The organism is Streptomyces sp. PTY087I2, from assembly GCF_001687325.1.
GTDB lineage: Bacteria > Actinomycetota > Actinomycetes > Streptomycetales > Streptomycetaceae > Streptomyces.
Genome location: NZ_LZRD01000002.1, coordinates 1 through 383,232, shown reverse-complemented (window position 1 = coordinate 383,232; position 383,232 = coordinate 1). Strand labels below are relative to the sequence as shown.

Annotated in this window: 294 protein-coding genes, 1 tRNA gene, 6 pseudogenes and 1 riboswitch; of the genes and pseudogenes, 125 read left to right on the top strand and 176 right to left on the bottom strand. The window is 72.0% G+C overall.

Annotation, left to right across the window (positions count from 1 at the left end; all coding sequences use genetic code 11):
- A partial coding sequence (locus tag A3Q37_RS03495; protein WP_255311720.1) for a sensor histidine kinase KdpD occupies positions 1–1,458 on the bottom strand: 1,458 nt, incomplete at its 3' end.
- Positions 1,459–1,800: 342 nt separating this feature from the next.
- Between A3Q37_RS03495 and A3Q37_RS03490 the strand changes: the two genes are divergently transcribed.
- On the top strand, positions 1,801–3,246 hold the full coding sequence (locus tag A3Q37_RS03490; RefSeq protein WP_065477312.1) for a glyceraldehyde-3-phosphate dehydrogenase: 1,446 nt from the start codon (positions 1,801–1,803) through the stop codon (positions 3,244–3,246).
- Positions 3,247–3,331: 85 nt separating this feature from the next.
- Here the strand turns inward: A3Q37_RS03490 and A3Q37_RS03485 are convergent, their stop codons facing one another.
- The 3 genes from A3Q37_RS03485 to A3Q37_RS03475 all read right to left on the bottom strand — a co-directional run bounded on the left by A3Q37_RS03485 (position 3,332) and on the right by A3Q37_RS03475 (position 4,904).
- Positions 3,332–3,817 (bottom strand): nuclear transport factor 2 family protein, encoded by a 486-nt coding sequence (locus tag A3Q37_RS03485; RefSeq protein WP_065477309.1) that lies wholly within the window; start codon positions 3,815–3,817, stop codon positions 3,332–3,334.
- A gap of 72 nt (positions 3,818–3,889) precedes the next feature.
- Complete coding sequence (locus tag A3Q37_RS03480; RefSeq protein ID WP_065477307.1) at positions 3,890–4,318, bottom strand: pyridoxamine 5'-phosphate oxidase family protein; 429 nt, start codon at positions 4,316–4,318, stop codon at positions 3,890–3,892.
- 91 nt (positions 4,319–4,409) lie between these two features.
- Positions 4,410–4,904, bottom strand: a complete 495-nt coding sequence (locus tag A3Q37_RS03475) for a hypothetical protein (RefSeq protein ID WP_065477305.1) — start codon at positions 4,902–4,904, stop codon at positions 4,410–4,412.
- Positions 4,905–4,968: 64 nt separating this feature from the next.
- Between A3Q37_RS03475 and A3Q37_RS03470 the strand changes: the two genes are divergently transcribed.
- Positions 4,969–5,463, top strand: a complete 495-nt coding sequence (locus tag A3Q37_RS03470) for a hypothetical protein (RefSeq protein ID WP_065477355.1) — start codon at positions 4,969–4,971, stop codon at positions 5,461–5,463.
- A gap of 141 nt (positions 5,464–5,604) precedes the next feature.
- Positions 5,605–6,366 carry a MerR family transcriptional regulator gene (locus A3Q37_RS03465; protein WP_065477303.1) on the top strand — a complete coding sequence of 254 codons (762 nt, stop codon included), beginning with the start codon at positions 5,605–5,607 and terminating at the stop codon, positions 6,364–6,366.
- Positions 6,367–6,436: 70 nt separating this feature from the next.
- Here A3Q37_RS03465 and A3Q37_RS03460 read toward each other — a convergent pair.
- Positions 6,437–6,793 (bottom strand): annotated as a pseudogene (locus A3Q37_RS03460) (MBL fold metallo-hydrolase); the annotation flags it as partial.
- A 645-nt stretch (positions 6,794–7,438) separates the two neighbouring features.
- Here A3Q37_RS03460 and A3Q37_RS03455 point away from each other — a divergent pair.
- From A3Q37_RS03455 to A3Q37_RS03435, 5 genes are all read left to right on the top strand, one after another.
- The gene (locus A3Q37_RS03455) at positions 7,439–8,677 is read left to right on the top strand and encodes a hypothetical protein (RefSeq protein ID WP_065477300.1); all 1,239 of its coding nucleotides are present in this window, start codon (positions 7,439–7,441) and stop codon (positions 8,675–8,677) included.
- Complete coding sequence (locus A3Q37_RS03450) at positions 8,667–9,857, top strand: hypothetical protein (protein ID WP_065477298.1); 1,191 nt, start codon at positions 8,667–8,669, stop codon at positions 9,855–9,857. The genes A3Q37_RS03455 and A3Q37_RS03450 overlap by 11 nt, the downstream gene beginning before the upstream one ends.
- A 373-nt stretch (positions 9,858–10,230) precedes the next feature.
- Positions 10,231–11,508, top strand: a complete 1,278-nt coding sequence (locus A3Q37_RS03445) for a hypothetical protein (RefSeq protein ID WP_065477296.1) — start codon at positions 10,231–10,233, stop codon at positions 11,506–11,508.
- Positions 11,505–11,753, top strand: a complete 249-nt coding sequence (locus tag A3Q37_RS03440) for a hypothetical protein (RefSeq protein ID WP_065477295.1) — start codon at positions 11,505–11,507, stop codon at positions 11,751–11,753. The genes A3Q37_RS03445 and A3Q37_RS03440 overlap by 4 nt, the downstream gene beginning before the upstream one ends.
- Before the next feature lie 206 nt (positions 11,754–11,959).
- Positions 11,960–12,856, top strand: a complete 897-nt coding sequence (locus A3Q37_RS03435; RefSeq protein WP_065477292.1) for a hypothetical protein — start codon at positions 11,960–11,962, stop codon at positions 12,854–12,856.
- Between the two features lie 389 nt (positions 12,857–13,245).
- Here A3Q37_RS03435 and A3Q37_RS37600 read toward each other — a convergent pair.
- From A3Q37_RS37600 to A3Q37_RS03415, 4 genes and pseudogenes are all read right to left on the bottom strand, one after another.
- Positions 13,246–13,394 (bottom strand): annotated as a pseudogene (locus tag A3Q37_RS37600) (MBL fold metallo-hydrolase); the annotation flags it as partial.
- Positions 13,395–13,450: 56 nt separating this feature from the next.
- The gene (locus A3Q37_RS03430; protein ID WP_065477290.1) at positions 13,451–14,521 is read right to left on the bottom strand and encodes a HEAT repeat domain-containing protein; all 1,071 of its coding nucleotides are present in this window, start codon (positions 14,519–14,521) and stop codon (positions 13,451–13,453) included.
- Between the two features lie 295 nt (positions 14,522–14,816).
- Positions 14,817–15,182 (bottom strand): annotated as a pseudogene (locus A3Q37_RS37595) (MBL fold metallo-hydrolase); the annotation flags it as partial.
- Positions 15,183–15,491: 309 nt separating this feature from the next.
- Positions 15,492–19,193: an NB-ARC domain-containing protein gene (locus A3Q37_RS03415; protein ID WP_107471483.1), complete on the bottom strand. Its 3,702-nt coding sequence runs from the start codon at positions 19,191–19,193 to the stop codon at positions 15,492–15,494.
- 715 nt (positions 19,194–19,908) lie between these two features.
- Between A3Q37_RS03415 and A3Q37_RS03410 the strand changes: the two genes are divergently transcribed.
- Positions 19,909–24,129, top strand: a complete 4,221-nt coding sequence (locus A3Q37_RS03410; protein ID WP_141693545.1) for a hypothetical protein — start codon at positions 19,909–19,911, stop codon at positions 24,127–24,129.
- 567 nt (positions 24,130–24,696) lie between these two features.
- On the opposite strand, the pseudogene A3Q37_RS35315 reads toward A3Q37_RS03410, so the two are convergent.
- Positions 24,697–25,187, bottom strand: a pseudogene (locus A3Q37_RS35315) (transposase); the annotation flags it as partial.
- A 189-nt stretch (positions 25,188–25,376) separates the two neighbouring features.
- On the opposite strand from A3Q37_RS35315, the gene A3Q37_RS37100 reads away from it, so the two are divergent.
- From A3Q37_RS37100 to A3Q37_RS03385, 4 genes and pseudogenes are all read left to right on the top strand, one after another.
- Entirely contained in the window at positions 25,377–25,775 is a 399-nt protein-coding gene (locus A3Q37_RS37100; RefSeq protein ID WP_065477279.1) for an N-acetyltransferase, read from the top strand.
- Between the two features lie 202 nt (positions 25,776–25,977).
- A complete protein-coding gene (locus A3Q37_RS03395) occupies positions 25,978–27,477 on the top strand; it encodes a hypothetical protein (RefSeq protein ID WP_141693543.1) in 1,500 nt (499 codons plus the stop codon).
- A gap of 172 nt (positions 27,478–27,649) precedes the next feature.
- The gene (locus tag A3Q37_RS03390) at positions 27,650–29,713 is read left to right on the top strand and encodes a hypothetical protein (RefSeq protein ID WP_141693542.1); all 2,064 of its coding nucleotides are present in this window, start codon (positions 27,650–27,652) and stop codon (positions 29,711–29,713) included.
- An 853-nt stretch (positions 29,714–30,566) separates the two neighbouring features.
- Positions 30,567–31,355 (top strand): annotated as a pseudogene (locus A3Q37_RS03385) (IS5 family transposase).
- On the opposite strand, the gene A3Q37_RS03380 reads toward A3Q37_RS03385, so the two are convergent.
- The 3 genes from A3Q37_RS03380 to A3Q37_RS03370 all read right to left on the bottom strand — a co-directional run bounded on the left by A3Q37_RS03380 (position 31,350) and on the right by A3Q37_RS03370 (position 33,873).
- A complete protein-coding gene (locus A3Q37_RS03380; protein WP_065477273.1) occupies positions 31,350–31,748 on the bottom strand; it encodes a hypothetical protein in 399 nt (132 codons plus the stop codon). The pseudogene A3Q37_RS03385 and the gene A3Q37_RS03380 overlap by 6 nt on opposite strands.
- A 340-nt stretch (positions 31,749–32,088) precedes the next feature.
- The gene (locus A3Q37_RS03375; RefSeq protein WP_065477271.1) at positions 32,089–33,330 is read right to left on the bottom strand and encodes an MBL fold metallo-hydrolase; all 1,242 of its coding nucleotides are present in this window, start codon (positions 33,328–33,330) and stop codon (positions 32,089–32,091) included.
- Between the two features lie 102 nt (positions 33,331–33,432).
- Positions 33,433–33,873: a PPOX class F420-dependent oxidoreductase gene (locus tag A3Q37_RS03370; RefSeq protein WP_065477269.1), complete on the bottom strand. Its 441-nt coding sequence runs from the start codon at positions 33,871–33,873 to the stop codon at positions 33,433–33,435.
- Positions 33,874–34,052: 179 nt separating this feature from the next.
- On the opposite strand from A3Q37_RS03370, the gene A3Q37_RS03365 reads away from it, so the two are divergent.
- Entirely contained in the window at positions 34,053–34,694 is a 642-nt protein-coding gene (locus A3Q37_RS03365) for a TetR/AcrR family transcriptional regulator (protein ID WP_065477268.1), read from the top strand.
- An 82-nt stretch (positions 34,695–34,776) separates the two neighbouring features.
- On the opposite strand, the gene A3Q37_RS03360 is transcribed toward A3Q37_RS03365, so the two are convergent.
- Positions 34,777–35,778 carry a DUF6745 domain-containing protein gene (locus tag A3Q37_RS03360; protein WP_065477267.1) on the bottom strand — a complete coding sequence of 334 codons (1,002 nt, stop codon included), beginning with the start codon at positions 35,776–35,778 and terminating at the stop codon, positions 34,777–34,779.
- Positions 35,779–35,886: 108 nt separating this feature from the next.
- Positions 35,887–36,213, bottom strand: a complete 327-nt coding sequence (locus A3Q37_RS03355) for a hypothetical protein (RefSeq protein ID WP_065477266.1) — start codon at positions 36,211–36,213, stop codon at positions 35,887–35,889.
- Positions 36,214–36,400: 187 nt separating this feature from the next.
- Between A3Q37_RS03355 and A3Q37_RS03350 the strand changes: the two genes are divergently transcribed.
- From A3Q37_RS03350 to A3Q37_RS03325, 6 genes are read left to right on the top strand one after another with little or no spacing between them, the layout of a single operon-like run.
- Complete coding sequence (locus A3Q37_RS03350; protein WP_065477264.1) at positions 36,401–37,363, top strand: STM4015 family protein; 963 nt, start codon at positions 36,401–36,403, stop codon at positions 37,361–37,363.
- Positions 37,364–37,375: 12 nt separating this feature from the next.
- The gene (locus A3Q37_RS03345; RefSeq protein WP_065477261.1) at positions 37,376–38,335 is read left to right on the top strand and encodes an STM4015 family protein; all 960 of its coding nucleotides are present in this window, start codon (positions 37,376–37,378) and stop codon (positions 38,333–38,335) included.
- Positions 38,316–39,473, top strand: coding sequence for an STM4014 family protein (locus tag A3Q37_RS03340; RefSeq protein WP_065477259.1), 1,158 nt, complete (start codon positions 38,316–38,318; stop codon positions 39,471–39,473). Before A3Q37_RS03345 ends, A3Q37_RS03340 begins: the two co-directional genes overlap by 20 nt.
- A 34-nt stretch (positions 39,474–39,507) precedes the next feature.
- The gene (locus A3Q37_RS03335) at positions 39,508–40,353 is read left to right on the top strand and encodes an STM4013/SEN3800 family hydrolase (protein WP_065477257.1); all 846 of its coding nucleotides are present in this window, start codon (positions 39,508–39,510) and stop codon (positions 40,351–40,353) included.
- Positions 40,350–41,732 (top strand): STM4012 family radical SAM protein, encoded by a 1,383-nt coding sequence (locus A3Q37_RS03330; protein ID WP_065477255.1) that lies wholly within the window; start codon positions 40,350–40,352, stop codon positions 41,730–41,732. Before A3Q37_RS03335 ends, A3Q37_RS03330 begins: the two co-directional genes overlap by 4 nt.
- 7 nt (positions 41,733–41,739) lie before the next feature.
- Positions 41,740–42,657: an STM4011 family radical SAM protein gene (locus A3Q37_RS03325; RefSeq protein ID WP_065477252.1), complete on the top strand. Its 918-nt coding sequence runs from the start codon at positions 41,740–41,742 to the stop codon at positions 42,655–42,657.
- On the opposite strand, the gene A3Q37_RS03320 is transcribed toward A3Q37_RS03325, so the two are convergent.
- A complete protein-coding gene (locus A3Q37_RS03320) occupies positions 42,654–43,493 on the bottom strand; it encodes an SGNH/GDSL hydrolase family protein (RefSeq protein ID WP_065477250.1) in 840 nt (279 codons plus the stop codon). The genes A3Q37_RS03325 and A3Q37_RS03320 overlap by 4 nt on opposite strands.
- A gap of 163 nt (positions 43,494–43,656) precedes the next feature.
- The gene (locus tag A3Q37_RS03315) at positions 43,657–44,616 is read right to left on the bottom strand and encodes a LysM peptidoglycan-binding domain-containing M23 family metallopeptidase (RefSeq protein WP_065477248.1); all 960 of its coding nucleotides are present in this window, start codon (positions 44,614–44,616) and stop codon (positions 43,657–43,659) included.
- Positions 44,617–44,619: 3 nt separating this feature from the next.
- A riboswitch (cyclic di-AMP (ydaO/yuaA leader) is annotated at positions 44,620–44,780 on the bottom strand.
- Between the two features lie 444 nt (positions 44,781–45,224).
- Between A3Q37_RS03315 and A3Q37_RS03310 the strand changes: the two genes are divergently transcribed.
- Positions 45,225–46,037, top strand: coding sequence for a tyrosine-protein phosphatase (locus tag A3Q37_RS03310; protein ID WP_065477246.1), 813 nt, complete (start codon positions 45,225–45,227; stop codon positions 46,035–46,037).
- A gap of 13 nt (positions 46,038–46,050) precedes the next feature.
- On the opposite strand, the gene A3Q37_RS37095 is transcribed toward A3Q37_RS03310, so the two are convergent.
- The 17 genes from A3Q37_RS37095 to A3Q37_RS03230 all read right to left on the bottom strand — a co-directional run bounded on the left by A3Q37_RS37095 (position 46,051) and on the right by A3Q37_RS03230 (position 64,009).
- The gene (locus tag A3Q37_RS37095) at positions 46,051–46,224 is read right to left on the bottom strand and encodes a DUF6126 family protein (RefSeq protein WP_176711332.1); all 174 of its coding nucleotides are present in this window, start codon (positions 46,222–46,224) and stop codon (positions 46,051–46,053) included.
- A gap of 64 nt (positions 46,225–46,288) precedes the next feature.
- Positions 46,289–46,897: a helix-turn-helix domain-containing protein gene (locus A3Q37_RS03305; RefSeq protein ID WP_065477245.1), complete on the bottom strand. Its 609-nt coding sequence runs from the start codon at positions 46,895–46,897 to the stop codon at positions 46,289–46,291.
- A gap of 63 nt (positions 46,898–46,960) precedes the next feature.
- Positions 46,961–48,358 (bottom strand): aspartate aminotransferase family protein, encoded by a 1,398-nt coding sequence (locus A3Q37_RS03300; RefSeq protein WP_065477243.1) that lies wholly within the window; start codon positions 48,356–48,358, stop codon positions 46,961–46,963.
- On the bottom strand, positions 48,355–49,374 hold the full coding sequence (gene hpnH, locus A3Q37_RS03295) for an adenosyl-hopene transferase HpnH (protein ID WP_065477241.1): 1,020 nt from the start codon (positions 49,372–49,374) through the stop codon (positions 48,355–48,357). The genes A3Q37_RS03300 and hpnH overlap by 4 nt, the downstream gene beginning before the upstream one ends.
- Positions 49,375–49,379: 5 nt before the next feature.
- The gene (locus A3Q37_RS03290) at positions 49,380–50,027 is read right to left on the bottom strand and encodes a 1-hydroxy-2-methyl-2-butenyl 4-diphosphate reductase (protein ID WP_065477239.1); all 648 of its coding nucleotides are present in this window, start codon (positions 50,025–50,027) and stop codon (positions 49,380–49,382) included.
- Positions 50,027–52,027: a squalene--hopene cyclase gene (gene shc / locus A3Q37_RS03285; protein ID WP_065477237.1), complete on the bottom strand. Its 2,001-nt coding sequence runs from the start codon at positions 52,025–52,027 to the stop codon at positions 50,027–50,029. The genes A3Q37_RS03290 and shc overlap by 1 nt, the downstream gene beginning before the upstream one ends.
- A 107-nt stretch (positions 52,028–52,134) precedes the next feature.
- Complete coding sequence (locus A3Q37_RS03280) at positions 52,135–53,238, bottom strand: polyprenyl synthetase family protein (RefSeq protein ID WP_065477235.1); 1,104 nt, start codon at positions 53,236–53,238, stop codon at positions 52,135–52,137.
- Positions 53,235–54,620, bottom strand: coding sequence for a hydroxysqualene dehydroxylase HpnE (gene hpnE, locus A3Q37_RS03275; protein WP_065477234.1), 1,386 nt, complete (start codon positions 54,618–54,620; stop codon positions 53,235–53,237). The genes A3Q37_RS03280 and hpnE overlap by 4 nt, the downstream gene beginning before the upstream one ends.
- 118 nt (positions 54,621–54,738) lie before the next feature.
- A complete protein-coding gene (hpnD, locus tag A3Q37_RS03270; RefSeq protein ID WP_065477353.1) occupies positions 54,739–55,680 on the bottom strand; it encodes a presqualene diphosphate synthase HpnD in 942 nt (313 codons plus the stop codon).
- A gap of 8 nt (positions 55,681–55,688) precedes the next feature.
- Entirely contained in the window at positions 55,689–56,600 is a 912-nt protein-coding gene (hpnC, locus tag A3Q37_RS03265; RefSeq protein ID WP_065477232.1) for a squalene synthase HpnC, read from the bottom strand.
- A gap of 424 nt (positions 56,601–57,024) precedes the next feature.
- Positions 57,025–57,810, bottom strand: coding sequence for an ABC transporter ATP-binding protein (locus A3Q37_RS03260; RefSeq protein WP_006128931.1), 786 nt, complete (start codon positions 57,808–57,810; stop codon positions 57,025–57,027).
- Positions 57,803–58,732, bottom strand: a complete 930-nt coding sequence (locus A3Q37_RS03255) for an ABC transporter permease (protein ID WP_065477230.1) — start codon at positions 58,730–58,732, stop codon at positions 57,803–57,805. The genes A3Q37_RS03260 and A3Q37_RS03255 overlap by 8 nt, the downstream gene beginning before the upstream one ends.
- Positions 58,733–58,833: 101 nt before the next feature.
- A complete protein-coding gene (locus tag A3Q37_RS03250) occupies positions 58,834–59,706 on the bottom strand; it encodes a glycosyltransferase family 2 protein (RefSeq protein ID WP_176711335.1) in 873 nt (290 codons plus the stop codon).
- An 8-nt stretch (positions 59,707–59,714) separates the two neighbouring features.
- Positions 59,715–60,494, bottom strand: a complete 780-nt coding sequence (locus tag A3Q37_RS03245; RefSeq protein ID WP_079137634.1) for a CDP-alcohol phosphatidyltransferase family protein — start codon at positions 60,492–60,494, stop codon at positions 59,715–59,717.
- The gene (locus A3Q37_RS03240) at positions 60,472–61,533 is read right to left on the bottom strand and encodes an iron-containing alcohol dehydrogenase family protein (RefSeq protein WP_065477225.1); all 1,062 of its coding nucleotides are present in this window, start codon (positions 61,531–61,533) and stop codon (positions 60,472–60,474) included. Before A3Q37_RS03240 ends, A3Q37_RS03245 begins: the two co-directional genes overlap by 23 nt.
- The gene (locus tag A3Q37_RS03235) at positions 61,521–62,258 is read right to left on the bottom strand and encodes a sugar phosphate nucleotidyltransferase (RefSeq protein ID WP_065477223.1); all 738 of its coding nucleotides are present in this window, start codon (positions 62,256–62,258) and stop codon (positions 61,521–61,523) included. Before A3Q37_RS03235 ends, A3Q37_RS03240 begins: the two co-directional genes overlap by 13 nt.
- On the bottom strand, positions 62,255–64,009 hold the full coding sequence (locus A3Q37_RS03230) for a DUF5941 domain-containing protein (protein ID WP_065477220.1): 1,755 nt from the start codon (positions 64,007–64,009) through the stop codon (positions 62,255–62,257). The genes A3Q37_RS03235 and A3Q37_RS03230 overlap by 4 nt, the downstream gene beginning before the upstream one ends.
- 319 nt (positions 64,010–64,328) lie before the next feature.
- Between A3Q37_RS03230 and galE the strand changes: the two genes are divergently transcribed.
- From galE to idi, 4 genes are all read left to right on the top strand, one after another.
- Positions 64,329–65,306, top strand: coding sequence for a UDP-glucose 4-epimerase GalE (gene galE, locus A3Q37_RS03225; RefSeq protein WP_065477218.1), 978 nt, complete (start codon positions 64,329–64,331; stop codon positions 65,304–65,306).
- Positions 65,307–65,487: 181 nt separating this feature from the next.
- Complete coding sequence (locus tag A3Q37_RS03220; protein WP_065477215.1) at positions 65,488–66,429, top strand: cation diffusion facilitator family transporter; 942 nt, start codon at positions 65,488–65,490, stop codon at positions 66,427–66,429.
- 113 nt (positions 66,430–66,542) lie between these two features.
- A complete protein-coding gene (locus A3Q37_RS03215) occupies positions 66,543–67,067 on the top strand; it encodes a GNAT family N-acetyltransferase (RefSeq protein ID WP_065477213.1) in 525 nt (174 codons plus the stop codon).
- Positions 67,068–67,208: 141 nt separating this feature from the next.
- Positions 67,209–67,802, top strand: coding sequence for an isopentenyl-diphosphate Delta-isomerase (gene idi, locus A3Q37_RS03210; RefSeq protein WP_065477211.1), 594 nt, complete (start codon positions 67,209–67,211; stop codon positions 67,800–67,802).
- Between the two features lie 103 nt (positions 67,803–67,905).
- Here idi and A3Q37_RS03205 read toward each other — a convergent pair whose 3' ends face one another.
- Together A3Q37_RS03205 and A3Q37_RS03200 are read right to left on the bottom strand one after the other, a co-directional pair.
- Positions 67,906–68,361: an ATP-binding protein gene (locus A3Q37_RS03205; protein WP_029182052.1), complete on the bottom strand. Its 456-nt coding sequence runs from the start codon at positions 68,359–68,361 to the stop codon at positions 67,906–67,908.
- A gap of 145 nt (positions 68,362–68,506) precedes the next feature.
- A complete protein-coding gene (locus tag A3Q37_RS03200) occupies positions 68,507–69,130 on the bottom strand; it encodes an HdeD family acid-resistance protein (protein ID WP_065477209.1) in 624 nt (207 codons plus the stop codon).
- Between the two features lie 80 nt (positions 69,131–69,210).
- Here A3Q37_RS03200 and A3Q37_RS03195 point away from each other — a divergent pair, with 80 nt between their 5' ends.
- The 3 genes from A3Q37_RS03195 (at position 69,211) to A3Q37_RS03185 (ending at position 73,624) form a co-directional block, all read left to right on the top strand.
- Complete coding sequence (locus tag A3Q37_RS03195; RefSeq protein WP_065477207.1) at positions 69,211–69,975, top strand: enoyl-CoA hydratase/isomerase family protein; 765 nt, start codon at positions 69,211–69,213, stop codon at positions 69,973–69,975.
- Positions 69,976–70,125: 150 nt separating this feature from the next.
- Complete coding sequence (locus tag A3Q37_RS03190) at positions 70,126–70,995, top strand: SCO6745 family protein (RefSeq protein ID WP_065477205.1); 870 nt, start codon at positions 70,126–70,128, stop codon at positions 70,993–70,995.
- Between the two features lie 202 nt (positions 70,996–71,197).
- On the top strand, positions 71,198–73,624 hold the full coding sequence (locus tag A3Q37_RS03185) for a Tex family protein (RefSeq protein ID WP_065477203.1): 2,427 nt from the start codon (positions 71,198–71,200) through the stop codon (positions 73,622–73,624).
- Positions 73,625–73,827: 203 nt separating this feature from the next.
- On the opposite strand, the gene A3Q37_RS03180 is transcribed toward A3Q37_RS03185, so the two are convergent.
- The 4 genes from A3Q37_RS03180 to A3Q37_RS03165 form a co-directional block, all read right to left on the bottom strand.
- Complete coding sequence (locus A3Q37_RS03180; protein WP_255311719.1) at positions 73,828–74,505, bottom strand: trans-aconitate 2-methyltransferase; 678 nt, start codon at positions 74,503–74,505, stop codon at positions 73,828–73,830.
- Positions 74,506–74,629: 124 nt separating this feature from the next.
- Positions 74,630–76,267, bottom strand: a complete 1,638-nt coding sequence (locus A3Q37_RS03175; RefSeq protein WP_065477199.1) for an ABC-F family ATP-binding cassette domain-containing protein — start codon at positions 76,265–76,267, stop codon at positions 74,630–74,632.
- A 190-nt stretch (positions 76,268–76,457) separates the two neighbouring features.
- Positions 76,458–77,192 (bottom strand): carbonic anhydrase, encoded by a 735-nt coding sequence (locus A3Q37_RS03170; RefSeq protein WP_065477196.1) that lies wholly within the window; start codon positions 77,190–77,192, stop codon positions 76,458–76,460.
- Between the two features lie 148 nt (positions 77,193–77,340).
- A complete protein-coding gene (locus A3Q37_RS03165) occupies positions 77,341–78,537 on the bottom strand; it encodes a glycoside hydrolase family 64 protein (RefSeq protein WP_065477194.1) in 1,197 nt (398 codons plus the stop codon).
- Between the two features lie 279 nt (positions 78,538–78,816).
- Between A3Q37_RS03165 and A3Q37_RS03160 the strand changes: the two genes are divergently transcribed.
- Positions 78,817–79,749, top strand: coding sequence for an FAD-dependent oxidoreductase (locus A3Q37_RS03160; protein ID WP_079137632.1), 933 nt, complete (start codon positions 78,817–78,819; stop codon positions 79,747–79,749).
- Positions 79,750–80,262: 513 nt separating this feature from the next.
- On the opposite strand, the gene A3Q37_RS03155 is transcribed toward A3Q37_RS03160, so the two are convergent.
- Positions 80,263–82,065 (bottom strand): BCCT family transporter, encoded by a 1,803-nt coding sequence (locus A3Q37_RS03155; RefSeq protein ID WP_065477192.1) that lies wholly within the window; start codon positions 82,063–82,065, stop codon positions 80,263–80,265.
- A gap of 73 nt (positions 82,066–82,138) precedes the next feature.
- Positions 82,139–83,524, bottom strand: a complete 1,386-nt coding sequence (locus tag A3Q37_RS03150; RefSeq protein WP_065477190.1) for a M14 family metallocarboxypeptidase — start codon at positions 83,522–83,524, stop codon at positions 82,139–82,141.
- A 263-nt stretch (positions 83,525–83,787) separates the two neighbouring features.
- On the opposite strand from A3Q37_RS03150, the gene A3Q37_RS03145 reads away from it, so the two are divergent.
- Positions 83,788–85,371 carry a M1 family metallopeptidase gene (locus A3Q37_RS03145; protein WP_065477188.1) on the top strand — a complete coding sequence of 528 codons (1,584 nt, stop codon included), beginning with the start codon at positions 83,788–83,790 and terminating at the stop codon, positions 85,369–85,371.
- Positions 85,372–85,476: 105 nt separating this feature from the next.
- Here A3Q37_RS03145 and A3Q37_RS03140 read toward each other — a convergent pair whose 3' ends face one another.
- Positions 85,477–86,502, bottom strand: a complete 1,026-nt coding sequence (locus A3Q37_RS03140; RefSeq protein WP_079137630.1) for an oxygenase MpaB family protein — start codon at positions 86,500–86,502, stop codon at positions 85,477–85,479.
- 114 nt (positions 86,503–86,616) lie between these two features.
- Positions 86,617–87,093, bottom strand: coding sequence for a macro domain-containing protein (locus tag A3Q37_RS03135; RefSeq protein WP_065477185.1), 477 nt, complete (start codon positions 87,091–87,093; stop codon positions 86,617–86,619).
- Positions 87,094–87,224: 131 nt separating this feature from the next.
- Between A3Q37_RS03135 and A3Q37_RS03130 the strand changes: the two genes are divergently transcribed.
- Positions 87,225–87,956 carry a MerR family transcriptional regulator gene (locus A3Q37_RS03130; protein WP_065477183.1) on the top strand — a complete coding sequence of 244 codons (732 nt, stop codon included), beginning with the start codon at positions 87,225–87,227 and terminating at the stop codon, positions 87,954–87,956.
- Between the two features lie 30 nt (positions 87,957–87,986).
- Here A3Q37_RS03130 and A3Q37_RS03125 read toward each other — a convergent pair whose 3' ends face one another.
- From A3Q37_RS03125 to A3Q37_RS03110, 4 genes are read right to left on the bottom strand one after another with little or no spacing between them, the layout of a single operon-like run.
- Positions 87,987–90,164 (bottom strand): 3-hydroxyacyl-CoA dehydrogenase NAD-binding domain-containing protein, encoded by a 2,178-nt coding sequence (locus tag A3Q37_RS03125; RefSeq protein ID WP_065477181.1) that lies wholly within the window; start codon positions 90,162–90,164, stop codon positions 87,987–87,989.
- A gap of 48 nt (positions 90,165–90,212) precedes the next feature.
- Entirely contained in the window at positions 90,213–91,427 is a 1,215-nt protein-coding gene (locus A3Q37_RS03120; protein ID WP_065477179.1) for an acetyl-CoA C-acetyltransferase, read from the bottom strand.
- 46 nt (positions 91,428–91,473) lie between these two features.
- On the bottom strand, positions 91,474–92,616 hold the full coding sequence (locus A3Q37_RS03115; protein ID WP_065477177.1) for an acyl-CoA dehydrogenase family protein: 1,143 nt from the start codon (positions 92,614–92,616) through the stop codon (positions 91,474–91,476).
- A gap of 8 nt (positions 92,617–92,624) precedes the next feature.
- Entirely contained in the window at positions 92,625–93,764 is a 1,140-nt protein-coding gene (locus A3Q37_RS03110; protein WP_065477175.1) for a CaiB/BaiF CoA-transferase family protein, read from the bottom strand.
- A 209-nt stretch (positions 93,765–93,973) separates the two neighbouring features.
- On the opposite strand from A3Q37_RS03110, the gene A3Q37_RS03105 reads away from it, so the two are divergent.
- Positions 93,974–95,164 (top strand): trans-acting enoyl reductase family protein, encoded by a 1,191-nt coding sequence (locus A3Q37_RS03105; RefSeq protein ID WP_065477173.1) that lies wholly within the window; start codon positions 93,974–93,976, stop codon positions 95,162–95,164.
- A 32-nt stretch (positions 95,165–95,196) separates the two neighbouring features.
- Here A3Q37_RS03105 and mmpA read toward each other — a convergent pair whose 3' ends face one another.
- From mmpA to A3Q37_RS03095, 3 genes are all read right to left on the bottom strand, one after another.
- Positions 95,197–95,340, bottom strand: coding sequence for a morphogenic membrane protein MmpA (gene mmpA, locus A3Q37_RS37090; protein ID WP_176711331.1), 144 nt, complete (start codon positions 95,338–95,340; stop codon positions 95,197–95,199).
- A gap of 90 nt (positions 95,341–95,430) precedes the next feature.
- Positions 95,431–95,868: a glutaredoxin domain-containing protein gene (locus A3Q37_RS03100; RefSeq protein ID WP_065477171.1), complete on the bottom strand. Its 438-nt coding sequence runs from the start codon at positions 95,866–95,868 to the stop codon at positions 95,431–95,433.
- Between the two features lie 49 nt (positions 95,869–95,917).
- Positions 95,918–96,610: an endonuclease V gene (locus tag A3Q37_RS03095; protein ID WP_065477169.1), complete on the bottom strand. Its 693-nt coding sequence runs from the start codon at positions 96,608–96,610 to the stop codon at positions 95,918–95,920.
- Between the two features lie 126 nt (positions 96,611–96,736).
- Between A3Q37_RS03095 and A3Q37_RS03090 the strand changes: the two genes are divergently transcribed.
- Positions 96,737–97,033: a YciI family protein gene (locus tag A3Q37_RS03090; RefSeq protein WP_065477167.1), complete on the top strand. Its 297-nt coding sequence runs from the start codon at positions 96,737–96,739 to the stop codon at positions 97,031–97,033.
- 83 nt (positions 97,034–97,116) lie between these two features.
- Here A3Q37_RS03090 and A3Q37_RS03085 read toward each other — a convergent pair whose 3' ends face one another.
- Positions 97,117–98,235: an oxidoreductase gene (locus A3Q37_RS03085; protein ID WP_065477164.1), complete on the bottom strand. Its 1,119-nt coding sequence runs from the start codon at positions 98,233–98,235 to the stop codon at positions 97,117–97,119.
- A gap of 208 nt (positions 98,236–98,443) precedes the next feature.
- Here A3Q37_RS03085 and A3Q37_RS03080 point away from each other — a divergent pair, with 208 nt between their 5' ends.
- The 4 genes from A3Q37_RS03080 (at position 98,444) to A3Q37_RS03065 (ending at position 104,305) form a co-directional block, all read left to right on the top strand.
- Positions 98,444–98,860 carry an SsgA family sporulation/cell division regulator gene (locus tag A3Q37_RS03080; RefSeq protein WP_079137629.1) on the top strand — a complete coding sequence of 139 codons (417 nt, stop codon included), beginning with the start codon at positions 98,444–98,446 and terminating at the stop codon, positions 98,858–98,860.
- Positions 98,861–99,077: 217 nt separating this feature from the next.
- Positions 99,078–100,709 carry an ABC-F family ATP-binding cassette domain-containing protein gene (locus A3Q37_RS03075; protein WP_065477160.1) on the top strand — a complete coding sequence of 544 codons (1,632 nt, stop codon included), beginning with the start codon at positions 99,078–99,080 and terminating at the stop codon, positions 100,707–100,709.
- A gap of 140 nt (positions 100,710–100,849) precedes the next feature.
- Complete coding sequence (locus tag A3Q37_RS03070) at positions 100,850–103,213, top strand: excinuclease ABC subunit UvrA (protein ID WP_065477158.1); 2,364 nt, start codon at positions 100,850–100,852, stop codon at positions 103,211–103,213.
- 117 nt (positions 103,214–103,330) lie between these two features.
- Positions 103,331–104,305, top strand: a complete 975-nt coding sequence (locus A3Q37_RS03065) for an acyl-ACP desaturase (protein WP_065477156.1) — start codon at positions 103,331–103,333, stop codon at positions 104,303–104,305.
- Positions 104,306–104,371: 66 nt separating this feature from the next.
- Here A3Q37_RS03065 and A3Q37_RS38195 read toward each other — a convergent pair whose 3' ends face one another.
- The 4 genes from A3Q37_RS38195 to A3Q37_RS03050 all read right to left on the bottom strand — a co-directional run bounded on the left by A3Q37_RS38195 (position 104,372) and on the right by A3Q37_RS03050 (position 109,055).
- Positions 104,372–107,176, bottom strand: coding sequence for a hypothetical protein (locus tag A3Q37_RS38195; protein ID WP_304364736.1), 2,805 nt, complete (start codon positions 107,174–107,176; stop codon positions 104,372–104,374).
- Entirely contained in the window at positions 107,173–107,754 is a 582-nt protein-coding gene (locus A3Q37_RS37585) for a hypothetical protein (RefSeq protein ID WP_255311718.1), read from the bottom strand. The genes A3Q37_RS38195 and A3Q37_RS37585 overlap by 4 nt, the downstream gene beginning before the upstream one ends.
- Positions 107,755–107,896: 142 nt before the next feature.
- Complete coding sequence (locus A3Q37_RS03055; protein ID WP_065477347.1) at positions 107,897–108,154, bottom strand: WhiB family transcriptional regulator; 258 nt, start codon at positions 108,152–108,154, stop codon at positions 107,897–107,899.
- Between the two features lie 106 nt (positions 108,155–108,260).
- Positions 108,261–109,055: a VOC family protein gene (locus A3Q37_RS03050; protein WP_065477154.1), complete on the bottom strand. Its 795-nt coding sequence runs from the start codon at positions 109,053–109,055 to the stop codon at positions 108,261–108,263.
- Positions 109,056–109,379: 324 nt separating this feature from the next.
- On the opposite strand from A3Q37_RS03050, the gene A3Q37_RS03045 reads away from it, so the two are divergent.
- Positions 109,380–111,605 (top strand): DEAD/DEAH box helicase, encoded by a 2,226-nt coding sequence (locus A3Q37_RS03045; protein ID WP_065477152.1) that lies wholly within the window; start codon positions 109,380–109,382, stop codon positions 111,603–111,605.
- 7 nt (positions 111,606–111,612) lie between these two features.
- Here the strand turns inward: A3Q37_RS03045 and A3Q37_RS03040 are convergent, their stop codons facing one another.
- Positions 111,613–112,644, bottom strand: a complete 1,032-nt coding sequence (locus tag A3Q37_RS03040) for a multicopper oxidase domain-containing protein (protein WP_065477149.1) — start codon at positions 112,642–112,644, stop codon at positions 111,613–111,615.
- Between the two features lie 262 nt (positions 112,645–112,906).
- Between A3Q37_RS03040 and A3Q37_RS03035 the strand changes: the two genes are divergently transcribed.
- The gene (locus A3Q37_RS03035) at positions 112,907–115,408 is read left to right on the top strand and encodes a ThuA domain-containing protein (RefSeq protein WP_255311717.1); all 2,502 of its coding nucleotides are present in this window, start codon (positions 112,907–112,909) and stop codon (positions 115,406–115,408) included.
- Between the two features lie 74 nt (positions 115,409–115,482).
- Positions 115,483–117,642 carry an OmpL47-type beta-barrel domain-containing protein gene (locus A3Q37_RS03030; RefSeq protein ID WP_255311722.1) on the top strand — a complete coding sequence of 720 codons (2,160 nt, stop codon included), beginning with the start codon at positions 115,483–115,485 and terminating at the stop codon, positions 117,640–117,642.
- Between the two features lie 28 nt (positions 117,643–117,670).
- Here A3Q37_RS03030 and A3Q37_RS03025 read toward each other — a convergent pair whose 3' ends face one another.
- Entirely contained in the window at positions 117,671–118,738 is a 1,068-nt protein-coding gene (locus tag A3Q37_RS03025) for a hypothetical protein (RefSeq protein ID WP_065477142.1), read from the bottom strand.
- On the bottom strand, positions 118,735–119,763 hold the full coding sequence (gene ligD / locus A3Q37_RS03020; RefSeq protein WP_255311716.1) for a non-homologous end-joining DNA ligase: 1,029 nt from the start codon (positions 119,761–119,763) through the stop codon (positions 118,735–118,737). The genes A3Q37_RS03025 and ligD overlap by 4 nt, the downstream gene beginning before the upstream one ends.
- Before the next feature lie 76 nt (positions 119,764–119,839).
- On the opposite strand from ligD, the gene A3Q37_RS03015 reads away from it, so the two are divergent.
- A complete protein-coding gene (locus A3Q37_RS03015; RefSeq protein ID WP_065477137.1) occupies positions 119,840–120,901 on the top strand; it encodes an ATP-dependent DNA ligase in 1,062 nt (353 codons plus the stop codon).
- Here A3Q37_RS03015 and A3Q37_RS03010 read toward each other — a convergent pair.
- From A3Q37_RS03010 to A3Q37_RS02930, 17 genes are all read right to left on the bottom strand, one after another.
- A complete protein-coding gene (locus tag A3Q37_RS03010) occupies positions 120,890–122,149 on the bottom strand; it encodes a lytic transglycosylase domain-containing protein (protein WP_065477135.1) in 1,260 nt (419 codons plus the stop codon). The genes A3Q37_RS03015 and A3Q37_RS03010 overlap by 12 nt on opposite strands.
- A 15-nt stretch (positions 122,150–122,164) precedes the next feature.
- Positions 122,165–122,941 (bottom strand): hypothetical protein, encoded by a 777-nt coding sequence (locus A3Q37_RS03005; RefSeq protein ID WP_065477133.1) that lies wholly within the window; start codon positions 122,939–122,941, stop codon positions 122,165–122,167.
- 50 nt (positions 122,942–122,991) lie between these two features.
- Entirely contained in the window at positions 122,992–123,558 is a 567-nt protein-coding gene (locus A3Q37_RS03000; protein ID WP_065477130.1) for a nuclear transport factor 2 family protein, read from the bottom strand.
- A gap of 59 nt (positions 123,559–123,617) precedes the next feature.
- Positions 123,618–124,214, bottom strand: a complete 597-nt coding sequence (locus A3Q37_RS02995; protein WP_065477128.1) for a hypothetical protein — start codon at positions 124,212–124,214, stop codon at positions 123,618–123,620.
- Positions 124,215–124,237: 23 nt separating this feature from the next.
- Positions 124,238–124,759 carry a hypothetical protein gene (locus A3Q37_RS02990; protein ID WP_065477126.1) on the bottom strand — a complete coding sequence of 174 codons (522 nt, stop codon included), beginning with the start codon at positions 124,757–124,759 and terminating at the stop codon, positions 124,238–124,240.
- Positions 124,756–125,991 (bottom strand): MCE family protein, encoded by a 1,236-nt coding sequence (locus A3Q37_RS02985; RefSeq protein ID WP_065477124.1) that lies wholly within the window; start codon positions 125,989–125,991, stop codon positions 124,756–124,758. The genes A3Q37_RS02990 and A3Q37_RS02985 overlap by 4 nt, the downstream gene beginning before the upstream one ends.
- Positions 125,988–127,199, bottom strand: coding sequence for an MCE family protein (locus A3Q37_RS02980; RefSeq protein WP_065477121.1), 1,212 nt, complete (start codon positions 127,197–127,199; stop codon positions 125,988–125,990). Before A3Q37_RS02980 ends, A3Q37_RS02985 begins: the two co-directional genes overlap by 4 nt.
- Entirely contained in the window at positions 127,196–128,389 is a 1,194-nt protein-coding gene (locus tag A3Q37_RS02975; protein ID WP_065477119.1) for an MCE family protein, read from the bottom strand. Before A3Q37_RS02975 ends, A3Q37_RS02980 begins: the two co-directional genes overlap by 4 nt.
- Position 128,390: 1 nt before the next feature.
- Entirely contained in the window at positions 128,391–129,410 is a 1,020-nt protein-coding gene (locus A3Q37_RS02970; protein WP_065477116.1) for an MCE family protein, read from the bottom strand.
- The gene (locus A3Q37_RS02965) at positions 129,407–130,438 is read right to left on the bottom strand and encodes an MCE family protein (protein ID WP_065477114.1); all 1,032 of its coding nucleotides are present in this window, start codon (positions 130,436–130,438) and stop codon (positions 129,407–129,409) included. The genes A3Q37_RS02970 and A3Q37_RS02965 overlap by 4 nt, the downstream gene beginning before the upstream one ends.
- Positions 130,435–131,733 carry an MCE family protein gene (locus A3Q37_RS02960; protein ID WP_065477112.1) on the bottom strand — a complete coding sequence of 433 codons (1,299 nt, stop codon included), beginning with the start codon at positions 131,731–131,733 and terminating at the stop codon, positions 130,435–130,437. The genes A3Q37_RS02965 and A3Q37_RS02960 overlap by 4 nt, the downstream gene beginning before the upstream one ends.
- Positions 131,733–132,536, bottom strand: a complete 804-nt coding sequence (locus tag A3Q37_RS02955) for an ABC transporter permease (protein ID WP_065477109.1) — start codon at positions 132,534–132,536, stop codon at positions 131,733–131,735. Before A3Q37_RS02955 ends, A3Q37_RS02960 begins: the two co-directional genes overlap by 1 nt.
- Before the next feature lie 3 nt (positions 132,537–132,539).
- Positions 132,540–133,397 (bottom strand): ABC transporter permease, encoded by an 858-nt coding sequence (locus A3Q37_RS02950; RefSeq protein ID WP_065477107.1) that lies wholly within the window; start codon positions 133,395–133,397, stop codon positions 132,540–132,542.
- Positions 133,394–134,380 carry an ABC transporter ATP-binding protein gene (locus A3Q37_RS02945; protein ID WP_065477105.1) on the bottom strand — a complete coding sequence of 329 codons (987 nt, stop codon included), beginning with the start codon at positions 134,378–134,380 and terminating at the stop codon, positions 133,394–133,396. The genes A3Q37_RS02950 and A3Q37_RS02945 overlap by 4 nt, the downstream gene beginning before the upstream one ends.
- 392 nt (positions 134,381–134,772) lie before the next feature.
- Positions 134,773–136,290 carry a DUF6801 domain-containing protein gene (locus A3Q37_RS02940; protein WP_065477103.1) on the bottom strand — a complete coding sequence of 506 codons (1,518 nt, stop codon included), beginning with the start codon at positions 136,288–136,290 and terminating at the stop codon, positions 134,773–134,775.
- A gap of 333 nt (positions 136,291–136,623) precedes the next feature.
- Complete coding sequence (locus A3Q37_RS02935; RefSeq protein ID WP_065477101.1) at positions 136,624–137,280, bottom strand: hypothetical protein; 657 nt, start codon at positions 137,278–137,280, stop codon at positions 136,624–136,626.
- 227 nt (positions 137,281–137,507) lie between these two features.
- Entirely contained in the window at positions 137,508–138,443 is a 936-nt protein-coding gene (locus A3Q37_RS02930; RefSeq protein WP_065477100.1) for a hypothetical protein, read from the bottom strand.
- Between the two features lie 808 nt (positions 138,444–139,251).
- Between A3Q37_RS02930 and A3Q37_RS02925 the strand changes: the two genes are divergently transcribed.
- The 8 genes from A3Q37_RS02925 (at position 139,252) to A3Q37_RS02895 (ending at position 146,994) form a co-directional block, all read left to right on the top strand.
- The gene (locus tag A3Q37_RS02925) at positions 139,252–140,466 is read left to right on the top strand and encodes a helix-turn-helix domain-containing protein (protein ID WP_065477098.1); all 1,215 of its coding nucleotides are present in this window, start codon (positions 139,252–139,254) and stop codon (positions 140,464–140,466) included.
- A gap of 201 nt (positions 140,467–140,667) precedes the next feature.
- Positions 140,668–140,931, top strand: coding sequence for a hypothetical protein (locus A3Q37_RS02920; RefSeq protein ID WP_030076261.1), 264 nt, complete (start codon positions 140,668–140,670; stop codon positions 140,929–140,931).
- Positions 140,932–141,003: 72 nt separating this feature from the next.
- Entirely contained in the window at positions 141,004–141,477 is a 474-nt protein-coding gene (locus A3Q37_RS02915; protein ID WP_065477096.1) for an SCP2 sterol-binding domain-containing protein, read from the top strand.
- Between the two features lie 4 nt (positions 141,478–141,481).
- Entirely contained in the window at positions 141,482–142,696 is a 1,215-nt protein-coding gene (locus A3Q37_RS02910) for an acyl-CoA dehydrogenase family protein (RefSeq protein WP_065477094.1), read from the top strand.
- Between the two features lie 122 nt (positions 142,697–142,818).
- Positions 142,819–143,349 (top strand): excalibur calcium-binding domain-containing protein, encoded by a 531-nt coding sequence (locus A3Q37_RS02905; protein WP_079137627.1) that lies wholly within the window; start codon positions 142,819–142,821, stop codon positions 143,347–143,349.
- A gap of 338 nt (positions 143,350–143,687) precedes the next feature.
- Complete coding sequence (locus A3Q37_RS37085; protein WP_024264190.1) at positions 143,688–143,864, top strand: hypothetical protein; 177 nt, start codon at positions 143,688–143,690, stop codon at positions 143,862–143,864.
- Between the two features lie 134 nt (positions 143,865–143,998).
- Positions 143,999–144,841: a hypothetical protein gene (locus A3Q37_RS02900; protein WP_065477092.1), complete on the top strand. Its 843-nt coding sequence runs from the start codon at positions 143,999–144,001 to the stop codon at positions 144,839–144,841.
- A gap of 59 nt (positions 144,842–144,900) precedes the next feature.
- The gene (locus tag A3Q37_RS02895) at positions 144,901–146,994 is read left to right on the top strand and encodes an MDR family MFS transporter (RefSeq protein ID WP_065477090.1); all 2,094 of its coding nucleotides are present in this window, start codon (positions 144,901–144,903) and stop codon (positions 146,992–146,994) included.
- A gap of 46 nt (positions 146,995–147,040) precedes the next feature.
- Here A3Q37_RS02895 and A3Q37_RS02890 read toward each other — a convergent pair whose 3' ends face one another.
- The 4 genes from A3Q37_RS02890 to A3Q37_RS02875 all read right to left on the bottom strand — a co-directional run bounded on the left by A3Q37_RS02890 (position 147,041) and on the right by A3Q37_RS02875 (position 149,510).
- A complete protein-coding gene (locus A3Q37_RS02890; RefSeq protein WP_065477085.1) occupies positions 147,041–147,475 on the bottom strand; it encodes a YchJ family protein in 435 nt (144 codons plus the stop codon).
- An 82-nt stretch (positions 147,476–147,557) separates the two neighbouring features.
- Positions 147,558–148,367, bottom strand: coding sequence for an SAM-dependent methyltransferase (locus A3Q37_RS02885; RefSeq protein WP_065477083.1), 810 nt, complete (start codon positions 148,365–148,367; stop codon positions 147,558–147,560).
- 46 nt (positions 148,368–148,413) lie between these two features.
- On the bottom strand, positions 148,414–148,650 hold the full coding sequence (locus A3Q37_RS02880; protein ID WP_010058136.1) for a DUF397 domain-containing protein: 237 nt from the start codon (positions 148,648–148,650) through the stop codon (positions 148,414–148,416).
- Complete coding sequence (locus A3Q37_RS02875) at positions 148,650–149,510, bottom strand: helix-turn-helix transcriptional regulator (RefSeq protein WP_010058137.1); 861 nt, start codon at positions 149,508–149,510, stop codon at positions 148,650–148,652. The genes A3Q37_RS02880 and A3Q37_RS02875 overlap by 1 nt, the downstream gene beginning before the upstream one ends.
- A 206-nt stretch (positions 149,511–149,716) precedes the next feature.
- On the opposite strand from A3Q37_RS02875, the gene A3Q37_RS02870 reads away from it, so the two are divergent.
- Both A3Q37_RS02870 and A3Q37_RS02865 read left to right on the top strand, forming a co-directional pair.
- On the top strand, positions 149,717–150,193 hold the full coding sequence (locus A3Q37_RS02870; protein ID WP_065477080.1) for an ATP-binding protein: 477 nt from the start codon (positions 149,717–149,719) through the stop codon (positions 150,191–150,193).
- A complete protein-coding gene (locus tag A3Q37_RS02865; protein ID WP_065477078.1) occupies positions 150,187–150,624 on the top strand; it encodes a hypothetical protein in 438 nt (145 codons plus the stop codon). The genes A3Q37_RS02870 and A3Q37_RS02865 overlap by 7 nt, the downstream gene beginning before the upstream one ends.
- 93 nt (positions 150,625–150,717) lie before the next feature.
- Here the strand turns inward: A3Q37_RS02865 and A3Q37_RS02860 are convergent, their stop codons facing one another.
- The 8 genes from A3Q37_RS02860 to A3Q37_RS02825 all read right to left on the bottom strand — a co-directional run bounded on the left by A3Q37_RS02860 (position 150,718) and on the right by A3Q37_RS02825 (position 159,682).
- Positions 150,718–152,064 carry a 6-phospho-beta-glucosidase gene (locus A3Q37_RS02860; protein WP_065477075.1) on the bottom strand — a complete coding sequence of 449 codons (1,347 nt, stop codon included), beginning with the start codon at positions 152,062–152,064 and terminating at the stop codon, positions 150,718–150,720.
- Between the two features lie 115 nt (positions 152,065–152,179).
- The gene (locus tag A3Q37_RS02855; protein WP_065477073.1) at positions 152,180–153,760 is read right to left on the bottom strand and encodes a cytochrome P450; all 1,581 of its coding nucleotides are present in this window, start codon (positions 153,758–153,760) and stop codon (positions 152,180–152,182) included.
- Positions 153,761–153,906: 146 nt separating this feature from the next.
- Entirely contained in the window at positions 153,907–154,521 is a 615-nt protein-coding gene (locus A3Q37_RS02850; protein ID WP_006128843.1) for an ATP/GTP-binding protein, read from the bottom strand.
- Positions 154,502–154,873, bottom strand: a complete 372-nt coding sequence (locus A3Q37_RS02845) for a DUF742 domain-containing protein (protein WP_065477071.1) — start codon at positions 154,871–154,873, stop codon at positions 154,502–154,504. The genes A3Q37_RS02850 and A3Q37_RS02845 overlap by 20 nt, the downstream gene beginning before the upstream one ends.
- Positions 154,870–155,277, bottom strand: a complete 408-nt coding sequence (locus A3Q37_RS02840; RefSeq protein ID WP_006128841.1) for a roadblock/LC7 domain-containing protein — start codon at positions 155,275–155,277, stop codon at positions 154,870–154,872. Before A3Q37_RS02840 ends, A3Q37_RS02845 begins: the two co-directional genes overlap by 4 nt.
- Complete coding sequence (locus A3Q37_RS02835; protein ID WP_065477069.1) at positions 155,274–156,917, bottom strand: sensor histidine kinase KdpD; 1,644 nt, start codon at positions 156,915–156,917, stop codon at positions 155,274–155,276. The genes A3Q37_RS02840 and A3Q37_RS02835 overlap by 4 nt, the downstream gene beginning before the upstream one ends.
- 465 nt (positions 156,918–157,382) lie before the next feature.
- Entirely contained in the window at positions 157,383–157,889 is a 507-nt protein-coding gene (locus tag A3Q37_RS02830; protein ID WP_065477066.1) for a MarR family winged helix-turn-helix transcriptional regulator, read from the bottom strand.
- Positions 157,886–159,682 carry an FUSC family protein gene (locus tag A3Q37_RS02825; protein WP_065477064.1) on the bottom strand — a complete coding sequence of 599 codons (1,797 nt, stop codon included), beginning with the start codon at positions 159,680–159,682 and terminating at the stop codon, positions 157,886–157,888. Before A3Q37_RS02825 ends, A3Q37_RS02830 begins: the two co-directional genes overlap by 4 nt.
- A 135-nt stretch (positions 159,683–159,817) precedes the next feature.
- Between A3Q37_RS02825 and A3Q37_RS02820 the strand changes: the two genes are divergently transcribed.
- From A3Q37_RS02820 to A3Q37_RS02805, 4 genes are all read left to right on the top strand, one after another.
- Positions 159,818–160,249 (top strand): hypothetical protein, encoded by a 432-nt coding sequence (locus tag A3Q37_RS02820; RefSeq protein ID WP_065477062.1) that lies wholly within the window; start codon positions 159,818–159,820, stop codon positions 160,247–160,249.
- A gap of 127 nt (positions 160,250–160,376) precedes the next feature.
- The gene (locus A3Q37_RS02815) at positions 160,377–161,027 is read left to right on the top strand and encodes a DUF3105 domain-containing protein (RefSeq protein ID WP_065477059.1); all 651 of its coding nucleotides are present in this window, start codon (positions 160,377–160,379) and stop codon (positions 161,025–161,027) included.
- Positions 161,024–161,680, top strand: a complete 657-nt coding sequence (locus A3Q37_RS02810; RefSeq protein WP_065477057.1) for a DUF305 domain-containing protein — start codon at positions 161,024–161,026, stop codon at positions 161,678–161,680. The genes A3Q37_RS02815 and A3Q37_RS02810 overlap by 4 nt, the downstream gene beginning before the upstream one ends.
- A gap of 122 nt (positions 161,681–161,802) precedes the next feature.
- Entirely contained in the window at positions 161,803–163,050 is a 1,248-nt protein-coding gene (locus A3Q37_RS02805) for an ROK family protein (protein WP_065477055.1), read from the top strand.
- Positions 163,051–163,168: 118 nt separating this feature from the next.
- Here the strand turns inward: A3Q37_RS02805 and xylA are convergent, their stop codons facing one another.
- Positions 163,169–164,335 carry a xylose isomerase gene (gene xylA, locus A3Q37_RS02800; RefSeq protein WP_065477053.1) on the bottom strand — a complete coding sequence of 389 codons (1,167 nt, stop codon included), beginning with the start codon at positions 164,333–164,335 and terminating at the stop codon, positions 163,169–163,171.
- A gap of 241 nt (positions 164,336–164,576) precedes the next feature.
- Here xylA and xylB point away from each other — a divergent pair, with 241 nt between their 5' ends.
- The gene (gene xylB, locus A3Q37_RS02795; RefSeq protein ID WP_065477051.1) at positions 164,577–166,058 is read left to right on the top strand and encodes a xylulokinase; all 1,482 of its coding nucleotides are present in this window, start codon (positions 164,577–164,579) and stop codon (positions 166,056–166,058) included.
- A gap of 46 nt (positions 166,059–166,104) precedes the next feature.
- Here the strand turns inward: xylB and A3Q37_RS02790 are convergent, their stop codons facing one another.
- Positions 166,105–166,716: a hypothetical protein gene (locus A3Q37_RS02790; protein WP_369691438.1), complete on the bottom strand. Its 612-nt coding sequence runs from the start codon at positions 166,714–166,716 to the stop codon at positions 166,105–166,107.
- A gap of 111 nt (positions 166,717–166,827) precedes the next feature.
- Between A3Q37_RS02790 and A3Q37_RS02785 the strand changes: the two genes are divergently transcribed.
- The 3 genes from A3Q37_RS02785 (at position 166,828) to A3Q37_RS02775 (ending at position 170,951) form a co-directional block, all read left to right on the top strand.
- Positions 166,828–168,108 carry a VWA domain-containing protein gene (locus tag A3Q37_RS02785; protein ID WP_065477048.1) on the top strand — a complete coding sequence of 427 codons (1,281 nt, stop codon included), beginning with the start codon at positions 166,828–166,830 and terminating at the stop codon, positions 168,106–168,108.
- Positions 168,108–168,965, top strand: a complete 858-nt coding sequence (locus tag A3Q37_RS02780; RefSeq protein ID WP_065477044.1) for a hypothetical protein — start codon at positions 168,108–168,110, stop codon at positions 168,963–168,965. Before A3Q37_RS02785 ends, A3Q37_RS02780 begins: the two co-directional genes overlap by 1 nt.
- A gap of 618 nt (positions 168,966–169,583) precedes the next feature.
- A complete protein-coding gene (locus tag A3Q37_RS02775; protein WP_065477042.1) occupies positions 169,584–170,951 on the top strand; it encodes a cytochrome P450 in 1,368 nt (455 codons plus the stop codon).
- 47 nt (positions 170,952–170,998) lie between these two features.
- Here the strand turns inward: A3Q37_RS02775 and A3Q37_RS02770 are convergent, their stop codons facing one another.
- The 16 genes from A3Q37_RS02770 to A3Q37_RS02695 form a co-directional block, all read right to left on the bottom strand.
- Positions 170,999–171,973, bottom strand: coding sequence for an ABC transporter substrate-binding protein (locus A3Q37_RS02770; protein WP_065477040.1), 975 nt, complete (start codon positions 171,971–171,973; stop codon positions 170,999–171,001).
- 1 nt (position 171,974) lies between these two features.
- Complete coding sequence (locus A3Q37_RS02765; protein WP_065477038.1) at positions 171,975–173,963, bottom strand: proline/glycine betaine ABC transporter permease; 1,989 nt, start codon at positions 173,961–173,963, stop codon at positions 171,975–171,977.
- Positions 173,963–175,147, bottom strand: coding sequence for a glycine betaine/L-proline ABC transporter ATP-binding protein (locus A3Q37_RS02760; protein ID WP_065477036.1), 1,185 nt, complete (start codon positions 175,145–175,147; stop codon positions 173,963–173,965). Before A3Q37_RS02760 ends, A3Q37_RS02765 begins: the two co-directional genes overlap by 1 nt.
- Positions 175,144–176,757, bottom strand: coding sequence for a GMC family oxidoreductase (locus A3Q37_RS02755; RefSeq protein ID WP_065477034.1), 1,614 nt, complete (start codon positions 176,755–176,757; stop codon positions 175,144–175,146). The genes A3Q37_RS02760 and A3Q37_RS02755 overlap by 4 nt, the downstream gene beginning before the upstream one ends.
- A gap of 101 nt (positions 176,758–176,858) precedes the next feature.
- Positions 176,859–178,361: an aldehyde dehydrogenase family protein gene (locus A3Q37_RS02750; protein ID WP_065477032.1), complete on the bottom strand. Its 1,503-nt coding sequence runs from the start codon at positions 178,359–178,361 to the stop codon at positions 176,859–176,861.
- 210 nt (positions 178,362–178,571) lie between these two features.
- Positions 178,572–180,539 (bottom strand): HEXXH motif domain-containing protein, encoded by a 1,968-nt coding sequence (locus A3Q37_RS02745; RefSeq protein ID WP_065477030.1) that lies wholly within the window; start codon positions 180,537–180,539, stop codon positions 178,572–178,574.
- Between the two features lie 68 nt (positions 180,540–180,607).
- A complete protein-coding gene (locus A3Q37_RS02740) occupies positions 180,608–180,793 on the bottom strand; it encodes a hypothetical protein (protein ID WP_255311713.1) in 186 nt (61 codons plus the stop codon).
- A gap of 104 nt (positions 180,794–180,897) precedes the next feature.
- Positions 180,898–182,058 carry an effector-associated domain 2-containing protein gene (locus tag A3Q37_RS02735; RefSeq protein WP_065477025.1) on the bottom strand — a complete coding sequence of 387 codons (1,161 nt, stop codon included), beginning with the start codon at positions 182,056–182,058 and terminating at the stop codon, positions 180,898–180,900.
- Positions 182,055–183,221 (bottom strand): alpha/beta fold hydrolase, encoded by a 1,167-nt coding sequence (locus tag A3Q37_RS02730; RefSeq protein ID WP_065477023.1) that lies wholly within the window; start codon positions 183,219–183,221, stop codon positions 182,055–182,057. The genes A3Q37_RS02735 and A3Q37_RS02730 overlap by 4 nt, the downstream gene beginning before the upstream one ends.
- 189 nt (positions 183,222–183,410) lie before the next feature.
- Complete coding sequence (fxsT, locus tag A3Q37_RS02725) at positions 183,411–187,874, bottom strand: FxSxx-COOH system tetratricopeptide repeat protein (protein WP_065477020.1); 4,464 nt, start codon at positions 187,872–187,874, stop codon at positions 183,411–183,413.
- Positions 187,874–188,974 (bottom strand): MoxR family ATPase, encoded by a 1,101-nt coding sequence (locus A3Q37_RS02720; protein WP_065477018.1) that lies wholly within the window; start codon positions 188,972–188,974, stop codon positions 187,874–187,876. Before A3Q37_RS02720 ends, fxsT begins: the two co-directional genes overlap by 1 nt.
- The gene (locus tag A3Q37_RS02715) at positions 188,971–190,485 is read right to left on the bottom strand and encodes an effector-associated domain 2-containing protein (protein ID WP_065477016.1); all 1,515 of its coding nucleotides are present in this window, start codon (positions 190,483–190,485) and stop codon (positions 188,971–188,973) included. Before A3Q37_RS02715 ends, A3Q37_RS02720 begins: the two co-directional genes overlap by 4 nt.
- A gap of 222 nt (positions 190,486–190,707) precedes the next feature.
- A complete protein-coding gene (locus tag A3Q37_RS02710) occupies positions 190,708–191,961 on the bottom strand; it encodes a cytochrome P450 (RefSeq protein WP_065477014.1) in 1,254 nt (417 codons plus the stop codon).
- A complete protein-coding gene (locus A3Q37_RS02705; RefSeq protein WP_065477012.1) occupies positions 191,958–193,259 on the bottom strand; it encodes a cytochrome P450 in 1,302 nt (433 codons plus the stop codon). The genes A3Q37_RS02710 and A3Q37_RS02705 overlap by 4 nt, the downstream gene beginning before the upstream one ends.
- Positions 193,260–193,368: 109 nt before the next feature.
- On the bottom strand, positions 193,369–195,105 hold the full coding sequence (locus tag A3Q37_RS02700) for a hypothetical protein (protein WP_065477339.1): 1,737 nt from the start codon (positions 195,103–195,105) through the stop codon (positions 193,369–193,371).
- A gap of 64 nt (positions 195,106–195,169) precedes the next feature.
- Positions 195,170–197,338, bottom strand: coding sequence for a tetratricopeptide repeat protein (locus tag A3Q37_RS02695; protein WP_065477010.1), 2,169 nt, complete (start codon positions 197,336–197,338; stop codon positions 195,170–195,172).
- A gap of 142 nt (positions 197,339–197,480) precedes the next feature.
- Between A3Q37_RS02695 and A3Q37_RS02690 the strand changes: the two genes are divergently transcribed.
- The 6 genes from A3Q37_RS02690 (at position 197,481) to A3Q37_RS02665 (ending at position 204,711) form a co-directional block, all read left to right on the top strand.
- Positions 197,481–198,191: a response regulator transcription factor gene (locus A3Q37_RS02690; protein ID WP_065477008.1), complete on the top strand. Its 711-nt coding sequence runs from the start codon at positions 197,481–197,483 to the stop codon at positions 198,189–198,191.
- A gap of 46 nt (positions 198,192–198,237) precedes the next feature.
- Entirely contained in the window at positions 198,238–200,232 is a 1,995-nt protein-coding gene (locus A3Q37_RS02685; protein ID WP_065477338.1) for a cell wall metabolism sensor histidine kinase WalK, read from the top strand.
- Between the two features lie 126 nt (positions 200,233–200,358).
- Positions 200,359–200,787 carry a hypothetical protein gene (locus tag A3Q37_RS02680; protein ID WP_065477006.1) on the top strand — a complete coding sequence of 143 codons (429 nt, stop codon included), beginning with the start codon at positions 200,359–200,361 and terminating at the stop codon, positions 200,785–200,787.
- Positions 200,788–200,885: 98 nt separating this feature from the next.
- Complete coding sequence (locus A3Q37_RS02675) at positions 200,886–201,530, top strand: class F sortase (RefSeq protein ID WP_065477004.1); 645 nt, start codon at positions 200,886–200,888, stop codon at positions 201,528–201,530.
- Positions 201,531–201,724: 194 nt separating this feature from the next.
- Entirely contained in the window at positions 201,725–202,705 is a 981-nt protein-coding gene (gene sph, locus A3Q37_RS02670) for a sphingomyelin phosphodiesterase (RefSeq protein ID WP_065477002.1), read from the top strand.
- 119 nt (positions 202,706–202,824) lie between these two features.
- Positions 202,825–204,711 carry a hypothetical protein gene (locus A3Q37_RS02665; protein WP_176711329.1) on the top strand — a complete coding sequence of 629 codons (1,887 nt, stop codon included), beginning with the start codon at positions 202,825–202,827 and terminating at the stop codon, positions 204,709–204,711.
- On the opposite strand, the gene A3Q37_RS02660 is transcribed toward A3Q37_RS02665, so the two are convergent.
- A complete protein-coding gene (locus tag A3Q37_RS02660; RefSeq protein ID WP_065477000.1) occupies positions 204,623–206,791 on the bottom strand; it encodes a tetratricopeptide repeat protein in 2,169 nt (722 codons plus the stop codon). The genes A3Q37_RS02665 and A3Q37_RS02660 overlap by 89 nt on opposite strands.
- Before the next feature lie 202 nt (positions 206,792–206,993).
- Here A3Q37_RS02660 and A3Q37_RS02655 point away from each other — a divergent pair, with 202 nt between their 5' ends.
- The gene (locus A3Q37_RS02655; RefSeq protein WP_065476998.1) at positions 206,994–207,803 is read left to right on the top strand and encodes an N-formylglutamate amidohydrolase; all 810 of its coding nucleotides are present in this window, start codon (positions 206,994–206,996) and stop codon (positions 207,801–207,803) included.
- Between the two features lie 55 nt (positions 207,804–207,858).
- On the opposite strand, the gene A3Q37_RS02650 is transcribed toward A3Q37_RS02655, so the two are convergent.
- The 9 genes from A3Q37_RS02650 to A3Q37_RS02610 form a co-directional block, all read right to left on the bottom strand.
- Positions 207,859–209,103: a DUF2201 family putative metallopeptidase gene (locus A3Q37_RS02650; RefSeq protein ID WP_065476996.1), complete on the bottom strand. Its 1,245-nt coding sequence runs from the start codon at positions 209,101–209,103 to the stop codon at positions 207,859–207,861.
- Positions 209,100–210,356 carry a MoxR family ATPase gene (locus A3Q37_RS02645; protein ID WP_065476994.1) on the bottom strand — a complete coding sequence of 419 codons (1,257 nt, stop codon included), beginning with the start codon at positions 210,354–210,356 and terminating at the stop codon, positions 209,100–209,102. Before A3Q37_RS02645 ends, A3Q37_RS02650 begins: the two co-directional genes overlap by 4 nt.
- Before the next feature lie 81 nt (positions 210,357–210,437).
- Complete coding sequence (locus tag A3Q37_RS02640; RefSeq protein ID WP_065477333.1) at positions 210,438–211,898, bottom strand: hypothetical protein; 1,461 nt, start codon at positions 211,896–211,898, stop codon at positions 210,438–210,440.
- Positions 211,898–212,821, bottom strand: coding sequence for a DUF6585 family protein (locus A3Q37_RS02635; RefSeq protein ID WP_065476990.1), 924 nt, complete (start codon positions 212,819–212,821; stop codon positions 211,898–211,900). The genes A3Q37_RS02640 and A3Q37_RS02635 overlap by 1 nt, the downstream gene beginning before the upstream one ends.
- Before the next feature lie 209 nt (positions 212,822–213,030).
- Positions 213,031–213,420, bottom strand: coding sequence for a D-ribose pyranase (rbsD, locus tag A3Q37_RS02630; protein ID WP_065476988.1), 390 nt, complete (start codon positions 213,418–213,420; stop codon positions 213,031–213,033).
- Positions 213,417–214,340 carry a ribokinase gene (locus A3Q37_RS02625; protein ID WP_065476986.1) on the bottom strand — a complete coding sequence of 308 codons (924 nt, stop codon included), beginning with the start codon at positions 214,338–214,340 and terminating at the stop codon, positions 213,417–213,419. Before A3Q37_RS02625 ends, rbsD begins: the two co-directional genes overlap by 4 nt.
- 57 nt (positions 214,341–214,397) lie before the next feature.
- The gene (locus A3Q37_RS02620; protein ID WP_065476984.1) at positions 214,398–216,353 is read right to left on the bottom strand and encodes a substrate-binding domain-containing protein; all 1,956 of its coding nucleotides are present in this window, start codon (positions 216,351–216,353) and stop codon (positions 214,398–214,400) included.
- Positions 216,343–217,911, bottom strand: coding sequence for a sugar ABC transporter ATP-binding protein (locus A3Q37_RS02615; RefSeq protein ID WP_065476982.1), 1,569 nt, complete (start codon positions 217,909–217,911; stop codon positions 216,343–216,345). The genes A3Q37_RS02620 and A3Q37_RS02615 overlap by 11 nt, the downstream gene beginning before the upstream one ends.
- Positions 217,908–218,924, bottom strand: a complete 1,017-nt coding sequence (locus A3Q37_RS02610; protein ID WP_065476979.1) for a LacI family DNA-binding transcriptional regulator — start codon at positions 218,922–218,924, stop codon at positions 217,908–217,910. Before A3Q37_RS02610 ends, A3Q37_RS02615 begins: the two co-directional genes overlap by 4 nt.
- A gap of 433 nt (positions 218,925–219,357) precedes the next feature.
- On the opposite strand from A3Q37_RS02610, the gene A3Q37_RS02605 reads away from it, so the two are divergent.
- On the top strand, positions 219,358–219,573 hold the full coding sequence (locus A3Q37_RS02605; RefSeq protein WP_255311721.1) for an MbtH family NRPS accessory protein: 216 nt from the start codon (positions 219,358–219,360) through the stop codon (positions 219,571–219,573).
- 10 nt (positions 219,574–219,583) lie between these two features.
- Positions 219,584–220,996 carry a LuxR family transcriptional regulator gene (locus A3Q37_RS02600; RefSeq protein ID WP_065476976.1) on the top strand — a complete coding sequence of 471 codons (1,413 nt, stop codon included), beginning with the start codon at positions 219,584–219,586 and terminating at the stop codon, positions 220,994–220,996.
- Positions 220,997–221,099: 103 nt separating this feature from the next.
- Here A3Q37_RS02600 and A3Q37_RS02595 read toward each other — a convergent pair whose 3' ends face one another.
- From A3Q37_RS02595 to A3Q37_RS02585, 3 genes are read right to left on the bottom strand one after another with little or no spacing between them, the layout of a single operon-like run.
- Positions 221,100–223,385: a M20/M25/M40 family metallo-hydrolase gene (locus tag A3Q37_RS02595; protein ID WP_065476974.1), complete on the bottom strand. Its 2,286-nt coding sequence runs from the start codon at positions 223,383–223,385 to the stop codon at positions 221,100–221,102.
- Positions 223,386–223,388: 3 nt separating this feature from the next.
- Positions 223,389–224,579: a cytochrome P450 gene (locus tag A3Q37_RS02590; RefSeq protein ID WP_065476972.1), complete on the bottom strand. Its 1,191-nt coding sequence runs from the start codon at positions 224,577–224,579 to the stop codon at positions 223,389–223,391.
- Positions 224,576–225,844, bottom strand: coding sequence for an MFS transporter (locus A3Q37_RS02585; protein ID WP_176711328.1), 1,269 nt, complete (start codon positions 225,842–225,844; stop codon positions 224,576–224,578). The genes A3Q37_RS02590 and A3Q37_RS02585 overlap by 4 nt, the downstream gene beginning before the upstream one ends.
- Before the next feature lie 143 nt (positions 225,845–225,987).
- Here A3Q37_RS02585 and A3Q37_RS02580 point away from each other — a divergent pair, with 143 nt between their 5' ends.
- Complete coding sequence (locus A3Q37_RS02580; RefSeq protein ID WP_065476968.1) at positions 225,988–231,099, top strand: non-ribosomal peptide synthetase; 5,112 nt, start codon at positions 225,988–225,990, stop codon at positions 231,097–231,099.
- Between the two features lie 84 nt (positions 231,100–231,183).
- Here A3Q37_RS02580 and A3Q37_RS02575 read toward each other — a convergent pair whose 3' ends face one another.
- Genes A3Q37_RS02575 through A3Q37_RS02565 form a run of 3 tightly spaced genes read right to left on the bottom strand, consistent with a single transcriptional unit; the run spans position 231,184 to position 234,134 of the window.
- Positions 231,184–231,921, bottom strand: coding sequence for an SDR family NAD(P)-dependent oxidoreductase (locus A3Q37_RS02575; protein WP_065476966.1), 738 nt, complete (start codon positions 231,919–231,921; stop codon positions 231,184–231,186).
- Positions 231,922–231,947: 26 nt separating this feature from the next.
- The gene (gene gntD, locus A3Q37_RS02570) at positions 231,948–232,949 is read right to left on the bottom strand and encodes a guanitoxin biosynthesis L-enduracididine beta-hydroxylase GntD (protein ID WP_065476963.1); all 1,002 of its coding nucleotides are present in this window, start codon (positions 232,947–232,949) and stop codon (positions 231,948–231,950) included.
- A 21-nt stretch (positions 232,950–232,970) separates the two neighbouring features.
- Complete coding sequence (locus A3Q37_RS02565; protein WP_065476961.1) at positions 232,971–234,134, bottom strand: hypothetical protein; 1,164 nt, start codon at positions 234,132–234,134, stop codon at positions 232,971–232,973.
- Between the two features lie 313 nt (positions 234,135–234,447).
- Between A3Q37_RS02565 and A3Q37_RS02560 the strand changes: the two genes are divergently transcribed.
- Entirely contained in the window at positions 234,448–236,073 is a 1,626-nt protein-coding gene (locus A3Q37_RS02560) for a condensation domain-containing protein (protein WP_065476959.1), read from the top strand.
- Positions 236,070–247,679, top strand: coding sequence for an amino acid adenylation domain-containing protein (locus A3Q37_RS02555; protein WP_065476956.1), 11,610 nt, complete (start codon positions 236,070–236,072; stop codon positions 247,677–247,679). Before A3Q37_RS02560 ends, A3Q37_RS02555 begins: the two co-directional genes overlap by 4 nt.
- A 20-nt stretch (positions 247,680–247,699) precedes the next feature.
- Here A3Q37_RS02555 and A3Q37_RS02550 read toward each other — a convergent pair whose 3' ends face one another.
- Entirely contained in the window at positions 247,700–248,434 is a 735-nt protein-coding gene (locus A3Q37_RS02550; RefSeq protein WP_065476954.1) for a hypothetical protein, read from the bottom strand.
- Between the two features lie 275 nt (positions 248,435–248,709).
- Between A3Q37_RS02550 and A3Q37_RS02545 the strand changes: the two genes are divergently transcribed.
- The 8 genes from A3Q37_RS02545 (at position 248,710) to A3Q37_RS02510 (ending at position 265,379) form a co-directional block, all read left to right on the top strand.
- Positions 248,710–251,979, top strand: coding sequence for a non-ribosomal peptide synthetase (locus tag A3Q37_RS02545; RefSeq protein ID WP_176711327.1), 3,270 nt, complete (start codon positions 248,710–248,712; stop codon positions 251,977–251,979).
- Positions 251,979–253,355, top strand: coding sequence for a serine hydroxymethyltransferase (gene glyA / locus A3Q37_RS02540; RefSeq protein WP_065476950.1), 1,377 nt, complete (start codon positions 251,979–251,981; stop codon positions 253,353–253,355). Before A3Q37_RS02545 ends, glyA begins: the two co-directional genes overlap by 1 nt.
- Positions 253,356–253,440: 85 nt before the next feature.
- Positions 253,441–258,009 (top strand): condensation domain-containing protein, encoded by a 4,569-nt coding sequence (locus tag A3Q37_RS02535; RefSeq protein ID WP_065476948.1) that lies wholly within the window; start codon positions 253,441–253,443, stop codon positions 258,007–258,009.
- On the top strand, positions 258,006–260,339 hold the full coding sequence (locus tag A3Q37_RS02530) for a non-ribosomal peptide synthetase (RefSeq protein WP_255311712.1): 2,334 nt from the start codon (positions 258,006–258,008) through the stop codon (positions 260,337–260,339). Before A3Q37_RS02535 ends, A3Q37_RS02530 begins: the two co-directional genes overlap by 4 nt.
- 15 nt (positions 260,340–260,354) lie before the next feature.
- Positions 260,355–261,626, top strand: coding sequence for a cytochrome P450 (locus tag A3Q37_RS02525; protein ID WP_065476945.1), 1,272 nt, complete (start codon positions 260,355–260,357; stop codon positions 261,624–261,626).
- Entirely contained in the window at positions 261,623–262,345 is a 723-nt protein-coding gene (locus A3Q37_RS02520) for a thioesterase II family protein (RefSeq protein ID WP_065476943.1), read from the top strand. Before A3Q37_RS02525 ends, A3Q37_RS02520 begins: the two co-directional genes overlap by 4 nt.
- Before the next feature lie 33 nt (positions 262,346–262,378).
- Positions 262,379–264,208, top strand: a complete 1,830-nt coding sequence (locus tag A3Q37_RS02515; protein WP_065476940.1) for a non-ribosomal peptide synthetase — start codon at positions 262,379–262,381, stop codon at positions 264,206–264,208.
- A gap of 103 nt (positions 264,209–264,311) precedes the next feature.
- Complete coding sequence (locus A3Q37_RS02510) at positions 264,312–265,379, top strand: ketoacyl-ACP synthase III family protein (protein WP_065476938.1); 1,068 nt, start codon at positions 264,312–264,314, stop codon at positions 265,377–265,379.
- Between the two features lie 28 nt (positions 265,380–265,407).
- On the opposite strand, the gene A3Q37_RS02505 is transcribed toward A3Q37_RS02510, so the two are convergent.
- Positions 265,408–265,492, bottom strand: a tRNA-Leu gene (locus A3Q37_RS02505).
- 173 nt (positions 265,493–265,665) lie between these two features.
- On the opposite strand from A3Q37_RS02505, the gene A3Q37_RS02500 reads away from it, so the two are divergent.
- Positions 265,666–266,970 carry a DUF2254 domain-containing protein gene (locus A3Q37_RS02500; protein ID WP_065476936.1) on the top strand — a complete coding sequence of 435 codons (1,305 nt, stop codon included), beginning with the start codon at positions 265,666–265,668 and terminating at the stop codon, positions 266,968–266,970.
- A 29-nt stretch (positions 266,971–266,999) separates the two neighbouring features.
- On the opposite strand, the gene A3Q37_RS02495 is transcribed toward A3Q37_RS02500, so the two are convergent.
- The 16 genes from A3Q37_RS02495 to A3Q37_RS02420 all read right to left on the bottom strand — a co-directional run bounded on the left by A3Q37_RS02495 (position 267,000) and on the right by A3Q37_RS02420 (position 289,361).
- Complete coding sequence (locus A3Q37_RS02495; RefSeq protein WP_065476934.1) at positions 267,000–268,100, bottom strand: sugar phosphate isomerase/epimerase; 1,101 nt, start codon at positions 268,098–268,100, stop codon at positions 267,000–267,002.
- Positions 268,101–268,177: 77 nt separating this feature from the next.
- A complete protein-coding gene (locus A3Q37_RS02490) occupies positions 268,178–269,596 on the bottom strand; it encodes a nucleotide pyrophosphatase/phosphodiesterase family protein (protein ID WP_065476932.1) in 1,419 nt (472 codons plus the stop codon).
- The gene (eboE, locus tag A3Q37_RS02485; RefSeq protein WP_065476930.1) at positions 269,593–270,768 is read right to left on the bottom strand and encodes a metabolite traffic protein EboE; all 1,176 of its coding nucleotides are present in this window, start codon (positions 270,766–270,768) and stop codon (positions 269,593–269,595) included. The genes A3Q37_RS02490 and eboE overlap by 4 nt, the downstream gene beginning before the upstream one ends.
- A gap of 7 nt (positions 270,769–270,775) precedes the next feature.
- Positions 270,776–271,624: a TatD family hydrolase gene (locus tag A3Q37_RS02480; RefSeq protein WP_065476928.1), complete on the bottom strand. Its 849-nt coding sequence runs from the start codon at positions 271,622–271,624 to the stop codon at positions 270,776–270,778.
- Positions 271,624–272,301, bottom strand: a complete 678-nt coding sequence (locus tag A3Q37_RS02475) for an EboA domain-containing protein (protein WP_079137625.1) — start codon at positions 272,299–272,301, stop codon at positions 271,624–271,626. The genes A3Q37_RS02480 and A3Q37_RS02475 overlap by 1 nt, the downstream gene beginning before the upstream one ends.
- On the bottom strand, positions 272,295–273,218 hold the full coding sequence (locus A3Q37_RS02470) for a sugar phosphate isomerase/epimerase (RefSeq protein WP_079137624.1): 924 nt from the start codon (positions 273,216–273,218) through the stop codon (positions 272,295–272,297). Before A3Q37_RS02470 ends, A3Q37_RS02475 begins: the two co-directional genes overlap by 7 nt.
- Positions 273,215–274,786 carry an SCO3242 family prenyltransferase gene (locus A3Q37_RS35300; RefSeq protein WP_079137639.1) on the bottom strand — a complete coding sequence of 524 codons (1,572 nt, stop codon included), beginning with the start codon at positions 274,784–274,786 and terminating at the stop codon, positions 273,215–273,217. Before A3Q37_RS35300 ends, A3Q37_RS02470 begins: the two co-directional genes overlap by 4 nt.
- Positions 274,787–275,334: 548 nt before the next feature.
- Positions 275,335–276,498 carry an inositol-3-phosphate synthase gene (locus A3Q37_RS02460; protein ID WP_255311711.1) on the bottom strand — a complete coding sequence of 388 codons (1,164 nt, stop codon included), beginning with the start codon at positions 276,496–276,498 and terminating at the stop codon, positions 275,335–275,337.
- Positions 276,499–276,757: 259 nt separating this feature from the next.
- Positions 276,758–280,477: a ThuA domain-containing protein gene (locus tag A3Q37_RS02455; RefSeq protein WP_065476926.1), complete on the bottom strand. Its 3,720-nt coding sequence runs from the start codon at positions 280,475–280,477 to the stop codon at positions 276,758–276,760.
- 288 nt (positions 280,478–280,765) lie between these two features.
- Entirely contained in the window at positions 280,766–281,770 is a 1,005-nt protein-coding gene (locus A3Q37_RS02450) for a sugar phosphate isomerase/epimerase (RefSeq protein ID WP_065476923.1), read from the bottom strand.
- 13 nt (positions 281,771–281,783) lie between these two features.
- Complete coding sequence (locus A3Q37_RS02445; protein ID WP_065476921.1) at positions 281,784–283,013, bottom strand: Gfo/Idh/MocA family protein; 1,230 nt, start codon at positions 283,011–283,013, stop codon at positions 281,784–281,786.
- A gap of 71 nt (positions 283,014–283,084) precedes the next feature.
- On the bottom strand, positions 283,085–284,119 hold the full coding sequence (locus A3Q37_RS02440; RefSeq protein ID WP_065477323.1) for a substrate-binding domain-containing protein: 1,035 nt from the start codon (positions 284,117–284,119) through the stop codon (positions 283,085–283,087).
- An 89-nt stretch (positions 284,120–284,208) separates the two neighbouring features.
- Entirely contained in the window at positions 284,209–285,261 is a 1,053-nt protein-coding gene (locus tag A3Q37_RS02435; RefSeq protein ID WP_065476919.1) for an ABC transporter permease, read from the bottom strand.
- Positions 285,258–286,781 carry a sugar ABC transporter ATP-binding protein gene (locus A3Q37_RS02430; protein WP_065476914.1) on the bottom strand — a complete coding sequence of 508 codons (1,524 nt, stop codon included), beginning with the start codon at positions 286,779–286,781 and terminating at the stop codon, positions 285,258–285,260. The genes A3Q37_RS02435 and A3Q37_RS02430 overlap by 4 nt, the downstream gene beginning before the upstream one ends.
- A gap of 198 nt (positions 286,782–286,979) precedes the next feature.
- Positions 286,980–288,161 (bottom strand): ROK family transcriptional regulator, encoded by a 1,182-nt coding sequence (locus tag A3Q37_RS02425; RefSeq protein WP_065476912.1) that lies wholly within the window; start codon positions 288,159–288,161, stop codon positions 286,980–286,982.
- Between the two features lie 240 nt (positions 288,162–288,401).
- Positions 288,402–289,361, bottom strand: a complete 960-nt coding sequence (locus A3Q37_RS02420; protein WP_065476909.1) for a beta-ketoacyl-ACP synthase III — start codon at positions 289,359–289,361, stop codon at positions 288,402–288,404.
- 252 nt (positions 289,362–289,613) lie between these two features.
- Here A3Q37_RS02420 and fdhD point away from each other — a divergent pair, with 252 nt between their 5' ends.
- Complete coding sequence (gene fdhD / locus A3Q37_RS02415; RefSeq protein WP_065476907.1) at positions 289,614–290,459, top strand: formate dehydrogenase accessory sulfurtransferase FdhD; 846 nt, start codon at positions 289,614–289,616, stop codon at positions 290,457–290,459.
- Between the two features lie 43 nt (positions 290,460–290,502).
- Here the strand turns inward: fdhD and A3Q37_RS02410 are convergent, their stop codons facing one another.
- Entirely contained in the window at positions 290,503–291,558 is a 1,056-nt protein-coding gene (locus A3Q37_RS02410; RefSeq protein WP_065476905.1) for a bile acid:sodium symporter family protein, read from the bottom strand.
- 136 nt (positions 291,559–291,694) lie between these two features.
- Here A3Q37_RS02410 and A3Q37_RS02405 point away from each other — a divergent pair, with 136 nt between their 5' ends.
- From A3Q37_RS02405 to A3Q37_RS02390, 4 genes are all read left to right on the top strand, one after another.
- Entirely contained in the window at positions 291,695–292,651 is a 957-nt protein-coding gene (locus tag A3Q37_RS02405) for a LysR substrate-binding domain-containing protein (RefSeq protein WP_065477322.1), read from the top strand.
- 332 nt (positions 292,652–292,983) lie between these two features.
- Entirely contained in the window at positions 292,984–294,783 is a 1,800-nt protein-coding gene (locus A3Q37_RS02400; RefSeq protein WP_065476903.1) for a long-chain fatty acid--CoA ligase, read from the top strand.
- A gap of 85 nt (positions 294,784–294,868) precedes the next feature.
- Positions 294,869–295,705, top strand: coding sequence for an aldo/keto reductase (locus A3Q37_RS02395; RefSeq protein WP_065476901.1), 837 nt, complete (start codon positions 294,869–294,871; stop codon positions 295,703–295,705).
- Positions 295,706–295,815: 110 nt separating this feature from the next.
- Positions 295,816–296,283 (top strand): RICIN domain-containing protein, encoded by a 468-nt coding sequence (locus A3Q37_RS02390; protein ID WP_065476899.1) that lies wholly within the window; start codon positions 295,816–295,818, stop codon positions 296,281–296,283.
- 34 nt (positions 296,284–296,317) lie between these two features.
- Here the strand turns inward: A3Q37_RS02390 and A3Q37_RS02385 are convergent, their stop codons facing one another.
- Complete coding sequence (locus tag A3Q37_RS02385; RefSeq protein WP_065476897.1) at positions 296,318–297,202, bottom strand: trans-aconitate 2-methyltransferase; 885 nt, start codon at positions 297,200–297,202, stop codon at positions 296,318–296,320.
- A gap of 67 nt (positions 297,203–297,269) precedes the next feature.
- On the bottom strand, positions 297,270–298,229 hold the full coding sequence (locus tag A3Q37_RS02380; RefSeq protein ID WP_065476895.1) for an AraC family transcriptional regulator: 960 nt from the start codon (positions 298,227–298,229) through the stop codon (positions 297,270–297,272).
- Positions 298,230–298,319: 90 nt separating this feature from the next.
- Between A3Q37_RS02380 and A3Q37_RS02375 the strand changes: the two are divergent.
- Both A3Q37_RS02375 and A3Q37_RS02370 read left to right on the top strand, forming a co-directional pair.
- Positions 298,320–299,230, top strand: a pseudogene (locus A3Q37_RS02375) (NmrA family transcriptional regulator).
- 117 nt (positions 299,231–299,347) lie between these two features.
- Positions 299,348–300,310 carry a LysR family transcriptional regulator gene (locus A3Q37_RS02370; protein ID WP_065476893.1) on the top strand — a complete coding sequence of 321 codons (963 nt, stop codon included), beginning with the start codon at positions 299,348–299,350 and terminating at the stop codon, positions 300,308–300,310.
- Between the two features lie 61 nt (positions 300,311–300,371).
- Here A3Q37_RS02370 and A3Q37_RS02365 read toward each other — a convergent pair whose 3' ends face one another.
- Positions 300,372–300,677, bottom strand: a complete 306-nt coding sequence (locus tag A3Q37_RS02365) for a 4a-hydroxytetrahydrobiopterin dehydratase (RefSeq protein WP_065476891.1) — start codon at positions 300,675–300,677, stop codon at positions 300,372–300,374.
- Between the two features lie 105 nt (positions 300,678–300,782).
- On the opposite strand from A3Q37_RS02365, the gene A3Q37_RS02360 reads away from it, so the two are divergent.
- A complete protein-coding gene (locus tag A3Q37_RS02360; protein ID WP_065476889.1) occupies positions 300,783–301,658 on the top strand; it encodes a helix-turn-helix domain-containing protein in 876 nt (291 codons plus the stop codon).
- A gap of 57 nt (positions 301,659–301,715) precedes the next feature.
- On the opposite strand, the gene secD is transcribed toward A3Q37_RS02360, so the two are convergent.
- The 4 genes from secD to ligA all read right to left on the bottom strand — a co-directional run bounded on the left by secD (position 301,716) and on the right by ligA (position 308,291).
- Entirely contained in the window at positions 301,716–304,070 is a 2,355-nt protein-coding gene (secD, locus tag A3Q37_RS02355) for a protein translocase subunit SecD (RefSeq protein WP_065476887.1), read from the bottom strand.
- A 35-nt stretch (positions 304,071–304,105) separates the two neighbouring features.
- The gene (locus A3Q37_RS02350) at positions 304,106–304,753 is read right to left on the bottom strand and encodes a hypothetical protein (RefSeq protein WP_079137638.1); all 648 of its coding nucleotides are present in this window, start codon (positions 304,751–304,753) and stop codon (positions 304,106–304,108) included.
- Positions 304,754–304,800: 47 nt separating this feature from the next.
- Complete coding sequence (locus A3Q37_RS02345) at positions 304,801–305,517, bottom strand: rod shape-determining protein (RefSeq protein WP_065476883.1); 717 nt, start codon at positions 305,515–305,517, stop codon at positions 304,801–304,803.
- A gap of 641 nt (positions 305,518–306,158) precedes the next feature.
- On the bottom strand, positions 306,159–308,291 hold the full coding sequence (ligA, locus tag A3Q37_RS02340; RefSeq protein WP_065476881.1) for an NAD-dependent DNA ligase LigA: 2,133 nt from the start codon (positions 308,289–308,291) through the stop codon (positions 306,159–306,161).
- Positions 308,292–308,507: 216 nt separating this feature from the next.
- On the opposite strand from ligA, the gene A3Q37_RS02335 reads away from it, so the two are divergent.
- From A3Q37_RS02335 to A3Q37_RS02325, 3 genes are all read left to right on the top strand, one after another.
- Positions 308,508–309,446 (top strand): DUF1996 domain-containing protein, encoded by a 939-nt coding sequence (locus A3Q37_RS02335; protein ID WP_065476879.1) that lies wholly within the window; start codon positions 308,508–308,510, stop codon positions 309,444–309,446.
- A gap of 147 nt (positions 309,447–309,593) precedes the next feature.
- On the top strand, positions 309,594–310,223 hold the full coding sequence (locus tag A3Q37_RS02330) for a DUF305 domain-containing protein (RefSeq protein WP_065476876.1): 630 nt from the start codon (positions 309,594–309,596) through the stop codon (positions 310,221–310,223).
- A gap of 34 nt (positions 310,224–310,257) precedes the next feature.
- Positions 310,258–311,310, top strand: coding sequence for a LacI family DNA-binding transcriptional regulator (locus tag A3Q37_RS02325; RefSeq protein WP_065476874.1), 1,053 nt, complete (start codon positions 310,258–310,260; stop codon positions 311,308–311,310).
- 40 nt (positions 311,311–311,350) lie between these two features.
- Here the strand turns inward: A3Q37_RS02325 and A3Q37_RS02320 are convergent, their stop codons facing one another.
- Entirely contained in the window at positions 311,351–313,639 is a 2,289-nt protein-coding gene (locus tag A3Q37_RS02320) for an alkaline phosphatase family protein (RefSeq protein ID WP_079137622.1), read from the bottom strand.
- Between the two features lie 290 nt (positions 313,640–313,929).
- On the opposite strand from A3Q37_RS02320, the gene A3Q37_RS02315 reads away from it, so the two are divergent.
- Together A3Q37_RS02315 and A3Q37_RS02310 are read left to right on the top strand one after the other, a co-directional pair.
- Positions 313,930–314,706: an MBL fold metallo-hydrolase gene (locus A3Q37_RS02315; RefSeq protein WP_065476871.1), complete on the top strand. Its 777-nt coding sequence runs from the start codon at positions 313,930–313,932 to the stop codon at positions 314,704–314,706.
- Complete coding sequence (locus A3Q37_RS02310) at positions 314,703–315,341, top strand: DedA family protein (RefSeq protein WP_065476868.1); 639 nt, start codon at positions 314,703–314,705, stop codon at positions 315,339–315,341. The genes A3Q37_RS02315 and A3Q37_RS02310 overlap by 4 nt, the downstream gene beginning before the upstream one ends.
- 64 nt (positions 315,342–315,405) lie before the next feature.
- Here A3Q37_RS02310 and A3Q37_RS02305 read toward each other — a convergent pair whose 3' ends face one another.
- Positions 315,406–316,557, bottom strand: coding sequence for an aminotransferase class I/II-fold pyridoxal phosphate-dependent enzyme (locus A3Q37_RS02305; RefSeq protein ID WP_065477320.1), 1,152 nt, complete (start codon positions 316,555–316,557; stop codon positions 315,406–315,408).
- An 830-nt stretch (positions 316,558–317,387) separates the two neighbouring features.
- Between A3Q37_RS02305 and A3Q37_RS02300 the strand changes: the two genes are divergently transcribed.
- From A3Q37_RS02300 to A3Q37_RS02290, 3 genes are all read left to right on the top strand, one after another.
- Complete coding sequence (locus tag A3Q37_RS02300) at positions 317,388–318,902, top strand: bifunctional phosphatase PAP2/diacylglycerol kinase family protein (protein ID WP_065476866.1); 1,515 nt, start codon at positions 317,388–317,390, stop codon at positions 318,900–318,902.
- 142 nt (positions 318,903–319,044) lie between these two features.
- Positions 319,045–319,854, top strand: coding sequence for a methyltransferase domain-containing protein (locus A3Q37_RS02295; protein ID WP_065476864.1), 810 nt, complete (start codon positions 319,045–319,047; stop codon positions 319,852–319,854).
- A 70-nt stretch (positions 319,855–319,924) separates the two neighbouring features.
- Positions 319,925–320,278: a VOC family protein gene (locus A3Q37_RS02290; RefSeq protein ID WP_003965046.1), complete on the top strand. Its 354-nt coding sequence runs from the start codon at positions 319,925–319,927 to the stop codon at positions 320,276–320,278.
- Between the two features lie 10 nt (positions 320,279–320,288).
- On the opposite strand, the gene A3Q37_RS02285 is transcribed toward A3Q37_RS02290, so the two are convergent.
- From A3Q37_RS02285 to A3Q37_RS02260, 6 genes are all read right to left on the bottom strand, one after another.
- Complete coding sequence (locus tag A3Q37_RS02285) at positions 320,289–320,528, bottom strand: LapA family protein (RefSeq protein WP_065476862.1); 240 nt, start codon at positions 320,526–320,528, stop codon at positions 320,289–320,291.
- Positions 320,529–320,670: 142 nt separating this feature from the next.
- The gene (locus A3Q37_RS02280) at positions 320,671–322,428 is read right to left on the bottom strand and encodes a CocE/NonD family hydrolase (RefSeq protein WP_065476860.1); all 1,758 of its coding nucleotides are present in this window, start codon (positions 322,426–322,428) and stop codon (positions 320,671–320,673) included.
- Between the two features lie 220 nt (positions 322,429–322,648).
- A complete protein-coding gene (locus A3Q37_RS02275; protein ID WP_065476859.1) occupies positions 322,649–323,611 on the bottom strand; it encodes an LD-carboxypeptidase in 963 nt (320 codons plus the stop codon).
- Positions 323,608–325,629 (bottom strand): S9 family peptidase, encoded by a 2,022-nt coding sequence (locus A3Q37_RS02270; RefSeq protein ID WP_065476857.1) that lies wholly within the window; start codon positions 325,627–325,629, stop codon positions 323,608–323,610. The genes A3Q37_RS02275 and A3Q37_RS02270 overlap by 4 nt, the downstream gene beginning before the upstream one ends.
- 29 nt (positions 325,630–325,658) lie before the next feature.
- On the bottom strand, positions 325,659–327,002 hold the full coding sequence (locus tag A3Q37_RS02265; protein ID WP_065476855.1) for a M20/M25/M40 family metallo-hydrolase: 1,344 nt from the start codon (positions 327,000–327,002) through the stop codon (positions 325,659–325,661).
- Positions 326,995–327,828, bottom strand: a complete 834-nt coding sequence (locus A3Q37_RS02260) for a M55 family metallopeptidase (RefSeq protein WP_065476853.1) — start codon at positions 327,826–327,828, stop codon at positions 326,995–326,997. The genes A3Q37_RS02265 and A3Q37_RS02260 overlap by 8 nt, the downstream gene beginning before the upstream one ends.
- 171 nt (positions 327,829–327,999) lie before the next feature.
- Here A3Q37_RS02260 and A3Q37_RS02255 point away from each other — a divergent pair, with 171 nt between their 5' ends.
- Together A3Q37_RS02255 and A3Q37_RS02250 are read left to right on the top strand one after the other, a co-directional pair.
- Positions 328,000–329,268 carry a pyroglutamyl peptidase gene (locus tag A3Q37_RS02255; RefSeq protein WP_065476851.1) on the top strand — a complete coding sequence of 423 codons (1,269 nt, stop codon included), beginning with the start codon at positions 328,000–328,002 and terminating at the stop codon, positions 329,266–329,268.
- A 233-nt stretch (positions 329,269–329,501) separates the two neighbouring features.
- Positions 329,502–331,001, top strand: a complete 1,500-nt coding sequence (locus A3Q37_RS02250; RefSeq protein WP_065476849.1) for a S9 family peptidase — start codon at positions 329,502–329,504, stop codon at positions 330,999–331,001.
- Between the two features lie 18 nt (positions 331,002–331,019).
- Here the strand turns inward: A3Q37_RS02250 and A3Q37_RS02245 are convergent, their stop codons facing one another.
- Positions 331,020–332,009 carry an aldo/keto reductase gene (locus A3Q37_RS02245; protein WP_065476847.1) on the bottom strand — a complete coding sequence of 330 codons (990 nt, stop codon included), beginning with the start codon at positions 332,007–332,009 and terminating at the stop codon, positions 331,020–331,022.
- 130 nt (positions 332,010–332,139) lie between these two features.
- On the opposite strand from A3Q37_RS02245, the gene A3Q37_RS02240 reads away from it, so the two are divergent.
- Complete coding sequence (locus A3Q37_RS02240; RefSeq protein WP_065476845.1) at positions 332,140–333,075, top strand: LysR family transcriptional regulator; 936 nt, start codon at positions 332,140–332,142, stop codon at positions 333,073–333,075.
- 113 nt (positions 333,076–333,188) lie between these two features.
- Here A3Q37_RS02240 and A3Q37_RS02235 read toward each other — a convergent pair whose 3' ends face one another.
- The 3 genes from A3Q37_RS02235 to A3Q37_RS02225 all read right to left on the bottom strand — a co-directional run bounded on the left by A3Q37_RS02235 (position 333,189) and on the right by A3Q37_RS02225 (position 336,777).
- Complete coding sequence (locus tag A3Q37_RS02235; protein WP_065476843.1) at positions 333,189–335,669, bottom strand: MFS transporter; 2,481 nt, start codon at positions 335,667–335,669, stop codon at positions 333,189–333,191.
- 184 nt (positions 335,670–335,853) lie between these two features.
- Complete coding sequence (locus A3Q37_RS02230) at positions 335,854–336,297, bottom strand: SRPBCC family protein (RefSeq protein WP_065476841.1); 444 nt, start codon at positions 336,295–336,297, stop codon at positions 335,854–335,856.
- An 87-nt stretch (positions 336,298–336,384) separates the two neighbouring features.
- Entirely contained in the window at positions 336,385–336,777 is a 393-nt protein-coding gene (locus tag A3Q37_RS02225) for a VOC family protein (RefSeq protein ID WP_065476838.1), read from the bottom strand.
- Between the two features lie 124 nt (positions 336,778–336,901).
- On the opposite strand from A3Q37_RS02225, the gene A3Q37_RS02220 reads away from it, so the two are divergent.
- The 3 genes from A3Q37_RS02220 to A3Q37_RS02210 all read left to right on the top strand — a co-directional run bounded on the left by A3Q37_RS02220 (position 336,902) and on the right by A3Q37_RS02210 (position 340,384).
- The gene (locus A3Q37_RS02220) at positions 336,902–337,942 is read left to right on the top strand and encodes an Rv2578c family radical SAM protein (RefSeq protein WP_065476835.1); all 1,041 of its coding nucleotides are present in this window, start codon (positions 336,902–336,904) and stop codon (positions 337,940–337,942) included.
- 231 nt (positions 337,943–338,173) lie between these two features.
- Positions 338,174–339,760, top strand: coding sequence for an alpha/beta hydrolase (locus A3Q37_RS02215; protein ID WP_065476833.1), 1,587 nt, complete (start codon positions 338,174–338,176; stop codon positions 339,758–339,760).
- Between the two features lie 60 nt (positions 339,761–339,820).
- Positions 339,821–340,384: a GNAT family N-acetyltransferase gene (locus A3Q37_RS02210; RefSeq protein ID WP_065476831.1), complete on the top strand. Its 564-nt coding sequence runs from the start codon at positions 339,821–339,823 to the stop codon at positions 340,382–340,384.
- On the opposite strand, the gene A3Q37_RS02205 is transcribed toward A3Q37_RS02210, so the two are convergent.
- Positions 340,362–340,970, bottom strand: coding sequence for an adenylosuccinate lyase (locus tag A3Q37_RS02205; RefSeq protein ID WP_065476829.1), 609 nt, complete (start codon positions 340,968–340,970; stop codon positions 340,362–340,364). The two genes, A3Q37_RS02210 and A3Q37_RS02205, sit on opposite strands and share 23 nt — an antisense overlap.
- A 336-nt stretch (positions 340,971–341,306) precedes the next feature.
- On the opposite strand from A3Q37_RS02205, the gene A3Q37_RS02200 reads away from it, so the two are divergent.
- From A3Q37_RS02200 to A3Q37_RS02145, 12 genes are all read left to right on the top strand, one after another.
- Complete coding sequence (locus A3Q37_RS02200; RefSeq protein ID WP_065476827.1) at positions 341,307–343,088, top strand: 3-hydroxyacyl-CoA dehydrogenase family protein; 1,782 nt, start codon at positions 341,307–341,309, stop codon at positions 343,086–343,088.
- 91 nt (positions 343,089–343,179) lie between these two features.
- The gene (locus A3Q37_RS02195) at positions 343,180–343,995 is read left to right on the top strand and encodes a TetR family transcriptional regulator (RefSeq protein ID WP_065476824.1); all 816 of its coding nucleotides are present in this window, start codon (positions 343,180–343,182) and stop codon (positions 343,993–343,995) included.
- 63 nt (positions 343,996–344,058) lie between these two features.
- Positions 344,059–344,853: a GNAT family N-acetyltransferase gene (locus A3Q37_RS02190; protein WP_065476822.1), complete on the top strand. Its 795-nt coding sequence runs from the start codon at positions 344,059–344,061 to the stop codon at positions 344,851–344,853.
- Between the two features lie 354 nt (positions 344,854–345,207).
- Positions 345,208–346,545 (top strand): crotonyl-CoA carboxylase/reductase, encoded by a 1,338-nt coding sequence (ccrA, locus tag A3Q37_RS02185; protein ID WP_065476820.1) that lies wholly within the window; start codon positions 345,208–345,210, stop codon positions 346,543–346,545.
- Positions 346,546–346,554: 9 nt separating this feature from the next.
- Complete coding sequence (locus A3Q37_RS02180; protein ID WP_065476819.1) at positions 346,555–348,567, top strand: protein meaA; 2,013 nt, start codon at positions 346,555–346,557, stop codon at positions 348,565–348,567.
- Positions 348,564–349,538, top strand: coding sequence for a CoA ester lyase (locus A3Q37_RS02175; protein ID WP_065476817.1), 975 nt, complete (start codon positions 348,564–348,566; stop codon positions 349,536–349,538). Before A3Q37_RS02180 ends, A3Q37_RS02175 begins: the two co-directional genes overlap by 4 nt.
- 2 nt (positions 349,539–349,540) lie before the next feature.
- Complete coding sequence (locus A3Q37_RS02170) at positions 349,541–350,044, top strand: MaoC family dehydratase (protein ID WP_010072684.1); 504 nt, start codon at positions 349,541–349,543, stop codon at positions 350,042–350,044.
- A 49-nt stretch (positions 350,045–350,093) separates the two neighbouring features.
- Complete coding sequence (locus A3Q37_RS02165) at positions 350,094–351,299, top strand: acyl-CoA dehydrogenase family protein (protein ID WP_065476815.1); 1,206 nt, start codon at positions 350,094–350,096, stop codon at positions 351,297–351,299.
- A gap of 180 nt (positions 351,300–351,479) precedes the next feature.
- On the top strand, positions 351,480–352,127 hold the full coding sequence (locus A3Q37_RS02160; RefSeq protein ID WP_010058364.1) for a phosphatidylserine decarboxylase: 648 nt from the start codon (positions 351,480–351,482) through the stop codon (positions 352,125–352,127).
- A 22-nt stretch (positions 352,128–352,149) separates the two neighbouring features.
- Positions 352,150–352,977 (top strand): CDP-diacylglycerol--serine O-phosphatidyltransferase, encoded by an 828-nt coding sequence (gene pssA / locus A3Q37_RS02155; protein ID WP_065476814.1) that lies wholly within the window; start codon positions 352,150–352,152, stop codon positions 352,975–352,977.
- A 264-nt stretch (positions 352,978–353,241) separates the two neighbouring features.
- Positions 353,242–354,090 carry a hypothetical protein gene (locus A3Q37_RS02150; RefSeq protein WP_065476812.1) on the top strand — a complete coding sequence of 283 codons (849 nt, stop codon included), beginning with the start codon at positions 353,242–353,244 and terminating at the stop codon, positions 354,088–354,090.
- Positions 354,091–354,145: 55 nt separating this feature from the next.
- Positions 354,146–356,365, top strand: coding sequence for a bifunctional serine/threonine-protein kinase/ABC transporter substrate-binding protein (locus A3Q37_RS02145; protein WP_065476810.1), 2,220 nt, complete (start codon positions 354,146–354,148; stop codon positions 356,363–356,365).
- A 57-nt stretch (positions 356,366–356,422) separates the two neighbouring features.
- Here the strand turns inward: A3Q37_RS02145 and A3Q37_RS02140 are convergent, their stop codons facing one another.
- The 5 genes from A3Q37_RS02140 to A3Q37_RS02120 are packed head-to-tail and all read right to left on the bottom strand — an operon-like array spanning position 356,423 to position 361,307.
- Positions 356,423–357,676 (bottom strand): ABC transporter substrate-binding protein, encoded by a 1,254-nt coding sequence (locus A3Q37_RS02140; protein WP_065476808.1) that lies wholly within the window; start codon positions 357,674–357,676, stop codon positions 356,423–356,425.
- Complete coding sequence (locus A3Q37_RS02135; protein ID WP_065476806.1) at positions 357,673–358,833, bottom strand: branched-chain amino acid ABC transporter permease; 1,161 nt, start codon at positions 358,831–358,833, stop codon at positions 357,673–357,675. The genes A3Q37_RS02140 and A3Q37_RS02135 overlap by 4 nt, the downstream gene beginning before the upstream one ends.
- On the bottom strand, positions 358,826–359,716 hold the full coding sequence (locus A3Q37_RS02130; protein WP_065476804.1) for a branched-chain amino acid ABC transporter permease: 891 nt from the start codon (positions 359,714–359,716) through the stop codon (positions 358,826–358,828). Before A3Q37_RS02130 ends, A3Q37_RS02135 begins: the two co-directional genes overlap by 8 nt.
- Complete coding sequence (locus A3Q37_RS02125; RefSeq protein WP_065477319.1) at positions 359,713–360,513, bottom strand: ABC transporter ATP-binding protein; 801 nt, start codon at positions 360,511–360,513, stop codon at positions 359,713–359,715. Before A3Q37_RS02125 ends, A3Q37_RS02130 begins: the two co-directional genes overlap by 4 nt.
- On the bottom strand, positions 360,510–361,307 hold the full coding sequence (locus A3Q37_RS02120) for an ABC transporter ATP-binding protein (RefSeq protein ID WP_065476802.1): 798 nt from the start codon (positions 361,305–361,307) through the stop codon (positions 360,510–360,512). Before A3Q37_RS02120 ends, A3Q37_RS02125 begins: the two co-directional genes overlap by 4 nt.
- Positions 361,308–361,545: 238 nt before the next feature.
- Between A3Q37_RS02120 and A3Q37_RS02115 the strand changes: the two genes are divergently transcribed.
- The gene (locus A3Q37_RS02115; RefSeq protein ID WP_065476800.1) at positions 361,546–362,346 is read left to right on the top strand and encodes a CdaR family transcriptional regulator; all 801 of its coding nucleotides are present in this window, start codon (positions 361,546–361,548) and stop codon (positions 362,344–362,346) included.
- Positions 362,347–362,889: 543 nt separating this feature from the next.
- Here the strand turns inward: A3Q37_RS02115 and A3Q37_RS02110 are convergent.
- Positions 362,890–364,008, bottom strand: a complete 1,119-nt coding sequence (locus tag A3Q37_RS02110; protein ID WP_065476797.1) for a glycerate kinase — start codon at positions 364,006–364,008, stop codon at positions 362,890–362,892.
- A 140-nt stretch (positions 364,009–364,148) separates the two neighbouring features.
- Between A3Q37_RS02110 and A3Q37_RS02105 the strand changes: the two genes are divergently transcribed.
- A complete protein-coding gene (locus tag A3Q37_RS02105; protein ID WP_065476795.1) occupies positions 364,149–364,646 on the top strand; it encodes an NUDIX hydrolase in 498 nt (165 codons plus the stop codon).
- A 158-nt stretch (positions 364,647–364,804) separates the two neighbouring features.
- On the opposite strand, the gene A3Q37_RS02100 is transcribed toward A3Q37_RS02105, so the two are convergent.
- Positions 364,805–365,005: a type II toxin-antitoxin system VapB family antitoxin gene (locus A3Q37_RS02100; RefSeq protein ID WP_065476793.1), complete on the bottom strand. Its 201-nt coding sequence runs from the start codon at positions 365,003–365,005 to the stop codon at positions 364,805–364,807.
- Between the two features lie 185 nt (positions 365,006–365,190).
- Here A3Q37_RS02100 and A3Q37_RS02095 point away from each other — a divergent pair, with 185 nt between their 5' ends.
- From A3Q37_RS02095 to A3Q37_RS02065, 7 genes are all read left to right on the top strand, one after another.
- Positions 365,191–366,018: a CoA transferase subunit A gene (locus A3Q37_RS02095; protein WP_065476792.1), complete on the top strand. Its 828-nt coding sequence runs from the start codon at positions 365,191–365,193 to the stop codon at positions 366,016–366,018.
- 1 nt (position 366,019) lies between these two features.
- Positions 366,020–366,676 carry a CoA transferase subunit B gene (locus tag A3Q37_RS02090; RefSeq protein ID WP_065476790.1) on the top strand — a complete coding sequence of 219 codons (657 nt, stop codon included), beginning with the start codon at positions 366,020–366,022 and terminating at the stop codon, positions 366,674–366,676.
- A gap of 196 nt (positions 366,677–366,872) precedes the next feature.
- Positions 366,873–368,162 carry a PHB depolymerase family esterase gene (locus A3Q37_RS02085; RefSeq protein WP_065476788.1) on the top strand — a complete coding sequence of 430 codons (1,290 nt, stop codon included), beginning with the start codon at positions 366,873–366,875 and terminating at the stop codon, positions 368,160–368,162.
- Positions 368,163–368,203: 41 nt separating this feature from the next.
- On the top strand, positions 368,204–369,721 hold the full coding sequence (locus A3Q37_RS02080) for a 3-hydroxybutyrate oligomer hydrolase family protein (protein WP_255311710.1): 1,518 nt from the start codon (positions 368,204–368,206) through the stop codon (positions 369,719–369,721).
- Positions 369,722–369,803: 82 nt separating this feature from the next.
- On the top strand, positions 369,804–370,601 hold the full coding sequence (locus A3Q37_RS02075) for a 3-hydroxybutyrate dehydrogenase (RefSeq protein ID WP_065476786.1): 798 nt from the start codon (positions 369,804–369,806) through the stop codon (positions 370,599–370,601).
- Between the two features lie 101 nt (positions 370,602–370,702).
- Positions 370,703–372,091, top strand: a complete 1,389-nt coding sequence (locus tag A3Q37_RS02070) for an MFS transporter (RefSeq protein WP_065476783.1) — start codon at positions 370,703–370,705, stop codon at positions 372,089–372,091.
- Between the two features lie 128 nt (positions 372,092–372,219).
- Complete coding sequence (locus A3Q37_RS02065; protein ID WP_065476781.1) at positions 372,220–374,121, top strand: GAF domain-containing protein; 1,902 nt, start codon at positions 372,220–372,222, stop codon at positions 374,119–374,121.
- Between the two features lie 24 nt (positions 374,122–374,145).
- Here the strand turns inward: A3Q37_RS02065 and A3Q37_RS02060 are convergent, their stop codons facing one another.
- On the bottom strand, positions 374,146–374,550 hold the full coding sequence (locus A3Q37_RS02060) for a (2Fe-2S) ferredoxin domain-containing protein (RefSeq protein WP_065476780.1): 405 nt from the start codon (positions 374,548–374,550) through the stop codon (positions 374,146–374,148).
- A 386-nt stretch (positions 374,551–374,936) separates the two neighbouring features.
- Here A3Q37_RS02060 and A3Q37_RS02055 point away from each other — a divergent pair, with 386 nt between their 5' ends.
- Complete coding sequence (locus A3Q37_RS02055; protein ID WP_065476777.1) at positions 374,937–375,521, top strand: TMEM165/GDT1 family protein; 585 nt, start codon at positions 374,937–374,939, stop codon at positions 375,519–375,521.
- Positions 375,522–375,670: 149 nt separating this feature from the next.
- On the opposite strand, the gene A3Q37_RS02050 is transcribed toward A3Q37_RS02055, so the two are convergent.
- The 7 genes from A3Q37_RS02050 to A3Q37_RS02020 all read right to left on the bottom strand — a co-directional run bounded on the left by A3Q37_RS02050 (position 375,671) and on the right by A3Q37_RS02020 (position 382,457).
- Positions 375,671–376,210: a methylated-DNA--[protein]-cysteine S-methyltransferase gene (locus A3Q37_RS02050; protein ID WP_065476775.1), complete on the bottom strand. Its 540-nt coding sequence runs from the start codon at positions 376,208–376,210 to the stop codon at positions 375,671–375,673.
- A gap of 13 nt (positions 376,211–376,223) precedes the next feature.
- On the bottom strand, positions 376,224–377,696 hold the full coding sequence (locus tag A3Q37_RS02045) for an AlkA N-terminal domain-containing protein (protein WP_065476771.1): 1,473 nt from the start codon (positions 377,694–377,696) through the stop codon (positions 376,224–376,226).
- Positions 377,697–377,812: 116 nt separating this feature from the next.
- Complete coding sequence (locus tag A3Q37_RS02040; protein ID WP_065476768.1) at positions 377,813–378,349, bottom strand: O-acetyl-ADP-ribose deacetylase; 537 nt, start codon at positions 378,347–378,349, stop codon at positions 377,813–377,815.
- An 88-nt stretch (positions 378,350–378,437) separates the two neighbouring features.
- Complete coding sequence (locus A3Q37_RS02035; protein ID WP_065476764.1) at positions 378,438–379,856, bottom strand: NAD(P)/FAD-dependent oxidoreductase; 1,419 nt, start codon at positions 379,854–379,856, stop codon at positions 378,438–378,440.
- Positions 379,857–379,973: 117 nt separating this feature from the next.
- Entirely contained in the window at positions 379,974–380,819 is an 846-nt protein-coding gene (locus tag A3Q37_RS02030; RefSeq protein WP_065476762.1) for an inositol monophosphatase family protein, read from the bottom strand.
- A gap of 415 nt (positions 380,820–381,234) precedes the next feature.
- On the bottom strand, positions 381,235–381,606 hold the full coding sequence (locus A3Q37_RS02025; protein WP_065476760.1) for a Zn-ribbon domain-containing OB-fold protein: 372 nt from the start codon (positions 381,604–381,606) through the stop codon (positions 381,235–381,237).
- A gap of 125 nt (positions 381,607–381,731) precedes the next feature.
- A complete protein-coding gene (locus tag A3Q37_RS02020; protein ID WP_065476759.1) occupies positions 381,732–382,457 on the bottom strand; it encodes a TetR family transcriptional regulator in 726 nt (241 codons plus the stop codon).
- A 169-nt stretch (positions 382,458–382,626) separates the two neighbouring features.
- Between A3Q37_RS02020 and A3Q37_RS02015 the strand changes: the two genes are divergently transcribed.
- Positions 382,627–383,232, top strand: a 606-nt coding sequence (locus tag A3Q37_RS02015) for an electron transfer flavoprotein subunit beta/FixA family protein (protein WP_065477314.1), incomplete at its 3' end; no start/stop codon positions are given.

The window sequence follows — 383,232 nt, the reverse complement described above, 5'->3', positions numbered from 1 at the left end:
GTCCCGGGGCGTGGGGGGCGGGGACGCCTGGTCCATGGACGCCGGGGCCCCGGAGGCCTTCGGCATGGGCGCCCGGTTCCCGGGCGTCGGGGCCGGGGCCGGCGCCGCGGTCCGCGGGGTGCCGTTCTGCGGTGGGGCGGCGGGGGTCCCGGCCTCGACGGGCGGCCGGTGCACGGCCCCGGGGGGCGGTGCGGGCACGGCGTCGGGCGACGGCGGCGCGTCGGGGTCGGTCCCGAGCAGCGACTGCGGAAGGACCAGCACCGCCTGCGTACCGCCGTAGATGTTGCTCTGGAGACGGACGGCGATGCCGTGGCGGCGGGCGAGGGCCGAGACGACGAACAGGCCGATCCGGCCGTCCTGGAGCAGATGGGCGACGTTGACCCGGTCGGGGTCGGAGAGCAGGGCGTTCATCCGCTTCTGCTCGTGGTCCGGCATCCCCAGGCCGCGGTCCTCCACCTCCAGGGCGAGCCCGGCGGTGACCTGCTGGACGCGCAGCAGCACCTGGGTGTGGGGGGCGGAGAACACCGTGGCGTTCTCGACCAGCTCGGCGAGCAGGTGGATGACGTCGGCGACGGCGTGGCCGCGCAGGGTGCCGTCCATCGGCGGGACCAGCTTGACCCGGGGGTACTGCTCGACCTCGGCGATGGCCGAGCGGAGCACCTCGGTCATGGTGACGGGGTTGCTCCACTGGCGCCGGGAGACGGCACCGCCGAGCACGGCGAGGTTCTCCGCGTGGCGGCGGATCCGGGTGGCGAGGTGGTCGACGTGGAAGAGGCCCTTGAGGAGGTCGGGGTCCTCGACCTCGTGCTCCAGCTCGTCGAGGATCTGGATCTCGCGGTGGACGAGGGATTGCAGCCGTCGCGCGAGGTTGACGAAGACCTCGACCTTCTGTTCGTTGCCGGCGCTGCTGAAGAGCTGGGAGGCCTGGACGACGGCGGCGATCGAGGCTTCCTGGGCCCGGGCCATCTCCTGTCCGAGCAGGTCGAAGGCGTCGGACCCGGGCGTGGGGGGCGGTGCGGGCCGCCGCGCGGTGACAGTCTCCCCGTTGCGGAGCTGTTCCACCACGCGTTGCAGCTCGGCCTGCCCCTGGGCGCTGGCGCGCCGGAGCGTGAGGGCCCGGTCGAGCACCTGGCCCGCCACGCGGTTGGCGCCGAGGTAGGCGGCCGCGACGGCGGCGACCGCCAGGGCGCCCGATCCGCCGAGCGCCGCCCAGAGGCTGGGCGAGGAGCCGACGCCTCCGGCGCGGACGGTGAAGATCACGGCCGCGGCGCCGCTGAGCACCGCGGCGACGGCCGGGAGCAGCGCGGTCCGCAGCAGCTGGGGGCGGATGCGGGCGTCGGGGGAAGGCCCTGCGGCGCGCGGCCTGCTCGGGGCCGAGTGGCCGCGCGTGCCGGGGCGGCCGTGCCGCCCGCCCTCACGGCGGTCCGGTCGCGCGTCGGGTGCGCGAAGTTGAGACATCAGCGTCCTCGGTACAGGGGGCACCGGGGATCGGCGGTCGTGCCGGCGTCCATGCGGTGGCCCCTACGGTGGTCGGTCAGGCGCGGGTCATCGGTCGGGCAGGCCCGAACGTCATGAGCCCACCGTTGATCACCGGGCACACACGGTAGTCGTCAATGACGTATGCGCGACGGGCAGTTGTCGAACTTGCCCGCCATCCGTCCCACTCTGGTATGAGCCCTCGCACGCGCGCCCGATTGCGTAGCTTTGGCCCAGGGTTTACCCGCAGGTAGGGCACCCCCCGAAGGGGCGGGAAGGCGGCCGGTTACCATATGAGCGCCGCCTAGCTCGAAAGATAAACTTGTGACTGTCAATGACGACTCGTTCACCAACTGGATGCACCGCGAGGAGATCGCGGAGTCGATGATCCCGATCATCGGGAAGCTGCACCGCGAGCAGGACGTCAACGTCCTGCTGCACAGCCGCTCCCTGGTGAACAAGTCGGTGGTCAGCATCCTCAAGACCCACCGCTTCGCCCGGCAGATCGCGGGCGAGGAGCTCTCGGTCACCGAGACGATGCCCTTCCTCAAGGCTCTGACGACGCTCGATCTCGGCCCGTCCCAGATCGACATAGGCATGCTGGCCGCCACCTACCGGGCCGACGGCCGCGGACTCTCCGTCGAGGAGTTCACCGCGGAGGCCGTCGCCGGGGCGACCGGCGACAACAAGATCGAGCGCCGCGCCTCGCGTGACGTGGTGCTCTACGGCTTCGGCCGCATCGGCCGGCTCATCGCCCGCCTGCTCATCGAGAAGGCCGGTTCGGGCAACGGCCTGCGCCTGCGGGCCATCGTCGTCCGCAAGGGCTCCGGCCAGGACATCGTCAAGCGCGCCTCGCTGCTGCGGCGCGACTCGATCCACGGCCAGTTTCAGGGCACGATCACCGTCGACGAGGCGAACAACAAGATCATCGCCAACGGCAACGAGATCCAGGTGATCTACTCGGACGACCCGACGACGGTCGACTACACGGCGTACGGCGTCAAGGACGCCATCCTGATCGACAACACCGGCCGGTGGCGGGACCGCGAGGGCCTCTCCAAGCACCTCCAGCCGGGCATCGCCAAGGTCGTGCTCACCGCGCCGGGCAAGGGCGACGTCCCGAACATCGTGCACGGCGTCAACCACGACACGGTCAAGCCGGACGAGCAGATCCTGTCCTGCGCGTCCTGCACGACCAACGCGATCGTCCCGCCGCTGAAGGCGATGGCGGACGAGTACGGCGTTCTGCGCGGGCACGTGGAGACCGTCCACTCGTACACCAACGACCAGAACCTGCTGGACAACTACCACGGTTCCGACCGTCGTGGCCGTTCGGCGGCGCTCAACATGGTCATCACCGAGACCGGGGCCGCGTCGGCCGTGGCCAAGGCGCTGCCCGAGCTGAAGGCACCGATCACCGGCAGCTCGATCCGCGTCCCGGTGCCGGACGTCTCGATCGCCATCCTCAGCCTGCGGCTGGAGCGCGAGACGACCCGCGAGGAGGTCCTCGACTACCTCCGCAATGTGTCGCTGGCCTCGCCGCTCAAGCGCCAGATCGACTTCATCAGCGCGCCCGACGCGGTCTCCAGCGACTTCATCGGCTCGCGCCACGCCTCGATCGTCGACGCGGGCGCGACCAAGGTCGACGGCGACAACGCGATCCTCTACCTCTGGTACGACAACGAGTTCGGCTACTCGTGCCAGGTCATCCGGGTCGTCCAGCACGTCTCCGGCGTGGAGTACCCGACCTTCCCGGCCCCGGCGGCCTGACGCCTCTGGTACACCCTCCCGTACGACGCCCGGTGCCCGGCAGGTCCGCCTGCCGGGCACCGGCGTGCGGGCAGGGGCGCGGGTGTCAGGACCCGGTGGGGGCGTCCGCCGGGCTCAGCCGTTCGGTCGGCCCGGCGAAGTCGAGGAAGAGCTCCCGCGCGGTGAGAAGCCACCGGCCGTCGACCTCCCGGAAGGTGTCCTCGTAACGCCCGACCTGCACGGGGATGCGCGGCGGCAGCATGCCGCCGGTGTGGCCGTCCACGCGGTACGTCGTGAAGTACGTGCTCGCGGTCGCGGTCGAGGCGGACGTCAGGGTCACCAGGATGTTGGTGCACAGGCGGCGCGAGAGCCGGTCGGCGGGACGGCCGGCGAAGTAGGCGCGCAGGGCGTCCCGGCCCTCGATCCGCCGGTCCCCCTCGGCCCACTCCCACACCCCGTCCGGGGTGAACAGGTCGGCCACATCGCCGGGTTCACCCAGATCGAGCCGGCGGACGAACTCGACGATCAGCCGCTCGCAGGCACGCTCGGCGATGAGACTGCCCAGGGGATCCAGTGCATCGGTGGTGTCCATCACCCCTTCCTACCAACGCGCCCCGGTGCCGCACGACTTGTTTCCCGGCAGCCCGCCGCTCCCGGCCGGGGCTCAGACCTGGCCGAGGTCCGAGCTCACCCAGCGTTCGGGGCGCAGGGTGATCACGACCTGCTCGCCGTGGTTCTCCCAGGCGAACTCCACGTACCCGGCGACCTTCTCGGCCGGGAGGTAGCGCGCCGACACATGCTCCAGGTCGGCGCGGGTGGCGGGGCGGGTGTCGACGACGGGTCCCTCGACCGAGACGTACCGGATAGTCGGCTCCAGCCGGTCGACGAGCAGCGTGAACCGGCCTGCGGTGGCGATGAGTTCGGCCTTGCGCGAGGTGCGGCCGGTGAGGATGCGGACGTCGCCGCCCGCTTCGTACTCGTACCAGATCGGGACGCTGAGCGGGGCCCGGTCACCGTTCCCCGACGCGACGGCCAGGGCGGCGACATGGGGTTCGGCGAGGAACTGTTCGCGCTCTTCACGGGTGAGTGCCACGGGGAGCTCCTTCTCGTACGGAAATGCGGAGGGCTGCCCCAGTGTGCCCCGCGCGCCGGGCCTGTCCCCCGGTCTCCGGCGTCGGCGTGTCCTATGCGGTTCCCTGGGCGCGGGAGACCTCCTGGCTCCGCCGTACGACGGCCGCCCCGCGCAGGGCGACGGCGCACCAGACGGCCACGAGCAGCAGCCCGGCGGCCGCGAGACCGGCGACTTCGAGAGGCTCCGGGCGCCAGCCGAGGGAGAGCCGCGTACCGATCAGGACGACACCGATGGCGACCTTCTCCGGTTCGTACACGGGCACCTTGGCGGCCACGGACCGCAGGACGGCGGCCAGGGCCAGACCGATCGCGGTCCAGGCGAGCAGATAGGGCAGGAGCGCTCCCGGAGCGGCGGGCGGCAGGCCGAACTCCTCCGGCCCGATGCGGAAGAGCGCGCCCGCCCATCCCAGTCCCACTCCGGCGGCGGTGACGGCCACGCCCCAGAGCGCATGGCGCCAGAAGGGTCCGGGCCGCACTTCCGCGTCCTCGGAGTCACCGGAGTCGCCGGAGCCGACGGGGCCGACGGGGCTCTCAGGAAGATCGTTCATGCCCGATGAGACGCGTACGGGGCAACGTTCGTTGCGCGTTCAGGCGACAACTAGGCTCCTGGACATGAGCAAGGGCCATGATGACGAGCCGATATTCGTCCGCTCGAACTGGGGAACAAGTCGCTATGTCTACAACCCGAGGAATCCGATCGGGGCGGGCCTCATCATCGGGTCCTTGCTGTTCGCCGCCATTTTCATGTACTCCCTGCACGCGAGCAGTTCCTGGAGCGAGGGCGAGTTGCGCGACGCCGTGAACGTGGCCGTCCGGGACCTGGAGGCATCGCCGCAAACGCTCGGCGCATGGACCGGCGATTACGGCGGCCTGATCCGCGACGCCCTGGAGAAGAGCGGCAAGGGCCCCTCTACCGGCGGCCTGCGCGTCGAGGACGCGGACGACCCCTACGACAAGGACGCGGATCCCGCCGTCGACCTGTTCGAGGTCACAGCGGAGGACGTCGACACCACGTTCTGTCTGCGCGTGTCACCGCCGGAACCCGAGCCGGGAATGACGAGTGTCGAGGTCAGCCTCTCCATCGCCGTCGAGGAGGGCAAGTGCTGAGCCCGGCCGGCGTCGGTCCGGAGCGGATCCGGGCTTGAAGTTGCCGTTGCGGCAGCTTCTACGGTCCTGACCGGGGCCGGAGAGACCGGCCCTGGTGCGGCGCTCGTGAGGGAGTGCCCGTGAGGGAGTGAGGACGTGGCGATGGACTGGCCGATCTCCGAGGTCGCCCGTATGTCGGGGGTGACCGCCCGGACACTGCGGCACTACGACGAGATCGGCCTGCTGCCGCCGGCCCGGATCGGCTCCAACGGCCACCGCTACTACGAGGAGCACCAGCTTCTGCTGCTGCAACAGATCCTCGTGCTGCGGGAACTGGGCGTCGGGCTGCCGGAGATCGGCAGAGTCCTCGCCGACCAGGTCGACACGGTGGAGGCCCTGCGAGGCCACCACCGGCGGCTGCTCGCCGAGCGGGACCGGCTGGACGCGCTGGCCGGGACCGTCTCCCGCACGATCGCCGAGCTGGAGCAGTCCAGAAAGGACGGCAGGCCCATGACCGCGATCAACCGACCGGAGAACCTGTTCGAGGGCATCCAGCCATCCCAGTACGAGGGCAATCTGCTCGACTTCCCCGCGCTCGCCGAGGAGGCCGGCCGACGGGCGGCCGCCATGACCCCGGCCGAGGTCGAGGCCGGACAGCGCGAGCGCACGGCGCTGATGATCCGCCTGGCCGAGCACATGGCCGACGGCGCCCCGGCGGACGCGAAGCCCGTGCAGGCCGAGATCGACGCGCAGTACCGGGCGCTCACGTCCCTGCACGTCGTGTCCGCCGACGAGTACCGGGCGATCGGGCGCTCCTGCGTGGAGAACGAGGCCTGGCGCGCGGCGTACGAGGCCATCGCCCCGGGGCTGGCGGAGTACCAGCGGGACGCGATCGAGGTCTACGCGGTGTCCCGGCTCGGCTGAGTCGGCCAGGGCCTGAGGGCCGCCGTCGGTCGAACCGGCGGCGGCCCTCAGCCCTACGTCCTGCGCGCGGTCAGCGCTCCCCCGCGAGGTCGAGGTCGCCCCGCGCCGCAGGGGCTGGGCCGCGGCCGGAACCGGTCTGCTCCCCGGAGAGACGCCACGGGTGGGCGAGCGCGGGAGACAGTGGCCGCCACCAGGGCTCCACGGGGAGGATCCCGGCCGGCTCGAACGGTTCGCCCGGGCGGGGGAACGCCACCGGCTGTTCCGCCTCCTCACCGGCGTCCTTCGTCCACTCGCCCGGCTCCGCCCAGGCGTGCGGCGCCAGGTTGAACGTGCCCCAGTGGATCGGGAGCAGCACCCCGTGCGGGCGGCCGCCCTGGAGGTCCAGGTGGGCGCGCATGCCTTCGGCGGGGGTCATGTGGATGTCCGGCAATATGACGCTCAATCACTTCTCAGAAAATACTATTGCGTTGGCCTTCAGGTCGTGCCGCCGAGTCGGCGCGCCACTCTTGATCACCCGCTCGGTGACCGCCGCGGATGCCCATAGAGAGCCCCCAATGCACTTCGTCGCGGTCTCCCCCCTCACGCACCACAGGGGACCTCCCGTAGCGGCGACATCCACTCCGCCGGGCCCCGGGTCCTCCCTTCGCATATGTTCAAGCATGCGGTCGTCGCGACCAACGACGCGGCTTCCTGGTCCTGCGTCAGGGGCGTTCCAAGGGCCGCGAAAGCGTTCTGGACACGGTTGGCGAGCTGGCGACAGGGCCGCACTGACACGGTGATCCCGACCGTCGGCCCCGGCAAGCAGTCGCCCCTCGACATGCGGGCCCTGGCTTCGCCAGAAACCCCAACCGATCTGGCGGCACGCGCCCCTGACCTTCACCACCGACGCCAGGGTCCTGATCATCACGCAGACAGAGATCGGATCTTCCGAAAGGAAGACTATCCGGGCAGGGTGAGGCGCACCATGGACTGCGGCTGAGGTCACCCGGCCGCCGGACCACAACGATGCTGTGGACTTGTCGCTGCCCTCCTGGAGACTCCGTTGCTACCAACCGCAGAACTTCTTGTCGGCATGTCACGACACCTGAGCACTTACGGGGCCAGCCAGCCCAAGGCTGATCTGGCCCAGCTTGAGTTCGCGGGCCGGATCTTTGAGCTCGCTCTCCGGCTACGGGGCAGCGGTGTCAGCTCACCCGAGCGTGTCGAGGCCCTTGGGGTCAGCGCCGGCATCAGCAAACGAGAGATCCGTAGGGAGTTCCTTCCCACGCTTGAGGTGCTGGGCCTTGTCGACCTTGAGCGCGACCATGAGGGCGCCATCAAGGTGGTGTCCGAGAAAATTCCGCCTGTCGACGATCTCTACCAACGTGCCGACAGCGTTCTCAGTAACGTCATGCCTGAACCGCTTGAGATGACGGCTCTCACGATTCTCCGCATAACCACCATCATGCCGATCACCATTTCGACGGCAAAGGAGGAGTGCGCGACGCTCGGACCCGAAGAGCTCACCGTCCGGGCAATCGAAAACCTTGAATCCCTGCACCTCTGCACTCGTCAGCGGAGCGCCGACGGGGACGAGGTGCTCTTCAACCCCAATGTCTGGGCAGTTGACAAAGATCATTCTCATGCCGCTTTGCAGGCCGAGAATGGGGCCGTACGAGCGGCACTGAGCGGAGTTCTGGAGGAGGTGGCTGCGACGGCTGGAATGCCTGAGGACGAGATCCAGTCCGGAGAACGGAAGTGGGTGGACTACGCCGTCTCCCAAGGACTTCTGCTGCGATCTATCGTCACCACGCTCGGAGGCCAGGAGCGAGCATTCCTCTTCTCTCCGCACATGGGGCGATCCGTGTTCGACGCCCCGACGGGAGCCGACCCGTCCGGGCACGTGCGTCAACTCATCGGCTCCATGGTGTTCGCTCGACGATTCGCCAGTAACCGGCTCTTCGCTCCAACTTCCTTCCTGCGAAAGCTGGTACGAAACGGCGAGGCAGGGGACGCATCCAACATCGGCACCGACTACTCCATGCTCGAAACTGCCGGAATTGTCCGCGTTGAGCCGGCATACAGGTTCAAGAAGTTCGTCCTCCTGCAGGCAGACGTCGCCGAGGAGGCCATCACCTACCTTGAGGACAGCGCAGACGGAAACACCACGTCGGGTGCCCTCCAAGGACAGCGCGGCTACCGCCACCCTGAAGCGGAACGTGCACGACGCCTGGTCCAGTCCCCTAAGGAAGCAGCCCCCAGCCCCAGCGCTTCGCAAGATATTCTCGCCGCACTGCGACAGGAAATGGGGCGGCGACGCTATGACCGGTAGGGCTGGAAAGGAAAAGGGCGACGAACTGGAACGCCGGTTCGCCCGAGCGGAGTTCGCGGATGGCGCACTCGTCCGCGTACGTCACCCTGTCACGCAGAGCGTCGGAGGGCGGCCGCGTACGGTAACGGACGTCGACGTGCTGTCGATCGACTTCGACTCAAGACTCCGTCCCCACATCGGCATCAGCGAGTGCAAGTCCACCCGCGGACAGAGCGGGGAGCAGGACCGCCTCTTGTGGTTGCGGGGGCTGCAGGCCCTCGTCGGTGCGGACCGCTCGGCGCTCGTTCGCCAAACCGTCACTGAGGCCGGCCGCGGGGTAGCGCGCCACATCGGGGTTGACCTGTTTGCCAGCTCGGAGCTGGAGCGTCGCGAGCAGGTCCTAGAACACGTACCGCAGCACTTCGCCACCATCGGGGAGACCGCCTTCAAGGAGGAGAGCGCTGCCGCGGACCAGCAGCTCAAGAAGATCGGAGATCTCCCATCAGGGCTCGTCTCCTTCCTCAGACACGACGCACTCCTGGCTGATCCTCACAGAGTCCTAGGAGCGCTGCTGACCCTGAACGAGGTGACACGCACCGGGACAGTTCTACCCAACCCTTTGGCCAAGCTGTTGGCCGGTCACGTTCTCCAAGCGCTGGTATCCGCAGCCCTACGCGCCGGCGGCCGGACCGACACGGTGGGGTCCGAGGGGACGCGACGAGAGATCGAGCAGGGGCTGAACACCGGAGATCCTCACGACCGCCAGATCTTGCGAGTGGCGGAGATGGCCGACGCCTTGCTCCGTGAGGAGCTCGTAACCATTCATCAGGCGTACCGGTCGGCAGGTGCACCCGCGATTGAGCGCCCTGTCCCCTCCGTCCGCGACGCGATGTCACAGACACCAGTGTGGCTGGTCAACTTCATGGACCTCGCCGAACGTCTGCGACGCCGAAGTCCAATCGCCCGCCAGCTGCCGCAGACCATCGACCTGGCGGTTTTCGACGCCCTACTCGGCGGCGACGCTTGGAAGGCGCCGGCGTTCGATCACCTCTTCGCGCGAGAGCACCGACAGGCCCTGGGAATTGCCATGGACTGCCTGGCGAAGGCGGTGCCAGAGTTGACGAAACACCTACTTCCCTTGAAGGACCTGCCCTTCGACCGAGCCGCAACAGCCTCGCTCAGCCAGTCAAAGCATCAGTGATCACGTACCTGGGGTGGGGCAGGCACCCGCCTGCCCCACCCCAGGCCGCACTCTCAATGAACTGCACGTGAGACGCTGGCCGTGTCTGCATACCGAGCCAAGGGCTTGGTGCGCGGAAGTTGCCGCTGCCCGTCGCCACATGGGGCACAATGCCTCGGTGACAGGTGGGAACCCGAATCGTCGCCCGGTAGAACATCCCGCGCCGACAGACGCAACAGTGAAACAGCTGTACGGAACCGCTTTCCGCTGCGGCAAGCCGGACTGTCAGCGCCCCTTGTTCCGGTTGGACAACGAGACCGGCGATCGGACCCTCAACAGCCGCGTCGCGCACATCCACGCTCGCAGGGAGGGTGGCCCCCGATGGAACGCCGGCATGTCAGACGAGGTGAACCGCAGCGGGGAGAACCTGCTCCTGCTATGCATCGAGCACTCGTATGAGATCGATGAAAACGCCGCCCGGTTCCCTCCGGAGATGCTGCAGGAGTGGAAGGCGGCGCAACTGGCCGAGCACGACCAGATTCAGCGGTCGTGGCACCTGAACAACGATGAAGTCGCGGAAGCCTCCGTGCTCTCCTTCGACCCGCTTCCGCTGAGCGTCGCCACGGCCAGTGCGACGACGGTCGTGGCGGCGGCCCGGGCGGTAGGGAAGATGGTGAGCGTCGGTCGCCAGCGACGTCGCCTCGCGCATCAAGCGGCTCAGGATTGGCAGGCATTGCGTCTCCACATGAACAGGACGATGCCCGTCTTCGATCTGGATGGGGACCGCCTGACCGTCGAGCCGTCCAGGGCAGAGACCAAGCCCTACGAGGATGCGCTGAATGGAGCTCTCGCCGCGAGCCAGGCCGAACTAGAACCCTTGGCCGTAGAGGTCGTTGCCGAGCTCCACGCCGTATCTGCCGCCGACCAGAGTCTCGGGCCGTGGTGCGACTGGGTGGAACGACGGGTCGAAGAACTGATTGCCGCAGCAGATCGATGGCCAGGACGGCCGCCGTCCGAGGACGACCAGGCATGGCCGGACGCGGTCGCCGAGCTGCAGCGCGCCTCAGCGGCCCTGAGCGCCGCCTGGCGAGGGGACCGGACAGTCTCCCCGCCCGAGCCGACCCTCGCCGTCTCTGGACCGGTCGAAACAGACCAACAGCGTGCGGTGCGGGAGCACTGGGAACTACTGGAATCGGCAGGCCCCTGGGGCCGGGTGAAGCACCGTGACTACGACGCGGCGCTGTACGCACGCCTGATCGAGGCGCTGCCTTTGGCGAACGCTCTTCCCCCCGTGCCATCGCTGACGGCGATGGGGCTAGACGTTACGGCCCGGCGTGCGGCGACTGTGGCCCGCAATGCCGACGAGACCACCTACCGTGCCCTCATTCGTCAGGCCAGCGAGCAGACGCCTCTGGCTGCCTCGGTTGTTCTGCTCCAGCATCTCGGCACCATCGCGAAACAGCAGGGTCGCGAGGAACTGCAGGATGCGGCAGCCGCCGAAGCCACGAAACTCCTGCTGGCTGAAGACTGGAAGGCTCCCACTGCCTGGGCGGACAACAGCAATTACGCACGACGGCTGCTTGCATGGACTGCGGGTGCCAGCCACGGCGGAGAGTTCGAGAGACCCTGGAGACAGCACTTGAGGGAAACCCAGACCTGCTGCCGGCGATGATCGAAGCGATGGGGCAGTGGGGTGAGACCTTCAGCCGTGACGGAACCGATGCAACTCGGACATTCCAGCGAATCTCGGAATTGCCGGATTGGTTCCCTGCGGGGTTGGTCGCAGATCTCATCAAGCAGATGTTCCCAGCGGTCTCTGCGGCCGACGAGTTTGGCAGCGAGCGATACAGCGACGTGGTGCAGCGACTCGCCAGCCAGATCCTGCGGATCGCCGAGGGCAACAGCAACGAGTGGTAACGCGGGTCCGTCCTGTGTTGCTCGGCCGAGGGTGAGTTCGCGGACCTGCCAGCCGAAGCGTGCCAGAGATCCGAGGGATCTTCAGAGGTAGTCGACGAACAGGCAACTCTCCAGCACCACACGTGCCAAAACGAGGGTCGACCAGACCGGCGGGGGCTTCCGGAACTCGATCGCCCCTGTAGTGCATCGGCCGTTATCGTCCTCCTATGGACGATTCCCTCACCTTCGAGAGCTTCTGGGCCGGCGCAAAGAAGTCAGCGCACAAGGCCATGGACGACCATGCGCGAGGAGAATACGACGAATTCGCCCTCCATGCCGGAGTTTCTGTAGAGCGCCTATGTAAGGCCGTCCTGGTCTCAAAGAACCCGATCTACATCGCGGAGATGAAGGGCAGCGCGGAGATGCTGTTTCATCTCGGCGGACATCGCGTCGCCAGCAAGGTCCGCACGATCGGCGCCGCAGAGGCCATCGCCCGCCTACGCACGCTGAATGTCCTCCCCGTCGACCGGACGTTGGACCTCCTGATCGACCTGCGCAACGGCGTCGCCCACGCCTCGACTGGCAACCAGGCCAAGGGATTGCTCTCGACGCTTGCGGCAGCCGTTGCAGCCCTCCATGAGGAATTGGATCAGCCCCTGAACTCCTTCTGGGAGCGGTGGACCGAGTCCGCACGCGTGGCGATCGACCAGGCCGCATCCAAGGTCCATCGCGACGTGCAGGTCCGCATCAGCCAGGCACTCCACAGGTTCAACGATCGCTTCGAGGGCCTCCCTGACGAGGCCAGGGATCTCATCGTGCGGGCTCAGATGTCCCCGTACAACGAGGAACTCCCTGTCACGCTTGATGATGGTCGAAGGGTTGTCCTACGTCTTGTGGGAACCGACTGTCCCGCGTGCACAAGCAAAGCCTCGGTCTTCTTCGACGAACAAGCTGAGTCGCCCAACGCGCTCTTGATGGTTCCCCGATCCCTCAAGTGCTTCACATGTGGACTGACTCTGGACACCTTGGATGAGGTACATGCATCCGGTGTGCGCGTCAAGCCGCTCATGTTCCCCTCGCGGGAGTACGTTGCGGCCGAGTTCGGAGAAACACACCAGGGCTGACGCACCGCGCCCCGGCACCCCGCCGGGGCTTTCCCGTTTCCCTGTACCGAATCTTCCTACACCCGCCCCGCTGGGGGGGACCATTGACTTTGGCCTGCTCACGTCCCTCGCTTCTGCCGAGGAGACCGAGAACCCTGCCGACACAGCCAAGATGATCGGCAGCTCCGCGCGCCCGCTGTCTCAGCTGCCCATGATGCGTGTTCGGACAACAACTGGGTGCGGCCCTCTAACGTCGGCAAGGGCCTGAACTGCTGGGCACCTGCCGAACACTCCCGGCGAGGCGCACCGTCCAGCGCACGCACCAAGCGGTCGCGCTCCTCGCCCGGAAGACGGGCCAGTAGGCGCACGATCCCATCGAGGTCATCCTCGCTCGCCGTCACCGACCACCCAAGGTCGAGATCACGCTTGGGGACTTCGGCAGGAGCCTCGACCGGTTGGGGCCTACGCCACGGGTGAGCGATCGGATGGGACACAGCCCGCCACCACGGCTTCTCTGGCAGCTTCCCCGAGGCTCGAACGGCTCGCCCGGACGCGGGAACCCTCCCCGGCCCCGGTAGACAACTTCGATGCGCAAGCGGGGCCGAGGCCGGTCGCTCAGAGCAAGAAGGTCCAGGTGTCGTCGAACGGTTCGGGCTTTTCGGGGTGGATCATGCAGCGGATACAGCGCGAGAGTCCCGGTTCACCGGTTCCGGCGGCGGCGTACATCCACGGCAGGGTGTCCATGGCGTGCGCGCGTTCTTCTGTGGCGAAGGTGTCGATGGTCTGGTGCAGGTCCTCGGGTGCGGGTTCGTCCGTGAGGCAGAGCCAGCCGATTGTCGCGGTCAGGCGGACTTCGGGGGCCTCTGTCCGGTCTTGCCACCGCTCGCGGAACCACGAGATGGCCGGCGGCTGTACGTGAGCTCGAGCGGTCTCGGCGACGGCGAGGAGCAGGGCGGCGCGGACCATGGCGTCATGCTCGGTGGCGAACCTGGTGGCAAGGGCGATTCGGACCATGTGGTCGGGGTCGGCGGCGGTGGCCAGAGCGTATGCGGCGTCGATACGGATGGTGGGGTCGGAGTCGTTGAGAAGCGGCAGGAGTACGGGTGTTCCGGCGGTGATCGCGGCTCGGGCGGCGGCCACCGACCAGCCTGCCGGGTAGCCGGTCACCTCGACGCCGTAGTCGTCATAGTCGCCGGGGGCGTGGCGCCGAGGATCGTTGCGGTGGAGCAGGAGTTCATCGCGGGAGGCGACGCCAAAGTGCCGAGCTCGGGCCGGACCGGAAAGCACGGCGAGGGCAGCGGCACGGTGTGCGTGATGGGCATCGGCGGCGATGGGGATCAGGAACGGTACGGCGAGCGCGGCGGCGGCCCGGCTATCGTTGGCACACAGGCCCCCCAGCACGCCCGTCGCGTGGCTAGCGGGGTCCTCGTCGGCGCACAGCAGGTGAACGGCCTCCCGGGCGTCGTCGCCATGAGGGAAGTTCCCCCACGGGACGGCGTCGAGGAGCAACGTGCTGTGGGCACCAGACTGGATGCCGGCCACCACCGCCCGCACATCGAACGCGCCACCCACGAACGACGCCAGATCTGCTCTGTCCACCAGCGCTCGGCACATCGCGAACGTCGGATCGGTCCGCCAATCCCTCACATCACACCCCCACCATCGAATCCCCAGAGACTCGATCATGCCTTGCCCGACCGCCTCCGCCGGTCGACTGCAAGAAGGGGCACATCCCGACACCCACGAACCGCCAAGCATCCAGAAGATCCGTACGAAACTGCAGCTCAGCAGTTGACGATGCGCGTTCGGACCACAACTCGGGACGGCCCCTGCGAGGTCGGCAAGGGCCTGAACTGCTGGACGACGGCCGCTCGCTCCCTGCGGGGTTCCCCGTCAAATGCCCGCAGCACACGGTCACGCCCCTCGAACGGCCGACGCTCCAGCATCCGCGCGACCTCGGCAAGGTCGTCACCGACCGACGTCACCGCTCGCCCGTGAGATCGAGATCGTCGCTGCGCGACTCGGCAACGACCTCCGTAGGTCGGGGGCGACGCCACGGATGCGTGATCGGATGGGACACAGCCCGCCACCACGGCTCCACAGGCAGCTTCCCCGCAGCCTCGAACGGCTCGCCAGGCCGAGGGAACGCCACCGCCTGACCGGCCTCGTACTTCGTCCACTCCCGCGGCTCCGCCCACGCGTGCAGAGCCAGGTTGAACGTGCCCCAGTGGATCGGGAGCAGAACACCGCCCGGCTGACCTCCTTGCAGGTCAAGGTGAGCCTGCACCCCCTCAGCTGGCGTCATGTGAATGTCTGGCCACGCCCCCGGCCGCGGCGTATAGTCCGTGGGACGGTGCTCCCATTGGCTGTCGGTGGAGACCGAACAGGATGGACGCGCGGGGCCCCACAGCCAGGCACTCACGACCGTCCCTCCACCAGCCTCAGCAGTAGCTCGGGCAGCAGCGGCGCAATGAGCAGTCGAGGTGTCGTGGCTGGCTCGGGAGTCAGGGGTTGCGCGGGTTCAGCGGATGGGCAGCCAAGGCCGACCCCGTTTCCGAAGCCGGGCTGGCCGCGGCCAGAACGTCCTGATGGTCGCACCAGACTAGCCCCGGCTGTTGCCACCTTCTATCTCCCTCGCCTGCAAGACGCAGATGATCTACCTGCGGCGCCCTTTCCGCCGAGCACGGGTAGACCGCCAAGGCTGTCTGCGGGCTGCCGTTGCGGCGTTCTTCGGAATGGTCGGGCCAGGTTGTAGGCGCACGGAGACCAGGGCTGCGGCGAGCAACCCGCTGTCGCTCGCCTCGGCGACTCGGCGGTGTACCTCTGCAGGGGCCGTCATGAGTTGCCGGTGCGCGGGCAAGTCATGGAGAGCCAGGCCGTAGCCATACAGCACGAGCGCGCTGCCACGGTCGCGGGCTGCCTGCCGCCACCAGCCTGATGCCGTCGCATTGGCGCGGGCAATGACGGTGCCATCGTCATGCTCGAGGGTCAGCCTTCGGCCCGCCACAGTGAGCGTGAGGTGCTCCAGTGAGGGAATGGTCGGCTGCGGCCCCACCAGGCGACGCAGCCCCTTGGCGCAGGCCCGGTGGATCTGCAGCTCGACTGACTCACCGCTCTCGGACGAGGTGGCGCCGAGCATCTGATGAGGCTGCAGGAGGACCAAGGCCCTCGACGCTGGCAACAGCTTCTGAATTTCCGGAAGGAGGATGTCCGCAGTGGAGCGGCCAGCGAGGAACCCGTAGACGGGGTCCGTAGACAGGGACAGCACCGAGAAACAGCCTGCCTCCTCGTACACTGCGCGCAGGTTCTCATCGGCCTGCAGCATCGGCGAGAACTCGCTAAGCACGGCTTCGCCGGCCTCCTGCTGGAGGCGGTGTGTGGTCTCGCCCGCAACAGCCGACAACCGCGGTATCAATCCCTGGAAGATCCTTTCCCACACACTCCCGGGGTCATGTGGGTCGGTAAACGTCTTGTCCCGCAGGCGGGAAAGCAACTGAAGGGGTGCCGCGTCGTTTGCGTCCTCGTGCACGGCGCGCCAGCCGTCGTAGGCCGCCTGCAGAAGGATGAATCGGGCCTCGTCGCTGTCCGTCTCGTACGCTGGATTGTCGGTGATGCGAGTCTCTTTCAACAGTCGTCCCAGCAACTGCACGGCACGCTGTTCCCCGGTCACCACCCATTTCCATGCGCACTGGCAGCCGACGTTGTGCACTAGGTGGTGCACGGCAAACCCGTGGAGGGTGTGAGGACCGGCATAAGGCAGGAAGTCGGTGAAGGCAGCATCAGCCTCGGCCCATCTGTCTTGCAGCACCAGCGCCTCGACCAAGAGGCGTCTGAAGTCGGCTGTGCTCGAAGCCCACGGATCGACGGATCGCGCCAGGCCCTCGGCGGCGGCGCGCTCGGCGCGCTCGGCTTCTCCCTGCCGGATCAGATCCTCAATCGCCAGGAGGTCCTGCGCCTTCTGCTCCCTATCGGGTCGGGGGAGGCCCTCGGCAAGGGAACGAAACTCATTCAGCAGCTCCTCCAACCGAGGGTCGGCTCCTCTGCGCAACTGCATCTCAAGGATCAGGGACGCTTGGGCCGGCAGGTCGGCGACGTTATCGTGCAGGTGGCCGTCAAGCCTACGCAGATAGACCAGTACAGGGCCCAGGTAGCTGGCCATGCAAACGGCGGCGCTCTCCTGGTTGCGTAGCTGAACGAGGTGGGCGAGTGACGTGCGCGCCTGGGCGGCCATCCCTTGGTCCGGGTTGCCGGCTTGCACCAGCCATTCGAGTTCCAGTTGCAGCAGCCCCTGCGCGGACTCGTACTGGCCATGGGCCTGATGGAACGCGGCAAGATTGCCCATGAGCAGAGCGGTGAACGTATCCGCTGTTCCTGCCGAGCGGATGTGCCCAACAAGGTTAGTAGCGTGCTGGGCCAGTTCCCAGCTCCGCTCCGCCTGACCGGTCAGCAGAGCTCCACGCAGCCAGCGGTCTGTGTGGAAGGCCAGAACCGACAATGCGGCCGTCACCTCTGCCCCGGTCATTCTCAGATACCGGGGGATGATCTGCTGCAGGACCGCGTTCATCGACACGGTGTCATCGCTTCCGGGAAACGGCTCGCGCCGGGATGGCAGCGGCTCGTCCCACCGTACGAGGGAGACATTAAGCAGCTCGCGCATGACCTCTCGTATCGGTACCCGGGCCTCATCGAGGACCAGCCATCCGGGAGACGGCGGCATGTTTTCGGGCTCGTAGAACGCGCATGCTGCAGCAAGATGCACCGGCGCCCGGCGCGGTGCGAGCCAGCACAGCGCAGCCACCGTGTCCAGAGTCGGTTGCTGCAGGCCACGTCCTTGCGCACTGCTCATGAGGCGCTCCATGGTCAGCTCGACCGCTGCGGCCAGAGTCCGCGGATAACCGGCAGGCACCGACTGTTCATCGTCGGCAGCACGGTGCACCAGAGTCTCCGTATAAGCAGCGATCCGCTCGACGCCGACCCCGCAGCTGACCAGATAGCCACACGCCACCTCGATCGCCAATGGCCAGTTCTCCAAGACGTCCGCCAGCCGGGACAGTGCCGACGCATGCTCGGTAGCCTCCTGTACACCGACCGACAGCCGCAGCTGCAGCAGCTCAAGTGCTTCCTCGCGGCTCATCGGTTCCAGATCGATGCGCCCATCCACCCTCGGCCAGTGACCACCCAGCGCCGTCACGATGACCCGGCCGTGCCCCCGCCGGGGTACCCATGCGCCGGCAACGGACGCGCTTGCGTCGTCAAGAACCATGAGCCAACGCCCGGGTAGCGACTGCAGTTCGGCGTGAACCCGCTCGCAGACCAGCCGTGGGTCCCGCACCTCCGTTTGCTCGGCACTACCCGTTAGGTGTGCCAGCACCCGGACGAACGACGCCGCCAAAGACTCTTCGCTCTCGGCGTCGACCCAGAACACAGCGTCATAGCGGAAAGCTTCAGCCGCGATGTACGCGGCCGCGAGACTGGATTTACCCAGACCCGACAGACCCGTGATGACACACGTCCGCACACCCTGCGCCAAATCGTGCCCAACCAGCAGTACCTCGCCTACCTTCTCGACGAGGTGCGTGCGGTCCACCTCCGGGACCGGAGGCGCCTGCCCGAACACGATGCCCAGATCCTGCCGCCCCAGAGCCGCGCGCAGTTCCTCATCACCGACCAGCACTGAACGGCGGAAATCACTCACATCCCACTGCGCCAGACCGGGATCAGCCGCCCGACGCATGACTTCGGCCACCAAACAGCCCAGCACGAGCCCGCCGGACTGACCGGACAACCCCCGCCCCGCCCTCTCGCGCTCCAAGCGCAGCGCATTGTGGAGCTCCTCACGCAACTGCTCATCACTGCGGACATCGAACTCAATGCCCGAACGTCCCAAGCGCTCCCAGTGCTCGGCGGACAACGCCTGGCAGAGGCCCCAAGCGGCCGGAGCCCGTGCCAAAAGCTCCTGAAGCCCCACCTTGAGACGCGGAACGTCACCACCGTGGCGCTTCAACAACTCACTCAGATGCAGGCACCCTTCGTCCGGGACAGCGGACGTGATCAAGCGGTACTGGTCGGCTTCGAAGCCGGTGACCAGATGAACCAGCACCGACACAGCCTCGCGCGCCCTCACGGTCCGTCCTGCACCAGCGCTCTTCACCTGCACCGCAAGCAGCGAGCGACCAGAGTCATCGACCAGATCGAAATCGACCGAATCCACGTGGTGGGCAGACACCGCATTCCCGGGCCCCTCAACACGACAAGCAGTCGCTTCGCCCTGCTGCATGCCAGCCAACAAAGCCTCTACCGTACGCAGGTACTGATACTGGAACCCGCGAGCAGCAACGCGCCCACCATCGATCGCCACACAACCCCCTTGCGCCGAGCCCTACACGCGTGACTCAGACTAGGCGCGAGGTATGACAACAAAGGGCAGCCCGGCCATATGTGCGATGACTTCCGGCCCGGAAAGCTCAACCCCAGATGCAAGTGGGACTTCCGTGACGGTTCCCCGAGTGCGTGAGCAGAGCCCGCGGAGCGGGCAGGCTAGCGGGTGCCATCGCGCCCGTGGCCAGATCATGAATGACGTCACCGGGCTTCCTTGGCCGGTCCGCACCAATGACGGCAACCTGCGTACCGAGGCACCCCTGGCCCGACGAGTGCGGCTTGGCAGACTGGCCGGTACCCCGGCCCTCTGTACGCCGTGACCGCCACCTCAGCGAGGTGTCCCACCACGTCGTGCTCGGTCTCACCCGGAGACACAACTCCTCCCTCACCGAGGAGATCGGCTTGTGGCGTGGCGGCCCGTCACCCCTGAGGCGACTTCAGCATCGGTCCAGGGCGGCTCCGACCTACGCATGCCATACGGCACCCATCGCTTCTGTAAGCTAACGGGCCACCCGGTCCTTCATCCGGCAGGTCCCGTTGGCCATCGTCAGCGACGTCACGCCAGGGCTCGCTACGTCGGCATCGATGCGGCCAGCAGACAGGGTGCAAGGCGGGGAGGGGAGTGGTCACTCGTGGTCGGTAGATGGTGGAGCCGTCCGAGTCGGCAGGAAGCACTGCCTGTCGGCGGGTCCCCTGTGGCGACCGGTGTTCGCTCGGTGGCGGCTGGCGGGGACATCGGCGTCGTCGTGACTGGTGATGGCAATAACGTCTATCAGGTGGCCGCACCACCGCGCGTGGCCAGTTCCGATTACCTCTACCAGGTCGAATCCCTCGCCGCTACCGAATTTCATGGGCGGCACGACGAACTGGCGGCTATGGCAGCGTTCAGCGTTGCGCCCGGGGACGTAGACACAGGGGTGCACGCGTATTGGCGGTGGCTGGCGCCCGCATGGGCAGGAAAGACTGCTTTGATGGCAGCATTCGTCCTTGCACCGCCTCCTGAAGTCGACGTCGTGTCGTTCTTCATCACCTCGCGCTTGAACCGGCAGAACGACCGCACCGCCTTTTGCGAGGTGGTGCACCGCCAGTTCTACGCGCTGCTGGGCGAGGAGGAGCCGGCAGTTACCGAGCACACGCGTGAGGAGAGCCTGCTCGCCGCGATGGCACGTACCGCTGCAGTCTGCAAGATGCGTGGTCGACGTCTGGTGCTCGTGGTCGACGGTCTGGATGAGGACCGTGGGGTGCTGGCCGGACCCGACAGCCACAGCATTGCCGCTCTACTGCCGCGCTCGCCTTCGCACGGTATGCGCGTGATTGTGGCTGGGCGGCCGCACCCTCCCGTCCCGGACGATGTGCCGGTATCCCACCCACTGCGGGAAAGCCTTATCGACCGGTGGTTGACTCCTTCGTCATTTGCCGCTGCAGTGCGCCGGGAGGCCGAGGACAGTCTGCTGCGCATGCTCAATGCAGGTGGCCTGGCACGTGCGCTTCTCGGGTTGGTGACGGCGGCCGGCGGCGGATTGACGGCTGCGGACTTGGCCACGCTGGCGGGTACACGTTCGCGTTTGGTGGAGTTGGAGTTGAGCACGGTCACCGGGCGCGCCTTCCGGTTTCGGTCACCTCATTGGACTTCCCGCGAGGCTGGTCGCCGGGCTGCGGGCGTCTACGTGTTGGCCCACGAGGAGATCCAGCGGAGCGCTCTTGATCTGCTGACTGACGAGGAGTTGGCAGGGCACCGGAAGCGACTGTATGAGTGGGCGGACGCCTTCCATGAGCAGCACTGGCCGCCCCACACACCGGAATACCTGCTGCGTGGATATAGCCAGCTACTGCGCACGCAGGCGGACACTGAGCGGCTCGTTCGGCTGGCTGGGGATGCTCACCGCCACAGCCGGTTGTGGCAGCGCTCTGGCTCCGATCTGGACGCGCTGTCAGAACTCTCTGCTGCATTCGACGGCCTGGTGGCCTCCGGCGCCTCCGATGCGGCGGATGTCAGTGACGCCTTCCTGCTCGCTGTCCGACGTGACGCTCTGCGTTCCCGCAGTGAGTGCATTCCGAACGCGCTGATCTCGGTTTGGGCGAGCTTGGGACATGTGCGGCGCGCGATCAGTCTGGCCCGTGCCCGCCAAGACGAGTTGGCGCGAGTGCAGGCATTCACGGGCGTGGTACGGGCCTTGGCTGCCGTTGGTGATCTACCGCTAGCAGCAGAGGTGGCCGACGAGGCGGCAAGACTGGCAGGCACCGTGGCCAGACCGCGCAGCGAGGAAGCGGTGGGGTGCGCCGCGACCATGCTAGCCCTTGCCAACTCCCCCGAGCGGGCGATCGACATGGCGCGGACACTGGAGCCCCGGGAGGTCCGTGGCCGGGTTTTGGCGCAAGCTGCTCTTGCCGCGCTGCAGTCTGGGCAACGACACGCGGGAGAGGCAATCGCCCATGCGGCCGCCTCATCGATACCCGACATCGTGCCTGTCTCAGCAGTGCAGACCATGATCTTGGAAGGTCGCTATCCAGATGCCCTGACGGCGGCTCGAACGGTCGGCGACACCGACCTACGAGCCCACCTGCTGGTGAACACCGCTATAGCCATGGCAAAAAACGGGCAGTCTTCGGACGCCGTCCCGGTAGCCGAGGAAGCACTCTCGGAAGCAACGGACAATGCCCTGGCAGCGAGTACTGCGGCACTGGCCCAGGCAGGCGAACATCAGCGAGCAGCCGAACTGTGTCGGTCGCTGTCGGACCCGTACGCCCAGATGACGTCCCTGGCACGGGTCGCAACTGCTCTGGCCGAGTCGGCCACGGACCGCAGCACCGTCGTCGAGCTTGCTCGCGAATCCGCAGCACTCGCCGACCAAGTAGCCGCTGACAACCTGCGCGCCCACGGCCTCACCATGGCAGCACATGCCCTGGCCCTCGCCAGTCGGCACGAGGACGCCATCGAACTGCTACAGCCCCTCAAATCCCATAACGAGCGGGAAGAGGCCGTCGCGGACGTCGTCGCCGCCCTGGCACAGGCAGCAGACGGCCTTGGCCCTGCAGCCCGACTGGCGCATACCTTGAGTCTTCCCCGTAGCCGGAGCAGGGCACTGGCACACCTCGCAGATGCCCACATGCGCGCCGGAAGCCGCCAGCAAGCAGAAGAGCTTGCCCGTGAAGCCTCCGCCGCCACCCGACAGGGCACCGCGCTGGGAGATACTCATCATGTCGGCACGCTGTCGGTGATCTTGGCTGAGTCGGGTGCACCGGATCTCGCCATTGAGGTTGCCCAAGAGATAAGCGACCCGAACAGACAGGCCACGACCCTGTTGAAAGCGGCCTGCGGCGCGGCCAGGTGCGGGAGGCCCCAAGACGGCGCGAGTATCGCCCGAACGATCCTGGACCCATACCGGCGGGCTCAAGCTCTGGGGTGGGTCGCAGCCGCCGCGGCCCGAGCCGGTTCGCTGGAGCTCGCCAGCCAGCTGCTACAGAGGCTGCGCAAACTCGAAAGCAGCAGCTCTTCCCAACCGGTTGTCTCAATCGATCACAGCAAAGCTGCCCTTGTCGCAATGGCGAAGGCTCTTACCGATTCCGGTCAGGACGATTCCGCGATCGCTCTGGCCGCCACCGCCCAGCACACCTGGATCAGGGCGGAGATCCTAGCCGCCGTGGCCAAATGCTTGGTCGCTCGCGGTGAGGATGAGAAGGCCCTCATTCTAATGAAAGACTTTGCTCTGTCCCCGCGCCCGTCCCGCGCTCTTGCTCCGGTGGCCGCGACATGGGCGCGGGCTGGCTCGGGGTCCAGAGCGCTTGAGGCGATCCAGGCCCTGCCCGACTCGGCGAAGCAAGCTGAAGCGCTTGCCCTCGCCGCGCAGTCCCTGACTAGGACGGGCCACCTTTCGCAGCACTCAGCTCTGGCCCGTCAAGCGCGCACTCTGACTGACATCTTGACCGCTGCCACCTGGCCCGACCACATGCTGTACGAACGCGTAAGGGTGCTGATCCGCCAAGGCCGCTCCAAGCTCGCCGCGGCTGTCAGCCAGCACATCGCGGACAAGCTCCTGCAGGCCCTGGCCGTCACCCCGGACGACAGGGCCGCAAAGCCGCCGGCCCCGCCCCTACGCGATCCAGACGAGGAGGACAGCGACGACGTCCTGACGGCTGAGGCTGCCTTCCTTGTCGAACTGGCCACCGAAGAACACAATCATCAGCAAGCCGTCGCCTCAGCGGCAGCAGCACTCGCCTGGACAGGGCAGCATGACCAGGCACGAGCTCTGACACTCGCACTGCCCGACACCTTCACCAAGGACGAGGCCACAGCGTCAGTCGCCGAAGCAATGGCCGCATTCGGACATGCAACGAAGGGCCTCGATCTGGCAAGAAGCCTGGCCGACCCTCTTGAGCACAGCCGGGTCCTTGGCAACATCACCTACTGGACCGCTCAGCGCGGGGACTATGGCGCGGCTATCAACGTAGCCGCCGACATCAGCCACCACGAACAGCAGAACTGGGCGCTTCTGTCCACCGTTGAGCTCGCTATAGAAAGGCAGCAGTATGCTGAAGCTGCTGCCGCCGCCCATGCCCTGCCCAACTCCTACGACCAGGTGCGAGCGTTGTGCGCGATCTCCGCGGCAGCCCGCCAGCACGGCGAGAACGCTTACGCTGGTCAACTCACCGGTGCGCTCGATTCTGTGATCTCAAACGCCTTGGCCGCAGAGGGCCGGACCAGGAGTCGGCTGGGCTGCCTGAAAGCCGCCATCGCTGAAGGATCGGGTGACAGCGCCCGAGGCCGCGCAGCCGCAATAGAAGCGCTCAGCCTCGCCCCCTGGCACGACTCCATCCATGCCGTCCTTCGAACGGCACCCCAGGCCCTACAGTCGGCCGTACGAATGGTGTTGGTCGAGTCGAAGGCTGCTGCGGCCACCTTTGCCGACATGCCTTAGACCACAGCTCACACCTGAGCTCAGCGGACACTCAAGCCCACGCGATCGACCGATGTCTGTAGGCCGAGGAACACGTAAAGAGGAACACCTAAAGGGGATGATGAGGGCATGAAGGCACTGATGTATGCAGGTATTGGACTGTGCGGGGTGGGTGCAGTGGCATTGGTCATAGGCGCAACCATCGACGTCGACGCAGCAGATCCGTGGGCCAGCGTCGGTGGCGGTGCTGCCGGGCTCATCGGTCTCGGCCTGGCCCTGTACGCCCACTTCGCGTTGACGCCCAGCAGATCGCCGTCCGTGAGCGCCACCGGAGAACGATCGATCGCCGCCGGAGGCAACATCGGCATCGCCACAACAGGGGACGGCGCTGCCCCCGCAGTCCCTCCGGCTATACCGACGGCAACGCCCGCAGCACCAGGCGGCGCGACAGCAGCCGGCGGCCGGTCCATAGCGGCTGGCGGCGACATCGGTATCGCATCGACAGGAGACGTGTAGGCACACGTTCCCACCGACACTTGACGCGGGTCTCTGAGCCAGTGGTCATGTTTCTTGTCGTGGTGTAGGCGATCAGTCGTTTGATGCGGCGGGTAGGACGATCGTGTTGTCGCGGTAGAGGGCGTCCATGTTTTCGGTGGAGAGGTAGCGGCGGGGGAAGGCAATCCACTCTCGTAAAGTTCGGTGAGGACCGCAGTCGCGAGTCGTAGGACTGCGGTCGGGTCCGGGAAGACCTGGACGACGTCGGTGCGGCGTTTGATCTTCCGGTTCAGCCGCTCGAGCGGGTTCGTGGACTGGATCTTCTTCCAGTGCTGGTGGGGGAAGTCCGCGAACGCGGTCACGCCCTCCTTGGCCTCCAACAGCATCTCTCTGACCTCGGCGAACTGTCGGTCGAGCATGTCGGCGGCGGTGTTGAGCTGGGTGCGGACCGCGTCCGCGGTGGGCTGGGCGAAGACCGTGCGGATCGTCGCGGCGACCATCTCCGCCGAGCCCTTCGGGATGACGGCGAAGACGTCGCGGACGAAATGGACACGACACCTTCGTCGGGCGGCGCCAAGCATGACCTTGCGCCCTCACCGAGACCGGCCTGACCATCAGACCCACCTGACCAGCAGCACGACATTCCGAGTTCAACCTCAGTAACCAGCGCGGTCCGCCAGGACGGTGTCCGGGCGGGTTCTCGGTCATCCGGGTCCGTTTCGTGCAACCCGGATGGCGGCCATAACGGTTTCGAAGGACGGGGCATCGCCCGCTTGGCCACCGACACCGGCGCGTCCCGTCGCTTGGACCAGCGCTTTCGGGTCGCCGAAGATGGATGGGGCATCGCCGCTGCCTACACGCATGCCCGCCCTGCCTCACATCACCCCGATCTCAGAGTTCCTCCCGGCACGGCCTGCCGCTACTTGTTGATGCTCGGGATCGCTGCTCGTTACCGGAAGCAGGGCGGAAAATTCGCGGATGAAGTCTTGCTCGACGCCCTCTACGACATGCTCGAGCGGGAACCCAACCACGAGTCGGTCGCCGTATTCGCGCGAGTGGACCGCCACAACCTCCCCAGCCAGAAGATGCTCAGGCGGATCGGCTTCCAACAAGTCATCCCTGGCACACCCGAACGCCGACTCGGCTGGTGGCTCTTGACCGTGGATCGTTAACCAGCCCAAAGGTCATGGAGGCCCGGGCACTCTCAACACCGACCAGCGGCCCGCTGGCCGAGGGCCCGGGCCCTCGGCCCCCCTCCGCCAGCTCCGAGCGCGGCCGGCGAAATCCATTGCCGGAACGCTGACCGGTCGACCGCTCGCCCTTCTCCTGCGGAAGGACTCCTCTGGGCCACTGACCTCCGGCAGAATCGGGTGAGTGTCGAATCACATTGAAGGTGGGGCGTTCCACGGCCCGGTGGTGCAGGCCCGGACGGTACACATGCACTCGGGCGGTGCGCCTGCCGTCGGGCAACCGGCTGGTGAGTCCGGGCCGCCATTCATCGAACACGAGTTCGCTCGCCGCGTCGACCTCAACCGCAAGGCGCTGGCCACTGCGCGCAGCATCCGCCGGGTTGTCGACGCCGATGGGCTGCGGACTCCATGGCTGCACACTCCGCTCACCGATGTCCTCGAAGAGCTGGACTCTCCCGGAACGGTCTCGGCTCGCATGCGGTTGGTGGCCGGAACGCTGCAGCACTGGGTCGGCTGGAATCCGCCCACTGAAGGCTTTCGACAGCCTACGGCCAAGCGGGTCGAAGCAGCTCTCGCGGTGTGGCGTGCCCATGAGGGTGACCGCGCGGAGTGCCTTCTGGCCATCGTGGAGCTGGCCACCGTGTTGGAAGGTACGCCGCCCGGGTCCGCGAGGGGCGACGGCAGCACCATCACGTCGGTTCTGAAACGGGCGGCCTCAGCTGCAGAGGCCATGGGAGTCCTCATCCGTGAGCTGTGTGCGGCGTTCAAAGACTCTGGGCCGCATGACGATTTGCCTTTCGAGCACGTTTCTGCCGAGCGGAGGATGTTCTCGGCGTTGGAGGAATTGCAGGCATGCCAGCGCCGGCTAGCTGAGATAGGCGACGACGCTTCCCTGCTCGCCCGAGCGACGGGAGCCCTGCTGATTGCCGGGGGGTGGGGCACCGGGAAGTCTTACGGCCTCGGATCGTGGGCGGAGGCTCGGGTTGCTGCCGGGGCCCCGGTTGCGTTTGTCAGTGGTCAGGAACTCGGCGGAGAGCAGTGGGAGGAGAAGATCGCCGGCGCGGCTGTACAGGGTGGTCGGAGTGGTCCCGTTCGGGACCTGCTGGCGGCGCTTCAGGCGCACGCACGAGCCAGCGGGAAGCATGCCACGCTGGTGATCGACGCCCTCAACGATGTCGCCGCTCTGCGCGGTCATGAGCTGGACGGGTTCGCTTCCCTGTCGGTATTGCTGAGGGAGTTCCCCGAGGTCCTGCTTGTGGCATCGACCCGCCTGGACCGACGCATGTCACGGGACGAAGGTACGGTCGGACGCTACGGGATCCACTGGGCGCGCGGCGTGCCGGACCCGGAAAAAGCCTGGGAGGTCCTGCGAGATGTCTACCAGGTGCCCGCGCTGGCTCTTCCACCTGATGTCGCCGAACTGCGCCGCCCCTTGATGCTTGCCGTGCTCGCATGGTGCCTGCACCAGGAGCATGACACCGTGGACAGCGATGCGCCCGTGTCAGTGCCCAGCGTTGGTGACCTCTTCGAGCGGTGGCTGAAGATCCACGACAAGCACTACTTCGAGTACCTTCACGGTCGGCCACCCGCCGCCTGCCAGCCGGGCCTGTGCACTCCTCGGCGCGCTTATGGGTCTGGAAGGCTCCCTCGACCACGGCTCGGCATGTGCGGCTCTGCGCGGTGAGCCTGAACTGGGAGAACCTGTACAGCTCCTGGAGTGGCTCTTCCAAGCGGGTGTATTGGCGTCGGATCCACAGAATCAGCGGATCGGATTCGCTGTGCAGAGGTTTGCCGAGCATGTCTGGGCCCGTAACCTGATGGACGGACCGGGGCGTCGGCCCAAGTTGGCTTCCCTGGTGAAGGATCTGTCCGGCCCTGACGAATCCTCCCATCACGCCTTCCGCATGCTGTCCGCACTGGCCGGCGTGATGCCCCGCACCGACCAGAAGACCGGGCAGAAGAAGGAGCTCCCGCACTTCCTGCCGAAGCGGTTGCCATCGGCAGCCGTCATGGCTGTTCTGGATTCTCTCGCAGGCAGGCATCGCGACCAGGTCACTGATCAATCGCTCCGATTCCTGAGCCGATATACGTCCGACTCTGAGCTGGCACCGTGGGTCTGGTACACCGTGCTGGTGAACTCGGTCTGCCCAGACCATCAAGCCGGTGTCGGCTTCCTCCACCGTGAGCTTCGTGGTCTGAACAAGCGCCAGTTGACAAGCCGCTTCATCGTTCCGATGCTGCATCTCTTGGAAGATCGGGACGGAATGACGATGGTCCAGCAGTTCATCCGATGGGTGGGGCACGGGGCCGACGAGGTTCGGAGGAATGCGGCGGATGTGACCAAAGTGCTGCTGTGGCTGGCTGCAGTGCCCAGCCCTCCACTACGTGCTCAGTGTGTGCGTGCGGTAGCGCAGATTTGGCGGGACGTTCCCGGGGCGGCGATCGAGCAGGTGGAATTCTTCGGGAAGCACAACGATGCATATATTGCCGAGGCGAGTTGGCTGGCCGCGTACGGTGCGCTCTTGCTGGGCCGTGACGAAGTTCCGGTGGAGAAGTGGAACGCCGTCATGATGCGTGACGGGTCCAGGGCACACAGAGGCATCCAACAGACGATCTCCAGCATGCGCATCCTGCTCCGGCCGTCGTCCGACATGCCGTGCGACGAGCCGAGGGTCGGACTGCCATGGGCTCCTCCGCTGCCGGTCTCCCGGCGAAGGCTGGAGCTGTGCGAGAGGTACTTCGGGTCGATGGTCGAGAAGACCGAGAGCCATCCAAGGCGCTATCGGTGGCTGGTCCAGCGGTCTCGCGTTCTCAAGCCGAGGCGGCTCGAGGTGAAGATGCGTGGTCGGACGGGCTACCGTCCTGGGGAATGGCCTGCCTACGTCCAGCAGCAGAAGGTCCTCGAGACCGCCCTGGAGGAATGGCACGGCTCGACCGAGTCCGGCCTGGGCGGGCTGCGCGCCTGGTCCGAGCTCTCCGTGCTCGACCGGCGGCACGGGATCGACCCCACCGTCCCACCTGGGTGGCCGACGTCCTCGGCCCACCTGAGCCGGCGGTCCGACTCCTGGTGGTGTGCCGCGGTGGGCGAGGGAGACATCGCCGATGTGTTGAGAGGCATGCAGCCGGCCCAGTTCGCGATGGTGCGAGACCCCGACGGGGCGGCCTGGCATGTACTGAGCGCCACTTACCGCCTTGACCGGCCTGATGGCGTGAAGAGAGAAGACCAACTTCCAGTTCTCGTCACCGACCGGTACACCGTTCTACAACTGGACGGGGGCTTGTCATCGGCGCCCGCCAGACCGCGTTCAGGCCGGAGGTATGTCCATCTAGAGGTGGAGACAGTTCTTGTGCGGAGCACCATGGGGGCGGACGCCATCGCAACTGTCCTGCGAACCGGGGAGTCACCACAGCTGAGCGAGCGGTTGCCGCCGCATATGTACCTCGCGGAGTACTTCCGGCGACCGGGAACTGCCCTGGAGCTCTCGTCCGGCGGTGAAACCACGGTACCCAGCACGGCGGAATACGAGGACGTCTACCTCGTACCCCTGACGGACAGTGCCGAGGGCAAGCCGGAGAACCGAGCGGTCCCGTCACGGGCGCTTGCCGAACTGTTGGACCTTCATTGGAGCGGCCGGCGCCTCGACTTTCATCTTCCCGGTGATGAACAGCCAGTTATCCACGACCCGGGCATCGACCCTCACGGACCGCCGGCGCTGCTGATGGCGACCGCTGTCACGGCCACACTTGCCGCTCAAGGCTGGAACCTGGCTTGGAGAGTCAGAGTGACGGAGAACCCTGGATTCGGCCGGACAACTTGGACTGGTCTCTGTGGACCCCATGGTGAAGTCCTCGCCGGCCAAGAGGACTGCGGCGAACGGGACGGCGATTGGCAGGTCGAACGTCTCAACTACTGGCGCTGATACTGACGGCCCCGGATGGAAGAAGGTTTTGATCCCCACGAACAGGTGCTGGCCGCGGGGGCGACTTTGTTGGACGGCGGCTCCGAGAGACGGAGCTGGCGTATCTATGCCGATCCCGCGGGGCATCCCGTTCTGCCTGGTCCGTCACTGAGGACAGGGGTACCGTCACGCAACCGCGAGATCACGTGCGGAGCCAGATGGTGAGGGCTGCGGCAGTTGCGGTGTGCAGGCCCTGCCACGCGGTCTCGGCCTGGTGTTCTGTCGGCTCGGCCCCTGAGAAGCGGGAGCCGGCGGCGGATCGGTGCGGGAGCCGGCCGCGTGCTGATGAGCCCGCACGATGAGAGCCCGCCGCAGCCGTCCTTGGACCCGATGCCTCAGGGCGCCTGGGTGGCCCCGGTCCGCGTGAGGGCGCAGGCTCGTTTCTGTGGTGGACCCCGCCGCCCGCACAGGTGAGTTCCACCAATGCTGTCCCACATGATGTTTGTGAGGAACCTGCGGTTCTCGCACTGCAGGACCGCGTCTTCGAGAGGGCCCAGCGACTCAACTGTGATCGTGGTTTCGGAACCAAACCGGGCCTGAAAGAGCGTTTTATCCCACTCAGGGTGCTTCATTACAGTTTAGGTGGCGGACTGCTCGGGTTGGCTGAGGCAGTAGATGTCTCTTGTGGCAGATGATGAGGAACATGACGGCCCTCGGGGGTCTGTTTCGACCCTTTCGCTCCTGTCTGATCCCCAACACGCCCCCGGTCGCGCCTGTTTGCGCCCTGTAGCGGGACGGTGGTCATCGGTATTACAGAAACATGCTTCGTCGACAGCGACCGCATCCGAGCGACCTGTCCGATGCCCGTTGAAAACTGCTGGAACCGACTCTGACGGCCTGGCGGGCCGAGCGAAGAGGGAAGGGCCTGGCCATCGGACGGCCGCCCGAGCACGATCTGCGCCGGATCATGGACGCCATCCTCTATGTCGACCGGACCGGGATTCCCTGGCGGTATCTGCCGCACGACTTCGCCCCATGGGAGACGGTTTACGGCTACTTCGCCGCCTGGCAGAAAGACGAGGTCTTCGACCAGCTCAACGGCCTCCTGCGGCGCCTGGTCCGAAAGGCCGAAGGCGGCAACGCCGAGCCGAGCGCTTGCGTCCTGGACGCCCAGAGCATCAAGACCTCAGCAAACGTGCCCGCAGTCGGCCAGGGCATCGACGCGGGCAAGAAGATCGCAGGACGCAAACGTCACATCGGCGTCGACACACTTGGCCTCCTCCTGACCGTGCTGGGCACCGCCGCCAGCGTCTCCGACAACGCCGGCGGCATCCGCCTGCTCTCGGACATCCCCGCAGGCCACCCCCGCATCACCAAAGCCTGGGCCGACACCGGCTACCGCACCAAGGTCGTCGAGCACGGCGCCCGCCTGGGCATCGACGTCGAAGTCACCCGCCGAGACCCCGCCCAAAAAGGCTTCAAGGTGATCCCGCGGCGCTAGGTCGTCGAGCGGACCTTCGGCTGGCTCATGTACCACCGCCGGCTCGCCCGCGACTACGAAACCCACCCCCACCGCTCCGAAGCGATGATCCGCCTCGCGATGATCGACCTGATGAGCCGCAGGCTCACCCGAGAGTCGACTCCGAACTGGAAGGACTCATAGCCTCCGCGCCACGCTGACGCGCGCGCCCTCTCCCCTCATCGTCTGCGGCCAGCGGTCATCGATGACATCCGCCACTTCCCGGCAGGCGCCGCAGGCGTCTTCCCGTCCCGGGAGCCACCAGTGGTCGGACGGCGACATGCAGGTTTCCTGGATGCCGCACAGCGTCTTGTCGAAGATGCCGAACGCATGGGAGACGCCAGAGGCAAGGCCAACCGCGACGGCGTTCCCCCAGCGCATCCCCGGGGGCAGATACGGCGGTCGCGAAATCTCGAACCACTCGCCGCCCACATGGGTGGCCGCATGGCACCAGGAACAGGACCAAATTTCCTCTTCCCAGGCCGTCGGTGGCACCGGCCACCGCCACATCGACCGCCCGCACACATCACACTCCACAAGCGGATCCTCACACGCTGGCACGGGCCACCCCAAGCGGCCGGCATCACCCGAGTTATCAAACGCCATGCTCGGGACAAAACGCTCTCCAGAACGAAGAAGAAGCCCACCGGCGAACCGGTGAGGCTTCTTTGGGTACATGCTCAGGTATCCACGATGCATGTACGGACGACAACCGAGGACGAACCCGCTCTAGTCGGCAGGGGCACGAACCGTGGGGTACTCACCGAAGGCTCCCGTCGAGACGGACCGTCCAGAGCATGCAGCATCCGATCACGTTGCTCGGCCGAGAGGCGAGCCAGCAGGGTCACGACCCGGCCTAGCTCGTCCTCGCTCGACGTCACCGATCACCCGCCAGGTCTAGATCACGCTCGGACGCATCGACAGGAGTCGACGCCTGCTTCGGCCGGCGCCACGGACGAGCGATCGGCTGGGACACCCCGCGCCACCAAGCATCCGCGGGCAGCTTGCCCGCGGGCTCGAACGGCTCACCGGGACAGGGAAACGCCACCGTCTGGCCGGCCTCCTCGGCCGCGTCCTTCGTCCACTCCCCCGGCTCCGCCCACGGATGCGGCGCCAGGTTGAAGGTGGCCCAGTGGATCGGCAGCATCACACCGGCCGGAGCGCCTCCCTGCAGGTCAAGATGGGCCTGGACCCCCTGCGCGGGCGTCATGTGAATGTCTGGCCACGCCCCAGGCATCGGCGTATAGTCCGTGTGGTTCTTGGGCCAGTACTCCGAGTACGCGCCGATCTGGATCATGGTGGCGTCGAAGGGACCGTGCTCGGCGCCGATGTCCCGGAAGCCGGGGAAATAGCCGGTGTCCCCGCTGTGGTAGATCCGGTGCTCCGGGCCCGCGACGGCCCAGGACGCCCAGAGGGTGTGCTGCCCGTTGCGCAGCCCGCGCCCGCAGAAGTGGCGTGCGGGGGTGGCGGTGAGCCTGATTCCGGCAACCGTCGCGGTCTCGTTCCAGTCGAGCTCGTGCATCCGGGCGACGGGCACACCCCAGCGCTCCAGATGGGCTCCGACACCGAGCGGCACGACGAAGGCCGTGTCGGTGCCGGCCAGGGCACGGATCGTCGGCAGGTCGAGGTGGTCGTAGTGGTCGTGGGAGATCACGACGACGTCGACGGGTCCGAGCGCCGCCAGGGACAGCGGGGTGGGGTGCAGCCGCTTCGGCCCGGCGAACGGGAACGGGGAACAGCGCTCGCCCCAGACCGGGTCGAACAGGATCCGTCGGCCGTCGATCTCCGCCAGCACGCTGGAATGGCCCATCCAGGTCAGCCGGAGCCCGGTGACGGGCGGTGCGGCCAGATCGGCGAGAGTGGTGGGGTGCACGGGCACGGCGCCGTTCGGCGTCCTCAGGGCCCGCTGCTCCTTCTGGAAATAGGTCTTGGCGAATTCGACGGTGGACCCGGAGGGCCTGATGCGGGCCCCCACCGGATTCTGGAACGCTCCGTCGACGAAATGGGGCGAGCGGCGGATGCGCTCCATCCGCGCTCCGGCCGGATCGGCCCCGAAGGACTCGGTACGCATCGAGCGCAGTTTCGTGCGGAGCGGAAGCAGGTAGTCAGCGCCGGTCACAACATCTCCTGAGGGAGTCGGTGTCGTCTCATTATCGTCGGCCTGTACGACAGGGCGAGCAGAAGATGCTGAACGGGGCAGCCGGCCCGGCCGACGGGGGCGTCAGCCACGCGGCTGCCCGTAGACGTGGTCGATGTGCAGGGTGAGCAGCACCCTGCGGTCCTCGACCATGGCCCGCCGGTAGTCGTCCCAGTCGGGGTGCTCGCCCCTGACGTCCCGGTAGAGCGTGATCAGGGCCTCCACGGTGGCATCGTCCGGGGTCTCGGCGGGCGGGGTCAGCTCGGCGGTTCCGTCGGCGACGGTCCAGGCCCACCGGTCGTCGCTCGTGACGTGGTAGCTCGCCCGGGGGTCGCGCCGCAGGTTGCGGGTCTTGGCCCGGCCCTCGGTGATCGAGACGCGGACCACCTGCTCCTCCGGGGAGAAGGCGTGATTGACGTTGGACAGCTGAGGGCGTCCGTCCTGCTTCAGGGTGACCAGAACGCCGCCGTCCTGTTCCCCGAGGAGACGGAGCAGCGCTTCCTGAGCCGGTTCGATTCGCGTCATGCAGAGTGCAACGTCCGGGCCGGCCGGAGGATTCCGGTTCCGGTCTCCCTCGGCCGGTCCTGTCACATTCGTGGGCCCCCGTTACGTCCTCCTGGTGAACGTCCGTTCCCCAGGTCGCCGCCGGTCACCGGCCATCGTCCGTGCCGCCGCTGACCTGGCCGATTCGTTAGGGTGTCCCGGTGGCAAGAGTCCGGTTGAACGTGGCGGAGCGCCGTGAGGAGCTGCTGCGCGCCGCGGTCGAGCAGATCGAGGTCCGCGGGGTCTCGTCCGTGCGGATCGCCGATGTGGCCTCGGTGCTGGGCGTGAGCAACGCGCTCGTCCTCTACCACTTCTCGACCAAGGAGAAGCTGGTCGCGGCGGCGTTCGCGTACGCGGCCGAGGCCGATCTCGCCCACCTCCGCAAGCTGCTGGCCCGCCGCACCACCGCCGTACGCCGACTGCGGGCGGCCGTCCGGTGGTACGCGCCGACGGGAACGGCCAAGGGCTGGCGGCTGTGGATCGAGGGCTGGGCCGCATCCCTGCGCGACCCGGCCCTCCGTGAGGTCGCGGGCGATCTCGACCAGCAGTGGAAGGCGGAGCTGGCCCAGGTCATCGAGGAGGGCGCCGCCGCCGGAGAGTTCCGGTGCGAGGATCCCCGGTCGGCGGCCTGGCGGCTCACCGCCCTGCTGGACGGGATGGCCGTGCAGACGACCTCGTACGCGGGTCCGCTCTCCCGCACCACGATGCTGCGGTGGACCGACGAAGCGCTCGCCCGCGAGCTGGGCATCGACCTCGCCGAGCTGACCGGTGCCTCGGTCACGAACGCCTCGGCCGACGGCTGACCGCCCGGAACTCTCGTCGTCCCTGATCCCCGGCCGCCAACCGATTGCCTGGAACCTCGTCGCCGGCCTACCGGTCCCCGGGTCAGGTCTGGCGCACCGGTGCGTACGCCGCCCCCTCCAGTCCGAACGTCCAGGCGACCCCGTCCTTCGCGGTGCGGGTGGCGGGCGGTACGCGCAGCCAGTAGGTGCGGTACGTGCCGTCCGGCTCGGGGGTGGAGTTGACCACCTCGACCATCACCACGTCCTCGTCGCCGTCGAGGGCGATGCGCCAGAGGATGCCCGTCTCGTCGCGGTGGACGGGCTCGGCGCCCGACTCGGTGAGGTAGCGGTCGTAGCCGTAGCACTCCAGCATCACCCGGCGCAGCTCCGCGTTCTCCTCGGCGCGGATCCGCTCGGGGGTGAGGGCGGACAGCTCGTCCAGGAACGCCGCGGGCACCGGCATGCCGCGCCAGGCGTGCAGCGCGAACCCGTCCCCGTACGCGAGGGCCGGCCCCTCCCCGTGGTCGAGCCGGCCCGCCTCGTCGCGGTGGAGGACGTCGGGCCGCTCGGTGATCACCACGGCGTGCTCGTACGGCCACCACCAGCCGGCGTTGCGGGCCACCTCCGCGAGGCCGGCGAGCCGGTCGCCGTGCCCGTCGAAGGCGGCGAGCCAGGCGGCGTCGTGCTGGCCGAGCACCGCGTCCAGGAGCACCAGCCGGACGGCCCCCTCGTCCTCGGGCCGGGGCGCCAGGTCGGCGACGACGCCGGTCCGTATCCGCTCGGCGAGCGCGGCCGTGGTCTCCCACAGCTGGGCGCCGGTGGCGGACCAGAGCGCCGACCAGCCCGCCGGGTCCAGCTCGTCGTACATCCGGCGGCGTTCGTCCGCCCAGGGGCGGGTGCGGACCTCCTCGCGCACCGACCGTCCGGCGTCGGTCAGCTTCTCCACCGCCTCGACGGCGGCCCGGGGCGATGCGGCCCAGATGATCCGCTCCGGCTCGGCCAGTCCGGCGGTGCGGTAGGCGCGCCGCACCCCGGCCTCGGCCGCCGCCCGGTCCGCCCGGCCGGTCGCCGCCGCCACGCTCCGCCAGGAATTCACGTTCTGCATCGGTTGTCCCCGTCCCCTGCTGTGCTCGGTCTGTTCTGGAAGGCTGTGTTCGCGCTGTTCGCGCTGTTCGCTCCGGATGTCCGTGCTCGCTCCGGCACGGCGGAACGGTCAGTCCGCCACGATGCGGACCGCGCCCGGTGCGTACTCCCGCTGGCGCACGACGCGGAACCAGCCCTTGGGCAGCGGGATCACCGCGTGCTCCTCGTGCACCACCCGGCCGCCCTCGGGGAGATGGAGCAGCATCGAGCCGAACCGGCCCGCTTCCCGGATCAGTCGGCCGGGGCCCTGCACGGCGTGCGCGTGTCCGGTGACCTCGCCGAGTGCGAGCACCAGCCGCCCCCGCCCGTCGCGCAGTTCGCCCGGGGCCTCCAGGAAGGGGGCGGGCACCGCCGACTCGTCCAGCTCCATGATCAGTACATCGCCCTGCCGGTACACAGACGTCTCCCCTCGTCGCGGCACCCGCTGTGCCGACCCTGCGAAAAACGCTACGGGCAGGGTCTGACAACGGGCCCCGGCGACGGCCGTGCCGGGTCCCGGCCGGGGGTCCCGGCCGCGGCGTTGTCAGTGCGGCTTGATAGACCTTGCGGACAACAGCCGTCCCCAGGATCAGGAGCTCACGGCCATGTACGGTGCACAGCATCTGCACGAGTTCGGCGGCCTTCCGGCCGTCGACTTCCAGCGCACGGCCGACGGGGGCTCCCGGCCCGCCGCGGATGCCGTGGCCTGGCGCGTCTATGTCGATCCGTACGGAGGCGACGAGGACCGGGACCGGCCCTGGGAGGAGGAGTTCGCCGACTTCCTGGACTCGGTCGACCCGGCCGGGGTGCGGGCCCTGATCATCGGTCAGTGGGGCGAGGCCTACGAGGAGAACTCCTCCGTGCCGATCGGTCTGCTGATCGCCGCCGCCGACCGGCTGACCTCGCTGGAGGCGGTGTTCATCGGGGATCTGGAGGCGGAGGAGGCCGAGATCACCTGGATCCAGCAGTCGGACGTGACGGCGCTGCTGGCGGCCTTCCCCGCGCTGACGGAGCTCGGGGTGCGCGGCGGCTCGGAGCTGCTGTTCCCGCCGACGAAGCACGAGCGGCTGCGGGCGCTGACGATCCAGGCGGGCGGGCTGCCGGTCGAGGTGGTGCGCGGGGTGCTGGACAGCGAACTGCCCGCGCTGGAGCGGCTGGACCTCTGGCTCGGGGTGTCCGCCTACGAGGGGAACACCGATGTCGCCGACCTCGCCCCGCTACTCTCCGGCACCCGTTTCCCCCGGCTGAACCACCTGGGCGTGCGCAACGGCGAGATCCAGAACGAGGTCGCCGCCGCCATCGCCTCGGCTCCGGTCGTCGCCCAGCTGAGGGTGCTCGATCTGTCGAACGGGACGCTGGGCGACGAGGGGGCGGCCGCCCTGCTCGAAGGGCAGCCGCTGACCCACCTGGAAGTCCTCGATCTCCACCACCACTTCCTCGGCGACGCCATGGCGGAGCGGGTCCGTTCCGCCCTGGAGCCGCACGGGGTACGCGTCGATCTCTCCGAGAAGTGCGAGCCCTGGGGCGACCGTGGCGTCGAGGGCCGCTACACCGCCGTCTCGGAGTAGGGGCAGGGCGTCATGACGTACATCGGCATTCGTCACTTCGACCGCTTCCACGGGCTGCCGGTCCACACCCCGGCGCCGTCGTCCGGGTCCCTGCCCGATCCCGGCACCGTGGCCTGGCGGCTGGAGTGCGACTACGGCGAGGGCGCGGACTTCACCACCCTGTGGGACCAGTTCCAGGACGTGGTGGACACGGAGCAGGTCCGGGCGCTCGTCATCGGCCCCTGGTGGCGTACGGACTACACGCCGTTCGACGAGGTGTTGGAGCTGCTCGTCGACGACGCGTCGGCCTTCCCGGCGCTGCGCGGGCTCTTCCTCGCCGATGTGGTGAGCGAGGAGTGCGAGGTGTCCTGGCTGCGCATGTGCGACATCACCCCGGTGCTCGAAGCGCTGCCGTCGCTGGAGGAGTTCGCCGTGCGCGGCTGCGGCCACGCAGGGCTCGGGATGCGTCCCCTGCGTCATGCGGCGCTGAAGTCGCTGCGCTTCGAGTCCGGCGGGCTGCCCGGTCATCTGGTGCGGGCCGTCGCCGCGAGCGAGCTGCCCGCGCTGGAGCGGCTGGACCTGTGGTTCGGCAGTTCGTGGTACGGCGGCGACGCCACGGTCGACGACATCCGGCCGCTCCTGTCGGGCGGGGTGTTCCCCCGGCTGCGCCATCTGGGGCTCCAGAACAGCGAGATCCAGGACGAGATCGCCGTCGCCGTGGGATCCGCTCCCGTGGTCGCCCAGCTGGAGACGCTGGCGCTGTCCATGGGCACCCTGAGCGACACGGGCGGCGAGGCCCTGCTCAACGGGCAGCCCCTGAGCCATCTGTCCACGCTCGACCTGCGCCACCACTACCTCACCGAGCCGGTGCTGGACCGCATCAGGACCGCGTGCGCCCCGGCCGTGGTCGAGGCAGGCGAGGCCGAGGAGGACTGGTCGGACCCGGACGACGAGGACGACGAACCGGAACGCTATGTCGCGGTCAGCGAGTAGCGGCGGGGGCGGCCCGGAGCCGCGCTTCGCGGTCGTCGGCAACCCGGACAACCGGCGGGTCGCCTTCTTCGAGGAGGCCGTGCGGGCCGCCGGTCTGCCCGCGGCCCGGGTCGTGTCCTGGCTCCAGGTGCTGCGCGGGGAGGCGGCGTTCGCCCCCGGCGAGAGCGTGCGGATCGATTCGCCCGGCGAGGACGCCGAGGTGGACCGGCTGCTCCGCGGGGTGGACGACCCGACCCGGGTGGAGGGCTCGGCCCGGTGGTACGCGCGCTTCACGGCGGCGGTGGAGACGGTGTCCGGTGCGGCGTCCGCCGCGGGTGCCGAGGTGCTGGGCTCCCCCGCCGACATCGCCGTGCTCTTCGACAAGCGGCTGTGCCACGGGCTGCTCGACCGGGCGGGCGTCCCCGTGCCCGCCTCGCCGACGTCCGGACCGGCGGGGGCCCCGGTGCGCGGCTGGTCCGACGTACGGGAGTTGCTGCGCGAGCACCGGATGCCCCGGGCGTTCGTGAAGCTCGCGCACGGCTCCTCCGCCTCCGGGGTGCTGGCGGTGGAGACGGCGGGCCCCGGCCGGGTCCGGGCGAGCACATCGGTCGAACGGGACGCGTCGGGGCGGCTGTTCAACTCGCTGCGGGTCAGGCGCTACACCTCGGAGCGGGAGGTCGGCGCGGTCGTGGACGCGCTGGCCCCGGACGGGCTGCACATCGAGCGCTGGCTCCCGAAGGCGTCCCAGCGGGGGCGGGCCGCGGACCTGCGGATCGTGGTGGTCGGCGGCCGGGCGACGCACGGCGTGGTGCGCACGAGCACGAGCCCCATGACCAATCTGCATCTCGGCGGCGCACGCGGCGACCTCGACGAGGTCCGGGGCGCCGTGGCGGCGGCGGGCGGCTCCTGGCGTGAGGCGCTGGCGATGTGCGAGCGGGCGGCGGCCTGCTTCCCCGGGACGCCCTGTGTGGGCGTCGACCTCCTGCCCACGGCCGGCTGGCGGCGCTTCGCCGTCGGCGAGGTCAACGCCTTCGGCGATCTGCTGCCCGGACTGACCGGTCTGCCGGGCAGCGGCGCCGAGGGCCTCAACACCTATGCGGCGCAGGTCGCCGCCGTACTAGACCGAACAAGGAACCACCGTGCCGTCACCGCTTCCTGAACCCGCCACGCCCTCTGAGTCCGGCCGGCCCGACATGGGCGAGGTCGTGGGCAGCCACGATCTGCTGCTGGTCGCCCTGGACACCCTCCGCCACGATGTCGCCGTCGAGCTGGCAGCCGCCGGGCGCATCCCCAACCTCGCCCGGCACCTGCCCGGCGGCGGCTGGGAGGAACGGCACGCCCCGGGCAGCTTCACCTACGCCTCGCACCAGGCGATGTTCGCCGGGTTCCTGCCGACGCCCGCCTCCCCCGGGCCGCACACCCGGCTGTTCGCGGCGCGGTTCGCGGGCAGTGAGACGACGGCGGACGGCACCTTCGTCTTCGACACGCCGGACCTGGTGTCGGGGCTGGCCGCCGAGGGCTATCGCACGGTGTGTATCGGCGGGGTCGGCTTCTTCAACCGTCAGGGGCCGCTCGGTTCGGTGCTGCCCGGAATGTTCCAGGAGAGCCACTGGGAGCCCGGCTTCGGCGTCGCCTCGCCCACCTCGTTCGAGGAGCAGGTGGCGCGGGCGGAGGAGGTCGTCGCGGCACTCCCCCGGGAGCAGCGGCTGTTCCTCTTCGTCAATGTGTCCGCCCTGCACCAGCCGAACTGGTTCCATCTGCCCGGCGCGACCCGCGAGGCGGGCGACTCCCGGGCCACGCACGCGGCGGCCCTGGAGTATGTGGACCGGCACATCGGCCGGCTCTTCGCCGCCGCGAGCAGCCGCCGCCGGTGCTTCGCCATCGTCTGCTCCGACCACGGCACCGCCTACGGCGACGACGGCTACACCGGTCACCGGCTCGGCCACCCGGCCGTCTGGACCGTCCCGTACGCCCACTTCTTCCTCGAACCACCCGCAGGCGAGCCATCCGCATCACCGGAACCGGAGGCCGCCCGATGACGATCACCGCAGGCACTCCCGCGCCGCCCGCCGTCCGGCCGTACGAGAGTTACGTCTACGCCTATCCGCACAAGACGGCCTACCGGCCGCTGGAGGACCGCCCCGTCCTGCGGTCGCTCTGGGCGGCGGAGCCGAAGGACGCCCTCTCCCTCTATCTCCACATACCGTTCTGCGAGGTCCGCTGCGGCTTCTGCAATCTCTTCACCCGGATCGGCGCGCCCGAGGAGCTGACGACGCGCTATCTGGACGCGCTGGACCGGCAGGCCCTGGCGGTGCGGGAGGCGCTGGGCGACGAGGAGCCGGTCCGGTTCGCGGCGGCCGCGTTCGGCGGCGGGACGCCGACGTTTCTGACCGCCGGGGAGCTGGAGCGGCTCTGCGATATCGCGGAGAAGCGGATGGGCGCCGACCTGAGCGCGGTCCCGCTGTCCGTGGAGACCTCGCCGTCCACCGCCACCGCCGACCGGCTGGCGGTACTGGCCGACCGGGGCACGACCAGGATCAGCATCGGCGTGCAGAGCTTCGTGGACGAGGAGGCCCGGGCGGCCGTCCGCCCGCAGCGCCGCGCCGACGTGGAAGCGGCGCTCGGCCGGATCCGCGACGCCCGGATCCCGGTGCTGAACATCGACCTGATCTACGGCATCGACGGGCAGACCGAGCGCAGCTGGCTCGCCTCGCTGGACGCGGCGCTGGCCTGGCGGCCGGAGGAGCTGTATCTCTATCCGCTGTACGTGCGTCCGCTCACCGGTCTGCACCGCCTGGGCGCGGCGGCCGACGCCGAGGCGCGGGCCCTGGAGGACGCCGCCTGGGACCAGCAGCGGCTGCGGCTGTACGCGGTGGGGCGGGACCATCTCCTGGCCCACGGCTACGAGCAGGTGTCGATGCGGATGTTCCGGCGGACCGACGCCCCGCGTGCGCAGGAGGGCCCGGAGGACTACGCCTGCCAGACCGACGGCATGATCGGCCTGGGCTGCGGGGCCCGTTCGTACACGTCCGCCCTCCACTACTCCTTCGACTACGCGGTGGACATGCGGGAGATCCGGTCGATCATCGACCGTTTCACCGCCACCGAGGACTTCTCCCGGGCCGAGGTCGGCCGGTACGTCGACGCGGACGAGGCGCGTCGGCGGCATCTGTTGCAGTCGCTGCTCCAGGCGTCCGGGCTGCCGGTGGTGGAGTACCGGGCCCGGTTCGGCACGGATCCGGGCGAGGACTTTCCGGCCGAGCTGGCGGGGTTCGCGGCCCGGGGCTGGCTGGACACGTCGGCGCCGGACGGTCTGCTGCGGCTGTCCCCGTCGGGTCTCGCCCACTCCGACGCGCTGGGTCCGGCGCTGTTCTCCCCCGGGGTGCGGGCGGCGATGGCCGCGTACGAGAGGAAGTGACCGGGCCGTGGACCTGACGATTCTCTACCGGGGCCCGCTGGCCTCCTGCGACTACGACTGCCCCTACTGCCCGTTCGCCAAGCGGCGGGACAGCCGCGCGCAGCTCACGGCGGACCGGGAGGCGCTGGAGCGGTTCACCGGCTGGGCGGCGGCGCAGACGGGCGACCGGCTGTCCGTGCTGTTCACTCCGTGGGGCGAGGGGCTGGTGCGCTCCTGGTACCGGCGGGCGCTGACCGAGCTGTCGTGCCTGCCGCACATCGGCCGGGTCGCGATCCAGACGAACCTGAGCGGCCGCACCGACTGGCTGGCGGACGCCGATCCGGAGCGGATCGCGCTCTGGTGCACGTACCATCCGGGTCAGACCCCGTACGACCGTTTTCTGGGGAAATGCCAGGAACTGTCGGCGAAGGGGATCCGCTACAGCGTGGGAGTGGTGGGGTTCGACGAGCATCTGGAGGAGGCGCGGCGGCTGCGTGCGGAGCTGCCGGAGACGGTCTATCTCTGGGTGAACGCCGCCGAGGGGCACACATACACCGACGAGGAGGCGGCGCGCTGGACGGAGCTGGATCCGCTGTTCCCCTACAGCCGTGATCCGCACCGCTCGGCGGGGCTGCCCTGCCGGACGGGCGAGTCGGTGATCTCGGTGGACGGGGACGGCACGGTGCGGCGCTGTCACTTCGTCAAGGCGGAGCTGGGCAATCTCTACGACGGCAGCTACCGCCGGGCGCTCGGCCCACGGGCGTGTCCGCTCGCCGTGTGCGACTGCCACATCGGCTATGTGCATCTGGAGTCGCTGCCGCTGTACGACGTGTTCGCCGGGGGTGTCCTGGAGCGGATACCGGCCGGGTACGGCACGGGCACGCCGCCGGGCGGGCTCGTCGTGCCGAACCCGTCCCGGCGTGCGCTTCCCCTGCTGGAGCCCTAGAGCGGCAGCAGGTCCGGGCGCTTGGCCTCGACGTGGTCGCCGGAGGACTCGCCGCGCAGCCGTCGGCCGATCCAGGGCACCAGGTATTCGCGGGCCCACTGGATGTCGTCGCGCCGCTCGTCGAAGGGGCTGCGCTGGGCCTGCGGCGGCCAGGGCTGGTCCGGGTCGGCGGGCACGTCGTGGCCGAGGACCTGGGCGGCGCGGAGCGCGACGCGGGTGTGGCCCTCGGGCGACAGGTGCAGCCGGTCGGCGTCCCACGCACGGCGGTCCTGGACGGAGCGCAGCGACCACAGGTCCAGCACGGGGCACTGGTAGCGGTCGGCGATGGCCCGCAGATGGACGTTGTACGTGGCGATCTTGCCGCGCATGTGGCGCAGGACCGGAACGCCCCGGGTGTCGAAGCCGGTCGTGACCATGACCGTGCCGACGGCGTTGCTCAGATCGGCGACGGCCCGCTCGAAGCGCTCGGCGAGGTCGTCGGGGTCGGTACCGGGCCGGATGATGTCGTTGCCGCCCGCGCAGAAGCTGACCAGGTCGGGGGCCAGTTCCTTGGCGCGCGGCACCTGCTCCTCGACGATCTGGTCGAGGAGACGTCCTCGTACGGCGAGATTGGCGTAGCGGAAGTCCCCGTGCGGGGAGTCCTCGTGCGGGGCGTCCTCGGAGCCGGCCCGGTCGGGGGCCGGCAGCCGGTCGGCGAGGAGCACCGCGAAGCGGTCCGCCCAGCCGACGAAGGTCCCGTCGGGGCCGGGGTCGCCGACGCCCTCGGTGAAACTGTCGCCGATCGCCGCGTACGACCCGATGGTGTGCTGCTGGTTGTTTCTCGAATCGTCTGCCACAAGGACTTATCCTGCATCGTCCGATGTGACCTACGCGACCGTAATACGGGGTTGACGGGTGGTGAGATAGACCACCCGGTCAGTTTTCGGTAAACCCGGAATAAAGTGAGGGGCGGTGCGCCGCCGCGCACCGCCCCTCGGACACTCTTCGTCGCCGCTCGGGTCAGAGGGAGACGCCGTGCTGACGCAGGTAGGCGATCGGGTCGACGTCCGAACCGTAGCTCGGGCCGGTGCGGACCTCGAAGTGCAGGTGCGGGCCGGTGGAGTTGCCGGTGGAGCCGGAGAGGCCGATCTGCTGGCCGCCGGTGACGGTCTGGCCGACCGAGACGTTCAGCGCGGACTGGTGGGCGTACTGGGAGTACATGCCGTCCTCGTGCTTGATGACGACCTCGTTGCCGTACGCGCCGCTGTTGCCGGCCGAGACGACGGTGCCCGGGCCGATGGCGAGGACGGGGGTGCCGGAGGCGGCCTGGAAGTCCGAGCCGGTGTGGTAACCGCTGGACCAGCTGGAGCCGGAAGCGCGGTACTGGGTGGTGACGTTGGCGTTGGCCAGCGGGGCGGACCAGCCGGAGCCGGTGGCCTCGGCGGAGCCGGTCTGCGCCGAGGCGGCGGAGCCCTCGGAGTCGTCGGCGGAGATGGTGTCGCCCTTGGGGGCCTCTTCCTTCGGCGCGGCCTTCGGGGCCGGTTCGGCCTTCTTCGGGGCGGCCTTGGGGGCGGCGGACTTCGCGGCGGGGGCGGAGCTCTTGGCGCCGAGGGTCAGCTTCATGCCCGGGTGGATCAGGCTGGGGTTGTCGCCGACGGTGGAGCGGTTGTCCTGGTAGAGCTTCTCCCACCCGCCCTTGAGGCGGTGCTCGGCGGCGATCTTCGACAGGTAGTCGCCGGCGACCACGGAGTACGTCTTCGGGGCGGTCTTCGACGCGGCGGGGGCGGCGGCCGGGGCGGTGTGCGCGGCGGCGACCGAGGCGGCGGCCGGCTTGGCGGCCGGGGCGGTCTGGCCGGCGGCGTTCGCGGCGGTGGCGCCGATGAGCGGGAGGGCGAGTGCGGCGCCGCCGGTCCCTGCGGCGAGGACGCCGCGGGAGATCGGGCCGGACTTCGGACGACGGTGCTTACCCTTTGCGGGCATGGGGAAGTTCCTCTCCGGCGCCTGCGAGGTGAGCTGTCGGGTTCGGGCTGGAGATGCCCGGTCGCGTTGCGGCGACTTCACCCCTAGCCGGTCCGGATCTCTCCGGATCGGCGGCTTACCTGGTTCCCCCGCTCCTGCCACACGTGAGTGGGTGGGTGCGAATTCCGGGCGGCGGCAGGATTAGGCGATCCGTCCGGATTGACGGTGACCGTAAACCGGTCAGGACGGGCGGAACAAGCCATCGGTTGCCCGGCGGAATCATCGATTCGATATCGCTCCGGATTTCCCGTCACACTCCGTGGATTACGGATCTTGGATTTCCGTACGGGCAACGGGAATGCCTCTCGGGGCGCTCGCCACGGACCGTCACGGATATGATCCCGCTCACCTCCGAAATCCCATCTCCCCCATTAGCGGGGCATGTTCTGCGAAATGCACCAATACGGACATGCCGCGAGCGGCGCTCCTGACGCTGCGTCAGCCCGCCCTCCCCGGGACCCGTCACCGAGGAGGCAACCGTGATGATTTTCCGTCGAATCGATGTCGTATCGTCACGGGAGCGCCCTCGCCGGAGAGCCGCGCCGACGCCCGAGATCCCAGGAGTCCCCGTGACGCAGCAGCTGCCGCAGGTCCCGCCGACAGAGACCGTGCTGACCGGAGTCCGCAACTTCCGCGACGTGGGCGGGCTCCCCACGACGGACGGGCGGCGCACCGCCTTCGGCCGGCTCTACCGCAGCGGCCACCTGGCGCACGCCACCGCCGAGGACGCGGCCTTCCTCGGCGGCCTTGGACTGCACACGATCTTCGACTTCCGCCACTCCGCCGACCATCGGCTCGACGGGTACGACATCGAGCTGGCCGGTGTCCGCAATGTCAGCATTCCGCTCTCGGACCCGGCCGACGGCGCGGAGTTCTGGCGGCTGGTGGGCAGCGGGAACATCGAGCAGCTGCGCTCGGTCCTCTCGGGCGGCAAGGGCGTCGACCGCATGATCCGGATGTACCGCGCGACGATCGAGGACCGCACCGCCGAGCACAGCCGGGTCCTGCACGCCCTGGCCGAGGACAGCGTCCCGGCGCTGATGCACTGCGCGGCGGGCAAGGACCGGGCCGGCCTCTCGATCGCGGTCGCCCTGCTCGCGGTCGGCGTCGTACCGGAGGCGATCGAGGAGGACTACCTCAAGTCCAACGACCTCCACCGCCGGTACAAGGTGAAGCGCTCCGACCCGTCCGGGGCCGGTATGTCGCCCGAGGTGCAGGAGCTGCTGGACCCGCTGTTCGGGGCGCGGCCCGCCTACCTCGCGGCGGCCTTCGCGGCCATCGAGGAGAACTGGGGGACGACGGACCGCTATCTCTCCGAGGGGCTGAGGATCTCCCCCGAGACCCGGGAGCGGCTGCGCGAGCGGCTGCTCGACGCGGGCTGACCGCTCGGCGCCGTCACTTGCTCCCGGCCACCACGAAGAGCAGGTAGAGGAAGGCCGCGATGATGTGGCCCGCCACCAGGTAGGCGAAGAGCCGGATGATGACGCCGCGCGGCATCCGCTTCTCCTGCGGGTCCTCGTCCTTGCGGCGTCCGGGGCCCAGCGGGTCGTAGTGTTCGGAATCGGACATGACGGTCCTCTCTGTCGGCCTCGCGGCCGGTGGAGTACGGAGTGGGGCCGACGGGATCGGCCGGTCAGCGCGGGTGCCGTCCGCCGCCGAGACAGAGCTCGGCGGCGGGGCTCTGCAACAGGGAGTGGACGAAGAGCAGCTCCGCGCCGCGGCGGTCGACGGCCGCGATCCGGTGCGGGGTGAGCGAGTCGAAGTGGGCGCTGTCGCCGGGTTCGAGGTCGTGGACGGTGTCGCCGAGCCCGACCCGCAGCCGGCCCTCCAGGACGTACAGCCACTCCTCACCGGGGTGGACCCGGACCAGGTCGCCCTGGGCGCCGTACGGGACGCGTACCCGCAGCGCCTGCATCGCGCGGCCGGAGCCGCCCGCCTGCCGGTACATCCAGCCGTCGGCCTCCGCCCCTTCGAAGCCGCCGCCGCGGATGATCGCGTCCCGTTCGGGCGGCTGCTCGCCGAGGAGCTCGGAGACCGTCGTACCGTAGATCCGGGCGAGCCCCAGCAGCATGGGCAGCGAGGGCTGCCTGCGGCCGGTCTCCAGCCGGGAGAGATGGGCCGGGGAGAGTCCGGCCCGCTGGGCCGCGGCCTCCAGGGTGAGGCCTCGGGCACGGCGCAGATCGCGCAGTCGGGGTGCGACGCCGGGGAGCTCGTCCGGCGCCCCTTCGTCCGGAGGGTTCATGCCTCCATTGGGCCAGGACCTTTCCTCTGAGGCAAATATCTTGCCTCAGAGGCAAACAGCAGGTCAGCGGTTGGCCACGGCCTGCTTCACCAGCGTCCGGCCGAAGTCCCACATCAGCCCGCCGCCGCTGTGCGCGTCCTCCATGACGGACGTGAACGCCGCCACGAAGCGGTCCACCTCCGCGTCCCCGATGACCAGCGGCGGAATCAGCTTGATCACTTCCAGGTGGTCGCCGGAGACCTGGGTGAGGATGCGGTGCTTCTGGAGCAGCGGCACCACGACCATCTGGGCGAAGAGCCCCTTGCGGGCCGCCTGGAGCATGGTCCAGCGGCTGCGGAGCTTCAGCGAGGAGGGCCGGCCGAACTCGATGCCGATCATCAGCCCGCGGCCGCGCACCTCGTGCAGCAGCTCGTAGCGGTCCACCAGGGCGGCCAGCCGCTCGCGCAGCAGATCGCCGGTGCGCCGGGCGTTCGCGACGGTCTCCTCGTCCTCCATCACCGTCAGGACGGCGAGCCCGGCCGCCATCGCCTGCGCGTTGGAGCCGAAGCTCGCGGAGTGGACGAGGACCCGGTCCATCGAGGAGTAGACCTTACGGAAGATCCAGTCCTTGCCGAGGGTCGCGCCGACCGGCACATAGCCGCCGGAGAGGGCCTTGGCCACGCACACGAGGTCGGGCTCCACCCCCTCCTCGTGCTGGTAGGCGTAGAAGTCGCCGGTGCGCCCGAGGCCCGTCTGGACCTCGTCGGCGATCAGGAGCGCCTTGTGCCGGTGCAGCAGCTCCTGGGCCTCGCGCAGATAGCCGGGCGGCGCGGCGTGCACGCCCTTGCCCTGGATCGGCTCGACGACCAGGGCCGCGACGTCGCCCCGCTTCAGCTCGCGGCGCAGCGCGTCGAGGTCGCCGAGCGGGACGGCCGTGTCGGGGAGCAGCGGGGCGAAGCCGTCGCGGAAGCCGCTCTCCCCGTTGACCGAGAGCGAGCCCGTGGTGAGCCCGTGGAAGGCGTGGTCGCAGTAGAGGACCCGGGGCTTCCCGGTGGCGTACCGGGCGAATTTCAGCGCCGTCTCGACCGCTTCGGTGCCGCTGTTGCCGAAGAAGACGCGGTCCAGGTGCGGGCTGTGGGTCAGCAGCTTCTCGGCGAGCAGCCCGGGAAGCGGCTGGCAGTCGAAGCGGGTGAGATCGGCGAGCTGGGCGTCGAGCACGTCGTGCAGGGCCTTGGCTACGACCGGGTGGTGCCGGCCGATCCCCATGACGCCGAATCCGGCGAGCATGTCGAGGTAGTCGTTGCCCTCCGCGTCCCAGAAGTACGCGCCCTCGGCCCGCTCGTAGACCTTGTCGAAGCCGATGGTGTGCAGCATGCGCGGCAGCTGGTGGTTGAGATGGCGCGCATGCAGCTCGTACCGTTCGGCCCCGCGCTCGGCCAGGAGCCGCCCGAGGTCGAATCCGCCCGGCCCGCCGTCCGTCACCGGTTGCCGCCCACGCTCTCCCGCGCCGCCCGCAGGGACTCCTTGAGCGATCCCATGGTGGCGAGCACGGCCGTGGGCTCGTAGCCGCAGTGCGCCATGCAGTTGGCGCAGCGCGGGTCCTTGCCGCGGCCGTACTTCTCCCAGTCGGTCTCCTCGATGAGCTGACGGTATGTCGGTACGTAGCCGTCGCTCATCAGGTAGCAGGGGCGCTGCCAGCCGAAGAGGGAGTAGTTCGGGATCGCCCAGGCGGTGCACGGGAAGTCCGCCTTGCCCTCCAGGAAGTCCAGGAAGAGCGGCGAGTGGTTGAGCCGCCAGCGGGCCCGGTTGCCGCCCGCGAACGCCTTCTTGAAGAGTTCACGGGTCTGGTCGACGCCCAGGAAGTGCTCCTGGTCGGGGGCCTTCTCGTACGCGTAGGCGGGCGAGATCATCATCTCGTCGACCTTGAGGTCGTCGTTGAGGTAGTTGAGGACCTCGATGACGGTCTGCGGGGTGTCGGTGTTGAAGAAGGTGGAGTTGGTGGTGACGCGGAAACCGCGCGCCTTGGCCTCCTTCATCGCGGCGACGGCCTCGTCGAAGACGCCTTCCTTGGCGACCGACTCGTCGTGCCGCTCGCGCAGCCCGTCGATGTGGACGGCGAAGGCGAAGTACGGGGACGGGGTGAACTTGTCGAGCTTCTTCCGCATCAGCATCGCGTTGGTGCAGAGGAAGACGTATTTCTTCCGTGCGACGAGCTGGCGCACGATCTCGTCGATCTGCGGATGCATCAGCGGCTCGCCACCGGCGATGGAGACCATGGGGGCCCCGGATTCGAGCACCGCGCCCACCGCCTGGGCGACCGGCATGCGCTGCTTCAGGACACCGGCCGGGTGCTGGATCTTGCCGCATCCCTCGCAGGCGAGGTTGCAGGCGAACAACGGCTCCAGCTCGACGATCAGCGGGAACTTCTCACGCTTGCGGAGCTTCTGTTCGAAGAGATACGTCGCAACCTTGATGGACTGACGGAGCGGCATGGCCATCTAGCTCACCTCCAGGGGAGCAGTAAAGATCGGTGCCATTCATAGAAAGCCGGAAGGACGGCACGAAGTACGCGGAACGCCGATATTCCACCGCGGACCGTGCCGATGCGGACGAGCTCATGCTCTGGAGCGTCCACGACCACCCGGACGGCCGCAACCGGGCGCGGTCCGTGACACAGGGCGGTACGCAGTGTCGCGGCGGACTCCATGTCGACCGCGATGGCCCCGCTCGCCCGCAGCGCGGCCCGCTCGGGCCCCCGTACGACGTGGTCGGAGCCGGTGAGTGGGCCGGTGTGGACCCTGCGGCCGGGGAAAGCGCGGGTCAGGGCGGCGACCAGGACGCCGGTGCCCGTGCAGGGGGTGGTGCCGTCCGCGTCGCGGGTCTCCTCGGCGACGACGAGGTCCCCGGGGTGCATCCCCGGGGCGAGTCCGGCGCAGAAGCCGGAGGCGATCACGGCGGCGTCGGGGACCCCGCCGGGGCCCAGGAGGCGCGCCACGGCCGCCTCCGCCGCCCGGGGCCCCATCCCGGTGCGCAGGACCCGGACCGGGCCCGGGGCGCCCCTGCCGCTGCGCAGGGCCACCTGCTCGATGCCGAGGGCGCAGGCGACCAGCAGCGGCGTCACGGGGCTCCCGGGCCCTCGCGCATCGCCCATCAGGCCCCCTCGGCGGCGTCCGGGCGGTCCGCGAACGGGTCGCCGTGCACATAGCGCCCGAGTGCGGTGAGGGGGAAGACCTGGCGGTAGAGGTGGTAGTTGATCGAGAAGTCCCAGGGGAATCCGGTGCCGGTGAAATACGGCTCGTCCCAGGAACCGTCGGCCTGCTGCGCCTCGGTGAGCCAGGTGACGCCCCGGGCGACGGACGCGGTGTCCCGGCGTCCCGCGGCGAGGAGGGCGAGCAGCGCCCAGGCGGTCTGGGAGGCGGTGGACTCACCGTGCCCGATCCACTTCTCCTCCTGGTAGGAGCGCAGGTCCTCGCCCCAGCCGCCGTCGTCGTTCTGGACGGACTCCAGCCAGTCGACGGCCCGGCGGACCGCGGGGTGTCCCGCAGGCAGTCCGGCGGCGATCAGGGCGGGCACCACGGACCCGGTGCCGTAGACGTAGTTGACGCCCCAGCGGCCGAACCAGGCGCCGCACGCCTCCTGTTCGGCGAGCAGCCACTCGATGCCCTCGCGGGTACGGGGGTGGTTCGCGAGCCCCTCGACGGCGAGCATCTCCACGACATGGCCGGTGACGTCGGCCGACGGGGGGTCGATGACCTCGCCGAAGTCGCAGAAGGGCAGCCGGTTGGGGAAGGGGCTGGTGTTGTCGGCGTCGAACGCGCCCCAGGCCCCGTTGCGGGACTGCATCCCGAGGTTCCAGCGGACCCCGCGGGCGATCGCGGCCTCCAGCCGGGCGGGGTCGGGGTGGCGCACCCGGCGCAGCGCCAGGACGACCTCGGCGGTGTCGTCGATGTCCGGGTAGTTGTCGTTGTGGAACTCGAACGCCCAGCCGCCCGGGGGCAGTTCGGGTTTGCGGACCGACCAGTCGCCGGGGCGGGTGATCTCCTCGGCCAGCATCCAGTCGGCGGCCTTCACCAGGGCGGGGTGGTCGGGCCTCACTCCGGCGTCGGCCAGCGCGATGGTGGCCAGGCAGGTGTCCCAGACGGGCGACTGACAGGCCTCGATCATCCGGGCGCCGTCCTCGCGGTGGACGGCGAACCGGTCGAGCGAGGCCAGGCCCGCCTTCATGACCGGGTGGTCGAGGTCGTAGCCGAGGAGGTGCAGGGCGATGATCGAGTAGACGGCGGGCGGCTGGATGCCGCCCCAGCAGCCGTCGTTCTCCTGGCGTTCGATGATCCAGCGGGCGGCCACGTTCATCGCGATCCGGCGCAGTGGGCGCGGGGCGACCTTGTGGTAGAGGTGCAGCCCTTTGTCTAGGCGCTGGAAGAGCCCGTCCCAACTGGTGGGCGGGGCAAGCTTTCTGGCCGGGCTGGGGTCGTCCGGGTCGGTGTGCAGTTCGTCCAGGGCGAAGGGCGCGGGGCGCACGGGGCGCTTCGCGGAGACGATGGTGAGCGGCACGATGGTCTGCCGGGCCCAGCAGCCGAAGTCGTAGATGTTGAGCGGGACCCACTTGGGGAAGAACATCAGCTCGGGCGGGAGTTCGGGGAGGTCGTCCCATTTCCACCAGCCGAACAGGGCCAGCCAGATGCGGGTGAAGACGCGGGCGGCGGCGATGCCGCCCTGGTCCCGGATCCAGCCGGAGGCGCGGACCATGTGCGGTTCGTCGGGGCGGTCCCCGGCCAGCCGCAGGGCGACGTACGCCTCAATGGTGGCGGAGAGGTCGCCGGGTCCGCCGTAGAAGGTGTTCCAGGTGCCGTCGCCGAGCTGTTCGCCGCGGATGAAGAGGGCGGCGGCCCGGGTGGTTTCGGCATCCTGGATGCCGAGGAACTGGCGCAGGAGCAGGTCTTCCGCGTCCATCGTGACGTTGGTGGCGAGGTCGCCCTTCCACCAGCCCTGCTCGTCCTGTCGGCCGAGGAGGTGCTCCACGGAGCGTTCCGCGGCCCGCCGCGCGGCGTCGGTCACGTCCGTCGCGGCGGTTCTCGTGTCGGTCGGATCGTCGGCGGGGACCCCGGTGATCTTCGCGGCCCCGGTCGATCCGTCGGTCGTCGCTGTCATGAGCTTCCCCTTACGTGCAGTCGGTTCTCTGCTGTGCTGGGGTCTCCGTCGGCCGGCGCCCCGGTGAGGGCGCCGGCCGGCGACTGCGAGTCATATGGAGAAAGTGATCATCTCTTTCGTACCACCACGAAGTCGGCGAGCTCGGTGAGCTGCTCGCGCACCCGGTGGGGCATGTCGACGGCGTGCAGCGCCTCGATGGCGATGGCGTGCTGACGACGGGCTTCCTGGGCGGTCCACTCGCGGCCGCCCGCCTCCTCGATGAGCGCCGCGCGGGCGGCGAACTCCTCTTCGGAGAAGCTGTCGAAGTCGTTGCTCTTGGCGTCGGCGGCGAGCAGTTCGCCCAGGCGCTCGGAGGCCTCGCCGCCCGCGGCGAGCGCGGCGACGACCGGCAGGGACTTCTTGCGCTGGCGCAGGTCGCTCCAGGTCTGCTTGCCGGTGGACTCCGGGTCGCCCCAGATGCCGAGCAGATCGTCGACGGCCTGGAAGGCGAGGCCGAGGTGGTAGCCGTACGCCTCCAGGGTGTCGGCGGTGCGGTCGTCGGCGCCGCCGAGCACCGCGCCGATGGAGACCGCGCAGGCCAGCAGGGCGCCGGTCTTATTGCCCTCCATCTCCAGGCACTCCTCGACGGTGACCCGCTCGCGGTGCTCGTAGGAGATGTCCTGGGCCTGCCCGTCGATGAGCTTGCGGGTGGCGGAGGTCAGCCGGCGGGCCGCGCGGCCCGCCTCGACCGTGCCGAGCTCCAGGAGCAGGTCGTAGGCGAGGGCGAAGAGCGCGTCGCCGACCAGGATCGCCTGGGCGGGGCCGTGCACCTTCCACACGGTGTCGCGGTGGCGGCGCTGTTCGTCGCCGTCCATCAGGTCGTCGTGCAGCAGCGAGAAGTTGTGCACGAGTTCGACGGCCACGGCGCCGGGGATGCCGGCCTCGGCCGGGGCGCCCGCCGCCTCGGCGGACAGCAGGGCGAGCGCGGGGCGTACGGCCTTGCCGCCGTCGCCGTCCGAGGGGCGTCCCTCGGCGTCGATCCAGCCGAAGTGGTATGCGGCGACGGTGTCCATGGGCGGCGCGAGCCGGTCCACGGCAGCCCGCAGGACCGGCGCTGACAGGGCTCGTCCGCGCTCCAGAAGCGCGGTGACGTCCGCGGTGTCGGCCACGGTGTCGAAAGCCGGATTCGCCGGGGTCACAGACTCTCCTCTTGTTCCGGTGGTACTGCTCATGCCGCCTCCTGAAGCGGATGTCCTGGGGGGCGGCCGAGGTCGTGGAGGGCCGCGTCGGCGGCGGCGCCACCGCTGCGCACGGCACCCTCCATCGTCGCGGGCCAGCCGGTGTCGGTCCAGGCCCCCGCCAGCTGGAGGCCGGGCAGCCGGGTGCGGGGGCCGGGGCGCAGCCGCCCGACGCCCGGGGCGGGCGCGAAGGTGGCGGTGCGCTCCCGGGTGACGAAGAAGTCGCGGATGCCCGCGCCGCGGGCGGCGGGCAGCAGCCGCTCCAGCTCGGGCAGGTAGCGGGTGCGCAGCTCGGCGACGGGGAGGTCGATCTCGGCCTGGGCGGCCGACTGCGAGACCGCCAGATACTGTCCGGGGCCCTTGAGGCCCGAGGAGTGGGTGCGGTCGAAGACCCACTGGACCGGGGAGCCGATCGCGGCGAAGAACGGCCTGCGCAGCACCTTGCGGTCGTAGATGACGTGCACGTTGAGGATGGGCGCGTTGTCGATGTCGAGCAGCAGCTCGGGCTCGTCCAGCGCGCCCGCGGGCAGCAGGTCGTGGGTCTCGGTCTGCGGCACGGCCAGCACGACGGTGTCGGCGGTGATCCGCTCCCCCGCGCTCTCGACGCTCCAGCGGCCGTCCTCGGTGCGGGTGAGGGAGCCGACCTTGGCGCGGAGTTCGGTGCGGACGCCGGCGGTGTCCAGGGCCTTGCGGGCGAGGGTGTCGTGCAGGTCGCCGAGGGGGACGGTGGCCCAGCCGATGTCGGCGGCGCCGGGGTCGGAGAGCAGGCCGGTCTTGAAGACCTTCGCCGCGAGCGCCATGGAGGCGTCCGGGGCGGTGGCGTTCAGGGTGGCGACGCCGACGAGGTCCCACAGTGCCTCGATGGCGCGGTCGGACTGGCCGTGCCGGCGCAGCCAGGTGGCGAAGTCGATCCGGTCCAGCTCGGGGTCGGCGGGGTCGAGCCGGCCGAGCGCCAGGGCGGCCCGGCCCACGGCCGCCTTCTCGGCGAGCGAGAGGTGCGGATAGGCGGCGAGACCGCCCGCCAGGTGCAGCGGTACGGGCAGGGCGGTGCGGCGGATCCGTCCCAGGCGCGGCCCGGCGGCCCGGCCCACGTCCAGCACGGGCACGTCGAGGCGGTCCTGGAGCGGGGCCAGGTGCGCGGCGTCGATCCGGTCGAGGAACCAGCGGTAGCCGGTGCAGCAGCGCAGGTAGACGTGCTGGCCGTTGTCGACGGTGAGGTCGCCGCGCTGGAAGGAGAAGGCGAGGCCGCCGAGGCGGGGCCGGCCTTCCAGGAGGGTCACGTCGAGTCCGGCGTCGGCGAGGCGGAGCGCCGCCGTCACCCCGGCGAGGCCGCCGCCGACGACGACGCCGACGGGGCGCGGGCTCTCGTCGCTCATGCCTGCCCCTCCCGCCGGGTCGTGTCCGTCTGCCGGGTCCTCATCTTGCAGATCGTCGCAGTCAGTGACGCGTCGGGCCACCGGAAGGTTGCCCGGGGGCCGGAGCCGCACGGCCGCATCAGGCTCGCCCCCTGGCGGTGAGCCGCGAGATGTGGCGGGCGTCCAGGCCGGACAGGCCGCGCACCGCGACGTAGGCCTTCTCGTGGCCGGGGAGGGAGACCCGGCCGCGCAGGACGGCCTCGGGGTCGCGCTCGATCCGGTCGAGGAGGCGGCGGTAGATTCCGGCCATCGCCGCGACGCAGGCGCCGCTGCGGCGGTCGAGCATCGGCAGCAGCCGGTAGCCCTCGGCGAACAGGGCGCGGGCGCGGCGGACCTCGAAGTGGATGAGGCCGGCGAAGTCGGAGCCGGGGGGCGGGGTGGTGCGGTGGAAGCCGGCGGAGCAGCCGAATTTGGCCAGGTCGTCGGCGGGCAGGTAGGTGCGCCCGTTACCCGCGTCCTCGCGGACGTCGCGCAGGATGTTGGTGAGCTGGAGGGCGAGGCCGAGAGTGTCGGCGTACTCCGCTGCCCGCTCGGCCCCGCGGGCGCCGGGCGCGGTGCCGAAGACGCCGAGGCTGAGGCGTCCGATGGCTCCGGCGACGCACCGGCAGTAGGTCTTCAGGTCGTCCCAGGTCTCGTAGGTCGCGCCCCGGACGTCCATCAGGACGCCGTCGATCAGCTCGTCGAGCCCGCCGAGCGGGAGCGGGAAGCGGCGGGCGGCGTCGGCGAGCGCGACGGCCACCGGGTCGGTGTCGTCCTCCTCGACCTTGCCGTGCCGGACCCGGTCGAGCAGCTCGCGGGTGCTCTCCAGCCGGGTCCGCTTGGTCCCCGCGTCCAGCTCTCCGTCGCCGATGTCGTCGACCCGACGGGAGAAGGCGTACAGCGCCGACATGGCCTGCCGCTTCTCGTACGGCAGCAGCCTGATGCCGTAGGCGAAGTTACGGGCCTGCTGTCCGGTGACCGCTTCGCAGTAACTGTATGCGGCCTGCACCGGCGGCGACATGTACGTCGTCTGTCCCTCCACGGTCCGGCTCACCTCTCTCCACGCGCTCTTCGCAAGACGGTTCCCACTTCACGCAGCAGGCTGGGCTTGGTGGGCTTGGGCGGTCCGGGCAGGACGTCGAACCCGGCGGCCGAGATCGCCGTGAGCGCGCTGCGGCCGCCCCCGACGAATCCGGCGAGGAGCAGCTTCAGCCTGCCGTCGACGCTGCCCACCAGCGGGGGGCCTTCGTCCAGCAGCTCGCTCGCGCGCTGGGCCTCGTACGCGATGAGGGCGCGCACGGAGGCTCCGGCGGAGGGCGCGGCCAGGTCGGCTTCGGTGACCCGGAAGCGCTCCATGTCCTCGGCGGGCAGATAGATCCGGTCGCGTTCCAGGTCCTCGGCGACGTCCTGGAGGTGCTCGACGATCTGGAGTGCGGTGCAGACCGCGTCGGAGCGGCGGACGCGTTCGGGGCTGGTGGTGCCGGTGAGGCCGAGGACCAGGCGGCCGACGGGGTTCGCGGAGAGCTCGCAGTAGGCGGCGAGCTCGGCGTAGGTGCCGTAGCGGCGGACCTTCTGGTCCTGGCGGTTCGCCTCGATCAGGCCGAGGAAGGGTTCGGGGGTGAGCGCGCGGCGCCGCACGGTGGGGCGCAGGTCGCGCAGCAGCGGGTGGTGCGGCTCCTCGCCGGTGGTGGCGAAGACCCTGCGGAGGTCGGTCTCCAGGGCGTCGAGCATGGCGAGGCGGTCGTCGGTCTGCTCCGGCTCCAGGCCGAGGTGGCGGGCGTCGGCGCCGCCGGGGGCCAGGTCGCCGTCGCCGATGTCGTCGACGAGCCGGGCGAATCCGTAGACCGCCATCAGGTCGCCGCGCCAGGCGCGGGGCAGGAAGAAGGGGGCCACGGGGAAGTTCTCGTCCGCGGCCTTGCCGAGGGTGGCGTCACCGGTGCGCGCCGTGGGGGTCGAGGTCACTGCCGACCGCCCGGCGCGGGGACGGCGAAACCACGTCGGAGCTGGAGATCTTCCGTCATTGCCGTCACATCTCCCGTTCTACACTGCTGACCCAAAACAACCCTTTTCGGACACGCCGCTCAGTCTTCCGAGTGCACTGCGGCAGAGCGTCGGTGCCGCGGCATATCGCCCTACTTGCCATGAATCAGCACCGCTCCAGCTTACGTTGTACAGCTCACCGGGGACCGGCGGGGTGGAGCGGTCGCCACCGCTTCCCCGCCGCACCCGTCAACCTTCCCCGCACACGGCTGACTTGACGTCATCCGCCGGGAGGAGATCGACCCTGGGCCCTACTGCGGAGGGCCCGCCCCGGCGACGGGCACCGCGCGGCCCCTGCCGGACCGGTCCGGCAGGGGCCGCGGGATGGGCCAGGGGGCGCCCTGAACTACTTGCCCGTCTCACGCTCGTACGCCTTGAGGACTTCCTCGGTGGGGCCGTCCATCAGCAGCTCGCCCTTCTCCAGCCACAGCGCGCGGTCGCAGGTGTCCCTGATCGACTTGTTGTTGTGGCTGACCAGGAAGACCGTGCCCGCCTCCTTGCGCAGCTCGCGGATCCGCTCCTCGGAGCGGATGCGGAACTTGCGGTCACCGGTGGCCAGCGCCTCGTCGATCATGAGGACGTCGTGGTTCTTGGCCGCGGCGATCGAGAAACGGAGCCGCGCCGCCATGCCGGAGGAGTACGTCCGCATCGGCAGGGTGATGAAGTCGCCCTTCTCGTTGATGCCGGAGAAGTCGACGATCTCCTGGTAGCGGGAGCGGATCTCGGCCTGGGTCATCCCCATGGCCAGACCGCCGAGCACGACGTTGCGCTCGCCGGTGAGGTCGCTCATCAGGGCCGCGTTCACGCCGAGCAGCGAGGGCTGGCCGTCGGTGTAGACATGGCCGGATTCGGTCGGCAGCAGTCCGGCGATGGCCCGCAGCAGCGTCGACTTGCCGGAGCCGTTGGTGCCGATGAGGCCGATGGCCTCGCCGCGGTAGGCGGTGAAGGAGACACCGCGTACGGCGTGCACCTTCCGGACGCCGCGCGGCTCGCCCTTGCCGCGCCGCAGCATGCGGCTCAGCGCGGCGGTGGCGCTGCCCCGGCCGCCGCCCGCGCCGTTGACCCGGTACACGATGTGCACGTCGTCGGCGATCACCGTGGGGATGCGCCCCTGCGCGTTGTCGTCAGCCACGGCCGTACCGCTCCTCCGCCTTCCAGAAGTACACGAATCCCACGACGCCCAGCAGCACCGCCCAGCCCAGGCCGGCGGCCCAGACGTGGTCCGGCAGGTTCTCGGAGCCGTACCCGTCGATCATGGCGAAGCGGACCAGGTCCATGTAGATCGCCGCCGGGTTGTACTGGAGCACGTCCGCGATCCACTGCGGCTTGTCCTTCAGCATCACCGGGATGGAGAACATGACGCCCGAGGCGTACATCCAGGTGCGCATCACGAACGGCATCAGCTGCGCGAGGTCGGGGGTCTTGGAGCCGAGCCGCGCCATGACGAGGGCCAGGCCGGTGTTGAAGACGAACTGGAGCAGCAGGGCGGGGATCACCAGGAGCCACGACAGCGAGGGGTAGCTGCCGAAGATGACGGTGACCGCGACCATCACGATCATCGAGAAGAGCAGCTGCTGGAGCTGCTGGAGCGAGAAGGAGATGGGGAGCGAGGCCCGGGGGAAGTGGAGGGCCCGGACCAGGCCGAGGTTGCCGGAGATCGACCGGACGCCCGCCATGACGGAGCTCTGGGTGAAGGTGAAGACGAAGACGCCGGTGACCAGGAACGGTACGAAGACGTCGTGGGGGATCCCCTCCCTGGTCCCCAGGATCAGGCCGAAGATCAGGTAATAGACACAGGCGTTCAGCAGGGGCGTGACCACTTGCCACAGCTGGCCCAGTTTGGCCTGGCTGTACTGGGCGGTCAGCTTCGCCCGGGAGAAGGCCAGGATGAAGTGGCGTCGGCCCCAGAGCTGTCGCATGTACGCGAACAGCCCCGGCCGGGCGCCGCTCACGGTCAGGCCGTACTTGGCGGCCAGCTGGGCCGCGTCGAGGCCCTCGTCGGCGGACGGCGGGGTCCCGAGGGCTACCCCACCGTCGTGGGTCGTGTCACTCACAAGTTGAAACTCTCGTCTTCACGCGCAGCCAGTCGCGGGCGCGGCTCAGGCGGACAGGTTCCGGAAAGAAAATACGCCTCATGCTCTCAGAGGAAAGCGTCTCAGATGACCGGAGGTCGGCCCAGCCTCGTCAGCCGCCACACCGTACGCCACTTCATCGGGCGCCGGGTTCCGCAGGGGGTCGACCAGCCTTCCCGGAATCCGCCGAACCATGCCTTCAGCGCGGGCGGCGACGGACGTCTGACCAGGGTCAGCAGCAGCCAGACCCCCGTGTAGAGGGGGACCAGCGGGGCGGGCAGGTTCCGGCGGGCGAGCCAGACCCGGTTGCGGGCGACCATGCGGTGGTAGACCGCGTGCCGGGACGGGGCGGTGGTGGGGTGGTTCAGCACCATGTCGGCGCGGTAGTCGATCATCCAGCCCGCGTCCAGCGCCCGCCAGGCGAGGTCCGTCTCCTCGTGGGCGTAGAAGAAGTCCTCGGGCAGCGGGCCGACCTCGGCGATGACCTTGGTGCGTACGGCGTTGGCGCCGCCCAGGAACGTCGTGACGCGCGAGGAGCGCATCGGGTCGGCGGCCCGCAGCCGGGGCACGTGCCGCCGCTGGGTGGCGCCGGTGTCCGGGTCGGCGATGCGGAAGGTGACGATCCCGAGCCTCGGGTCCGCCGTGAAGGCCTGCCGGCACAGCTCGGCGGTGTCCCGGTTCGGGAGCAGCCCGTCGTCGTCCAGGAAGAGCAGCACGTCCACGTCCGCCCCGCAGGGGCCGAACGCCTCGATGCCGACGTTGCGGCCGCCGGGGATGCCCAGGTTCTCGGGCAGCTCCACCGTGCGCACCCCGGCGGGCACGTCGGGGACCGGGGCGCCGTTGCCGACCACCACGACCTCGATCCGGTCACCGTGCTGGGCGGTGACCGAATCGAGGAGGGCGCGGAGTTCGTCCGGGCGGTTGCCCATGGTGATGATCACCGCGCCCAGTTTCATGGGAAAGGTCACTTCAGCCTGCTGGACGCCAGGACGGACACCAGGTGCAGCAGGGTCTGCAACAGCGCGATGCCGGCCATGACCGCCACGGTCAGGCGGGTGTAGAAGAGGTCGCCCCCGATCGCGTCCACGACGGCCACCACGAGGATCACCAGGGACGCCTCGATACCGAGGATGAGCCGGTGGAACTTGAGCGCGGCTGCGGCCTTGCGGGCCAGCGCCATCCCGGAGGAGCGCGGCTCGGAGGCCGCCTCCTTCACCGGCGGCAGCCCGCCCTGGTGACGGGCCACGCCCACCAGGTCCGTCTCGGCCTTGATCAGGATCGCGCCGAGCGCCGCGAGCGTCCCGAGGAACGCCCAGAGCCAGTCGGTCCGGCCCTCGCCCCAGATGTCGGCGGCCCGCAGGCCGAGGCCCACCAGCACCGCCGCGTCGCACAGATAGGCGGCGACCCGGTCCAGATAGACCCCGCTGAGCGAGTACTGCTTCTTCCAGCGGGCCAGCTCGCCGTCCACGCAGTCGAAGAGCAGGTAGAGCTGGACCATCACCACGCCGAGCACGGCGCCCCAGACGCCCGGCACCAGCAGCGCCGGGGCGGCCAGGGCTCCGGCCAGCGTCATGACGTACGTGACCTGGTTCGGCGTGACGCGGGTGTTGACCAGGTAGCGGTCCACGCGCAGCGAGACCTCGCGCATGTACATGCGCCCGGCCCAGTGCTCGCCGCTGCGCCGGTCCTTCACCCCCGGGGGGTGCACGACCGGACGGAGTTCAGCTACTGATGGTCGAGACATAGTCGGCGTACGCGTCCCTGATCTGATCGGTGGACAGGTTGAGGTGCTCCAGGACCGTGAAGCGTCCCGGACGCGTCTGCGGCGCGTAGTCGACGGCCTTGACGAACTCGTCGACGCTGAACCCGATCTCCTCCGGCAGGACCGGCAGACCGTGGCGGCGCAGTATCGATGCCATCAGGAGGGACTCCTGGCGGGCACCGCGCAGATGCATGGCGAAGCAGGCGCCGAGGCCGACCTGTTCGCCGTGGCTGGCCGCGCGCTGGGGGTAGAGCAGGTCGAAGGCGTGGTTGATCTCGTGGCAGGCGCCGGACGCCGGCCGCGAGTCGCCCGCGACCGACATCGAGATGCCCGTCAGCACGAGTCCCTCGGCCAGCACCTTCAGGAAGCCGTCGTCGCCGACGCCGCCCGGGTGGCGCAGCACGGCCTCGCCGGCCTGGCGGGCCATCGCGGCCGCGAGCCCGTCGATCTCCTCGCCGTTGACCTCGTGGGCCAGCTCCCAGTCGGCGACGCAGGAGATGTTCGAGACCGCGTCGCCGATGCCGGAGCGGACGTAACGGGCGGGCGCCTCACGGATCACATCGAGGTCGATGACCACGGCGATCGGGGTGGGGACCCCGTAGGAGCCGCGCCCGTTGTCGTTGTCGAGCGTGGCGACCGGCGAGCACAGGCCGTCGTGCGAGAGGTTCGTCGCGACGGCGACCATCGGCAGCCCGACCCGCGCCGCGGCGTACTTCGCCACGTCGATGATCTTGCCGCCGCCGAGGCCCACCACCGCGTCGTACCGGTTGCCCTTGATGCCGTCGGCGAGCTTCACCGCGGAGTCGATCGTGCCGTCGGAGACCGGGTACCAGTCGGCACCCGGCAGGACCGGGGCGAGCCTCTCCTTCAGGGCGCGCCCGGAGCCGTCGCTGATCGCGATGGCGAGCTTGCCCGAGGAGGAGATCCGCTGGTCGGCCAGGAGACCCGCCAGATCGTCCATGGCGCCGCGTCGGATGTCGACGACGACCGGGGACGGAATGAGCCGGGTCAGTACTGGCACGCGATCTCCCGGCCCTTCTTGAGGTCGTCGTGGTTGTCGATCTCGACCCAGGTGACGGTGCCGATGGGGGCGACGTCGACGGTGAAGCCGCGGTTCACGAGCTCCTGGTAGCCGTCCTCGTAGTAGAGGTCGGGGTCGCGCTCGAAGGTGGTCTTCAGCGCGTCCGCCAGCTCCTCGGCGGCCTCGGCCTCGATGAGGGTGACGCCGATGTACTCACCGGTGGCGGTGGCCGGGTCCATCAGCTTGGTGATGCGCTGCACGCCCTTGCCGTCCTCGGTGATGACCTTCATCTCCTCGTCGGCGAGCACCTTCTCGGTGTCCAGGGCGAGGATGATCTTCTGGCCCTTGCCGCGGGCGTCCAGGAGGGTCTTCTCGACGGAGACCGGGTGCACGGTGTCGCCGTTGGCGAGGATCACACCGCGCTTGAGGACGTCACGGGCGCACCACAGGGAGTAGGCGTTGTTCCACTCCTCGGCCTTGTCGTTGTCGATCAGCGTGAGGCTGAGGCCGTACGTGGCCTCCAGCTCGGCCTTGCGGGCGTAGACGGCCTCCTTGCGGTAGCCGACGACGATCGCGACCTCGGTGAGTCCGACCTCGGCGAAGTTGGCGAGCGTGAGGTCGAGGACCGTCTTGTCGCCGTCGACAGGGACGAGCGCCTTGGGGAGCGTGTCCGTGTAGGGGCGCAGACGTCGTCCTGCACCGGCTGCCAGTACGAGGCCGATCATGCGAGTTCTCCTTCGTCGTGTACGGCGGGCGCCGAGGAGGACACCCAGAAGCGGATGGACTCCACGAGCACCACCAGAGCCACGGCGACCGCGAGCGCGGTCAGGGCCGTGGTGAAACCTGAGGCATGGGTGAGTACGGCGGCGAGGACGGCCACCAGCGCGGTGCGGCCCTCGTGTCCACCGATCGTCCGCACCAGCCACTGGGGCGGTGCGCCGGTGCCTCCGCGGATGCGGTACACCGTGTCGTAGTGATGGTAGGCGACGGCCGAGACGAGCCCGAAGGCCGCGGGAACGGCGTGCGGGACGTCGCTGCGGGCCGCCAGCACGAGGATCGTGACGTACTCCGCGGCCCGGAAGAACGGCGGTACCAGCCAGTCGAGCGCGCCCTTGAGCGGGCGGGCGACGGCGAGGCCGGAGAGGACCACGTACACCGCCGCTGTGGCGACGGTGAGCCAGCTGCCGTACGGGAGGAAGAGGGCCCCGCCGATCATGACGAGCGTGCCGAGCAGGGCGACGGCCGGAGCCGTGAACGCGCCCCGGAGGCCGGGGGCGACGGCCGCGACACCCTGGGCGAGGGGCCCGGAGTCGGCGAGGTCCGCCAGGGCCTGGGCGGCGCGGTCGGTACGGCTGGCGCGACGGGTCAGGGAGCGCAGCAGGCGGCCCGCGGTGGTGTAGCAGGCGGCGAGCGCGCAGCCGATGAGCAGGGCGTAGAAGACGATCCGGGGCGTGGTGAGCGCGGTGAGGACCGCGATCATGGCCCAGCGCTCGCCGATCGGCAGCACGATCATCCGGCGCGCCCAGACCGTCCAGCCGACGCTGTCGAGCTTGTCGGAGAGGGCGGCGGTGGGGCTGGTGTTGGCGACCGCGTCGTGGTTGGCCTCGTTGAACGAGAAGTCCACGACATGGCGGCAGGCCTGGAGGACCATCGCGCCGAGCGCCAGGACCCAGACGTCATCACCGCCGCGTACGGCGCCGATGGCGAGCCCCGCGTAGTACGCGTACTCCTTGGCCCGGTCGAAGGTGGCGTCCAGCCAGGCGCCCATCGTGGAGTACTGCAACGAGTAGCGGGCGAGCTGCCCGTCGGTGCAGTCGAGCACGAAGGAGACCAGGAGCAGGATCCCGGCGGCGATGTAGCCGCCGCGGGTTCCGGTGGCCGCCGCGCCCGCCGCGACGAGCGCGGTGATCAGGGAGGCGGTGGTGACCTGGTTCGGGGTGAGGCCCCGGCGGGCGCACCAGCGGGCGATGTAGCGGGAGTACGGGCTGATGGCGAAGGTGGTGAAGAAGCCGTCGTGGGCCTTGACCGCGCTGCGCAGCCGTACCGCCTCGTCGTCGACCTCGTCGCGGGCGCTCTCGGCGGCCGCCCGCGCTCCGGCGTCGGTGGGGACGGTGGCGGTGAGCGAGCCCAGCTCGGGGCGCTTGACGGCGGTGCCCTCGGCCTCCAGCGCCACGGCGATCCGGCCGGGGACGGTGCGGTCCTCGGGCGCCGGGTCGGTGTCGGGGGCGACGACGGGGGCGCCCGCGCCGACGGCGGCCGTGGTGTGCTGGAGCGCGCGCAGCAGGGCGCCGCGTGCCTCGGGCAGGGCGGTGAGCGCGCCGGGCACGGCGGCGGCGGCGAAGCGCGGGTCGGTCAGGCCGAGCCGCAGCGCGTGGACGTGGCCCACGAAACGCGGATCGACGAGGGCGACCCGGCGGCCGGCCGGGACGGCGGCGAGGAGGGCTGCGGCATCACCGGCGTCGGCGGCGGTCTGCACCTCGAAGCCCAGGGAGCGCAGATCGTCCGCGAGCGACGACCCGGGTACCGGCGTACCGGTGAGGATGGCGGTCGACAGACGAACTCACTCCTTGGCACTGACGTGGACGACACACGGCGGCGCGGCCACATGGCGGGCCGGCGGCGTGTCGGCTGAGGCTATCGGATGAACGGAAGACCGAGTTCACCACCCGTTTGTGCGCCGTTCGGGTGGACCTGCGACAGTCGGGCGCCGTTCGCGATCATCATCATCGATCGGGGGCCCGGCCCACAAACCCGCGGAGGCGGGCCGTACGAGGGCTGCGCTTAGGCTGGCGGTCATGACATGGCTGATCACAGGCGGGGCGGGTTACATCGGGGCACACGTGGCGCGGGCCATGGTCGCGGCGGGCGAGCGGGTCGTGGTGCTCGACGACCGCTCCAGCGGCGTCGTCGAGCGGCTGCCGGACGCCGTCACGCTGGTGGAGGGCTCCGCTTCCGACCGGGCCCTGCTGGACCGGGTGCTGGCCGGGCACGCGGTGAGCGGTGTGGTGCATCTCGCGGCGAAGAAGCAGGTCGGCGAGTCCGTGGAGCAGCCGCTGCTGTACTACCGGGAGAACGTCGCGGGCCTTGCCGTCCTGCTGGAGGCCGTGGTCGCGGCGGGGGTGCGGCGCTTCCTCTTCTCGTCCTCGGCGGCCGTGTACGGCGTACCGGACGTGGACCTCATCACGGAGGAGACGCCCTGCCTCCCCATCAACCCGTACGGCGAGACGAAGCTCACCGGTGAGTGGCTGGTGCGGGCCACCGGCAAGGCGCACGGGCTCTCGACCGCCTGCCTGCGGTACTTCAACGTGGCGGGGGCGGCCGCGCCGGAGCTGGCGGACACCGGGGTCTTCAACATCGTGCCGATGATGTTCGAGCGGCTGACGCACGGCGAGGCCCCGCGGATCTTCGGTGACGACTACCCGACGCCGGACGGCACCTGTATCCGCGACTACATCCATGTCGCCGATCTGGCGGAGGCGCACCTCGCGGTCGCGCGGCGGCTGGACGAGACGGGCGCGGGCGATCTGACGCTGAACGTCGGCCGGGGCGAGGGCGTCTCGGTACGGGAGCTGGCGGACGTGATCGGCGAGGTGACGGGGAGCGACCTGAAGCCGGTCGTCGAGCCGCGCCGGGCCGGGGACGCGCCGAAGGCGGTGGCGTCGGCCGCGCGGATCACGGAGGAGCTGGGCTGGACGGCCGGGCGGGGCGTGCGCGAGATGGTCGAGTCGGCGTGGGAGGGCTGGTGCCTGCACCACCCCGAGGCCCGTCCCTGATCGGCTCCGGGCGGCGTCCTTGATCGTGTCAACGCTCTGACCTGCGAACCATTTCCGCAGGTCAGAGCAGATGACAACGGTGTTCAGTCCCGTGTTGCCCCATACCCCCCACCCGTAGTTCACTGGGCCTGACCGGGGCGGTTGTGCCCCGGCGTGTCCTACGGACCTGGAGGCGTTTCGCATGGGGGCTGGCCACGATCACGGGCATACGCACGGCGGGCCGCCTCCGACCGGAACGGCGGCCGCCGCGCACCGGGGACGGCTCCGGATCGCCCTGGCGATCACGCTGAGCGTGATGGTCATGGAGATCGTCGGCGGCGTGCTCTCCGACTCCCTCGCCCTGATCGCGGACGCCGCCCACATGGCCACCGACGCCCTGGGACTCGGGATGGCGCTGCTCGCCATCCACTTCGCGAACCGCCCGGCCGGTCCGAACCGGACCTTCGGCTTCGCCCGCGCGGAGATCCTGGCGGCGCTCGCGAACTGTCTGCTGCTCCTGGGGGTCGGCGGCTATCTGGTCTTCGAGGCGGTCGAGCGGTTCATCACCCCGGCCGAGACGAAGGGCGGACTCGCCATCGCGTTCGCCGCGGTCGGCCTGGTGGCCAACGTCGTCTCCCTGTCGCTGCTGATGCGCGGGCAGAAGGAGAGCCTGAATGTGCGGGGCGCCTATCTGGAGGTGATGGCCGACACCCTGGGCTCGATCGCCGTGATCGTCTCGGCGGGGATCATCATGGCGACCGGCTGGCAGGCCGCCGACCCGATCGCCTCGCTGGTGATCGGCCTGATGATCGTCCCCCGGACGGTCAAGCTGCTGCGGGAGACCCTGAACGTGCTGCTGGAGGCGGCCCCCAAGGGCGTGGACATGGCGGAGGTACGGGCCCACATCACGGCCCTGCCCGGGGTGCTGGACGTCCACGACCTGCACGCCTGGACGATCACCTCGGGGATGCCGGTGCTCTCCGCCCATGTGGTGGTGCGCCAGGACATGCTCGACTCGGTAGGGCACGAGAAGGTGCTGCACGAGCTTCAGGGCTGCCTCGGGGACCACTTCGACGTGGAACACTGCACCTTCCAGCTGGAGCCGAGCGGTCACGCGGAGCACGAGGCGCATCTCTGCCACTGAGCGATGGGGCGGGGGCGCCGCCCCCACCGGCTCCTTCCCCGTCTCCCGGGTTCCGGGCCGGGTCCCCTCCTCGCCGGACCGGGCCGGAACTCCTTTCACGCAAGGGTTCCACGTTGACCGACCACACCGACCCCCGGTGGACCACCCGCCCGGAGACCCCGGCGGACCGTGCGACCGTCCACGGCGTCAACACCGCCGCGTTCCCCACCCAGGACGAGGCGAACCTCGTGGACGCCCTGCGGGCCGACGCCGAGGCGTGGCTGCCGGAGCTGAGTTACGTCGCCGAGGCCCCGGACGGGTCCATCGCGGCGTACGCGCTGCTCACCCGCTGCCAGGTCGGCGACGCCCCGGCGCTCGCCCTCGCCCCGGTGGCCACGGTCCCCTCCTACCAGCGGCAGGGGGCGGGGCAGGCCGTGGTGCGGGCGGTGCTGGACGCCGCCCGGATGCGCGGTGAGGCGCTGGTGCTGGTGCTCGGTCATCCCGAGTACTACCCGCGCTTCGGTTTCGGTCCGGCCTCGCGCTACGGGATCCGGCCAGGTTTCGAGGTGCCGGACGAGGCGATGATGGCGCTGGTACTGGACGATTCCGTTCCTGTTCCGGCGGGCCTGATCCGCTATCCGGCGGCTTTCGGCGTCTGACGGCCCGTCCGTCCGGTCGCGGGGTGCGGCGGGCCGGACATGCCCGGCCCCGGAGTGCGGACAAGCGGCTTTTGTACGGCAGACTTGACCGGACTCCAGGGGCCCGGCGCACGAGGCCGGGGACCAAAGCGAAGGATGGGTATGCCGACCACACCAGCCACCGCGACGCACAGCTCGTCGAACGGCACCGCAGAAGCGATCATGCTCGAACTGGTCGACGAGAACGGCACCACCATCGGCACCGCGGAGAAGCTGGCGGCCCACCAGGCCCCCGGGCAGCTGCACCGCGCGTTCTCCGTGTTCCTCTTCGACGAGCAGGGGCGGCTGCTGCTCCAGCGCCGGGCACTCGGCAAGTACCACTCCCCCGGTGTCTGGTCGAACACCTGCTGCGGACACCCCTACCCGGGCGAGTCCCCGTTCGCGGCCGCCGCCCGGCGTACGTACGAGGAGCTGGGCGTCTCGCCGTCGCTGCTGGCCGAGGCGGGCACCGTGCGCTACAACCACCCGGACCCGGCGTCGGGCCTGGTGGAGCAGGAGTTCAACCACCTGTTCGTGGGAATGGCGCAGGAGGCCCTGGAACCGGACCCGGAGGAGGTCGGCGAGACCGCCTTCGTGACGGCGTCCGAGCTGGAGAGGCGGCACGCGGACGACCCGTTCTCGGCGTGGTTCATGACGGTGCTGGACGCGGCGCGGCCGGCGATCCGTGAACTGACGGGGCCCTCGGCGGGCTGGTGACCCTCGGCCCGGTCGCGTACGGGGGGCGGGGGGCCGGACCGGTGGCGTACGGAGTTCCGTGCGGAGGCGTCCGGAGGCGGGCGTACCGTCGCGTACGGGGCGGTCAGAGCTGCGTCTTCAACGGCAGCGCCGCCCAGATGATCTTCCCGCCGCTCGCGGTGTGCTCGACGTCGCAGGTGCCGCCCGCCTCCGCGGTGACCACCTTGACCAGCAGCAGTCCCCGGCCGCCGGTCTGGGCGTAGTCCGTCTCCAGGGCGGTGGGGCGGTAGGGGTGGTTGTCCTCGACCGAGACCCTGACCCAGTCGGCGCCGATGGCCACCTCGACGGCCAGCTCGGGCGAGAGCAGCGCCGCGTGCTTGACGGCGTTGGTGACCAGCTCCGAGACGATCAGCAGAAGCCCCTGGAGGATGTCGTCCTCGATCGGCACGCCCTGCCTGCCGAGCAGGTCGCGTACGGCGTGCCGGGCGCTGGGCACGGACGCCTCCACGGCGGGGGCGGTGAAGCGCCACACCCCCTCGTACGACACGGGATCGGCAGGGGCACTCCCGAGGCTCTCCATCGTCCGGCACCAGCTCTCACTCGCACTGCACTGACCGTCGAGTAAAGAGTGTGGGAATGGCTTGGTCCGGACCGTGCCACTGACCGGAAGTAGCCAGGTATCGGCGCTATTCGACCAAACCTGTAGGTCGCTGATGACCGGGTGACTACTTCTGCTCGTCTTCTGGTGCCGCGATCGACTCGTCCGCGGTCGGGACTGTCTCATCGAGCCGCTCCGAAACCATGCTGACGATACGTCGGCCGCCGATGCCGATGGCGATCAGGCCGAGTCCGTCGAACAGCAGCGCCAGCGAGAAGAAGCAGCCGAGCACGTACAGGCTGCTGTGCGGCCAGTCGAACAGCACCAGCAGGCCCAGCAGCAGGCCGAAGGCTCCCTGTAGCAGCGTCCACCCCATCTGCGGGCCGCGCACCACGACGCTGCCGACGAGCCGGAAGACCCCTCCGGTCAGGAAGAGCAGGGCGGCGAACATGGTCAGCGCCTCGGCGGTGCCCTGGGGGTGCTTGATGACGACGACGCCCGCGGCGATGTTGAGGGCCGCTACCACCACGCCCAGCCAGAAGTAGCTCGTGCCGCGCGACTCGATCGCGTGCAGCAGCCCGACCAGTCCTCCGACGAGCAGCAGCCAGCCGAAGAGCAGCATCGAGGTGAGGGTCGCCACACCGGTGTAGACGAGCCCGATGATGCCCGCGATCACCAGCAGCGTGCCCAGCAGCGCCAGCCAGCCGAAACTGCGGCTGAGCTTCCTGCCCTCGGTGGTGGGTCCGTTCATCGACAGCTCCTCACGGTGCGTGCCCGGCTCGCGACCCCTTCCTGATCATAGGTTCGAACCGTGGGGATAGCATCCGGCGCATGGACCGTACGGAACCCCGCCTGAGCACGTCCGTCGAGCGCGGCGTCGCCACCGTCGTGATCACGAACCCCGCCAAACGGAACGCGATGACCACCGCGATGTGGCGGAGCCTGCCGGAGCTGCTGGAGCGGCTGGCGGCCGATCCGGAGGTCAGGGTGCTGGTGCTGACCGGGGCCGGGGACACCTTCTGCGCCGGGGCCGACATCTCGACGCTGCGGGAGACCGCGGACACGGCCCAGGGCCTGGCGGTTGAGGCCGAGGAGGCGCTCGCCGCGTTCCCCCGGCCGACGCTGGCAGCGGTGCGCGGCTACTGCGTGGGCGGCGGCGGTCAGCTCGCGGCCGCCTGCGATCTGCGGTTCGCGGAGGAGGGGGCCTCCTTCGGGGTCACCCCGGCCAAGCTCGGCATCGTCTACCCGGCGTCCTCGACCCGGCGTCTGGTCGCCCTCGTCGGCCCGGGCACGGCGAAGCATCTGCTGTTCTCCGGCGAGCTGATCGGCACGGAACGGGCGCTGCGCACCGGCCTGGTCGACGAGGTGCTGCCGCCCGGCGGCCTCGACAAGCGGGTGGAGGAGTACGTACGGGTGCTGGCGTCCCGGTCGCAGCTGACGCAGGCCGCGGCGAAGGAGTTCACCGCGGGCCGGACGGACCGGGACGCCCACTGGGCCGCCGAGGCGCGCGGCAGCACGGACACGGCGGAGGGCGTCGCCGCGTTCCTGGAGCGGCGCGCGCCGCGGTTCACCTACACCACGGGCCCTACCGGGTGATGTGGCGGCTCCTGGCCCGCCATCGGTCCGCCCCGGGCCGGCCATCGGCCCGGTGTCGGCCCGGTGTCGGCCCGGTGTCGGCCCGGTTCAAAGGGAGCCGGCCCTCCCCCGGGGTTCCACGTCGTACCGACCAGTCGGTAACGTGCGGGCATGAGTACTCTCCCGGCCCGCGCGGAGCGCCGCTGCCACAACGCCGTCAACCCGCTGCACTCCTGCCTCTTCTTCTCCCCCGACCTGGGCACGGAGATGGCGAAGATCGGCATCGAGGACTCCATCGCCGCCTACTTCGCCACCCGCGCCGCCGCGCTCGGCGCCGTGGGCGCGGGGACCGTCGGCGCCACCTTCTACAACTTCAACCCCGCGCTGGTGGCCCGCCATGTACCGGCCGTCTGGGAGACCGCCTCCCCCGAGGTGGTCCTCGAAGCCCGGCTGCGGGCGGCGGACGCGACGCTGCGGCGACTGCTCGGCGAGGAGATCATCGCCTCCGACGAGATGGCGGAGGCGGCCCGGCTCGCCCTGCGCGCCACCGAGGCCTGCACCCCGCACGCCCGCCCGCTGTACGCCGCGCACGCGGAGCTGCCGGTGCCCGAGGAACCGCACCTGGCGTTCTGGCATGCCGCGACCCTGCTCCGCGAGCACCGGGGCGACGCCCACCTGGCCGCGCTGCTCACGGCCGGTCTCGACCCGCTGGAGTCGCTCGTCAGCCACACGGCGACCGGCAAGGGCATGGCGATCCGCTGGATCCTGTCCTCCCGGGGCTGGCGCCGCACCGACTGGGAGGCGGCGTCCGAGCGGCTGCGGGGGCGCGGACTGCTCGCGGTCGGCGAGGAGCTGGCGCTGACCGAGGCCGGCACCGCGCTGCGCGCCGGGGTCGAGGAGGCGACGGACCGCATGGACATCGCCCCGTACGAACACCTGGGCGCGGAAGGCGTGGAGCGGCTCACCGAACTCGCCCGCGGCTTCCTCTTCACGGCCGCGGCGGCGGGCGCGTTCCCGGCCTCGGCGACCGGCCGGGGCTGACCCGGGACGGACCCCGGCACCGCCCGGGCCCCCGCGCACCGCGTCGGGGCTCCCGGGCGTGTTGCCCGAGGTCACGCGACACGGCCCCCGGCCACGCGGCACAATGCAGGCCCGGGGTGATGCCCCCGGCAAGCAGATACGTGCTCATCGCGACCCGAGCACGGCCAGCACAGCCAGTACGAGAAGGCGAGTCGGGAAAACCGTGACGACGTCCATCGAAGGCAGGATCGCCGAGGAGCTCGGCGTACGTGAGCGACAGGTCAGAGCGGCGGTCGAGCTGCTCGACGGCGGATCGACCGTGCCGTTCATCGCGCGCTACCGCAAGGAGGCGACCGAATCCCTCGACGATGCGCAGCTGCGCACGCTGGAGGAACGGCTGCGCTATCTGCGGGAGCTGGAGGAGCGGCGTACGGCGATCCTCGATTCCGTACGCGAACAGGGCAAGCTCGACACGGCGTTGGAGGCGAGCATCCGGGCGGCCGAGACCAAGGCGCGCCTGGAGGACATCTATCTGCCGTTCAAGCCCAAGCGGCGCACCAAGGCGCAGATCGCCCGGGAGGCGGGGCTCGAACCGCTGGCGGACGGGCTGCTCGGCGACCCGTCGGTCGATCCGCTCGCCGCTGCCGCCGCGTTCGTGGACGGCGACAAGGGGGTGGCGGACGCGGCTGCCGCCCTGGAGGGCGCACGCGCGATCCTCACCGAGCGGTTCTCCGAGGACGCCGACCTGACCGGCGAGCTGCGTGAGCGCATGTGGACGCGCGGGCGGCTGGCGGCGAAGGTGCGTGAGGGCCAGGAGGAGGCGGGCGCGAAGTTCGCCGACTACTTCGACTTCGCCGAGCCGTTCACCGCGCTGCCCTCGCACCGGGTGCTCGCGATGCTGCGCGGCGAGAAGGAGAACGTACTCGACCTGGTCCTGGAGCCGGACGGGCCCGAGGCGGCCGAGCAGCCGGGCCCGTCCGCGTACGAGAACATGGTCGCCCGCCGCTTCGGCATCGCCGACCGGGGCCGGCCGGGCGACAAGTGGCTGGGCGACACCGTGCGTTGGGCCTGGCGGACCCGGATCCAGGTGCACCTGGGCATCGATCTGCGGCTGAGGCTGCGTACGGCGGCGGAGGACGAGGCGGTGCGCGTCTTCGCCTCGAACCTGCGGGATCTGCTGCTCGCCGCCCCGGCCGGGACGCGGGCCACGCTGGGCCTGGACCCCGGTTTCCGTACGGGCGTGAAGGTCGCGGTCGTCGACGCCACCGGCAAGGTGGTGGCCACCGATGTGGTCCACCCGCATGTGCCCGCCAACAAGTGGGACCAGGCGCTGGCGAAGCTCGCGCACCTCGCGAAGGAGCACGCGGTCGACCTGATCGCGATCGGGAACGGCACCGCGTCCCGTGAGACGGACAAGCTCGCGGGTGAACTGATCGACAAGCACCCGGAGTTGAAGCTCACGAAGGTGATGGTCTCGGAGGCGGGTGCCTCGGTGTACTCCGCCTCCGCGTTCGCCTCGCAGGAACTGCCCGACATGGACGTGTCGTTGCGCGGCGCGGTGTCCATCGCGCGGCGGCTCCAGGACCCGCTGGCCGAGCTGGTGAAGATCGACCCGAAGTCGATCGGCGTCGGCCAGTACCAGCACGACCTGTCCGAGGTGAAGCTCTCGCGGTCCCTGGACGCGGTCGTCGAGGACTGTGTGAACGGCGTCGGCGTGGACGTCAACACCGCTTCCGCGCCGCTGCTTTCACGGGTCTCGGGGATCAGCTCGGGCCTCGCGGAGAACATCGTGGCGCACCGGGACGCCAACGGCCCGTTCCGGTCCCGCAAGGCGCTCAAGGACGTGGCGCGCCTCGGTCCGAAGGCGTACGAGCAGTGCGCGGGCTTCCTGCGGATCCGGGGCGGCGACGACCCGCTGGACGGTTCCAGCGTGCACCCGGAGGCCTACCCGGTGGTGCGCCGGATGGGGAAGAGCGCGGGCGGCGAGGTGGCTTCGCTGATCGGCAACACGGACGCCCTCCGGGCGCTGCGCGCGGCGGACTTCGTGGACGACATGTTCGGGCTGCCGACCGTGACGGACATCCTCAAGGAGCTGGAGAAGCCGGGGCGCGACCCCCGACCCGCTTTCCGCACGGCGACCTTCAAGGAGGGCGTCGAGAAGATCGGCGACCTGGAGCCGGGCATGGTGCTGGAGGGCGTCGTGACGAACGTGGCCGCGTTCGGCGCGTTCGTCGACGTCGGCGTCCACCAGGACGGTCTGGTGCATGTGTCGGCGCTGTCGAAGACGTTCGTGAAGGACCCGCGCGACGTGGTGAAGCCCGGGGACATCGTGAAGGTCAAGGTCATGGACGTCGATGTGCCGCGCAAGCGGATCTCGCTGACGCTGCGGCTGGATGACGAGCCCGGCGGCTCCGGCGGCGGGCAGCAAGGTCGCGGCGAGCGCGGCGGCCGTCCGCCGAAGCAGCGCCAGGGCCAGCCGTCCGGTGGTGGCGGCCAGGGCCGTCAGGGCGGCGGCCGGGACCGGCGCGGTGGCGGGTCGCGGCAGGGCGGCCAGGGCGCTCCGGCTCCGGCCAACAGCGCGATGGCGGACGCTCTGCGGCGGGCCGGGCTGGCGGACCCGAAGCAGGGTGGCGGCGGCCGGGGGCGCTGAGCCCGTCGCTCTCCGCCCCGGGGACCATCGGCAGGGCTGCCGGCGCCGGGACAGGCCGTGGTCCGGTCATCGTCCGGTCGTGGGCGTGGTGACGAGGTGTGGGTACGCGGCGGTCCTTGCGCTCGGCAAGGGCCGCCGCGACACCGTGGCTGCTGTCCCGTGAAGACGGGCGGCGAGCGGGGAGCTCGCGGTGCGCCGACGCCCTATCGGTCCTCGCGCCGACGCGCGAGATGGAGCGTGACGTCGGCCTCCATCTCGACCACCTCGGGCACTACCCGCCCGATCCGCCTGAACAGCTCTTCCCGTTGCGCGGGAGCCAGTACGAGATAGGCCGAGATCGTGGAGAGGTGGCCGAGGTAGTCGCTCGCGCTCAGCGCATAGCGCCGTTCGATGACCGACTGCCGCACGTCGGTGAACCACGGGGACTGCTGGAGTTCGGTCCCCGGCCACTGCATGGCGTGTTCCGGGGGCGTCCCGTCGGGGGACGGGATCTCGTCGCTGTCGAGGAACGGCTCCCGCACCGTGCGTACGGCTTCCTCGACAGCCGGGTCGGCCAGTCGCAGAGGCCCGCCGAACGAGGCGAAGACACCGCCGGGCCGCACCAGTTCGGCCATGCGCGACCACCTGCCCTCCGGCCGGGTCCAGTGCAGCGAGGCCGCCGCGTAGACGAGCCCGTACGTCTCACCCAGCCGCAGCTCCTCGAAGGCGGCCCGCTCCGTGCGGACGCCCGCCGGCACGTGCTTGCGCAGCTCGGCGAGCATGGCCGCGTCGGGGTCGGTGGCGGTGACCGCGGCCACCCGCCGGGCGAACAGGCGCGTCGCCTTGCCCGTTCCCGCGCCGATCTCCAGAGCGGTGTGAACCGGGTGCCCCGCGTAGGCCATCACTCGGTCGAGGAGTATCGGAGGATAGCCGGGCCGATACCGTTCGTACGCTTCTGCTGTTGCTCCGAAACTCACTGCGCGACGGGACATACCGACAAGCCTGGCATCGGCTCGCCGATCCCGCTCAGACTTCCTTGATCTGGCCGTCCGCCACTTCGATGCGACGCGTCGTGCGGACCGCCTCCAGCATCCGGCGGTCGTGCGTGACCAGCAGCAGGGTGCCCGTGTACGTCTCCAGGGCCGCCTCCAACTGCTCGATGGCGGGCAGGTCCAGATGGTTCGTCGGCTCGTCGAGCACCAGGAGGTTCACACCCCGGCCCTGGAGCAGGGCGAGGGCGGCGCGGGTGCGCTCCCCGGGGGAGAGGCTGGTGGCCGGGCGCATCACATGGTCGGCGCGCAGGCCGAACTTGGCGAGCAGGGTGCGGACTTCGGCCGGTTCCGTGTCGGGCACGGCCGCGCAGAACGCGTCCAGCAGCGACTGTGCCCCGAGGAACAGCTTGCGGGCCTGGTCCACCTCGCCGACGACGACGCCCGAACCGAGCGTGGCGTTCCCGGAGTCCAGCGGCAGCCGCTCCAACAGGGCGGCCAGCAACGTGGACTTGCCCGCGCCGTTGGCGCCGGTGATGGCGACCCGGTCGGCCCAGTCGATCTGGAGCGAGGCGGGGCCGAAGGTGAAGTCGCCGCGCACGACACGGGCTTCGCGCAGGGTGGCGACGACGGATCCGGAGCGCGGGGCGGAGGCGATCTCCATCCGCAGCTCCCACTCCTTGCGGGGCTCCTCGACGACGTCGAGGCGTTCGATCATGCGCTGGGTCTGGCGGGCCTTCGCGGCCTGCTTCTCGCTGGCCTCGCTGCGGGCGTTGCGGCCGAGCTTGTCGCCGTCGGTCGCCTTGCGGCGGGCGTTCTTGACGCCCTTGTCCATCCAGGAGCGCTGCATATGGCCGCGCGCTTCGAGGGATGCCTTCTTGTCGGCGTACTCCTCGTAGTCCTCGCGGGCGTGCCGACGGGCGGTCTCGCGCTCCTCCAGGTAGGCCGCGTAGCCACCGCCGTACAGGTTGATCTGCTGCTGGGCGAGGTCCAGCTCCAGCACCTTGGTGACCGTGCGCATCAGGAACTCGCGGTCGTGACTGATGACGACGGTGCCCGCGCGCAGGCCGGACACGAAGCGCTCCAGGCGCTCCAGCCCGTCCAGGTCGAGGTCGTTGGTGGGCTCGTCGAGCAGGAAGACGTCGTAGCGGGAGAGCAGGAGGGAGGCGAGTCCGGCGCGGGCCGCCTGTCCGCCGGAGAGCGCGGCCATGGGCCGGTCGAGGCCCACGGTCAGCCCCAGCTCGGCGGCGACCTGCTCGGCCCGCTCCTCCAGGTCCGCGCCGCCGAGGGCGAGCCAGCGCTCCAGGGCGTCGGAGTACGCGTCGTCCGCGCCCGGGGCTCCCGCGACCAGGGCCTCCGTCGCCTCGTCCATGGTGCGCTGGGCGTCGGCGACGCCGGTGCGGCGGGCCAGGAAGGCGGCCACGGTCTCGCCGTCGCGGCGCTCGGGCTCCTGCGGGAGGTGGCCGACGGTGGCGGTGGGCGGGGAGAGCCGCAGCTCGCCCTCCTCCGGCCGGTCGAGCCCGGCGAGCAGACGGAGCAGGGAGGACTTGCCCGCCCCGTTGACTCCGACGAGACCGATCACGTCACCGGGGGCGACGACGAGGTCGAGCCCGGCGAAGAGCGTGCGGTCGCCGTGTCCGGCGGCGAGGTCCTTGGCGACGAGGGTGGCAGTCATCAGGGTGCCGATCCTAGTCGGCGGCGCTGGGTGCGCCTGCCGGTGCCCGGGCATGCCCCTGCCGGCGCCCGGCCCGGCTGTCTTTCCGTTCTCGGCCGTCCTTCCGTCCTCCGCCGGGCGGCCCAAGGGCACGGGGACACGGGGACGGGGGTCCTGGGGCCCTGCCCCCCGGGCCCCCGTCTCCGGGCTGTCAGCCGACGTGGTGGACCAGCTGGGTGCTCAGTTCGTATCTCGCCCCGACGATCGCCAGCTCCCCGGCGGCCACCTTCGCCGCGAGGTCCGCCTCGCGCGCCAGCCGGGAGCGGACCAGGCGGACCTGGGCGCTGACCGTGGCGTCGACCCGGGCGTCACCGTGCTGTCCGTGCACGATCGCGGGCCTGATCTGGTCGGCGACGTACTGGATGTGCGCGGGCAGGCTCTCCCCCGTCTCCTCCGCGTGCACCGCGGCGGCGACCGCGCCGCACGACTGGTGCCCCAGGACCACGACCAGCGGGATGCCCAGTTCGAGGACGCCGTAGGCGATGCTGCCGAGGACCGCCTCGTCCAGCACCTCGCCGGCCGAGCGGACCGTCATCAGGTCGCCGAGCCCCTGGTCGAAGACCAGCTCCGGCGGGACGCGGGAGTCGATGCAGCCGAGTATCAGCGCGAACGGCGACTGGCCGGAGACCAGGGCGCTGCGCACCCCGGCGGTCTCGTGGGGATGCCGCTGGTGGAGCGTGCGCCAGCGGCGGTTGCCGGCGGCGAGTTCCTTCAGCGCCGCGGCCGGGGTGGCGGGCCTCGCGGCGGTCGCGGGCCCGGTGCGCGGGGCGGCGCCCACGGGCGAGGAGCCCGCGGCGAGCACGCCCGCCGCCGCGGTGGCGGCGGAGGCGCGGAGCAGGGTGCGGCGCGTGGTCGGCGCCGTGCGGGGGGTTCGGGTGATTCTCACGCGCGGACGTTAACCCCCGTATCGTGTACGGGAGTTGACGCCGGACAACCCTTGGCCTGACCTTGACCAACTCTTGGGCGGGTGCGGACGGGACACCCGTGCCCCCCGGCCCGGTGGGCACGTCCCACCGGGCCGGGAAGCGGAACGGTCAGCTGAAGCGGTCGAGCGTGATCAGCGCCTCCTGCGGGTTGCCGTCGTGCACGAGCGACTCATGGGCGCCGACGTCGTCGAAGGCGAAGCCGTACGCCTTGCCGTCCACCATCTGCGCGTGGATGAAGCGGGAGTAGTGGTTGGTCACGGAGTCCTTGTAGAAGTTCGCCGCATTGTTGTCCGGCTGATTCGCGCTGGTCAGCAGCGTGGAGCGGTTGAAGCCCGCGCACAGGGTGCGGGAGATCGGGCCGCGTACCTGGTCGTTGGGCGCGTCCAGGTGCTTGTAGCAGCCGAAGACGCTGTCCGAATCCGGCTTCTGGAACGAGGTCACGACGGCGCCCGAGCCGTTGGTGAAGTTCATGACGTTGCCGGAGACCCGGCCGTAGTACTTGGTGTTCGGCTCGTGCGCGAACGGCGTCACCGTCAGCACGGAACTGCTGTAGCGGCTCCAGACCCGGTCGATGTAGTCGTTCATGATCCCGGACGGCAGGGCTCCGCTCCCCACGCCGTGCCCCGGGGACAAGGCGCGCAGCACCGTACCGTCGGACCGGGTCTGGATGAGGCCGGACCAGCCGCCGGACTGGTTCCTGAGGTTGGTGAACACCGCGTCGTAGCCGCCCGGCTTGAGCTTGCCCGTGCTCTTGACGGCCCCGCCCGGCGCCTTGACGCCGACGGAGTAGGGGGCGGAGAACATGTCGACCTGGGTGCTGTTGATCCACAGGCCCGCGTCGTTGAGCGTGTACTCGGTCCAGTTGAACAGGATGTTCCGGTTCGGGTCGCTCGGGTTCTGCACGGCGGGCTGAACGAGACCGCCGGTGGTGAGCCTGAAGTCGAGCTTCTGACCGTACGAGAAGTAGACGCGTCCGGAGAACTTCGGCATCCGGATCGTCACCGACTGCCCGTTCCCCGGGCCGGTGATCGACGCGTCCGGGGCCGGGGTCGGCGGGTTGCCTCCGGCCGGCCAGGGGTGGAAGGTGCCGTTCGCGTCCGCCCAGCCCTGACGGCCGGTGGAGAGCTCCGTTCCGAGGTTGTAGACGTAGATCTGGTCGGCGCGTCCCGAGTCGTTCTTGATGGTCAGCGGGATGGTGGCGGGAACCGCCGCCTCGGCCGGCGTCTGGCCGACGCCGGTGGTCGGACCCAGGGCGAGGGCCAGGGCGACGGTCAGCGCGCCGAGACCTCTCCATAAAGCGGACATGCTCGTCCTCCTCATCGGGTGGATGCGTGGGTGGAACGCGGGGGGGGGCACATCACCTGAGCATGAGAGCGCTCTCAGAATCCTGCGGTGGACCACCCCTGTCAACGAGCCTGTCTCGACTTCTTGAACCCGCGGGGGCGCCGTGCCCTGTCGGGCGCCTGCCTGTTGCCCTCCACCCTCCGGGTTCCGGTTCCCCTGGCCCCGGGATTCCGGTTTCGGTTAGCGTCCGGGCAGCGAGGCAGCGACGGGCGAGGGCCGAGTGCAGTCGAGGGAACGGGAGTGACCGTGGTGGCGGATGTGATCGTGGTGGGCGGCGGGGTCGTCGGTCTCACCACCGCCGTGACGCTGGCGGAACGCGGACTGCGGGTGCGGGTCTGGTCGCGCGATCCGGCCGGGGCCACCACGTCGGCGGTGGCGGGGGCCCTGTGGTGGCCGTACCGGATCGAGCCGGCGGAGCGGGTGGGTGACTGGTCGCTGGAGACGCTGGCGGTGTACGAGGAGCTGGCGGGCGACCCGGAGGAGACCGGCGTACGGCGGGTGGCAGGGCTGCACGCCGGGGAGCGGTTCGCGGCGCTGGGCGACTGGGCGGCCGGGCTGAAGGACGCCGTGGAGGTGCCCGAGGGGCTGCGGGTGACGCTGCCGCTGCTGGACATGCCGGTCCATCTGGAGTGGCTGGAGCGGCGGCTCGTGGCGGCGGGCGGTGCGGTGGAGCGACGGGCCGTGACGGGGTTCGGCGAGGCGGCGGCGGTGAGCCCGGTGGTGGTGAACTGCACGGGGCTCGGGGCGCGCGAGCTGGTGCCCGACGCCGGGGTGCGGCCGGTGCGGGGGCAGCTGGTCGCGGTGGAGAACCCGGGGATCGAGGAGTGGTACACGGAGGCGGATCCGGCGTCGGCCGCGACGACGTACTTCTTCCCGCAGCCGGGGCGGCTGGTCCTGGGCGGCACGGCGGAGGCGGACGATCCGCGCACGGAGCCCGACCCGGAGACGGCGCGGGAGATCGTGGCGCGGTGCGCACGGGTCCGCCCGGAGATCGCCGACGCCCGGGTGCTCGGTCACCGGGTGGGGCTGCGCCCGGCGCGGGAGGCGGGGGTACGGATCGAGGCGGAGCCCCTGCCGGGCGGCGGCCTGCTGGTGCACAACTACGGACACGGCGGGGCGGGCGTGACGGTGGCGTGGGGGTGCGCGCGGGCGGCGGCGATGCTGGTGGGGTGAGGGGGCGGGGTGGGCCGGCCGCCGCCGGTGCCGGGCCACGGCTGGAGGCGGGTTCCGCCTACGTGCTGCAAGCCCGCTCGCCAGGGCGCGGCCGGGAGTGGGCCCGCCCGCGCCGGTGCACGGGACACACGGCCGGAACCCAGCGCCCGGCCCTGAGGCGGGCCGGCGCGGCACCAGCCCGCCGGTGTGCGTGGGCGCCCGGCCCGACCGGGCTCGGGGACACACGGCCGGAACCCGCGACCAGCCCCGGGGCCGGCCCGCTCCACCGGCACCGGACACGCGGCCCCGAGCTGGCCGGCCCACCGGCGTACACGCATCGCCGCATGCCCGGCACAGGTCGCCCGCCGAGGCGCAGGCTGCCCGGCCCGCCCGCCGGTGCATGGGGCGCACGGCCCGACCGGCCGCAGGGCACACACGCCGGAGCCCGCGACCCCTGCTCGGTCGCGGGCTCCAGGGCGGCTGTACTGCCACACGGCCATGCCAGGCCATGCCGTACGGTCGCGCGGGCGGCGGTCAGTCGGAGGGGCGCTCCTCCGGCGGGTCCGAAGGGCGCTTCTCCGTGGAGACGGACGTGGCCGTCGAACCCGATCCGCCCGACTCGTGCTTGTGGCGTTCGTCCGTGACCGGCGTGGTCCCGGGGCCGATCCGGATCTCGAAGTCGCCGTCGTACTTGGCGTGGCCCTCGATCACCGCGGACTCGACCGCCTCCACGCCGAACTCCTGGCGGACGATCTGCGGGTCCCTGCGCAGGTCCCGCATCAGGGCCACGCACATGCCGATCATCACGATGGTGAACGGGGCGGCGACCAGAATGGTGAGGTTCTGAAGGCCTTCGAGCGCGTTCTCCTTGCCGTCGCCGATGAGCAGCATGATCGCGGCCACGGCCCCGGTCACCACACCCCAGAAGATGACGACCCACTTGCTCGGTTCGAGGACGCCCTTCTGCGAGAGCGTGCCCATGACGATCGAGGCGGCGTCCGCGCCGGAGACGAAGAAGATGCCGACGAGGATCATCACCAGGAGGCTCGTCACGGTGGCGATCGGGAACTCCTGGAGGACGCCGAACAGCTGCGCCTCCGGGGTGTCGGCACCGGTCAGCTTGCCGGCCTCGTCCAGCTTCATGGCCGAGCCGCCGAAGACGGCGAACCAGATCAGGCTGACCGTGCTGGGGACCAGGATGACGCCGCCGACGAACTGACGGATCGTCCGGCCGCGGCTGATCCTGGCGATGAACATGCCGACGAAGGGCGTCCAGGAGATCCACCAGGCCCAGTAGAAGACCGTCCAGCTGCCGAGCCAGTCGGCCACGTCACCGCCGCCGGTCGCCTCGGTGCGTCCGGCGAGCTGCCCCAGGTCGGTGATGTACGCGCCGAGGGACGTGGGCACCAGGTCGAGCACGAAGATCGTGGGACCGGCGATGAAGACGAACACGACGAGCAGCAGGGCCAGCACCATGTTGATGTTGGACAGCCACTGGATGCCCTTCTCGACACCGGAGACCGCGGAGGCGACGAAGGCGACGGTCAGCACCGCGATGATGGCGACGAGAAGTCCGGTGCCGGCCTTCTCCATCCAGTCCAGCTCCTGGATTCCGCTGCCGATCTGGAGCGCGCCGAGCCCCAGGGAGGCCGCCGAGCCGAACAGGGTGGCGAAGATGGCCAGGATGTCGATGACGCGGCCGGAGCCGCCGTACGCGTGGCGCTTGCCGATCAGCGGCTCGAAGACGGCGCTGATCGTCTGCCGCCTGCGCATCCGGTAGGCGCTGTAGGCGATGGCGAGCCCGACCACCGCGTAGATGGCCCAGGGATGGAGCGTCCAGTGGAAGAGCGTGGTCGCCATCGCGGTCTGCATGGCTTCGGCCGCGTCGGCGGGGTCCGTGCCCGGCGGCGGGTTCCGGAAGTGGGCGAGGGGTTCACTCACGCCCCAGAACATCAAGCCGATGCCCATACCGGCGCTGAACATCATCGCGATCCAGGAGATGGTCCGGAACTCCGGCTCCTCCCCCTCCTGGCCGAGGCAGATCTTGCCGTACCTGCTGATGGCCAGCCACAGGGCGAAGATGACGAAGGCGGACGCGGCCAGTATGAAGGCCCAGCCACCGTTGTGGATCAGTCCGTTGAGCAGCCGGCCGGACACGCTCTCCAGGGAGTCGGTGGCGGTCGCACCCCAGACGACGAAGGCGAGGGTGAAGACCGCCGTGACGCCGAACACCACCCGGTCGGTGGTCGGACTCCTGGTACTGACCGGATCGGGCGGCAGATCCGCCGTGACCGGCAGTCCTTCCCGCCCGTCCGCTGTCTGGTCGTCCTGGGACACAAATGGCACCTTTCACCGAGTCTGAAAAACGCTCTCCGTAGGCAGTACCACACCTGCCCAGGATCTCGAAGGATCAACAAGCAGTTCTGGCTTGACCGTTTGTGAGGTGATATGTCGCCCGTTGATCGAGAAGCAGTGGAATCAGGTTCCGGGCCGACTGCCGCAACGGCACAAATGCGCCACCCCGCTCCGGCCGGGCCCTGACGCCGTGCAGAGCCAGCTCGTCCTTCACCGCCGCGTACTGCGCGGCGTCCAGCCGGTAGCCGCACGGCGGATCGACCAGGACCTGCGGCGGCTCGGCCGGGTCGTTGTCGGCGCCGCCGAGATAGACGGGTCCCCGGTCGGCGAGACCGGCCAGGCGGGAGAGGGCGGTGGCCGTCCGGAGCCGGGCGCGCTGCTCGTCGGTGAAGGCGAAGAGGCCGCCGAGCGCGGTGTTCTGGGAGTCGACCCTGCGCCGGTGGTTGAGCGCCGGATCGGCCTTCTCCGCGTCGCTCAGCGCGTCGACCCGGGACTCGATGAGCAGGCCGACGGCGTGCTTGAGCCCGGAGGTGTTGCGCAGGATGCGTTCCTGGCCGTCCCCGGCAACCTGCTTGACCGGCTCTCCGGTGGCCGGGTCGGTCCAGATGCCGTAGTGCCCGCTGGTGTAGCCGTCGACCGTCGCGGCCGGGCGGACATAGCGCTCGGAGAGGGCGTGCGAGGCGTCGTGGACGCCATCATGGACGTTCAGGTTCCGCGGCCACAGAGTGAACAGGTCCTTGTCGTAGTACGGCGGGGTCGCGCCGTACTCGTGCAAGTCGTAGATCACCTCAGGCCGTTCGTCGCGGACCACGGCGGCGATCGTCCGCGCCTCGGCGGTCTCCAGGGCGATGTGGTCGCGGTTGATGTCGACCCCGTCGGCGTTGCCCCGGGTGTCGGCGGCGCGCCCGTCGGGGTTGGCCGTGGGCAGCACCAGCAGGGTCGTACGGGCCAGGAACGCGCGGGTCGCCCGGTCCTCGGCGAACGCCAGGTCGCGGATCGTGGTCAGACAGGCCTCGCGCCCGGCGGGTTCGTCCCCGTGCTGGCTACAGATCAGCAGGACGGTCGTGGCGCCGGGCCGCTCCTGGCCCACGCGTACGAGCCGCAGGGCGCGGCCCTGGCCGGTCGTACCGACGCGGTCCACCGAGACCCGGTCGCTCCCCCGGTCCACCGCGGCCAGGAAGTCCCGCTCCTCCGCCTCGCCGGTCCAGCGGGCCCCCTCGCTCGTCTCGAATCCGGTGCGCGGCGGGCGGTGCGCGGCCTCGGCGGGTGCGATGGCGAACGGCAGGGCGAGCGCCGCGAGCGTCGCGGCCACGGCCGTCCGGCGCATCGTCCGCACCGCGCGGCGCGGGGCCACGGACTCCGGCCGGACAGGTCCCGCGACCGGCGCGAGCCACGGGTGCGGGCTGAGCATCTGGAGTGCGCGAGCGACACGACGGGTCATCAGCGGCTGCCTCCGGAACGGGTGGGGGCGGGCGCCGTGACGCCCGTCGGCCTGTCGGCGATGTGCGGACGTTACCCCGGTCAACTCCTGTGCAACAGGGGGCGATCAACGCCATCCGCACCTTCCCGGGTACTGCCGTCCGTGACGACGGAATGGCGATCGTGTGACAGAAGCACCCGGAATGCCCCGTCCTGCCCCGGCGGCTGCATAGCCTCGTGACGACCGGTCGGAAGATCATCCGTCCCGACTATTTGGAGCTTGTTGTGCACCGCAGATTCATCGTCCCCAGCGCACTGGCGGCCACCCTTCTGCTGGCGATCCCGGCAACGGCCGCACCGGGCACCGTGGGCGCCCCGGGTATCGGCGACCCCTACTACCCGGCCAGCGGAAACGGTGGCTACGACGTCTCCCACTACGACCTGCGGCTGAAGTACCAGCCCACGACCGACCTGCTGGAGGGCACGGCGACGATCCTCGCCACCACCACGCAGGAGCTGTCCCGCTTCAACCTCGACTTCGGGCTCGACGTCTCCGAGGTGCGGGTGAACGGCAAGAAGGCCCGCTTCGCCACGAGCGGCGACCACGAACTGGAGGTCACCCCGGCGGAGCCCCTGGCGAAGGGCAGGGCGGTCTCCGTCGTCGTCCGGTACGCCGGGATCCCCTCCGAGCTGGAGATCAACGGCTGGACCGCCTGGGCGCGGACCCCGGACGGCGGTGTCGCCGCGCAGGAACCGGAGTCGGCGGTGTGGTGGTACCCGAGCAACGACCATCCGCTGGACAAGGCCACGTACGACATCTCGGTCTCGGTGCCCGACGGCACCCAGGCGATCAGCAACGGGGTGCTCCAGTCGCAGAGCTCGAAGCTCGGCTGGACGCGTTTCAACTGGCGTTCCGACAAGCCTCAGGCGACGTATCTGACGACGCTCGCCATCGGCAAGTTCGACATCACGACCGACAAGACAGCGGACGGTCTGCCGGTGCTGAACGCCTACAGCAAGGACCTGGGCGCCAACGCCGGTGCGGCCCGCGCGAGCGTCGAGCGGACCACCGAGGTCGCCGAGTGGCTGACCGAGGTGTTCGGCCCGTACCCGTACAACGCGCTCGGCGGATATGTGCCCAACGTGACGAGCGGGTTCGCCCTGGAGACCCAGACGCGGCCCTTCTACAGCCCGAAGCAGTTCGCGAACGGCGCGAACGTCTCGGTCGTCGTCCACGAGATCGCGCACCAGTGGTACGGCAACAGCGTGTCGGTCGACGGCTGGAAGGACATCTGGATCAACGAGGGCTTCGCCCGCTACAGCCAGTGGCTCTGGTCGGAGAAGGAGGGCGAGGGCACCGCGCAGGAACTGGCGGACTACACGTACGCCCAGCACCCGGCCGACGACCCGTTCTGGCAGGTGAAGCCGGGTGACCCGGGCCCGGAGAACCAGTTCGACATCGCCGTCTACGACCGGGGCGCGCTGGCGCTCCAGGCGCTGCGCAACGAGGTCGGCGACGACACCTTCTTCGAGCTGCTGAAGGGCTGGCCGGCCGAGCACGCGCACGCCAACGCGAACGTGGGCGACTTCGTCCGGTACGCGGAGCGGGTCTCGGGCAAGCCGCTCGCGGCGCTGTTCGACACCTGGCTGTACCAGCCGTCGCGGCCGGCGGCACCGGCGGCGGCCGATGCGGGTCTCGCCGACGCGGCCCTGTCGGCACGGTCGGCGGCGCGGGTGGAGCGGCCAGCGTCCTGGAAGAAGATCGCGGCGACGAACACCGTGCACGACCACGGGGACCACGGGCACGGTGACCGCGCGGACCGGGGTCACGCGGGTCAAGCGGGGCACTCGGGACACGAGCACCGCTGACGGCCGTACGCCCAGGAATCGGGGCCGTCGGAGCGGCGGGAGTTCAGTCGCTCCGACGGCCCCTCGGCCTCCGCGCACAGCCGTACGCCGGGGGCGCGGGCCCGCTCAGCCGTTGGGCGCAGCCGTGCGGTGGGCAGCTCGGGCCGCACGCGCCCGGGGCAGATAGCGCAGCCGCTCCGGCAGGACGGGAACGACGACCCGCAGGAACGCGCACATCCGGCGCAGCCGCTTCTCCTGCTCCGCGCTCCACGGCAGACCCACGGCCTCGCGGGCGTCGGGCGGCATCAGCCCGATGGTGACGAACCGCCGGAAGCGGGCCAGCGGCGGCAGCACCACCGGCCACAGCGCCCGCAGGACCGTCCGCAGCGCCCACGGGCCACGGTCCGGCGGGGGTACGGGGTGGTCGACGTCGACCAGTTCCCGTACGACGGTGGTCGCCTCGATCTCCTTGGCGAGCATCTTCTTCCAGTACGGCCAGAACTCCTCGATGGTCTGCGGCATGTCCCGGTCGTGGATGCCGAGGATCCGGCCGACCTGGAGCCACTCCGCGTACAGGGCGCGCTCCTGGGCCGGGGTCATGGGCCGGATCAGATAGCGGGCCGCGTGCTGGTAGACGGGGAAGCCGGTGGCGTGCACCCAGGTGTAGTTGGCGGGCGTCAGGGCGTGGTAGCGGCGCCCCCGGGTGTCGGTGCCCTGGATGGTCCGGTGCAGCACGCGCAGCCTGCGGCCCTCCTCGGCCGCCTCCGCGCCGCCGTACACCCAGAGCTGGAGCGAGCGCAGCGAGCGTTCGCCGCGCCCCCAGGGGTCGGTGCGGAAGACGGAGTGCTCGTCGACTCCGGCGCCGACGGCCGGGTGGGCGACCTGGAGGGTGAGGGCGGCGGGCAGCATCAGCAGGGCACGGATGTCACCGGACAGGCTCCAGAGCACACCGCCGGGCGATGGCGGCTCGGGGTCGTTCGCGCCGCGGCCGCGCGCGGGCTGCTCGGAGTCCGAGCCCCGGCCCGAGGACGGCTCCGGGTCCGAGCCCGACGACGGCTCCGAGCCCCACCCCGACGCCGACGTCGGCTCCGAGCCCGGCGCCGCCTCCGGTCCGCGGTCCCGGGGGCCCGTCACGTCCTTGGCGCTGCTCATCCGGTGCTCCCGCGATCCCGGCGGGCCAGCCGTGCGCTGCCCGTCCCCTTGCCTCCATGGTCCCTCGCGGACGGGAGACCCGTGAGGGCGGGGCCCACGTCCCCGACGGCCCGGTCAGTCGTAGTCGTACACCGTGACCGGCACGCCGGCGGATATCAGGCGCCGCTCGATCAGCGGCTCGACCCGGGACCACCTGCCGCCCGCGAGCCCGCAGCCGATCCGGGGCATATGGACGGACGCCCCCAGCTCACCCGCCTTGGCGGCCACCGCGGCGAGCGCCGTGTCGATGGCCTCGTACCGCACGGGCACCCCCTTGCTGCCGGTGCGTATGCCACGCTGGCCGACCGTGTTGGCCACCCAGAGACAGGGCCCCACCTGCACGAACTGCGCCGCGCCCAGGGCGAAGTCGTTCCCCGCGCGCTCCCGGTGCCAGCGGCGGTAGGCGGCTTCGGGCTCGGGCCAGCGGCGGGAGAGGGCGAGCACGAACCCCTTGCCCCAGCCGCCGAGGTCGTTGCAGACGTGGACGATCAGCTTGACGCCCTTGCCCTGCGGGGCGGTGGCGTCCCCCCGTACGTAAGTGATCTCCGACATGACCTCACCGTACGGGCCGCCACTGACAACGGGCCCGGGGTGGACGGCGGCGCGATGGTGCCGGAGACTTTCACAGTAGTGGTGAGACAGCGGGACTGTCCGATACCGGGATTCGACTGCGGGGAGCAGAGATGGCGACGGGGACCGACGAGCCGACGCTCACGGTGGACGAGCTGGCGGCCCGTGCCGGGGTCACCGTGCGTACCGTGCGGTTCTACAGCACCCGGGGCCTGCTGCCGCCCCCGGTCATCGGTCCGCGCCGGGTCGGGCACTACGGTCCCGACCATCTCTCACGGCTCGCGCTGATCGAGGAGCTTCAGCAGCAGGGCATGACGCTCGCCGCGATCGAACGCTATCTGGAGCAGCTGCCGCCCGACCTGAGCGCCCACGATCTGGCCATCCACCGGGCGCTGGTCGCGTCCTGGGCGCCGGACAAGACCGAGGACTTCTCCCGGGCCGAGCTGGAGCGGCGGGCCGGGCGGGCGCTGTCGGAGGCGGATGTGGAGCGGCTGGCGGCGATGGGGGTGCTGGTCCGGCCCGAGGCGGGCGGCATGACGTACCGGGTGGATCTCGGGCTGCTGCGGCTCGGGGTGGAACTGCTGGACGTGCCGATCGCGCACGAGACCATCCTCGCGGCCCGGACCGTTCTGCTGGAGCACACCCGTTCCGCCGCCCAGGAGATGACCCGGCTCTTCCGGGACGAGGTGTGGGATCCGTACCGGGAGCGCGAAGGCGATCCGGAGCATGTGGCGGCGATGAAGTCGCTCTCGGCCCATATGCAACCGATCGTCGTCCAGGCGCTGGTGACGGCGTTTCAGCGATCGCTCAAGGAAGAGCTGCGGGCCGCGTTCACCGCCGAATGACAAGGGCGGTGAACGCGGCCCGGAACAGGCTCAGTCGTGGAAGGTCTCGCCCTTCTCCGCCTTCTCCACCAGCAGCGCGGGCGGCAGGAACCGGTCGCCGTAGCGGTCGGCCAACTCCCGGGCGCGGGCGACGAATCCGGGCAGGCCGCCCTCGTACCCGTTGATGTACTGGAGGACACCGCCGGTCCACGGCGGGAAGCCGATGCCCATGATGGAGCCGATGTTGGCGTCCGCGACGGAGATGAGGACGTTCTCCTCCAGGCAGCGGACGCTGTCCAGCGCCTCGGAGAAGAGCATCCGCTCCTTCATGTCCTCGAAGGGGACGTCCGCGTCGGCCTTGGTGGTGAAGTGCTCGCGCAGGCCCGGCCAGAGACCGGCGCGCTTGCCGTCCTCGTCGTAGTCGTAGAAGCCCGCTCCCCCGCTGCGGCCCGGGCGGCCGAACTCGTCGACCATGCGGTCGATGACCTCGTCCGAGGGGTGGCCGGGCCAGGTGCCGCCGGCCTCCTCCACCGCGCGCTTCGTCTCGTTGCGGATCTTACGGGGCAGGGTCAGGGTCAGCTCGTCCATCAGGGAGAGGACCTTGGCCGGGTAGCCGGACTGGGCGGCGGCCTGCTCGATCGAGGCGGGCTCGACGCCCTCGCCGACCATCGCCACGCCCTCGTTGATGAACTGGCCGATGACGCGCGAGGTGAAGAAGCCGCGCGAGTCGTTGACGACGATCGGCGTCTTCTTGATGCGCCGTACGAGGTCGAAGGCGCGGGCCAGCGCCTCGTCACCGGTCTGCTCGCCCTTGATGATCTCGACCAGCGGCATCTTGTCGACCGGCGAGAAGAAGTGCAGCCCGATGAAGTCGACCGGGCGCGAGACACCTTCGGCGAGGACCGTGATGGGGAGGGTGGAGGTGTTGGAGCAGAGCAGGGCGTCGGGCTCGATGACGTCCTGGATCTCCTGGAACACCTTGTGCTTGAGGGCGGTGTCCTCGAAGACGGCCTCGATCACCGCGTCGCAGCCCGCGAGGTCGGCCACGTCACCGGTCGCGGTGATGCGGGCCAGCAGCTCATCGCGCTTGGCCTCCGTCGTACGGCCCCGGGAGAGCGCCTTGGCGAGCAGCTTCTCGCTGTACGCCTTGCCCTTGGCGGCCGCCTCGGTGGAGACGTCCTTGAGGACGACGTCGATACCGGCCTTGGCGCAGGAGTAGGCGATGCCCGCGCCCATCATCCCGGCGCCGAGCACGGCTACCTTGCGGACCGGGCGCTCCGGGATGTCCTTGGGGCGGTTGGCGCCGGAGTTGACGGCCTGGAGGTCGAAGAAGAACGCCTGGATCATGTTCTTGGAGACCTGGCCGGTGACCAGCTCCGTGAAGTACCGGGCCTCGATGGTCAGCGCGGTCTCGAAGTCGACCTGGGAGCCCTCGACGGCCGCCGCGAGGATGTTGCGCGGCGCGGGCATGGGCGCGCCCGCGAGCTGCTTCTTCAAGTTGGCCGGGAAGGCGGGGAGGTTGGCGGCGAACTTGGGGTGGGACGGGGTGCCGCCGGGGATCTTGTAGCCCTTGACGTCCCAGGGCTGCTGGGACTCGGGGTTGGCGTCGATGAAGGCGCGGGCTTTCTCGATCATCTCCTCGCGGGTGGCGGCGACTTCGTGGACGAGGCCGTTCTCCAGCGCCCGCTGCGGGGTGTACTGGGTGCCCTGGAGGAGCACCTTGAGCAGGGCGTCCGCGATGCCCATGAGGCGTACGGTACGGGTGACGCCGCCGCCCGCCGGGAGCAGGCCGAGGGTGACCTCGGGCAGGCCGATGCGGGAGCCGGGGGCGTCGAGGGCGACGCGGTGGTGGGAGGCGAGCGCGATCTCGTAACCGCCGCCGAGGGCCGCGCCGTTGATGGCGGCGACGACGGGCTTGCCGAGGGTCTCGATGCGGCGCAGCGAGTTCTTGATCTCGGTGCCGGTGTCGAAGGCGGCCTGGGCGTTCTCCGGGCCGACCTTGATCATGTCCTTGAGGTCGCCGCCCGCGAAGAAGGTCTTCTTGGCGGAGGTGTAGATGATGCCGCGGATGGAGTCCTTCTCGGCCTCGGCGCGGTCGGCAATGGCCGCGATGGAGTCCTTGAAGGCCTGGTTCATCGTGTTGGCCGACTGGTCGGGGTCGTCGAGGACGAGGGTGACGACGCCGGTCTCGTCCTGTTCCCAGCGGATGGTGGTGCTCTCGGTCGTCATGTCGGTGTTTTCTCCGTAAGCAGGTGGGGCCGGGCCGGGGCAGGGCGGTCAGATGCGTTCGACGATGGTCGCGACGCCCATGCCGCCGCCGACGCAGAGGGTGACCAGGCCGAACCGCTGGTCGCGGCGCTCCAGTTCGTCGATGACGGTGCCGAGGATCATCGCGCCGGTCGCGCCGAGGGGGTGGCCGAGCGCGATCGCGCCGCCGTTGACGTTGACCTTGTCCAGGCTGAGGCCCATGTCCTTGACGAAGCGCAGGACGACTCCGGCGAAGGCCTCGTTGATCTCGACGAGGTCGATGTCGTCGATGGTGAGCCCGGCCTTGGCGAGCGCCTTGCGGGTGGCGGGGGCGGGGCCGGTGAGCATGATGGTGGGCTCGGAGCCGGAGACGGCGGCGGAGACGATGCGGGCGCGCGGGGTGAGGCCGTAGCGCTCGCCGACCTCCTTGGAGCCGATGGCGACGAGGGCCGCGCCGTCGACGATGCCGGAGGAGTTGCCCGCGTGGTGGACGTGGTCGATCTTCTCGACCCAGTGGTACTTCTGGAGCGCCACCGCGTCGAAGCCGCCCATCTCGCCGATGGCGGCGAAGGAGGGCTTGAGGGCGGCGAGGGAGTCGGCGGTGGTGCCGGGGCGCATGTGCTCGTCGTGGTCCAGGACGAGGAGGCCGTTGCGGTCCTTGACGGGGACGACGGAGCGGGCGAAGCGGCCGTCCTTCCAGGCCGCGGCGGCGCGTTCCTGGGAGAGGGCGGCGTACTCGTCGACGTCACGGCGGCTGAAGCCCTCGACGGTGGCGATGAGGTCGGCGCCGATGCCCTGCGGGGCGAAGCCGGTCTCGAAGCTGGTCATCGGGTCCATCGCCCAGGCCCCGCCGTCGGAGCCCATCGGCACCCGGGACATCGACTCGACGCCCCCGGCGAGCACCAGGTCCTCCCAGCCCGAACGGACCTTGGCGGCGGCCAGGTTGACCGCTTCCAGGCCCGAGGCACAGAAGCGGTTCTCCTGGACGCCCGCGACGGAGTCGGGCAGGCCGGCCGCGATGGCGGCGATCCGGGCGATGTCGGAGCCCTGGTCGCCGAGCGGGCTGACCACGCCGAGGACGATGTCGTCGATGGCGGCCGGGTCCAGGTCCGGGAAGCGGCCCTGGATCTCGTGGATGAGGCCGACGACCAGGTCGATCGGCTTGGTGCCGTGCAGGGCGCCGTTGGCCTTGCCGCGGCCGCGCGGGGTGCGGATCGCGTCGTAGACGAATGCTTCGGTACTCAAGACAGCTGCCTTTCGAGGGTGGTGGAGAGGGCGGGCGGGGAGGTCGTCAGGCGAGCAGCGAGCGGCCGATGATCTCCTTCATGATCTCGGTCGTGCCGCCGTAGATGGTCTGGATACGGCCGTCGGTGAAGGCCTTGGCGACCTTGTACTCGCTCATGTAGCCGTAGCCGCCGTGGAGTTGGAGGCAGCGGTCGGCGACGCGCTTCTGGAGCTCGGTGGCCCACCACTTGGCCATCGAGGCGTGGACGGCGTCCAGCATCCCGTCGGAGTGGTCGACGATGCACCGGTCGAGGAAGGTCCGGGTGACGGCGCACTCGGTGGCCATCTCCGCGATCTCGAACCGGACGTGCTGGAGCTTGGCCAGCGGACGTCCGAAGGCCTCGCGCTCCTTGACGTACTGGGTGGTGATCTCCAGCAGGTGTTCGGCGGCGGCGATCCCGGCGACCGCTATGCCCATGCGCTCCTGGGCGAGGTTGGTCATCAGGTGGATGAACGCGCCGTCGAGCTCGCCGAGGAGGTTCTCCTTGGGGACGCGGACGTCGTTGAAGAACAACTCGGCGGTGTCCTGGGACTTCTGGCCGATCTTGTCGAGGTTGCGGCCGCGCTCGAAGCCCTCCGCGCCGCGCTCGACGACGATGAGGGAGAGCCCCTTGGCCCCGCCCTCGGGGGTGGTCTTGGCGACGACGATGACGAGGTCGGCGAGGATGCCGTTGGAGATGAAGGTCTTGGAGCCGTTGAGCAGCCAGTGGTCGCCCTTGTCCTCGGCGGTGGTGCGGATGCCCTGGAGGTCGGAGCCCGCGCCCGGCTCGGTCATGGCGATGGCGGTGATGGTCTCGCCGGAGCAGAAGCCGGGGAGCCAGCGGCGCTTCTGCTCGTCGGTGGCCAGGCCCGTGAGGTAGGGGCCGATGATGTCGTTGTGCAGGCCGATCGCGAGCCCGGCGGCCCCGGCCCGGGTGAACTCCTCGGCGAGGACCGCGCTGTAGCGGAAGTCGTCGCTGCCGCCGCCCCCGTACTCCTCCGGGACGGCCAGGCCCAGCAGCCCCGCCCGCCCGGCGGCGAGCCAGGCCTCGCGGGAGACGATGCCGTCCCGCTCCCACTGCTCGTAGTACGGGAGGACCTCCTTGGCCAGGAAGGCCCGGACGGTCTCGCGGAACGCGTCGTGCTCCTCGGTGAAGATCTGCCGTTGCACGGGGTCTCCTAGTCTCGGGGGATGGGCCGGAGCCCCGGTACGTCCCAGTCGGCCGCCACGGCCTCCGTGTCCGCGCCGGGCGTCGCGGGCCCGGTGCGTACGGAGACGGGGGTGGCCGAGAAGCGCGGGGCGGGGGCGGGCTGGGTCCGGCCGCCGTGCTCGACGAAGGTGGAGCGGGCGGCGAGGTGCGGGTGGTGCGGGGCCTCGGTGAGCGAGAGGACGGGGGCCACGCAGGCGTCGGTGCCGGCGAAGACCTCGGTCCACTCGGCGCGCGTACGGGTCAGGAAGCGTTCGGTGACGGCGGCGCGCAGCTCGTCCCAGCGGGCGAGGTCCCACCGGTCGGGGAAGGCGTCCGCGATGCCGAGGAGCCGGACGAACTCGGCGTAGAACTGGCCTTCCAGCGGGCCGACGGCCATGTGGCCGCCGTCGGAGGTGGCGTAGGTGCCGTAGAACGGGCAGCCGCCGTCGAGGAGGTTCGCGCCGCGCCGGTCCTGCCAGCTTCCGGCGGCGAGCATGCCGTGGATCATCGTGGCGAGATGGGCGGCGCCGTCCACGATGGCGGCGTCGACGACCTGCCCCTCGCCGTGGGCGCGGGCGTGCTGGAGGGCGGCGAGGACGCCGACGACGAGGTAGAGCGAGCCGCCCGCGTAGTCGCCGACCAGGTTGGCGGGGACGGTGGGCGGTTCGTCCGGGCTGCCGATCATGGACAGGGTGCCGGTGAGCGCGATGTAGGCGATGTCGTGGCCCGCGCGGTCGGCGAGCGGCCCGTCCTGGCCCCAGCCGGTCATCCGGCCGTAGACGAGCTTCGGGTTGCGGGCGAGGCAGGCGTCGGGGCCGACGCCGAGGCGTTCGGCGACGCCGGGGCGGTAGCCCTCGACGAGGATGTCGGCGCGTTCGACGAGGTCCAGGACGCGGGCCGGCCCCTCGGCGCTCTTGAGGTCCAGGAGGACGGAGCGTTTGTTGCGGTTGGTGAGATCGTGCGCGGGATCGATGCCGAGGCCCGCGCCGCCGGGCCGGTCGACGCGGACGACGTCGGCCCCGAGATCCGCCAGCAGCATCGCGGCGAACGGTCCGGGGCCGATGCCCGCCAGCTCGACGACCCGGACACCGGTCAGCGGACCGTGCCCGGGTGTTGGGCCTTTCGCCATCTGTGAGCCCCCAGGGGTGTGACACAACCGATGTAACACCTGTGATGCTAAGAACGTCCCGGGCTCCGCACAACCCCTCGGGCCGAGCAAGCGCTTAGCTCTTTCCTCCGATCCTCTCGCATCGGGCCCGCCCGGCCGTACGCCGCCACGGCGCTCTCCGCTACCCTCTGCCTGCCACGTCGGCACCCGTCCCCCAGCCGGAGGTACTCGTGAACAGGCAGAACGACGCGACACGCCCCTTGGACGTGGTCCTCTTCGGTGCCACCGGCTTCGTGGGGGCGCTCACGGCGGAGTATCTGGCGGCCCACGCCCCCGCCGGTCTGCGCTGGGCGTTGGCCGGGCGCAGCCGGACCAAGCTGGAGAGGCTGCGCGAGCGGCTGACGGAGATCGCCCCGGCCTGCGCGGAGCTGCCGCTGCTGGAGACCGACGCGGACGACGCGGAGGCGCTGGCCGAACTGGCCGCCTCCACCCGGGTGGTGGCCACGACCGTGGGGCCGTACCTGCGTTACGGCGAGAAGCTCGTCGCCGCCTGCGCGGAGGCCGGGACGGATTACGTGGACCTCACGGGCGAGCCGGAGTTCATCGACCGGATGTATCTGGAGCACGACGCCCGGGCCCGGGAGACGGGGGCGCGGATCGTGCACGCCTGCGGTTTCGACTCCGTACCGCACGATCTGGGGGCGTACTTCACCGTCAAGCAGCTGCCGGAGGACGTGCCCCTGGCCGTCGACGGCTTCGTCCGCACCAACGCGGTGTTCTCCGGCGGTACGTTCGCCTCGGCGCTGACCGCGATGGGCCGGGGTCCGCAGATGCTGGCCGCCGCCCGGGAGCGCCGGCTGCACGAGCCGCGCCTGGTCGGCCGACGGGTCCGCACGCCCGCGGGCACCCCGCACTTCAGCGGGGAGACCGGCACCTGGGCGCTGCCGCTGCCGACGGTCGACCCGACGATCGTGGGCCGCTCGGCGCGGGCCCTGGAGCGGTACGGCCCCGACTTCCGCTACCGCCACTTCGCCTCGGTCAAGACGCTGCCCATGGCCCTCGGTGCCCCGGTGGCGATCGGCGGGCTGGTCGCGGCCGCACAGGTGGAAGGCGTACGGGAGTGGCTGATGAGCCGTTACGAGCCGGGGCAGGGGCCGGACGAGGCGCGCCGCGGGCGGAGCTGGTTCACCGTCCGGTTCGTCGGCGAGGGCGGCGGGCGACGCGTCTTCACCGAGGTGTCCGGCGGCGACCCCGGTTACGGCGAGACGGCGAAGATCCTCGCCGAGTCGGCGGTGTGCCTGGCCCTGGACGAGCTGCCGGAGACCTCCGGGCAGGTCACCACGGCGGTGGCGATGGGCGACGCGCTGCTGGACCGGCTGACGGCGGCGGGGCTGCGGTTCCGGGTCGCGGCGGTGCGGTAGCCGACGCCTCGGGCGGGCCGGGCGGCCGGGGCCTAGAAGATCCAGCCGGCCAGCGTGTAGAGCATCGCGCCCAGCCAGACGAGACCGAGGGCGCTGCCGAGGAGCATGCCGAGGGCCATGCGGCGCTGGGCGGGGCCGAAGGGCGCGGGGCGGACGGCCGTGCGAGAGGCGTTCATGTGTTCAGACTGCCCAGCCGCACGGATCCATGCCATCCGTACGGGTACTCAGTTGCAGGACTGTTCCACGCTGTTCCACTTCCGGGACGATCAAGACCGTGGCGGCAGCTGCCGGCGTACCCACGCGGGGTCCGGGTTGATGTGCGGCCGGTCCGCGACGACGACGGTCGGCACGGTCTCGTCCCCGCCGGTGGCGGCCCGTACCGCGGCCGCGCCCTCCGGATCGCGCCAGATGTTCACCCAGTGCAGCCGGGCGGCGTCACGCCCCAGCCGGAGACGCAGCCGCAGGCAGTAGGCGCAGCCCGGCCGCCAGTAGACGACCGGGCTGCCGTCGGCGGCGCTGCGGCGCCGGGCCTCGGCGGCGGGGACCGGCCCCGGGAAGATCAGGGGCGAGTGCAGGACGGCGAACAGCGTGAACAGCGCCAGGAGTACGGCCGCCATGGCCAGGTCGCCGCCGAGGGCGAGCCCCGTCGCGGCGACCGCTCCGCCGAGCAGGAACAGGGCCGGCACCCTCCACACGCGTCTCATGACGACGCACGCTACCGCCGGTCCGTCGTGCTTCTTCCGGCGGTGTGCGTCAGGCGGTCGCTTCCCGCAGGGTCTGCCGGCACAGGGCGTCCGCCCGGCGGGTGCTCTCGGGCTGGCGGTAGCGGCCGGCGAGGCGGAGCGTGTGGGCGCAGGCGTTGTCGAGGCTGATGCGGTGGCCCACCGAGACGAACACCGGGCTGGTGTTCTCCCGGGTGCGCAGCGCGCGGCCGACCACCTCTTCGCCGTCCAGCAGCGGGGAGAAGTCGCCGCGCCGGGGGCCGGGGGCCTCGTAGGTGAACGTGAACGGGTTCTTGCCGACGCCGATCACCGGCAGTCCGGTGAGCACGCCCAGGTGGCTGGCGAGCCCGAAGCGGCGCGGGTGCGCAAGCCCGTAGCCGTCGCAGACGACGAGGCCGGGGTCGACGCTCAGCTCCTCCAGGGCTTCCAGCACCGTCGGGATCTCCCGGAAGGCCAGCAGCCCGGGGACGTACGGGAAGGCGATCGTGCCGACGGCGGTGGCCTCCTCGACGGTCTCCAGCGTCGCGGCGTCCAGCACCACGGCCGCCGCGACGACGACGTCCTTCTCGTCGTCGTAGGCCACGTCCACCCCGGTGACCAGGCCGGTCCCGGGCTCCGGTCCCGCCTCGTCCAGGATCACCCGGTCACGCAGCCGGTCCTGGATCGCCCGGCCCTCGGCTTCGTCGGCGGGGGTCTCGTGGGCGGGGGCGGGGGAGCTCGTCATACCGGGAAGCTTATGCGGTGACGAGGCCCGTACCGTTCCCGGCGGACTTCGAGACCCGCAGGTCGGGCCGTCGGCGCGGGGGCCGGTCCGGAAGCGCGGCGGCCCGGATCCCGTAGCCTGACGATCATGTTCGTACTCGAATTGACCTACACGGCCCCGGTCGAGCGCGTCGACGCGCTGATGACGGAGCACATCGCCTGGCTCGACGAGCAGTACGCAGCCGGTGTCTTCGTCGCCTCGGGCCGCAAGAACCCCCGGGACGGCGGCGTGATCCTGGCCGTCGGGGACGACCGGGCGGCGATCGAGAAGACCGCGGCGGCCGACCCGTTCGCCGCGCACGGCGTGTGCGCGTACCGGATCACCGAGTTCATCGCCACCAAGACGGCGCCCGCGCTCGCGCCGTACCAGCAGCGACTGCCGTAGCGGGCGGCAGCCGCACGGCGGCTTCCTCGACGAGTTCGCCGCGCGGCTGCGCGAGGTGCTCGACGCCTCCTGAGGCCCCGGCGTCAGAAGCCCAGCCGCGCCACCCGTCCCTTCTCGCCCGCCGCCCAGCAGCCGAGGTCGGGGGTGCAGTCGACGGTGTCGTACGAGCCGGGGTCGACCGTGCGCCAGGTGCGGCCGGCGTCCAGGGTGAGGTCGGTGCCCGTCGGGCCGACGGCCAGGGCGGCGGTGCGGCTGTACGGGAGCCAGGCGACGCCGGAGCGGTAGGCGGGCGGCGGGGTGGCGGACTGCCGCCAGGTGCGGCCGCCGTTCCCGGTGACGGCGGCCGCCTTCGGGGATGCCTGGTCGGGGCGGTAGTCGCCGCCGACGGCGATGCCGTGGGCCCGGTCGCGGAAGGCGACGGCGAAGACACCTCGGGCCGGGTCGGCCGCCGGAAGGGTCGACGCGCTCGCCGTCCAGGTCAGGCCCCGGTCCTTGGAGTGCAGGACGCGGGCGGTCTCCGCTCCACCCGTGGGCAGCCACACGTCCTTGGCGCCGGAGCTGACCAGGCACTGGCCGCTCGCCGCGAACCCCGCCTCGCCGGGCAGCGCGGCGGGCATCCCTGCGTCGGGCAGGACCCGCCAGGAACGGCCGCCGTCCGCCGTGGACAGGAGCCGGAACTTCCCGTCCACCGGGTCGCCCGCCGCGAGACCGTGCCGGCTGTCGAAGAACGTCAGGCAGTTGAAGAAGGCGCGGGGGTCGGTGTTCCGGAAGGACTCGGTCCAGGTCGCTCCGCCGTCCTCGGTGCGCAGGACCCGCGATGCCTCGCCCTCGCCGATGGCCAGGGCGACGGCCCGGCGGCCGTCGAACGCCTCGATGTCCCGCAGTTCGAGGTCGGCGGCTCCTGGCGGTGACACGTCACGCCAGGTGCGGCCGCCGTCGGCGGTGCGCAGGACCGTGCCCTTCGACCCGGCGACCCAGGCGGTGGTGCGGCTGACCGCGGCGAGCCCCCGGAAGCGGGAGTCGGTGCCGGTGTCGGTGAGCTTCCAGCCGGGCAGGAGCCCGCGGGCGGCGGTCTCCTGAGAGGCCGTCTTCTTCTCCGCACCCTCTGCCGCTTGTGCGCCCGGTGCGACCAGTGCGGCCGCCAGGGCCGCCCCTCCGGTCACCAGTGCCATCAGCCGTCTCGTCTTCCCCATGGCCTTCATGGCGCTGGAAGCTAGCCGACGCGTCGGGGCCCGTCCAGGGTGCGTCGCCGTCGAACGGGCAGGAGAGCGGGGGTGCGCGGGGGTACGGGCAGGAGCCGGACGGAACCGGTGACGCAGCTCACGCCGCGCGCCGGTGCACGAAACGAGGAGTTCCGTCGTCTACTCCAGTGCCGGGAACCGTTCACCCAGCCGCGAGAGGGAGCAGGTCTTGTCCAGCGTTATCGAGCAGTCCGTGCAGGCTCGCATGGTCGCGTCCGCACCGCGGATGGAGACCTTGCCCGCCCTGCTCAGTTACGACCGCCAGTACCCCTTCGCCGTACGCATGGCGTTCCCGGCCCCGGCGACCCTGGAAGGCACCGAGGTGTCCTGGGAGTTCTCCCGCGAACTGCTGACCACCGGGGTGGACTCCCCCGCCGGGCAGGGCGATGTACGCGTCCGGCCGTTCGGGTACGAGCGGACGGTGCTGGAGTTCCACGCCCCCGAGGGCATCGCGATGGTCCATGTGCGTACCGAGGAGCTGCGCCTCTTCCTCCAGCGGGCGCAGGAGCTGGTTCCGGTCGGCGACGAGCACCGGTATCTGGACCTGGACCGGGGGCTGACCGATCTCCTCGGCGGTCCGCGCTGACGCCCCGGCCGTAAATCCGGTTGCCGGGCCCGCGCCCCGGCCCTACCGTCGGAGACGTCCCTGTTGTCGTCGATCGGAGTAGGACGTTGCTGATCTGAGGTCCTGTGCACACCGTGCAGCGCCCGCCGCGCCCTGTCGCGGCCCGGAGCGCCCGTGTGCGATCTCAGCTTCCTTCAGCCGTCCTCGCTCATTCCCCGACGTACAACGGGAGTTCCGTATGTCATCCACCGACACCCATATCAGCTGTACCTCCCTCTCCTTCTCCTGGCCCGACGGCAGCGAGGTCTTCACCGGCTTCGATCTGGCCGTGGGCCCCGGCCGCACCGGGCTCATCGGGCTCAACGGCTGTGGCAAGTCGACCCTGTTGAGGCTGATCGCCGGTGAACTGCCCCCGTCCTCCGGGACGGTCAGGATCCGTGGCGAACTCGGCCATCTCCCGCAGTCCGTGGTCCTGAACACCGCGTTGCGGGCCGACGAGGTGCTGGGTGTCGCCGAGCGGCGCGCGGCGATCGGCGCCGTGGAGTCGGGCGATGTCCGGGCGGAGCACTTCGCGGTGATCGGCGACGACTGGGACATCGAGGAGAGGTCCCTCGCCACGCTGGACGGGCTCGGTCTCGGGCACATCGGGCTGGACCGCACCGTCGGGGAGATGTCCGGCGGCGAGTGCGTCCTGCTGCGGCTGGCCGCGCTGTTGCTGGACCGGCCCGGGGTGCTGCTGCTGGACGAGCCGACGAACAACCTGGACGCGTACGCCCGTCGGCGGCTGTACGACGCGGTGGACGCCTGGACGGGGGCGCTGCTCGTCGTCAGCCACGACCGGGAGCTGCTGGAGCGGGTGGACCGGATCGCGGATCTGCGCGAGGGCTCGGTCACCTGGTACGGCGGCAACCTGTCGGCGTACGAGGAGGCGCTCGCCGTCGAGCAGGAGGCGGCGCGGCGCATGGTGCGGGCCGCCGAGTCCGACGTACAGCGGCAGAAGCGTGAACTGTCCGCCGCGCACGTCACGTTGGCCCGTCGCAGGCGGTACGGGCAGAAGATGTGGGACACCAAGCGGGAGCCCAAGGTCGTGATGGGGCAGCGCAAGCGGGCGGCCCAGGTGTCCGCCGGGAAGCACCGCATCCTGCACATCGAGCGGCTGGCGGCGGCCGAAGAGCGCCTGGACGAGGCGGAGTCGGCGGTACGGGAGGACGAGGAGATCCGGATCGAGCTGCCGGACACCCGGGTCCACCCGGGCAGCGAGGTACTGCTGCTGCGCGATCCGGTGCCGCCGTACGGGCCGCCGCTGCACGGTGAGTTGATGGTGCGGGGCCCCGAGCGGATCGCGCTGACCGGGCGTAACGGCGCGGGCAAGACGGCGCTGCTGCGGACGATCGCGGGCGAGCTGAAGCCCCTCTCGGGGGAGGCGACCCCGTGGGTGGCGACGGGGTTCCTGCCGCAGCGGCTGGATGTGCTGGACGAGGAGTCGTCGGTGGCACGGAACGTGGCGCGGGCGGCCCCCGACCGTACGGAGAACGCGGTGCGGGCGCGGCTGGCGCGGTTCCTGTTCAAGGGCGCGGCGGCGGACCGTCCGGCCTCGACCCTGTCGGGCGGGGAGCGGTTCCGGGCGACGCTGGCGATGCTGCTGCTGGCCGATCCGGCGCCCCGGCTGCTGCTGCTCGACGAGCCGACGAACAGCCTCGACCTGGCGAGCGTACGGCGGTTGACCGAGGCGCTGGAGGCGTACGAGGGGGCGCTGATCGTGGCGAGCCACGACGTGCCGTTCCTGGAGTCGATCGGGATCACCCGCTGGCTCCGGCTCGACGGCGGGCTGCGGGACACGACGGCGGAGGCGGTACGGGAGGGGCGGTGAGGCGGCACCCGTGTGGCGGGGTCGCCTACGCCGCTCCCCGGTCTTGTACGAATGTCGCCCGCGGATCTCCCGAGAAAGCCCGCGGATCTCCCGGAAAAAGCAGACAGAAGTTGTCCGGTATCCCGCCTAGCGTCGCGCTCATGGATCGCTTCCCCGACCGCGACGCGCAGCCGTACACCCCCGGCTCCGCCCACCGCGACATCGTCATCACCGGCGCGCGCGAGAACAATCTGCGCGATGTCTCCCTCAAGATCCCCAAGGGCCGCATCACCGTCTTCACCGGTGTTTCCGGTTCGGGCAAGTCGTCGGTCGTCTTCGACACGATCGCCGTGGAGTCGCAGCGGCAGCTGAACGAGACGTTCACCTCGTTCCTGCGCAACCGGCTGCCGAAGTACGAGCGGCCGCACGTCGAGTCCGTCGAGGATCTGTCGGTGGCCGTCGTGATCGACCAGAAGCCGCTGGGCGGCAACGTCCGCTCCACTGTCGGGACGGCGACCGACATCTGGTCGGTGCTGCGCGTCCTGTTCTCCCGGTGCGGGATGCCGAGCGCGGGCGGGGCGACCGCGTACTCGTTCAACGATCCCGCCGGGATGTGCCCGGAGTGCGACGGGGTGGGGCGCGCGGTCCACCTGGATCTCGACCGGGCGATCGACTGGTCGAAGTCGCTGAACGAGGGGGCGCTGCTGCTGCCCGGTCTGTCGGTGGGCAGTTGGGAGTGGAATCTGTACGGCGGATCGGGGCGGTTCGACAACGACCTGCCGCTGGCCGATTTCGGCGAGGAGGATCGCCGACTCCTGTTGCACGGTTCGGGGTTCACCGTCCGCCTCGACCTGCGGACCGGGTCGGCGGACATGAAGTTCGAGGGGGTCGTGACCCGCTTCGAGCGTCTGTATCTCAAGCGCGACACCTCCTCCCTCTCCGAGAAGCGGCGCGAGGCGGCCGCCCGGTTCACCGTGGAGCGGGTCTGCGGATCCTGCGGCGGGGCGCGGCTCAACGCGGCGGCGCTCGCCACCCGGATCGACGGGCTCTCGCCGGCCGACTACGGGCGGATGGAGGTCGCCGATCTGGTCGGCGTACTGGCGCGGATCGACGATCCGGTGGGCGGGCCCGTCGCGGCGGCGGCCCGGGAGCGGCTGGAGCGGCTCGTGGGGATCGGGCTCGGCTATCTCAGTCTGGACCGGGAGACGTCCACCCTGTCGGGCGGCGAGGGGCAGCGGCTCAAGATGGTTCGGCACCTGGGGAGTTCGCTGACCGGGCTGACCTTCGTCTTCGACGAGCCGAGCGTGGGGCTGCACCCCCGGGACGTCGGGCGGCTCGGCGATCTGCTGGTGCGGCTGCGCGACAAGGGCAACACGGTGCTGGCCGTCGAGCACGACCCGGATGTGATGGCGGTGGCGGACCACATCGTCGACATGGGGCCGCGAGCGGGTTCGGAGGGCGGGCACATCGTCTTCGAGGGGCCGTTCGACCGACTGCGCGCTTCGGACACGCTGACCGGCCGGTCGCTGCGCCGACGCACCCCGCTCAAGAGCGAGTTCCGCTCCCCCACCGGCCAACTCCCGGTGCGGGGAGCCGATCTGCACAACCTCAAGGGGCTGGACGTGTCGTTCCCGGCCGGGGTGCTGACCGTGGTGACCGGGGTCGCGGGTTCGGGCAAGTCGACTTTGGTCTCACGGGTGTTCACGGCCGCCCACCCCGAAGCCGTGGTCATCGACCAGAGCCCGATCACCGCCTCGTCCCGCTCGACCCCGGCCTCGTACATCGGCGCACTGGACACCATCCGCAAGGTCTTCGCCCGCGAGAACGGCGTCGACGCCGGGCTGTTCAGCTTCAACTCGGCCGGGGCCTGCCCGGGTTGCTCCGGGCGCGGGGAGATCTCCACCGACCTGGCGTTCATGGACCCGGTCACCACGACCTGCCCGGAGTGCGAGGGCCGCCGGTTCCACGACGACGTGCTGAAGCACCGGGTCGGCGGCCGGTCCATCGTCGATGTGCTGGAGATGACGGCGGCGCAAGCGGTCGGGCTCTTCGAGGACCGGGCGCTGCTGCGGAAACTGCGGACGCTCGACGAGGTCGGCCTGACCTACCTCACGCTCGGGCAGCCACTCAGCACGCTCTCGGGCGGCGAGCGCCAGCGGATCAAGCTCGCCACCCAGCTGCACCGCACCGCCAGTGTGTACGTCCTGGACGAGCCGACGACCGGGCTGCACCTGGCCGACACGGGGGCGCTGGTGGATCTGCTGGACCGGCTGGTGGACGCGGGGAACACCGTGGTGTGCGTGGAACACAACCTGGAGGTGGTGAAGCGGGCGGACTGGGTGATCGACCTCGGTCCGGACGGCGGGAAGAAGGGCGGCGAGCTGGTCTTCGAGGGCACACCGAGGGGGCTGCTGGCGGACCGCACCTCGGTTACCGCCGAGTATCTGCGGCGGGATCCGGGCCTGGCAGAGCCGCCCGGCGACCTCCCAGGGCCCCGGGAGGCCCGCCACGAGCTGCACCGATAACGGTACGTGATCGACCGCCCCCGGGGCCGGGCTTGGCTTTGCCCTTACGGTCGCCTTAACCTACGGTCTCGTAACCTACGAAGCCGTAGGTAATTCTCCCGTCCCCAGGAGCTCCCCGTGACGATCACCTCTCCCCACCTCGGCAGTTCGAAGGCGTGGACCGACGCCCAACTGCTGTACGCGCTGGAAGAGGTGGTGGAGAAGGAACTGAACCGCCATCTCAAGGTCGCCAAGGACTGGATGCCCCACGAGTACGTGCCGTTCTCCGACGGCCGGAATTTCCCCGGCATCTTCGAGGACGGCGAGGCCTGGGCCGCGGACCAGTCCAAGGTCACCGACATCGGCAAGATCGCTCTCGTGGTGAACCTCCTCACCGAGGACAACCTCCCCAGCTACCACCACGAGATCGCCTCCCTCTTCGGCCGCGACGGCGCGTGGGGCACCTGGGTGCACCGCTGGACCGCCGAGGAGGGCCGCCACGGCATCGTGATGCGCGACTATCTGCTGACCTCGCGCGCCGTGGACCCGGACAAGCTGGAGCAGTTCCGCATGGCGCACATGGCGGAGGGCTTCGAGTCGGACAACCGGCACTCGATGCTGCACTCCGTGGCGTACGTCGCCTTCCAGGAGCTGGCTACCCGCGTCTCGCACCGCAACACCGGCCACCAGTCCGGCGACCCGGTCTGCGACCGGATGCTGGCCCGGATCGCGACCGACGAGAACCTCCACATGGTCTTCTACCGCAACCTTCTGGGCGCCGCCTTCGAGCTGGCCCCGGACCTGACCATGCAGGCCGTGCGGGACGTCGTCGTCAACTTCCGGATGCCCGGACACGGCATGCCCGGCTTCGAACGGGCCGCCGCGCAGATGGCGATCGGCGAGATCTACAACATGCGCATCCACCACGACGACGTGATCCAGCCCGTGCTGCGCTTCCTGAAGGTCATGAGCATCGACGGGCTCGGCCCGGAAGGCGCGAAGGCGCAGGAGGAGCTCGGTCTGTACATGGGCGGGCTGGACACGGAAGCGGCGAAGTTCGACGAGAAGCTCGCCGCCCGCAAGGCCCGGATGGCGGCGCGCGGCCGCGCCTGATCCCGCCCCCTCCCTCGTCTCTCCCCCGTCCCAGGCGCTCCGCTCAGCGCCCGGGACGGGGGAGCTTCACTCCTCGGCGGTGGCCTCGGCGTACGCCACATCGCGTACGTCGTCCGAGGGGTGCTGGCGGAGCATCCGCAGCTGGGTGCGCCACGCCCCGGTCCACCCGGTCCGCAGACCGCACGCCACGGTCAGTTCGGCGGCGAGCAGCCCCTCGGCCGGGTCCCCCGTCGCCGCCAGCCGTGCGACGACGAGCAGCAGCGTGTCCGGGTCGCCGGTCTCCGCACCCCGGTATCCGGCCACCCGCCGGCCGACGGTCTGCGCGGTCCTGGCGGCGAGCGCCGGGCGGCCGGTGTGCAGGGCGGCGAGCGCGACCAGCTCCGCGTGCAGCGGATCCGGGTCCGCCGCCAGGTCCAGGGAGCGCGCGAGCAGGGCGACGGCGTCCGGCACGAGGTCGCGGTGGGTGGCCAGGGTCCGGCCTGCCTCGGCGAGCACGCCCGCGCTCTGCCGGTTGTTCGGCCCGGACCGCAGCGACAGCGTCCTGGCCAGATGGCCGATCCGCCGGCGGGCGGGCCGGTCCCGCTCCGCCCCCGCGTCGTCCGCCGTCTCGCCCGTGGCCAGCAGGGACAGGGCGCGGATCAGGGCCCGGGTCGTGTCCGGGACGGTCAGGGCGGCGTCCACGAGCGCGTCGGCGGCCGAGCGCCACCTACCGCGCCGGTCCAGGTCGGTGACCGCCTCGACCAGGACCGCCGCCGCGTGCGGCGCCCAGGGCAGCCAGGGGACGAGCGCGGTGTGGGCGAGGGCGGCCAGGGTGTCGTCGCCGGTGCGGCACAGGTCCTGGACCAGCCGGGCGTAGCGCGGTCGCAGGTCCGGGGCCAGCTCCGTCGGACGGGCCCGCAACACCGCGACCCGCAACGCGCGTTCGCCGCCCGCCGCGTCCTCGGCCACCTCCCACATGCGTACGTCGCCGAGGAGCGGCGTCCCCGCGGCGACACAGGCGGCCCGTACGTCGACGTGCTGATCCGGCTGCCCGTACGCGTCGGCGAGGAGGGCTGCCGCCTCCGCGCGGGGCAGCAGCTCGGCGGCGAGACGGACCACCTCCTTGCGGCTGGTGACCTTGCCGGTGCCGGGGGCCGTACGGGCGGCCAGCAGCGGGGCCAGCCGGGAGGGCCGGGTGTGCGCGGCGGCCCGGCCCGCCGCGTACATCGCGACGCGCGCCCGGTCGTCGCCGGCGTGGGCGAGCAGGTCGGACAGGGCGTCGGCGGGCCGGTCGGTGCGGTTGAGGGCGGCGAGCGCGGCCTCGGCGATCACCACGTCCTCGTCGTCGGTCCAGGGCCGTACGGCGTCGGCGCCCCGCCCGGGTATGCGGGCGAGGCGGTCCAGGGCGGCGGTGCGCAGGTACAGCGGCAGCTTCTCGTCCGCCACCGTGCGCTCCACCGCGCGCTGGGCCGCACGCTGCTGGCGGGGCGTCCACCGCTCAGCCCCGGCGACCTCGACCGTCCAGGACGCACCGGGTGCCAGGAACCGGCCCCGGGGCGGCGTCCCGTCGAGGCAGCCCTCCAGCAGGTCCGTCCGCCGGTGCGTCACGACGCGCCGGACCTCCGGGAGCGCGACGGCCGACGGATGCCGGGCGAGCAGCCGCTCGACCCGCTCGTCGCGGCCGGCCGGGGCCCGGAGCCAGAGACCGGCGGCGCTGCGGGCGGCCGAGGGCTCGCCGTAGTTCACGGCCTGCCACAGCAGCTCCTGGAGTCCTGGCAGCGCGTCGGCGCGACGGCCCAGGGCGCGGGCGAGCGCCAGGACGAGTCCGTAGTCGGAGCGTTCCGCGCCCGCTTCCAGCCAGGGCCGCAGCGCCTCGAACACCGTGTGCTCCTGGCCCCTGCGCAGGGTCCGGTCCAGGCGGCCGAAGTCGGCGCTGCCGCTGCTGCCGGTGATACGGACCAGGGTGCGCAGCGCCCAGTTGAGCAGGTCGCGCTGTCCGGTCACCGCGTGCTCGCGCAGCACGCCGACGGCCAGGCGGCCGAGGGCGGACCGGGTGGCCGAGGACGAGTCGCGGGCCTCCACGGCGTCGGCGGCGACGCGGTCGAGCAGGGGTTCCACCGCGTCGGTGAAGAGGGCGGGTTTCATCCCGGCCAGGGCGGTGAGGGCGGCGGAGCGGACCGGGTCCTGCTCGTTGCGCAGGCGCAGCAGCTCCTCCAGCACGGCGGCGACGACCGCCGGGTCTCCGGAGCGTCCGGCGCTGCCGACGAGCAGCGACCAGGCCGTGGCCCGGTCGTCGGCGACGGGCCCTCGGGTGGCGGCCAGCAGCGGTGCGCGCCCCTCGTCGAAGGGGAGGTAGGACGTGGCGAGGAGGACGGCCGCGGCGGCCCCTCGCTCACGCGCCCGCTCCGCCAGCCGCCGGGCGACGGCGGCGACCCGGTTGCGGGGCAGCGCGTCCAGCAGCCCGGTGTCGACGGTGGTCCCGGACGCTCCCTCGCCCCGGCCCTCGGTGACCGCCTCCTGGAGTGCGGCGCGGCGGGCGGGCGGCAGGGCGCGCAGGAGCCGGGGCAGCGCGTCCGGCGTGCCGCGGCCCAGTTCGACGAGGAGCGCATCCGGCAGGGCGCGGGCGAGGCGGCGCAGCTGGGTGCCGCTCAGCGCCCGGTGCAGCCGCGTACAGGTGTCCGGCCTGATGGCGAGGCGGGCGACCCGGGCCGGGTCGGCGGCGACGAGACGCCCGAGGGGGCCGTGCAGAGCGGCCGGGAGGCGGGTGGGGCCGAACCGTTCGAGGAGGTCGAGCACCCGGTGCGGGAGCGCCGGGACGGCGGCGGCGATGCCCCGGACGTGCCCGTCGTCCCGCCACCAGGCGTCCCGCGCGGCAGCGGGGAGACCGGTCAACTCCTCCTCGGCGGAGTCCAGGAGCGGTCCGGGGCGGTGGTGGCCGAGCGAGGACCAGCAGTCCGTCGAGCGGCGCAGCTCCGGCAGCAGGGCGGCGACCGTGGTGGCCGAGCAGCCGAGCAGCCGGGCAGCAGGCGGGCCGCCTCGATGTCGCCGTACGTGTCGCGTGCCGCGACGACCAGCCGGTCGGCGAGCGCGGTACGGCGGTCGGCGACGATCGCCCGGACGAGGTGGCGGCGCACGGCGGCGGGCGCGTCGGCGAAGGCGCTCTCGTACGCCGTGTCCGGCACCCCGAGGGCCCGCCCCGCACGCAGGGCGTGCCCGCGCACGACGGTGTCCTCGTCGGCGAGACGTGCGCCGGTCCACTCGGCGTCGCGGGCGACCGCGGCGGCGATGACCGCGATCCGGCGCTCGTACGGGTCGCCGTCCCCCAGTTCGTCGAGGACGCCGCGCAACGCCCCCTGGGCGGCCAGTCTGCGTGCCCGCACGGCCAGTTCGCCCATGCGCTCCGTGTACGGCAGCGGTTCGAGCGCGTCGAGGAGGGCGGCGGCGAGGGCGAGCGGCGAGGCGTCGGTCATGGCCCGATTGTGCCGGGCACGGGCCGGACGCCCCAGGGGTTTACGGGGCGTGCGTGCGGCCCGGGGCATCTCGGCAACGCGGCGAGCGTACGTGCCGGGCGGCGGGCGGCAGGCGGCAGTTCGGCGACAGACCGCAGGGCGGTCAGCCCCGGTCGCGGCCTTCTCTGCGCAGCCGCTCGCGCTCCTTCTCCGAGAGCCCGCCCCAGACGCCGAACCGCTCGTCGTTGGCGAGTGCGTACTCCAGGCAGGCCAGCCGCCCTTCGCAGGCGTTGCAGAGCTGCTTGGCCTCGCGGGTCGAACTGCCCGGGGCCGGGAAGAAGAACTCGGGCCCGGCCTGCGCGCACAACGCGGTCTCCTGCCAGGCGAGTGCGTCGTCGTCGGTCACGGTGTTGATCAGCATGGAGCACACGCTGCCCGGTGGCGATAAACAACCGATCAACGATTCATCAATCGAGCGAGGACGCCCCGCCGCCCCCGCCGACCTCCTCGCCGCGACTGCCCCCGCGCTACTGCCTCGGCTCGGGCTTCATCACCGCGAAGACCGCCCCGTACGGATCGGCGACATTGGCCATCTTGCCGACGCCGGGCACCTCCATGGCGGCCAGCGTCTCCCTGCCGCCGAGCCGCTTCGCCTCGGCCACGATGGCGTCGACGTCGGCCACGTCGAAATACGGCAGCCAGTGGGGGCCGCGGGCGGCCTCGGACGGTACGTCGCCCATCCTGACCAGACCGCCGAAGGACGCGTCGGGCCCCGCACCGGCCGGGTGGACCGTGGTGTAGGTGTAGTCGGAGCCCTCCACCTTCATCTCGTCGGTCCCCCAGCCGAAGACGGTCCCGAAGAACGCGGCCGCCGCCGGGACGTCGGGGGTGTAGAGCTCGGCCCAGAGGAACGCGTTCGGCTCCTGGATCACGCCGAAGCCGGGGTGCTCCTTCGGCTGCCACACCGCGAAGTACGCGCCGGCCGGGTCCGTGAAGCCGCCCATGCGGCCGTAGTCGAGGACGTCCATCACTTCGAACGCGGCGCTGCCGCCCGCCTCGGTGACCGCCCGGGCGGTGGCGTCGACGTCGGGCGACTGGAAGGACACCGACCAGGCGCTCGGCGCTTCCTCCTCGGGCACCGTCATCACCCCGCCGACATACCGTCCGTCCAGGGTGAGCATCCCGTAGCCCCCCACCTCGGGGCCGCCGGGGATCAGGTCCCAGCCGAACAGCCCCCGGTAGAAGGCGGTGGCCCCGTCGAGATCAGGGGTGCCGAGATCGACCCAGTTGGGTGCTCCGTCGAGGAAGGTGGGGCTGATCATGGCGTGCTCCTCAGTCGATCCGGGGATCCTGCTCGTCGTGTGCTGCCGGGTGGTTCCTTCCGTTCCGAGTCTTGCACCGGGCACTGACATCCGCAGTCCGTGCGGGGCCGACCGGGGCGTGGCCGGCCGACGGTGACCGCGTCCGCCGTGCGGCCCAGGGTAGGCAGCGCGGGGCTGCCGGGGCGAAGCGTTGGACCGGCGCGTCGTGCGGCGGTCGGGGCGGACCGGGCCGGGGCTGTCGGTGGGGCGTGGCACGATGGCGGGAAGGCTGGCGGAGCGGGGCCCGGGGCGGGTGCGACACCCCTCGGGAACAGAAGGACGTACATGAACCAGAGCGGGGCGGCGGGCGGCTCGGCCGGCGGAACACTCGCGCGCGGGGCCGCCGGGGGCCCGGTGCCGACCGGTGGCGCGGCCCGTGAGCTGCTGGCGCGGGCGGAGCGGCTGCTGGAGAGCGCCCGTGCCGTGCCGGCGGACCGGGCGAACGCCGTGGCCGCCGTACGTTCCGTGCTCGATCCGCTCCTCGACTCCCTGGTGGGGCAGGAGTTGGCGCACATCCCCGTCTCCCGGCTCAAGGACGTCACGGAGGGGCGGCTGCGGCTCGGGGCGCTGGAGCAGGCCGGGCTCGCCACGGTCGGGCAGGTCCACGGCACGGACCGCTACGAGCTGCGGCAGATTCCCGGGGTCGGGGCGCACACCGCCGACCAGGCGCTGGCCGCCGCCGGGCAGATCGCCCACGCGGTGCGCGACACCGTCTCGGTGCGGATCGACGTGGACGCCCCGGACGATTCGAGCACCGCGCTGGTGATCGCCCTGCACCGGCTGGTCGTGGCCGGTGCGGACGCGCGGCGCGCGGTGGACGCGGCCCGGCGGCTGGCCGAACTGCTGGGCCCCCGGGTGGAGACGGCCGCGCCGGGCGGGAGCCGGCTGCGGATGCTGTTCGCCGGGCGGCGGTCCCGGGCGCGGGTACGGGAGGCGCTGGACGCGGTGCGGTCGGCGGTGGCGGACGCGGTGGAGCGGGAGCTGCCGGTGCTCTTCGCGCAGGCGTCGGCCGACCTGCTGCGCTCCCCGGCGTCGCCCGCCGAGGCCTGGGTGGACTTCGAGCTGCGGTCCGCCGAGTACTACAGCCTGCTCGCCGAGCTGTCGGGCAGCGGTCCGGACCGGGACGCCGCCGAGGGGTTCCTGCCCGCCGGGATCGCGGACCGGGTGCGGGCGCTGCGGCTCGACGACACGCGGCTGCGGGTGTCCCTGCGCGGCTACCAGGCGTTCGGGGCGCGGTTCGCGCTGGCGCAGAAGCGGGTGATCATCGGGGACGAGATGGGCCTCGGCAAGACCGTCCAGGCCATCGCGGCCCTCGCCCATCTCGCCGCCCGGGGCGAGACCCACTTCCTCGTGGTGTGCCCGGCGAGTGTGCTGATCAACTGGACCCGGGAGCTCCGGGCCCGCTCCACCCTGCGCGCCGTTCCGGTGCACGGGGCGGAGCGCGTCGAGGCCTTCGCGGACTGGCGTGAGACGGGCGGGGTGGCGGTGACCACCTTCGACGCGCTGCATCTGCTGCCCGAGGGAGCGGCGGCCGAGGTGCGGCCCGGGATGCTGGTGGTTGACGAGGCCCACTTCGTGAAGAATCCCGAGGCCCGCCGGTCCCGGGCGGTCGCCGGGTGGGCGGAGCAGGTGGAGCGGGTGCTGTTCCTGACCGGCACCCCGATGGAGAACCGGGTGGAGGAGTTCCGCAGTCTGGTACGCCAACTGCGCCCCGAACTCGCGCCGTCGGTCAGCTCCACGCACGGCGCGGCCGGTTCGCGGGCCTTCCGCCGGGCCGTCGCCCCCGCCTATCTGCGCCGCAACCAGGTGGACGTGCTGGCCGAACTCCCGGCGCTGGTGCAGGTGGACGAGTGGGAGGAGTTTGGAGCCGAGGACCGGGAGGCCTACCGCGAGGCGGTCGCCTCCGGGCGGTTCATGCGGATGCGCCGGGCCGCCTACGCCGTGCCCGCGACCTCCGCCAAGCTGGAGCGGCTGCGCGAACTCGTCGACGAGGCCCGGGACAACGGGCTGAAGGTGGTCGTCTTCTCCTACTTCCGCGATGTCCTCGCGGCGGTCGGCGAGGCCCTGGGGCCGGAGGTCTTCGGGCCGCTCTCCGGGAGCGTCCCGCCGGCCCGGCGGCAGGAGCTGGTGGACGCCTTCTCCGGGGTGGAGGGACACGCGGTGCTGCTGAGCCAGATCCAGGCGGGCGGGACCGGGCTGAACATGCAGGCCGCCTCCGTGGTCATCCTGTGCGAGCCGCAGATCAAGCCGACGCTGGAACACCAGGCAGTCGCCCGCGCGCACCGGATGGGGCAGGTGCGCACGGTCCAGGTGCACCGGCTGCTGGCCACGGACAGCGTCGACCAGCGCCTGGTGGAGCTGCTGGCCCGCAAGGACCGGCTCTTCGACGCGTACGCCCGGCGCAGCGATCTCGCGGAGACCACCCCGGACGCGGTGGACGTCTCCGACGCCGAGCTGGCCCGGCGCATCGTCGAGGAGGAGCAGCAGCGGCTGGCCCGCCCGTCGGAGTGACGGGTCATCAGTGTTGGTGCTCAGCAGTTGACTTGCCCTCGCCCTTGTCCTCGGCGCCCTTCTTCTCCGTTCCACCGGCCGTGTGGTGGTGCGGCTCGTACCCCGGGATCGTGCCGTCCGGCTTCTTGACCAGCAGCAGTCCCGCCATCCCCATGTCCGAGTGGCTCTGGACGTGGCAGTGGTACATCCACGCGCCCGCGCCCACGCGTTCGCCCGCGATGATCTGGAGGCCGAAGGAGTCGGCGGGTCCGCAGATCTTGTTGTCGATGACCCGGCTGGGGTCGTCGGGGCCGGTCAGCAGACCGGTGCGGTTGTCCGCCCAGCGGTGACCGTGGATGTGGAAGGTGTGGTAGTACTCGCCGTGCGTGATCATCACGAATTCGAGCCGGTCACCCACCGTGGCCTCGAAGTTGACGCTGTTGTGCTCCGCCTTGTTGTTGATCGTCATGTCGTTGAAGACGACCGTGCACGTCTGGTCCGGCAGGATGTCGCCCTTGCGGCGGACCACGACCGGTCCGTACAGCCCCTTGCGGATCCCGCCGGTTCCGTGGTCCGTGCCGACGACATGGTCGTGGTAGTGCCAGTAGCCCGCACTGCCCGGCTCCCAGGTGCCGCCCTTGCGGCGGCCCGGGGCATGTGTGCGCCAGGTGTACGTCCGGGTGCCGCCGGGCTCGACGTGGCTCTTGTTCATCCGGGTGCCGTCGTTGGCGATGTCGTAGTCCACGCCGTGCACATGGAGGCTGGCGTCGACGTCGGTGAGGTTCTCGAACTCGATGTGGACCGTGTCGCCCTCGTTCAGCTCGATGAGGGGGCCGGGGATCGAGGCCTTGCCCTTCTCGAAGCCGTAGCCCAGCTCGCCGTTGGGCAGCTTCTCGGCGTACATCTTCAGTCGGCGTGTGACGCCGCCCGCCGGGGCCGTGCGCGGCGGGTTCTCCGCCGAGCTTGCTTCCACCGCGCCCAGCGACAACGATGTCACTCCGGTCGCGGCCGCGGCTGCGCCGCCGACCAGCATCCGCCGGCTGAAGGTCCTGCGGTCCATGTCGAACTCCCCACTGCGGTAACGGGACTGGCGGAAGCGCGAGGGGCTGGATGCACCCCGGAACGGGCCACACCGTAGCCGGGGACCCAGCGTTTATCCACACTCAGGACAAAGTTCGTGCGATTGCTGCCGTAGCTATTGGCGGACCATGAAAAGAGGTCTAGCTTCGTGCGCTGTCGCAGTCAACACAGAGGCAAGGCAGAAGAGTTAGCGACCCACAGTCACCGAGAGGTGCAGTGACCACAGAGGGGTGGGTGACCACATGCAGCGCGCATCACATCACCGGTCCAGATCACGACGCGGCCTCGCGGCGGCCGTGGCGGCCGGCGCACTGACCGTGTCCATGCTGGGCGGCGGAGGCCCGGCCAACGCGGACACATCGCCGGACCGGGCCCTGGTCGAGAAGATGGCGACAACGTTGTCCCTCCCGTCTCCGCCGGGCGCGCAGAACCAGGTGAAGGTGCTGGTGTTCCACGCGTCGGCGGGTGACGAGGCCCCGTACACCGACGCCGGGATCGCGGCGATCGAGAAGATCGGGCTCACCGGTCCGGAGGCCCAGCGGTTCACCACCGTGGCCACCGCCGACCCGAAGGTCTTCACCAACGGCAAGCGGCTCGGCTCCTTCCACGCCGTCGTCTTCCTGACCGGCGGGGGCGACGTCCTCGATCCGGAGCAGGAGGCGGGCCTGGAGGCGTACATGGAGGCGGGTGGCGGCTTCCTCGGCATCCATGACGCGGCGCGCACCGAGCCGTACTCCGACTGGTTCACCGGTCTGGTCGGGGCCCGCCCGGCGGCGAACAGCCCGACGTCCGTGCAGCGGGCGACCGTCGAGATCGGGGACCGGGTCCACCCGGCCACGAAGAGCCTGCCGCTGGAGTGGAAGCGCCCCGACAAGTGGCTGAACTGGACGAAGAACCCGTCCGGTGACGTCCACACCGTGGCGCGCGTACGGGAGTTGACGTACAGCCCGGGTGCGAGCGCCAACGGCTGGGACCACCCGGTCTCCTGGTGCCGCGACTACGACGGCGGCCGGTCCTTCTACACGGCGATGGGCGGTACGGCGGACAGCTTCGCGGAGACCGACTTCCGCGACCATCTGCGCGGCGCGCTCTCCTGGACGAACCGGACCTCACAGGCCGACTGCAAGGCGACGATCACCTCGAACTACACCGCGGAGCGGGTCACCGAGCCCAACCAGCCGGGCCAGAACGACCAGATCGGCGAGCCGCACGGGCTGGTGACCGCGCCGGACGGGCGGGTCTTCTACATCGGGCGCGGCGGGGCCGACAGCTCGGTCCCGGTCGTCATCGACTGGAACGACCCGGACATCGGCAAGGGCAAGGGCGAGATCCACGTCTACGACCCGGCGACGAAGAAGGTCACCCTGGCCGGTGCGCTGGACGTCTTCGGCAACAAGGGCGGCGGCGACGAACTGGTCAAGGTCGAGGAGGGGTTGCTCGGTATCGAGCTGGACCCGGACTTCGCGTCCAACGGCTGGGTCTATCTGCATTACACGCCGCACGCGAAGATCGACCGCGACAAGCGTATGGCGACCCGTCAGGTCTCCCGCTTCACTTTCGACCCGGCGACGAACACGCTGGATCTGGCCTCGGAGAAGGTGCTGCTGGACTGGCCGGTGCAGATCAACAGCTGCTGCCACGCGGGCGGCGGCATGGCGTGGGACTCGAAGGGCAACCTGTACATCGCGACCGGTGACAACAACTCCTCCGGTTTCAGCGACGGTTACTCCGGAAACAACCCGCAGCCGAACTACAAGGGCGTCTCCTTCGCGGATGCCCGGCGCACCGCGGGCAACACCAACAACCTGAACGGGAAGATCCTGCGGATCCACCCGGAGGACGACGGCACGTACACCCTGCCCTCCGGCAACCTCTTCACCGGTGAGGAGCCGGACGAGGGCGGCGGCAAGACGCGCGGCGAGATCTATGTGATGGGCGTGCGCAACCCGGCCCGTATCTCGATCGACAAGTCGACGGACACGCTGTACGCGGGCTGGGTCGGCCCCGACGCGGGGGCGCCGTCCACCACCTGGGGTCCGGCGAAGTACGACACGTTCGCCGCGATCACCAAGGCGGGCAACCACGGCTGGCCGTTCTGCATGGGCAACAACCAGCCCTACCGGGACCGCAATCTGCCGGACCCGACGAAGCCGCTGGGCTGGTACGACTGCGACGCCCCGAAGAACGAGTCGCCGAACAACGACGGCCTGGTCAAGCTGCCGCCGGTGACCCCGAACACCATCTGGTACTCGCCGCAGGGCGGCGGGGTCGACTACCCGCGCGACGAGAACGGCGTACCGAGCTACAAGACGGAGGAGGGCAAGGAGCTGCTGCCCTGGCTCAAGGGCGGCGGGCAGGCCACGATGAACGGCCCGGTCTACCGGTACGACGCGCAGAGCGAGTCCACCGCCAAGTGGCCGGCCTACTGGGACGGCAAGTGGTTCGTCGGCGACTTCTACGACGACACCCAGCCCCGGCACGCCGTGCTCACCGACCCGAAGACGGTCGGCAAGGGCGGACTGCCCACGCACGCCGAGTCGTTGAAGAAGATCATCCCGGTCGGCAACGACGGCATCCGCAACCTCATGGACTGGAAGTTCGCGCCGGACGGTTCGCTGTACGTCCTGGACTACGGGCGCGGCTTCTTCACCTCCGACTCCAAGTCCGCGCTGTGGCGCGTCTCGTACAAGGGCGGCGGCGCGACGCCGGCCGCCGCGGATCTCGTGGATAAGGCGGCGAAGTGAGACCACGTCCGTACCTCGCACGCAGGCGGCACCGTCCGCCGAGTTTCTGGGTGGCCCTGCTGGCCTCCCTCCTGATGGTCCTCGGGCTGACCTCGACGGCCGCGTACGGCAAGGGCGGTGACGGCCCCGGGGCGAAGGCCGCCGACCAGGTGCTGACCTGGACCGCGGGCGATCCGATCGACCACTATCTGACCGCGCCGAAGACGGCGGTGGCCGGCAAGGCGACGATCGTCTTCGAGAACAGCACGGCCACCGGGAACACCACGAGCATGCCGCACACGCTGACGTTCAGCGTGTCGGACCCGGAGTTCAACAACGACGTCCAGCTGAACATCCTGGCCAACCCGGGTGACTCCGAGGGCGGCAAGCACAGCGTGGAGGTCACGCTGTCGCCCGGCCGGTACTTCTACCACTGCACGATCCCCGGCCACGGCATGATGCAGGGCATCCTGACCGTCACCGAGGGCAGCGGCGAGGACACCGAGGCCCCGGCGACCTCGGCGAAGGTCGACGGCGATCAGAACGGGGACGGCGCGTACATCGGCCAGGCCACGGTGACCGTCGAGGCCACCGACGAGGGCTCCGGCGTCGACACCGTCGAGTACGCGCTCGGCGCGGACGGCGAGTGGCAGCCCTACACCGCGCCCGTCGTGGTGAACGAGGTCGGCGACCACACGGTCCGCTACCGGGCCACCGACAAGGCGGGCAACGCGGCCGAGGAGAAGTCCGTCGACTTCGCGGTGGCGGCCCCGCCGACCGACGACGAGACGCCGCCGGAGACCTCGGCGACCGTCACCGGCGAGAAGGACGACGCGGGCGCGTACCTGGGCATGGCCACGGTCACCGTGACCGCGTCCGACACCGGGTCCGGCGTCAACACCATCGAGTACGCGCTCGGCGCGGACGGCGAGTGGCAGCCCTACACCGCACCGGTGATGGTCCACGAGCTGGGCGAGCACACCGTCCGCTACCGGGCCACCGACCGGTCGGGCAACGTCGCGGACGAGAAGTCCGTCGAGTTCACCGTGGTCGAGCCGCCGTCGCAGGACCAGACGGCTCCGGAGACCTCGGTGACGGTCGAGGGCGACAAGAACAGCGACGGCGCGTTCATCACCAGCGCCAAGGCGACCGTCACCGCGACCGACGACGACTCGGGCGTGGACAAGGTGGAGTACAGCCTCGACGGCGGACCGTACCTCGCGTACACCACCCCGGTGATCGTCGACCGGGTGGGCCACCACACGATCGCACACCGGGCGACCGACAAGGCGGGCAACACCTCCGAGGCGAAAAGGGTGTCGTTCACCGTCGCCCAGGGCGGCGGGGTTCCCGCGCCGAACTGCGCGGAGTTCGACGAGCGGCACACCGTCTTCGTCGGCACGGTCGACACGGGCGTCCCGAACCGGATCACTCGTAACCGCTGCACGATCAACGAGCTGATCGAGGACGAGAAGGACTGGTCCTCCCACGCCCTGTTCCTCAAGCACGTGACGGCGGTCCTCGACAAGCTCAAGAGCGACGGCGTCATCGACCAGCGCGAGCGCAAGGCGATCAACCAGGCCGCCAAGCAGTCGGGCATCGGCAAGCCGGGTCAGTCCGAGGGCTACACCAAGCTCTTCGACGGCACGGCGGCCTCGCTCGCCAAGTGGCAGCACGTGGGCGGCGGCGCGTTCGGACTGAACGAGGAGGAGGGCTCGATCACCAGCTCCACCACGGTGGACGGCATGGGCATGCTCTGGTTCCCGACCCGGGCCTACGGGGACTTCTCGCTGAAGCTCCAGTGGCGGGACGACGCCCCGGGCTCGGGCAACGCCAACGGCGGGGTCTTCGTCCGCTTCCCGAAGGTCCACGACCACCCGGAGGAGTCGCGTCCGGAGTGGGTCGCCATCAAGTACGGCCATGAGATCCAGGTCAACGACCGGCCGGACGGCGACATGTACAAGACCGGTTCGGTGTACGGCTTCGACCGGGTGGGTCTCGGCGGCGCCGGGGTCACGCCCAAGGGCACCTGGAACGACTACGAGATCAAGGTGGTCGACCAGCACTACGAGATCTACCGCAACGGTGTCCTGATCAACGAGTTCGACAACACCGGTGGTCAGCTCTTCGAGCCGCCGCGGGGCGACGACCCGGGCACCGACGGCCGGCGGTTCGCCTCCGGTTACATCGGGCTCCAGGTCCACGGCGTCACCGACGTCATCTCGTACCGCGACATCCGGATCAAGGAGCTGTAAGCCGTGCTGTAACGCGTAGGGAGAGGTCTCAGGAGGCCGTGGCCGCATGCTCAGGCGTGCGGGCGCGGCCTCCTGGGTGTCGGTGCCGCCACACCCAGAACACCGTGCAGGAGACCAGCGCCCAGCCGGCGAGCACCAGGTACGGGAAGACGAACTGGTGGCCCTGGTAGTAGACGGCGGTGTGCTGGGCGTTGACGGAGGCTCCGGGCGGCAGCCAGCGGCCGATGTGGCCGAGCGCGGAGGGCAGCAGCGGCCAGGACACCGCCCCGCCGGACGACGGGTTGCCGAGCAGCACCATGACTCCCCAGGTGGGGATCATCGCCCAGCGGCCCATCAGGGTGTTGAACATCGTGAAGACCATGCCGGAGGTGAACATCGTGAACGCCAGGATCAGCCAGGACTGGACGAACGGCAGGTCGACCGCCCCGAGCCACCAGTCCACGGCCGCCGCGATGGCGAAGCCGCCGAGCAGGGCGTAGGCGACGGTGAAGGCGATGCGCTCGGCCGGGTTGAGGCCATGGGCGTGCACGCTGAGCTGGATCGCGCCGAGGAAGCCCATGATGACGGCGGCCAGCGAGATGTAGAACAGGGCGAGCCCGCGCGGATCTCCCCGCTGGAGCGGCTTGACGTCCCGGACGGTGACCTCGACGCTGGTGGCGTCCCCCACCTCGGTGCCCGCCTTGCCGAGCAGTTCGGCCACGGACGCGCCGGAGGCTCCGGCCACGTCGAGCGCCACGCCGTCGTCGGCCGCGCGCACGATCGCGAAGACCTTCTGTTCGTCCAGGGCGCGGCGGGCGTCGGCGACGTCCGGGTAGTCGTGGAGTTCGAGCGAGGCGTCGAGGGCCTTCTCCATCCCCGCGACGAACGCCTCGCCGCGCTCCACCTCCGGCTGGGTGACCAGGGCCGCCGGGATCCGGTGCGGGGTGGGGTCGGCCATCGCGTACGTGTAGGAGCCGGCGAAGAGACCGGCAGCGGCGGCGACGATCAGGACGAGGACGGTCGCGGGCAGGAACGGGCTGTTCTTGTACGCCTCCCAGCGCTCGCGGAGGGTGAGCGGCCGTCCGTGCGCGCCGTGCCCCTCGCTGCTTCCGCTCACGCCGTGTCGCCGTCGTCGTCATCGTGGCGGGCGCGGCTGGGCTGGACGCGCTTCGGTTCGCCGGGCATCTTCGGGTACTCCGGCGGGTAGGGCATGTCGCCGAGCCCGCGCTCCTTCTCGTCCCGGTCCGCCAGCTCCAGCAGCCCGTCGAGCCGGAACGCCTCCTGGTCCATGTCGGCGTGCACGTCGCCGAGTTCGGCGTACCGCCCCGGCATCGTGCGGAGGTCGAAGTCGCGGGGTTCGGCGTCGTCGATCTCGTCCCAGCGCAGCGGTGCGGAAACGGGGGCGTGCGGGAAGGGGCGTACGGAGTAGGCGGAGGCGATGGTGCGGTCGCGGGCGGTCTGGTTGAAGTCGACGAAGATCCGCTCGCCGCGCTCCTCCTTCCACCAGGCGGTCGTCACCCGCTCGGGCATCCGCCGCTCCAGCTCGCGCCCGGCGGCGATCGCGGCGCGCCGCACCTCGACGAAGGTCCACGCGGGCTCGATGGGCACGAAGACGTGCATCCCACGCCCGCCGGAGGTCTTGGGCCACCCCCGTACGCCGTGGTCCTCCAGGACGGAGCGCAGCTCGTGGGCGGCGGCGACCGCGTCGGCGTAGTCGGTGCCGGGCTGCGGGTCCAGGTCGATGCGCAGTTCGTCCGGGTGGTCGGTGTCCCCGGCCCGCACCGGCCAGGGGTGGAAGGTGAGCGTGCCGAGGTTGGCGGCCCAGATCACGGCGGCCAGCTCGGTCGGGCAGATCTCGTCGGCCGGACGGCCGCTGGGGAAGGCGATCCGGGCGGTGGGGATCCACTCGGGGAGGTTCTTCGGGGCGCGCTTCTGGTAGAAGAAGTCGCCCTCGACCCCGTCCACGAAGCGCTGGAGCGTGGTCGGCCGGTGGTTCAGGGCACGCGTGATCCCGGGACCGACGGCCAGGAAGTATTCGGCCACGTCCCTCTTGGTGTAACCCTTCTCCGGGAAGTACACCTTGTCCGGGTTGGACAGCCTCACGGCCCGTCCGCCCGCGTCCAGCTCCACCGCAGCTCCCATGACGGCCACCGTAGGCCGGTCGCACATATGCCGCACATCGGGCGACATGGGTGGGTGCGCGGTCCAGAATCGGGCCATGGACCTGCCGGTGATGCCGCCCATCAAGCCGATGCTCGCCAAGTCGGTGGCCAGGATCCCGCCGGGCATGGCGTACGAGGCGAAGTGGGACGGCTTCCGGGCGATCGTCTACCGGGACGGCGACGAGGTCGAGATCGGCAGCCGTACGGGCAAGTCGCTGACCCGCTACTTCCCCGATCTGGTCGACGCCGTACGGGACAACCTCCCGGCGCGCTGTGTGATCGACGGGGAGATCGTCATCGCCCACGAGGGGCGGCTCGAATTCGAGCGGCTCAGCGAGCGCATCCATCCGGCGGACTCCCGGGTGCGGATGCTCGCCGAGCAGACCCCGGCGAGCTTCATCGCCTTCGACGTCCTCGCGGTCGACGACACTTCCCTTCTGAGCACCCCGCAGGCGGACCGGCGGGCGGTGCTGACGGCCGCCCTCTCCGGCGCCTCCGCGCCCGTGCTCCTCGCCCCCTCCACCACGGACATCGAGCTGGCCCGGCAGTGGTTCGACCGGTACGAGGGGGCGGGGCTCGACGGGATCGTGGCGAAGCCGCTGGACCTGCCCTACCGGCCCGACACCCGGGTGATGTACAAGATCAAGCACGAGCGGACCGCCGACGTCGTGGTGGCCGGCTACCGCGAGCACAAGAGCGGCCCGGTCGTCGGCTCGCTGCTGCTCGGCCTGTACGACACCGAGGGCGTGCTCCAGCACGTCGGGGTCTGCGCGGCCTTCCCGATGAAGCGGCGCGCCGAGCTGGCCGAGGAACTCGCCCCGCTGCGCTGCGCGTTCGCCGAGCACCCGTGGGGCGCCTGGGCGGACGCGGCGGCGCACGAGCAGTCCCGGCTGCCGGGCACGCAGAACCGCTGGACGGGGAAGAAGGACCAGTCCTGGGTGCCGCTGCGCCCGGAGCGGGTGTGCGAGGTGGCCTACGACCACATGGAGGGCGACCGGTTCCGGCACACGACCCAGTTCCGCCGGTGGCGGCCGGACCGGTCCCCCGCGAGCTGTACGTACGCGCAGCTGGAGGAGGTCGTCTCCTACGACCTGTCCGAGGTGCTGTCAGGCGGCTGACCCCGGCTCACCGGTCGGCGTGGCGCAGGGCTCGTCCGACCCGCCCGGGCCGGGCGTTCCGGTGTCGTCGGACGGGGACGGCGACGGGGTGTCGTCGGGGCAGCCCGGGTCGGTCCCGCCGGGGTCGGGCGGTGTGGTGGGCCCGGTCGGGTCGGGGCCGGGGTCCGTGGGGTCCGGGCCCGGGTCGGTCGGATCGGTCGGGTCGGGGCTGGGACCCGGGCCGGGGTCGGTGGGTCCGGGGCCCGGGTCCGTCGGATCGGGGCTCGGGCTCGGGGAGCCGGGGTCCGTGGGCCGGGGGGTGGGGCTCGGGCTCGGCGGTCTGGTCGGCTGCGGCCCGACGACGACGCCTCCGTCGTCCTTGCCGGGGCGTTCCGGAGCGCCGGGGCCGCCGACCGGGGAATGGGGGCGGGTCTTCCCGCCGGGTCCTGGGCTGACCGGGAGGACGCCCTCGCCGTCGGCGACCGGATGGCTGCCCTTGCGGTAGAACTCCAGCCAGGACAGCACCGTCCGCAGATAGGTGTCGGAGCGGTTGTAGCTGAGGATCGCCCGGTCCAGGTCGGCGCGGCGGGTCAGATCGCGCGAACCGGCGCACAGGTAGTGCCCGGCGGCGAGCGCCGCGTCGTAGATGTTGTTCGGGTCCTTGCGGCCGTCGCCGTTGCCGTCCGCGCCCCAGGCCGCCCAGGTGGACGGGATGAACTGCATGGGCCCGACGGCCCGGTCGTAGGTGCGGTCGCCGTCGTACGCCCCGTTGTCGGTGTCCCGGATCAGGGCGAAGCCGTTGCTGTCGAGCGCGGGGCCGAGGATCGGGGTGAGGGTCGTCCCGCGCGCGTCGACCCGCCCGCCGGACGCCTGGCCGGACTCGACCTTGCCGATCGCCGCGAGCAGCTGCCACGGCAGCCCGCACCCCGGGTCGCTGCGGCCCACCGCGTTCTGGGCCCGGTGGTAGGCGGCCAGCACGGTGGCCGGGATGCCCGCCTCGGACCAGGCACGGACCACGAGGGGGTCGGGCTTCTTCCCGGGTTTCAGGGGTGCGGGCGGCTTCGGGGACCGCAACGGCGGTAACTCGGTGTGGTAGACGTCGTCGCCCGGCACCTCGGTCCACACCACGTCGTCGGAGGCCGCCGCCTTCTCCTTCCGGGGCTCGGGCAGGGCGAGCCCCGGGGCCTGGGACGCGGTGAGCGCGGTCATCGCGGCGACGGCGGTGGCCGTGGTGCCGAGCCGGCGGCGCACCGTGCGGTGGAAGCTCATGCGGATTCCCTTCGCTCAGCGGGTGAACGTGTCGATGGCGGCGATCAGCCAGGTGTCCCCGCGGCGGACGGCGTCCACGGCGAACATGGCCGCCGCGTACGTCGTCTCCTCGTCCTTGCCCGTACGGGTGTTGCTCTGGTCGGCGAAGATCAGCAGCCGGGCGCGGTCGCTGTCCAGGAACTCCACTCCGCTCTCGGTGACGGTGGTGGTCAGGACGAGCTTCTGCTTGGGGGCCTGCTCCCGTATGTCGGCGAGCATGTCCTTGTGCTGCTGCACGGCCCGGCCGGTCAGATACGTGCGCGCCGCGCGGTCGGACCGGGCGGGCGAGGCGTAGTCGTAACTGAACACCGCGCCGACCGCCTCGCTGATCCGGCCCTTCACCTCGCTGGTGCGGCCGATGTCGGTGAGCGCGGCGTTCTGCCGGGCGGGCTCGTCGCGGAGACTGCTCGCCGAGGAGAACGCCCAGACGGCGAAGGCCCCGAGGAGCACCGTGAGCGCGCAGAGCACGGCGGGCAGGGTGATGCGGAGCCGGGGCTTCCTGGTGCGGGGGGCGCCGTCGTCCGCAGGGCTGTCGGCGGCGTCGGCCGGGGCTTCGGGAGCGGTGCCTGCTTCCGTATCGGCAGGGGTGCTCGCTTCGGCGCCGGTGTCCGATGCGGCCGGTGGGGCGGGCTCGGTCGTGGTGACCGGGCCGGCGGTCGACCCGGCCGCCGGTTCCGTCCCGGACTCCGTCGTACGCGGTGGTGCCGTGGCCAGCCGGCGACGGCGGTTGACGAGGTGACGGGTCGTCGACATGGGTGGGTCCTCTCCGGGGCGTACGGGGTGGGCGGGGTGCGGCGCGGAGGTCAGCCGCCCGTGGAGCCGACGGGCGCCTGGCCCAGCGCGCTGAGCTTCCACCCCCCGGAGGTCCGGGTGAGAGTGCCGAGCAACCGGCTCTCCTTCACCGCCGGTTCACCCTTGGGCGCGGCAACCGTCACCCGCAGCGCGACCATCACCCCTGCCCGGCCCGCCCGTTGGTCCAGCTCGGTCACCGCACCGGAGAGGACCTTGGCCGTGCTCACCGTCTTCGCATCGGCGATCTGCTTCGCGAACGCATCGCGCCCGTCGACGAGTTGGCGGTGGAGGTCGCCGGTGGTGGACTGCTCCCAGCTGTCGAGCCCCTGCTCCAGCGCCTTGTGGTCCAGGGTGTTCATGTTCTGCACCGCCTGCTCCCCCGCCGCCAGCGCGTCATCCCGCGCCTGTGCGAAGGACGCCGCGTCGTCGTGCGAGGCCTCGTAACGCTGCCAGCCACCCCAGCCCGCCGCTCCGGCCGCGCAGACCACCAGGGCCAGGGCGGCGAGCAGGAGCGGGTTTCCCTTCCCGGTGGTCCCCCGCGTGTCGGTCTTCGCTGTCGTCGTCCGCCGCCGTGCCATCTGCTGCCTCTCCCCTGCCTGCCGAACCGGACCCGTCCGCCATCGCCTGCGGGTCGCCGTCATGTGGAGCCGATCCCGACGATCCACCAGCGCCCGTCGCGCAGTTCGGCGACCACCGTGAGCTGCGCGGAGGCGGTGGTGGGGGCCCGGCCCCGGCGCTCGTAGACCTGGTCGAGGAAGACCAGGAGGTGTGCGCTGTCGTCGGTCAGCCGGGTCACGCCGGCCCGGACGACCTCGGTGGTCAGCGTCAGCTTCTGGTCGGCGGACTGCCGTTCGACCTGGCCGAACAGCGCCGCGTACTGCTGGAGCGCCTTGCCCGCCAGCACCTCCTTCGCTGCCGCCTGCGTCGTGGCGGTGGCCCCGGGACCGTACGAGAAGACCTTGCTGAGCGCGCTGCTGACGTCGCCGGTGACGCGCGTGGTCGCCTCCGCGTCGGTGAGCGCGAGGTTCGCCGTGGCCGGGGTGTCGCGCAGCTGGCGCCCTTCGGCGTACAGGACGCCGCCCGTGGCGATCAGGGCGACCGTCAGCAGGGCGCCGAGGACGCGCGGCCACCGGCGGCGGGGCGCGTCCGCACCGTCGTGCGGGTCCGGTGCCCGCGTCTCGGCCTCCTCGGCCCCGGGGTCGAGGTCGGGGTCGAGAGCGACATCGCTGTTCACCGTCGTCGTTCCTCCGCTCGCTCTCATCGGCCGCCGCCCGTCCCGATCGCCGCGAGTGCCTTGACCTTCCAGCCGTCGGCCGTACGGGCGAGGGTCGCCCCGAACCGTTTGCGCTGGGTGCCGGCCGCGCCGGTGCGCGGGGTCACCTCGACGTCCACGGTGGCGATCAGCTCCGCCGTACCGGTGCGCTCGTCCAGTGCGGTGAGCGCCGCTGAGGTGACCTTGCCCCGGGCCGTGTCGCCCGCCGTCGTGAGGGACTTCGCGTCGGCCTTACGGGTCCGCTCCAGCTCGTCGTGGAGCGGGCCGGTGGAGGAGTCCAGCCAGGCCCGTAACCCGTCGTCGACCCGCTGTGCGTTCTCGCCGTCGAGGCTGTTCAGCGTCGCGAGGTGGCGCTTTCCCTCGGCGAGGGCCGTGTCGCGGGCCTTCGCGTAGGACAGGGAGCGGTCGCCGCGCGCCTGCCCGTACGACCAGGCCCCCAGACCGCAGACCAGGGCGGCGACGAGCAGCACGGCCCAGCCGCCCAGGTGCCGGGTGCGGGGGGTCATGAGCCGCCTCCCAGGCCCAGCAGCCCGGCCATGCCCTCGGCCGGCGGCTGTGCGGTCGCGGCCTCTCCGGCCACGGTTCCGGGCAGCTTCATCGAGCCCGGGACGGCCGGTTTCGGTACCGGGCCGCCCTTGGGGGCGTTGGCGCTGCCCCGGACGTTGATGCCGGTGCCGGGCGAGGACGTGCAGCGGGCGGCGGTGTTCACGGCGGGCCCGGCCGAGGTGTCGAGGCCGTTGCGGTAGACCGTGCCGCCGTAGCCGGCGGTGCAGGGCAGCGGTTCGAAGAAGGTGACGGACATCCCGAACCGGGCGCCGTCGTCGTCGACCGCGCTCGCCCCGGCGGCGGCGACGGCGGGGAGTTTCACGAGGAGTTCCTCCAGGCCGCGCTGTCGGGTGACGGCCACCTCCGATGTGGTGAGGAGGTTGGCGACGACGACGCCGAAGGCCGGGTCGACGTCGCGCAGCAGTCCGCTGATCTGGACGGCGGCGTCCGGGGTGGTCGCGATGAGGCGGCGCAGGTCGCCGTCGGAGCCCTTGAGTTCGGCGGCCAGTTCTTTGGCGCCCTTGGCGAAGCCCTTGAGCGCCTTGCCCTGTTCGGCCTGGGTGCGCAGGACCTGCTCGCCGTCGGCCATCAGCCGGGTGGTGACCGGCAGGGCCTTGTCCGCGGCCTCGATGAAGTCGCCGCTGGTGTCCAGCAGGACCTGGAGGTCGTCGCCGCGCCCTTCGAAGGCGGCCCCGAACTCCTCGACGACGGTCCGCAGGCTCTCCAGGTTCACCGAGCTCGCCAGGTCGTCGACGCTGGTGAGTACGTCGGTGGGGGGCGCGGGAATGGTGGTGTCGGCCTCGTCGATGACCGAGCCGTTGCCGAGGTAGGGGCCGTCCGCGCGGGTGGGCCGCAGGTCGACGTACTGCTCGCCGACCGCCGAGAGGTTCGCGACGACGGCCGTGAGGCTGTCCGGGATGCGCGGGGCGTCCTTCTCGATCCGCAGTTCGGCCTCGACGCCGTTCTCGGTCAGCTCGATGGGGCCGACGCGGCCCACGGAGACGCCCCGGTAGGTGACGTTGGAGTGGGTGTACAGGCCGCCCGTCTGCGGGAGTTGGACCGTGACGGTGTAGTAGCTGCGCAGTCCGACGTAGTGGCCGAGATCGGCGTAGCGGACGCCGAGGTAGCCGAGGACGAGGACGGCGATGACGAGGAAGGCGAGGTTCTTCAGCCGGACGGCGAGGGTGATCACGGTGTCGCCTCCTTCGTGGTCTTCGGCGTGCCCGGAGCGGTGGTCCTCGGCGTGCCCGACACGGCGGGCAGCGGGAGCGGGAGGGGCAGCGCGCCCTTGGCCGACGCGGCCGGTTCCTCTCCCTCGGCCGGGGGCTGCGGAATGCCCGGCGGGTCCGGGGTGAGGGCCGGGATGATCTGCGTGCCGGGCATGGCCGTCACGTCCAGGTAGACGTTGAGGTAGTCGCCCTTGACGCCGCGCAGCACCTCGTCCGTGAACGGGTAAGTAAGCAGCACCTGAAGCGAGTTCGGGAGGTCCTGGCCGGAGTCGGCGAGCGCCTTCAGCGTCGGGGCGAGCGCCTTGAGGTCGGCGATCATGTCGGCCTTGCTCCGGTTGATGGTGTCGACGGCGACCGTGGACAGGGTGTCGAGGGAGCGGAGCATGGTCAGCAGGGAGCCACGCTGCTTCTCCAGGACCTTGAGTCCGGGGCTGAGCCCGGTGAGGACGGTGCCGACGTCCTGTTCGCGGGTGGCGAGGGTGGCGGCGAGCCGGTTGACGCCGTCGAGGGCCTGGGTGATGTCGCCCTTGTTCTCGTCCAGGTTGGTCACGAGGGTGTCGACCCGGTTGAGCACGGAGCGGATCTGCGGTTCCCGCCCGGAGAGCGCCTTGTTCAGCTCGGTGGTGATGGTCTTGAGCTGGTGGACGCCGCCCCCGTTGAGGAGCATGGACAGGGCTCCGAAGACCTCTTCGACCTCGGGGTTCCTGTTGGTGCGGGAGACGGGGATGCGGCCGCCGCTCGCCAGCGATCCCCGGGCGGTGCCCTCGGGGGGCGGGGAGAGCTGGATGAACTTCTCGCCGAGCAGGCTGGACTGTTCGAGCCGGGCGTAGGCGTTGGCGGGGAGCTTGACGTTCCCGTTGACCTTCATGGTGACCCGGGCCCGCCAGCCGTCCGGGGCGAGCGCGATCTTCGTGACGCGCCCCACGGAGACGTCGTTGACCTTGACCGAGGACTGCGGGGCGAGGCTGAGGACGTCGCCGAACTCGGCGGTGACCTCGTAGGGCCGGTCGCCGAGGTCCGCGCCGCCGGGCAGCGGGATCTGCTCGATGCCGGTGAAGGAGGGGGTGTCGGGGCGGACCACGACCAGGGCGATCAGCGCGCCGGTGGCGAGCAGCGCGACCGCGCCGGCGGCCGCCCGTGCGGCGGGTCCGCGCCGGATCTCGTCGTTCATCGCTCGGCCCCCTTCTCCTGGTCGGTCCCGCCGGACGTTCCTGCCTTTCCGGCCTCGCCCGGATTGCTGGCCCCTCCCGGCTTGCCGGGTTGTTTCTCGGGGGTGCCGTAGACCGTGCCGACCTCCGGCAGCGGCAGGACGGGCAGGGCCTTGCGGCGGGTCGCGTCGACGGGGGCGAGGCCGGTGAGCCGGCTCGCCGCGGCGGCGGCCCCGGGCTCCACGAGCGGCCCGCCCATGGACAGTTCGTTGAGGTTGGTCCGCCCGTTGAGGGTGCGGTTGGCCGGGTCGTAGGCGTTGAGGACGTTGCCCGCGGCGAGCGGCAGGGTGTCCATCGCCTCGGCGAGCGAGGCGCGCTGGTCGACGAGCGCCTGGGTGACCGGCACCAGGGCCTCGACGTTCTTCTTGAGCGAGCCGCGGTTCTTGGCGATGAACGTCTTGACCTGGCCGAGGGCGGTGCCGAGCTCCTTGAGGGCCGCGCTGAGGTTCTTCTTGTCGTCGGCGAGGAAGGAGGTGACCGTGTTCAGTTGCTGCTCGGCGCTGCGGACGTTGCCGTCGTTCTCCTTGAGCATCGTGGTGAAGCCCTGGAGGTACTTCAGGGTGTCGAACAGATCGTCGCTGCTCTTGTCGAGCGTCTTGGTGGCCTTGCCGAACTGTTCGATGGAGTCGCCGATGGCCTTGCCGTTGCCGTCGAGGTTCTTCGCCCCGGTGTCCAGGAGCCGGGCCAACGCCCCGTTCGCGTTGGCCCCGTTGGGGCCGAGCGCGGTGGACAGCTCGGTGATGGAGGCGTACAGCTCGTCGACCTCGACGGGGGTGGCGTTGCGGGCGGCGGGCAGCACCGCGCCGTCGGCGAGCCGGGGGCCGCCGTCGTAGGCCGGGGCGAGCTGGATGTAGCGGTCGGCGACGAGGCTGGGGGCGACGACGACGGCGTGGGCGTCCTTGGGCACGTCGATGCCCTTGTCGAGGCGCAGGACGACCTTCACCTCCTTGCCGCGTGGCTCGACGGAGTCGACCGTGCCGACCTTGACGCCGAGGATCCGCAGGTCGGATCCGGCGTAGACGCCGGTGACCCGGTCGAAGTAGGCGGTGACGGTCCTCTTCCCGTCCTCCTCCAGGGCGCTCACGCCGGTGGCGGCCACGACGGCGACGAGGGCGAGCCCGGCGCCGATGCCGGTGATGCGGGTGCGTCTCATGTCAGCGGCCCCCTTGCTGCCGGGGTGGCAGGCATCCGGTCGCCGGGGGTGTGCCGGCGGGCAGGTAGTTCCTGGGCACGACGCCGCAGACGTAGTTGTCGAACCAGCGCCCACTGCCGAGGGTGTTGCCGACGAGCCGGCTGTAGGAGCCGGTCGTGGCGAGGACCTTGTCGAGGCTCTTGCGGTTCTTGACCAGGACGGCGGTGACGCGGCCGAGGGAGGCCAGGGTCGGCCCGAGCTGCTTGTCGTTGTCCTTGACGAGTCCGGTGAGCTGGGTGCCGAGGTCGCGGGTGCCGGTGAGCAGCAGATGGATGGAGTCGCGGCGGGCCTGGATCTCGCCGAGCAGCAGGTTTCCGTCCTCCAGGAGCGTTTCGAAGCTGCTCTTCTTCCCGTCGAGGGTCTTCGTCAGCTTCTTGCTGCTGCTGAGCAGGGTGGCGAGCTGGGCGTCGCGTTCGGAGACCGTACGGGAGAGGGCGGAGAGGCCGTCGGCGGCGCTGCGGACGTGGGGCGGGGAGTCCTTGAAGGTGGCGGAGATCGTCTCGAAGCTCTTGGCGAGCTGGTCGGTGTCGATCTCGCCGATGGTCTCGCCGAGCCCGTTGAACGCCTGGGTGACGTCGTACGGGGAGGTGGTGCGGCTCGCGGTGATACGGGAGCGGGGGTCCTGCGGGGCGTCGCCGAGGGGGTCGACGGCGAGGTACTTCTCGCCGAGCAGGGTCTTGATGGCGATGCCGACGGTGGAGGAGTCGCCGATCCAGGCGTCCTTCACCCGGAAGTCGACCCGGACCTTCGCGCCGTCGAGGGAGACGCCGGTGACCTTGCCGACCTTCACTCCGGCGATGCGCACCTCGTCGCCGTCGGCGAGTCCGGCGGACTCGGTGAAGTCGGCGCTGTAGGTGGTCCCGTTGTCGACGAAGGGCAGGGAGTCGGCGCGCCAGGCGGCGAGGCCCAGCAGGGTCAGGACGAGGAGTCCGACGAGGGCGACGGCGACCGGGTTGCGTTCCCGGATGGGTCTGATGCTCATGCCAGGCACCTCGGTTGGGTGATCGCGATGCCGGTGGGCGGCTTGCTGCCGTCGTCGTGGGTGACGCCGCTGACCTTCGCCTCGCAGAGGTAGAGGTTGAGCCACGATCCGTAGGACGTCAGCCGGCTGATGGCCGCCATCTTGGCCGGGGTCTTCTGGAGGAAGTTCTCGATCTGCGGGGTGCCCTTCTCCAACTGGCCGCTGAGGCGTCCGAGTTGGCGGATGTCGTCCTTGAGGGGCTTCCTGCCGTCCTGGAAGAGGTCGGCGGTGACGGTGGTGAGCGCGCCCATCGCGGTGATGGCCTCGCCGAGCGGTTTGCGGTCGCCGGAGAAGCCGGTGACGAGCTTCTGGAGGGTGACGACGAGGTCGTCGAAGCCCTTCTCCCGGTCGTTGACGGTCTTGAGGACCGTGTTGAGGTTCGTGATCACCTCGCCGATGACCTTGTCCTTCGCGGCGACGGTCGTGGTGAGCGAGCCGACGTGCCGCAGGATGCTGTCGACGGTGCCGCCCTCGCCCTGGAGGACCTGGACGATGGAGCCGGCGAGCTGGTTGACGTCGGGCGGCGACAGCCCCTCGAACAGCGGCTGGAAGCCGTTGAAGAGCTGGGTGAGGTCGAGGGCCGGGATGGTGCGGGAGAGCGGGATGGTGTCCCCGGGCGCGAAGGTCCGGCCGACGGGCCCGGTGCCCCGGTCGAGGTCGACGTACCGCTGGCCGACCATGTTGAGGTATTTGATGGACGCCGTCACCGAGGCGGGGAGGTCGCGCCCCTTGCGTACGCCGAAGGTGACCTCGGCGACGCGCCGGTCGGCGACCCGTACGGATTCGACCTGGCCGACCTTCACCCCGGCGATCCGGACGCTGTCGCCGGGGATGAGGCCGGTGGCGTCGGTGAACCGCGCCTTGTACGTGGTGGTGTCGCCGACGCCCGTGTTGGCGATGGAGAGCCCGAGGACGGTGGTGGCCAGCACGGTGACGACGATGAAGACGAGGGACTTGGTGACGGGTCCCGCGAGCGAGCGGCGTTTCACTTGAGCTTCACCTCCGCGCCGCGGAAGGCCGGGCCGATGAGCACGCCGCTCCAGTCGGGCAGGTCCCCCGGCCGGACCTTCAGCGAGGGGGCGACGAGTTCGTTCACGAGCCGGGACTCCTCGGGCGAGTTGGGCAGTCCGAGCGCGGTGTCGGTGCCGTCGTCGGTATCGCCCCGAGTGGCCGGGGGCGCGGTGACGTCGGCGGCCCGGCGGGTGTCGGCGGTCGGGGCGTGCTTGCCGACGTACGGCACCGAGTAGCACGTCGGGCCGCCCGTGGCGTTGTAGACCGGGGTGTCCCTGCCGGGGACGTATTTCCCCTTCGAGGGAACGGACTTGACCGACACATGCAGTCCCGGTTCGTTCGTCCCCTTGCCCAGCGCCTTGTCCATGGCGGGGACGAAGCCGGCCAGGGTGCGCAGGGTGCAGGGGAACGACTCGGCGTATTCCGCGAGGAGTTCGAGGGAGGGCCTGCTCGTGGCGGAGAGCCGGATGAGGTTGTCCTTGTTCTCCCGCAGGAAGGAGGTCATGTCCTGTGCGGCGGCCGTGGTCGTGCCGTGGAGGGCGGCGAGCCGCGCCTCCTGGTCGGCGAGGGTGGAGCTGGTGACCGTGGCGTCTCTCAGCGCGTCGAGGACGTCCGGCGCGGCGTCCGCGTACAGCGTGCTCACCTTGACGAGTTCCTTGATGTCGGCGTTGAGGGTGGGGAGTTGGGGGTTGAACTTCTTCAGGTGCTGATCGAGCGTGGTCAGCGTGGAGCCGAGCCGTTCACCACGTCCCTCCAGCGCCTGGGAGACGGCGTTGAGGGTGGCGGAGAGCTTCTCGGGCTTCACGGCGGTCAGCAGCGGCAGGACGTTGTCGAGGACCTGTTCCAGCTCGATGGCGTTGCTGGAGCGGTCCTGCGGGATGACGGCCCCGGCCCGCAGCGTGGTGGCCGTGGGGATGCGGGGCGGGACGAGCGCGACGAACCGGGCGCCGAAGAGGGTGGTCGGCAGCATCTGGGCGGTGACGTCGGCGGGGACCTGGCCGAGTTTGTCGCGGTCGATGGCCAGGGTGAGGCGTGCGCCGTCGCCGTCGGCGGCGATGGAGCGGACCTGCCCGATGACGACACCGCGCATCTTCACATCGGCGCCCGTGTGCATCTCGTTGCCGGCCGATCCGGTGCGGACCGTGACGGTGGCGTCGTCGGTGAAGTCCTTCTCGTACACGGAGACCGAGACCCACACCAGGACGGCGGGCACCAGCAGGAAGGCGACTCCGGCGAGGCGGCGGCGGACCGTACGGGTGCTGGATGTGCGCATCAGCCGGCCACCTTCACCGTCGTCGTGGCGCCCCAGATGGCGAGCGAGAGGAAGAAGTCGGTGACGCTGATGAGCACGATGGCGTTGCGCACCGAGCGGCCGACGGCCACCCCCACGCCGGCCGGTCCGCCGGTGGCGTGGAAGCCGTAGTAGCAGTGGGCGAGGATCACCAGCACGCTGAAGATCAGCACCTTGAGCACCGACAGCAGGACGTCCTGCGGGGAGAGGAAGAGATTGAAGTAGTGGTCGTAGGTGCCCGCCGACTGGCCGTTGAAGAGGATGGTGATGTAGCGGGAGGCGACGTACGAGGAGAGCAGCCCGATCGCGTACAGCGGGATGATCGCGACGACTCCGGCGATGATCCGGGTGGTGACGAGGTAGGGCATGGAGCGCACGCCCATCGCCTCCAGAGCGTCGACCTCCTCGTTGATCCGCATCGCGCCGAGCTGGGCGGTGAAGCCCGCGCCGACGGTGGCGGAGAGGGCGAGCCCGGCGACCAGGGGGGCGATCTCGCGGGTGTTGAAGTAGGCGGAGACGAACCCGGTGAAGGCCGAGGTGCCGATCTGGTTGAGGGCCGCGTAGCCCTGGAGTCCGACGACGGTGCCGGTGAACAGGGTCATGGCGACCATCACGCCGATGGTGCCGCCGATGACGCCGAGTCCGCCGCTGCCGAAGGCGACCTCCGCGAGGAGTCGCTGGACCTCGCGCAGATAGCGGCGCAGGGTGCGGGGGATCCAGACAAGTGCCCGTACGTAGAAGGTGAGTTGGTCGCCCGACCGGTCGAGCCAGTTCAGCATCGCCATCGGTCAGCTCCCCTTCGCGGGGACGATCTGGAGGTAGATCGCCGTGAGGACCATGTTCACGAAGAACAGGAGCATGAAGGTGATGACGACGGACTGGTTGACCGCGTCACCGACCCCTTTGGGGCCGCCGCGCGGATTGAGGCCCCGGTAGGCGGCGACGATGCCCGCGATGAAGCCGAAGATGAGGGCCTTGAACTCGCTGATGTAGAGGTCGGGCAGCTGGGCGAGGGCGGAGAAGCTCGCGAGGTACGCGCCCGGGGTGCCGTCCTGCATGATCACGTTGAAGAAGTAGCCGCCGAGCGTGCCGACCACCGAGATCAGCCCGTTGAGCAGGACGGCGACGAGCATGGTGGCCAACACCCGGGGGACGACGAGGCGTTGGATGGGTGAGACGCCCATGACCTCCATCGCGTCGAGTTCCTCGCGGATCTTGCGGGAGCCGAGGTCGGCGCAGATCGCGGATCCGGCGGCGCCGGAGATCAGCAGCGCCACGATGAGCGGGCTCGCCTGCTGGATCACCGCGAGGACGCTGGCGCCGCCGGTGAAGGACTGGGCGCCGAGCTGCTGGGTGAGGGAGCCGACCTGGAGGGCGATGACCGCGCCGAACGGGATGGAGACGAGGGCGGCGGGCAGGATGGTGACGCTCGCGACGAACCAGAACTGCTCGATGAACTCCCGTACCTGGAAGGGCCTGCGGAAGATGGCCCGGGCCACGGCGACGGCGAGCGCGAACAGCTTCCCGGTCTCGCGGAGCGGCGCGAGCAGCCGGGAGGGGCGGCGCTGCTCGGGGGTCTTCCCGGGGGCGACCTGCGGAGGTTTCCCGGGCGGCTCGGGCGGCCGCACCGGCATCGGGGCGGTCACGCGCGCGCACCTCCCGCGGCCGGGGCGTAGCTGTTGAGGATCGCCGTACGGGCGGCCTCCGGCAGCTGGCCCATCATCGACATGACCCGCTCGCGGCGGCGCAGCGCGCCCTGGCGTACGGGCATCCCGGGCGAGGGCTCCAGCTGGGGGACGACGGTGCGGGGGCCGGTGGGCAGCGGGACGGTGTCGGCCAGCTGTTCGGCGGCGAGGGTGGCGGCGTCCTTCTCCTCGGACATGCCGATGGGTCCTTCGCGGCGGCCGGCGAGGAACTGGGAGACGACCGGGGTGTCGCTGGTGAGCAGCACCTCGCGCGGGCCGAAGGTGACGAGGTTGCGGCAGAACAGCATGCCCATGTTGTCGGGGACGGTCGCCGCGATGTCGAGGTTGTGGGTGACGATGAGCATCGTCGCGTCGATCTGCGCGTTGAGGTCGATGAGGAGCTGCGAGAGGTAGGCGGTGCGGACCGGGTCGAGACCGGAGTCCGGCTCGTCGCACAGGATGATCTGGGGGTCCAGGACCAGGGCGCGGGCGAGGCCGGCCCGCTTGCGCATACCGCCGGATATCTCGCCCGGCAGCTTTCCCTCGGCGCCGAGGAGGCCGACGATGTCGATGCGTTCCATCACGATGCGACGGATCTCGGATTCCTTCTTGCGGGTGTGCTCGCGCAGCGGGAAGGCGATGTTGTCGAACAGCGACATCGAGCCGAAAAGGGCGCCGTCCTGGAACATGAGGCCGAAGAGTTTCCGGGTCTCCATGATGTCGCGTTCCGGGCTGTTCACCATGTCGACGCCGTTGATGAGGACGCGCCCCTGTTCGGGCTTGAGAAGCCCGATGATGGATTTCAGGAAGACGGTCTTTCCGGTGCCGGAAGGACCGAGCATGACGCTCACTTCACCGGCGGGCAGGGTGAGGCTGACGTCCTGCCAGATGTTCTGCTTCCCGAAGGATTTCGTCAGGCCCTCGACGACTACTTCGATTCCCATCGGCCCTCCCTCGACGTGGCGGTGAACGTTTTCATCGGCTGGCGCTCCGGCTCTGAGAAAGGCGATGGCGGCTCGTCTGTCATGCGGTGACAAGACCGGTTCCCCGCCTTGTCGGAATCTGCGCCGGCGCCTGGGCGTCCGATCCGGGCGACCCGGCACCGCAGCGGAGCGAACCGGGAAACGAGCAGGCCCGACGAGCTGGTGCGCAGGCGTTTTCGATCGGCACTGCTGGGACGCTACGGTCCGGTAACCTGAGTTCGCAATACTGGGTACAGAACTTCCTCGGCGAGAATTCATTCGGCGCCGAGGATTGTCTGCGGATGAGTGATACCGTTTTCAAACCTGTCGGATGATGAGGAATCAGCAACCCGCGCCCCGGGGGCCGCAGACGCTCACCGCTCCGGTTTCGGCTTCCTCGGCGGGCAGTCGGGCCCTTCCGGGTTCGTGGCCACGCACAGGGGCGCCTGGGTCATCTTGGTGTAGTTGTCGGCCTTCTTCCCCGGGCTGGAGATGGCCGAGGTGAAGATCGGGTCGAGGTCCTCGGTCACGCCGCACCCCTTGAACGGCGGGATATGGGCGTACCCGGTCAGGGTGCCGCCGTACGCCACCAGATAGCCGGCCGGCGGATAGCTCTGGCCGTACCCCTTCAGCACCTGCTCGAAGGGGCGTTCGGTGCGGCAGTCGGGGCCCACGTCCAGGGGCACGCCGTTCACCTCGACGTCGGAGAGCCGCATCACGAGCTGGGCCGTGACCGTGGTCTCCTCCGGGTAGGTCGGCGTGTTGGTGACCGTGTGGGTGTGGATCGCGGCCGGGGGTCCCACCTGCTCCAGCGTCATGGTGGCGGTGGTCGGCATGAACCCGTAGCTGAGGAACGTGGCCTTCGTCGGCGGGAGTTGGCGCTTCCCCTCGTAGTCGAAGTCGACTTCCGAGCTGACGTCGACGGTGGAGGCACAGGAGTCGTTGATGTAGCGCTTGTTGAGCACCACCTTCATGAACGCGGGCCCCAGCGCGGCCGCTCCGTCCAGCTTGGCGGCGTTGGCGTAGCCGGCCGCGTAGGTCTCGGCGGTGGTCATCACCCACTCGGGCGGGATCTCGATCGGGCAGCTGCCCGGGTCGTCCTCCAGGGCCTGGAGCCGCTTCTCGGTGAGGGCGTCGATCTTCTCCCGCGCGCTGGGCGGCAGCCCTTCGGCCGGGCGGGTGGGGGTCGGCTCGGGTACGGGGTCGCTCTCGCCGGGCCGGGGTGCGGGGGCCGTGGGGTCCTGGTCGCCGCGGATGGCGATGGCGGCGAGTTCGGGTTCCTGGCCGGGGGCCGGGGCGCAGGCGACGTCGAGCCCCGGGGGTGTGGTCGGCTCACCGGCCTCCGTGAGCGAGGTCAGCGCGAGGGCGAGTGCGTCGGGGGTCAGGGTCGCGCGTCCTGGACTGCCGAAGGAGACCGTCGGCACGTCCCCGGTCGCGGTGAGGGTCAGTGCGCCCTGCCCATCGCCGTCGCCCTCGCCACCGCCTGGTTCGGGCAGGTCCGTCGGCGGGGGGGTCAGGTCCTGCCAGGAGGCGTCGGCGGACTTGTCGCCGACGCTGTTGCGTACGGTGAGCCGCGCGACGGCCGACAGGGTGGCGGCGTCCAGGTCGCCGAACCGGGCGAGCGCCGTCGGCGGCAGGGTCACCTCGACCGCCACCTGACCGGGGCGGATCTCCTCGCCGGTCCGCGCCGAGGTGGGGAGCACCGCCGAGACGACGACGTCCACCTCCTCGGGCCCGGAGGGGAAGGGGCAGGTGTAGCGGAGGGCGACCTCCGACTTCTGTTCCGCGGCGGCCGATTCGGCGCTGGGGACGAGTGCGGTGGCGACGACGAGCGCCCCGCCCACGGCCCAGTGGATCGGTCGTCTCGCTGCGGCGCGTGCATCGACGGTCATACGGATGTGTCCTTCCGGCGCGCGTGGGCCCAGAGGATGGGCGGCTGCGGAGCGGGTCCGGTGTGCGGCGGCGGCTCTGCGGGCGGCGGCCGGGCGGGCGGGCCGCGGGGGCTTCCGGACCTCGGACGGGCCCCTGCCGACGGGTACGGTACGCACGCCGACGACGCCCTGGGAAGGGCCGGGTTCCCGATCGGATCACCGGCGTACGGACTTTGGCAGCGGGTGACAATCCGGTGCCGCGCCCCTTGTCGGCGGGTGCGCGAAATCGTGCCCGGCCGTCGGGTGCGCACGGCCGGGCACGACGTTCAGACGCGGTACGTCATCGGCGCGGGATCAGCCGCTGATGACCGGGGACTGGCCCGATGCCGCGTTCACGATGGTGTAGAGGCCCTGGAAGCTGGCGGTGGTGCCGACGATGCCGCAGCCGCCGCCGACCTTGTTGGCGATGGACAGGGTGAGCCCGCCGCCCGCGGTGTCCAGGGTGCCGTTGCTGCCGCCGGCGGACGGGTTGTTGTACTTCCCGGCGACCTTGCCGGTGACGTCGAAGGTGCAGGGGCCGAGGATGCTGCTCCCGGACACCTTCGCCGTGATCGCCCTGATCTCACCGGTCACCTGGCCCGTGGAGTTGGTGCCGGCGCCCGCCGCGTAGTCCAGGCCCCAGATCTCCCACGTCGGCGTGGTGGTGACGGTCCAGGTGGAGCTGAACGGCCCGGTGCACGGCGAGTTGAACGAGATCGCCGAGATGGCCGCGAGGTTGGCCGGGCTGCCGGCGACCGGGGAGGACGGGGCGTTGCCCGAGGCGGCGGAGGTCGCGCACTGGATCTTGTTGCCGTTGTTGTCGGTCAGGACGGTCACTCCGGCGCTGCCGTTGAAGTTGCCGGTCGGGGTGATCGTCCAGCTGGTCGGGGCGGCGACGGCCGACGGGGCGGCCAGCACGACGGATGCGGCGGCGGCGCCGATCGCGGTCAGGACACCGGTTCGCTTGAACATGGGGGTACTCCCTTTTCTCGTCCCGTTTGGGGATGGGTGCTGAACGTGACTGGAGAGCTTCGTGCGCTGTGTTCGCCGGGCCGGGCGGTGCGGCACGGTCGGCGGGTCCACGGGTGCCGGACGGTGCGGCACGCGGCGGGGTCCGCGAGCAGGGGGCTGCGGTGCGCGGACCGGGGCATGGGGACGGTCGGCCGCATCACCTCCTCGTACGGGTCGGAGGGGGCGGCCTACCGCTTCGCGGAGTGCCAGAATTCGGACAGTTTCCGGCCCTCGTCCGGCGCGAGGCCGGCGGGGTCGTAGGGGCTGCCGAAGTACGTGGAGGTGGCGTCGAGGGTCACGCTGTTCTTCCCGGCGGCGGACGGGAGGCCGGTCTTGAGGTTCACCGCCCAGTCCAGGAGCCCGGCTCCGCAACCGCTTGCGCCCGGTACGGCGAACGTGGCGTCGCCCTGGTCGGCGCCGTCGAAGGTGTAGCGCCCCATCTCGCCCTCGTCGTCGTTCGGCGTCCCGTCGGCCCCGAACCGCTGGAGCGAGAGGGTCGGTGCCGTCACGTTCCGCGGCTTGAGGAGCACCGGGGCGGCGGTGGTCCCGATGTAGCACTTGTCACCCAGGAACGGATTCTTGAGGTGAATGCGCACCGGGATGGTGAGAATGGGCTCACCGGTGGAGAAAGCCGCGCTCATATTGAAGTCGCGTGGCGCTCCGGCCGGTTCGATGGTGGCCGTCACCCGGTTGAGACTGTTGTCCGTCAACTGACGGCAGATTGCCGATACGAGGGGAATTCCGCTGGGGCACATGAGCCCGAGCAGTCCGCCGGGTATCTCGGCCGGGTCCGCCGTCAGGGCCCCCTCGGGCGGGGCCACCAGCGAGGCGGTGCCGTCGGCGCGCTGGACGACGCCGAGCTGGAGATCGGTGTGGCCGGTGGAGACCACGCTCTTGCCCAGCGTGATGGATCCGGTGGCCGAACTCGACGCGATGCAGGCGGCGATGGTGTTCACACCGTCGGCGGCCAGCATGGCGGGCGCGTCGACCGGACAGCGGTCGAAGGGCGCCCAGTCGCCGTTGAGCTGGGTGGCGGCGGTGGCCGAGCCGGTGGAGAGCAGGGCGCTGAATGCCGTGAACGCCGCGAGCAGACCTACGCGGGTTCGATTGGAAACGGATCTCATGTCGTCCCCTCTGTCGGCCGCCGTGGCGCGGCCTCGTGCACGAAGTTGACCGGTTCTGCAACGCATGCCCGCACCCCGACGACGGTCGGAGGTGGTGGGGCCTCGGGTGGCCCGGGGGCGGAGGATCGGAGCATCAAATTTCGGGCAGATTTCATGACCGAATTGATCGAGGCGTGATGTTACTCGCGGGAAACAGGGCGACACAATCCGTCCGGCTAAGATTCTTTGCACTGCACTCTTTTTGATCCGTTGATGAGCATCGAGGCACGGTCCCCTTATCAAGGAATGCGCACCCGGGGGCAGTGAATTACGTACCGTCGGCCGGAACCCCGCGCGCGGTGCGTACGGGATGCCGACGCGCCGGGAGACACGGAAGTCCGGCTTCCGCCCTCCGGCGGACTGCATGGAATTCGGCCAGACGGCTTGAAACCCCCGTCGGGGAGCGGGCGTTCACCCGCGTTCGCCGTGGTGAGCCACCCGTACCGCCGACCAGTCCCCGGCCCGGCCGACCCCGACCGGACCAGGCCGGCGACAACTCGACGGCGGAGGAACCGCTTTGTTGTCATCGCCTGAGCGGGCGGCCGAAATTCATTGTCCGAAAGCGCGCAGTGCCGCCCGACCTGCACGGAAGTCGCACAGTGTGGCCAGGATGCGTGCCCCCTGCACCTCGATCTTGTCCAAGTGGTGTGCAGTGCCTGTTCCTTGGTCTATCTTCGTCGCGGACTTGGTACGCACCTGTCGGTTCGTGGGAGCGCTTTCCCCCACCGCCTCACCCCACCACCGGGCGCCGGGAGCAAGGGGATCTGTCATGCCACATCTCATACAGCCGTTGGATACCGAAGACCCGCTCGGGCCGCTCCCGCAGGAATTCGCGGCGATCATGCGGCCCGAACTGCCGAGCCTCATCAAGGAAATCGGCGTCGAGGTCACCCGGGCCTATCCGGAATACGCCCGGCTGCTCGACGGGCCGAACGGGCAGGCCATCAGGGTGGGCGTGGAGCAGAGCCTCGCCTCTTTCGTCGATCTGGTGGCCGAGCCCTCCTCACCGACCACGCTCCGGGACGACATGTGCCGGCGCTTCGGGCGGTTCGAGGCGTACGAGGGCCGGAGCATGGACACCCTCCAGGGGGCCTACCGGCTGGGTGCGCGGGTGGCGCTGCGGCGGGCGAAGAAGGTCGGGCAGAGCTACCACCTCTCCCCCACCCTGATGCTGAGCTTCGCCGACGCGCTCTTCGCCTACGTCGACGAACTGGAATCGCTTTCCCGGGAAGGGTTCCTGGAGGCGCAGTCCCAGTCGGGCGAGCACAACGAGGCGCTGCGGCGCCGGCTGCTGCATCTGATCCTCGCCGGACGCCCGGCCCCCGGCAGCGCCATCGCCGATCTGTGCGAGCAGACCGGGTGGACGCTGCCGGAGGAGGTGACGCTGATCGCCGTGCGCGCCCCGGCGGAGCTGGACCGGCTCGGTGCGGACCGTGACCTGCTCCTGGACCTCAGCGCCCCACAGCCGCACCTGCTGGTTCCCGGAGCACTGGACGACGTACGAAGATCCATGCTCACCCAGGCCCTCCCCTCCGGCCGCATGGCGATCGGGCTGACCGTCCCCACGGCGCTGGCCTGCGAATCGATCCGCTGGGCCCGCCGGGTGCTGGAGCTCGTCGACTCCGGCGTGATCGACGACGCTCCGCTGATCCGCTGCGAGGACCACCTGCTCACCCTGTGGCTGCTGTCCGATCCCGCGCTGCTGGACCAGCTCGCCCGGCGCGAGCTGGCCGCCGTCGCGGGGATCAGCGCGACCCGTCGCGAACGGCTGGTCGAGACGCTGCGGATCTGGCTCGACACCCGGGGCACCGCGGCGCAGATGGGCGCGCTGCTGGACGTCCACCCGCAGACCGTGCGCTACCGCATGCGCAGCCTGGAGACCATCTTCGGTGACCAACTCGTCGATCCCGAGAGCCGCTTCGCCACCGAGGCGGTGCTGCGCGCGCTGCGTCTGCGCTCCCGTGCCACCGGCACATCCCCCTGATCCGGATCACGTTCGGCGCGACGGGTCAACTTACCGGCGCGTAAGGCGAAATAGACGGTCAGTCCCAAACGGTTGCGACACGGAGACGTATCCGACGAGAAACCCGGAACCGCGTCCCGTACACAGGAGGGAGCCCGCCGCCCAACAGGCGACGGATCCCGTGCACCGCCTCCTGGCCAACCATCCGAGAGGGAAAGCCCCATGACCGCCTCGCACCTCCTCGTCCCCGTGCCGATCCCGGACCGGGTCGCCGCGCTGATCGGTTCGTGCATTCCGCCGCACATCCTCCAGGCGGAGTTCGACGCCGACTGCGCGGCCCGCGAGGTCCGCAGGTTCCGCGGGCCCCGGCTGGGCGTCGAGGACCAGGCCGACCGCGAACAGGCCCTGTCCGATCTGGCCCGGGCCAACAAGGTGCTCGCCGCGCACCACCCCCGCCTCGCCGTGCTGCCCGGCTCGCCCTTCTGACCGGCCTTGCGGGACGGCACCGCTCCCTCTACCTTACTCTCAAGTAAGTTTACTCTGGAGTAAGGAATTGACGTGGACGGAACCAGCAGCGGCAACCTCACCGACGGCCTGTCCGCGCTCGACTTCGCCGCGGTCGGCCCCGAGGAGTTCGCACGGATCGTCAAGAGCCTGTCCGCCAAGGAGCTCGCCGAGATCATGCGGGGCGAGCTGCGCACCCGGATCCTCGGTGAGGTCTTCGGCCGGATGAAGCAGCAGTTCCGGCCCGAGGCGGCCGGCGGTCTCACGGCACTGATCCGCTGGAAGATCACCGGCGAGAGCGACGTGATCTACGAGACCGCGATAGCCGACGGCACCTGCCGGGTCACCGCGGGCCGCTCCGACGCCGAACCCCGCACCACGCTGGTGATGGCCGACGCGGAGTTCCTCAAGCTCGTCTCCGGCAACGGCAATCCGATCACCATGTTCATGACGCGCAAGCTCAAGGTCGCCGGTGACGTCGGCCTGGCGTCCGGCCTCACCCGCTACTTCGACATCCCGAAGGCGTGAGGGCATGAGCTTCTCCTCCCTGGCCCTGACCGAGGAACAGCAGGACCTGCGCGACTGGGTGCACGGCTTCGCCGCCCAGGTGGTCCGCCCGGCCGCCGCCGAGTGGGACGCCCGGGAGGAAACCCCCTGGCCGGTGATCCAGGAGGCCGCCCGGATCGGCCTGTACGGCTTCGAATCGCTCGCCGATCTGTACGGGGACCCCACGGGGCTCTCCCTCCAGATCGCCAACGAGGAGCTGTTCTGGGGCGACGCGGGCATCGGCATGGCCCTGTTCGGCACCTCGCTCGCGGTCGCCGGAATCTTCGCCTCCGGCACTCCGGACCAGCTCGCCGAGTGGGTGCCGCAGTGCTTCGGCGACGAGGACGACCCGAAGGTCGCCGCGTTCTGCGTCTCCGAGCCAGGGGCGGGTTCCGACGTCTCGGCGATGACGACGAGGGCGCGTTACGACGAAGCGGCCGACGAGTGGGTGATCTCCGGCCAGAAGGCGTGGATCACCAACGGCGGCATCGCCGAGGTCCATGTCGTGGTCGCCTCGGTCGACCCGTCGCTCGGCTCCCGGGGCCAGGCCGCGTTCATCGTGCCACCCGGCACGAAGGGCCTGACGGCGGGCCGTACGGTCAAGAAGCTCGGCCTGCGCGCCTCGCACACCGCGGACCTCTTCCTCGACGACGTCCGCGTCCCCGGCCACTGCCTGCTCGGCGGAAAGGAGAAGCTGGACGCCCGCCTCGCCAGGGCCCGCGAGGGCGGCACGGCCAAGGGCCAGGCGGCCATGGCGACGTTCGAGGTCAGCCGCCCGACGGTGGCCGCGCAGGCACTCGGCATCGCACGGGCCGCCTACGAGTACGCCCTCGAATACGCCGGTGAGCGCGAGGCGTTCGGCAGGCCGATCATCGAGAACCAGTCGATCGCCTTCGCGCTGGCGGACATCCGTACCGAGATCGAAGCCGTACGCCTGCTGATCTGGCAGGCCGCCTGGATGGCCCGCAATGACCGCACCTTCGACGCGGGCCAGGGCTCCATGTCGAAGCTGCGGGCCGGCGAACTCGCGGTCGCGGCAACGGAGAAGGCGGTCCAGATCCTCGGCGGCGCGGGCTACAGCCGGGAGCATCCGGTCGAGCGGATGTACCGCGACGCCAAGATCTACACGATCTTCGAGGGGACCAGCGAGATCCAGCGCCTGGTCATCGCGCGGGCGATCTCGGGGCGGCACATTCGCTGAGCGGACTCCACACCTCTCCCCCGCTTTTTGGTCACAACTTCATCACCACCGGAACAAGTTGCTCCGTCGTGCCCCGTCGGGTCGCTACGGTCGGCCCTCCACACAGCGCCTTGGGGGGGACCATGGACTGGAACAGCTCGCAGCACCCGTCGCGTCAGCCCGGCTGGGGCCAGGGTGGCAACTTCACGCCGCAGCCGCCTTCGTCGGGTGGGCCGCGGTGGGCGCGAAAGCGTGTCGTGCTCCCGGCGGCCGGAGTGTTGTTGCTGCTCGGTGTCGGGATCGGCGCCACGGGTGAACAGCCGCAGGAAGTCCGCACGGTCGCGGCGAAGACGAAGCCCGGTCCGACGGTCACGGTCACCGTCACGGAGACGGCGAAGGTCACGGTGACCGCGACCCCGGAGCCGGCCCCGACCGTCACGAAGGTCAAGAAGGTGCGGGTCACGGTCACCGCCGCTCCCCCGGAGCCGGAGCCCGCGAAGAAGCCCGTCGCGCGGGACGACTCCACCGGCAGCAACGGAGGCTCCGGCGGGACGTCGGCGTACTACAAGAACTGCGATGCGGTTCGTGCCGCCGGGGCCGCACCCATCCGGTCCGGCCAGCCCGGGTACGGGCGGCACTTGGACCGTGACGGCGACGGAGTGGGCTGCGAATAGGGTCCGCGCGCATGTGATTCTCGTCGCCTCGGACGCGTACCACGTCGCCGAACGGGGCGCCCGCGAGTCGTGTTCACGGCCGGGCGCACCGGGCCTCCCGCCGGGTCCGTCGGGGCGGGCTCTGTCGGTCCCGGTGTCCCGCCACACGCCGTCTACGTGCGGCAACGGTGGGTTCCGACCGCTCCGTCGCGGCCGAACGTGGCGACGGTGTGGAGAGGTTCACCGGGCGGGAGGGCAGCGCGCCGGCGCCGGTTCGCGGCCGGGGTGGCTGCTGACCGTGGCGGGCCCCACACGTTCGAGCGGCCACCGGACCGGTCCCTTGCCACTAGCCTCTTCACATGACCTCCACTTCGACCCAGCCGACGCCTGCCCGCCCGATGGTTGAGCTGAACGCGGAAATCCGCGCTCTGGTCGCCGACGGCGGTGTGGTGTCGCCGGAGGGCCGCCGGGAGTACGAGCGGCTTCTCGTCGAGTGGGTGGCGGCCGTACGGGGCAGTTCCACGGAAGCGGTCTGAGCGTACGGCGACGGGTGCGGGCGCGGCGCTGGTCCGCGTACCGGGGGAGCCATCGGGCCACCCCCTCCGGGAAACCCGGGCCGGGTGTCGGCGATAGTGAGCATCCGTCCGTGTCCTCACCCCGGGAGCACCTCATGGCCGCCGCGGCACGCCGCCCGTCCCTTCTGCTCGTCACCGATCTCGCGTACGAGGCGCGCGGCCGCCGCTACTGCGACGAGGACATCCACCTCTCCTCCCGGCTGCGCGAGGCGTTCGACGTCGCGCTCTGCCATCCCCGGGACGCGGCCGCGCTGCTGGCGGGGTTCGACACCGTGCTGGTCCGTAACAGCGGGCCGGTGCTGCACTACCGGGAAGCCTACGACGCCTTCCTCGTACGGGCGCGGGAGCTGGGGACGGCCGTCTACAACCCGCTGCACGGGCGCGGCGACATGGCGGGCAAGGAGTATCTGGTCGAGATGTCCGCGGCGGGGCTTCCGGTCATCCCGACCGTGGACCGGGCGGCGGATCTGGCCGGGCTGCCGGACGTCGCCCGGTACGTGGTGAAGCCGAAGCTCGGGGCGGACTCGGTCGGGCTGCGGTTCGTCACGGCGACGGAGGCCCGCGCCGAGCTGGAGGCGGCGGCCGAGGGCTCCCTCCTCGTCCAGCCGCGGATCGACTTCCGGCACGAGGTGTCGTTCTACTTCGTCGACCACGACTTCCAGTACGCGCTGTACGCCCCCGATCCGGAGCGGCGGTGGGTGCTGGAGCCGTACGCGGCGAGCGCGGAGGACCTGGAGTTCGCCCGGCGCTTCATCGCCTGGAACACCCTCGACCACGGGATCCAGCGGGTCGACGCCTGCCGGACGGCGGATGGCGATCTGCTGCTCGTCGAGTTGGAGGACCTCAACCCGTATCTGTCGCTCGACCGGGTCGGGGAGGACGTCCGGGAGGCGTTCGTGGCCCGGCTGAAGGCGTCGATCGCCGCGCTGCCCCGCTAGCACCTCCGTTCGGCCCGTCCCCGCGTGCGGCGGCGTACGGGTGGTGTGAGGGTGCAGGGGTGACGACTGCCAGCGAGCAAGCCCCCGCCGCGCAGAGTGCCGCCGCGCCGCCGCCCGTCCTCGACCGGCGGCGGCGCAACATCGTCTTCGCGACGATCGTGCTCGGCATGCTGCTCGCGGCACTGGACCAGACGATCGTGGGCACGGCCCTGCCGACGATCGTCTCGGACCTGGGCGGCGCCTCGCACATGTCGTGGGTGGTCACCGCGTATCTGCTGGCCGAGACGGTGGCCACCGTGCTGGTCGGCAAGTTCGGCGACATGTTCGGGCGGAAGCTGGTCTTCCAGGTCTCGGCGATCATCTTCATCACGGGATCGTTCCTGTGCGGCCTCGCCTCGGACATGCTGCTGCTGATCATCTGGCGCGGTATGCAGGGCATCGGCGCGGGCGGGCTGATGGTCACGTCGATGGCGCTGATCGCGGACGTGATCCCGCTGCGCGAACGGGGCAAGTACCAGGGCGCGATCGGGGCGGTCTTCGGTATCTCCACCGTGATCGGGCCGCTGCTGGGCGGGCTGTTCACGGACCATCTGACGTGGCGGTGGGCGTTCTACGTCAATGTGCCGATCGCCATCGTGGTGGTCATCGCCGCCGCCCGGAACATCCCGTCGGTGAAGGCGGCGGGGCGGCCGGTCATCGACTACCGGGGCATCGCGCTGGTCACCGTCGGGGCGAGCGCGCTGATCCTGGCGACGAGCTGGGGCGGCAACGAGTACGCCTGGGGCTCGGCGGTGATCATCGGCCTCTTCGTCGGCGGTCTGATCGCCCTGGCCCTGTTCTGCCTGGTGGAGACCCGGGCGAAGGAACCGATGCTGCCGATGCAGCTGTTCCGGAACCCGGTGTTCACCGTCTGCTCGATCCTCAGCTTCATCGTGGGCTTCGCGATGCTCGGCTCGATGATCTTCCTGCCGACCTATCTCCAGTACGTGGACGGGGACTCGGCGACGCTTTCCGGGGTGCGGACGCTGCCGCTGGTCGCCGGTCTGCTGGCCGCCTCGATCTTCAGCGGCAACGTGGTGAGCAAGACGGGCCGCTACCGGGTGTTCCCGATTGTGGGGACGCTGGTGATGGCGGCCGGGCTGTTCCTGCTGTCGCGGATGGGGCCGGGGACCAGCGTCTGGCTGGAGTCCCTCTACATGGTGGTGCTGGGGCTCGGCATCGGCCTGGCCATGCAGGTGCTGACCATCGCCGTGCAGAACACCGTCGACTACGAGGACCTGGGCACGGCCACCTCGGGCGTGACGTTCTTCCGTACGCTGGGCAGCGCCTTCGGTACGGCGGTGTTCGGCACGATCTACGCCAACGCGCTGAAGCCGAACCTCACCGACGGCGTCGCGCGGGCGGTCGCCGCGGGCGGCGATCCCGCGGTCCTGGCCGGTGCCTCGCAGAGCCCGCAGGCCCTGCACGCGCTGCCCGCCGCCCAGTCGGAGCCGCTGGCCCAGGCCTACGCGGAGACCCTGCACACGGTGTTCCTGTGGACGGTGCCGGTCGCCCTGATCGGCTTCGTCATCGCGCTGTTCCTCAAGGAGGTGAAGCTGCGGGACTCGGCGCGGCTCGGGTCGACGGACATGGGCGAGGGCTTCGCCCAGCCGGGCAGCGGGGACTCGGCGAAGGTCCTGGAGTACTCCGTGGCCACGATCCTGCACAGCGCGGGTCCGCAGACCGCCCGGCGGATCACCGCCGAGTCCGACACCCGGCTCGACATGGCGGGGGCCTGGGCGGTGATGCAGGTGGACCTGTTCACCAGGATGGTCGGCCACGCGGGCCTCGGGCTGATCGCGGCCCGGCACCGGATCCCGCCGGAGGTGCTGGTGCCCGTCTTCGACCGGATGATCGAGGAGGGCTATCTGACGGGCGACGGCCGGATCTTCTCGCACACGGCGGCGGGCCGGCGGGAGGCCGCGGTGATCTCCGACGCCTGGGGCCGCTGGCTCAACGACCGCCTGGCCGAGGACGGCGCACGCCCCGACGACCGCCAGCTGAGGGCCACCGTGGACGTGATCGCCAAGCGCCTGCTGGCGGAGGACCTGGCCCAGGAGCTCTCCCCCGCGGCAAGCTCCGGCGGATCGTCGCGGGTGGGGTCCCCGGTCTGACGCGTACGCCCGGGGCCCAGTCGAACCTGACGTGCACGCCCCGGGGTCAGTCGACGAAGACCCCGGTCGTGTAGACCCAGGCGCCCTCGTGCCGGACGAAGCGGCTCTTCTCGTGGAGGGAGTCGGGGCGCCCGTCGTCGGTGTAGTGGGCGCGGAAGGTGACCGTCCCGGTGGAGTGGAAGGCGCTGCCCTCGGTGGTGTCCAGGATCTCCAGGCGTACCCAGCGCATCCCCGGGTCGAAGTCGACGCCGGGCGGCCGGGTCTCGGGGTGCCAGGTGCGCAACAGGTACGCCGCGTCCTGGACGACGAAGGCCGCGTACCGGGAACGCATCAGCGCCTCGCAGGTCGGCGCGGCGGCACCGCAGGAGTGGAACCGCCCGCAGCACTCCCCGTAGACGGCGGGCAGACCGCAGGGGCACGGGGAGGCGGAGGTGATCCGCGGGGCGGCGGTCCCCCGGGGCCGGGAGGTGCGTCGTGACATGCGTCCATTGTGACGCGTGGTGGCCGGGACCCGGGTACGAGGCCCCGCCGCGTGCGCGGGCCGACGGTGACGGGGGCGGACGTCAGGGCTTGCGCGCGACGCCCGCGTAGCCGGGGATCGGTTCGTCGCCGGGTACGTCGATGACCTCGCCGAGTTCCGGGTGCCAGTCGGCCGAGAGGGAGACGCCCGGTTCGACCAGTTCGAGGCCGTCGAAGAACGCCGTCAGCTCGGCGTGGCTGCGGGGGCGCAGCGTCATTCCGCGGGCCTTGTACATGGCCCGGGCCTGGGCCGCGCCCTCCGGGTTGAAGTCGCCGGTGGTGTGCGAGAGCACCAGGTAGCTGCCGGAGGGAAGCTGTTCGACCAGCTTGTCGACCAGGGCGGACGCGCCGTCCTCGTCGTCGATGAAGTGCAGCAGGGCCAGCAGGGAGAGGGCGATCGGCTGCCCGAAGTCCAGCACCTTGCCGGCCTCGGCCAGGATCATCTCCGGTTTGCGGGCGTCCGCCTGGATGTACTCGGTGGCCCCTTCGGGCGTCGAGCGGAGCAGGGCCGCCGCGTGGGCCAGCACGATGGGGTCGTTGTCGCAGTAGACGACGCGCGCGTCGGGGGCGGACCTCTGAGCGATCTGGTGGAGGTTCGGCTCGGTGGGTATGCCGGTGCCGATGTCCAGGAACTGGCGTACACCGTGCTCGGCGAGCCAGCGGGTCGCCCGGTGCATGAACGCCCGGTTGACCCGCGCCATGTCACGGCCCCGCGCGTCCAGGGTGAGCAGCTGGCGCGCCATCTGTTCGTCGACCGGGTAGTTGTCCTTGCCGCCGAGGAACCAGTCGTACATGCGGGCCGGATGCGGCTTGCTGGTGTCGATCTCGATGGAGTGGGGTTCTTGCCCGGTCATGGCGCGCTCCGTGGTCAGAGGTCCGTGGGTGAGGAGGGATGGACTTTCAGGTAAGCAGGAAGTCGGCCTGGCCGGCCTTGGCGCCCTGGATGAACGCGGCGATCTCGCCGTTGGAGTAGATGAGAGCCGGGCCGTCGGGGTCGGCGGACTGGCGGACGGCGACCCGCCCGTCGGCGAGCTTCATGGCCTCGATGCAGTTTCCGCCGTTCCCGCCGCTCCACGGCTTGTACCAGCCTTCGGAGCCCAGGTCACCGGCCGGCATGCCGTTGTATATGTGGTTCATCACAGCTCCTTGCGGAAGTCCCGGAGGATTTCCTTCGTGCGTTGTGCAGTTGCGGCCTGAGCCGCCATGCGGTCCATGACTTCGAGGTAGGAGGCCACCTCGGGGCGGGCGTCGAAGTAGACGGCGCCGGTCAGGTACTCGCTGTAGACCATGTCGGGGAGTTCGGGCACGGCGAACCGGAAGAGGACGAAGGGTCCGTAGGTTCCCGGGTGGTGGCCGGACGCGAACTCCGCGATCTGCAAGGTGACATGCGGAAGCTCGGTGGCTTCGAGCAGCTTGTCGATCTGCCCGCGCATCACCTGCGCGCTCTCGACGGGCCGCCGCAGCACGGTCTCGTCCATGATCACCCACAGGCGGGGGGCGTCTTCCTTGGCCAGCAGGGACTGCCGCTCCATCCGCAGCGCCACATGGCGCTCGATGTCCTCGGGCCGGGTCTGGCCGACCGCCCCGGTCCGCATCACGGAGCGCGCGTAGTCCTCGGTCTGGAGCAGACCGGGAACGAAGTGCGGCTCGTACATGCGCAGCAGGCTCGCGGCGCCTTCCAGGCTGACGTACATGCTGAACCAGTCGGGCAGCACATCGTGGAAGCGCTGCCACCAGCCCGGCCGGTTCGCCTCCTCCGCCAGGTCGACGAAGGCCTCGGCCTCCTGGTCGGCGACGCCGTACGCCTTCAGCAGCAGCTGGACGTAGGGGATCTTCAGCCCGACCTCGGCCGTTTCCATCCTGCGTATCGTCGCGGGGGCGACCCGGAGGACCTTCGCCGCCTGGTCACGGGTCAGGCCGACACGCTCGCGCAGATCCTGTAGGCGCTTGCCGAGAACGACCTGGCCCACGGTCGGGGCGGACCGCGGTTCGCTCACTTCAGACCTCCCCATGCGCTGTTTGCGAGCAGTGTGCCATGCGTGCGCCCCCAACGACACAGTCACTCTGGAAATTTCAGAGTGCCCCTTGCCAAGTGTCATCGTCAGGGGGAGAGTTGACTCCCGAACCAGTTCGCTCAGTCACGCCCGCCCCCGAGCACTCGGGGAACGAAGCGTGACGCAGCCCCCACTGTGAGGAATCGGTCGTGGCACCTGGCAGTGCGCTCATCCCCCGGCTCGCGGACCTCAGCCCCGGGACGGAGGCGCTCCGTTACTGCTTCGCGCTGCCGGCGCGCCCCGAGTCGGTGGCCGGTGCGCGGGAGCTGACGCGGGCCCGGCTGGACGCCTGGCAGCTGGGCCGGGACGCCTGTGACGCGGCGGTCCTCATCGTCTCCGAGCTGGTGACCAACGCGGTCGTGCACACCGCGAGCACCCGGGTGGTCTGCGAGCTGAGCCGGTTCGGCAGACGACTGCGGATAGCCGTGCAGGACCAGGGGCACCAGCCCTGCGGCCCGCGGCTGCGCCCCTCCTCCGACGACGAGCACGGCCGCGGTCTGCTCCTCGTCGACGCGATGAGCAGCGCCTGGGGGTCGCACGACGCGGGGGACGCCTCCGGGCGCATCGTCTGGGCGGAGCTGCCGCACGGGGCCGAGCAGTTGTCCGGCGCGGAGCGGGCGTGTTGAGGAACGCGCTGGCCCGGCTGCGCGCGGCGCACCGGGACCGGACGCCCGAACAGGCTCGCGGCAGCCGGGTGCGGCTGGCGCTGCCGGCGTCGATGTCGGCGACCCTGGGGTGCGACGCGGTCGGGGTGCCCGCCCGGCACGGTTTCCGCCTCATGTCCCATCTGCCGCGCACCGGCTGCGTCTTCGCCGACGCGGACCGCTGGTGGTGGATCGTCCCGGCCGGCTCCGATCTGGATCTGGACTGGCCCGAGCAGGTGACGTACGCACGCGATGCGGCCGTGCCCGGCAGCCGTCCCCGGTTGATCCACGCACCGGACGCCCTCACCCCGTACACCCCGCCCATTCCGCTGTTCCTGATGGTCTGCCAGGTGACGGGGGTGGCCCCGAGCTGGGCGGCCCCCGGCCCGCGGAGTGTCGTGGCGTCCGGCTGACCTGGCCCGGAACCCACGACCGAACGAGCCGGGCCCGGTCAGGTCGGGCCCGTCTCGTTCGGTCGTGTCGTTCGGTCGTGCTTCGCGGCCCGGTCAGGCCCGGCCGAGGTACGCGAGCCCCGGGTGGACCTCGGTGTACCGCTCCAGCAGCCGCCGGGCCACCGTCACCGAGTCCACCAGCGGGTGCTGAGCGAAGGCCTGAACGGCCGCGGCGCGGGACCCGCTCTCCGCCGCCTCCAGCACCGACCGCTCCACGGCCTTCACCGCGGTGACGAGGCCCACCGCGTGGTACGGCAGCGGCGAGACGGTCACCGGGTGGGCCCCGTTGGCGTCGACGAGGCAGGGCACCTCGACCACGGCGTCCGCGTCCAGGACCGAGAGGGTGGTGCGGTTGCGGACGTTGAGGATCAGCGAGGTACGTTCGTTACGGGCGACGGCCCGCATCAGCGCGAGCGCGACCTGCTCGTAACCGCCGGACTCCAGATCGCTCTCCTCCCGCTCCCCCGCCCCGGCGACCTCACGGTTCTCCGCCATGTACGTCGCCTCGCGTTCGGCGCGGGTGCGGTCCCAGGTCTGCCATGCGGGTGTGCCGGGTTCGCGCATGCGGGCGTAGAAGCCCTCCTGCTGGTCCCGGAGGAACGCGCCCCGGGTCTGCTCCGCCTCCCGGTAGGCGCGTACGGCCTCGCGGTTGACGTAGTAGTAGTGCAGGTATTCGTTGGGGATCGCGCCCAGCGACCCGAGGAGTTCCGCGCCGAAGAGGCGGCCCTCCTCGAAGGATTCGAGCAGCTTCGGGTCGGCGAGCAGCCGGGGCAGTTCGTCGCGCCCGTCGACGTACAGCCCGCGCACCCACCCGAGGTGGTTGAGCCCGGCGTAGTCGATCCAGGCCCGGTCCGGGTCGGCGCCCAGGACGCGGGCGATACGCCGCCCGAGCCCGACCGGCGAGTCGCAGATCCCGATGACCCGGTCGCCCAGGTGCCGGGACATGGCCTCGGTGACCAGGCCCGCCGGGTTGGTGAAGTTGATGACCCAGGCCTGCGGGGCGAGGCGGGCGATGCGCCGGGCGAGGTCGAGGGCGACGGGGACGGTGCGCAGTCCGTACGCGATGCCTCCGGCGCCGACGGTCTCCTGGCCGAGCACGCCTTCGTCGAGCGCCACCCGTTCGTCGGCGGCGCGGCCGGCGAGTCCGCCGACGCGGATGGCGGAGAAGACGAAGTCGGCGCCGCGCAAAGCCTCGTCGAGCTCCGTGGTGGCGACGACAGCGGGCGCGTCCGGGATGTCCCGGCCCTGTTCCGCGAGGACGCGGGCGACGGCGGTGAGCCGGTCGGCGTCGGTGTCGTACAGCGTGACCCGGGAGACGCGGCCCTCGGCGTGATCGCCGAGGAGGGCCCCGTACACGAGAGGCACCCGGAATCCGCCACCGCCAAGAATTGTCAGCTTCACGCTGCTCGATGGTACGGGCAGGGCGCGGCCGTACGGTGTGGGCCGCGCGCGACGCGGCGGCCCCGGGCCCGTGGGCGTGATCCGGGGCCGCCGCGGCCGAAAACGGGACGGCGGGTCAGTAGCCGTTCCACCAGCGGGTGACCGCCTGCCAGAGCCGGGCGGGGGCGGCCGGGCGGCGCTGGCGCGGGATCGTCGCGACCGGGGCCGTCTCCGGGGCGGGGGTGGCGGCGGGGGCCGGCTGGGCCGCGGGGGGTGCGGCGGCCGGGGTGGGCCGGGGTGCGGCTCCCGGGGCGTGGGCGGGCTCGGCTCCCGCGGTCTCGTGCCGGGGCTCGGGGACGGTCCTGGCCGGGGAGGAGATCTCCCAGGCGTCGGCCGGGCGGGGGGTGCGGGCCATCACGGAGAGCGGGTCGGCGTCCAGCTTCTGCTGGGGGCTGGGGGCGAACTTCACCGGCAGCTCCACCAGGTGGCGGGACATGATGTTGCCGACCCAGCGCAGCTCGCTCTCGCCGACACCGAGCTCCAGGTCCGGCAGGCGCATCAGGAGCGCGTCGACGCCGACATCGGCGATGGCGCGGCCGATGTCCTGTCCCGGGCACTCGTGGGGGCCGCCGCTGAAGGCGAGGTGGGCGCGGTTGCCGCCCATGTCGGCGGTGAGGTCGGGGCGGACCGTGGGGTCGGTGTTGGCCGGGGCGATCCCGACGAGGAGCGCGTCGCCCGCCTTGATCTGCTGGCCGCCCAGCTCGGTGTCGCCGACGGCCCAGCGGCCGAAGACGGCGGTGAACGGCGGCTCGTCCCACAGGGTCTGCTCGACCGCCTCGGGGACGGTCATGTGGCCGCCGCTGAGCCGGGCGCGGAAGCGCGGGTCGGTGAGGACCATGCGCAGCACGTTGGCGATGAGGTTGGCGGTGGACTCGTACGCGGCGATGAGGATGAGGCGCAGATGTTCGACGACCTCGATGTCGGTCATCGTCGCGGGGTGCTCGACCAGCCAGCTGGCGAAGTCGTGGGCCGGTTCGGCGCGGCGGCGCTCGACGAGGCGGGTCAGCACGCCCACGATGTGGGCGTTGCTGGCCACGGCGGTCTCGGTGCCGCGGGTCATGTCGCGGGCGGCCTGGACGAGGCGCTCGTCGTACTCCTCGGGCATGCCGAAGATCGCGCACATCACCATCATCGGCAGGTGCTCCGCGAACTGGCTGACCAGGTCGGCGGTGCCCTTCTCGCAGAAGTCGTTGACCAGGCGGTTACTGAAGCGGTTGATGTGGCGGCGTACGCCGCGGGTGTCGATGCGCTCCATGCTGTCGGTGACCGCGCCGCGCTGGCGCTCGTGCTTGGCGCCGTCGGCGAAGACGCAGACGGGCTGCCAGGTGAAGATCGGGGCGAGCGGGTGGTCGGGGGCGACGCTGCCGTCCTGGAGGGCCCGCCAGCGCCGCGAGTCCCGGGAGAACTGGGACGGCGTACGGGTGAGGTGGAGGTTCTCGCTGTGGCCGAGGACGAGCCAGGCGGGGACGTCGCCGTGGAGCAGGACGGGGGCGACCGTGCCGTGTTCGGCGCGGAGCTTGTCGTAGAGGCCCGCGGGGTTGTTCTCCGCCTCGGGGCCGTACAGCCGGCGCAGTCCGCCGGGGCCGATGTCGAGGTTGTGGGCCGGGCACTGGGGAGGGGGCACGGCGCCGGGTTCGTGGTGGAACGGGGTTGTCACAGGGGCTCCAGGGTCAGGATTCCAAGGCTGGTGCGCGGGCGGACGGGCGGGACGGGGCTCCGGGCACGGACCGGGCCGGGGGCGTACGCCGGGGGATGGCGCGCCCCCGGGGCGGTCCCGTCGTCGGGCCCGGGGATGCGGGGGCGTCAGGCGAGGGGGACGGCCAGGCTGTGCAGGTAGCGCATCAGGGTCATCAGCACATCGCGGCTGGAGGCCCGCAGCCGGGCGTCGCAGTCGATCATCGGGACCTCGTCCGGCAGGTCGAGAGCGCTGCGCAGGGCCTCGACCGGGTGGTGCGGCGCGTCGGGGAAGGTGTTGACGGCCACCACGAACGGCACTCCGCGCTCCTCCAGCCGCCCGATGACGTCGAAGCTGACTTCGAGGCGTCTCGTGTCGATGAGGACGACCGCGCCGAGGGCGCCTTCGAAGAGGCCGTTCCACAGGAACCAGAAGCGTTCCTGGCCGGGGGTGCCGAACAGGTAGAGGATCAGTTCCTCGCTGAGGCTGATGCGTCCGAAGTCCATGGCGACGGTGGTGGCGGTCTTCGTCTCCACCCCGGCGTTGTCGTCCACGCCGACGCCGGCCTGGGTCATGGTCTCTTCGGTCGTCAGCGGCCGGATCTCGCTCACCGAGCCGACCATGGTCGTCTTGCCGACGCCGAACCCTCCGACGATCACGACCTTCACCGCGGCGGTGGCCGTAGTGGGGAGGACGTCCTCGGTACGGGGGCCGGTGATCGTGTCAGAGCTTCTGAAGTCCATGCATCACCGCTTCGAGAAGGGACCTGTCGGGGAGAGTGGCGCGGACGATCGGCGCGCGCGACTCGATGAGCTCGGTGGCGAGGAGATCGCTCAGGAGCGAGGTGACCACGCTGAACGGCAGGCCGAGGTAGGCCGAGATCTCGGCGACGGACAACGGGGCCTGGCAGAGCCGGAGGATCGCCGCCTGTTCGGGCTGGAACGTCGGCGACGGCTCCGCCTGCGCGACGACCATCGTGACCAGGTCGAGCTGGGCCCGTTCGCTGTCGTCGAGATCGCCGGTGATCACGTACAGCCGTTCCGGATCGAGGAGATCCGGGTCGGTCTTGCGGCGTTCTCGTCGAGGTCCACTCATCCGGACTGCCCGCCGTGGCGGGGCGGGCTGGTCAGATGGGCTCCGATGCGCACGACCATGTCCCGCATCCGGGCCCCGACGAGTCCGGCGTCGACGGTCTCGCCGGCCAGGACCGCGAGATACGCGCCGGTGCCGGCCGCCATCAAGTAGAAGAACCCGCCGGTGACTTCGATGACGACGAGCTTCATCAGTCCGTCGCTGTACGGGATCTCGGTGGCCACCGCGGCGGCCAGGCTCTGGAGTCCGGCGCAGGCCGCCGCGAGCCGGTCGGCGACGTCGGGGTCGCCGCCGTGCATCGCGATGCGCAGACCGTCCGACGAGAGCACCACGATCTGGTGGATGCTCGGCACGTCGTCGGCCAGCTCCTTGAGCATCCAGTCCATGTTTCCCCGCTGCTGGATCACTTCAGGTCTCCCTTGTCCCACGCGTCATCGGAGTCTTCGCCGTGCTTTCGTTCCTGCGGTACGCCGTTGACGGCCTTGGTGAAGGCCTCCAGCCACAGGCCGGGGGGCTTCTCCTCGCCGCGTCCGCCGCCCGTGCCGCCGCCCGGGCCCGGCTGGAACCCGTTGGCGGGAGCCGAGGGCGGCGGCGTGGGCTGCTGCGGGAGGTTGTGCGAGCCGAGCGGGGCGCGGCCCCGGCTGCGGCGCTGCGGCAGCCCGTTCTCGGTCCACTCGGTGACCACGGGAACGTCGTCCTCCATGGCGGCCGCGGGTACGGCCGGGCGCGCGGCGGCCGCGGGGGCGCCGGTGGGGACGGGTGCGGCCACGGACGGCACGGGGCCGGTGGCGGCGGGCTTGGGCTTGCGCTTGCCGGGCGGCGGCACCACGTGCTGGAGCTGCGACATGTCCAGGGAGCTGGTGGGCCGGGAGGTGGCGCCGATGCCGTGGGCGATGCCCGGGGCGGGCCCGGTGGTGATCATCTCGCGCGGCACGATGAGGACGGCGCGGACACCGCCGTACGCCGACTGACGCAACGACACCTGGAGCTGGTACATCCGGGAGAGCCGGCCGACGACGGCCATGCCGAGGCGCGGGGACTCCCCGAGGTCGTTCATGTTGATGCCGGCCTGGGCCTGGGCGAGCATGTTCTCGGCGCGGGCGCGGGCCTCCTCGCTGAGGCTGACGCCGCCGTCCTCGATCTCGATGGCGATGCCGGTCTGCACCTCGACCGCGGTGACGTGCACCCGGGTCTGGGGCGGGGAGTAGCGGGTCGCGTTGTCGAGGAGTTCGGCGCAGGCGTGGATGAGCGGTTCGACCGAGGTGCCGACGATGGCGACCTTGGCGATCGAGTGCAGATCGACGCGCTGGTACTCCAGGATGCGGGACATCGCGCCGCGCAGGACGCTGAACAGCGGTACGGGCTTGGGCCACTGGCGGCTGGGGCGGGCCCCGCCGAGCACGGCGATGGAGTCGGCGAGCCGGCCGATCAGCGCGGTGCCGTGGTCGATGCGCAGCAGGTCGTCGAAGACCTCGGGGTTGCGCCCGTAGTGGTCCTCCATCTCCCGCAGTTCACTGGCCTGGCGGTGCACGATCGCCTGGACACGGCGGGCGACGCTGACGAAGGCGCGCTGGGCGGAGTCACGCCGGGCCTCCTCGTTGTCGATGACTTCGAGGACCTGGTGGATCTGCTCGCGCAGCGCCTTGGGCAGATGGCGGTTGGCCGCGTCCGCGTCGACGATGTCGCGCATCACCTCGTCGGGCGAATTGCCCACGCGCAGCCGTCGGATGGCGGCGGGCATGACTTCCTTGGTGAGCCGTACCGTCTCGGCGTCGTGCGAGAGGATGCGGTGTTCCAGGTAGGCGATGCGCTGTTCGTACTCGGCGCGCTGGACGCGCAGGGCGCGTCGACGGCGGTGGAGCGCCACGGTGAGTACGGCGACCACGAGCGTGGTGATCGCGCCGCACACGGCGACTGGTATCCGCGCGGCCGGTGCGACCAGGGCCGACCCGGCGGCGGTCGCGCCGAGGAGCAGGACCACGGGCAGCAGGACTACGCGGACGACGGGTACTTCTCTGTCGGTCGGCGGTGATTCAACACGGACCATCTAAAACCCTCTGGCGGTTGATTCCGGGATGTATGCGCACGTGAGCGGAGACTGAGGAACAAGTGCTCGAATTCATCTCAACTCGACTTCACTGCGCGTGAGCTTAGCCAGATCAGAACAGTGCTTCGGCATATTCACCCAACCCCCTGCGGAAGCCCGCCGGGAGGAATACACTCACCAGTTTTTGCACTGAGCGCTGTGGAGCGTGTGCGGGGAGTAGTGGTGACTGAAAACAGCCCCCTCTGGTCCCGTCGGCACATCAGAGAAGGGCGCTTTCCCCACCGGGTAAGCCATTTACGGCATGAAAAGCCCCATCACCCGCTCTTTTCACCGCACAGAATCAGTCAGAGGTACAGGTGACCGAACCGGATCGAAAGGAGCAGATTCCCGGCCGGCGGAGGGGTGATGGGGAAAATTGCCGGGCTGACGCGTATGCGGACCGCCGCCGATGACGGGGCGGCGGGGTCAGCGGCGGGCGCCGCCGAGGCGCCCTTCCAGCTGGACCAGCAACTCGCTCAGCCGGGAGGCGAGTTCGTCGCGGCCGGGCCGGTCGAGACCGGCCAGCACCGAGCGTTCGTACGCCAGTTGCTCGGGCAGCAGCCGGTCGACCAGGGCCCGTCCCTCGTCGGTGAGACGGACATGGGCGACCCGCCGGTCGCGGTCGTCGCCCCGGCGGTCGACCAGGGCGCGGTCCTGGAGGGCGCGCAGCCGTTTGGTGACGGCGGCCCCGGAGGAGAAGGTCTCGCGGGCCAGCTCGCCGGGGGTCAGCTCGCGGTCCGTCCGGCGTACGGCGCCGAGGAGGTCGAATTCGGCGCGGGTCAGCCCGGCGGAGCGCAGCGGGGCGTCCTCCGCCTGCTGGAGCAGGGCGGCGCAGCGGTTGATCCGGCCGATGATCTCCATCGGTCCGGTGTCGAGCTCGGGGTTGACGGTCTGCCACTGCCGGACCACCGAGGCAACGATGTCGTCGGTCACTCCGCTCCGATCGAAGGGGCGTGGGCCGTGGGCCCGCGCCGTTGTGCTGTCGCGGCGAGCGTACGGTGTCCGGCCTGCTCGGCCGCGAGAAGACGCTGCTCGGGCAGGGCGCGCTGCCACCATTCGCCCGCGGCGGTGTCACCCGCCTCGCGCAGTTCGACGAGGCTCGCGGTGAGCGTCCGGCGGGCCCGGTCCCGCTCGGCGGGGGCGGCTCCGGGGTCGGCGCCGGTCCGTTCCGCGGCGGCGCGGGCCCGGTGGGTGGCGTCGAGGGCCCGCTCGACCCGGCCCGCCGCCCGCCGGTTGGTGACGAGCGTCGCGGCCAGGAAGCCGACGGCCGCGCCGAGGACGGTGTCCAGGACCCGGTCGCCGATCAGCTCGCCTGCCGGGTGGGCGCCGCCGAACTCCAGGACGAGCAGGGCCATCGGGGTCACGGCGACGGAGCCGAGCCAGTAGTTGCGGGTGATGAGCGCCTCGGCGGCGAAGCCGAAGAAGAGGCAGCAGCAGACGAGGGCGAGCGGGCTGATCCGCGACACCGGCAGGACGGCGGCGAAGACGAGCACGCCCAGGAGGTTGCCGAGGGTGCGCTGGAGGGCGCGGTTCCACGACAGGGTGAGGTTGGCCTGGTACAGGGAGGCGGCGGTGACGATCGCCCAGTAGGGACGGCCGACGCCGAGCGCGGCGCAGAGATACCCGGCGAGTGCGCAGCCGATCAGGGTACGGACGGCGACCGGCAGCAGCGGGGAGCCGGGGCCGAGGCGGCGCAGCAGGGCGCGGCGGGCCGCGCGGCGTCCTTCGCGGGCCCGCAGGACGGCGCGCTCGGCGTCGATCCCGTACAACTCGTCGGCGGTGCCGGGGGCCGGCGGCGGTACGGGCACGGGCCCCCGGCCCCGGGTGAGGGCGGCCCAGGCGCGCAGCCGCTCCGGATCCGCCGCCCCGCTCCCGGGGCCCGGGGCCACGAAGGCGGATTCGGCGTGCACGACCAGGCGTTCCAGCGACCGGCGTACGGGGGTGGGTCGCCCGGAGGCGAGCAGACACTGCCAGGCGGCGTGCACGGCGGCGGCCGCGGCGTTGCGGTTACGCGGGCCGAGGTCGGCGGCGGCACCCCGGTCACGCGGGCCCGGGCCGGGATCCGCAGCGCTCCGGTGACGCGGACCCGCATCGGCCGCGCACGCCGCCGCGGCCTCCAGAGCGCGGGCGACCGCCCGGCGTTCGGGGCCTTCGCGGCGGACCAGGGCGGGCGCGAGGGCGACCAGCCAGGCGAACGCGCCCGCGCCGAGGGTCAGGGCGAGATGGCCGGGGACCTGGCCGAGGCGTTGCGGCGCGAAGAGGGCGGCGGAGCTGACGAAGGTGAAGATCACATGTCCGGGCGGCCCGATCCGGGTCGCGTCGCACAGCACCTTCTGTACGGCGGCGAGCAGCGCCCCGACCGCGATGAGCACGGCGGTCGAGCCGGTGAGCGAGGCGGTGACCAGGGAGACGGCGAGCCCTGCGGCCATGCCGAGCACCACGCCCGCGACGGCCCGCGCCCGCCGGGCGTACGGCAGGCCGTGGCCGTACAGCGCGCACAGCGACCCGGCCATGGTGTAGATGACCAGGTCCAGCCGGCCGACGGCCAGGAGCGTCAGATGGGGGACGGCGGAGGCGACGACCACGCTGAGGGCGGGCTTGAACCAGGTGTCCGACGGCCGCGAGAGCCGGAGGGCCGAGAACAGCGGGAGGCTACGGACGGCCGGCGGGAGCTGCGGGAGCCTGCGGGCGGCGGATTGCCCGGGGCGGACAGGTGTATCACTCACCCATATACGTTAACAGGTATTACACCTGTAAAACATTTGGCCTCTGTTCGAGCGGCGGCGACTCGGGCACACTGTCCCGCGAACAGCGCGACCCATCTTCTTTGAATCTTCATGCACCCACTACGATGACGGGCGATGACCAGGGTGAGCACGCGGACCGACCGGCAGCGGTACCGCTCCCGTGCGCCCTTCGCCCTGGGCTGGGTCTTCTTCCTGCTGGCCATGCTCTTCTGCTGTTCGGCCACCACGTCGTCCGCCGCCGTGCCGGTCGCGGCGGGCCCGGCCGAGGCGGCCGCCGTCCGCGCGTTCACCCCGACACCGGACGCGGCCTTCGAACCGGTCGTGCTGGCGTCTCCGGGTGACCGCGGTCTGGGGTCGTCGTGCCACGGCGGCTCGACGCACACGGTGGCCGTGGTGCTTCCGGTGTCGTCCGCCCCCGCGGCCGTTCCCTCGCCCGTGGCCCACGTCCCCGCCGCCCCGCTCACGGGGGCGGCGGTCATCAGGGGTCCCGCGCACGACGGTGTGCGTTCCGTCGATCAACTGCGCCTCCAGGTCCAGCGGATCTAGAGGCCGGGTCCACTCCCCCGCCGTGCCCTGGCGCCGGCTCTCCGGGAGCGGTTTTCCGTATGCCCCGCATCCCTTACCCCCTCATGCGCAGGCCCCCTGTGCATCGGTTGAACGACGAGGACTTCCCATGGCTTCCGCCAAGAACCAGAACAACCCGGCAGCGGCGCGGCGCGCCAAGCTCGAAGAGGCGCGCCGCAAGGAGCGGGCCCGCGAGCGCCGGGTCCGCATCATCACCATCGGGGCGTCGGTGGCCGTGGTCGCCGCCCTGGTCGCCGGAGGCGGCTACCTGATGGTGCAGGCCAACGAGAAGGACAAGAAGGAGGAGCAGGCCAAGACCTCGCCCGTCACCGGTGAGCGCAGCTGGGACAAGCTGACGCAGGAGCATGTGGCGAACAAGGTCGACTACCCGATGAACCCGCCCGTCGGGGGTGACCACAACCAGGTCTGGATGAACTGCAACGCGGACGTCTACACCGACGAGATACCGAAGGAGAACGCCGTGCACTCGCTGGAGCACGGCGCGGTCTGGGTGACGTACAACGACAAGGCCTCGGAGGCGGACATCGAGGCGCTGACGAAGAAGGTCAAGTCGACTCCGTACTCCCTGATGAGCCCGGTCAAGGACCAGAAGGACCCGCTGATGCTCAGCGCCTGGGGCAAGCAGGTCACGGTCAAGAGCGCCTCGGACGACCGGGTCGACCAGTTCTTCACCAAGTACGTGCAGGGCCCGCAGACCCCCGAGCCGGGGGCCGCCTGCACCGGCGGGCTGGACGGATGACCGCCCTCGCGCCCGCCCGCTCCACCCGCCGGCTGATCCTCGCGGGGGCCGCGGTGCTGCTCGTCGCGCTGGGGCTGGTGGCGCTGATGGTCGTCCGCCCGTCCGCGGCCTCCCCGTCGGGGGCGTCGTCGTCGCAGTCCGCTCCGGCGGAGGACTCCGTGGACGCGGGGTTCGCCCGGGACATGGCGATCCACCACCAGCAGGCGGTCGAGATGTCGTTCATCGTGCGGGACCGCACCGACGACGAGGACGTGCGGCGTCTCGCGTACGACATCATCAACACCCAGGCCAATCAGCGCGGCATGATGCTGGGCTGGCTGGAGATGTGGGGGCTGCCGAAGAGCGCGGCCGGGCCGCCGATGGCGTGGATGGGGCACACCGTCACGCCGACCGACGACGGTTCGCTGATGCCGGGGATGGCGACCGACGCGGAACTGGCGGCGCTCAAGGCCGCGGAGGGCGAGAAGGCCGAGGTCCTGTTCCTGCGGCTGATGACCGTGCACCATCGCGCGGGCGCCGACATGGCGCGGGCGGCCGCCGACGCGGCGAAGACGGACGCCATCCGGAATCTGGCACAGGGCATGGTCCGGGGCCAGCGGTCGGAGATCGGGCTGATGGCGGACATGCTGAAGGAGCGGGGCGCCAAGCCCTGATGGTGGGGGGGTGTCCGGCGGATCAGGGCCGGGCACCCCCGGGTGGTTTCCGGCCGAGGGCCGGGGCCGCCCGTCCCGCACCGTCCGCCCTGAGCCCCTCATCGCATAGGCTCGGCGACGATATGAAGAGCATCCTCACGCCGCTGGGGCCCAAGGCCGACAAGGACACCGTGCGACGGCACAATCTGAGCCTGGTACTGCGTGCCGTGCGGGACGAGGGCGAGCGCGGCGACGCCACGCGCGCCGGAGTGGCGGCCCGGGTCGGGCTGACCCGGGCCGCGGTGTCCTCGCTCGTCGAGCAGCTGATGGACAGCGGGTTCCTCACCGAGTCGGGCAAGACGTTCAGCGGCCAGGCGGGCCGCCCCGGCACCGCGCTCAAGGTGGCGCGCACCGGTCCGGCCGGGCTCGGTGTGGAGATCAACATCGATTACGTCTCGGTGTGCGTGGTGGATCTGGCGGGCACCGGCCGGGTCCGGCAGACCGAGCATCTCGACAACCGGGGCGCGCCCGCCGAAGAAGCGCTGGCACGGGCGGCCCGGCTCGCGGCGCGGACCCTGGAGTCGGCGTACGAGCAGGAGCTGCGTCCGGTGGGCGCGGCGCTGGCGCTGCCGGGTCTGGTCTCCGGCGGGTCGGTGCGGCAGGCCCCCAACCTCGGCTGGAACGAGGTCCCGGCGCAGGAGCTGTTCGCCGACGCGCTCACCGCCCTGCGCCCCGGCCGTCCGGCGCTGCCGGTCGCATCGGAGAACGAGGCCAATCTCGCGGCGCTGGCCGAGCTGTGGTTCGGCGGGCTGGGGGACGTCCGCAGCTTCCTCTATCTGACCGGTGAGATCGGGGTCGGCGGGGCGCTGGTCCTGAACGGCGAACTGCTGCGCGGAGCGCACGGGTTCGCCGGGGAGATCGGGCATGTGGTGGTGGACCCGGCGGGTCCGGAGTGCCGGTGCGGGTCGCGGGGGTGCCTGGAGCAGTACGCCGGACAGGCGGCGCTGCTGCGGGCGGCCGGGATCGAGGGGGTCGGTGGCGCCTCCGGGGTGCTGGAGCTGGAGCGGCGCGCGGCGGCACGGGACCCGCGCGCGGTGGCCGCGATCGGTGAGGCGGGCCGGATGCTGGGCCGGGTGCTGTCGGGGGCGGTGAACCTGGTCGACCCGGACGCGGTGGTGCTCGGCGGGATCTACCGGGGCCTGATGCCGTGGCTGGCGCCGCCCGCCGACGAGGAGCTGACGGGCCGGGTGGTGTCGGGCCTCTGGTCGCCGGGCAGCGGCAGGCTCCGGGCGTCGTCGGTGGCGGGCGACGCGGCGCGGGGGGCGGCGGCGCTGGTGGTGCAGGACGTGCTGGACGATCCGGTGGCGTACGCGGAGGCGTCGGGCGGGTGATGGGGGGGGCGGGCCGGGGCTTGGAGGCACCGGCCCGTGTGCACGCGGTACGTCGGTGGGCCCGGGCCCGTCCGGTACGCCGACGGGCCCGTGCTCACCGTGCGCATCAGACCGTACGTCAGCGCACGGCCAGCAGGTGGTCCATGGCGAGCTGGTCCAGCGCCTCGAAGGCCATGCCGCGTTCCGCCGCCGCGTCCACGTCGAACTCCTCGTACGCCGTGCGGTCGGCGAGCAGTTCGGCCAGGCCGTCCCCCGCGGTCGGGCGCGCCAGTTCGTCCAGGCGCGAGGCCCGCAGCGCCGCCCGCACCTCGGGGTCGGCGCGGAAGGCGGCGGCCCGCTCCTTGAGGATGAGGTAGTTGCGCATACAGCCCGCGGCCGAGGCCCAGACGCCGTCGTAGTCCTCGGTGCGCGGGGGCTTGAAGTCGAAGTGGCGCGGGCCTTCGTAGCCGCTCTCCAGCAGGTCGACGAGCCAGAACGCCTGGCGCAGGTCGCCGGCGCCGAAGCGGAGGTCCTGGTCGTACTTGATGCCGGACTGGCCGTTGAGGTCGATGTGGAAGAGCTTGTCCGCCCACATGGCCTGGGCGATGCCGTGCGGGAAGTTGAGCCCAGCCATCTGCTCGTGCCCGGTCTCCGGGTTGACGCCGACCAGTTCGGGGCGCTCCAGGCGCTCGATGAAGGCGAGGGCGTGGCCGATGGTGGGGAGCAGGATGTCGCCGCGCGGCTCGTTGGGCTTGGGCTCGACGGCGAAGCGGAGGTCGTAGCCCTGCTCGGTGACGTACTCGCCGAGGAGGTCGAAGGCCTCCTTCATCCGGTGCAGGGCGAGGCGGACGTCCTTCGCCCCGCCGGACTCGGCGCCCTCGCGGCCGCCCCACGCCACGAACGTCTTCGCGCCGAGCTCGACGGCGAGGTCGATGTTGCGCAGGGTCTTGCGGAGGGCGTAGCGGCGTACGTCGCGGTCGTTGGCGGTGAACCCGCCGTCCTTGAAGACGGGGTGCGTGAAGAGGTTCGTCGTCACCATGGGCACGACGAGTCCACTGCTGTCGACCGCCTGCCGGAAGCGCTTGACGATCCTCTCGCGCTCGGTCTCCGGTGCGCCGAAGGGGATCAGGTCGTCGTCGTGAAAGGTCACGCCCCAGGCGCCCAGCTCCGCGAGCCGCCGCACGGACTCGACGGGGTCGATGGCCGCGCGGGTCGCGTCGCCGAAGGGGTCCCGGCCCTGCCAGCCCACGGTCCACAGGCCGAAGCTGAACTTGTCCTCGGGGGTGGGGGTGAAGCGTTCCGTCATCGTCGTCCGACCGCCTTCGCCTGCCGTCGGGACGCCCGGCGGCGAGCCCGGCACCCCTATTTGTTCAGTGTCATGACTAATCAAGCACACCGCACCCCGGGCACGGAACCCCCCGGCCGCGAGGAACACCCACACCCCCCTGTGCAGCGGCTCACGCATCCCGTAATTTGTTCATGCCGCAGCCGAATGATCGGCACGTGATCATCAGCCGTCCAGCACCCGCAGCGCGAAAGAGGCCACCATGCCGTCACCCGCCGTCGTCATCGGCGTGGACAGTTCGACGCAGTCCACCAAGGCAGTCCTCATCGACGCCGGGACCGGTGAGCGGCTCGCCGTGGGGCGCGCCCCGCATGTGGTCACCGGAGAGGCGGGGGCCCGGGAGAGCGATCCGGAGATCTGGTGGCGGGCGCTGTGCGACGCGGTGGCCGCCGGGCTGAAGGAGTCCGGTCTGCCCGGCCGCGCGGTCACCGGGATCGCGGTGGCCGGGCAGCAGCACGGGCTCGTCGTGCTGGACCGGGCGGGACGCCCGCTGCGCCCCGCGCTGCTGTGGAACGACACCCGCTCCGCGCCGCAGGCGGCCGCTCTCACCGAGGCGCTCGGCGGACCGGCGGCCTGGACGGCGCGGACCGGGTCCGTACCGGTGGCGTCCATCACCGCTTCCAAGTGGCAGTGGCTGCGGGAGAACGACCCGGCGAGCGCGGCGGACGCGGCGGGCGTCCGGCTCCCCCACGACTTCCTGACCGAGCGCCTCGCGGGTGTCGCGGCCACCGACCCGGGGGACGCCTCGGGCAGCGGCTGGTACTCCACCGCGACGGGTGCGTACGACCCCGAACTGCTAGAACTCCTCGGCCTCGACGCGGCCCTGCTCCCGGAGGTGGCACCCACGGGGGCGGCCCGGATCGGCTCGCTCACCGAGGCGGCGGCCCAGGCGCTCGGGCTGCCCGCGGGCATCGCGGTGGCGGCCGGCACCGGCGACAACATGAGCGCGGCCGTGGGCCTCGGGCTGGGCGGCGAGGGGCTGCTGGACCACCCGGCCCTCAGCCTCGGCACCTCCGGCACGGTGTTCGCGGCTTCCCGCACCCGGCCCGCGTCCCCCGCGCTCAACGGGTTCGCCGCCGCCGACGGCACGTACCTCCCGCTGGCCTGCACCCTCAACTGCACGCTCGCCGTGGACAAAGTGGCGGCCCTGCTGGGCCTGGACCGCGAGGACGCGGCACCCGGCGGCGAGGCGGTCCTGCTCCCGTACCTCGACGGCGAACGGACCCCCGACCTGCCGACCGCCTCCGGCCTCCTCACCGGACTCCGCCACGACACGACCCGGCAGCAGCTGCTGGGCGCCGCCTACGAGGGCGCGGCCGTGACCGTACTGCGCGCCACGGACGAACTGCTGTCGGCCTGCGGCCTGGACCCGAACGCCCCCGAGGTCGCCGCCCGCCCGCTGCGCCTGATCGGCGGCGGGGCGCAGGGCCGGATGTGGGTGGAAACGGTACGCCGCCTCTCCGGCCGCCCGCTGGTCATCCCGGGCAACGGAGAACTGGTCGCCCTGGGCGCGGCGGCCCTGGCCGCCTCGGCGGCGGGCGGCGGCGACCCGGTGGCCCTGGCAACGACCTGGCAGAAGTCCGGCACGGACCGTCAGCTGCCGCCGGTGGAACGGGACACGGAGACGTGGGAGCGGGTCACGTCGGTCCTGGAACGGGCGTCGGGGCCACTGCTGGGCGGCTGAACGGGCGGGCGAAGGCGGGGGGCGATCTGCCGTTGACGCCAGGGCATCAGGGCAGGCCCACCAGACCCCAGCCGCGACCGGCGGCGGTCGTCGTCACGGCGCCCCATTCCCGTACCAGCGCGGTGAAGTCATCGAAGGACTCCGGGCGGCCCGCCCAGCCCTCACACTCGGCGGCGAACGGCTCCCTCAGTTCCTCCAGACGCGGCTCCACCCGTTCCCAGGCCCGCACCTTGCCCGGCAGCACCTCGGGCGGGCAGGCCAGCAGGACGTCCGGATGCCGCGGGTCGGCGGCAGGCGGGAAGAATCCCCCGTCACAGGCGAAGGCCGGCCCCGCGTCCCGGACCAGACCGTCGAGGAAGGTGTCCATCGACTCACGCACGGAAGCATCGACGAGCAACCGCATGTCAGCCCATGCGGAGCCCGCGCGGGCATGCGGCACATGGGCGCCGGTGGTGGTGACGAAGCTGTACTGGGCCCACCAAGCCGGCTCCGGACCCGGAGACCAGAGCCAGCCGTCGGCCGGCCCGCGCCCGGGGTCGTACAACTCCTCGGTATCGCACGGCCAGACCATGTCTTCCAGCAGGCCGATCCGGTCCTCGACGGGGACGGCGCCCAACCGCTCCCAGTCCACCATGAACAACGTGAGATCCATCCCCATGCCCGCAGCCTAGGCAGATTCCGTAGGGCGCGAACCATGCCGCCCGGCACCGGCAGCCGTCCTCGAAGCCCCGGGTTGGGAATACGAACTGATTTTCCATAAGATCCGGCGATGATCACTAGAAAACGGCTGACGACCGGGGTGGGCATAGCGCTCGCCACCCTGGCCGCCGGGCTCGGCACCGCGATCCCCGCCGCCGCCGACGAAGCCCCCGCCGCCCCCTCCCCCAAGGTCGAGCTGGTGCTCGACGTCAGCGGTTCCATGCGCACCCGGGACATCGACGGCCAGTCCCGGATGGCCGCCGCCAAGCAGGCGTTCAACGACGTTCTGGACGCGGTGCCCGAACAGGTTCAGCTCGGTATCCGGACGCTCGGTGCGGACTATCCGGGTGAGGACCGCAAGGTCGGGTGCAAGGACACCCGGCAGCTCTACCCGGTCGGCCCCCTCGACCGTACGGAGGCCAAGACCGCGGTCGCCACCCTCGCCCCCACCGGGTTCACCCCGATCGGGCCCGCCCTGCTCGGCGCGGCCGACGATCTGGAGGGCGGGGACGGTTCGCGGCGGATCGTGCTCATCACGGACGGCGAGGACACCTGCGGGCCGCTCGACCCGTGCGAGGTGGCCCGGGAGATCGCGGCCCGCGGCACCCACCTGGTCGTGGACACGCTGGGGCTTGTGCCCAACGCGAAGATCCGCCAGCAGCTGACCTGTATCGCGGAGGCCACCGGCGGCACGTACACCGCCGTCCAGCACAAGGAAGAACTCTCCGACCGGGTCAAGCAGTTGGTGGACCGGGCCGCCGAGCCCGTCGTCACTCCGGTGGCGACCGAGGGGGCCGAGAGCTGTTCCGGCGCGCCCGAGCTGAAGCCGGGTCTCTTCACCGACCGCGCGGAGATCGGCCGACACCGCTGGTACCGCGTCGACGTGCTGCCCGGTCAGGAGCTGCGCGCCTCAGCGAGCGTGGCCGCCGACCGCGCCGTGGACAACGACTACGGGGTCCTGCTGCGCGCGGTGACCGTGCACGGACGTGAGATCGTCCGGGGCTCCGAAGCCGGGACCGGCCGTACGGACGTCGTCTCGTCCGGGCTGCGCTATCCGAAGCCCGAGGTGGAGGACGGCGACGACGGTGACGGCAAGCCCGCCGCCGAGACCGTCTGCCTCCAGCTCGCCCACTCCTTCTCCGCGCCCGCCTCGGTGAAGCGGTCCCCCGGCCTGCCGGTCGAGCTGACCGTGGACCTCGTGGACGGCCCGGACAACGCCTCGGACGTCGCCGCCTTCGGGCTCGGCCGCGGCTGGTGGCTGCTCGGCGTGCTCGTTCTGACCGGACTGGTCGCGGGCCTGCTGACCGGCTGGATCTCGCGCTGGCGCATCGCCGTCTGGAGGACCAACTGATGACCAGGACCCCTCGCCGCGCCCGCGGCATACGACGTGCGCTCACCGGCGCGCTGCTCGCCGGGCTGACCCTCCTCACCACGGCCGGCCCGGCGCTCGCGGACGACCCGTCGGCGAGCGCGAGCCCCGCCGGGGACGAGGCCGGACCCACGGAGGCCGGCACCACGTTCCGTACGGCGACCGCCCTGAAGCAGGGCCAGTCCGGCACCGCCCAGGCCTCGGCCGGCGACTACCTGTACTGGGTGTTCCCCGCCGACGCCGGTCAGCGGCCCACCGTCGAGGCCACGGTGAAGCTGCCCGAGAGCGCCGCCCGGCGCGGTACGTCCACCTGGCAGGTCGACGTGTACGACGGGCTGCGCCGCCGCCAGGCCTGCATGTACGGGCACCAGACCAGGAAGGCGGCGGCCGACGCGGCCACCGTCGAGCTGTCCTGCGTCCTGCGCCCCGTGCGGTCCTGGTCCGAGCCGTGGGCCAACGACCCGCTGCCCGGGAGCTACTACATCCGCCTCACCGTGGTGGACCTGCCCGCCGCCGACCTGGGCCTGCCGGTCGAAGTGGAAGCGAGGACGAGCATCAAGGAGTTGGGCGGCGCCCACGACGGGGGCGGCACTCTCGCCGAACCGCTGGTCCCGGGGGTCTCGGTCGCCAAGGCGAGCGACACGGATGACGCGGACGCTTCGGCCGCGCCGCGCGTGCCGTCCGCCGGTGAGCCGGAGGACGGCTGGTCCTCGGGCTGGTGGACCGACCGCTGGCTGTGGACCGTGGGCGGCGGCGTACTCACCGCGCTGGCAGCCGTGTTCGGCTACTCCCTGACACGCGGCCGGGGCCGCCCGTCCCACGTACCGCCCGGCGTCTGACCGGCACGCCGACCCCGCGCCCGTATGGCGGCTCTCCTCGGCCTCGACGATCCTGACTCCCGGCACAGGGCGGATCGTCGAGGCCGGGGGCACCCGCGCCGCAGCAGAAGGGAACGGGATGAGCACGACGACGTACGTACGGTTCCAGAGCACCGAGCGCAGCCCCCGGCTATCTCGCGCTGCTGGCCGCGCACGGTGTGCCGTGCGAGCGGCTGGAGTCCGTGGATCCCGGCAGGGTTGTGTACGAGGACGACGTCCAGATCGTCGTGGTGCCCCGGCCTGGCAGCGGGCAGGGCTCCGGATCCGGTCAAGCCGGCCGTACGCTCAGCTGACGGCCCGTCTCCCGGTAGCCCAGCGCCCTTGCGACCCGGCGGGACGCGGGCGGATCCATCGGCATGGCGGGATTCTCGCACGGGGACGAAACTCCGCCCGCGGCCCCTGTTCGAATCCAGAGGCCGCTGCGGCTACCCTCGACAACTCGCGTACTCCGTAAGGCATCTGACGGGTTTCGGCCACGCCCCGTCGGCGCCCTGGTGGAGTGCCGCCCCCATCCTGTTCGATGGGGTTCGAACGGTTGCGCGCCGGGCAGTGGCGCGCCCCAGGGAGCGGAGTTCCTCGATGTCCACGCAGACCGGTCCGGCGATCGACACCCCGCCTCGCGGCCACGCGTTCACGCCGGGGCCCAAGGGGCTGCCGCTGGTGGGGAATCTGCCGCAGTTCGGAAAAAATCCGCTGGCCTTCTTCGAACTCCTGCGTGGGCACGGGGACATGGTGCGCTGGCGGTTCGGCCGCAACCGGTGTGTCTTTCTCGCCGACCCCGACTGCATAGGCGAGTTGCTCACCGAGACGGAGCACACCTTCGATCAGCCGAAGCTCGGTATCGCCTTCCGGACCGTCCTGGGCAACGGGATGATCGTGGCGCGGGGTCCGGACTGGCGGCGCAAGCGTTCGCTGGTGCAGCCCTCGGTGCGGCCCAAGCAGGTGAAGTCGTACGCGGCCACGATGGCGGCCTCGGCGGTGGAGCTGGCGGACCGCTGGTCGGACGGCCAACGGATCGACGTCAAGCGGGAGATGGCCGCGCTGACGCAGAAGATCGCCGTGCGCACGATCTTCGGGGTGGACACCCCGGCCGACTCCGAGGCGATGGGCCGCGCGATGGACGTCGCCCAGATGGAGATCGGCAAGGAGTTCGCCGGGATCGGCGCGCTGCTCCCCGACTGGGTGCCCACGCCGGGCCGGGCGCGCATCAAGAAGGCCGCCGCCGTCATCGACGCCGAGGTGGGCCGGGTCGTCGCCCGGCACCGGGACGGCGAGGAGGAACGCCCCGACCTGCTCAGCAGGTTGCTCACCGCCGTCGACGAGAGCGGGACGCACCTCACCGACGACGAGATCCGCGACGAGACGGTCACGCTGTACATCGGCGGCCACGAGACGACGAGCACGACGCTGGTGTGGGCGTGGTATCTGCTCGCCCGCAACCCCCGGGTGCGCGACGCGCTCGCCGAGGAGCTGGACCGGGTGCTCGGCGACCGGGAGCCGGGCTTCGAGGACTACGCCCGGCTGACGTACACCCAGGCCGTGGTGAAGGAGACCCTGCGGCTGTACCCGGCGGTCTGGCTGATCACCGGGGTCGCGAAGGAAGGGGCGACGATCGGGGGCCTGCCGATCGAGGAGGGCACCCGGGTGTGGAGCAGCCAGTGGGCCACGCAGCGCGACGCGCGGTGGTTCCCGGAGCCGGAGGAGTTCCGGCCCGAGCGCTGGGACGCGGAGGACGGGGACGAGATCGCGGAGTACGCGTGGTTCCCGTTCGGCGGCGGGCCCCGGGTCTGCATCGGTACGCGCTTCGCGATGGTGGAGGCCGTCCTCCTGCTGGCCGTGCTGGCCCGCCGCTTCACCCTCGACGTCGACCCGGGCGAGATCACCCCGGTGACAGGCCTGACGCTCCAGCCGGACCGGGACGTCACGGCGACGGTCCGGGCGCGGTAGCGGGGACGGCGCCCGGCTCCTCTCAAGGAGCCGGGCGCCGGACAGCGTCAGTCCTTCGGCAGCCACTTCTTCCAGACGTCCGGGTGGCGCTCGATCCAGCGCTTCGCCGCCTCCTGGGGAGTGAGCTTCTGCGAGGCGATCATCTCGGACACCTCGTTCTGGTCCTTCTCCGACCAGTGGAACTTCTTCAGGAACGCGGACGCGTCCCCGCCGCGTTCGGCGAAGTCCGCGTTGAGGAACTTCTGGAGCGGCGTCGTCGGGTACGCGCAGTCGATGTCCGCCGGGTCCTTGGCCGCGCACTCGTCCGTGTACTCGGGGAGCTCCACCTCGACCATCGGCACCTCGTTGAACAGCCACTGCGGCTGGTACCAGTAGCTGAGGAAGGGCTTCTTCTCCTTGGCGAACTGCTGGATCTGGGTGATCTGGGCCGCCTCGGAGCCGGCGAAGACCACCTTGTAGTCCAGGTCCAGGTTCTTCACCAGGGCCACGTCGTTGGTGACGTAGGACGGTGAGCCGTCCATCAGCTGGCCCTTGCCGCCGCTCTCGGCGGTCCGGAGTTCCTTCGCGTACTTGTTGAGGTTCTTCCAGTCCGTGACGTCGGGGTTCTTGTCGGCCCAGTACTTCGGCACGTACCAGCCGATGTGGCCGGTCACCCCGAGGTCGCCGCCCCGGACGATGGTCTTCTTCTCGTCGATGTACAGCTTCTCCTGGTCCGGGTGGCCCCAGTCCTCCAGGATCGCGTCGACGCGGCCCTGGCTGAGGGCGTCCCAGGCGGGGACCTCGTCGGTCTGGACGAGGTCGACGCGGTAGCCCAGCTCCTCCTTGAGGAGCTGCTCGGCGACGGCGACGTTCGCCTGGGCGCCGACCCAGGACTGGACGGAGAGCGTGACCGTCTTGACCCCGGCGGGGGCCGCGAACGGCGAGGCCTGCTTGGTCATGTCGGCGGCGCCGCAGCCCGCCGTGGCGAGCAGGGCGGCGGCCGACGACAGCGCCGTGATCAGGCGCGTACGGGAGCGGTTCATCTCAGCTCTCCTGTCGCTGGCGGCGGGTGGTGGGCTGGGTGACCCGGTCGAGCATCAGGCCGAGGCAGACGATCGCCGCTCCGGCGACGAGTCCGGTGGCCAGGTCGCCCTGGGCGAGGCCGAAGACGACGTCGTAACCGAGGGCGCCGGAGCCGACGAGTCCGCCGATGATGACGACGGCGAGGACCAGGACGACCGCCTGGTTGACGGCGAGCAGCAGGGACGGCCTGGCCAGCGGGATCTGCACCTGGCGCAGTTGCTGGCCCGGGGTCGCGCCGAGGGAGCGCGCGCCTTCCATCGCCGCCGGGTCGACGCCCCGCAGCCCCTGGGTGGTGATGCGGATGACGGCGGGCAGCGCGTAGACGACCGCGGCAGCGGCTGCGGGGGCGCGGCCGACGCCGAACAGGGCGACGACGGGGATCAGGTAGACGAACTGCGGCATGGTCTGGAAGACGTCCAGAACCGGTCGCAGCAGCCGCTCCAGGCGCTCGCTGCGGGCCGCGCCGACGGCGACGCCGAAGCCGATGACCAGGGTGACCGCGACGGCGGCGAGCACCTGGCTGAGGGTGTCCATCGAGGGCTCCCACACGCCGAGTACGCCGATCGCGGCCATGGCGAGGACGGCGGTGGCGGCGGTGCGCCAGGTCCCGATGGTCCAGGCGAGGGCGGCGACGATCAGCAGCACCGACCACCAGGGCAGACCGGTCAGCCCGCTGCGCAGTGGGTTGAGGACGCCGCTGGTGAAGTGGGAGGCGAGGTCGGCGGTGCCGCCGACGACGGGCACCCCGGTGTAGAGGTGGTCGACCATCCAGTCCTTGGCGGTGTTGACCGGTCCGGCGATGGCCACGGTCACACCGTCGGGCCAGACCTGGCCGTCGGCCGCCCGTCCGACGGCGGCGACGGCCGCGGTGACCAGGGCGGCCAGGGACCAGCCGCGCCATCCGTGCAGCAGGGCCGGGCCGGTGGGCTCGGCGCCGATCCGGCGTCCCGCCGCCTCGGTCGTACGGTCCAGGACGACGGCCAGCAGCACGATCGGGATGCCCGCGGCGAGGGCGGCGCCGACGTCCACGGAGGACAGCGCCTGGTAGACGCGGTCGCCGAGGCCGCCCGCGCCGATCACGGAGGCGATGACGGCCATGGAGAGCGCCATCATGATGGTCTGGTTGAGGCCGAGGAGGAGTTCCTTGCGGGCCAGCGGGAGCCGGGCGCTCAGCAGCCGCTGCCGTCCGGTCGCGCCGAGCGAGGTGACGGCCTCCATGACGCCGCTGTCCGCGCCGCGCAGGCCGAGCGCGGTGAGCCGGGCCATCGGCGGAGCCGCGTACACGACGGTGGCGAGGACGGCTCCGGGCACGCCGATGCCGAACACCAGCACCACCGGGAGCAGATAGGCGAACGCGGGCAGCACCTGCATGGTGTCGAGCACCGGGCGCAGGATGCGGAACACCCGGTCGGAGAGCCCGGCGGCGAGGCCGAGGAGCAGCCCCAGTACGACGGAGGCGAGAACGGCGACGACCATCAGCGCGAGCGTCTGCATGGTCGGCACCCACATGCCGAGCAGCCCGCAGAGCAGGAACGACACGCCTGCGGTGAGGGCGAGCCGTAGCCCGGCGACGCGCCAGGCGACGGCGGCGGCGAACACGGTGACGCCGGCCCAGCCGAGGGCCAGGAGGACCAGGTAGACGCCGCGTACGGAGAGGACGACGGCGTTGCTGATGTGGCCGAAGAAGTAGAGGAACAGCGGGTGGCTGTCGCGGTTGGAGACGATCCAGTCCGTGACGTCGCCGAGCGGGGCGGAGAGGTCGGCGGTCAGCGCCTCGGGCCAGATCCCGCCGCCCCAGCGGCCGTGCACGACGGGCACGACGACGGCGGCGACGAGCGCGAGCAGCAGGAGCTTCGCGGCGGCGGGGCGGTCGCGGAGGGCGGCCAGCGGGCCCCGGCTCGCGCCCGCGGTGGCGGCGGGGCGGGCCGGGGTGGCCTCTGCGGTGGCCATCAGAGGGTCACCTCGCGGGAGCCGTCCGGTGCGTCCGACGCGTCGTCGGGGGTGCCGGAAGCCTCCGGGGCGGCGGAAGCGGTCGTTCCGGCGACGACGGCGAGCAGGCACGCGTGGTCGACGACGCCGACGAGCCGGCCGCCGTCCATCACGCGGGCGACGGGGTCGCCGGAGCGGGAGACCGCTTCGATGGCCTCGGAGACGGTGGCGTCGGGGCGTACGGCCGGGCCGCGCTCGCTCTCCCCGGCGAGCGCGGGCCGCATGGCGGTGGCGACGGTGAGGACCTGCTCGCGCGGGACGTCGCGGACGAACTCGCGGACGTAGTCGTCGGCGGGCGAGCCGACGATCTCCTCGGGGGTGCCGAGCTGGACGATGCCGCCGTCGCGCATGAGCGCGATCCGGGTGCCCAGCCGCAGGGCCTCGCTGAGGTCGTGGGTGATGAAGACCATGGTGCGGCCCTCCTCGCGGTGCAGCCGGACCACCTCGTCCTGCATCTCGCGGCGGATCAGCGGGTCCAGCGCGCTGAACGGCTCGTCGAAGAGGAGGACGGACGGGTCGACGGCGAGCGCGCGGGCGAGCCCGACACGCTGCTGCTGGCCGCCGGAGAGCTGCGAGGGGCGGCGGTCCTCAAGACCTTCGAGGCCGACCTTCACCACCAACTCGGCTGCCTTGGCGCGGCGTTCGGCCTTGCTGAGGCCCTGGATCTCCAGGCCGTAGGCGACGTTGTCCAACACCGTGCGGTGCGGCAGGAGTCCGAAGTGCTGGAAGACCATCGCGGCGCGGTGGCGGCGCAGTTCGCGCAGCCGGGCCCGGTCCATCGCGAGGACGTCCTCGCCGTCGATGGCGAGGGTGCCGCTGGTGGGCTCGATCAGCCGGGTCAGACAGCGTACGAGGGTCGACTTGCCGGAGCCCGACAGGCCCATGACGACGAAGACTTCACCCTTGCGGACGTCGAAGGAGACGTCGCGGACGGCGGCGGTGCAACCGGTGGCCTCGCGCAGTTCGGCGGGCGGGAGGGAGGCGTGCTCGCTGCCGGGGATCCGGTCGGCCTTGGGGCCGAAGACCTTCCAGAGGTTCCGTACGGAGAACACCGGGTTCTCGTCGGCTCCGGCGGCTCCGGCGGCTCCGGTGGCTCCCGCGTTCCCGGAGGGGCCGGTGGCCTTGAGGGTGTCGGTTCCGGTCATCGGGCATCGCCTCCGGTGCTGGTGCTGGTTCCCGCGGCCGGCGCGGTGTCACGCGCCTGGTCCGCGAGGAGTTCGGCGCACTTCTCGCCGACCATGAGGACGCCGATCATCGGGTTGACGGCGGGCATGGTCGGGAAGACGGACGCGTCGGCGATCCGGATGCCCTGAAGGCCGCGGATGCGCAACTGCGGATCCACGACGGCCGCTTGGTCGTCGGCGGCGCCCATCTTGCAGGTGCCCGCCGGGTGGTAGACGGTGTGGGCGACCTTGCGGGCGTACTCGCTGATGTCCTCGTCCGAGGTGACCTCGGGGCCGGGGCAGACCTCGCGCTTGAGCCAGTGCGCCAGCGGCTCGGTGCGGGCGATCTCCCGGGCGAGCTTGATGCCGTCGACGAGGGTGCGGCCGTCGTAGTCGTCCTCGTCGGTGAAGTACCGGAAGTCCAGGGCGGGCTTGACCTCGGGGTCGGCGCTGGTGAGGTAGAGGCGGCCCCGGCTGCGCGGCTTGGGAATGTTCGGGGTCATCGACACGCCGTGCTCGGGCTTCTCGTAGCCGAGCCGCTCCGGGTTGTCGGTGAACGGAATCTGGTAGAAGTGGAACATCAGGTCCGGGCCCCGGGATCCGGGGTCGCGGCGGACGAAGAGTCCTGCGTCGGAGTCCATCGCGGAGTTCTCCGGGATGGGCCCGTCGGTCTCCCAGACGATGACGGACTCGGGGTGGTCGAGCAGGTTCTCGCCGACGCCCGGGAGGTCGTGGCGGACGTCGATGCCCAGGGCGGACAGGTCCTCGCGGGGGCCGATCCCGGAGTGCATCAGCAGCCGGGGCGTGTCGACCGCGCCCGCGCAGACGATGACTTCGCGGGCGGCGCGGAGCAGGATCTCCTCGCCGTCCTTCGTGCGGACGTGTACGCCGGTGGCGCGGGTGCCGTCGAACTCCAGGCGGTACGCCCAGGTCTCCAGCAGGATCCGCAGGTTCGGGCGGTCGCCGGCCTCGATGTGCGGGTGGAGGTAGGCCACCGACGCGGAGGAGCGCTTGTTGTTCTCGGGGTGGTAGGCGAGGTCGAAGAAGCCGACGCCCTCGTGGAACGGCTTGCTGTTGAAGCTGTCCACGCGCGGGACCCCGGCCGCCTCCTGGGCGGCGTCGACGAAGTCGCGGGCGATGGCGTTGCGGTCCTTCTCGTCGACCGGGACGATGTTGTTGCGCAGCTTGGCGAAGTACGGGTCCATCGCGGCCGCGTCCCATCCCTCGGCGCCCGCCTCGGCCCACTCGTCCCAGTCGCCGGGCAGCGGCTTGAAGCTGATGAGGGTGTTGTGCGAGGAGCAGCCGCCGAGGACGCGGGCGCGGCTGTGCCGGATGTGGCTGTTGCCGCGCGGCTGTTCGGTGGTGGGGTAGTCGTAGTCGAGGTCGCCGCCGAGGAGGCCGAGCCAGCGGCGCAGCGTCAGCACGTCGTCGCGGTCGATGTCGGTGGGGCCGCCCTCGATGACGGTGACGGTGACGTTCGGGTCCTCGGTGAGCCGGGAGGCGATGACCGATCCGGCGGTGCCGCCGCCGACGATCACGTAGTCGGTCACCTGACCGTCGGGGACTGCGGTGCTGCGGGGGGTGGAAGGCATCGGTCACTGCTCCTTCTGCAAGGTTCGTGCGTGTACGTGGTGCTGCGAACAGCCGGGTGGGGCCGGGCGGATACGGATGAACCGCCCGGCCCCCGCAGGCGTCAGCCGGCGAACCAGCGCTGGGGGCGCGGGTTGAGGTTCTGGTAGATGTGCTTGGACTCGCGGTACTCGGCGAGCCCGGTCGGCCCGAGCTCGCGTCCCGTGCCGGACTTCCCGAAGCCGCCCCACTCGGCCTGCGGGAGGTAGGGGTGGTAGTCGTTGATCCAGACGGTGCCGTGGCGCAGCCGTCCGGCGACCCGGCGGGCGCGGCCGGCGTCGGTCGTCCAGACGGCGCCGGCGAGCCCGTAGTCGGTGTCGTTGGCCAGCGTGATGGCCTCTTCCTCGGTACGGAAGGTCTCGACGGTGAGAATTGGGCCGAAGGTCTCCTCGCGGACCACCTTCATCTCGCGGTGGCAGCCGTCGAGGACGGTCGGCCGGTAGAAGTAGCCGCCCTCGGGGAGTACGTCGCTCGGCTTCGGGCGTTCGCCGCCGGCCCGGACGATCGCGCCCTCCTCGCGGGCGGAGGCGACGTACGCCTCGACCTTGGCGAGCTGCTGGGCGGAGACGAGGGGGCCGCACTCCACGCCGTCGAGGGTGCCCCGGCCGAGGCGGACGGCGTCGGCGCGGCGGGCCAGCTCGGTGACGAACCGGTCGCGGACGCTCTCCTCGATGATCAGGCGGGCGCCGGCGGAGCAGACCTGGCCGCTGTGGAAGAACGCGGCGTTCAGCGCCTGGTCGACGGCGGTGTCGAAGCCCTCGTCGGTGGCGCACGCGTCGGCGAAGACCACGTTGGGATTCTTGCCGCCGAGCTCCAGGGCGACCTTCTTCACGGTCGGCGCGGCCGCCTGGGCCACCTTCGTACCGCTGGCGAGGCCGCCGGTGAAGGAGACCAGGTCGACGTCCGGGTGCTCGGAGAGCCGGGCGCCCACCGGGTCGCCCGCGCCGGTGACGAGGTTGGCGGCCCCGTCGGGGAGCCCGGCCTCGGCGAGCAGCTTGATCAGGTGGACGGTGGAGAGCGGGGTGACCTCGCTGGGCTTGAGCACGAAGGTGTTGCCCGCGGCGAGAGCGGGCGCGATCTTCCAGCTGGCCTGGAGGAGGGGGTAGTTCCAGGGCGCGATGAGGGCGCAGACGCCGACGGGCTCGTGGACGACGATGCTGTGGACGTCGGGGTCGCCCGCGTCGACGACCCGGCCGCCGCTCTCGTTCATCACGAGGTCGGCGAAGTAGCGGAAGGCGTTGGTGACGTCGTCGACGTCGACGCGGCCCTCCTCCAGGGTCTTGCCGGTGTCGCGGCTCTCGGTGATCGCGATCTCCTCGCGGTCCCGCTGGAGCAGCTCGGCGACCCGGCGCAGCAGCCCGGCCCGCTCGGCGACGGGCCGGTGCGGCCAGGGCCCGTCGTCGAAGGCGCGCCGCGCCGCCGCGATCGCCGCGTCGGTGTCCGCCACGCCGCCCTCCGCGACGACGGCCAGGACCGTGGCGTCGGCGGGGTCGAGGACCGTGCGGGTCTCGCCCGATACGGCGGCGCGCCAGGTGCCGTCGATGTGGATGGTGCTGAGCTCCAGCATGTCGTGTTTAGCCTTCCGTGCCTGAAATGCCCCCTCCGGTTTCGGCCAGGGCATGCGCATGGCGGGCCGACATCCGGCGCACCAGCGGCCTGGACCCCTCCCCAGTCCGGCAGAATGTATGCCGAGAATTTCACGCAGAGTGATGCGCCTCACGCGTGACGGCCTCTGCGGGACGCTTCCCGGGCCCCTCCCGATCGGTCCCGGTGCTGGTCAGGCGGGTGATCGCGGAGCCGCCAGCCGGTGCGCCGCGTGCTCCCACAGCTCAGGCCCCTGCCCCTCGACGGCGGCGGCGAACCGCTCGGGGCGGGCGAGGAGCCGCCGGTGGCCGGGGTGGAGCGCGCTGTGCGCCAGCAGCCACCCCGCCAGCAGATGCGGATCCCCCGGGGCGGCCGCCGCGTGCTCCCGGTAGGCCTCCCGTGCCGCTGCGGCCTCACCGTGGACCAGCAGGACGTCGGCGTGGAGTGGCGCGGTGTCCGGTGCCAGGTCCGGCGCTCCGTCCCGCCCCCTGTCCGCCGCGGCACCCGCGGCATCCGCGGCATCCGCGGCATCCGGGCGGAGGTAGAGCGCACCCCGTACGTCACGCCAGTGGGTGCGTTCCGCCGCCGGGACGAGCCGGGGCGGCCGGGGAAACGGGAGCGGGGCCCCGGAGCGCACCGCCGCCGCCAGCCCGGCGCGCTCCTCGTCCCCGCACCGCAGATGACGCAGCCGCCACTCGGCCCGGTGCCCGGCCGCCGCCGCACGGGCCCGCGCCACGGCCGGCCCGTCCACGGGTTCGCGCAGCCAGCCGTCGACGGTGCGGGTGAGCCCGGCGACCAGTCGGCGGCCGGGTCCGGTGAGCGCCGCGCGGGTCGCGAGGGTCCGCAGGACCGTACGGGTCTGGAGGCGGCGGAGCGCGAACCGGAAGGGCGCCAGGTCCAGCGGATCGGCCGCCCGGTCCCCGACCCGGTCCCGCCAGAATCCGGCGACGCCGACGAAGGCGTACGCACCGTGGAGGAGGCCCGGCAGATGGCGCGGGTCCGGGCGCCATGGGGCGTAGTGCTCCTCCGTGCGGTCGTCGTCGAGCATCGCGAAGAGGTGGAGCAGCGCGCCGAGCTTGCTGTGCTGGAACTCGTGGACCATCGTCTCAGCCAGAGCCGCGCCGTTCGGCGGCTCGGCCACCACCATGGAGCCGAACGCGTCCGCGGTGGACGCGCTGAGCCCTTCGACGGGGCCGTCCGGCAGCCGCCCGGGCCAGGGGACGATGCGCCTGATCGCCTCGGGGCGGAGCGTGCCGGGGCGGGTGGCGGTGGTACGGGGGCCGGAGCCGGGGCCGGTGTTGGTATCGGTACGGGGACTGGGGCCGGTGTCGATGTCGGTACGGGGTCCGGGGCTTCCGGTATCAGGCGGGCCGTCGGAGGCGGAGCCGGAGACAGACGCCGGGTCGCGGTCGAGCAGCGCGACCGCCTCGGCGAACAGCCGCTGCCAGGTGGCGAGTTCACGTGGGGTGAGCCGACGGGGCGGGATCGGGCGGTCGAGGTCGCGGTAGGGGTCGGTGTCGTCGAGGGCGACCTCGGGCCCGTCCTTCCCGACCGGCAGCCGGTGCGTCGGCCACCACACGGCGCTCTGCGGTGCGGTGAGCGGGCGCAGGGTCAGGGCGGTCGCCCCCGTGTCCTGTACGGTCGCGGCGAGCCGCAACTCCCCGTCCCGTACGCGCGCGCGGACCGGCTGGAAGCCGAGCAGCGGGGCGCCGGGCAGCCGGGCGAGGCCGAGCGTCGGCAGGGACACCGCGCCTTCTCGCGCCGGTACGACGAGATCGGCATCCGTCCCGGCGCGCAGCACGGCCACCAGTGCGACGGCGGCCAGGTGCCCGGCGTCCACCCAGAGCGGAGGGCCGACGGCGGTACCGTGCAGGCGGCGCAGGATGTGGGCGAGCCAGCTGCCCACCTGGGGGCCGATCAGCAACTCCTCGGCGGAGCCCGGCATCCGCGCCTCGGCCCGCTCCACGGTCCGCCAGATGGAACCGAGGTCGGCGGGGCCCAGCAGGGCGGGCCGCTCCTCCAGCCGGCTCAGCAACTCGCCGATCAGGAGGAGGCGTCGGGACCGCTCACCCTGTGCGAGGAAGCCGATGGCCTCCACCGACCCGCCGCCCGTGGCCAGTTCGTCGAACCAGCGGCCGGGCATCCGTATGGGTGCCTGCACCCGCTCTCCTCTGTCGTGGTCCCGACGCGACCCCTGCGAGGTCTTTCCCGGGGCGGGCCGCACAGCGCTCAGTCGGCGCGAGCGGTGGGAGGCTCCGACAGCGTGCTGGTGCGCGCTCTTCGGATCTCCTCCAGCAGACGCCGTCCGGGAGCGGGAGCGAGATCGCGCACGGAGGCGACGTCCACCTCCGCGAGGTCCGCGACATCGGACTCCAGGTAGTCGGCCGGATCACCGGCCGATGCCGTCTGCTGCAAGGCCTGTTCCCCCTTTTCGATCCGGCGGCACACGATGCCACCCGTCTCTTCCCATCATGACGAATGGGTTGCCTTCCGGAAACCCGTGCGATCACGCCGGACGATCAGGGAGCCGGTCGATTCTCGGCCAGGAACTCCCTTAGGGCCTCCTCCAGTTCGGCGGCCCGGTCCGGGTCGTCGTCGAGCAGCGTGACGGCCCGGTAGAGGTCCCAGGGGCCTTCCGGGCGCCGCCGCAGCGTTCGCAGGATGCCCAGGACATCCGTACGGGGCACCACGTGCCGCGGCATTCGAGCCACCAGGACGGGGTCCAGCTCGGCGACCATCGCCTGGCGTTCGTCACGGTCGCTCATCAGCGGATAGGCGAGGAGCGCGTCGACCACCCGGACCAGCCCGCCGGCCGCCCGACCGCCCCCGGGACCGCCTCCGTTCCGTGGTGCGGGCGGGGCCGGAGGGGCGGGCAGATGTTCCGTGTGTCCGGGGTGGTGCAGCTGAAGCGTGGGCAGTTGGCTGTGGCTCCCCTCGGCGCGCAGCCGGTCGAACCGGCCCCGGACGGCCGCGAAGAGCGCTTCCGGGTCGGGGGCCGGGCCGCCGGGCAGGACGGCCAGCTCGCGCAGGAGGATGTCCGAGAAGACACCCTGCCCGCGTACGGGGTCGTTGGCCGCGCGCTGCCCCCGGTCGGCGGCCAGCAGCACGCTCTGCCGGTGGACCCGCAGGCGCTGCCCGGCGGGGAGGCTCCCGTCCGGGATCGTCACGGCGGAGCGGTGGCGCTCCTCGAAGGTCTGGCAGGCGTCGACGACCCAGTTCTGCTGTTCGAAGCCGGGCAGGACGTCGCTGCTCAGCCGGCGGCGGGCGGACTCCAGGTCGATGTTGCGCCGGTCGGCGTCCGTGGCGTCGGCGCAGTAGAGCCGCAGATGTTCGTCCCGGTCCAGGACGCCGTGCCCGCCCCACCAGATCCAGAGCATGTCGCCCTGCCGGGTCGGCAGTTCATGGACGAGGACCCGCCGCAGGGTCTCGTGGTCGGCGTCGCGGTGGCCGGTGACCGCGTCCGTCCGCTCCGCCGGGGCCAGGTGCAGCAGGATGTTGGCGTCCGGCACGCCCGTGGACCGCAGCCAGTCCCGGAACCGCAGGGCGTCGCGGACCGGGCCCGGCAGCGTCCAGCGCGGTCCCGCCGCATAGGCCTCCACGCCGACGACGAGCGCCACCACACGTGCCGGGTCGACGTCGGCCCCGGCCACGGCGGCCGAGCGGTCCGGGCCCGCGCTCACGGCAGCCGCTCCGCGATGGCGCGGTAGACAACCGGGTCGCTCCAGTAGGCGCTGTGGGCGACGGGGAACGGCTGCCGGTTGTCCGTCGCGATGTCCTCGGCCCGGCCGGGGAACACCGGTGCGGCGGCGAAGCCGAGCAGATCGCGGCGGTCGTGGATGTTGAGCCAGCCGGGAACGTGCGCGGGCAGAGGCTCCGGGTGGTCGAGGTGGGGCAGCGCCCCCGTCTCGTACAGGAACGGCGCCTGCGAGCCCACCGTGACCAGCAGCCGGACGCCGGGCAGCGGGGCCTCGATCAGCGTGTCGAGGGCGATGATCCCGCCGAGGCTGTGGCCGAGGAGGACGACGGGCGGCTCCACGGCGGCGGCCAGCTCGCGCAGGGCGGAGCGCAGGGGCCCGCCCCGTACGAGGAACTTGAGCACGTCGCCCGCCGCCGGGTGGGCCGCCCCGGTGAGGGCGCGACGGCGGCGCACCGCGTAACGGGACCCGAGCCGCAGCACGGGCCGGCCCAACAGCCGGCCCACCGGACCCCTCGTGGAGCCGGGCGTGGTGGCGCCGAGCTCCCGGGCGATCCGGTCCACGGCGGCGTCACGGGCCGCGCCGTCGCAGAGGACGGGCGCGTCCTCCGCCAGGGCTGCCCCGATCACGGCGGCGGCCAGCGCGCGAGCCAGGAGCGGCGCCAGGTCTTCGGCGTCGAGGGCTTCGGCGGCCGGGGCGAGCAGGGGGCTGCGGGCGAGGGCGGCGGCCCGTGCCCCGAGGCCGGGCCCCAGCTCCGGGGCGACGTCCTCGCCCCGGGCGGCCAGCGCCGCCAGCCGCTCCCGGAACTCCTCGTCCGGGAACGCCGCGCCCGGGGGTGTCTCTCCCGCAGGGCCGTGCGCGGCGGCCAGGGCCAACTCCGCCTCCGGGTCCCCGTACAGGCGTTCCCAGGCGGCGGTCTCCTCGTCCTCCTCCTCGCCCTCCGCGTCCCGTCCGGTGGCCGCGAACCCGTCGGGCGGAATGCTGGCTCCGCCCGCCGCGAGCCGGGCGCCGTACCGCTCGCCCCAGTCGAGCGGCACGACCCGCACGCCCCGGGCGGCCTCGGCGAGCGAGGCCGTGACCCGCGCGTTCAGGGCCTCGGTGTGCGGTGGCCGCACCCCTGTGCCGTGGATGAAGATGACCGTGGTCATGTGTCGCCCCCCCGTCAGCGGCATACCTGCCAGTGGCATACCCGTCAGCCGCGGCCCGTCACACGTTTCCCGTCAGCGGTCTCCCGGCCCTGCGGCCCCGGACTCGGCTCTCCCCCCGGCCCCGCGTTGCCGAGTTCGGCTCTCCCTCGACTGGCAGCCCCGGGCTCGCCCCCGTACCGGTCCGTCGTCTCACAACGGGATCACCGTCGGGTCGTACTCGATGCGCTGGTGCAGCCGGGCCGAGGTCCGCCACGGGTGCTCCTCCCCCAGAACCCGCGTCAGGCCCTCCACCGCACGGGCGTTGAGCCGGTCCGCCTCCGTCGAGTGGCCGAGTCCGCGATGGTCCAGGGAGAGGTTCGCGACGCAGACGAGGGTGAAGGGGTGGTCCTCGCCCGCCACTTCGGTGAGCAGGGGCAGCGTGGCGCTGTCGACCTCCAGGGCACCGGCGAAGTCCAGCCGGGCGTAATGGTCGTTGGCCCGGCCCAGCGCGGCGGCCAGCGAGTAGACGTGCCGCTCCCCCAGGTCCGCGCGGAGCCGTTCCCCCGCGACCGTGTCCAGCCGCTCGGCCTCCTCCACTTCACCCAGCGCCCGCAGGGTGGCGGCCACATTGATCATGGCGCAGAGGGTGTACGGGTGGTGGGCGCCGAAGATGTCCCGGTAGCCGTCGAGGGTCTGCCGCCCGAGACGGCGGGAGTCCTCCAGCCGGCCCGCGATCCTGCGGTCGACGACCGCCGCCAGGGCCGCGCCCAGGGTTTCCGGGTACTCCGGACCGTACCTGCTGGTGAAGCGCTCCAGGATGTCCTCGACCAACTCGGCCGCCCCCTCCAGGAATCCGGCCCGGCGACGGCAGATCGCGAGGTTCAGCGCGGCCCGGATCGTCGCCGCGTTGGTGGGGCCGAAGTGGGTGCGGTAGGTCTGGTAGGTCGACTCCTGGAGGGCCCGGGCTTCCAGGAAGTCGCCCGCCTCGCGGGTGTCCGCCGCCAGGGCGCTCAGGGTGTTGACGGTGAGCCCGCTGGTCGGGCCGTAGAGCAACTGCCGCTGCCTGGCGGACTCCTCGTCGATCTCCCGCGCCTGCCGGAAGTCGCCGTTCACCCGCAGCGAGAGGCCGTAGCTGTGGGCCGCGCTCAGCGTCGTCGGGTCCTCCGGGCCGTAGAGGTCGCTCGCCCGCTCGTAGGCCTCGGCGCTCAGCTCGCGGGCGGCCTCGAAGTCGCCCCGGTACCGCAGCGATCCGGCCAGCTGGAGCATGGAGTCGATCACCTCCTCCTCGGGGATCGGCGCGGTGCGCGAGACTTCCATGGCCTGTTCGCTCAGCGCCGCGGCCTCCGCGATCCGGCCGAGGTGATGGAGATAGAAGCCGAGCATCTTGGTGATCCGGATGACATGCAGGTCGTCCTCGGCGGACTGCTCGCTCCATGCCTCCCACGCCTGCCGGGTCAGGTCGGCGCCCGCGTCGTGCGCGCCCCAGTAGTAGAGGAAGGTGACCATGTCGAACACCAGGTCGCGCACCCAGGCGTCCGAGCTGCTGACCGCGTCGGAGGCGATCATGTGGGGCAGCAGTCCGAGGTAGGTGGACCACTGTTCCGGTGAGGCGGGCAGGCCCGGTTTGGCGGTGGTCAGCAGCAGGTGGGCGGCGTTGCGCATCCGCTCCCGCTCCTCCGGATCCAGCCGGGCGACGATCACGTTCTGCATGAGCCGGTGCATCTGGAGCGTGCCGGCCTTGTGGTCGAGGCGGACCAGCGAGAGCTTGCTCAGATCACGGGTGGCGCGGGCGAGCAGCAGCGGGTCCCGGAGCACAGGGTCCAGCTCGGGGGTGATCTGGACGTTGCGGCCGCCGCGGAGCATGTTCAGCGGGATGGGCTCGGGCGCCATGCAGGCGCAGATCTGGAGGAGTTGGCGGGCGGCAGGGTTCTCGGCAGTGAGCCTGCCGAGCGAGATGTCCCAGACGGCGGCGACGGGCAGCGGGTAGTCGGGGGACGGGGCGAGGTCGAGGATCTCGGGGCGGCGTTCTTCCAGCAGTTGGAGGTACTCGTCGACGGGCATGCCGGTGGCCGCGTGCCAGGCTCCGGCCTGCTCGACGGCCAGCGGCAGATCGCCGAGCGCCTCGGCGAGCCGGCCCGCGTCGTCGGTGCTCAGTCCCCGGGCCCGGCGCTGGAGCAGGGCGATGCTCTCCTCACGGTCGAAGACGTCGACGCTGAGCGGTGTGGCGACCCGCTCCCACTCCCGGTTGCGCGAGGTGACGATGATCTTGCCCGGGCCGCCGTTGGGGAAGTACGAGCGCACCGCGTCGATGTCCTCGGCGTTGTCGAAGACCAGCAGCCAGTTGTCGAAGGGCTTGCCGGTGCGCAGGGCCTCGCGGACGGCGGGCACGGCGGTGTTGGCCTGCGGGCCGACCTCCAGGCCGAGGCCGGCCGCCAGTTCGGCGAGCGCGGCCAGGATCAGGCTTTCCTGTTCGGCGGGGATCCACCAGATGACGTTGTACTCGCCGCTGTGGCGGTAGACGTACTCCACCGCGATCTGCGATTTGCCCACACCGCCGAGCCCGTGCAGAGCGTGCGGGAGGACCGCCGTCGTCTCGTCCTCGGCCAGCTGCCGCTCCACGGCGGCGAGAAGGGACTCGCGGCCGGTGAAGTTGGGGTTCTTGGGCGGTACGTTGCCCATGATCTTCGGCTGGCCCGAACGGACGAAGCGTGCTTCCGGCGCTTTGACGTTCATCTCCGCGTGAGCCCTCCGGGCTGGATCGTCAGCTGGTACCGAGGTGTCAGCTGCTGTGGGTGTCGTGGGCGGCACGGGTCCTCCTGGTGAAACGACGCTTTCCGGTGGCAGCTTTGCCCAATTCGAGGCGTCTTTCATCGGTTTCCAGACGATCTCACCCGGCTGGGCAGGGGTGCCGCGCGGCGGACGCACCAGCCGGGTGGCCACCCGGGCGGCCCGGCCGGCGTACGGTCCTGCCAGCGCCCGCAGAACCGCGAGTTCGATCCTCAGCCAGGGGCGGGCGCCGGGCTCCGTGTCGGGCAGGGCGGTGCGTACCGGGTCGTGGAGGGCGGCGCGGAGCCGGGCGCCGTGGCCCCGCCCGGTCCGCAACTCCGCCAGCAGGTTGACCGTACGGGCGAGTTGGGTCCGGGTGCTGGTGGCGAGGAGTGCTTCGCGTACGCCGTCGGCGAAGTCCGGTCCGTCATCGGTGCCGGTACCGGTGTCGGTGCCCCAGTCGATCAGGCCGCCCATCATGACCTCGGCGAGGTGCTCGGGCCCGGCCTCCGGCAGGGCCAGCTCGCGCAGCTCCTCGATGACGGCGAAGTCCATCGGGACGAGGGCCAGCAGCCCGGCCAGCTGCCGCGCCAGGGGGCCGGCGAGCGAGCGGAACCTGCGTACGGCGGCGGCCGCCGCGCGGGGGCCGTCGACGACCGGGGTGCGCAGCCCGGGGGCGGAGGCGCCCTTGGCCATCGCGCCCGCCAGCACGACCGGCAGCGTCCGTCGCACCCCGCGTTCGCCGGTCACCAGGTCGGCCCAGGCGCGGAAGGAGCCGGGGCGCACGCTGAGCACCGGTACGGGCACGGTGTCGTCGTCCGGTTCGGGCAGCGGCCGGACGGGGTCGTGGGCGCCGAGCGGCGGGCGGCAGTGGAAGCGCCGGTTCGGTGCGCCGAAGCCTCCGGCGTCCAGTTGGGCGCGGAAGGGGAACAGCGAGGAGCGGTGGCGCAGATAGGGCGGCAGGAGGTGGACGAGGGCGGTGGGCCCGCCCGAGGCGAGCCGTTCCAGTAACCGGTCGGCTCCCGGGCCCGCCCAGCCGGGGGCGAGTCCGTCCGTGACGACGAGGAAGAGCCGGGAGCCGCGGCCGTCGACCAGTTCGGCGGGGTCGCCGTCGCGCCCGCCGGGCCAGCGCAGCGCGGGTTCGCCTGCTCCGGCCGGCAGGGTCACCCCGACGGTGCGCACATCGCGGAAGGCTCCGCTGTGGGCGGCCTCGTCGGCGATCTGCCGGACGGTGCCGTGCCACGGCGGCATGGTGGGGGCGCGGTCGACGAGGAGCACCAGGTCGAAGGCGCGCTCGCGGTCGGGGAGGAAGTAGGGGATCCAGAGCCCGTCGGTGAGCCCGTGCTCGGCGGTGCTCTCCTCGTCCAGCGCGCTCCGGCCGCCGGTGGGCACCCTGCGGCCCAGCCCGCGCAGGGACCTGGCCAGCAGCGGCGGGCCCGTCCGCACGGCGCGGGGGCCGCGCCCCGGCAGCCGGTCGGGGCCGGGGTGGGTGCCGGTGCCGGCGCGTTCCGTGGAGGTCTGGATCTCCCGTTCGTACGCCGGTGGCCCCGGCAGCCCGGAGACCCCGGGCACGGCGTCGCGCGCGGGGTGGGCCGGCGGGTCGGGGACCGGTTCGAGGAGGGGGCGGGGCGCTCGGTCGCGGCGTGGCTCGTCGGGCGACGGGTGGACGGCAGCGGGCGTGTCGGGGTGCCGTTCGGCGGGGGTGGGCCGGTCCGGGGCGGGTCCGCTGGCGCGGTCGGCGCCGATCCGGGCGGCGGCGAGCCAGGCGGCGTCGGCGAGCCCCGTCCAGTCGGCCGCGCCCGGGTCGTACGGGCTGCCGCCCTCGGGTCGGTCGCCGGTGGCACGATCGGAGGAGCCGGCCGACGCGGACGCGGAGTCCGGAGCACGCTCCCTGGGCAAGCCGTTCATCAGCGGCCCTTCGAGAGGTCTCGGAGGAGCATCTCGAGGAGTTTACGCCCGTCGGCATCCGCTTGAAAACCGCCCGCGGTGGTCAGCTGGACGGCGTTGAGCAACTGGTCGATCGACTGGGTGCCGCCGCCGCGCAGCCGGTTGACGAACTCGTCCACCAGCGCCTCGACACCCTCCGGGCGCTGTCGCAGATGGCTGACGACGATGCCGATGAGCTGCTCGCGGCCCGGCGGTTCCATCTCCAGCGGCAGGCAGCGGCGGCGGAATGCGGCGGGGAACTCCCGTTCGCCGTTGCTGGTGATGACCACGACGGGGAACTGCGCGCACTCGACCCGGCCGCCCTCGACGACCGCCGTGCCGTGCGGGTCGTCGGTGAACACGGTCGCCGACTCCTCGTTGCTGCGGACGAGTTCGGGGATCTCGTAGCTGCCGTTCTCCAGAACGTGCAGGAGGTCGTTGGGCAGGTCGATGTCGCTCTTGTCCAGCTCGTCGACGAGGAGCACCCGGGGGCGCTCGTAGGCGAGGAGCGCGGTGCCGAGCGGGCCGAGGGTGACGAAGTCGCCCAGCGTGGGCGGCTCTTCGCCGGGTTCGGGGTCGGTACCGGGCTGGTTTCCGGTGCCGGGCGGGTTTCCGGTGTCGGGCGGGTTTCCGGTGTCGCCGGCCCGCCAGGCGGCGATGGCCTGGGCGCGGCCGATCGCGTCGTACGCGTACAGACCGTCCTTCAGTGTGCTGCGGCTGACGACGCTCCAGGGCAGGACCCGGCCGAGCCCCAGCTCACGGGCGAGCAGATAGGCGAGGGTGGACTTGCCGACGCCCGGCGGACCGGTGATGAGCAGCGGGCGGCGCAGCAGGATGGCCGCGTTGACCGCGTCGATCTCCTCGCGGCGCAGTTGCGGCCCGTCCTGGATCCGGCCGAGGCGGCGTTCGGCGGCGCGGTCGTCGTCCGGCGGTGGGGGCTGGAGCGGTGCCCCGGGGAAGGTGCGCCAGGGAGGTGGTGCGGGCAGCTCCGGCGGCTCGGCCCCGGGCGCCTTTCCGGTCGCGTGGAACACCCACCAGGGGGGTGGCGGCGACGGTGGTGCGGCAGGGGTCTGCCCGGTCATGCCGACATCAACTCCTCGCGGTCGACGAGTCGGTGAGGATCATCCCAGAAGAAGGCGATGTGCCGACCCAGCCACAGCGGGCCGTCCTCATCGATCTCCGCCCCGACCCTCAACCTGTTCACCGTTTCCGGCAGTTGTCCGTACGAGTGGCCCAGGAGCAGCGTGAGGAGCTCGCTGGACTGTGACGTGCTCCGCGGCCTGCGGTCCCAGGCGGCGAGACCGACGCCCTCGACGACGGCGGCCTGAAGCGCCTCCAGGCCGTGCCCCTGGACGGCGGGCTCGTCGAGGATGACCGCGGTCAGCGACTCGTCGCCCGCGAGCCGCGCCCGCCAGCGTTCGAATCCGCCCCGGTCCGCCGCCCGCCACCGGTGGGTGGCCGGGGCGGGCGCGGTCCGCAGCCGGTCCCAGCGGGCCTGCCAGCGGCGCAGTTGCCCGGCGTCGCCGCGCATCCGGTCCAGGCTGCGCAGATGGACCCGGTAGCGCATCCCTAACGGCCACGACCTCGGGGTCCGGGTACCCAGCTCCAGGCGGGCCATGTCGTGGTTGAGCAGATCGAAGGGCAGAAGGAATTCGACGTGTACGGGGCCCGCGCCGGCCACGGGGCGGTCGGCCCACAGCGTCTCACCCCGGTCGACGGCGCGTTCGACGGCCCCGGCCAGGGTGTCCAGGGTGGCGGTCTCCACCGTGCCGGGTTCCGGCCGCCAGTAGCCGGGGACCTTGTTGATCCAGTGCCGGACGAAGACGTCGGGTGAGCCGTCCCGCGCCGGGTCGACCATCACGACCAGGCAGCGGGGCACGGTCGGGTCGGGGGCGGCGGGGCGCTTAAGGCGCTCCCGGCAGCCGGCGAGCGCGTCGGCCGCCCCGGGGACGGGCGCCCGGGCGTCGTGGTCCGGTGCGGTGGGGTCGCCCGCGGCCCAGCGGTCCGACCACGCGCGCAGGGGTGCGCCGCGCTCGGCCGAGAGGGCCGCGGCCGCCTCGACCAGGACGACGGCGGCCGGGAGGCCGTCGGCGCAGGCGGTCATGTCCTGTGCGTGGTCGAAGAGTTCGGCCGGTGTCCCGTGGTCGGGCAGCTCCCCGGGCAGTTCCTCGGCGAGCAGGGCGCGCAGCCGTCCGGCGTCGATGTCCGTGGCCTCGCCGAGCAGCCGGCGCGCCTGGCGGGCGATGTCGTCGGCGAAGAGGGGCGCGGGCCAGGGGGCCGGCCGCTCGCTGTCGGTCCGGATCCCCGCCTCGGCGGCGATCCGCTCGGCGTCGTCCTTGCCGGAGACGGCGCGGACCGCGTAGATCAGGGCCTCGGGGCCGTCGGGCCGGTGGATCACCTTGCGGACCACGTACATCATGTCGGTGCGAGGGGTGCTGTCCGGGTGGGTCAGTTCGATGTCGAGCCGGTAGGCCACGGCGTGCACGAACTCGATCCGCTGAGTCCGGTCCTTGACGCAGTCGAGCAGAGTCAGCGCGTCGACCAGGATCTGCGCCAGGTCCGGTCCCGGGCGCCCGTGCGGGACAGCATTCATCGCCGACCATCCCCCGCCGAGTCGGTCCAACTCACATGGCTGAACGCGAAGTTACCACGGTTGAATCTTCGGCAACCAGGATCTTGCCCGGCCCCGGCGACCGGAATTCCGGGTCCCGCCCGGGCACGGGGATGAGGGGGCCGGCCGAGCGGAGCACCACGTCCGGGGCGGGGGCACGGCCGGGCGATACGGCCTCTCCCCCGCCCCCGGCCAACCCCGCCGTCAGCCCAGGAGAACCGGGAAGGCGGCCATGTCGTTCTGCGTCATCACCGGAAGTTTGGTGATCTCCTCGTCCGGGACGGCGAGGCGGAGTCCGGGGAAGCGGCCGAACAGGGCGGGCAGCGCGATGCCCGCCTCGACGCGCGAGAGGGCCGCGCCGGGACAGATGTGCGGGCCGTGGCCGAAGGTCATGTGGCGGTTGCGGGTGGGCCGGGTGATGTCGAAGGCGTCGGCGTCGGGGCCGTGCTGCTCGAAGTCCCGGCCGATGGCCCGGTAGGAGATGACGACTCCCTCGCCCTTGCGGATCACCTCGTCGCCGACGGCTATGTCCTCGGTGGCGAACCGCATGAGCAGATGGGTGGTGGGGGTGTCCCAGCGCAGTGTCTCCTCGATCACCGCGTCCCAGCCGATCTCCCCGTCGAGCACCTGGCGCAGCTGGTCGGGGTGGGAGAGGAGGGCGCGGACGGCGTTGAGGACGAGTCCGATGGTGGTCTCGTGCCCGGCGGCGACCATGGCCTTGAGGTTGCCCACCACCTCCTCCTCGGTGAGCGGTTCGCCGCCCTCCTCGGCCAGGATCAGCGCGCTGGTGAGGTCGTCCGTGGGCCGGGCGGTCTTCTCCCGTACGAGGTCGGTGTAGAAGACGTCCAACTCCGCGAGCAGGGCGAGGCGTTCGTCCTGCGGGGTGAGCATGGAGAAGAACGCCTTGTACTGCCGGGTGAGCATGGCGTGCTGGGACTCGTCGACGCCCATCAGCATGCCGACGACCTTCATCGGCAGCGGCTGGGCGAACACCGCCTTCAGGTCGACGACCCCGTCCTCGCCCTGTGCCGCGTCGAGGGCGTCCAGCAGTTCGTCGGTGAACTTCTCGATGTCCGGGCGGATCGCCTCCAGTCGGCGGGGGGTCAGCGCCTGCGAGGTCTTGGTGCGCAGCCGCCGGTGCTCGGAGCCGTCGACGGTGAACATGGAGCGACCGGCGTCGATCATGCCGATCAGCGGCCATGCACGTGTCACCACTCCGCTCTGCCACAGGCCCCAGGCGTCGATGTCCTTCACCAGCCGCGGATCGACGAGGAGTTGGCGCGCCTCGGCGTGCCGAGTGACCGTCCAGGCCGGGACGCCGAGCAGGTCGATCCGGGCGAGGACCCCGGCGTCGCGCAGCCGTACGGTCTCACCGTCCAGGTCCTGGACCATGGGGTCGATGGTGATGACCCCGGCGTTCCGGCCGGCTTGAGCGGCTTCGGCGTGCGGGCAGTTCACAACGCGTCTCCTGTCGTGCGTACGGGGGTGAAGCGGACGGGCAGCGCGGTCGTGCCGCGCAGGAACGCGGACGGCCGGCGGACCAGGTCGGCGGCGGGGACGGCCAGTTCGAGATCGGGCAGCCGGTCCAGCAGCACTTCGATGCCGGTACGGGCGATGATCTCGGCGATCTCCTGGGCGGGGAAGGGGCAGCGGTACTCGCCGTGGCTGAACGCCAGATGGGCGCTGTTGCCGCCCTGCCCGGAGCGGACGGCGGAGGCGGTGACCTGCTGCCGGATGTGGGGGTCGGCGTTGGCGGCGCCGAGGCCGAGCAGCAGCATGTCGCCGCGGGCGATGTTCCGGCCGCCGAGCCGGGCGTCACGCGCGGCCCAGCGGCCGGCCAGGATCTGGGTGGGGCCGTCCTCCCAGAGCACCTCGTTCATGGCCTCGGCGACACTGTGCCGACCGCCGGACAGCGCGTCGGCGAACTGGTCCTCGGTAAGCATCAGCCGGGTGGAGTTGCTGATCCAGTCGGCGGTGGTCAGGTGCCCGGCGGCCGTGATGGCCATCAGGTCGAGGGCGTACTCCTCGTCGGTGAACGGCCCGGGGTGGGCCAGCATCCGCGAGGTCACGTCGTCGCCGGGCCGGGCCCGCCTGTCCGCGACGAGCCGCTGCATGTGCTCGCCGAAGCGCAGGTGCGCCTTCTGCGCGCCGGGCCCGCCGTCGGCGAGGTCCTTGAGCACCCGCGCGATGTCGGCGCCCTCGTCGTCGGGGAAGCCGACGAGCCGGGCGAGCACGAGGACGGGCAGCGGCTCGGCGTACTCGGCGACGAGGTCGGCGGTTCCCCGGCTGCACACGGCGTCGATGAGCCGGTCGGCCAACTGCTCGCAGTGCTGACGGATTTCGAAGGGGTCGGCTCCTTCGAGGGCGGGGACGACCATGTCGACATGGCGGCGGTGCTCGGCCCCGGCGGTGAAGTAGATGGACGGCATCGGCGTGCCCACCATGGGCAGCAGCGGCCAGTCGGCGGGGATGTTGCCCCACTGGTTCCACAGGGAGACGTCCCGGGGGAACAACTCCCCGTCGGTGGTGACCTGGTGGAGTTCCCGGTAGCCGATCACCAGCCAGACGGGAACGCCGCCGGGCAGCTCGACCGGGACGACGGGACCGTGCTCGCGCCGCATGGAGCGGTAGAGCTCCTGGGGTTCGGTGTCGAAGCCGGGCCCTCCGAGCGCGACGGCACCCGTGGCGGCGCCCATGGGGCAGCCTCCGCCGGTACCGGTCGGGGACGCGGGCGTGGCGGACGGGGGGTTCGTCATCGTACGGACTCCAGTGGCGGCGACTTCGCGCGTTGTGACCATACGATCAACGCGGCACCACTATAAGGAGGTTCCGTGAACCCTTGGGCCCTGTTTCGCTCATCTTTGATCACAGGGTCGGCGTCGGCGGGGTGAAGGCCACCTGGACGCTCCACTCCCCGGTCCGGAGTGTCAGTCCGTCCGTCAGGTCCTTCGACCGCTCCAGGTCGGTCAGCCACAGGTTCACGGCCGACCCCAGAAGTACGGGGTCGAGTGCGGGCCGCCGGGCGCCCCAGGCGCGTTCGGTGCGTGCCTCCAACTGCCTTCCGCCGCGCAGCTGGACGAGGCAGCGGGTCTCGTCCAGCCGGGCGACCAGGACGTTGAGGTTCTCGTGGCGCAGGGCCGCGTCCGCGATCCAGTCGAGCGCGGCCACCTCCGCGTCCGCGACCGTACGGGCCAGCACCTCGGCGGCGTCGGGCCAGTGGGGGTGGTTCTCCTCGGTGGTGACGGCGTAGAAGCCGATGGCCTCGGTGTGGTGCCCCGCGACGAGCGGCCGTCGCCGGATCTCGACGGTGCCCCACGCGTCGTGGGTCCCCGTCACGTCGTACGCCGTGACCTGCGCCCGTCGCATCGGTTCGGGCGCCGGTACGGGAAGGGGGCGCGGCGCCTCCGGCGGCACCCGGACCCCGCGCCCGGCGAGGAACGCGTACATCCGGGCCCGCGTCACCTCGCCGGAGGTGTCGACCGACGCGAGCTGCCCGTCGACGACCGGCCGCAGCGCCGCCGGGTCGTGCCGGCGCGCCGCGTCCAGCAGCTGCGCGAGGAGGTCCCCTTCGGGGTCCAGGCGCGGCGCGCCCCGGGCGAACGCGGCGGCGGGAGAGAGCGGGTCCAGCTCGTCGAGGCCGGTGGCCGCGAGCATCGTGACCCGGTCGGCGGCGGCCGAGTAGAACGACGTACTGCCGTGGTCGCCGACGACCCAGTCGCTGGCCACCACCGCGGCCCGCCAGCCCTCCTGCGGCGGAATGATCATGAGCCCGGCGTCCATCGCGGCCCCGAGCCGCTCCAGCACCCCGGCCCGGGTGTGCCGGGCCCACACGTTGGGGTGGAAGACGGCCGCGACCGCGAACTCGTCGGCCGGGAGCGAGGTGACCAGCCGCAGCGGCAGCTCCGGATGGCGCCCGAGCAGGGAGTGCTCGCTCCAGGTGGAGTGGACGACGACCAGCCGCCGCCCGTCGACCGCGCCGAGCCGCGAGCGGTACCGGTCCCGGTGGGACATGCTCGCGGTGATGCGCTGGAAGCACCAGTCGCCGACGGCCAGGGCGTACGGGGCCGCCTCGGGGCAGATCTCGGTGAGCCGGTCGATCTGCCCCTGGTGGGAGACGCCGATCGCCTGCGGGACGACCTTGCCCCGCCACATCAGCTCCCGCCGCGACAGCCCGGCAGGGGCGAGGGCGTCGCCCGTCGACTCGGTGACCAGGCGGTTGTACCCGGCGCCGTGCGGCAGCACCATCAGCGGGGCGTCGAGCCGGCGCATCGTCGGATGCACCGAACAGCTCACGGCCAGATCGAAGGGGCGCCGGGTCGCCTCCTCCCAGCTCAGCACGTGGATCCCGAGGCCGGACAGATAGGAGTCGAGGCCGTCGGCGAACGCCGATCCGGGATTGACCGTGTAGTACTTCTCGATGCCGTCCTCGGGCCGCAGCAGATGCATCACGTCCACCACCCGGGTGGCGGACGTGAGCGTCCGGGCCACTCCGAGCACCTCGGCCTTCGGCGCGTCCAGCGTGTTCCAGCGGGACGGGGCCGTCCGGCCGGAACGACGGAACCAGCCGGACGGGCGGCTCAGCAGTGATGACACCGAGGACAACATGGCTCCGGATAGAGAATGGGGAACAGGAGGAGGAAGATCGGAGAGGCGGGCGGGCAGGGTCTCAGTCCGTGCCGGCCGTCGGCGGCTTCAGCCCCATCGACTGCCGCAACGCCCGCAGCTTCTCCTCGTACGCGGCCCGCAGGGGTTCTTCCTCGGCCCGCTCGGCCAGCGAGGCGAGCAGCGCGAGCGCCTGGTCGAACTTGGCCGGCAGCTTGAGCTCCGCCGCGCCGTCGGCCGCCGCGACCGCCGAGGCCACCGCCCGGTCCAGCTCGCCGAGTCCGGCGAGGGCGCGGGCCCGTACCAGGTCGATCCGGGGCAGCATGGGGTCGTCGCCGGCGGCCCGGGCCACGTCGGCCGCCGTGTCCAGTACGTCGAGGGCGGCGGTCCACCGTCCGTCGGCGACCAGCGCCTGCGCGACGTTGTAGCTCTGTACGGCGACGCCGTGCGGGTCCGGCACCGCGCGGTTGGCCCCCAGCGCCCGTTCGAACAACTCCCGTGCCTCGCCGGGCTGTTGGCGGGCCAGGGCGATGAGCCCGCGGGTCTCCCACACCACACCGCTCAGCCGGGGGTCGGCGGCCAGGCCGAGCAGGTCGGTGGCGGCGGTCAGTTCGGCGTCCGCGTGGTCGAGGTCGCCCAGTTCGTACGCGGCGCGGGCCACCTGGTTCCGCATCCGGATCTCCACGTCGGGGCGGGCCCCGTGCTGGGCCGCCTCGATGCCGAGGCGGCCGGTCGCGACGCAGTCGGCGAGGTGTTTACGGCTGTGGTAGAGCGCCCACAGCGACTCGCACAGCCGCCACACGTCCTCGTACCACTCGTGCTCCGCCGCCGTGCGAACGACGTACTCCAGGTTGACGCGTTCGGCGTCCAGCCAGTCCAGCGCGTCGGACCGTCCCACGAAGAGCGGTTCTTTCAGGGAGAGTTGGGCCAGGGTCCGGACCGGCGGGGGTTGGATCCTGAAGCGGTCGCCGAACACCAGGGCGTCCGCGTGCGCGGCCGCGTCCCGGTAGAAGTCCACGGCGAGCCGCAGGACGGACCGCCGCCCGTCCTCGGGCAACGCCCGTGCGCGCAGCCGGGCATGGGACCGCGCCACGTCGTGCAGCCGGCAGCGCCGGGGCCGGTCCGGCGACTCCACCAGGACCGCGAGCCGGGACGAGACGAGCTCGCCGAGCGCCTCGTCGACCCGGACGGCGCCGGTGGCCCGCAGCAGATCCGTGGTGGCCGTCGTGCCGGGCAGGATCCCGAGCAGGTCGTAGACTTTGCGGGTGTGCTCGGACACCTCGGCGACCACCGAGTCCAGCACCGCGTCGACCGCCTCGCCCACGCCGCCCCCGCCCTCCTGAGATCCCTCGCTCGCACCCATGACCGCCACCCTCTCCTCCCGTACGCCGTCGGCGCCCGCTCCGGACCGCCCCGCTGCCGTCAGATCACGTACCACGTCGTCGAGGGTCAGATGCGGCCGCGCCGCCAGCCACTCCACGGCGGCCCGCAGCGCCAGGGGGTGCCCGGCGCACAGCCGTACGACATCGGCGGCGGTCTCCTCGTCGGCGTCCGCGTGCCAGCGGCGTACGAGCTCCGTCCCCGCCGCCTCGTCGAGCGGGTCGACGCCGATCAGCACGGCCCCGTCCATCAGCAGCGACGGCAGGGCCCGGCGGGCGATCACCACGAGCAGCCCCTGCGGCGGCACGAGCGCCCGGGCCTCCGGGGCGTGCTGGGCGTTGTCCACCATCACGAGGAGCCGCTTCCCGGCGGCGACGCTGCGGAAGAGCGCCGTGCATTCGGCGAGTCCGGCGGGCACATAGTCCTTGCTGACCCCGAGGGCGCGCAGGAACCGGCCGAGTACCGCGGCGAGATCGACGACACCGTCCCGCCGCAGATCCTCCAGGTCGACGTAGAGCTGCCCCTGCGGGAAGAGTTCCTTCAGCTCCCGCCGTACGCTCTGGGCGACGAGGGCCGTCTTGCCGACCCCGCCGACACCGGCCACGAGCAGCATCCCCGGCTCCGGTTCACCGGCCAGGGCCACGGCGGCGTCCCGCAGACCGGCGAGTTCCTTCGTCCGGTTGACGAACACCCGGCTGGGCGGAGGGCCTTGGCTCGGCGGGACGTCGGGGGGCGGTTCCGGCATCCGCAGGCCCTCGATGTGGTGCGCCATCAGGACGGGCCCGACGATGACGGCGTCCCCCGACACCGTGTTGTACGCCGTTCCGCCGCCGTCGGTACCGAGGCTGCTCAAACCCGTCTCCTTCCACCGGTACGACCCGCTCTCGCGCAGGTGAACGCGCCGGTTCCCTTCCCGGCTTCCGTGTACCGGAACCCGCCCCGGCCTCGCACTGTAGTCCGGCCGCTCTACGATCGGGGGCGTGTGCGCAGACGTCATGGTTGCCGAGGACGACGAGAAGCAGGCCGAGCTCGTACGCCGCTATCTGGAACGGGAAGGACATGCCGTACGGATCGTGGGCGACGGCCTCGCCGTGCTCGACGCCGTCCGGCACCGGGAACCCGACCTGCTCGTTCTCGATGTGATGATGCCCCGGGCCGACGGCCTGGACGTGGTGCGGGTGCTGCGGTCCGAGAACCGCGAGCTGCCCGTGCTGATGCTGACCGCCCGGTCGACCGAGGACGATCTCCTGCTCGGTCTCGACCTCGGCGCCGACGACTACATGACCAAGCCCTACAGCCCGCGCGAGCTGATGGCCCGGGTCCGCACCCTCCTGCGGCGCACCCGGCGGCCCGCCGCCCCGGAGCCGGTGGCCGAGGACCCGGTGCTGCGCGTCGGCGCCCTCGTGGTCGACCCGGAGCGGCACGAGGTGTCGGTGGGCGGCCGGACGGTGGAGTGCACCCCGGGCGAGTTCCGGATCCTGGCGGCCCTGGCGGCCGGCCCGGACCGGGTGTTCAGCCGGCAGCGGCTCCTGGAGGAACTGCACGGGTTCGACCGCTACATCAGCGCCCGGACCGTCGATGTGCACGTCATGAACCTGCGCAAGAAGATCGAGCGGGCCCCTCGGCGGCCGGAACGGCTGCTCACCGTGTTCGGCGTCGGCTACAAACTCACCGACCCGGCGAAGGCCGCGGCCCGGCGTGCGTAGGGGGCGCGGGGGCGAAGCCCGGGGAGAGGGAACGGGTGGCGGGCGGCTGCGAGGGCCGGGCCGGGCGGATCGGGCGGCGCTTCGGGAGCAGGGCCGGGCGCGGCTGCCGTTGCGGCGGAGTCTGCTGGGGCGGCTGCTCGCCGTCTCGGCGCTGGTGGCCGCGTGTTCGGTGGCGGCCACCGCCTGGATCGCCGTTCAGACCACCTCGGGCGCGATCAAGCAGGAGCAGGGGCAGAACCTCACCGCGGACGCCCGGATCTACGACACCCTGCTGGAGTACGCCGCCCGCAACCCGACCTGGGACGGGGTCGGGGCGACGGTCCGGAAGCTGGCCAGGGAGTCCGGCCGCCGGGTCGCCCTCACCACGCAGGCCCGGCAGCCGCTCGCGGACTCCGCCACCGGCGAGAGTGCCCCGGCGCTTCCGCCGCAGGCGTCGGCCGTGGTCGACCCGTTGTCCGTGGACACCGTGCTGGCGGCGCGCGGCGCCGACGGACAGGGGACGGCGGCCGACCGGATCGACCCCCGGGCGGTGGGCCCTTTCCGGCTCTCGGCGGCCGACAGCCGGGCGCTGCGGCGGACGGCGGACGACAAGGTGGCGTGCCTGAACCGGGCAGGGATCGCCTCGGACGTGGTGGTCGGCGCGAGCGGACGCCCCCGGGTGCAGATCGTGGGCAACGACCCGGAACGCGCCCTGGGCACCCGTTGCGATCTCGCCGCCCTGGACTCGCCGACCCGTTCGGAACGCAAGGCGCTCGACGCGCTCACCGGGCTGGCCGACGCGTGCCTGAAGCGCCAGGGCCGCGAGGGCGTACGGCTGAACAACGATCTGTCCTGGGGCGATCCGGTCCCGGTCGCCGTGCCGGGCGAACCCGGGGCGGTCGCGCCGCGGCCGGAGCCCGCGCCGCGCGACACCCCCGCGGAGGAGGCCGCGCCGTCGGTCGGGATGCCGGAGCGGACCGGGGAGAACGACCGGGCCATCGCGTCCTGTGTGGGAACGGCCCGGAGCGAACAGCTCAGTTCGTACGTGGCGTCCCCCGCCCTCCTCTTCATCGGCGACGAGGGCGGCGCGACGCTGCCCGGCTTCGACCTCTCCCCGGCGAACACCGCCAGGATCGCCGGAGCCGCGGCGCTGGTGCTGGCCCTCACGGTGGGCGCGTCGGTGTTCGCGGGAGCCCGGCTGGTGCGCCCGCTGCACGCGCTGACCGGTGCCGCGCAGCGGATGCGGGACGGGGAGCAGCCGGCGTCGGTGCCGGTGTCGGGGGACGACGAGGTCGGGCGGCTGGCCGCGGCGTTCAACGACATGTCGGCGCACCGGGCGCGGCTGGAGGAGCAGCGCAAGGCGATGGTGAGCGATGTCGCCCATGAGCTGCGCACCCCGCTGAGCAACATCCGGGGCTGGCTGGAGGCCGCGCAGGACGGGCTGGCCGACCCCGACCCGGCATTCGTGTCCTCGCTGCTGGAGGAGGCGGTGCTGCTCCAGCACATCATCGACGACCTCCAGGACCTGGCGGCGGCCGACGCGGGGGTGCTGCGCCTGCACCCGGAACCCGTCGAGGCCGGGGAGCTGCTGGGCCAGGTCGCCGCCGCGCACCAGGCGCGGGCGGAGAACGCGGGCGTGACGCTCGCCGTCACGGCGACCACCCCGGGCCCGGCGCTGAGCGCGGACCCGGTCCGGCTGCGGCAGGCGGTGGGCAACCTGGTGTCCAACGCCGTACGGCACACGCCGGAGGGCGGGCGGGTGACGCTGCGTGCGTACGTCACCGGGCCGGACGTCCCCGAGGAGGGCGGCGGGACAGTGGTCATCGAGGTGACGGACACCGGATCCGGCATCCCCGCCGCCGACCTCCCCCATGTCTTCGACCGGTTCTGGCGCGCCGAGAAGTCTCGCAGCCGCCGTACGGGCGGGAGCGGCTTGGGCCTGGCCATCGTCCGCAAACTGGTCGAGGCGCACGGTGGCACGGTGGGGGCGACGAGCACCGAGGGCGAGGGTTCGACGTTCACGCTCCGGCTGCCCGGGGCGAGGCCGCCGTCCGCCCCCTGATGGGATGACCACAGCGTTCTGACAGCTTCTTCATATCTCCACGCCAGCCTGGCGGCATGCCCCGTCCCCGGTGCGAACCGGTATCCGGGACCGTCACGGGGCCGAGTCTGGAATGGAGCCATCCGTATGACCGCTTTCCCTTCGCGCACCACCCTGCGCGCCGCCGTCCTCGCCGCTGTCGCGGCGGGCGCGGTGCTGGTCCCGTCCACCGCGGCCTTCGCCGACGCCACCCCGAAGCCGCCCGCCGAGGCCACTCCGTCCCCGGAGCGGAGCAAGGCCGCCGCGGACGCCTCGAAGGACGCCGCCCCGGCGGAGGCCCCGCGCGGCGGCGTGGCGGCGGGTGACCGCCCGACACCCGCGCCGAAGGAGGCCGCCCTTGGGGAGGCCGCACCGGCGGTCACCCCGCGCGGCGGTGTCGCCGCCGGTGAACGCCCGGCGGGCGGCAGCGACAACGGCACCGCGCTGCTGGCCGGTTCGGCGGCCGGGGCCGCGCTGCTCGCGGGCGCGGGCACGCTCGTGCTGCGCCGGCGCTCGGCGGCGGGCCACAACGGCTGACCGTACGCCGACCGCCGACTGTGGCGCCGCCCCGTCGAGGGGCGGCGCCACACCCACTCCCCACTGCTCTCTCCCCCGCCCCGATCCCGGAGTCCTCTGTGCCGTCGCCCCGTACGCCCCGCCGCTTCCGGCGGACCACCGCCGCTCTGCTGACCGCCGTCGCGGCCTGCGTCGCCCTGGCCGGATGCTCGTCCGCCGAGCCCTCCGCGGCCACGGCCGCCACCCCCTCCGCCTCGGCGTCGGCGCGGGACACGGCGGGCTCGGCATCGGCCGCTCCGCCCCGGACCGGAGAACCGGCGCGGTCGGCTCCCCGGGAGGTCTCCATCCCCTCGATCGGCGTACGGAGCACCCTCATGGAGCTGGGCCTCAACGCGGACGGCACGGTCGAGGTCCCGGCGGCGGAGAAGGGCATGACGGCGGGCTGGTACCGCGGCGGGGCCGTACCCGGCGCACCGGGCCCGGCCGTCCTGATCGGCCACAACGACACCCGCTTCGGCCGGGCCGTCTTCCACGACCTCAAGAACATCCGCGAGGGCGCCGAGGTACTGGTCCGCGACGGGGCGGGGAAGACGCTGCGCTTCACGGTCACGGGGAAGGAAGCGGTCAGCAAGAAGGCGTTCCCCACCGAGAAGGTCTACGGCCCGACGAAGGACAGCACGCTGCGGCTCATCACCTGCGACGGGGAGTTCGACGCGGAGGGCCACCCGGTGGACAACCTGATCGTGTACGGCTCCCTCGCCTGAGCCGCGAGGCAGTCGAGTCGGCATTTCCGGCCGCAATTCGGCCGTGATTCGCTCGGATCACGGCCGCATCACGGCCGGATCCCGATGGCAGCCGAGCGGACATACTCGTGCCACCCGACGTCTACCCGTGGGTAACTGCCGCTGCTTGGATGGGGGTCGCCCGGTACGCCCCCCACTCGACCGCAGGAGACCTCGTGCCGAACACCGCGTTCCGCCGCCTGACCGGCGTGGCCCTGTCCGCCGCGCTCGCCACCGTCACCCTCGCCGCCAACGCTCCCCAGGCGGCGGCTGCCGAGACCCCGTCGCTGCGGGTGCTCTCGTACAACGCGTTCCTCTTCAGCAAGACGCTGTACCCCAACTGGGGCCAGGACCACCGAGCGGCCGAGATCCCGAAGACGTCGTTCTTCCAGGGCAACGACGTCGTGGTGATCCAGGAGGCCTTCGACAACGGCGCCTCCGACGCGCTGCTGCGCAACGCCTCCGCCCAGTACCCGCACCAGACCCCGGTGGTCGGCCGGAGCAAGAGCGGCTGGGACGCCACGGGCGGCTCCTACTCGGCGACGACGCCGGAGGACGGCGGCGTCACCATCCTCAGCAAGTGGCCGATCGTCCGCAAGGAGCAGTTCGTCTTCAAGGACGCCTGCGGCGCCGACTGGTTCTCGAACAAGGGCTTCGCCTACGCCGTTCTGAACGTGAACGGCGCCCGGGTCCACGTCGTCGGCACCCACGCCCAGTCGACCGACCCCGGCTGCTCGGCGGGCGAGGCGGCGCAGATGCGCAGTCGGCAGTTCAAGCAGATGGACGCGTTCCTCGACGCGAAGAACATCCCGGCCTCCGAACAGGTCGTCGTGGCGGGCGACTTCAACGTCGACGGCCACTCGGCGGAGTACGCGTCGTTCCTCTCCGACGCCGGCCTGACCGCCCCGGACTCGCGGACGGGTCACACGTACTCCTTCGACACCCGCGACAACTCCATAGCCTCCGAGCGCTACCCCGACGACCCCCGTGAGGACCTGGACCACGTCCTGCACCGCACGGGCCACGCGAAGCCGTCGGGCTGGAAGAACGATGTGATCAAGGAGCAGAGCGCGCCGTGGACGGTGTCCAGCTGGGGCAAGAAGTACACGTACACGAACCTCTCCGACCACTACCCGGTGATCGGCTCGGGCCAGTGACCGCGCCCTGACCTCGCTGTCCCCTCCGGCCTCCGTGGCCGGAGGGGACAGCGCCGTTCCCGGCCGCGCGCCGATATATCGTGGCCAGCGCTTGGGTCGAGGAGCTCGAGAGGGGCGGTATGGGCGAGGGGCAGGACCGGTGGATACGGGTGCCGGTCGGGGACGACGCGGCACGCTGGGCCACACGGGTGCGATGCCGTCGCGTGCTGCTCGTCGTGCACAACGTCACCTCGGCGACCCGGCTGCTCGACGTCCTGCCGCTGTTCGACGACGACCTCGGCGTACAGCTCCTGGCCACCTGTACGGGTTCGTCGGCGTTCCGGTCGGGTGTCGACGAGCTGCTGGCGGAGCTGGGGGTGCCCGTACTGCCGTGGGAACAGGCTCTGGAGACGCCGGTGGATCTTGCGATCTCGGCCAGTTTCGGGGGCGAACTGGCCGCCCTTAAAGGCAAATTGATCGTACTTTCGCATGGTATTGGCTATACTAAGAGACTGGCAGCACCGAGCACCGAGCACCGAGCACCGAGCACCGAGCACCGAGCACCGAGCACGCTGCCTCCTGTCTTCGGGCTCGCCCCGGAATGGCTGCTCTCCGACGGCGTTCCTCTCGCCGACGCCCTCGTCCTCTCGCACCCCGAGCAGTTCGACCGGCTGGCCGCCGCCTGCCCCGAGGCGTTGCCCAGCGCCGTCCTCGCGGGTGACCCCTGCTTCGACCGGATGCTGGCGGCACGCCCGTACCGCGACCGGTTCCGCAGAGCGCTCGGCGTGGGGCGCGGACAGCGCCTCGTGCTCCTCAACTCCACGTGGAGCCCTCAGTCGTTGCTGGGCGACGGGGACAAGGACGGTGACGACACGCTGCCCGCGCTGCTCCCGAGGCTCACATCGGAACTTCCCGCCGACGAGTACCGGGTCGCCGCCGTCCTCCACCCCAACATCTGGCACGGTCACGGCCCCGGCCAGATCAGGGCCTGGCTGGACCGGGCCAGGCGCTGCGGACTGGCGCTGATCGACCCGTTGGAGGACTGGCGGCAGGCGCTCGTCGCGGCGGACCTGGTCATCGGGGACCACGGTTCCGTCACCTATTACGCCGCCGCGCTCGGCACCCCCGTACTGCTAGGAGCAGCCCCTCTGGACGGTCTCGACCCCGATGCGCCCATCGCCGACTTCATCCGGACCGCACCGAGGCTCGACGCGTGGTCACCCCTGCGCGGCCAGGTGGACGCGCTGATCGAGCACCACACCCCGCAGCCGGATCCGCCGCGCTTCACGTCCTCGGTGCCCGGCGAGGCGGCGGCACGGCTCAGGCGCGTCTTCTACGAGCTGATGGCCGCACCGGAACCGACCCACCCCGCCCTGCTCGTACCGCTGCCGCTGCCGGCCCCGGAGCCCGCTCGCCGTACGGCTCCCCTGTGGGTGCTGACGCGTTTGCCCGGCGGGCCGGAGGTCATCATGACCCGGTACGCCGATCCCGCCCGGGAGCCGGCCGAGGCAGTCGGCGACGCGCATCTGGCCGTGCACGAGGACACCCGTGATGCGGGCCAACTCGACCTGGCCGACGTCATCTTCCGGGACGGTTCGCCGGACGACCCCCGGCTCGGCCCGCCCGGCCGGTGGACGGCCGAGGTGCTGGCCCGCCACCCGCACTGCGCACTCGCGGCGTACGTCACGGGGCCCGGGTCCTGCGTCGTCCGGACCCGCGACGGGGCCCTGCTCCGACTCACCGCAGGGGCGGACACCGACGCGGATCCGGCGGCGTACGCCTCGGCCGTGCACGCCTGGCTGGCGGCGGGGAGGACGAGCGCCGCACTGATGGCGGACGGATTGACCGTCCGTACGGGCAGCACCGCCCACCGCGTCCTGATCACGGCGGAGGCGAACGACGCCGTGACGGGCAACGGAACGCGGCAGGCGCACCGCGCTACTCCTGCCGCGGACCGGAGCACCGCTCACGCAAACGGCGCAGATGCTCCACGTGCTGGTCGGCGCTCTCCTCGGACAGGATCCTGATCGCCTCGTCGATCAGCGGGAGCGCCGCGCCGAACTCCTCGCGGGCCAGCAGGATTTCGGAGAGATCCGTGAGGGCGCGAGCGGTGTTGTACGCCTCGCCGCGGGCCCGGAAAGCGGCCAGCGCGCGCTCCACGTGCGCCTGGGCCTCGTCCAGCCGCCCGAGCCCGCGCAGCGCCCGGCCCCGGTGACGTTCCAGCAGAGCCTGGGCGCGTGGAACGTCCGCCGCGCCTTCGTCGTCGGGCCCGATGCCGCCGAGTACGGCGGCCGCCTCCTCGAAGCAGTCGTAGGCGTCCTGGAAGCGCCACTGCCGCAGCCGCAACAGACCGAGGAACTCGATGGCGGAGGCCAGCCCGCGGGTGTGTCCCGCCTCCCGCTCGTCGCGCGCGGCCGCCGCCGCTTGTGCGCCCGCCTCGTCCCAGATCTGCAACTCACCCAAGCTGTGTGCCAGTTGTGCGTGCAGGGCCCCCGCGTCACGGCTGCCGGGGACCTGGTCGTCGGCGACCGCCGTCCCGATCCGCAGGGCCGGGAGCAGCGCCTCGTGGTGGCCCGCCTTGAGCTGGAGCGGCCACAGGGCGCGGCAGAGCGTCAGGACCGTGTCCGGCTTTCCGAACTCCTCGGCAGTGCAGACGGCTTCGACGAGGTTGGGCAGTTCGACGGCGAGGCGCGCCACGGCCTCTCCCTGCCCGGCGTAGGCGTCGGCCGGGCTGCCGGCCGGGGCGTCCGGCACCCGCCAGCTTTCCGGGAGTGCGGCCCGGGCCGCCGTCACGGACAGCCGCAGGTAGTGGTCCACGGCACGGGTCGTGGCCGCCGAGCAGCCCCCGATGCCCTCCTGGCGGTACGCCGCTTCCTCGGCGTGGGCGCGAACGGACGGCCGGTAGCGGTAGCGCCCGTTGTCCGTGTGCTCCAGCAGCAGCGCGTCGGCCAGTACGCCGAGCAGTTCCTCTGCGGCGTCGACGTCGATGCCCGCGACCTGGGCCGCCGCCTCCGCGTCGAAGGCGGGCCAGGGCCGCAGCCCCATGAGGCGGTACAGCCGGGCCGCGTCCGGCCGCAGCAGCCGGTAGGCGTCCTCCGCGGCCGTCCGCATCGGGTCGCTGTCGCGCATGGTGGGGTCTCCCGTCGGTTCGTGATGAGGCAGAGGTGACGGCGGGGCGGCGGGGGCGAGGGGCCCGGGGCCGAGGAGCCGGGGTGCCGCTGCCCGCAGGGCGTACGGCGATCCGCCGCACCGTTCCAGCACGGCGGGCAGCGTCGCGCGGGCCGAGCGCATGACCTCCTTGCCCACGATCTTGGTGAGCAGGCGTGCCGCGTCCCGGTCGCCGAGAGGACCGACGGGCACCGGGAACGCGTCGAGACCGGGGAACGGGCGCCGGGCGACGACCAAAGTGAGGACGGAGGGTGCGGAGGTGAGCAGCGGTGCGATCTGTGCGGCGGAACGGGCGTGGTCGAGGACGAGGAGCAGCTTGCGGTCCGCGACGATGCGGCGGAAGACGTCGATGCGCTCCGCCTCCGACGGCGGGATCTGCCCGTCGTCCAGGCCGAGTTGGCGCAGCAGCTCCCGCAGGGCGCTGCCTGCGGTGTGGCCGCCGGCCGCGCCGCCGCGGCCGAGGTCCACGTAGAGCTGACCGTCCGGGAACAGGCTTTCCGCCCGCCAGCCCCAGTGGATGGCGAGGGCGCTGGTGCCCATGGAGTCGCCCCCGTACAGCAGGGCGACGCGGGGCCGCCCGTCCGGTTTGCGGCCCGCCTCGCGGTCGAGGAGCTTCATCGACGCGTCACGGTCCGTGAAGAAACGTACGGACGCGGGCAGCCGGGGCCGTCCGATCGTCACCCCGGCGGTCTGCACGCTGCGGGCGAACGATTGCCACGTGCGGGCGAGTTCGGGGTCGCTGTGCACGCTGTCGTGGATGATCCGCGCCACGGCGTCCCGGTCCTCGGGCCGGGTCGGCGCGACGACCTCCCGCCCGGCCATCCGCCGCACCAGTCCGCCCGCGGTCTCCCAGGCCCACTTCCCGGCCTCGCTCGCCACGCCCGATCCGACGGCGCCGAGCACCGCGGTGATGGCGGTCATCGATATGGGATCCAGCATGCGGTACGCCCCCGTTCCCGCCGGTTCGCCCGGTGCACCCCTCCCGGGCACCGTCGCGACCGATCGTGAGCACCAACGGTATCTGCTGCACCGGCGCTCTGACGGAACGCCAGAAGATCGGGCGGGCCGTCCGACACCTTCGGGGGGGGCCGGTCCGGGATGCTGGTGGCGGGAAGGAACGAACCACACCGAAGGAGTACCCGTGAGCGACCCCCGACAGCCTTTCACCCTCACCCCGGGCGCCGCCGACTCCCCGGTCCTCCTCCACGTACCGCACGGCTCCCGCCACATCCCCCACCACGTACGCGAGAGCATCACATTGAACGACGCCGCCCTGGAGCACGAGCTCGACCACATCACCGACGCCCACACCGCCGAACTGGCCGCGGCTGCGGAGAAGCTCGCCCCGGTCGCCCCCTGGCGCTTCGTCAACAACCTGTCCCGGCTGGTCGTCGACCCCGAACGCTTCCCGGACGAACGGGAGGAGATGCTCGCCGTCGGCATGGGCGCCGTCTATACCCGCACCACCCACCGCGACCCGCTCCGCCCGCTGGGATACGACCCCACCCCTCTGCTGGAGGCGTACTTCCACCCCTACGCCGACGCGATGACGGACGCGGTCGAGGCACGCATCGCCGCCGCCGGCCGCGCGGTGATCATCGACGTCCACTCGTACCCGACCGGGCCCCTCCCCTACGAGCTCCACGGCACCGGCCCCCGCCCGCCCGTCTGCCTGGGCACCGACCCGTTCCACACGCCGCCGGAACTCCTCGCGGCGGCGGAGACGGCGTTCGGCGACCGTTTCGGCCACGACGGCATCGGGCACGACACCCCGTTCGCCGGTACGTACGTCCCCCTCCGGCACTACGGGGCGGACCGCCGGGTCACCGCGCTGATGATCGAGATCCGCCGCGACACGTACATGACCGAGCCGGGCGGGCCTGCGGGACCGGGCCTCGGCATGCTGGCGGAGGCGCTGGCGGAGCTGGTAGGGGCAGTCACTCCCCGGTGACCGCGCCCACCGGGGGGTTCGGCTTTGGCCGCCAGGGGGGGGAGGGACCCGTCACTCAGCCGATCTCCACCACCCGCGCCCACGCCGGCGGCCGTCCGGGAACGTAGTCGGGGTTGTCCTCGTTCCAGGAGTTGCGCCTGTGGTCCCTCGGGAACAGGCCGATGACCGTCCGGCACGCCGGCTGCGCGGTCGGCCAGGGGGTCTGGCCGTCCGTCAGGACCACGATGGCGTCGGGGCGGGGGTTTCCCCGCAGCGCCTTGGCGAAGCCCGTACGCAGGTCCGTGCCGCCACCGCCCACCAGCGGGATGCCCTCGGCCTGGCACAGCGGGTGGACGACCCGGGTCGCCGCGTCGCAGGCGAGGACGGTGACCAGGTCGCGGCGGCCGCCCACCGCGCGGGAGATGGCGGCGACTTCGAGGAGGGCGCTGCCGAGTTCGGCGTCGCTGACCGAGCCGGAGGTGTCGATGACGACGGAGACCCGGGGCGGTCTGCGGCGGAGGCTCGGCAGGACGACGCCGGGCAGTCCGGTGGAGCGGCGCGAGGGACGCCCGTACGTGTAGTCCTCCCCGGCGCCGGGGCCCGAGGCGGCCGAGCGGACGGCGGCGCCCAGCAACTCCCGCCAGGGCTGCGGAGGATGGAACGCCTCCTCCGCCCACCGCTTCCACCCCTTCGAGGCGTTGCCCGGGCGCCCGGTGATGCCCTGCGCCACCCGGAAGCGGACGGCGTCCTGTTCGTGCGCGCTGAGTCCGTTGGCCCCGTCGGGGCCCAACTCCCATTCCCTGTCCAGCCCGTCGGCGCCGCTTCCGCAGTCCAGCCAGGCGAGGTTCTGGGTGCGCGGGCCGAGGCGGAACTGGTACAGGTAGTCCTCCATCAGCTCGCCGGTCCGCAGGTGCAGCGTCGACGGGTAGACAGCGCCTTTCGGCCGGGCCAGGCCGTCGCCGTACACGTCGTCGTTGATCTCGCAGTCGGCGGCGATGTTCATCCGCAGCCGGTCCCCCGGGCCGGTCAGCCCGCGCTGCCGGGCGACCCGGTCGCTGCGCCCGTGGTGGTCGCGCAGCAGGTGCGACACCTCGTGGACCCAGACCCCGGCCAGCTCCTCCACCGGGGTGCGGACCACAAAGGACGGGGAGACGTAACACCGCCAGTACCTGTCGACGGCCATGGTGGGGACCTCCCGCGACTCCACGGTGTGCAGGGCGAACAAGGCTGTGGCCAGATAGGGGCGGGCCCGGGCGGCCTGGAGGCGCGCGGCAAAGAGTTTGTCCAGGTCGAGCGCGCTCGGCGCGTCCGTCGTCGTCATCGGCCCGCCTTCGCCCCGACGCGGGCCACCCGGTCCGCCGCCCGGTCCGCCCGCTGGGACAGGGAGACCACTCCGGCGAGGTGCTCGATCGCCGCCGGTACGTCCCAGTCCTCCTGGCGCAGCGAGGCGAGGGTGGTGGCGGGGACGACCACCAGATCGGGGGCTCCGGTCTCCAGCGCCCGGACGAACAGTGCCCACGCCGCGTCCCAGCGCGCCCGGTCCGGGCGGGTACGGACCGCCGCGACAACCCCGTCCAGTGCGGCCTGCCGGAGGTCGCCGCGCTCGGGCAGAACAGCGTTCGCCGGATCGGTGAGGAGGTCCTCGGGGTCCGGGAGGTCCATCCGGTCCAGGCTCGCCAGCAGTTCAAGACCGGGGCCGTCCCCCACCGTTCCCCTGACCAGCAGGGACAGCACCTCCCTGGAGGATCCGGCGGCGGTCGCGAAGGCGATCAGGTTCAGCGTCATGTCCCAGCTGCGCGGCGACGGCCACGGGCCGCCTCGGCGCGTCTCTGTGGTGGGCAGCCGGTGGACGAGCGTGGGCCGGGCGGAGAGCAGCCCGCACACCGCGCGCCGGGCGAAGTCCACCGCCTCGGGCAGCTTTTCGGGGTCGAGGCGGGGAAGCGTCGCACGGGGCCAGGTGCCACCGAGTCCGCGGACGACGACCTCGTGGTCGTGGGCCCACTGGAGGTGGACGAACCGGTTGGCGAGCGGCGGGCTCAGCTCCCAGCCGTCGGCCGCCGACGAACGCGGATTGGCCGCCGCCACGATCCTTACACCGGGCGGGAGTCGCAGCGCTCCGATGCGCCGCTCCAGTACGAGGCGCAGCAGCGCGGCCTGGACGGCGGGCGGTGCGGTGGAGAGTTCGTCGAGGAACAGCAGGCCCTTTCCCGCCCGTACGAGGCGAACGGCCCAGTCCGGCGGGGCCATCGGCACGCCCTGTTCGGCGGGGTCGTCGCCGACGATGGGCAGCCCGGAGAAGTCGGACGGCTCGTGCACGCTGGCGATGACGGTGGTGAGCGGCAGGTCCAGGGAGGCGGCGAGCTGGGTGAGCGCCGCGGTCTTGCCGATGCCCGGCTCGCCCCAGAGCAGGACGGGCAGGTCGGCGGAGACCGCCAGGGTCAGGGCCTCCAGCTGGATGTCGGGGCGCGGCTCGGTGGTGGTGTCGCGGAGCAGGCTCATCAGCGCGTCGGCGACGGCGAGTTGGGAGCCGGGAGCGGAGTCTGCGGGCGCGGAGGACGGGGTGTTCGTGAGCATGGGTGATCACCTGAGGGTGTGCGAGATGACGGATGGGGAGAGAGCGAGCAGGGGTGGTCCCCCGGGGTCGTGAACCCCGTATCAGCTGACGGTTGTTGTGCGGCGCGGTCGTCGGGCCCTGCGCGGGCGGGGGTCGACGGGGCGCCGGGGGTCCGAGCGGCGGCGGATCGGGCCGGGGCCGAGCAGGTCGGCCCGGAACAGCCCGTAGGTGATCCGCCGCCGGGCCGCGGCTTCCAGTTCGTCCCGCAGGGGGCCATCGCGCAGCACCGCCTCGGGACCGAGCAGCCCCTCGACGACGGCCAGCGCACCGGCGATGTCCCCGTGGTCGAGGCGTTCGCGCACACCGGTGAGGCAGTCGGGCCGTCGGTGTGCCTCGTCGATGGCCTGGAGGCAGGGCAGCGGCGTACCGGTGAGGGCGACCAGCAGTTCTTCGCGCCGGATCTCGGCCGGGTCGTGGTCCAGCGGGGCGAGGGCCCCTTCGACCAGGCCGATCCGGTGCCGCGCTCCCCGGCATTCCACGACGCGCACCGCTCCGGCGGGGCCGCCGGTACGGGAACGGGCCGCGGCGGAGGCCGGAGCCGGAGTCGGGAGACCGGGCGCGAGGGCCCGCGCGACCAGAGGGTGCAATTGTCCGGCGTCGATCGTCCCCGTACGGAGCAGGTCGAGGTCGGGCAGCACCCAGGTAGCCGCGTCCGGCAGCACCGGTGCCGTGGACGCCCCCGGGTCCGGCACCACCGCCACGATCCGCGCGACGGGCGTACCTGGGCCGTCCTCGTCGGCCTCCACGCGAAGAAGGAGTCGGCGTCGGCCGCCCAACCGCACGCTCACCGTCCCGCCCGACCCCCGCCCCTCTGCTCGGAGCAGGGTCGCCGCTTCCGCCGCCCAGCGGTCGACGGCGCAGCGGCGGTCGGACGGCAAGGCACCCCACGGATCCAGGTCGACGACATCTGCCGCCCGGCCGGTCGACCTGTTGTCGAGGCCGCAGCGGACCCGCAGGTCATCGGCCCTGCGCGCGTCCCACAGGTGACGGTGCAGATCGAGGCGGAAGCGCCGGTTCGGATGCGGGTGGGGGTGACGGCGGGCGGTGGGCTCGGTGTGCGAGCCGTCCCACAGGGCGAGGCTGATGCGCTGCCCGGCGTCCGCCCAGGCGGGCGGGGTCCGCACGACCAGGTGCAGAGGGCCCGGCCCGTCGCGCTCCGGTGGGTCGTAGCGGGCCAGTTCGATCGTCAGCCCCGGGCGCAGCAGCCCGTGCGGGGCGATCCTCGGCATGTGCCAGCGCAGCAGATCGGGAGCCAGGTGGCGGAGGTCCGCCCGGATACGGGCGGCGAGGGCCCGGCCGTGACTGCGCGCCACGGACCGGAGCTGGAGATCGACGTCGACGCCTGCCGCGGCGCACGCTCCTGCCCAGTCCCCGGCCTCACGGCGGGCGGTCGCAGTTTCGATCATCGAGGCCGGCACGGCGAACTCGCGCACGCGCGGCCAGAAGGAAGGGAGAGTCGGGGAAGACGGGCGGGAATCCCGGTTCGCGGTCGAAGGGAGCATCAGCACTCACCTTGCGCGGACGGGTCCCCCAATCTGTTCATGGAGTGATTCATCGCGGGGAGCTTAGCTCCGGATCGCGAGTTCCGCCAGAACTTTCTTCCCGCCCTCAGCGTGTGTGACCGGACCCGCGCAGCTGTTCCGCGAGGGTGAGGAAGACGAAGAAGTTGGGGACGACCGCGACGGGCGACGCCGGCCAGCGAGCGCCACTTGCCCGCGACCTTGATCTTGAGGGAGCCCTGAATGACCCTCAGTTCCTCGACCTCGCGCCACTGCGCGGTGTCGCGACCCGCGCCCACCTCGTCCCGGGCCAGCCACAGCTTGCCGAACTCGACACACCCGCCGGAGTTCAACACATCAACCGCGTCCGGGAGTTGGGCGCGCGTCACGCCTGTCTGGACAGCCGCGCCCCACTCTCCGTGCCCGGAGAACTTCCCTGTCGCCGCTCCGCCCTTGCGGCCCTGGAGGATGACCTGGGCGCCGTCGACATCGGTGAGCTTGTACGTGTAGTCCGTGTAGCCGCCCACGCCGGTGCGACGGAGACTCCCCTGAAGAACGTCCGTGCTGTCGTACCGGACCGCGTGCACCCGGTTCTTGACCGCGGCGGCCAGGCCGTCCTCGTAGAGGTGAAGCCGGATACGGGCGTTCTTCGACGCCGTGGACAGCTCGGCGATCCAGCAGCCCACGGCGATCACCAGGATGAGCAGGGAGAACATCACCCCGGTCGGCATCCCCATGGCGAACAGCGCCACTGCGAGCACCGCGCACACCACCGTCGCGCCCTTCGAGAAGCTGATGGAACTCGCTTCGGGCTGCGCCCCCGTGCAGGTGCCGCGCGGGGCACCCAGAGCGGCGCGCTGGGCCGCCGCCTCCAGCCGGGCCGCTATCTCGCTCTGTACCTGTGCGTGCTTTTCGCTCCCGGCCATCTCAACCCCTGTGGTTCACGAGTCTCGGCCAGGGCCCGGCCCACCGGCCGCCCCCGCGCACGCTCACGCTACCCGACAGTGGTTCTACGCGGGGGCCCGCCCGTGACGGCGAACAGGCCTCTCTCGTAACGTCGTTGCCTCACGGGGATGACTCGCCGGTGGCTCGCCTCAGGGGGCGTCTTCGGCGCTCAAGGCGGCGTCTTCGGCGCTCAGAAGAACACCCCGCACCGCAGCAGCACATTCGCGTACGGCCGTGCCTCCCCTGTACGGACCACCAGGCGGGCCGTCGTCGTCAGCGCCTTCAGATCGTCGTGCGGGACCACCTCCAGCCAGGGGAAGTGGGTGTCCAGGAGCGCCGCCGCCTCCGGGTTGGCGTCGCGGATCTCCTCGGCGGCCGTTGCGCCCTCGACGACCAGTTCGTCGAGCAGGCCGTCCAGAACTTCGGCGAACGACGGGATCCCGGCGCGGAAGGCCAGGTCGACGACGCGGGGGCCGGGCGGGATCGGCATGCCGGCGTCGCAGATCAGGACGGTGTCGCCGTGGCCGAGTTCGGCGATCGCGCCTGCCAGGTGACGGTTGAGGATGCCCGACTTCTTCACAGCGCGTCGACCTCCTCCAGCGTCGGGAACGACTCCTGTGCCCCTCGTGCCGTGACCGCCGCCGCGCCCACCCGCACGGCGAAGGCCGCCGCCTCCCGCAGATCGTCGCCCCGGCCGAGGCGCCAGGCGAGGGCCGCCGTGAACGCGTCCCCGGCGCCGGTCGTGTCGACGGCCTCTACCTTCGGGCTGACGAGGTGGTCCAGGGAGGCCGTACGGCTGTCGGCGACCAGGGCCCCGGCGGCGCCGAGGGTGATGACGACCGAGCGCGGGCCCAGCGCGAGGAGCGCCGGGGCCCAGTCGTGCGGCCCCTCCCCCGCGTCGTCGCCCAGGATGTACCGCGCCTCGTGCTCGTTGACCACCAGCGGATCGCAGGCGGCGAGCACCTCCCCTGGGAGCGGGGCGGGCGGCGACGGGTTGAGGACGAGCCGGGTGTCCGGCCCCCGGCCGCATACCGTTTCGGCCACCGTTTCCAACGGGATCTCCAGCTGTACGGAGATCACCCGGGCGGCGGCCAGCAGCGGGGCCGCCGCGCGGACGTCCTCGGGTGTGAGGCGTCCGTTGGCCCCCGGGGAGACCACGATGCTGTTGTCGCCCGAAGGGTCGACGGTGATCAGCGCGACGCCGGTGGGGGCCCCGCCGACCAGGACTCCGTCCGTATCCACGCCCGCCGCGCGCTGGGTCTCCAGCAGCAGACGTCCGTGGTCGTCGTCGCCGACCCGGGCGAGCAGGGCCGTCCTGGCGCCGAGGCGGGCGGCGGCCAGCGACTGGTTGGCGCCCTTGCCGCCGGGGTGGACGGCCAGGTCGGAGCCGAGGACCGTCTCGCCGGGGGCGGGGCGGCGCTCGACGCCGATCACCAGGTCGGCGTTGGCCGACCCGACGACCAGCAGGTCGTACCGGTCGTCGGGGGCGTTGTCGTGCATGGGCGTGCTTCCTGCTTTCGTCGGTCGGGGTTCAACAAACCGGTGCGCGGGGCGGGTTCAGGAGAAGTCGGCGACATTCTCCCGGGTGACCACCTTGACCGGCACCTTCACCGTGCTCGCGACCTTCTCGTCCTTCGCGGCCTTGACCGCGTTCTGGACGGCGATCTTCCCGAGTTCGGCGGGCTGTTGGGCGACCGACGCGTAGAGCGTGCCGGCCTCGACCGCCTTCAGGCCGTCCGGGGTGCCGTCGAAGCCGACGACCGAGACGGACTTCCCGGCCTTGCTGCCGAGCGCCTTGACCGCGCCGAGCGCCATCTCGTCGTTCTCGGCGAAGACGCCGGTGATGCCGGGGTGCGACTGGATCAGGTTCGTCATGACGTCGAGGCCCTTGGTGCGGTCGAAGTCCGCGGGCTGCTTGGCGACCACCTTGATGTCCGGGTACGCCTTGAGGCCCTCGGCGAAGCCTGCTCCGCGCTCACGGCTGGCGGAAGTGCCCGCCGTGCCCTGGAGGATGACGATGCTGCCCTTGCCGCCGATCCTGTCGGCCAGCGCGTCCGCGGCGAGCTTGCCGCCCGCCACGTTGTCGGAGGCGACGAGGGTGGCGGTGTCGGCCTTGTTGACGCCCCGGTCGGCGGCGATCACGGGGATGTCGGCCTTGTTGGCGCTGCGGACGCCCGGCCCGACGGCGTCCGAGTCCACCGGGTTGACGATGATCGAGGAGACTCCCGAACTGGTGAAGTTCTGGAGCTGGTTGGCCTGCTGGGAGGCGTCGTTCTGGGCGTCGGTGACGGTGAGGTCGATGCCCGCCTTCTCCGCTTCCGCCTGTGCGCCTTCCTTCATCTGCACGAAGAAGGGGTTGTTGAGCGTGGAGAGGGACATGCCGACCTTCGTCGTGCCCCCGGACGAACCGGAGTTGACGTAGGAGACCGCGCCGACGACGAGGGCCACGCAGAGCGCGGCTCCGGCGAACTTGAGCGCTCCCCTGCGCCCGGATCCCGGTGCGCCGGGCGCCGTTCCGGCCGAGGAGGCCGCCCCCGAACCGGCCTTGCGGCGCAGCGTGTCGAGCAGGACGGCCAGCGCGATGACGACGCCGATGACGACCTGCTGCCAGAACGCCGACACGGAGAGGAGGTTGAGGCCGTTACGGAGGACGGCGAGGATCAGCGCGCCGATCAGGGTGCCGGACGCCTTGCCGACGCCGCCGGCCAGGCTGGCCCCGCCGATGACGACGGCGGCGATGGCGTCGAGTTCGTACCCCTGGGCGGCCTGCGGCTGGGCGGAGACGAGGCGCGAGGCCAGGACGATGCCCGCGACGGCGGCGAAGAGGCCGGACAGGGCGTAGATGACGATCTTCTGGCGCTTGACGCGGAGACCGGAGAGCCGGGCCGCCTCCTCGTTGCCGCCGATGGCGTACATCGAGCGGCCGATGAACGTACGGCCCAGGATCAGCGCGGTGATCAGGCCCATCGCGATCATCACGAGGACCGGTACGGGGAGCCAGCCGCCGAGGGTGTCGCCGAGCCGTGAGACGGAGTCGGGGAAGGCGATCGGGCTGCCCTGCGAGATGACGAGCGAGAGACCGCGGGCGATGGAGAGCATCGCCAACGTCGCGATGAACGGCGGGAGTTTGCCGTACGAGACGAGGGCGCCGTTCACGAAGCCGCAGGCGATGCCGGTGGCGATCGCGAGGACGACGGCCAGGACGACGGGTACGCCCGCCGAGGTCGCCGACCAGGCGAGGACCGTCGCGGACAGGGCGGCCACCGAGCCGACGGACAGGTCGATGCCCGCCGAGACGATGACGAAGGTGACGCCGAACGCGAGGATGGCGGTGACGGCCGCCTGGACGCCGACGTTGAGCAGGTTCTGCGTGGTGAGGAAGTCGCCGGAGAGCAGCGACATCGCCACCACCAGGACGACCAGGGCGCTCAGCGCTCCGTTGTCGAGCAGGACGCGGCGTATCACGGAGGTGCCCCCTGCGCCCGTGTCACTCTTGAGTGTCTCAGTGGCCACGGGGGCCCTCCTCTTCGTTCTTCGGTGCGGGGTGTTCGCGGGGTGCGGCGGTGGAGACCGCGAGGGCCATCACCGCGTCCTGGGTGGCTTCTTCGGCGGGGAGTTCCCCGGCGATCCGGCCCTGGGCCATGACGAGGACGCGGTCGCTCATGCCGAGCACCTCGGGCAGATCGCTGGAGATCATCAGGACGGCGTGGCCGGAGGCGGTCAGTTCGTTGATGAGCTGGTAGATCTCGACCTTGGCGCCGACGTCGATGCCCCGGGTGGGCTCGTCGAGGATGAGGACCCGGGTGTCGGCCAGCAGCCATTTGCCGATGACGATCTTCTGCTGGTTGCCGCCGGACAGCGTGCGCACGTGCTGGCCGAGGCCGGACATGCGGACGCCCAGCTGCTGCGCGATGCGGGCGGCGGCGGTGCGCTGGCCCTTGAGGTCGACGAGCCCGGAGCGGGTGGCGGACCGCAGGGTGACCAGGCCCAGGTTCTCCTGCACGGAGGCGTCGAGCACCAGCCCCTGGCCCTTGCGGTCCTCCGGTACGAGGCCTATCCCGGCGCCCATCGCGGCGGGGACGTCGTGCCGGGCGAGGCGTTCGCCGCGTACGTCGACGGTGCCGGCGTCGTACGGGTCCGCGCCGAAGACCGCGCGCGCCACCTCCGTACGCCCGGCGCCGACCAGTCCGGCGAGGCCGACGACCTCGCCGGCGTGCACGTCGAAGCTGATGTCGTGGAAGACGCCGTCGCGGGTCAGCCCCCGCACGGACAGCAACGCGTCGCCCGTGTCGGGGCGTTCGCGGGGGTACTGCTGCTCGATGCTGCGGCCGACCATGAGCTGGACGAGTTCGTCCTCGGGGGTGGAGGCCGGGACCTGGTCGACGCTGCGGCCGTCGCGCAGGACGGTGACGCGGTCGCCGAGTGCGGCGATCTCCTCCAGGTGGTGGGTGATGAAGACGATCCCGACGCCGTCCTCGCGGAGTTGGCGGACGATCGCGAAGAGCTTGTCGACCTCCTCGGAGGTGAGGACGGCGGTCGGCTCGTCCATGATGAGGACGCGGGCGTCCAGACTGAGCGCCTTGGCGATCTCGACCATCTGGAGCCGGGCGATGCCCAGTTCACGCACCTTGGCGTCGGGGCGCACGTCGACGCCGACGCGGCGCAGCAGCTCGGCCGCGTCCTGGCGCATCCGGCGGTGGTCGACGAGCCCGTAGCGGCGGGGCTGGCGGCCGAGATAGATGTTCTCGGCCACCGTCAGATCGGGGACGAGATTGAACTCCTGGTAGATGGTGGCGATCCCGAGCCGTTCGGCGTCCTGCGCGCCGTCGATGCGGACCTCGCGGCCGTCGGCGAGGATGCGGCCGCGGTCGGGGCGGTAGGCGCCGGAGAGCATCTTGATGAGGGTGCTCTTGCCCGCGCCGTTCTCACCGAGCAGGACGTGGACCTCGCCTCTGCGGAGGTCGAAGTCGACGTTGTCGAGCGCCACGACGCCGGGGAAGGTCTTGCGCAGACTTTCGACGCGCAGCAACTCGTCGGGCGCGGTGGTCGGTTGCTCCTCCGGTGCGGTCACCGGTCGCTCCTCTGGTTCGTTGCGGCCCCGCCGCACGAGCGGCGCACGACGAGGCGGGCGGGCAGGGTGACGGACTGCGGGGTCCGTCCTTCGATCAGGTCGGCCAGCGCGCGCACGGCGGCCCGTGCCAGGTCGGCGGTCGGCTGGGCGATGGCGGTGATCGGCGGATCGGTGTGGACGAACCACGGGATGTCGTCGAAGGCGGCGAGCGCGATGTCGTCGGGCACGCGCAGGCCGCGCGCCCGGATCGCGTCGAGCGCGCCGAGGGCCATCAGGTTGTCGGCGGCGAACACGACCTCGGGCGGCTCGGCCAGGGCGAGGAACCGCTCGGTGGCCCGGCGCCCACTGGCGGCCTGGAAGTCGCCCTGCCCGATATAGGCGTCGGGCAGGGCGAGCCCCAGCTCCCGCATGGCCTCCCGGAACGCTTCGACGCGCTCGTTGCCGGTGGTGGTGGCAGCGGGCCCGGCGATGATGGCGAGCCTGCGGTGACCGAGCCCGTGCAGATGGGAGACGAGATCCTTGACCGCGCCCGTACCGTCGGCCCTGACGACGGGCACGTCGATGCCGGGGATCCAGCGGTCGACGAAGACCATCGGCGTACCGCTCAGGGCGACGTCCCGCATCAGCGGGGAGCCGCCGTCGGCGGGCGAGACGAGGAGCCCGTCGATCCTGCGGTCGATGAGCGTGCGGATGTGGTGGTCCTGGAGCTCGGGCCGCTCGTCGGCGTTGCCGATGATGACGCTGTAGCCGAGCGCGCGGGCCTCCTCCTCGACGAAGCGGGCCAGCTCGGTGAAGTACGGGTTGAGCACATCGCTGATGACCAGGCCGAGGGTGCGGGTCTGGGCGGTGCGCAGCGAGCGGGCCACGGCGTTGGGCCGGTAGCCGAGCGCTTCGACGGCGGCGAGGACACGGGTGCGCGCCTCTTCGCTGACGGACGGATGGCTGTTCAGCACGCGCGAGACCGTGGCGACGGACACTCCCGCCTCGGCCGCGACATCCTTGATGCTCGCCATGTCCGGACCACCTCCTTGTGGTTTCCGTACACCTCGAAACCCGGTGACCGACCGGTGGTGGACCGGTTCACGACGCCGTGGAATCGATTACACGGACGATTGGAATCGATTACATGGCCGAAAGCAAGACCCCCTCCCGTGGCCGAGACCGGATCGTGACGGGAGGGGAGAGGGTGCGGAAGGAGGGCGGTGCGACAGGAGCGGAAGGGGACATCCTGCCGTCGCGGCGGCTCAGCCGTTCCGCTTTCACACGCTTTGACACATGTGAAGGATGTTGTTCAGGGTGCCAGGGTGAAGTCGTGTGAGATGCATCTCCCGGACTGAACCCTGGAGCGTTAGGGTAGGCCTCGGTGCACGCCGGACCGACATGTCGAGGGAGTCGAGCCCTCACATCGAGGCGAGTGGTACCGGCTGCGCGCGTTCGTCAACTCACATCTCGGGGGGCACGTTGAGCCAGTCCGGTGCGTATGCGGTTGTTGTCAACGGTGAAGAACAGTACTCCATTTGGCCGACCGGACGGGACATGCCCGAGGGTTGGACATCTGTGGGAGTGACCGGGTCCAAGGACGAGTGCCTGGCCCATATCGACACGGTCTGGACCGATATGAGGCCGCTGAGTCTGCGTCAGGCGATGGCCGCGGACGACTAGACGCCCCGTCGTGGACGTCATTGCACAGGCACGTGCCGCGTTCGACGTCATGGCGGCAGGCGTCGACACCGTACTCACGCGAAATCCGCGACTGGCGGTCGACTGGTGCCAGGCCGCCCTGGGGCTTCTGGCCGCCGTTCCGGACGGCCGGCGGCAACAGGCCGACCTGCTGCTGTCCATGGCCCGTGCGCACGCGCGCATCGGTCAGCCTGCGCAGTGCCGTGCGGCTTTCGCGCAATGGAGCGCGCTGGTCGGCCCGGACCAGGAGTTGAAGCAGGCGGCCGACGTCCTGGCGTTCCTCTCGCTCGCGGACGGCCGCTTCACCCACGCCCGCGTGATCCTCCGGGGAGCCGTCGGCCATCCGGCGGCCGTGAACACCGGGAGTCTCCGGCTGGAGCTGGCGGCGACCGCCTTCTGGGACACCCGCTGGTCCTGGTCGGACGCTGCTCTGGCGGTCATCAAGGAGGAGCAGCGCCTCCAACGGGCACACGCGCTGGTGCTGCTCGCCGTCGAGGCGCTCGGCCGGGAGGAGGTCGATCACGCGCTGCGGCTGGTGAAGGACTCGGCGGACCTCGTCGACCTGCGGACCGACGAGGAACTGGCAGAACGTCCGGTCATCATGTCCGATCTCGGCTGGGCCGAGACCCACCTCGGTCAGAATCAGCGGGCCCGCCGGCGGTTCCTGCGAGGGCTGCTGGTGTGCGAGGCGAGCGGTCAGTACCTGCCGGTCGCCCCGCTCCAGGCCGGACTCGCGGAGCTGGCGCTGCGGCAGGGAGCCCTGTCGACCTCGGCCGACAGGGCGGAGCGTGCGGTCTCGGCGGCACGCTCCCTCGGCCACAACGACCACTGGGCCATGGCTCTCGTCGTACGGGGCGAGGTCGCTCTCGCTTCGGGCCACCTCGATCAGGCCCTGGAGGACGCCACGTGCGCGATGCGGGTGGTCGACCTGGACAGCCCGCAGTGGCGGCGGGCGCGGCTGACCTACGCCACCGCGGTTCTGGCGGACGGCGACAGCGCGGGCTGTGTCCGCGCGGTGCTGGACGTCGCGGGTGACGAACTCGGCGAACTCCCCGTGTGGGAACGCAGACGGGCGGCGAACCTGCTCGGCCGGGCCGAGCGTGCCGCCGGACGTGTGCAGCACGCTGTCCGCTGGGAAAAGGTCCGTGCCCGGTACGAGGCGTTGCTGGATCTCCCCGAGAAGAATGCCGCGGGGCCGGTCCAGGTGAGCCGGCGCGAGTTCGAGATCGCGCGTCTGGTCAGCGAGGGCCGGACCAACCGGCAGATCGCCCGGCTGCTGGAGGTGAGTCACAAGACGGTGGAGACGCATCTTGCCCGCATCTTCGCCAAGTCCGGTGTCTCCAGCAGGGCCGAGCTGGCCGGGCTGACCGTCGCCAACCGGGTGGTCGCCCGGCCCCGCGCCTGAATCCGGGGGCCTGGATCCGGGGCCTGGATCCGAGGGCGGGCCATCACCCGCCCCCGCGATCGGCAGTACTCCGACCGCCCTGTTTCCCCCTTACTTGGTCCCCTTATTTCACGACGGTCTCCGTACTGGTCATCACGAAGTCGCCGTGGTCGTTCCCGGGCATGGTGCCCTCGGGGCGGTCGAACTCGTCGGCCAGCGACGGCACTTCCTCGATGCTGAAACTGCGGTCGTGGACGCGCAGCGGCAACGGCTCGTCCGACAGAACGACCAGGGTGATGTCGAGGCCCTCCCGGGGGACGGCCAGGAACTCCAGGGTCCACGGAGAACCCTTGCCGTTGCCGGGGGTGTCCTTGCCACCGGTGACCTTCGTCCCGTTGACCACGGCGCTGCGCACCCGCAGACCGGACGGGTTCGTCACGCTGAGGACGGGTGGCATCCGCCGGGAGCCGACCGTGAACCGGACGGTGCGGACACCGTCCTCGACGACATTGCGGAGCACCTTGATCTCCGGGCCCGGGAGGTCTCCCGCAGGGGCGTCCCCGGTCCTGAACGGATAGCTGTTGCGGAAGAACTTCGGCAGCCGGCCGCTCTCGACGGGCTTCGGCGCGTACGCGTCGGTCCACCCGTCCGGGACCGGGTCGGTCGTACCCCACTGCGCCCGTCCGGTGTCCGAGTCGAGGAGATAGAAGAAGGTCCCCGGTTCCGGATGGTCCTTGTCGAACCCGCCGGTGGCCAGGGAGGCGCCCAGCAGCGCGGCCGCTGCGACCGGGGCCACGGGCGTGGCCCACCGCACGAGCGTCCGCGACGGGGTGAAGGGGAGGCTGACGGGCGAGAGGAGCAGGATCAGCAGCGCGGCCGCGAGGAGGAAGACGGCCCAGGCGAACTCCAGTCCGGTGACCAGCAGCGCGAGGTAGCAGGCGGGGACCAGGAGGAGCAGGCCGACCGCTGCCGCGACCGCGTACCCGATGGTCCGGAACGCGGGGAAGGCGAGCGCCGGCCCCACGGTGAGCAGGGGCAGGACGAACACGTACGCGGCCTCGGGCAGCAGCAGGACGGCGGCGCCCATGAGGACCGCCCACCACACCGCGGCGGCCGCCGCGAGGTCTTCGGCGCTCACCTTCTTCCGGGACCACCGCAGCCACAGCACCAGCGCGCAGGCGGTGAGGACGGCGAACGCGGTCAGGAAGAGGCCGCTGTTGTAGACATCGCCGTTGGGGATGTCGTCGTAGCCGGGGTAGAACGCGCGGAGCGCCTCCCACAGGGCGAACGGTACGAGACCGCCCAGCACCGTGCCGCCCACGACGAGCGGCAGGGCCACGGCGAGCCGGCGTGGTGCGAGAAGGCCGCGCCGTACGCCCCTGACGATGCCGGCGCCCAGCAGTGCGAGGGCGAGGCCGCCGAGCAGGTAGGTCACCCACAGGGGGTGGGCGACGACGCCGATCAGCGGGAGGGTGAAGTAGACCTCGTCCGTGGTGGACGACGCGAGGTCGGACGAGGCGAGGTGCGCGCCGACCTCGGTGGCGTACTCGCCGTGATGCTGGAGGCTCCGTTTGTCGACGTGCTCCAGCGAGTCGACGGGGGTGTGGTAGTGCATCAGCTCGCCGACGTAGGCGAAGTTCATGGCCCGGATGCCGGCCTTCTCGAAGACCGTGAAATCGGTGTAGTGCCCGAGCAGCCCGTAGACCGCCTCGCTGACGGAGCTGGCGACCGGCGTGCCCGTCTCGTTCAGTACGCCGGCCGGGGCGCCGCTCGACTCGAACATGATGGACGGCCCGCTCCTGCCGCGTGCCTCGAAGTTGAGCGCGTACCCCACGTCCTTCGCCCACCGGTGGCGTTCGACGAAGGCGCGGGCGCCGAGGCTGCCGGACTCCTCGGCGTCGGTGAACAGCACCAGGATGTCGTTCCGGGCCGGTCCCGCCGCCTTGATGGCCCGGGCCGCTTCGAGGAGGGCGGCGACGGCCACACCGTCGTCGTTGGCCCCCGGGCTGTTGCCCACCGAGTCGTAGTGGGCCGCGAGCAGGACGGCGGGCCCGTCACCCGTGCCGGCCAGCCGTGCCACGACGTTCTCCACCCGCGCGCCGGTGATGTCGCCGGGCCGTTCCTCGTCGAAGACCGTGGCGCGCTGGACCTCGGCCGTCAGTCCCGTCTTCGCGAGCGTCCCGACCAGGTAGTCGCGGACCTCGGCCGTGTAGGCGCCGCCGGTGGGGCGGGGATGCCGCGCGATCCGCTCCAGGTGTTCGTACGCGCGTTCCGCGGAGAAGGCGGTGACCGGGGCGTCGGCCGGCGCCGCCGCGGGCGGCCGCACCGAGGTGAGTGCCGCGATCCCGCAGAGCAGCGGGAGGAGGACGGCCAGGACCGCCCGCAGGACGGCGGATCGTATGGCAGGCATGGCTCAGTCTCTCCACTCGAAGGAAACCGGGAGACGGCGGTATCCGTTGACCTTGGTCGCTCTGAGCCGCTCGGGCTCTCCCGCGTGATGGACCGCGGTGACGTGCTCGGCCAGGCTCTCCAGGAGCATGCGCAGTTCGAGCCGTGCCAGCGCGGCACCGAGGCAGTAGTGGAGGCCGTGCCCGAAGGAGAGATGGCGGTTGGGACGCCGGCGGACGTCGAACCGGTCCGGGTCGGGGAAGGCCCGCGCGTCCCGGTTGGCGGCGGCGAGCCAGCTGACCACGGCGGTGTCCGCGGGGACCGGCCGGCCGGCGACGACGGTGTCCCGGAGCGCGACCCGCAGGACGTGCGGCCCCGGCGTCGACCAGCGCAGCACCTCCTCCACGCCCGTCCTCACCGCCGCCGGATCGGCGCGGAGGGTATCCAGGGCGCCCGGTGAGGTGGCGAGGCCGTCGAAGGCGCCGGTCACCGAGTGCTGCGTCGTCGCGTTCCCGGCGGCGAACACGTTGTCGCAGTTGATCAGCGCGTCGTGCTCCGTCATGCCGTCGCCGAGCAGATGGCTGACGAGGTCGTCGCCCGGGACGCGGCGCCGGTGCCGGACGAGGTCGGCGAAGTAGCTCATGATCTGTAGATGTGCGACCGAGGGCGACATCCGCCGCGGATCGTCCGGCGCGCCGACCGCGAACTGCGTGAGATACCGCAGGCGTTCGTGGTCGGAGGCCGGCACCCCGAGGAGTTCGCACACCACGGTGTTGGGGAGCGCCGAACCCAGCGCCGCCGCGTCCGACACCGCGTGCTCGCGGGCGGCCGCGACGAAGGCGTCCAGCTCCCGCGCGACGACCCGGGCGAGCGGCCCGGCCGTGGCACGGGCGAGGTAGCCGCCCATGACGCGCCGGAGCCGGTCGTGCACCTCGCCCTCGCTCACCACGATCATCCGGCCGCTTCCCGCGTCGGGACGCTGCCGGTCGAAGCCGATGAACATCCCGTACTCGGAGGTGAACGGGGCGTCCGCGGCGAGCACGGCCGTACAGGAGCGGTGCGAGAAGACCGACCAGAACCCGTTGTGCGTGGCGCTCGGGGGCGTCCACACCATGGCGTCGTCCGCCACGAACCGCCGCCACAGCCCGGTCGGGTCGTTCGCTGCGTAGAACTCCTCGCTGCCGAGGTCGGCGACCGGGTACGTACGGGACGTCACGTGTGCACCTCGTTGCGGTGTCGGAGGGTGCGCAGGGGCGCGGCAAGGAGCGGGACGACGGAGGCGAGCAGGGCGACCGGCGCGAACCAGAGGGTGTTTCTCGCCCCGGTCACCTCCGACAGGGCGCCCGCCAGGAGCGCCCCCGCCGGGGTGGCCGCCATGGGGAGCAGGCGGTAGCTGGCGTTCATCCGGGCGTGCAGCGCCGGCGGTGTCAGCAGATGACGCAGGGTCATGGCCGAGGTGCCGACGACACAGCTCCCCGCGCCCACCAGGAACAGGGCGGTCGAGGAGTAGACCACGGTGGCGGTGGCGGAGGTCGACAGCGGTACGAGAACGAACGGGACGGTGGCGAACACGATGCCGCCGAGCAGTGCCTTCCGGTAGCCGAACCGACGCAGGATGCGGGGTGCGGCGAGGGTGCCGAGCACGCCGCCCACGCCGCCGAGCGAGAGCGCGGTCCCGTACCAGCCGGGGCCGACGCGGACGTCGCTGAGCAGATAGATCACCGAGGAGACGGTGGCCAGTTGCAGAGCTCCCGCGTAGAGGGCCGCGTGGACGGCGAGGCAGCGGATCGGCGGATTGGCGAACACCGCCCGCAGCCCCTCCCGGGTCTCCCCGATGAGGTCCCGTCCGGCCGTGGCGGACACGGGGCCGGCCGGGTCGAGTGGCGCCGGGGGCACGGCCGCCTTCTCCCGGCCCCGGACGGAGGCCAGGGTCAGCGCGGAGGCCAGGAAGGTGACGACGCTGATGACCAGTACCGAGACCGCGCCGATCAGCCCGGCAAGGGCACCGGTGACCCCGGGCCCGGCGGTTCCGCTGACGGCCCGGTTCACGTTCATCCTGCTGTGCGCGACGGAGAGCGCGGACGGCGGGACCAGGGTGGGCACATAGGCCGCGGCGGCGATGTCGTACAGCAGGGTCATCGCGCCGCCCGCCAGCGCGACGACGTACAGATGAAGCCAGGTCAGCGAGTCCAGCGCGACGGCCAGGGGAATCGTGGCGACCAGCGCCGCGCGGGCCACGTCCATGGTGACCATCACGGGGCGCCGTGCGGCCCGGTCCAGCCAGACCCCGGCGGGCAGGGCGAGCAGGAAGAACGGGATCAGGTACAGGCCCTGGAGCAGTCCGATCCGCAGCCCGTCGGCGTCGAGACGTGCGACGGCGATGAGAGGCAGTGCCGTCATGGTCACCTGGGAACCGAACTCCGTGACGGAGTTGCCTGCCCAGAGCCGTTTGAAGTCACGCGATAGGGCCACAGCGCTCACGGAGCCTCCTGCCGATCGGTGAAACCCTCCCCCTCGCGGCCGCCGCCGCAGCAGTCGGGAAAAGCACTGACGTCGCGGCTCGGCCCCGCGGTGCGAGGCTGGCCGGGGCAGGGGACCGAGACCGCCCATGAGGAGGCCGCGCGATGACCGCATGGCAGGACGTGCTGGAATCCGCTGCCGTCCGGACGCCGGACCGGACCGCCTTCACCTACCGGCCCGACGGCGACGGGCCGGAGACCCGGCTCACCTACCGGCAGCTGCACGAGCGGGCCGCCGTGATCGCGGCGGATCTGACGGACCGCGGTCTGACCGGTGAACGGGTCCTCCTGCTCCACCCGTTCGGGCTGGAGTACGTGGAGACGTTCTTCGGCTGCCTCTACGCCGGGGTCGTCGCGGTCCCCACGTATCCGCCGAGCCGTCATCCCTCGTCGACCGCCCGGTTCTCGGCGGTGACCGAGGACTGCGGTGCGCGGGTCGCGCTGACGACCGCGGAGCTGCGGGAGAAGCTGGGACGCAGGAGCGATCTGCCGGCCGCGTCGGCGCTCACGATGGTGGTCCCGGAGCCCTCGTCATCGGCTTCCGGCGGCCTCACCGCCCGGCCGCGCGGGGAGGACCTGGCCTTCCTCCAGTACACCTCGGGTTCCACCGGCCGGCCGAAGGGCGTGATGCTCAGCCACGCCAACCTGCTCGCCAACACCGCCCTGATCCAGGACGCCCTCGGGCTCGGCGAGCACACGCGCGCCGTTTCCTGGCTGCCCATGTACCACGACATGGGGCTGATCGGATCGGTTCTGGGCACCGTGTTCTGCGGCGGGTCGACACTGCTGCTGTCGCCGTCGTCGTTCGCCCGGGACCCGGGGCGGTGGCTGAGCGCGATCAGCGACTTCGGGGCCACCGTGAGCGGCGGACCCGACTTCGCCTACAACCTCTGTGTCGAGCGCGTCCCGGCCGAGGTCCGCGCGTCCCTGGACCTCTCCTCGTGGCAGGTCGCCTTCAGCGGGGCCGAGCCGATCCGGGAGCGGACCCTGCGCTCGTTCGCCGCGGCGTTCGCCGGATCGGGCTTCTCCGCGCAGGCGTTCCTGCCCTGTTACGGCCTCGCCGAGTCGGCGCTGATCGTGACGGCGGGGAAGCGCGGGAGCGGCTTCAGGACGGCCGCGGCGAACGGTTCGCACGACACCGTGGTCGGCTCCGGCCGGGCCCCCGAAGGGGTCGGTCTGCGGACCGTGGACCCGGAGACCGGGGCCGTGGCACCGGACGGGGCGGAGGGCGAGGTCCAGGTCCGCGGCGCCAGTGTGGCGCGTGGCTACTGGAACCGGCCGGAGGACTGGGCCGAGGTGTGCCGGGACGGCTGGCTGCGGACCGGCGACCTCGGCTTCCTGCGGGACGGCGAACTGTATGTGACCGGCCGGGCCAAGGACCTCGTCATCGTGCGCGGCCGCAACCATCACCCCCAGGACATCGAGTCGGCCGCGGAGGGCGCCGACTCCCGCCTGCGCACGCATGGTTGTGCCGTGTTCGCCGTGCCCGGCGCGGAGGCCGAGGAGCTCGTCGTCGCCTGTGAGCTGCGCCGGGAGGCCGGCCGGGGCGATCTCGACGAGATCGCCCGCCGCGTCCGGTCCGCGGTCGCCGCCGCCCATGACGTACGGCCGCGCCATGTGGTGCTCGTCCCCTTCGCCGGTCTGTCCCGTACCTCCAGCGGGAAGATCGCCCGGAGTGCCTGCCGGCAGCAGTTCCTGGACGGCACTCTCGCGGCGCTCGCCGTGCGCTCGACGGCCCGCACGGCGGTGCCGGAGGCGACGGAACCGGCCGGAGAGTCCAAGGCCGTGCCCGGCGGGGACACCGAGCGGCTGCGGGCGGAGATCGCCGCCCTGCTCGGGATCGGCGCGGACGAGGTGTCCGTCGACACCCCTCTCGTCGATCTCGGGATCGACTCGCTCGACGCGCTGACGATCGCTCACCGGGTCGGCAGGCGAACCGGCCGTGACCTGGTGGCCGAGACGCTGCCGCACCACAGCGTCCGGGAACTCGTCGCCCTGGGCAGCCGCCCCCAGGACGGTCCCGCCCCGTCGTCCGAGCCGGGTGATCACCCGCTCTCCGCGCAGCAGCGCGGAATGCGCTACAGCCATGAACTCGCCCCGGAGAGCACGGCGTACCTGCTCGGTGCCGCGGTCGACGTCCACGGCCTCCTGGACGTGGACGCGCTGCGCGAGGCACTGGGGAGAACCGTCGACCGCCACTCCGTGCTGCGCACCACCTTCCCCGTGGTGGGCGGGGAGCCCGTGCAGCGGGTGCACGCACGGCTCGGGCCCGGCTTCCGGGTCGAGGACGTGCCCCCGGCTCTGCTCGGCGAACGGACCGCGGCCGTCTCGACGACTCCCCTGGACATCGTCGACGGCCCGCTCGTACGGCTCTCCGTGCTGCGTACGGGACCGGACCGGCACCGGCTCGTCCTGACGGTGCATCACCTGGTGGCCGACCTGTGGTCGATCGACCTCGTGCTCCGCGAGGTCTGCGCGCGCTACACGGGATCGGACTCGCACACCGACCCGGTGCCCGACTTCATCGAACTCGCCGCGAGGGAAAGGGAATTCCTGGAGGGGCCGGAGGGCCGCAGGCTGGCAGAACACTGGCGCGCGGCGCTGAGCGGAGCGCCCGCCGACATCGGGCTGCGCACCGACCGGCCGCGCCCGGCTCTCCCCCGCCTGCGCGGCGCGTCCACCACCTTCACCGTGAGCCCCGGTACGACGGCGCGGCTGCGCCGGCTCGCCCGGGCGAACGGCACGACCCTCTTCACCGTTCTCCTCTCCGCGTACGCGCTCCTGCTCTGGCGCTACTCGGGCCGGCGTGACTTCCTGGTCGGCACACCGGTGCACGGCCGCGGCAGCACCAGGTCGTCCGAGGTCGTCGGCTGCTGCATCAACACGGTTCCGGTCCGCTGCCGGGTCGATCCGCACGGCTCCTTCGGCGAGCTGCTCGCCGGGGTGGGTGCGACGAGCAGGGACGCGTTCGGCCACGCCTCGCTGCCCTTCGTCGAACTGATCGACGCGGTCGGCGCCCGGCGGGACCCGAGCCGGCCCCCGCTCGTCCAGGTGATGTTCGCCCTGCAACAGGCCTTCCCCGGCGGCGATCTGCCGATCGCCGCCATGGCCGTCAACCGGCAGGGCGTGACCGGGCGGTTCGGCCCGGCGGTCTGCGAATCGGTCGCGCTGCCCCGTACCGGCTCCATGGCCGACCTCGCGCTGCATCTCGCGGAGGTCGGCGACGGCCTCTCCGGCGAACTCGTCCACGACACCGACCTGTTCGACGACGGGACGGCAAAACGGCTCGCCCGGCAGTTCGTGTCCGTACTGGAGACGGTCGTCGGCAGCTCGGACGGGCCGGTGCGGGAGATCGCCACGAGCGAGCCGGCGGCGCTCACCGGTGCGGAGGCCGGCTACCGGGCCGACGACCATGTCCACCTCCGGATCGCACGGCAGGCCCTGCTGCGCCCCGAGGCCGTGGCGGTCGCCACCGACGAGGAGGAACTGACCTACGGCCGGCTGGAGCGGTCCGCGGGTGCGCTCGCCCGGGTGCTGGTCGCCCGGGGTGTCCGGCCGGGACAGGTGGTCGCCGTCCGGCTGCCCCGCGGTGCGGAGTTCGTGGTGAGCATGCTGGCGGTGCTCAAGGCGGGCGCCGCCTACCTCCCCATAGCGCCCGAGCTGCCGGAGAGCCGGATCGGGCACATGCTGACGGACAGCGGTGCGCACCTCATGATCAGCCGCTCGGGCATCGGCCGGTCGGAGCCGCCCTGCCCCGTCCTCGACCTGGACGCCGTCGGCACCGGAGACCCAAACACCCGGTCTCCCGAGGTCCCGACGCACCCCGAGGCGGCCGCGTACGTGCTCTACACCTCCGGCTCGACCGGGCGGCCCAAGGGCGTACACGTGCCCCACCGGGCGCTGAACAACTTTCTCGCGGCGATGGCGCGCGTGGTGCCGATGGACGCCCGGACGCGTCTGCTGGCACCGACCAGCCTGTCCTTCGACATCTCGGTGCTCGAGGTCTTTCTGCCCCTCGTCTCCGGCGGGACCTGTCATCTCGCCGACGGCGACACCGTCCGCGACGGCCACGCGCTGCGGGCCCGGCTGGACACGGGCGCCTTCACCCATATGCAGGCGACCCCGGTCACCTGGCAGCTCCTGGCCGACACCGGGTGGACACCGGATCCGGGCCTCACGGTGATCACCGGAGGGGAGGCGTTGCCGCGTGAACTCGCCGCGCACCTGTGCGCATCGGGCGGGCAGGTCCTCAACATGTACGGTCCGACCGAGACGACCGTGTGGTCGGCGTACGCGCCGCTCGCCCTCGCGGACACGGCCGAGGCGCCGCCGATCGGCCTGCCGGTGGCGAACACCACGGCCTATGTCCTCGACGAGGACCTGGCCCTCGTGCCGGCCGGCGCCGAGGGAGAGCTCCACCTCGGCGGCCACGGTCTGGCCACCGGCTATCCGGGACGGCCGGGGCTGACCGCGAGCCGCTTTCTGCCCGACCCGTTCCGCGGTGTCCCCGGCGGACGGATGTACGCCACCGGTGACCTCGTACGGGTGCGCGCCGACGGACGCATCGAGTTCCTCGGCCGGATGGACCGGCAGGTGAAGGTGAACGGGCTGCGTGTCGAACTCGGCGAGATCGAGGCGCAGCTGGACCGGGTGCCGGGGGTGACGCGCTCGGTGGTCGAGGTGTACCGCAGCGCCTCCGGGCCGATGCTGGTGGCCTACGTGACCGGAGACACGCCGGCTTCGGACCGGCAGATCCTGGACGGTCTGAGGACCGTACTGCCGGGATACATGGTGCCCGCCAGGCTGGTCCGGCTGCCCGGCCTGCCGGTGAACTCCAGCGGAAAGGTGGACCGCGGCGCGCTGCCTCCGCCTCCGGTGGCGACGGGCGGCGACGAGGATCCCGCGACGGGGCCCGAGGAGCGGCGGATCGCGGCGGTCCTGGCCGAGCTGCTCGAACTGCCGTCGGTCGGCAGAAGCGTCAGCATCTTCGACCTCGGCGGGAGCTCCCTGCTGATGACCCGGCTGACGGCCCGGATCGACAAGGAGTTCGACGTGCGGCTGTCGCTCAGGCAGATCGTCGAGGATCCGACGGTGGCCGGTCTGGCCGCGCGGGTCACCGACGGGCAGCGCGCGTCGGGTCCGCGGCGCCCGGCCGTGGCTCCGGTCGTCCGGGTCGACCGCAGCCGGTATGCGGCCCGGAACGTGCCGGGCGTCTGAGCGGGTCCCGGCCCGTGGCGGTCCGTGTCCCCGGCGGCCGGGGAGGGATCGCCACGGGCCGGCCGTGGCCGGAGCCCGCGCGGGTCAGGACAGGCCGCCCCGGCCGAAGGCGCTCGTCGTCGCCCCCGCCGTCTCGCCGCCGTCGATGACCAGTTCCTGCCCGGTCAGGAAGCTCGCCGCCGGGGACGCCAGGTAGAAGAACGCCTCGGCGATCTCGGACGGTGCGGCGTGGCGTCCGGCGGGAATCTGCCGGTTGGTCTCGGCGAGCATGGTCTCGGTGTACTCGGCGAGCTGCATGGGGGTGAGCACCGCTCCCGGGCTCACGCACGCGGCGCGGACGTACGGGCTCAGCTCCATCGCGAAGGTCCGGCACAGCGCGGCCACACCGGCCTTGGTGGCGTTGTAGTCCGCGTAGAACGGGTAGCCCCGCAGTCCGTTGACCGAGGCGGTGGCCAGCAGCACCCCCTCCTTTCGCCCGACCATGACGCGTGCCGCCGCCTGCCACAGGGCCAGTACGCCGAGAAGGTTCACGGAGGTGGTCCGCCGGGCCTGCTCCTCGGTCAGCTCGAGCACGCCGTTGCGGACGCTGATGCCGGCGTTCGCGATCACGACGTCCAGCCGCCCGCGCTCGTCGTACACCCTCGTCACGGCGCTGCCGACGGCGGCCCAGTCCGAGACGTCGGCCTCGATCCACTCGCCGGGCGCGTCCTTCCGCGGCGGAGCGATGTCGAGGTTGACGACGTGGTCGCCGGCCCGGGCGAAGCGTTCGGCGGTCGCCTCTCCGATGCCACTGGAAGCGCCCGAAATGATGACAGTCCGCACATCTACTCCAAGGTGTTCGAAGACGATCAGTACAGGACGCGTCGGCTCTCCGCCGCCCGGGCGCGTTCGAGGCGGCGCAGGTCGCGCCGGACGGTCAGCTTCTTCAGCCAGCGGTCGGTACCGTCGTAGCGGGCCGGAAACGCCTTCCGGCCGTGCACGGCCAGGTAGTTGTCGAGTACGAGCAGGGAGCCGGTGGAGACGACGACCTCGCGCCGGACCCGGTGCAGCTCCGCCATCAGCGCGTCGAGCGCCTCCTCGGCCTCGGTGTCGCCGGGCGCGCACCGCATGAACGGCCGATCGATCCGGAGGTAGGGGTTCAGCTGGTCCCCGAAGAGGACCGGCACGGCGGGGGGCTGTTCGTACAGGGCCCGTGCCTCGGTCAGGGCGGGGCCGTCCGGCGCCCTCTCCGCCAGCTGCCGCAGGTGTTCACCGTCGGGCAGGATGTGGAACCGCGGTTCGCCCAGCACTTTGCGCGTCCGGTCGTCCAGGACGACGTCCCGGACCGACGAGAGCAGGGTCGGCACCCGGTCCTGGTTGCGTATGCCGAGCAGCAGCAGGTAGTCGCACCGGTCGGGGTGGAAGCCGTCCTCGGTGTGGAACTCCAGCAGCGCTTCGCTGCCGTGGCCGTTCTGCTGCTTCTCGTCACCGCGGATCGGCAGGATGTTCTGCACCATGCGCCCGGACTGGAGCGTCGCCCAGGAGAACGGGTCGCCCAGTACGGCCCCGCACAGGGAGAGGAGGACTTCCGCCCGTCTCGTCGTGGTGACGCCCGCCGCCGTCTCCCAGTGCCGGGGCGTCGGCCCCGCTGTCTCCTCGACCACGGGGAAGCCCTCGACGAGGCATGCCTCGGCCGACTCGGCACGGCGGAAGTCCGTGAGCAGGCGGTGCAGTCGGCCCGGTAGCCGGTCGGCGAGCGGCCAGGAGCGGTCGTGGAATCCGGGATCGCCGGGATCGCCGTCACTCTCGTCGGCGAGCGCCGAGAGCATCGCGGCGTCCGCCGGACTGAGGGTGTGTGCTACCAGAGCCATGGGTCGTCCCTCGGTGATGGGTCAGGTCTCGAAAACGGGAACAGTGCGGGCCTCGGCGAGATAGGGCACCCCGGCGGTGTAGCCGCTGCCCGGCTGGTCGCCGAGCATGCGGACGGCCAGCCGGTGGTGGGTGCGCCGCCAGCGCTCGTAGGCGGCGGCGAACCGCCGTCGCTCCCCCTCCAGTTCGGCACGCGCGGCGGCGCTCGGTGAGGAGCCGAGCGCGGCGAGCGCGTCGTCGACGGTGCGGCGGCCCTCGTTGACCTCGTCACGGACGACCGGAACCGATGCGTAGGCGGCGGACGCCAGCCGTCCGGGGTCGGGTCTGCGGCACAGCGACTCCAGCCGTTTGTAGTTGTTCGACTGGATGGCGCTGGCTCCCTCGGTGTGCAGACGGAACGTCCGGAAGGCTTCGACCTGCATCGTGGCGAGCAGCGAGAAGAGGTGAGCGGTCTCGTCGAACCGGTCCGCCAGATCGCCGAGGACGGCTCCGGCGCCCCGCGCGTCACCGTCGTCCAGCAGTTCCGGGACGGTGGCCAGATGCCGTGCGGAGATCGCGAAATGCATCTCGAAGGCCTGAAGGACCCTGAGGAACAGGTACTCGTCGTGGACGGTGTCGACCGGCAGCAAGGTGGTCCGCAGGAGATGGGTCTCCTGCGGGGTCCGGTTCTTCTCGACCTCGGTGACGACCGCCCGCGCGGCCTCGACGGGCTCCCCCGCCGGGATGGCCGGGCCGCCACGGGTCCGGGCGACGAACCGGGCGAGTGCGCGCAGTCCGTGCCGGCAGCGCAGCCCGACGGTCCTGCGGTCCGGCCGCAGCCCGGGCAGGGGTACGTCCGCGCCGTCCAGCGCCGCCAGTTCAAAGGCGAGTACGTCGGCCACGAGGAGGGTGACCACCCGGTCGGTGACGGTGTCGGCCGGTGCGGGGAACAGTTCGATCGCCAGGTACGAGGTGTAGTCGTAGCGGCCGTCGTGCTTGTCGAGGGCGATGTCCAGGAAGCGGGCGAGCGGGGAGTGCTCCGAGGTCCTGCTCCGGGCCTCCGAGAGGGCCGTGAGCAGCGTCGCGGCGACCCGTTCCTTGCCGGTCCGCTGGAATGCGGACACCACGGCCGGGTACGGGAAGTCGTCCGTGCCGGGATCCCGGAGCCAGCGGGCCAGTGGCGGCGGGAGTTCCGTGTCGGTGTTCATTCTCGCGGCCGGGGCAGGGCGGTCGGCCGGACCGTCGCGCCGTGCGGCGGTATCGCGGGTCCGGCGGTCGTCATCGTCGCCCCGTCGGGCAGGGAGGACGCTCGTGGTAGGCCTTCATCGGCGTTTCCCTTCGGATCGGCAGTGGTTCCGGATGGCCGTGGGAGACAGAGGGGGACGCGCCGGACCGTAGTCGCTCCGTCCCGGCCCGGCCGAGTCGGGGATAACCCCGATAGACCGGACATGGCCCCGAGGCCCACGATCGACCGATGATGTGGGCCGGGTGACGGTCCGCCGCCCGGGAGGAGCCTCGCCCATGCCCGACCATGAGACGTATCTGCTGCCCGCCTCCTTCGGCCAGGAGCGGCTGTGGCTGCACGAGCGGTCCGGCCTCCGGGAAGCGATCTACAACGTGGCGGGCGGTCTGCGCTTTCGCGGGTCGCTGGACGTGGACCTGTTGCAGCGCTGCCTCAACGCGATCGTCGACCGGCACGAGGTGCTCCGTACGGTGTTCCACCTCTCCGACGGCGAGGTCGTCCAGATGGTGGGCCCCTCCGCCGAGGTGCGCGTGCGGCTCGTGGACGCGTCCGGTGACCTGGACGCGGTGCTGCGGGAACTCTCGGCCGAGGCCTTCGACCTGGCCGAGGGGCCGCTGTTCCGCTGTCATCTGCTCGACCTCGGCACCGGCGAGCACATCCTGTACGTCGTCCTGCACCACATCGTCAGCGACGGGCGCTCCCGGGACGTGCTTCTCGGCGAGCTGAGCGAGCTGTACGCGGCGGGGGAAGCCGGCCGGGAGCCAAAGCTGCCCGAACTGGAGGTGCAGTACGGCGACTTCGCGGCCTGGCAGCGGCAGGTCCTGGAGTCCGACGCCCTGGACGACCAGCTGGCCCACTGGCGCGGACGGATGTCGGAGGCCCCGGATCTCGTCCTGCCGCAGGACCACATCCGGCCGCCCCGCCCCTCCTACGCGGTCGGGTCCGCCGAGGTGGCCGTCCCCGCGCAGGTCGTGGAGGAGCTGCACCGTGCCGCCGGCGGTCTGACCCCGTTCATGATCGCCGTCGCCGGGTACGCGGCTCTGCTCAGCCGCTGGAGCGGCCAGTCGTCCGTGGTGGTCGCCATGCCCGTGTCCGGGCGGGAGGAGCCGGAGCTGCTGGGGCTCGTGGGCTTCTTCGTCAACACGGTTCCGGTACGCATCGATCTGGACGGTGACCCGTCGCTGGCCGAGATCCTCCGGCACACCCGGGAGCGGTGTCTGGAGGCGTTCGCCCACGCCTCGGTGCCGTTCGAGCGGCTGATCGACGAAGTCCGGCCGCAGCGGGGCGGCGGCCGGCTGCCGCTCGCCCGTGCCTGGGCGGTGCTCCAGGAGACGATGGACCTGCCGCCGCTGTTCGACCGGAAGGTCACCCCGGTGCTCCCGCCGGGGGAAGGGTATTCGCCGTTCGACGTCCTGCTGGAGCTGTGGAGTGAGGGCGGGTCGCTGACCGGACGGCTCTCGTGCGCCGCCGACGCGTTCACACGGGGGACGACGCAGGACGTTGCGCGCACGTTCGAGGCGATCCTGGGGTCGCCCGCCACGACCACGCTGGCCGAGCTGCCGTTCCTGGTGCGCCAGAGCGACCCGGTGACCGAGTCCGGGGCCGTCCGGGCCCCCGTCGGGGAGCCGGACAGTGCCGTGGAACATCTGCTGGCGCAGCTGTGGGCGGACGTCCTGGAGGTCGACAGCGTGTCCGTCGAGGACGAGTTCTACGCCTCCGGCGGCAACTCGCTGCGGGCGATCCAGGTGATGACGCGCGCGCGTGACCACGGCGTCGAGATCCCCGTGGATCTGGTGCTCGGCGAGCACACGATTCGTGACCTCGCCCGCCGGGACACCGCCCGGGAGCCCGGCGCGGACCAGGACCCGCCGGCCGTCCCCGAGCCGGGGACCGAGGCCCGATGAGCACGCGGCGCCGCCCCACACTGGCGGAGACCCGGCGGACGTTGCGGCGTACCGCCGGTGCTCCCGTACCGGGCGCGGACGGGATCAGGCCGGTCGCCGACCGCACCGGCCTCGCGCTCTCGTTCAACCAGGAACAGCAGTGGTTCCTCCACCGCTGGGAGCCGTCCCGCTCGGAGTACAACGCCACCGTCCCGGTACGGCTGCGCGGACCGCTCGACGTGGCGGCGCTGACCCGCGCCCTGCGCACGATCGTCGGACGGCACGAGATCCTGCGCACCTGCTACGGCGAGGAGGACGGGACTCCGTACCAGATCGTCGACGCCCCCGGGGGCCCGGACCTGCGCGTGGTGGACGCGACCGGCCGCGACGAGGAGAGCGTGACCGAACTGGTCGCCGGGCTGGGGAACGAGCCGTTCGATCTCGGCCGGGGGCCGGTGGTGCGCGCGACACTCGTCCGGACGGGCCCCGAGGACCATGCCCTGGTTCTCGTCGTCCACCACATCGCCTTCGACGGGGCGTCGCTCACGATCCTGGTCGAGGAACTGGTCGCCTGCTACGCGGCCGCCGCCGAGGGCACCGCGCCCGTCCTGCGCGAAGTTCCGGTGCAGTACGGGGATTTCGCGGCGTGGCAGCGCGGCGCCCCGGCCGAGAAGCTGATGGCGGACCAGCTCGGTTACTGGCGCGGGCGGCTGGCCGGCGCGTCGGTCCCCGTCTTCCCGGCGGACCGGCCCCGCCCCGCCCGGCCCAGCGGCGCCGGAGCGGCGCACTCCCTCTTCCTCCCCGCCCGATTGGCCGAGGACCTGGCCGCGCTGGCGAAAGACCGCCGGGTCTCCCCGCTCAGCGTCTATCTGGCGGGGTTCAACGCGCTCCTCGCCGCGTACACCGGGCAGGACGACCTGTGCGTCGGGTCGGTGTTCTCCGGACGCACCCGGCGCGAGACCGACCGGCTGATCGGCTACTTCGCCAACACGCTGGTGCTGCGCACCTCCGCCGCGGGCAACCCGACCTACGGCGAACTGCTGCGCCGTACGCACGAGACGGTGCTCGGCGCGCACCTGAACCAGGACGTGCCCTTCCACCGGCTCGTGAAGGAACTGGGCATCACCCGCCGACCGGGCCGCAACCCGCTGTTCGACGTGTGCTTCACCATGCACCACACGATCGCGGAGTCGGTCCGTGTCGGCGACATCGAGGTCGGCGCCTTCGCCCTGCCGCGGCGCACCTCGCAGTTCGACCTCACCGTGGAGATCACCGAGGTCATCGGCGAAGGCGTCTGCCTCTGGGCGGAGTACTCCACCGACCTGTTCGATCCCGAGCGGATCGAGCGGCTCTGCGACGACTACCTGCGCGTCCTGACGGCGATGGCCGCTTCCCCGGAGAGCCGGATCGGCGCCGGCCGCGAACCCCGGCTGCTCCACGAGCTGTTCGAGGACAGGGCCGCGGAGCAGCCCGACGCCCCGGCGCTGCGTACCCCGGACCGCACGGTCAGCTACGCCGAACTCGACGCCGCCGCCAACCGGCTGGCCGCGGCTCTGCGGGAGCACGGCACCGGGCCGGACGTCCCGGTCGCCGTCCTGCTCGACCCCGGTTCCGAGCTGACCACCGCGGCGCTCGCGATCATGAAGACCGGGTCCGCCTACCTTCCGCTGGACCCGCTCCACCCCCGCGAGCGGTGGGCGGACGTCCTGCGGCAGACCGGCTGCCGTGTGGTGGTCGCCCCCGCCGTCCGCGCCCATGAGCTGCCCGCCTCGGTCACCGTGATCGAACCGGACCGGACGGACGGACCGGACGGCGCACTGCCCTGCCCGGCACGTCCCGGCAACCTCGCCTACATCATCTTCACCTCCGGCTCCACGGGGCAGCCCAAGGGCGTGCTGATCGAGCATGCGGCGGCGGTCAACTTCGTCCGGGGCACACCCGGCCGGCTCGCCCCGGACCCGCGCGACCGGGTCGTGCAGTTCACCAGCCCGGCCTTCGACGTCAGCGTGTACGAGATGTTCGTGACGCTGGCCGGCGGCGGCTGCCTCGTCTCCGCGCCCAGGTCCGTCCTGCTCGACCCACGGGCGCTGGCCGCCCTGATGCGGCGGGAGCGGGTCAGCGTGTTCCTGTCGACGCCCGCCACCCTCTCCCTCCTGGACGGCTACGACCTGCCCGACCTGCGGAAACTGTCGATCGGCGGCGAGGCTCCCAGCAGGGACCTGGTCCGCCGGTGGCGGGCGGACGGCCGTGTCATCCAGAACGGTTACGGGCCGGCCGAGACCACCGTCGAGGCGTCCTGCGGGATTCTGGACGACCGGGACTGGGACGAGCTGCCCTCCATCGGCGGCGAGCGCACCGGCTACCGGATGCACATCCTGGACGAACAGGGGGTTCCCGTTCCCGACGGGACCGCCGGGGAGCTCCACATCACCGGAGCCGGGCTCGCCCGGGGGTACCTGGGCCGGCCGGGGCTGACCGCCGAGCGGTTCGTGCCCGACCCGTTCGGACCGCCCGGTACGCGTATGTACCGGACCGGCGATCTCGCCCGCCGCCGCGGGGAGCGCCTTCAGATCCTCGGGCGCACCGACCGCCAGGTGAAGATCCGCGGGCACCGGGTCGAGCCCGGCGAGATCGAGGCGGTGCTCGCGGACCACCCGGACATCGCCCAGGTCACGGTGTCGGTGGACGACCGGGGGAACGGCGACAAGGATCTGGTCGCCCATGTGGTGCCCGCGGCGGGCGAGGCGCCGACGGCCGCGGCCGTCCGTTCGTTCCTGCGCGACAAGCTGCCCCCGGTGATGATCCCGTCGCGGGTCGTCGCCGTGCCGGCGATGCCGGTCACCGTCGGGGGCAAGGTGGACCGGGCCCGGCTCACCGAGGGCCCGGCCCGGACCCTGACCGAGATCTTCGAGCGGCAGGCGGCCCGGACACCCGGGGCGCCCGCGGTGACCGACGGTTCGGGCGAGCGGACCTTCGCCGAACTCGACGCACACGCCGGCCGGCTGGCCCGGGTGCTCCGCCGGCACGGCGTCGGCCCCGAGGACATCGTGGCCGTGGCCGCGGGCAAGACGGCGGACACCGTCGCGGTCCTGCTGGCCGTGCTCAAGGCCGGGGCGACCTACCTGCCGATCGCCGAGGACGCCCCCGCCCACCGGTGCGGTCTCGTCCTGACCGACGCCGCGCCACGCCTCCTGGTGCACTCGCGTGCCGCCCGCGCGGCGGCCGGGGCGGCCGACGCCGAAGGCGTGCCCCGGCTGTGCCTGGACGGCCTCGCCACGGACGGGGAGGATTCCGGTCCCCTCGGCCTGCGCGTCGACCCGGCGCAGCGGGCCTACATCCTCTACACGTCGGGCACCACGGGCCGGCCGAACGGTGTCGCGGTCGAACACCGCAGTGTGGTCAGCCTGTTCCACTCGCACAGCAGGACCGTCTTCGGGCCCGGCGCGGGCGGCCGTCGGATGCGCGTGGCACTCTCCGCGCCGCTGGGCTTCGACGCCTCCTGGTGCGGGCTGCTGTGGATGCTGGCCGGGCACCATCTGCACCTGGTCGACGACACGGTCCTCGGCGACACGGGAGCGTTCCTCAGCACCGTCGAGAAGCACCGGATCGACGTCGTGGACGTCACGCCGACCTACTGCGGCCACCTGCTGAACGCCGGTCTGTTCGCTCCCGGGCGGCACCGGCCCGGTGTGGTGCTGCTCGGCGGCGAGGCGGTCCCCGAACCGCTGTGGCGGCGCCTGCGCGCCCTGACCGGCGTGCGGGCGTTCAACCTGTACGGACCGACGGAGTGCACCGTCGACATGCTCGTGTGCGGCCTGCACGCGAGTGAGACCCCGGCCGTGGGAACCCCCGTGGACGGAGCCGGGCTGCGCGTCCTCGACGCGGAGCTCGACCCGGTCGAGGACGGCGCGGCCGGAGAGCTGTACGCGGCCGGCGCCTGCCTCGCCCGCGGCTACCACGGCCGGCCGGGGCTCACCGCGTCGCGGTTCCTGCCGGACCCTCTCGGCGGGCCCGGCGCGCGGATGTACCGCACCGGCGACCTCGGCCGCCGCCGGGCCGACGGCCTCGTGGAGTTCCTCGGGCGCGCCGACGAGCAGGTGAAGATCAGCGGGTTCCGCGTCGAACTCGGCGACGTCGCCGCCGCCCTCGCGGACCATCCCGACGTCGCGCAGGCCGCCGCCCACATCGTGGCCGGCGGGCAGCTGTACGGCTTCGTGGTGCCCGGGCCCGACCGGACCGCGGACCCGGCGGCCGTACGCAGGCACGCGGCGGACCGGCTGCCGACGCACGCGGTGCCGGCGGGCGTCGTCGTACTGCCCGAGCTGCCGCTGACCGCCAACGGCAAGCTGGACCGGACACGGCTGCCCGACCCCGGGGCCCGGGCCGCGTCGAGGGCGCCGCGCACTCCACGGGAGGAGATCCTGTGCGCCGTCTTCGCCGATGTCCTCGGGGTGAGCGATGTCGGCATCGACGACGGCTTCTTCGAACGCGGCGGGCACTCCCTCCTCGCGACCCGCCTGGTCAGCAGGGTGCGCAGGACGCTGGGCGTCGAACTGCCGCTGCGGGTGCTCTTCGAGTCCCCCACCGTCGCCGAGCTGGGCCCGCGCCTGGCGGACGCGGGCGAGGCCGGACCCGAGCTGAGGCCCGTACCGAGGCACGGGGCCGTCCCTCTGTCGTACGCGCAGCAGCGGCTGTGGTTCCTGGCCGAGATGGAGCCGGACAGCCCCGCCTACAACATGCCGATCGCGGTACGTCTGTCGGGCGAGCTCGATGCGACGGCGCTGCGCGAGGCGCTCGCCGATGTCGTGCGGCGGCACGAGAGCCTGCGCACCGTCTTCCCGGCCGAGGCGGGGGAACCGTACCAGCGCGTCCTCGACCGGACGCCGGACCTGGCCACACACTCCGTGACGGAGGCGGAGCTCACGGACCGGCTCACCGAGGCGGCCGCGGCCCCCTTCGACCTGCGTGCCGACATCCCGCTGCGCGCGCACCTGTTCGCCCTGGGCGCCCGGGAGCACGTCCTGCTGCTGGTGGTGCACCACATCGCCTGCGACGGCGCCTCCATGGGGGCGCTGATCGACGACACGGCGTCCGCCTACGCCGCGCGCAGCGGCGGCGGGGCCGGCGGCCTGCCGCCCCTGCGCCTCCAGTACGCCGACTACACGTACTGGCAGCGGGAGTTGCTCGGGGACGAGAGCGATCCGGACAGCAGGATGTCCCGGCAGCTCGGCCACTGGCGGGAGGCCCTGGCCGGGCTCCCCGAGGAGCTGGCTCTCCCCGCCGACCGGCCGAGGCCCGTCCGTCCCACCGGCCGCGGGGGCACGGTGCATCTCGGCATCGAACCGGCCCTGCACGAGGCCCTGTCGCGGGTCGCCAAGGGCAACAGGTCGACGCTCTTCCTGGTGATGCAGGCGGCGCTCGCCGCGCTCTGGACCCGGCTCGGCGCGGGCGAGGACATCGCCGTCGGCGTACCCACCACGGGACGGGACGATCCGCGCCTGGACCCTCTGGTCGGGTTCTTCGTCAACACTCTCGTGCTGCGTACCGACACCTCCGGGGACCCCTCGTTCACCGGTCTCCTGGAGCGGGTCCGGGCGGTCGCCCTCGATGCCAACGCCAACGCCGACGTGCCGTTCGAACGGGTCGTCGACCAGCTCGCCCCCGTGCGCTCCGCCTCCCGTCATCCCCTCGTGCAGACCATGATCGCCTTCGATCAGTTCCCCGACGGGACGCGGGCCGTCGAGGGCCTGACCATGCGCTGGGAGCGGACAGAGGTCGCGGCGCCCAAGTTCGACCTGCTGTTCAACGTACGGGCGCACGGCGAGCACGGCGAAGCGGCCGGGATCGACCTGGGCCTCCAGTACAACGCCGACCTCTACGACCGGGTCACCGTCGAGCGCATCGGGGCCTGGTATCTCGCGGTCCTCTCGGCCGTCGCGAAGGCCCCCCGCACCCGCATCGGCGCACTGCCCGTCCTGGACCCGGCCGAACGGGACCGCGTGCTGCGGGAGTGGAACGACACCAGCCGTCCGGTGCCGCCCCGCACCCTGCCGGAGCTCATCGAGGCCCAGGTGGAGCGCACACCGGACGCCGAGGCCGTGCACGGCGGCCTCACCTACACCGGGCTGAACACCCGCGCCAACCGGTTGGCGCGGTGGCTGATCGAGCGGGGTGCGGGACCCGAGTCGGCCGTCGGCCTCGCCCTGCCGCGCTCGCCGGAACTGGTGGTGGCCGTGGTCGCCGTCCTCAAGGCGGGCGCCGCGTACCTGCCGATCGATCAGGAGCACCCCCCGGAGCGGATCGCCCTGCTCTCGTCCCGGGCGGACCTCGTCCTCACCGCCCTGCCGCCGGACCTCGCGGCCTTCTCCGGGGACGACGTCACCGACCGGGAACGCACCGCCCCCCTGCTTCCCGCGCACCCCGCATTCGTCGTCCACACCTCGGGTTCGACCGGCACGCCCAAGGGCGTGGTGATGCCGGGCAGTGCCCTGGTGAACCTGCTGGCCTGGCACGCCGACCGGGTTCCCGGCGGCCCGGGGACACGCACCGCCCAGACGGCGGCGAGCGGCTTCGACGTCTTCGCCCAGGAAGTGCTGTCCGCCCTGACCACCGGTCAGTGCCTGGTGATCCCCGAGCGGGACCTGAGGCTCGAACCGGAGGCGATGCGGGCCTGGCTGCGGGAGCAGCGCGTCAACCGGTACTTCGCGCCCAACGCGGTGATCGAGGCGGTGGCCGAGGCGCCGGGCGAGGAGACCCCCGAGCTGACCGACGTCGTCCAGGCCGGTGAGGCCCTCGTGATGACCGACGCCATGGAGCGCCTGCGCACCCGGGTCCGGATCCACAACCACTACGGTCCCACCGAGACCCATGTCGTCACCACGTACACGGCAACGCCCGCGGACGGGCGGACCGTGCCGCTCCCGCCGATCGGCCGCCCTGTGTGGAACGTACGCTGCTATGTCCTGGACGGCCGGCTGCGACCGGTCCCCGCCGGAGTGACCGGTGAACTCCATGTGGCAGGCGCCCAGTTGGCGCGGGGATATCTGGGGCAGCCGGGGCACACCGCCGCGTCCTTCCTGCCCGATCCGTTCGGCGGCCCCGGCGAGCGGATGTACGCCACCGGCGACCTGGCCCGCTGGACGAGGTCGGGCGATCTGGAGTACCTGGGGCGGGCGGACCGGCAGATCTCGCTGCGGGGGTTCCGTATCGAACCGGGTGAGATCGAGGCCGCGCTCAGCCGGCACTCGTCCGTCCGGCAGGCGGTGGTGCGGGTGCGGGACGGGCGGCTCATCGCCTACGTCGTCCCGGAGGCCGGGGAGATCGATGGCGAGTCGCTGCGCGAGCACGTGGCTTCGATCGTGCCCAGGCATCTGGTGCCCTCGGTGTACGTCCCGCTCGACGCGCTGCCGCTCAGCCGCAACGGCAAGGTCGACCCGCGCGCGCTGCCCGATCCCCCCGCGGCGGACGGGGCCACCGGAGGACGTGCGCGGACCCAGCGGGAGGAGATCCTCTGCGGACTGATCGCCGAGGTGCTCGGCATCGACACGGCCGGGCCGCACGACGACTTCTTCCAGTCGGGCGGCCACTCCCTGCTCGTGGCCGCCCTCGTCCGCCGGATTCGCACGGCCTTCGGCACGGACCTGCCCGTGCGGGCCGTGTTCGACGCCCCGACCGCGGCCGGGCTGGCCCGGCTGCTCGAACGCGCCGCCCGCACCGGGACCGGAGAGCCGGCCGTGCCCCCGCTCACCCGGCGGCCGGCCGGTGAACCCGCCCCGCTGTCCTACGCGCAGCAGCGGATCTGGTTCGTCGAGCGGCTCGGATCCGCCGGCGACGCCTTCCACATCCCCTGCACCCTGCGGCTCACCGGGGATCTCGACGTCCCCGCGCTGCGCCGGTCGATCAATCGTCTGATGCGGCGGCACGAAGTCCTGCGCACCGTGTGCGAGGAACGCGACGGGGTGCCGTGGGCAGATGTGGTCGAGGTGCCCGAGGACGTCCTGCCGACCGCTCAGGTCACCGAGGACGACATCGTGGCGCGGAGCCGGCAGGAGCACGCGGTCCCCTTCGACCTGGCGCGCGACGTACCGGTCCGCTGGCTGCTGCTGCGCGTCGGCCCCCACGAACACGTCCTGGTGGTGACCTTGCACCACATCGCCGGGGACGGTCTCTCCCTTCAGGTGCTGACGCGTGAACTCTCCGAGACGTACCGGGCCGGCGGCTCGGACGCGGGTCTCGCGCCGCTGCCCGTCCAGTACGCCGACTACGCGCACTGGCAGCGCCGGCTCCCCCTGGCGGACCAACTGGCGGGCTGGCAGGCCGACCTGGCGGACGCACCGCTGCTGGAGCTGCCGACCGACCGGCCCCGGCCCCGCGTGCAGACCTTCACCGGCGGCCGGGTCCACGCCGAGCTGAGCGCCGCGTGCGCCGGACGCCTGCGGGCGCTCGGCCGACCGGCCGGGGCGACCCTGTTCATGACGCTGCTCGCCGCCTTCCAATTGCTGCTCGGCCGGGCCGCCGGGCAGCGGGACGTGGTGGTCGGAACCCCCGTGTCGGGGCGGCACCACACCGAGGTGGCGGAGCTGGTCGGCTGCTTCCTGAACATGCTGCCGCTGCGCACCGACCTCTCCGGAAACCCCGGGTTCCGTGAGCTTCTGGACCGGGTCCGCGACCATGTGCTGGCGGCGTTCGACCGGCAGGACGTGCCGTTCGAGCAGATCGTCGAGGCCGTGGCGCCGGAACGCGACCTCAACAGGCAGCCGCTCTTCCAGGTCATGCTCAACATGCTTCCCGGGACCGCGCCGGAGGGCGACCTCGCGGATGTGACCGTGACGGCGGAGCTGCCGGACGCGGCGGACGGGACGGCGTCGAAGCTGGACCTCACGCTGTACGTGGACGACCAGGGCCCCGGGCTGTCGTTCGCCCTGGTCCACAACACCGATCTGTTCCTGCCGGAGCGCATGGAGCGCCTCCTAGGGCAGTACGTGGCCCTGTTGGAACAGATCGCGGCCGATCCGGACCGCCCTGTCGAGGAGTACCGGCTCCAGCTCCCGGCGGCCGGCGCGACGCGGACCGCGGCGGCGCTGCCACGGCGGGCCGAACACGCCGTGCACCACCTGATCGAGGCGCGGGCGGACCGCGCCCCGGAGGCGGTCGCGCTCACCGACTCCACCGGGACCTGGACCTACCGCGACCTGGACGAGCGGGCCAACGCGCTCGCCCTCGAACTGTCCGGCGCCGGGGTCCGGCCCGGGGAACGGGTCGCCGTGCACGGCCCCCGGTCCGCCGCGCTGGTGGGCGCGGCGACAGGCGTGCTGAAGGCGGGGGCGGCGTTCGTCCTGCTCGACCCCGCGGACCCGCCGGCCCGGCTCCGTCGCCTGCTGGCCGCCTCGGGGGCCCGCGCGCTGGTCCTGGTCGGGCCACCCGTGGATACGGACGCACCGGGGGATCTGGACGCGCCGGGGGACACGGACGTACCGGTGGTGCTGCGAACCGACCTCACCGCGACGGCCCCGCGCCCCCGCGTGCCGGTCGATCCGTGGGACGCCGCCTACCTCGCGTTCACCTCCGGGACCACCGGCTCCCCGAAGGGTGTCCTGGGGCCGCACGCCCCGCTGACCCACTTCTTCGACTGGCAGGCGCGTGAGTTCGGCCTCGGCCCCGGCGACCGGTGGAGCGCGCTGGGCGGGCTCGGGCACGACCCGTTCCTCCGCGAGGCACTCGGCCCGCTCACCCTCGGCGGCACGGTGTGCGTACCGGACGAGGAAGAGGCGCGGTCCCCCGAACGGCTCGTGCGCTGGCTGCTCGGGCAGCGGGTCACCGTCGCCCATCTCACCCCGGGCCTCGGCGAGCTCGTCGCCCGGCCGGGCCGGGACCTGCCCGGCCTGCGGTACGTCTTCTTCGGCGGCGACCGGCTGACCGCCCGGCACGTGACGGATCTCCCCGCGTCGAACGCCGAGTTCGTCAACTTCTACGGGACCACCGAGACGCCTCAGGCGGTGTCCTGGCACCGGATTTCCCGCCCGCCCCTCGACCCCGTCCCGATCGGCACCGGAATCGACGGGGTGGACCTGCGGATCCTGACACCCGGCGGATTCCCGGCGGCGACCGACGAGGTCGGCGAGATCGTCATCCGTACGCCGTATCTGTCGGCCGGATACGCGGGCGATCCGGCCGCCACCGCGGCCCGGTTCGGCGAACAGGACGGGGAGCGCGTCTACCGCACCGGTGACCTCGGCCGCCGGTGCGCCGACGGCACGGTCCTGCTGCTCGGCAGGGCGGACGACCAGGTGAACCTGCGCGGTCACCGGGTGGAACCCGGGGAGATCGAGGCCGCCCTGCGGGCCGCCCCCGGCGTCCGTTCGGCTGCCGTCCTCCGGCGGAAGGACGAGCTGGTCGGCTATGTGACCGGACCGGATGCCTCGGCCGAGGGCGTACGCCGGTATCTTCGCGGCCTGCTCCCCCTGCCCGTGGTACCCACGGTGACGGTCCTGGACGAACTGCCCCTCACCCCACGGGGAAAGCTGGACCGCTCCCGGCTGCCCGCCGCCGGACGGACGGCCGACAACGCCGCCGTCCCGCCCCGGCCCGGGCTGGAGAGCGACATCGCCCGGATCTGGGACGAGGTGCTCCCCCGGGGAGGAGTGGGCAGGCAGGACGACTTCTTCGACGCCGGCGGCAACTCCCTCCTCGTCGTTCGCGTACAGGCCCGGCTGGAGGACGCGCTCGGCCGACGCGTCCCCCTGGCACGCCTGTTCCAGCACACGACCCTCGCGTCCCTGGCCGAGTGGCTGCGGAGCGAGGACCGCGCCACCGGCCCGGTCGTCACTCTGCAACCCGTCGGCGGCGAAGCCCCGTTCTTCTGCGTCCACCCCGTCGAGGGGGGTGTGGGCGGCTTCCGCCTGCTCGCGAACGCCCTCGGCACGGACCGGCCGTTCCACGCGCTCCAGGCGCCCGGCGTGGACGGAGAACAGGAGCCCTGCCGGGACGTCCTCGAACTCGCCCGGTACCACGCCCGCCACATCCAGGAACTGCGGCCGGACGGCCGGATCCTGCTCGGCGGCTGGTCCTTCGGCGGCGTGGTCGCCACCGAGGTGGCCCGGCAACTGACGGAAGCGGGACGTGAGGTGGGACCGGTCGTGCTCCTGGACAGCAGGGCACCGCACCGGATGGCGCGTCAGACGGAAGGCCTCGCGGAATTCCTCGACCGGTGCGAACCGCATCTGCCGGCGCTGCCCGGGCTGTTCGCCGGGCCCGGCGGCGGAGGGAACGGGACGGGCGGTTCGGGTGTTCCGGCGGACCTCGTCGAGGAACTGCTGTCCCTGGAACCCGACTCCGTACACCGTCTCCTGCTGCTCGACGCGCACGCCCGCAAGGTCACGCGCGCGCACCTCCACGCCATGAGCCGGTACCGGCCCGAGCCCCTGGGGACACCCGTGGTGCTGCTCCGCGCGGCCGACCGCTCCGGAGACCCGGTCGACAGCCCCGACCTCGGGTGGCAGGACCTCATCCGGGCCTCACTGACCGTCCACGAGGTTCGAGGGGACCACTTCTCCATGCTGGCGGACCCCCACGTGACGGCGCTGGCGACCCGCCTGCGCACCGTCCTGGCGAACGCCACGCACCGATGACCCCGGACACCCCGGCCCGTTCAGCCCAGGGCCGCCCTGTCGAGTGCGACCCATACGGAACCGGCCACGGCGAGCGGGGGCCCGTCCGTCCTCCCGTACAGGGCGGTGCCGATGGTGGCCGTACGCCCGTCCAGGCGCTCCAGCCGGCCCACCAGGACCAGCGGCACCCCGGCCAGCGGGAGTTCGCGGACGGCGGCGGCCATCCGGCCGAGCACACGGGGCCTGCGCGCCGGATCCGTCGTCCAGCCGCCCGGGCAGTCGAGTGCGCTCCAGACGAACTCCGCGCGGATCCGGCCCTCCTCATCGGCCAGATCGGGGGCCGGGCTCCAGGTGCAGGCCACGGTGCCGGGACTGCCGACGACCGGTCCCGGCCGAAGCCCCAGCCCGTCCAGGGGGCGTTCGGTGCCGCACACGAAGCAGCCGGGGAAGGGATGCCCCGTGGCGTCGAATGCCTCCTCCGCCGCCCTGGCCTCCGCCCACTCCACCGGTGGTGGGGCCGCGAGGGGGGCGCCAGCAGCCGCCACGGAGGCGACGAGGTCGTCCCCGTGCCAGGCGTGCCCGCGTCTCCCCGCGACCTGATACGTCAACGGAGAGTCCAGCGGCACCGGCAGGTGCAGCGTGACCGCGGCACAGCCGTCCAGCTGCCCCGCCGCCCGGGCGAGCGCGGCCAGCCGACCACAGGCGTAGCCGCCGTTGGCACTGCCGGGCGGCCCGTTGAAGCGCCGGGCGATGGCAAGACCTGGTACAGGCGGCACGGGGGCCTCCGGGGAACGTCGACGGTACGGGGCGGGAAGCGGGCGGTTCGGCCCTCGACCCTAGGACCGGGCGGCCCGCCGTGGTGCGGGACGGGCGGCAGTGCCCCGTCAGGAAAGTCCCGGACTGTTCGCGAGCCCGCGTTCCTTGCCAGTCTGTCCCCGCCACCGGGTGTTCCGGACCGTGTCCCGGAGTGTGTTCGACCGCCTGCCGACCAAGACCGCAACGCCTACGTGTGGAGACGGCCATGCAGAATTCCCCGCCGACGATCTTTCCCATGGCCTCCGCGCAGGAACGTCTGTGGATCGTCGAACAGCTCACGCCGGGCACGACCGCCTACACGATCCCCCTGGCCATCCGTCTGAAGGGCCGGCTGGACCGGGAGGCGCTGCTCGGGGCGCTCCGGAAGGTGACCGACCGGCACGAGGCGCTGCGTACCCGGTTCGCACAGGTCGACGGCAAGGCCGTGCAGATCGTCGACGCGCGGGTGGACATCGGACTGCCGCTGACCGATGTCACCGGGGAGGACCTGGACGCGGCGCTCTCCGCCGAGGCGGCGCTCCCCTTCGATCTGGCGAACGGGCCTCTGCTGCGGGCCCGGCTGCTGCGGCTGGCGGCCGACGACCATGTGCTCGCCATCAGCGTGCACCACCTGGTCTCCGACATGTGGTCGTGCGGGATCCTCCTGCGGGAGACGGGGGCCCTGTACGCGGCCCTGGTCTCCGCGGCGCCGGACGACCTGCCGGAACCGGAGGTGCACTACCCGGACTTCTCGGTGTGGGAGACCGAGCACCTGTCCGCGGAGCGCCTGGAGTCCCAGCTGGCCCACTGGCGCGAGCGGCTCAAGGACGCGCCCCATCTGCTCGACCTCCCCCTGGACCGGCCGCGCCCCGCGGTGCAGACCCTGCGCGGCCACCAGCTGCCGGTCGCCCTGTCCCCCGAGCTGTCCCGCGCCGTGGTGGAGATGGCGCGCGCCGGGGGCAGTACGCCGTTCATGGCGCTGCTCGCCGCGTTCAAGGTGGTGCTCGCGCGGAGCACCGGCCAGCGGGACATCGTGGTGAGCACGGGCGTCGGCACCCGCGCCCCGGAGACGGAGGGGACCATCGGCTGCTTCATCAACACCGTGCCGCTGCGCACCTCGCTCGACGGTGCCGGCACCTTCGCCGAACTGCTGGGGCGGGTCCGGGCCACCACGCTGGCCGCTCTGGAGAACCAGGATCTGCCCTTCCAGCGGCTGGTCGAGGAGCTGCGGATTCCGCGTGATCTGAGCGTCAACCCGCTGGCGCAGGTGTTGTTCCTGTTGCAGAACGCTCCCGAGCCCACCCTCGATCTGCCGGGGCTGGAGGCCGTCGCCACCGGTATCGACCGCAAGGGCACCCAGTGTGATCTGAATGTCCAGCTCCGGCAGGTGGACGGTGTCTTCACGGGGTTCGTCGAATACGCGACGGACCTCTTCGACGCGTCGACGATCCGCCGGCTCTGGGAGCACTTCGAGGTGCTGCTGACCGCCGCGACCGCCGATCCCGACAGCCCGCTCGACTCCCTTCCGTGGCTGACGCGGCCGGAGGTGGAGCGCGCGGTGGTGGAGTGGAACGCCACCGAGGTGCCCGCTCCGGAGGTGTGTCTGCACGAACTGTTCGAGCGGTGGGCGAGGGAGCGTCCCGACGCCCCGGCGCTCGTCTGGTCCGGGGGCTCCCTCAGCTACGGAGAGCTGGACGGACGAGCGGAACGTCTGGCGGCGCGGTTGCGCGCGGCGGGTGTCGGGCCGGATGTCGCGGTCGCCGTGTGCCTGGAGCGTTCCGCGGCCGAGGCCGTGGCGGTTCTCGGCACGCTCAAGGCGGGTGGTGCGTATGTGCCGCTGGACGCCGGTTATCCGGCGGAGCGGCTGGAGTTCATGCTCCGCGACGCCCGGCCCGCCGTTCTGCTGACGGACGAGGAGCGTCTGACCGGGCTGCCCATGGACGCGTTCCCGGGCGGGACCGGCGAGCCGGGTCCGGCACCGGTCGTGCTGCTGCCCGGCGACTGGGACGAGGAGGCCGGACCGGCCGGGGACGGAAGGACCGCCGCGGCGCGGCCCGACAATCTCGCGTACATCATCTACACCTCCGGCTCCACCGGCCGGCCCAAAGGCATCGCGGTCACCCACCGCGGCGCGGCCAACAACATCGCCGACCTCAACCGCCGTCGGTCGATCGGTCCCGGCGACTCCGTGCTGTCCCTGTCGTCGCAGAGCTTCGACATGTCGGTGTACGAATTCCTCGGTATGCAGGCGGCGGGCGGCACCACGGTGCTGCCGGACGCCGAATCGGCCAAGGACCCGCGGCACTGGGCGGAGTTGGTGGAGCGGCACGCGGTCACCGTGTGGAATTCGGCGCCCGCCCTGCTGGAGTCCCTGGTGGAGTCCTACGGCTCCGCGCGCCCGGCCGTGCCCTCCCTGCGCACCGCGTTCCTCGGCGGTGACTGGGTACCGGTGTCCTTGCCGGACCGGGCCCGTGCCCTGTTCCCGGAGCTCGACGTCATCGTGATGGGCGGCGCCACCGAGGCGTCGATCCACTCCATCGTCCAGCGGGTCACGCGGACCGGCCCCGACTGGGTGCGCATCCCGTACGGGCGTCCCATGGACAACCAGCAGGCGCTGATCGTCGACAAGCGCGGGGAACCGGTTCCCGTCGGGGTCGCGGGTGAACTGTGCCTGGCCGGAACGGGCTTGTCGCGAGGGTACCTGGGGCGTCCGGCGCTGACGGCGGAGCGCTTCGTGCCGCACCCGTACGCGGGAGCCTTCCCCTCGGTTCCGGCGGGGGCCAGGCTGTACCGGACCGGCGATCTGGCCCGCTACGCGGAGGACGGCACGATCCACCTCATCGGGCGGCTCGACCACCAGGTGAAGGTGCGGGGCTTCCGGATCGAGCTCGGTGAGGTGGACGCGGCCCTGGGCCGGCATCCGGGCCTCGCCGATACGGTGACCGTCGTCCGGACGAACGACGACGGGCACGGGGTGGGGCTGACCGCGTACGTGGTGCCCGCGGGCCAGGCCGTTCCCGGTGCCGGGGAGCTGCGGACGCACCTCACTGCCGTGCTTCCGGACCATATGATTCCCGATGCCTTCGTGCGGCTCGACGCCCTGCCGCTGTCGGCCAACGGAAAGGTCGACCGTTCGGCTCTTCCGGATCCCGGTCCGGAGCGGCTGGGCACGTCCACTCCGTACGTGGCTCCCGCCACCCCGCTGGAACACGCGCTCGCGGACATCTGGGCCGATGTGCTGCGGATCGAACAGGCCGGTGTCCACGACGACTTCTTCGCGCTCGGCGGCAACTCCCTGGGCGTGACCCAGATCGCGTACGCGCTCAGTGACCATCTGCGGATCGACGTGTCGCTGCGCGATGTCTTCGAGGCGCCGACCATCGCCGGCCAGGCTGCCGTGGCCGAGAGCACCGCCCGGGCGGCCGGCGCCGACGCGCAGGCTCTCGCGGAGATCTATCTGCACGTGCGGTCCCTGGACGGCGCACAGACCCAGGTCATGCTGGACAGCCTTGAGGAGACCCCCTGATGGCGGGCATCCTGCACCAGACCCTCGCCCACGGCGCCGATCGGCTCCAGGCCCGTGACGAGGAGTTGTACGGGCTGCTGCACCGGGAGCAGGTCCGCCAGCACGAGACGCTCGCGATGGTCGCGGCGGCCAGCACGGCCGACCCCTCCGTCCTGGTGTGCGAGGCGAGTGCCACCGGCAATGTGACCACCGAGGGATACCCGGGAGACCGGTATCACGCGGGCTGCGAACTCGTCGACGAGGTGGAGCGGCTCGCCGTGCGCCGGGCGAGGGAGGCCTTCGGCGCCGCGCACGCCAATGTCCAGCCGCACTCCGGTTCCACCGCCAACCAGGTGGTGCTGTGCTCGTTGCTGGGCCCCGGGGACACCGTGCTCGGCATGGACCTCAAGGCCGGGGGCCACCTCACGCACGGGGCCTCCGCCTCGGTGTCGGGCCGCTTCTTCACGCCGGTGCGCTACGGTCTGGACGAGAACGGGCTGATCGACCACGCGTCCGTGGCGGAGCTGGCCCGCCGGCACCGGCCGAGGCTCATCTTCTGCGGGGCGAGCGCGTATCCGAGGACCATCGACTTCCGGCGCTTCCGCGAAGTGGCCGACGAGGTCGGCGCGTATCTGGTGGCCGACATCTCGCACATCGCGGGCCTGGTCGCCGCCGGCGTCCATCCCAGTCCGGTCGACGTGGCCCATGTGACGACCACCAGCACGTACAAGCAGTTGTACGGCCCGCGTGGCGGACTGATCCTGCTGGGCCGGGACGCGGAGACGCGCACCGCCTCGGGCCGGACGCTCCGAGCCACGCTGGAGGACGGGGTCTTCCCCGCCCTCCAGGGCACTCCGAGGCTCAACACGATCGCCGCGAAGGCCCGGGCGTTCGCCGAGCTCGGCACCGCGCAGTTCCGGGAGCGCGGCCGTCGCATCGTCGCCGCCGCCCGCGCCCTCGCCGGTGAGCTGGACGACCGGGGCCACCGCGTGCTGACCGGCGGTACCGACACCCACATGGTCCTGCTGGACGTCGGGGCCCGCGGTCTGACCGGGCGCATCGCCGAACACGCCCTGGAGAGCTGCGGAATCGTCGTCAACAAGAACAGCATCCCCGGCGATCCCCACGGACCGCGTGTCACCAGCGGCGTACGCCTGGGAACCAACGTGCTCGCGCTGCGCGGGATGGGGGTGGCCGAGATGGCCGAGTGCGCGGATCTCCTCGACACGGTCCTGAAGGCCGTCCGGCCGGACGGTCCTCGCCACCACCACCTCGATCCGGTCGTACGGGCCGAGGTGGCCGCCCGGGTGGCGGATCTGTGCCGCCGCTTCCCGCTGCCCGAACACCCCCTGCCTCTGACGGCGCCCGGGACCGGCCGGGCCACCGCGACCGTGTGATCCCCGGGGGTGGCGCCGTCGGTCCCCTCCCCCGGACTGCCACCACGACCAGCACCGACGACCAGCCACCGAAGGCGAGGCGCGCATGCGACCGGCCCCACTCACAGCCGAACAGCGGGAACTGCTCGACCGGTTGGTCGCGCGACACACCGCCGCCACGTCCACCGGACGCATCGCACGCCACGACGGCGACCGCCGGGCCATGCCCCTGTCCCCCGCCCAGCAGCGCATCTGGTTCTTCAGCCGGATGGAAGCCCAGAGCATCTTCTACAACGTGGCGGGCGCCGCCCGGCTGCGCGGCCGCCTGGACCCGGATCTCCTGCGGCGGTGCCTCGGCGAGATCGTCGAGCGGCACGAGGTGCTGCGCTCGACCTACCACCAGGTGGACGGCGCGCCCGTGCAGTGCGTCCATCCGTACACGGGGCTCGATCTCGCGCTGGTCGATCTCGGCTCGTTGCCGGAAGAGGCGCGGGAGGAGGCCGCCCGGCGGCGCTGCGCCGAGGAGACCGGCCGGCCCTTCGACCTCGAACACGATCTGATGCTGCGGCCCACGCTGCTGCGGCTCGCCGACGACGAGCATCTGCTGCTGATGGTGCAGCACCACATCGCCACCGACGGCTGGGCCATGAATGTCCTCATCCGGGAGCTGGGCGAACGCTATTCGGCCCGCGTCGAGGGCCGCGAACCGCGACTGCCCGACCTCACCGTGCAGTACGGCGACTTCGCCGTGTGGCAGCGCGAATGGCTCGACGGGCCGGAGGTCCGTGGCCAGCTCGACCACTGGCGCGAACGCCTGGCGGACACCCGTCTCGTGGACGTCGCCACCGGGCTGCCGCGCTCCGCCGCGCTGACCTGGCAGGGCGGATCGATCAGATACCGCCTGGAGCCCGAGGTGGTCCGTCGCCTCACCGCGCTGGCGGAGGCGGAGCGGGCCACACCGTTCATGGCGCTGCTCGCCGCCCAGTCGCTGGTCCTGTCGCGGTGGAGCGGACAGGACGACATCATCATCGGCTCGGCCGTCGCGGGCCGCCGCCGGGCGGAGCTCGAACACCTCACGGGCTGCTTCGTCAACGAGCTGGTGCTCCGCATGGACACCTCCGGCTCGCCGTCGTACCGCGAACTGCTGCGGCAGGCGCGGGAGGTGAGCCTGGGGGCGTACGAGAACCAGGACGTGCCCTTCGAGCGGATCGTCGAGGCCATCACGCCCGAGCGGGACAACCGGGCCCGGGTGCCGCTGGTGCGGCATCAGATGGGCTTCGACAACTCGCCCCGCTGGAGTGCGCGACTGGGCGACCTCACCTGCGCCATCGAGCCGCTCAGCACGAACACGGCCCGGTTCGACCTGGAGGTGGACCTGGAGCCGGACGACGACGGCGGTGTCCGCGGCACGGTCTACTTCTCGACCGATGTCTTCACCGAGGACATCGTGCGCCGCATGCTGGACTCGCTGACCACGGTGATCGACGCCGTCTGCGAGGCTCCGGACGTCCCGGTGTGCGAGCTTCCCGTCGTGGGCCGCGGTGAACTCGCCCGGCTGGACGAGGTCTCGGGACCGGCGGCTCCGTCCCCCGCCACCACGGTGAACGCCCTGGTCGAGCGGTGGGTGCGGGAACGTCCCGAGGCCACGGCCGTACGATGCGGCGACGAGGCCCTGGGCCGTGCCGAGCTCGACGCCGCGGCCAACCGGCTGTCGTGGCGGCTGGGCGAGCTGGGGGTGGCGGCCGGGCAGCCCGTCGCCGTGTGTCTGCCGCCCTCGCCCCGGCTGGTCGTCGCCCTCCTCGGTGTGCTCAAGGCCGGGGCCCTGGCGGTTCCTCTCGACCCGGCGGCCCCGGTCGGGGACCTCAACGAGGTACTGCTGGACTGCTCGGCGGCCGTGGTGCTGACCGACGGCCCGGGCCCGGACGGCCTCGACCCGATGGTGCTGCCGTTCGACATGGCCACCGATCTGTCCCGGTGGCCCGCGGACCGGCCCGCGGTCGTGCCCGAGCCCGGACAGGGTGCGTTCGTGAACTACCCGGAGGTCGTGGACGGGTCGGCGAGGGGCACCGTCAACACGCATGCGGGAGTCGCCCATCGGCTGCTGTCGGCCGCCGCGCTGCATCCGGACGCGGACACCGGTACGGGCCAGGGGGTCCTGACGGTTCCCCGCGGGTTCGACCTGGGGCCGTGGGAGCTTCTGTGGCCGCTGGTCGCGGGGGTTCCCCTGGTCCTGCCCGTGGACGGGACGCCCGAGGCGCTCGCCGCGACGGTGCGGAGCGTGCCGGTCGCCGTGCTCGGCTGCACCCCTTCGACGCTGCACGAGCTGCTCGGCACGGCCCCTGAGCTGCCCGCGCTGCGGCGGGTGGTCTGCGCGGGGGAACGGCCCTGGCCCGCGCTGGTCGCGCGGCTGCGGGCCGCCGCCCCGGAGAGTGAACTCCACCTGCGTTCCGGGCCCGCGCACCTGGCGCTGGACGTGATCGTCCAGGCGGTCGGTGACACCGTGGAGCCCGGCGCGCTGTCACCGCTCGGCGCCCCCGCACCCGGGGCGGGGCTGTGGGTGCTGGACGGGGCGGGACTGCCGGTTCCCGGTTCCGTACCCGGAGAGCTGTGCGTCGGCGGAATCCCCCTGCCCGCCGGGGTCCTGGGCCGGCCCCAGGAGCTGAACCGTCTGCTGGTGAAGGACCCCCTCACGGCGGGGCGCGAGCTGCTGCGCACCGGACTGCGCGCCCGGGTCCTGCCCGACGGGTCCGTGGAGACGCTGGGCAGCGGCATCAGGATCCGCGGCCACCAGGTCGAGCCCACCGATGTCGAGTCCGTCCTGCACGCCACCCGCGATGTCGAGCGCGCCCTGGTCGGCGTCCACGCCGGAGGTGACACGGATCCGGAGCTGGTGGCGCACGTGGCGCTGGCCCCGGACGACGGCTGCGGCGAGAAGGAGCTGCGAGCGGCGTTCGAGGAGACCTACGGGGCGCGGGCCGCCGAGGACGACCCGGCCCTCGGCATCGCGGGCTGGAACAGCCCGCACACCGGTGAGTACCTCACGGGCGCCGAGATGCGGGAGTGGGCCGACACCACGTTCCGCCGGGTGCGCTCGCTCGGGCCGTCCGACGTGCTGGAGATCGGCTGCCGTACCGGCGCCCTGCTGTTCCGGCTGGCGCCGCGCTGTGCCACGTACACCGCCACGGACCTCTCGGCGGTCGCGCTGCGCCACATCCGCGAGCACCAGGACTGGCTGGCGACCAAGGCGGAGGACGTCACGCTCCTGCAACGGGCGGCGGACGACTTCGACGGGCTGCCGGAGCGCGGATTCGACACGGTCGTCCTCAACGCGGTCACCCAGTACTTCCCCAACGCGGCCTATCTGGAGAGAGTCCTGTCCGGCGCGCTGCGGGTGCTGCGTCCGGGCGGCCACGTCTACCTGGCGTCCGTACGCAGTCTGCCGCTGGCCGAGGCGCTGCATCTGCCGGGGCGGCTGGAGGCGCTGGATCCGGGTGCGGACGCCCGGCAACTGCGCCGCGCGCTGGCCGCCCGGGTCGGCCAGGAGGAGGAACTGCTGCTGGACCCGGAGTACTTCACCGGGCTGGCGAGGCGTCTGGACGGGCTGGCCGAGGTGTATGTGCTGCCGCGGACGGGACGGCACCGCAACGAGCTGAGCGCCTACTGCTACGACGTGGTCCTGCGGGCCGGTGCGCCAGTCGCCGACGGCACGCCGACGGACACCCTCGACTGGGTGTCGGACGGCCTGACCGCCGAGGCCCTCACCCGGTATCTGGAGGGACACTCTCCCGAGAGGCTCCTCGTGACCTCGGTACCCGACGCCCGCGTGCACGGGCGGCTCGCGGCCCTGGCACTCGCCGGGAGAGGTCCGGCCACCGTCGCCGATGTGACGTCGGCCCTCGCTCCCCGCCCCGCAGCGCCGGGCGGCCCCGTCGACCCCGCCGCTGTGACCACGGCGGCCGAGGCCGCCGGGTACACGGCGCTCGTCCAGTACGGCCCGGCGCCCGGGTCCCTGCGTCTGCTGCTCGGCACACCCGCCGAGCGGCCCGAGGCGGAGGAGGGCACCGAACGGGCCGAGGCGCCGCTGCCCGGCTTCGGCAGGCGCCCGGGCGACAGCGGCGAGGAACAGGGACACAGCCCGGTGGTGAACGATCCGCGGTCGGTCGCCCGCGGCCGCCGGGTCGTGGCCCGGCTGCACCAGCGCTTGCAGGACCGGCTGCCCGCCCCCGCGGTGCCGTCCCACATCGTCGTCGTGCCCGGCTTCGCCGCCGACCGGACCGGGGTGGTGCGTCGTGACGCGCTGCCCGGCCCGGACCCGTCGGCCGACGCGGCACAGCAGCACCAGGCGCCGAGCACGCCGACCGAGATCGCGGTGGCCGCCATCTGGACCGAGGCTCTCGGGCGCGACCGGGTCGGTGTGCACGACGACTTCTTCGCGCTGGGCGGACACTCCCTGCTCGGCTCCGAGGTCATGGACCGCGTTCGCCAGCAGTACGAACTCAATGTGCCGCTGAGTCTGCTGTTCGAGTCCCCGACCATCTCGGCGGTCGCCCGTTACGTGGACGAACTGCTGGCCAAGCCCCGGGCCGCGGCCGTGCCGGCGATCCGGCGCATCGACCGGTCCGCCCTGCGCCGGCCCCGCCCGGCGGAGCCCGCCCGCTCGAAGGAGACCCCGTGACACCGCAGCCCGAACCGCAGCCGATGGTGAAGTCCGCCGCCGAGCTGTCCCCCGCTCCGGTGCTCGCCGCGCTGGCCGCCGTACTGCACCGCCGCACGCTCCAGGAGACGGTACGCGTGGTGTACCGGGATGCCGACGGTGAAGGCGGGGTGACGGTCGAGGTCACGGAGAACACGGGCCTGCACGCGCTGACCGCCGATGCCGGGGAAGCCCTCCTCGGCCTGGTGGACGCCGACGATGAGGACACGGGCCCGGGCGGCCTCGCGGACGCCCGGCTGGAGTGGGCGGTCGAACCGCGGCTTCCCGCCCGTGGCCTGACGGTCGTGGCCCGCCCCGACAGGGTGGCCGTGCTGCCGGGCTCCGGCCCCGGTGCGCTGTCGGCGCGGGAGGCCGCGCATCTGGAGGGGCAGCTGCACCAGGCGCTCCTGGCCGGGCGAGGGCCGAAGGACGTCGCGGTGTCCGTACTGCCGCTGCTGCCCCCCGATGAGCTGGCCGAGGTCATGTCCCTCGCCGGTTCCGGCGTCGCACCGGTCGCTCCCCGGCCGGTGCACGTCCTGGTCCAGGAGCGGGCGGAGAGCAGCCCGGACGCGGTGGCGGTCACCTGCGGCGACGCGTCGCTCACGTATCGGGGGCTGGTCCGTGCGGCCGACGCGCTGGCCGCACGGCTGCGCCTGGCGGGGGCGGGCCCCGACCAGGTGGTCGGCATCGTCGCCGAACGGTCGCTGCGGCTGGTCGTGGCACTGCTGGCCGTCCTCAAGACCGGTGCGGCCTATGCCGCGTTCGAGCCCGATCTCCCCGCCCCGCGACTCCGTGCGCAGCTCACCGCGGCGGGAGCCCGTCTGGTGCTCGCGGCGGACGGCTCGGCCGTTTCCCCGGGTCTCGATGTGACGGTCCTGCCGCTCTCCCCCACCGACGGGGAACACGAGGCGGGGCCGCCGGTCTGTGTGCGAGTGCCGCCCGCCGCTGCCGCGTACGTCGGTTTCACCTCGGGCTCGACCGGCGAGCCCAAGCCGATCTGCGTCCCGCACACCGCGGTGGCGCGGCTGGTCGTGGAGCCGGACTGGGCCGAGTTCCGCCCGACGGACACCTTTGTGCACCTCGCGCCGATGGCGTTCGACGCCTCGACCCTCGAAGTGTGGGCCCCTCTCGTCAACGGCGCCCGACTGGTGGTCCATCCCCCCGGCCGGCTCTCCGTCGAGGCTCTCGCCGCCACGCTGGTCGACGAGGGGGTGACCGTCGCCTGGATGACCGCCGGGCTCTTCCACCGGATGGTCGGCCGGCAGCTGGGCGCGTTCGCGGGGTTGCGCCATGTGCTGGCCGGTGGCGATGTGATCTCGGCCGGTCATGTCCGCCGTCTTCTCGGCACCCATCCGCATCTGCTGTTCACCAACGGCTACGGCCCCACGGAGAACACCACGTTCACCACGTGCTGGACCTCCCGCGAACCGGCCGCGGGCAACACGGTCCCGCTGGGCCGGCCGATCAGCGGTACCCGGGTCCTGGTCCTCGACCCGGAGCTGAACCCCGTACCGGTCGGTGTGCCCGGTGAGCTGTACGCGGGCGGCGACGGCCTGGCGCGCGGGTACCTCGGACGTCCGGCCGCCACCGCCGAGCGCTTCGTGCCGGACCCGTTCGCCCCGGTGCCGGGTGCCCGGCTCTACCGGACCGGAGACCTGGTCCGGCGCCTGGCCGACGGAACGCTGGAGTTCCTGGGGCGCGCCGACCGTCAGCTCAAGGTGCGGGGCTACCGGGTCGAGCCCGGTGAGATCGAGACGCTGCTCGACAGCCACGAGGACGTGCGCCAGGCCGTCGTGATCGGCCAGGACGACGGCTCCGGCGGCAAACGGCTGCTGGCGTACGTCACCGCCGTACGGCCCGGGGACGACAGCCCCGCGGAGCTGGGCCGGCGGCTGCGGGAGTGGCTGCGCGGGGAGGTGCCCGGCTACCTGGTGCCCTGGGCTGTTCTCCCGCTGCCCGAGCTGCCGTTGAACCGCAACGGCAAGGTGGACCGGGCCGCGCTGCCCGCGGCCCGCCGGGCACCGCGCACTCTCGTGGCGGAGTACACCGCGCCCAGGACCCCGACCGAGGCGGCGGTGGCCGAGGAGTGGGCCGACCTGCTGAGCGTCGAACCGGTGGGCGTGGACGACGACTTCTTCGAACTGGGCGGTCACTCCCTGATCGCCGCCGATCTGCTCACCCGTCTCCAGGAGCGGTTCTCCGTGGACCTCCCCGCACGGACGCTCTATCTGCGGCCCACGGTGGCCGAGCTCGCCGAGGAGCTCCGGGAGCAACAGGCCCCGGCACCCGCTCCTTCCGTTTCCGCCCCCTGATACAGGAGACATCAGATGAGGCTCAACAAGTCCCCGCTCCCGGACGGGTTCGATCTGGACTCGGTCGACCTGACCGACTCCTCGCTGTACGCGCACGGTGACCCGCATGCCATCTGGGACGTCATGCGGGAGCACGCCCCGGTGCACTGGCAGCGGGTCGACGACACGCTGGGGTTCTGGTCGGTCACCAAGTTCGAGGACGCCGACCTCGTGCTGCGCGACCACACCCTGTTCACCTCCCAGCGCGGCACCATGCTCTTCCTGCTGGGCAAGGACGACCCGGCCAGGGGACGGCAGATGGCCGCGACCGACCCGCCGAGGCACACCAGGATGCGGGGCCCGATGCAGCATGCCCTGACCAACAAGCGGGTGGAGAAGTACAGCGACGCGGTCACCGCGGAGGTACGCGCTCTGCTGGCGCCCGCGCTCGGGGCGGAGCGGTTCGACTTCGCCGAGGCGATGATGGCCCTGCCGATGGCGACGGCCGGCACCATGATGGGTCTGCCGCGCGAGGACTGGCCGCGCCTCACCCGGCTGACGACGATGTCGATCGCCCCGGAGGACCCCGAGTTCGCGGGCCCGGACGGGGTCAACGAGACGCTGCAAGCCGCTCACCGCGAGCTGTTCGCGTACTTCCACGACCTGTTGCGCGAGCGGCGCAACAACCTCGGCGACGACCTCGTCAGCCTGCTGCTGGAAATGGAGATCGACGGGCGTCGGCTGGAGACCGGCGCCATCCTGTCGAACTGCTACAGCCTGATCCTCGGGGCGAACGTCACCACGCCGTTCGTGCCGACCGGTGCGATGGCCGAGATCGTGGGCACCGGCGTCTGGGACGCGTGGCGTACGGATCCGAAGCTGCTGAACACCGGGCTGGACGAGGCACTGCGCTGGTCCTCCCCCGCCAATCACTTCATGCGCTACGCCCTGCGGGACGTCGAGCTGCGGGGCAGGAAGATCCGCGCGGGCGACGCGGTCGTGGTCTGGCTGGGCGCGGCCAACCGGGATGCCGAGGCCTTCGCCGACCCGTTCACCTTCGACATCCGGCGCAAACCCAACCGGCATGTGGCGTTCGGCAGCGGCCCGCACTACTGCGTGGGCCACACCGTGGCCCGGATGAGCCTGAAGATCCTCTTCACGGAGCTCTTCCAGACCTTCGAGTCGTTCGAGCTCGCGGGCGAGATCGAGCATCTGCACTCGAACTTCGTCGCCGGCATCAAGCACTTGCCGATGGTGGCGCAGCTGCGCGGCGACGCCGCCGGCCGGCTCGGGCAGCTCGTCGCATGAGCGCCGCCCGCTGGTTCCTCCGCGAGCCCTCCGCCGAGAGCGCCACCCGTCTGTTCTGCCTGCCCTACTCCGGTTGCGGCGCCAGCATGTACCGCAAGTGGCCGCGGTTCGTCGGCGACATGGAGATCGTTCCCGTACAGCTGCCCGGCCGGGAGAACCGATTCCGCGAGCCGTCCTTCACGACGTACGAGCAACTGGCCGACGAACTCGCCGACGCGCTCCTGCCGTATCTGGACCGCCCGTTCGGGCTCTTCGGCCACTGCGGTTCGGCGCTTCCGGGGTACGAGACGGCCGTCCGGCTGCACGAACGCGGAGGCCCGGTGCCGGCCCGTCTCTTCGTCTCCTCGCAGATCGCCCCGCACAAGGGTCCGCACGGCCGGTTCCTGCGGATGTCGGACGCGGAACTCACCGACGAGGTACGCACCTTGATCGTGGAACTCGGCGGCACGCCCCGGCCTGATCTGGTCGAGCTGAGCCTGGAGGTCCTGCGCGGCGATGTGGAGACCAACAAGCGCTACCACCCCGCGGAGCCGGTGCGCCTCCCCGTCCCGATCACGGCGCTCGGCTGGGACGAGGACGCCGAGGTCGACCATCGGCTGATGGACAGCTGGGCGGAGTGCGGGGAGACCACGTTCCGGCTGCTGCACGGCCCGCACTACCGGTTCATGGACGCGCCCGACGACCTGCTCGACGCCTTCGTGACGGACCTGACCGGCTGACGCGGCGGACCGCGTGACGAGGAGGGCAAAGGTATGAACGCGCGAAGTGAGGGACGGCCGACCGCACAGGAGTGGAACGCCACCGACGTGCCGTACGACGCGGCGAAGGGCTTCCTCGACCGGTTCGAGGAGGCCGTGCTCCGCACCCCCGCGGGCCCTGCGGTGATCGCGGCCGGAGGCGGGGCCGGGACCACGGCCTGCCGGGGAGCCGGATCGCTCGACTACGCCCGTCTCGACCGCACGGCCAACGCGATCGCCCACCGGCTGCACGACCGGGGGATCGGCCCCGGCCGTCGTGTGGCCGTGCTGCTGCCGCGTACGCCGGCCCTGCTCGCCGCACTGATCGGCGTCATGAAGGCGGGCGCGGCCTATGTCCCCCTCGACCCGGCGCTGCCCGCCGAACGGCTGGCCTTTCTGCTGAAGGACTCCGGGTCCGCCGCCGTACTCACCGACGGCCGGGTCGATCACGCCGTGGTCGTCCGGCCCGACGGCAGTGAGGCGCGGAAACCTCCCGCCGTACGGCCGGGACCGGACCACCCGGCCTACGTGATCTACACCTCGGGGTCCACGGGCACGCCCAAGGGCGTCGTCGTACCGCACCGGGCCCTCACCAACCTGCTCACCGCGCTCGGGCGCGACTTCCCGCTCGGCCCCGGTGACGGCTGGCTGTCCGTGACCACACCGTCGTTCGACATGGTGGTCCCCGAGTACTACCTGCCGCTGGCCCGGGGCGCGACGATCCATCTCGCCGACGAGGAGACCGCGCGCTCCGGCCACCGCCTGCGTGCGTGTCTGGAGAGCCCCGGCATCACCCATCTCCAGGCCACACCGGTGAGCTGGCAGTTGCTGCTCGACGCCGGCTGGGCCGGCACCCCGGGGCTGACCGCGCTGTGCGGGGGCGAACGGATGCCGGCGTCGCTGACCCGCGCCCTGCCCGCCCGGGGAGCCCGCCTGTGGAACCTGTACGGGCCGACGGAGACCACCGTGTGGTCGGTGAGCACCCGGGTCGAGGACGCCCTCGACGACGTACCCCTGGGCGCTCCGCTGGCCAATACGCAGCTGCACGTCCTGGACGCCGCTCTGCGTCCCGTACCGGTGGGGACGACGGGTGAGCTCTACATCGGCGGCGACGGCGTGACCCAGGGCTATCTGCGCCGGCCCGCGCAGACCGCCGAACGCTTCGTGCCGGATCCGTTCACCGCGCGTCCCGGGTCCCGTATGTACCGCACGGGTGACCTGGTGCGCCGGCGTACCGACGGCCTGATCGCCTTCGTCGGACGCGCCGACAACCAGGTCAAGCTGCACGGGCACCGCATCGAACCGGGCGAGGTCGAGACGGCGCTGGAACGCGACCCGCGGGTGCGCCGGGCCGTGGTGGTCATGGACGGCGAGGGGGCGGGGGCCCGGCTCGGCGCGTTCGTGGAGACCGACCGGGACGAGGGGGTGGCCGGGGAGCTGCGTGAGGCCCTGCGCTCATGGCTGCCCGCCTACGCCGTGCCCTCGCTCATCACGATCGTGGACGCGCTGCCGCTCACGCCCAACGGAAAGGTCGACCGTCACGCGCTGCCCCGTCCCGGGCAGAGTCCGCCCGACCCGGCGCGGGACGCTCCCGAGCCGCCGCGCACCGACGCCGAACGGCGCGTCGCCGGCATCGTCTCCACGCTCGTCCCGGAGGTCCCGATCGGGCGGGACGACGACCTCTTCGACCGCGGGGCCCACTCTCTGGTGATGGCGCGGCTCGCCGAACGTGTCCGCGACGAGTTCGGTACGGTCCCCCCGCTCGGACTGCTCCTCGGGCGGCCGACCATCGCCGCCATCGCCGCGTACGTGGAGGAGGCGGGAGAGATGGAGAAAACTGTCTGATCCACGCCCGGACTACGGCTGCCGGACCGCGGAATCCCGGTGATAGGGTCCCCCGAAAACCGCGGCCCCGGGCGCGACCGGAGGGGCCGGACAGGGGGGCTTGATGCGTTGGGATCAGGTGCACATCGCCGCGACGGGTGTCTGGTTGCCCGCTCGCCTCTCCGCCGAGGAAGCGGTGAAGTCCGGCCTGTACGACGCGGAGGAACACGCGGCCAACAGGATCGTCTCGGTCACGGCCGCCGACGCCGAGCCGGGTGGGGCCCTCAGCGCACCGGATATGGCGGTCCGCGCCGCCCGCGCCGCGCTGGACCGGGCCGGGGAGGCGGCGACGAGGGTCTCCGCGGTGTTCCACAGCCATCTGTGGTTCCAGGGAGCCGAGTTGTGGGCGCCGGCCTCCTACATAGCGGATCGCGCGGGGTTTCCGGGTGTTCCGGCCTTCGGTCTTCAGCAGTCCTGCAACGCGGGTATAGCCGCGATCGAGCTGGCCGCCGGCCGCCTCGGAACCGCTGACGCGGCGCTGCTGACCACTGCCGACCGGTTCACCGGCCCCTCCTTCGACCGGTGGCGCTGCGAACGCGGTCTCGTGTACGGGGACGGCGGGACGGCGCTGGTGCTCTCCGCCACCGGGGGCTTCGCGCGGTTGCTGTCGACGGCGACCCACGTCGACAACTCCCTGGAGTCGATCTCCCGGGCCGCGCGGCTCGCCGACGATCCCGGGGCCGTCAAGACCCCGCTCGACCTCTCCGCCGCCGCGGACGCCTACGCACGGGCTCCCGGGAACATGCGCCAGACCGCGCAGCGCATGGCGGAGATCGCCGACGCGTCCGTCCGCCGCGCGCTGACCGACGCGGACATCACCATGTCCGACGTCGACCGGGTGGTCCTCGTCTCCACCGGGCGGTCGCGGATGCGCTGGCAGCTGGAGCTCCAGCTCGGCGTCCCGGAGAAGATCTCCAACTGGGAGCTGAGCAGCACAGTGGGCCATCTGGGCGCGGGCGACCATTTCGCGGGCCTCGACCACCTGGCGCGCTCGGGCCGGGTGGGGGCGGGGGACAGAGTGCTCCTCGTGGGCGGCGGCACGGGGTACAGCTGCTCCAGCGCGGTCCTGGAGATCACCGATTCCGTGGGCCGACACAAAGAAGCCGGTCAGAGCGGTGATATTCCGCTCTGACCGGCTTCTTTCGGTCGTTCGACCTCGGTGTCCGAGGGGGGACTTGAACCCCCACGCCCGATAAAGGGCACTAGCACCTCAAGCTAGCGCGTCTGCCATTCCGCCACCCGGACAAGGTGTCTGTCGTTCGCGGTGTGTTCCCCGCGGCGACATGGAAAACAATACCAGGGGTTCGGAGTGCGTTTCACCTGCATATCGGGGGCATACCCGGTGGTCAGTGGGGTGCGGCGTGCCGGTACGAGTGACCTCCGTGGTCCGGGGAGGCCGCGGGGCTACCTTCGCGTCCATGAGTGATCGCGGCTACCGCCGGCCCCGTCCGCTGTCTCCCCTGCGCGAGCATCTGCGCGACACGTTCTGGTTCGCCCCGACCGCGGGGTTCGTCTCGGTGTTCGTGCTGTGGCTGGTCGCGTCCGAGGTCGATGACGAGATCGTCGCGTTCCTCCGGCGGGAGGAGGCCTACGACGAGCTGGAGACCCTGATCTCCCTCGCCCAGGACACGAAGACGATCGTCACCCAGATCAGCTCCGCGATGCTGACCTTCATCGGTGTGGTGTTCAGCATCTCGCTGGTCGCCGTGCAGATGGCCAGCGGGCAACTCACCCCCCGGGTGGTGCGGATCTTCGTCCGCAGCCGGATCAGCAAGGCCACGCTGACGGTGTTCCTGGCGACGTTCCTGTTCTCGCTGCTGGTCCTGGCCTCGTACGAGAGCGAGACCGACCCGCGCCGGGTGATCTCGGTCCCGCTGGTGCAGAGCCTGCTCACGCTGCTCCTGGTCGGGCTGAGCCTGCTGTTGTTCGTCATCTACGTCAGCTCGACGCTGCGGCTCATGCAGGTCGGGCCGGTCGTCGACCGGATCGCGCGGGACTCGTTCCGGGTGCTGAGGCGGGTGCCGCGGGGGCCGCAGGGGGACGACGATGTGGGGCCCGAGACCGCGCGCGTCCTGTACGAGGGGCGGGCCGGGGTGCTGCGGGACGTGAACACGGCGCGGCTCGTCCGGGTGGCCCGGCGGCAGGGCGTCGTGCTGCGGCTGATCCCCCGGATCGGGGACTTCGTGGTGCCGGGCACCCCGATGTTCGCCGTCCACGGCGGCGCCGTACCCCCACGGCACCGGCTGCGGTCGGCGGCCTCCGTCTCGGTGGAGCGCTCCCTCCACCAGGACCTGTCGTTCGGGCTGCGCCAGCTCACCGACATCGCGCTGCGGGCCCTGTCGACGTCCGTGAACGACCCGACCACCGCCGTCCAGTGCCTGGACCGGATCGTGCAGTTCCTCACGGTCGTGGTGCGGCTGCCGCTCGGCACGGTCCACCATCGGGACCGGGCGGGGAAGGTGCGGCTGGTGCAGGAGGGGCCGGGGTGGGAGGACCTGGTGGATCTCGCCTTCGAGGAGATCCGGTGGTGTGTGGCCGGAAGCCCTCAGGTGTCACGGCGGCTGCTGGCGGGACTGGACGATCTGCTGCTGCTCGCGCCGGAGGAGCGGCAGAAACCTCTGATCCGGCACCGGGCGCTGCTCGTCGAGGCCGTGGAGCGGAGTGTTCCGGTCGCCGCCGACCGGGAGTTCGCCCTGCTGCCGGACCGGCAGGGCATCGGATAGCCCCGCCGGTCCGGCATGCGCCCCGCGCGTCAGTCGCCGCAGCGGCCCTCGCGCAAGGAGTGCAGGTGCTCGCTGGACTTGCGGGCGAAGACGAGCGAATCGACCGGGTTGTCGTGCTCGGCCTGCCAGTGGTGGTAGGTCCGGCCCTGGTGGGTGCGGTGGGTGACCTTGGACAGGAACGTCTTGTAGTCGATGTCCCCGTCGCCCACGTCCGACATGCGATAGCCGTCGCGGGTCGTCTCGTCCCGGACCCCGTCCTTCACGTGGAAGAGGGGGTAGCGGTTCGGGTGCTTCAGGACGTACTTCAGCGGGTCGAGCGGGGCCGGGGTGCCGTCCACGCGCTTGCTGAAGCGGAACTGGGCGCAGTACGCCCAGTAGATGTCCATCTCCAGGTAGACGAGGTCCGGGTCGGTCTCGGCGAGCAGGACGTCGTAGAGGCGCACCTTCGGCTTGTCGGTCGCGAAGGAGAACTCCTCGGCGTGGTTGTGCTGGTAGAACTTCATGCCGCGCTTGCGGGCCGCCGCCCCGTACGTGTTGAAGTCCTCGGCCGCCCGCTTCCAGCCGTCCACCGTGTCGCCGTAGCGGAACGGGCCCGAGGCCGTGCCGATGTGCTTGAGGCCGAGCGCCTGGGCGTCGTCGAGGACCTGCTCCAGGTTCTGGGCGAAGGTGTACGCGCCGGGGTTGTTGTCGTCGTAATAGCCGACGTGGCTGCCGATCGGGTTGAGGCCGTGGTCCCGGGCCAGCCGCTTGAGCTGAGCCAGGGTGATGGGGCCGGCCGAGCCCTGGGTGTAGCCCGCGAGTTCGATCTCGTCGTAGCCGTACTTCTCCAGCTCGGCGAAGACCGGCGCGAAGCCCAGCGTGGCGATCTGGTCGCGGAGGCTGTAGAGCTGGATGCCGAGGCGGCCGGGGGGCAGGACGGGCTTGCCCTTGCCGTGTCCGTGGCCGTGCCCATGGCCGTGGTCGTGGCCATGCCCGTGGCCGTTGCCGTGGCCCTGGCCCCGGCCCTGGTCAGCGGCTTGCGCGCTCGCCGTGCCGATGATCGTGGCGGCCGTGGCTCCGGCGGCGACACCGAGGACGTTGCGGCGGCTCAGTCTGCGGGCGAGTTCGGTGTCCTTGGGGGTGCGGCTCATGTTCGCGTGTCTCCCTTGCTGACCTGACGGGGTGAGTGGTGCGGTGCGTGGGGGTGCCGGGTGCGGGACGGGGATTGTCAGTGCAGTCCGGCAAGCTGGAGGAGCAGGGACTTCACTTCGGTGGCCCTGACCCGGTCGGTGAACGCGTGGGGGGTGGAGCAGAGGATGAGCGGACCTTCGTCGTCGCTCTCGGGGAGGCGGCCGTGGCTGCCGCGAACAGGTGAGGGGTCCAGGGGGACGACCGCCATGCGGTAGCGCAGGCCGAGCTTCTTGCGGGCGACCGCCGAGACGGCCTTGACCCGGACGTAGGGGTCCTCGGGGTCCATGAAGAGCTCGACGGGGTCGTAGCCGGGCTTGCGGTGGATCTCGACGAGCTGGGCGAAGTCGGGGGCGTGTGCGTCGTCGAGCCAGTAGTAGTACGTGAACCACGCGTCCTTCTCCGCGACGGCGACGAGTTCGCCGGAGCGGGGGTGGTCCAGGTGGTGCGCCTTCTTGCCCTCGTCGTCGAGGAGCTGCTCGATGCCCGGCAGGTCCACGAGGGCGGCCCGGGTCGCTTCCAGGTCCTCGGAACGGCGTACGTAGATGTGGGCGAGCTGGTGGTCGGCGACGGCGAAGGCCCGGGAGGCCATCGGGTCCAGGTATTCCATGCCGTCCTGGGTGTGGACCTCCAGGAGGCCCGCCCGGCGCAGGGCGCGGTTGATGTCGATCGGGCGGTCGACGCGGGTGATGCCGTATTCGGAGAGGGCGACGACCGTACGGCCTTCGGCGCGGGCGTCGGCCAGCAGGGGGGCGATCGCCCGGTCGAGGTCGGCGGCGGCCCGGTGGGAGCGGGGGTCGTCGGGGCCGAAGCGCTGGAGGTCGTAGTCCAGGTGCGGCAGATAGCAGAGGGCGAGGTCGGGGGTGCGGGTGGCGATGATGTGGCGGGTGGCGTCGATGATCCACCGGGAGGAGACGAGGTCGGCGCCGGGGCCCCAGAAGTGGAAGAGGGGGAACGTGCCGAGTTTGTCGGTCAGTTCGTCGTGCAGGGCGGGGGGCCGGGTGTAGCAGTCGGGTTCCTTGCGGCCGTCGGCGTAGTAGACGGGGCGCGGGGTGACGGTCCAGTCGGTGTCGGCGCCCATCGCGTACCACCAGCAGATGTTGGCGACCGTGTAGCCGGGGTGGGCGCGGCGGGCGGCGTCCCAGAGTTTGTCGCCCTCGACGAGCCCGTTGTGCTGCCGCCAGAGCAGGACGTCGCCGAGCTCGCGGAAGTACCAGCCGTTGGCGACGATGCCGTGTTCGGCGGGCATCGCGCCGGTGAGGAAGGTCGACTGGGCGGCGCAGGTGACGGCGGGCAGCACGGTGGACAGCGGGGCCTGCGCACCCTGCTCCCCCAGGGCCCGGAGGTTCGGCATGTGGGCCAGGAGTTGGGGAGTCAGCCCGACCACGTCGAGGACGAGGAGGGGGGTGGGGGCGCCGGTCTCCTGTGCGGTTTCCGGGCCGGGTTCGGGCGCGCTCATGGCAGTTCCTTGAGGCCGAGGTCGACCAGGAGGTCGCGGGCGAGGGTGAGTTCGGCGGCGATGCCGTCGGCGAGCTGGGTGCGGGTGCGGGGCCGGAGTTCTGCGGGCAGTGCCTGCCAGGTGTACGTCTCGACCTCCAGGTGCCGGGTCAGCGGCGCGGGCCCGCCGACGAGCCGGGCGAGCGTGTCGCGCAGCACGGGGAGCGTCGAGGTCAGCGGGGGCGCGGGGGGTGCATGCAGCGGTACGTGGAAGTGGGCGCGCCAGGGGGTGGAGTCCGGAAGGGCCCGGCCGGTGACGGCCTCGTCGAGGTCGTCGGTGCCGCGCAGCCCGGCGGCGGTGCTGGTGCGGGTCTGGTGCAGGAAGCGGGGTTCGGCGAACGCGGCGAGCGCGGCGCGGACCTCGGGCAGATGCGGGTCCTCGGCGTGCAGGGCGGCGGAGAGCTGGGACTTGACGATGCGGACACCGGCGGCGGACAGGGCGTCGAGCGCGGTCGCGGGGTCCTCGAAGGAGGTGGCGAGGTGGCAGGTGTCGACGCAGATACCGATGCGGTCGTGGCCGATGTCGGTGAGCGGGGCGATGGCGTCGGCGGTGGTCTCCACCGTGCAGCCCGGTTCCGGTTCGAGGCCGATGCGGATGGACTTGCCCGTCATCTCGGCCAGGGCGTCGAGGCGCTGGGCGAGGGTGGTGAGGGCAGAGCGTGCGGTGCGGGCCGCCTCGGGGTCGCCGTCGTAGGGGGTGCGCCAGGCGAGGGGCAGGGTGGAGATGGTGCCCTCGGTGGCGTCGTCCGGGAGCAGGGCGGCCAGGAGGCGGGCGAGGTCGGTGGTGTGGGCGAGGCGGTCGGGTTCGGTCCAGTCCGGCCGGTAGACCCGGTATTTGACCTCGTCGGCGCCGAACCCCTCGTACGGGAAGCCGTTGAGGGTGACCACTTCGAGGCCGCGGCTGTCGAGTTGGGAGCGCAGGGCGCGCAGTTCGGCGGGGTCGTTGATCAGGGTGCGGGCGGCGTCCCGGGCGAGCCAGAGGCCGATGCCGAGCCGGTCCCGGCCGAGTCGGCGGCGGACGGGTTCGCAGTGGTCGCGGAGCTGGGCGCGGACGCCGTCGAGGGTTTCGGCGGGGTGGACGTTGGTGCAGTAGGCGAGGTGGACCGTGGAGCCGTCCGGGTGGCGGAAGCGCATGGCCGCCTCACTCCCCGCCGCGCAGGATGGAGTTGCCCTCGTGGAGCGGGTCGGGGGTGAGCACGTCCAGCTGGAGGCGGCCGCTCTGGCCGTAGAAGGCGACCGGGTTGCGCCACAGGACCTGGTCGACGTCGTCCTCGGTGAAGCCGGCCTTCAGCATGGCGTCGGCGACCTTGCGGGTCTTGAGGGGGTCGCTCTTGCCCCAGTCGGCTGCCGAGTTGACGAGGATCTTCTCGGTGCCGTGGTTCCGGAGGATGGTGACCATGCGGTCCTCGTCCATCTTGGTGTCGGGGTAGATGGAGAACCCGGCCCAGCAGCCGCTGTCAGTGGCGGCCTTTACGGTTGTCTCATTGAGGTGGTCGAGCAGGACGAACTCCGGGGGGAGGTTCGATTCACGGATGACGTCGATGGTGCGGTGGAGACCGGCGAGCTTGTCGCGGTGCGGGGTGTGGACGAGGGCGGGCAGAGCGTGGTCGGCGGCGAGCTGGAGCTGGGCGGCCAGCGCGTGGTCCTCGGCCGGGGTCATGGAGTCGTAGCCGATCTCGCCGACGGCGACGACGGAGTCCTTGACGAGATAGCGGGGCAGCGCGTCCAGGACGGGGGTGCAGCGGGGGTCGTTCGCCTCTTTGGGATTGAGGGCGAGGGTGCAGTGGTGGGCTATGCCGTATTGGGAGGCGCGGAAGGGCTCCCAGCCGAGGAGTGCGTCGAAGTAGTCGAAGAAGCTGGCGGGCGAGGTTCGGGGCTGGCCGAGCCAGAAGGAGGGTTCGACGAGCGCGCGGACGCCCGCGTCGTACATCGCCTGGTAGTCGTCGGTGGTGCGGGAGGTCATGTGGATGTGGGGGTCGAAGATGCGCATCAGGACTCCTCCGTGGGGGCAGGGGCTGCGGTTGAGGTCGTGAGGGCGAGGACCGTGCGCAGGTCTTCGGGGACGGGGCGGCCCGCCGCTGTGCGTTCGGCGGCGAAGTCGCCGAGCATGCGGGCGAGTTCGGCGTCGCCGCGGGCGCGGTCGGCGAGCCGGGCGACGGCCGCGACGGGCACCTCGGTGAACAGGCACTTCAGCACGGCGTGCCGCCAGGCGTGCGGGTCGAGGTGGTCGGCGCCGTAGGGACCGACGGCCGCCGCGACCAGCCGGGTGTCGTTGGCGCGCAGGGCGTCCTCGACGAGCGGGAGAGCGGTGTCGCCGAGGCCGAGCAGGTGCAGGGTGAGGAGGACGGCGCGGCGTTCGGCGGCGGTGCCCTGTTCGTAGAGGCGGGTGACGGAGGACAGCGGGGCGCGGGCCTCGACGAGCAGAAGGGAGCGTACGGAGTCGGCGTGCTCCGGTCCGCAGTGCCGGCCCGCGGCGGCGTAGCGCAGTTCCCAGGGCGGGGTGGCGTACGGGCTCGCCTCCGGGCGGGGGGCGCCGGGGGTGGCTGCCGCACCGGCCGCTTCGTGGGCGGCTTCGGCGAGGGCCTCGTCGAGCCAGGCGCGGGCGGCGCCGCCGAGTTCGGCGTCGAGTTCCTTGCGGGACTTGAGTGAGTTGGGCGGCGTCAGCACGGGGCGGCTCCCTTCGGCACGGTGGTCGTGGCCGACGTTGCGGGCGTGGCGGGCGTTGTGGTGCGGAGGCCCGCGTCCCGGGTCATGGCTTCGCGCAGGAAGTCGATCGACGTGCGGGCCAGTTCGGGGCCGGCGTGGGAGTGGCGGGGCAGTTCGACGACGGTGAGGCCGCGGTAGTCCGAGGCGGCCAGGGCGGCGAGCACGGGCGGGAAGTCGATCTCCCCGTCGCCGAACGGCAGGTGCTCGTGGACTCCGCGCCGCATGTCCTCGATCTGGACGTGCCGGAGCCAGGGGGCGGAGTCCCGGATGCACTCGACGGGCGAGGCGTCCTCCAGGCACTGGCAGTGGCCGATGTCGAGGGTGAGGCCGAGCGGTCCCGGGTCGCCCAGGAGACCCCGCAGATGGTGGAAGTCGGCGAGGGTGGCGAGGAGGTGACCGGGCTCGGGTTCGATCGCGAGCGGGATGCCGGACCGGTCGGCGGCTTCGAGAACGGGGGTGAGCGCTTCGGTGAGCCGCTTCCACGCGGTGTCCGCCGGGGTGCCGGGCGGGGTGATGCCGCTGAAGCAGTGGACGGCGTGCGCGCCGAGTTCGGCCGCCACGTCGACGGCGCGGACCAGGAGGGCGGTGCGAGCGGCGCGGGCGTCCGCGTCCGGGTCGAGGAGGGAGGGGCCGTGCTTGCGGCGCGGGTCGAGAACATAGCGGGCGCCGGTCTCCACGGTGACCCGGAGCCCGAGGGAGGTGAGCCGGCGGCGGACCTGGCGAGTGCGCTCGGTGAGGTCCGGGGCCATCGGGTCCAGGTGCATGTGGTCGAGGGTCAGGCCGACACCCTCGTAGCCGAGGTCGGCGAGCAGCCCGAGGGCGTCGTCGAGGCGGAGGTCGGTGAGCCCGTTGGTGCCGTATCCGAGGTGGAGGGTCATGTGAGGCTCACCTTCCGGGCGAGGCTGCGGGCGAGGGGGACGAGCCCCATGACGGCGAGACCGGTGACGGGCGAACCGGCGCGGGCGGCGAGCGCGGCCTGGAGCGGGATCATGGCCCGGATACCTCCGCCGACCGCCCGCTGGGTCAGGGGCGGCGACGGGTTCAACGCGGCGTGCAGGAGGGGTGGTCCGGCGGTACGGAGGTAGGCGGTGGTGAGTGCGAGGGTCAGGAGGCGGGTGGGGTCGGCCCACCCTGGGAGGCCGTTCCCAGCGGTGGCCCCAGGCCGCGGGGGCACGCCTGGAGCGGGGGCCGGAAGGCGGGTGGGGTCGGCGGCCCAGCCGGGGAGGCCGCTCCTGGACGTGGCTCCGCGCCGCGGAGGCGCGCCCAGGGCGGAGGTCAGGAGGCGGGTGGGGTCGGCGACGGTTCGGCCGAGGGGGCTTGCGGGCCCAGCCGTAAGGCCCGGGCTTGCGCCGGGGTCGGTGGCCCGGGCGGGGAGGCCGCTCCCGGACGTGGCTCCGCGCCGCGGAGGCGCGCCCAGGGCGGAGGTCAGGAGACGGGTGGAGGCGGAGACGGTTCGGCCGAGGGGGCTTGCGAGCCCTGCCGCAGGGGCCGCGCTTGCGCCGGGGTCGGTGGCCCGGGCGAGGCGTGCCTCCGGGCGTGCGGCGGCCCGTCCGGGGACGCCGCCCCCGGAGGCGGCCCCGGGCCGCAGAGCCGTGCCGACTCCTGGGCTCCGCCCCCGCCACTCCCCCAGCACCGCTGCCGCGAGTGCCGTCGTCGTGGCCAGGACCGCGAGCGGCGTTCCCGTGGAGCCGCCCTGTGTCTCGTGGCGCGACACGGCGGTGACGCCGTAGGTGTGCGCCCCGAGCACCAGGGCTGCGGGCAGCGCGGGCAGGCCGGGCAGGGCGGTCGGGGATGACTTCGGCGTACCCGGTGCCGGTATCGCTCGCGCGGCCGCCGACGCCCCGGCAACGTTGTCGCGTGCACTGCTTCCGCCCGGCGCGCTCCCAGCGGTGACCGTGGTCGTCGCCGTGGCCGTGGCCCCCAGCAGGAGGTCCAGCGAGCGGGCCGCCGCCATGGCCGCCGGGCCCGCCTTCGTGTGCTTGAGGTGCAGGTCGTAGGCCCAGACCGTGGCGGCCAGGCCCGTGGCGACCGTCAGTGCGGGGCGGCCCGCCCGGGCCGCCAGGGCGAGTCCCGCGGCGGTCAGTACCCCGGCCGCGCCCAGCGCCGCCGCCGGGCTGATGCGGCCCGAGGGGATCGGGCGGTGCGGGCGGTCGACGGCGTCCTCGTCGCGGTCGGCCCAGTCGTTGAGGGCCATCCCGGCCTCGTACAGGCAGAGGGACGCTCCGACGGCGAGGGCGGTGCCCCGGCCGGGCCTGCGGCCCACCGCGGCGGCACCCGCCAGGGCGTCGCCGGGCACGGAGAACAGGGCGGAGACGCGCAGCAGTTCGGCCCAGGCCCGCAGGCGCTGCCGGGGCGCGCCCGGGCCGGTGCCCGAGCTGATGCCAGGTCCGGCGCCCGACCCGGTGTCGGAGCGGACACCCGGGCCGGTTCCTGAACCCACGCCCAGCCCGGCGCCCGAGCCGACACGCGAGCCGGAGCCAGGACCCGTACCCGATCCGGCACCTGAGCCGGTGCCAGGTCCGGTCCCTGAGCCGGTGACCGAGGCGGCACCCAGCCCCGCACCTGAACCAGTCCCCGGCCCGGCACCTGAACCGACACCCGGACCGGTTCCTGAACCCACGCCCAGCCCGGCGCCCGAGCCGACACCCGGGCCGGAGCCAGATCCCGTACCCGATCCGGTGCCAGGACCCGTGCCCGAGCCGGTCCACGCCCCGGCGCCTGAGCCAGCGCCCGATCCGGCATCCGACGCGGCCCCCGGGCCCGCCCCCGGCCGCCCCGGCCCCGCATCCGCGCGCTCTTCCTCCCCCTCTCGGCCCCCGAGGAACGGTCCACGCCTGTCCGGGGCGGGCGCAGTCCCGCCCGCGCCGGACAGGCTGTCATGGGTCACGGCATCTTTCCACGCGCCGTGAGGAGAACCGTTCCGTCGGCCCGGCCCCGCCGGGAGCGCCGACAGGGCCGCGATCAGCGCGGCCGGCAGGGCTCGCGCCCGCCGCATCACGCCTGGTCCCGCAGACGCTCGGCGAACGTGAGCAGGGTGGCGTACTGCTCGGCCAGTGCCGCCGATGTGCCGCCGTCCGGGTCCTTGAAGTAGAAGCCCAGCTCCGGCAGGGGGCCGCTGATCCCCACCTCGTGGGCGCGGGCCAGCAGCCGTGCCAGGTCCAGGACCAGCGGGGCTGCCAGGGCCGAGTCACAGCCCTGCCAGATGGTCTGGAGGATCATGCGGGAGCCGAGGAAGCCGTCAAAGGCTATGTGGTCCCAGGCGGTCTTCCAGTCGCCCATGGCGGGCACGTCGTCGATGTGCACCTCCCCCTCGGGGGCGGTACCGAAGGTGTCGGCGAGGACGCGTTCCTTGCCCGCGTTCTTCGCGGCGGCCGCCGCCGGATCGGCCAGCGCCGCTCCGTCCCCGCCGCCCAGGAGGTTCGACCCGGACCACGCCCGTACGGCCAGGGCGCGCTGGAGGAACATCGGGGCGAGCACGGAGCGGAGCAGCGTCTGGCCGGTCTTCCCGTCGCGTCCGGCGTGGGGAAGTCCGCTGGAGGCGACGGTGTCGGTGAGCGCGGGGGTGCGCAGCCCGGTGGACGGGGTGAAGTTGACGTAGGAGCAGCCGGCGCGCAGGGCGGCGGCCGCGTAGAGGGAACTGGCGGGCAGCCGGGTGTCGCCGGGGCCGGGGGCCGGTTCGGTGGAGGCGACGTTCACGACGACGGTGCGGGCCAGGTCGTGGCGGTGGGCGAAGTCGGTGAGGTCGGCGGCGAACGCGGCGATGAGTTCCTGGTCGGTGCGGGTGTCGCCGGGGAGGGGGCCGCCGGGGCGGATCTCGGCGTCGGCGGCGTCGAGATCGGCGCGGACGGCGGAGGGCAGCCCGTGCGGGAGTACACCGCCGTCGGCCAGCGCCTCGGCCCGCTTGGACAGCGGGCAGTCCAGGGTGTCGTGACCGCCGAAGACCAGGTCGGTCAGGGCGGGCAGCCCGCTGCCGGCGAAGGGGGGCGTCTCGGTGACCATGCCGGTCGGCGGGTGGAGCCCCGCGGCGATGGCGGCGCAGCCCGCGGTGGCGGTGGTCGCCACCGAGCCGCGCGCTCCGATGAACCAGACGCCGGTGCGGCCCGCGACCTCCGCAGGGTCCGCGGCACCGGCGAGGCCCACGGCCTCCGTACGGTCCACGGAACCCGGGAGGCCCGTGGCCTCCGCACGGTCCACAGAACCCGCGCGGCCCACTCCCCCCGCACGGTCCACAGCCCCCACGAGGCCGGCAGCCTCCGAAGAGATCGGTGCGTCGACGCGGCCTGGGGTGTCGGTTCGGCCTTCACGATCGGCGGGTGCGGTCACGGGCTGCCTCCCTGGGGGGATGTGTCGGGGTGGAGGACGGCGGGCGGGGGAAGGTGCGTGCTTCCCCCGCCCGTCGTCGGCAGAGGCGGCTGCCCTACTTCGGGGGCAGCTCCTTCAGTTGGATGTTGCGGAAGGACACCTGGTCGTCGGCTCCGTGGTTCTGGAGGCCGATGTAGCCGTCCTTCAGGCTGCGGACGGGGTCGGTGTTGGTGAAGTCGTTGATCTTCGCTCCGTTGAGGAAGACCTGGAGGCGTTCACCCTGGACCTTGATCTCGTAGCTGTTCCACTGTCCCGGCGGCCGCAGGACGCGGTCACGGGTCTTGATGTTCGCCGACTTGAATCCGTAGACGGCGCCGGTGGTGCGGTCGGCGGCGTCCGTGGCGTCGATCTGGATCTCGTAGCCGTTGTTCACCGCCGACCAGGGGTCGTCGGACTCCGGGAAGCCCACGAAGACACCGGAGTTGTCGTCGCCGGCCATCTTCCAGTCGAGCTTCAGCGAGTACGACGTCAGCTCCTTGGCCTGGTAGGTGAGGAGACCCATGCCGCCCTCGGAGTGCAGGGCGCCGTCACTGATGGAGAACTTCCCCGGGCCCGCCTGCTTCCATCCCTCCAGCGTCTTGCCGTTGAAGATCGGCCGGTAGTCGGTGTCCGGCTTGCAGTCGGCCTTGACCTGGCCGGTGGCGTAGCGCAGGCCGCCCAGGACGTGGCTGCGGAAGGCCGGTTCGGCGTAGGACTCCTTGGTGTGGCCGAGACCGGTGTAGAAGGAGCGGCCGCCCTGGTAGGTCTGGCACCAGGAGATCGGGTGGTCGCCCTTCATGGTGCCGCCGGTGTAGGTGGTCTCGTCGAGGGTGGCCAACACCTTGGCCTTGCCCCGGGGGTTGGTGCCGTAGTTGTACCACTCGTCGGTGCGCTCCCACTCCTCGTCCAGGTGCGCGGTGGCCGGATGGCTGTGGTCCTCGACGCGGACGGTGGCGGGCTGGATCTGCGGGTGGGAGTCGAAGTAGGCGCCGACGAGGCCGCCGTAGAACTCCCAGTCGTACTCGGTGTCGGCGGCCGCGTGGATGCCGACGTAACCGCCGCCGGTGGCCACGTAGTTCTCGAACGCCTTCTGCTGTTCGGCGTTGAGGACGTCGCCGGTGGTGGAGAGGAACGCGACGGCGTCGTAGCGGGCCAGGTTGCTGGTGGTGAACTGGGCGGCGGACTCGGTGGCGTCGACCGTGATGTTGGTGTCCTTGCCGATCTCCTTCAGGGCGGCGATGCCGTCCGGGATGGAGTCGTGGCGGAATCCGGCGGTCTTGGAGAAGACCAGGACGCGCTTGGCGGTCTTGTCTACCGGGGTGTTGGAGAGTTCGAAGTCGTCGACGTCGTAGAGCGCGCCGTCGCCGCCCTTGAAGACGAGGAAGAGTTCGGTCTGCTTCTTGGGGGCTCCGCGCAGCGGGATGTCGATGTCCTGGAAGGTGTCCCAGCTGCCGGTCACGGGGACGGGTCCGGAGCCGAGGATCTTGCCGGTGGGCGATCCCGCGCGGACTTCGAGGAAGCCGCCGGAGCCGGCCGAGGAGATCCGGGCGGTGAGCTTGGTGGTGTTGCCGAGGACGTAGGTCTTGAAGGAGATCCAGTCGTCGTTGTGGATGTCGCCGACGGTCTTTCCGCCGTGCGCGCCGGCCTTGCTCGGCGTGGTGACGCCGGAGGAGTCGTCGAAGTGCTCGGCCTGGCGGTGCCTGGGCTGGAGCCGGGAGGTGTCCTTGCCGGTCAGCTTGGGCTGGCCGCCACCGCCGTTGTCGGTGTACGAGGCCGAAATGCCGCCGTAGATATTGGCGTTGGGGTCGTGGCCGCCTTCCATGGCGGTCTTGATGGTGCCCTCGCAGCCGTGCTCGGTGGTGATGTCGTGGCCGTGGCTGTCGTGGCCCAGGGTGAACTTGACCTCGACCTTGGTGCAGTCGATGGTCCCGTCCTCGGGGTCGCTGACGTTCACCTTGAACGGTACGGAGTCGCCGAACTCGAAGAGCTGGCCGTCCTCGGGGAGCACCAGCTCCACGGTCGGGGCGGTGTTGCCGACGGTGACATGGACGCTGGCGGAGCCGGTGCGGCCGGTCGGGTCCTCGGCGGTGACGGTCGCCACGTACGTACCGTTCTTCTTGTACGTGTACGTGGGGTTGGCGTCCGTGGAGGTGCCGCCGTCGCCGAAGTCCCAGGAGTACGTGAGCGGATCGTCGTCGCCGTCCGCCGTGCCGGCCGAGGAGAACTTCACCTTCAGCGGCGCGGTGCCCGACGTCTTGTTCGCCGAGGCTTCGGCGATGGGCGATCGGCCTCCGGTGGCGTTCTCGATGCGGTAGAGCGCGGAGTTCTCGTCGCCGCCGAACCAGGCGAGGCCGTAGTCGAGGACGTACAGGGCCCCGTCCGGGCCGAAGGCCATGTCCATGATCTGGGTGCCGGACCAGGGCACGTCGTTGATGGACTGGACGGTGCCGTCGGCGTCCTGCTCGATGCGCTTGATCCACTGGCGGCCGAACTCACCGGCGAAGAAGTCGCCGTCGTAGGCCTCGGGGAACTTGACCGGGGAGTCGAGGCCGGCGTCGTACCGGTAGACGGGTCCGCCCATCGGGGACTCGGATCCGGTGCCGAACTCGGGTACCGAGCCGCCGTCGTACGGGATCCACGCGGCCTCGGCGGGCGGCAGGTCGACGAGTCCGGTGTTGTGCGGCGACTCGTTCTTCAGGTTCGCGCAGTCGAAGGCGGCGCCGGAGGTCTTGGTCGCGAAGTCGTAGTCGATGTACGGCTCGTTGTCGCCGACGCAGAAGGGCCAGCCGAAGTTGGCGGCCTTCGTCACGCGGGCGAACTCGACCTTCCCGGCCGGTCCCCGCTTAGGGTCGGCAGCACCCGCGTCGGGGCCGTAGTCGCCGACGTACACAGTGCCGGTGGCCTGGTCGACGGAGAAGCGGAAGGGGTTGCGGAAGCCCATCGCGTAGATCTCGGGGCGGGTCTTGTCCGTGCCCGGCTCGAAGAGGTTGCCCTCCGGGACGGTGTACGAGCCGTCGTCGGCGACCTTGATGCGCAGGATCTTGCCGCGCAGGTCGTTGGTGTTGCCCGAGGTGCGGCGGGCGTCGAACGCCGGGTTGCGGTCGGGGCGTTCGTCGATCGGGGTGAAGCCGTCGGAGGCGAAGGGGTTGGTGTCGTCGCCGGTCGAGAGGTAGAGGTTGCCGTCCTTGTCGAAGTCGATGTCACCGCCGACGTGGCAGCAGATGCCGCGCGAGGTGGGGACGTCCAGGACCTTCTTCTCGCTGGCGGTGTCGAGGGTGCCGTCCTCGTTGAGGACGAAGCGGGAGAGCCGGTTGACGCCGTCGAACTTCGCGAAGTCGGCGGCGGTGCCGGTCTCCGGGGCGTCCCCGGCGGGGGTGTCCATCGGCGGCGCGTAGAAGAGGTAGATCGCCCGGTTCTCGGCGAAGTCCGGGTCGACGCCGACGCCTTGGAGGCCTTCCTCGTCGTGCGTGTACACGGGGAGGGTGCCGGAGATCCTGGTGTTGCCGGCGCTGTCGGTGATCCGCAGCTCGCCGCCGCGCGAGGTGTGCAGCACGCTGCGGTCCGGGAGGACGGCGAGCGACATGGGCTCGCCGGTCTCCTCGACGCCCTTGGCGAGGGTGACTTGCTGGAAGTCCTCCGCCACGGGCTCCTCGTGCCCGGGGTGGCCCGGGTGGGCGGTGGCGCCGGGGGCGGAGCCGAGGGTCAGGGTGGCGGCGGCGAGCAGGCCGCCGGTGAACAGCGCGAGGGTCTTTCGGACGCGGGTCCGGGCCAGGAGCCGCTTTCTGGTTCTGTGCACGAAGGTCCTCCGGAGAGTGCCGGTTGTACGGGCGGGTGTAGCCGTGCCGTGCCGCGCGGGGACTGCCGCGCGTGCGTCACCGGAGACAGGAGCGACCCCGGTGACGCGAGTCATGTCGTGTACACGAAAAGGACGGTAGACCTGTTCGTCCTCGACGGAAAGCCCTTGTGCAACAGGTAAGCCGAACTTCTGCTTCCGGCAGGACAAAGGGATTTCCGGGCAGGGCGAGGCAACCCCGGGGGCGGGGGCCGTGCGGCGCGACATGCCCCCGGGGCGGAGTCGTCCGTGCTACTCGCCGCCGCCGAAGGCCGCGTCGAAGGAGGCGGACGGCGGGTCGAAGTCGTACCGCTTGAGGCTGGCAAGCGCTTCCGGGGCGCCGGTCAGCCGGTCCATTCCGGCGTCCTCCCACTCGACCGAGACCGGGCCCTCGTAGCCGATGGACCGGAGCATCCGGAAGACGTCCTCCCAGGGGACGTCACCGTGGCCGGCGGAGACGAAGTCCCAGCCGCGCCGGGGGTCGCCCCACGGCAGATGCGAGCCGAGGCGGCCGTTGCGGCCGTCGAGGCGCTTGCGGGCCTCCTTGCAGTCCACGTGGTAGATCCGGTCCCGGAAGTCGTAGAGGAAGCCGACCGGGTCGAGGTCCTGCCAGACGAAGTGGCTCGGGTCGAAGTTCAGCCCGAACGCGGGCCGGTGGTCCACCGCTTCGAGCGCGCGCTTGGTGGTCCAGTAGTCGTACGCGATCTCGCTCGGGTGCACCTCGTGGGCGAAGCGCACCCCCTCGGCGTCGAAGACGTCCAGGATCGGGTTCCAGCGCTCGGCGAAGTCCTCGTAGCCCCGCTCGATCATGTGCGGCGGGACGGGCGGGAACATCGCGACGAGGTGCCAGATCGAGGAGCCGGTGAACCCGACGACCGTGTCGACGCCGAAGGCGGCTGCGGCCCGCGCGGTGTCGGCGATCTCGGCGGCGGCCCGCTGCCGTACGCCCTCGGGCTCGCCGTCGCCCCAGATGCGGGCGGGCAGGATGCCCTGGTGGCGTTCGTCGATCGGGTGGTCGCAGACGGCCTGCCCGACGAGGTGGTTGGAGATCGCGAAGCACTTCAGCCCGTACTTGTCGAGCAGTTGGTGCCTGCTGTCCAGGTAGCCGGGGTCGGCCAGGGCCTTGTCGACCTCGAAGTGGTCTCCCCAGCAGGCGAGTTCGAGTCCGTCGTAGCCGAAGTCCCGGGCGTGCTTGCAGACCTCCTCCAGCGGGAGGTCGGCCCACTGGCCGGTGAAGAGGGTGAAGGGGCGGGGCATGGGCGGGAACCTCCTAGGAGGGGACGGCGGTGTGTACGGAGTTCTTGGCGGCGCTCTCCTCGACGGCGGCGAGCACCCGCTGCACCTGGAGGCCGTCCGCGAACGACGGTACGGGCGGGGCCCCTTCGGCGATCGTGCGGACCACGTCGCGGGCCTGGTGGACGAAGGTGTGCTCGTAGCCGAGCCCGTGGCCCGGCGGCCACCAGGCCTCCAGGTAGGGGTGTTCGGGTTCGGTGACGAGGATCCGGCGGAAGCCCGCGGTGGCGGCGGGCTCGGTGTGGTCGTGGAAGGACAGCTCGTTGAGCCGCTCCAGGTCGAAGGCGAGCGAGCCCAGCTCCCCGTTGATCTCCAGGCGCAGGGCGTTCTTGCGCCCGGCGGCCATCCGGGTCGCCTCGAAGGAGGCCAGTGCGCCGGAGGCGAGGCGGCCGGTGAAGATCGCCGCGTCGTCGACGGTCACCTCGCCCCGCTCCACCGCGTCGGCGCTGCCGGAGAGCCCGGCCGACGCCCCGGCGAGCAGGGGCCGTTCGCGTACGAAGGTCTCGGCCACGGCGGAGACTCCGGTCAGCAGCTCGCCCGAGAGGTACTGGGCGAGGTCGACGATGTGCGCCCCGAGGTCGCCGAGCGCGCCGGATCCCGCGTGCTCGCGCTTGAGCCGCCAGGTGAGCGGGGAGGCCGGGTCGACCAGCCAGTCCTGGAGGTAGGTGGCCCGCACATGGCGCAAGGGGCCGAGCCGGCCCTCGGCAACGAGCTGCCGGGCGTAGGAGATCGCGGGCACCTTGCGGTAGTTGAAGCCCACCATCGCCACCTGGCCCCGGGTGGCGGCCGCTTCGGCGGCGCGGACCATGGCCTCGGCCTCGGCGACGGTGTTGGCGAGCGGCTTCTCGCACAGGACGTGCTTGCCGGCTTCCAGGGCGGCGACGGCGATCTCCGCGTGGCTGTCGCCGGGGGTGCAGATGTCGATCAGCTGGACGTCGTCCCGGGCGATCAGGGCCCGCCAGTCGGTCTCCGCCGCCGCCCAGCCGTGCCGGGCGGCGGCGGCGTCGACCGCCGCACGGTCGCGTCCGCAGATCGCGGCGAGAGCGGGCCGCAGCGGCAGGTCGAAGACGTGTCCGGCGGTGCGCCACCCCTGGGAGTGGGCGGCGCCCATGAACGCGTATCCGACCATGCCGACCCCGAGCGTTCCCGGCGCCTGCCGCGGCGGCGGTGCTGAGGTGTGCGTTTCCGTCTCTTGACTACGGGCCATGCGGACTTCCTCCTCATCGGTGTGCGGTAACGGGCCGGGGGACGCGCTCGCCGCCTCCCCCGGAGTCCCGGTCAGTTGAAGCCCGTCGGCAGGTACTGGTCGATGTTGTCCTTCGTCACGACCGCGGAGTACAGGGTCAGGGAGGTCGGGATCTCCATCTCGGAGAGGCCGCTGATGCCCTTGGACTGGCCGAGCGCCCGGGCCAGGTCGATAGCGGACGCGGCCATCGTCGGCGGGTAGAGGACGGTCGCCTTGATGACCGAGTTGTCGGCCTTGATGGCGTCCATCGCGGACTTGGCGCCGGCGCCGCCGACCATGATGAACTCGTCGCGTCCCGCCTGCTCGATGGCGCGCAGCGCACCGACGCCCTGGTCGTCGTCGTGGTTCCACAGGGCGTCGAACTGCTTCTGCGCCTGGAGGAGTTGGGCCATCTTCGCCTGGCCGGACTCGACGGTGAAGTCGGCCGCCTGACGGGCCACCAGCTTGATGTTGGAGTAGTTCTTGAGGGCGTCGGCGAAGCCCTGGCTGCGCTGCTTGGTCAGTTCCAGGTTGTCGATTCCGGCGAGCTCGACGACCTTGGCGTTCGGCTTGTCCTTGAGCTGTTCGCCGATGTAGTGCCCGGCGTTGAGGCCCATGCCGTAGTTGTCGCCGCCGACCCAGCAGCGGTAGGCCTGCGGGGAGGCGAAGATGCGGTCCAGGTTGACGACGGGGATGCCCGCCTTCATCGCTTCCAGACCGACCTGGGTGAGCGCCTTGCCGTCGGCGGGGAGGATGACGAGGACGTCGACCTTCTTGTTGATGAGGGTCTTGACCTGGCCGATCTGGGCGGCGGTGTCGTTGGAGCCCTCGGTGATCTCCAGGGTGACGTCGGAGTACGTCTCCGCCCGGGACTTGGCGTTCACGTTGATCGCGTTCAGCCAGCCGTGGTCGGCCTGCGGTCCGGCGAAGCCGATGGTGACGGCCTTGCCGGGCTTGTCGTCGGCGGGGGCGCTGTTACCGGCGGGCTCGGTCTTCTTGGGCTCGTTGCTGGTACAGGCGGTGAGGAGCGCGCCCGCGGAGACGGCGGCGGTTCCGAACAGCAGCCCTCTGCGGCTGGTTTCTGGCATGACGGTCTGACCCTTCATCCGGTGGGTGCGTACGAGGTGCGGGTGCGGGGGGTTCGTTGTGGGGCGCTCGGGCGCGGTTGCGCGCGCGGTCAGGTCTCCCGGCCGCGCATGGTGCGGCCCTGGACGAGGACGGCGGCGACGATGATGGCTCCCTTGGCGATCTGCTGGACGTCGCTCTGGAGGTTGTTGAGCGCGAAGATGTTGGTGATCGTGGTGAAGATCAGGACGCCGAGGACGGAGCCGACGATGGTGCCCCGGCCGCCGCTGAGCAGGGTTCCGCCGATGATCGCGGCGGCGATGGCGTCGAGCTCGTACAGGTTGCCGTTGGTGTTCTGGCCGGAGCCGGCCAGCACGATCAGCATGAAGGCGGCGATGCCGCAGCACAGGCCGGACAGCAGGTAGAGGTACAGGCGCTGGCGGCGAACGTCGATCCCGGCGAGCCGGGCCGCCTCCGCGTTGCCGCCGACGGCGACCGTACGGCGGCCGAAGGTGGTCCGGTTGAGGATCAGCCAGCCGACGATGACGACCACCGCGAACATGATGACCAGCGGCGGGATCCCGAGGATGTAGGAGTCGGGCAGGCCGAGGTCGAGAACCGAGTCGACGGTGACGATCTGGGTCTTGCCGTCGGTGATCTGGAGGGCGAGTCCGCGGGCCGAGGCCAGCATGGCCAGCGTCGCGATGAACGGGACCATGTTGCCGTACGCGATGAGGACGCCGTTCACGAGTCCCGCGGCGAGGCCGACGATCACCGCGGTGAACGCGATGCCCGCGAAGCCGTACTCCTGGGTGGCCAGGGTCGTCGCCCACACCGAGGCGAGGGCGACCATCGCCCCGACGGAGAGGTCGATGCCGCCGCTGATGATGACGAAGGTCATGCCGACGGTGACGACACCGATGACGGACGCCTGGGTCAGGATCAGCTGGAGGTTCCCGGTGTCCAGGAAGGCGTCCGGTTCGGTGATGCCGCCGACCAGGACCAGCGCGGCGAGGACGCCGAGCAGGGACAGGATCCGGACGTCGAGCCGCAGACCGAGGGCCGGCCTGCCGCTGCCCGGCTTCGCGGGCGGTGCGTCCGAGGGGCCGGTGGGAGCCCCCTTGTCCGGCCCGTTGTGCTGCGCCGACGGGGCGGGCTGTGTCATGGCGTCGGGCTCCCTTCCATCACGAGGTCGAGTACGCGGTGCTCGTCGAGCTCCTGGGCGGGGGCCGTGTGGACCACTTCGCCCTCGCGGAGGACCAGCACCCGGTCGGCGAGGCCCAGGACTTCGGGCACTTCGCTGGAGACGAGCAGGACGGCGAGGCCTTCGTCGGCCAGCCGGCGGATCACGGCGTAGAGCTCGGCGCGGGCGCCGACGTCGACGCCACGGGTGGGTTCGTCCAGCAGCAGGACCCGGCAGCCGCGCAGCAGCCAGCGGGCCAGGACGGCCTTCTGCTGGTTGCCGCCGGAGAGGGTGCGGACGGTGGCGTCCGGGTTGTCGGGCCGCATCTGGAGTTCGCGGGTGGCGCTCCGCGCGGCCTTCCGCTCGCCGCCCCGGTCGATCCAGCCGATGCGGGCGAAGCGGGAGAGGGAGGAGACGGAGACGTTACGGGTGACCGACTCGGTCATCAGCAGGGCCTGCGCCTTGCGTTCCTCGGGGGCGAGACCGATCCCGGCGGCGACGGCGGCGCGGACGCTGCCGGGGCGGAGCTGCTTGCCCGCGACGGTGACGGTCCCGGTGGTCGCCTTGCGGGCCCCGTAGATCGTCTCCAGGATCTCCGAGCGGCCCGAGCCGACGAGTCCGGCCAGGCCGACGATCTCGCCGGGCCGCAGTTCGAGGTCGACGGGGGCGAACTCGCCCTTGCGGGACAGCCCTTGGATCCGGAGCACGGGTTCCGCCGTGACGGCGGCCGGCTCTTCGGGGCGCGGCGGGAAGACATAGGCGACGTCGCGGCCGGTCATCATGGCAACGATGTCGCGCGTGGGAGTGTCCGCCGCGGGCAGTCCGACGGCCACGGTCCGGCCGTCCTTGATGACGGTGACCCGGTCGCCGATGCGGCGGATCTCCTCAAGGCGGTGCGAGATGTAGACGACGGCCACCCCGTCGGCGGTGAGGCCCTCGACGATGCGGAAGAGGTTGTCGACCTCGTCGGGGTCGAGGGCGGCGGAGGGCTCGTCCATCACGATGAGCCGGACCTCGTGGGAGAGCGCCCGCGCCATGGAGACGATCTGCTGCTGGGCGGCGGAGAGGTCGCCGACGTGCCGGGCGGGGTCGATCTCGGGATGCCCGAGGCGGGCCAGCAGCGCCTTGGCTGCCGCGCGCCCCTCGCCCGTACGGACGATGAAGCCGGCGCTGGTCGGCTCGTGGCCGAGGAAGACGTTCTCGGCGACCGAGAGGTCCTCCACCAGGTCGAGTTCCTGGTAGATGGTGGCGATGCCCAGGCGCATGGCGGCGATCGGCGACTTGAGCTGGACCTGCTCGCCGCGCCAGGTGATCTCGCCGTCGTTGGGCTGGTGGGCTCCGGCGAGCACCTTGATGAGGGTGGACTTGCCCGCACCGTTCTGGCCGAGGAGGCAGTGGACCTCGCCGGCCTGGACCTCCAGGTCGACGCCGTCCAGGGCGCGGACGCCCGGGAAGAGCTTGGTGATGCCGGACATGGTGAGCAGGGGTGGTTCTGGTGCCATGACGAATCCCCTCGGCGAATGGGGTCTCCCCTGCTCGGGCGGGTGCCGAGGGCCGGGGAGGGCCGGTGAGCGGACAGGGCGCAGGGCTGGAGGTGCCGTGGAGCCGGCGGCACCGCGAACGGCTGCTGACGGGAGGTGGTTCCGTGGTGCGTCGTACGGGCCCGGGGTCGGGCCGGGCGTGGTGCGTACGGCCTGGGGTCAGGCCGGGGAGAAGAGGTGGTCGCTGATGAGCCGGGCCGCGCCGATCACTCCGGCGGTGGGCCCCAACTCGCCGAGGACGATGGGGAGATTGCCGGTGGCCAGGGGCAGGGACTGCTTGTAGACCTGCGTACGGACACTGGCGAGGAGGTTGTGACCGAGGCCGGTGACTCCGCCGCCGATCACCACCAGACCGGGATTGAAGAAGCTGACCAGGCTCGCGATCACCTGGCCGAGCCGGTTGCCGCCTTCGCGGATGAGGTCGAGCGCGGCGGCGTCCCCGGCGGCGGCCGCGGACGCCACGTCGGCGGCGGTGAGACGGCCCGCCGCCTCCAGCCGGGCGGCGAGTTCGGGCGAGCGGCCCTCACGGGCGGCGTCCTCCGCGTCGCGGGCGAGGGCAGCGCCGCTGAAGTGGGCTTCCAGGCAGCCCTTGTTGCCGCAGGCGCAGGGCCGGCCGTCGGGGTCGACCTGGATGTGCCCGATGTCCCCGGCGCTGCCGGTCGTACCGCGGTAGACCTCGCCGCCGACGACGATGCCGCAGCCGATACCCGTACCGATCTTGACGCACAGGAAGTCGCCCACGGAGCGGGCCACGCCCGCGTGCTGTTCCCCCATCGCCATGAGGTTCACGTCGTTGTCGACCATGACGGGGCAGCCCAGCTCCTGGCTGAGCGCCTCGCGGACCGGGAACCCGTCCCAGCCGGGCATGATCGGCGGCGCGACCGGCACGCCCTCGGGGAAGCGGACGGGGCCGGGGACCCCGATGCCCGCGCCGTCGAAGCCTTCGGCGAGCCCGGAGGCCCGCAGTTTGGCGGCGAGTGACAGGACCTGCTCGAAGACGGCGACGGGCCCTTCGCGCACGTCCATCGGGTGGTTGAGGTGTCCCAGTACCTCCAGCTCCGCGTTGGTGACGGCCACATCGACCGAGGTGGCGCCGATGTCGACGCCGAGGAAGCGCAGTTCGGGGGCGAGCCGGATGTTGTGCGAGCGGCGCCCGCCGCGCGATGCGGCGAGTCCGTCGGCCACCACCAGACCGGTCTCCAGGAGCCGGTCCACCTCGACGGCGAGCTTCGACCGCGACAGCTCGACCTGATCGCCCAGCTGCGCACGGGAGTTGGGACCCCCGTCGCGCAACAGCCGGAGCAGCCGCGCCTGATGCGCGTTCGCGGGTCGTGCCGTCATACGTCTCACGCGTCCCTCCCCGCCACATCGGCCAGTCCGTCGGGCTTTCGAGGGGAACGTAGCAGCGCTTTCCCGGAGTGGGAAGAAGTTGCGCAGGAATCAGCCCCAACTTTTTCCACACTCAGGACAAAGGTCGGCGGGGAGGGGTCCCGGGGACCGGCGGGAGGGGGTGACGGAGGCCGACGGGAAGGGCGTCACGGAGATCGACGGGGAGGGGTCGCGGAGATCCCCGGAGCGCGGTCAGGGGCAGCGGATGACCTGGCCCGCGTAGGAGAGGTTGCCGCCGAATCCGAAGAGCAGGACGGGCGCGCCGGAGGCGACCTCGCCGCGCTCGACCAGCTTGGACAGCGCCATCGGGATGGAGGCGGCGGAGGTGTTGCCGGAGTCCACGACGTCCCGCGCGATGACGGCGTTGACCGCGCCGATCTTGCGGGCGACCGGCTCGATGATCCGCAGGTTGGCCTGGTGCAGGACGACCGCGCCCAGGTCCTCCGGGGCGATGCCCGCCTTCTCGCAGACCCGGCGGGCGATCGGGGGGAGCTGGGTGGTGGCCCAGCGGTAGACGGACTGCCCCTCCTGCGCGAAGCGCGGCGGCGTCCCCTCGATCCGGACCGCGTTGCCCATCTCCGGTACGGACCCCCACAGCACGGGTCCGATGCCGGGCCCGCCCGGGGCGTCGTCGGCGGCCGGGTCCGCGGTGACGACCGCGGCACCCGCGCCGTCGCCGAGCAGGACACAGGTGGAGCGGTCGGTCCAGTCCGCGATGTCGGCCATCTTGTCGGCGCCGATGACCAGCGCCCGGGTCGCCGCACCGGCCCGGATCGCGTGGTCGGCGGTGGCCAGCGCGTGCGTGAAGCCGGAGCAGACGACGTTGATGTCCATGACGGCGGGCGAGCCCATGCCGAGCCGGGCCGCGACGCGGGCCGCCATGCTCGGGGACCGGTCGATCGCGGTGGAGGTGGCGACGAGGACCAGATCGATGTCCGAGGGCCCGAGGCCGGCCGTGGCCAGCGCCTTGGCTCCCGCGTGCGCGGCCATCTCGTCCACCGGCTCGTCGGGTCCACCCACGTGGCGGGTCTTGATGCCGACCCGGCTGGTGATCCACTCGTCGCTGGTGTCGACCAGCGCCGCCAGATCGTCGTTGGTGAGCACCTTGGCGGGCTGGTAGTGGCCGAGCGCCACGACACGTGAGCCGGTCATACGGGTTCCCATCGTCGGGTGGGGGCAGGAAACAACCACAGTCTTGGTCGCTACCGCCGGGTACGGGGGCACGTGATCCCACAGGAATCGGGCCCACACGTTGGAGCATTGACAACAGCCTGGTCAGCGCGCTGAACAGCTCGCTGCGACACGCCGGTGGGCGTGCCGGAGAATGACCCGGAGAAACGAACAGCCGACGACGAACAGCCTCACAACGATCAGCCGCACACGGACAGAATCGGGTTCAGCTCTATGGGACGGGTCACCGAACGCCGCCGCACCCTCCGCATCCGGGACGGTGCCGTCTCCTCCCGTCCGGACACCCTGGTGGCGGAGGAGCCCCTGGAGATCCGGCTGAACGGCCGGCCGCTGGCCATCACCATGCGGACGCCGGGGGACGACTTCGCGCTGGCCGCGGGCTTCCTGGTCAGCGAGGGGGTGATCGCCGAGGGGGACGAGGTCCAGTCGATCGTCTACTGCGCCGGGGCGACGGCGGACGGCGTGAACACCTACAACGTGGTGGACGTGAAGCTCGCACCCGGGGTCCCGGTCCCCGACATCACGCTGGAGCGCAACGTCTACACGACCTCTTCGTGCGGCCTGTGCGGCAAGGCCAGCCTGGACGCGGTGCGCACCACGACCCGGCACCCGGTGGCCGACGCTCCCCCGGTGCGGATCACGCCCGAGCTGCTGTCCGCCCTCCCGGACCGGCTGCGGGCCTCGCAGCGGGTCTTCGACCGGACGGGGGGCCTGCACGCCGCCGCCCTGTTCTCGGAGGAGGGCGAGCTGCTGGACGTACGGGAGGACGTCGGCCGGCACAACGCGGTCGACAAGCTGGTGGGCCGGGCGCTGACGGACGGGCGGCTGCCGCTGTCGCGGGCGGTGCTGCTGGTATCGGGGCGGGCCTCGTTCGAGCTGGCGCAGAAGGCCGTGATGGCGGGGATCCCGGTGCTCGCGGCGGTCTCGGCGCCGTCGTCGCTGGCGGTGGACCTGGCGGCGGAGAGCGGGCTGACGCTGGTCGGCTTCCTGCGCGGACCGTCGATGAACGTGTACGCCGGTGAGCACCGGATCGCGCTGGAGGCGGCCTCGCAGGGCTGAGTGGGGGGGCGCGTACGCCCCCCACTCACTATGGGTCCACCGGCTACCGGCCCACCGTAACGGCTGGGTCTGACAGGGGGCCGGAGGCGACGGCCCCCGCCCGATCGTCCGGGAGCGGCGGCTCCTCGGCGTCGCGCGCGCGGCGCTTGGCGATCACGGCGCAGACCATCAGCTGCATCTGGTGGAACAGCATCAGCGGCAGCACGGCGAGGCTCGCGTGCGCCCCGAAGATCACGCTCGCCATCGGCAGCCCGGCGGCCAGGCTCTTCTTCGATCCGGCGAACTGGATGGCGATCCGGTCCGCCCGGCCGAACCCGAGCCGTCGTGCCCCGTACCAGCTCAGGGTGAGCATCAGCGCCAGCAGGACCGCTTCGGCGGCGAGCAGCGCGCCGAGGCGGGCGGGGGTGACCTGGTGCCAGACGCCGGCGACCATCCCCTCGCTGAACGCGGTGTAGACGACGAGCAGGATCGAACCCCGGTCGACGAGGCCGAGCACCTTCTTGTGCCGGGTGAGGAAGCCGCCGACCCAGCGGCGCAGGAGCTGTCCGGCGAGGAACGGGACGAGCAGCTGGAACACGATCTTCAGCAGGGAGTCCGCGGAGAACCCGCCCCCGGTGGACCCGAGGAGCAGGGCGGCGAGCAGCGGGGTCACCAGGATCCCGGCGAGGCTGGAGAACGATCCGGCGCAGATCGCGGCGGGCACGTTGCCCCGGGCGATCGAGGTGAAGGCGATGGAGGACTGGATCGTGGAAGGGACCAGGCACAGGAAGAGGAAGCCCGCCTGGAGCTCGGGCGTCAGCACATACGGAACGAGTCCGCCGCTCGCCAGCCCCAGCAGCGGGAAGACGACGAAGGTGCAGGCCAGGACGGTGAGATGGAGGCGCCAGTGCTTGAGCCCGTCGAGCGCCTCGGCCGTGGAGAGCCGCGCCCCGTAGAGAAAGAACAGCAGGGCGACGGCCGAGGTGGAGGCCCCGCCCGCCACCTCGGCCGCCGTACCGCGGGCGGGCAGCAGCGCCGCGAGGGCCACGGTGGCGGCCAGCGCCAGGAGGTAGGCGTCGAACGGCAGCCAGGACGGCAGGCGCGGGATACGGCGGGACATGTGCGGGGGCGCTCCGGCGGTCGGGGATCCGTTTCGGGGTCCATCCTGCTCCCGTACGGCACCATCGGGAATCCCGTACACCGCTCTGACTGTCATCACGGATCCCGATAACGTGCACGGTATGGACGTGGAGCGGATGAACGCGGGCGGCGAGAGTGCGGACCGGGTGAACGTGCACCGTGCGGACTCCACGTACGACCCCGCCCAGCTGCGTACCTTCCTCGCCGTCGCGCAGACGCTGAGCTTCACGCAGGCCGCGCGCCGGCTCGGGATCCGCCAGTCCACGGTCAGCCAGCATGTACGGCGGCTGGAGGAGGCGGCCGGGCGGCAGCTGTTCGCCCGGGACACGCATCGCGTCGATCTGACGGACGACGGCGAGGCGATGCTCGGCTTCGCCCGGTCGATCCTGTCCGCCCACGAGCGGGCCGCGGCGTTCTTCGCGGGCACCCGGCTGCGCGGGCGGCTGCGGTTCGGGGCCTCCGAGGACTTCGTGCTGACCCGGCTCCCCGAGATCCTGGAGTCCTTCCGCCGCGACCATCCGGAGGTCGAGCTCCAGCTCACCGTCGAGCTGTCCGGGACGCTGCACCGGCAGCTCGCGGCGGGCCGGCTGGATCTGGTGCTGGCCAAGCGGCGTACCGGGGACACCCACGGCGAACTGATGTGGCAGGACGCGCTGGACTGGATCGGCGCGCCGCAGCTGCGCCTCGATCCGGAGCGCCCCGTACCGCTGGTCGTCTTTCCGCCACCGGCCATCACCCGGGCCCGCGCCCTGGAGGTACTGGAGGAGCACGGGCGGCCTTGGCGGATCGCCTGTACGAGTACGAGCCTGAGCGGCCTGGTCGCGGCGGCGCGGGCGGGCCTGGGGGTGATGGCGCACTCCCGGGGGATGATCCCGCCGGGTCTCGTGCCGGTTCCGGCCAGGGCGGGGCTGCCGGAGCTCGGCGGGGTCGACTTCGTGCTGCTGCACGGGAACCGGCGGGGCGCGGCCCAGGAAGCGGCGGACGCCCTGGCCTCGGCGATCCTGGCGGGCGGCGACCGACTGCACCGCGGAACGGGCGGCACGGGTAGCACGGGCGGCGCGGAAGGGCCGTAGCAGCTCCAAGGGGACACGGGTGACTGCCGTGGCGCGGCCGACAGCCGCTCTCCGGACCGGCACAAGCCGCACCGGCCCCACCGGCCCCAGTGCTCGCGGCGGTCGGATTCGGTGGAGATTCCGGCGCGAGCCGCTTACCCCTCGGGCAGAACTGGACCCCCGCACGCCCGAGCCTTGCCCATCTGGCCGGATTTCGACGGTTGACCTGGGGGGTCGTCCTGGTGTGCGGAGGTTCCGGGCCCCTCCCGCCGGGCCCCCGCTTGGGGTAGCGTCGCGGCGCTGTGCGGAGCGCCACGAGGAGCATGTCATTGCGCGAATTCACTGTCCCACCCATGGCGGCGCCGCCTCAGGTCGGCGGTCTGGCCGATGTGGTCTTCGACCACGCGGAGGATGATCCGCACCGCGTCGCGCTCGGCCGCAAGGACGCCGGGGGCCAGTGGCGCGATGTGACCTCCGGGGAGTTCCGCGATCAGGTGCTGGCCCTGGCGAAGGGGCTGATCGCCCACGGGGTGCGGTTCGGCGACCGGGTCGCGCTCATGTCCCGTACGCGGTACGAGTGGACGCTCTTCGACTTCGCGCTCTGGAGCGTCGGGGCCCAGTCGGTGCCGGTCTACCCGACTTCCTCCGCCGAGCAGGTCCTGTGGATGCTGCACGACGCCGAGGTGGTGGCGGTGATGGTCGAGCACGAGGACCATGCCATGACGGTCGGCTCGGTGATCGACCGGCTGCCGCATCTGAAGCGGCTGTGGCAGCTGGACGCCGGAGCGGTGGACGAGCTGCTCGGGGCGGGGGTGGGCATCGACGACGAGGTGGTGCAGCGGCACCGGCGCGCGGTGACGCCGGACTCCGTGGCGACCGTCATCTACACCTCGGGGACGACGGGCCGCCCCAAGGGGTGTGTGATCACCCACGCGAGCTTCATGTTCGAGAGCGACACGATGGTCGGCCGCTGGGAGCCGGTGTTCCACTCCAAGCCGGGCGACGAGGCGGCCACGCTCCTCTTCCTGCCGCTGGCCCATGTCTTCGGGCGGATGGTGGAGATCGCCGCGATCCGCGGCCGGGTCAAACTCGGCCACCAGCCGGAGCTGTCCGCGAACGCGCTGATGCCGGACCTGATGACGTTCCGGCCGACGTTCATCCTGGCGGTGCCCTACATCTTCGAGAAGGTGTTCAACGGGGCCCGGCGCAAGGCCGAGACGGAGGGCAGGGCCGGGCCGTTCGACAAGGCCGTCGACATCGCGGTGAAGTACGCCGAGGCGATGGAGCTGAAGGCGTTCGGGGACGGTCCCGGCCCGTCGGCCGGGCTGCGGATGCAGCACCAGTTCTTCGACAAGGTCGTGTACAAGAAGGTCCGCGACGCGATGGGCGGCCGGGTGCGGCACGCGATGTCGGGCGGCTCCGGCATGGACCGCCGGCTCGGGCTGTTCTTCGCGGGCGCCGGGGTAACGGTCTTCGAGGGGTACGGGCTGACCGAGTCGACCGCAGCGGCGACGGCGAATCCGCCCGAGCGCACGCGGTACGGGACGGTCGGGCAGCCGATCCCGGGGACGTCGGTGCACATCGCGGACGACGGCGAGGTGTGGGTGCACGGCCCGAACGTGTTCTCCGGCTATCTGGGCAACCCCGAGGCCACCCGGGCGGTGTTGGAGGACGGCTGGCTGGCGACCGGGGATCTCGGTTCGCTGGACGAGGACGGCTATCTGACGATCACCGGACGGAAGAAGGAGATCCTGGTGACGTCCGGCGGCAAGAGCGTCTCCCCGGCCGGTCTGGAGGAGCGCGTACGGGCGCATCCGCTGGTGGCGCAGTGCATCGTCGTCGGCAACGACCGCCCGTACATCGCGGCGCTCGTCACCGTGGACCAGGAGTCCGTGGACCACTGGCTGTCGATGCAGGGCCGCGCCCCGCTCGGCCCGGCCGAGCTGGTGCGGGACCCGGACCTGGAGATGGAGGTCCGGCGGGCGGTGGTGGCCGCCAACACGGCCGTGTCCCAGGCCGAGTCCATCCGTACGTTCCGGATCCTGGCCCACCCCTTCACCGAGGACCTGGGGCTGCTGACGCCCTCGCTGAAGCTGAAGCGGAAGGCGATCGAGGCGGCGTACGCGGTCGAGGTCGACGCGCTCTACCACTGACCGGCCGACGACGACGGGAATGCCTGGACCCGCCCGGTCGTTGTCGTGGGGAGTTATCAACCGACGACGTTAGGATCGACCGCTCGTGAGCCAGGTCCCCTCCATCACCCTCAACAACGGCCTCGACATGCCGCAGCTCGGTTTCGGTGTCTGGCAGGTGCCGGACGACGAGGCGGAGAAGGCGGTCGCCACGGCCATCGAGACCGGGTACCGGAGCATCGACACCGCCGCGATCTACGAGAACGAGACGGGCACCGGCAAGGCCATCGCCGCCTCGGGCGTCGCGCGCGACGAGCTCTTCGTCACCACGAAGCTGTGGAACAGCGAGCAGGGCCACGACAGCACGCTGCGCGCCTTCGACGCCTCGCTCGACAAGCTCGGCCTGGACTACGTCGACCTGTACCTGATCCACTGGCCGGTCCCGGCGAAGGACGCGTACACCGACACGTACAAGGCGTTCGAGAAGATCCTCGCCGACGGCCGCGCGAAGGCCATCGGCGTGTCGAACTTCCACCCCGAGCACCTGAAGCGGCTGCTCGCCGAGACCTCCGTGGTCCCGGCCGTCAACCAGATCGAGCTGCACCCGCAGCTCCAGCAGGCCGAGGCCCGCGCCTTCCACGCCGAGCACTCCATCGCCACCGAGGCCTGGTCGCCGCTGGGCCAGGGCAAGGGCCTGCTGGAGGTGCCGACGGTCGTCGCCGTCTCCCAGAAGCACGGCCGCACCCCCGCCCAGGTGGTGCTGCGCTGGCATCTTCAGACCGGCAACATCGTGATCCCGAAGTCCGTGACCCCGTCGCGGATCAAGGAGAACCTGGACGTGTTCGGCTTCGAGCTGGACGCCGACGACCTCGCCGCCTTCGCGGCCCTGGACGAGGGCAAGCGCCTCGGCCCGGACCCGGCGGAGTTCAACGTCGGCGCCTGAGCGCGCCCGGCCGACGACGGCGCCCCCACCGTGCTCGCGGTGGGGGCGCCGTCGTCGGCACCTGGACCGGCGGCAGCCCGCAGCACACATCCATCGGGGAGACTGGGAACATGAGCGGCGAACTCGCGCCCGTCGTCGAGGCGGGCCCGTACCGTCTGCGCAACGTCGGCAGCCAGCTGGTGCTGGAGGTGTACGGCGCGGCGAAGGGCAGCGGGGCCCGGGTCCAGCAGGGCGAGGACGACGGGACGGCCGCGCAGGTGTGGCGGCTGTCCCCGGTGCACGAGGGCGCGGCCCTCTTCCACCTGGTCAACGAGCACAGCGGGAAGCGGCTGGACGTGGCGAACGCCGACACGTCGAACGGCACCCGGATCCAGCAGTGGAAGGCCAACAACTTCGGCGCCCAGGAGTGGCTGATCGAGCAGCATCCGGAGGCGCCCGGGACGGTGACGCTGGTGAGTTTCATCAGCGGGCTGGTCATGGAGGTCGCGGACGGTTCCACCGAGGCCGGGGGCACGGTCCAGCAGTGGGAGGACACCGACTCCCCCTTCCAGTGGTGGCAGTTGGAGCCGGTGGCGTAGGTCCGGCAGAGGAGTTCGCGGCGAGGTCGCCCGCTCAGCCGCGACGGCCCAGATGCACCGTGCGGGCGGCGAGCAGGTGGACGTCCGGGCGGTGGTGCAGGCCTTCCGGGTCCTCGGGGTCCAGCAGCCGGTCCAGTACGGCGCTGTCCTCGGCCGTCAGCAGGTCGCCGAGCACCTCGCGCTCGCGGGTGATGCTCGCGATGATGTGGTCACGGACCGGACGGGAGACGGGGGCGGGCAGGTCGAGGAGGAAGCTGCGGGCGCCCTGCGGGACGAGGCCGACGGCGGTGAAGAGCGCGGCCCAGTCCTCGATCTCCCGCTTGGCGCCCGGGAGTTCGGACCGCATGCGCTCGAAGCGGGTGGCGGCGGCCGCGGTCATCCGGGCCTCCAGACCGGGCTCTCCGATACCGATGTCGCGGGGCAGCCGCCGGGCGGGCAGGCCGCCCTCGACGAGCGCGACCGTTCCGCCGGCCCGCAGGAGCCCGGCGAAGCCCGCCAGCGCGGCGCGCTGATCGCCCAGATGGTGCAGGGAGTTGCCCGCCCAGATCAGATCGGCCTCGCCCAACCGGTCGAAGTCCGAAGGGAGTTCGGCTTCAAATGTCCGGAAGCGGTCGATCACGCCGAGGCGGCGCGCCCGGTTCCTCGCGCGTTCCAGGAGAGCGGGCGTGGCGTCCACGGCCACCACCTCGGCCTCCGGAAAGACCTGGGCCAGCAGGCAGGAGACGACCCCGGGGCCGCTCCCGATGTCGAGGACCCGGCGGACCTCGGGGGCGGTCGGCAGGGCGGCGATCCAGCGGGCGGCCTCCTCGTACTGCGTACCGTTGAGTTCGGCCTCCTGCTCCAGCAGGGGGCCCAGGACGTCCCAGTCGATGTCGGCGGAGTGCGTGTCGTGGTGGCCGTGACCGGCGTGGCTGCTCATGGGGCCAGCTTCCTCACGGGCCGGTCGCGCGGCAAGGTTCCTTGCCGATCCGGCAAATCGAGGCATCCTACGGCGTGTCGAGAGGGGTGCCCGGCGTGCCGGCGCGGTACTCCTGCGGGCTCACTCCCCTCACCCTCTTGAACGCGGCGCTGAAGGCGAAGGGCGTGCTGTAGCCGGTCTTCCGGGCCACGGCCTCCACCGTGGCGTCGCTCTCGCGCAGCAGGTCGGCCGCGACGGCGAGCCGCCAGCCGGTGAGGTACGCCATCGGCGGCTCCCCGACCAGTTCGGTGAACCGGCGGGCCAGACCGGCCCGGGACACCCCGGCGCGGGCGGCGAGCGAGGCGACGGTCCAGGGGTGTGCCGGGTCGTCCTGGAGCAGCCGCAGCGCGGTGCCCACGACCGGATCGCCCAGCGCGCGGTACCAGGCGGGGGCGTCGGCCCCGGGCCGGGCGAACCAGGCGCGGAGCACCGCGATGAGCAGCAGGTCCAGCAGCCGGTCCAGGACGACGCGCTGGCCCGGCTCGTCCTGGGAGATCTCCGCGTCGAGCAGGTCGAGCAGCGGCCGGGTGCGCGCGTCGGCGGGGACCGTGAGGAGCGGGGGCAGGGCGTCCAGCAGCCGGCGGCTGATCTCCCCGTCCAGCAGGTAGGTGCCGACGAGGACGGCCGTACCGCCGTCGGCCGCGTTCCCCCAGGTCCGTACGTTCAGCACCATGTCCTGCGCGAGCGGGCGGCCGTGCAGGGTGGTGCAGACACCGCCGGGTCCGATGAGCGCGTGGGGTGTCGTCCCGGGCGCGTCGGCGACGGTGTACGGATCGGGGCCGCGGACCACCGCGATGTCCCCGGGGCCGAGCCGGACCGGTTCGCCTCCGTCGGACGGGAGGACGCAGACCGCGCCGCGCCGGACCGACATGAGGCAGATCGGCGCCCGGTCCTCGATCCGTACCGCCCAGGGCGGCTCCATCACCATGCGGAGCAGAAACGCGCCCCGGGCCCGTGGTCCGTCCAGAAGTCCGGCGAGAGCGTCCATGGCCCGCCAGCGTAGACGTGTGGACGCAGGAGTAGGTGGCTGAGTCTTTCGAACATGTTCCGGCGGGCGCGGCCCCGGGAGTCTGGAGCCATGACGGAGAACGCGTACACACGACGGAACGACGACAGCAGCAACAACGGCAACAGCGGTGAAGGCGAACGGGGCGTGGGACGGATGACGGGAAAAGTTCTGGTGACGAGCGGCACGGGCAAGACGGGCCGCCGGGTGGTGGAGCGGCTGGCCGCCCTCCGTGTGCCGGTCCGTCGGGTTCACGCACGGGCGAGGTGCCGTTCGACTGGCAGGACGACACGGGGTGGGAGGCGGCGTTGCGCGGCACGGAGGCCGCCTATGTGGCGTACTACCCGGACCTGGCGGTGCCCCGGGCGGCGGAGGCGATGGCCGTGTTCGGGCGGACCGCGGCGGCGTGCGGGGTGCGCAGGGTGGTGCTGCTGTCGGGGCGCGGCGAGCCGCAGGCGGCCGTCGCCGAGGAGGCGCTGCGCGGGGCCGCCGGAACAGTGGAGGTCACGGTCGTCCGGTCGGCGTTCTTCGCGCAGAACTTCAGCGAGGGCGCGCTGCTGGACGGGGTGATCGGCGGCGAGCTGGTCTTCCCCGCGGGCACGACGGCGGAACCGTTCCTGGACCTCGACGACCTGGCCGACGTGGTGGTGGCCGCGCTGACCGGCGACGGGCACGCGGGGGCGGTGTACGAGCTGACGGGCCCGCGTGCCCTGACCTTCGAGCAGGCCGCGGAGGAACTGGGCCGGGCGGCGGGCCGGCCGGTGCGGTACACGCCGGTGACCGGGCCCGTGTACGCCTCGCTGCTGGAGGAGTTCGGGGTGTCCGAGGCGGAGGCCGGATTCCTGGCCGAGCTGTTCGCCACGCTGCTGGACGGGCACAACGCGGCGACGACGGACGACGTGAAGCGGGTGCTGGGGCGGGAGCCGAAAGATTTCTCCGACTTCGCCCGCGAGGCCGCCCGGGACGGGGCCTGGCACGGCTGAAGCGGAACGCCGCGACCGACCGGCTCGGCCCGGCGGCGTACGGCCCGTGTACACCGACCGAACGGTAGGCGGAGCACACATATTGCCGGGGTGCTTCAGGGGCCATAACTTGCCCTTATGGAGCTGGAGTTGCGCCATCTGCGAACGGTCCGTGCGATAGCCGACACGGGCAGCCTCACCAAGGCCGCCGCCACGCTGGGGCTTGCCCAGCCGGCTCTCAGCGCTCAGCTGCGGCGGATCGAGAAGGCCCTCGGGGGCGCTCTGTTCGAGCGTGACCACACCGGAGCCCGTGCCACGCCGCTCGGCGAACTGGTGCTGGAGCGGGCCCGGGTGGTGCTGCCCGCGGTCAGTGAACTCCAGGCCGAGGCCGTGCGGTTCGCCAATGCGCGGGAGGCGCTGGACCGGTTCCGGCTGGGCGGTACACACGGTCCGCTGCTCGGCGGTCTGGTGGACCGGATGGCGGCCGCGCACCCGTCGGCGGCGGTGTCGACGTACACCTCGTGGTCGGTGGACGAGATCGCCTCGCTGGTGATCGACGGGCGGCTGGACTTCGCGCTGATCGGGACGTGCGGCGAGAGCGCGCCGCCGCTGGCGGACCGGCTCGTCTGGGAGGTCGTCGGGGTGGACCCGGTCTTCGTGATGCTGCCGGACGGCCACCCCCTGGCCGCCGAAGCGGAACTGGATCTGGCCGCGCTCGCGGACGAGTGCTGGGCGGATGTGCCGGGCGACGGCTGTTTCGCCGACTGTTTCACCACGGCCTGCGCGCGGTCGGGCTTCACCCCGGTGTCGGTGTACGAGACGGACACCTCGTCCGTCGTCCATCTGGTGCAGGTGGGGCGGGCGATCGGGCTGTGCCGGGCGACGTTCCCGCCGACGCCCGGCGTGGTGACGAGACCGCTGGCCGGCGCCCCGCTCAGCTGGCGTCATCTGGTGGGCTGGCATCCGCACTCCCCCGCCGCCGACGCGGCGGCGGAGACGGTGGCGGGGGCGACCCGCGAGGCGTACGCGGAGGCGGTGTCGCGCTCCCCGAGCTACGCGCGGTGGCTCGGCGAGCACCCGCGGTTCGGCACGGTGGCCTGAGCGGGGAAGGGCGGGTGGGCCGTTCCTCTCGCTGCCGGCTGTTCGGCTCCCCTACCGGTGGCTATTCGGCACCGTGGGCCGGGGCGGCGGCGGCCACCCGGGCGGCGAGCGCGAGGTCCTTCTCGGTGATCGCGCCGCCCGCGGAGTGCGTGTGGACGGCGAGGGCCACCGTGTTGTAGCCGAGCGTCAGATCGGAGTGGTGGTTCAGCTCGTCCTGGATCCGCGCGATGTGGACCGTCAGCGCGGCGGCGGCGAAGTGGGAGGGCAGCCGGAAGGTCCGGGTGATCCGGTCCCCTTCCAGCGCCCAGCCGGGCAGGCTCTCCAGCCGGCTTTCGGTCTCGGACGGCGACAGCGGTTCGGCGCTCATGGGACGGCTCCCGTGGGTCTCGGTGGGTCGGCGTATGCGTCACGGCGGGCCGGGCGGCCCGTACCGGCACCGTCCCCGGCCCGCCGGTGACGTTACGGTCTGGGCATGACGACTGTCTTGCCCGACACGGGAGTGGGGCCACTGCTGCGGGACTGGCGGGAGCAGCGGCGCATCAGCCAGCTGGAACTGGCCCTGCGCGCGGACTCCTCGGCCCGCCACATCTCGTTCATCGAGACGGGCCGCTCCCGGCCCAGCGAGGACATGGTCCTGCGGCTGACCGAACAGCTGGACATCCCGGTCCGGGAACGCAACGCCCTTCTCGTGATCGCCGGTTACGCGCCCCGCTACCCGCAGACGCCCCTCGACGACCCCGCGCTGGCCTCCCTGCGCGAGAGCCTGGAGCGCCTGCTCGCGGCGTACGAGCCGTATCCGGCGCTCGTGGTCGACGGCACCTACGGGGTGGTGGCGGCCAACCGCGGGGTGGCGCTGCTACTGGAGGGCGTACCGGAGAAGCTGCTGACCCCGCCGCTGAACGCCATGCGGCTCACCCTCCACCCGGAGGGCCTCGCCCCGCGCATTGTGAACCTCCCCGAGTGGCGGGCGGATCTGCTGGCGCAGATGGACCGTCAGATCGCCCTCGTACGCTCACCGGCCCTGCGCGAGCTGTACGACGAGGTGGCCGCGTATCCGGCCCCGGCCCGGGCGGACGGCACGCCCCGCGCCACGGACGGAACGGGTGGCGCGGCCGGCGCGGGCCGGGTCGCCGAGGGGCCGGACCGTGCGGGCCGGGAGCGGGACCGGGCCGCCGCGTTCGCGCTGCCGATGCTGCTCGAACACGGCGGCCGGGTCCTGTCGTTCGTGTCGTCGATCGCGACGTTCAATACGCCGATGGACGTGACGGTGGCCGAGCTGGCCATCGAGACGTTCCTCCCGGCGGACCGGGAAACCGCCGCCTATCTGCACGCCCACGTCCCGTCCTGACCCAGCCCCTTCGCGCTCCCCTCAGGCCCCCCGGATCCTTCAGGCCCCTCGGATCTCTCAGACGCGGGCTCCGTTGTCGAGCGGATCGCGGCGTGCCGTGCGGGCCTTCCCGCGCGATGTGCCCTTCCCCTTGCCCGGTGCGGGCGGCGGCGGGGCCTTGGCGCTCCGCTCCAGGGTGAGGGCCCCGGGTACGGCGGTGAACACCGAGGACCAGGTGCCGACGACGATGCCGATGAGCAGGGCGAGCGCGAAGTCGGCCAGCGAGTCACCGCCGAGCACCGCGAGGGCGGCCAGGATGAACAGGGCGCCCATCCCGGTGTTCACCGTACGGGGAACGGTCTGTAGGACGGCCCGGCGGGCGATGGTGTCCAGCGGGGTCCGCCGGTTCGCCCCCCACAGCTCCCGTACCCGGTCGAAGACCACCACCGAGTCGTTGACCGAATAGCCGATCACGGTGAGCAGGGCGGCCAGGAAGATGCCGTCGACCGGCCGCCCCAGCCAGGCGAAGGCCCCCACCACCAGGATCACGTCGTGCACCATCGCCACGACGGATGCCACCGCGAACGTCCACCGGAACCGGACCGCCAGGTAGGCCAGCTGCACGGCCACCGCGACGCCCAGGGCGATCAGCGCGTTGCGACGCAGTTCGTCGCCGAGGCTCGGGCCGATCAGCTCGTCCCGTACCTTCGTCGTCTCGCCGCCCTCCTCGGCGAGCGCGGCGCGCAGGGCGTGTTCGCCGTCGTTGTCGAGCTTCCCCGTGCGTACGGACAGGTCGCCGTCGCCCGCCGTGGTGACCTCCGCGTCCCCGAATCCGGCGGCAGCGATACGGTCCCGGGCCGTCTCCACGTCGACCGGGCGGCTGGTGGAGTACTCGACCAGCCGGCCGCCGGTGAACTCGACGCCCAGATCCACTCCGCGCACCACGATCCCGGCCACCGCGACGACGACCAGCACCGCCGAGACGACGAGCCAGCGGACCGGTTTCCGGAAGAGCTTCGGATCCTTGCGGACCAGCCACGTCCGTACGGCACCGGGGCGGCCGATGCCGTTGACGCCCCGGTAGTCGCTGACGAAGCGGGAGTTCGCCGCGATCTCGGTGAGCGCGCGGGCGATGACCAGGGCGGAGAACATCGAGGCGACGACCCCGATGGCGAGCGTGACACCGAAGCCCTTGACCGGGCCCGAACCGAGGAAGAAGAGCAGTCCGGCCGCGATCAGCGTGGTCGCGTTGGAGTCGGCGACCGCGCTCCACGCCTTCTGGAACCCGGACGTCAGCGCGGAACGCAGGGAGCGTTTCGGCCGGTCGGCGCACTCCTCCCTGGCCCGTTCGAAGACCAGGACGTTCGCGTCGACCGCCATCCCGATCGCGAGGACGAACCCGGCGAGGCCGGGAAGGGTCAGCGTGACGCCGAGGGCGATGAGCGCGGCGTACGAGATCACTCCGTACGCGCCCAGCGCCACGGCGGCCAGCGCACCGAAGAGGCGGTAGACGACGGTGATGAAGAGCGCGGTGGCGGCCGCTCCGATGAGGGCCGCCTGCGCGCTCGCGTCGATGGCCGCCGCGCCGAGCGTCGGGCCGACGGTCCGCTGCTCGACGATCTCGACGGGCACGGGCAGGGCCCCGCCCTTGATGAGGAGTGCCAGATCGCGCGCCTCGTCCGCACTGAACGATCCGGTGATCTGGGTGGCACCGGACGGCAGTCCGGCGCCGCAGCCGACCGAGGGGTCGACCTGCGGCGAGGAGATGACCTTCTCGTCGAGGACGATGGCGACCCTCCGCCGGTCGTCCCCGGCGGGGTGGCAGGCGGCCTCCCCCGTCAGCTTCTTCCAGTCCTGTCCGGCGTCCTTGCGGAACTCCAGCGACACGGTCCAGCCCGCTCCGCCCTGCGCGTCGAACGCGGCGCTCGCGTCCTCGACGCCCGCGCCGGAGAGCCGGGGTTCGCCGAGGGCGAGGGGACGGCCCTGCTCGTCGGGGAGCGTCAGACGGTCGGGGTCGGTGTCGGGGGCGGGGTCGGTGGTGGATTCGGGGGCCGGGGTCTTCTTCTCCGGTTGGTCCGTCCCCGGGCCCTCGACCGCGTGGAAGGTGAGTTGAGCCGTCCGGCCGATCACCTCGGCGGCCTGGCGCGGGTCCTGTACGTCGGGCAGTTCGACGATGATCCGGTCCTCGCCGGAACGGGTCAGGGTCGGTTCGGTGACGCCCAGCGAGTCGATCCGCTGCCGCAGCACCTCCAGGGTCCGGTCGGTGGTGTCCCGGTCCGCCTCGACGGTGGCGGTGTCCCGGGCCTGGAGCACGATGCGGGTGCCGCCCTGGAGATCGAGGCCGAGTCTGGGCGACATGGTCAGGGTGATGTAGACGGAGACGAGCAGCACGGCGACAGCCAGCACCGCTCGCACCGCGGTGGCGCGAGTCATGGAAATCCTCCGGTGGGGCGCCGGGCGCCCTCACCTCAGCGAGGACGCGACGCCGGAACGGCAGAACGGGCGGAACAGGACGGCGAATGACCGGTCGTGGGACCGGTGGTCCTGTCCGGAGGCCCCCGGACACCGGGAAGCGCGCCCCGGCGGCTACCGGGTGCGTCGAAGGATTCCGCGGCGACACACTGGACGCCGCCGCGTGGCTCGGCCGGCCCCGGCGGGGCGGGGGTCAGCGCGTCGTGCGGCGGCGGGGGTGCGTGGAGGAGCAGGTACGCCCGGCCGGTGCCCGCCCGGGGAGCCTGCGCCGGATCGGCCGCCGCCCTGGGCTGCTCGTGCCCGGCCCACGCCACGAGGTGCCGGACGTTGTGTGCGGTGTCGTGTGCGATGTCGTGTGCGATGCCGTGCCCGGCGTGGTGGTCTCGGGGGCCGAATACGCCGTCGTGGCAGGTGTCGTGCCGGGACGCACGGACGCTGTCATGCCCTGCGCGATGCCCGGTCCGATGGGTCTGCGGAACGGCCGACGACGGTGCGGCGGGCGGCGGAGCGGCGGGCGGCGGAGCGGCGGCAGTGGTGACGGCGGGCGCGAGGCTCCGGGCGGCCAGGGCGGCGGGCACCGCCCCGTTCGCCGTGGCGGCACCGCCGACCAGGGTGAGGACGGCGAGGAGCAGCGTGGCCAGCACGCACCGCACCCGGTGCGTGTGCGCCCCGGGCTGTCCCCGGTACGACGTCACCTCGGGTGGCCGGATCGCTCGGGCGGCGTCGGCCGGTGGCGGAGCACGGAGCTGAGGATCTGTCCGGCGCCCCGGACGACCGTCGTCGACGGGTCGTCGGCCAGGCGCACCCGGGTGCCGAGGCAGCGGGCGAGGTGATCGGTGACGTCGGACCGCAGCGCGCCGCCGCCCGCGAGCACGGGTCCCTTGCGAAGGGCTCCCTGGATCGCGCCGTGCCGGTCGTGCCGCCACATGGACGTGATCATGTCGAGCACCGTGCGGCCGAGGACGGTGGGCAGCGTCGCCGGATCGAGGCCGTCGAGGTCGTCGAGTCCGCTCTCGGCCTGCCGGGCGTCGGCGACCAGCCCGCCCACGAGGAGCGTGACCTCGGTCAGCTCGGCTCCCATGTCGACAACCAGAAGGGGGCCCGTCTCCCTCGGTCCCGCGTACGCGGCGGCGGCCCGGGCGCTGCTGAGGACCAGGACGCGCGTCGTCCCGAGCCCGGCGAGCAGGGCGCGCGCGGCGGTGCGGTGTTCGGCGCCGGCGAGCACGGGATGGCTGAGCACGATCACGCTGTCGCTGCGGTCGGGGCCCAGGGCCGCGTCGGCGATCCGGCCGAGCAGCCGGCCGCAGGACTCGGGGTCGACGATGCGCCCGCGCCGGACCGGTCGCTCGCCGCCCCCGTGGGGACCGGAGCCCGGGAACGGGTCGAGGAGCAGGCCTCGGCCGGGCACCCAGGCCCGGGTGCGGGAACTGCCGAGATCCAGGGCCAGCCCCCGCGCGGCCGGGGCACCGTTCCATGCCCCCTGGTGCTGGTTCTGCTCCTGGTGCTGGTGACGCGTTCGGAGGCCCGCTCGGGAATCTCCGGAACACCCCGCCCCGAACGCCCCGGCACCGCTTCCGTCACGAAGCGGTCCGGGGCCTTTCCCCCATGGGCCCGCCCCCGGGCGAAACGGCCCTCGCCGCTCGCCGGTTGCGGAAGTGATCGGGACGGCCGGAGCAGGAGCACGATGAGGCGAGGAGAGGACGGCGACGCTCGGGGCGGGAACGTTCCGGGCGGCAGCGTTCCGGGCGGGGCCGGACGGCAAGGAGACGAAGGGGCCCGACGACGAGGAGGACGAGGAGACGGCGGGGTCCGACGCCAGGGAGACGGCGGGTCCGGACCACGGGGAGACGGCGCGACCCGGTCGCTGTCCGTCGTGCACAGAACGCATCGTCCCTCACCCCCGGCCGGCCGTCTCCGCCGCCCACGCACCCGTCGGCCCACTGATAGTGAGGCACGACCGAGCCCTCACTATGCAATACGGGGTGGTGGAACGCCACTTCCTCGCAGATTCACAGGCGCGCCGACGCACCGCGCGCGGCAGTCACCGCCTCAGCCGTCCTCCCCCGCCGCCAGGAACGCAGCCACCAGCTCCGCGAACTCCTCCGGCACCGCGATCCGGACCCCCAGGTCCTCCGCCTTGGTGCGCTTGGATCCGGCCTTGTCCCCGGCGACCAGCAGGCTCGTGCGCTTCGACACGCTGGAGGACGACTTGCCGCCCGCCCGCTCGATCAGCTCGTTCATCTGGTTGCGCGACAGCTTCTCCAGCACGCCGGACATCGCGCCCGTGACCACCACGGTCATCCCCGCCAGCGGCAGCGCGGAGCCGGTGCCGCCGTCACCACCGGTCTCCCCGTCCGCCCCGGCCGCCGCCTCCTCCTCCGTCCCCGGCTCCGGGGGCGGGGTGGCGCCCGGCTCGGTCATGGTCACCCCGGCCGCGACGAGCTTGTCGATCAGCGGCGCCAGCTCCACCAGCTCGGCGACCACTGCGGCGGCCTTCTCCTTGCCGATGCCGTCCACCCGCTGGAGCGTCTCCACATCGGCGGCGACGATCCGGTCCATCGTGGCGAAGTACCGGGCGATCCGGCGTGACATGGAGCGCCCCGTGCCCCGTACGCCCAAGGCGCAGAAGACCCGGGAGAGCGGCCGGGTGCGGGCGGTCTCGATGGCCGCCAGGAGATTGTCCGTGGAGGTCTCGCCCATCCGGTCGAGGGCGAGCAGCTGCTCGCGCTCCAGGGTGAAGAGATCGGCGAAGTCCGCGACGAGACCCGCGTCGACGAGCTGGACGACCCGCGTGGCGCCGAGGCCCTCGATGTCGAGCTGGTCGCGGCCCGCCGCATACGAGACGGAGGCGACGAGGCGGCAGTTGCGGCCCCGGGTGCAGCGCCAGCGCTGTTCGCTCGTGTCGATGCCGGAGCCGCACTGCGGGCAGCTCTCGGGGAAGTCGACGGGCGTCTCGTCGCCGGTGCGCAGATGGACCACTGGGGCCTCGATGCGCGGGATGATGTCGCCGGCCTTGTAGACCATGACCCGGTCGCCCAGCCGCAGGTCGCGTCGGGTGATGTCGGCCGGGTTGTGCAGGGTGGCGTAACCGACGGTGGAGCCGTCTATCTCCACGGGCTCCAGGACGGCACGCGGCGCGATGATGCCCGTGCGCCCCACGTTCCACTCGACCGACAGCAGGCGGGTGATCTTCTCCACGGCGGGCAGCTTGTAGGCGATGGCCCAGCGGGGCGCGCGGGTGCCGGAGCCCGCCTCGCGCTGGTCGGCCGCCAGGTCGGCCTTGATCACGATCCCGTCGATGCCGAACGGCAGCGCGGCGCGCAGGGCGCCTATCGCGTCCACCCGCGCCTGGACCTCCTCGACCGTGGCGGCCAGGACCGGCGCGACGTCCGTGCCCGCGGCCGTGTGCACGCCGAGGCCGGCGACGTACGACAGGACCTCGCTGTGCGGCAGTTCGGGGAGGGTCTCGCCCAGCTCCCCGGAATCGGGCAGCGGCAGCGCGCCGTAGGCGAAGAAGGTCGTCTCCACCCGGTAGGCGCGGTCCTTGGCGCGCAGGGTGCCCGCCGCCCCGTTGCGCGGGTTGGCGAAGGGGGCGCCGCCGTGTTCCGTACGGATCGCGTTGCCCTGGTCGAACTGGTCGTTCGTCATGAGGATCTCGCCGCGCACCTCGATGGTGACCGGCTCGGCCAGCCGCTCCGGCAGTCCGACGACGGCGCCCGCCGCATGCGAGACGTCCTCGCCCGCCGTGCCGTCGCCCCGGGTGATGAGGCGCTCGAACCGGCCGTCGCGATAGCGCGCGGCGACCGCCAGGCCGTCCAGCTTCGGCTCGACGCTCCACGCGGTCACCGGTCTGCCGATGCGCCGCTCCAGCGAGGCGGTCCAGGTCGCGAACTGCTCGGCCGAGAACACGTTGTCCAGCGAGAGCATGGGAACCGTGTGCGGCACGTCGCCGACCGCCGCACCGCCCGCGACCTTCCCGGTCGGCGAGGCGGCGAGCACCTCCTCCGGATGGTCCGCCTCGTACGCGGCTATCCCGCGCGCCAGCCGGTCGTAGGCGTCGTCGTCCAGCGCGCTCTCGCCCGTGGCGTAGTACGCGGCGGCGGCGACGGAGGCCTCTTCCACGGCGGCGGCATAGGCGGCGGCATCGGCGAGCACAGCGGCTGAGTTCGTCATGGTCACCATTCTTCCGCCCACCACTGACAACGGCCCCGATCGCCTCCCCGCCCCATTTCAGGGAGAGCGCTCTCCCTCGTCGCCGCATACAACTCTCGCTCCACCGTGCCGATTTACCGGCCCTGCGCGATCCCTTGACATGCACAGGAGGCACTTCTACGTTCCTTCGAGAGAGCGCTCTCTCGCTTGACCCAGGAATCCCCCACTTCCCCGAACAGGAGTGCCGTGCTCTTCCGTCATCGACGCAACCCCGACCACCGCCGCCAACGATCCCTGCCGTCCTGGCGGTACAGAATCGCCGGGCTGGCCGCCGCCGCCCTCGCCCTCTCCTTCCTCCAGGCCAACGTCGGCAACGCCGCGGCCGAGCGGGCCGCCGCCGAAGCCGCGCCGAAGGCCGCCGCGGATGTGGTGCGGGTGGCCGAGTTCCTCGCCGAATGCCCGTACACCCACCGGCTCCCCGACGACCCGATCGTCTTCCCCGGGCTGCCGGGCGCCTCCCACATGCACAGCTTCTTCGGCAACGACACCACACACGCCGCCTCCGACCTGGCCTCCCTGGAGCAGGGCCGTACGTCGTGCTCCCCCGACACCGACCTGTCGTCGTACTGGGTGCCCACCCTCTACGACGGCGACAAGGAGGTGGAGCCCACCGGAACCACCTTCTACTACCTGGGCGAGGGCGTGAGCGACGACGTCATCCGCCAGATCCAGCCGTTCCCCCGGGGCCTGCGCATCGTGGCGGGCAACGCGAAGGCGACCGGCCCGCAGGACAACACGATCGCCCGCTGGTCGTGCCTGCACGCCGGTGAGGTGAACCCCTCGCAGGACTTCGTGAACTGTCCGCCCGGCACGATGATGGAGTCCTACCTGGACTTCCCGCAGTGCTGGAACGGTACGGATCTCGACTCCGCCGACCACAAGAGCCACATGGCCTACCCGGTGAACGGCGGCTGCCCGTCCACCCACCCGGTGCCGGTGCCCAAGCTCCGGCAGGTGCTGCGCTACCCGGTGAACGGTGACCCGGCCGGCTTCCGGCTGGCGTCCGGGCCCGGCTACACGATGCACGGCGACTTCTTCAACGTATGGCCGGAGGAGGAGATGGCGCAGCGCGTCCGCGACTGCATCAACGCGATCGTGAAGTGCGGCTTCGACGGCAAGCCCTGACCGTCCGTCACCACTGCCCGTCACCACCGTCCTTCACCACCGCTCTCCTTCCACCTCCCGACCCACCCCCCACCGCACCACCGTGTCCGCCCCGGGGCGCCGGCTCCGGGGCGGACACCCTCCCCCCTCCCCGTACGAGGACACGCCATGAACCCCATCGACCTCCCGCTCCCGCCGCTCCGCCGGGCCGCCGTCCTCGTCCTGCTCGGCGCGCTGGCTCTCGGCGGCGCGGCCGGCTGTTCGACGGCGGCGGATTCCGCGCCCCGTACGGCACAGGTGCGCGAGTCCCCACCGACCGGCACCCCCACCTCCGCCTCGACCGCCACCGACGTGGGCTGGGTCCAGCTGATGACCCCCATGAATCAGCAGGCGGTGAAGCTCCTGACGCTGGCCGCCGAGCGGGCGGCCGAACCACGGTTGCGCGATTTCGCGGCGCGGCTGCGCACCGGGCAGGAGGCCGAACTCGGCCGCCTGCGAGCTTTGTCGACCCGCATGGGGCTGCCCGGGACCGATGTGCACGCGGGGCACGACATGCCCGGCATGGTGACGGTACGGGACCTGGAGGCGGCCCGCGCCGCCGAGGGGCCCGCGTTCGACCGGCTCGTCCTCGTACAGATCCGGGACCATCTGCGGCAGTCCGCACAGGTGTCGCGTTCCGAGATCACCTCGGGCGGCCGGGCGGACGCCCGCGAGCTGGCCGCCGCCCTCGTCAAAGCGCGCGAGACGTCCCTCGCCGAGCTGGAACGGCTGCCGGGTGCGGTCCGGGCCCTCGGCTGAACAGGGCGGCCTGCCTGCGGGTATAAAGGGCTGCATGACAGCCGAAGTGCCGCAGCCCGTACGCCCCACGACCTTGGAGGACGTGGCGGCCGTGGCCGGTGTGTCACGGGCGACGGTGTCCCGGGTGATCAACGGGGCGACCACGGTGGACCCGGCCCTGCGCAGCGTCGTCGAGCAGGCGGTGGCGACCACCGGCTATGTGCCCAACCGGGCCGCACGTTCGCTGGTGACGCGGCGGACCGACTCGGTGGCCCTGGTGGTCTCCGAGCGGGAACGGCGGCCGATGTCCGAGCCGTTCGTCGGCCGGATGTTCTCCGACCCGTATTTCGGGCGGGTCGTCAGCGGGCTGCTGGAGGTGCTGCGCCCGGCGGGGATCCAGATGGTCGTGATGCTCGCCGACGACGAGGCGTCCCGCGGCCAGTTGCTCTCCTATCTGCGGCACGGCCACGTCGACGGGGTCGTACTGATCACGACGCACGCCGACGACCCGCTGCCCGGGCTGCTCCAGGAGACCCGGATGCCCGCCGTCCTCGCGGGCCGTCCGCACAAGCCGTCGCCGCTGGCCTATGTGGAGGTGGACCAGCACGCCGGGGCGCGGCTGGCGGCCGACCACCTGGCCGCGCAGGGGCGGCGGCGCATCGGCACGATCACGGGGCCCCAGGACATGCCCGCCGGGCAGGTCCGGCTGACCGGGTTCCTGGAGGCCTGCGCCGCCCACGGCATCGAGGACGTGGCCTGCGCCGAGGGCGACTTCACGCATCTGGGCGGGGCGGCGGCGATGCGCCGGCTGCTGGCGGACCGCCCGGATCTGGACGGGGTGTTCATCGCCTCCGACCTGATGGCGCTGGGGGCCCTGCCGGTGCTGCTCCGGGCCGGTCGCGACGTGCCGTCCGACGTCGCGGTGGTCGGCTTCGACGACAGCAGCGCCGCCGCGGCCTGCGATCCGCCGCTGACCACGGTCCGGCAGCCGGTGGAGGAGATGGCGGCGGAGATGGCCCGGCTGCTGCTGAAGCAGATCGGCGAGCCGGGCGGGCCGTCGCCCTCGGTGCTCTTTCCGCCGGCGCTGGTGCGGCGGCAGTCGGCCTGAGCCGCCGGGGGCCTCCCGGAGGGCACTCAGGGGCGGGCCGTCAGGCAGTCGTTTCCGGCCGGCCCGGAACCGGAGCCTCCGCGGGCGTCTCGGTAGGCGCCTCCGGGGGAGCCACCGTGGGCGGCTCGGCAGGCACCTCGGTGGGCACCTCCGTGCGCACCTCCGTGGGCGTCTCGGCAGGCGCCGAAGTCTCCGCCGGGAACGGCTCGTCCGCCAGGTCCGCCCCGGCGAAGCCCTCCGCGCGCACCGGGACCTGGGGGCCCGAGGACTCCTGGAGCCAGCGGGTGAGCACCCGGTGGACCGTCTCGGCGCCCACCAGACCGCCGCCCGGCGGCGGAGGCGCGCCCTCCGCCGTCTCGGCGGCCACGATGTCGAGCGGGTCCGTGAGCCCGCGCGGCCAGAGCAGGAACGGCCGGGACTGTTCGCCGCCGAGGCCGCCGTGCGAGCCGATCTGCTCCTCGAAGGCGTGCACGGTGCCGGTGCCGGGGTCGTACATGGAGTTGACCATGACGTCGGCGACGTGCGGGAAGGTGTCCGTACGGCGTACGGCGGCGGCCGCCCCGATGTCGAAGCCCGCGAGCGGGCCCTCACCGTCCGTCAGTTCGGCGACGGGGACCTCGGCGCCGCCGGGCCCGAGCACCACGGAACCGTCCTCTCCGCCGACGAGGAGGAAGCCGATCCCCGGATGGTTGGCGAGCGTGGAGAGCAGTGCCGGGTGGCGGCGCTCGATCTGTTCACGGGAGGCGCGGCCCTCGATGTCGGGGAAGGAGATCAGCCCGAGGTTGCCGGAGGCCAGGACGATCGGGTCGGAGAGCTTGGCCGGGTGCTCGTCCTGCTGTTCCCCGACCGGGCGGTGCAGGGCGATACGTACCGCGTCGCGAGCCTCGGAGGCGCTGCGGGTGCGCTGGGCGCGGCGGGGCACGGGCAGTCCGCAGCCCGCCCGGACGAGGTCCTTGAGCGTGAGCCCGTACTTCCCCGCGAAGGTTTCGCCGGGGCTCTGGCCGTGGTCGGACAGGAGCACGATGCGGTAGGCGCGCGGGGTGTGGTCGGCGATCTTGGCGATCAGGGCGAGGGCGCGGTCGAGGCGTACGAGGACCTTCTCGGCGTCGCGGCTGTGGGGCCCCGAGTGGTGGGCGACCTCGTCGTAGGCGACGAGGTCGGCGTAGACGGCGGTGCGTCCGGCGAACATGTCGCCGAGGACGGCGGCGACGACCACATCGCGCTCCACGACGGTGGCGAAGGCGCGGATGAAGGGGTAGAGCCCGCCGCGTTTGATGCGCGGGGTGACCTTCCGGGCGCGGGCCCGGGTCGACTGGCCGATCTCGCGGAGCACCTCGGCGACGAAGGAGAGGGCGGTACGGGTGGCGTTGGCCGGGTCGGAGAAGTAGGCGAAGTATCCGGCGCGGGAGCGGCGGCCCTTGCCGCGCCGGGCGGCCATGGAGAGCACCAGGGCGAGCTGTCCGGCGCCGCCGCTGAAGAGGTTGCCCCGGCTCGCCCCGTCGACGGCGAGGAGGCCCCCGTCGTGGGTGCGCCGGATGGCCCGCCGTTGCATTTCGAGGGCGCTCGCGGGGCGGCTGGAGACCATGACGGTGCGGGTCTCCTTCTCGTACCAGCGGAACGCGGGCACGTCGTGGTTGCTGCCGTGCAGCAGGGCGAGCTGGCTGGCGCCGGTCTGGCTGGACCAGTCGGTACGCCACGGGGTGAGGCGGTGTCCGGAGGAGTCGGCGAGCCAGCCCGCGACGGTCGGCATGAGGCCGTCGGCCGCCGCCTCGACCAGCACGTCGTGGCCGACGCCGTCGAGCTGGAGGAACACCGTGCCGGGCGGTCCGTCGCGGCCCGGTACGGCCGGGTCCGGCGATCTGCCGCGTCGGCGTCGCCGGTCGGCGAGGCGGGACAGCCGGCGGCGGTAGGCCTCGTCGTCGCGGACGGCGAGGGCGGTGGAGGTGGCGGAGGCGACGGCGGACATCACCGCGGCGACGACGACCGCGGTCTCCGGCGCGGCGTCCCCGCGGCCGTCCGGGATCAGGCGCAGCGCTATCAGCAGCAGCGAGCCGTTGAGGAAGAAGACCAGGGCGCCGAGGACCAGCGCGGGCACGATGAGCAGGGCCCGGACGAGGACGGGCCACACCAGGGCGGAGAGCAGGCCGAACGCGCCCGCGCCCCAGGCCGCGGTGAACGCCGTCTTGGTGATCGTGTCGCCGTCGTCGGACTGGAGCTGGAAGTCGGGCAGGGCGCCGGCCAGGACGAGCATGGTGAGGGTGGACACCGCCCAGACCGCGATCACCCGCATCAGGGCCCTGCCCGCCGTCCGCCACTTCCCGTCACCCACGCCGGTCCACCTCACGCCCTCTCCGCCCCCGGGGCCCGGTGTGTCCGGGCCCGCCCTTCAGCTTTTCACAGCGTCGCTCCCGGTCAGCGGCTTCGGGTGGCAGGCCCAAGGCTCGGCGCGAGGGTACGGGGGGCGCATAGGCTCGTACCGGCAGCGCACCCGGTCACGGGCCGCGCGGGCCGCACACCGGGTCGCGGGGCTCGGACGAGTTTCCGGACGAGGGCCGGATGAGGACCGGGCGGGACCGGGCAGGAACCGTACGGGGATCGAGCGAGGAGGCTGGCGGGCCGGTGGAGGTCACCTGGTGGGGTCATGCCACCTGCACGATCGAGGACTCGGGGGTGCGGGTGCTGACCGACCCCCTGTTCGTACGGCGCTTCGCGCATCTGCGCCGCCGCCGGGGCGAGGTGCCGCCGCCGGAGGCCGCGGTCGCCGAGGTGGTGCTGGTCTCCCATCTGCACTCCGACCATCTGCATCTGCCGTCGCTGGCCCGGCTGGCTCACGGCAGCCGGCTGATCGTGCCGAGCGGCGCGGTGGCGGCCGTGCCGGGGCTGCGGATGCTGCGGCGGGTGCGGCAGCTGCACGTCACCGAGGTGCGGCCGGGCGACACGGTGCGGATCGGCGAGGTGCGGGTACGGGCGGTCCCCGCGCTGCACGACGGGCGGCGGCTGCCGGTCGGGCCGCACCGGTCGCCCGCGCTGGGTTACGTCGTCGAGGGCGAGGCCCGGACGTACTTCGCCGGGGACACCGGGCTCTTCGACGCGATGGCCGACGAGGTGGGGCCGGTGGACGTGGCGCTGCTGCCGGTGGGCGGCTGGGGGCCCTATCTGGGCCACAGCCATCTGGACCCGGCCCGGGCCGCCGAGGCACTGACCCGGCTCGCGCCCCGGTCGGCGGTGCCGGTGCACTACGGCACGTACTGGCCGATCGGGCTGGACGCGGTGCGCCCGCACGAGTTCCACGCGCCGGGCGACGAGTTCGTACGGCACGCGGCGAAGCGGGCGCCGGAGGTGGCCGTGCATCTGCTGGGGCACGGCGAGCGGGTCAGTCCGGAGGCCGGCCGGTGATCCAGGAGATCCAGCAGGTGGTGCGGGAGCTGCCCACCGAGTCGACCCAGCAGGCGGTCGGCTATCCGACGCTGTTCGCCCTGGTGGCGCTGGGGTCCTTGGTGCCCGTGGTGCCGACGGGGGCGCTGGTGAGTTCGGCGGCGGTGGTGGCCTTCCACCAGACGTCGCCGCTCGCCCTGCTCTTCGTGTTCCTGGTGGCGTCGGCCGCCGCGTTCCTCGGGGACGTCTGTCTGTACTGGCTGGGGCAGCGCGGGGTGCGGTCGAAGAACGGCTCGAAGTGGCTGGAGGCGCTCACCCGCCGGGCCGCGCCGGAGCGGCTGGCCCAGGCGCGGGAGAAGCTGGCGGAGCACGGGGGGACGGTGCTGGTGCTGTCCCGGCTGGTGCCGGCCGGGCGGATCCCGGTGATGCTGGCGTGTCTGCTGGGCCGGATGCCACTGCGGCAGTTCGCCCGGGGCGATGTTCCGGCGTGTCTCGCGTGGGCGGCGACGTACCAGCTGATCGGGATCCTGGGCGGTTCGCTGTTCCCGGAGCCGTGGCAAGGGGTGGTCGCGGCGGTGGCCCTGACGCTGCTGATCAGCGGGGCGCCGGCGGTGTGGCGGAGGCTGCGGGCGCGGTTCGGGCCGGCGTCGTCGTAGCCGTTCGCCGCGGCGGCCGTTCCCCGTGGCAGCCGTACGCCGTACTCGTACGCGGCGGTCATGCTCAGCGCAGTTCGGCGAAGACGGCCGCGAAGCCGTCCAGTGCCCGCGCCACATGCGGAAGCTCCAGGGGCTTGGCGGCGGCGAGGGATTCCGTCTGCTGCTGCGGGGTGGCCCCCAGCAGCGGACCGGTGCCCAGGCGTACGCGCAGGGCGCCCAGCTCGTCCCCGAAGCGGTGGCCGCCCGGGGCCGGGGCGCCGAGCAGGTCGGTGAGGTACTCCTCCAGCTCCATGGAGTCCGTGACGCCCAGGTCCGCAAGGCGGGAGCGGAGCGGGCCGAGGTCGGCGTAGAGGTGGCGGCCCGCCTGCGGGGGGCGGGCCAGCGCGCCGGAGCCGAGGACCGCGCGGTGGGCGGCGGCGGCGACCTCGGTCTGGAGCGCCGCGGCCCGCCGGATCCGGTCGCGTACGGAGTCGGGCTCGCCCAGGGCGTGGGCGGCCGCGTGGGCGAGCGGACCGGCGACGAGGGCGCCGAGTGCGGTGAGGATGTCCAGGGTGCGGGCGTGCCGGACGGCGGCGCGGGGGGTGTCGGGGAAGCGGGCGACGGCGACCGGCCAGGCGGCGGGTACGAGCGCCCCGGACAGGTCGGCGATCACCGTGACGTCATCCGGGCACATTTCGGCCGGGCTGAGCAGGACGGTGTCGCGCGGGCGGTGCACGGTGTCGCGCCAGGTCTCGTCGCTGATGATGTGCAGCCCCTCGTCGACGGCCGCCTCGCAGGCCTCGCGGACCAGCTCGGGCGGGGCGACGGTGGCGGTGGGGTCGTCCACGACGGACAGGAGCAGCAGTCTCGGCCGCCCACCCTCGGCACGGACCCGGCGGACGGTCTCCAGCAGGGCGTACGGGTCGGGGATGCCGCCGCATTCGGCCGGGGTGGGCACGTGGTAGGCGGGCCGGCCCAGCAGCCGGGCCTGCGGCATCCAGGCGGCGGGGCAGGGGCGCGGCATGAGGACGTCGCCGCCGTGTGCGCCGATGAGGGCCAGCAGGAGCGGCTGGGCCCCGGGCGCGGCGGCGATCCCGCCCGCCGCGCCGTGCAGCCCACGCCGGTCCCAGTAACCACGGGCCGCCTCACGCAGCACCGGCCCGCCGCCGGGAGGCTCGGGACGGGTCCGGGCGGAGGCGGCGGCGAGGACGGCGGCCAACTCGGGAAGAACGGGCAGCCCGGGGTCGGGCGCGGGCGGCCCGTAACGGACGGGACCGTGATCCTCGTGCGCGCGGGGGGCCGGGTGACCGGGTGGGCGGGGCTGGTGCTCGGCGCGGTAGTCCGGGCGGGGGGACTCGCCCTCGGACCGGTGAGCCGGGTGGCCAGGCTGGTCCTCGGACCGGTGGTCCGGGCGGGGGGACTCGTCCTCGGACCGGTGAGCCCGGTGGCCGGGCTGGTCCTCGGACCGGTGACCTGGGCGGGGCGCGTGGTCATCCTGGGCGCGGGCCGCACGGTCAGCCGGCCGGCCGGCCTGGCCCTCCTGGGCCAGGGGTCGGTCCTGGCCGTGGGCCTGGCCCCCCTGCGCATGGGCCGCGTCCTGCCCGTAGGCCCGGCTTCCCGGCCCACCGGCCTGGTCCTGCCCAGGGCGCCCATCCCGCTCAAGCGCGGGGCCCTCCGGCCCCTGGGCGCGGCCCGGCCCGCCGACCGGACCCGGCCCGCCTGCCCGGTCCCCCGGCGGGCCGGTGTCCTCCGTCCCCTGCATCCGCATCCGGGCCTCCTCCGCCGCTCGTCGCTCCGCGCCCTCGCCACCGCCGGCCCGCCCCGCGCACCGGGTCCGGTTCCCGGGTCCAGGGGCCCAACGCCCGGCCGCCCGGGGTTCGAGTGCCCAGGGTTCAAGCAGGCAGCTTCTGGCTTCTTTATACGGAGGTTCCGGGCGGCCCGCCCGTCCAATCGCGCGCCCGCGCCGGGGGCGTCGCCGCGTCGGCCGTATCGCCGGGCGGCGGCGCGTGGCCCGTGTCTCAGCGCGCCTGCTGGTTCAGCGTGGCCCGGAGGGGTATTCGCTGACGCATGTCCACACCGAGAACCTCACCCACCGCCTCCTCCGCCCCCGCAGTCGCCCGGCTGCGCGGCTGGCTGCAAGGGCGCGATCTGGCCGTCTTCCGGAGCGTCGCGGACCGGCACTGGCCGGGGGCCGATCCGCTGCTGCCGCGGCTGAGCCGGAGCGCCAATCACGGGCTGCTCTGGTTCGGGGCGGCGGCCGGGATCGCGGCCCTCGGCAGCAGCGCGCGTTCGCGGCGGGCCGCGCTGCGCGGGGTGGCGTCCCTCGCCGTGGCCTCGGCGGCGATCAACACGGTCGGCAAGGGCGCGGTGCGCCGCGAGCGGCCGATAGCGGACCTGGTGCCGGTGGTGCGGCAGCTGAAGCGGCAGCCGGTCACCACCTCCTTCCCCTCCGGCCACGCCGCGTCGGCGGCCGCCTTCGCCACCGGGGTGGCCCTGGAGTCCAAGGGCTGGGGCGCGGTCGTGGCCCCGGTCGCGGCGGCCGTGGCGGCCTCCCGCGTCTACACCGGGGTCCACTACCCGAGCGATGTGCTCGCGGGTGCGGCGCTCGGCATAGGAGCCGCGTTCGCCCTGCGCGGGGTCGTGCCCACCCGGGGCCAGCTGCCCGCTCCCGGCCGCCCGCCCGGCGAGGCCCCGGCGCTGCCCGCCGGGAAGGACCTCGTCGTCGTGGTGAACCAGGAGTCGGGCACGGCCACCGCGACCGCCTCGCTGGTACGGGAGGCGCTGCCCGCGGCCGAGGTGGTGGAGGTGCCGCCCGAGGAGCTGGCGGCGGCCATGGACCGGGCCGCGGGCCGGGGCCGGGCGCTGGGCGTCTGCGGCGGCGACGGCACGGTGAACCTGGCGGCGTCCGTGGCCGCGACGCACGGGATGCCCCTGGCGGTGTTCCCCGGCGGCACACTCAACCACTTCGCCTACGACCTGGGCATCGAGACCGTCCACGAGACCGCCGCCGCGCTCACCGCGGGCGACGCCATCCGCGTGGACCTCGGCCGCTTCCGGCCGGGGCCCAAGGGCGCGGACGGAGCCGACGGCTATTTCCTCAACGCCTTCTCGCTGGGCGTCTACCCGGATCTGGTGCGCACCCGGGAACACTGGTCGCCCCGGATCGGCGGCTGGCCGGCGGGCGTGCTCGCGGCGCTCCATGTGCTGCGCGGGCAGCGGCCGTTGGAGGCCGAGTTCCAGGGCCGCAGGCGGCCGTTGTGGCTGCTCTTCGTCGGCAACGGGCTCTTCCAGCGGCTGGGCCCCGCCCCGGGCCGCCGCCACAACCTGGCGGACGGGCTGCTGGACGTCCGGGTCGTCCACGGCGGCCGGGGACCCGCGCTGCGCCTGCTCGCGGCGGCGGTGGCGGGACCGCTGACCCGCTCCCCCGCCCATGCCGCGGTGCGTCGGCGCCGGGTGCGGATCGGCGGACTCGCGCCGGGGACTCCGTACGCGTACGACGGTGAAGTGGCCCGCTCCGGAACGGAACTGATGATCGACAAGCTGCCGGAAGCGCTGACGGTCTACTGCCCGATGCCGGTCTGACACCCAGGGACTCCAGGGACCCCAGGGATGCAAGTCCGCATAGCAAGACAGCTATCTCATCATTCGACATCGCGGCGTACGGTGGTTCCGTCGCCGCGCCCGTCGGCGCGGGGTTTCCGGGAGAGGGAGAGGGCGTCACGCCATGCCGAAGGACACCGCCGTGTACACGCACGGCCACCACGAGTCGGTCCTGCGGTCGCACCGCTGGCGGACCGCCGCCAACTCGGCCGCCTACCTCCTCGGCGAACTCCGCCCCGGTCTGGCCGTGCTGGACGTCGGCTGCGGCCCGGGGACCATCACCGCCGATCTGGCCGCGCTGGTCGCGCCGGGCCGGGTCACCGCGGTGGACGCCACCGCGGGCGTGCTCGACCAGGCCGCCGCGGTGGCGGCCGAACGGGGCCTGGAGAACGTCGAGTTCGCGGTGGCCGATGTGCACGCCCTGGAGTTCCCCGACGACTCCTTCGACGTGGTCCACGCCCACCAGGTGCTCCAGCATGTGGGCGACCCGGTCCAGGCGCTGCGCGAGATGCGGCGGGTCTGCCGGCCCGGCGGCGTGGTCGCGGCCCGGGACAGCGACTACGCGGCGATGACCTGGTATCCGGAGACCCCCGGCCTCGACGTGTGGCAGGACGTGTACGGCCGGGTGGCCAGCGGCAACGGCGGCGAGCCCGACGCCGGTCGCCGCCTCCTCTCCTGGGCGCGGCGGGCCGGGTTCACCGACATCACCCCGACCGCGGCCGCCTGGTGTTTCGCCACCCCGGAGAGCCGCGCCTGGTGGAGCGGCCTGTGGGCGGACCGTACGACGGACTCGGTCTACGCCGAGCTGGCGGTGGCGGGCGGCCACGCGAGCGCCGAACAGCTGACGGCGATCTCCGGGGCGTGGCGGGCCTGGGGCGAGGAGGGCGACGGCTGGTTCATGGTCCCGCACGGTGAGGTGCTCTGCCGGGTGTGAGGCGAAGCGGGGGTTCCGGCCCGCCCGGAATCGATCACACCGGTCGCGGCCGCCAACTACCCTCGTACGCATGGAGATCCTGGGAACCACGCTGCGTATCTGCGTCGACGACCTGGAGGCCGCGGTGGCCTTCTACGAGGGGCTGACCGGCACGTCGGCCCTGCGCTTCGAGCGCGGTGGGGTGTCGGTGGCCGCGATCGGCTGCTTCCTGCTGATGAGCGGGCCGGAGTCGGAGCTGGAGGTGCTGCGGAAGGTGGGGGCGACGATCGCCGTCAAGGACGTCGACGAGGCGAACGAGGCGCTGACCAGGGCGGGCGCTCGGGTCATCGCGGGTCCGGTGCCGACCCCGGCGGGCCGCAACCTCATCGCGCTGCACCCGGACGGTTCGGTCTTCGAGTACGTGGACCGCAACGTCACCGTCTGACCGGCCGCCGTCACTTCCCCCGGCGGCGGAAGAGGTAGCCGCCGCAGCCGAGCCCGATGAGGAACATGGCGGCCAGCGCGGACCACAGCGGCATCGTCACCTCGGGGATCAGCACCCGGATGGTGACGTCCCTCGTGTTCACGCAGATGAACACGATGACGAGCGCGACCAGCACGCCGACCGCGATGCGCCCCGGAGTGAGCCACCCCTGGGCGCGCCCGCTGTCGCTCGATACGTCCTTGGGGCTCATGGTCCGGCCCTTTCGCTCGCTCCTCGCCCGGTCCGGCCCGCCGTCGTGCACGCGGCCGCCCCCCGGGATCCCAGCATGAGCGGATGCCGGGTCCGGGGGGCGGTGCTGTTGGGCCGTTCGGGTGAATGGGCGGGTGGGGGCATCAGCCGGCCGGGACCACTGGGAGCTCCAGTACGCCGGTGTCCTCGGGGGCGTGGAGGACGGTGACGGGCTTGATGCCCCGGTTGCCGAAGTACGCGGTGTCGCTGGCGGCGATCACGAACTCCAGCCGGTGTCCCTTCTCGTACCGGTGGACGATGCCGGGCAGCTCGACGGTGAAGGGCCGGGTGACGTCGGGGACCCGGACCGGGGAGACGAGCCGGTTCACCAGCGTCCGGCTGCCGTCGGGCGCGACGTCGTAGACCTTGGCGAACAGGACGAGCTTGTCGGAGGCGTCGCCGCTGTTCTGGACCCGCTCCGCCTTCGGCGAGACGACCTTCAGGGTGGCCTTCGGCGCGCCGACGACGTCGAGGGGCGCGGTGAGGGGTTCGCTGCGCCAGCCGAGGTAGGTGCCCTTCGTGTCGTACGGCTTCGGGTCGGGCAGTCCGATCAGCGGGGCGATGGAGCTTTCGGAGTGGCTGGTGGGCACGAGCCAGTTGGTGTACTGGCGGCTGCCCCGCGCGACCTTGGCCCGGTTGTCGACGAGCTTGCCGTCGCCGGAGAGGTAGAGGGACTGCGAGAGGGCGGGGACGTCGGCCGCCGTGCCGTAGCCGCTCTGCCAGTCGCGGTAGTAGGAGAGGGCGGGCCCGGTGTCGGCGCCGGTGTTCTTGTGGAGGTAGCGGTCGAACCAGGCCAGCACCCGCTGTCCGACGTGGCTGGTCTCCAGATTGCCCTGGCTCAGGTCGAGTTCGCCGGGGGCCTGGCCGCCGCTGTGTCCCCAGGACTGCCAGATCATCTTGGTCTCGGTGCCCTGCGCCTTGAGGGTGCGGTAGGTGGCGGTGGCCTCGTTGAGGTTGAAGAGGCTGTCGGCCTGGCCCTGGACGATGAGGGTGGGGGCCTTGACCCGGTCGAGGTAGGAGACGGGCGAGACGCTGCGCGCGTACGCGAGCATCTCCTTCGCCTTGTCGGCCGGGTAGCGGCCGGAGTTGAGCAGCCGGACGGTCTCGCAGGCGCGGGTGGCGAAGTGCAGGCAGTCCAGCCGGTTGATCCGGGAGGGGTCCAGGCTCGGGTTGAGGAGCGGCTGCCCCTCGCCGATCAGATAGAAGCCGTTGGCCCACTGCCACTTGAAGACGCCGGGGGTGTCGGAGGTGACGCCGGTGTGCGCCCCGGTGTTGTTGGGGGCGAGTGCGTAGCCGAGGTCGTTCCAGGTGATCAGCGGGACGAGGGCGTCGACGCGGGGGTCGACGGCGGCGGTCGCCAGCTGGATCGCGCCGCCGTAGGAGCCGCCGATCATCCCGACGCGCGGGTCGCCGTCGGCGTCCCGGGTGACGAAGTCGGCCCGCGTCCCGTCGTCGGCGGCGCGAACTCCCCCGAGGAAGTCGAGGAGTTCGCTCGCGGCCTGTCCGTCGACGGCGGGGTCGTCGAGGGTGATCAGGCAGCCGGACTTGCCGAAGCCGAGCCCGGAGTAGACGAGCCCGACGTAGCCGCGCTCGGCGAAGGCCCTGCCGATGGCGTCGGTGGAGCCGTCGGACTTGCTGCCGCCGAATCCGTTGGTGGCGAGGACGGCGGGGGCCGGGTTGTCGGCATCGGCCCCGGCGGGCCGGTAGAGATCGGCGTCCACCGTACAGGTGCGGTCGCCCGCCTCGACGGTGAACGTCAGCGGGGTGACGGTGTACGGGGCGGTGTCGGCCCGGGCCGGGCCGGCGAGGACGAGGGGGGCGACGAGGGCCGCCCCGGCGGCCGCGACGAGCGGGCCGCGCACTCTGGAAACAGCACCTGACACGAAGACCTCCACACCGAGGACACCTTACCGACCGGTAATTATTGGGTCGCGCTCATGCTGTGACACAGGTCATAGCCGTGTCAACGCATCGGACAGCGGTTCTTGACGGATGTTCACGTTCTCCGCGCGAAAACACACACGCCCGCGCCCGGGCACCGAAGGCGGTGCGGGCGCGGGTCGCGGAAGTGGCCGAGGAGGCTCAGAGCAGGGCGGGCGCCTCGACGGTGAGCGTGCAACGCCCGCCGTCCGCCGGTGCGTCGAGCACCGCGGGCAGCCCCAGGGGAATCGTCAGCGCGGTCGTGCCGTGGCCGAACCCCAACTCCTCGACCACGGGTATGCCCAGCGGGCCGAGCCGGTCGGCGAGCACGGCGCGGATCTTCTCGTACGGCCCGCACTCCTGCCAGGAGCCGCAGGCCACCCCGGCGATCCCGGCCAGGGCACCGGAGCGCAGAAGCCGGGTGAGGATGCCGTCGAGCCGGTAGGGCTCCTCCCCGGTGTCCTCGATCACCAGCAGGTTGCCCCGGGCGTGGGACCGGCCGCCCGGGGTACCGGTGTCGGCGGCGAGCAGGCTGACGCAGCCGCCGTACAGGACGCCTTCGGCCCGGCCGGGGACCAGGGCCCCGGCCGATGCGAGACCGAGGGTGCGCACGGTCTCCGGTTCGAAGAGGGTGGCGCGCAGGTGCTCGCGGGTCGGCGCGTCCTTGAGGAACGTCTCGGTGGCGACCATCGGTCCGTGCAGGGTGGCGAACCCGGCGCGCAGGGCGAACGCCTCGTGCAGCACGGTGATGTCGCTGTAGCCGACGAACGCCTTGGGCCCGGCGGCCCGGATCGCCGCCCAGTCGACCAGGTCGACCATCCGGTGTGCGCCGAATCCGCCCCGGGCGCAGAGCACGGCCTCCACGGACGGGTCGCACCACGCCGCCTGGAGGTCCGCCGCACGGTCCGCGTCCGCCCCCGCGAGGTAGTCCAACTCCGGGTGCGTGGAGTGGGCATGGGGTCCGACGACGGGTTCGAGGCCCCAGTCGCGCAGGACGGCGAGGCCTTCTTCCAGCCGGTCGGCGGGGACCGGTCCGCTGGGCGCGACGACGGCGACCCGGGAGCCGGGGCGCAGCCGGGCGGGCCGGGCGAGCGGGGTGGCCGGGCCGGGGTCCTGGCGGGTCACGTGGTCAGCTCCAGGGGCGGTACGTCGGGCCGGTCGATGCCGAACGTCTGGGCGTAGAGGGAGAGTTCGGCCTCCAGGGCGCGGACCAGGGTCTCCGCGCGCCGGAATCCGTGGCTCTCCCCCGCGAAGGCGATGTAGGCGTGGGCGATGCCCCGGCCGGCCACGGCGGCGAGGAACCGCTCGCTCTGGGCGGGCGGGCAGATCACGTCGTCCAGGCCCTGGAGCAGCAGGAACGGGGTGTTCAGCCGGTCGGTGCGGTTCATCGGGGAGCGTTCCCGGTAGCGCTCGGGCACCTCGGCGAACGGGCCGACGAGGGACTCCAGATACCGCGATTCAAAGTCGTGGGTCTCGTCCGTGGCCCACCCTTCGAGGTCCAGGATCGGGTAGAGGATCGTTCCGCAGGCGTATACGTCGGTGCTGGTCAGCGAGGCTGCGGTGGTCCAGCCGCCCGCGCTGCCGCCCCGGATCGCGAGCCGGTCCGGGGCGGCCGCGCCCTCCGCGACCAGGGCCGAGGCGACGGCCGCGCAGTCCGCCACGTCGACCAGGCCCCATGCGCCGCGCAGCCGTTCGCGGTAGGCGCGTCCGTAGCCGGTGGAGCCGCCGTAGTTCACCTCGGCCACGCCGATGCCGCGCGAGGTGAAGTAGGCGATCTCCAGGTCGAGGACGAGCGGGGCGTGGCCGGTGGGGCCGCCGTGCGCCCAGACGACGTACGGGGGCTTCTCACCCTCGGGGCCCGTGTGTTCGGGGTGGTGCGGCGGGTGGATGTGGGCGTGGATCTCGCGGCCGTCGGGGCCGGTGAAGGTCCGCTGCTCGGGGACCGGGTAGTACGCGGGGTCGACGGCGTCCCGGTGGGGTGCGCCGATGGTGCGGGTGCGCCCGGTCGTGGTGTCCAGCTCGACGACCTCGTGGGCGCTGCGGGGGCTCGCCGCGACGCCGACGACCCGGCTGCCGTGCACGGCGAGCGTGTCGGACCAGGCGGTCCAGGGGCCCGGGGCGTCGGCGAGTTCGCCGGTCTCCGGGTCGAGGATGCCGAGGCGGTGGTCGCCCTTGCCGTGCAGGACGGCGATCAGCCCGTTGTCCAGCGGGTGGAACCAGCGCAGCCCGATCTTCCAGAGCGGCCCGCCGAACTCCTCGCCCCGGGGCGGCAGGAGGCGGCTGCTGGGGACCACGCCGCCGGCGACGGCGTCGGGGCGGATGCGCTGGAGCTCCCACCAGCCGGAGAGGTCGGAGACGAACAAGAGGCTGCCGTCGCGGTCCCACTCCACCTGGCAGACCGATTCGTCGAGGTCCCCGACGAGCGGCCGGACGCCGGTGAACTCTCCCGCCTCGGTGATGTCGGCCAGCATGACGACCGTGCCGTCCCAGGGCATCGCCGGGTGGTCCCAGGCGATCCAGGCGGCCCGTCGCCCGTCGTGGGAGACCTTGGGTCCGGTGACGAACCGGTGCCGCCCGTCGGAGAGTTCACGGACAGCCGACCGGTTCCCGGCCGCCGATCCGTCGAGCGGTACGGCGGCGAGGACCCGTCGTACGTCGGTGGGGGCGGGTCCGGTGAACTCCTCCAGAACGCACCAGACTTCGCCCGCCGAACCCTGCTCCGGACGCACCTGCGGGTCCACCCAGCGCAGCCCGCCGCCGACTTCGGAGACCGGGGTGAGCGGCCAGGGTTCGTCCGGCCCGTCGGGGGCGTAGGCGTACAGCCGCTGGTCGGTGAAGTGGACGAACACCACGAGGAGTTCACCGTCCTCGCGCACCGTGCCGGCCCAGGGCTGTCCGCCGTACTCGATCACCCGGCTGCGGGTGTTCCAGGGGGCGGGCAGCGCGGGTGCGGTGGTGCCGTCCGCGCGGCGGCGGATCAGCGCGCGGCGGCCGCCCTCGGCGGGGCGCGGCTCGGTCCACCAGACCTCGTCCCCGACGGTGCCGAGGTGGTCGGGCCGGCCGTCGTGCGAGGCGGCGAGCGCCGCGTCGATCGGCGACGGCCAGGTGCCGTACGGCGCTGCTGCTGCGGGCGCGGTGTTCACGTAGGTCGTTCCCCCCGGGGACGAGTCGGTCAGGCGGTGCGCAGGTAGTGGTCCAGCACGCGGACGCCGAAGTGGAGGGCGTCGACGGGGACGCGCTCGTCGACGCCGTGGAAGAGCCGCTGGTAGTCGAAGCCGACGGGCAGCTTCAGCGGGGTGAAGCCGTAGCCGGTGATGCCGAGGCGGGAGAACTGCTTGGCGTCGGTGCCGCCCGACATGCAGTACGGGACGGTGTGCGCGTCCGGGTCGAACCGCTCGACGGCGGCGCGCAGCTTCGCGTACGTCGGTGAGTCGACCGGGGCCGTCAGGGCCTTCTCGCGGTGGTGGAACTCCCAGTCGACGAGCGGCCCGGTGAGCCGGTCCAGGGTGGCGTGGAACTCCTCGTCGCCGCCGGGGACCATGCGTCCGTCGACGAAGGCGGTGGCGTGGCCGGGGATGACGTTGACCTTGTAACCGGCGTCCAGCATCGTCGGGTTGCTGCTGTTGCGGACGGTGTTCTCGACGAGGGAGGCGGCCGGGCCGAGCTTGCCGAGGAGCTGGGCGACGTCGAAGCCGGGTTCGTCGAGGTCGGCGGTGATGCCGTGCAGGGCGGCGATCTCGGTGATCGCGGCGCGGACGGTCGGGGTGAGGCGGATGGGCCACTCGTGCTCGCCGATCCGGGCGACGGCGGCGGCCACCGCGGTCACCGCGTTCTCCCGGTTGACCTTGGAGCCGTGCCCGGCCCGGCCCTCGGCGGTCAGCTTCAGCCAGCCGGTGCCACGCTCGCCCGCCGCGATCGGGTACAGCGCAAGGCCGTCGCCCGCGTGGAAGGTGAACGCCCCGGACTCGCTGATCCCCTCCGTACAGCCCTCGAACAGGTCGGCGTGTTGCTCGGCGAGGAAGGCGGAGCCGTCGGCTGCGCTGTCCTCCTCGTCGGCGGTGTAGGCGATGACGATGTCGCGCGCCGGGCGGAACCCCTCGCGGGCCCAGCCCCGTACGACGGAGAGGACCATCGCGTCCATGTTCTTCATGTCGACGGCGCCCCTCCCCCACACGACGCCGTCGCGCACCTCGCCGGAGAAGGGGTGCACGGTCCAGTCGGCGGGCTCGGCGGGCACCACGTCGAGGTGGCCGTGGACGAGCAGCGCGTCGGCGGAGGGGTCGGTGCCGGGGATCCGGGCGACCACGTTGGTCCGACCGGGGGTGCGCTCCAGCAGTGTCGGCTCGATCCCGGCGTCCGCGAGCCGCTCGGCGACGTACTCGGCGGCCGGCCGCTCCCGGCAGTCGCCGCCGCCCCGGTTGGTGGTGTCGATCCGGATCAGCCCGGAGGTGAACGCCACCACTTCGTCGAGGGCCTGCTGGTCCACGGGTCCGAGCAGGTCGGGGGCCTCAGCCATACTGTTCCTCCACGGCGGCCGACACGATCGTCGTCACCGCCTTGAACGTGCGAATTCCTTCGTACATCGTCGCGCTGGTGTACGCGACGCGCCTCTCGCCGCTGGGCGCCACGCCGGGGACGACGGTCGCGGCCGCCGCCAGATGCTCGGCGTCGAACTCCAGCTCGATGGTGAACGTCTTCCCGGCGACAGGGTCACGACGTCCCGCGAGCGCGGTGGCCGCCTTCGCCGCCGCCCGGATGTCGGCGGCGGTACGGGCCGGGGTGCGGCAGACCGCCGCGTACCGGGAGACGTAGTCCTTCACTGCGACCTTCCGGGCACCGGGGGCGTACCCCTCGGCGTCCACGCAGGTCAGGTCGTCGCCGGTGACGAGCACGACGGGCACCCCGTACTCGGCGGCGACGTGCGCGTTGAGCAGGCCCTCGCTGGCCCGGACGCCGTTCAGCCAGACGCCGGTGATGGAGTTGGCGAGGTAGGTATGGGCGAGGACGCCCTCCGTACCGGCCCCGGTGTGATAGCCGACGAAGGCCACCGCGTCCACGTCACCGTGCTGGATGCCCTCCACCATGGACAGCGACTTGTGCTTGCCGGTCAGCATCTGGACGCGTTCGTCCATGTGCTCCAGCAGCAGATTGCGCATCGACCAGTGGGCCTCGTTCACCAGCACCTCGTCGGCGCCGCCGTCGTAGAAGCCGAGCGCGGCGGCGTTCACGTCGGAGGTGAACATCGACCGGCAGCGCTCCCACTGCGGGGTCCCCGGCAGCACGTCGGCCGGCCAGGTGACTCCGGTGGCGCCTTCCATGTCGGCGCTGATGAGGATCTTCATGCCGCCACACCGTACGCCCCGTGAGCGGCGCGGGCCAGGGAGGGGCGGGCGCGTCAGAGGTCCAGTCCGGTGACGCCTTACGAGTCCCGGCGCGGCAAGTGCCCTATGGCATCGCCTCGGGCCGTGCCGCGATACTGCGGGGCCCCACCCGGTGAAACGAAAGGGACCCGTGTGACCCACCAACTCCCCGCAACGGCCCGGATCGGTATCGGCGGCATGGCGCTGCTGCTCGTCCTGGCGGGCTCCGCCCTGCCGGCCGCCGCCTCCCCCGCGGACACCTCCCGCACCCCCGTGGAGGCGACCGTCGAGGAACAGCGCCTCGACCGGGCCGCCCCGCAGGAGATCCTGCGGCGCAGCGGATTCGACGCCTTCGCCCCGCGCTTCGAACGGGCCCTGGAGCGCTCGAAGAGCTATGCGCAGGCCGAGCGCACCGTGACCCGACACGCCTCGGAGCTGTGGCGGCGCGCCGTGGACCGCGCCCAGGAGCGTGGCCCCGCCACGGGCGACCTGAGCCGGGGCGACGACCGCCCGCTGTACTGGGCCCGGCTCGCGCTCAGCCGCGAACTGCGCGCCTGGACGCCCCGGTTCGACCTCGACGACCGGCGGCGCGAGGCCCTGCACTCCGCCCTGGAGACCGCGTCGCGCGGCCAGAGCGACATCCACTACCCGGGCCATCGGACGAAGCGGGTCCTGGTCACCGGGTTCGACCCGTTCACGCTGGACCGGGACGTCCGGATCGGGAACCCCTCGGGCGCGAGCGCGCTCGCCCTGGACGGCACTCTGGTACAGACGCCCGACGGGCCGGCCCGGATCGAGACCGTCGTCTTCCCGGTGCGCTGGGCGGACTTCGCGGAGGGCGTCGTCGAGCGGACCCTCGCCCGGCAGCTGCCGCATCTGGACCTGTTCACGACGGTCAGCCAGGGCCGCCAGGGCCGCTTCGACGTGGAACGTACCAACGGGGCCTGGCGCGGCGGCTTCGCCGACAACGAGAACGCCTCCAGCACCGGGCTCGTCCCCGTCGCCGACCCGGCCACGCAGCCGCAGTGGACGTCCACGACCCTCCCGTACCGGCAGCTCACCGAAGCCGACACGGGCCGCTTCCCGGTGTACGACAACACCGAGGTCACCGAGATACCGGCGGGCGGCACCCAGCCCGTGACCAGGCCCGACGGCCCCACCCCGGGCTCGGCGGCGCGGGCCGGGGGCGGCGGCGACTACCTCTCCAACGAGATCGCCTACCGGGTCACCCTGCTGCGCGACCGGCTCCGCCTGCCGGGCCTGCCGGGCGGCCATCTGCACACGCCTGTCCTCCAGTTCGGCGCGGCGAACACGGACCCGCAGACGGGCACGGTCACCGACCCGGACTTCGAGCGCAACCGCGCCGACATCGTGGGCCAGGTGAGGGAACTGGTGAGGACGGCGGTGACGGCGGCCGACTGAGCGGCGCGGCGGTCGGGGGCGACGGGCGGGCGTGGCGGCCCGCCGGGGCAAACACCATGCCCGCCGGGGCGAACACTATGAACGCAATGCGCGCGGGGCTTCTCCCCCGGGTGCGGCGCTTCCTAGCATCCCGGCATCCCGGCGCACCCCCGTGCCGGGGCAGCCGCACAGATGGTGCCGGTGGCAGCGCTCGCGGGCGCTGCCACCGGTGCAGAACGCCAGGAGCCGCCCTCGTGAACTCCCCTCACAGGCCCGTCCGCGCCCTACCGCTGTACCGCCGCCACCGGCTGCGCTCCGCCGCGCTGGCGGCCACGGTCGCGGCCCTGCTCCTCGGGTCGGCGGGCCGGGCCCCGGCGGCGCCCGCCCCGGCCGGAAGCCCTACCGGAGGCCCTGCCGGAAGCCCGGCCGCCGCCCCGGTCGCCGCCGACTGCCCGGAGACGCTGGCCGGAAAGGCACGGTGTTACACGGGCCGGGACGGGAACGGGGCGCACTACGCGCTCGCCGTCCCCACCCGCTGGAACGGCTCCCTGGTGGTGCACGCGCACGGCGGCCCCGACCTGGGCGACGCGTCGGACCCGGCCCGCTCGACCGAGGACCTGGGGCGCTGGGCCGTCATGGTCGAGGAGGGGTACGCCTGGGCGGGCTCCTCCTACCGGCGCGGCGGCTACGGTACGCGGATGGCGGCGGCCGACACCGAGAGCGTGCGCCGGGTCTTCGTCGACCGGTTCGGGAAGCCGGAGCGGACCTATCTGCACGGCCAGTCCTGGGGCGGGAACGTCGCCGCCAAGGCCGCCGAGACGTACGGCCGGGAGCCCGGGGCGTACGACGGGGTGCTGCTGACCAACGGCGTCCTGGGCGGCGGTTCGCGCGGCTACGACTACCGGGTCGACCTGCGCGTGGTCTACCAGTACTACTGCGGCAACCACCCGCGTCCCACCGAGCCGCAGTACCCGCTGTGGCAGGGGCTGCGCCCGGACTCCACGATGACGTCCACCGGGCTGCGCGCCCGGCTGCGCGAGTGCACGGGGTTCGACGCCGAACCGGCCGCCCGGACCGCGCTCCAGCAGCGCAACCTGGACGACATCCTGGCCGTCACCGGGATCCCGGAGCGGTCCCTCGAATCGCATCTGCGGTTCGCGACGTTCACCTTCCGCGACATCGTCTCGACCCGGCTCGGGGGACGTAACCCCTTCTCCAACCGGGGTGTGCGGTATACCGGTTCGCACGACGACCGGGCGCTGAACGCGGGCGTGGAGCGGTTCTCGGCGGATCCGGCCGCGCGCCGGGACCTCTCGTGGGACAGCGACCTGACCGGGCGGGTGTCCCTGCCCGTCCTGACCCTGCACGCGATCGACGACCCCACGGCGTTCGTGGAGCACGAGGCCGCCTACCGGGCCACGTTGCGCGGCGCGGGCCGGGAGCACCGGCTCGTGCAGTCCTTCACCCGGGAGAGCGAGCACAGCGGGCTGAGCAACACGGAGTACGCCAACTCCCTTGCGGCACTGGATCGTTGGGCGCAGACCGGCCGCAAGCCCACCGCGCGTTCGCTGGCCGAATCGTGCGCCTCCTTCGACCGGACGTACGGCACGGGGTGCTTCTACGACCCGGCGTTCCGGCCCTCCCCGTACGCCTCCCGGGTGCTGCCCCGGCCGGGCGGCCTCGGCTGGCCGGCCATGACGGCCGGTCAGGAACGGGCCTGGAGCCGGATCGACGGGGTGGGCATCGCCCCGTGAGGCCTCCCCTGAGCCCGTTCAGGGGAGCAGCTTCTCGATCCGGTCCAGTTCGTCCGCCGTGAACTCCAGGTTCCGGACGGCCTCGACGCTGTTCTCCAGCTGGGCCACGCTGCTCGCGCCGACGACGGCGGAGGTGAGCCGGCCGCCGCGCAGCACCCATGCCAGGGCCAGCTGCGCGAGCGACTGGCCGCGCTCCTTCGCCAGTGCGTCCAGCGCGCGCAGCCGCTCCACCAGCTGCGGGGTGACGGCGTCGGCGGAGAGGAAGGGGCTCGCGCCCGCCGCCCGGGACCCGGCCGGAATGCCGTTGAGATAGCGGTCGGTGAGGATGCCCTGCTCCAGGGGCGAGTAGGCGATGGACCCGACTCCCAGCTCGTCCAGGACGTCCGGCAGCCCGTCGGCCTCGATGCGGCGGTCGAGCATCGAGTAGCGGGGCTGGTGGATGAGGAGCGGGGTGCCGAGGTCCTTCAGGATCGCGGCGGCCTCCCGGGTCTGCGCGGCGGAGTAGTTGGAGAGGCCGACGTAGAGGGCCTTGCCCTGCCGTACGGCGGAGTCGAGCGCGCCCATCGTCTCTTCGAGCGGGGTGTCCGGGTCGGGGCGGTGGGAGTAGAAGATGTCGACGTACTCGACGCCGAGGCGCTTCAGGCTCTGGTCGAGCGAGGAGCGCAGGTACTTCCGCGAGCCCCACTCCCCGTACGGCCCCTCCCACATGTGGTAGCCGGCCTTGGTGGAGATGACGATCTCGTCGCGCAGCCGGGCGAAGTCGGTGGCCAGGGCGCGGCCCAGGGTCTCTTCGGCGGAGCCGGGCGGCGGGCCGTAGTTGTTGGCCAGGTCGAAGTGGGTGATGCCGAGGTCGAAGGCGCGGCGCAGGATGGCGCCCTGTGTCTCGGGCGTCCTGTCGCCCCCGAAGTTGTGCCAGAGGCCGAGGGAGAGCGCGGGCAGCAGCAGACCGCTGCGGCCGGTGCGCCGGTAGGGCATGGCGGAGTAGCGGTCGGCGGACGGCAGGTACATGGGCAGGCTCCGCTGAAGAGATCCGGGGCGTACGAGGCACCCCCTGGGGGGACGGCCCCAGGCTTCCGTAGATCGATCCAGCAGTCCAACAGGAGATTCCGCTCGGATTCATCGCCTACATTGCTCAATCATGGAATTGCGTCAGCTGGAGCACTTCGTCGCCGTGGCGGAGGAGCAGCACTTCACCCGCGCCGCCGAGCGCCTCGCCGTCTCGCAGTCCGGGCTCTCCGCCTCCGTACGGGCGCTGGAGCAGGAGCTGCGGACCCCCTTGTTCAGCCGCACCACGCGGACGGTCCGGCTCACCGAGGCGGGGCGGGCGCTGCTGGTGGAGGCGGAGCGCACGCTGGCGGGCGCGCGGGCGGCGCGGGACGCGGTCGATGCCGTACGGGGGCTGCTGCGCGGGACGTTGACGGTGGGGGTCGAGCAGTGCGTGGCGGGGGTGAGCCCGGCGCGGCTGCTGGCGGCGTTCCACCGGGAGCATCCGCAGATGGAGCTGCGGCTGCGGCAGGAGGGCACCAGCAGTCTGCTGGACGGGGTGGCGGGCGGCCGGCTCGACCTGGCGTTCGCGGCGACGGTCGGCCCGGCGGAGTGGCGCGGGGAGCTGGTGCCGCTGGCCCGGGAGCCGATGGTGCTGCTGTGTGCGGCGGGGCACCCGTTCGCCGGGCGGGCCGAGGTGGGGTGGGAGGAGCTGCCGGGGGCGTCGTTCATCGACTTCCACCCGGACTGGGGGCCGCGCCGGGCCGCCGACGAGGCGTTCGCGGCGGCGGGGGTGCGGCGGACGGTGGGCCTTGAGGTCAACGATGTGCACAGCCTGCTGGAGCTGGTGCAGGAGGGGCTGGGGATCGCGGTGGTGCCGCACCACTTCTCGCGCAAGCCGGAGGCGGCGCGGCTGGTCGCGGTGGAGCTGGCGGGTCCGCACCGGCCGGTGTACGAGAGCGTGGTGGTGCTGCCGGGGGCGCGGAGCCTGAGCCCGGGGGCGCGGTCGCTGATGCGGCTGGTGCGGGAGGATCCGGTACGGGAGCCGGTACTGGACCCGGTGGGGGAGCCGGTGCGGGCTCAGTCCTGAAGCCCCACCGGCCCCCGGAGCCCTACTGGCTCCTGGAGTCCCACCGACCCCTGGAGCCTCGGCGGCCCCTGGCCCCTCGGCGGCCCCGGGGCCCGGCCCCCGTCCCGTACGGCTCAGTCCTCGTGGCCCAGCTGGAGGTCGCGCTCGGTGCGGCCGCCGCCCGCGACCTGGAGGACGGTGGCGACCGGCGGGTAGCCGGCGGCGATCACGGTGTACTCGCCGGACGACAGGTCGACGAACCGGAACGACCCGTCGGACCCGGTCGTGAGGGTGTCCACCACATTGCCCGCCGCGTCGAGCAGCGTGACCCGGGCGTCCTCGACGGGCCGCCCGCCGGTCGCCCGGACCACCCCGCGCAGCACCGCCCCGCCCGCCAGCTCGATGTCCTGCCGGGTCTCGCGGGCGGCCTGCACGCTGACCGGGAGGGCGGCGGGGCGGAAGGCGGGGGCGCTGGCGGCGAGGGTGTACTCGCCCGCGATCAGCTCGCCGATGACATAGCCGCCCTCGCGGCCCGTACGGGTCGAGGCGACGACCTCGCCGCGTACGTCGGTGAGGGTGACGGCCGCGTCGCGTACGGGGGCGCCGTCGGGGGTGAGCACGGATCCGGCGAGACGTCCGGCGCCGCCGAGCACCACGTCCAGTTCGACGGGACGTTCGCCCACGGTGACGCTGACGGCCTGCGGCTGGTGGCCCCCGGCGGCGGCGATCAGGACGTAGGAGCCGGCGCCGGGGACGCTGAGCGCGTACCGCCCGTCCTCGCCGCTGGCCCCGCGCCCGATCTGCTGCCCCTGGACGTCGATGAGGGTGAGGGCGGCCCGGGGGACGGTGGTGCCGTCGGGGTGCTGGACGCTGCCGTGGACCGGGACGCCGGGAAGGTGACCGGCGGCCGGGCGGCCGGAGTCGGCGCGGGCGGCGGGGATCTGCGTGGTCGGGGTCTCGGCGGCGGCTTCGGGGCTGTGGTGGGACACCAGCGGTTTCTCCTTGAGGAAGAAGGCGAGGAACAGGCCGAGCACGAGCACCGGCACGAGGTAGAGGAAGATGCGCGGCATCGCGTCGACGTACGCCTGGATGTAGGCGTCGCGCAGCGCGGGTTCCATCGCGTGGACGATCTGCGGGGTGATCGACTCGGGGTCGGGCAGCTCGGCGCCGGTGGGCAGCCGGACGCCGAGCGCGTCGGAGAGCCGCCCGGCGAACAGCGTGCCGAAGATCGCCGCGCCGACGCTGCCGCCGATCTGCCGGAAGTAGTTGTTGGCGCTGGTGGCGGTGCCGAGGTCGGAGGGGCGTACGGAGTTCTGCACGGCGAGCACGAGGACGGACATGACCAGTCCGATGCCGAGGCCGAGGACGGCCTGGTAGAAGCTGTACGCCAGCGGGGAGGTGTCCCGCTCCAGCAGGGACAGCAGCCCCATGCCGACCACCGAGACGGCGCTGCCGACGATCGGGTAGATCCGGTAGCGGCCGGTGCGGGTGACGAGCTGGCCCGAGACGACGGAGCCGCCGACGATGCCCATCATCATCGGGAGCATCAGCAGCCCGGATTCGGTGGCGCTGACCCCGTCGACCATCTGGAGATAGGTCGGGAGGTAGCTGGCGGCCCCGAAGAGCGCGATGCCGACGACCGCGCCGACCAGACCGGTGACGTTGAAGACGGAGTCCCGGAACAGCCGCAGCGGAATGATCGGTTCTGCGGCCCGGTGTTCCACGGCGACGAAGAGCGCCGTCGTGACGACCGCGCCTGCCGCCAGGCCCAGGATGGTGCGCGAGCCCCAGGCGTACTCGGTGCCGCCCCAACTGGTCACCAGCACCAGGCAGGTGGAGGCGGCGGCGAGGAGCGCCGCGCCCAGGACGTCGAGCCGGGGGCGTACGGCGGGCCGGGGCAGCTTGAGGACGACCGCGATGACGGCCAGGGTGACCAGGCCGAAGGGGACGTTGATGTAGAAGCACCAGCGCCAGGAGGCGTGGTCGGTGAAGAACCCGCCGAGCAGGGGTCCGGCGACCGAGGCGAGGCCGAAGACCGCGCCGATGAGGCCCATGTAGCGGCCGCGCTCCCGGGCCGGGACGATGTCCGCGATGATCGCCTGGACGCCGATCATGAGACCGCCGCCGCCGATGCCCTGGAGGGCGCGGAAGGCGATCAGTTCGTCCATGGTGCGCGACCAGCCCGCCAGCGCGGAGCCGATGATGAAGACGACGATGGCGAACTGGAAGACGCCCTTGCGGCCGAAGAGGTCGCCGAGCTTGCCGTAGAGCGGCAGGACGATGGTGGAGGCGAGGAGATAGGCGGTGACCGCCCAGGACATCTTCTCCAGGCCGTGCAGCTCACCGACGATCCGGGGCAGGGCGGTGGCGACGATCATCTGGTCGAGCGCCGCGAGCAGCAGGGTGAGCATCAGCCCGAGGAAGACCATGCGGACCTTGCGGGGGCTGATCTCCACCGGGGCCCCGCCGGATCCGGGTCCGTGGCCGGGTCCGGCCGGAGGGGGTGGCGGGGGCGGTGCGGCGGCTTCGGCGGCCGCCGTCGTGCCGTCCGGATCCGTGCCGCCGGGTCCCGGGCCGTCCGGCCCGTCCTTCACCAGCGTGATACCGCCCACCACGTAACGCTCCCCTCGTCGCATCTGCGCCGCCCATTTCTCGCATCGCGCGGCAAGGCGGGGCAAACGTGACGAGGGGCGTACGAGGCGCGCACGGAGGGCTTATGCGCCGGTGGGAGGCGCTACGGCGCACAACCGGCCGCCCCGGAAAACCACCCGTTCCGGTGAGGCCGGTTGTGCCGCGCTCCTACTTCTCGACCTCGGTGGCGAGGTTCTGGAGCAGCTCGTCGTAGATGCGTCCGAGGCCCTTGGGGGCGAAGGTCCGCTCGAAGAACCCGCCGATGCCGCCCGCGCCGTCCCAGACCGTGACCACGACGACCTTGGACCGTCCCTCACCGGCCGGGGTGACGGTCCAGGTGGTGACCATGGAGGAGTTGCGGTCCTTCTCGACGAGCTGCCCGTCGGTCGGCTCGCTGACCTCCAGCAGGCAGTCGCGGACGCGCTTGCTGGTGGCCTGGAGCTTCCAGTGCACGAGGGTGCCCTCGCCGTCGCCGCCCTCCCGGACCTCGTACTCGCTGAAGTGCCCGGTCAGCACCTTGCCGCGGACGTCCTTGTAGTCGGCCAGCGCGTCGAACACCGCCTCTGCGTCCGCCGCGATGATCCGCTCCGTGGTGGCCTCGACCTGCGCCATGGCTGTTCCTCCAGCAATCCGTGGTTCGGGGGGTGAGCTGAGCCAACCACCTCGGGTACGGCCGCTCAAAATCGGGGCCGTACGGGGTCAGGGGCAGCGGGTGCCGAGAACACAGAACTCGTTGCCCTCCGGGTCGGTGAGGACGACCCAGCCCGCCTCGCCCTGGCCGACGTCGGCACGGCGGGCACCGAGCGCGAGCAGCCGTTCGACCTCCTCGTCCTGCTCCCGGTCGGTGGGGTTGACGTCGATGTGGAGCCGGTTCTTGACGGTCTTGCCCTCGGGGACGCGCGCGAAGGTCAGCGTCGGGGGCACGGGCCCGGGGCGGCTCTTGCCCTCGGGCACCTCGGGCGAGCCGATCATGACGACGCCTTCGTCCTCGTCCGCGTCCTGCACCTCGTAGCCGAGGACCGCGCACCAGAAGCGGGCCAGGGCCACGGGGTCGGCGCAGTCGATCGCGAGCTCGGTGAACTTGCTGGCCATGGGTCGGGACCTCCCGGTCCGGTAGCGGCTCGTCCAGGGCCTCCACGCTAGTCCCCCGGCCTGTCCCGCACGATCAAGGGAACAAGTGTTCTATTCTGCGAGGAGTGCTACCGAGGAGGCGTCCATGCGCTGGGACAATCTGGTCGAGAAGAACTCGACGACCGGGAACAGCGCGCTCTTCGCCGCGGACGCGGTGACCACGCGCACGTTCGACACCCCGGAGTTCCGGGGCATCACCTTCCACGAGATCCGGGCCCGTTCGATCCTGAACCGGGTGCCCGGGGCCTCGCGGATGCCGTTCGAATGGACGGTGAACCCGTACCGGGGCTGCACGCACGCCTGTGTGTACTGCTTCGCCCGCAAGACCCACAGCTATCTGGACCTGGACACCGGGATCGGCTTCGACTCGCAGATCGTCGTCAAGGTCAACGCCGCCGAACTGCTCCAGCGGGAGCTGGCCTCCCGGCACTGGCGGGGCGAGCACATCGCCATGGGCACGAACGTCGACTGCTACCAGCGGGCGGAGGGCCGGTACGGGCTGATGCCGGGCATCATCAGCGCCCTGCGCGACCGGGCGAACCCGTTCTCCATCCTGACCAAGGGCACGCTGATCCTGCGGGACCTGGAGCTGCTGCGGCAGGCCGCCGAGGTCACCGAGATCGGTGTCTCGGTCTCCGTGGGCTTCACCGACCGGGAGCTGTGGCGGACGGTCGAGCCGGGCACGCCCTCGCCCGAACGCCGGCTGGACGTGGTGCGCGCCCTCACCGACGCCGGGATCGGCTGCTCGGTCCTGATGGCCCCGGTCATCCCGTTCCTCGGCGACCGCCCGGAGCAGTTGCGCGCCACGGTCGCGGCGATCGCGGACGCGGGAGCGGCCTCGGTGACCCCGCTGGTCCTGCATCTGCGCCCGGGCGCGCGCGAGTGGTACCTGAACTGGCTGGGGCTCCGCCATCCGCATCTGGTGGAGCGCTACGAGCGGATGTACGCGGGCGGGGCGTACGCCCCCACCTGGTACCAGCGCCGGATCACGCGTCAGGTGCACGAGCTGGCGGACGAGTTCGGGATCGGCCCGGCGCACCGGGGCGAGGCCCGCCGGATCGCCCCGGCCCCAACTGCCCCGGCCGCCGCGCCGGAGCCCGGCCCGACCCAGCTGACCCTGCTCTGAGAGCCGTCCGAAGGCCACCGGTGGGGCTGAAGGGGCCTCAGGTCACCGGTGGGGCCTTGAAGGTCACGAGTAGTCCTGCGGGGTCTGAGGCCACCGGTGGGGCCTGTGGGGCCGATGGCGTGACCGTACGGGGCGACTCCGCGCGGAACGGGCCCTTCCGCGAGGGAATTCGGGGAGCATGCGGCGGGGACCGGTGATCCGGCGCCGCGTCCCGCCACTCCGGGAGGCCCCATGACGAAACGTGCAGGAATTCTGGTCGCCGTCGGCGCGACCGTCGCCGGTCTGCTGACCGCGGCGCCCGGCCCGGCCGCCGCCACCGCGGCGAGCACGCCGCCCGCCCCGAAGCTGAAGTGGACCGACTGTCCGACCGAGAACTACCCGACGCTCCAGTGCGCGAAGGTCCGCGCCCCGCTGGACCACCGCCGTCCGGCGGGCCGTCAGGTCACGCTCGCCCTGTCCCGCGTCCCGCACACCGCGAAGACCTTCCAGGGCCCGCTGCTGGTCAACCCGGGCGGCCCGGGCGGCAGCGGCCTGTCGATGGCCGGGTTCGTGGCGTCCTCGCTGCCGAAGAAGGTCGCCGCGCAGTACGACGTGATCGGCTTCGACCCGCGCGGCGTCGGCAAGAGCACGCCCGCCCTGAACTGCCTGCCTGGGCACTTCGATCCGGTGCGCCCGGACTCGGTGCCGACGTCCTACCGCGCGGAGCGGATCAACCGCGACCGGGCCGAGTCCTTCGCCCGGGCCTGCGGCGAGAAGCACGGCGACGTGCTGCCGTACATGGACACGGTCAGCGCGGCCAAGGACCTCGACGTGATCCGCCGGGCGCTGGGCTCCCGGCAGCTCAACTACTTCGGCTACTCCTACGGCACCTACCTCGGCGCGGTCTACGCCAAGCTGTACCCGGAGCGCGTGCGCCGGCTGGTGCTGGACTCGGTCGTCGACCCGGACGACGTCTGGTACGAGGGCAACCTCGGCCAGGACTACGCGTTCGACGACCGGCACAAGGCCTTCGCCGCGTGGGTCGCGAAGAACGACGCCGCGTACGGCCTGGGCACCGACCCCGCGCGGGTCGAGGCTGCCTGGTACCGGATGCGGGCGGACGTGGCGCGGAAGCCCGCGGGCGGCACGGTCGGCGCGAGCGAGCTGGAGGACACGTTCCTGCCCGGCGGGTATTACAACGGCTACTGGCCCTACCTCGCCGAGGCGTTCGCCGCGTACGTGAAGAACCGCGACGCGGAGGCGCTGGTCGAGGTGTACGAGAACTTCGGCGCGGTCGACGCGAGCGGCGACAACGGCTACTCGGTCTACACCGCCGTCCAGTGCCGCGACGCCCGCTGGCCCCAGCACTGGAGCACCTGGCGCAACGACAGCCGCCGGATCCACAAGAAGGCGCCGTTCATGACCTGGAACAACACCTGGTACAACGCGCCGTGCGCGAACTGGCCGGTGGAGCCGCTGCGGCCCCTCCCGGTGAACAACGGGCAGCTGCCCCCGGCGCTCATCCTCCAGGCCACCGACGACGCGGCGACCCCGTACGGCGGTGCGGTCAGCATGCACCGCAAGCTCAAGGGCTCCAGCCTCGTCGTGGAGGAGGGCGGCGGCAACCACGGCATCACGCTGAGCGGCAACGACTGCCTGGACCAGCATCTGACGGCCTATCTGACCGACGGCACGGTCCCGCGCGGCCGGGGCGAGGCGGACGCGGTCTGCGCCGCCCTGCCGGACCCGAAGCCGCTGCCCGCCCAGAAGGCGGCGGCCCAGTCGGTGGACAACAGCAAGGGCAGCCGCCTGCACGGCCTGCTGGGCTTCCGCCCCTGAGCCGGGAACCACCGCAAAACCCCGGGCGGGATGCGCGGGAGTCGGCGAGGATGGCCCGGCATGAGGCTCACCACCACTCCCCCGCACCCGCCCGGCACCACCGTCCGTGACATGCGGATCGACGACTGCGAGGCCGTCGCCACGATCCGCGTGCGCGGCTGGCAGCACGCCTACCGGGGCCTGCTGCCACAGCCGTATCTGGACCGGATGGACATCGCCGAGGAGACCGGGCAGCGGCGCAGGTATTTCGAGGAACGCGGCGAGGCCGTGAACGTGGTCGCCGAACGGCCCGACGGGACCGTCACCGGCTGGGCCTGCGTCGGCCCGCATCGCGCCGAGGACCACGGGCGCCCCGGCTGCGAGCTGTACGCGATCTACGTCCTGCCCGAGCACATCGGGACCGGGACCGGGCGGGCCCTGCTGACCGAGCTGACGGACCGGGCCGCCGCCGCGGGCCACGCGGACATGGCGCTGTGGGTGCTCCGGGAGAACGCACCGGCGCGCCGGTTCTACGAGCGGGCCGGGTTCCGGCCGGACGGCGGCGAGGACACGTTCCTGGCGGGCGGGGCCCTGGTGACCGAGGTGCGTTACGTCCGCCCGCTCACTCCCCCGGCAGCCGGCTGAGCGCCGCCGCGGCGGCCGCGGCCAGTCGCGGGTGCGGGAGGGCCGCCGTGAGGACCGGGCGGGCCTGTTCGTCGGCGAGCCGGCCGAGGCCCTCGACGCAGGCCAGGGCGACGCGCCAGTGGGGTTCGCCGGGGGCCAGCAGGCGTTGCAGGGTGGCGACGAGCGCGGGCACCGACTCGGGGGCCCGCAGGTCGGACAGCAGGCGCACCGGGTGCAGGGCGTAGGCGGTGCGCAGGGCGTTGGTGGCGAGCGCGGCGGCGGCCCGGGGCGTGCGGGGGTCGTTCAGGCGGGCCAGGGCGTGGGCGGCGGAGACGCAGCGTTCGGGGTCGCGGTGGTTGAGCAGGAGCACCAGCGCCTCGAAGGCCCGCCGGTCGCCCGCGCAGCCGAGCCGGAAGGCGGCCAGCTCGCGGGCCCACAGCGGCTGGTGCGGCTCCACCAGGACCCGGGCCAGCTCCTCGGGGTCCTCGGCGGCGACGAGCCGGGCGTAGTGGGGAGACCCGGCTGCCTCGGGCTCCAGCCGGTCCATGAGCGAACGGAACTCCTCGTCCGTGACGTCATCCATGACGCTCAGCGTATCGACGGACACACTCCGTACGGGGCGGGATGAGCGAGCCCGTGTGGCCCAGGGCACACGAACCCAGGGGTGGCGCGCTCGTTACTCGCCGGTTAATCTCATCTGAGCGGGTCACACTCCCCGCAGGCTCCGGTGGCCTGGTGACGCAGCCACCCGGAGTGCTTGTCGGTTCGGCTTCACGTGCGACGCGACTCCGGGACAGAGTCCGTCACCCCTCACGGCCGGGCGTGTGCTCCTCGCGCCTCGGCCCCGCGCTCCACGACACGCAGCTTCCGTACGCCACGCGCCGCTCCCTCATCGCCGCGCGCGCCGTGCTCCCACAGTCGTCACTCACCCTGGAGTCCCGTGATGGACACCCCTCTCTCCACCATCGCCGTCGTCGGCCTCGGCACCATGGGCACCGGCATCGCCGAGGTCCTGGCCCTGGCGGGCCGCGAGGTCATCGGCATCGACATCAGCGAGGCGGCCGCCCTCGGGGCCGTCGCCTCCCTCGAAGCGTCCACCGCACGGGCCGTGGGCCGCGGCCGGATCACCGAGGAGGAGCGGGCCGCCGCGCTCGCCCGGTTCCGTACCGCGGACACGCTCCGGGCCGCCGCCGATGCCGAGCTGGTCATCGAGGTGGTTCCGGAGTCGTACGAGATCAAGCAGCAGGTGTTCCGGGAGCTGGACGCGATCGTCTCCCCCACCACGATCCTGGCCACCGGCACCAACGCCCTGTCGGTGACCCGGCTGGCCGCCGAGTCGCAGCGCCCCGAGCGCGTGCTCGGCCTGCACTTCTTCAACCCGGCGCCCGCGATGAAGCTGGTCGAGGTGGTCTCCTCGGTGCTGACCGCGCCGCCCGCCGTCGAGGCCGTCACCGCGCTGGCCCGGGAGCTGGGCAAGGAGCCCGTCGCGGTCGGCGACCGGCCGGGGTTCGTCGCGGACGGGCTGCTCTTCGGCTACCTCAACCAGGCCGCCGCGATGTACGAGGCGAACTACGCGTCCCGCGAGGACATCGACGCCGCGATGAAGCTGGGCTGCGGGCTGCCGATGGGCCCGCTCGCCCTGCTGGACCTGATCGGCATCGACACCGCGCGTACGGTCCTGGAGGCCATGTACGCCGAGTCCCACGACCGGCTGCACGCACCTGCCCCGATCCTCGGGCAGCTCAGCAGCGCCGGCCTGACCGGCCGGAAGGCCGGGCGCGGCTTCTACACGTACGACACCCCGGGCGGCCAGGACGTGGTGCCCGACGCGCTGACCCCGGCGGCCGGCGCCGAGGCGGGCGCGGGCCGCGAGGTGGCGTCGGTGGGCGTCGCTGGCTCCGGCACCATGGCGTCCGGGATCGCCGAGGTCTTCGCGAAGGCCGGTTACGGTGTGGTGCTGGCGGCCAGGACGCAGGAGAAGGCGGACCTCGCCAAGGGGCGGATCGCGAAGTCGCTGGAGCGCTCGGTGGCCAAGGGGCGGCTGAGCGCCGAGGCCCGGGACGAGACGCTGGCGCGGATCACGGCGGCGGGTTCGCTGGACGCGTTCGCCGAGGTCGACCTCGCCGTGGAGGCGGTCGCCGAGGACCTGGAGGTCAAGCGGCAGCTGTTCGCCGCGCTGGACAAGGTCTGCCGGCCCGGCGCGGTGCTCGCCACCACCACCTCCTCGCTGCCGGTCGTCGCCATCGCCCGGGCGACCGCGCGCCCCGAGGACGTCATCGGGATGCACTTCTTCAACCCGGCGCCCGCGATGAAGCTGGTCGAGGTCGTCCGCACGGTCCTGACCGCCGACGATGTGCACGCCACGGTCCGCGCGGTCTGCGCGAAGATCCGCAAGCACCCGGTGGACTGCGGGGACCGGGCCGGGTTCATCGTGAACGCGCTGCTGTTCCCGTACCTCAACAACGCGATCAAGATGGTCGAGGAGCACTACGCCTCGCTGGACGACATCGACGCGGCGATGAAGCTGGGCGGCGGCTACCCGATGGGCCCGTTCGAACTGCTCGACGTGGTCGGCCTGGACGTCTCGCTGGCCATCGAGAAGGTGCTGCACCAGGAGTTCCGCGACCCGGGCCTGGCGCCCGCTCCGCTGCTGGAGCACCTGGTCGCCGCGGGCTGCCTCGGCCGCAAGACGGGGCGCGGCTTCCGCGAATATGCCCGTCGCTGACCCGGGAGCCGGGTGGGGCGGGCTGCTGGGATCCTCCGGCGGCCCGCCCCCGCAGGCGCGCTCTCCTGCACCGATGCGTTACGTTCATGCCATGTCCCAGCCCGCCAAGTCACCCCGTGCCACCGCCGCGACCGACGCCCCGGAGACCACCGCGGGAACGCGCGCGGCCGCCCAACGGCTCAAGATGCGCCGCGAACTGGCCGCCGCCGCGATGGAACTCTTCGCCACGAAGGGCTACGAGGCGACGACCGTCGACGAGATCGCGGGCGCCGCGGGCGTGGCCCGCCGGACCTTCTTCCGCCACTTCCGCTCCAAGGAAGAGGCCATCTTCCCGGACCACGACGACACCCTCGTCAGGGCCGAGGCCGTCCTGAACGCGGCCCCCGCGCACGAGCACCCGCTCGACACCGTCTGCCGCGGCATCAAGGAAGTCATGAAGATGTACGCGGCGAAGCCCGCCGTCTCCGTGGCCCGTTACAAGCTCACCCGCGAAGTGCCGACCCTCCGGGAGGCCGAGATCGCGTCGGTGGCCCGCTACGAGCGGCTGTTCACCCGCTATCTCCTGGGCCACTTCGACGAGCGCGACCACCATGTGGGCAACGACGACCCGCTGCTCGCGGAGGTCGCCGCGTCCGCCGTCGTCACCGCGCACAACCATGTGCTGCGCCGCTGGCTGCGGGCGGGCGGCCAGGGCGATGTGGAGGCCCAGCTCGACCGGGCCTTCGCCATCGTGCGCGACACCTTCGGCACGGGCATCGGGGCCGGCCGGACCGCGCAGACCGAGCCCGAGCGCACCCCGGCCGCCTCGGTGACCACGGACGGCGAGGTGCTCGTCGCGGTGGCGCGTACGGACGCCCCGCTGGACGAGGTCATGCGGACGATCCAGCAGGCGCTCAAAGAGCGCTGAGGCCCTGCGGGCCGCGCCGTAAACCCGTTCGCGGCGGCCCGGGGCCCGTGGTTCGGTTCGCCCATGAGAGCCGATGAAGTACGCGACCTGTACGACCGCACGATGCGCGAGCACGCCCGCCCGGACGGGCCGGGCGTGCGGGTCGAGCGCGCCGGGCCCGTCGTACGCCAGGCGGGCGGGCCCGACGACTGGAACGGGGTCGTCTGGTCGGACCCGGAGCTGGACGCCGCCGGGGCCGACGCGGCGATCACGGCCCAGATCGAGCACTGGGCCGCGCTCGGCCACGAGGAGTTCGAGTGGAAGCTCTACTCCCATGACCGCCCGGCCGACCTGGGCGAGCGGCTGCGCGCGGCCGGATTCGTACCGGAGCCGCCGGAAACCCTGCTGGTGGCGCCCACGGAGCTGCTGACCGGCCCGGTCGCCCTGCCCGACGGTGTAACGCTGCGCCCGGTGACGGACGCGGCAGGGGCAGAGCTGATGGCCCGGGCCCATGAGCGGGCCTTCGGCACCGACGGGGACCGCCTCCTCCACCAGATGGTGAAGCGGCTGGCGGAGGCCCCCGAGGGCTTTGTGGCGGTCATGGCGGTGGACGGCGACGGGGAGCCGGTCTGCTCCGGGCGGATGGAGCTGTACCCGGGGACGGACTTCGCCGGGCTCTGGGGCGGCGGCACGGTCGCGGAGTGGCGGGGCAGGGGCGTCTACCGGGCGCTGGTGGCGTACCGGGCCCGGATCGCCGCCGAGCGCGGCTACCGCTACCTCCAGGTCGACGCCACCGACATGTCGGCCCCGATCCTGCGCCGCCTCGGCTTCACGGCACTCGGCACGACGACGCCGTATGTGTACCGCGCGGCCGGATAACCGCCTGCCAGCAGGACAGAACGTCTCGTAACGCCCATCGTGTTGCTCATGCGTGCCCACGAGATGACAAGTGAGAGAAATTGTTGGCACTGGGTGCCTTGTCAGGTGTCACGGAGTGCCATACGTTGAAGGTGTCCGGGCGGCCGGCGTGCTGGGAACTCACACGTGTGCCGGCTGTCCCCGCAACCACCGTGCTGCGCGCCCGGACGCCTGCGTCACAGGCACCTTCTTGCTCCACCGAGCAAAGCCAGCTCCACCTGCCGAACCGACGGCAACACCTCCACACCGCACCACTCCCCTGCCAGCAGGGCCCCTCAAGCGTTCCCTCGACGCCGCATCACCGGAGGCAACACCGTGAAGGAAATCCTGGACGCGATTCAGTCGCAGGACAGCACGGCCGCGGACTTCGCTGCCCTGTCCCTCCCCGAGTCCTACCGCGCCATCACCGTGCACAAGGACGAGGCGGAGATGTTCGCCGGTCTGGAGACCCGCGACAAGGACCCCCGCAAGTCGATCCACCTCGACGACGTCCCGGTCCCCGAACTCGGCCCCGGCGAGGCCCTCGTCGCCGTGATGGCCAGCTCGGTGAATTACAACTCCGTCTGGACGTCCATCTTCGAGCCGGTCTCGACCTTCAACTTCCTGGAGCGGTACGGGAAGCTCAGCGAGCTCACCAAGCGCCACGACCTGCCGTACCACGTCATCGGCTCCGACCTGGCGGGCGTCGTCCTGCGCACCGGCCCCGGCGTGAACGCCTGGAACCCGGGCGACGAGGTCGTCGCGCACTGCCTCTCCGTCGAGCTGGAGTCCTCCGACGGCCACAACGACACCATGCTCGACCCCGAGCAGCGCATCTGGGGCTTCGAGACGAACTTCGGCGGCCTGGCGGAGATCGCCCTCGTCAAGTCCAACCAGCTGATGCCGAAGCCGAAGCACCTCAGCTGGGAGGAGGCCGCGGCTCCGGGCCTGGTCAACTCGACCGCGTACCGCCAGCTCGTCTCGCGCAACGGCGCGGGCATGAAGCAGGGCGACAACGTGCTGATCTGGGGCGCCAGCGGCGGGCTCGGCTCCTACGCCACCCAGTTCGCGCTGGCCGGCGGCGCCAACCCGATCTGTGTCGTCTCCAGCCCGGAGAAGGCCGAGATCTGCCGCTCGATGGGCGCGGAGGCGGTCATCGACCGCAACGCCGAGGGTTACAAGTTCTGGAAGGACGAGCGCACCCAGGATCCGAAGGAGTGGAAGCGCTTCGGCAAGCGCATCCGCGAGTTCACCGGCGGCGAGGACATCGACATCGTCTTCGAGCACCCGGGCCGTGAGACCTTCGGCGCCTCGGTCTACGTCACCCGCAAGGGCGGCACCATCACCACCTGCGCCTCCACCTCGGGCTACATGCACGAGTACGACAACCGCTACCTGTGGATGTCCCTCAAGCGCATCATCGGCTCCCACTTCGCCAACTACCGCGAGGCCTGGGAGGCCAACCGCCTCATCGCCAAGGGCAAGATCCACCCGACGCTCTCCAAGACGTACTCCCTGGAGGACACCGGCCAGGCCGCGTACGACGTCCACCGCAACCTCCACCAGGGCAAGGTCGGCGTCCTCGCCCTGGCCCCCCGCGAGGGTCTGGGCGTGCGCGACCAGGAAATGCGCGAGCAGCACATCGACGCCATCAACCGCTTCCGCAACGTCTGAGGTTCCCCGATGAACGAACGTCAGAAGGACCGGCCCTGGCTCATGCGGACGTACGCCGGTCACTCGACCGCCGAGGCGTCCAACGAGCTGTACCGCCGCAACCTCGCCAAGGGCCAGACGGGTCTGTCGGTCGCCTTCGATCTGCCGACGCAGACCGGATACGACCCGGACCACATTCTCGCCCGCGGCGAGGTGGGCCGTGTCGGTGTTCCCGTCTCGCACCTCGGTGACATGCGGCGGCTGTTCCAGGACATCCCCCTGGAGCAGATGAACACCTCGATGACGATCAACGCGACCGCCATGTGGCTGCTGGCGCTCTACCAGGTGGTCGCGGAGGAGCAGGGGGCCGACACCTCCAAGCTCCAGGGGACGACGCAGAACGACATCGTGAAGGAGTACCTCTCGCGCGGGACGCACGTCTTCCCGCCGGTGCCCTCGCTGCGGCTGACCACCGACATGATCACGTACACGGTCAACCGCATCCCCAAGTGGAACCCGATCAACATTTGTAGCTACCACCTCCAGGAGGCGGGGGCCACCCCGGTCCAGGAGATCGCGTACGCCATGTCGACCGCCATCGCGGTGCTCGACGCGGTCCGCGACTCGGGCCAGGTGCCCGAGGAGAAGTTCGGTGACGTGGTCGCCCGCATCTCGTTCTTCGTGAACGCGGGCGTCCGCTTCATCGAGGAGATGTGCAAGATGCGCGCCTTCGGCCGTATCTGGGACCGCGTCACCCGCGAGCGGTACGGCATCACCAATGCCAAGCAGCGCCGCTTCCGCTACGGCGTCCAGGTCAACTCCCTCGGCCTGACCGAGGCGCAGCCGGAGAACAACGTCCAGCGCATCGTCCTGGAGATGCTGGCCGTCACCCTCTCCAAGGACGCCCGGGCCCGCGCGGTGCAGCTGCCGGCCTGGAACGAGGCGCTGGGGCTGCCCCGGCCCTGGGACCAGCAGTGGTCGCTGCGGATCCAGCAGGTGCTGGCGCACGAGAGCGATCTGCTGGAGTACGAGGACATCTTCGCCGGTTCGCATGTCGTCGAGGCCAAGGTGGACACCCTGGTCGAGGAGTCGCTCGCGGAGATCGACCGGATCCAGCAGATGGGCGGCGCGATGGCGGCCGTCGAGTCCGGCTATCTCAAGTCCGAGCTGGTCTCCTCGCACGCGGCCCGGCGGGCCCGGATCGAGGCGGGCGACGAGAAGATCGTCGGCGTCAACATCTACGAGTCCACCGAGCCCAACCCGCTCACCTCCGACCTCGACGGGGCGATCATGACCGTCGACCCCGAGAACGAGGCCCGGGTCGTGGCGGCCCTGCACGAGTGGCGGGACAACCGCGACGAGGCGCGGGCGTCGGAGGCGCTGGCCGCGCTGAAGAAGGCCGCCGCGGGCACCGAGAACATGATGGAAGCCACCGTCGAGTGCGCCCGCGCGGGTGTCACCACCGGCGAGTGGTCCTGGGCGCTGCGGGACGTCTTCGGCGAGTTCCGCGCGCCCACCGGGGTCTCCTCGGCCCCGGTCGCGGTCACCGCGGAGCCGGGCAGCACGCTCGCCCTGGTCCGCGAGAAGGTCACCCGGACCGCCGCCGACCTGGGTGTCGGGCGACTGCGTCTGCTGGTCGGCAAGCCGGGCCTGGACGGGCACTCCAACGGGGCCGAGCAGATCGCCGTACGGGCCAGGGACGCCGGGTTCGAGGTGGTCTACCAGGGGATCCGGCTGACCCCCGAGCAGATCACCGACGCGGCGCTGGCCGAGGACGTGCACTGCGTGGGCCTGTCCATCCTGTCCGGCTCGCACGCGGAGCTGGTCCCCGACGTGCTGCACCGGCTGCGCGAGGCCGGGGCGCCGGACATCCCGGTGATCGCGGGCGGCATCATCCCGCCGGCCGACGCCACCGCACTCATCGAAGCCGGAGTGGCCGCCGTCTTCACCCCGAAGGACTTCGGCATCACGGAGATCATCGGCCGTATCGTCGACGAGATCCGGAAAGCGAACAAGCTCGACCCTCTGGAGGTCCCCGCATGACCACGCCCACCCCCTCGGTCAACCGTCTGCGCCCGCGCCGTTCGTGTCTGGCCGTGCCGGGCTCCAACCCGCGCTTCCTGGAGAAGGCCCAGGGCCTCCCGGCCGACCAGGTCTTCCTGGACCTGGAGGACGCCTGCGCGCCGCTCGCCAAGGAGGGCGCCCGCCACCACATCGTGGACGCGCTGAACAACGGTGACTGGAGCGGCAAGACCCGGGTCGTGCGGGTCAACGACTGGACGACGCACTGGACGTACCGGGACGTCATCACGGTCGTCGAGGGCGCGGGTCCGAACCTCGACTGCATCATGCTGCCGAAGGTCCAGGACGCCCAGCAGGTCGTGGCGCTGGACCTGCTGCTGACCCAGATCGAGAAGACGATGGGCTTTGAAGTCGGGAAGATCGGCATCGAGGCGCAGATCGAGAACGCCAAGGGTCTGGTGAACATCGACGAGATCGCCCAGGCCTCGCCGCGCCTGGAGACGCTGATCTTCGGCCCGGCCGACTTCATGGCGTCGATCAATATGAAGACCCTGGTCGTCGGCCAGCAGCCGCCCGGCTACCCGGCGGACGCCTACCACTACATCCTGATGCGCATCCTGATGGCGGCCCGCAGCCACGACCTCCAGGCGATCGACGGCCCGTTCCTCCAGATCCGTGACGTGGACGCCTACCGCGAGGTGGCCGGCCGCGCCGCCGCCCTCGGCTTCGACGGCAAGTGGGTGCTGCACCCGGGCCAGGTCGACGCGGCGAACGAGGTGTTCTCGCCCTCGCAGGAAGACTACGACCACGCCGAGCTGATCCTCGACGCGTATGACTGGTGCACCTCCGAGGAGGGCGGCAAGAAGGGCTCCGCGATGCTCGGCGACGAGATGATCGACGAGGCCAGCCGCAAGATGGCGCTCGTCATCGCGGGCAAGGGCCGGGCCGCCGGAATGCAGCGCACGTCCAAGTTCGAAGCCCCGGAGGCCTGATCATGCAGTTCGGACGCACGTATGAGGAGTTCGAGGTCGGTGCCGTCTACAAGCACTGGCCCGGAAAGACGGTCACGGAATACGACGACCACCTCTTCTGTCTGCTGACCATGAATCACCACCCGCTGCACATGGACAGCAACTACGCGGAGAAGACGACCGACTTCGGAAAGAACGTCGTCGTCGGCAACTACATCTACTCGCTGCTGCTCGGCATGTCGGTGCCGGACGTCTCCGGAAAGGCCATCGCCAATCTGGAGGTCGAATCGCTCAAGCACATCGCGCCGACCTTCCACGGCGACACGATCTACGGCGAGACGACCGTGCTGGACAAGACCCCGTCGAAGTCCAAGAACGACCGCGGCATCGTCTACGTGGAGACCAAGGGCTACAAGCAGGACGGCACGGTCGTCTGTGTGTTCCGGCGCAAGGTGATGGTCCCCACCGAGACGTACATCAAGGAGCGCGGCGGCGAGCAGCCCGGCCGCCCGACGCCCGCCAAGTAACCGTGTGAAGCCTTAAGGCCATCCGCGTGAAGCCACAGGAGAAGCAGCCATGACGCGACTCGCCCAGACCGCCGGTCTGAACGACATCCAGCGGGAAATCCTTTCCACGGTCCGGGATTTCGTCGACAAGGAGATCATTCCGGTCGCGACCCAGCTGGAGCACCGCGACGAGTACCCGACGGAAATCGTCGAGGGGCTCAAGGAACTCGGCCTGTTCGGGCTGATGATCCCCGAGGAGTACGGGGGGCTGGGTGAGTCGCTGCTCACCTACGCGCTGTGCGTGGAGGAGATCGCGCGTGGCTGGATGAGCGTGTCGGGCATCATCAACACGCATTTCATCGTGGCCTACATGCTCAAGCAGCACGGCACGCAGGAGCAGAAGGACACGTTCCTGCCGCGGATGGCGCTCGGTGAGGTGCGCGGGGCCTTCTCGATGTCCGAGCCGGCGCTCGGCTCGGACGTCTCGGCGATCTCGTCGAAGGGTGTGAAGGAGGGCGACGAGTACGTTCTCAACGGCCAGAAGATGTGGCTAACGAACGGCGGAACGTCCACTTTGGTGGCCGTTCTCTGCCGAAGTGACGAAGGCCACCCCGAGGGGACCGCGCCGCACAAGTCGATGACGACCTTCCTGGTGGAGAAGGAGCCCGGTTTCGGAGAGGTCCGGCCCGGTCTGACCATCCCCGGGAAGATCGACAAGATGGGCTACAAGGGCGTCGACACGACCGAGCTCATCATGGACGACCTGCGCATTCCGGCCAATCGCGTCCTCGGGGGCACGACGGGCCGAGGGTTTTACCAAATGATGGACGGCGTCGAAGTCGGCCGGGTGAATGTCGCCGCGCGTGGCTGCGGTGTCGCGCAGCGTGCATTTGAACTGGGCGTTTCGTACGCCCAGCAGCGCCACACCTTCGGCAAGCCGATCGCCCAGCACCAGGCGATCCAGTTCAAACTGGCCGAAATGGCCACCAAGGTCGAGGCCGCTCATGCGATGATGGTGAATGCGGCACGCAAAAAGGACTCCGGGGAACGAAACGACCTGGAGGCAGGGATGGCGAAGTACCTCGCCTCCGAGTACTGCAAGGAAGTCGTCGAGGACGCCTTCCGTATCCACGGCGGCTACGGCTTCTCCAAGGAGTACGAGATCGAGCGCCTCTACCGCGAGGCGCCGATGCTGCTGATCGGTGAAGGTACCGCCGAGATCCAGAAAATGATCATTGGCCGGCGCCTCTTGGAGGAGTACCGATTCCAGGGCTGATTGTCCGTTTTAGGGTGACTTGGTGGCGAAGAACGTCACACCGGGTCACCCTCGACGGGCGGCGTTCGTCAGTCCGACTCGGCTGCTGGCTTGCCCAGTTGCGCCCGGCAACCGATAGCATCTTCGGAAAGCCGCCGTCCCCCGTTGCCAGCGCGGCATCATCCGCTACGAAGGTCATTCATGCCCGACAGCACTTCCACCGCATCCCGCGGCGGGGTCCGCATCGCCCGCGGCGCTTCCCCGTGGCTCCTGCCGACCGTCGCCACCGCAGCCCTCAGCCTGGCCCGCGCCCGCAAGTCGGGGCGCTGGGCAGCAGCGGCCGTGCCCACCACCGCGCTCGCGGCGGGCATGCTGTGGTTCTTCCGTGACCCCGAGCGCGAGATCACCGAAGGCCGGGTCATCTCCCCGGCCGACGGCGTGGTGCAGAGCATCATGCCGTGGAAGGACGGGCGCACCCGCGTCGCGATCTTCATGAGCCCGCTCAACGTCCACGTCAACCGCGCGCCGCTGGCGGGCACCGTGACGTCGGTCGAGCACATCCCGGGCGGGTTCGTTCCGGCGTTCAACAAGGAGAGCGAGAACAACGAGCGCGTTGTCTGGCACTTCGACACCGAGCTCGGCGACATCGAGATGGTGCAGATCGCGGGAGCGGTCGCCCGTCGGATCGTGCCGTACCTCCCCGAGGGCACGAAGGTGGAGCAGGGCGAGCGCATCGGCCTGATCCGCTTCGGCTCGCGCGTGGACATCTACCTCCCGGAAGGGATCGATGTCGCGGTCGAGGTCGGTCAGGCCACCACCGCGGGGGTGACTCGAATTGACCGTGATTGATCCTGATACCAAGGCCGGCTGGGTGCCGGAGGCCGAAGACGGGAACGACGTCGACGGCACGGAGGACATGCCGCTGTCGATGCGTCTGTCGATAGCGGACACGCTCACGCTCGGTAACGCGACGTGCGGGTTCATGGCGGTGTACTTCACCACCACGGGCATTCTGATCCCGCACCTCACGGGCAGCGACGAGACGGGCATGGCCCGGCACTCGGCCGCCACCGCCGTGATCCTCATGCTGATGGCCGCGATCTTCGACCTGTTCGACGGGCTCGTGGCACGCAAGCTGCGTTCCTCGCCGATGGGCGCCGAGCTGGACAACCTCTCGGACCTGATCAGCTTCGGGCTCGCGCCGGCCTACTTCGTACTCGTGTACGGGATGGTCGCCGACGACGCCCATCAGCGGGTGTCGGCACTGGCGGCGATCGTCGTGCTGCTGGCGGTGGTGCTCAGGCTGGCCAGATTCTCCTGCGTGACCATGAAGGACGGCATGTTCCAGGGCATGCCGAGCCCCTTCGGAGCGCTGACGGTCGTCTCGATCGTGCTCCTGGAGCTGCCCTTCGTGCCGACCCTGCTCGCGATCATCGGCGTGGCCTGGCTGATGGTGAGCCGGGTGGAGTACCCCAAGCCGCGGGGCATCCTCGCGGTGGCGATGCTCAGCTGGATCGTGGCCGCGATGGGGCTGCTCGCCGCCTGGGCGTTCGACGCCCCCGGCGGTCAGCTGCTGCTCCAGACGGGCTGCGCGCTCCAGGTGGTGCTCGGCGCGGTGATCCCGCTGTTCGCCACGGCGCGACGGGTGAACACGTTCCGTGACAACCGGCGCGAGGCGCGGGCGGCACAGCTGCCGTAGCGGCGGATACGCGACACAGGGCGAGGGCCCGGATGCTCCCCGGCATCCGGGCCCTCGTGCGTTTCCGGGGCGGGGCGGGGTCGCTTTACCACCGCGCGCGTCCCGGCGCCAGAGGCGATGCCCTCCCGGTGGCTGAGAATTTTCGGCAACGAGGTGAGTACGGGGTTCCCGTCCCGCCGCAGGCCCGGGCTTCTAGAATCTCCTCGCAACCGACACCCGGGCCATTTCGGCCAGGGCGCGGTCCGGGGGACCGGGGGGTCCGAGATGAAGCTGATGCAGGTGGGGACGCGCGTGGCGGCGGTCGCGGCGGCGGGAGTGCTGCTGGCCGGATGCGGCGGGTCGGACACGAAGGGCAAGGACGGGCCCGACCCGAAGCCGAGCGGTTCGGCGAAGCAGGGCGGCCCGGCGACCGACGGGGAGAAGACGGGCGCGTCGAAGAAGCCCGATCCGGAGCAGTCCACGCTGCCGGGCGCTCTGCCCAGCGCCTACGACTTCACGCCGAACCCGGACCGGGTCCCGAAGAACGCGGCCCAGGCGCGGAAGCTGACCCGTAACGCCGCGCTCGGGGAGAACGACTGGACGGCGGGGATGGTCCGGCACACCCCGTACGAGAGCGCCGGCAGCTGGACCGTGCTGCCGGACTCCTGCGTCTGGACCCGCTCCGCACTGCCGCCGGACATCCTGGACAGCTTCACGCGGCGGCTCGACATCCCGGCGCAGGACGGCAAGGGCCGGGTCCAGGGGGCGGTGACCGTGACCGTGCACCGGACCGAGGCGGGGGCCGACCGGGAGATCAAGGACACCGTCCAGGAGAGCTTCCGCTGCCCGCAGCAGGAACTGGGCGGCGGCCAGCGCCTCAGCGGTCTGATGTCCCTCCAGTTCGACCAGAAGGACGTGCGCAACGCGGACGCCTCGCTGTTCGAGGCCGGGAAGTACACGGGTCCGGAGTCGGGCGGGGTCCAGGACTACGTATGGTCCAAGTCCCGGATCGGCCCGGTCACGACGGCCGTGTCGGTCAAGGGCGCGAAAGGCTACACCAACACCGACCTGCTGCGGATCGCCGCCGAGGGCGGCGCCAAGGTGCTCTACCGCGTCGAGCTGGAGCTGAAGTGACCGCGGGCCTGGAACCGAAGTGACCGCGGGCCCGGACGAAAGGCACTGACCCCTGATGGAACCGCTCCGTTCCACCGACCCGGCACGGATCGCCGGGTACCGCGTCCTCGGCCGCCTCGGCGCCGGGGGCATGGGTGTGGTGCTGCTGGGCCGGTCGCCCGGCGGCGCGCTGGTGGCGATCAAGCTGATCCGCGCGGAGTACGCCGACGACACCGGCTTCCGCGCCCGCTTCCGGCGGGAGGTGGCGATCGCCCGGCAGGTCCGCAACCGGTGGGCGGTGCCGGTGGTCGACGCGGACACCGAGGCGCCGGCCCCGTGGCTGGCCACCGAGTTCGTGCCGGGGCCCGCCCTGAGCGAGGCGGTGGGCGGCGGGGGGCCACTGCCGGAACGCGGGGTGCGGGCACTGGGCTCGATGCTCGCGGAGGCGCTGGAGGCCGTCCACACGGCGGGCCTGGTGCACCGGGACGTGAAGCCCGGCAACGTCCTGCTGGGCCTGGACGGGCCCCGGCTGATCGACTTCGGGATCGCGCGGGCTCTGGACGACACCGTCCTCACGGCGACGGACGTGATCGTCGGCTCCCCCGGCTTCCTCTCGCCCGAGCAGGCGCAGGGGCGGCGGATCGGCCCGGCGAGCGACGTGTTCTCGCTGGGCTGCGTGCTGGTGTACGCGGCGACCGGCGGGCGGCCGTTCGGCACCGGCCCGGTGGAGGCGATGCTGTTCCGTACGGTGCACGATCCGGCGGAGCTGGGCGCGCTGCCGCCCGGGCTGCGCCCAGTCGTGGAGGCGTGCCTGTCCAAGGCCCCCGAGGACCGTCCGACGACGGCGGACGTCCGGCAGGCGTTCGCCGAGGACCTGTCGGGCGGCAGCTGGCTGCCCGGCCCGGTCACGCATCTGATCGCCGAGCGCTCGGCGCGGATGCTGGCCCTGCCCGACATCGACGCGACGAGCCTGGACGCGGGCGGGGCCGACGGTCCGGGCAGCGGCTCGGACGGTGGCCAGTTCGGCGGCCCGTTCGGCGGGCCCGACACGGGCGCCGGGACCGGCGGCGGAGCCCGGGACACGACCGCCGTCTCCGCCTCCCCCGGCCGCCGTCGCTTCCTCGCGTACGTCGCCGGGGGCGCGGCCCTCGCGGCGACGGGCGGCACCACCGCCTGGCTGGTCTCGGGCGGCGACAAGGACCCGGGCGGCAAGGGGAAGGGCGACGACGGGAAGACCGCCCGGCCTGAGCTGCACATCGGGCTCCAGGCCGACCTCAGCGGCCCGTCGGCGGCCGTCGGCAAGGGCCAGGACCGGGCGGCCCGGCTCGCGGTGGCCGAGCACAACGCGCGCGGCGACGCGCCGTTCACGCTGCGGCTGACCACGGTCGACGACAAGGGCGAGGAGGAGCGGGCGACGGCGGCGGTACGCCGGTTCGCCGAGGACCCGCTCCTGGTGGCCGCGATCGGCGCGACCGGCACGGACGCGGCCCGGGAGGCGCTGGTCGCGTACGACGAGGCGGGGCTCCCGCTGCTCAGCGTGGTCGACGGGGACATCCGGCATATGAACCGGATCTTCCTGTGTGCCCGGCCGCGCAACGACATGCAGATGCTGCCGGTGGCGCAGTTCCTCGGGGCGTACGAGATCGACCAGGTGGCGCTGGTCGACGACGGCACCGAGTACGGCCGGCAGACCACCCGCTTCCTCGACACGGGGCTGCGCGGCAACGGCCGCACGGTGTTCGCCGAGACCGTGCGCGAGGGCACGCGCGACCTGGACGCGGAGGCCGAGCGGATCGCCGCGAAACGGCCGGGGGCGGTGGTGTACGGAGGCGGGTGGCGGGACGCCGGACGGTTCGCGAAGTCGCTGACGAAGGCCGGGTTCCTGGGACCGAAGATCGCCACCCAGGCCGTACACGATCCGCGGTTCCTGGCGGAGGCGGGCGAGGACGCGGCGGGCTGGCTGGTCGTCTCGACGGCCGCCGACCCCGCTTCCGTACCCTCGGTGCACCCGTTCGCCGCCGCCTACCGCAAGCGCTTCGACCACGCGCCGCCGCTGTTCGCGGCCGAGGCGTACGACGCGGTGGGGCTGATCGCCTCCTGCGCCGAGAAGCTCGGCCGCGAGAAGCTGACGCGCCAGGACCTGCTGCCCGCGCTGCGGACGACCTCGTACAAGGGCGTGTCCAAGAGCTACGCCTTCGAGTCCGCCAACGGGATGTACACCGGGACCGGGGTCTTCATCTACCGCGTGGAGCGGGGCCGCTTCCGGTACATCGGGATGGACGGCCGGGAGGTCTGACCGGGCTGCCCCGGTCAGACCTCCGTCAGCCTCCGGTCAGCCCTCCCGACGCGGGGCTCAGTCGCCGATGGTGAAGGACTCGGCCGCCGGGGCGACCGCGGCCGGCCGGACCACCTTCAGCCCGCCGGCGGCACCGGCGTCGGGCTTCATGATGACGCTCTCCCGGGTGGACGGCGCCTTCGGGTCCGAGAAGTCGTGCGTCACCCCGAACTCGGTCCCGTACCCCTTGATCGTGAGCAGCGCCTTGTCGATGCCCTCGCGGGTGAGGTCCTTGTCGTCGCAGGCCTTGGTCAGGGCCTCGCCGAAGAGGGAGGCCGCCGTGTACCCGGCGACGACGCCGTTGTCGAGGACGTCCTTCGGGTACTGGGCGGCGTACTCCTTGGCGAGCTTGGCGGGGCCGTCGCCCGGGTCGCCGATGGGCAGCGTGGAGGAGGCGACGTAGTAGTCCTTGAGCAGGGCCGGGCCCGCCTGGGTCTTCAACAGCTGGGGTGCGAAGGCCGAGTTGTTGCCGACGACCGGGACGTCGAAGCCGGTGGCCGCTGCGACGCCGACGAGCGAGGCGGCCTGGCGGGGGCCTGCGCTGACGACGACGGCCTTGACCCCGGCCTGCTTGAGGGCGGCGACCTGGGCCGTCATGTCGTTGTCGGTCGGCTTGATCTTCTGCTCGACGACGGTGAGCCCGGCCTCCTTCGCCGCGTGCTTCGAGCCGACGAGCGCGTTCTCGCCGTAGTCGCCCTCGAAGTAGACGTGACCGATCTTGTCGCCCTTCGCGATGCGCTTCTCGGCGAGGAGGTAGTCGATGAGGTTGATCGTCTCGATGTCGTAGGTGGCGCCGATGACCCGGATGTACGGGGAGCCCAGCAGGTTCGCCGACCAGGCCTGCGGCAGCACGAGGCCCTTGTCCTGGCCGTCGATGCGCTGTTCGACGGCGGCGACGAACGGGGAGCCGATGAACTGGGCGAAGCCCGCCACGTCCGGGGCCAGTTCGGTGTACGCGGCGATGGCCTTCTGCGGGTCGTAGCCGTGGTCGCGGACCGTGAGTTCGATCTTCCGGTCGCAGATGCCGCCCGCGTCGTTGGTCTGCTTGACCCAGAGCTGCTGGGCCTGGGTGACGCTCTTGCCCAGCGAGGCGTAGACGCCGGTCATGTCGGTCAGCACCCCGAGGGAGATCGTCGAGGAGGAGACCCCGGGACCCGTCTTGATCCCGCCCTCGCCCTCCTCGCCGGCCTTTCCGTCGGTTGCCTTGCCGCTGCATCCGACGAGGGTGACGGCGAGGGCCGCGACGACGGCCGTGAGCACTCTCAGTTTCATGACTTCTCCCCTGGATTCTTCGGAGACTTCGGCTTCTTCGTACGGGCGAGGCCGAGGCGGGCGAGGCCGCCGGGCAGGAACAGGACCACCGCGACGACCGCGGCGCCGTACAGATAGCGGGACGCCTCGCCAGGTGCCAGACCGCCCGTGCCGGGGGCGGAGACCAGCGGCAGGGAGTCGCTGTAGTGCGTGAACACCTGCGGGAGCAGGGAGACGAAGGCGGCGCCGATCACCGCTCCCGCGACGCTGCCGAGCCCGCCGATGACGATCATGGCGAGGTATTCGAGGGACAGGATCATGCCGAAGTACTCGGGCACGGTCCGCTGGAAGACCAGGGCGAGCAGGACGCCCGCGAGGCCCGCGTACATCGAGGACAGGACGAAGACCCCGGCCCGGTAGCGGGCCACGGGCACGCCCATCACCCCGGCCGCGATCCGGTGGTCGCGGATGGCGTTCATGGCGCGTCCGGGCCGGCCGCGCAGCACGCCCCGGGCGAACAGGGCGCTCAGCAGGAGCGCGAGCAGACCCGCGTACCAGAGTTTCTCCGAGGAGCCGAACGGGACGGCGGCGACGACGAGTTCGGAGTCGTCGAAGGTGAACCCGAAGACGGACAGCGGCGGTACGGCCCGGCCGTTGTAACCGCCGGTCAGCGAGCCCGCGTTGAACAGGACGTGCTGCCCGATGAAGATCAGCGCGAGGGTCGCGATACCGAGGTACGCGCCGCGCAGCCGTCCGGCGATGGGGCTGAAGATGCCGCCCGCCGCCCCGGCGAGCAGCACCGCGAGGATCGCGGCCAGCCAGGTCGGCAGCCCGAGACCGGTCAGCGTGTGCCCGTTCTCGGTGCTGCTCTCCCCCGCCAGGACGCAGTAGCCGTACGCGCCGACGGCGAGGAAGAAGGCGTGGCCCATGGAGAGCTGGCCGGTGGCGCCGGTGAGCATGTTGAGCCCGATGGCGCCGATCGCGGCCGCCATCGCGAACAGTCCGGCCTGGAGCCAGAAGCGGTCCAGGTAGAACGGGAGGACGAGGAGCAGGAGGGAGCCGATGAGGACGGCGTACGTACGGGGGCTGCGCAGCCGGTCGGCGACGCCCTCGGGTCCGCCGCGTACGGGGGTGGTCACGGCGGGGGCGGCGGGGGCTTCGGCGGTGGTGTCAGACACGGGCCAGCTCCTTCGTACCGAAGAGTCCCGCAGGGCGGATGAGCAGGACGGCCACCATCACGAGATAGGGCGCCAGATCGCCGATGCCCCGGCCGAGGAAGGAGAGATCGCTCTGGTAGCCGGTGGCGAGCGATTCGGTGACGCCGACGATGAGTCCGCCGGCCAGCGCCCCGGTGGTGGAGTCGAGCCCGCCGAGGATCGCGGCGGGGAACGCCTTGAGCGCGGCGAGCGAGGTGGCGCGTTCCAGGCCGGGGGTCGGGAACACGGTGAGGAAGAGCGCGGCGACGGCGGCGAGCGCCCCGGCGACCGCCCAGGCGGCGAGCGAGACCCGCCCCAGCCTGATGCCCATGAGCGCTGCCGTCTGCGGGTTCTCGGCGGCGGCCCGCATGGAGACGCCCCATGAGGTGTAGCGGAAGGCGAGCAGGAACACGGTGATGAGGAGCCCGGCGGCGAGGAACGCGGCGATGCGGGTCTGGGCGAGGGTGATGCCGCCGATGTTCACGACCTCGTTGCCCCAGGGGTCGCCGAGGGCGAGGACGTCCGTGCCCATGCGGCGGGTGAGTTCGGTGATGAGGAGGATGTCGACGCCGATGGTGACGATGGCGAGGACGCTGTGGTCGCTGCCCCGGTAGCGGCGCATCACGAAGAACTCGATGGCCGCGCCGACGGCCGCGGCCCCGGCGATCCCGACGAGCAGCGCGGGCCAGAACCCGATGTCGTCGTGGAGCACGGCGGTGACGTATCCGCCCGCCAACAGCAGGGACGCGTGGGCGAAGTTGACGACCTCGGTGGCTTTGAAGATGACGACGAAGCCGAGTGCGATGAGGGCGTAGACCGAGCCGATCGACAGGCCGCCGAGGAGGAGTTCGACGAACGTGGTCATTGAGGTGCTCCCAAGTAGGCCTGGACGACGGCCGGATCGTTCTGGACCTCGGCGGGGGTGCCGCCGGCGATCCGTCGTCCGAAGTCGAGTACGGTCACCGCGTCGGCGAGCCGCATCACCACCCCCATGTCGTGCTCGACCATGACGATGGAGATGCCGAGGCTGTCGCGTACGTCGGCCACGACGGCGGCGGTGCGGCGGCGTTCGTCGGCGGTCATCCCGGCGATGGGCTCGTCCAGCAGCAGGACCTTCGGCTCCATGCACAGGGCGCGGCCGAGCTCGACGAGTTTCTGCTGCCCGTACGGAAGCGAGCCCGCGGGCCGCTCCAACTCCCCTTCCAGCCCGATGAATTCGGCGATCTCGCGGACGCGCTCCCGGTGGCGTCGTTCCTCGCGGACGGCGGAGGGCAGCCGCAGGCCGGTGGCGAGGAACCCGGAGCGGGTCAGCCGGTGGCGGCCGAGGAGGAGGCTGTCGGCGACGGTGGCGTGCGGGGGCAGCGCCAGGTTCTGGAAGGTGCGGGCGACCCCGAGGTCCGCGATGGCGTGCGGCGGGAGTCCGGTGAGCTCGGTGTCGCCGAGGCGGACGTGCCCGGAGGCGGCGCGGTAGACGCCGGACAGGACGTTGAAGCAGGTGGACTTGCCCGCGCCGTTGGGTCCGATGACGGCGTGCACGCTGCCGGGTTCGACGGTGAAGGAGACGCTGTCCAGGGCGGTGAGCCCGGCGAACCGGACGGTGACGTCCTGGACGGCGAGGGCGGCGGTGGTGCTGTGCGCGGGGATCGTCTCGGTGGTCGTCACGCGGACCACCTGCTCAGGGTGCGGCGGGTGCGGGCGGCCGGGTCGGCGTCCGCCGCCGCGTCCTCGTCGACGACGCCGAGATAGCGGCGGCGCACCTCGTCGGAGGCGGCGAGTTCACCGGCGGGCCCGGACAGGGCGACTTCGCCGACGTCGAGGACGTACGCCGTGGAGGCGAGGCGCAGGGCGATCGCCGCGTTCTGCTCGACGAGCATGACGGAGGTGCCGCCCGCGTTGATCTCCTGCACGGTCTCGGCGATCCTGGCCGCCATCAGCGGGGCGAGGCCGAGCGAGGGTTCGTCGAGCAGGAGCAGCCGGGGCCCGGCCATCAGGGCGCGGCCCATGGCCAGCATCTGCTGCTCGCCGCCGGACAGCAGCCCGGCCCGCTGGTGCGCGCGGTCGGCGAGCACCGGGAAGAGTTCGTGCACCCGGGCGAGGGCCGCGCCGGTCTCCTTGCGCCCGCCGCGGGCCCCGAGGGCGCCCGCCCGCAGATTGTCGGCCACCGTCATCCGGGCGAAGACCTGCCGGCCCTCCGGTACCTGGACCACTCCGGCGGCCACCACCTGGGCGGGCCGTAGCCCTTCCAGGGGGCGGCCGTCGAACCGGATGGTCCCGGTGCCCGTCCCGCGGTGGAAGCCGAGGGTCCGCGACACGGCCCGCAGCAGCGTGGTCTTGCCCGCGCCGTTGCCGCCGAGCACGGCGGTGATCCCGCCGTCCGGTACGTCGACCGAGATGTCGCGCAGTGCCCGGACCGGGCCGTAGCCGACGGACAGCGCGCGGATCTCCAGCGTTGCCATGCGTCCTCCTCCTTCCGCCATGTCGTGTGTCGTGCTGTTCCGTGGGGGTGGTGCCACAGACCAGCACCGGGCGGGACGTGCGTCCACGGGGCGGGGCCGACTCGATGCGGGCGACCAGCGAACGAAGGGCCTCGTTGTGCACGCGCACAGACGCCGTGACGGGCGGGCGCCCGCGGCCGGGCCCGGTGGCATCCTCATCGGTCGTCAGGAGCGCCCGGACCCGGGGACGGAGCGGCGGATGCGGCGTGGAACGCGGTACGGGGCGCTGCTCGGCCCGCTGCTGGCGGGCGGGGCCCCGCCGGACCTGGTGACGCGTGCGGCGCGCGGCCTCGGGCTGCCGGAGCGGGGACGTTACGTCGTGGTGGTGCTGGGCACACCGGCGCCGGACGCGGCGGCGACCGAGGGCCCCGACGGGGACGGGGCGCGCTGGTGGTGGGGCGGAGCGGAGGACTCCCCGGGCGGACCGGAGGACCGGGAGGAGAGCCGGGAGGGCCAGGGGCAAGGTCGGGAGGGCCGGGAGGTAGCGGTGGTGCTGCTGGGCCCGGCGGGTCCGGCCGGGGCGGCGGCACGGCTCAGGGAGTTGGGCGCCGGGCCGGGGGGTGTGAGCCCGGTGGTGGGCTCCCTGGCGGAGCTGGGCGCCGCGCGCCGGCTGGCGGGTACGGCGCTGCTGACGTGCGAGCCGGGCAGCCGGGAGATCGTCCGGCTGGACGAGCGGCTGCCGGCGGCCCTGCTGGTGAGCCGCCCGGAGCTGTCCACGCGGCTGCTGGCGGAGGTGTTCGGCCCGCTGCTGACGCTCGTACCGGCGGAACGGTCACTGCTGGTGGAGACGCTGGAGACGTGGCTGGAGTGCGGGGGTTCGGTGGGGCGGACGGCATCCCGGCTGGGCTGCCACCGCAACACGGTGTTCAACCGCCTGCGCCGCCTGGAACGCCTGACCGCCCGCTCGCTGTCCCGGCCGCGCGAACTGGTGGACCTGGTGCTGGCGCTGGACGTGCTGCGGCTGTCGTCGGCCCCGCCGGGACTCGGGGGCGGGGGCTGAGGGGGTGGGGCCGGTCGGGGGCCGAGCCTGGCCGAGGGGCGCGGCCCGGCTGAAAGGTGCAGCCCGGTCGCGGGCGGGGCCCGCCAAGGGCCATGGCCCGGCCGAAGGCTGGAGCCCGGCCGAAGGCCTCGGGCGGTTGCCCTGACAGGCCGGGCCCGCCAAGGCCTGGGGCGGGGCCGGTCGGGGGCCCGAGCCTGGCCGAGAGGCGCAGCCCGGCTGAAAGGTGCAGCCCGGTCGCGGGCGGGGCCCGCCAAGGGCCACGGCCCGGCCGAAAGCTGGAGCCCGCCCTCGGGCGGGGCCCTGACACAGGCCGGGCTCGCCAAGGTTGGGGCGCCGGGGGCGAGGCCGACCCGGGGAGCGCAGCCCTGCCCCAGCCGACGGGCGCAGCCCGGCCTCGGCGGGGTCCGCCAAGGCCGGGGCTCAGCCGAAGGCCGGGGCCCGGTCGCGGGCAGCCGCCACGGGGCGGGGCCCGGTCGTCGCCCGGAGCCAGCCGCTACCCGGTCGTCGCCCCGGACCCCCTCCCCGTACAGGAACGTACCGACGTCAGCGCAGCAGGAAGTCCCTGGCGATCGACTCCGCCGCCCGTTCCAGCAGCGGGCCTGCCTCGGCCATCGAGACCGCCGGGTCCGGTTCCAGATCCGCCAGGGCGTAGGCGCGCGCGATGCCCGCCCCGGTCAGGGCCTCCTCGGGCAGGGCCAGGCGGCCGCAGACCGCGACGACCTCGATTCCGGCCGCGCGGGCGGCGGCGGCGACCCCGGCCGGGGCCTTGCCGTGGAGGGTCTGCTCGTCGAGCGAGCCCTCGCCCGTGATCACCAGCGTGGCGCGGGCCAGCGCGGGGGCGAAGCCGAGGACGTCGAGCATGACCTCGATGCCGGGGCGGAAGCGGGCGCCGAGGGCGACGAGGGCCCCGTAGCCGATGCCGCCGGCCGCGCCCGCGCCGGGCAGCGCCGCCGTGTCGGGGCCGAGGACCGAGGCGTAGTGCGTGAGGGCCGCGTCGAGGACCGCGATGTCCTCCTCGCTCGCGCCCTTCTGCCGCCCGTACACCTCGGGCGCCCCCTTGGGCCCGGTCAGCGGGTTGTCCACGTCGCTGGCCAGGATCAGGTCGACGTCCTTCAGGCGCGGGTCGAGCCCGGAGAGATCGGCCTCGGCCAGGGCGGCCAGTCCCCCGCCGCCGGGGCCCACCGGCTTGCCGTCCGCGTCCAGGAAGCGGGCGCCGAGCGCGGCGAGCATGCCCGCGCCGCCGTCGGTGGTGGCGCTCCCGCCGACCCCGAACACGATCGTCGTCGCCCCCGCCTCCAGGGCCGCCTTCAGCAGCTCACCCGAGCCGTACGTGGTGGCCGTGAGCGGGGCGAACACCCCGTCGGGCAGGTGCTGGAGGCCCGAGGCCTCGGCCATCTCCACCACGGCGGTGGACCCGCGCAGCGCGTACGCCGCCGTCACCGGGTCGCCGAGAGGGCCGGTCACCCGCGCCTCGCGGCGCTCGAACCCGGCGGCCACCGCCGCCGCGACCGTACCGTCGCCGCCGTCCGCGACCGGCAGGGTCTCCACCGCCAGGCCGGGGACCACGCGCCGCAGCCCGGCCGTCACCCGCTCCGCGACCTGTACGGCCGTGAGCGAGCCCTTGAACTTGTCCGCCGCCACCAGCACGCGGGCGGTCTCCACATCTGCTCCGTCCGTCACCTTGCATCCCTTGCTTTCGAACAGGCAGTCGCGCCGCCCCGACCCTATCCGCACGACCCCTGATCTGCCCATGGCCGTCCACGGTCGTACGGTCCGGACCCCTGCCCACTACGCTGTCGGCCGTGACGACTCCCGACGCCGGCTACGCCGCGTACATCGCCGGGCTCCCCCGGGTCCTCGCCGGTGCCGCCTCGCTCTTCCGCGACGCGAACGGACGGGTCCTGCTGGTCGAGCCGAACTACCGCAAGGGCTGGGCGCTGCCCGGCGGGACCGTCGAGTCGGAGACAGGCGAAGGCCCCCGGCAGGGCGCCCGCCGCGAGACGGCGGAGGAGATCGGACTCGACGTGGCCCCGGGCCGGCTGCTCGCCGTGGACTGGGTGCGGGGCCCGGCCCGGCCGCCGATCGTGGCGTACGTGTACGACGGCGGGGTGCTGACCGCCGACCGGCTGGCGGCGATCCGGCTCCAGGAGGAGGAGTTGCTGTCCTGGCGCCTGGTGGCCCCCGCCGACCTGGACGGCTACCTGCTGGGCCCGCTCGCCGGCCGGGTCCGGGCAGCGCTGGCAGCCCTGGCGTCGGGCAGCGGCCCGGTGGAGCTGGAGGACGGCGAGCCGGTCGCGTAAAGGGGCCCTCCTCCGCGCCGGTCACGTTGGAAAGGGTGCCTCCCTCCGCACCGGTCACGTAGAAGGGGCCTCCCTCTGCCGCGCCGACCGGCCCCTCCCGCCCCGGTCGGCGAGCCGGTCGCGTAGACGGGGCTTTCCGACAGCCGGCCCGACGGCGGTCAGCCCTGCTGTGCCTCCGGTTTGATCTCCACCTCGCGCGCCGCTCCCTCCCGCTCGGCGACGACAGCCTCCGTGCGGTGACCGCGCGCGATGTAGTCGCGCACCACGAGTTCGACGGCGTCCTGCGGGTTCCCCACCCCCGCGAGGACCATCACTTCGACGACGAGTTCGGCATCCAGACTGACGGTCACCTTGGCCATGCGCGGACCCTACCCCGGCGCGTTCCGCCCAGGGGCCGGGATCCCCGAAGAGCACGGTCGGGGGCAGGTGCCGGATCGGTGGCACCACTATCCGGGCCGGCCCCGATGTGTGGCCGTCCACCATCGCCCGGGGGCGTCCGCGATTCCTAGTCTCGTGCGCAGTCGATGCGGTGAGAGGTGTACGGATGAGCAGGGACAAGGTGGTCGCTGACCCGGCGGACGCGGTCGCGGACGTGGGGCGCGGGGCGTCGCTGGCCGTGGGCGGGTTCGGGCTGTGCGGGATACCGAATGTGCTGATCCACGCTCTGCTGGAGCGCGGAGCCGGTGAGCTCAGGGTGGTGTCCAACAACTGCGGGGTGGACGACTGGGGCCTGGGGCTCCTGTTGCGTGCGGGGCTGATCGCTCGGATGACCAGCTCGTACGTCGGGGAGAACAAGGAGTTCGCGCGCCAGTACCTCCAAGGGGAGCTGGAGGTGGAGCTCGTCCCCCAGGGCACCCTGGCGGAACGGCTGCGGGCGGGCGGCTCCGGCATCCCGGCGTTCTACACACCGGCCGGTGCGGGCACCATGATCGCCGAGGGCGGTCTGGCCTGGCGGCACGGCGCGGACGGCTCCGTCGCGGTCGCGTCGCCGGCCAAGGAGACCCGGGTCTTCGGCGGGCGCGAGCACCTGCTGGAGGAGGGCATCACCACCGACTTCGCGCTGGTGCGCGCCGCCGTGGGCGACCGGCACGGCAACCTCCGCTTCGACTCCTCCGCCCGTAACTTCAACCCGCTCGCCGCCATGGCCGGGCGCATCACCGTGGCGGAGGTCGAGGAACTCGTCGAGCCGGGCGAACTCGCCCCCGACGACGTCCATCTGCCCGGGATCTTCGTCCAGCGGGTCGTCCCCATCGGCGCGGACGATCCACGTGCCGAGAAGCGCGTCGAGCGCCTGACCGTCCGGCCTGCCGGCCCTGCCCACTCCGGCCCCGCCGTTCACGCCGTCCCCGCCGTTCGCGAAGGGAACCGCTGACATGCCGCTGACACGTACGCAGATGGCGGCCCGCGCCGCACGCGAGCTGCCCGACGGCTCCTACGTCAACCTCGGCATCGGTCTGCCGACGCTCATCCCCGACCATCTGCCGGACGGCGTCGAGGTGGTGTTCCAGTCGGAGAACGGCATCCTCGGCGTCGGCCCCTACCCCGTCGCGTCCGAGGTCAGGGCCGACCTGATCAACGCGGGCAAGGAGACGGTGACCCTGCTGCCCGGGGCGTCCTGTGGCGACTCCGCGCTCTCCTTCGCGATGATCCGGGGCGGGCACATCGACGTCGCGGTCCTGGGCGCGATGCAGGTGTCCGCCTCCGGCGATCTGGCGAACTGGGTGATCCCCGGCAAGATGGTCAAGGGGATGGGCGGCGCCATGGATCTCGTCCACGGGGCCCGGCACGTCATCGTGTTGACCGAGCACACGGCGCGCGACGGCTCCCCCAAGCTCCTCCAGGAATGCGCCCTGCCGCTGACCGGCCGGGGCGTCGTGCACCGGATCATCACCGATCTCGCGGTGTTGGACGTCACCCCCGACGGCTTCCTGCTGCGGGAGACGGCCCCCGGGGTGACGGTCGATCAGGTGCGGACCGCGACCGGGGCGGAGCTGACCGTGGCGCACGAGCCGGTATCGGTACGCACGTAGCAGCCCGGCGCGCTCCCGGCAACAGGTGGTGGCCCCGGGCTCCCGGGCCCGTTGTGGAGAACATCGCCATTACCCGGCCTCCCGCCCCCTTCCTACGGTGACCGCACCCCGGCCGTACCGCGCTCCCGCATGGCGCGCCCCGGCCGGGGTCACGGGATCACGGGCGATCCCGTGCACCGTCCCACGGGAGGTCACCATGTCGCACATCATTCCCCCACACCCCGCTCCGCCCGGGGCCCGGCGCGGCGGGCGGTGGAGCCGTGCCGTCCGCCGGTTCGCCGCCGTCGTCGCCCTGGCCACCGGGGCGGCCCTGGCAGGACCGGGGACGGCCTCCGCGAGCGCCGCGGCACCCGCCGAGGCGCGGGCGGCCGCCGCCCTGGAGCGGGTCACCTCGTTCGGGGCCAACCCCGGCGCCCTGAACATGTACGTGTACCGGCCCGCGGCGCTGCCCGCGAACGCGCCCGTGGTCGTCGCCCTGCACGGCTGCACCCAGAGCGCGCAGATCTACTCCGACAACGCCGGTCTCAACACCTTCGCCGACCGGCACGGTTTCCTCGTCGTGTACGCCGAGACGACCACCGCCAACAACGCCAACAAGTGCTTCAACTGGTTCCAGCCGAGCGACACCCGGCGGGGCCAGGGCGAGGCCGCGTCGATCCGGCAGATGGTCGCGCACGCCGCGGCCGCCTACGGCACGGACCCCGGCCGGGTCCAGGTCACGGGTCTCTCGGCGGGCGGGGCGATGACCTCCGTGATGCTGGCCGCCTACCCGGACGTGTTCGCCGCGGGCGCGGTCGTCGCCGGGATCCCGTACGGCTGCGGGGTCGACGTCGTCTCGGCGTTCGGCTGCATGAGCCCCGGCGTGGACCGCACCCCGGCCGCCTGGGCGCAGGCCGTCCGGGACGCGCACCCCGGTTTCGCGGGCCCCTGGCCCCGGGTGGCGATCTGGCACGGGGACAACGACGCGACCGTCGCCCCGAGGAACGCCGACGAGCTGCGGGACCAGTGGACCGCGGTGCACGGGCTCGGCCAGACCCCGGACCGTACCTCCACGATCGGCCCCAACAGCACCCGCAGGAGCGAGTATCTGGCGGCGGACGGCCGGAGCGTCGTCGAGGTCGACAGGGTGCCCGGCATCGGGCACGGCACCCCGGTCGATCCGGGCAGCGGCGCCGAGCAGTGCGGTGCGACCGGCACCCAGCACTTCATCGACTCGATCTGCTCCGGCTACTGGATCACCCGGTTCTTCGGTCTCGACGGCACCACCGTCCCCGAGCCGCCCGTGGACCCGCCCACCGAGCCCGCCGCCTGCTGGACGGCGAACAACTACGAGCACGTACGCGCCGGCCGGGCCACCACCACCGGCGGCCAGGTGTACGCCAAGGGCTCCGGCCAGCATCTGGGGCTCTACAACACCTTCGTGACCCACACCCTCAAGGAGTCCCCGGCGGGCCACTACGTCCTCGCCGACGGCTCCTGCGCCTGACAGACCCCACGCACATCGCCCACCCGACGGAGGCACACCTCATGCTGACCCCACCCCCGGTACCACCGGCGCCCCGGCGCGCCGGGCCACCACACGACGCCGCCCACCGCCCGTCCCGGGGCCGGTGGCTGCGCGGGGCGGCCGTCGCGGCGGCCGTGCTGACGGCCTGGACGGCGGCCCCGTCCGCCGCGGCTCCCCTGGCCCCGGACTCCGGCGGGCACGGGCACGGGCACTGTGCACGCCAGGACGCCATCCGCGTCCCCGGAGCGGCCCGCCAACAAGTCGACTGCCTTGCGGAGTTGACCACGGCGGGGACGGTGGCCTCCGGGCACACCGACCCGGCCGACTGGGCGGGGCTCACCCCGGAGGGCCTGGCCACCCCCAGCGGCGTACCGGGCATCCAGATCGACGGGTACTTCCCCGACACGTCGACCGGCAACACCAACCACGGCTGGAACCACGACTCCCAGTTCGTCATCCGGCTCCCGGACCGCTGGAACGGCGGCCTCGTCGTGGCCGGTTCGCCCGGGGTGCGCGAGCAGTACGCCAACGACCGGGCCTTCGGGGACTGGGCGCTCGACCGGGGCTACGCGTTCGCCGCCACCGACAAGGGCAACACCTCGGCCGCGTTCCACCGGGACGGCCGGGCGCCCGGTGACGCGATCGCCGAGTGGAACACCCGGTTCACCCAGCTCACCCGCGCGGCCCGGCTGGTGGTCGCCCAGCGCTATCTGCGGCCTCCCTCGCGCACATTGGCGATGGGCATGTCCAACGGCGGCTATCTGGTGCGCTGGCAGCTGGAGAACCATCCCGGGCTGTACGACGGCGGGGTGGACTGGGAGGGGGCGCTCTGGCGCGCGGAGGGGCCGAACCTGCTCACCTTCCTGCCGCCCGCCCTGCGTGCCTACCCGCGCTACGCCGCCGGGGGCGCGGACGCCGAGGACGCCCACCGGACCATGACGGCCGCCGGATACCCGGCCGGTTCGGAGTTCCTGTGGCCGTACCACCACCAGTACTACTGGGACCTGACCCAGCGGATCTACCGGGAGGAGCTGGACCCGGACTTCGACGGCGCGACCGAGGCGGGCACGCCCTTCTGCGCGCCCGGGACCCCCGCCTGCGACGCCGACTACGTGTACGCGGAGCGGCCGGACGAGGTCCGCGACGCGGTCGCGAAGATCGCTCTGACGGGCCGTATCGGGAAACCGCTGATCAGCTTCCACGGCACCCTGGACGTGCTGCTCCCGATCTCCCGGACCTCGGACACGTACGCGCGGATGGTGCGGCAGCAGGGGCGTGGCGCGCTCCACCGCTACTACCGGGTCGAGGGCGGCACGCATGTGGACTCGCTCTTCGACACCTTCCCGGACCGGCTGCGTCCGCTCGTGCCGTGCCACCGTTCGGCGGCCGCGGCGCTGGAACGCTGGCTGGACGACGGTCGGCGTCCCCCGTCGAGCCGCACCCTGGAGCTGCCCGCGGATGCCACTCCCGCCGAGCGGCTCACCCGCTGCCCGCTGGCCGGAAAGCCGAACGGGGAGCCCGGAAAGCCGAACAGGTAGCGGAGTCCGCCACTTCCCGCGAGCTCACTGTGGAGATTCACTCCATGGGATGTCCGGCCGGGTGTCTCTACCGTTTCCGGCCATGACGAGCCAATTTCACGCAGCCTCCGCCTCCCCGGCGCCGGGCGCCGGGGCCGTGGACCTCAGGGGGCGCGCCGCCCTCGTCACCGGCGGCGGCAGCGGCATCGGGCGGGCCACCGCCGAGGTGCTCGCCGCCGCCGGGGCCCTGGTGCACGTGGTCGACCGGGAGGCGGAGAGCGCCAAGTCCGTCGCCGCCGCGATCGGCGGGGTGGCCCACGTCGTGGACCTGGCCGACGCGGAGGCGGTCGGGACGCTGCCGGCCGGGGTGGACATCCTGGTCAACAACGCCGGACTCCAGCACGTGTCCCCCATCGAGGAGTTCCCGCCGGGCCGCTTCGCGCTGATCCAGCAGGTGATGGTGACCGCCCCGTTCCTGCTGATGCGGCAGTGCCTTCCGCACATGTACGCCGGCGGGTGGGGCCGGATCGTCAACGTCTCCAGCATGCACGGGCTGCGGGCCAGCGCCTTCAAGTCCGCGTACGTCGCCGCCAAGCACGGCCTGGAGGGGCTGAGCAAGGTGGCCGCTCTGGAGGGCGCCCCGCACGGGGTGACCAGCAACTGCGTCAACCCCGGCTATGTCCGTACCCCCCTGGTGGAGGGCCAGATCGCGGGTCAGGCCGCCGCGCACGGGATCCCGCCGGAGGAGGTCGTCACCGACATCCTCCTGGAGCGCTCCGCGATCAAGCGGCTGATCGAGCCCGACGAGGTCGCCGCGGTCTGCCTCTGGCTCTGCGGCCCCCACACCGGATACATCACCGGCGCCTCGCTCCCCGTGGACGGAGGCTGGGGCGCCCACTGAACCCCACCCCGGCTCCGGCCCCCACCGGAACCGGGCGCACCATCCGCATCACCCGCACCCCCGTCCCTGACAGCCCTGCCACTGAAACGCGGTGACTCACCATGGGTTCCCCGAACTCCGCTCCGCCCGGCAACAGCCGCATCGGCCGCATCGTCGCGGCCAGCCTCGTCGGCACCACCATCGAGTGGTACGACTTCTTCCTCTACGGCTCGGCTGCCGCGCTCGTGTTCAACTCGCTGTTCTTCCCCAGCAGCGATCCGCTGGTCGGCACGCTGCTCGCCTTCCTGACGTACGCGGTCGGCTTCGCCGCCCGTCCGCTCGGCGGCATCGTCTTCGGCCACTACGGCGACAAGATCGGCCGCAAGAAGCTGCTCGTGCTCAGCCTGCTCATGATGGGCGGCGCCACCTTCGCCATGGGTCTGCTGCCCACCCACGCCAGCATCGGGGTGTGGGCGCCGATCCTGCTGACCGTCCTGCGCCTGGTGCAGGGCTTCGCGCTGGGCGGCGAGTGGGGCGGCGCGGTGCTGCTCGTCTCCGAGCACGGCGGCGACGAACGGCGCGGCTTCTGGGCCTCCTGGCCGCAGTCCGGTGCGCCCGGCGGCAATCTGCTGGCGACCGGTGTCCTGGCGCTGCTCGCGGCCGTCCAGTCCGACGAGGCGTTCCTCGCCTGGGGCTGGCGCATCCCGTTCCTGCTGTCCGGCATCCTCGTCATGATCGGCCTGTGGATCCGGATCTCGGTGGAGGAGTCCCCGGTCTTCCTGGAGGCGCAGCGCAAGTCGGCCGAGGCGGCCGCCCAGGGGGAGAAGGAGCAGCCCCCGGTCGTCGAGGTGTTCCGCAAGAGCTGGCGCGAGGTGCTTCTCGCGATCGGCACGCGCTTCGGCGAGAACATCTCGTACTACATCCTCACCGCGTTCCTGCTCGTCTACGTGACCGTGCACCTGGAGATGTCCAAGAGCGACGCCCTGAACGCCGTCCTGATCGGCTCGGCGGTGCACTTCGTGACCATTCCGCTGTGGGGTGCGCTCTCGGACCGGCTGGGCCGCCGCCCGGTCACCCTGATCGGCGCGGTGGGCATGGCGGCCTGGGCGTTCGGGTTCTTCGCGCTCCTGGACACCAAGTCGTTCCCCGTCATCGTCCTCGCGGTCACGCTCGGCCTGCTGCTGCACGGCGCGATGTACGGTCCGCAGGCGGCGTTCATCTCGGAGCTGTTCGACACGAAGGTCCGCTACTCCGGCGCCTCGATGGGCTCCCAGCTGGCCTCGATCATCGGCGGCGCCCTCGCCCCGCTGATCGCGGTCGAACTGCTCAAGGACTACGAGTCGTCCGTCCCGATCTCCCTCTACCTCTGCTTCGCCTCCCTGGTCACCGCGGTGACGGTCTGGGTGGCCAAGGAGACCCGGGGCCGCGACCTGACGAAGGACGGCCTGGAGCATTCCGTTCCGGCCGCGCCCGCCGCGACCGTGAAGGACTCGGTCCCCCTCGGCCGCTGATCCCCCGCCCTCCCGCGCGCCGCACCGCTCGTACGGTGCGCGGGAGGGCTGTTCCGTTGCCCGCCGGGGCCTGTCCGGTCCTGATCCGCCGGACCCGCCCTCGGCCCCTCCCGGGAGGCGATCACCGTATGCTCACCGGCGTGACACGCCCCGCCCAGCACTCCGCGCCCGCCCTGCGACGGCTCCTCGATCTGCTGGCGCAGGGTGCGGCGGCCGAGGAGTTCGACCGGCCGGCCGCCGACGCCCGGGAGGCGGGCGCCTCCGCCGCCGAGGTGGCCGAGATCGCCGAGGCCGCCGCCGTGGCGCTGCGCATCCGGCGCACGCTCGGCCAGCACCGGGTGCGCGAGGCGCAGCTCACCGCCCTGTTCGACACGGCGAGCGACCTGGCGGCCCTGCGGGACCTGGACGCCGTGCTGCGGGCCATCGTCCACCGGGCGAAGCTGCTGCTCGGCACCGACATCACCTATCTCTCGCTCAACGACGACGCCGCGGGCGACACGTACATGCGGGTCACCGATGGTTCGGTGGCCGAGGCGTTCCAGCGGGTGCGGCTCGGCATGGGCGAGGGCCTGGGCGGGCTGGTGGCCCAGACGGCCCGCCCGTACGCGACCGGGGACTACCAGGCCGACACCCGGTTCCACCACACCACCACCATCGACAGCGCGGTCCTGGACGAGGGCCTGCGGGCGATCCTCGGCGTGCCGCTGCGTCTCGGGGCCCGCATCATCGGCGTCCTGTACGCGGCCGACCGGTCGCCCCGCGAGTTCACCGCGACCGAGGTGGCGCTGCTGTCCTCCCTGGCCGACCACGCCGCGATCGCCATCGACGGGGCGCGGCTGCTGGAGGAGACCCGGGCCGCGCTGGTCGACCTGAACGCCGCGTCGGAGACCATCCGGACGCACAGCGAGGCGATGCGCCGCGCCGAGGAGGCGCACGACCAGCTCACCGACCTGGTGCTCCAGGGCGGCGGGGCCGACGACGTGGCGGCGGCGCTCGCCGACATCCTGGACGGCGGGATCCTCATCCACGACGCGGACGGCGCGGAGCTGGCCCGGGCGCGCGCCGAGCCGCTGCCGCAGCCGCTCCCGGCGGTGTCGGCCTCCCGGGCCCGGGGCCGGGCGGTGCCGCTGGACGGCACCTGGGTCTGCGCCGTACTCGCCGGGCCCGAGCTCCTCGGCTCCATCGCCCTGACCGGCCGGGCCGGGCTCGCGGACGCCGACCGGCTGCTGTTCGAGCGGGCCAGCGTCGTCACCGCGCTGCTCATGCTGCTGCGCCGCTCGGTCGCGGAGACGGAGGACCGGGTGCGGGGAGAGCTGCTGGGCGATCTGCTCGCGCGCACCGGCGACCCGGGCACCCTCGCCGCCCGCGCCCGCCGGCTGGGCGTCAACCTCAACCGTCGGCACAGCGTGTTCGTCGCGCACAGCGAGGTGGCCCCCCGCCACCGGCTGCTTGCCGCGTCCGCCCGCAGCGCGCAGGCCCTCAACGGTCTGGCCGGGCTCCACCACGACCACGTCGTCCTGGTCGCTCCCTCCGACGCGCCGGGGCCGTCCGCGCAGACGCTCGCCGCCGAGCTGGGCCAGGCGGTCGGCTTCCCCGTCACGGTGGGCGCGGCGGGTCCGGCCACGGGTCCGGCCGAGCTGCCCGACGCGCACCGCGAGGCCGACCGCTGCCTCGCCGCGCTGCGCGCCCTCGGCCGCACCGGGAGCGGCGGGGCCATCGCGGACCTGGGGTTCATCGGCGTACTGCTGGGAGACCAGGCGGACCTGGGCGGCTATGTCCGGCGGACGCTGGGGCCCGTGCTCGACTACGACAGCCGGCGCGGCACCGACCTCGTCACCACGCTGGACGCCTATTTCGCCGAGGGCGCGAGCCTGACCCGGACCAAGTCGCTGCTCCATGTGCATGTGAACACGGTGGTGCAGCGGCTGGAGCGCATCGGCCGACTTCTCGGCCCGGACTGGAACTCGCCCGCACGCACGCTGGAGATCCAGCTGGCCCTGCGGCTGCACCGGCTGACACAGGGCCGGTGAGGGAGCCCCGGCGGCAGCGGGTTCTCAGCCGTCCAGGCCGGCCGAGACCCGGCGCGAGGGCTTGAAGACGTACAGGTCGAGGATGTCCGGGGCGTCCGCGAGCCCCGGCCCGCCCTCCGTCGCCCAGGTCACGATGTCCTGCTCGGCGTGCTCGTCGTTGACCAGACCCAGCCAGACCGGCCGGCCCCCGGCCCTGCGCCCCTCGGCGGAGGGCTGCACGACGATCACGTTGCCCTGCTCGCAGGCGTCCAGGCATTCGACCGCCCGTACGGTGGCGGCGCCCTCCAGTCCGGAACGCAGCCGGGCCAGCTGGGCCGCGTGGTCGACGCCCGGGATCTTCTCGGTGCCGCAGCAGCAGCCCCGGCAGACGCTGACGGTGGGGCGGCCGGCGCCCTGGGCGGGCACGTCCTTGCGGGAGCGGCGGCTCATCGGGGCACTTCCCGTCGCGGAGAGAGGGGTGAGGGGTGATGTCAGGTGAGGACCACGGCCGGTCCGGGTGATCACCACGACTCTACCGAGGCGTCCGCGGTTCGAACACCAGCACCCTCACCAAGCCGAGTGGGGTATCGTTGACGGCTGCGAAGGGGAGTAGCCCCGCAAACCGGTCGTCGACACACTGGAGCCCTCGGGTTCCCGGTGGCCGGGCTCGTGGATCCTGAGAAGGATTTCCGCGGGCGGGCGAGACCTTCGGTCCTGTATGACACGTCCACGCCCTGTGGGCGCTGCCGTCATGCCGGGCCGAGTGGTCCTCCGAAAAGCCCGTGCGGCGCTTCGCGAAGATCCGGGGCCCGGCTCGCAACAGAAAGCCACCCGGAATGCATCTCGACCTCCTGGCGATCATCACCGCCTTCGGGCTGATCTTCCTCGCGGAGCTCCCCGACAAGACGATGTTCGCCTCGCTGGCCATGGGCACGCGGATGCGCCCGCTCTACGTGTGGTTCGGCACGTCGTCCGCGTTCATCGTGCATGTCGCCATCGCCGTCGGTGCGGGGAGCCTCATCGGGCTGCTGCCCGACTGGATCGTCAAGCTCGTCTCGGCCTCGCTCTTCTCGCTCGGCGCGTTCCTCCTGCTGCGCGGCAGCGGCGGGGACGACGATGACGAGACCGAGGTGAAGACGGTGACCGGTTTCTGGCCGGTCTACTCGACGGCGTTCATGGCGGTCTTCATCAGCGAGTGGGGCGATCTGACGCAGATCACCACCGCCAACCTCGCGGCGAGCAACGGCACCTGGTCCACGGCGATCGGTTCGGCCGCCGCCCTGATGTCGGTGTCGGCGCTGGCGCTGCTGGCGGGGAAGTTCATCGCGAAGCGCGTACCGCTGAAGACCGTGCAGCGCATCGGCGGTCTCTGCATGCTGGGCCTCGCCATCTGGACGGCCGTGGAGATCTTCACCGGCTGAGGCCGGCGCGGCGGGGCGGAGGCGTTCCGGTTCCGGGCGCCCCCGCCCGCGGTTTTCGGTGCGAGCCTGCCCGCGGTTTTCGGTACGCGCCTGCCCACGGTTTTCGGTGCGCCCCCGCCCGCGGTAGTTCTGTGCGTCCCCGCCCGCGCTCAGAACAGGGCCGGTGCCTCCTCCCCCGTACCGCCGCTCTCGAAGGCGAGCAGCCGCTGCTTGCGGTCCAGGCCGCCGCCGTATCCGGTGAGGCTCCCGGAGGCGCCGATCACGCGGTGGCACGGGACGATGATCCCGACCGGGTTCTTGCCGTTGGCGAGGCCGACGGCCCGCGAGGCGCCCGGTTTGCCGAGTTCTTCGGCCAGTTCGCCGTACGTACGGGTCTCGCCGTACGGGATCTTCAGCAGCTCCGCCCAGACGCTCCGCTGGAACGGGGTGCCCGCCAGGTTCAGCGGCAGGTCGAAGGCGGTGCGGTCCCCGGCGAAGTACTCGCCGAGCTGCCGGATCGTCTCGCCGAAGGGCTCCGGATCCGGTACGCCGAAGGTCTCCTCGGGCGGGCGGTGGCGCTGGTCGGTCATGTAGAGGGCCGACAGGACGCCGTCGGTGGCGACGAGCGTCAGCGGGCCGTAGGGGCTGTCGACGACCGTGTGCTGCTTGACGACCGGGGTCGTGGCGGTTTTGGGGGTCGTGGGGCTCATGGAGGGGCCTCCTTCAGGCGGGGAGGTGGTTGATGGGGTGGTCGTCCACCGTCCAGAGGTACTGCACGGCGTACGCCCGCCAGGGGCGCCAGTCGGCGGCCCGTGCGGTGAGGGCGGCGGGGGTGGCCCGCAGGCCGAGCCGTTCGGCGGCGCGGCGGATGCCGAGGTCGGTGGGGAGGAAGGCGTCGGGGTCGCCGAGGGACCGCATGGCGATGGACTCGACGGTCCAGGGGCCGAAGCCGGGCAGCGCGGCCAGTTCGGCGCGGGCCCGTTCCCAGTCGGTGTCGGTGTCGAGCCGCAGCCGGTCCTCCGCGAGGGCGGCGACGAGCGTGGTGAGGGTGGTGCGGCGGGTCCGCGGCAGCGCGAGGGCCTCCGGGTCGAGCTCCGCCAGCGCCTGAGGGGTCGGGAAGAGGTGGGTGAGCCCGCCCTCGGGGTCGTCGACCGGGACGCCGTGGGCGGTGACCAGCCGGGCCGCGTGGGTGCGGGCGGCGGCGGTGGAGACCTGCTGGCCGAGCACCGCGCGTACGGCGAACTCCGCGCCGTCCACGGTGCGCGGCACCCGGCGGCCGGGGCCCGCGTCGACCAGCGGGGCCAGCAGCGGGTCGGTGCGCAGTTGGGCGTCGACGGCGACCGGGTCCGCGTCCAGGTCGAGGAGCCAGCGGCAGCGGCTGATGGCCCGGGTGAGGTCGCGGGGGTCGGTGAGGGAGAGCCGGCAGGCGATGTGGTCGGGTTTCGGGGTCAGGGCGACGATGCCGTGTCCGTACGGGAGGGTCAGCGTGCGCCGGTACGCGCCGTCGCGCCACTCCTCGACGCCGGGGACCGCGGTCGCGGCGAGGTGGCCGAAGAGGTTGCTGGGGTTGAGCGGGGCCCGGTACGGCAGGCGGAGCGCGATGACGCCGGGTACGGCGGTGGTCCGCGGGCCCCGGGCGGCGCGGGTGCGCAGGTCGCCGGGGGCCAGGGCGAAGACCTCGCGGACCGTCTCGTTGAAGCTGCGGATCGAGGAGAAGCCGGCGGCGAACGCCACCTGGGCCATGGGCAGTCCGGTCGTCTCGATGAGGAGCCGGGCGGTCTGGGCCCGCTGGGCGCGGGCCAGGGCCAGCGGTCCGGCGCCCAGCTCGGCCAGCAGCTGGCGTTCGATCTGGCGGGCGGAGTAGCCGAGCCGGGCGGCGAGCCCGGGCACCCCTTCGCGGTCGACGACCCCGTCCTGGATGAGGCGCATGGCGCGGGCGACCGCGTCGGCGCGGGCGTTCCACTCCGGGGAGCCGGGGCTGGTGTCGGGGCGGCACCGCTTGCAGGCCCGGAATCCGGCCTGCTGGCAGGCGGCGGCGCTCGGGTAGAAGGTCATGTTGCGGGTCTTGGGCGGCACGACGGGGCAGCTGGGGCGGCAGTAGATCCGGGTGGTGAGGACCGCGGTGAAGAACCAGCCGTCGAAGCGGGCGTCCTTGGACTGGACGGCCCGCACGCAGCGCTCGGTGTCGGTGTGCATAGTTCCAGGATGGTTCACCGGTCAGGGGCTTGGCTGGCGGAAATCCGACACGGACGTCACGCGGAAATCCGACAGCCGTACGAGCGCCGGGACCGCCCCCCGTGGAGTGCGCGCGCTCAGCCGCGCATCGCGAGGACTTCCTCGAACTCCACGTACGCGTGCGCGTCGAAGAGCACGAAGCGCACCTCCTCGACCGGCTCCACGGTCTCCGCCAGGACGGTGCGCACCGCGATCCGGGCCCCGTCGTCCATCGGCCAGCCGTAGATGCCGGTGGAGATCGCCGGGAACGCGATGGACTTGGCCCCCAACTCGGCGGCCAGGCGCAGGGATTCGCGGTAGCAGGAGGCGAGCAGGGCGGAGCGGTCCTGGGCGCTGGAGAAGACCGGGCCGACGGTGTGCACGATCCACTGCGCGTCGAGGCGTCCGGCGGTGGTGGCGACGGCCTGCCCGGTGGGCAGGCCCTTTCCGTACCGCGAGGCGCGCAGTTCACGGCAGGCGGCGAGGATGTCGGGTCCGCCGCGCCGGTGGATGGCGCCGTCGACTCCGCCGCCGCCGAGCAGCGAGGAGTTCGCCGCGTTGACGATGACGTCGACGGACTGGTCGGTGATGTCGCCGCGGACCAGACGTACGGCGGGAGAGACAGAGGTGCTCATGCGGACATCATGCCGCGCGCCGGGGGCCTTCGCCGCCCGGTCGGGGCGACCCGTCGGGCGGACCCGCGGCGAAAGCCGGGGGGCTGGCTCAGGAAGCCGCCCGCAGCCGCCGCCATACGGCCTTGGCGGCGTGGTGACCGGACATGCCGTGCACCCCGGGTCCGGGCGGGGTGGCCGATGAGCAGAGGAACACCGCGGGGTGCGCGGTGGCGTACGGGACGCGGGCGAGCTTGGGGCGGATCAGGGTCTGGAGGCCGGCGAAGGCTCCGCACGCGATGTCGCCGCCGATGTAATTGGCGTTGCGCGCGGCGAGTTCGGGCGGTCCGGCGACCGCGCGGGCGAGGACCAGATCGCGGAACCCGGGGGCGAAGCGCTCCAGTTGGCGTTCGATGACGTCGGTGGCGTCGCCCTCCCAGCCCGCCGGGACATGTCCGTACACCCAGAAGACATGGCGTCCTTCGGGGGCCCGGGAGGGGTCGGTCAGGGTGGGCTGGGCGGTGATGAGGAAGGGGACGCTGGGGTCCCGGCCGTCGACGGCGGCCTTGAGCGCCGCGTCGATGGCGGTGGCGGTGGGGCCGATGTGGACGGTGCCCGCGCGGCGGGCCTCGGGCGCGGCCCAGGGGACGGGACCGGACAGCGCGTAGTCGATCTTGAAGGCGGAGGCGCCGTAGCGGTAGCGGTGGTAGGCGCTGCCGAGTCCGGCGATACGGGCGAGGGCGGCGGGCGAGGTGTCGAAGATGTAGGCGCGGGCGGGCGGCAGTTCGTCCAGCCGCTTGACCTCGCTGCCGGTGCGGATCGTGCCGCCGTGTTCCCGGAGCAGGGAGACGAGGGCGTCGGAGATGGCCTGGGAGCCGCCGCGCGGCACCGGCCAGCCGTTCTCGTGGGCGGCGAGCGCGAAGACGAGGGCGATCCCCGAGGTGGCGAAGCCGCTGGTGGGCGCTATGGCGTGGGCGGCGAGCCCGGCGAAGAGGCCGCGCGCCCTCTCGCCCTGGAAGCGCCGGGAGACCCAGGTGGCGGGCTGGAGGCCGAGCAGACCGAAGCGGGCCAGCCGGTACGGGTCGCGGGGCAGGCTCTCCCAGGGGGTGCGCAGGAAGTCGGCGGCCAGGGTGTCCCAGCGGCCGAGGAAGGGGGCCATGAGGCGGCGGTAGGCGCCGGCGTCGGCGGCCCCCAGCGTCATGGCGCTCTCGCCGACGGAGCGGGTGAGGGCGGCGGCCGTGCCGTCGGGGAAGGGGTGGGCGAGGTCGACCTCGGGGTGCAGCCACTCCAGGCCGTGCCGGTCCAGGGGCATCGCCCGGAACGCTGGCGAGCCGATCCCCAGGGGGTGCACGGCGGAACACGGGTCGTGCCGGAATCCGGGAAGGGTCAGCTCCTCGGTGCGCGCGCCTCCGCCGATGGTGTCGTGCGCCTCGTGGACCTCCACGGAGAAGCCCCGGCGGGCCAGTTCGGCCGCGGCGGTCAGCCCGTTGGGTCCCGCGCCCACCACGACCGCATCGAGCATCGACGGCACCTTGGGACTCCTTCGTCGGCCGGCAGTCGGACTCCCAGGGTATGCGGCCCCACCGACAGCGCGGACGCGGACCCCCGCGGATCCGCGGGGTGGTCGGGCCGGGGCACCCGCTCTCCGTCAGCCGCCCGCCCGCAGCGCCGTCAGGATCCGTTCGGCGGTGGCCGCGTCGCGGGCCGCCGTGAACGGCAGGTCGTTGCCGCCCGCGATGCGGAACGGGACGCCGGACAGGGTCGACTGCGCGCCGCCCGCCTCGGTGACCAGGAGCAGTCCGGCCGCGTGGTCCCAGGCGTACTCCCAGTTGAACGCGGTGGCGTCCAGCTCCCCGCGCGCCACCGCGAGGTATTCCAGGCCAGCCGAGCCGCAGGGCCGGGCGGCGATGCCGTCGGTGCGCAGGCCGAGCAGGGCCCGCTTCTGGGCGTCGGTGGTGTAGTCGGGGTGCGACATCGCCACGTTCAGCACGGCACCGGGGGCGGGTGCCCCGGCGCGTATCGGGGCGCCGTTGAGCGTGGCGCCCCGGCCGCGGACGGCGACGGCCATCTCGCCGAGGACCGGTGCGTACGTCCAGGAGGCGTGGATCTCGCCGTGCTGGGCGAGGGCGACCAGCGTGCAGAAGCCGGCCTCGCCGCGGACGAACTGGCGGGTGCCGTCGACCGGGTCGACGATCCAGACGGGGGCGTCACCGCCGAGGGCGTCGTAGACCGCCGGGTCGGCGTGGACGGACTCCTCACCGACGACGACCGAGCCGGGCAGCAGCTTGGTGAGGGCGGCGGTCAGGTGTTCCTCGGCCAGCCGGTCGGCGGCGGTGACCAGGTCGTGCGGGCCGCTCTTCTCGATGATCTCGTGGGCGGCGAGCTTCCGGTGGCGGGGCACGATCTCGGCCGCGGCGGCGGCACGCACGGCGGCGTCGACCTCGGCCAGCGGTCCGGTGTCCCCGGCGGTCCCGTACAGGAAGTCATCGATCATGGCTCCACCCAATCACGAGCCCCCTGGCCCCTCGATTGGCCCCTCGATCCGGTCACTCGGACACCCACTGTCTGCGGGTCCGCGAGGCGATCCTGCATCTGCCGAAGCTGGTGATCGCGGGGCTGACCGGGGCAGCGGCGGGCGCGGGCGCCGAGATTGCCTGCGCGGCGGACTTCCGGCCGGCCTCCACCCGGGCGTCTACCTCGAGTTCTCCTCGCACCGGCCCCAGCACATGCCGAAGCCCGGCTCGGGGTGGGAACCGCTGCTCCACCACGCCCGGGGCCTGGCCCGCGACCGGGTCCTGTTCGGCACCTCGACCTGGGTCAACCACGCGGGAGGGCCTGACGGCCCGCGCGGCGAGGCCGCCGCACCGGGGCTGAGGGGCCCCGGCCTCCACCCGCGCTCCCGTGTCGCGTCAGACCCAGTCCCGCTGGGCGGGCGGCTCGCAGAGTTCCAGGACGACCGCCCCCGACGACTCCGGCTCCTCACCGGCCAGGGGCTTCACCCGGGCGCCGACCGTCACCATCTGCGGCGCGGCCCCGACGACCTGGCAGCGGAAGACGAAACCCTCGGGGAACCGGACCAGGGACTCGTTGCGAGCCGCCTCGGTGTAGCGGTGGATCACGGCGGTCCGGACGACCACGCCGTGGCCGGTGGTGCGTTCGGGCTCCAGTTCACTGGACGCGCACACCGGGCACAGCAGCCGCCGGAAGGAGGCGGTGCCGCACCAGCGGCAGCGGTGGTAGGCAAGGCCGCACTCCTCGTGCGCCTTCTGGACGGTACCCATACCTGTCTGGGACACGGCTCGACCCCCTGCGCTCGACTCGGACGCGCCGCACCTGCACTGCCGGCGCGTCCGCACCATATGGCACTGAGTGCCGGACAGTAAAGGCACTGAGTGCCCATTGATACTCAGTTCTCGCCGACGGCCGCCTCGATCTGCTGCACGACGCGCCACATCGGGGTCCCTTTCCGCGCGACCATCACGACCACCTCACCGTCACCGTCACCGGAGACCGTGAAGGGGGCGGCAGGGGCAGCGGGGACGGCAGAGGCTTCGGAGGCGGCCGGGGCGGTGGAGGCGGCAGGCCGCCCCCACACCTCGCGCACCAGGGCGAGCGCCTGGTCGACGGCCACCTCGGGGTCGCCCTCCCCGCCCGAACGCAGCCACAGCCGCAGCCCGTTGTTGTGCGCGGCGACCACGGACGCGGCGATCATCTCGGCCCGCAACGCCCCGTCGCCGCCCTCACCGAACCGGCTCCGCAGATGACCGGCGAGCGTCTGCTCGTAGCGGCGCACCACGGACAGCTCGTATGTCCGCAGTCCGGGCACCTCCCGGGTGAGCCGGTAGCGCTGTACGGAGAACTCGGGGTTGGCCGCGTACATCCGCAGCACGATGCGCGCGGCGTCGGACACCGCACCCACCGGATCGCTGTCGTCGGCGGCTGCCAGAAACTCGGTCATCTCGGCGAGGCAGCGCTCATGGTCCGGGAAGACCGCGTCCTCCTTCGACGGGAAGTAGCGGAAGAACGAACGCCTGCCCACACCGGCCCGCGCCACGATGTCGTCCACGGTCGTCCGCTCGAAGCCCCGCTCCAGGAAGAGCTGGAAGGCCGCCTGCGCCAGCACCTCCCGCATGGGTGCCTTCTTCTCGGGTCCTCGCGCCTCGCTCATGCGGCGAAACGTAGCACCGGAAGAGGCATTTTGGCACTGGGTACCTTTACAGAGGGTACTGAGTGCCATAGTCTCTTCATCAGTACGAATGACACCCAGGTGGGACCACACCCAGGTAGGCAGGAGAGCCGGCGTGAGCTTGAGGATCGTTGTCTGTGTGAAGTACGTGCCCGACGCGACCGGTGACCGGCGTTTCGCCGATGACCTGACGCTGGACCGTGAGGATGTCGACGGTCTGTTGTCGGAGCTGGACGAGTACGCGGTCGAGCAGGCGTTGCAGATCGCGGACGAGGCTGATGATGCGGAGATCACCGTGGTGACGGTGGGTCCGGAGGATGCCAAGGACGCGTTGCGCAAGGCGTTGTCGATGGGTGCGGACAAGGCGGTTCACGTCGAGGACGACGATCTGCACGGTACGGATGTGATGGGTACGTCGCTGGTGCTGGCGAAGGCGGTCGAGAAGACCGGCTATGACCTGGTGATCTGCGGTATGGCCTCGACGGACGGTGTGATGGGTGTGCTGCCGGCGTTGCTGGCGGAGCGGCTGGGTGTGCCGCAGGTGACGCTGCTGTCCGAGGTGTCGGTGAACGACGGTGTGGTGACCGGGCGGCGTGACGGTGACACCGCGACCGAGCAGTTGGAGGCGTCGCTGCCGGCGGTGGTCTCGGTGACCGACCAGTCCGGTGAGGCGCGCTACCCCTCCTTCAAGGGGATCATGGCGGCGAAGAAGAAGCCGGTT

Coding starts and splice junctions, on each gene's coding strand:
- A3Q37_RS02760 (WP_065477036.1), bottom strand. CDS start 175,147: ATGACCGGAACCGACACCCTCAAGGCCACCGGCCCCTCCGGGAACGCG.
- A3Q37_RS02810 (WP_065477057.1), top strand. CDS start 161,024: ATGACCGCCCTCGCGCCCGCCCGCTCCACCCGCCGGCTGATCCTCGCG.
- A3Q37_RS02075 (WP_065476786.1), top strand. CDS start 369,804: ATGACGAGCCAATTTCACGCAGCCTCCGCCTCCCCGGCGCCGGGCGCC.
- A3Q37_RS02935 (WP_065477101.1), bottom strand. CDS start 137,280: ATGTTCAAGCGAACCGGTGTCCTGACCGCGATCGGCGCCGCCGCCGCA.
- A3Q37_RS03475 (WP_065477305.1), bottom strand. CDS start 4,904: ATGAACGATCTTCCTGAGAGCCCCGTCGGCCCCGTCGGCTCCGGCGAC.
- A3Q37_RS02500 (WP_065476936.1), top strand. CDS start 265,666: ATGAGTGATCGCGGCTACCGCCGGCCCCGTCCGCTGTCTCCCCTGCGC.
- A3Q37_RS03245 (WP_079137634.1), bottom strand. CDS start 60,494: ATGTCTCGACCATCAGTAGCTGAACTCCGTCCGGTCGTGCACCCCCCG.
- A3Q37_RS03315 (WP_065477248.1), bottom strand. CDS start 44,616: ATGCCCGCAAAGGGTAAGCACCGTCGTCCGAAGTCCGGCCCGATCTCC.
- A3Q37_RS02890 (WP_065477085.1), bottom strand. CDS start 147,475: ATGTCACGACGCACCTCCCGGCCCCGGGGGACCGCCGCCCCGCGGATC.
- A3Q37_RS02230 (WP_065476841.1), bottom strand. CDS start 336,297: ATGGCGCAGGTCGAGGCCACCACGGAGCGGATCATCGCGGCGGACGCA.
- A3Q37_RS03030 (WP_255311722.1), top strand. CDS start 115,483: ATGGTCCTCGGGCTGACCTCGACGGCCGCGTACGGCAAGGGCGGTGAC.
- A3Q37_RS03470 (WP_065477355.1), top strand. CDS start 4,969: ATGAGCAAGGGCCATGATGACGAGCCGATATTCGTCCGCTCGAACTGG.
- A3Q37_RS02750 (WP_065477032.1), bottom strand. CDS start 178,361: ATGCTGGAGCTCAGCACCATCCACATCGACGGCACCTGGCGCGCCGCC.
- A3Q37_RS02755 (WP_065477034.1), bottom strand. CDS start 176,757: ATGCCTTCCACCCCCCGCAGCACCGCAGTCCCCGACGGTCAGGTGACC.
- mmpA (WP_176711331.1), bottom strand. CDS start 95,340: ATGAACGCCTCTCGCACGGCCGTCCGCCCCGCGCCCTTCGGCCCCGCC.
- A3Q37_RS02450 (WP_065476923.1), bottom strand. CDS start 281,770: ATGCCCCGCCCCTTCACCCTCTTCACCGGCCAGTGGGCCGACCTCCCG.
- A3Q37_RS02970 (WP_065477116.1), bottom strand. CDS start 129,410: ATGAGCATCAGACCCATCCGGGAACGCAACCCGGTCGCCGTCGCCCTC.
- A3Q37_RS03330 (WP_065477255.1), top strand. CDS start 40,350: ATGACGATCACCGCAGGCACTCCCGCGCCGCCCGCCGTCCGGCCGTAC.
- A3Q37_RS02480 (WP_065476928.1), bottom strand. CDS start 271,624: ATGCGCATCTTCGACCCCCACATCCACATGACCTCCCGCACCACCGAC.
- A3Q37_RS02930 (WP_065477100.1), bottom strand. CDS start 138,443: ATGAGATCCGTTTCCAATCGAACCCGCGTAGGTCTGCTCGCGGCGTTC.
- A3Q37_RS02080 (WP_255311710.1), top strand. CDS start 368,204: ATGCTGACCCCACCCCCGGTACCACCGGCGCCCCGGCGCGCCGGGCCA.
- fdhD (WP_065476907.1), top strand. CDS start 289,614: ATGGGACGGGTCACCGAACGCCGCCGCACCCTCCGCATCCGGGACGGT.
- A3Q37_RS02690 (WP_065477008.1), top strand. CDS start 197,481: ATGGTTGCCGAGGACGACGAGAAGCAGGCCGAGCTCGTACGCCGCTAT.
- A3Q37_RS02805 (WP_065477055.1), top strand. CDS start 161,803: ATGAAGAGCATCCTCACGCCGCTGGGGCCCAAGGCCGACAAGGACACC.
- A3Q37_RS02440 (WP_065477323.1), bottom strand. CDS start 284,119: ATGCCAGAAACCAGCCGCAGAGGGCTGCTGTTCGGAACCGCCGCCGTC.
- A3Q37_RS02850 (WP_006128843.1), bottom strand. CDS start 154,521: ATGGACTTCAGAAGCTCTGACACGATCACCGGCCCCCGTACCGAGGAC.
- A3Q37_RS02945 (WP_065477105.1), bottom strand. CDS start 134,380: ATGGGAATCGAAGTAGTCGTCGAGGGCCTGACGAAATCCTTCGGGAAG.
- hpnE (WP_065477234.1), bottom strand. CDS start 54,620: ATGAGCGACGAGAGCCCGCGCCCCGTCGGCGTCGTCGTCGGCGGCGGC.
- A3Q37_RS02285 (WP_065476862.1), bottom strand. CDS start 320,528: ATGAGCCCCAAGGACGTATCGAGCGACAGCGGGCGCGCCCAGGGGTGG.
- A3Q37_RS02100 (WP_065476793.1), bottom strand. CDS start 365,005: ATGGCCAAGGTGACCGTCAGTCTGGATGCCGAACTCGTCGTCGAAGTG.
- A3Q37_RS02050 (WP_065476775.1), bottom strand. CDS start 376,210: ATGAGCCCCACGACCCCCAAAACCGCCACGACCCCGGTCGTCAAGCAG.
- A3Q37_RS02960 (WP_065477112.1), bottom strand. CDS start 131,733: ATGCGCACATCCAGCACCCGTACGGTCCGCCGCCGCCTCGCCGGAGTC.
- A3Q37_RS03005 (WP_065477133.1), bottom strand. CDS start 122,941: ATGTCGACGACCCGTCACCTCGTCAACCGCCGTCGCCGGCTGGCCACG.
- A3Q37_RS02645 (WP_065476994.1), bottom strand. CDS start 210,356: ATGCTCACGAACACCCCGTCCTCCGCGCCCGCAGACTCCGCTCCCGGC.
- fxsT (WP_065477020.1), bottom strand. CDS start 187,874: ATGAACGGCTTGCCCAGGGAGCGTGCTCCGGACTCCGCGTCCGCGTCG.
- A3Q37_RS03040 (WP_065477149.1), bottom strand. CDS start 112,644: ATGGACCGCAGGACCTTCAGCCGGCGGATGCTGGTCGGCGGCGCAGCC.
- A3Q37_RS03445 (WP_065477296.1), top strand. CDS start 10,231: ATGTCAGACGAGGTGAACCGCAGCGGGGAGAACCTGCTCCTGCTATGC.
- A3Q37_RS02065 (WP_065476781.1), top strand. CDS start 372,220: ATGCTCACCGGCGTGACACGCCCCGCCCAGCACTCCGCGCCCGCCCTG.
- A3Q37_RS02210 (WP_065476831.1), top strand. CDS start 339,821: ATGAGGCTCACCACCACTCCCCCGCACCCGCCCGGCACCACCGTCCGT.
- A3Q37_RS02170 (WP_010072684.1), top strand. CDS start 349,541: ATGCAGTTCGGACGCACGTATGAGGAGTTCGAGGTCGGTGCCGTCTAC.
- A3Q37_RS02560 (WP_065476959.1), top strand. CDS start 234,448: ATGCCCGACCATGAGACGTATCTGCTGCCCGCCTCCTTCGGCCAGGAG.
- A3Q37_RS03095 (WP_065477169.1), bottom strand. CDS start 96,610: ATGACGAGCTCCCCCGCCCCCGCCCACGAGACCCCCGCCGACGAAGCC.
- A3Q37_RS03140 (WP_079137630.1), bottom strand. CDS start 86,502: ATGAGCAGCGCCAAGGACGTGACGGGCCCCCGGGACCGCGGACCGGAG.
- A3Q37_RS02940 (WP_065477103.1), bottom strand. CDS start 136,290: ATGACCGTCGATGCACGCGCCGCAGCGAGACGACCGATCCACTGGGCC.
- A3Q37_RS02260 (WP_065476853.1), bottom strand. CDS start 327,828: ATGAAGATCCTCATCAGCGCCGACATGGAAGGCGCCACCGGAGTCACC.
- A3Q37_RS03125 (WP_065477181.1), bottom strand. CDS start 90,164: ATGACGACCGAGAGCACCACCATCCGCTGGGAACAGGACGAGACCGGC.
- A3Q37_RS02445 (WP_065476921.1), bottom strand. CDS start 283,013: ATGGCCCGTAGTCAAGAGACGGAAACGCACACCTCAGCACCGCCGCCG.
- A3Q37_RS02925 (WP_065477098.1), top strand. CDS start 139,252: ATGCCACATCTCATACAGCCGTTGGATACCGAAGACCCGCTCGGGCCG.
- A3Q37_RS02025 (WP_065476760.1), bottom strand. CDS start 381,606: ATGGGTACCGTCCAGAAGGCGCACGAGGAGTGCGGCCTTGCCTACCAC.
- A3Q37_RS02030 (WP_065476762.1), bottom strand. CDS start 380,819: ATGATCGATGACTTCCTGTACGGGACCGCCGGGGACACCGGACCGCTG.
- A3Q37_RS03070 (WP_065477158.1), top strand. CDS start 100,850: ATGGATCGCTTCCCCGACCGCGACGCGCAGCCGTACACCCCCGGCTCC.
- A3Q37_RS02120 (WP_065476802.1), bottom strand. CDS start 361,307: ATGGCAACGCTGGAGATCCGCGCGCTGTCCGTCGGCTACGGCCCGGTC.
- A3Q37_RS03280 (WP_065477235.1), bottom strand. CDS start 53,238: ATGAGCAGTACCACCGGAACAAGAGGAGAGTCTGTGACCCCGGCGAAT.
- A3Q37_RS03015 (WP_065477137.1), top strand. CDS start 119,840: ATGGACCTGCCGGTGATGCCGCCCATCAAGCCGATGCTCGCCAAGTCG.
- shc (WP_065477237.1), bottom strand. CDS start 52,027: ATGACAGCGACGACCGACGGATCGACCGGGGCCGCGAAGATCACCGGG.
- A3Q37_RS02130 (WP_065476804.1), bottom strand. CDS start 359,716: ATGACCACGTTCGTCGAACTCCTCCTCGGCGGCCTGTCGATCGGCTCG.
- A3Q37_RS02165 (WP_065476815.1), top strand. CDS start 350,094: ATGACGCGACTCGCCCAGACCGCCGGTCTGAACGACATCCAGCGGGAA.
- A3Q37_RS03350 (WP_065477264.1), top strand. CDS start 36,401: ATGTACGGTGCACAGCATCTGCACGAGTTCGGCGGCCTTCCGGCCGTC.
- A3Q37_RS02420 (WP_065476909.1), bottom strand. CDS start 289,361: ATGACCGGCTCACGTGTCGTGGCGCTCGGCCACTACCAGCCCGCCAAG.
- A3Q37_RS02625 (WP_065476986.1), bottom strand. CDS start 214,340: ATGCACGACAACGCCCCCGACGACCGGTACGACCTGCTGGTCGTCGGG.
- A3Q37_RS03340 (WP_065477259.1), top strand. CDS start 38,316: ATGTCGCGGTCAGCGAGTAGCGGCGGGGGCGGCCCGGAGCCGCGCTTC.
- A3Q37_RS03090 (WP_065477167.1), top strand. CDS start 96,737: ATGTTCGTACTCGAATTGACCTACACGGCCCCGGTCGAGCGCGTCGAC.
- A3Q37_RS02145 (WP_065476810.1), top strand. CDS start 354,146: ATGGAACCGCTCCGTTCCACCGACCCGGCACGGATCGCCGGGTACCGC.
- A3Q37_RS02680 (WP_065477006.1), top strand. CDS start 200,359: ATGACCGCTTTCCCTTCGCGCACCACCCTGCGCGCCGCCGTCCTCGCC.
- A3Q37_RS02325 (WP_065476874.1), top strand. CDS start 310,258: ATGACAGCCGAAGTGCCGCAGCCCGTACGCCCCACGACCTTGGAGGAC.
- A3Q37_RS02425 (WP_065476912.1), bottom strand. CDS start 288,161: ATGACGGCACGACCCGCGAACGCGCATCAGGCGCGGCTGCTCCGGCTG.
- A3Q37_RS03000 (WP_065477130.1), bottom strand. CDS start 123,558: ATGGCACGGCGGCGGACGACGACAGCGAAGACCGACACGCGGGGGACC.
- A3Q37_RS02820 (WP_065477062.1), top strand. CDS start 159,818: ATGACCAGGGTGAGCACGCGGACCGACCGGCAGCGGTACCGCTCCCGT.
- A3Q37_RS02245 (WP_065476847.1), bottom strand. CDS start 332,009: ATGTACCTGCCGTCCGCCGACCGCTACTCCGCCATGCCCTACCGGCGC.
- A3Q37_RS02770 (WP_065477040.1), bottom strand. CDS start 171,973: ATGAACCGCTCCCGTACGCGCCTGATCACGGCGCTGTCGTCGGCCGCC.
- secD (WP_065476887.1), bottom strand. CDS start 304,070: ATGACTCGCGCCACCGCGGTGCGAGCGGTGCTGGCTGTCGCCGTGCTG.
- A3Q37_RS37095 (WP_176711332.1), bottom strand. CDS start 46,224: ATGTCCGATTCCGAACACTACGACCCGCTGGGCCCCGGACGCCGCAAG.
- A3Q37_RS02200 (WP_065476827.1), top strand. CDS start 341,307: ATGGACACCCCTCTCTCCACCATCGCCGTCGTCGGCCTCGGCACCATG.
- gntD (WP_065476963.1), bottom strand. CDS start 232,949: ATGGCTCTGGTAGCACACACCCTCAGTCCGGCGGACGCCGCGATGCTC.
- A3Q37_RS02490 (WP_065476932.1), bottom strand. CDS start 269,596: ATGAGCGCGCCCGAACCCGGCCCGGAAACCGCACAGGAGACCGGCGCC.
- A3Q37_RS03435 (WP_065477292.1), top strand. CDS start 11,960: ATGGACGATTCCCTCACCTTCGAGAGCTTCTGGGCCGGCGCAAAGAAG.
- A3Q37_RS02140 (WP_065476808.1), bottom strand. CDS start 357,676: ATGAAACTGAGAGTGCTCACGGCCGTCGTCGCGGCCCTCGCCGTCACC.
- A3Q37_RS03035 (WP_255311717.1), top strand. CDS start 112,907: ATGCAGCGCGCATCACATCACCGGTCCAGATCACGACGCGGCCTCGCG.
- A3Q37_RS02330 (WP_065476876.1), top strand. CDS start 309,594: ATGAACCCCATCGACCTCCCGCTCCCGCCGCTCCGCCGGGCCGCCGTC.
- A3Q37_RS02715 (WP_065477016.1), bottom strand. CDS start 190,485: ATGAATGCTGTCCCGCACGGGCGCCCGGGACCGGACCTGGCGCAGATC.
- eboE (WP_065476930.1), bottom strand. CDS start 270,768: ATGCGCTTCCGCCACCCGGACGGCTCCACGGTCCACCTCGCCTACTGC.
- A3Q37_RS02885 (WP_065477083.1), bottom strand. CDS start 148,367: ATGACCGGGCAAGAACCCCACTCCATCGAGATCGACACCAGCAAGCCG.
- A3Q37_RS03430 (WP_065477290.1), bottom strand. CDS start 14,521: ATGATCGAGTCTCTGGGGATTCGATGGTGGGGGTGTGATGTGAGGGAT.
- A3Q37_RS02220 (WP_065476835.1), top strand. CDS start 336,902: ATGCGCTGGGACAATCTGGTCGAGAAGAACTCGACGACCGGGAACAGC.
- A3Q37_RS03010 (WP_065477135.1), bottom strand. CDS start 122,149: ATGAGCTTCCACCGCACGGTGCGCCGCCGGCTCGGCACCACGGCCACC.
- A3Q37_RS02435 (WP_065476919.1), bottom strand. CDS start 285,261: ATGACACAGCCCGCCCCGTCGGCGCAGCACAACGGGCCGGACAAGGGG.
- A3Q37_RS03235 (WP_065477223.1), bottom strand. CDS start 62,258: ATGATCGGCCTCGTACTGGCAGCCGGTGCAGGACGACGTCTGCGCCCC.
- A3Q37_RS02265 (WP_065476855.1), bottom strand. CDS start 327,002: ATGGCTGAGGCCCCCGACCTGCTCGGACCCGTGGACCAGCAGGCCCTC.
- A3Q37_RS02495 (WP_065476934.1), bottom strand. CDS start 268,100: ATGAGCCGCACCCCCAAGGACACCGAACTCGCCCGCAGACTGAGCCGC.
- A3Q37_RS02215 (WP_065476833.1), top strand. CDS start 338,174: ATGACGAAACGTGCAGGAATTCTGGTCGCCGTCGGCGCGACCGTCGCC.
- A3Q37_RS02430 (WP_065476914.1), bottom strand. CDS start 286,781: ATGGCACCAGAACCACCCCTGCTCACCATGTCCGGCATCACCAAGCTC.
- A3Q37_RS37085 (WP_024264190.1), top strand. CDS start 143,688: ATGACCTCCACTTCGACCCAGCCGACGCCTGCCCGCCCGATGGTTGAG.
- A3Q37_RS03290 (WP_065477239.1), bottom strand. CDS start 50,027: ATGGGCGATGCGCGAGGGCCCGGGAGCCCCGTGACGCCGCTGCTGGTC.
- A3Q37_RS02380 (WP_065476895.1), bottom strand. CDS start 298,229: ATGGACGCTCTCGCCGGACTTCTGGACGGACCACGGGCCCGGGGCGCG.
- A3Q37_RS02085 (WP_065476788.1), top strand. CDS start 366,873: ATGTCGCACATCATTCCCCCACACCCCGCTCCGCCCGGGGCCCGGCGC.
- A3Q37_RS02955 (WP_065477109.1), bottom strand. CDS start 132,536: ATGGCGATGCTGAACTGGCTCGACCGGTCGGGCGACCAACTCACCTTC.
- A3Q37_RS03175 (WP_065477199.1), bottom strand. CDS start 76,267: ATGACTGCCACCCTCGTCGCCAAGGACCTCGCCGCCGGACACGGCGAC.
- idi (WP_065477211.1), top strand. CDS start 67,209: ATGCCGACCACACCAGCCACCGCGACGCACAGCTCGTCGAACGGCACC.
- A3Q37_RS02665 (WP_176711329.1), top strand. CDS start 202,825: ATGGGCGAGGGGCAGGACCGGTGGATACGGGTGCCGGTCGGGGACGAC.
- A3Q37_RS02525 (WP_065476945.1), top strand. CDS start 260,355: ATGAGGCTCAACAAGTCCCCGCTCCCGGACGGGTTCGATCTGGACTCG.
- A3Q37_RS02115 (WP_065476800.1), top strand. CDS start 361,546: ATGCGGCGTGGAACGCGGTACGGGGCGCTGCTCGGCCCGCTGCTGGCG.
- A3Q37_RS02910 (WP_065477094.1), top strand. CDS start 141,482: ATGAGCTTCTCCTCCCTGGCCCTGACCGAGGAACAGCAGGACCTGCGC.
- xylB (WP_065477051.1), top strand. CDS start 164,577: ATGCCGTCACCCGCCGTCGTCATCGGCGTGGACAGTTCGACGCAGTCC.
- A3Q37_RS02470 (WP_079137624.1), bottom strand. CDS start 273,218: ATGACCCTCCACCTCGGATACGGCACCAACGGGCTCACCGACCTCCGC.
- A3Q37_RS03190 (WP_065477205.1), top strand. CDS start 70,126: ATGAGTACTCTCCCGGCCCGCGCGGAGCGCCGCTGCCACAACGCCGTC.
- A3Q37_RS03250 (WP_176711335.1), bottom strand. CDS start 59,706: ATGAAACTGGGCGCGGTGATCATCACCATGGGCAACCGCCCGGACGAA.
- A3Q37_RS02515 (WP_065476940.1), top strand. CDS start 262,379: ATGAACGCGCGAAGTGAGGGACGGCCGACCGCACAGGAGTGGAACGCC.
- A3Q37_RS02635 (WP_065476990.1), bottom strand. CDS start 212,821: ATGGCCGGGAGCGAAAAGCACGCACAGGTACAGAGCGAGATAGCGGCC.
- A3Q37_RS02535 (WP_065476948.1), top strand. CDS start 253,441: ATGCGACCGGCCCCACTCACAGCCGAACAGCGGGAACTGCTCGACCGG.
- A3Q37_RS02545 (WP_176711327.1), top strand. CDS start 248,710: ATGGCCTCCGCGCAGGAACGTCTGTGGATCGTCGAACAGCTCACGCCG.
- A3Q37_RS02390 (WP_065476899.1), top strand. CDS start 295,816: ATGAGCGGCGAACTCGCGCCCGTCGTCGAGGCGGGCCCGTACCGTCTG.
- A3Q37_RS03180 (WP_255311719.1), bottom strand. CDS start 74,505: ATGGCCTACGCGGGGCACCCGGTTCACACCGCTCTGGAGATCGGCGCG.
- ligA (WP_065476881.1), bottom strand. CDS start 308,291: ATGGTGACCATGACGAACTCAGCCGCTGTGCTCGCCGATGCCGCCGCC.
- A3Q37_RS03205 (WP_029182052.1), bottom strand. CDS start 68,361: ATGGAGAGCCTCGGGAGTGCCCCTGCCGATCCCGTGTCGTACGAGGGG.
- A3Q37_RS02400 (WP_065476903.1), top strand. CDS start 292,984: ATGGCGGCGCCGCCTCAGGTCGGCGGTCTGGCCGATGTGGTCTTCGAC.
- A3Q37_RS02845 (WP_065477071.1), bottom strand. CDS start 154,873: ATGAGTGGACCTCGACGAGAACGCCGCAAGACCGACCCGGATCTCCTC.
- A3Q37_RS02835 (WP_065477069.1), bottom strand. CDS start 156,917: ATGGTCCGTGTTGAATCACCGCCGACCGACAGAGAAGTACCCGTCGTC.
- A3Q37_RS02055 (WP_065476777.1), top strand. CDS start 374,937: ATGCATCTCGACCTCCTGGCGATCATCACCGCCTTCGGGCTGATCTTC.
- A3Q37_RS02095 (WP_065476792.1), top strand. CDS start 365,191: ATGAGCAGGGACAAGGTGGTCGCTGACCCGGCGGACGCGGTCGCGGAC.
- A3Q37_RS03150 (WP_065477190.1), bottom strand. CDS start 83,524: ATGACCCGTCGTGTCGCTCGCGCACTCCAGATGCTCAGCCCGCACCCG.
- A3Q37_RS02190 (WP_065476822.1), top strand. CDS start 344,059: ATGAGAGCCGATGAAGTACGCGACCTGTACGACCGCACGATGCGCGAG.
- A3Q37_RS02045 (WP_065476771.1), bottom strand. CDS start 377,696: ATGCACACCGACACCGAGCGCTGCGTGCGGGCCGTCCAGTCCAAGGAC.
- A3Q37_RS03345 (WP_065477261.1), top strand. CDS start 37,376: ATGACGTACATCGGCATTCGTCACTTCGACCGCTTCCACGGGCTGCCG.
- A3Q37_RS02150 (WP_065476812.1), top strand. CDS start 353,242: ATGAAGCTGATGCAGGTGGGGACGCGCGTGGCGGCGGTCGCGGCGGCG.
- A3Q37_RS02175 (WP_065476817.1), top strand. CDS start 348,564: ATGACCACGCCCACCCCCTCGGTCAACCGTCTGCGCCCGCGCCGTTCG.
- A3Q37_RS02555 (WP_065476956.1), top strand. CDS start 236,070: ATGAGCACGCGGCGCCGCCCCACACTGGCGGAGACCCGGCGGACGTTG.
- A3Q37_RS02295 (WP_065476864.1), top strand. CDS start 319,045: ATGCCGAAGGACACCGCCGTGTACACGCACGGCCACCACGAGTCGGTC.
- A3Q37_RS03220 (WP_065477215.1), top strand. CDS start 65,488: ATGGGGGCTGGCCACGATCACGGGCATACGCACGGCGGGCCGCCTCCG.
- A3Q37_RS03450 (WP_065477298.1), top strand. CDS start 8,667: ATGACCGGTAGGGCTGGAAAGGAAAAGGGCGACGAACTGGAACGCCGG.
- A3Q37_RS02905 (WP_079137627.1), top strand. CDS start 142,819: ATGGACTGGAACAGCTCGCAGCACCCGTCGCGTCAGCCCGGCTGGGGC.
- A3Q37_RS02660 (WP_065477000.1), bottom strand. CDS start 206,791: ATGCTGGATCCCATATCGATGACCGCCATCACCGCGGTGCTCGGCGCC.
- A3Q37_RS03195 (WP_065477207.1), top strand. CDS start 69,211: ATGGACCGTACGGAACCCCGCCTGAGCACGTCCGTCGAGCGCGGCGTC.
- A3Q37_RS02385 (WP_065476897.1), bottom strand. CDS start 297,202: ATGAGCAGCCACGCCGGTCACGGCCACCACGACACGCACTCCGCCGAC.
- A3Q37_RS02730 (WP_065477023.1), bottom strand. CDS start 183,221: ATGACCACGGTCATCTTCATCCACGGCACAGGGGTGCGGCCACCGCAC.
- A3Q37_RS02405 (WP_065477322.1), top strand. CDS start 291,695: ATGAACGCGGGCGGCGAGAGTGCGGACCGGGTGAACGTGCACCGTGCG.
- A3Q37_RS02180 (WP_065476819.1), top strand. CDS start 346,555: ATGAACGAACGTCAGAAGGACCGGCCCTGGCTCATGCGGACGTACGCC.
- A3Q37_RS02070 (WP_065476783.1), top strand. CDS start 370,703: ATGGGTTCCCCGAACTCCGCTCCGCCCGGCAACAGCCGCATCGGCCGC.
- A3Q37_RS02360 (WP_065476889.1), top strand. CDS start 300,783: ATGACGACTGTCTTGCCCGACACGGGAGTGGGGCCACTGCTGCGGGAC.
- A3Q37_RS03075 (WP_065477160.1), top strand. CDS start 99,078: ATGTCATCCACCGACACCCATATCAGCTGTACCTCCCTCTCCTTCTCC.
- A3Q37_RS03130 (WP_065477183.1), top strand. CDS start 87,225: ATGGCGACGGGGACCGACGAGCCGACGCTCACGGTGGACGAGCTGGCG.
- A3Q37_RS03360 (WP_065477267.1), bottom strand. CDS start 35,778: ATGCAGAACGTGAATTCCTGGCGGAGCGTGGCGGCGGCGACCGGCCGG.
- A3Q37_RS03370 (WP_065477269.1), bottom strand. CDS start 33,873: ATGACGCGAATCGAACCGGCTCAGGAAGCGCTGCTCCGTCTCCTCGGG.
- A3Q37_RS02240 (WP_065476845.1), top strand. CDS start 332,140: ATGGAATTGCGTCAGCTGGAGCACTTCGTCGCCGTGGCGGAGGAGCAG.
- A3Q37_RS02410 (WP_065476905.1), bottom strand. CDS start 291,558: ATGTCCCGCCGTATCCCGCGCCTGCCGTCCTGGCTGCCGTTCGACGCC.
- A3Q37_RS02990 (WP_065477126.1), bottom strand. CDS start 124,759: ATGACCCCCCGCACCCGGCACCTGGGCGGCTGGGCCGTGCTGCTCGTC.
- xylA (WP_065477053.1), bottom strand. CDS start 164,335: ATGACGGAACGCTTCACCCCCACCCCCGAGGACAAGTTCAGCTTCGGC.
- A3Q37_RS02775 (WP_065477042.1), top strand. CDS start 169,584: ATGTCCACGCAGACCGGTCCGGCGATCGACACCCCGCCTCGCGGCCAC.
- A3Q37_RS02580 (WP_065476968.1), top strand. CDS start 225,988: ATGACCGCATGGCAGGACGTGCTGGAATCCGCTGCCGTCCGGACGCCG.
- A3Q37_RS02090 (WP_065476790.1), top strand. CDS start 366,020: ATGCCGCTGACACGTACGCAGATGGCGGCCCGCGCCGCACGCGAGCTG.
- A3Q37_RS02160 (WP_010058364.1), top strand. CDS start 351,480: ATGCCCGACAGCACTTCCACCGCATCCCGCGGCGGGGTCCGCATCGCC.
- A3Q37_RS03465 (WP_065477303.1), top strand. CDS start 5,605: ATGGACTGGCCGATCTCCGAGGTCGCCCGTATGTCGGGGGTGACCGCC.
- A3Q37_RS03055 (WP_065477347.1), bottom strand. CDS start 108,154: ATGCTGATCAACACCGTGACCGACGACGACGCACTCGCCTGGCAGGAG.
- A3Q37_RS03455 (WP_065477300.1), top strand. CDS start 7,439: ATGTCACGACACCTGAGCACTTACGGGGCCAGCCAGCCCAAGGCTGAT.
- A3Q37_RS03085 (WP_065477164.1), bottom strand. CDS start 98,235: ATGAAGGCCATGGGGAAGACGAGACGGCTGATGGCACTGGTGACCGGA.
- A3Q37_RS02705 (WP_065477012.1), bottom strand. CDS start 193,259: ATGACGAACCCCCCGTCCGCCACGCCCGCGTCCCCGACCGGTACCGGC.
- A3Q37_RS02650 (WP_065476996.1), bottom strand. CDS start 209,103: ATGACGACGACGGACGCGCCGAGCGCGCTCGACCTGGACAAACTCTTT.
- A3Q37_RS02370 (WP_065476893.1), top strand. CDS start 299,348: ATGGAGCTGGAGTTGCGCCATCTGCGAACGGTCCGTGCGATAGCCGAC.
- A3Q37_RS02900 (WP_065477092.1), top strand. CDS start 143,999: ATGGCCGCCGCGGCACGCCGCCCGTCCCTTCTGCTCGTCACCGATCTC.
- A3Q37_RS02365 (WP_065476891.1), bottom strand. CDS start 300,677: ATGAGCGCCGAACCGCTGTCGCCGTCCGAGACCGAAAGCCGGCTGGAG.
- A3Q37_RS02595 (WP_065476974.1), bottom strand. CDS start 223,385: ATGCCTGCCATACGATCCGCCGTCCTGCGGGCGGTCCTGGCCGTCCTC.
- A3Q37_RS03110 (WP_065477175.1), bottom strand. CDS start 93,764: ATGGCGAAAGGCCCAACACCCGGGCACGGTCCGCTGACCGGTGTCCGG.
- galE (WP_065477218.1), top strand. CDS start 64,329: ATGACATGGCTGATCACAGGCGGGGCGGGTTACATCGGGGCACACGTG.
- A3Q37_RS02975 (WP_065477119.1), bottom strand. CDS start 128,389: ATGAGACGCACCCGCATCACCGGCATCGGCGCCGGGCTCGCCCTCGTC.
- A3Q37_RS03335 (WP_065477257.1), top strand. CDS start 39,508: ATGGGCGAGGTCGTGGGCAGCCACGATCTGCTGCTGGTCGCCCTGGAC.
- A3Q37_RS02060 (WP_065476780.1), bottom strand. CDS start 374,550: ATGAGCCGCCGCTCCCGCAAGGACGTGCCCGCCCAGGGCGCCGGCCGC.
- A3Q37_RS03050 (WP_065477154.1), bottom strand. CDS start 109,055: ATGATCAGCCCCACCTTCCTCGACGGAGCACCCAACTGGGTCGATCTC.
- A3Q37_RS02040 (WP_065476768.1), bottom strand. CDS start 378,349: ATGAGCACCTCTGTCTCTCCCGCCGTACGTCTGGTCCGCGGCGACATC.
- A3Q37_RS02300 (WP_065476866.1), top strand. CDS start 317,388: ATGTCCACACCGAGAACCTCACCCACCGCCTCCTCCGCCCCCGCAGTC.
- A3Q37_RS02290 (WP_003965046.1), top strand. CDS start 319,925: ATGGAGATCCTGGGAACCACGCTGCGTATCTGCGTCGACGACCTGGAG.
- A3Q37_RS02815 (WP_065477059.1), top strand. CDS start 160,377: ATGGCTTCCGCCAAGAACCAGAACAACCCGGCAGCGGCGCGGCGCGCC.
- A3Q37_RS02920 (WP_030076261.1), top strand. CDS start 140,668: ATGACCGCCTCGCACCTCCTCGTCCCCGTGCCGATCCCGGACCGGGTC.
- A3Q37_RS02765 (WP_065477038.1), bottom strand. CDS start 173,963: ATGGCCACCGCAGAGGCCACCCCGGCCCGCCCCGCCGCCACCGCGGGC.
- A3Q37_RS03100 (WP_065477171.1), bottom strand. CDS start 95,868: ATGAGACGCGTGTGGAGGGTGCCGGCCCTGTTCCTGCTCGGCGGAGCG.
- A3Q37_RS02720 (WP_065477018.1), bottom strand. CDS start 188,974: ATGACCGGGCAGACCCCTGCCGCACCACCGTCGCCGCCACCCCCCTGG.
- A3Q37_RS02020 (WP_065476759.1), bottom strand. CDS start 382,457: ATGCGGGAGGTGCTGGCGCAGGCGGCCTTCCAGCTCTTCCTGGAGCGG.
- A3Q37_RS02565 (WP_065476961.1), bottom strand. CDS start 234,134: ATGAACACCGACACGGAACTCCCGCCGCCACTGGCCCGCTGGCTCCGG.
- A3Q37_RS37585 (WP_255311718.1), bottom strand. CDS start 107,754: ATGACCGACGCCTCGCCGCTCGCCCTCGCCGCCGCCCTCCTCGACGCG.
- A3Q37_RS02785 (WP_065477048.1), top strand. CDS start 166,828: ATGATCACTAGAAAACGGCTGACGACCGGGGTGGGCATAGCGCTCGCC.
- A3Q37_RS02980 (WP_065477121.1), bottom strand. CDS start 127,199: ATGAACGACGAGATCCGGCGCGGACCCGCCGCACGGGCGGCCGCCGGC.
- A3Q37_RS02610 (WP_065476979.1), bottom strand. CDS start 218,924: ATGGCGAGCATCAAGGATGTCGCGGCCGAGGCGGGAGTGTCCGTCGCC.
- A3Q37_RS02520 (WP_065476943.1), top strand. CDS start 261,623: ATGAGCGCCGCCCGCTGGTTCCTCCGCGAGCCCTCCGCCGAGAGCGCC.
- glyA (WP_065476950.1), top strand. CDS start 251,979: ATGGCGGGCATCCTGCACCAGACCCTCGCCCACGGCGCCGATCGGCTC.
- A3Q37_RS03485 (WP_065477309.1), bottom strand. CDS start 3,817: ATGGACACCACCGATGCACTGGATCCCCTGGGCAGTCTCATCGCCGAG.
- A3Q37_RS03045 (WP_065477152.1), top strand. CDS start 109,380: ATGAACCAGAGCGGGGCGGCGGGCGGCTCGGCCGGCGGAACACTCGCG.
- A3Q37_RS02510 (WP_065476938.1), top strand. CDS start 264,312: ATGCGTTGGGATCAGGTGCACATCGCCGCGACGGGTGTCTGGTTGCCC.
- A3Q37_RS03165 (WP_065477194.1), bottom strand. CDS start 78,537: ATGTCCGCTTTATGGAGAGGTCTCGGCGCGCTGACCGTCGCCCTGGCC.
- A3Q37_RS03200 (WP_065477209.1), bottom strand. CDS start 69,130: ATGAACGGACCCACCACCGAGGGCAGGAAGCTCAGCCGCAGTTTCGGC.
- ligD (WP_255311716.1), bottom strand. CDS start 119,763: ATGGGAGCTGCGGTGGAGCTGGACGCGGGCGGACGGGCCGTGAGGCTG.
- A3Q37_RS02780 (WP_065477044.1), top strand. CDS start 168,108: ATGACCAGGACCCCTCGCCGCGCCCGCGGCATACGACGTGCGCTCACC.
- A3Q37_RS02880 (WP_010058136.1), bottom strand. CDS start 148,650: ATGAACCACATATACAACGGCATGCCGGCCGGTGACCTGGGCTCCGAA.
- hpnH (WP_065477241.1), bottom strand. CDS start 49,374: ATGGCCATGCCGCTCCGTCAGTCCATCAAGGTTGCGACGTATCTCTTC.
- A3Q37_RS02225 (WP_065476838.1), bottom strand. CDS start 336,777: ATGGCCAGCAAGTTCACCGAGCTCGCGATCGACTGCGCCGACCCCGTG.
- A3Q37_RS02790 (WP_369691438.1), bottom strand. CDS start 166,716: ATGGGGATGGATCTCACGTTGTTCATGGTGGACTGGGAGCGGTTGGGC.
- A3Q37_RS02195 (WP_065476824.1), top strand. CDS start 343,180: ATGTCCCAGCCCGCCAAGTCACCCCGTGCCACCGCCGCGACCGACGCC.
- A3Q37_RS03440 (WP_065477295.1), top strand. CDS start 11,505: ATGATCGAAGCGATGGGGCAGTGGGGTGAGACCTTCAGCCGTGACGGA.
- A3Q37_RS03135 (WP_065477185.1), bottom strand. CDS start 87,093: ATGTCGGAGATCACTTACGTACGGGGGGACGCCACCGCCCCGCAGGGC.
- A3Q37_RS02640 (WP_065477333.1), bottom strand. CDS start 211,898: ATGCTCCCTTCGACCGCGAACCGGGATTCCCGCCCGTCTTCCCCGACT.
- A3Q37_RS03305 (WP_065477245.1), bottom strand. CDS start 46,897: ATGAACCCTCCGGACGAAGGGGCGCCGGACGAGCTCCCCGGCGTCGCA.